Annotated in this window: 411 protein-coding genes, 11 tRNA genes, 3 rRNA genes, 9 pseudogenes, 2 riboswitches and 1 other annotated feature (2 of these 437 only partly in view); of the genes and pseudogenes, 77 read left to right on the top strand and 357 right to left on the bottom strand. The window is 46.0% G+C overall.

Annotated elements, in window-relative coordinates; genetic code table 11:
* From ACQ4MX_RS24040 to ACQ4MX_RS24020, 5 genes and pseudogenes are all read right to left on the bottom strand, one after another.
* A protein-coding gene (locus ACQ4MX_RS24040; RefSeq protein ID WP_431087725.1) for an ATP-binding protein crosses the window boundary here: on the bottom strand, nucleotides 1-431 show its 5' portion. The gene continues 22 nt to the left of window position 1, outside the view; 431 of the gene's 453 nt are visible here — the first part of the coding sequence; its start codon is at nucleotides 429-431; the stop codon falls past the left edge of the window.
* Between the two features lie 3 nt (nucleotides 432-434).
* Nucleotides 435-603: pseudogene (locus ACQ4MX_RS24035) on the bottom strand (tRNA(His) guanylyltransferase Thg1 family protein); the annotation flags it as partial.
* Nucleotides 604-637: 34 nt separating this feature from the next.
* Nucleotides 638-745 (bottom strand): hypothetical protein, encoded by a 108-nt coding sequence (locus ACQ4MX_RS24030; protein ID WP_431091402.1) that lies wholly within the window; start codon nucleotides 743-745, stop codon nucleotides 638-640.
* A 155-nt stretch (nucleotides 746-900) separates the two neighbouring features.
* A complete protein-coding gene (locus ACQ4MX_RS24025) occupies nucleotides 901-1,014 on the bottom strand; it encodes a putative holin-like toxin (RefSeq protein ID WP_337916212.1) in 114 nt (37 codons plus the stop codon).
* An 84-nt stretch (nucleotides 1,015-1,098) separates the two neighbouring features.
* Nucleotides 1,099-1,749: a hypothetical protein gene (locus ACQ4MX_RS24020; protein ID WP_431087724.1), complete on the bottom strand. Its 651-nt coding sequence runs from the start codon at nucleotides 1,747-1,749 to the stop codon at nucleotides 1,099-1,101.
* Between the two features lie 170 nt (nucleotides 1,750-1,919).
* Here ACQ4MX_RS24020 and ACQ4MX_RS24015 point away from each other — a divergent pair, with 170 nt between their 5' ends.
* Nucleotides 1,920-2,135 (top strand): helix-turn-helix domain-containing protein, encoded by a 216-nt coding sequence (locus tag ACQ4MX_RS24015; protein WP_025685628.1) that lies wholly within the window; start codon nucleotides 1,920-1,922, stop codon nucleotides 2,133-2,135.
* Nucleotides 2,136-2,576: 441 nt separating this feature from the next.
* Here ACQ4MX_RS24015 and ACQ4MX_RS24010 read toward each other — a convergent pair whose 3' ends face one another.
* The gene (locus tag ACQ4MX_RS24010; RefSeq protein WP_431087723.1) at nucleotides 2,577-3,257 is read right to left on the bottom strand and encodes a hypothetical protein; all 681 of its coding nucleotides are present in this window, start codon (nucleotides 3,255-3,257) and stop codon (nucleotides 2,577-2,579) included.
* Nucleotides 3,258-3,416: 159 nt separating this feature from the next.
* Between ACQ4MX_RS24010 and ACQ4MX_RS24005 the strand changes: the two genes are divergently transcribed.
* The gene (locus ACQ4MX_RS24005; protein ID WP_431087722.1) at nucleotides 3,417-3,845 is read left to right on the top strand and encodes a DUF4395 domain-containing protein; all 429 of its coding nucleotides are present in this window, start codon (nucleotides 3,417-3,419) and stop codon (nucleotides 3,843-3,845) included.
* Nucleotides 3,846-3,862: 17 nt separating this feature from the next.
* On the opposite strand, the gene ACQ4MX_RS24000 is transcribed toward ACQ4MX_RS24005, so the two are convergent.
* Nucleotides 3,863-4,210 carry a DUF2294 domain-containing protein gene (locus ACQ4MX_RS24000; RefSeq protein WP_431087721.1) on the bottom strand — a complete coding sequence of 116 codons (348 nt, stop codon included), beginning with the start codon at nucleotides 4,208-4,210 and terminating at the stop codon, nucleotides 3,863-3,865.
* Between the two features lie 119 nt (nucleotides 4,211-4,329).
* Entirely contained in the window at nucleotides 4,330-4,758 is a 429-nt protein-coding gene (locus ACQ4MX_RS23995) for a MarR family winged helix-turn-helix transcriptional regulator (protein ID WP_431087720.1), read from the bottom strand.
* Between the two features lie 157 nt (nucleotides 4,759-4,915).
* Between ACQ4MX_RS23995 and ACQ4MX_RS23990 the strand changes: the two genes are divergently transcribed.
* Nucleotides 4,916-6,226 (top strand): amidohydrolase family protein, encoded by a 1,311-nt coding sequence (locus ACQ4MX_RS23990; protein ID WP_431087719.1) that lies wholly within the window; start codon nucleotides 4,916-4,918, stop codon nucleotides 6,224-6,226.
* A gap of 207 nt (nucleotides 6,227-6,433) precedes the next feature.
* Here ACQ4MX_RS23990 and ACQ4MX_RS23985 read toward each other — a convergent pair whose 3' ends face one another.
* The 8 genes from ACQ4MX_RS23985 to moaA (ACQ4MX_RS23950) all read right to left on the bottom strand — a co-directional run bounded on the left by ACQ4MX_RS23985 (nucleotide 6,434) and on the right by moaA (ACQ4MX_RS23950) (nucleotide 13,989).
* Entirely contained in the window at nucleotides 6,434-7,969 is a 1,536-nt protein-coding gene (locus ACQ4MX_RS23985; RefSeq protein WP_431087718.1) for a right-handed parallel beta-helix repeat-containing protein, read from the bottom strand.
* Nucleotides 7,970-8,192: 223 nt separating this feature from the next.
* Entirely contained in the window at nucleotides 8,193-8,858 is a 666-nt protein-coding gene (gene modB, locus ACQ4MX_RS23980) for a molybdate ABC transporter permease subunit (RefSeq protein ID WP_431087717.1), read from the bottom strand.
* A 27-nt stretch (nucleotides 8,859-8,885) separates the two neighbouring features.
* A complete protein-coding gene (modA, locus tag ACQ4MX_RS23975) occupies nucleotides 8,886-9,707 on the bottom strand; it encodes a molybdate ABC transporter substrate-binding protein (protein WP_431087715.1) in 822 nt (273 codons plus the stop codon).
* Between the two features lie 103 nt (nucleotides 9,708-9,810).
* Nucleotides 9,811-10,890 (bottom strand): thiazole biosynthesis adenylyltransferase ThiF, encoded by a 1,080-nt coding sequence (locus ACQ4MX_RS23970; protein ID WP_431087714.1) that lies wholly within the window; start codon nucleotides 10,888-10,890, stop codon nucleotides 9,811-9,813.
* A 63-nt stretch (nucleotides 10,891-10,953) separates the two neighbouring features.
* A complete protein-coding gene (locus tag ACQ4MX_RS23965; protein WP_431087713.1) occupies nucleotides 10,954-11,685 on the bottom strand; it encodes a molybdenum cofactor biosynthesis protein MoaE in 732 nt (243 codons plus the stop codon).
* Between the two features lie 55 nt (nucleotides 11,686-11,740).
* Complete coding sequence (locus ACQ4MX_RS23960) at nucleotides 11,741-11,989, bottom strand: MoaD/ThiS family protein (protein ID WP_134913372.1); 249 nt, start codon at nucleotides 11,987-11,989, stop codon at nucleotides 11,741-11,743.
* Between the two features lie 133 nt (nucleotides 11,990-12,122).
* Complete coding sequence (gene fdhD / locus ACQ4MX_RS23955; RefSeq protein WP_431087712.1) at nucleotides 12,123-12,935, bottom strand: formate dehydrogenase accessory sulfurtransferase FdhD; 813 nt, start codon at nucleotides 12,933-12,935, stop codon at nucleotides 12,123-12,125.
* Between the two features lie 40 nt (nucleotides 12,936-12,975).
* Nucleotides 12,976-13,989, bottom strand: coding sequence for a GTP 3',8-cyclase MoaA (moaA, locus tag ACQ4MX_RS23950; protein WP_431087711.1), 1,014 nt, complete (start codon nucleotides 13,987-13,989; stop codon nucleotides 12,976-12,978).
* 641 nt (nucleotides 13,990-14,630) lie between these two features.
* Between moaA (ACQ4MX_RS23950) and fdhF the strand changes: the two genes are divergently transcribed.
* Both fdhF and ACQ4MX_RS23940 read left to right on the top strand, forming a co-directional pair.
* Nucleotides 14,631-17,573 (top strand): formate dehydrogenase subunit alpha, encoded by a 2,943-nt coding sequence (fdhF, locus tag ACQ4MX_RS23945; RefSeq protein ID WP_431087710.1) that lies wholly within the window; start codon nucleotides 14,631-14,633, stop codon nucleotides 17,571-17,573.
* Between the two features lie 13 nt (nucleotides 17,574-17,586).
* Complete coding sequence (locus tag ACQ4MX_RS23940) at nucleotides 17,587-18,069, top strand: DUF1641 domain-containing protein (RefSeq protein ID WP_431087709.1); 483 nt, start codon at nucleotides 17,587-17,589, stop codon at nucleotides 18,067-18,069.
* 264 nt (nucleotides 18,070-18,333) lie between these two features.
* Here ACQ4MX_RS23940 and ACQ4MX_RS23935 read toward each other — a convergent pair whose 3' ends face one another.
* From ACQ4MX_RS23935 to ACQ4MX_RS23880, 12 genes are all read right to left on the bottom strand, one after another.
* On the bottom strand, nucleotides 18,334-18,792 hold the full coding sequence (locus ACQ4MX_RS23935; RefSeq protein ID WP_431087708.1) for a hypothetical protein: 459 nt from the start codon (nucleotides 18,790-18,792) through the stop codon (nucleotides 18,334-18,336).
* A gap of 333 nt (nucleotides 18,793-19,125) precedes the next feature.
* Nucleotides 19,126-19,479: a hypothetical protein gene (locus tag ACQ4MX_RS23930; protein ID WP_431087707.1), complete on the bottom strand. Its 354-nt coding sequence runs from the start codon at nucleotides 19,477-19,479 to the stop codon at nucleotides 19,126-19,128.
* Nucleotides 19,480-19,633: 154 nt separating this feature from the next.
* Nucleotides 19,634-20,635, bottom strand: coding sequence for a 2-keto-3-deoxygluconate transporter (gene kdgT, locus ACQ4MX_RS23925; RefSeq protein WP_431087706.1), 1,002 nt, complete (start codon nucleotides 20,633-20,635; stop codon nucleotides 19,634-19,636).
* A 48-nt stretch (nucleotides 20,636-20,683) separates the two neighbouring features.
* Nucleotides 20,684-21,691 (bottom strand): tripartite tricarboxylate transporter substrate binding protein, encoded by a 1,008-nt coding sequence (locus tag ACQ4MX_RS23920; protein ID WP_431087704.1) that lies wholly within the window; start codon nucleotides 21,689-21,691, stop codon nucleotides 20,684-20,686.
* Nucleotides 21,692-21,821: 130 nt separating this feature from the next.
* Nucleotides 21,822-24,278 (bottom strand): AraC family transcriptional regulator, encoded by a 2,457-nt coding sequence (locus ACQ4MX_RS23915; RefSeq protein WP_431091401.1) that lies wholly within the window; start codon nucleotides 24,276-24,278, stop codon nucleotides 21,822-21,824.
* 232 nt (nucleotides 24,279-24,510) lie between these two features.
* Nucleotides 24,511-26,175, bottom strand: coding sequence for a methyl-accepting chemotaxis protein (locus tag ACQ4MX_RS23910; RefSeq protein WP_431087703.1), 1,665 nt, complete (start codon nucleotides 26,173-26,175; stop codon nucleotides 24,511-24,513).
* 28 nt (nucleotides 26,176-26,203) lie between these two features.
* On the bottom strand, nucleotides 26,204-27,208 hold the full coding sequence (locus tag ACQ4MX_RS23905; protein WP_149093885.1) for a BMP family lipoprotein: 1,005 nt from the start codon (nucleotides 27,206-27,208) through the stop codon (nucleotides 26,204-26,206).
* A 131-nt stretch (nucleotides 27,209-27,339) separates the two neighbouring features.
* Nucleotides 27,340-27,930, bottom strand: a complete 591-nt coding sequence (locus ACQ4MX_RS23900) for a restriction endonuclease (RefSeq protein WP_431087701.1) — start codon at nucleotides 27,928-27,930, stop codon at nucleotides 27,340-27,342.
* 165 nt (nucleotides 27,931-28,095) lie between these two features.
* Nucleotides 28,096-29,505, bottom strand: coding sequence for an aspartate ammonia-lyase (aspA, locus tag ACQ4MX_RS23895; protein WP_025685648.1), 1,410 nt, complete (start codon nucleotides 29,503-29,505; stop codon nucleotides 28,096-28,098).
* A gap of 199 nt (nucleotides 29,506-29,704) precedes the next feature.
* Entirely contained in the window at nucleotides 29,705-30,235 is a 531-nt protein-coding gene (locus tag ACQ4MX_RS23890) for a GNAT family N-acetyltransferase (protein ID WP_431087700.1), read from the bottom strand.
* 114 nt (nucleotides 30,236-30,349) lie between these two features.
* Complete coding sequence (locus tag ACQ4MX_RS23885) at nucleotides 30,350-30,751, bottom strand: VOC family protein (RefSeq protein ID WP_431087698.1); 402 nt, start codon at nucleotides 30,749-30,751, stop codon at nucleotides 30,350-30,352.
* Between the two features lie 111 nt (nucleotides 30,752-30,862).
* A complete protein-coding gene (locus tag ACQ4MX_RS23880; protein WP_431091400.1) occupies nucleotides 30,863-34,231 on the bottom strand; it encodes an S-layer homology domain-containing protein in 3,369 nt (1,122 codons plus the stop codon).
* A gap of 185 nt (nucleotides 34,232-34,416) precedes the next feature.
* On the opposite strand from ACQ4MX_RS23880, the gene ACQ4MX_RS23875 reads away from it, so the two are divergent.
* Nucleotides 34,417-35,580 carry an aminotransferase A gene (locus tag ACQ4MX_RS23875; RefSeq protein WP_431087697.1) on the top strand — a complete coding sequence of 388 codons (1,164 nt, stop codon included), beginning with the start codon at nucleotides 34,417-34,419 and terminating at the stop codon, nucleotides 35,578-35,580.
* 465 nt (nucleotides 35,581-36,045) lie between these two features.
* Here ACQ4MX_RS23875 and ACQ4MX_RS23870 read toward each other — a convergent pair whose 3' ends face one another.
* The 7 genes from ACQ4MX_RS23870 to ACQ4MX_RS23840 all read right to left on the bottom strand — a co-directional run bounded on the left by ACQ4MX_RS23870 (nucleotide 36,046) and on the right by ACQ4MX_RS23840 (nucleotide 43,073).
* Entirely contained in the window at nucleotides 36,046-37,119 is a 1,074-nt protein-coding gene (locus ACQ4MX_RS23870) for an ABC transporter substrate-binding protein (RefSeq protein ID WP_431087696.1), read from the bottom strand.
* On the bottom strand, nucleotides 37,116-37,937 hold the full coding sequence (locus tag ACQ4MX_RS23865; RefSeq protein ID WP_431087695.1) for an ABC transporter permease: 822 nt from the start codon (nucleotides 37,935-37,937) through the stop codon (nucleotides 37,116-37,118). Before ACQ4MX_RS23865 ends, ACQ4MX_RS23870 begins: the two co-directional genes overlap by 4 nt.
* Nucleotides 37,927-38,739, bottom strand: coding sequence for an ABC transporter permease (locus tag ACQ4MX_RS23860; protein ID WP_431087693.1), 813 nt, complete (start codon nucleotides 38,737-38,739; stop codon nucleotides 37,927-37,929). Before ACQ4MX_RS23860 ends, ACQ4MX_RS23865 begins: the two co-directional genes overlap by 11 nt.
* Entirely contained in the window at nucleotides 38,729-39,838 is a 1,110-nt protein-coding gene (locus tag ACQ4MX_RS23855) for an ABC transporter ATP-binding protein (protein ID WP_431087692.1), read from the bottom strand. The genes ACQ4MX_RS23860 and ACQ4MX_RS23855 overlap by 11 nt, the downstream gene beginning before the upstream one ends.
* Nucleotides 39,839-39,894: 56 nt before the next feature.
* Nucleotides 39,895-41,049 (bottom strand): N-acetyldiaminopimelate deacetylase, encoded by a 1,155-nt coding sequence (locus tag ACQ4MX_RS23850; RefSeq protein ID WP_431087691.1) that lies wholly within the window; start codon nucleotides 41,047-41,049, stop codon nucleotides 39,895-39,897.
* A 187-nt stretch (nucleotides 41,050-41,236) separates the two neighbouring features.
* Nucleotides 41,237-41,950, bottom strand: a complete 714-nt coding sequence (gene dapD / locus ACQ4MX_RS23845; RefSeq protein WP_014282615.1) for a 2,3,4,5-tetrahydropyridine-2,6-dicarboxylate N-acetyltransferase — start codon at nucleotides 41,948-41,950, stop codon at nucleotides 41,237-41,239.
* 217 nt (nucleotides 41,951-42,167) lie between these two features.
* Nucleotides 42,168-43,073 (bottom strand): hypothetical protein, encoded by a 906-nt coding sequence (locus ACQ4MX_RS23840; protein WP_431087689.1) that lies wholly within the window; start codon nucleotides 43,071-43,073, stop codon nucleotides 42,168-42,170.
* Nucleotides 43,074-43,308: 235 nt separating this feature from the next.
* Between ACQ4MX_RS23840 and ACQ4MX_RS23835 the strand changes: the two genes are divergently transcribed.
* The 3 genes from ACQ4MX_RS23835 to ACQ4MX_RS23825 all read left to right on the top strand — a co-directional run bounded on the left by ACQ4MX_RS23835 (nucleotide 43,309) and on the right by ACQ4MX_RS23825 (nucleotide 45,629).
* Nucleotides 43,309-44,253: a DMT family transporter gene (locus ACQ4MX_RS23835; protein ID WP_431087688.1), complete on the top strand. Its 945-nt coding sequence runs from the start codon at nucleotides 43,309-43,311 to the stop codon at nucleotides 44,251-44,253.
* A 75-nt stretch (nucleotides 44,254-44,328) separates the two neighbouring features.
* The gene (locus ACQ4MX_RS23830) at nucleotides 44,329-45,177 is read left to right on the top strand and encodes a sulfurtransferase (protein ID WP_431087687.1); all 849 of its coding nucleotides are present in this window, start codon (nucleotides 44,329-44,331) and stop codon (nucleotides 45,175-45,177) included.
* Nucleotides 45,178-45,431: 254 nt separating this feature from the next.
* Nucleotides 45,432-45,629 (top strand): hypothetical protein, encoded by a 198-nt coding sequence (locus tag ACQ4MX_RS23825; protein WP_431087686.1) that lies wholly within the window; start codon nucleotides 45,432-45,434, stop codon nucleotides 45,627-45,629.
* A gap of 7 nt (nucleotides 45,630-45,636) precedes the next feature.
* Here ACQ4MX_RS23825 and ACQ4MX_RS23820 read toward each other — a convergent pair whose 3' ends face one another.
* The 6 genes and pseudogenes from ACQ4MX_RS23820 to ACQ4MX_RS23795 form a co-directional block, all read right to left on the bottom strand.
* Nucleotides 45,637-46,014, bottom strand: a complete 378-nt coding sequence (locus ACQ4MX_RS23820) for a DUF6547 family protein (RefSeq protein WP_431091399.1) — start codon at nucleotides 46,012-46,014, stop codon at nucleotides 45,637-45,639.
* Nucleotides 45,986-46,180, bottom strand: a pseudogene (locus ACQ4MX_RS23815) (GNAT family N-acetyltransferase); the annotation flags it as partial. The pseudogene ACQ4MX_RS23815 and the gene ACQ4MX_RS23820, both read right to left, overlap by 29 nt.
* A 268-nt stretch (nucleotides 46,181-46,448) precedes the next feature.
* Nucleotides 46,449-47,555 (bottom strand): DUF3626 domain-containing protein, encoded by a 1,107-nt coding sequence (locus ACQ4MX_RS23810; RefSeq protein ID WP_431087684.1) that lies wholly within the window; start codon nucleotides 47,553-47,555, stop codon nucleotides 46,449-46,451.
* Nucleotides 47,556-47,803: 248 nt separating this feature from the next.
* Nucleotides 47,804-48,217 carry a GNAT family N-acetyltransferase gene (locus ACQ4MX_RS23805; RefSeq protein WP_431087682.1) on the bottom strand — a complete coding sequence of 138 codons (414 nt, stop codon included), beginning with the start codon at nucleotides 48,215-48,217 and terminating at the stop codon, nucleotides 47,804-47,806.
* Between the two features lie 201 nt (nucleotides 48,218-48,418).
* A complete protein-coding gene (locus ACQ4MX_RS23800) occupies nucleotides 48,419-48,868 on the bottom strand; it encodes a GNAT family N-acetyltransferase (RefSeq protein ID WP_014282621.1) in 450 nt (149 codons plus the stop codon).
* 180 nt (nucleotides 48,869-49,048) lie between these two features.
* Nucleotides 49,049-49,618: a TetR/AcrR family transcriptional regulator gene (locus ACQ4MX_RS23795; RefSeq protein ID WP_431087681.1), complete on the bottom strand. Its 570-nt coding sequence runs from the start codon at nucleotides 49,616-49,618 to the stop codon at nucleotides 49,049-49,051.
* Between the two features lie 241 nt (nucleotides 49,619-49,859).
* Here ACQ4MX_RS23795 and ACQ4MX_RS23790 point away from each other — a divergent pair, with 241 nt between their 5' ends.
* Nucleotides 49,860-50,609, top strand: coding sequence for an SDR family oxidoreductase (locus tag ACQ4MX_RS23790; protein ID WP_431087680.1), 750 nt, complete (start codon nucleotides 49,860-49,862; stop codon nucleotides 50,607-50,609).
* A gap of 364 nt (nucleotides 50,610-50,973) precedes the next feature.
* On the opposite strand, the gene ACQ4MX_RS23785 is transcribed toward ACQ4MX_RS23790, so the two are convergent.
* The 14 genes from ACQ4MX_RS23785 to ACQ4MX_RS23720 form a co-directional block, all read right to left on the bottom strand.
* Nucleotides 50,974-51,369, bottom strand: coding sequence for a hypothetical protein (locus ACQ4MX_RS23785; RefSeq protein WP_431087679.1), 396 nt, complete (start codon nucleotides 51,367-51,369; stop codon nucleotides 50,974-50,976).
* Nucleotides 51,370-51,564: 195 nt separating this feature from the next.
* On the bottom strand, nucleotides 51,565-52,251 hold the full coding sequence (locus ACQ4MX_RS23780; protein ID WP_431087678.1) for a hypothetical protein: 687 nt from the start codon (nucleotides 52,249-52,251) through the stop codon (nucleotides 51,565-51,567).
* Between the two features lie 187 nt (nucleotides 52,252-52,438).
* On the bottom strand, nucleotides 52,439-52,813 hold the full coding sequence (locus ACQ4MX_RS23775; RefSeq protein WP_431087677.1) for a retropepsin-like aspartic protease: 375 nt from the start codon (nucleotides 52,811-52,813) through the stop codon (nucleotides 52,439-52,441).
* Nucleotides 52,814-53,056, bottom strand: a complete 243-nt coding sequence (locus ACQ4MX_RS23770) for a hypothetical protein (protein WP_014282628.1) — start codon at nucleotides 53,054-53,056, stop codon at nucleotides 52,814-52,816. It abuts the gene before it with no gap.
* Nucleotides 53,057-53,322: 266 nt separating this feature from the next.
* Nucleotides 53,323-54,108 (bottom strand): phosphotransferase, encoded by a 786-nt coding sequence (locus tag ACQ4MX_RS23765; protein ID WP_014282629.1) that lies wholly within the window; start codon nucleotides 54,106-54,108, stop codon nucleotides 53,323-53,325.
* A gap of 271 nt (nucleotides 54,109-54,379) precedes the next feature.
* Nucleotides 54,380-54,976, bottom strand: coding sequence for a hypothetical protein (locus ACQ4MX_RS23760; RefSeq protein WP_431087675.1), 597 nt, complete (start codon nucleotides 54,974-54,976; stop codon nucleotides 54,380-54,382).
* A gap of 743 nt (nucleotides 54,977-55,719) precedes the next feature.
* Nucleotides 55,720-56,292, bottom strand: a complete 573-nt coding sequence (locus ACQ4MX_RS23755) for a hypothetical protein (protein ID WP_179033034.1) — start codon at nucleotides 56,290-56,292, stop codon at nucleotides 55,720-55,722.
* Between the two features lie 174 nt (nucleotides 56,293-56,466).
* Nucleotides 56,467-57,045: a hypothetical protein gene (locus tag ACQ4MX_RS23750; RefSeq protein ID WP_431087674.1), complete on the bottom strand. Its 579-nt coding sequence runs from the start codon at nucleotides 57,043-57,045 to the stop codon at nucleotides 56,467-56,469.
* Between the two features lie 173 nt (nucleotides 57,046-57,218).
* A complete protein-coding gene (locus ACQ4MX_RS23745; RefSeq protein ID WP_431087673.1) occupies nucleotides 57,219-58,016 on the bottom strand; it encodes a hypothetical protein in 798 nt (265 codons plus the stop codon).
* Nucleotides 58,017-58,238: 222 nt separating this feature from the next.
* Nucleotides 58,239-59,042 (bottom strand): hypothetical protein, encoded by an 804-nt coding sequence (locus ACQ4MX_RS23740; RefSeq protein ID WP_431087671.1) that lies wholly within the window; start codon nucleotides 59,040-59,042, stop codon nucleotides 58,239-58,241.
* Between the two features lie 177 nt (nucleotides 59,043-59,219).
* Nucleotides 59,220-59,975 (bottom strand): hypothetical protein, encoded by a 756-nt coding sequence (locus ACQ4MX_RS23735; RefSeq protein ID WP_431087670.1) that lies wholly within the window; start codon nucleotides 59,973-59,975, stop codon nucleotides 59,220-59,222.
* 229 nt (nucleotides 59,976-60,204) lie between these two features.
* A complete protein-coding gene (locus ACQ4MX_RS23730; protein ID WP_222822104.1) occupies nucleotides 60,205-60,576 on the bottom strand; it encodes a hypothetical protein in 372 nt (123 codons plus the stop codon).
* Nucleotides 60,577-60,728: 152 nt separating this feature from the next.
* The gene (locus ACQ4MX_RS23725) at nucleotides 60,729-61,043 is read right to left on the bottom strand and encodes a hypothetical protein (protein ID WP_145329953.1); all 315 of its coding nucleotides are present in this window, start codon (nucleotides 61,041-61,043) and stop codon (nucleotides 60,729-60,731) included.
* A gap of 158 nt (nucleotides 61,044-61,201) precedes the next feature.
* Complete coding sequence (locus ACQ4MX_RS23720) at nucleotides 61,202-61,366, bottom strand: HNH endonuclease (RefSeq protein ID WP_431091398.1); 165 nt, start codon at nucleotides 61,364-61,366, stop codon at nucleotides 61,202-61,204.
* 131 nt (nucleotides 61,367-61,497) lie between these two features.
* On the opposite strand from ACQ4MX_RS23720, the gene ACQ4MX_RS23715 reads away from it, so the two are divergent.
* Nucleotides 61,498-62,615, top strand: a protein-coding gene (locus tag ACQ4MX_RS23715; protein WP_431087668.1) for an IS3 family transposase whose coding sequence is annotated in 2 segments (ribosomal slippage) — nucleotides 61,498-61,744 and nucleotides 61,744-62,615 — 1,119 coding nt in all. Because the reading frame shifts where the segments join, the coding sequence is not laid out codon by codon here.
* 1 nt (nucleotide 62,616) lies between these two features.
* Here the strand turns inward: ACQ4MX_RS23715 and ACQ4MX_RS23710 are convergent.
* The 10 genes from ACQ4MX_RS23710 to ACQ4MX_RS23665 form a co-directional block, all read right to left on the bottom strand.
* Nucleotides 62,617-62,868, bottom strand: coding sequence for a hypothetical protein (locus ACQ4MX_RS23710; RefSeq protein ID WP_431087667.1), 252 nt, complete (start codon nucleotides 62,866-62,868; stop codon nucleotides 62,617-62,619).
* A gap of 137 nt (nucleotides 62,869-63,005) precedes the next feature.
* On the bottom strand, nucleotides 63,006-63,659 hold the full coding sequence (locus ACQ4MX_RS23705; RefSeq protein ID WP_431087665.1) for a hypothetical protein: 654 nt from the start codon (nucleotides 63,657-63,659) through the stop codon (nucleotides 63,006-63,008).
* 653 nt (nucleotides 63,660-64,312) lie between these two features.
* Entirely contained in the window at nucleotides 64,313-64,825 is a 513-nt protein-coding gene (locus ACQ4MX_RS23700; RefSeq protein ID WP_013372327.1) for a hypothetical protein, read from the bottom strand.
* 142 nt (nucleotides 64,826-64,967) lie between these two features.
* Entirely contained in the window at nucleotides 64,968-65,579 is a 612-nt protein-coding gene (locus tag ACQ4MX_RS23695) for a hypothetical protein (protein WP_431087664.1), read from the bottom strand.
* Between the two features lie 277 nt (nucleotides 65,580-65,856).
* Nucleotides 65,857-66,480, bottom strand: a complete 624-nt coding sequence (locus ACQ4MX_RS23690; RefSeq protein ID WP_431087663.1) for a hypothetical protein — start codon at nucleotides 66,478-66,480, stop codon at nucleotides 65,857-65,859.
* A gap of 203 nt (nucleotides 66,481-66,683) precedes the next feature.
* Nucleotides 66,684-66,887, bottom strand: coding sequence for a helix-turn-helix domain-containing protein (locus ACQ4MX_RS23685; RefSeq protein WP_354453954.1), 204 nt, complete (start codon nucleotides 66,885-66,887; stop codon nucleotides 66,684-66,686).
* Nucleotides 66,888-67,484: 597 nt separating this feature from the next.
* On the bottom strand, nucleotides 67,485-68,624 hold the full coding sequence (gene xerA / locus ACQ4MX_RS23680) for a site-specific tyrosine recombinase/integron integrase (protein ID WP_431087662.1): 1,140 nt from the start codon (nucleotides 68,622-68,624) through the stop codon (nucleotides 67,485-67,487).
* Between the two features lie 276 nt (nucleotides 68,625-68,900).
* Nucleotides 68,901-69,284, bottom strand: a complete 384-nt coding sequence (locus ACQ4MX_RS23675) for an immunity 22 family protein (protein WP_431087661.1) — start codon at nucleotides 69,282-69,284, stop codon at nucleotides 68,901-68,903.
* Between the two features lie 156 nt (nucleotides 69,285-69,440).
* Nucleotides 69,441-71,504, bottom strand: coding sequence for a methyl-accepting chemotaxis protein (locus ACQ4MX_RS23670; protein ID WP_431087659.1), 2,064 nt, complete (start codon nucleotides 71,502-71,504; stop codon nucleotides 69,441-69,443).
* A 381-nt stretch (nucleotides 71,505-71,885) separates the two neighbouring features.
* On the bottom strand, nucleotides 71,886-72,881 hold the full coding sequence (locus tag ACQ4MX_RS23665) for an ABC transporter substrate-binding protein (RefSeq protein WP_431087658.1): 996 nt from the start codon (nucleotides 72,879-72,881) through the stop codon (nucleotides 71,886-71,888).
* A 142-nt stretch (nucleotides 72,882-73,023) separates the two neighbouring features.
* Between ACQ4MX_RS23665 and ACQ4MX_RS23660 the strand changes: the two are divergent.
* Nucleotides 73,024-73,236 (top strand): annotated as a pseudogene (locus ACQ4MX_RS23660) (MFS transporter); the annotation flags it as partial.
* 82 nt (nucleotides 73,237-73,318) lie between these two features.
* Complete coding sequence (locus ACQ4MX_RS23655) at nucleotides 73,319-73,621, top strand: hypothetical protein (RefSeq protein ID WP_431087657.1); 303 nt, start codon at nucleotides 73,319-73,321, stop codon at nucleotides 73,619-73,621.
* 190 nt (nucleotides 73,622-73,811) lie between these two features.
* On the opposite strand, the gene ACQ4MX_RS23650 is transcribed toward ACQ4MX_RS23655, so the two are convergent.
* Nucleotides 73,812-74,351: a CueP family metal-binding protein gene (locus tag ACQ4MX_RS23650; RefSeq protein WP_431087656.1), complete on the bottom strand. Its 540-nt coding sequence runs from the start codon at nucleotides 74,349-74,351 to the stop codon at nucleotides 73,812-73,814.
* A gap of 179 nt (nucleotides 74,352-74,530) precedes the next feature.
* The gene (locus ACQ4MX_RS23645) at nucleotides 74,531-75,478 is read right to left on the bottom strand and encodes an ADP-ribosylglycohydrolase family protein (protein WP_431087655.1); all 948 of its coding nucleotides are present in this window, start codon (nucleotides 75,476-75,478) and stop codon (nucleotides 74,531-74,533) included.
* A 704-nt stretch (nucleotides 75,479-76,182) separates the two neighbouring features.
* On the opposite strand from ACQ4MX_RS23645, the gene ACQ4MX_RS23640 reads away from it, so the two are divergent.
* Nucleotides 76,183-76,752, top strand: coding sequence for a DUF1697 domain-containing protein (locus ACQ4MX_RS23640; RefSeq protein WP_431087654.1), 570 nt, complete (start codon nucleotides 76,183-76,185; stop codon nucleotides 76,750-76,752).
* A 199-nt stretch (nucleotides 76,753-76,951) separates the two neighbouring features.
* Here the strand turns inward: ACQ4MX_RS23640 and ACQ4MX_RS23635 are convergent, their stop codons facing one another.
* Nucleotides 76,952-78,697: a methyl-accepting chemotaxis protein gene (locus ACQ4MX_RS23635; RefSeq protein WP_431087653.1), complete on the bottom strand. Its 1,746-nt coding sequence runs from the start codon at nucleotides 78,695-78,697 to the stop codon at nucleotides 76,952-76,954.
* Nucleotides 78,698-79,017: 320 nt separating this feature from the next.
* Nucleotides 79,018-81,411, bottom strand: coding sequence for a polyprenyl synthetase family protein (locus ACQ4MX_RS23630; protein WP_431087652.1), 2,394 nt, complete (start codon nucleotides 81,409-81,411; stop codon nucleotides 79,018-79,020).
* A gap of 199 nt (nucleotides 81,412-81,610) precedes the next feature.
* On the opposite strand from ACQ4MX_RS23630, the gene ACQ4MX_RS23625 reads away from it, so the two are divergent.
* Complete coding sequence (locus ACQ4MX_RS23625) at nucleotides 81,611-83,488, top strand: helix-turn-helix domain-containing protein (RefSeq protein ID WP_431087650.1); 1,878 nt, start codon at nucleotides 81,611-81,613, stop codon at nucleotides 83,486-83,488.
* 311 nt (nucleotides 83,489-83,799) lie between these two features.
* Entirely contained in the window at nucleotides 83,800-84,225 is a 426-nt protein-coding gene (locus ACQ4MX_RS23620; RefSeq protein ID WP_431087649.1) for a MarR family winged helix-turn-helix transcriptional regulator, read from the top strand.
* 51 nt (nucleotides 84,226-84,276) lie between these two features.
* Here ACQ4MX_RS23620 and ACQ4MX_RS23615 read toward each other — a convergent pair whose 3' ends face one another.
* Both ACQ4MX_RS23615 and ACQ4MX_RS23610 read right to left on the bottom strand, forming a co-directional pair.
* Nucleotides 84,277-84,906: an FMN-dependent NADH-azoreductase gene (locus tag ACQ4MX_RS23615; protein WP_431087648.1), complete on the bottom strand. Its 630-nt coding sequence runs from the start codon at nucleotides 84,904-84,906 to the stop codon at nucleotides 84,277-84,279.
* Between the two features lie 67 nt (nucleotides 84,907-84,973).
* On the bottom strand, nucleotides 84,974-85,144 hold the full coding sequence (locus ACQ4MX_RS23610; RefSeq protein WP_431087647.1) for a hypothetical protein: 171 nt from the start codon (nucleotides 85,142-85,144) through the stop codon (nucleotides 84,974-84,976).
* Between the two features lie 377 nt (nucleotides 85,145-85,521).
* Between ACQ4MX_RS23610 and ACQ4MX_RS23605 the strand changes: the two genes are divergently transcribed.
* Nucleotides 85,522-86,097 carry a YdeI/OmpD-associated family protein gene (locus tag ACQ4MX_RS23605; protein WP_431087646.1) on the top strand — a complete coding sequence of 192 codons (576 nt, stop codon included), beginning with the start codon at nucleotides 85,522-85,524 and terminating at the stop codon, nucleotides 86,095-86,097.
* 30 nt (nucleotides 86,098-86,127) lie between these two features.
* Here the strand turns inward: ACQ4MX_RS23605 and ACQ4MX_RS23600 are convergent.
* From ACQ4MX_RS23600 to ACQ4MX_RS23480, 25 genes and pseudogenes are all read right to left on the bottom strand, one after another.
* A pseudogene (locus ACQ4MX_RS23600) lies at nucleotides 86,128-86,387 on the bottom strand (IS5/IS1182 family transposase); the annotation flags it as partial.
* A 71-nt stretch (nucleotides 86,388-86,458) separates the two neighbouring features.
* Nucleotides 86,459-87,466, bottom strand: coding sequence for a phosphotransferase (locus ACQ4MX_RS23595; protein ID WP_431087644.1), 1,008 nt, complete (start codon nucleotides 87,464-87,466; stop codon nucleotides 86,459-86,461).
* A 106-nt stretch (nucleotides 87,467-87,572) separates the two neighbouring features.
* The gene (locus ACQ4MX_RS23590) at nucleotides 87,573-87,815 is read right to left on the bottom strand and encodes a hypothetical protein (protein ID WP_431087643.1); all 243 of its coding nucleotides are present in this window, start codon (nucleotides 87,813-87,815) and stop codon (nucleotides 87,573-87,575) included.
* 700 nt (nucleotides 87,816-88,515) lie between these two features.
* Complete coding sequence (locus ACQ4MX_RS23585; RefSeq protein WP_431087642.1) at nucleotides 88,516-89,796, bottom strand: MFS transporter; 1,281 nt, start codon at nucleotides 89,794-89,796, stop codon at nucleotides 88,516-88,518.
* 17 nt (nucleotides 89,797-89,813) lie between these two features.
* Nucleotides 89,814-90,362 (bottom strand): CPBP family intramembrane glutamic endopeptidase, encoded by a 549-nt coding sequence (locus ACQ4MX_RS23580; RefSeq protein WP_431087640.1) that lies wholly within the window; start codon nucleotides 90,360-90,362, stop codon nucleotides 89,814-89,816.
* A 339-nt stretch (nucleotides 90,363-90,701) separates the two neighbouring features.
* Nucleotides 90,702-90,956, bottom strand: a complete 255-nt coding sequence (locus tag ACQ4MX_RS23575; RefSeq protein ID WP_014282674.1) for a PqqD family protein — start codon at nucleotides 90,954-90,956, stop codon at nucleotides 90,702-90,704.
* A complete protein-coding gene (locus ACQ4MX_RS23570; protein ID WP_431087638.1) occupies nucleotides 90,953-91,798 on the bottom strand; it encodes a hypothetical protein in 846 nt (281 codons plus the stop codon). The genes ACQ4MX_RS23575 and ACQ4MX_RS23570 overlap by 4 nt, the downstream gene beginning before the upstream one ends.
* Nucleotides 91,799-92,101: 303 nt before the next feature.
* A complete protein-coding gene (locus ACQ4MX_RS23565) occupies nucleotides 92,102-92,677 on the bottom strand; it encodes a histidine phosphatase family protein (protein WP_014282676.1) in 576 nt (191 codons plus the stop codon).
* Between the two features lie 45 nt (nucleotides 92,678-92,722).
* Nucleotides 92,723-93,427: a class I SAM-dependent methyltransferase gene (locus ACQ4MX_RS23560; protein WP_431087637.1), complete on the bottom strand. Its 705-nt coding sequence runs from the start codon at nucleotides 93,425-93,427 to the stop codon at nucleotides 92,723-92,725.
* A gap of 353 nt (nucleotides 93,428-93,780) precedes the next feature.
* Complete coding sequence (locus tag ACQ4MX_RS23555; protein WP_431087635.1) at nucleotides 93,781-95,187, bottom strand: pyridoxal phosphate-dependent decarboxylase family protein; 1,407 nt, start codon at nucleotides 95,185-95,187, stop codon at nucleotides 93,781-93,783.
* Between the two features lie 17 nt (nucleotides 95,188-95,204).
* A complete protein-coding gene (locus ACQ4MX_RS23550; protein WP_431087633.1) occupies nucleotides 95,205-96,260 on the bottom strand; it encodes a pyruvate kinase in 1,056 nt (351 codons plus the stop codon).
* 204 nt (nucleotides 96,261-96,464) lie between these two features.
* Entirely contained in the window at nucleotides 96,465-97,142 is a 678-nt protein-coding gene (locus ACQ4MX_RS23545; protein WP_431087631.1) for a hypothetical protein, read from the bottom strand.
* Between the two features lie 24 nt (nucleotides 97,143-97,166).
* Entirely contained in the window at nucleotides 97,167-97,883 is a 717-nt protein-coding gene (locus tag ACQ4MX_RS23540; RefSeq protein ID WP_431087630.1) for a CYTH domain-containing protein, read from the bottom strand.
* Nucleotides 97,884-98,367: 484 nt separating this feature from the next.
* On the bottom strand, nucleotides 98,368-98,694 hold the full coding sequence (locus ACQ4MX_RS23535; protein WP_431091397.1) for a transposase: 327 nt from the start codon (nucleotides 98,692-98,694) through the stop codon (nucleotides 98,368-98,370).
* Nucleotides 98,695-99,440: 746 nt separating this feature from the next.
* Nucleotides 99,441-99,689 (bottom strand): hypothetical protein, encoded by a 249-nt coding sequence (locus ACQ4MX_RS23530; protein ID WP_431087629.1) that lies wholly within the window; start codon nucleotides 99,687-99,689, stop codon nucleotides 99,441-99,443.
* Nucleotides 99,686-100,684: an AraC family transcriptional regulator gene (locus tag ACQ4MX_RS23525; RefSeq protein ID WP_431087628.1), complete on the bottom strand. Its 999-nt coding sequence runs from the start codon at nucleotides 100,682-100,684 to the stop codon at nucleotides 99,686-99,688. The genes ACQ4MX_RS23530 and ACQ4MX_RS23525 overlap by 4 nt, the downstream gene beginning before the upstream one ends.
* Nucleotides 100,685-100,770: 86 nt before the next feature.
* A complete protein-coding gene (locus ACQ4MX_RS23520; protein ID WP_431087626.1) occupies nucleotides 100,771-101,967 on the bottom strand; it encodes an MFS transporter in 1,197 nt (398 codons plus the stop codon).
* Between the two features lie 28 nt (nucleotides 101,968-101,995).
* Complete coding sequence (locus tag ACQ4MX_RS23515) at nucleotides 101,996-104,773, bottom strand: family 78 glycoside hydrolase catalytic domain (RefSeq protein WP_431087625.1); 2,778 nt, start codon at nucleotides 104,771-104,773, stop codon at nucleotides 101,996-101,998.
* Between the two features lie 258 nt (nucleotides 104,774-105,031).
* Nucleotides 105,032-106,033 carry an ABC transporter ATP-binding protein gene (locus ACQ4MX_RS23510; protein WP_431087624.1) on the bottom strand — a complete coding sequence of 334 codons (1,002 nt, stop codon included), beginning with the start codon at nucleotides 106,031-106,033 and terminating at the stop codon, nucleotides 105,032-105,034.
* Entirely contained in the window at nucleotides 106,017-107,006 is a 990-nt protein-coding gene (locus ACQ4MX_RS23505; protein WP_431087622.1) for an ABC transporter ATP-binding protein, read from the bottom strand. The genes ACQ4MX_RS23510 and ACQ4MX_RS23505 overlap by 17 nt, the downstream gene beginning before the upstream one ends.
* Before the next feature lie 59 nt (nucleotides 107,007-107,065).
* The gene (locus ACQ4MX_RS23500) at nucleotides 107,066-108,001 is read right to left on the bottom strand and encodes a DUF1177 domain-containing protein (protein WP_431087621.1); all 936 of its coding nucleotides are present in this window, start codon (nucleotides 107,999-108,001) and stop codon (nucleotides 107,066-107,068) included.
* A 14-nt stretch (nucleotides 108,002-108,015) separates the two neighbouring features.
* Nucleotides 108,016-109,287 carry a M20 family metallopeptidase gene (locus ACQ4MX_RS23495; RefSeq protein WP_431087620.1) on the bottom strand — a complete coding sequence of 424 codons (1,272 nt, stop codon included), beginning with the start codon at nucleotides 109,285-109,287 and terminating at the stop codon, nucleotides 108,016-108,018.
* A 105-nt stretch (nucleotides 109,288-109,392) separates the two neighbouring features.
* Nucleotides 109,393-110,985 carry an ABC transporter substrate-binding protein gene (locus ACQ4MX_RS23490; RefSeq protein ID WP_431087618.1) on the bottom strand — a complete coding sequence of 531 codons (1,593 nt, stop codon included), beginning with the start codon at nucleotides 110,983-110,985 and terminating at the stop codon, nucleotides 109,393-109,395.
* 33 nt (nucleotides 110,986-111,018) lie between these two features.
* Nucleotides 111,019-111,927 (bottom strand): ABC transporter permease, encoded by a 909-nt coding sequence (locus tag ACQ4MX_RS23485; protein WP_431087617.1) that lies wholly within the window; start codon nucleotides 111,925-111,927, stop codon nucleotides 111,019-111,021.
* A 35-nt stretch (nucleotides 111,928-111,962) separates the two neighbouring features.
* Nucleotides 111,963-112,973 (bottom strand): ABC transporter permease, encoded by a 1,011-nt coding sequence (locus tag ACQ4MX_RS23480; RefSeq protein WP_431087616.1) that lies wholly within the window; start codon nucleotides 112,971-112,973, stop codon nucleotides 111,963-111,965.
* Between the two features lie 987 nt (nucleotides 112,974-113,960).
* Here ACQ4MX_RS23480 and ACQ4MX_RS23475 point away from each other — a divergent pair.
* Entirely contained in the window at nucleotides 113,961-114,458 is a 498-nt protein-coding gene (locus tag ACQ4MX_RS23475; protein WP_431087615.1) for a nuclear transport factor 2 family protein, read from the top strand.
* A gap of 83 nt (nucleotides 114,459-114,541) precedes the next feature.
* Here ACQ4MX_RS23475 and ACQ4MX_RS23470 read toward each other — a convergent pair whose 3' ends face one another.
* The 23 genes from ACQ4MX_RS23470 to ACQ4MX_RS23360 form a co-directional block, all read right to left on the bottom strand.
* Complete coding sequence (locus tag ACQ4MX_RS23470; protein WP_431087613.1) at nucleotides 114,542-115,378, bottom strand: methyl-accepting chemotaxis protein; 837 nt, start codon at nucleotides 115,376-115,378, stop codon at nucleotides 114,542-114,544.
* Nucleotides 115,379-115,655: 277 nt separating this feature from the next.
* Nucleotides 115,656-117,113, bottom strand: coding sequence for a glycoside hydrolase family 1 protein (locus ACQ4MX_RS23465; RefSeq protein ID WP_431087612.1), 1,458 nt, complete (start codon nucleotides 117,111-117,113; stop codon nucleotides 115,656-115,658).
* A gap of 115 nt (nucleotides 117,114-117,228) precedes the next feature.
* Nucleotides 117,229-119,142, bottom strand: a complete 1,914-nt coding sequence (locus ACQ4MX_RS23460; protein ID WP_431087610.1) for a beta-glucoside-specific PTS transporter subunit IIABC — start codon at nucleotides 119,140-119,142, stop codon at nucleotides 117,229-117,231.
* Nucleotides 119,143-119,345: 203 nt separating this feature from the next.
* Nucleotides 119,346-120,179 (bottom strand): BglG family transcription antiterminator LicT, encoded by an 834-nt coding sequence (gene licT, locus ACQ4MX_RS23455; protein ID WP_431087609.1) that lies wholly within the window; start codon nucleotides 120,177-120,179, stop codon nucleotides 119,346-119,348.
* A gap of 588 nt (nucleotides 120,180-120,767) precedes the next feature.
* Nucleotides 120,768-121,784 carry a GTP 3',8-cyclase MoaA gene (gene moaA, locus ACQ4MX_RS23450; RefSeq protein WP_431087608.1) on the bottom strand — a complete coding sequence of 339 codons (1,017 nt, stop codon included), beginning with the start codon at nucleotides 121,782-121,784 and terminating at the stop codon, nucleotides 120,768-120,770.
* 37 nt (nucleotides 121,785-121,821) lie between these two features.
* The gene (locus ACQ4MX_RS23445) at nucleotides 121,822-122,055 is read right to left on the bottom strand and encodes a MoaD/ThiS family protein (protein WP_283652727.1); all 234 of its coding nucleotides are present in this window, start codon (nucleotides 122,053-122,055) and stop codon (nucleotides 121,822-121,824) included.
* Nucleotides 122,048-122,491 carry a molybdenum cofactor biosynthesis protein MoaE gene (locus tag ACQ4MX_RS23440; RefSeq protein ID WP_149093834.1) on the bottom strand — a complete coding sequence of 148 codons (444 nt, stop codon included), beginning with the start codon at nucleotides 122,489-122,491 and terminating at the stop codon, nucleotides 122,048-122,050. Before ACQ4MX_RS23440 ends, ACQ4MX_RS23445 begins: the two co-directional genes overlap by 8 nt.
* A gap of 85 nt (nucleotides 122,492-122,576) precedes the next feature.
* Complete coding sequence (locus ACQ4MX_RS23435) at nucleotides 122,577-123,596, bottom strand: ThiF family adenylyltransferase (RefSeq protein ID WP_431087606.1); 1,020 nt, start codon at nucleotides 123,594-123,596, stop codon at nucleotides 122,577-122,579.
* Nucleotides 123,589-124,743 carry a nitrate/nitrite transporter gene (locus ACQ4MX_RS23430; RefSeq protein ID WP_431087605.1) on the bottom strand — a complete coding sequence of 385 codons (1,155 nt, stop codon included), beginning with the start codon at nucleotides 124,741-124,743 and terminating at the stop codon, nucleotides 123,589-123,591. Before ACQ4MX_RS23430 ends, ACQ4MX_RS23435 begins: the two co-directional genes overlap by 8 nt.
* A 166-nt stretch (nucleotides 124,744-124,909) precedes the next feature.
* A complete protein-coding gene (locus tag ACQ4MX_RS23425) occupies nucleotides 124,910-125,440 on the bottom strand; it encodes a hemerythrin domain-containing protein (RefSeq protein WP_431087604.1) in 531 nt (176 codons plus the stop codon).
* A 22-nt stretch (nucleotides 125,441-125,462) separates the two neighbouring features.
* Nucleotides 125,463-126,110, bottom strand: coding sequence for a response regulator transcription factor (locus ACQ4MX_RS23420; RefSeq protein ID WP_023989699.1), 648 nt, complete (start codon nucleotides 126,108-126,110; stop codon nucleotides 125,463-125,465).
* A 7-nt stretch (nucleotides 126,111-126,117) separates the two neighbouring features.
* Nucleotides 126,118-127,182, bottom strand: a complete 1,065-nt coding sequence (locus tag ACQ4MX_RS23415; protein ID WP_431087602.1) for an ATP-binding protein — start codon at nucleotides 127,180-127,182, stop codon at nucleotides 126,118-126,120.
* Between the two features lies 1 nt (nucleotide 127,183).
* Nucleotides 127,184-127,636, bottom strand: a complete 453-nt coding sequence (locus ACQ4MX_RS23410; RefSeq protein ID WP_431087601.1) for a GAF domain-containing protein — start codon at nucleotides 127,634-127,636, stop codon at nucleotides 127,184-127,186.
* A gap of 45 nt (nucleotides 127,637-127,681) precedes the next feature.
* On the bottom strand, nucleotides 127,682-128,365 hold the full coding sequence (gene narI / locus ACQ4MX_RS23405; protein ID WP_082067264.1) for a respiratory nitrate reductase subunit gamma: 684 nt from the start codon (nucleotides 128,363-128,365) through the stop codon (nucleotides 127,682-127,684).
* Complete coding sequence (gene narJ / locus ACQ4MX_RS23400; RefSeq protein ID WP_431091396.1) at nucleotides 128,365-128,931, bottom strand: nitrate reductase molybdenum cofactor assembly chaperone; 567 nt, start codon at nucleotides 128,929-128,931, stop codon at nucleotides 128,365-128,367. Before narJ ends, narI begins: the two co-directional genes overlap by 1 nt.
* A complete protein-coding gene (gene narH, locus ACQ4MX_RS23395; protein ID WP_028542275.1) occupies nucleotides 128,924-130,501 on the bottom strand; it encodes a nitrate reductase subunit beta in 1,578 nt (525 codons plus the stop codon). The genes narJ and narH overlap by 8 nt, the downstream gene beginning before the upstream one ends.
* Entirely contained in the window at nucleotides 130,491-134,165 is a 3,675-nt protein-coding gene (locus tag ACQ4MX_RS23390; RefSeq protein WP_431087599.1) for a nitrate reductase subunit alpha, read from the bottom strand. Before ACQ4MX_RS23390 ends, narH begins: the two co-directional genes overlap by 11 nt.
* Nucleotides 134,166-134,363: 198 nt before the next feature.
* Nucleotides 134,364-135,041, bottom strand: coding sequence for a molybdate ABC transporter permease subunit (gene modB, locus ACQ4MX_RS23385; protein WP_039274406.1), 678 nt, complete (start codon nucleotides 135,039-135,041; stop codon nucleotides 134,364-134,366).
* Complete coding sequence (gene modA / locus ACQ4MX_RS23380) at nucleotides 135,038-135,892, bottom strand: molybdate ABC transporter substrate-binding protein (RefSeq protein ID WP_431087598.1); 855 nt, start codon at nucleotides 135,890-135,892, stop codon at nucleotides 135,038-135,040. The genes modB (ACQ4MX_RS23385) and modA (ACQ4MX_RS23380) overlap by 4 nt, the downstream gene beginning before the upstream one ends.
* 46 nt (nucleotides 135,893-135,938) lie before the next feature.
* Nucleotides 135,939-136,646: an iron-sulfur cluster repair di-iron protein gene (ric, locus tag ACQ4MX_RS23375; RefSeq protein WP_431087597.1), complete on the bottom strand. Its 708-nt coding sequence runs from the start codon at nucleotides 136,644-136,646 to the stop codon at nucleotides 135,939-135,941.
* A 109-nt stretch (nucleotides 136,647-136,755) separates the two neighbouring features.
* On the bottom strand, nucleotides 136,756-138,177 hold the full coding sequence (gene hemG, locus ACQ4MX_RS23370) for a protoporphyrinogen oxidase (RefSeq protein WP_431091395.1): 1,422 nt from the start codon (nucleotides 138,175-138,177) through the stop codon (nucleotides 136,756-136,758).
* Complete coding sequence (locus tag ACQ4MX_RS23365) at nucleotides 138,161-139,276, bottom strand: TIGR04053 family radical SAM/SPASM domain-containing protein (protein WP_431087596.1); 1,116 nt, start codon at nucleotides 139,274-139,276, stop codon at nucleotides 138,161-138,163. Before ACQ4MX_RS23365 ends, hemG begins: the two co-directional genes overlap by 17 nt.
* Nucleotides 139,277-139,290: 14 nt before the next feature.
* Nucleotides 139,291-140,079 (bottom strand): YwiC-like family protein, encoded by a 789-nt coding sequence (locus tag ACQ4MX_RS23360; RefSeq protein WP_431087595.1) that lies wholly within the window; start codon nucleotides 140,077-140,079, stop codon nucleotides 139,291-139,293.
* A gap of 169 nt (nucleotides 140,080-140,248) precedes the next feature.
* Here ACQ4MX_RS23360 and ACQ4MX_RS23355 point away from each other — a divergent pair, with 169 nt between their 5' ends.
* Nucleotides 140,249-140,671, top strand: coding sequence for a hemerythrin domain-containing protein (locus ACQ4MX_RS23355; RefSeq protein WP_025682831.1), 423 nt, complete (start codon nucleotides 140,249-140,251; stop codon nucleotides 140,669-140,671).
* Nucleotides 140,672-140,699: 28 nt separating this feature from the next.
* On the opposite strand, the gene ACQ4MX_RS23350 is transcribed toward ACQ4MX_RS23355, so the two are convergent.
* Both ACQ4MX_RS23350 and ACQ4MX_RS23345 read right to left on the bottom strand, forming a co-directional pair.
* The gene (locus ACQ4MX_RS23350) at nucleotides 140,700-141,497 is read right to left on the bottom strand and encodes a hypothetical protein (RefSeq protein ID WP_431087594.1); all 798 of its coding nucleotides are present in this window, start codon (nucleotides 141,495-141,497) and stop codon (nucleotides 140,700-140,702) included.
* Between the two features lie 450 nt (nucleotides 141,498-141,947).
* Nucleotides 141,948-142,418 carry a cell division protein ZipA C-terminal FtsZ-binding domain-containing protein gene (locus ACQ4MX_RS23345; RefSeq protein WP_431087593.1) on the bottom strand — a complete coding sequence of 157 codons (471 nt, stop codon included), beginning with the start codon at nucleotides 142,416-142,418 and terminating at the stop codon, nucleotides 141,948-141,950.
* A gap of 108 nt (nucleotides 142,419-142,526) precedes the next feature.
* Between ACQ4MX_RS23345 and ACQ4MX_RS23340 the strand changes: the two genes are divergently transcribed.
* Nucleotides 142,527-143,273, top strand: a complete 747-nt coding sequence (locus ACQ4MX_RS23340) for a hypothetical protein (protein ID WP_431091394.1) — start codon at nucleotides 142,527-142,529, stop codon at nucleotides 143,271-143,273.
* Nucleotides 143,274-143,670: 397 nt separating this feature from the next.
* Here ACQ4MX_RS23340 and ACQ4MX_RS23335 read toward each other — a convergent pair whose 3' ends face one another.
* The 7 genes from ACQ4MX_RS23335 to ACQ4MX_RS23305 form a co-directional block, all read right to left on the bottom strand.
* Complete coding sequence (locus tag ACQ4MX_RS23335; protein ID WP_431087592.1) at nucleotides 143,671-144,381, bottom strand: 5'-methylthioadenosine/adenosylhomocysteine nucleosidase; 711 nt, start codon at nucleotides 144,379-144,381, stop codon at nucleotides 143,671-143,673.
* Nucleotides 144,382-144,423: 42 nt separating this feature from the next.
* Nucleotides 144,424-145,599 carry an aminotransferase class I/II-fold pyridoxal phosphate-dependent enzyme gene (locus tag ACQ4MX_RS23330; protein ID WP_431087591.1) on the bottom strand — a complete coding sequence of 392 codons (1,176 nt, stop codon included), beginning with the start codon at nucleotides 145,597-145,599 and terminating at the stop codon, nucleotides 144,424-144,426.
* Between the two features lie 70 nt (nucleotides 145,600-145,669).
* Entirely contained in the window at nucleotides 145,670-146,509 is an 840-nt protein-coding gene (locus ACQ4MX_RS23325; RefSeq protein ID WP_431087590.1) for a MetQ/NlpA family ABC transporter substrate-binding protein, read from the bottom strand.
* 218 nt (nucleotides 146,510-146,727) lie between these two features.
* Entirely contained in the window at nucleotides 146,728-148,833 is a 2,106-nt protein-coding gene (locus ACQ4MX_RS23320) for a stalk domain-containing protein (protein WP_431087589.1), read from the bottom strand.
* Between the two features lie 96 nt (nucleotides 148,834-148,929).
* Complete coding sequence (locus tag ACQ4MX_RS23315; protein ID WP_431087588.1) at nucleotides 148,930-149,448, bottom strand: methylated-DNA--[protein]-cysteine S-methyltransferase; 519 nt, start codon at nucleotides 149,446-149,448, stop codon at nucleotides 148,930-148,932.
* Between the two features lie 45 nt (nucleotides 149,449-149,493).
* Nucleotides 149,494-150,051 carry a bifunctional transcriptional activator/DNA repair enzyme AdaA gene (locus ACQ4MX_RS23310; protein WP_431087587.1) on the bottom strand — a complete coding sequence of 186 codons (558 nt, stop codon included), beginning with the start codon at nucleotides 150,049-150,051 and terminating at the stop codon, nucleotides 149,494-149,496.
* Between the two features lie 38 nt (nucleotides 150,052-150,089).
* Nucleotides 150,090-150,857 (bottom strand): isocitrate lyase/PEP mutase family protein, encoded by a 768-nt coding sequence (locus ACQ4MX_RS23305; protein ID WP_431087585.1) that lies wholly within the window; start codon nucleotides 150,855-150,857, stop codon nucleotides 150,090-150,092.
* 829 nt (nucleotides 150,858-151,686) lie between these two features.
* On the opposite strand from ACQ4MX_RS23305, the gene ACQ4MX_RS23300 reads away from it, so the two are divergent.
* The gene (locus tag ACQ4MX_RS23300; protein ID WP_431087584.1) at nucleotides 151,687-152,718 is read left to right on the top strand and encodes a chitosanase; all 1,032 of its coding nucleotides are present in this window, start codon (nucleotides 151,687-151,689) and stop codon (nucleotides 152,716-152,718) included.
* 395 nt (nucleotides 152,719-153,113) lie between these two features.
* Here ACQ4MX_RS23300 and ACQ4MX_RS23295 read toward each other — a convergent pair whose 3' ends face one another.
* On the bottom strand, nucleotides 153,114-153,485 hold the full coding sequence (locus ACQ4MX_RS23295) for a hypothetical protein (RefSeq protein WP_431087583.1): 372 nt from the start codon (nucleotides 153,483-153,485) through the stop codon (nucleotides 153,114-153,116).
* A gap of 182 nt (nucleotides 153,486-153,667) precedes the next feature.
* Here ACQ4MX_RS23295 and ACQ4MX_RS23290 point away from each other — a divergent pair, with 182 nt between their 5' ends.
* Together ACQ4MX_RS23290 and ACQ4MX_RS23285 are read left to right on the top strand one after the other, a co-directional pair.
* Nucleotides 153,668-153,847: a hypothetical protein gene (locus ACQ4MX_RS23290; RefSeq protein WP_014282729.1), complete on the top strand. Its 180-nt coding sequence runs from the start codon at nucleotides 153,668-153,670 to the stop codon at nucleotides 153,845-153,847.
* Between the two features lie 175 nt (nucleotides 153,848-154,022).
* Complete coding sequence (locus ACQ4MX_RS23285; RefSeq protein ID WP_431091393.1) at nucleotides 154,023-154,223, top strand: epoxide hydrolase N-terminal domain-containing protein; 201 nt, start codon at nucleotides 154,023-154,025, stop codon at nucleotides 154,221-154,223.
* A 105-nt stretch (nucleotides 154,224-154,328) separates the two neighbouring features.
* Here the strand turns inward: ACQ4MX_RS23285 and ACQ4MX_RS23280 are convergent, their stop codons facing one another.
* Nucleotides 154,329-154,709 carry a hypothetical protein gene (locus ACQ4MX_RS23280; protein ID WP_431087582.1) on the bottom strand — a complete coding sequence of 127 codons (381 nt, stop codon included), beginning with the start codon at nucleotides 154,707-154,709 and terminating at the stop codon, nucleotides 154,329-154,331.
* Nucleotides 154,710-154,807: 98 nt separating this feature from the next.
* Between ACQ4MX_RS23280 and ACQ4MX_RS23275 the strand changes: the two genes are divergently transcribed.
* Nucleotides 154,808-155,263, top strand: a complete 456-nt coding sequence (locus tag ACQ4MX_RS23275) for a hypothetical protein (RefSeq protein WP_431087581.1) — start codon at nucleotides 154,808-154,810, stop codon at nucleotides 155,261-155,263.
* Entirely contained in the window at nucleotides 155,238-155,540 is a 303-nt protein-coding gene (locus tag ACQ4MX_RS23270; RefSeq protein ID WP_431087579.1) for a GNAT family N-acetyltransferase, read from the top strand. The genes ACQ4MX_RS23275 and ACQ4MX_RS23270 overlap by 26 nt, the downstream gene beginning before the upstream one ends.
* Nucleotides 155,541-155,769: 229 nt before the next feature.
* Here the strand turns inward: ACQ4MX_RS23270 and ACQ4MX_RS23265 are convergent, their stop codons facing one another.
* The 4 genes from ACQ4MX_RS23265 to ACQ4MX_RS23250 all read right to left on the bottom strand — a co-directional run bounded on the left by ACQ4MX_RS23265 (nucleotide 155,770) and on the right by ACQ4MX_RS23250 (nucleotide 158,567).
* Nucleotides 155,770-156,942 (bottom strand): MFS transporter, encoded by a 1,173-nt coding sequence (locus ACQ4MX_RS23265; protein ID WP_431087578.1) that lies wholly within the window; start codon nucleotides 156,940-156,942, stop codon nucleotides 155,770-155,772.
* Between the two features lie 68 nt (nucleotides 156,943-157,010).
* Nucleotides 157,011-157,289 (bottom strand): ArsR/SmtB family transcription factor, encoded by a 279-nt coding sequence (locus ACQ4MX_RS23260; RefSeq protein ID WP_431087577.1) that lies wholly within the window; start codon nucleotides 157,287-157,289, stop codon nucleotides 157,011-157,013.
* A 222-nt stretch (nucleotides 157,290-157,511) separates the two neighbouring features.
* Nucleotides 157,512-158,249, bottom strand: a complete 738-nt coding sequence (locus ACQ4MX_RS23255) for an SDR family oxidoreductase (RefSeq protein ID WP_431087576.1) — start codon at nucleotides 158,247-158,249, stop codon at nucleotides 157,512-157,514.
* Nucleotides 158,250-158,288: 39 nt separating this feature from the next.
* On the bottom strand, nucleotides 158,289-158,567 hold the full coding sequence (locus tag ACQ4MX_RS23250; RefSeq protein ID WP_013311369.1) for an Atu4866 domain-containing protein: 279 nt from the start codon (nucleotides 158,565-158,567) through the stop codon (nucleotides 158,289-158,291).
* Between the two features lie 199 nt (nucleotides 158,568-158,766).
* On the opposite strand from ACQ4MX_RS23250, the gene ACQ4MX_RS23245 reads away from it, so the two are divergent.
* Nucleotides 158,767-159,696 carry an AraC family transcriptional regulator N-terminal domain-containing protein gene (locus ACQ4MX_RS23245; protein WP_431091392.1) on the top strand — a complete coding sequence of 310 codons (930 nt, stop codon included), beginning with the start codon at nucleotides 158,767-158,769 and terminating at the stop codon, nucleotides 159,694-159,696.
* 160 nt (nucleotides 159,697-159,856) lie between these two features.
* Here the strand turns inward: ACQ4MX_RS23245 and ACQ4MX_RS23240 are convergent, their stop codons facing one another.
* A complete protein-coding gene (locus ACQ4MX_RS23240; RefSeq protein WP_431087575.1) occupies nucleotides 159,857-160,507 on the bottom strand; it encodes a hypothetical protein in 651 nt (216 codons plus the stop codon).
* A gap of 122 nt (nucleotides 160,508-160,629) precedes the next feature.
* Nucleotides 160,630-161,667: a LacI family DNA-binding transcriptional regulator gene (locus ACQ4MX_RS23235; protein ID WP_431087573.1), complete on the bottom strand. Its 1,038-nt coding sequence runs from the start codon at nucleotides 161,665-161,667 to the stop codon at nucleotides 160,630-160,632.
* 340 nt (nucleotides 161,668-162,007) lie between these two features.
* Between ACQ4MX_RS23235 and ACQ4MX_RS23230 the strand changes: the two genes are divergently transcribed.
* Nucleotides 162,008-163,060 carry a 2,3-butanediol dehydrogenase gene (locus tag ACQ4MX_RS23230; protein WP_431087571.1) on the top strand — a complete coding sequence of 351 codons (1,053 nt, stop codon included), beginning with the start codon at nucleotides 162,008-162,010 and terminating at the stop codon, nucleotides 163,058-163,060.
* A gap of 119 nt (nucleotides 163,061-163,179) precedes the next feature.
* On the opposite strand, the gene ACQ4MX_RS23225 is transcribed toward ACQ4MX_RS23230, so the two are convergent.
* On the bottom strand, nucleotides 163,180-165,177 hold the full coding sequence (locus tag ACQ4MX_RS23225) for an ABC transporter substrate-binding protein (RefSeq protein WP_431087569.1): 1,998 nt from the start codon (nucleotides 165,175-165,177) through the stop codon (nucleotides 163,180-163,182).
* 181 nt (nucleotides 165,178-165,358) lie between these two features.
* Between ACQ4MX_RS23225 and ACQ4MX_RS23220 the strand changes: the two genes are divergently transcribed.
* The 3 genes from ACQ4MX_RS23220 to ACQ4MX_RS23210 all read left to right on the top strand — a co-directional run bounded on the left by ACQ4MX_RS23220 (nucleotide 165,359) and on the right by ACQ4MX_RS23210 (nucleotide 169,414).
* On the top strand, nucleotides 165,359-166,624 hold the full coding sequence (locus ACQ4MX_RS23220) for a VWA domain-containing protein (RefSeq protein ID WP_431087567.1): 1,266 nt from the start codon (nucleotides 165,359-165,361) through the stop codon (nucleotides 166,622-166,624).
* 296 nt (nucleotides 166,625-166,920) lie between these two features.
* Entirely contained in the window at nucleotides 166,921-168,264 is a 1,344-nt protein-coding gene (locus tag ACQ4MX_RS23215) for an amino acid permease (RefSeq protein WP_192513284.1), read from the top strand.
* Between the two features lie 7 nt (nucleotides 168,265-168,271).
* Nucleotides 168,272-169,414: a VanZ family protein gene (locus ACQ4MX_RS23210; protein WP_431087565.1), complete on the top strand. Its 1,143-nt coding sequence runs from the start codon at nucleotides 168,272-168,274 to the stop codon at nucleotides 169,412-169,414.
* A 164-nt stretch (nucleotides 169,415-169,578) separates the two neighbouring features.
* Here the strand turns inward: ACQ4MX_RS23210 and ACQ4MX_RS23205 are convergent, their stop codons facing one another.
* From ACQ4MX_RS23205 to gdhA, 5 genes are all read right to left on the bottom strand, one after another.
* Nucleotides 169,579-170,232, bottom strand: a complete 654-nt coding sequence (locus ACQ4MX_RS23205; protein WP_014282742.1) for a nitroreductase family protein — start codon at nucleotides 170,230-170,232, stop codon at nucleotides 169,579-169,581.
* 401 nt (nucleotides 170,233-170,633) lie between these two features.
* A complete protein-coding gene (locus ACQ4MX_RS23200; RefSeq protein ID WP_431087564.1) occupies nucleotides 170,634-171,830 on the bottom strand; it encodes an IS110 family transposase in 1,197 nt (398 codons plus the stop codon).
* A 247-nt stretch (nucleotides 171,831-172,077) separates the two neighbouring features.
* On the bottom strand, nucleotides 172,078-172,260 hold the full coding sequence (gene dmpI / locus ACQ4MX_RS23195; protein WP_354454040.1) for a 4-oxalocrotonate tautomerase DmpI: 183 nt from the start codon (nucleotides 172,258-172,260) through the stop codon (nucleotides 172,078-172,080).
* Between the two features lie 44 nt (nucleotides 172,261-172,304).
* Nucleotides 172,305-172,697: a MarR family winged helix-turn-helix transcriptional regulator gene (locus ACQ4MX_RS23190; protein ID WP_431091391.1), complete on the bottom strand. Its 393-nt coding sequence runs from the start codon at nucleotides 172,695-172,697 to the stop codon at nucleotides 172,305-172,307.
* A 341-nt stretch (nucleotides 172,698-173,038) separates the two neighbouring features.
* Nucleotides 173,039-174,415, bottom strand: a complete 1,377-nt coding sequence (gdhA, locus tag ACQ4MX_RS23185) for an NADP-specific glutamate dehydrogenase (RefSeq protein WP_431087563.1) — start codon at nucleotides 174,413-174,415, stop codon at nucleotides 173,039-173,041.
* A gap of 338 nt (nucleotides 174,416-174,753) precedes the next feature.
* Here gdhA and ACQ4MX_RS23180 point away from each other — a divergent pair, with 338 nt between their 5' ends.
* Nucleotides 174,754-175,935, top strand: a complete 1,182-nt coding sequence (locus ACQ4MX_RS23180; protein WP_431087562.1) for an MFS transporter — start codon at nucleotides 174,754-174,756, stop codon at nucleotides 175,933-175,935.
* Between the two features lie 158 nt (nucleotides 175,936-176,093).
* On the opposite strand, the gene thrC is transcribed toward ACQ4MX_RS23180, so the two are convergent.
* From thrC to ACQ4MX_RS23155, 5 genes are all read right to left on the bottom strand, one after another.
* A complete protein-coding gene (thrC, locus tag ACQ4MX_RS23175) occupies nucleotides 176,094-177,485 on the bottom strand; it encodes a threonine synthase (RefSeq protein ID WP_431087560.1) in 1,392 nt (463 codons plus the stop codon).
* A gap of 216 nt (nucleotides 177,486-177,701) precedes the next feature.
* A complete protein-coding gene (locus tag ACQ4MX_RS23170) occupies nucleotides 177,702-179,045 on the bottom strand; it encodes a TldD/PmbA family protein (protein ID WP_431087558.1) in 1,344 nt (447 codons plus the stop codon).
* A gap of 3 nt (nucleotides 179,046-179,048) precedes the next feature.
* Nucleotides 179,049-180,443 (bottom strand): TldD/PmbA family protein, encoded by a 1,395-nt coding sequence (locus ACQ4MX_RS23165; RefSeq protein ID WP_431087557.1) that lies wholly within the window; start codon nucleotides 180,441-180,443, stop codon nucleotides 179,049-179,051.
* Nucleotides 180,444-180,865: 422 nt separating this feature from the next.
* The gene (locus ACQ4MX_RS23160) at nucleotides 180,866-180,991 is read right to left on the bottom strand and encodes a hypothetical protein (RefSeq protein ID WP_422759363.1); all 126 of its coding nucleotides are present in this window, start codon (nucleotides 180,989-180,991) and stop codon (nucleotides 180,866-180,868) included.
* A gap of 458 nt (nucleotides 180,992-181,449) precedes the next feature.
* Nucleotides 181,450-182,424, bottom strand: a complete 975-nt coding sequence (locus tag ACQ4MX_RS23155) for a hypothetical protein (protein ID WP_431087556.1) — start codon at nucleotides 182,422-182,424, stop codon at nucleotides 181,450-181,452.
* Between the two features lie 764 nt (nucleotides 182,425-183,188).
* Here ACQ4MX_RS23155 and ACQ4MX_RS23150 point away from each other — a divergent pair.
* From ACQ4MX_RS23150 to ACQ4MX_RS23140, 3 genes are all read left to right on the top strand, one after another.
* Nucleotides 183,189-186,275 (top strand): contractile injection system protein, VgrG/Pvc8 family, encoded by a 3,087-nt coding sequence (locus ACQ4MX_RS23150; RefSeq protein WP_431087555.1) that lies wholly within the window; start codon nucleotides 183,189-183,191, stop codon nucleotides 186,273-186,275.
* Nucleotides 186,276-186,292: 17 nt separating this feature from the next.
* The gene (locus tag ACQ4MX_RS23145) at nucleotides 186,293-186,832 is read left to right on the top strand and encodes a DUF2247 family protein (protein ID WP_431087553.1); all 540 of its coding nucleotides are present in this window, start codon (nucleotides 186,293-186,295) and stop codon (nucleotides 186,830-186,832) included.
* 1,192 nt (nucleotides 186,833-188,024) lie between these two features.
* Nucleotides 188,025-188,384, top strand: a complete 360-nt coding sequence (locus ACQ4MX_RS23140; RefSeq protein ID WP_431087552.1) for a putative zinc-binding protein — start codon at nucleotides 188,025-188,027, stop codon at nucleotides 188,382-188,384.
* 223 nt (nucleotides 188,385-188,607) lie between these two features.
* Here ACQ4MX_RS23140 and ACQ4MX_RS23135 read toward each other — a convergent pair whose 3' ends face one another.
* The 3 genes from ACQ4MX_RS23135 to ACQ4MX_RS23125 form a co-directional block, all read right to left on the bottom strand.
* Nucleotides 188,608-189,132, bottom strand: coding sequence for a VOC family protein (locus ACQ4MX_RS23135; RefSeq protein ID WP_431087551.1), 525 nt, complete (start codon nucleotides 189,130-189,132; stop codon nucleotides 188,608-188,610).
* A gap of 51 nt (nucleotides 189,133-189,183) precedes the next feature.
* A complete protein-coding gene (locus ACQ4MX_RS23130) occupies nucleotides 189,184-189,810 on the bottom strand; it encodes a type 1 glutamine amidotransferase family protein (RefSeq protein ID WP_431087549.1) in 627 nt (208 codons plus the stop codon).
* Nucleotides 189,811-189,919: 109 nt separating this feature from the next.
* Nucleotides 189,920-190,882, bottom strand: a complete 963-nt coding sequence (locus ACQ4MX_RS23125) for a helix-turn-helix transcriptional regulator (protein WP_431087547.1) — start codon at nucleotides 190,880-190,882, stop codon at nucleotides 189,920-189,922.
* A 279-nt stretch (nucleotides 190,883-191,161) separates the two neighbouring features.
* Between ACQ4MX_RS23125 and ACQ4MX_RS23120 the strand changes: the two genes are divergently transcribed.
* The 8 genes from ACQ4MX_RS23120 (at nucleotide 191,162) to ACQ4MX_RS23085 (ending at nucleotide 199,696) form a co-directional block, all read left to right on the top strand.
* Nucleotides 191,162-192,661, top strand: coding sequence for a hypothetical protein (locus ACQ4MX_RS23120; protein WP_431087546.1), 1,500 nt, complete (start codon nucleotides 191,162-191,164; stop codon nucleotides 192,659-192,661).
* Between the two features lie 14 nt (nucleotides 192,662-192,675).
* Nucleotides 192,676-193,779, top strand: a complete 1,104-nt coding sequence (locus ACQ4MX_RS23115) for a pentapeptide repeat-containing protein (protein ID WP_431087545.1) — start codon at nucleotides 192,676-192,678, stop codon at nucleotides 193,777-193,779.
* A 12-nt stretch (nucleotides 193,780-193,791) separates the two neighbouring features.
* A complete protein-coding gene (locus tag ACQ4MX_RS23110) occupies nucleotides 193,792-194,304 on the top strand; it encodes an imm11 family protein (RefSeq protein ID WP_431087544.1) in 513 nt (170 codons plus the stop codon).
* Between the two features lie 12 nt (nucleotides 194,305-194,316).
* Nucleotides 194,317-194,946: a hypothetical protein gene (locus ACQ4MX_RS23105; RefSeq protein ID WP_431087542.1), complete on the top strand. Its 630-nt coding sequence runs from the start codon at nucleotides 194,317-194,319 to the stop codon at nucleotides 194,944-194,946.
* 31 nt (nucleotides 194,947-194,977) lie between these two features.
* Nucleotides 194,978-195,433: a DUF4280 domain-containing protein gene (locus tag ACQ4MX_RS23100; RefSeq protein WP_431087541.1), complete on the top strand. Its 456-nt coding sequence runs from the start codon at nucleotides 194,978-194,980 to the stop codon at nucleotides 195,431-195,433.
* Nucleotides 195,434-195,458: 25 nt separating this feature from the next.
* Nucleotides 195,459-198,386 carry a contractile injection system protein, VgrG/Pvc8 family gene (locus tag ACQ4MX_RS23095; RefSeq protein ID WP_431087540.1) on the top strand — a complete coding sequence of 976 codons (2,928 nt, stop codon included), beginning with the start codon at nucleotides 195,459-195,461 and terminating at the stop codon, nucleotides 198,384-198,386.
* 7 nt (nucleotides 198,387-198,393) lie between these two features.
* Complete coding sequence (locus ACQ4MX_RS23090) at nucleotides 198,394-198,861, top strand: hypothetical protein (protein ID WP_023989779.1); 468 nt, start codon at nucleotides 198,394-198,396, stop codon at nucleotides 198,859-198,861.
* Between the two features lie 577 nt (nucleotides 198,862-199,438).
* Nucleotides 199,439-199,696, top strand: a complete 258-nt coding sequence (locus tag ACQ4MX_RS23085) for a helix-turn-helix domain-containing protein (RefSeq protein WP_043867758.1) — start codon at nucleotides 199,439-199,441, stop codon at nucleotides 199,694-199,696.
* Between the two features lie 162 nt (nucleotides 199,697-199,858).
* Here the strand turns inward: ACQ4MX_RS23085 and ACQ4MX_RS23080 are convergent, their stop codons facing one another.
* The 6 genes from ACQ4MX_RS23080 to ACQ4MX_RS23055 form a co-directional block, all read right to left on the bottom strand.
* The gene (locus ACQ4MX_RS23080) at nucleotides 199,859-200,740 is read right to left on the bottom strand and encodes a carbohydrate ABC transporter permease (RefSeq protein ID WP_431087538.1); all 882 of its coding nucleotides are present in this window, start codon (nucleotides 200,738-200,740) and stop codon (nucleotides 199,859-199,861) included.
* A gap of 56 nt (nucleotides 200,741-200,796) precedes the next feature.
* Nucleotides 200,797-201,678 (bottom strand): carbohydrate ABC transporter permease, encoded by an 882-nt coding sequence (locus ACQ4MX_RS23075; RefSeq protein WP_431087537.1) that lies wholly within the window; start codon nucleotides 201,676-201,678, stop codon nucleotides 200,797-200,799.
* A 26-nt stretch (nucleotides 201,679-201,704) separates the two neighbouring features.
* A complete protein-coding gene (locus tag ACQ4MX_RS23070) occupies nucleotides 201,705-203,048 on the bottom strand; it encodes an extracellular solute-binding protein (RefSeq protein WP_431087535.1) in 1,344 nt (447 codons plus the stop codon).
* A gap of 136 nt (nucleotides 203,049-203,184) precedes the next feature.
* The gene (locus tag ACQ4MX_RS23065; protein ID WP_431087534.1) at nucleotides 203,185-203,985 is read right to left on the bottom strand and encodes a response regulator transcription factor; all 801 of its coding nucleotides are present in this window, start codon (nucleotides 203,983-203,985) and stop codon (nucleotides 203,185-203,187) included.
* A gap of 2 nt (nucleotides 203,986-203,987) precedes the next feature.
* A complete protein-coding gene (locus ACQ4MX_RS23060) occupies nucleotides 203,988-205,748 on the bottom strand; it encodes a cache domain-containing sensor histidine kinase (RefSeq protein ID WP_431087532.1) in 1,761 nt (586 codons plus the stop codon).
* A 423-nt stretch (nucleotides 205,749-206,171) separates the two neighbouring features.
* On the bottom strand, nucleotides 206,172-206,423 hold the full coding sequence (locus ACQ4MX_RS23055; RefSeq protein WP_431087531.1) for a hypothetical protein: 252 nt from the start codon (nucleotides 206,421-206,423) through the stop codon (nucleotides 206,172-206,174).
* Between the two features lie 69 nt (nucleotides 206,424-206,492).
* On the opposite strand from ACQ4MX_RS23055, the gene ACQ4MX_RS23050 reads away from it, so the two are divergent.
* Nucleotides 206,493-207,215: a helix-turn-helix domain-containing protein gene (locus tag ACQ4MX_RS23050; RefSeq protein WP_431087529.1), complete on the top strand. Its 723-nt coding sequence runs from the start codon at nucleotides 206,493-206,495 to the stop codon at nucleotides 207,213-207,215.
* A gap of 179 nt (nucleotides 207,216-207,394) precedes the next feature.
* On the opposite strand, the gene ACQ4MX_RS23045 is transcribed toward ACQ4MX_RS23050, so the two are convergent.
* Entirely contained in the window at nucleotides 207,395-207,844 is a 450-nt protein-coding gene (locus ACQ4MX_RS23045; protein ID WP_431087528.1) for a VOC family protein, read from the bottom strand.
* Between the two features lie 121 nt (nucleotides 207,845-207,965).
* On the opposite strand from ACQ4MX_RS23045, the gene ACQ4MX_RS23040 reads away from it, so the two are divergent.
* Nucleotides 207,966-208,904 carry a helix-turn-helix transcriptional regulator gene (locus ACQ4MX_RS23040; RefSeq protein ID WP_431087526.1) on the top strand — a complete coding sequence of 313 codons (939 nt, stop codon included), beginning with the start codon at nucleotides 207,966-207,968 and terminating at the stop codon, nucleotides 208,902-208,904.
* Between the two features lie 239 nt (nucleotides 208,905-209,143).
* Here ACQ4MX_RS23040 and ACQ4MX_RS23035 read toward each other — a convergent pair whose 3' ends face one another.
* From ACQ4MX_RS23035 to ACQ4MX_RS23020, 4 genes are all read right to left on the bottom strand, one after another.
* Entirely contained in the window at nucleotides 209,144-209,224 is an 81-nt protein-coding gene (locus tag ACQ4MX_RS23035; RefSeq protein WP_431091390.1) for a hypothetical protein, read from the bottom strand.
* A 14-nt stretch (nucleotides 209,225-209,238) separates the two neighbouring features.
* Nucleotides 209,239-209,580, bottom strand: a complete 342-nt coding sequence (locus ACQ4MX_RS23030; RefSeq protein WP_431087525.1) for a cupin domain-containing protein — start codon at nucleotides 209,578-209,580, stop codon at nucleotides 209,239-209,241.
* A 75-nt stretch (nucleotides 209,581-209,655) separates the two neighbouring features.
* Complete coding sequence (locus tag ACQ4MX_RS23025; RefSeq protein ID WP_044648863.1) at nucleotides 209,656-210,906, bottom strand: PTS ascorbate transporter subunit IIC; 1,251 nt, start codon at nucleotides 210,904-210,906, stop codon at nucleotides 209,656-209,658.
* A gap of 321 nt (nucleotides 210,907-211,227) precedes the next feature.
* Nucleotides 211,228-212,250: a substrate-binding domain-containing protein gene (locus ACQ4MX_RS23020; RefSeq protein WP_431087524.1), complete on the bottom strand. Its 1,023-nt coding sequence runs from the start codon at nucleotides 212,248-212,250 to the stop codon at nucleotides 211,228-211,230.
* A gap of 219 nt (nucleotides 212,251-212,469) precedes the next feature.
* Between ACQ4MX_RS23020 and ACQ4MX_RS23015 the strand changes: the two genes are divergently transcribed.
* On the top strand, nucleotides 212,470-213,663 hold the full coding sequence (locus ACQ4MX_RS23015; RefSeq protein WP_431087522.1) for a glycoside hydrolase family 5 protein: 1,194 nt from the start codon (nucleotides 212,470-212,472) through the stop codon (nucleotides 213,661-213,663).
* A gap of 700 nt (nucleotides 213,664-214,363) precedes the next feature.
* Here the strand turns inward: ACQ4MX_RS23015 and ACQ4MX_RS23010 are convergent.
* The 10 genes from ACQ4MX_RS23010 to ACQ4MX_RS22965 all read right to left on the bottom strand — a co-directional run bounded on the left by ACQ4MX_RS23010 (nucleotide 214,364) and on the right by ACQ4MX_RS22965 (nucleotide 225,952).
* Nucleotides 214,364-215,386, bottom strand: coding sequence for an ROK family protein (locus ACQ4MX_RS23010; protein ID WP_431087520.1), 1,023 nt, complete (start codon nucleotides 215,384-215,386; stop codon nucleotides 214,364-214,366).
* On the bottom strand, nucleotides 215,368-217,299 hold the full coding sequence (locus tag ACQ4MX_RS23005; RefSeq protein WP_431087519.1) for an alginate lyase family protein: 1,932 nt from the start codon (nucleotides 217,297-217,299) through the stop codon (nucleotides 215,368-215,370). The genes ACQ4MX_RS23010 and ACQ4MX_RS23005 overlap by 19 nt, the downstream gene beginning before the upstream one ends.
* The gene (locus ACQ4MX_RS23000; RefSeq protein WP_044648869.1) at nucleotides 217,296-217,631 is read right to left on the bottom strand and encodes a cupin domain-containing protein; all 336 of its coding nucleotides are present in this window, start codon (nucleotides 217,629-217,631) and stop codon (nucleotides 217,296-217,298) included. The genes ACQ4MX_RS23005 and ACQ4MX_RS23000 overlap by 4 nt, the downstream gene beginning before the upstream one ends.
* 71 nt (nucleotides 217,632-217,702) lie before the next feature.
* On the bottom strand, nucleotides 217,703-219,094 hold the full coding sequence (locus tag ACQ4MX_RS22995; protein WP_431087517.1) for an ABC transporter substrate-binding protein: 1,392 nt from the start codon (nucleotides 219,092-219,094) through the stop codon (nucleotides 217,703-217,705).
* A gap of 135 nt (nucleotides 219,095-219,229) precedes the next feature.
* Entirely contained in the window at nucleotides 219,230-220,837 is a 1,608-nt protein-coding gene (locus ACQ4MX_RS22990; RefSeq protein ID WP_431087516.1) for a helix-turn-helix domain-containing protein, read from the bottom strand.
* 9 nt (nucleotides 220,838-220,846) lie between these two features.
* A complete protein-coding gene (locus ACQ4MX_RS22985) occupies nucleotides 220,847-222,601 on the bottom strand; it encodes a histidine kinase (protein WP_431087514.1) in 1,755 nt (584 codons plus the stop codon).
* Nucleotides 222,602-222,649: 48 nt separating this feature from the next.
* Complete coding sequence (locus ACQ4MX_RS22980; protein WP_014282793.1) at nucleotides 222,650-223,519, bottom strand: carbohydrate ABC transporter permease; 870 nt, start codon at nucleotides 223,517-223,519, stop codon at nucleotides 222,650-222,652.
* A gap of 22 nt (nucleotides 223,520-223,541) precedes the next feature.
* On the bottom strand, nucleotides 223,542-224,432 hold the full coding sequence (locus tag ACQ4MX_RS22975) for a carbohydrate ABC transporter permease (protein WP_014282794.1): 891 nt from the start codon (nucleotides 224,430-224,432) through the stop codon (nucleotides 223,542-223,544).
* Between the two features lie 279 nt (nucleotides 224,433-224,711).
* Nucleotides 224,712-225,293, bottom strand: coding sequence for an NAD(P)H-dependent oxidoreductase (locus ACQ4MX_RS22970; protein WP_431087513.1), 582 nt, complete (start codon nucleotides 225,291-225,293; stop codon nucleotides 224,712-224,714).
* 74 nt (nucleotides 225,294-225,367) lie between these two features.
* The gene (locus ACQ4MX_RS22965; RefSeq protein WP_431091389.1) at nucleotides 225,368-225,952 is read right to left on the bottom strand and encodes a TetR/AcrR family transcriptional regulator; all 585 of its coding nucleotides are present in this window, start codon (nucleotides 225,950-225,952) and stop codon (nucleotides 225,368-225,370) included.
* A gap of 217 nt (nucleotides 225,953-226,169) precedes the next feature.
* Between ACQ4MX_RS22965 and ACQ4MX_RS22960 the strand changes: the two are divergent.
* Nucleotides 226,170-226,735 (top strand): annotated as a pseudogene (locus ACQ4MX_RS22960) (hypothetical protein).
* Nucleotides 226,736-226,763: 28 nt separating this feature from the next.
* Here ACQ4MX_RS22960 and ACQ4MX_RS22955 read toward each other — a convergent pair.
* On the bottom strand, nucleotides 226,764-227,369 hold the full coding sequence (locus ACQ4MX_RS22955) for a DUF4183 domain-containing protein (protein WP_431087511.1): 606 nt from the start codon (nucleotides 227,367-227,369) through the stop codon (nucleotides 226,764-226,766).
* 469 nt (nucleotides 227,370-227,838) lie between these two features.
* Here ACQ4MX_RS22955 and ACQ4MX_RS22950 point away from each other — a divergent pair, with 469 nt between their 5' ends.
* A complete protein-coding gene (locus ACQ4MX_RS22950; protein WP_431087510.1) occupies nucleotides 227,839-228,252 on the top strand; it encodes a DUF4183 domain-containing protein in 414 nt (137 codons plus the stop codon).
* A 157-nt stretch (nucleotides 228,253-228,409) separates the two neighbouring features.
* On the opposite strand, the gene ACQ4MX_RS22945 is transcribed toward ACQ4MX_RS22950, so the two are convergent.
* Nucleotides 228,410-229,147: a cyclase family protein gene (locus tag ACQ4MX_RS22945; RefSeq protein ID WP_431087508.1), complete on the bottom strand. Its 738-nt coding sequence runs from the start codon at nucleotides 229,145-229,147 to the stop codon at nucleotides 228,410-228,412.
* Nucleotides 229,148-229,347: 200 nt separating this feature from the next.
* Entirely contained in the window at nucleotides 229,348-230,133 is a 786-nt protein-coding gene (locus ACQ4MX_RS22940; protein WP_431087507.1) for a GH12 family glycosyl hydrolase domain-containing protein, read from the bottom strand.
* A gap of 488 nt (nucleotides 230,134-230,621) precedes the next feature.
* Between ACQ4MX_RS22940 and ACQ4MX_RS22935 the strand changes: the two genes are divergently transcribed.
* Complete coding sequence (locus ACQ4MX_RS22935) at nucleotides 230,622-231,905, top strand: pectate lyase family protein (protein WP_431087505.1); 1,284 nt, start codon at nucleotides 230,622-230,624, stop codon at nucleotides 231,903-231,905.
* Nucleotides 231,906-232,033: 128 nt separating this feature from the next.
* Here the strand turns inward: ACQ4MX_RS22935 and ACQ4MX_RS22930 are convergent, their stop codons facing one another.
* From ACQ4MX_RS22930 to ACQ4MX_RS22910, 5 genes are all read right to left on the bottom strand, one after another.
* Entirely contained in the window at nucleotides 232,034-233,110 is a 1,077-nt protein-coding gene (locus ACQ4MX_RS22930; RefSeq protein WP_431087504.1) for an ABC transporter ATP-binding protein, read from the bottom strand.
* Nucleotides 233,111-233,325: 215 nt separating this feature from the next.
* A complete protein-coding gene (locus ACQ4MX_RS22925) occupies nucleotides 233,326-234,705 on the bottom strand; it encodes a sensor histidine kinase (protein WP_431087502.1) in 1,380 nt (459 codons plus the stop codon).
* A gap of 2 nt (nucleotides 234,706-234,707) precedes the next feature.
* Nucleotides 234,708-235,421, bottom strand: a complete 714-nt coding sequence (locus ACQ4MX_RS22920) for a response regulator transcription factor (protein ID WP_025683506.1) — start codon at nucleotides 235,419-235,421, stop codon at nucleotides 234,708-234,710.
* Between the two features lie 169 nt (nucleotides 235,422-235,590).
* Nucleotides 235,591-236,094 (bottom strand): hypothetical protein, encoded by a 504-nt coding sequence (locus tag ACQ4MX_RS22915; protein ID WP_431087501.1) that lies wholly within the window; start codon nucleotides 236,092-236,094, stop codon nucleotides 235,591-235,593.
* Between the two features lie 156 nt (nucleotides 236,095-236,250).
* Entirely contained in the window at nucleotides 236,251-241,959 is a 5,709-nt protein-coding gene (locus ACQ4MX_RS22910) for a WIAG-tail domain (protein WP_431087499.1), read from the bottom strand.
* 189 nt (nucleotides 241,960-242,148) lie between these two features.
* Here ACQ4MX_RS22910 and fabV point away from each other — a divergent pair, with 189 nt between their 5' ends.
* Both fabV and ACQ4MX_RS22900 read left to right on the top strand, forming a co-directional pair.
* Nucleotides 242,149-243,336 (top strand): enoyl-ACP reductase FabV, encoded by a 1,188-nt coding sequence (gene fabV / locus ACQ4MX_RS22905; RefSeq protein ID WP_431087497.1) that lies wholly within the window; start codon nucleotides 242,149-242,151, stop codon nucleotides 243,334-243,336.
* Between the two features lie 294 nt (nucleotides 243,337-243,630).
* A complete protein-coding gene (locus ACQ4MX_RS22900) occupies nucleotides 243,631-243,783 on the top strand; it encodes a DUF1540 domain-containing protein (protein ID WP_134913222.1) in 153 nt (50 codons plus the stop codon).
* 187 nt (nucleotides 243,784-243,970) lie between these two features.
* Here ACQ4MX_RS22900 and ACQ4MX_RS22895 read toward each other — a convergent pair whose 3' ends face one another.
* The 3 genes from ACQ4MX_RS22895 to ACQ4MX_RS22885 all read right to left on the bottom strand — a co-directional run bounded on the left by ACQ4MX_RS22895 (nucleotide 243,971) and on the right by ACQ4MX_RS22885 (nucleotide 246,339).
* Nucleotides 243,971-245,578, bottom strand: coding sequence for a sigma-70 family RNA polymerase sigma factor (locus ACQ4MX_RS22895; RefSeq protein ID WP_431087495.1), 1,608 nt, complete (start codon nucleotides 245,576-245,578; stop codon nucleotides 243,971-243,973).
* A gap of 96 nt (nucleotides 245,579-245,674) precedes the next feature.
* Nucleotides 245,675-245,878 (bottom strand): hypothetical protein, encoded by a 204-nt coding sequence (locus tag ACQ4MX_RS22890; RefSeq protein WP_431087494.1) that lies wholly within the window; start codon nucleotides 245,876-245,878, stop codon nucleotides 245,675-245,677.
* A 92-nt stretch (nucleotides 245,879-245,970) separates the two neighbouring features.
* Nucleotides 245,971-246,339: a DUF4190 domain-containing protein gene (locus ACQ4MX_RS22885; RefSeq protein ID WP_283652885.1), complete on the bottom strand. Its 369-nt coding sequence runs from the start codon at nucleotides 246,337-246,339 to the stop codon at nucleotides 245,971-245,973.
* 576 nt (nucleotides 246,340-246,915) lie between these two features.
* Between ACQ4MX_RS22885 and ACQ4MX_RS22880 the strand changes: the two genes are divergently transcribed.
* The gene (locus ACQ4MX_RS22880; RefSeq protein WP_431087492.1) at nucleotides 246,916-247,503 is read left to right on the top strand and encodes a hypothetical protein; all 588 of its coding nucleotides are present in this window, start codon (nucleotides 246,916-246,918) and stop codon (nucleotides 247,501-247,503) included.
* Between the two features lie 17 nt (nucleotides 247,504-247,520).
* Here the strand turns inward: ACQ4MX_RS22880 and ACQ4MX_RS22875 are convergent, their stop codons facing one another.
* From ACQ4MX_RS22875 to ACQ4MX_RS22855, 5 genes are all read right to left on the bottom strand, one after another.
* Nucleotides 247,521-247,871 (bottom strand): hypothetical protein, encoded by a 351-nt coding sequence (locus ACQ4MX_RS22875; RefSeq protein ID WP_431087490.1) that lies wholly within the window; start codon nucleotides 247,869-247,871, stop codon nucleotides 247,521-247,523.
* Nucleotides 247,872-248,050: 179 nt separating this feature from the next.
* Nucleotides 248,051-253,555, bottom strand: coding sequence for a S8 family serine peptidase (locus ACQ4MX_RS22870; protein WP_431087489.1), 5,505 nt, complete (start codon nucleotides 253,553-253,555; stop codon nucleotides 248,051-248,053).
* 630 nt (nucleotides 253,556-254,185) lie between these two features.
* Nucleotides 254,186-255,796 carry a S8 family serine peptidase gene (locus ACQ4MX_RS22865; RefSeq protein WP_431087487.1) on the bottom strand — a complete coding sequence of 537 codons (1,611 nt, stop codon included), beginning with the start codon at nucleotides 255,794-255,796 and terminating at the stop codon, nucleotides 254,186-254,188.
* A gap of 598 nt (nucleotides 255,797-256,394) precedes the next feature.
* A complete protein-coding gene (locus ACQ4MX_RS22860; protein WP_431087485.1) occupies nucleotides 256,395-258,179 on the bottom strand; it encodes a SulP family inorganic anion transporter in 1,785 nt (594 codons plus the stop codon).
* Nucleotides 258,180-258,209: 30 nt separating this feature from the next.
* The gene (locus ACQ4MX_RS22855) at nucleotides 258,210-258,539 is read right to left on the bottom strand and encodes an ArsR/SmtB family transcription factor (protein WP_014282840.1); all 330 of its coding nucleotides are present in this window, start codon (nucleotides 258,537-258,539) and stop codon (nucleotides 258,210-258,212) included.
* A gap of 575 nt (nucleotides 258,540-259,114) precedes the next feature.
* Between ACQ4MX_RS22855 and ACQ4MX_RS22850 the strand changes: the two genes are divergently transcribed.
* Nucleotides 259,115-260,572 carry an RtcB family protein gene (locus ACQ4MX_RS22850; RefSeq protein ID WP_431087483.1) on the top strand — a complete coding sequence of 486 codons (1,458 nt, stop codon included), beginning with the start codon at nucleotides 259,115-259,117 and terminating at the stop codon, nucleotides 260,570-260,572.
* Between the two features lies 1 nt (nucleotide 260,573).
* Entirely contained in the window at nucleotides 260,574-261,854 is a 1,281-nt protein-coding gene (locus ACQ4MX_RS22845; protein ID WP_431087481.1) for an AAA family ATPase, read from the top strand.
* Between the two features lie 75 nt (nucleotides 261,855-261,929).
* Here the strand turns inward: ACQ4MX_RS22845 and ACQ4MX_RS22840 are convergent, their stop codons facing one another.
* The 3 genes from ACQ4MX_RS22840 to ACQ4MX_RS22830 all read right to left on the bottom strand — a co-directional run bounded on the left by ACQ4MX_RS22840 (nucleotide 261,930) and on the right by ACQ4MX_RS22830 (nucleotide 264,291).
* Nucleotides 261,930-262,682 carry an amino acid ABC transporter ATP-binding protein gene (locus ACQ4MX_RS22840; protein ID WP_431087480.1) on the bottom strand — a complete coding sequence of 251 codons (753 nt, stop codon included), beginning with the start codon at nucleotides 262,680-262,682 and terminating at the stop codon, nucleotides 261,930-261,932.
* 14 nt (nucleotides 262,683-262,696) lie between these two features.
* Complete coding sequence (locus ACQ4MX_RS22835) at nucleotides 262,697-263,365, bottom strand: amino acid ABC transporter permease (protein ID WP_134913211.1); 669 nt, start codon at nucleotides 263,363-263,365, stop codon at nucleotides 262,697-262,699.
* Nucleotides 263,366-263,439: 74 nt separating this feature from the next.
* Nucleotides 263,440-264,291: an amino acid ABC transporter substrate-binding protein gene (locus tag ACQ4MX_RS22830; RefSeq protein WP_431087478.1), complete on the bottom strand. Its 852-nt coding sequence runs from the start codon at nucleotides 264,289-264,291 to the stop codon at nucleotides 263,440-263,442.
* A gap of 297 nt (nucleotides 264,292-264,588) precedes the next feature.
* On the opposite strand from ACQ4MX_RS22830, the gene ACQ4MX_RS22825 reads away from it, so the two are divergent.
* Complete coding sequence (locus ACQ4MX_RS22825) at nucleotides 264,589-265,890, top strand: MFS transporter (protein ID WP_431087477.1); 1,302 nt, start codon at nucleotides 264,589-264,591, stop codon at nucleotides 265,888-265,890.
* Nucleotides 265,891-265,996: 106 nt separating this feature from the next.
* Here ACQ4MX_RS22825 and ACQ4MX_RS22820 read toward each other — a convergent pair whose 3' ends face one another.
* On the bottom strand, nucleotides 265,997-266,254 hold the full coding sequence (locus ACQ4MX_RS22820; RefSeq protein WP_354455524.1) for a GlsB/YeaQ/YmgE family stress response membrane protein: 258 nt from the start codon (nucleotides 266,252-266,254) through the stop codon (nucleotides 265,997-265,999).
* 298 nt (nucleotides 266,255-266,552) lie between these two features.
* Here ACQ4MX_RS22820 and ACQ4MX_RS22815 point away from each other — a divergent pair.
* Together ACQ4MX_RS22815 and ACQ4MX_RS22810 are read left to right on the top strand one after the other, a co-directional pair.
* A pseudogene (locus ACQ4MX_RS22815) lies at nucleotides 266,553-266,815 on the top strand (YkgJ family cysteine cluster protein).
* Between the two features lie 38 nt (nucleotides 266,816-266,853).
* Entirely contained in the window at nucleotides 266,854-267,804 is a 951-nt protein-coding gene (locus ACQ4MX_RS22810) for an acetylxylan esterase (RefSeq protein WP_431087474.1), read from the top strand.
* Between the two features lie 138 nt (nucleotides 267,805-267,942).
* Here the strand turns inward: ACQ4MX_RS22810 and ACQ4MX_RS22805 are convergent, their stop codons facing one another.
* Nucleotides 267,943-268,266, bottom strand: coding sequence for a DUF3817 domain-containing protein (locus ACQ4MX_RS22805; RefSeq protein WP_134913206.1), 324 nt, complete (start codon nucleotides 268,264-268,266; stop codon nucleotides 267,943-267,945).
* Between the two features lie 172 nt (nucleotides 268,267-268,438).
* Here ACQ4MX_RS22805 and ACQ4MX_RS22800 point away from each other — a divergent pair, with 172 nt between their 5' ends.
* Entirely contained in the window at nucleotides 268,439-269,443 is a 1,005-nt protein-coding gene (locus tag ACQ4MX_RS22800) for an LLM class flavin-dependent oxidoreductase (RefSeq protein ID WP_431087472.1), read from the top strand.
* Between the two features lie 321 nt (nucleotides 269,444-269,764).
* Here ACQ4MX_RS22800 and ACQ4MX_RS22795 read toward each other — a convergent pair whose 3' ends face one another.
* The 10 genes and pseudogenes from ACQ4MX_RS22795 to ACQ4MX_RS22750 all read right to left on the bottom strand — a co-directional run bounded on the left by ACQ4MX_RS22795 (nucleotide 269,765) and on the right by ACQ4MX_RS22750 (nucleotide 276,404).
* On the bottom strand, nucleotides 269,765-271,378 hold the full coding sequence (locus tag ACQ4MX_RS22795) for a cellulase family glycosylhydrolase (protein ID WP_431087471.1): 1,614 nt from the start codon (nucleotides 271,376-271,378) through the stop codon (nucleotides 269,765-269,767).
* A complete protein-coding gene (locus tag ACQ4MX_RS22790; protein WP_200893453.1) occupies nucleotides 271,284-271,481 on the bottom strand; it encodes a hypothetical protein in 198 nt (65 codons plus the stop codon). Before ACQ4MX_RS22790 ends, ACQ4MX_RS22795 begins: the two co-directional genes overlap by 95 nt.
* Nucleotides 271,482-271,813: 332 nt before the next feature.
* Nucleotides 271,814-272,065: a hypothetical protein gene (locus ACQ4MX_RS22785; protein ID WP_134913203.1), complete on the bottom strand. Its 252-nt coding sequence runs from the start codon at nucleotides 272,063-272,065 to the stop codon at nucleotides 271,814-271,816.
* Between the two features lie 189 nt (nucleotides 272,066-272,254).
* Nucleotides 272,255-272,625, bottom strand: a pseudogene (locus tag ACQ4MX_RS22780) (ATP-dependent Clp protease proteolytic subunit).
* Nucleotides 272,626-272,645: 20 nt separating this feature from the next.
* A complete protein-coding gene (locus tag ACQ4MX_RS22775; protein ID WP_431087469.1) occupies nucleotides 272,646-273,419 on the bottom strand; it encodes an RNA polymerase sigma factor in 774 nt (257 codons plus the stop codon).
* 305 nt (nucleotides 273,420-273,724) lie between these two features.
* On the bottom strand, nucleotides 273,725-273,973 hold the full coding sequence (locus ACQ4MX_RS22770; protein ID WP_431087468.1) for a hypothetical protein: 249 nt from the start codon (nucleotides 273,971-273,973) through the stop codon (nucleotides 273,725-273,727).
* A 77-nt stretch (nucleotides 273,974-274,050) separates the two neighbouring features.
* Nucleotides 274,051-274,509, bottom strand: coding sequence for an SMI1/KNR4 family protein (locus tag ACQ4MX_RS22765; protein WP_431087467.1), 459 nt, complete (start codon nucleotides 274,507-274,509; stop codon nucleotides 274,051-274,053).
* Between the two features lie 140 nt (nucleotides 274,510-274,649).
* On the bottom strand, nucleotides 274,650-275,105 hold the full coding sequence (locus ACQ4MX_RS22760) for an SUKH-3 domain-containing protein (protein ID WP_431087465.1): 456 nt from the start codon (nucleotides 275,103-275,105) through the stop codon (nucleotides 274,650-274,652).
* 582 nt (nucleotides 275,106-275,687) lie between these two features.
* Nucleotides 275,688-275,828 (bottom strand): hypothetical protein, encoded by a 141-nt coding sequence (locus tag ACQ4MX_RS22755; RefSeq protein WP_431087464.1) that lies wholly within the window; start codon nucleotides 275,826-275,828, stop codon nucleotides 275,688-275,690.
* 333 nt (nucleotides 275,829-276,161) lie between these two features.
* Nucleotides 276,162-276,404, bottom strand: coding sequence for a nucleic acid/nucleotide deaminase domain-containing protein (locus ACQ4MX_RS22750; RefSeq protein WP_431091388.1), 243 nt, complete (start codon nucleotides 276,402-276,404; stop codon nucleotides 276,162-276,164).
* 71 nt (nucleotides 276,405-276,475) lie between these two features.
* Here ACQ4MX_RS22750 and ACQ4MX_RS22745 point away from each other — a divergent pair, with 71 nt between their 5' ends.
* Together ACQ4MX_RS22745 and ACQ4MX_RS22740 are read left to right on the top strand one after the other, a co-directional pair.
* Nucleotides 276,476-277,084, top strand: a complete 609-nt coding sequence (locus tag ACQ4MX_RS22745; protein WP_431087463.1) for a helix-turn-helix domain-containing protein — start codon at nucleotides 276,476-276,478, stop codon at nucleotides 277,082-277,084.
* Between the two features lie 38 nt (nucleotides 277,085-277,122).
* Nucleotides 277,123-277,725: pseudogene (locus ACQ4MX_RS22740) on the top strand (ISL3 family transposase); the annotation flags it as partial.
* Nucleotides 277,726-277,835: 110 nt separating this feature from the next.
* Here the strand turns inward: ACQ4MX_RS22740 and ACQ4MX_RS22735 are convergent.
* From ACQ4MX_RS22735 to ACQ4MX_RS22625, 23 genes are all read right to left on the bottom strand, one after another.
* Complete coding sequence (locus ACQ4MX_RS22735; RefSeq protein WP_431087462.1) at nucleotides 277,836-278,222, bottom strand: hypothetical protein; 387 nt, start codon at nucleotides 278,220-278,222, stop codon at nucleotides 277,836-277,838.
* Nucleotides 278,223-278,819: 597 nt separating this feature from the next.
* Nucleotides 278,820-279,308, bottom strand: coding sequence for a hypothetical protein (locus tag ACQ4MX_RS22730; protein WP_431087461.1), 489 nt, complete (start codon nucleotides 279,306-279,308; stop codon nucleotides 278,820-278,822).
* Nucleotides 279,305-279,973 carry an AHH domain-containing protein gene (locus ACQ4MX_RS22725; protein WP_431091387.1) on the bottom strand — a complete coding sequence of 223 codons (669 nt, stop codon included), beginning with the start codon at nucleotides 279,971-279,973 and terminating at the stop codon, nucleotides 279,305-279,307. Before ACQ4MX_RS22725 ends, ACQ4MX_RS22730 begins: the two co-directional genes overlap by 4 nt.
* Nucleotides 279,974-280,359: 386 nt before the next feature.
* The gene (locus tag ACQ4MX_RS22720) at nucleotides 280,360-280,806 is read right to left on the bottom strand and encodes an SUKH-3 domain-containing protein (protein ID WP_431087460.1); all 447 of its coding nucleotides are present in this window, start codon (nucleotides 280,804-280,806) and stop codon (nucleotides 280,360-280,362) included.
* 27 nt (nucleotides 280,807-280,833) lie between these two features.
* Complete coding sequence (locus ACQ4MX_RS22715) at nucleotides 280,834-283,623, bottom strand: hypothetical protein (protein WP_431087458.1); 2,790 nt, start codon at nucleotides 283,621-283,623, stop codon at nucleotides 280,834-280,836.
* Between the two features lie 21 nt (nucleotides 283,624-283,644).
* Nucleotides 283,645-284,037: a DUF4280 domain-containing protein gene (locus tag ACQ4MX_RS22710; RefSeq protein WP_431087456.1), complete on the bottom strand. Its 393-nt coding sequence runs from the start codon at nucleotides 284,035-284,037 to the stop codon at nucleotides 283,645-283,647.
* A gap of 15 nt (nucleotides 284,038-284,052) precedes the next feature.
* Nucleotides 284,053-284,577, bottom strand: a complete 525-nt coding sequence (locus ACQ4MX_RS22705; protein WP_431087454.1) for a hypothetical protein — start codon at nucleotides 284,575-284,577, stop codon at nucleotides 284,053-284,055.
* Nucleotides 284,559-285,206: a hypothetical protein gene (locus tag ACQ4MX_RS22700; protein WP_431087453.1), complete on the bottom strand. Its 648-nt coding sequence runs from the start codon at nucleotides 285,204-285,206 to the stop codon at nucleotides 284,559-284,561. Before ACQ4MX_RS22700 ends, ACQ4MX_RS22705 begins: the two co-directional genes overlap by 19 nt.
* Nucleotides 285,203-286,615, bottom strand: coding sequence for a phage tail protein (locus ACQ4MX_RS22695; RefSeq protein ID WP_431087451.1), 1,413 nt, complete (start codon nucleotides 286,613-286,615; stop codon nucleotides 285,203-285,205). The genes ACQ4MX_RS22700 and ACQ4MX_RS22695 overlap by 4 nt, the downstream gene beginning before the upstream one ends.
* Nucleotides 286,612-287,211, bottom strand: coding sequence for a hypothetical protein (locus ACQ4MX_RS22690; RefSeq protein ID WP_431087449.1), 600 nt, complete (start codon nucleotides 287,209-287,211; stop codon nucleotides 286,612-286,614). Before ACQ4MX_RS22690 ends, ACQ4MX_RS22695 begins: the two co-directional genes overlap by 4 nt.
* A 24-nt stretch (nucleotides 287,212-287,235) precedes the next feature.
* Nucleotides 287,236-288,012: a DNA and RNA helicase gene (locus ACQ4MX_RS22685; protein WP_431087448.1), complete on the bottom strand. Its 777-nt coding sequence runs from the start codon at nucleotides 288,010-288,012 to the stop codon at nucleotides 287,236-287,238.
* A gap of 13 nt (nucleotides 288,013-288,025) precedes the next feature.
* Entirely contained in the window at nucleotides 288,026-288,181 is a 156-nt protein-coding gene (locus ACQ4MX_RS22680; protein WP_431087446.1) for a hypothetical protein, read from the bottom strand.
* A gap of 27 nt (nucleotides 288,182-288,208) precedes the next feature.
* Nucleotides 288,209-288,721, bottom strand: a complete 513-nt coding sequence (locus tag ACQ4MX_RS22675; RefSeq protein WP_431087444.1) for an RDD family protein — start codon at nucleotides 288,719-288,721, stop codon at nucleotides 288,209-288,211.
* Between the two features lie 104 nt (nucleotides 288,722-288,825).
* Nucleotides 288,826-291,477 carry a molecular chaperone gene (locus ACQ4MX_RS22670; protein WP_431087443.1) on the bottom strand — a complete coding sequence of 884 codons (2,652 nt, stop codon included), beginning with the start codon at nucleotides 291,475-291,477 and terminating at the stop codon, nucleotides 288,826-288,828.
* A 31-nt stretch (nucleotides 291,478-291,508) separates the two neighbouring features.
* Nucleotides 291,509-292,198 carry an iron-dependent peroxidase gene (locus ACQ4MX_RS22665; protein WP_431087441.1) on the bottom strand — a complete coding sequence of 230 codons (690 nt, stop codon included), beginning with the start codon at nucleotides 292,196-292,198 and terminating at the stop codon, nucleotides 291,509-291,511.
* A complete protein-coding gene (locus ACQ4MX_RS22660) occupies nucleotides 292,195-293,514 on the bottom strand; it encodes a normocyte-binding protein (RefSeq protein WP_431087440.1) in 1,320 nt (439 codons plus the stop codon). The genes ACQ4MX_RS22665 and ACQ4MX_RS22660 overlap by 4 nt, the downstream gene beginning before the upstream one ends.
* A gap of 47 nt (nucleotides 293,515-293,561) precedes the next feature.
* Nucleotides 293,562-295,454 (bottom strand): serine/threonine protein phosphatase, encoded by a 1,893-nt coding sequence (locus ACQ4MX_RS22655; RefSeq protein ID WP_431087439.1) that lies wholly within the window; start codon nucleotides 295,452-295,454, stop codon nucleotides 293,562-293,564.
* Between the two features lie 22 nt (nucleotides 295,455-295,476).
* Entirely contained in the window at nucleotides 295,477-296,307 is an 831-nt protein-coding gene (locus ACQ4MX_RS22650) for a PP2C family protein-serine/threonine phosphatase (protein WP_431087437.1), read from the bottom strand.
* A 33-nt stretch (nucleotides 296,308-296,340) separates the two neighbouring features.
* Complete coding sequence (locus ACQ4MX_RS22645) at nucleotides 296,341-296,868, bottom strand: FHA domain-containing protein (RefSeq protein WP_044647232.1); 528 nt, start codon at nucleotides 296,866-296,868, stop codon at nucleotides 296,341-296,343.
* 39 nt (nucleotides 296,869-296,907) lie between these two features.
* Entirely contained in the window at nucleotides 296,908-297,456 is a 549-nt protein-coding gene (locus tag ACQ4MX_RS22640) for an FHA domain-containing protein (protein ID WP_044647231.1), read from the bottom strand.
* Between the two features lie 32 nt (nucleotides 297,457-297,488).
* Entirely contained in the window at nucleotides 297,489-297,938 is a 450-nt protein-coding gene (locus tag ACQ4MX_RS22635) for a DnaJ domain-containing protein (protein WP_431087435.1), read from the bottom strand.
* A 130-nt stretch (nucleotides 297,939-298,068) separates the two neighbouring features.
* Nucleotides 298,069-298,494: a hypothetical protein gene (locus ACQ4MX_RS22630; RefSeq protein ID WP_013311475.1), complete on the bottom strand. Its 426-nt coding sequence runs from the start codon at nucleotides 298,492-298,494 to the stop codon at nucleotides 298,069-298,071.
* 119 nt (nucleotides 298,495-298,613) lie between these two features.
* Nucleotides 298,614-300,782, bottom strand: coding sequence for a transcriptional regulator (locus tag ACQ4MX_RS22625; protein ID WP_149093953.1), 2,169 nt, complete (start codon nucleotides 300,780-300,782; stop codon nucleotides 298,614-298,616).
* Between the two features lie 631 nt (nucleotides 300,783-301,413).
* Here ACQ4MX_RS22625 and ACQ4MX_RS22620 point away from each other — a divergent pair.
* The gene (locus tag ACQ4MX_RS22620) at nucleotides 301,414-303,504 is read left to right on the top strand and encodes a VWA domain-containing protein (protein ID WP_431087433.1); all 2,091 of its coding nucleotides are present in this window, start codon (nucleotides 301,414-301,416) and stop codon (nucleotides 303,502-303,504) included.
* A 41-nt stretch (nucleotides 303,505-303,545) separates the two neighbouring features.
* On the opposite strand, the gene ACQ4MX_RS22615 is transcribed toward ACQ4MX_RS22620, so the two are convergent.
* From ACQ4MX_RS22615 to gcvH, 16 genes are all read right to left on the bottom strand, one after another.
* Entirely contained in the window at nucleotides 303,546-304,457 is a 912-nt protein-coding gene (locus tag ACQ4MX_RS22615; protein WP_431087431.1) for a serine/threonine protein kinase, read from the bottom strand.
* 178 nt (nucleotides 304,458-304,635) lie between these two features.
* Nucleotides 304,636-305,883: an L-lactate MFS transporter gene (locus tag ACQ4MX_RS22610; RefSeq protein ID WP_431087429.1), complete on the bottom strand. Its 1,248-nt coding sequence runs from the start codon at nucleotides 305,881-305,883 to the stop codon at nucleotides 304,636-304,638.
* Nucleotides 305,884-306,073: 190 nt separating this feature from the next.
* On the bottom strand, nucleotides 306,074-306,838 hold the full coding sequence (locus ACQ4MX_RS22605; protein ID WP_431087428.1) for a LytR/AlgR family response regulator transcription factor: 765 nt from the start codon (nucleotides 306,836-306,838) through the stop codon (nucleotides 306,074-306,076).
* Nucleotides 306,835-308,496 (bottom strand): LytS/YhcK type 5TM receptor domain-containing protein, encoded by a 1,662-nt coding sequence (locus ACQ4MX_RS22600; RefSeq protein ID WP_431087427.1) that lies wholly within the window; start codon nucleotides 308,494-308,496, stop codon nucleotides 306,835-306,837. The genes ACQ4MX_RS22605 and ACQ4MX_RS22600 overlap by 4 nt, the downstream gene beginning before the upstream one ends.
* A gap of 51 nt (nucleotides 308,497-308,547) precedes the next feature.
* The gene (locus ACQ4MX_RS22595; protein WP_431087426.1) at nucleotides 308,548-309,534 is read right to left on the bottom strand and encodes a S66 family peptidase; all 987 of its coding nucleotides are present in this window, start codon (nucleotides 309,532-309,534) and stop codon (nucleotides 308,548-308,550) included.
* 307 nt (nucleotides 309,535-309,841) lie between these two features.
* The gene (locus ACQ4MX_RS22590; RefSeq protein WP_431087425.1) at nucleotides 309,842-310,075 is read right to left on the bottom strand and encodes a hypothetical protein; all 234 of its coding nucleotides are present in this window, start codon (nucleotides 310,073-310,075) and stop codon (nucleotides 309,842-309,844) included.
* A gap of 234 nt (nucleotides 310,076-310,309) precedes the next feature.
* The gene (locus tag ACQ4MX_RS22585; protein ID WP_431087424.1) at nucleotides 310,310-310,951 is read right to left on the bottom strand and encodes a 50S ribosomal protein L25; all 642 of its coding nucleotides are present in this window, start codon (nucleotides 310,949-310,951) and stop codon (nucleotides 310,310-310,312) included.
* 232 nt (nucleotides 310,952-311,183) lie between these two features.
* Complete coding sequence (pulA, locus tag ACQ4MX_RS22580; protein ID WP_431087423.1) at nucleotides 311,184-313,685, bottom strand: type I pullulanase; 2,502 nt, start codon at nucleotides 313,683-313,685, stop codon at nucleotides 311,184-311,186.
* A 292-nt stretch (nucleotides 313,686-313,977) separates the two neighbouring features.
* On the bottom strand, nucleotides 313,978-315,633 hold the full coding sequence (locus ACQ4MX_RS22575) for an amino acid ABC transporter ATP-binding/permease protein (RefSeq protein ID WP_431087422.1): 1,656 nt from the start codon (nucleotides 315,631-315,633) through the stop codon (nucleotides 313,978-313,980).
* The gene (locus tag ACQ4MX_RS22570) at nucleotides 315,626-317,284 is read right to left on the bottom strand and encodes an ABC transporter ATP-binding protein/permease (protein WP_431087421.1); all 1,659 of its coding nucleotides are present in this window, start codon (nucleotides 317,282-317,284) and stop codon (nucleotides 315,626-315,628) included. Before ACQ4MX_RS22570 ends, ACQ4MX_RS22575 begins: the two co-directional genes overlap by 8 nt.
* Nucleotides 317,197-317,775, bottom strand: a complete 579-nt coding sequence (locus tag ACQ4MX_RS22565; RefSeq protein ID WP_431087419.1) for a YbaN family protein — start codon at nucleotides 317,773-317,775, stop codon at nucleotides 317,197-317,199. Before ACQ4MX_RS22565 ends, ACQ4MX_RS22570 begins: the two co-directional genes overlap by 88 nt.
* Before the next feature lie 211 nt (nucleotides 317,776-317,986).
* Entirely contained in the window at nucleotides 317,987-319,132 is a 1,146-nt protein-coding gene (locus tag ACQ4MX_RS22560) for a mannitol-1-phosphate 5-dehydrogenase (RefSeq protein ID WP_431087417.1), read from the bottom strand.
* Complete coding sequence (locus tag ACQ4MX_RS22555) at nucleotides 319,129-319,563, bottom strand: PTS sugar transporter subunit IIA (protein WP_431087415.1); 435 nt, start codon at nucleotides 319,561-319,563, stop codon at nucleotides 319,129-319,131. The genes ACQ4MX_RS22560 and ACQ4MX_RS22555 overlap by 4 nt, the downstream gene beginning before the upstream one ends.
* Nucleotides 319,560-321,638 (bottom strand): BglG family transcription antiterminator, encoded by a 2,079-nt coding sequence (locus tag ACQ4MX_RS22550; RefSeq protein WP_431087414.1) that lies wholly within the window; start codon nucleotides 321,636-321,638, stop codon nucleotides 319,560-319,562. The genes ACQ4MX_RS22555 and ACQ4MX_RS22550 overlap by 4 nt, the downstream gene beginning before the upstream one ends.
* A gap of 80 nt (nucleotides 321,639-321,718) precedes the next feature.
* Complete coding sequence (locus tag ACQ4MX_RS22545; RefSeq protein WP_431087412.1) at nucleotides 321,719-323,197, bottom strand: PTS mannitol transporter subunit IICB; 1,479 nt, start codon at nucleotides 323,195-323,197, stop codon at nucleotides 321,719-321,721.
* A gap of 393 nt (nucleotides 323,198-323,590) precedes the next feature.
* Nucleotides 323,591-323,986, bottom strand: a complete 396-nt coding sequence (gene gcvH, locus ACQ4MX_RS22540) for a glycine cleavage system protein GcvH (protein WP_192512013.1) — start codon at nucleotides 323,984-323,986, stop codon at nucleotides 323,591-323,593.
* Nucleotides 323,987-324,286: 300 nt separating this feature from the next.
* A riboswitch (glycine riboswitch) is annotated at nucleotides 324,287-324,478 on the top strand.
* Nucleotides 324,479-324,575: riboswitch (glycine riboswitch) on the top strand.
* Between the two features lie 80 nt (nucleotides 324,576-324,655).
* On the opposite strand from gcvH, the gene gcvT reads away from it, so the two are divergent.
* The 3 genes from gcvT to gcvPB all read left to right on the top strand — a co-directional run bounded on the left by gcvT (nucleotide 324,656) and on the right by gcvPB (nucleotide 328,765).
* Nucleotides 324,656-325,756 (top strand): glycine cleavage system aminomethyltransferase GcvT, encoded by a 1,101-nt coding sequence (gcvT, locus tag ACQ4MX_RS22535; RefSeq protein WP_431087410.1) that lies wholly within the window; start codon nucleotides 324,656-324,658, stop codon nucleotides 325,754-325,756.
* Nucleotides 325,757-325,886: 130 nt separating this feature from the next.
* On the top strand, nucleotides 325,887-327,242 hold the full coding sequence (gene gcvPA / locus ACQ4MX_RS22530) for an aminomethyl-transferring glycine dehydrogenase subunit GcvPA (RefSeq protein WP_431087409.1): 1,356 nt from the start codon (nucleotides 325,887-325,889) through the stop codon (nucleotides 327,240-327,242).
* On the top strand, nucleotides 327,239-328,765 hold the full coding sequence (gene gcvPB / locus ACQ4MX_RS22525) for an aminomethyl-transferring glycine dehydrogenase subunit GcvPB (RefSeq protein WP_431087408.1): 1,527 nt from the start codon (nucleotides 327,239-327,241) through the stop codon (nucleotides 328,763-328,765). The genes gcvPA and gcvPB overlap by 4 nt, the downstream gene beginning before the upstream one ends.
* A gap of 119 nt (nucleotides 328,766-328,884) precedes the next feature.
* Here gcvPB and ptsP read toward each other — a convergent pair whose 3' ends face one another.
* The 10 genes from ptsP to ACQ4MX_RS22475 form a co-directional block, all read right to left on the bottom strand.
* A complete protein-coding gene (ptsP, locus tag ACQ4MX_RS22520) occupies nucleotides 328,885-330,597 on the bottom strand; it encodes a phosphoenolpyruvate--protein phosphotransferase (protein WP_431087406.1) in 1,713 nt (570 codons plus the stop codon).
* A complete protein-coding gene (locus ACQ4MX_RS22515) occupies nucleotides 330,590-330,865 on the bottom strand; it encodes an HPr family phosphocarrier protein (protein WP_014282905.1) in 276 nt (91 codons plus the stop codon). Before ACQ4MX_RS22515 ends, ptsP begins: the two co-directional genes overlap by 8 nt.
* A 120-nt stretch (nucleotides 330,866-330,985) precedes the next feature.
* A complete protein-coding gene (ptsG, locus tag ACQ4MX_RS22510) occupies nucleotides 330,986-333,031 on the bottom strand; it encodes a glucose-specific PTS transporter subunit IIBC (RefSeq protein WP_192512010.1) in 2,046 nt (681 codons plus the stop codon).
* 256 nt (nucleotides 333,032-333,287) lie between these two features.
* Nucleotides 333,288-334,145, bottom strand: coding sequence for a glucose PTS transporter transcription antiterminator GlcT (gene glcT, locus ACQ4MX_RS22505; RefSeq protein WP_431087405.1), 858 nt, complete (start codon nucleotides 334,143-334,145; stop codon nucleotides 333,288-333,290).
* 193 nt (nucleotides 334,146-334,338) lie between these two features.
* A complete protein-coding gene (locus ACQ4MX_RS22500; RefSeq protein ID WP_149093950.1) occupies nucleotides 334,339-335,874 on the bottom strand; it encodes a flotillin family protein in 1,536 nt (511 codons plus the stop codon).
* A gap of 48 nt (nucleotides 335,875-335,922) precedes the next feature.
* The gene (locus ACQ4MX_RS22495; RefSeq protein ID WP_431087403.1) at nucleotides 335,923-336,438 is read right to left on the bottom strand and encodes an NfeD family protein; all 516 of its coding nucleotides are present in this window, start codon (nucleotides 336,436-336,438) and stop codon (nucleotides 335,923-335,925) included.
* A 174-nt stretch (nucleotides 336,439-336,612) separates the two neighbouring features.
* Entirely contained in the window at nucleotides 336,613-337,776 is a 1,164-nt protein-coding gene (locus tag ACQ4MX_RS22490; RefSeq protein WP_431087402.1) for an iron-containing alcohol dehydrogenase, read from the bottom strand.
* A gap of 188 nt (nucleotides 337,777-337,964) precedes the next feature.
* The gene (locus ACQ4MX_RS22485) at nucleotides 337,965-339,608 is read right to left on the bottom strand and encodes a UDP-glucose--hexose-1-phosphate uridylyltransferase (RefSeq protein ID WP_431087400.1); all 1,644 of its coding nucleotides are present in this window, start codon (nucleotides 339,606-339,608) and stop codon (nucleotides 337,965-337,967) included.
* A gap of 18 nt (nucleotides 339,609-339,626) precedes the next feature.
* Nucleotides 339,627-340,616 carry a UDP-glucose 4-epimerase GalE gene (gene galE / locus ACQ4MX_RS22480; RefSeq protein ID WP_431087399.1) on the bottom strand — a complete coding sequence of 330 codons (990 nt, stop codon included), beginning with the start codon at nucleotides 340,614-340,616 and terminating at the stop codon, nucleotides 339,627-339,629.
* Nucleotide 340,617: 1 nt separating this feature from the next.
* On the bottom strand, nucleotides 340,618-341,796 hold the full coding sequence (locus tag ACQ4MX_RS22475) for a galactokinase (RefSeq protein WP_134913181.1): 1,179 nt from the start codon (nucleotides 341,794-341,796) through the stop codon (nucleotides 340,618-340,620).
* A 218-nt stretch (nucleotides 341,797-342,014) separates the two neighbouring features.
* Here ACQ4MX_RS22475 and ACQ4MX_RS22470 point away from each other — a divergent pair, with 218 nt between their 5' ends.
* Nucleotides 342,015-342,881 (top strand): helix-turn-helix domain-containing protein, encoded by an 867-nt coding sequence (locus ACQ4MX_RS22470; protein ID WP_431087398.1) that lies wholly within the window; start codon nucleotides 342,015-342,017, stop codon nucleotides 342,879-342,881.
* 197 nt (nucleotides 342,882-343,078) lie between these two features.
* Here ACQ4MX_RS22470 and mgrA read toward each other — a convergent pair whose 3' ends face one another.
* The 4 genes from mgrA to ACQ4MX_RS22450 form a co-directional block, all read right to left on the bottom strand.
* Nucleotides 343,079-344,098: an L-glyceraldehyde 3-phosphate reductase gene (mgrA, locus tag ACQ4MX_RS22465; protein WP_431087397.1), complete on the bottom strand. Its 1,020-nt coding sequence runs from the start codon at nucleotides 344,096-344,098 to the stop codon at nucleotides 343,079-343,081.
* A gap of 83 nt (nucleotides 344,099-344,181) precedes the next feature.
* Nucleotides 344,182-344,925, bottom strand: coding sequence for an NAD-dependent protein deacylase (locus ACQ4MX_RS22460; RefSeq protein WP_431087396.1), 744 nt, complete (start codon nucleotides 344,923-344,925; stop codon nucleotides 344,182-344,184).
* The gene (locus ACQ4MX_RS22455) at nucleotides 344,913-345,692 is read right to left on the bottom strand and encodes an HAD family hydrolase (protein ID WP_431087395.1); all 780 of its coding nucleotides are present in this window, start codon (nucleotides 345,690-345,692) and stop codon (nucleotides 344,913-344,915) included. The genes ACQ4MX_RS22460 and ACQ4MX_RS22455 overlap by 13 nt, the downstream gene beginning before the upstream one ends.
* 16 nt (nucleotides 345,693-345,708) lie before the next feature.
* The gene (locus ACQ4MX_RS22450) at nucleotides 345,709-346,515 is read right to left on the bottom strand and encodes an alpha/beta fold hydrolase (protein ID WP_431087394.1); all 807 of its coding nucleotides are present in this window, start codon (nucleotides 346,513-346,515) and stop codon (nucleotides 345,709-345,711) included.
* 316 nt (nucleotides 346,516-346,831) lie between these two features.
* Between ACQ4MX_RS22450 and ACQ4MX_RS22445 the strand changes: the two genes are divergently transcribed.
* The 3 genes from ACQ4MX_RS22445 to ilvD all read left to right on the top strand — a co-directional run bounded on the left by ACQ4MX_RS22445 (nucleotide 346,832) and on the right by ilvD (nucleotide 350,215).
* A complete protein-coding gene (locus tag ACQ4MX_RS22445) occupies nucleotides 346,832-347,866 on the top strand; it encodes an acyltransferase family protein (protein WP_431087393.1) in 1,035 nt (344 codons plus the stop codon).
* A gap of 175 nt (nucleotides 347,867-348,041) precedes the next feature.
* Complete coding sequence (locus tag ACQ4MX_RS22440; protein WP_014282920.1) at nucleotides 348,042-348,290, top strand: KGG domain-containing protein; 249 nt, start codon at nucleotides 348,042-348,044, stop codon at nucleotides 348,288-348,290.
* A gap of 236 nt (nucleotides 348,291-348,526) precedes the next feature.
* The gene (ilvD, locus tag ACQ4MX_RS22435; protein ID WP_044648168.1) at nucleotides 348,527-350,215 is read left to right on the top strand and encodes a dihydroxy-acid dehydratase; all 1,689 of its coding nucleotides are present in this window, start codon (nucleotides 348,527-348,529) and stop codon (nucleotides 350,213-350,215) included.
* A gap of 88 nt (nucleotides 350,216-350,303) precedes the next feature.
* Here ilvD and ACQ4MX_RS22430 read toward each other — a convergent pair whose 3' ends face one another.
* The gene (locus ACQ4MX_RS22430; RefSeq protein ID WP_431087391.1) at nucleotides 350,304-351,752 is read right to left on the bottom strand and encodes a polysaccharide deacetylase family protein; all 1,449 of its coding nucleotides are present in this window, start codon (nucleotides 351,750-351,752) and stop codon (nucleotides 350,304-350,306) included.
* A gap of 269 nt (nucleotides 351,753-352,021) precedes the next feature.
* Between ACQ4MX_RS22430 and ACQ4MX_RS22425 the strand changes: the two genes are divergently transcribed.
* Nucleotides 352,022-353,176: an AI-2E family transporter gene (locus tag ACQ4MX_RS22425; RefSeq protein ID WP_431087390.1), complete on the top strand. Its 1,155-nt coding sequence runs from the start codon at nucleotides 352,022-352,024 to the stop codon at nucleotides 353,174-353,176.
* On the opposite strand, the gene ACQ4MX_RS22420 is transcribed toward ACQ4MX_RS22425, so the two are convergent.
* From ACQ4MX_RS22420 to ACQ4MX_RS22365, 12 genes are all read right to left on the bottom strand, one after another.
* On the bottom strand, nucleotides 353,131-354,939 hold the full coding sequence (locus ACQ4MX_RS22420) for a peptidoglycan D,D-transpeptidase FtsI family protein (protein WP_431087388.1): 1,809 nt from the start codon (nucleotides 354,937-354,939) through the stop codon (nucleotides 353,131-353,133). The two genes, ACQ4MX_RS22425 and ACQ4MX_RS22420, sit on opposite strands and share 46 nt — an antisense overlap.
* 146 nt (nucleotides 354,940-355,085) lie before the next feature.
* On the bottom strand, nucleotides 355,086-355,187 hold the full coding sequence (locus ACQ4MX_RS22415; protein WP_082067271.1) for a sporulation protein YjcZ: 102 nt from the start codon (nucleotides 355,185-355,187) through the stop codon (nucleotides 355,086-355,088).
* A gap of 371 nt (nucleotides 355,188-355,558) precedes the next feature.
* Entirely contained in the window at nucleotides 355,559-357,808 is a 2,250-nt protein-coding gene (locus tag ACQ4MX_RS22410) for a methyl-accepting chemotaxis protein (protein ID WP_431087386.1), read from the bottom strand.
* Nucleotides 357,809-358,031: 223 nt separating this feature from the next.
* Nucleotides 358,032-359,363, bottom strand: a complete 1,332-nt coding sequence (locus tag ACQ4MX_RS22405) for a peptidase U32 family protein (protein WP_431087385.1) — start codon at nucleotides 359,361-359,363, stop codon at nucleotides 358,032-358,034.
* 32 nt (nucleotides 359,364-359,395) lie between these two features.
* The gene (locus ACQ4MX_RS22400; protein ID WP_431087384.1) at nucleotides 359,396-360,325 is read right to left on the bottom strand and encodes a peptidase U32 family protein; all 930 of its coding nucleotides are present in this window, start codon (nucleotides 360,323-360,325) and stop codon (nucleotides 359,396-359,398) included.
* 11 nt (nucleotides 360,326-360,336) lie between these two features.
* Nucleotides 360,337-361,365 (bottom strand): endolytic transglycosylase MltG, encoded by a 1,029-nt coding sequence (mltG, locus tag ACQ4MX_RS22395; RefSeq protein WP_431091386.1) that lies wholly within the window; start codon nucleotides 361,363-361,365, stop codon nucleotides 360,337-360,339.
* Between the two features lie 95 nt (nucleotides 361,366-361,460).
* Entirely contained in the window at nucleotides 361,461-361,766 is a 306-nt protein-coding gene (locus ACQ4MX_RS22390) for a DUF1292 domain-containing protein (RefSeq protein ID WP_014282931.1), read from the bottom strand.
* On the bottom strand, nucleotides 361,763-362,065 hold the full coding sequence (locus ACQ4MX_RS22385; RefSeq protein ID WP_013311523.1) for a DUF1292 domain-containing protein: 303 nt from the start codon (nucleotides 362,063-362,065) through the stop codon (nucleotides 361,763-361,765). Before ACQ4MX_RS22385 ends, ACQ4MX_RS22390 begins: the two co-directional genes overlap by 4 nt.
* A gap of 13 nt (nucleotides 362,066-362,078) precedes the next feature.
* Nucleotides 362,079-362,495, bottom strand: coding sequence for a Holliday junction resolvase RuvX (gene ruvX / locus ACQ4MX_RS22380; protein WP_014282932.1), 417 nt, complete (start codon nucleotides 362,493-362,495; stop codon nucleotides 362,079-362,081).
* A gap of 9 nt (nucleotides 362,496-362,504) precedes the next feature.
* A complete protein-coding gene (locus ACQ4MX_RS22375) occupies nucleotides 362,505-362,765 on the bottom strand; it encodes an IreB family regulatory phosphoprotein (RefSeq protein WP_007431624.1) in 261 nt (86 codons plus the stop codon).
* Nucleotides 362,766-362,901: 136 nt separating this feature from the next.
* Nucleotides 362,902-365,535, bottom strand: coding sequence for an alanine--tRNA ligase (gene alaS / locus ACQ4MX_RS22370; RefSeq protein ID WP_431087382.1), 2,634 nt, complete (start codon nucleotides 365,533-365,535; stop codon nucleotides 362,902-362,904).
* A 340-nt stretch (nucleotides 365,536-365,875) separates the two neighbouring features.
* Complete coding sequence (locus ACQ4MX_RS22365; RefSeq protein ID WP_431087381.1) at nucleotides 365,876-366,943, bottom strand: AI-2E family transporter; 1,068 nt, start codon at nucleotides 366,941-366,943, stop codon at nucleotides 365,876-365,878.
* Between the two features lie 209 nt (nucleotides 366,944-367,152).
* Between ACQ4MX_RS22365 and ACQ4MX_RS22360 the strand changes: the two genes are divergently transcribed.
* Nucleotides 367,153-369,126, top strand: a complete 1,974-nt coding sequence (locus tag ACQ4MX_RS22360; RefSeq protein ID WP_431087379.1) for a methyl-accepting chemotaxis protein — start codon at nucleotides 367,153-367,155, stop codon at nucleotides 369,124-369,126.
* Nucleotides 369,127-369,339: 213 nt separating this feature from the next.
* Here ACQ4MX_RS22360 and ACQ4MX_RS22355 read toward each other — a convergent pair whose 3' ends face one another.
* From ACQ4MX_RS22355 to cymR, 4 genes are all read right to left on the bottom strand, one after another.
* Nucleotides 369,340-369,552, bottom strand: coding sequence for a hypothetical protein (locus tag ACQ4MX_RS22355; RefSeq protein WP_013311529.1), 213 nt, complete (start codon nucleotides 369,550-369,552; stop codon nucleotides 369,340-369,342).
* Between the two features lie 10 nt (nucleotides 369,553-369,562).
* A complete protein-coding gene (locus tag ACQ4MX_RS22350) occupies nucleotides 369,563-370,084 on the bottom strand; it encodes a PRC-barrel domain-containing protein (RefSeq protein ID WP_430037507.1) in 522 nt (173 codons plus the stop codon).
* A gap of 132 nt (nucleotides 370,085-370,216) precedes the next feature.
* Nucleotides 370,217-371,368 carry a cysteine desulfurase family protein gene (locus tag ACQ4MX_RS22345; RefSeq protein ID WP_431087377.1) on the bottom strand — a complete coding sequence of 384 codons (1,152 nt, stop codon included), beginning with the start codon at nucleotides 371,366-371,368 and terminating at the stop codon, nucleotides 370,217-370,219.
* 11 nt (nucleotides 371,369-371,379) lie between these two features.
* Nucleotides 371,380-371,799, bottom strand: a complete 420-nt coding sequence (gene cymR, locus ACQ4MX_RS22340) for a cysteine metabolism transcriptional regulator CymR (protein ID WP_014282941.1) — start codon at nucleotides 371,797-371,799, stop codon at nucleotides 371,380-371,382.
* 304 nt (nucleotides 371,800-372,103) lie between these two features.
* Between cymR and mnmA the strand changes: the two genes are divergently transcribed.
* The gene (mnmA, locus tag ACQ4MX_RS22335; RefSeq protein WP_431087376.1) at nucleotides 372,104-373,225 is read left to right on the top strand and encodes a tRNA 2-thiouridine(34) synthase MnmA; all 1,122 of its coding nucleotides are present in this window, start codon (nucleotides 372,104-372,106) and stop codon (nucleotides 373,223-373,225) included.
* A 345-nt stretch (nucleotides 373,226-373,570) separates the two neighbouring features.
* Here mnmA and ACQ4MX_RS22330 read toward each other — a convergent pair whose 3' ends face one another.
* Both ACQ4MX_RS22330 and ACQ4MX_RS22325 read right to left on the bottom strand, forming a co-directional pair.
* Complete coding sequence (locus tag ACQ4MX_RS22330) at nucleotides 373,571-373,765, bottom strand: hypothetical protein (protein WP_431087375.1); 195 nt, start codon at nucleotides 373,763-373,765, stop codon at nucleotides 373,571-373,573.
* Between the two features lie 87 nt (nucleotides 373,766-373,852).
* Nucleotides 373,853-374,089 (bottom strand): annotated as a pseudogene (locus tag ACQ4MX_RS22325) (hypothetical protein); the annotation flags it as partial.
* Nucleotides 374,090-374,366: 277 nt separating this feature from the next.
* Here ACQ4MX_RS22325 and ACQ4MX_RS22320 point away from each other — a divergent pair.
* Nucleotides 374,367-374,501 carry a hypothetical protein gene (locus tag ACQ4MX_RS22320; RefSeq protein WP_431087374.1) on the top strand — a complete coding sequence of 45 codons (135 nt, stop codon included), beginning with the start codon at nucleotides 374,367-374,369 and terminating at the stop codon, nucleotides 374,499-374,501.
* Here the strand turns inward: ACQ4MX_RS22320 and ACQ4MX_RS22315 are convergent.
* Together ACQ4MX_RS22315 and ACQ4MX_RS22310 are read right to left on the bottom strand one after the other, a co-directional pair.
* Nucleotides 374,485-375,903 (bottom strand): helix-turn-helix domain-containing protein, encoded by a 1,419-nt coding sequence (locus ACQ4MX_RS22315; protein ID WP_431087373.1) that lies wholly within the window; start codon nucleotides 375,901-375,903, stop codon nucleotides 374,485-374,487. The genes ACQ4MX_RS22320 and ACQ4MX_RS22315 overlap by 17 nt on opposite strands.
* A 309-nt stretch (nucleotides 375,904-376,212) precedes the next feature.
* Nucleotides 376,213-376,449: a hypothetical protein gene (locus ACQ4MX_RS22310; RefSeq protein ID WP_431087372.1), complete on the bottom strand. Its 237-nt coding sequence runs from the start codon at nucleotides 376,447-376,449 to the stop codon at nucleotides 376,213-376,215.
* Between the two features lie 152 nt (nucleotides 376,450-376,601).
* Here ACQ4MX_RS22310 and ACQ4MX_RS22305 point away from each other — a divergent pair, with 152 nt between their 5' ends.
* Complete coding sequence (locus tag ACQ4MX_RS22305) at nucleotides 376,602-377,048, top strand: hypothetical protein (RefSeq protein WP_431087371.1); 447 nt, start codon at nucleotides 376,602-376,604, stop codon at nucleotides 377,046-377,048.
* Nucleotides 377,049-377,099: 51 nt separating this feature from the next.
* Here ACQ4MX_RS22305 and ACQ4MX_RS22300 read toward each other — a convergent pair whose 3' ends face one another.
* Together ACQ4MX_RS22300 and ACQ4MX_RS22295 are read right to left on the bottom strand one after the other, a co-directional pair.
* The gene (locus ACQ4MX_RS22300; RefSeq protein ID WP_431087370.1) at nucleotides 377,100-377,720 is read right to left on the bottom strand and encodes a hypothetical protein; all 621 of its coding nucleotides are present in this window, start codon (nucleotides 377,718-377,720) and stop codon (nucleotides 377,100-377,102) included.
* A gap of 36 nt (nucleotides 377,721-377,756) precedes the next feature.
* A complete protein-coding gene (locus ACQ4MX_RS22295) occupies nucleotides 377,757-378,335 on the bottom strand; it encodes a hypothetical protein (RefSeq protein ID WP_223264366.1) in 579 nt (192 codons plus the stop codon).
* Between the two features lie 817 nt (nucleotides 378,336-379,152).
* On the opposite strand from ACQ4MX_RS22295, the gene ACQ4MX_RS22290 reads away from it, so the two are divergent.
* Together ACQ4MX_RS22290 and ACQ4MX_RS22285 are read left to right on the top strand one after the other, a co-directional pair.
* Nucleotides 379,153-379,305, top strand: a complete 153-nt coding sequence (locus tag ACQ4MX_RS22290; protein ID WP_431087369.1) for a hypothetical protein — start codon at nucleotides 379,153-379,155, stop codon at nucleotides 379,303-379,305.
* 323 nt (nucleotides 379,306-379,628) lie between these two features.
* Nucleotides 379,629-380,459 carry a PPK2 family polyphosphate kinase gene (locus ACQ4MX_RS22285; RefSeq protein WP_431087367.1) on the top strand — a complete coding sequence of 277 codons (831 nt, stop codon included), beginning with the start codon at nucleotides 379,629-379,631 and terminating at the stop codon, nucleotides 380,457-380,459.
* 116 nt (nucleotides 380,460-380,575) lie between these two features.
* On the opposite strand, the gene crcB (ACQ4MX_RS22280) is transcribed toward ACQ4MX_RS22285, so the two are convergent.
* The 24 genes from crcB (ACQ4MX_RS22280) to ACQ4MX_RS22165 form a co-directional block, all read right to left on the bottom strand.
* Nucleotides 380,576-380,932: a fluoride efflux transporter CrcB gene (gene crcB, locus ACQ4MX_RS22280; RefSeq protein WP_431087365.1), complete on the bottom strand. Its 357-nt coding sequence runs from the start codon at nucleotides 380,930-380,932 to the stop codon at nucleotides 380,576-380,578.
* The gene (gene crcB, locus ACQ4MX_RS22275) at nucleotides 380,929-381,330 is read right to left on the bottom strand and encodes a fluoride efflux transporter CrcB (RefSeq protein ID WP_431087363.1); all 402 of its coding nucleotides are present in this window, start codon (nucleotides 381,328-381,330) and stop codon (nucleotides 380,929-380,931) included. Before crcB (ACQ4MX_RS22275) ends, crcB (ACQ4MX_RS22280) begins: the two co-directional genes overlap by 4 nt.
* Nucleotides 381,331-381,431: 101 nt before the next feature.
* Complete coding sequence (locus tag ACQ4MX_RS22270; protein ID WP_431087361.1) at nucleotides 381,432-382,742, bottom strand: replication-associated recombination protein A; 1,311 nt, start codon at nucleotides 382,740-382,742, stop codon at nucleotides 381,432-381,434.
* A gap of 319 nt (nucleotides 382,743-383,061) precedes the next feature.
* Nucleotides 383,062-385,203 (bottom strand): HelD family protein, encoded by a 2,142-nt coding sequence (locus ACQ4MX_RS22265; RefSeq protein ID WP_431087359.1) that lies wholly within the window; start codon nucleotides 385,201-385,203, stop codon nucleotides 383,062-383,064.
* A 289-nt stretch (nucleotides 385,204-385,492) separates the two neighbouring features.
* A complete protein-coding gene (citG, locus tag ACQ4MX_RS22260; protein WP_431087358.1) occupies nucleotides 385,493-386,413 on the bottom strand; it encodes a triphosphoribosyl-dephospho-CoA synthase CitG in 921 nt (306 codons plus the stop codon).
* 53 nt (nucleotides 386,414-386,466) lie between these two features.
* Complete coding sequence (gene citX / locus ACQ4MX_RS22255) at nucleotides 386,467-387,003, bottom strand: citrate lyase holo-[acyl-carrier protein] synthase (RefSeq protein ID WP_431087356.1); 537 nt, start codon at nucleotides 387,001-387,003, stop codon at nucleotides 386,467-386,469.
* Nucleotide 387,004: 1 nt separating this feature from the next.
* The gene (citC, locus tag ACQ4MX_RS22250) at nucleotides 387,005-388,048 is read right to left on the bottom strand and encodes a [citrate (pro-3S)-lyase] ligase (RefSeq protein ID WP_431087354.1); all 1,044 of its coding nucleotides are present in this window, start codon (nucleotides 388,046-388,048) and stop codon (nucleotides 387,005-387,007) included.
* Nucleotides 388,049-388,164: 116 nt separating this feature from the next.
* Entirely contained in the window at nucleotides 388,165-389,337 is a 1,173-nt protein-coding gene (locus ACQ4MX_RS22245; protein WP_431091385.1) for an NAD(P)-dependent malic enzyme, read from the bottom strand.
* Nucleotides 389,338-389,391: 54 nt separating this feature from the next.
* The gene (gene citF, locus ACQ4MX_RS22240; RefSeq protein ID WP_431087352.1) at nucleotides 389,392-390,951 is read right to left on the bottom strand and encodes a citrate lyase subunit alpha; all 1,560 of its coding nucleotides are present in this window, start codon (nucleotides 390,949-390,951) and stop codon (nucleotides 389,392-389,394) included.
* Between the two features lie 10 nt (nucleotides 390,952-390,961).
* Nucleotides 390,962-391,843 carry a citrate (pro-3S)-lyase subunit beta gene (gene citE, locus ACQ4MX_RS22235; RefSeq protein WP_431087350.1) on the bottom strand — a complete coding sequence of 294 codons (882 nt, stop codon included), beginning with the start codon at nucleotides 391,841-391,843 and terminating at the stop codon, nucleotides 390,962-390,964.
* Nucleotides 391,844-392,137 carry a citrate lyase acyl carrier protein gene (gene citD, locus ACQ4MX_RS22230; RefSeq protein WP_431087349.1) on the bottom strand — a complete coding sequence of 98 codons (294 nt, stop codon included), beginning with the start codon at nucleotides 392,135-392,137 and terminating at the stop codon, nucleotides 391,844-391,846.
* 45 nt (nucleotides 392,138-392,182) lie between these two features.
* Nucleotides 392,183-394,426, bottom strand: a complete 2,244-nt coding sequence (locus ACQ4MX_RS22225) for an ATP-binding protein (RefSeq protein WP_431087347.1) — start codon at nucleotides 394,424-394,426, stop codon at nucleotides 392,183-392,185.
* Between the two features lie 188 nt (nucleotides 394,427-394,614).
* Nucleotides 394,615-395,964 (bottom strand): 2-hydroxycarboxylate transporter family protein, encoded by a 1,350-nt coding sequence (locus tag ACQ4MX_RS22220; protein WP_431087345.1) that lies wholly within the window; start codon nucleotides 395,962-395,964, stop codon nucleotides 394,615-394,617.
* 658 nt (nucleotides 395,965-396,622) lie between these two features.
* Nucleotides 396,623-397,303, bottom strand: a complete 681-nt coding sequence (locus ACQ4MX_RS22215) for a response regulator transcription factor (RefSeq protein WP_431087343.1) — start codon at nucleotides 397,301-397,303, stop codon at nucleotides 396,623-396,625.
* 566 nt (nucleotides 397,304-397,869) lie between these two features.
* The gene (locus ACQ4MX_RS22210; RefSeq protein ID WP_431087341.1) at nucleotides 397,870-399,687 is read right to left on the bottom strand and encodes an ABC transporter ATP-binding protein; all 1,818 of its coding nucleotides are present in this window, start codon (nucleotides 399,685-399,687) and stop codon (nucleotides 397,870-397,872) included.
* A 97-nt stretch (nucleotides 399,688-399,784) separates the two neighbouring features.
* Complete coding sequence (locus ACQ4MX_RS22205) at nucleotides 399,785-401,083, bottom strand: NCS2 family permease (protein WP_431087339.1); 1,299 nt, start codon at nucleotides 401,081-401,083, stop codon at nucleotides 399,785-399,787.
* Between the two features lie 73 nt (nucleotides 401,084-401,156).
* On the bottom strand, nucleotides 401,157-401,906 hold the full coding sequence (locus ACQ4MX_RS22200) for a tRNA threonylcarbamoyladenosine dehydratase (RefSeq protein ID WP_134913068.1): 750 nt from the start codon (nucleotides 401,904-401,906) through the stop codon (nucleotides 401,157-401,159).
* A gap of 155 nt (nucleotides 401,907-402,061) precedes the next feature.
* A complete protein-coding gene (gene aspS, locus ACQ4MX_RS22195) occupies nucleotides 402,062-403,840 on the bottom strand; it encodes an aspartate--tRNA ligase (protein WP_431087337.1) in 1,779 nt (592 codons plus the stop codon).
* A gap of 153 nt (nucleotides 403,841-403,993) precedes the next feature.
* Nucleotides 403,994-405,238 carry a histidine--tRNA ligase gene (hisS, locus tag ACQ4MX_RS22190; RefSeq protein ID WP_134913066.1) on the bottom strand — a complete coding sequence of 415 codons (1,245 nt, stop codon included), beginning with the start codon at nucleotides 405,236-405,238 and terminating at the stop codon, nucleotides 403,994-403,996.
* Between the two features lie 690 nt (nucleotides 405,239-405,928).
* Nucleotides 405,929-406,402, bottom strand: coding sequence for a hypothetical protein (locus ACQ4MX_RS22185; protein WP_431087335.1), 474 nt, complete (start codon nucleotides 406,400-406,402; stop codon nucleotides 405,929-405,931).
* Between the two features lie 62 nt (nucleotides 406,403-406,464).
* Nucleotides 406,465-406,971 (bottom strand): type 1 glutamine amidotransferase domain-containing protein, encoded by a 507-nt coding sequence (locus tag ACQ4MX_RS22180; RefSeq protein WP_431087333.1) that lies wholly within the window; start codon nucleotides 406,969-406,971, stop codon nucleotides 406,465-406,467.
* Nucleotides 406,972-407,131: 160 nt separating this feature from the next.
* Nucleotides 407,132-407,356: a hypothetical protein gene (locus ACQ4MX_RS22175; protein ID WP_431087331.1), complete on the bottom strand. Its 225-nt coding sequence runs from the start codon at nucleotides 407,354-407,356 to the stop codon at nucleotides 407,132-407,134.
* A gap of 41 nt (nucleotides 407,357-407,397) precedes the next feature.
* Complete coding sequence (gene dtd / locus ACQ4MX_RS22170) at nucleotides 407,398-407,844, bottom strand: D-aminoacyl-tRNA deacylase (protein WP_013372633.1); 447 nt, start codon at nucleotides 407,842-407,844, stop codon at nucleotides 407,398-407,400.
* Nucleotides 407,845-407,982: 138 nt separating this feature from the next.
* Entirely contained in the window at nucleotides 407,983-410,160 is a 2,178-nt protein-coding gene (locus tag ACQ4MX_RS22165) for a RelA/SpoT family protein (RefSeq protein ID WP_431087328.1), read from the bottom strand.
* 269 nt (nucleotides 410,161-410,429) lie between these two features.
* On the opposite strand from ACQ4MX_RS22165, the gene uraA reads away from it, so the two are divergent.
* A complete protein-coding gene (gene uraA, locus ACQ4MX_RS22160; RefSeq protein WP_431087326.1) occupies nucleotides 410,430-411,740 on the top strand; it encodes a uracil permease in 1,311 nt (436 codons plus the stop codon).
* Nucleotides 411,741-411,879: 139 nt separating this feature from the next.
* Here uraA and ACQ4MX_RS22155 read toward each other — a convergent pair whose 3' ends face one another.
* From ACQ4MX_RS22155 to ACQ4MX_RS22125, 7 genes are all read right to left on the bottom strand, one after another.
* Nucleotides 411,880-413,937: a methyl-accepting chemotaxis protein gene (locus tag ACQ4MX_RS22155; RefSeq protein ID WP_431087325.1), complete on the bottom strand. Its 2,058-nt coding sequence runs from the start codon at nucleotides 413,935-413,937 to the stop codon at nucleotides 411,880-411,882.
* A gap of 217 nt (nucleotides 413,938-414,154) precedes the next feature.
* The gene (locus ACQ4MX_RS22150) at nucleotides 414,155-414,667 is read right to left on the bottom strand and encodes an adenine phosphoribosyltransferase (protein ID WP_137064042.1); all 513 of its coding nucleotides are present in this window, start codon (nucleotides 414,665-414,667) and stop codon (nucleotides 414,155-414,157) included.
* A 70-nt stretch (nucleotides 414,668-414,737) separates the two neighbouring features.
* Entirely contained in the window at nucleotides 414,738-417,134 is a 2,397-nt protein-coding gene (gene recJ / locus ACQ4MX_RS22145; RefSeq protein WP_431087322.1) for a single-stranded-DNA-specific exonuclease RecJ, read from the bottom strand.
* A 34-nt stretch (nucleotides 417,135-417,168) separates the two neighbouring features.
* Nucleotides 417,169-418,125 carry a cation diffusion facilitator family transporter gene (locus ACQ4MX_RS22140; RefSeq protein ID WP_431087320.1) on the bottom strand — a complete coding sequence of 319 codons (957 nt, stop codon included), beginning with the start codon at nucleotides 418,123-418,125 and terminating at the stop codon, nucleotides 417,169-417,171.
* Nucleotides 418,126-418,258: 133 nt separating this feature from the next.
* Entirely contained in the window at nucleotides 418,259-419,176 is a 918-nt protein-coding gene (gene secF / locus ACQ4MX_RS22135; RefSeq protein ID WP_431087318.1) for a protein translocase subunit SecF, read from the bottom strand.
* Complete coding sequence (secD, locus tag ACQ4MX_RS22130; RefSeq protein ID WP_431087316.1) at nucleotides 419,166-420,422, bottom strand: protein translocase subunit SecD; 1,257 nt, start codon at nucleotides 420,420-420,422, stop codon at nucleotides 419,166-419,168. Before secD ends, secF begins: the two co-directional genes overlap by 11 nt.
* A 90-nt stretch (nucleotides 420,423-420,512) precedes the next feature.
* Entirely contained in the window at nucleotides 420,513-420,770 is a 258-nt protein-coding gene (locus tag ACQ4MX_RS22125) for a post-transcriptional regulator (RefSeq protein ID WP_013311570.1), read from the bottom strand.
* Between the two features lie 307 nt (nucleotides 420,771-421,077).
* Here ACQ4MX_RS22125 and spoVB point away from each other — a divergent pair, with 307 nt between their 5' ends.
* Nucleotides 421,078-422,652 (top strand): stage V sporulation protein B, encoded by a 1,575-nt coding sequence (spoVB, locus tag ACQ4MX_RS22120; protein WP_431087315.1) that lies wholly within the window; start codon nucleotides 421,078-421,080, stop codon nucleotides 422,650-422,652.
* 5 nt (nucleotides 422,653-422,657) lie between these two features.
* On the opposite strand, the gene ACQ4MX_RS22115 is transcribed toward spoVB, so the two are convergent.
* A complete protein-coding gene (locus ACQ4MX_RS22115) occupies nucleotides 422,658-423,437 on the bottom strand; it encodes a YetF domain-containing protein (RefSeq protein WP_431091384.1) in 780 nt (259 codons plus the stop codon).
* A gap of 205 nt (nucleotides 423,438-423,642) precedes the next feature.
* Here ACQ4MX_RS22115 and ACQ4MX_RS22110 point away from each other — a divergent pair, with 205 nt between their 5' ends.
* Nucleotides 423,643-424,032: a TIGR04086 family membrane protein gene (locus tag ACQ4MX_RS22110; protein WP_014282978.1), complete on the top strand. Its 390-nt coding sequence runs from the start codon at nucleotides 423,643-423,645 to the stop codon at nucleotides 424,030-424,032.
* Nucleotides 424,033-424,113: 81 nt separating this feature from the next.
* Here ACQ4MX_RS22110 and yajC read toward each other — a convergent pair whose 3' ends face one another.
* The 47 genes from yajC to ACQ4MX_RS21875 all read right to left on the bottom strand — a co-directional run.
* Nucleotides 424,114-424,449: a preprotein translocase subunit YajC gene (gene yajC / locus ACQ4MX_RS22105; protein ID WP_431087314.1), complete on the bottom strand. Its 336-nt coding sequence runs from the start codon at nucleotides 424,447-424,449 to the stop codon at nucleotides 424,114-424,116.
* Nucleotides 424,450-424,484: 35 nt separating this feature from the next.
* Complete coding sequence (gene tgt, locus ACQ4MX_RS22100) at nucleotides 424,485-425,624, bottom strand: tRNA guanosine(34) transglycosylase Tgt (RefSeq protein WP_149093679.1); 1,140 nt, start codon at nucleotides 425,622-425,624, stop codon at nucleotides 424,485-424,487.
* Between the two features lie 20 nt (nucleotides 425,625-425,644).
* Nucleotides 425,645-426,673, bottom strand: coding sequence for a tRNA preQ1(34) S-adenosylmethionine ribosyltransferase-isomerase QueA (gene queA / locus ACQ4MX_RS22095; protein ID WP_431087313.1), 1,029 nt, complete (start codon nucleotides 426,671-426,673; stop codon nucleotides 425,645-425,647).
* Between the two features lie 6 nt (nucleotides 426,674-426,679).
* Nucleotides 426,680-428,773, bottom strand: a complete 2,094-nt coding sequence (locus tag ACQ4MX_RS22090; RefSeq protein ID WP_431087312.1) for a SpoIID/LytB domain-containing protein — start codon at nucleotides 428,771-428,773, stop codon at nucleotides 426,680-426,682.
* Between the two features lie 266 nt (nucleotides 428,774-429,039).
* Nucleotides 429,040-430,047 carry a Holliday junction branch migration DNA helicase RuvB gene (ruvB, locus tag ACQ4MX_RS22085; protein WP_025681892.1) on the bottom strand — a complete coding sequence of 336 codons (1,008 nt, stop codon included), beginning with the start codon at nucleotides 430,045-430,047 and terminating at the stop codon, nucleotides 429,040-429,042.
* 51 nt (nucleotides 430,048-430,098) lie between these two features.
* Nucleotides 430,099-430,713 (bottom strand): Holliday junction branch migration protein RuvA, encoded by a 615-nt coding sequence (ruvA, locus tag ACQ4MX_RS22080; protein ID WP_431087311.1) that lies wholly within the window; start codon nucleotides 430,711-430,713, stop codon nucleotides 430,099-430,101.
* Nucleotides 430,710-431,213 carry a crossover junction endodeoxyribonuclease RuvC gene (gene ruvC / locus ACQ4MX_RS22075; RefSeq protein ID WP_014282985.1) on the bottom strand — a complete coding sequence of 168 codons (504 nt, stop codon included), beginning with the start codon at nucleotides 431,211-431,213 and terminating at the stop codon, nucleotides 430,710-430,712. The genes ruvA and ruvC overlap by 4 nt, the downstream gene beginning before the upstream one ends.
* Nucleotides 431,214-431,448: 235 nt before the next feature.
* Nucleotides 431,449-432,153, bottom strand: a complete 705-nt coding sequence (locus ACQ4MX_RS22070) for a BofC C-terminal domain-containing protein (RefSeq protein WP_431087309.1) — start codon at nucleotides 432,151-432,153, stop codon at nucleotides 431,449-431,451.
* 118 nt (nucleotides 432,154-432,271) lie between these two features.
* Nucleotides 432,272-432,345, bottom strand: a tRNA-Pro gene (locus ACQ4MX_RS22065).
* Between the two features lie 7 nt (nucleotides 432,346-432,352).
* Nucleotides 432,353-432,432 (bottom strand) — tRNA-Leu (locus ACQ4MX_RS22060).
* 13 nt (nucleotides 432,433-432,445) lie between these two features.
* Nucleotides 432,446-432,522: transfer RNA gene (locus ACQ4MX_RS22055), tRNA-Arg, on the bottom strand.
* 5 nt (nucleotides 432,523-432,527) lie between these two features.
* Nucleotides 432,528-432,602 (bottom strand) — tRNA-Gly (locus tag ACQ4MX_RS22050).
* A gap of 35 nt (nucleotides 432,603-432,637) precedes the next feature.
* Nucleotides 432,638-432,713, bottom strand: a tRNA-Lys gene (locus ACQ4MX_RS22045).
* A gap of 28 nt (nucleotides 432,714-432,741) precedes the next feature.
* Nucleotides 432,742-432,818 (bottom strand) — tRNA-Asp (locus ACQ4MX_RS22040).
* A gap of 28 nt (nucleotides 432,819-432,846) precedes the next feature.
* Nucleotides 432,847-432,923: transfer RNA gene (locus ACQ4MX_RS22035), tRNA-Met, on the bottom strand.
* A 32-nt stretch (nucleotides 432,924-432,955) separates the two neighbouring features.
* Nucleotides 432,956-433,031: transfer RNA gene (locus ACQ4MX_RS22030), tRNA-Val, on the bottom strand.
* A gap of 6 nt (nucleotides 433,032-433,037) precedes the next feature.
* A tRNA-Glu gene (locus tag ACQ4MX_RS22025) sits at nucleotides 433,038-433,109 on the bottom strand.
* A gap of 17 nt (nucleotides 433,110-433,126) precedes the next feature.
* Nucleotides 433,127-433,218 (bottom strand) — tRNA-Ser (locus tag ACQ4MX_RS22020).
* A 3-nt stretch (nucleotides 433,219-433,221) separates the two neighbouring features.
* Nucleotides 433,222-433,297, bottom strand: a tRNA-Asn gene (locus ACQ4MX_RS22015).
* 19 nt (nucleotides 433,298-433,316) lie between these two features.
* A 5S ribosomal RNA gene (rrf, locus tag ACQ4MX_RS22010) occupies nucleotides 433,317-433,433 on the bottom strand.
* 133 nt (nucleotides 433,434-433,566) lie between these two features.
* A 23S ribosomal RNA gene (locus ACQ4MX_RS22005) occupies nucleotides 433,567-436,493 on the bottom strand.
* A 342-nt stretch (nucleotides 436,494-436,835) separates the two neighbouring features.
* A 16S ribosomal RNA gene (locus tag ACQ4MX_RS22000) occupies nucleotides 436,836-438,393 on the bottom strand.
* The 16S, 23S and 5S rRNA genes sit together here with 11 tRNA genes alongside, the layout of an rRNA operon.
* Nucleotides 438,394-438,950: 557 nt before the next feature.
* Nucleotides 438,951-440,558, bottom strand: a complete 1,608-nt coding sequence (locus ACQ4MX_RS21995) for a LysM peptidoglycan-binding domain-containing protein (protein ID WP_431087308.1) — start codon at nucleotides 440,556-440,558, stop codon at nucleotides 438,951-438,953.
* A 161-nt stretch (nucleotides 440,559-440,719) separates the two neighbouring features.
* Nucleotides 440,720-441,604: a branched-chain-amino-acid transaminase gene (ilvE, locus tag ACQ4MX_RS21990; protein WP_431087307.1), complete on the bottom strand. Its 885-nt coding sequence runs from the start codon at nucleotides 441,602-441,604 to the stop codon at nucleotides 440,720-440,722.
* An 18-nt stretch (nucleotides 441,605-441,622) separates the two neighbouring features.
* Nucleotides 441,623-442,522, bottom strand: coding sequence for a prephenate dehydratase (gene pheA, locus ACQ4MX_RS21985; RefSeq protein ID WP_431087305.1), 900 nt, complete (start codon nucleotides 442,520-442,522; stop codon nucleotides 441,623-441,625).
* Entirely contained in the window at nucleotides 442,519-443,487 is a 969-nt protein-coding gene (gene thrB, locus ACQ4MX_RS21980) for a homoserine kinase (RefSeq protein ID WP_431087304.1), read from the bottom strand. The genes pheA and thrB overlap by 4 nt, the downstream gene beginning before the upstream one ends.
* Before the next feature lie 27 nt (nucleotides 443,488-443,514).
* Nucleotides 443,515-444,801, bottom strand: coding sequence for a homoserine dehydrogenase (locus ACQ4MX_RS21975; protein ID WP_431087303.1), 1,287 nt, complete (start codon nucleotides 444,799-444,801; stop codon nucleotides 443,515-443,517).
* A 43-nt stretch (nucleotides 444,802-444,844) separates the two neighbouring features.
* Nucleotides 444,845-445,282 (bottom strand): ACT domain-containing protein, encoded by a 438-nt coding sequence (locus tag ACQ4MX_RS21970; RefSeq protein WP_007431685.1) that lies wholly within the window; start codon nucleotides 445,280-445,282, stop codon nucleotides 444,845-444,847.
* Nucleotides 445,283-445,440: 158 nt separating this feature from the next.
* Nucleotides 445,441-446,751, bottom strand: coding sequence for a GTPase ObgE (gene obgE / locus ACQ4MX_RS21965; RefSeq protein ID WP_431087302.1), 1,311 nt, complete (start codon nucleotides 446,749-446,751; stop codon nucleotides 445,441-445,443).
* Between the two features lie 13 nt (nucleotides 446,752-446,764).
* Entirely contained in the window at nucleotides 446,765-447,502 is a 738-nt protein-coding gene (locus ACQ4MX_RS21960; RefSeq protein WP_431087301.1) for a Spo0B domain-containing protein, read from the bottom strand.
* A gap of 148 nt (nucleotides 447,503-447,650) precedes the next feature.
* Nucleotides 447,651-447,968, bottom strand: coding sequence for a 50S ribosomal protein L27 (rpmA, locus tag ACQ4MX_RS21955; RefSeq protein ID WP_014277581.1), 318 nt, complete (start codon nucleotides 447,966-447,968; stop codon nucleotides 447,651-447,653).
* 5 nt (nucleotides 447,969-447,973) lie between these two features.
* Nucleotides 447,974-448,312: a ribosomal-processing cysteine protease Prp gene (locus ACQ4MX_RS21950; protein ID WP_431087300.1), complete on the bottom strand. Its 339-nt coding sequence runs from the start codon at nucleotides 448,310-448,312 to the stop codon at nucleotides 447,974-447,976.
* A 13-nt stretch (nucleotides 448,313-448,325) separates the two neighbouring features.
* Complete coding sequence (gene rplU / locus ACQ4MX_RS21945; protein ID WP_014277583.1) at nucleotides 448,326-448,637, bottom strand: 50S ribosomal protein L21; 312 nt, start codon at nucleotides 448,635-448,637, stop codon at nucleotides 448,326-448,328.
* 13 nt (nucleotides 448,638-448,650) lie between these two features.
* Nucleotides 448,651-448,738, bottom strand: a sequence feature (ribosomal protein L21 leader region).
* Nucleotides 448,739-448,834: 96 nt separating this feature from the next.
* Nucleotides 448,835-450,019 (bottom strand): Rne/Rng family ribonuclease, encoded by a 1,185-nt coding sequence (locus ACQ4MX_RS21940; RefSeq protein ID WP_431087298.1) that lies wholly within the window; start codon nucleotides 450,017-450,019, stop codon nucleotides 448,835-448,837.
* Nucleotides 450,020-450,079: 60 nt separating this feature from the next.
* The gene (locus ACQ4MX_RS21935; RefSeq protein WP_431087297.1) at nucleotides 450,080-450,958 is read right to left on the bottom strand and encodes a M50 family metallopeptidase; all 879 of its coding nucleotides are present in this window, start codon (nucleotides 450,956-450,958) and stop codon (nucleotides 450,080-450,082) included.
* Nucleotides 450,951-451,796, bottom strand: a complete 846-nt coding sequence (locus tag ACQ4MX_RS21930) for a M23 family metallopeptidase (RefSeq protein ID WP_044645673.1) — start codon at nucleotides 451,794-451,796, stop codon at nucleotides 450,951-450,953. The genes ACQ4MX_RS21935 and ACQ4MX_RS21930 overlap by 8 nt, the downstream gene beginning before the upstream one ends.
* A 513-nt stretch (nucleotides 451,797-452,309) precedes the next feature.
* Nucleotides 452,310-453,107, bottom strand: coding sequence for a septum site-determining protein MinD (gene minD, locus ACQ4MX_RS21925; protein WP_013311596.1), 798 nt, complete (start codon nucleotides 453,105-453,107; stop codon nucleotides 452,310-452,312).
* 3 nt (nucleotides 453,108-453,110) lie between these two features.
* On the bottom strand, nucleotides 453,111-453,773 hold the full coding sequence (gene minC, locus ACQ4MX_RS21920; protein WP_134913039.1) for a septum site-determining protein MinC: 663 nt from the start codon (nucleotides 453,771-453,773) through the stop codon (nucleotides 453,111-453,113).
* A gap of 82 nt (nucleotides 453,774-453,855) precedes the next feature.
* Entirely contained in the window at nucleotides 453,856-454,386 is a 531-nt protein-coding gene (gene mreD, locus ACQ4MX_RS21915) for a rod shape-determining protein MreD (protein WP_431087296.1), read from the bottom strand.
* Entirely contained in the window at nucleotides 454,386-455,213 is an 828-nt protein-coding gene (gene mreC, locus ACQ4MX_RS21910; protein ID WP_431091383.1) for a rod shape-determining protein MreC, read from the bottom strand. Before mreC ends, mreD begins: the two co-directional genes overlap by 1 nt.
* A gap of 49 nt (nucleotides 455,214-455,262) precedes the next feature.
* On the bottom strand, nucleotides 455,263-456,297 hold the full coding sequence (locus tag ACQ4MX_RS21905; RefSeq protein WP_044645671.1) for a rod shape-determining protein: 1,035 nt from the start codon (nucleotides 456,295-456,297) through the stop codon (nucleotides 455,263-455,265).
* Between the two features lie 106 nt (nucleotides 456,298-456,403).
* Entirely contained in the window at nucleotides 456,404-457,096 is a 693-nt protein-coding gene (gene radC, locus ACQ4MX_RS21900; protein ID WP_149094815.1) for a RadC family protein, read from the bottom strand.
* A 13-nt stretch (nucleotides 457,097-457,109) separates the two neighbouring features.
* Nucleotides 457,110-457,718 carry a Maf family protein gene (locus tag ACQ4MX_RS21895; protein WP_149094814.1) on the bottom strand — a complete coding sequence of 203 codons (609 nt, stop codon included), beginning with the start codon at nucleotides 457,716-457,718 and terminating at the stop codon, nucleotides 457,110-457,112.
* 22 nt (nucleotides 457,719-457,740) lie between these two features.
* Nucleotides 457,741-457,983 carry a DUF4321 domain-containing protein gene (locus tag ACQ4MX_RS21890; RefSeq protein ID WP_044645689.1) on the bottom strand — a complete coding sequence of 81 codons (243 nt, stop codon included), beginning with the start codon at nucleotides 457,981-457,983 and terminating at the stop codon, nucleotides 457,741-457,743.
* Between the two features lie 121 nt (nucleotides 457,984-458,104).
* Nucleotides 458,105-459,373 carry an SPOR domain-containing protein gene (locus tag ACQ4MX_RS21885; protein WP_431087295.1) on the bottom strand — a complete coding sequence of 423 codons (1,269 nt, stop codon included), beginning with the start codon at nucleotides 459,371-459,373 and terminating at the stop codon, nucleotides 458,105-458,107.
* 167 nt (nucleotides 459,374-459,540) lie between these two features.
* Nucleotides 459,541-460,920, bottom strand: coding sequence for a UDP-N-acetylmuramate--L-alanine ligase (gene murC, locus ACQ4MX_RS21880; protein WP_431091382.1), 1,380 nt, complete (start codon nucleotides 460,918-460,920; stop codon nucleotides 459,541-459,543).
* A gap of 6 nt (nucleotides 460,921-460,926) precedes the next feature.
* Nucleotides 460,927-461,373: the end of a bifunctional folylpolyglutamate synthase/dihydrofolate synthase gene (locus ACQ4MX_RS21875; protein ID WP_431087293.1), read on the bottom strand. The gene runs 930 nt beyond the window's last position; 447 of the gene's 1,377 nt are visible here — the last part of the coding sequence; the start codon falls outside the window, past its right edge — the gene reads right to left on this strand; it ends in the stop codon at nucleotides 460,927-460,929.

Raw genomic sequence — 461,373 nt, 5'->3', positions numbered from 1 at the left:
AGCTTTTCAACCCGAAACGTTCCTTCACAGGATGTAACGCTGTACAGCTCATCAAAACCTTCTTCGTAGCTCGGTACTTCAAGCTTACTCATTACGCTTTTAATACCGATCTCAGGAATATGCTCTTTACCTGTCCGTTCCTCATTACGCTTAATAGATTTTGCAAAATCAGGTTCAAAATAGTAGCCTATAATTTTAAATCCCTTATTTTTTGAAACAGCTATATATTTTTTCCGTTCCTCGGCCGTCGGATTCGTATTGTCCACAACAAAGCGCTGCATCGTTTCGATGGAGGCTTGAAGATAAATATTTTCCCTGTTCCGTGTTTTAAGCATGTCTAAATTTATTCTCATATGTGTTTTAAAGAAATACTCTTTATAAAATGTCGATTTTCCAGAAGCCTGAATTCCTATAAAAATGACACATTCCAACTCTCACACATCCTTGTCCAAGTAGACGTATTGGTTGATGTAGTTTGTTTCTGATTGCCCCACCTTTGCGTTACTGTTGCTTGGTAATACATACCCCGCGCTTTTGCCAAATCGGAAGATCGTTCCAGTTTACCCCTTCTTCCACAAACAGCTTATCTTTCAGTTGTTTTCCAAAAACCATGCTGTACTTTGCCAGGCTTGATATCCTAGCGTTCGATACGTAACTCATTGCGCTTCTCGCCTTCTAAATGTGCGCAACACGCAGCATCATGGAAGCTTCCATTCCATTTCTCAGCCGCACCGCCATCTGCAATACACCAAGGACAAATGGCTTCATAGGACTGTGAGCCACATCCATTTTTGTTGAATATCCATCTTATATATATATGTCCTCCTCTATGATGTATGGTCTATATCCATTTTATTGAATTGTAACAAACGGGTTTGAAATTCGCTATAAGTGGGCCGTCTACTTTCTGTTGTGTTGGTTCAATGCGATTACGATGGTGACAATTAATCCGATCAACGCAACCAGCAGCGTACCCAACATCATCATTAATGTCAAAGCATCTTTAACCTCCACAGCCCTCACATCCTTTACAGGAGACTAGCCAACTGCCCACCCAAGCCATTTTGTCGTCAGTGTAGCATCTATACCTATGGATTGTTATGTACGGGCATACATTTCCTCTTCTACTCTTTCAATCGCTTGAATCAGCGTCATAAAAGGATCATCCTGCTTATACTGCATGGCCTGTTCGCCTGTACCGCCAGCATCACACCATTCCCAGTACATATGCACATCTACGGATTCCAGAAAATATACAGATAAGGCTTCGACCGGATTCATAGCATACATCGCCATAAAGGTTTCATCTGGGAGTTGCTCATAACGCAGGTATTCGTCTTTCATTAGATAGAGCAGATGCTGGATTGCCTGATCATTCACATTAAAAATACGACGGATGAACGCATTGCGTCTTTCAACTGTATTCAGTATGATTTGCATAGCATGACGAATCTGCACAGCTTCGGGACTGATTTTGAGCAGGTGAATTAAATCATTAGTGGTTAAATTGGGGTTCCAAGGAGCTGGCTCAATAATCCGTGTCCATGCATCGTTATACCCGCTTTCAAAAACCTCAATCGCGTCCGAAACATCGACACCGATGGTTTGCCATTTTCGTTGAAGTGCATCTACAATATGATAATAGTGTAGTTCTGCCGCTCCTTGCTCTCCCTTTTCCTGCTCCCACACCTGATTCATGCGTACAATGTCCTTGATCGCTTGCACATTCGCTTTCAGTTTTTCAGTCATAGGTATCATCCTCCATTGAAATTCTGGTAAAATAGCAATAGCAAAGCTAAGGGTATGTTCGTTGCATCCCTTTGGGTTGTAGTATGCCAGCCTCAAATATGCCCTTAAGGTCATAAAATAAATATAACCCTATGGTCATATTTTGTCAACGATATATGGAGGAAATCCAAATGTTAAAAATCAGAATCAAGCTAAAGGAAATTCTCAAAGAAAAAGGTATCACTCAAAAACAATTAGAAGAACTATCCGGTGTTTCACAAGCAAGGATATCCAAACTAAGTAGTGATGACCGACAAGAAGTGAACTTGCTTATGCTTGAAAAGATCGCCCATGCTCTGGAGATCAAGGACATTTCCGTGTTAATGCAGTTTGAAGAAACAGAATAGCGTGATTTGTGTATGTTAGCGTGGGAATACATTAAAGGGGTCTGTGTTAAAACGGGCTTCTTTTTTGGTGTTCAGCTTTTTAGGGCGGTAGTCCGAACAGTTCCACATCTATAAAAATGTTAGTTCATCATGAGTTTATCAACATTTTATAACCAACATAAAAAAGGCTTGCCAAGTTCTAAGGCAAACCTTTTTTATATTTCAAAGAAAAATGAGGAACGTCATAGCTGTGCTACATGTGTGGTATGAGAAATACGTGCTGTCGCTCCTACATAAGGAGCAACAGCACGCGTTACAAAGCCTTATCCAGCAAGGCTTTGTAAACGCTTTTTCGCGAATGTCTTTTCAACTCACCAATAATGTTAGAAATCACACCCCAAAATCGCTTTATCCCTTGTCTGGCGCGAGGTGCGAATGTTCCGGGTCCCTTGCCTTGTTCTGTTATAAATTCTTTTTCAATTCCTGATCCTTTTGCTGCTCACTCAAATGCTGTAGATCCTTGCTGTCATACACTAGACTCAGGGCGGGTTCGAAATTATCACCATGTAAATCAAGCAAAATTTCTGTGTCTTCTGTCTCCCATACTGCCTGATAATGCAATTCGCCTGTCGCTACAGCCATTCCCCATTGGCTTGGTGTATCTTTGTATAACTCTCCCTTCCAAAGGGTATCATCACTGCTAGGTTTGCCGTATTTCTCCGTTAGGCTCTTTTTTAAGTCATTATAATTCTCAATATACTCATTTTTATTGGTATGTTTTTCGGTCACTACATAAGCTGCACGAACCAATTGATCATCCACAAATAAGTACATGAGTCCGCTTTCCAGTCCCAATATCTTGGAATAATAGCCAACTGACTCATGATCTTCTTCCTCAACCTTCATATCTTCAGATGCCTTTACTTGTTCTTTACTCATTCCCCAGCCTACGTTGCGAAATGAAATTTTACCTTGATATCCCTTATTTTCAGTCGCTATCGTCTCATGCACAGATGAACTGGCAGAGCCTCCTGATGTATTTGAACTTGTAGCACTCTCTGTACTCGTGGTATCGCTCTTGGAAGTAGTACACCCCGATAGAACGACCCCTGCCACGCATAAACATAAAAATATCTTTTTCATAAACTGACCCCTTTACCGAATATATACCAAAACTCTACCATGACTTTGGTAATGGGTCTATAGTTATAATCATTCAAACCATTTTTCAGCTATCTATTCCCCAACCATTACGTTATAATAATCTCAATTATTTTATCCGATGTGAAAAGGATGATATATATGAGTCAAGCTCCAGCCTCGATTCCCCGTCCGTTGGTCAGGGCTAATCAATGGGTGATTGTGCTGTCTGTGGTCTTTACCTGGATTACAGGGGCGTATGGGGTGTTAGCTATTCCACTTGTTGCGGGGTTGCTCGGTGTGCTTTTCAACTTCAATCCGGTGATGCGGGTAGCCAAGCTGTTTTTAAAGAAAAGCCCTTCCTCATATGTGCAGGAGGACCGCGGACAGCAAAGATTTAATCAGCTCCTTGCCGTCTTTTTTCTGCTGGTGGCTCTGGCAGGATTTACGTTCCAATGGAGTATTGTCGCTTATGTGTTCTCGGCGATGGTGCTGGTGGCGGCATTGGTGGCTATTCTGGGCTTTTGTGTCGGATGCTTTATTCTCTACCAATGGTCCCAATATCAATATCGGAGAAGAAATCACGTATAGATTGTCTCCCCTTCATCCTATTTTGCAACAATCGTATCCTCAAATACAAAAACAGAGATGGCTATATCTTCCTCCACCTTAATATCCGAAAAGAGGTGCAGCAGTCGGGACTCCATGTAATCCTCCAGTTCTTTGTTGAACTGTACGGGATAGATTTTTTGAACCATTTTGGTTCGGGCTGCATGCACCATCTCTTTCCCGGCAACCTCTTGTGCCAGAAACTTTTCGGATGGGGTTAAATTTCCATACAGCATCGTGATGGCCATATTATCTACAAAGGTTGTATGTATGCGTTCCGGGCCTTTTCCAAATAGCTCTTTACGTACTTTTCGAATAATTTCGTTAAAACCCGTTTCCCTTCTCATATCGCACCGCTCTCCTAAAATCTACTAAAATCCCTATTACTATTTCCATCATAACCGATTCCTATCATATAAAACAGAGACTAGCGAAAGTGATTTTTGGAACATGATTTTATCTGCAATTATAAGCGTTCATTAATTTTGATTAACATTCCCTCTAAAATTTGCTTCTCCTCTTCGGTCAGGGCTTGAACAATTTCGTCCTCCACCTTTTGGAAAGAGTCACTAAAAGCTTCAATCAATTCAATGGCTTTTGGTAAAACATAAATATTTTTTTGCCGTTCATTATTGGCCGGGATTTTGCGCTCAATGAATCCTTTTTGCTCAAGACCTTGAAGTATGCTGGTAATGCTGGCTCCGCGCAGATGAAACCGATCGGCAAGATCCTTCTGAATTAAATCATTTTCTTGATTCTCGTAGATATAGCTAATCATTTTTCCTTGTTGAGCATTTAATCCCAACTCTTTTATGCTCTCGTCCGCTCTTTTCTTTAACTTAAGACCGATAATCTGAAACAAATCCAGATAAACCGTATCCTTTTGGGTTTTCATAATCGTACCTCCTCAAATTATTAGAAGTCTAATTGTCAGTAAATAAACTATATAAATCTCTAAACTGTTTGTCAAATAAAAATTTAGTTTGTTGACAGTCATAAAACTAACAGTTAGAATTCTAAGTGTTTCAAATTGAACACTAAGGAGGAACGACATGAAGAATGTAACTCAAAGCTCTACGTTAGAAAAAGTTACAGCGATTACGAATGTACGTATTTTCGATGGAGAAAAAGTTATTGAGCCCAGAAATGTTATCATCCATGGGGAAACCATTATTTCGGTAGGCGGAGACCTTCCGACGCATGCAACGATCATCGATGGGGAAAATGCGACATTATTGCCCGGCCTGATTGATGCGCATGTCCACACTTCAATCGGTGGGTTACGAGATGCTTTAAAATTCGGCGTTACGACAGAGCTCGAAATGAACGGCGATTTTACGGAAAGAGGACGCGAAATTCAGTTAAAAAATGCGAATGACGTCGCTGAAGTCCGTTCTGCTGGCACAGCGATCACCGCTCCGGGTGGTCATCCAGATGAATTATTTCCGCATGGGGATGAAATACCTGAGTTCGTATTAAAGGAATTGGAGAAGTTATCGGAGGAAGACCGGAAAGCTATGCTTGCCGCTTACGATCACGATCACGAAAAAGTGCCCCAAGTGACGACTGTGGAAGAAGCGATCAAACATGTGCATACCCAAGTGGAGAATGGTGCCGACTATATTAAGATCATGATTGAAGAAGGGACGGTCATGGGTGCCCCTGGACTGCCTGTTTTAAGCGACGAGATTCTAAAAGCAGCCGTGGCAGAAGCCCATAAGTTCGATAAAATCGTCATAGCCCACGTCTTGACGGCTCATTCTTCGCAAACCGCCATCGATATTGGGGTCGACGGATTGGGACACTTGTTTATGGACAGACCCGAATTCACATCCGAGTTGGTAAAATCCATAGCAGATTCAGGCGCGTTTGTTACACCGTGCTTGGTATTGAACTCATCCATTCTTGGGAATTCGGCATCAGAATTGGCGAATGATCCGCGTGTTTATTCGAAATTAAGTCCGGAATGGATTGATATTTTGAACTCTAGCTTCAATACTTTCCCACAAGGCAATATGGAGAATAGCTTTAAAAATGTGATGGATCTTCACCGTGCCGGTGTGGATATTCTGGTCGGGACGGATGTCGCTCCCGTTCCTGTTCCGAATCTTGGCGGCCTTGCTCATGGAGCCAGCGTCCATCATGAAATGCAGTTGCTGGTTAAGGCAGGGTTCACTCCGACAGAAGCGCTTCAGTCGGCTACCGCAAAACCGGCCCGTTGCTTTGGACTTAACGATCGCGGCCGTATTACCGAAGGTGCGCTCGCTGACCTTATACTAGTAAACGGTGATCCGACAACCAACATCTCGGATACCTTGTCGATCAAATCCGTGTGGTTCAAAGGTGTGCAACAACTATGTTAATCAGAGTCGATATCCCCGTACAATGTCGTCAGAGCGATTGCATACATTATTAACGAACCAAACGATGTCAGTGTAATCGAAATAATTATCCGGCCGCCCTCACAAATCATATAAAAATCCGGTATTTTTTGATTCTGTGCAAGGAACATTGTAAAAAGTGCGCACCGCATAGTTTCGGTACGCACTGTTTTTCATTGAATATAAGGCTTACTCGTAGGCACCGATGTTCACAGCGTCTCCCTTTACTCTGGGCTTCCCGTCAATATCCAGCGTTCCAATGATGGCACGATCCGTGTTCCCGGCATCGATCGCCAGTGACGAAGACTGCAAATGGAAGTCGCCGTTCGCGGCATTCACGAATTTAGGATCGACAAACAGAGAATGCGTATCATTGCCGGTCCCCGATTTGTACGCGGAGAATCCTGTATACTCTTTATTTTTCCAGATCCAGTTGGCTTCCGAGCTGCCGCTCGGAGCAAAATATAAATTATAATCTACAACATTGCCGGAATTTTTGGTGTATCCATTGGAGATCAGCACATCCGTGGAGCTGGCCACGAAAATATTGTTTTTGATGACGTTGTTTCGCGTATCGTACTGAACCAAAAGCTGGCCGCTTCCGTCGTCAAACGTATCGTTCTTGTATAGCGTATTGTTCACGATCTTGCAGTTTACCGTTGAGCCGCGCTCCTCATTGTAACCGCCCATGGCAATGCCAGTCAGCCGGTTGTTATATATCACGTTGCTGCGGACCGTAATATTGCTGGTGGCTTTGCCGGCATGCTCGGAAGCAATTTCGACGCCGATGTCGTTGTTGTAGCTGTAGTTCTGCTCGATAATGCTGTCCTTGCCTCCATCCACATAAATGCCGCCGGCCGAGTTGTCATCGCTCTTGTAAGATGGGTTATTTTGAACAGAATTATTGTACACCCGGTTGCCCTTCACCAGCCCGTTTCGCGCCTGATCGTAAGCAGTATTCGGCGCAGTTCCCTCAAAACCGATCAGATCAATCCCGATGTTGTCATTATCGTGAATGAGGTTGTCGGTCACCGCAAAGCCGTCCACGTTGCCGTTTAAAACGAGCGATTCGCTGGAGCCCAGCACGAGATTGTACAGCTCATTGCCGCTGATCGTAAGGTCGTGAATCGAAGCCGGAGCTTTCGTACCGTAAACAGCGATACCGTGAGCGTCCCGGCCCAGTCGATCTTTGCCGGTCGGAGTGACCGTGTTTTTGATGTCATGGATTTTGTTGTTGGACAGATTAATGAAGCCGCCCGAACCGTGGACATAAATACCTACAGGCACCGCATTCTTGGAAGCAGTGGTAAAATTACGGATTTCAAACCCCTGAACGGTAACGTGATTAACATCGGCCAGTTCGATCAGCCCTTCGTTCCCGCTGACCAAAAGTCCGGTGCCGTCAATGGTGACGGTCTCCGTCCCATAGTTGGTGAACACAATGGGACCCTGCGAAGCGGAGCCAGAGCGGGTGATCTTCAGTTTCTGCTTGTACACACCGCCCCGGACGTAAACCGTGCTGCCCGCAGGAGCCACGTCGGCCGCGTGCTGCAGCGTCTTCCACGGCGCGTCGCTCGTTCCGGCGTTGGAGTCGCTGCCGCTCGTGGCCACATAATATTCTGTACCGGCCGCGGAGGCGGAGGGGGGCTGCACATTTCCGGCCATTAGACCAAGCCCCAAAACCATGGCTAAACCCACCAGAAAAATTTTCCCTAATTTCTTCATGGTCCTCCATCCCCCTTTTCTTGTTTTTTTGTGAATTATACCACAAATTCACTAAATCTGTTACGCTTGCAAACGGAGTACAGCCTTGACCGTCCGCGAGCCTCCAGGGCCTCTAATGCCAAGAGTTGGAGAGTGAATGAAGAAGTGTGAGAGTTTTTTCTCATAACAAATAAAACACAGCCTACCCTATCGGCAGACTGCGCATGTTTTTACTCCAAGCGGACTAATCCTTTACCAGTCGATTTGAAAGCATCAACATGATAAAAGAGAATAAAATGATGACCGCTACCCAGCTCCAAGAGAGTGTCATATTTCCGACCTCGGATGCGGTGTAAATCGCCGTAGGCAGGGTTTGAGTCTGTTCAGGAATATTACCTGCAAGCATCAGCGTAGCGCCAAATTCCCCTAACCCTCGTGCAAATCCGAGAATGTATCCTGAAATGAGAGGTCGGTAGGCAAGGGGCATCGTAATGTGGCGAAACACTTGCCATTCGTTGGCACCTTGCGCACGTGCAGCCTGCTCTACCTCAGGGTCTACAGCTTCAAAGCCTGCTTTAATCGTGCGGTAAGCCAGTGGAAAAGCAACAACTACAGCCGCCACCACTGCGGCTCCCCACGTAAATACAATCGTCTGCTGGAACAGGCTTTCGAAGGCAGTGCCAATCCAGCTTTTCCTTCCCAGCAAGATGAGCAAAATAAAGCCGACAACAGTGGGAGGCAATACGAGCGGAAGAAGTAGGACGGTCTCGATCACGCTGGTTCCCCTCCCCGGCGCGCAGTTCGCCATCATCCGCGCTACCACAGTAGCTAATAAAAAGACGATGATGCTGGCGACGACAGCGACTTTAACAGATACGATAACCGGAGGAAGAAAAGCTGACCAATCCAACGGGACCCCCTCCTTTATCTGTGAATTCTATTTTCCCGTCATTTCTGTAGGGGCTGAAAATCCATCTTTACTGAACACACTCATAGCTTCATCTGTCCGCAGAAAATCAAGAAACTCGCCTGCTTCCTGGCTATGTTTGGTTGCTTTTACAATGCCTTCAGGATACAGGATGGGTGCATGCAATTCCTCGGGCACTTCCAGTGCTATGACCGTTTTATCGGATGATTTGGCATCCGTCAGATAGACGAGCCCTGCATCGGCGTTGCCTGTTTCAACATAATTCAATACCTGTCTTACGTCCTTGGCGAATACCATCTTAGGTTCCAGCTTGTCCCATAGTCCAGCCTTCGTTAGCGATTCTTTGGAATACTGTCCGGCGGGAACGGTAGTAGGCTCCCCAACAGCCACTTTCAGGAAAGAAGGACCCATCAGATCATTGAGCATAATGCTTTTGTTATCTGTGCTTTTCGCCTTATCTTGCGGAACAACCACAACCAGTTTATTTTGAAGCAGTACGTTATCCTTTTCCACCAATGAAGCATCGGTTAATGCCTTCATTTGCTTCAAGCCTGCCGAAATAAATACGTCAGCGGGTGCGCCTTGCTCAATTTGTTTTTGTAATGTACCAGATGAAGCGTAGTTAAAGGTAAGTTTGATATCAGGGTGCTGTTTCTCATACTGGCCCTTGAGCGTATTCAGACTATCTTGAAGACTCGCAGCGGCTGATACGACTAGTTCTGTCTTGGGTGCGGACTGTGCCGACTGTACAGCAGCCGGAGACGAGCACCCAGCCAGAACCCATGCCAACAATCCAACGAACGTGAATATGTACCCAAATTTCTTTTTCATCTTGTTCTTCCCCTATCCTATAAATTCCAAAATGAGATGACGAAAATGTGATAGCGAAAATAAGGAAACATTGTACATCTCATAACAGGTCGAATCTATTGGGTCAACCCAAATATTTGTGAACAATCGATCTCGCCTCGGCGATGTCCTTCGTGCCATGAATTAAGACGCGTCCATCCTGAAAAAGAACGATTCGATGCGCTCCGATAACGACGGATACCAGGTATGGATTATGCTCCACCTTGCCCCCCTGACGGGATAACAAACGTGCCGCTTCATTCAGATCACGTACAGCACCCGGGGCCGGGCGGATTTGAACCGTATCTCGTCCGCACAAGACAGCCGTTTTAGCCTGATGCTCCGATTGTAAAAAAGGATACACTGGGTGCTCACCACACGTTGGGCAATCGGCTTTCTTCATGGCGCTGATTTGGATTGCCTGATGCTGATTGTTCCACAGATCGAAAGAAATCAGCTTATTTTGCAAAGCCGAATCGTCCCCAGTGAGCAGCTTCAATGCCTCGGCGCTTTGATAAGCGGCCACCATTTGTACAGCCGGGCTAATCACACCGACCGTATCACAGGTCGCACCGCCAAGCGGTACGGTTCCGAGCAGGCAATGCAGGCACGGTGTCTGCCCCGGCACGATGGTAAAGGTTGTCCCGTAGCTACCTACACACGCTCCGTAAATCCAGGGAATTCGGTGCTTGGCCGCGTAATCGTTAATGAGCAGACGTGTATCGAAGTTATCGGTGGCATCTATGATGAGGTCTACCCCTGCCGCGATATCATCGATTTCTTCCAGTGAGACGTCCCGGACTAGCGCACGAATGTCCACGTCCGAATTGATTTGCTGCAATCGCTTCTGCGCGGCCACTGCCTTGGGGATCTGATCACGGGCATCCGCTTCGTCATAGAGCTGTTGGCGTTGCAAATTACTCCAATCTACATAATCACGGTCTACCAACGTCAGCCGTCCGATGCCCGCTCGCACCAGCATGTCAGCATTGGCAGTACCCAGTGCGCCGGCCCCCACCATCATCACGTGCTTACTACGGATATTTTGCTGGCCTGTCGGTCCAATTTTCGAGAATAATTCCTGTCTAGAATAACGGGCATGAGACGCATGCGCATGTGCTTGTGCAGCAACTTCTATTTTCTGGATTTTGTCCATTTCTGACATCGTTGATTTACGCCTCCATACTTATCCATTGATAGCTACAAGTTGATCAGACAAGCTAAAAGCTCAGATGTCCTCGCCCTTATTCGAAAGCTTTGAGGTATTTTGAGGATTCCAGCCACCCAGCTGATGCCCCTTCCATTCTGAGCCGTCCTCCCACACTTCCTTTTTCCAAATCGGTACGATTTGCTTTAACCGTTCAATGGCATGGCGGCTGGCTTCGTAGCAAGTATCGCGGTGTGCAGCAGAGACAGCAATCACCACACTCGTCTCTCCAATTCTTACCGTGCCAAGCCGATGTGTAATCGCAGTACGTGTAGAAGGCCAGCGCTCTGCAATTTCGTCACCAATCTGCTTCATCGTGTTCATGGCCATCGGGACATACGCCTCATATTCAAGTAGCACCGTTCGCTGACCTTGCGTAAATTCCCGAGTCGTACCATTAAAGGTCAGCGAGGCGCCATGAGAAGGGTCGAGCACCTTTGAGGTTACTTCATCGGCATCAATCGGGTCGTACGTAATGGAAAATAAACCACATTTTGAAACGACCGTCTCCATCCCGGGTGCTGACTGATGAAGAGCAATTGCATCTGATGGAAGCACAAGTTCATCTGGAGAAGCCAGCTTTTTATGATGGGTAAAAAAAGAACCTGGCAGTTGTGAAGTCACTTCCGAGTACAGCTCATTCAGCCTTTTTCGAATGTCTGCAATGGTCACCGCTTCCTGTGAAAGTTCTACCGTGATCACATCACCGAGTTGCTCGGCCATACCTGCGAATAGTTGAATACGGTACTGCATATGATCTGCCCCCTTGCACCTATTCTATCGAATTCATCTATCCTATTAATAGAATTTACCCTCCTGAAACCGGAGGAATAATCGCAATCTCATCATGTATACTCACGAGGTCCTCAGGAGCGGCGTAGGCTTGATTTCTGGCAACAAAAGAACCCTGCAACTGAGCTGCTGATTCAGGGAAACACTCGGATAGCATGTCTTTTAATGCGGCAACGGTCATCGTTTCTTGCACAGTAGGCACCGTAATTATAGGCCCTCCCATCTGTTCCGCAAGTCCGGCAAATACTTGAATATGATAGTTCATTTAACATGCCCTCCTTTTCAGTACAGTGACTGTCCACCACATATGTACCAAGAAAAACCAACATGAACTAATACCCCGAAAGGTTTTATTCCATGCTGGTTAACTATGACGGTGTACATTGAAGATTTTTATATTATATTTTAGATTCAACCAGTTCATCAATCCGTTCGGTATGCGTATATACATTCAGAGAACGACTGCGTATAAAGCCGACGGTCGTAATTCCCAGATCCTCAGCCAACTCAAGTGCAAGCTCTGTGGGAGCTGACTTGGACAAAACAACTTCACAGCCAATCTTCGCAACCTTCAACAAAATTTCAGACGAAATGCGTCCGCTGAATACTATGATTTTGTCTTGTAATACAATATCATGTTTTAGGCAATGCCCATAGATTTTATCCAGCGCATTGTGTCGGCCGATATCTATTCTGGACAGGATCATCCCGTCTTTGTCGCACAGCGCTGCATTATGAACACCACCGGTCTCCTGAAACGTAAGTGCCGAGTTTTGCATTAAATTCATCAAGCGGAAGCAATCGTCAAAAGACAGCGTAACATGGGTGTCATTCATTCTTTTTGCCACTTTCGCATCATTCATAAAATAAAAGCCCTGTCTACTTTTTCCGCAACAGGAGGTAATGTACCGTTTGGAATGGAAGTTTTGATAAAATTCATTCATTCGACGGGTTTTAATATGAACAAAGCCTTCTTTTTCCTGAACCCAAATATCTTCGATATCATCGTACCGTTGAATGACGCCTTCAGAGGCCAAAAAACCTACTGCCATATCCTCCACATACTCCGGTGTACAAACCATGGTAGCAAATTCCTGCTGATTGATTTTGATGGTCACCGGATGCTCCGTCACCACAGTGTCTTCAAAACGCTTGATCTGACCGTCACGATAACGTAGAATCTCACGTTTTACCTCAGCTGGCTTTTCCATGTGCTCCACTCCCTTGTTTCTGACAGGCTGGCTCTTCGGCTCACCCGCCGATGTGTGACATTTCAATTTTAGACGTTGCTTGCTGTGTATGATTCAGCCGTTCCTCTGAATAGCGGTCGGTACGTTCACTCCAAACACGCTCAATGTAAGCTCTAATCTCGTCATCGGACTGTTCGGAACGCAGCATCGCGCGAAGCTTGTACCCTTGAGAGGCAAACAGGCACGTGTACAAGGAGCCTTCAGCAGAAATTCTCGCGCGTGTACATGTGGAGCAAAAGGCGTCCGTAACAGACGAAATAATGCCGATTTCCCCGTCCCTGTCCTGATACCTGTAGCGTGTCGCCACCTCACCTTTGTACTGGGGTGGGACAGGCTCTAACGGCATATGCTCGTGAATGGCTTCGATGATCTGCTGCTTGGAAACGACCTGATCCAATTTCCAGCCATTGGTGTTGCCTACATCCATAAACTCAACAAAACGTAAAATATGCTTTTTCTTTTGGAAATAGTCGGCCACGGGAACAATATCCTGATCGTTAAAGCCCTTTTGCACGACCATATTTATTTTCACCTGCATCCCTGCTTGAGCCGCAGCCTCAATACCATCCAGCACCGCCTTTACGCTGCTTCTCCCCCCGTTCATTTGGCGGAACCGATCATCATCGAGCGAATCCAGACTAACCGTCACTCTCTTCAGTCCCGCCTCTCGCAGTGCTGCAGCATATTTAGGCAAAAATACGCCGTTTGTCGTCATTGCAATATCTTCAACCCCATCGAGTTGTGTTAACGAATGAATAAGCAAGGATAAATTTTTCCTCAGCAACGGCTCACCACCAGTAATACGCAGCTTCGTAACGCCCAGCGAGACAAAAATACGGGAAAGGCGCGTAATTTCCTCAAAGGTCAATATTTTTTCTTTTGGCAAAAACGGATAGTCATGGCCAAATATTTCTTCCGGCATACAATATCGGCACCGAAAATTACATCGGTCTATGACGGATATTCTTAAGTCCCGTAACGGACGATTCCATTGATCGTCGCTCCGGTTCGCCATCCTGTTCACCTCAATCCGTCTTCATTAATAAAACTCTTTACACTCTAAATTGGAACGACATTTCCATTCATTTTATATTGAACCAAAAAACCGGCATCACAACAACTTCTTCGCTTATGAATATCGAAGAATCTGCTAAATGCCGGTTAATTTATCTACATCAGGATTTTACGAATCCCACATCATGTGATATAGAAAAATCAAACTAACAAGCGCTGCGACAAATAAAATATACGCGATTCCCACGTACACTCCATTTACGATTGCTCTGAAATAGATCACATTCCTATTGTTAGCAATCCTGGAACGTTTGTCAATGATTTTTCGTTTTCTCAAACGATAATCATTATCAATTAAAAAAATTAATAATGTACCGTTGAACTATCTTAAATTTTACGTTATAGTTACACGAGATGACATGCAGAAAATGACATATCTAAGTTATTCAGAAGTTATTGATATACAAACGGTGCGTACTGTTTGTTATTAATACATATTCAAATGGCGGATTGGCCTCCAGGACCTAGAGCTTGGTCACTACTCCACCATAAACACAAGTGCTGGAACACGAGCACTTGTGTTTATGGTGGAGTTTTTTTATTCCTAATTTTTAAATTTAAAATCTGAAAGGAGCCTGAACCGTGACTGATAGTACGATCAAAATTACATTAAACGGACAGGAACTGAAAACGAAGAACAGCGCAACGATTCTTGAAGTAATTAACGAAAACAACATCGCCCATCCCCAACTATGTTACGTTCCCGAAGTTGATCCGATCCGCACCTGTGACACCTGTATCGTCGAAGTAGATGGAAAGCTGGTGCGTTCCTGCTCGACACATGCTGCGGATGGCATGAATATTCATTTACACTCGGACCGCGCGAAAGCAGCTCAAACAGAGGCCATGGACCGACTACTGGAAAATCATCTCCTCTACTGCACGGTGTGCGATAACAACAACGGTAATTGTAAATTGCATAATACAGCAGAGCTTATGGAAATTGAACATCAAAAATACCCGTATCGACCGAAAGTCGACCCAACGGAAGTAGATATGTCCCATCCTTTTTACCGCTATGACCCCAATCAATGTATTGCATGCGGTCAATGCGTAGAAGTATGCCAAAACCTACAGGTCAATGAAACACTGTCTCTTGACTGGGAAGCTGAACGCCCTCGCGTCAAATGGGATGACGGAGTCGCAATTAACGATTCCTCCTGCGTCAGCTGCGGTCAGTGTGTAACCGTCTGCCCATGCAATGCCTTGATGGAGAAATCCATGCTGGGAGAAGCAGGCTTCATGAGTGGCATGGATAAAGACTTATTAAATCCGATGGTGGATTTGATCAAGGAAGTGGAGCCAGGCTATAGCGGGATATTTGCCATTTCCGAGGCGGAAGCAGCGATGCGTGAAACCCGTACGAAAAAAACGAAAACCGTCTGCACATTCTGCGGCGTAGGCTGCAGCTTTGAGGTATGGACCAAAGGCCGCAAAATTTTAAAGGTACAGCCTACCTCGGAGGGGGCTGTCAACGGCATCTCGACGTGTGTTAAAGGGAAATTCGGCTGGGATTTTGTGAACAGTGATCAGCGTTTGACTACCCCCTTAATTCGTCAAGGCGACGAATTTGTGGAAGCGACCTGGGAAGAAGCACTGAGTCTGATGGCCAGCAAAATGGGTGCTATTAAAGAAACGTATGGCGGTAAAGCGCTCGGCTTTATTTCCTCGTCCAAATTTACAAATGAAGAAAACTATTTGATGCAGAAGTTGGCTCGTCAGGTCTTCCAAACGAATAACGTCGATAATTGCTCACGGTATTGCCAATCTCCTGCGTCATGGGGGCTGCAATACACGGGAGGCATCGGTGGGGACAGCGGTACGATTAAAGACATTGCCAAAGCAGGTCTGGTCATGCTGGTCGGCTGTGCGCCGGGAGAAGGACATCCGGTGCTGGCTACCCGTATTAAACGTGCGCATAAGCTGCACGGTCAAAAGTTGATCTCGGTCGACCTGCGCAAGCATGAAATGGCAGAACGCGCAGATCTGTTCATTCGTCCGAAGCAAGGTACTGATTATGTATGGTTATCCGCTGTAGCCAAATACATCATTGAGCAAAACTGGCATGACGCAAAATTCATTGAAGAACATGTAAACTTCTATCCTGAATATTTGAAATTGCTGGAGCGTTTCACCCTGGAATTTGCCGAACAGGAAACGGGTATTTCCAAAGAGACACTGATTCAGGTAGCGACTATGATTCACGAAGCCGACGGCACTGCCATTTGCTGGGGCATGGGTGTGACGCAAAACATCGCAGGCTCTTACACTTCGATTGCGATTGCCAACCTGCTACTGGTGACTGGAAACTTTATGCGTCCGGGTGCAGGCGCATATCCGCTTCGCGGACATAACAATGTTCAGGGTGCTGCCGATATGGGCACGATGCCAGATATTCTCCCGGGCTATCAGCCTGTCACCAACGATGACATTCGTGCCAAGTTCGAAGCGGCCTACGGGGTACACATTCCAGGCCAACGCGGACTGGACAATATCCAAATGCTGGAGGCCATTGAAACTGGTGAGCTAAAAGCGATGTATATCGCCGGAGAAGAAATGGCGTGGGTGGATGCGGACTCCAACCATACACAGGAAATGCTGGCGAATTTGGATTTTCTCGTCGTTCAGGATGTATTCCTGAGCAAAACAGCAGAATTCGCGGATGTCATTTTGCCAGCCGTACCTTCGCTTGAAAAAGACGGAACCTTTACGAACACCGAACGTCGTGTGCAGCGTTTATATGAGGCGCTCAAACCTGCAGGAGACAGCAAACCGGATTGGTGGATTTTCAGCCAATTTGCCAAGCACATGGGATTTGATTGGGATTACAGCCATCCAAGTGAAATTTTTGAGGAAATGGCGTCACTCACTCCATTTTTCTCCCAATGTAATTATGATGTATTGGAAGGCTGGAACAGCTTTCACTGGGGATCGCCGGATGGCAGCAACACACCACTTCTACACACCAACGGCTTTAACTTCCCGGACAAAAAGGCACGTCTCGGTCTTTTCGAATATGTACCGCCTAAACAATACCCGGCTGAGTTCGATCTGACCTTAAACAACGGCCGACTGCTCGAACAATTCCATGAAGGAAATCTGACGACCAAATCACCGGGCATCCAGCTCAAGCTTCCAAGTGTATTTGTGGAAGTATCGCCTGAATTGGCCAAGGAACGCGGAGTCATGGACGGCTCGCTGGTTCGTCTGGAATCGCCATATGGTGCCGTGAAGCTGCGTGTTCTCGTCACCGACCGGATGCATGGAACCGATGTCTACGTACCTATGCACTCCAGCAGCCATGACAGCGCCGTGAACCTGTTAACTGGCGGAGCATTCGATGTAATCACCAACACACCAGCTTATAAGCAAAACAAGGTGCGGATGCACATTTTGGAGGTAGACGGTCAAAATCCGCTGCCACGTATCAACCCGCGCTATAAACAGCGTCATCCGCAAAATGGGGTTGAAGTGGAGCGGAAATGGAATCGTCCCGGTTACGTCGATCTGGTGGATCAAAAATAAGGAGGTCGGACTCATGGCTAAGCCTATTTCAATCGTACGAAAGCGTGTGTTGACTGAAGAAGAACGACAAAAACAATCGCTGGATCAGCTTACTGCTGATCTGGCGGACAACGGGGCGGCATTGCAGAAGACGCTCGAAATTGTACGTGAGCTGCACGATAGCGGCCTTCTCGAAGCAGCTCAGTCTATGCTGAAAGCCAAAGAAAGCATCGCCAAAATCGCTGTAGGACAAGCGACGCGCAAGCCTGTGACAAACATCATCAACAATCTGATGGGGGCAGCCGGCATGCTATCCGAGGTCGATCCTGAGCTGATAAAAAAACTGGTAGGCAGCGTTACTACGGGCCTGAACGAAGCCGAAGAGCATTTAAAACAGAACAAAAAGACTCGCCTGCGCGATCTCATGAAGGCCATGAATGATCCGGATGTAAACCGGGCGATGGGTTTTGGCATTCATTTTCTCAAAGGGCTGGGGAAAGGCTTGTCCGATAAGTAGCTGAATATAGCGTGGATATGGACATCGAGCTACAGGAGTATATTCGACGCTATCAGCAGGAGGACGATCAGGAATGCCTTCAGTTATTGCTGGAGCATTGCTGGCCTTATGTGGAGACTTTGATCGGGGAGCTTACCACAACAACGGAAATGAATGAGGATATCGTCAGGGTGCTTTGGCAAAAAGGAAAGAGGCGCTTCCCGTTTAGAGCTGGCCCCACTACAAACGGGAGTCAGCTCTTTTCTTGTTCCCTTGATACATCCCCTACAACCGAACCTCCCTGCTCTCCGTCAAAAATTGCAACAGCCAAATACTATAGTTGATAAAAACCAGCGTAAAACTAATGACCGAAAACAGCGGAATTGTATGTACAATGGTAGCATAAACGATCCAAATCAACAGGATTATCAGCAGACAGATACGGAGGATTGCGTTGTTGCTTGATTCCTTGCGGAACAGCAACCTCTTCATATCCATAGTATGGTCGTTACGATGAAGTAGATGGACAAAGATCAGAATATGCAGAATCAGGTGAACAGCAAAAGCAATGAAGGCAAAAACGATACCTGTGGCAAATAGAGCAAAGCCATTTTTCAAATCAGAAGATTCATGTTCAAGCTCCGGCAACTGCCACATCCAGTACAATATGAACCCGTGACAGGAAGCTAGAGCAATGAGAATTGAAAATATATATAAAAATACTTTACTGACGGCAGTCTCCAAGTTTAATTCCTCCGTACGGATAAGTATGGCTCTCTTAACTCTCACTTATATTCTCTGAGTAGTATAGCGAATTATTCTTATAGATCCAAATTTTAATAGAGTAAAACAGATCATAAAGCAAGGATTAAAGGAAAGGTTACCCTGAGAAGGATACACGGGATAAGGCTCAAAAACGTTCTATTTTCTGTTGTGGTATTCATTATTTTATTTGGGGCTGGATGGGTCTGGTTTATAAAAAATCACACCGAGGCGGCAGTAAAAGGCTATCCGGGAGTATACCGAACAGCCTTTTTCAGCTACAACATGTATAGGTTCACATTACTACTCTACTTTTTATTTTTTCTCCACCTGCAATAGCGTCACTGTTTTGAGAGAAACAGCATCTTTGATTTGCTCCTCTGCGATGACGTTAAGCTTGAGTAAACTGGTAATCTTCGAAGTATCCGGTTTGGAAAACAAGCGCCATAGCTGTGGATCAGGCAGTGAATCGTACAGCTTGGTATGATCGTATTCCTTGCGGTGCTGCTGCACAACTTTGACCCGGTAGCTGCCAATTTCCCAATCTGCCACTCCCTGCTGCGCACAATGAGCTGTAATGTCATTACGCAAATCAGTCAGTTCACCCTCGATTTCTTTTTGCTTCTGCTTTAACTGATAGTAACGACGCACCTTGTTTTCCAATTCCATCACGCTCCTCTGCTTACATATGTATGTTTGCGGAAGCGTTTTAGGACAAGTTTGTGGTGTGAGTATATGAGTTTGTATCTGCAAAAGCATTTCCCGGGTAATGGAGAGACTCAGAAAATGATCTGGACTAATCTGATCCGGGATCACCCGAACTTTATTTAGGCACATTCGCGCCAGGATTCACAGGCCCCGCCCCTTTGGATTCTCCTTTGCGTTTAACATAATTGGACCAGTAAGCCGTCAAAATGGGCACCAATATAGAGGTAACGATGACCGAAGCGGCTACTAACGCAGTTGCTGATTGCGCTACGGGCAGGAACTCTGGCTTTATATTCGCAACAATGACCGGATTAGCAACCGCCGCACCTGCCGTACTGGAGGCTGCAAGTCCTGCTGTACCGTTGCCACCACCGATATATTTGTCCGCCAAGATCAGCGGAATGCCTGTAATAATAATGACGCCGATGCCCAATATAATACCAAGCAAGCCGGTTTGAACAATCACACTCAAATCGATGGAACAGCCCAGTGCAAAACCGAAAAACGGAATAAGCGCATGCGTGGCGTTACCAAAATATTTACGAAAATCATGATCCAGATTTCCTAGTATGAACCCGACCAGAAATGGCAATACCGCCCCCACAAAAGCCTGCGGCTCAAAAACAGCCAGTCCGGTACTGCCCAAAATGAGCATGGTCATTAACGGGCCAGATTCCAAGGACATCAGCACGAATGCCCCTGCCTCTTCCCTAGAACCGTATTGCTGCATAATGGAGGCGTATAGCCCACCGTTCGTCATATCCATGGAGGAAATTAGCGCCAATACTGAAAGGCCAGCAAACAGCCCGCTTTCCACACCGCCGACAGGCAGTAATTTAGATGCTATAATAGCCACTACCCAAGCAACCGCGATTTTAGTTAATACGAGCGTACCTGATTTACGCAATACCGTACCCGTAGCTCGTATATCAATGGAAGCGCCCATACAAAAAAACCACACCGCCAAAATAGGCACTGTCCCCGTCATTAGACCCTTCGTAAACGATCCAAAGTAGTCTCCAGCCCACGGAATAAACGTATGAAATAACGCCCCAATAAACAGCGGCACCAACATAATGCCGCCCGGAATTTTATCAATGCTTTGCTTGATTTTCATAACTTCATTCAACCCTTTCGTTTTTGCCAGTGCAAAAACAAGGCCGTGTTACTTGCGGCTCAAGCCTAATTCGGGAATCAACCTTGCGAAAGTTTCATGGCTCTCCTTCAACTGCCGTGCGAATGCTTCTGCATCCTTAACACGTAGCCCCAATCCATGCTTACGCATTTCTTCCCTGAATTCCTCATCTTTCGTCCCCTTGATCAGTGCGTCCGCCAGGGTTTGAGCAATCTCATCCGGCGTATCCCTGGGCACAGCCAGCCCTCTCCAAGTCCCGATAAAATGTACACGCAGCCCAGTAGCCTGCTGTAACGTCGGCACATTTGGAAACGCTTCCGAAACGGTGTCTGCCTGTATCGCCAGTATGCGCAGCTTCCCTTGATCCACATCCTTTTTCACTTCCGCAGGACTGACCGGCACAGCATCCACGAAGCCGCTCATCAACGCTGAAACGGCTGGCCCTGCTCCCTCATAAGGGATATGGGTAAAGCGGACTCCGCTTTTTTGCTCCAGCATCGCAGCGGCAAGGTGCCAGATACTCCCCGTGCCTGCATTGCCCATTTTCAGCTTGCCGGGATGAGCATGAGCGTCCTCCAAAAATGCTTCGGCCGTCGTCCATGGCGCATCCGCTCTAACCGTGATGGCAGAAGGGTCCATATTGGTTTGGACCAGCGGTTTAAAGCGCTCATAGGTAAGGGGCAGCAGTCCCAGATGTGGCAGTGTGGTCAGCTCAGCAACCAGATACGTTACAGTGTAACCGTCCGCCTGCGCCTCAGCCCCTTCCATCAGCCCGACCGAACCGCCTCCACCCGTCCGGTTAACGACGATGATCGGCTGACCGAGATGCTTTTCGGCTGCTTTCGCCAATGCTCTTGCCGTGATATCCGTACCGCCGCCCGCCGCATAAGGAACGACGAGCGTGATGGGCTTCACAGGAAATGCACCACTGTGGTCACGCAAAGCGTGTTGATCCACATATTCACTGATACTCAAGGCAGAAAGAAAAGCCACTCCCGCCGCAACCAGCACATATTTTTGCCATGACTTGTTCTTCATTACGCTTCCTCTTTTCCAAAAAATGAACTGGGCCAGTCACGCACCCGTTTTCACCCCCAGACGTTTTCGGTCATGATATTTGCGTTTACATGAAGTCAATGTACCGCAACGCGGGGGCTACAGCTATCGCTTAATCTTCGAATTTATCTTCCAAATCCCCAAAATACCGACCTTTTGGCGGATCTGCATATCTATTGGAACATTTGCTGATTTCCCGAAATTTCCCGGGGGTCACCTGTTTATGCTTCCGGAATACACGGATAAAGCTGTTCTCATTCCGGTAACCGACCTGATCAGCAATCTCTGCAATTTTCAGATGTGTTTCGCACAGTAATGCACACGCTTTTTTCACTCGCAAACCAGTCAAGTAATCGTATACGGTGCTGCCTGTCTCTTCCTTGAACATACTGCTCACCGATGACACGCTCATATGGACCTGATCTGCAATTTCCTGAAGCCCAATATTTAAATGCAAATGATGCTCCATGTAATCGATCATCTCCTGTACACGTACAAACTCCTTGGACTGTCTGTGTCCAGAGAGTTTTTCGCCGATATCAGCTACAATCGAATACATTTGCTTCTCGATATCTGCAAGATCAAGCGTCTGAATCTGATTCCAGTGGTAATCAACAAGCTTGTCCGGCGGCGTCACACCATGAGTCATGCACCATTTCAGCAGCTCCTCCATCAGTTCATGAACAGACAGATACACCTGCACCGGGGAGGTCCTGTGAAGACGAAGTTCTTCTCCCCATTGGCTGATCAGCTCGATACTTTTCCCGGCTTCCTGTGACTCCACGGCACGAATGATTTCCCCATTCCGGTTTTCCACTGCTGATGAAACATGAGCATGCTCTTCTGGCCTAAAATACTCTGTAACATCCATGTCCATCCCCATGCTGTCCGTGCTCATATGCGAACATCCATATCCCTCATACAAACGCAAACCAAGGGCTTCTTTCCCCTTTACAAATGACTGACGTAACTCATGGATATCGGAGAATGCAGGACCCATTCCTATGGAAATAGTCAGGGGAAGGTGCTCATCCACAACCTGAATCAGCCTGTCTGCGCTTTTGCGGAGCAGAATGCTGTCTTTGACATCGGCATCGGTATCAGCCCCAGTACCAGTTATAGCTTCATCTTCGCTCTCACTTAACTGTAGTAGTACAACGAACCCGCTTTCCTCATCTGGCGCGCTTACCGCCTTCCAGTGAGGTTCAAGCCATTCCAGCAAAATATTATTCAGCGCATATTTGAGCAGCATTTTATCCTCCTCTGGAAAGCTTGCTGCCCAAATAGAATACCGATCGATTGACACGATCATCACAGCCAAAGAGCTGCCGTCCCAATCGGAAAAATACTGTTCCCATTTCATACGCATTTCCTGTATGCCCATTCTACGCTGGATGACATCTTCCATGTATTTGGAACGCAACTCCGGTAGACTTCGCTCCACCACCAGTGATTTGCGATGGAACTCTCCAACCAGCTTGCCAATTACCGGCTCCAGATCATACAATCCACCTTGGCGCGTTCCTTTGTAGCCTGAATTTAACAGGCTATTAATTCTTTTCATAGGGCGAAACGCCGCATAATTGTAATAGTAAACCGCTGAGCAACCCGCCAGTATGGAAATAAAGGCCAACCACAACATCATGTTGCGCGCCAGCTTGACATGCTTCAGCAGCTTATCCATAGGAACAAGCGATACCAGACGCCAGCCCGTCACATCTGAAAAGGTCTGGTTCGCCATGTACTCCATCCCCCCCACCTCTACATAAGCATAGGGGCTCACATCCAGCTCTTTTAAAACCTTGTCCATTTCGTATAGGGGTACAGACGATTTTAACTTGGGATAGATCAACTCACCCTCCAGATCGTACACATATTGCGAGTTGGATAAATGAATATACAGCTTGGAGAAAAAGCGATCATAATCCAGATTGATCAGCACCGCGCCGATGACCTGCCCATCCTTTACCACGGGTCTTGCCAGCGAAAGGAGTTCTACCGTTCCATTTTCATGATTCGTGCCGTACCATCTTCGCTTAATCAGTAATGGCTTCTTTTGAATGTCCCGAATCCAGGGAACCCAAGTCGTATCCGGCGCTTGGTCCCAATCGGGTACATAGCCGTATTCGCTGGATACGAGAGCATGCTTTTCCAAAGAAATAACTTCAGCCGAATGAATCTCTTCATGCGAAGAAAGGGCTTTCAAGTATTTTTGTAGCCGTTTGATGACGGGAACGTTGTTTGACAGTGATTTCCCATCTGTTTGTAAACGTGCAAATGCCTCAACATCCGGGGAATAGGCTGCATCCAGCGCCTTATTATCGGACTCCCGAAATGCTCTGTTGGTCACATCAAGATTAATTTGCAGCAGCTCTATGTTCGGTGTGTTCAATTCGGTATCCAAACCCTTGCGATATCCCGAATACGATAGCAAGCCGATCACACTAATAATGAGTGATACACTTAGAGTGAGTAGCAGAATGAGCCTTGTCTGTTTATTTTTCAAAATCAATCGAAGCTTTAATCTCAGCATTCCCGTAAATTCATCCTTCCGGACTTCGTTTTCCAGCATCCCTTGCCAACAACGTACAGGCTAACATATACTCCCTAAATCTATTTGACACAGGATGGGGAATTCCCTGCCTATTAACTCTACGAAGAGCAATAAAAGGTGGCTATTATTGTCAATCATTAGACACTTTCAATAAAAAAGAAGAAGCCTCCCTTCATGGGTAAGACTTCTTCTATGGGTTTATCCTGTATCTATCATATAGCCAAAAAATATGTTGAATTCGTGTTGCTTAGCCCGTTTTTTCCACCTGAAAACGATCCAGCTCCTGTTGCATCTCCTCACGAATCTGACGAAGCTCTTTCACCTTCTCAGCCGATTCCTCAAAGGAACGCTTCTGCTCCACGGTAGAGGCGGTAATTTCTTCGCTGCCTGCGGCGGATTGCTGGGTAATCGCGCTGATGTTCTCAATGGCTTGCTGTACCTGTACGCTCAGTTCCCGAGATACATTCATGTCCGTCGACAGCTTGCTGACTTGGCTGGCAATTTGCTGTACTTTACCGCTTATCTCAGTGAACGATTCCCCGGTGGACGACGTTGCCTTCTCCTGCTCACGGAATAGCTCCTGACTTTGCGCCACAGAGGTCTTCACCTTGTTCATAGCCTGCGTAATGCCCTCGACTGCGGTATAAATTTGCTTCACAGCCGACTCCGACTGATTTGCCAGCTTTTTCACTTCGTTGGCTACGACTGCAAAACCTTTTCCAGCCTCACCCGCACGCGCAGCCTCAATTGAAGCATTCAAGGACAGCAGCGACGTCTGGCTGGCAATCTCGGATACATAACCGGTCATCGTCGTAATCTCGGCTGCATTGGCCTCCAGTTCCTTGACTGTCTGCTCCACCTCGGACATCGCTGAACGATTTTCCGCTACAATGCGTAGCTGATCGCTCATCACACGTGTACCTTGCTCAATGACACGCAATGCGTCTTCGCTATATGTAGAGGACTGCTTGGTCTCCAACAAATTCGCTTCAAACTTCTGCTGCATCTCATCCACAACGCCAACGGTGGTCGACAGATCCTCGGCAATTTTTTGACTACCAATCGCCAGTTCCTCTGTTGAGGTGCTAACTTGCGTCACGATTTCCTTCATGGTCTCATTATGCTGGTCAATATCCCGAGCCATCAGATCAACACGATTTCCCGACTGGTCAATAGAGAGCACAATGTTACGCAAGTTCCCGATCATGAACCGGAACGATTCGTTGAGCTCGTCTAGCTCATCACGTCCCTTCGTTTGCGCGAGCTGCACCGTCAAATTCCCATCGGCAATTTGCTTCGCGGCATCCGTCAACTTGCGAGTTCTGAGGGCAAGCTGCCTGGATGTATATGTATTATATAGCCCGACCGCCACCAGCAGCAGAACAGCTCCTGCCAAGGCCAATTGCCAAGTAAAACGAATACTCTTGGTCAATTCCTCTGTATATTCGTCATAACGCGCTTTTGTTAGAATATCCAGCATGAACACATCGTTCTGGATCCCCTGTACACGCATCGCATTACGTTTGGATTCAGGGCTGCTTCCGGTGCTCATCGCTTTATCCGTCGCAGCCTTCAATTCGCTGAATTTCGTTTCAACGGTATTCAGACGCTTTTGCTGCGCTTCGGTCTGCATCATGCCTTGCGCAAGCAAAGCAATCGTTTTTTCCGCCTGACCCAGTTGATTTTGCACATCCGTTTTGTTGCTCTCTGTCATAGAAGAAGAGTAGTTTTGCAGCGCCTGTCCTGACTGAATCAAATAAGCATTGAGTTGCTGTACATTCAGCATGGCTGGAACGAGACTACTGCTTTGCGAGTTGATACGGATCAATTCAAAAATAATATAGGCCACCAAAGCCAGGCATGCGATCAGGGAAACCATCGCGTTAAGCACCAGTTTACCTTGCAGTTTCATCAGGAATCATCCTCCGTTTTACGAAAATTTATTGGGTGGGCACAGTAAGACTGCCGGACTTGACCTGTTCCTTCAAGTCATCCAGCAGCTTTTGCTGCTCCGGGTTCAATGTCAAAATACGAATAGGCGCCAAACCTATGCCTTCTTCCGTAAGACCGAACACCATATTCTGGTCCGTAAATTTTCTTTGATGATCTGCAAAGCTTTTGACTGCCGTGTAAATGGCGACATCCACATTTTTAATCATGGAGGTCACTACTGCTTTTTCCGCAATGAAGAACTGGTCGCTGTCGACCCCGATTGCGAACTTTTGCTGCTTTTGCGCCTCCTGTAGCGCACCCACACCTGTAAGACCTGCCGCCGCATAAATCACATCAACTCGATCCTGATCTATCATGTCGCGCGCTATCTCCGAGCCCAGCTCCGCCTTGCCGAAATCTCCCGCATACGTAGCGGTAACCTTGGCATCAGGCTTAACGGAGCGAACCCCTGCCCGATATCCAACCTCAAACTTTTTCAACAGCGGAGACTCCACTCCCCCGATAAAACCCACCTGATCGGTTCGGCTCGCCATTCCTGCAACGACCCCTGCCAAAAAGCTGCCCTCTTCTTCTTTAAAAGTAATGGAAGCCACATTAGGTAAATCCGATTTTTCATCCACAATTACAAATTTGCGATCCGGATATTTTTTCGCAACGGTTTCCAGACTTTCTTTCACCATGTACCCCAATCCGATAATCAAATCGGATTTTTCTTGAACAAGCTGTTCAAAAGCAGCATCATATGTCTTGGTCTTGGAAATTTCCCGATATTCAAAAACGATTTTCCCCTCGTCCCGTGCCTTGACCAAACCCCGAAAAGCCGCGTCGCTATAAGACTGATCACCCAGACCAATATCTGACAGTACAATTCCTACCTTAATCGGTTGCTCCTTGGTTTGTGCTGCTGGCTGTCCACATGCACCCAGCAGTAATGCAAAAATAGTGACAATGGGAACCCACCTCAATGTTAATAACTGAACTCGTTTCTTCATGACATATCACCTCAGCATAATTTGCAAATCCCCAACATCTTTATATCGGTTATAAAGGCATTTTTTTTCATAAGGTTTTCTGTAAATTCATTGTAATGGGAGAAGTATACTGAGGTGATATTTCCCATTTATCATTTGCTCTTGCTCCATTTCGAGGCCATCACATCGGTTTTACTTTCTATGAGATCCATGACCTCCTCACGATGTTTAGCCTTGAACAGATCAATCATGTCCACCAGATCGCCGCGATCCAATAGCTTAACTCCGTTAACAGCAGCAAGTGTTTTACAGGATTCCGTGTAGCGTCCGGAAGTGATAACGACAGACTTGTCTGCCGCATAATAACGCATGGAGGTGTAAATTTCCTGCACCGCGCCCAAGCCGACCGGATTTTGTACTGCATAACGCTTGGCCTGAATCACGACTCTGACACCTTCACGGTCTGTAAAAACCAGATCCGCTCCAAAATCCCGGCTACTGGTCGTTTTGTAGATGTCCTTATAGCCGAGCGCAGATAACAACCGTTGCAGATACAGCTCAAATTCTGAGCCATCCTCCATCCTGTCTATATCCTGAATTCCGATTTTTCGCGGGTCCAGATCACGTAATATCCGATTTCTGCGCCGACGTACCAGTCCTCTGATGATGAGTATGAGTAACAGTAGGAGTACAATGAATCCTATTCCTAATTCCTTATATGCCGATAATTGCTCCAGCAGCATTCCTCTTCCCCTTTTCTACAATAGGCGTGCAGCGGTGTATTCCTTTTCAAGACATTCCACTTTATCACGCGCTGACACTCGTGTTACACAAGGACAGCCCCGCCAGATTCGACGGGGCTGTCTTCATTTTGCCTCAAAGCTGTCTACATTCTAAACTCCGCAATATTATTCCCGATTCAGCAGGGACTCTCCGGCAATACCCGGCTGAGTCATTTGATACGGGTCCAAAATAATGTCCAGCTCTTCCTCAGTCAGTACATTATACAACAGACACAACTCGCGTACCGATTTGCCAGTTGTAATCGCCTCACGGGCGATGCGTGATACGACCTCATATCCAAGGTGGGGATTGAGCGCGGTAATAATGCCTACGCTGTTTTCGACATATTCACGACACCGCTCCACGTTCGCTTCAATTCCGTCCACGCAATGAATGCGGAAGACATGAAAGCCCTGCTTCATAATTTCCAGCGATTGCAGCAGGTTGTAGACAAGCACAGGCTCCATCACATTCAACTCTAGCTGACCAGACTCGGAAGCGAGACAGATCGTATGATCATTCCCAATGACCTGAAAAGCAATCTGGTTGATGACCTCACACATTACCGGATTTACCTTACCCGGCATAATAGATGAACCCGGCTGGCGGGCGGGCAGACTCAGCTCTCCGAGACCAGCACGCGGCCCTGAGGCCATCAGGCGTATGTCATTCGCCACCTTGGACATATTCATCATGCAAATTTTTAACGCGGCAGACACTTCCGTATAAGCATCCGTGTTTTGAGTGGCATCGACAAGATTTTCGTCAGCCTCTACAGGGAAACCACTTACTTCCGCCAGCACCTCCGCGACACGCTGAATATAACGGCGATCTGCGTTCAAGCCGGTGCCTACCGCAGTTGCGCCCATATTGACCGTCAGCAAATGCAGCTTCGTGGCACGGACACGTCCGATATCACGGCCCAGCACACGTGCATAAGCCTGAAACTCCTGTCCTAGCCGGATCGGTACTGCATCCTGCAAGTGAGTTCGGCCCATTTTAATCACACTGTCAAACTCTTTCGCCTTACGGGAAAACGCCTCCTGAAGCTCACTCATGGTGACCAACAGCTTGTCAATCATACTTAGAACAGCCAGATGGACAGCCGTTGGAAAAGCGTCGTTTGTCGATTGCGCCATGTTGACATGGTTGTTAGGACTAATCTCCTGATAATCTCCACGCTGCTTGCCGATCAGCTCCAACGCCCGGTTCGCAATCACTTCGTTTGTATTCATATTAATGGACGTGCCTGCGCCGCCCTGAATCGGATCGACGATGAAATGGTCGTGCAACTGTCCTTGAATCACCTCGTCAGCTGCTTGAATAATGGCCTCCGCCTTGGGACGATGCAAGCGGGTCAGCTCCATGTTTACCGTTGCTGCTGCCTTTTTGACGATCGCCATGGCTTTAATCAGCTCAGGATGCAGCCGTTGGCCGGTAATTGGAAAATTCTCTTTTGCCCTCAGTGTTTGTACACCGTAATAGGCGTCTGACGGCACTTCCTTGGTACCTAGAAAATCATGCTCCAGCCTCATATTCTTCGATTCCTCCGCTGTATATACTACGATCTTCAATCCGGACCAGCCGAATTGGCATAAAGAGACCCTTTAGACGGTCTCCATTTCATTATACGTTCCCATTCCCTTGCTTTTCCAGCCGAAAAGCGGAAAAAGCATATGAAATCGTATAACAAGCTATTATTACCTGTATATAACACAGTTATTCGCCAAATACTCAGCAACGGCTCAGGTACGGATTTAGTGGTTTGTAATAAAATCGGGTAGCGTGCAGGTGACCGTCAGCCGATTGGGCATATCCTGGAATCTCGCCTGCTTCCACAAAACCGATAGATTCATATAGCTTATTGGAAGGATCGCCTACCCGTGTATCCAGCACCAGCAGCGTTCTGCCCTGACGCAGCGCCTCCTCTTCCGCAGCCTGCATCAGTTGACGCGCAATCCCAAACCTACGCCCGGACGGATCCACCATAAGCTTCGCAATTTCCGCACGGTGAGTTGCGTTGGCCTTTGTAGCCAAATGGAGCTGCACAGTCCCAACAGGCACGCCGTCCTTCTCCGCAATCCACAGGACTACACCATCCTGAAGGACGCTATTCCAATAAGCTGCCGCTTCCTGATAAGCTAATGGCGGTAAAAATCCTATGGAGGCGCCGTCCGCCACTACGTCGATCAACAGCCGGGTCAGTGTATCTGTCAGTGCATCGTTCAGAGCTTGAACGGGATAGACTATAATTTCATTAGACATTGCGATCCCTCCCGGTGATTGTTGATAACAATAATAAAGAAAGTAAACCATCCTTTAAGGATCGCTTACTTTCCATAGCGTTACTTTAGTTTCTATACAATGCTTTATATTTCCTTACTGCTCTGCCATATAAAAGAACTCCCACAGATGCCCATCTATATCCTGAAAGCTCCATCCGTACATAAAGCCGTGATCCTGAGGTTCGTTCGAAGGCTTTCCGCCGGCTTCCAGAGCCTTGTGGACAATTTCGTCCACCTTTTCTCGACTCTCCACCGATAAGGCAACAATCGCTTCTGTTGTTTTCGTTGCATCCGAAATTTCTTTTGTAGTGAATGCTTTAAAACGCTCTTCAACCAGCAACATAACAAATATTTGCTCACTGACAATCATACAGGTTGCATGCTCATCGGTGAACTGCGCGTTAAATTCAAATCCGATTGCTGCGAAAAAATCAATGGACTGTTGCAGATTTTTTACTGGTAAATTCACAAAAATTTGTTTGGCTGTTACTGTCATGACGTTTCACCTCTTCATCAGTTATAAAATCAAATTTTTATGTTGCTTCTCCAACAAAAGATAACTTAACTACCGCAGAAAGTCAATCAATCTGACATTTCAATCATTATACTACTGTTCCCAATTCAACTTATCCAGAGTTCGAGATAATACAGCCGCTGCTTCTGCCCTCGTCACCGATGTAGTTGGAGCAAAACGGCCTTTCCCGTCTCCCTTCATAATGCCCACGCTGGACAGTGTATTGACAGCCGGAGCTGCCCATGTAGAAATGGCTTGTGCATCTGATAATGACGCTGAGACACTTCCTGCCGCTGTATCTTCCGCAGTCCCGGCGAAGCGCAGGACTCGCTCTACAATCACAGCCAGCTCCTCCCTCGATACCGGAGCATCAGGTCTGAAGCTGCCGTCTGCATAGCCATTGATCAGTCCAGCAGCGGCTGCGGTACGCACCGAATCCGCATACCACAATTCCGGCTGCACATCGTCAAAGCCCTTCACCGTGCGATCTGAATGCTCCAGTCCAAGCGTACGAACCAGCAGCATAGCCAGCTCCGAGCGTTGTACCTGACCATTCGGCTCAAAGCGTACGTTCGATAAACCCATCTCACCAGTCTCATTCGCGGTGGACGCTGACTGATTTGCCCCTGCCACAATCAGACGCGTAGCCAAGCGTGTAATGTCCTGCTCCGCCCAATGACCGGAAATATCGCTGAACGATCTGCTTACATTAGTTTCCCCGCCATCCAGCACAACATAGGTTCCACCCGAACGTCCATACACAGTCAGTTCCTCACCAGAAACGGTAAACGGAACCGGATGATAGGACAACTGTCCGGCTTGGTTGATGGATACCTTCACTACAGCAAGTTGACCCATATCTACCGTTGCGGGAACACGTAGAAGATAACGTTCATACCCTTTATCGGAATTACCGCTACCTGCCAACGACTGCTTGCGTCCATTTTCGCTTCGTAACTCCGCCACAACATCAACAGCTCGCACCAGCTTGCGCCCTGCTGGAATATCTGTGCGTTTAGCCAATCCTTCGTTCGGCGTAACCGTAAAGCTCAAGGAAATCTGTTTTACAGGCACCTGCCAGGTGTCAGCCAGCTTTTGAACAGACAAACGACCTGTTGCTACTTCATAGCCTCCCTGTGGCGTTTCTACTCGCAGGGTGTGAATACGGTCATTCAAGACGGCACCCAAAGCATCTTCATTTAGATTCACTTCAAATAGCTTAACATCCGCTTGCTCCCCTGCACGGACTACGAGCGTACCGTTCGCCCCGTTCCGAATCGCATTTTGTATGTCAGCGGCTGGTACCTGTGCGACTGCTCTTTTCAGTCCGTTTTGCTCTGTTACTATGGACTTGGCTTGCACCACATTAACGTCTGACGAACCGTTACCATTCTGCCCACTATTCGCAGTCTCACCCTGTCCGTTATTCGTCGTTCCACTCGCGTTACCGCTACTATTGTTCCCGATGTTGTTGCTGACATTGCTCTCCTGCTGATCATCGTCATCATCTTTATTCCGACCACTCTCGTCATCTGTTGGCGGTTCCCCTATTTGGCGTGGCAAGCCAATTTGAGCAACCAATGGATCATGATCACTTACCCGCCCGTCCGCCGCGCTAAAATCCGCATTGATATGAACAATATCCAGCACGGATGATTCACTTATGGACGGACTGACCAGCAAATGATCCAGTGTTTGCGAATTCCCCTCATAAATATACGAATATCGTTCCTTCTCATCCAGCTTATCTACCAGATTCGTCAATTCCTGTCCCCGGACCAAAGCGAGCGTTTCGGAAAATTGAAAATCATTTAAATCTCCCAATACGACGATATTCGCCTGATGATTTTGAGCCAGCACCGACTTCACAAAACCATTCACAATCGTTGCGATCTTCGCCCTTTGTATTTCGCTGCTTCGTACGGGTGGCTGAATCCCTCCGAATGGTGCCTGATCGCCCCCTTTGGAATTAAAATGGTTCGCGATCACAGTCACCTGCTGACCGTCAAACTCAAATTCAGCGGCCAACGGCTTGCGTGAGTATTCAAATGCCGCATTCAGCGGATCAATACGACCGGGATTGAGAGAAAGCCCCTGCTCTCCATAGGTCACCGATGTAACCGAATCTCCCTTCGACTTATCCGTCAGCGTGACACGTTGCGGATTGTAGAGAAATCCGACCCGAATATTGCCGCCGGGAGCGCCGCCATCCTTATTATTTTCAGGTGCTATATCTGTAAAAGCATACTCCGGCCCTCCATAAGCACGAATCGCCTCAATCAGCACCCGAAAGCTTTCCGAAGCATCTGTGGTGCCGTCATCCTTCTCGCCGTTATTGTCCTGAACCTCCAACAGCCCTACGATATCCGGGTGGTTCAAATTCACGGCGATGGCCTGTCCGAGCTGATCAATCCGTTTTCCGTCACCAGGATCGAAATTTTCCACGTTAAAGGAAGCGACCGTCAGCTTATGATCATCCTGCACCAGACGTGTGTTGGCTGGCTGGAGAGCCCCTGACACAATATCCGGCAGACGCTCAGGCAACAGCTTGAAATTACTAAAGCTGTAGCTCACAATTCCCGTGATGGGACCCGCAAAACGATCTCCTGTTTTCAACGGAACCGCGGGCTTGGCGTCGATCAAAATCCGCTGCGGATTCAGACTTGCTTCAGTCAGCATCAATCCCCCTGCTTCAGTCAATACCTCGCCTGTGTCCGTCCCGTTATCAATCCTGACCGGAATTTCATAACCATAAGGACCGATTACACGCGCACCTCTCAACTCAACACGCATGGCCTCCAGACTTTCAAAATAGTCCAAACCATCCTCCTGCGGATCGAACACCGTCATTCCGTCATTATCCACAACAGATGTCGGCATCACACGCCCCTCTTTTCCAAGCAAAATCGGAGACGGCAGTGGACGGTCCTTGGCGATCACCGAAACCGAAGAAGCTACAATTTCCGTGGTCGTCAGGTCTACCGGCTTGCTGGCGTAGGTTCTTTCTGTATATTCCTTCACAGAGCCGCTTACCCATACCTCATCCCCAACCTGCACACCGCTGCTAGGCTTGTACACTAAAATGGCCTCGGATGTTTTTTCATCCTGATCCACCTTATCGTCCGCCTCCTGGATAAAGAAGCTGCTTCCCTTCACCATCGTCACAATTCCTTCGACATCCGTTACCTTTTGCCCCTCATAAGGTGAACGATGAGCTGCTCCCTGTATATCATGGATACGGAGCTTACCCGGCACATAGACATCTGCATATACACTTGCCCCCACAGTCGTGGGTGATGATTGCACCTCCGTATCTACTAAAGATGCAGGTTCTGCTGAAGCTTTTCCACCAGACAGTAGCCCCGGATCTCCCCCCGACAGCACAAGTACCACACTGAGCCATGCGATCCCAAATCTTTTTAATTTCTTGAGTAACGTTACTGCTATGTATTCTTGTTTCATCAAAAGACGCGCTCCTCCCAATTTCAGATATGATCACGCTTACAATATATATTCCATGTTTAAACATAGCATAAAATAGTCAAACCAGTACCTGAATTATGTAAAATGAATGCTTCCCGCCGTAGCATAATCAGATCAAATTATTGTAAACTTGTTCTAATACAGAAAAAGGTGGCACACACGCTATGGAGCACTTGCTTAACGATCAGGTTAAAAACATTCAAATCAGCGGCATTCGCAAGATTGCCAATAAAGTTGCCGCATTGCCCGGAACCCTATCCTTAACGATTGGACAGCCGGATTTCCCTACCCCTCCGCATATTATGGAAGCCGCCCACCAGGCGATTAACGAAGGACGCACCTCCTATACGCCAAATCCGGGACTACCCGAACTGCGGGAAGCGGCAGCAGCGTTTGTATCCCATAAATACGGACTGAATTACCGTGGACAGGATGAGGTTATCGTAACAAATGGAGCCAGCGAAGCGCTGGATATTGCCCTGCGTACCATTTTGTCACCCGGTGATGAGGTGATTTTGCCTGTGCCCATCTACCCCGGATACGAGCCATTGATCCGCTTGTCAGGTGGCGTGCCAGTGCTGGCTGACACCCGTAACAGCGGCTTTAAGCTGACCGCTGAGGTGCTGAAGCCGTATTTGACTGAACGGACGAAAGCCGTCATCCTCGGATATCCTTCAAACCCAACCGGACGAGTGATGAGCCGCGAAGAGCTGGAAGCCGTCGCAGATTTGTTGAGAGACCGTGATCTGTTTATCATTTCAGATGAGATATACAGCGAACTGATTTACGATGCGTCACACGTGTCTATTGCTGCCCTTCCAGGCATGCGGGAACGCACCATCGTCATCAACGGCCTATCCAAATCGCACTCCATGACGGGCTGGCGGATTGGTTTTACGCTTGCACCCGCTGCAATTACACAGCATATGGTCAAGGTTCATCAGTACAATGTGACCTGTGCCAGCTCGATCAGCCAATATGCTGCACTGGAAGCCTTGACCGTCGGTGTCGACGATGCACTTCCGATGCGCGAGGAATACCGCAAGCGCCGTGACTATGTACATGGAAGGCTAACCGACATGGGCATTCCACTTGAAAAGCCCGAGGGAGCCTTTTATCTATTCCCTTCCATCGCCCATTTTGGCTTAAGCTCGATGGATTTCACCCTGAAACTACTGGAAGAGCATGGAGTAGCTGTCGTGCCGGGAGATGCCTTTTCCTCCTATGGCGAAGGGTACATTCGGTTGTCCTATGCTTATGGACAGGATGTGCTGGAACAGGGATTGGATAAAATAGAGATGTTTGTTAAAGGAATTGTGGGGAGTTAAGGTGGGAGGAAGCGCTTCGCGGTCCATTTGATCTTCCGATCGCTGTTGCAGGGGGATTCTTCAGATTCAAATGGCCCGCTTCGCTTACTGCCCGCCTTAAAGTCCCCTCAAATCTCTAACATGTGTGTGGAGTAAGGGGAAAAGAAGTACAATACTCACCGCTTTGCGTGGTGAGTATACATAAACAGGGCCTTGAATCACCTGTACGGGTGATTCAAGGCCCTGTTCGTTCTCCGACTACTCCCCCACCATCGGCGTGGGGATTCACTCGTGCTAGCTTTAAGCACGGCGCAGCGGAGGGGGCGGAATGGTGCTGGACAAGCATAAGCGGTCGCCTTTAAATTCCGATTTTCACCTTTAGACTTCAAATCAAAAAATCGGAATTTAACAGCGATGGGAAGCACCATCCGCCCCCGCAGCGGCCTCTAAAGCTCAAGCCTGAATCCACGCGCCCCCACCACTCTCTTATTTTAAATGCATTTTGAATTGCAGGAACAATTCATTGTAATGAGCCAGCATACGCTTGCCGAGGTTGTTGTAGACCTCCAGCTTATCTGTAATCTCAGATGGAGGATAGAAGCGCTCGTCACCGGATATATCCTCGGGCAACAGCTTCTTTCCATCCTCGTTAGGTGTGGAATAGCCTACAAATTCGGCATTTTGGGCGGCTACATCGGGCTGCATCATAAAATTGATGAACTTATGGGCCGCGTCCACATGGGTAGCCGTTTTCGGGATAACCATGTTATCAAACCACAGGTTGGAGCCTTCATCCGGCACGATGTAATCCAGCTTGTCGTTCTCATCCATGATTTCGGACGCATCACCGGACCATACAACACCAGCAGCAGCTTCCTCGTTTGCCAGCAGCATTTTAATCTCGTCACCGACAACGGCCTTGACATTGGGCGCTAATTTCTCTAGCTTCGCTAAAGCTTGCTGCAAATGCGCCTCATTCGTGTCGTTCAAGGAATAGTGAAGGCTGTTCAGTGACATACCCACGACTTCCCTCGCACCATCGACCAGCAGGAGGTTGTTACGCAGCTTTGGATTCCACAGACCATCCCAGCTATGAAAATCAATGCCCTTCGTTAGCTCCGGGTTGAACACAATCCCAACCGTACCCCAAAAATACGGCACAGAGTATTGGTTTTTCGGGTCAAACGAAAGGTTCAGAAAATGAGCATCCACATGCTTCAAATTCGACAGCTTGCTGTGATCCAGCGGGAGCAACAGGTGCTCCTGCTTCATTTTAGCCAGAGCATACTCCGAAGGAACCGCTACATCAAACGATGTTCCTCCCTGCTCAATTTTCGTCAGCATCGCCTCATTGGAGTCAAACGTCTGATAAATGACCGTAATCCCCGTCTCCTTCTGGAACCTTTCCAGCAGATCAGGGTCGATATAGTCTCCCCAGTTGTAGACCGTCAGCGTATTGCCACCGGAATAGCCTTGACTGGAATTGAGCCATGCCGCCACCCCCATCAAACCGAACGAGATGATAAAAATCGACAGAAACACGCGCACAAGCGACTTCATCTAGGTACCCCCATTTCCGCCGCAGGCTCCTTTTTCCCATTCCGGTTGGCCTTGCGCATAATAAAGTAGTAACCCACCACCAATAGCACGGTAAACAGGAAAATGAGCGTGGACAGCGCATTAATGGACAGGGAAACCCCTTGGCGGGCACGCGAGTAAATTTCCACCGATAAGGTCGAATAGCCGCTGCCTGTCACAAAAAAGGTCACCGCAAAATCGTCCAGCGAGTACGTTAACGCCATAAAGAAGCCCGCGTAAATCCCCGGCTTGATAAAAGGTAAAATGACCTTGGTCAGCACATCCATCCGGCTGGCACCCAAATCCCGGGCCGCATCCACCAGAGATGGACTCATTTCCTGAAGTCGCGGCAAAATCATAATGACCGCAATCGGCACACTAAATGCAACATGGGACAGCAACACCGAGTAAAAACCCAGCTTGATCCCGACCATCGTGAACAAAATGAGGAAGGATGCGCCAATAATGACATCCGGGTTCACGATCAACACATTGTTGAGCGACAAGAGTGTATTTCTGACCCGACGGTTCTGCATCTGGTGAATAGCCAACGCTCCCATGATGCCAATAATCGTGGCCAGCGCAGACGATAGCAATGCAATGACCAAGGTATTTATGACAATGATGATCAAGCGAGTGTCAGCAAACACCTCTTTGTAGTATTGGAGCGTAAACCCTTCAAATTCGTGCATCGTCCCGCCACTATTGAACGAATAATACATCAAGTACAAAATAGGTGCATACAACACAAGAAAGACAAGCACCAAATAAATATTCCCGAATCGGTTTTTATTTGCCATGCCGCACCCTCCGTTTCGTACCCGAGGTAATCAGCATAATGATTGCCATCGCCAAAATCAGGAACACCGCAACCGTAGAGCCCATACCCCAATCCTGTGTGACCAGAAAATGCTGCTCAATCGCCGTTCCCAGTGTAATAACACGGTTGCCCGCAATCAGACGGGTAATCATAAATAGCGACAGCGCCGGGATGAATACCGCCATACACCCGGATCGCACACCAGATAGCGTTAATGGGAAAATAACCCGGCGAAACGCCGTCCACTTGGAAGCGCCCAGATCACGCGCGGCGTCCAGCAGTGAAGGGTTCAACCCTTCCAGCGCGTTGTAGATGGGCAAGATCATAAACGGGACAAAAATATAAACCGATACAAACACAAAGCTGGAGCTGGTAAACAATAATTGCTGACCACCCAATCCAACCAAGCCCAACACAGCATTCACCGGACCATAAGTACCAAAAATCCCGATAAAAGCATATGTTTTAAGCAGTAAGTTAATCCACGTCGGCAAAATAATGAGCAACAGCCACAGTTGTTTATGCTTGGTTCGGGTCAGCAAATACGCCGCCGGATAAGCCACTAACAGCGAACATACTGTAATCAACAGCGCATACCAAAACGAGCTAAGCGTCATGCTCAAATAGACAGGTGTCAGAAATTGTGCATAGTTGCTGAACGTGAAATGACCGTCTACATCAAATAGCGAATAGTAAAACACAAGCACGACCGGGGCCGCCACGAACAGCACAATCCATAAATAGTAAGGCAGCAGATACGCTGCTCTCGTATTACCGGACATGCTGCTCCACCTCTTCATAGGCCTCCAGACGCCGATCAAATTCTTCCTCTGTTTCCCCGAACCGCATCACATGGATCGCTTCCGGGTCAAAATGTAAGCCGATTTCACTGCCTAGCTCCGCCTTTTTGGTAGAATGCACCAGCCACTCCTGACCGGAATCGTCATAGCAGCTAATTTCGTAGTGAACACCGCGGAACAGTTGGGTATCGACCTTCACACGCAGCTTACCTTCAGTAACACTGGTAATCTCCAAATCCTCTGGTCGAATTACAATTTCAATCGGTTCGTTCGGACGCAATCCTCCATCGACACATTCAAACTGTCGACCGTTAAACTCCACCTGATAATCCGCGATCATTCGTCCTGGCACAATGTTGGATTCCCCGATAAAATCAGCAACAAACCGATTGATCGGTTCATCATAAATATCATTCGGCGTACCGCTCTGCTCGATCTTTCCTTTATTCATAACAAAAATTTCGTCCGACATCGCCAGCGCTTCCTCTTGATCATGCGTAACGAAAATAAAGGTGATCCCAAGACGCTGCTGCATTTCACGCAAAATGTACTGCATTTCTGTCCGCAGCTTTAAATCCAGTGCAGACAGCGGCTCATCCAGCAGCAGAACATCCGGCTCATTAACGATGGCCCGTGCAATGGCGACACGCTGGCGTTGCCCTCCGGACATCTCAGAAATTTCCCGTTCGTCGTAGCCCTCCAGATTGACAAAGGACAATGCCTGTGCAACCTTCTCCTGAATGGCCTTTTTGTTCATCTTTTTGATTCTCAGACCGAAAGCCACATTTTCAAACACATTCAGATGTGGAAATAAGGCATAGTCCTGAAAAACCGTATTGACCTGCCGTTCGTTGGCTGGAACACGATTAATCAGCTTGTCATTCAAATAAATCGAGCCTTCCGTCGGCTCTGCAAAACCCGCAATCATACGCAAAATTGTCGTTTTACCGCAGCCGGAGGGCCCCAGCAGCGTATAGAATTTGCCACGCTCAATCTCAAAGCTGACATCAGCCAGCACCGGTGGATCGTTGTCATATTGCTTGGTCACCCGTTCGAATCGGATGATGGTTTGCTCTCCCATAACACCCTCCCTCAACATTCGACTTCATTCCATTTCATTCACTACATTAAACATATTTATTCAGAGCCTATCATTGAACCTTGAGATTTCCATGTAAAATAGTCTGTCAGCACACGAATCGCCACCCCAATGGCTTCCTCCGCAGGCTCCAGCTTGGCATGGTGCAGACCATAAGGCGTATCAACGCCAAGCCAGAACATTAGCCCCGGAATCCGCTCCAGAAAATATCCGAAGTCCTCTCCAGTCATCGCTTCCGCACATTCAATGAGCTGTACATCCTGCCGTTCACGGACCCAGTTCATAAATTCCTCTGTCACCTTGGCTTCATTGAACACTTGCAAATAATTTGAGCCATAATGAATTTCTGCATGGCATTCAAACCCAGCTTCAACACCGCGCACCAGCGCTTCAATCCGTGATTTAACCAGTGTCATCGTATCGGCAGATAACGTGCGAATGGTGCCCTCCAAACGGGCTGTTTCAGCAATAATGTTCTGCTTCGTACCGCCGCTGACCTTGCCAATCGTAATGACCGCTGAATCCAGCGGGTTCACATTACGCGCTACAACCGTTTGCAATTGTCCAACCAACTGACAGGCCGCCACCACCATATCATTAGCTTTGTGCGGATATGCCGCATGTCCGCCTGTACCCTTTAGATCAATAAACAGCTCTGATGTATTGGCAAACAAAATGCCGGGGCGAGTTGCAATCGTACCCACCGGATACTCCGGTGCAACATGCAGTGCCACAATTTCATCTGGCATCCAGTCTGCCAGCTCGCTGCTGTCCCGCATCGGCAACGCTCCGCCCGGTCCTTCCTCGGCGGGTTGAAATATCACAACCAGATCGTCCTTGATCGGGTGGTTTGCAAAGTGAGAAACAATCCCCAATCCAATCGTCATATGTAAATCATGACCGCAAGCATGCATGTAGCCGGGATGGGTCGAACGGAAATCATAGCCCGTCTCTTCCACAATTGGCAAACCATCCATATCGCAGCGATATCCATATCGACGTGCAGGAGCCGTTCCATGAATCAACACCAGTACGCCAGTACGCCATGTACGTATGTCCAGATGCTCCTGGGGGAGCGTTGCCAAATAATTCAGCAGATATTGCTGTGTTTTAAATTCCTCAAAACCTGGCTCGGGAATTTGATGCAAATCCCTTCGTATTTGAACAAAAGAAAGATAATCGACCGTGCTCATTCCGCTGATCCGCCTCCTTTTCCTAACTTATCAGGTTTATCAGACAAAAGAACAAAAGGACAAAAGCCCGGCGCAGCCGCCGAGCCTTGTCCGTTGTGCTTCGTCCCTAAATTGTGCTGTCAATGTATCATGCCACTGACAAGGAATCGTTCACCTTTTGCGCATTTAAAAACTCTTCTTTTCAATCTTACAGAACGCGCAGGTCTTTCAAGATTTCAGTTTTCGATTTGGTCTTATCGTCGACCTGTTTGATCACGCGTGCAGGTGTACCAGCAACTACGGAGTATTCAGGTACATCTTCGGTTACGACAGCTCCGGCTGCAACGACTGCACCTTTACCGATTCGCACGCCTTCCAATACGACCGCGTTCGCACCGATCAATACATCGTCTTCTACGATAACTGGCTGTGCAGATGGAGGCTCAATAACACCCGCAAGGACCACGCCTGCACCGATGTGGCACATGTTACCTACTTTAACGCGACCGCCCAGTACAGCATTCATATCAATCATCGTGCCTTCACCAATCGTAACGCCGATGTTAATCACTGCGCCCATCATAATGACTGCGTTGTTACCGATGCCAACCATATCACGAATATATGCGCCTGGCTCAATACGAGCATTGATACCCTTCAGGTCGAGCATAGGAACAGCAGAGTTGCGGCGGTCATTTTCCACCACATAGTCTTCTTCTTTAGCGTTTGCGCTATCCAGTACAGGCTTGATGTCGGCCCAATCGCCAAATACAACACCACTGTCTCCAGAAATAAAAGCTTGGACATTCTCGCCAAATGATGCGGAAGCCAAAGCTCCTTTTACATATACTTTAACAGGCGTCTTTTTCTTGCTGTTTTTAATCACGTTGATGACTTCTTGTGTATTCATTTCGATAGACATAGTAAATCTAACAACTCCTTCATCGCTTCATACGACTTCGCAAGCCGGAATGATCTTATTCTCTCATCCTTTATAGCACAAAAGTGCAGGTCTCGCAATTACAGATTAGATATCCATGCCACTGAAACGTCACCATCAGAAGGTGGGAATCAGCAGCATAGATGCCATGAATATAAACCAATTTGCCTATAGAGAGCGTAATCTTCGTTGTGAAAAGTTACTTGTTCGCTTGTAGGCTCTCCAGCGATGTATAAATGAAGGATTCGAATCCTTCAGCGGGTTCACCTTGTGGAATGTTCACTTTCACGATGAAACCGCCTGTTTTATTTTCTACAACAATATATTGTTGTGTGATCTTCGAACCGCTCGCTTGCAAGAACAGACGGCTGCTAGTAAGCGCTTGAGGTACGGCTGCTTTGTCCAACTTTTGCACCTTGCCGATGGAAGCCAGATCCTTCTCGCCTTCTTTTTGAAGCTCATCCAGATTAAAATCGGAAGGCAGCTTCGTAATTTCAGCGTAATAGTTATCATCTACAGCCAAGGCTACGCGGTTTTGATCAGGAAACAGGGACATGGGGTCAAACACATACAGTGAATATCCCTCTCCTTTTGCCAATGTAGCTGTTTGCTTTTCCTTTTTCCCTTCAAGGCTAAGCTCAAAAGCTTGAGTTTTCGAGCGTTCACCGCCTACTGCTTTACCGGAGCTACCGTTTTGCGTGCTGTCTGTTGCAGTTACTGTTTTTTCAATTTTCGTCAAAATCAGTTGCTTGGCAACCGCGTCGCCTTCCACTGCTTTTTCGTTGTATTCGAATGCGACCGAATCGCCTTCCTCAAGTCCGGCTACCACCGTGTCCAGTCCGTCACCCAGTTGGAAAGACTGGGCTTCACCATTGGTTTCAATTTCAACAGTGTGCGGGTCAGCGGCTCCGTTGTATACACCTGTTCCTTTTTTAACCTCAGGCTCGGCGATTGGCTCCGGTTTAACTTGTGGCTGTTGCGTCTGCGGTTGGTCTGCCCCTTGAGGTGCGGTATTATTAGTTTGCGGTTTTGTTCCACAGGCTGACAGAGCCAGCACTGCCACTACAGTTAACAGTATGATTGAAAATGTGTTGCGTTTTTTCATGAAATCCACCTCCACTATGATAGACGAGTTTGTGCGGCAAAAGTTCTACGCAGCTCCATACTTAAAATCCTTCTTCCTGCTCCCGCTTTTTTATATTCTCGGGATTTAGCAAAATCATAATTCCACGCGGATGTCAGGTACGGTATAATGAGCTGTGTTAAACCTAATTTTCGAGATACCGATGGAAGGAATCATACACGTATTATTCTTCCTCCGTACTGGATGGAGCTGCCACATGAATCAAGCACACAAACCGTCATTTTCCTTTGAATTACTGTACATTGTAGGTATTATCGCTATTTCGTTCTCCTCGATCTTCGTAAGATGGTCTGAAGCCGAGGTGTCCGTCATCGCTATGTACCGTTTGTACCTGACCAATCTTGTCATGCTGCCTCTGGTCTGGAAATACCGTACCGAGCTATTCAGCCTGACCCGCAAGCAATGGATGCTGATCCTCTGGTCCGGTATTGCACTAGGGCTGCATTTCTTGCTCTGGATGGGCTCGCTGCGACTGACTACTGTTGCAAGCTCTACCGTTATTATGACATTGGAGCCGATCCTTGTCATGCTCGGTTCTTTTTTGTTTTTCCGTACAGGCACAAACCGCGCTATGCTCATCGGAATGGGCCTGGCCTTTGTTGGCTCACTGGCGATCGGAGCCGGGGATTTTCACGCCTCGGGACAAGCCTTGCTTGGAGATGCCTTATCTTTTCTGGGCATGGTGGCTGTCTCTATCCATATGCTGATGGGCAAGCATCTGCGCGAGCATTTGAGCGCGTTTGTCTATAACTTTTGGGTATTCGCCATCGCAGCCACATCGCTTGCGCTGTATAATGTGGTCAATGCCATTCCTTTTACGGGATACGCTCCACGGGAATGGGGACTGTTCCTACTGCTTGCGATTGTGCCTACGCTGTTCGGACATTACCTGTTTAACTGGCTGCTCAAATACATTAACGCCACCGCGGTGTCGATGGCGGTACTCGGTGAGCCCGTTATTTCTTCCCTGCTGGCCTGGGTGCTGCTCGGGGAAAGGCTTTCTGCCTTACAATTTGGTGCAGGCTTTTTCATCCTGTTCGGGGTATGGATTTTTATTCGATACGGAACCGACTTTAAAAAGCAAGTCGTCCACCAAAGTGAATTACCCGACACTAAGCACCCCCTGAAGGCCAGCTCTTAACTTATTTACCCCATTTTCATAAACCATACTCAATGGATTAAATTCACTGCTAAAAAAAGGAAGGCGGAATCCTCTATGAAATCCATCGTATCCAAACGCTGGCTGCTGGCACGATTGTATGAGCCGGACATGATCATTGCCGACTGCCGTTCCCTGCTCGGACAAGCCGGGGCTGGACGGACTCAATTTAATGAAGACCATATACCAGGGGCGGTTCACTTCGATTTGGAAGAAGACCTTACCGCTCCTCTTGGTGAGCATGGGGGTCGCCATCCATTACCTGATGTGGATACACTTGCCGCACGTCTGAGTCGTGCCGGAATCAATGCTGCTTCGCGTGTCGTCGCTTATGATGACCAAGGCGGTATGATGGCTTCCCGCTTCTGGTGGCTCCTGCGCTATCTCGGGCATGAGCAGGTATATGTGCTGGAAGAAGGCTACAGCGCTTGGAAGGAAGCGAAGTTCCCCGTTACGGCAGACCAGCCGATTCGCATTCCAAGTACGTTCACGCCGAATGTACAGCCGCAAATGCTCACAAGTATGCAAGAGGTGCAACGTGTATCCAAAGATACGCTTTCCGTCGGCTCTTATACATTGATTGATTCGCGAGAACGTCCTCGCTACCTCGGACTGGAAGAACCCATAGATCAGGCAGCGGGCCATATCCCAGGTGCGGTGAATTACTTTTGGAAAGAGGTATTGGACGAAAAGGGTAGCTTTAAAAATGCGGAACAGTTGCAAGAGCACTTTGCCGACCTTGACCGGAATGCAGAAATTATTGTTTATTGCGGTTCTGGCGTATCCGCCTGTCCCAATGTACTGGCCCTGAATGAAGCTGGATTTAGTAAGGTGTGTTTATATCCGGGAAGCTGGAGCGACTGGATCAGCTATGAGGACAATCCGGTAGCGACCGGGGAGGAATAAAAAAGTTTTCAACGGATATACAGATTCTAAAGACAAATAAACTGTCCTAAGCGATTAGCTTACGGCAGTGTATTTGCTCTGTTCAAAAGTCAACTTGAGCTGAGTGAGGCAACTTTCTGCAGAACTCCAAGCTGACTTTTTTCTACGTTCTGACAATTGGTCCATGGGCGTCATCACTGTATAATATCCAGCAAGAGTCTTCAAAACCGCTACAGGAGGTCACCTGTTACGCGATTCTGGAAGCCGTGTGTGGCGTGCAGATATATACTTTGCCGCCCAACATTTCTCTTAGCAACAGGGACTTCAATGAAAATGGCAATTGGTCTGCTGACCGACTTAAGGCTGCGCCTCCGGTCGCGATGCGGTTAGTCGGTGCGGATGTGTCTGCTGATTCAACTTCCCTGCCGATCACTCCTCGTGAACCGAGTAGCCGCAAGGCTCCGATGCGTTAATATGCTGTTATACAAAGCTTAACTTCTTCGAATCAGGCCATGGATCTCCCTTTCTTCTACAAACCCAGTCAAAATACATTTCTGTATCGAATAGTTCTTTAGTTATTTCAACATCATTTTTTATTATTTTCATTCCGTTCATATTCATTTCTTCTGAAAAGTAAACTAAGACATCATGTATTCCACTATCTCTAGATTGTTGAACGATTTCGGCAAGTATATGTTTTTGATCTAAAGTTAAGGTGTTAATAAATCTATTGAATTTCTGATTTTCTTCTGTCTTTGGCCAACCTGAAGCTAATACCCAATCAGATAAGACAGTAGGTCTTATTTCTACTAATCCATCAACAAGATCTTTATAATTTTGTAAGTTTTCCTTTTCTATTAAATCTACTCATTACAATTGTGCTGTATAGTCTACCATCAGCAAGCAACTTATCATGTTTTAATACTCCTTCAATTTCAAATCCTTGCTTTTTATATAGTTCTATTGCCTTCTCATTTGTCTCTAACACGTTCAATACCATTTTTTGTATACCAATCGAATCAGCCTATGTTATAGACTATGTTATAGACTCTCTTAATAGATTCTTTCCAATATCCTTTTATATAGATTTACAGCAATTTCATATAACGTTCGTTGAATTCACGAGGTGACCCGTCCTTAAAAAGCAAGCTCCTATCTTAGGCCGGGTCGTGTGTTATCTGAGCTACTTGATTATACATCTGACGACCAAGGGGGCGGAATCCACGCAGCCTGAAGTCTTTGTTATCAAAATTCAATGCCTTCACTGAGTCAACCACTGTATCTGGTTAAAATCAGTTGCTCCGATCATCAAACGATTTACCATATCGAACGAGTACATGCCACATGTATTTTAATTCCTGAAGCACTTCTTCATAGTTCCCCCGCTCAGACCAAAGATCAGGATTGCGTTTCAAATCGTTGACAGCATTCCCGATCACACTTGCGTCGATGTTACCATTCCTTGCAATTCGCTCGGCTAATGAGGCCATGGTTGGACCCCTAAAATCAGATGGCACTTCCTCTGAACGCATTGTAAACCCCATATGCCAAAATAGTTTAATGGAATATTGGATGCTGATTTGCTCTAAGTAATTCCCTATATCTGTTCCTTTGAACGATGGATCAGCAACTAAAATTTCCACATCATCTTCAAGAAATATATCTCCATGAACTTGAGTTTCGATAAAATGGTTAAGATTCCGATGTGGGGGCAGTTTTGACGGATCCTTTAACGGACGTTCCAGATTATACAATAGCTGCTTTATCAATTTTCTAGTTGTAAGATCTTTTTCTCCAATAGCATAATCCCGAAAGAAAGCATCCGTAAAAAGCGCAGATAAAATATCGTCTAATTCCTCATATGTACCCTTTTCCTTCGGATTATCTTGAGAGCCACCGTAAGTGAATGTACAGCGGCGTGAAGCATTCGGTTTTAAAAGAAAATAACAAGATCCGAATCGTGGAGACGGCCCATCCGGATGCAACAACAAATCAAGAGCCCCGTACTTTGGCCGTTCGCAGTTGGTTACACCCTCCAACTGATAAGCTCCGCCAAATAGTTTTTTCTCCCAAAGATCCCGTGCACCACCTAGGTAAGCCGATACGCTACCATTGGATATGAGAGTCTCGAACTGACTTTTATAGATCCCTTGCTCAAATAATGATTGAGCCACACTTTTCATATCTACAACCGGACGATCAGGATGAAAATGCAATGCCACCCTTGCATAGGATCTAAGCTTATGAACTGCTTCTTCAAAGGTATTCCAAGGAATATTTGATAACTGAAAAATTTCTTTGAGTGATGCTTGAGCTCCTTTTTTTTGGGATCTTGCGCAATTATTTATGTATTCAATTGCTGCATTTTGAGATCTTGTAAATTGTCTGTTGTTCGACACAAGAAACACCAACCTTTTCTAAAATTGAGATCCCAATCTACTCTATCATAGTATTGTTTTAATATAGTTTTTGAATAGACTTTGAATTGCATTGATTTCCGATAACGCTTCTGTATTCATGAACCCCGAAGGGGTTGTCTGCTGAAATTCTTCTTCGAAATCCTTCCCGCAGACCAAAGGCTCCGTTAAGAGCCGCAGCTTGAATATTATGTTATCAGATGTCCGTGCCTTCCTTGATTTACTCAACGTTAATTTTTGTTCAACTCCTTTGTCAGTATTATTTCCAGAGGTTCGTTCTCAAGCATTAAACATCCAGCATCTCTATATCCAAGCTTCCTATAAAAATGTTGAGCTCCTTCATTTGACTGTGTTGAGGTCATGACCATTTCAAATCCTTTTTGTTTCATCAATTCTTCCCAATAGTGGACAACTTTTTTACCAATACCTGTTCCCCTATACTCCTCATCTATCCATATCATATTCATAAATGGTGTGTTGTCCCAAAAAAATCCGTATCTCATCCAACCTATTTCTTGATTGGATTCTCTGATTATTAGAACTTCATTTTCTTTTATTTTTGGTCTTATCAGTGTCTTATGTATGTGCCTGTCTCTTAACGAGATATACTCATAATCTGATTCAATTGCAAAATCAATCTTCACTGTAAATCCTCCCTTTCACTCTTTTCATTGAATATCTTCTTGGTAACACTTAGCACTGGTGTCTCATAACGTTTGTACATTCACGAATCCTTATCGACTTAAGGCCGTCAGGCTGGGCGCCATGCGCTTAGTTGGTGCAGCTGCTTGAATATTATGTTATACGATAATTGTGCCATCTCTGATTAAGCTACAACAACAAGTTTATAAAGTCTTTTTAAAAATGTATAAGTCACCTTCTTCTCTAACCTTAGTAAACCCACACTTTGAATAGAAGTGATGATTCTTGACACTCCAGCTAGGAGTATCCAGCCACCATTCAGTGCTGTCTGGAAATTTACCTTCAATTTTCTCCATCACCTTCGTTCCGAATCCTTGATTTTTAAGATTGGGATCAATAAAGATTCTTCCTAGATTATGCACTTGATTACATTCTACAAATATCATAGCTCCCCCGATTATTTCTCCATTAAAGAGAACCTTGAAATATTCGCAATTTTGCATCATCTCTTCTTGCCAACTTATGGAGTCATATCCTATTGGCCCAACGGTTTCATTATTATTAAAATGCTTTGACTCATCCTCAAAACTGGCCTTTTGTATTTCAGCAAGTTTTTGTGCATCATTTTTTCTAGCTTTTTCTAATGTCAGCACCAAACATACCTCCATTGTCTTTTTATATTTTCCTTGCACAGGTTTCGTCTAACCTTCTTGTATTCATGAACCCAAAGGGGTCGTCTGCTGAAATTCCTCTTCAGAAATCCAACTCGAGACCTAGGCTCCATTGGAGACGCTGCTTGGTGCCAGCCTCAAAAAAGCCTCTAAATTAGAGACTCAAATGGACGATGTTCGTTCGTGTCCCTCGACACCACGGTTCAGCAAATTCCAAAATTGTTCAACCATGACCGATGCCGGGTATGGAATCGAACGGGTAATCCACCATTCCAATACCCCCACTGCCGCTGAAATTAAAAATTGCACCGTAATGTCCCTGTTCATTTCCTGATCGAGGTTGATCGAATCTAGATGCTCGCACAGACTTTGCCGGAACATTGTCTCTATTTGGTTTCGAAAAACCGTACTTCCCTTGTTCGTCAGCATTATAGAGTAGAATGAAGCATGCTGCTCCAAATATTCAAACGTGCGCAGTAGTGCGGTTTTGGAAGGGAGATGAAAGAAGTTATCTTCAGACATACAATTGCGTAGTAACTCGTTAATTTGAGCTTCCATGCATTGATCGCGCAGATCGTACTTGTCAGCGAAATGCAAATAAACCGTTCCGCGATTGACATTCGCTTCCTCCGCAATTTGATTGATCGCAATTCTCTCGAATTCCTTTTCTGACATCAGCCTCATAAAAGCATCAATAATGGCTTGCCTCGATTTTTGAATACGCCTGTCCATATCCTTCTCCCCCTTTATACCATCCGAAAAAATGAACACTTCGAAGCCCTCTGTTGAAAAATCAACAACCAAGCTTGTTTTAGCCATTGAACCCCATGTATCGCTCTGATACATTTACTTTATAAAATTTATGTTGACGATTCAACATATGTTCAATTTTAGAGGAGCTGTAATCATGAAAGCTATTGTTTTACAATCTTTGGAATGATTTAAATCACATTGAATTAGGAGGGTTTAAAAATTGAAACTTACAGGAAACACGATTTTTATTACAGGCGGCGGTTCGGGAATTGGACGTGCGTTAGCAGAAGCTCTCCACAATCTTGGAAACAAAGTTATTATCTCCGGTCGACGTAAAGAGCGTCTGGAGGAGACGATCAAAGCGAATCCCGGCATGTCCGCAGTGGAATTGAATGTACAAGACCCTGCCAGCATAGAGGCGGCCGCCAAGCAGTTAATCAAAGAATACCCGGATTTTAATGTCTTGATTAACAACGCCGGCATCATACAGTCCGATGACACGGCGGGCGTGGTCGATGAGGATGTTTTGATTTCGACTGTCACTACAAACTTGCTAGGTCCCATTCGGTTGACTTCTGCATTTATCGAGCATTTGAAGTCCAAAGAAGAAGCGGTTGTCATCAACACGACTTCAATACTTGGATTTGTACCATTAGCGACAACTGCTGTATACTCCGCGACGAAAGCAGCGCTTCATACCTATACGCTGTCCCAAAGGTACATGCTTAAAGACACATCGGTAAAAGTAATAGAAATTGTGCCCCCATGGGTTCAAAGCAACAACGATGAACCGCGTGCGATGCCACTTGCTTCATTCATTGATGCAACAGTAAAGTTACTTGGCACGGATACAGACGAAGTTCTGGTGGAAGAAGCGAAAATGTTTCGAAATAACCCTGGCCCGAACGAAGGTGTTTTTGTGACTCAGCTTAACGATACGATGAATTCTAAACCTCCAAAGATTCATTGATCCATCTGTAATTTAATTTTCAAAAATTTAGGCGAACATGAAGTAGACACTCAGCTCCGTCTACTTCATGCTCATTTTATTGTAACTTACTCGTGGAATAAGAAAAAGCTCCAAGCGGTCACGCCAATGTTTGTCCCTTAAATAATTCCGTTGATTTCACATAACGTTTCCGCATTCACGATGTTCAAGCTGCTTAAGGCACGTAGTGCCGGATGGCTCTGCCACTTAGCCGGGAATATGTCCGGTGAATTCGCTCCTCCCAATGCCTCTTTTGGACCAAGGATCGGGCTTGTTCCGGCCCCCTGCGTTGAATGCGATGTTAGATGATGTCACTCATTTCTTAAAGTTGCATTCAAAGTATTTATTATTCTTGTTTCCATTTATGTGTTTCGAGTAGTTTTCCAGTTTCATAATAATAATTTATTACTTCAAGCATGGGAATTAATTCTATACAAATGTTATCGCAATAATTGCCTAATTGACCACCAGCAACCAGAAGAATCTCACTGTTTCCCTGTTTATCGTTCATAAGAGTATATATTTTACCATCAATTGTAATAGTCACTATGAAATATTCCGGTCCGCCTCCAACTAATGCTGAATCTGAATCTGTATCTGATACCTCAAAAAAAACTAATGTAAATTTATCTCCATCGAGTTTTCTTAAAAAACTTAAAGTGTCTGCCCATGTAGGATTCACAACTATTTCTTCATTGAATGTGGTCCCATTCCATTCATCAATACTAATAGATTTTATCATTTTTTCTTTTCATCCTTTTTAGACGGTTTTATTTATTTGGGTGCTTTCATCTAACGGTTCTGTATTCACGACCCCAGCGAATGCTGGGGTGTCCTGCAGCTATCTCCTTTTCCGAAATCCTTCTGCCGGGCCGAGGGCGTATGCCCGATGCGTGATACTATGTTATCAGATGGACTATGACAATTTTGAGGATATTTACAAAATTTCTTCTCCCTTTAATATTTCATTTGAGAACTGGTCCACAGCCAACCACGTTGAAACATCCTCTTCGATATTCTTATTCCAAGCAATTAAAAAATGTACTTGGCATATCTCATTAGAATCAATTAGTGTCATAGGAATTTTAATGCCTTTATCAGAATTTAAGATAAAACCGTACTTTTCAAAGTCAGAGTTCAAACATAGCGATTTAGGAATCATATCTCCTTGATTTCTTCTTGCCATTAACATATCCCCGTCTTGTGTTCCCAAGTGTAAACGGTATACCTGATTCTCGTATTCGACAGCTTCAAGATCTTCCCCAGTATTAGATCCATAATCTGTCCAACTGTAACCCTCTTTCCAAGAAGCAGAAAAGCTGCACGTACTTATCTGAGTGTTCGTATAAGGCTTTATTCTAAATACTGCTCCCCAACACTCTTCTACTGTCAGATGTAAAGCGAGATTGAGCTTGGGTCTACAGACAACTAGCTCACAATCAAATGAATCATAATAATATTTATATAATGACCCACCATTTTTGAGTTTATAACTTTGTTCTGGATGATAGAAGTTATCAGAGACTGTGAGTGAAAATTCAATTATTCCAAGAGGAGTATGTATTTGTGGCTGTAAGAGATTGTTTTCTTTAATTAAGACTTGTTCTCCATGAAATAGCTTCATTATTTCCCTCCTCATAGTCTTTCTGATAACGTTTCTGTATTCACGAACCCCGAAGGGGTTGTCTGCTGAAATGCCTCTCCGAAATCCATCTCGCAGACCCAGACTCCGTCAGGAGACGATGCTTGAATATGATGTTAAGTGAAGTTCTATCCTTCCCTGAAACACCCACTAAAAACTGCCAGCTTCATTAACGTAGGAGTTCAGAGTGCTCTAGATCAACATTGAATTTGCCCTTTATTAATATATCTAACCCTAATAATCCGTTAATATTATGAAATCTAAATGAAGTAAAGTCTATTGGGGTATCCCTTAAGATATATTCTCCTACCTGTATCCCTTCTATCGTTTTGGTAAACGCGTGTTCTTTACCTCCGATTCCATAACTTGTTATAATATCATCTTCTAAGCCAACTCGAATTCCAATATCATCTACTTCGTCTTGTGTAATCAACGTATGACTTGCTCCTGTATCAATAACTACATTATTTATTACTTTCTTCTGCCCATTATAATGAATCGTTATTTCAGTAAATAACAATCCATCTCTATATTCAATTTTCATTTATAGATATCTCCTTAAGCCAACATTCTTCCGAACTTTCACAATAACCCGATCCTTAGAAGTATGATAAATCAAGGTCTTATCTTTGCTATTCAATAATTCTTTTGTTGCTTCTTCATCACTCACGGGGCCAATTACAGCAACATCATCTATGAATTCTTGATTATCTTTCTCTTCAGAATGAAGAATTTCGAACTTCACAAATTGATTCGGAAAGATTTGTTGTACTTCTTGCCACTTCACGTTAATCCCTCCAAACGTTTTTGGTTGTATTATATCATTTATTTAGTCTAATAGCTTTCACGTTTCAGTGTTCGCGAATCCGAGAGGCTTAAAGAAGCGTAGCGACTGGGTGGCTCCGCCACTTAGCCTTGCAGGGTTGTCTGCTTAAGTTCTCTTCTTCGAAAACCATCTGGCAGACCAAGGGACGTGAGTACCTCAGCGTGAAAACGTTGTTATCTGAGGAATTGGCACCACTTCTTCGAATAGAGACAGGACGTCGACTCATACTATTTCTTTAATCTTATTTGTAATTTATCTTTAATCTCTTGCCTATATTCGCCTTGCATTTCATCAATTCGTGCTGCTAAAGTTGGGATCATCCATCGCTCAAGAAATCCGTCATTCATATCAGTGAGCTTAATATACTCGGTTAAATATTCCTTATTAAATAACTCTCGAAATTCTCTATTCATCAACCAACTTGGAACATTAGGCGGCAGCGAACGTGATTGAATCATCATTGAAGTTCTAGTAACATCTGCTTCTTGGTTACCTACTAATAGATTCAACCAATCAATAATTATTGGACCATTGGGTGAAATAATAATGTTATCTGGATGAAAATCATAATGACATATCGTATTTCCATCAGGTAATGAATTCAACATATCTATAATAATTTGCTTCTCATGATTTGATATCTCTTGTGAATTATTAATTTTATTAGTTATTTCCGGCTTAAGATTTGGAAAAATCTTATTCTCAACATTATGAATCTCATACTGAAGATTTGCCATCAGATTAGCATTATAAGATATGCTCCGTTCCGTTGGTTCGATATACCACAACATCGTGGGGCCATCTATTCTCTCATAAACGATACCTATCTTGCCTTCATATTCTACTAGTCCAGAATAATTAGGCGATCTCAACTTTAAGTTATTTATTATTTCTGCATTTTTCGCTTCATTAATCGCAGAACTTTGATCATAAAATATCTTTATTACTTCAGTCTTTCCCCATCGATAAACTCTTGCAGTGTTACCAATACCAAGTAATTCGCCGATTTTCATGGTTTTTTCCTCTCTTCGAGCAACAGGACGTTGCGCTTGGACTACTCATACATGTGTTTGGGGACAATCTTTCAGATAACGTTCTTGTATCTACGAACCCGAGAGGCTTAAGGGAGCAACGCGACTGGGTCCAACGGACTTAGCCACGCAGGATTGTTCACTGATTCAGCTTCTTCGCGTACAACTTCTGATGAACCAAGTGCAAAGCCCGCAGCGTAGATACAATATTAACTGGAGTTCCCGTCTTCTTCGAAATACTCCCGTAACTTTCTTATTTCATAATCCATTGTTTCATCCGATCTCTCATAGCGCCAGCAATCTCTTTGTCTCTCTTGTTAATCCATTTATATAATGGGCCCTCAATAAATCCCTGTATTTCTTTTCGTGTTTTATCTAGACTGTCTATTAGTTCTTTATATGAATATTGTATAGGGAAATAAACATTACTATCGAGTGTTTCTTGATCATCTGGCCAAACATATGCTTGATCACCGATATATGTAATACCTGGGGTAGGATCATGTCCCATCCATGGGCTTTGTTTATTTGAAATAGAATAAATAACATTAGAAAAATCCTCTAACCCACAGCAACAACTTGGTAATATATATTTACTCTCGTCTTCAAAGAAAGCGATACCTCCTGAAATAGCGACTTCTTCTTGCTGCAGTAATTCATTGAAAGACAAACAAAATGATTGTTCTATATTGATATGATTGTAACCAAATAGAAGAATCAAAAATAATTCAACATCTTGCTCACTTGATTGAGGAGAAAGGGAGATAATTTCTTCTCGAGTAACTTCGTTGGTAATCCATTCAGGCTTATCATAATATGGTTCAATTATTACTGGTCTAGTGTAAGGCACTGTTGATTCCCCTTACTTTTATTTATCTTGCAGTAATTTCAATTAACGTTTCTGTATTTACGACGTCCCACCCACTTAAGCGACCAACGGGAGTGGCCGCGATGCGGTTAGTCAGTGCGGATGTGGCCGCCTGATACTACTTCCCTGCCATTCCCCTTCGGGCGGAACAAGGAGCCGCAAGGCTTCGAATCGTGGATATAATGTTATAGGAAGTAGAAGCCATCATTGAATTACTCTCATGATTTTAAAACCGGTTTGTTAACCGAAATGTTTTACCTAATACGTCTTCAGTAGGGTGGCTACCTGAAGAGGAAGATTACAATAATCCTAATATTTATATTCGCTTAGCCGTTTATACACAAGATTTAGAAGTATTTAAGTCTGATTTTTTTGATTCAAAAACAAGTGAACAGATTACTGAAACTGAGATGAAGAAAATTAAAAAGAAATTCAATAGATAAACGATCCGTTTCCAGATTTTCTTTTGAATTGTATTTTTGAATCGGATCTTTGCTTCTATTTCCTATAACGTTCTTGTATTCATGATGCCCTACCACCTTAAGTCCCGAAGGACGGCCGCGATGCGGTAAGGTGTGCGGGTGTGCCCGGCTGATTAATCTTCACTGCTGCTGAAATGCCCCTCCGAATTCACCTCTAACTTCTGCCGGACCAAGGGCCGAATGGCCCGAAGCGTGAATATGCTGTTATGCGTAGTTATTACTTTCCTGACAAACTTACAATGTTTATTTAATTTCCTTTAATGCCTCTACCACTCTAAAAACATTATTTATATACTCCTTTGTAATATAGACACTTGGGTTAAGGCGTGGTGCATGAACTGCCTCGTTTCTTAATTGTCTTAACTGGTCAATAATTTCTAATAACTCTTTTGATACGACATTCTTTTTCATCAGCTGTTTAATTATCATTAGTGGTGTTCTATTTATTGAATCGTCAAAATAGCTCTTAGACAGTCTGTTTAATTCTTCTTCAACCAGTAGCCATGATTCAATTATTGCCGCTCTTGGAGAATTAATATTAATTTCATTTAGGTGTTTGTATTTCTCTTCATATTCTGAGGGTACTTCATTAATAGGTTTCTTACTTTCTGGATTTGGAAGTTGAGCTTTCTCAATTTTGTTGTCAATTTCCTCAATCTTTCTCTCAAAAATTAATTCAAAATCTTTATATCTTAGGTTTTTTAGCCCTGGTAAAAGTTCAACGAGTTGTTTTCTAAGAAAAAAGATCAGTAGAACAACAGAAAGTGGCCAAGCCATTGAATCTATTATCTTTGAAAAGAATGTTAACCAATCCATGAGATTCTCCCCCATTATATTAATTGCAATAATTACGCATAACGTTCTCGTATTTACGACGCCTGGCGAATGCTAGGTGTGTCCGGCTACTTCTGCTTCCCTCGAAATACCTCTGCCGGACCAAGGGCGTATGCCCGATGCGTGAATATTATGTTATGTGATGTACATTTGTACTCAAAGATATTTATCAATATCATTAATAAAAAGTTTTAGGATATCCCCTTTGTTGTACTTCTTAATTTTATGACCAGTGTCCTTTCTAATTGCAATTAGTAGTTCCTCCATCTGGAACATTGTTTTAGCTGTATCTACGTTTTCTTCCTTTATAAACATACTTCTATATTTAGACCACTGATCTATGACATCATCTGAACCCCAAACAAGCAACTTTTGAGTAAATCCACTCATGAACTTTATCGTTTCTTGTTCTGTCATAGGATGTCCCTCAATTTTTTCATTCATCAAGAGTTTAAATAAAAACTCTACAAACTCTTCGTACATAGGAATCTTTTTATTTCTATGCTCCAATTCAATAGTCCTTTTCTTCTCATAGTATTTTGCAATAACTATTGATAGAACTGAAACAATTATTGTGGCAGATGCCGCTATTAGAGGTGCAGCAACCTCTTTCGGAACAGCACTAAATATTGAAATGAACCACTTAATTACAAGCCAAGCTAAACAGACCAGAATCAATAAGATGATTAATGCTGGTATCATTTGCTTTTTATTTTTACTTGAATTACTAACCATATACTTAATTTCACCTCAGCTTAAAAAATATATTTCACATAACGTTTCTGTATTCATGAACCCCGTCAGGGGTTGTCTGCTGAAATGCCTCTCCGAAATCCATCTTGCAGACCAAGACTCCGAAGGAGCCTCAGTTTGAATATTATGTTATGAGAAGGTCGTTATTTTTAAATTTATGTGATACTTCTGTCAACCATCTTTGTTAGCTTTGCAAACATAAAATATACCAATCCTACTGTATAGATTACAGTTAAATAAGGAGAAAAAGCTGATATTCCGACTAATAGAATCATCGCTACTACACTAATCCAGTTTACTACAGAATTTTTAAATCTTTTTTCGATCCAAAGATCCACTAAAATATTTAAATAAAGGAAATAAAAACTTACTGCACAACAGATTGAAATTAACCACACTTTAGAACGCACTGTAATCTGAGAGTCGCCCAGGGCAAAAACTAACATTACTGACACCAAAAGTATCAGTAATGTCATAACAGTTACTATTATAGGGATTCCAAAGTGTTTCAGTATGTTCAAATAATAAATTATCAATTCTTTTTTCTGAATATCTATTCTCTTATTCTGTTCATAGTTAAGTTCATCCACTTCCTTATTTAATTCCATTAAAAAAACCTCTAAATCCTCTTCTTTTAAGTCTGTCATATATTTTGCTGCTTTTTTATACAGTTCTCTTGAAAAATATGCATACGATAAGCTGATTTTTTCTAAAACGGTATTTTGGAGGTCTTCATTTGCTCTATTTTTCAAATATTTCTTTATACTATACTCTATTTCACCGTATGCCTTGAGAATTTGGTCAATTCTGGTGACCCCAAAGTCCATATCTCTTATATATCTAGTTCTCACTTCTTTAAATATCCAAAAACCAACAAAAGCAATGATGATAGCTAAAACAGTAGTGCTCCCTGATGCCAATAACTCAATTAAGTCTTTAATGTCCTTGTACATTATTTCAACCCTTTTATTCAATTAATAAAGAATTCAGACTTTCTCATAACGTTCCTATATTCACGACGTCCCAGCGCCTTAAGGTTCCGAAGGAACCGGCTGCCGCTTGCGGTAGTTAGGCGGTGGGATGTGTCTGCCTGATTTACTCCCCCGAAATGCCTCTGGCAGACCAAGGGCCGGGCTCGTCCCGGCCCGCAGCGTTGAATGCGATGTTAGGCGAGGTTATTCTTCTTCCTTGATAAACTCACGCATCCATTTCTTTTCTTCATCACTTTGTTCAAACTTATATTCATAATCAGAGATTTTAGTCCAATAAATATGATCATCAAAATAATCATAAAAAGTAACTTCGCTCGTCACAAATAAACACCATATGCAAACCTTGATCATATTCAAGTTAATTTTAAGTGGTTGTGTGATTTCTGTATGTTTTGTAATTCCATGAAGATCAGAATGCAGTGAACTAATATGTACAAAATGATTACTTAATACACCCTGCAAATACCCCAAATTAGGTATTAATTGCTTACCATATTTAATAGTCTTGTTCACATCAAGTTTATCATCTAAATAAACCTGATGAGCATCTGATTCCATTAGAAAATAAGCAATCGTACTTATAGTTTCAATTACAGATCGAAGCAGCATACATGGTTGTAATGTGTACCCAGTTCGTAGCAATTCAACAGATGCTTGAATTGTACTAGAAGCGTTCATTAATAATTTACTACATGTTACTTTCATTTCGTCTTCTTTTTGATTCGCCCTAAAGAAACCATTACTAATTAAATAGGTTGCTTTACTAAATAATTCTCCCATTTGAGACAATTCATCATTGCATAATTTGTCGAAGGATTTTCCTATTCTGTAAGAATCTCTTTGAATTCTCTTTTGTAACATATCATTTGAATACACACGAATTTGATTGTTTGCATTGTCAATAACAGCTCCTAAGAAATTACCTTCATGAATTCGTCCTTCTAAAAATTTCGTATCTTTAACCTTCTTTTTCTTTTTTCTTTTCATAGATTTTCTCCTTAAGAATAATTTCGCTTAACGTTCCTGTATTCACGACACTTGGCGAATGCCAAGTGTGTCCGGCTCTTGCCGGACCAAGGACGTATGTCCGCAGCGTGAATATTATGTTAAGTGATGTTGATCATTTTTTGAGTCATTGAATCTTTTTATTAATAATGAGATTTATTAAAATGCCGATAATACTTGCGAAACAATAATTTTTTTAGTTTCTGAATCCAAATTTAATATCTTTCCATTAAGCCACTTATCAGACTCTAATTTCTCGTTGTGATACCGGCTGCCCTCCCAGTTCTTTTTGGTGTGCAAACTATTAAACTCAACAGCAAAGAACCCTTCCCCTGGTTCATTTAAAATTAACTCATCATAGAACCAACCAGAAATCTCTATCGAATTTAAATCCTTATAGTCTAGTTCAAAGTTAAATCCATAGTGAGTTTCATATCCTTCTTCGTCAAATAAGTCATAGGCATTTGAAGATTTAAGCACTTGTACAAGTGGATCAGTAGATTTTAAGAAGTACCATACTATATCAACAAATTCCTTACATCTTTCTTTTTCGGGTGGCTCTGCATCATTATGCTCAATGTCATTTCGAATAGTAAGTAAGCTTTTCATCAAATATGGTCTTACTAATCCAAAATCTTCGAGAATCTCTAAGTATCCTTTGTTTCTCCATGAAGGATGAATACTTCTAAGATTATAAGAACGTTCTATCAACTGTAGTCTATGATTTAGTGCTCTTTTTAAATTAGCAATTCCATCTCCTAATTCAAATTCTGTTGTTGCGTTATCTACTAAAGCTCTTGAGTATTCCCACATTTCATAAGGTCGTTCCCATTTATCATCTGGTAAAATAGTAGCCCATTGTGAATAATAGTCCCAATCAAAAATTGTTTTCGAAAGATATATAATGTTTTCCATCAGATGCTCCTCTACTCAATACAATAATGTCTTCTTTATTAAGCTATAGATCTCTCAGCTTATATCTTCCTGCCAATTTCACTTAACGTTCCTGTATTCATGAACCCCAAAGGGGTTGTCTGCTGAAATCCCTCTCCGAAATCCTTCTTGCAGACCTAGGCTCCATCAGGAGCCGCAGCTTGAATATTATGTTATGTGTAGTTATCACTCCATTGATTGACATTTTAGTTTACGCCTTCCAACCCATCTCTTTATACAATCTTCTAATCTGTTTTATAAAACTATCATCTTCTCTTCCCTTATTTATAATCTCTTCATCAGTGGTTACAGCCCATCTAAAAATTTGTTCAATACTCCCGTAGCTACGTTTAAATCCTTTGGCCAACTTCAGTATGTTTTCTTTGGTTGGTGCAAATGATAATACTACTCTTAACTCTTCATCTGTCCAAGGTTTCCCCTTATTTTCTGTACTATACGCTTGTTTTTTCTCATATTCAAAAATCAATAATTTCGTTTTGTGGATTACTTGGTCTGTTGTTAGTTCTTCAATTCCTTCATTAAGTAATTCAATTAATCTATCTTTATATTCTTTCTTTTTCATAGATTTCCCCTCCATGATCTTTTCAATAATTACACATAACGTTCCTGTATTCACGACCCCAGCGAATGCTGGGGTGTCCGGCGAATGCCGGACCGAGGGCGTATGCCCGATGCGTGGATATAATGTTAGATGATGTTGCTGACTTCTTCGAATCACTCTGGATATTTCATTGAGGCTTCTATCAATTCATCTTCCTCATCGAAAACTCTTAACACTCTGTCAATATCACTAACTTCGTAGCTTCTAACTACAATAAGCTGTTGCATATGAAGACCTGGTGGATCTATGTTTGGCCTAGACAAGTTATTTAGCAATCGTTCTGGTGTATATAAAATGCTCCATCTTTTGGAACCATCCGTGAAATGCATCGTGATTTCTATCCAATTCCATTCTTCTGGATTATCAGTTTCAACCTCATCATCGAAATGCCATCTTAATAGCCTTGGTCTTAAATTCAGTTCTTTCACAATGTTTTTACCTCTCTTTGTAACCTAGTAATTTCAGCTAACGTTGTTATATTCACGAACCCCGGCAGGGGTTGTCTGCTGAAATTCCTCTTCGAAATCCATCTGGCAGACCAAGGCTTCGTTAGGAGCCGCAGCTTGGATATTATGTTAGCTGAAGTTCAACTCTTCCTGAGTAGCTCTCGTAATTCATTGACTTTCATCCAAGGTCTTCTTCTGTGAAGAATTTTATGACAATTCGAACATATAAGTTTTAAATCAGAAAATCTGGTACCTTTAATTTGATCTCCATAATATGAAAGAGGTACATCGTGATGACATTCTATATAGCCCTTTCCAATCTCGCCATAACACTTATAGAAGTCAAATCCGCATACTGGATTGGCTACACTAAGTTGGACAATAAAAATGAGGGCTTGTAGAATAAACCTATCATCCTAAGGAGCGGATCTCTACAATGCCGAAACAACGACGTACGTTTACAGCAGATTTCAAGAAGCAAATGGTGCAATTATACGAGAATGGGAAGCCCAGAGCAGATTTGGTGGAGGAATATGGCCTCACCGCATCGGCTCTAGATCGCTGGATTAAACAAGCTCAGACAACGGGCTCCTTCAAGGAGAAGGACAACCGTTCACCCGAAGAAAACGAACTTCTCGCATTACGCAAAGAAAATGAGCGCCTTAAAATGGAGGTCGACATTTTAAAGCAAGCCGCGCTGATCATGGGACGAAAGTAGCTATCATCCAGAATAATCGGGATAAATACTCGGTATCAGCAATGTGTGACGTCCTGCAACTCGCAAGAAGCACGTTCTATCACGAAGCCAGGGAACAGACAAACGACAATGATCTAGTGGAAGCCGTTGTGGATATTTTCCACAAGAATCGAAGAGCCTATGGCACTCGAAAACTCAAAGTCAAACTTCTAGAACGCGGCATGGTTGTTTCCAGACGTAGAATCGGTCGAATCATGCAAGAACAAGGACTGGTTTCCACGTACACCGTGGCGCAATATAAGCCCCATAAAACGGCATGTAATGAAGCCGTTACGGCAAATGTTCTGGATCGTGAGTTCGTCCAGGAGGAAGCCAAACGCTTCGTCGTCAGCGATCTGACTTATGTGAAGGTCCAGAACCGATGGCATTACATTTGTGTGCTGGTCGATTTGTTCAATCGAGAGATCATTGGCCATAGTGCAGGTCCAAACAAGGATGCTTCTCTGATTTCCCGCGCTTTTGCAACGGTACAAGGTGATTTACGTCAAATTCAGTGGTTTCATACCGACCGTGGCAGTGAGTTTAAAAATCAAAAGATGGATGAGCTTTTGAAGACGTTTGATATTGGCCGTTCACTCAGCATGAAAGGCTGTCCATATGACAACGCCGTCGCCGAAGCCACCTATAAAATCATGAAAACAGAGTTCATTCATCAGATGAACTTCCAGAGCCTTCGTCATTTGGAACTGGAATTATACGATTACGTCAACTGGTTTAACAAACATCGAATTCATGGAACTTTAGGCTATATGACGCCTATTCAGTATCGTCATGCAGCCCTTAAAAAAGTTGTTTGATTTACTGTTGACAATCCAGATCATATCTTAGAAAGTTACATAACTTCATGTATACACCATTAGGATTTCTAAACTTTTGAGTATCAACTTTTTGTATATTGGCCGAAAGTACATTTAATTGTTCACTTAGTTTTATCACTTCAGGATGATTTTTATTTATTGCACTAGGTTTATATTTGAAATAGAGATTCAAAGCTAAAATTAACTCGTCCTTAGTCCAAGCAGGATTTCTCTTCTTTACTCCATCTTCCATGATGTTCACCTTCAATACTTTTTTTGAATTTCAGCTAACGTTTCTGTATTCACGACCCAGCGTAGGCTGGGTGGCCGGCGAATGCCGGACCCAGGGCGTATGCTCGCAGCGTGAATATTATGTTATATGAAGTCCGTTTAGTTGTTTAGTTTACCCAACAATGCTTTTACACTTGAAGTGTTATTTTCTTTGTCTTTTGTTGTCCATGCCACAGTCATATTAAATTTCTTGAGCAGTTGAATTAACTCGGCTATATCTTCAACAGCTCCATCAGTATAAACATATAATTTTCTTAAAGTTTTATCTTGAGGCTTTTTGTTTTCAGGAAGTTTCACTTCGTGCTTTAACACTGTTTTATCAGCTTCATCTACTACTTTTAACTCGCTTATTATGCTTCTATTTTTTCTTAATTCAGTAATTTTGTTGTCACGATTTATGCTTTGAGGAATGCTACTATTAAGCTGTTCAAGAAAGTTCTTAAAATCAAAAGAACCTGAACTTGAATTTAGCTGTAATTCCTTTATCAGAACTTCTTTCAATTCATCTTTTATATATACTTCAAACTGACCTTTACTATGGTTACCATATACCTTTACAGGCTTTATAAGGTTGGTGTTTCTCAGATATATAAATAATTTGTCTTTTGAATCTTTGTCTTCATCTGATAAAAACATCATAAATAAGAATCTTCCTTTTCCAACTTGGGTTTCAAAGATTAATGTTTTATCATCCGATGCGATAGCCTCTGCATAAATGTTATTCAATTTATTAAAATTAAATTGTGTTGTCATTTCTGTTCCTCTCATTTTTTAGGATTTCATATAACGTTCCCGTATTCACGACGCCTGGCGAATGCCAGGTGTGTCCGGCTGCCTCTTCTTCCCTGAAATCCCCCTGCCGGACCGAGGGCGTATGCCCGATGCGTGAATATTATGTTATATGCTGCCTGTATCTTTCCAGATTCTCTTAATCTTATTCGATCTTTTCCTTCCTTAATTTTATGCTTTCTCTCTGTCTTTTCACAACCTCTTTTTTAGCACTTCTCTATGTTTTCCTATCTTTTGTTCTTTTTTTAAAATCTCTTTTCTATCCTTACTTCTTCTCCATTTGCCTTGCCCGAAGTGTCTTCGTGCTTCCTGTTTCCTAGATCGAATCTTGGGCTTGTTGATCCTCTGGTTTTAACCTTTCTTCTCTCCTATTTCTTAAATGTCTTTTTCCCTTTGCCTTAAACAAAAAGCACCGAAATGGCACCCGGCGCTTACACATTTATTCTTCCTCTATGTTTTCCCTGCCTTTCAGGTTGCATATAACGTTCTTGTATTCAGGACGCTCGGCGAATGCCGAGTGTGTCCAGTTGCTTCTACTTCCCCGAAATTCCCCTGCTGGACCGAGGGCATATGCCCGATGCGTGAATATTATGTTATACGACGGTGAATTGAAACTACTATCTATAAAGATCTTTATACATTTCTAAGTTTTGAATCTCTTGCTCATATCTCTTATAAAGCTGATTTTCTTCATAGTCATTGAGATAACCTAGCATCTCATTCAAACTTTCTATTCTTATCATAACCGACATATCTGCCAGGGCATTTGAGTTTATTATTGTTCTACGGTACTTCTCTAATTCAAGAAATCTTTCAATTAATTCTTTGAACCCGCTTAGCGAATGTTCCTTAAAATCAAATTCTCTATTAAAGTCAATATTTTGAAGTTCATTTTTATAATCATTAATACCTTTTTGACGTATTAATCTTGATGAATCCGCAGCGCGTTGCTGTGGACCAAATCGAAACTGATTTCTCCACTGGATTATGGTATTTTTAGGTACATTAAGTATGCTACTGATTTCAGCTGGGATAAGATCTTTCTCAACACAATACTCATACATTATTTCTTTTAACTCTTTCCCCAGTTCCTTCTCCACTTGTAATTTATAATCATTGTTTGTCATCATATGAAACACTCCTCAAGAGTTATTCTACTCACTGTCATATAACGTTCTTGTATTCACGACCCAGCGCATGCTGGGTGTCCGGCGAATGCCGGACCCAGGACGAATGTCCGCAGCTTGAATATATTGTTAGGCGAAGTAATCATTATATATATTGCTTTAGTTGTTCACTTCTCATCTTTATTATTCTAACAATATGATTTAGAAATTTTATATAATCCTCTTTGCTAAATTTAAGATAATCCCCAATTTCAAATTTGCTAAATTCACCGCTCAAGACATCATCTAAAAAAAAGTTCTTATCACTTAGAAAGTCATTATAAAAATAACTAGCGTGCTCTTTTATTTCTTTTTTATTAAAATAGATATCTGGAATATCATAACATTGACTCATTCCTCTGTGACTATTTCCTCCAGGCCATATTGGTATGATATTACCTAAATCAGAATATACATCTATGAACTTTAGTAATTCTGGAAGTTTATTCAATTTATCGAACTCATGGTAGTTTTCTTTAATATATTTATGGCTATATGCGATCTGTCGATTATTTGCATATTTTTTAGGTTTAATTTGTTTTCCGCAGCATACAAATTCGTCTTTATAAAAAATATTGAGTCCTATCACATATACTCCTTGAAAAGAATACAATACATCAGTATAAGTCCAATTTAGATTGTTCGTTATCTTAGAATGATCCTTTTCTAATGTGAATTTTGTATTAATAACTTTTCCTATAACTGATTCAACATTCATTAAGTGCACTCCTTATAAATCCACTTTCTCTTTATATTTCATCTTTTAATGTCAATCGGTAATATCTATTTGATTCTTTCGCCTAACGTTCTTGTATCTACGAATCCTCACCACCTTAAAGGAGCGTTAGCGACTGGCCGCGGCGCGGCTAGGTGGTGCAGGTTGTCTGCTTGATTCGCTTCTTCGAAGATCCTCGGGCAGACCAAGGAGCGTCCGCGACGCAGCGTTAGATACTGTGTTAGGTGTGTATGACTCTTCGTAGAACTACTGTCACCTTCTATTCTTCATTAATTCTATCCGCTCGTATCCAACTCATCTCTTGAATGTTTAATAATTCTTTAAATCCTTCTACTAATTGATGCTTAGATTCCAGTTGTGTATAGTAATTATTATTCAAAATATTGTCTAATTGTTTTATTCGTTCATTATCTAGTTCAAAAAGTCTAAATGTTTCTAGATTGCAATTTGTAAACTGTTTTACAATCTTCTCATTGTATTCATTAGATCTTTGAACTTCTTCAATTAATTCATTTCTGATTTTCTCCCCTCTAGGATCGATATATAAAAATTCAACGTGATCTTCTTCTGGATATCTTTCTTCTGCAAGTTTCATAATCATAGTATCTACTAACTCATATGATATATGAAGACTTGCTATCTCTTGTGAATTGTAAACTACACGATATCCCCAACAATGATCTTCAAAATTATAAAAATATAAAACTGGGATTTTTTCCGAAATTTGAAATAGACTTACCGGAATTTCTTCACTTACTCCTGTATCTTTGGTTATGAAAACAAACCATTTGTCATTTAAATCCTTCATGTACATAGGGTCATAATCAAGAATTGCTTCTTTATATTTCAATAGGGATAAGCTTCCTGAAGTAAATTCACTCATTGTTTTGGCTCCTTTTTGTTTTTTTTAGTCATATTTCACCTAACGTTCCTGTATTCATGAACCCCGAAGGGGTTGTCTGCTGAAATGCTTCCCTGAAATCCTTCTCGCAGACCAAGGCTCCAATGGAGCCGCTGCTTGAATATTATGTTATACGATGGAATCACTTCTTCGGTTAACCAACATTCATTCTTGATTCTAATCTGTCATTGTTTTGCTATATGTTCCAATAAATCTCCTGGCTGACAACCTAAAGCCGCACATAATTTATCAATCACTTCTAATGACACATATTCGTTTGTATTGAGTTTCGCCATTGTAGCAGACGAGATACCTGTCATTTTCAATAAATCCTGCTTCTTAATCTCCCTGTCGATCAATAATTTTTGAAAAGGTTTATAACTAATCATCTGATATTCCTTTCACACATCAAGTGAATTTTTCTTTAATTATATGAAAGTATATTTTCTTTATCAAAAACATCTTCAACATGTATTGACTTAATTATTCGATATGTTAAAATTATATTTAATAAGTTGAACTTTTATTCATAAAATCAAATACATTGGATGGTGTTCAAAATGCATAATTCTTTAGAAGTCTTACTTGATTCACTGATTCATACTCGAATTGAATCTTTATATGGCGAGCTTATCAAAAACAACTCCAGCTACAACCAGTTCTCATCCGAACGGAATCTCTACTTCAAGCAGTTACATGAAGGAGTACCGGAGAATATACAGAAGACCCTATTCCTTTACGATGATGCTGAGCTTTCTGTTCAAGCTATTCTAGAACGTGAAATTTATTTGCAAGGTTTTAAGGACACTCTTCACCTGCATAACGAATTACATATATCTTTAGATTGAGAGCCTTCTGGCTCTTTTTCATTTTGATTCTATTGTATAACGTCTTATTTACGAACTTCCGAAAGAATGCTCTCTTCGTCATATTCACGAACTTCGTGAATCCTGCACTTTTCTCCTTATTCCCGCACTTTCTGCGTTTCAATCCTCCAGTCCGCCCATCCGATCCAACGGACTTTGAATCCGCCCAATGTCCCGCCTGCTCACATGTGTATACCGCTCCGTCGTTCGCACACTCTGGTGCCCTAGCAGTTCCTGAATATAGCGAAGATCGATCCCATTCTCCAGCAAGTGGGTCGCAAAAGAATACCTTAGCGAATGGATACTCACCTGTTTGCGAATGCCCGCTTCAGCCAGCGCTTTTTCAAACACTTTCTGCGCTGAACGTTCCGTCAGGTGGCGGCCTTCCCTCTGCCCTGGAAACAGCCAGTCTTCCGGCTGCTCCGCCCCTATGTACTGCTCGACCACCGCAAAAGCCGCTTCGGAGAGCAGCGTTTGCCGGTCCTTCCTGCCTTTTCCCTGACGGACTTTCAGCACTTTCCGTTCCCAGTCGCAGTCTTCGGGACGCAACCTCACCACTTCGCTTACCCGCAGCCCGGATGTATACGTCAGGTACAGAATAGCCCGATGCTTCGGATTTTTCACTGCTTTCAACAGACGCATGACCTCATTCAGGGACAGCACATCCGGCAGTTTACTCTCCTTTTTCGGACGAACATAGGCGGCAGATTTTGGCTGCTTTAGCACATGACGAAAGTAAAATTTCAGCGCGCTGATCGCTTGGTTAACATAAGCGTGCGAAAGGCCTTTTTTGAGCAGCGCCAGCGCATATTTTTGCACCGCCGCATCATTTATACTTGCTTCGGCCCCTTGCAAATCGGCGAAAAAGCGTTCCGTTTGCGATATGTAAGCTTTAATCGTCTTGCTGCTGTAACCCCTTGCCACCAATGCATCGCGCAATTCTTTCCGTTGATCCGGATTCCATTCACCTCGTTCCGAAGAAGAGAGAACCACATTGGCCTGCGCGCCCCGCTGATCCAGCCATTCCCAGATATACGGCAGCTCTTTATTCAAGTGCTCGTCGCACTCGAACTCGCAGCTCCGATACGCTTCCAACAGGCTTTCTACAGCCGCGATACTGTACGGAATCGTCCAGATTTTTTCGTCCGGAACCCATTTCCTGCCCGGTATGGACCGAATTCCTTCTCGCTCCTCGACTCCGTATCGCTCCAACTGTACGCCGATCATTTTTTCATCCCGATAAAGTAGGTTAATCTTCATCTCGTTTGCCTCCTTAGTATATCAGCCGTTCAAAAAATTGGAAATCTAATTTTGTACAAAGAAAGGGACTTAAGATGGATATTCATCTTAAGTCCCTGATTCTTTCAGAGTAAATTATTGATCCATTAAGTCCAATTTACATTATCATAAAATGTCTTACCTTTACTTGCCCAGTTCCTCCGTCACATCATCCCATAGCACTGCCGTCACCTTCTCCAACAGATACTCCAGCTTCAGGTTCAGTAGCTATTCGTTCTACTCCCCACTTAAGCCTGATTATTTGTTAATACAATAAGGATATACGGCTAAAAAGCACATTTTGTCGCCGTTTTTTTCAGGCAAACCGCTTGTATTACAATCATATATAAAGAACAACGAATTATATTTACCATCTATTTTACTCAAGTCATGTAATAGTGGAGATAAAAAAGAATCAACATAGGAAACATCTTTTATGTCATCATCTGCTCCATCCATCAGAAAGACTCCTTCAGCAAAATCTTCGTCAAAATCATCTATTTCATGGTCATTTAAAAAACCGCTAAAAACATCCTTATTCTCATCTTCCGGATATTTGATCTCAACATATTCAAATAACTCATCATCAGAGGCAAAGTGACCATACCAGACCGATACCACATTTTTTTCAAAGCAATTCATATCTTCACCCCGCTAATATTTCAGTTTATGCGTTTAGTCTATCTGTATCCCACACCATCTACCATGCCCTCTACCCCACAACAGCTGTTGAAGCTAAAAAGCCCGCGCTGTTCGCGGGCTTTGCTGCATACTTAGCCAAAATCATTCCTAAGCTAGTTACTCAACCTTAAACTGACTTAATTCGTCTTGAAGCTTATTGGACAATTGATTCAATTGTTTGGATAGTTCAGCAACCTGTTCGAAGCTATCCAATTGTTCCTGCGTGCTGGCGCTAACCTCTTCGGTTGAAGCGGAATTCTCCTCCGTGGTGGAAGAGATGATCTCCAGGGCCTGCAAAATCTCATCTTTGTGCTTGTGGACTTTGGAGGTGTTATTGCTGATCTGGAACATTCGCAATTTCAAATCTTCCAAATCTTTGTTAATACTAAAAAATACTTGCTTGGTGTTCTCCACCGATCTGGCATTTTCTTCTGCAATTTTCAGGCTGTGAACTGTATGCTCAACCGAAACACTGGTTTTTTCTTCAATCACACGTACCTTCTTGTAGATTTCCTGTGTCGCCAGCGCAGTCTGCTCAGCCAGCTTGCGAACCTCCCCGGCAACAACGGCAAACCCTTTGCCCTGTTCTCCTGCACGTGCAGCTTCAATGGAAGCATTGAGCGCCAGAAGGTTGGTCTGCGTTGCAATTTGATTGACCGTGTCCACGAAGCTCGAAATCTCATGACGGCTTAGATCAATCTCCTGAATAATAGAAGACATCGCTTGTGTGGAATTGTGGTTCTCTTCCGCCCATTTGGATAACTGATCAACTACAGCCAGCCCCTGTCCGCTTTGCTCAGCAGAGATTTGCACCATCGTTTCTATGGCTTTAGCATCATTGGCAATTTCGTCAATTTGCCCGGATAATGCCCCGGTTTTTTGTAAAATGTTCTCCGTTTCGATGGACTGGTAGTTCGTCGCATTGGCAATTTCATTGATTGCTGTCGCAGTATCGTTCATCGTTATTGCGGTTTTGGAAGAAATGGATTGCAGATCGTCAGAAGACCGATTCAAGACTTGAGCTGAGCTGCCCACCATTTGGAGCATGCCTTGAATTTTTTGAACCATATGGTAAACTCCATGAGAAATTTGCCCGATTTCGTTGTTGGAATGCGTATCAAACTGAACGGTCAAATCTCCATTTTCAATCAGCTTGATTTTGGCGAGCAACTTCGGTATCGATCTCAACAGATAACGGAGCGTTATATAACAAATCACAACCAGTAGGATTGTGGCAGCAGCAAAACCGCCAATGGTAAGCCAGGTAAAGGCTTTTAATTCTGCGAGCGCCTCTTGTTGAGAAATGGTTAAGCCTACGGACCACCCGGTATCTTTACTGGTTGCATACCCGATATAGCGAGGTTCTCCATTATCATTAATCAGCTGTACTCCGGACTCACCGGCAATCATTTTCTTTCCAATCTCCCCAAGATCACCTGTGCTTTCGTTAATCTTTTCTTTCAACACTTTAGTCTGATCGGGGTGATACAAAATATCACCTGTTTTGGATGCAAGAATCGAATAACCTGTGCTTCCGAGCGAATAGCTTTGCATAAGGGCAGGAATATCTTTGAAGGCAATATCAGCTGCAGCAAATCCAATTAGTTTGTTACTGTTATCTTTGATCGGATAGAAAATACCCATGAGCACACTACCCGTAGCGACGTCAATATAGGGATCCGAGTAGTATAAACCGTTTGCTTCAACAGCTGGTTTGAAGAACGGGCGTTTTTGGATATCGTAATCCGGTTTGGAAGCAGCACCATCATTCTGAAGAAAGAAGCCTTTGCCAGATATTCCTGCAATCCAGGCGTCGGCAAAAGATGGCTCTGCCTTTACAATGGCTGCCAGAGTCGCTTCTGTTTCTGCAGCATATGGAGAAGTTTTCACCATTTCTGACGATTGGGTTGTTTCTATGTATTGCTGAAAAAGGTTGTTCGTTGACATTTGTTTGACAAGCGATCCCTTTTCCTTAAACAACGCATCGAATTGACTGACAATGGCCTGCGTCTTGGTCTGGAGCATGGCCTCTTGCTGCTTGATAAGTATGCTTTGCGTGCTTGCAAACATGAACGTCCCCAAGGTTGCAAAGACAACAACGATAATGACTAACAGCACCAAGGCCAATGTATTCGCGATGCTGGATGATCTGTATACGCGCTTTTTCATATTTTGTGACATGCTGCCATCTCCCCAAGGAATATTGAGCAAAAAGCTCTTAGATAATATGTCGGAAGTATGCGGCTATTTTAATAGGCTTTTAGTATATACAAATTAAGGTATTGCACGGGACCTGGGTGCCCATAAATATACAGAAGATGCAGCGGATGTCCCCAGGCTCATTCCGGTCGACGAGTAACTTGATTAGCTATGAGGAGAACCCTGTAGCTGCGGGGAAGGATAAACTGGAGAATGAACAAAATGGGGAACCAACGAATAGAGATACAACGAGATAGCAGCCATTTATAAGCCTATAAAAAAAGCACGATGAGAGCGGTCAGACCGCCCCATTCATGCTTGCCATGCGCCAGTTATATACCGGACAGAATACTCAGTCCCTGCTCATTTCGTAATCGCCGCAACAGCGTTGTCGACCAACGCTTTTGACGAGACAGGACCGCCAAACGTCCATGTCTTGCTGTCCAATGCATAGGTACGTTTTTCTTTGACAAAATTCAGGCCGTTCCAGACCGAATTACTTTTCAGCGCTGCACCGAAAACATCATCGTCCGGCTGCACAATATAGAGGAAGTTGCTGTCCTGAACGGCAGACAACGCTTCAATGCCTACCGTTGAAAAACCATACGGTTCAAGCTTGGCCGGTTTCCAATCGTTAACCAGCCCGATCTTCGCCAGTGTGCCTACGACGACCGAGTTATCCGCGAACATGCGCAGGCTGGCCGCATTTTGATAAGTGAACGCCTGTGTCAGAATATAATGGAAGTCCGCTTTACCCGCGGTGGCGAGCTTTTCTTTGGCCTGTGCATAATGCTGATCTAGTTCCTTCAGCACCTGCTTCGCTTTGTCTTCTTTTCCAAGAGCGACCGCGATGTTGTTGAAAATCTCTACCATTTTGTCATAATCGTAGCCTTTACCGCTATTCAGACTATATTCGACTGTCGGTGCAATGGCTTTCAGTTGATCATAGATAGCTGCATTTCCATCAACATTGGAAATAATCAGATCCGGCTTCAATGCAGCAATCGCCTCCAGATTGGGCTCGTCGCGCGTTCCAACATCGGTCACGCTGCTGTCCAAAGCCGCCTCCGAAGATACATACTGCTTGTATCCGGCATTATCCGCATTACCAATCGGCTGAACGCCCAGCGCAACCATATCCTCCGTAAATGTCCATTCCAGCACGACAACACGCTTGGCCGGGCTGTCAAGTGTGATCTCGCCACGATGATGCTTTACCTTCACAGGACCAGCCGCTTCGGATGGTGTGCTGTCCGGAGTTGCCTTCTGGCTTTCCGATGTATTGCTTGCAGCTCCGCAACCTGCCAGAACAAGCGCAAAAATCAGCAACAATAAAACCCCGCTCAAACCTTTTTTCATAGAACATATTCTCCTCATGTATGTACATTTTAAGATAATGATAATCATTATCATTTTTGGATTATGACGGAGAAATGTAATTTTGTCAATGATAAAAGGCAGTACAGAACGCTCAACGGGAACGCAGACATAGCACAGTAGCATCTGTTTTTCTTTTTTGGGAGTTTGCCTGATGCAAGGCATGGTCATTCCTATTTTGCCAGATTATTTAAGACAGTTTCATGCTGCCGGCACGGCTACTGGATACCTGGTTGCTGCTTTTGGTACAGCTCAGTTCTTGTTTTCACTGATTGGCGGACGTTGGTCTGACCAATATGGACGTAAGAAAATGATTTTAATCGGCCTGGCTCTCACTCAGCAGCAGAGTTACCTTTTATAAATATTTTAAAAGTCTGGACGAACTGGTTTTTGAAGTAGCTATGAACATACTCACAAATATGACCGAGTTTATGAAGGCGGGCAATGAAGACAATATAAGCGGGAAAGAAGGTCTGCGAAGCTTGCTGTACAGCTGGATTGATTTTGCCAAAGAACATGGGAAGGAACTACGATTTATCATGTTTTTTGATCTTTACTACAAGCATAAATGTCAAAAAGAAGAGTTAGCAGCCCGCTTTGAGCGTTTTATCAAAGAGGATTTTCATAATCACTTTTTAGAAGAGATGATTGATAAAGGGATACAAGACGGTTCTTTGAAGCCTGATCATATGATTCTGGATTCAATGTCTAACCCATCTTAAAAACGAGTCGTTCCAAGAACTTAATTCTTGGTCGACTCGTTTATTTTTTTCACACCTGTTCGTACGCTTGCACTTCCAGCTATGCTGTAGATTTGGAACAAGCCGAGGCATACGTTCTTCATAACGCTAAGATACTCAGGAGTTCCAAAAACTCTGAATCCAGTGGAATAATGGATTTAGATTCACTGCGTTAACCCAATTGCATGGTGGTCATACAAGTATCGTCGTTTTCAAACGTAGTGATTTTGGATTTTGCAGTTTTCCCTTCATGCTCCACAGTAACACTATAGGTTTTGTCACGCGGCAGCCATAGATCAATAAATCCATTCGGCTGGGATTTTATTAAAGCTTTATTCATGACTGAATTTCCATCAGAATCATGAATCGTTACACTGAACTCTTCATCCTTCATTTCGCCTTGACAGCCGGTCAGGCTATGGGTTGCACAAGGGTGGGTCTGTTCCAAATATGGCGCTATCGAAACAAAAAACTCATTATCAGGCAGATCGTAGGTCTTGGTTGTGGTGCCATCCTCCGATACGCTCAACTGACTGGAAGTGATGGAAGTGGACTGAGCCGTGGCCTTTTTTGTACTGAAATCTTGTACCAATTGCTTGATATTTGACGCTCCCTGGTTGTCGGCTTCTTCTCGCTGGGCATTTCCTGCAATCAGGTATGCCCCTATGGCAACCGCAACCACCCCCGTAGCTATCAAGGGTATTTTTTTCATCTTGAGTTCATCTCCTTGTCCCTTTTTTTACTATTATAAAGGAGTGCACTTCATAATGGGCTGGATGAACTCTTTATGTCACCATATGCTCACATTCATCTCTCGTACAGGTCAAAAATGGAGCAAATAGGTGGTGTTCTCTCCCAAATCGATGATGCCCAGCGGCCATTTCTACTTAGTTATTGGAGATCTACATTTAGGTTCTTTTCGCCCTTCTTCCATAAAGCCTCAGTAAGTTCATCAATCGTTTCCTTCATTGACAGCTTCTCACGCCAATGGACTGGAATTCCACTTTGCCCGTAATAAGCCCCGGCAATCTGTCCGTACACCGCTCCCGTTGTATCGGCATCATCCCCAAGGTTTACTGCCAGCAGTGCCCCATTTTCAAAGGAAGTTGAATGATGAAATGCCCACAATGCAGCCTCAAGGGAACGAATGACATAACCGGTTCCCTGGATTTCGGGCGGCTCTTTATGGCGGTAAGATCCCTGAATGATTCCTTCAATTGCTACCGAATAAGCTGGCTTGTCCCGCCGCCACTTTCGGCACACGTCGGCCGATAACATTGCTTCTTTGTCTTCCCCGCGCAGAGCTGCTATAAGAATTGAAGCAAGCACAGCGCAGGCCTCAACACTTTCCACTGCTCCATGAGTGGTGCGTGAACTCATCTCGGCATACATCAGCGCCTCTTCCGGACGGTGCGCATAGGCCATAGCAACAGGTGCAAGCCTCATAATGGAGCCGTTTCCTGCGCTCATGGGGTCAACAGATCCGCTGTACGGATCTCCAGTGGCTTCGAACCGATGCAGCGCCCCTCTCGTCGCACCGCCAATATCAAAGCACGTTCCTGTGCTACTCATATATCCCACATAGTACCAATTGGTGTATCGCCGCATTTGGTCTGCCGGATCAAATTCATCTTTTCGCACCAGACTCTCGGCCAAACAGAGCGCCATGGATGTATCGTCCGTCCATTGTCCCGGCTTCAGTCCGAATACACCGCCGCCCACGATATCCGTTACAGGTTCAAATGTACCTGGACTGCTGAATTCCAACGTGGTTCCCAAAGCATCACCCGCAGCCAGCCCAACCAGACATCCAAAAAAACGATCCTTAATAAGTGCCATTCTGGCTCTACCCTCTTTACAATTGTGATAACTAACGTATTACGATTGATACTCATTCACACAGTCGAGAAGGATCTGAAAAATCTTATTTTTATCAGAACTATAGGTCTTCATAAATACCTTTGCATCTACGAAAGGCTTATTGAAAATCATATACATCGTTAGATGCTTCGGCGTACTTCGTTTAGAATGACGTCCATTTTGGCAAATGATAATCCATCAAATAAATTATGCCAGCGCACCAGTGAAATATCCTCTTTCTCGTTAATATTCATGGTTAATATTCTTAGATTTTGCTCTTTGATCAGGGTAGGAATAAAATATCTCTTCATGATTTAATTCAGAAATGAGTTTGTTGAATAAGCTCTTAGTTTATAGTCGTATATTTTAGAAAATGACATTTTTCCTCCTTGCATAGGTAAGTCTTTTTCCTAAAGTTAGCATGTTGCCATCCCTTCATTATATAATCTATCCATTACAGCCTATATTGTAAAATTAATCTGGCTGGATTCACAAGGCGGCATAATGAATTAATGGTACTGCTCAAATATAGAAACACATACGAAACCAAAAATGAATTTATCAAGCTCAAGCACGTAGAGCCGTTGTTGCATCATTTGCTGGGCGAAAATCAAACCACGTATTTATTTGAATACCTATCCTGTGTTAATAAAATCCTTTTGTACAAGAGAGGTGGGTCTTATATGATCTATGTCGCATTGCTGCGGGGCATTAATGTGGGTGGCAACAACAAGATTAATATGAAAAAGCTCAAGGAAACGTTTGAGAAGGCAGGCATGAGCCATGTGACGACTTACATCAACTCCGGAAACATCATTTTTTCCAGTGAAGTTCAATCCAACGAGGAGCTATCACTCCAACTGGAGCAGGCGATTCTGGAGGATTTTAGCTTACCTATCCGGGTCATTGTCCGTAATATGGCCGAAATCCAAACTATTATGGAGGTATTGCCGGAGGAATGGTCTAATGATACACAGATGAAAAGTGATGTATTGTTTCTCTGGGATGAAATTAACGATATTTCCGTTCTGGACAAGCTTCCTCTGAAGGCTGGAATAGGCAACGTAATGTATACGTCCGGGGCCATTCTGTTTTCTGTCAGCAGAGAACATGTCACAAAAAGTGGGATGACGAAACTGGCCGGAACCAACCTGTATCAGCATATGACGGTGCGGAATGTGAACACGACCCGGCAGATTTATAAGCTAATGCAAACCGCTGAACAGGAAGAGTTACGTGCATTAGACTCCTGATTGGAAGTCTCCTTCCTAAGCATTTTGTTTTCGTTTAGTAGACAAATCCAAAAGCAACCGTAGAGAATAAAATCAAAAAGGGAGCCTTCTTGCGGCTCCCCAAGTGCATTTCTTGGATGTATTGTTCCCTCTAGATTCTGGCTATCGAGCTGATGAAGTCAACCCTTCATATAGAATACCACTCACCAGACTAGCTTCATCAAATTGTAAAACCATCGACCAGTTCATTTAATCTGGTAGCGCTTTCCTTCACCTGATCAGACTGTTGCGCCACTTCAAGAGACTTTTCCGTCGATGAAACCATGTTCTCAGCAATGTGCTGGGTAGATACGGCGGACTGTTCGCTGGCTGTTGCAATCTCGCGGATAGCTCTCACCATGGTTTGGATCGTTGCATTCACCTGCTTGGAGGTGGCGTTCAAATCATTAACTGTATTCGTATGCTCAACTACATCGTTGTAATATTGCTCTGCCGTATCCTCAAGCAGCTGATAATCCTTGCCCACCTTGGCATGCAGGAAATCCAGTAATTCCCCGGCATTGGTCGTCAGATTGGCTACAGATTGCACAACCTCTTGAGTAACACTCTGAATTTGGTCTACCGCTTGCTTGGACCCATCTGCCAACTTGCGAATTTCGTTAGCCACAACCGCAAACCCCCGACCTGACTCACCGGCACGAGCCGCTTCAATAGATGCATTTAGAGCCAGTAAATTGGTTTGCGCCGTAATTTCCAGAATGGACTGGGAGAGTATACGAATTTGGTCTACCGCCTTGGCTTGTTCCAGCGCTTCCGTCATCTTTTCACTGGTCTTCCGGTAAATCTCTTTGGACGCTTTATTAGACTCACTAGCTTGATGCTTCAACGCTTCGGCTTTTAGGCTTGTATCATAGGCAGACTGCGCTTTTTCTTGAGTTTTGAGCGAAATGTACTCTGCCGCCCGCTGCATTTCATCCGCAGAATGATTCATGTTTTCTGTATATGCCGAAGTCTCCTCCATTGCTGCTGACAGCTGTTCGACCGTAGCCGATACATCTCTAATCCGCTCATTGAGATCTGTCATATTATGATTCGTCTGATCACTTAGCTGATTTATTTGGTGGGATTCATTGATAACTCCCGTAATAACCATTGAGGTTGAATCTGTCATTTGTTGAATGGCACGTGCAATGACAGCGATTTCATTATTACCCTTGAGCAGGGTCGGATCAAGGGCTGCCGTTAAATTGCCTTGGGTAATCTCTTCACAGTATTTCGTAATGGTGCTCATCCGGGAACGGATATTCCGAATGGCCGAAAAGGAGATCATACCAAGAACAGCCATCACCAGGGCCAGAATCACGATCAAAACAATCGTGCGCATGTTAATCTCATTTTGTGTATTCTGATATAAGTTGGCTGATTGTTCATTATTGTAATCAGAAATACTAGTCAGTATCTTAACAATTGCCGTACTGGATGTATTAATCCGGCCTCTCTCTTCCTTGTCATACGTTCCAGTATTTTTTTTGACTGCCATGATCTGCTCAATATTCTGATAATATGTGTCTATGCTGCCTCTTAGTTCCTCGTACAATTTCTGTTCCTTCGGGTCCAGATTCTTTTGCGAGAATTTACTTAACCCTGATGTAACGCTGTCTTTTCCCTTCTGTACCTGCTTATATTGTTTATCTGTGTACTCCTCATTATCGAGTACTTTGGTGTAGTTGGCCCGCATGTTATAAAAATCACTTTTCACTTCCAGAATATTCGTTTGGTGCTGAAAGCGATCCATATACAAAATACCTTGGCCCTCTTTAGCTTGATACATGCCGAGAACCCCTACCAACGATACAACGAGCAACCCCACCAAGCTGATCATGATCATGGAGACCATCGTTGTCGTGACCTTTAAATCTCTAAATCCTTTTACTTTTTTAGTGCTGTCTGATAGTTTTGTTCTCATCAAAACTCCTCCAGTCGTCTATGTATAATAGATCACGTTGCTCCCATGGATACTATCCCCCAAACCATAAGAATTAAGAGATTACACCGTGATGATATATATATCGGTAGAAAGTGCTTGATTTTTATAAGAGAAATAACAGTACTGCTAAAATAAAGAATATTCATTCAAGTTATGCCCAACTCACAAGCTCCCCAGTTTCATGAGTGGACGCCCATTGCATATCAAGTTTTAATGGATATGATGAAGAGTTGAACCGCTGCTTTACCCTAAGGCAAAATACCCCATCGCTTCTATTAAGCAATGGGATGCAGACCTTTTTAACGGTCCCGGTTAACCATATAATTCATTAAATGCTTCAGAAAAGCGATGTTGCGAGGTACCTCTTTCAAAGCTTCCATAGCAAGACAGTAGTGTTCCCACATCTCTTTACTGGCACCTTCCTGACCCAGGATGGATACGAAATTCGAATGGTTGTTCTCAGAATCCTGGCCAACAGGTTTTCCGAGTAAGAGCAGATCTCCTTCCACATCAAGCAAATCATCTTTAATCTGAAAAGCAATCCCCGCATGATAGGCAAATTTCTTCAAAGCAGTAATTTCTGACTCCTTGACCTGTGCGAGCATGGCAGGCATCACCAGACAAGCCTCAAATGCCACTCCGGTTTTGTAAAAGCACACCATATTTAACTGCTCCAGTGTCAATTCCTTTCCTTTGGAATCCAGATCCATCGCCTGTCCCATACACATATCTTCTGCCTTTTGGGCCGAGTATTGTATCAAAGCAAGTACAGTCTCAGCATTAAACTGATCAAGTGACGATTGTTCCCCAATCGCCTTCTGAATCAGATACAATCCGGTTAATTCCGCGGTAGCGCTATTATGCACCTGATGTAAGGTCTGACGCCCTCTGCGGGTAGATGCATTATCCTGAGAAGGCAGATCATCGAAGATCAAGGATGCGGTATGCATATACTCTAATGATCTCAAAAGAGGCACGATTGCCGATGCGTTCAGTCCATATTCGTTCACGCCCATCACCCAAGTCAATATAGGCCGTATCCGCTTCCCATCCCCTTCGAGACTGTAATTTGCTGCATCAATAAGCTGCTCTTTCATCGCTGGAATCCCATGAGGTTTGGTAATTTTCAATTGGTTGTTAATCTGATGGCGAACCGTTGTGATCGTATTAAAAAAATCTTCCTTTTCTTTCGAATCGTTTTTCAGATGGGTAATCATCTGGTCCCGAAGCAGTTTATCAAAGAAATCTACATCATCCGCTTGTCGCACCATCTGCTGTATGAGACGATTGAATTCCGGATTTCCGGATGCAAAGATCTCCATCATTTCATTATACATTTCAGTACCTACACGCTCTTTATAACGTTTGAGTCCATTCATTGCACGATCCAGTATCACCTCACAGGCCATGGCATCGGAATCATACACGTTATGGATCAAATAGGAAATGACCACCCAGTATAACTCAAAGGGGTTGATTAGATCCGAACGCTGTTCATGGTATTTTAAATAGTAGGTATAGGGCGTTACCGCACCGTCTCTCATATCGTCAACCATATCCGCAAAATCATCAGCTAACTGGTTATAGATACCATAAAAGAATGTTCGTTGCTCAAAGCCCTCATCCTCAGGAGCACCAATCACGGAACGGACAATCAATCGGGAAGAAGCAGATTTTAAAATGACAGGTATATAAAGCTCTTCATTGGTGTAATTAGCATGCGTTAGGTCCTTGACGCGGTCGATATCCTGAGAATGGAAAAAAACATAGGACTGCTCGAAAAATGTTTGCTGTGTGTCTGACCGCTGATGTTTCTTAATATACTCAAAAGCATCCGAGAGCTCCGAATGTATGTATTGAATTAACTTCATATTATTTCCGGTCCAATCGCCCAACTCAGGCACAGATCCAGTGAGAAGCGCGGAACGTATCATGCGGGAGTATTGTTCTTTCTCTTGAACGGTCAAAACCTGGGAATCGAGAAGATCGTCAATGAAAGGATAGGTTAGACCATAGGAATAACCAAGCCTAATGGCTTCATCCAGTCTGCGAGCACGTTCCGCAGGTGATACTTTATCGTCCATTTCTTCTATCACATGCAGAATAACCCCGATTATGATCTTAATCAGTTTGCGCTGGGCTTGCGCTGCATCCATTTCCTTTGGAATATGGGAGGATACGGACCTAAGTTTATTGATTACCCAGATCGTGGCGGTTTCTATGCCTTCCTTCTGGGCCCACCGATACACCCCAGCCAAATTCATAAATTCGGGCTGGTCTCCCTCGTTTGCACTGGTGGATTGAATCAAGTGTTTTTTTATGTCAGTAATGACACGCTTAATCCGGGTCTGTGTATCAGGAGAATTAAGAGCTTTGCCTAAATCCCTCATATAAATATAGGAGACGCTTCGATCCAGATAATCATCCAATTTTCCTGTATAATTCAGCCATTGAATGTATTTATGATAATCCCGAGTATCAGGCTTTTTATTTGCCCGCGAAAAGAAGGATAGCCATGAAGCATGATGAATATGATTCCTTTTCCACATTTGGATATCCTCTGTCAAGGCAGTCACATAAGTCTTGTCTACGACCTGTGCATAAAGTGATGCAAAATACTGAACCGCCTTCTGCTCAGCCAGCTGATACCCTGTATTGGCATGATTTATAAATTTCTCATTCATACGATGCATTACCTCAACTTCTATTTTTGTTAAACATGGTTGTATTTCTTCCCTGACGGGAACGGATTCGGATCATGTTTTTATCTTTATACGGGAAAGAATCTGTGAGGTTACGAAATTATCATGCTGCTTATTAAAATGTAGTATAATCAATTGTTAATAGTCTGCTGCTATGCAGGTTTAACCTATATTATTTCGAGGTGTTTTTATGGAGTGGCTGGAAACAATCAGATTATGGACCCAGATGCCAGTTAAGGTGCTGGACATTCGTCATTTTACGATGAAGTCTGGAGAGAGACTGAGTTCCTATTCCCTACCTTCAAGCGGATTTCTATTCGCCAACCAAGGAGAAGCCAGATTGATGCTTGATGGAATTGAAACCTCATCAGCCAAGTTTCAGGTTCTCCACGGCGGAAAAGGAGCAAATCTGAATATCTGGTGCTTAAACCAGCCGTTTGAATACTACCTCATTTTATACAAACCCGTTCAAGAGCAAGCGGGTCAAAGCCCATTCGAACGAGAAGATCGGATGGCTCTATTTAGACAAAACTATGCGTTTCAGGCCCTCTATCCGCTCCCCCTGATATCGCTTGTCGAACAGATGAATCAGCAGTGGTCTAATAGAAATGAACTGGACAAACTGCAAGTGAATGGATTGTTCTATCAATTCGTGCATGAACACTTTCGTCAACTACAGATGAAGGAAACCAAAATATCCGAGCCGGATCTGGCTACACAAATAGCCCAATATATTCAAAAGCATTTTCAAAAACCAATCGCTATGGAGAAGATGGCTAAACAATTTCATTACAGTACCCACTACCTCGTAAAGGTGTTTAAGCGCAAATATGGATGCAGCCCTATCGAGTATGTCGTTCAAACCCGCATCAACAGGGCCAAATCCTTGTTAGCTGAAACAGATGCTTCCATTCGGGAAGTTGCCGAAAACGTTGGTTATACCAATTTTTATTATTTTAGTAGACTTTTCAAAAAGCAAACCGGCGAAACCCCAACACAATTTAAAATGCATAGCCTTGTTATAAAAAGTTCAACGAATACAAATTTTACACTCAAATCATTCATTGCTCCCGGATCAGGACAACGTTATATTGGTAACAATGATAATCATTATCAACATGACGCTTGGAGAGTGGACGATATGAATGTTAGTTTTAAGCCTGCTTTTGCTGTTACCCTTTTGTTCAGCTTAACATTGCTGCTGGCAGCTTGCAGTGGCACGAGTGACGTTGCGAAGCCAATTGAAACAAGATCGTATACCGATGTACTTGGTCGGAAAATGGAAATTCCTGTGCAACCCAAAAGGGCTGTTGTTATTACATACGGTGGTTATTTGCTTCCATTAGGTTTAAAACCGATAGGTGTCAATCAGGAGATCCTCGACCTTTATCCTGACAAGATGGCTGATGTCGCTAGCATAGGCAAAGGAACAGGTAATGTCGAGGCCATTTCCGCATTGGAGCCGGATTTGATTATACTGTCCGATTTTCACGACAAAGCAACCTTTGAGCAGTACCAAAAAATTGCCCCAACTATTGCAGTAGCATGGGGTGGTGATCCAGACGTGGTGAATACACTACGGACGTTTGGCGACATTATGAACCGGAAAACAGAAGCAGAATCCTGGATTGCTAAGTTCGAGAAAAAATTGCAGGGCATTCGGGAACAAACTCACATCCCCATTAAAGCAGATACTACCGCAATCTCTTTCATTATTTACAAGGGAGAGGTACTGCTTGGAGGTGAGGGCGGTACCCTCGGAAAATTGATCTACCAAGATTTCGGTTTCCAAATGCCTGAGCAATTCAAACCCTATGCCGATGGCGGAACTGCTCTTTCCATGGAAGCTCTGGTCCATCGTCCGGCTGACTATTTCTTTACTCAAATGACCGATCAAGAGTTGAAGCAAACCATGCAGCTATTCAGCGAGCCTGTGTACCAAATAATTCCCGCTGTGAAAAATAAGCACATTATTAATGTTTCCCGTGATAAATGGAACAATGGCCCCTACTTGGTAGATGAGGCAGTCGATTCGTTGATTGAACAAATATCTCAAATTCAGCCATAGGGACATACGGCACACTTCATTAATATATTTAGGGAGTAAGCTGGATAACTCGGAAACTGCCCGGAAAGGTTAAAAGATTAAAAATAGCGAGAAGTCCAATACAATGGGCAACTCGCTATTTGCTATGCATAAGAAATCTTCCTGCTCCATGCAACATTGATCTGTAAGAGCTAAATAGCAGAGCGTAAAAGGCCCGCATCAAACGCGGGTCTTTTATGTTGGGGCTATGATGATATACAGTATGGTTGACGCTTCTCGCTATAAGATATAATTTAGAATAAGAAATACTTTTAAAGAGAGGGAGAGTGACAATGCGTCATTTAGAGGATTCACTTGGGTTTCTGATTTTTCGTACAAACTTGGAACTAAAAAGTGCATTTATAAAGAAAATGAAGAAGTTTGATCTAACACCTGATCACTGGATTATTTTAAATTGCTTGTATGAAAAAGACGGGATTAATCAGACGGAATTGGCCGAAAAAACGTATAAAGACCGGGCCTCGTTGACAAGGATTCTTGATCGGATGATTAAAAAAGGTTGGATTTTTCGGAAAAGTGATCCTGAAGACGGTCGATCTTTACTGGTCTATATAACCGATCAGGGCAGGAATATTAAAACGAAGGCAGAGCCTTATGATGTGGAGAATATCCAGGAGGTCACTTCGCATATGACAGAAGAGGAAATTTATTTACTCAAGAAATTAATACGGAAGCTTGCTGATAAAGAGAATTTTTAACAGGGAATAGAGTTGGATACTGGGAGCAGAAACCCAACCCTATTTTAAATCTTATGCCAACTTAAAGCTTTCTGCCATGTCTAAAGCTTTTTCTTTGGCACTGGCTAAAATTTGTTCACTCTGATCCGGATTCTCATCAATCCCCTCCACAAAAATAGTAGGAAGCATCTCCACACCCATAAAATTCATGACTCCACGCACATAGGGGTCAGAATAGGCTCCCCCTGTTGAATATTTCCCTCCACATCCGTGAATGTGAATACCGAGTTTATTCTCCAACAAACCAACCGCGCCGTGAGGCGTGTAGCGGAAGGTTTTGCCCGCCCAGCAAACTGCATCGAAATAGGCTTTCAGTACAGGTGGAAAACCCAGATTCCAAAGGGGAGAGACAATGATATATTTATCAGCGTTCATAAACTGCTGGGTAAACTGATCAAATACTTTAATTTTACTCTTTTCATTCTCTGTCAAATCATCGAAGGTCATCGTACGAAGCTTCGTTTTGGCATTTAGCACATCCATATCCACAAAGGGGACTTCCATATTAAATAAATCCATTTCTATAACTTCGTCAGAAGGATTCAGTTCCATGACACGTTCTAAAAAGATTCTTGCAATCTGCGTGCTCCGGGAAAGCTCATCCTGAACGGGGGTACTTTTGATGAATAAGATTTTAGCCATTGTTATCACTCCTGCATTTTATTTGTCTAGTCAAATATATATCATTAGATATCTACTATAGAAATCCTTACTGCTTCTGCTTCTTTTTTTGAAAAAAGAAGTACATGAGCAGCCCCATAAAACCACCCATAAAGCCGCTAATAATGCCCGTGATCGTATGATTTAATGCATTTCCTAAAACTGTAGAAGGTACTGGAACTATAAAATAATTGATGATAAAGCTCATCACTGCCCCCATAATACACCCTGCTATACCTTACTTAACAGCATCTCTCATGGATGCCTCCCTCCTTATCATTTGATCAGTCAAATAATATACCAAATTTAATTTTATTTCAGTGATCAATGTCTCGAAAATCAATCCCCGTGAGGACATCATACTAAAGCCCATTTCAGCCCCCAATAGGCCAATTGGAATCCTAATTAGAGATACCGGTGTATCCAGTTCAATTTGGGATAGGAAAGTGGCAGCTCCGCACTTCAAAAATGCGTCCAAACCCACAACTTGATTGAGAGCGTCAAGGAGGAACTGTCCTGCAGCTCAGATGAAGCCTCCTTCGTATCCAGAAGATAAAAGCCGAACTGCAAAATGAAAAGAGCCAGAGAGAACGGTTAATGGACTGTGTTCTGGAAGCGAATGCACAGCGCTTGTTGGAACAGGCCTCCCGGGTCAATGACATCGCTGTTATCAAACAGACTTTTGAAGCTATCTCTCAGAACAGCTTGTTCCCGCTGTGGATCATGCATTTGCGGAGATCCTCTACGAATTACGAATGGAAATTAAACCCATCCAGGAGACTGTCAGCTGACCGAAGATTTGCAGTGGGGCGTTCCTTGTTACATGATGCCCATGGCATTCTAATCAAACAAACGGAGAATGTACAGGCAGGGCGCCAGATTCGGTTCACCAATGTTCAAGAAATAGTTGCCATGGAAACCATCTTGAAAGTCTATAATTATGAAGCCATTGAAGTTGAAAAAGCCGGTTTGGAAGTGAATTTTAAAAAGAATACAGAATTCATAACTCCTGAAGAACTTCAAAATAAATTCGATGAAACCCCTGCCTTGAAAACTGCTTTTGAAGCATTGACGCCTGGACGGCAAAGAGCATACATTCTTTATTTTTCTGAACCCAAACAATCCAAAACTCGAGAGTCAAGGGTGGTCAGCCAAGACTTGTTTCTGGGCTAAATCCATCTATTTTAGCATCTCGTAGCCGATCACCGCGTCATGACGCTGTCCAGCCGTCAGTTGGAAGCGCAAAGGATTGCCAAGGGCATCGACAACCGCATGAATATTGGTCGTTAATCCACCTCTAGATCGTCCAATAGCTTGCTTGAAGGTCCACCTGTTGCGCCGGCTCCATCCTGATGGTCTCGGACAATTGTGGCATCGATCATGACACTTTCAAAATCAGGTTCAATCGAGACATGCTCTAATATCTCCTCCCAAATGCCAGCGATTTTCCAACGTTGTAACCGCGTAATGAAAGCATGGTTCCGGGTAATCTTTAAGATATTTCAGGTGCCTCCTCCTCATCTTGTAATAAAGTTCATTCATACGCCGTTCCTGCAAGGATCAACTCCTCCTGTATCCAGCTACTTCGGGTAGACAGTTGCAGCAAGTCGGCAGCGATCTGCTTGACCTGCTCTTGTAAAACATGTGGCTGGTCAGTTCCTTCCAGAAAGCGACTCAAAAAATGAAGAAATACATCTACCTTCCTAAGCAGCATCAATACAGGCACCGCATCAATCTCGGCATGGGACAGATGAACTTGGCGGCAGAAGCCCTGGCAAAAATACCGGACTGCTTGCATCTCCTCCGGTTGTCCCAAAAATCCCGATAATATGACCGCTGGTTCCATGACCCGAACGTCTAACGTACAAAATTCAAAATCAAGCAGTGCAGTCACTTGGCTATGATCTATATCCTTTACTAACAAATTGGAAGCGTTCAAATCACCATGTACAAGCTGATGCGGCAACTCTTCCAATGCATGAAGCGAATCTGTAATCTCTTCATATACTTTTCCTATCATTCGCAGCTCGTCATGCAAAGCTTTTAGGGGCTCAGGCGGATTTAGATAAACCTCTTGAATTATTTCCTGGTTACACAATGGGTAGGATTGCTGCAAGGCGTAATAAGGTCGGTAGACTGGAGCCATATCAAGACTGAATGTCGCAAGCACAGCAGATAATTCACCCGTGACCTCGCCAAAAGAATAGGCAAAGCTTGATTCCTGCTCCAGTGGTGATTTGCCTTCTATGTAATCGAACAGACAGACGTATTTGCCACTTTCCTTCTCGAGCTGAGCGAGTGTCTCTCCCGCTACTGTTGGAATTGGCATCGGTACCCTGAATGATAGAGAATGCTTACTCAGTGCCTGCAAAACTGCATGCTCAAATTCAATTTTGTCCCTATCCCTGTGTGTATCGTAGACGCGCAGCACCCCGCTTCGCATACCACCCTTAACAAAATACGTCGTATTATTCCAACCCCCGGTTCGTTTCTGCAACGTTCCGTTCCACTCCGGCCAGTGCCGTCTTAGTATCGCTTCCAAAGATGTATCCTCCCTTTTGCCGGAGATAAAGTACGCCTATTCATTCTCCTTACTGTCACTTGCATGTCCTCGCTACATAATCTAGATATTGCGAACGCGTAAGGCCTCAGGTTTGGCGGTTAAAATCATCATACGAGATATCTTCCGGGAATCCGAACTCGGTCGACGCTTTTTTACGTGCCTCGTGATATAACGGATGATCCAGCGTTTTGGACCATTGTCGATCTTCCGGAGAACCAAAGCAATCGTTAGTGACACTGGAATAAGCACCATCATTTAAAAATTCCCTGGCAGATCTGAAGGTAATCTCCCTCTCCGGCTTTAAAGCGGTACCGGTCCCCCAGCTCAAACGATAAGTCCTTCCCTTCTTAGCTATCATTTCATTAGCCTTGTGCTTATGAATTTGCAGATATTATAACATATAGACGCCCAATTAAAATTGGACGTCAATTTATACCCTTCATTTCCTCAACTGCTCGTTTCGGATATTTTGTGGGGTAGTGCCATAAGTCATTTTAAATTTTTTAATGTAATTAAAATGATTAGATAATTGCTGCAGGCTTAAATGCTGATAACGAGGTCTTAGACGAGGCTAAAGTTAAACTGTCAGAAGTTGATAAAGCGGAGAGGAAGCACCGATATGAAGAGGACTATTTTACACCTGTTCGGCCAGAAAACTGATTAATTTTTCCAACTCCAATGACTACCCAATTAGATAAACTGTAAAGCAAACTTACTAAGTAATCAATCTTACTGAAGTGTATGAAAGATATAACGTCTCAGAGGAAGAAAATTAATATCGAAGGACAAGCAGCTACAGCTTGTCTTTTTTTGTTGGGATGGTGATAGTCGTAGATTGCCAAGGAGAAGAAGTAGCGGGCTTCTATGGAGTGAGTCGACCACCATCTGCGCTATAAATGTAACCCCCCAATAGAGGGGGATTCCTTGAAATTAGTTTACAGATAATTGTTGACCGACCTATGCCATACGCAAGGCTAGTTGTACCTATTCAACTACTAGTGCCAGCAGAAGTTTATTTATTAAGTCACTTAAGTCTCTGCAGACACCGCCTTATCCATGCCCTGTACAGCAGGGGAAGATTGTTTCAGGGCAAGTACATGAATGTAAAGAAAAACACTTATCACACCCAACAGGAACATTTCCAGCCCGATAATCCAGGACGGAACAAATGCACCGAACGTAACGGATAACGAACCGATCATCATGGCTCCCCGCGTTGTCAATGAATTGATCGCCATATAGGAACCCCGTTTATCAGACGGCATAATATCCGCCAACAATGCTTGTTTTCGTGGAATATAGATTACTTCGCCAATAGATAAAATCAGCATGACAGCGAAGAGGAACCAGGGACTTTTGCCGATTACAATTAATGCATATCCGGCGGCATACAGCAAAATTCCCACCGTTACCGCTTTCGTATCTTTCGTCTTCTTAAAAAGCTTGGCAATCAATGTGCCGAATAAAATAACAGACAGTGTATTAATTATGCTTAAAATACCAAACAAGTTATATCCGTTGATTTTCAATGAGTAGCCAGCTACAGAGAATAACGTTTGATGCCCAATGACTTGAACAAGCCGAATGGGCGTATAATTATTGGATTGCAGTTCAATGGACAGATCCAGCAATGAGGCAAGCAGAAAAAATATAAATACCTTATTGGTTAAGACAACACGGTAATTTGCTGCTGTACTCCGCCAAAAACTTTTTTTTTGAATTTGCGGATCGATTACGGACAGGCTTTCCGAAATGAATAATGCGACAATCAGGAGCGAACAGAAGGAAATGAACGCCAGTGCAATAAACAGTTCCATCCGGAATTGTTCGAATAAGAAGCCGCCTAGTAGGATTCCTATTAGCAGAGACACGTTCCAAAGCCAATAATCAAGTCCGTAAATATACTTCCGCTCTTCGCTACTGCTGGAATCTATAATCAAAGCTGACCCCGCAGGATTCGAAAGTCCTGCACAGATACTGCTTACCAACATACCGATGCATACAAGCAAAGTAGAATAAAAAAACTCGATGCTCCCCACAACCATTGCAATGATGGATGCCAACCGGACATACTCACTGTATACCAATACCTTTTTTCTTCCATACAAGTCCGACATGTATCCGCCATAAAACCCTGCTAGAAAGGAAAGGAAAACATTGGCAGCCAGCAAAATACCCGCCCATTTGACGCCGAATTCCATAGAAAAATATATCCCCATAAAGGGGAAGATGGAGTTGGTAACCAACTGCGTTAAAAAGCGTTCAACCAATCTTAATTTAACATTGGGATGCAATCGCAGAAATTTCATATTTGCCCCTTTCAAAATCATCCCTTATGATTCTCCTGCATCTGAAGCTTTCTCGGCATGGAAAAGTTCCAGAATGTCGTAAGCATGCTCGGGAAATTATACAGAAAATGTCCTATGACTGCAGGCAGGACGGATTGGCTTATAACAATGGAATAGGACCAGGCTAGCCCCAACATAAACAAGGTGATATAGGATTTCCAAGAAAACTCTTCACGCGTATCCTTTTGCATATAGTGCGAAAAAGAGAACATTGCGGAAGTGAGAACAAATGCGCCGACGATTCCCCAATCTTTCAGCAACCCCACCAGGAACAAGCGGTAAAACCATTCCTCGCATACCGCACTTCCAATTAACGACAGCTCCAATATTACAAAGGTACGAAATGAAATGGCCTGCATAAAGCAATAAATATCTTTATTCAACAAAGCCTTATATTCTGGCCATTGCCATAACAATGCCAACAGAGCCGCGCCAACGGCCACTGCAAACGCAATCCCCCATCCGCCGCCCGTAGCATTATTTAGCGGACGGCTTCCCATAAGCAATGGCGGAATGAGATAGGGCAAGAAAAAGAGAAGACTTCTTATCATATCCGCACAGTAAAAATGCCGGACTTTTCTTCTGATCAACTGCGTGGAATAAAACACGGTCAAAAATATCAAAACTGCAGATACGAGACTGTTTATCACGATAAGGACCTCGGCTTATATCAATCTGGGAAAAGGATGCCTTTTAATCGGGTAAGGATTTATAGCATAAGTAAACTACAGAGCTTTATTATACTTTTTGGCTTGCTTTTGGAGCCGCAACTTTTTGAATTTTAGGCTTTTTGTACATATTGTCACCTCCATTCCGTTCGGCATCCTTTTCCCGGATTGAACAATCATGTGAAAACTGGCATATTCCTATACCACCTCGATAAAATCCACATCCTTTAGCTCTTGAATAAATTCATTTACATCCCCGAGAACTGTTTCTTTATCCGCTTTATACTCTTCGGCTATGGCTGTGGCAACCTCATCAACCGTACGTTCTCCATCCAACAGACTCCAAATCTTATATGCTACTTCATCCAACAAATAAACATCATTATTTTTCACCGCATAGGTCTTGTCATTCAGTATTCGGGTTTGAATAAAAACATTGCGAGCGTATTTCATTTTTTCTCCAGCTCCTTTATGGTTTCATGAATGAGATGTTGGGTTCTGTCATTCAATGTCTGACAATACCGCAAGCATCTCCGGATTGAATCCCGAACGGTATTGTCATCGAAGGCTTCGCTTTGATAAATCAGATAATTATTCAGCAAATCGAAATCGCCTGTCCGGTCGGCATATCGTTTCAATTTACGGAACAACCACTTGAGCCGTGGATTTGATTCCCCATTAACAGCCAAGAAAGCAGTCATGCTGGCGTCCAACAGGTGTCTGGTTCGGAAAAACGCGGTCCCGTAGTCCCCGGATTGATAGGCCCCCTGGATATCTTCAACGATGTTGGTGTAATTGGTGGACTCGGACAATGCGATATACAGATCGAGGGATCGAAAAGGCAGCATTGGAAGACGTTCTCCCATTTCTTGCGGACAAGTCAGAAATGTCGCGTATTTCAACCGGTGCAGCAAATCAAGTTCATCAGCATTGAAGGAAATGGGGTATTCTTCCGAACGGACCTCGAAATTTTCAAGTTTGGCAAGGAGACTGTCAAAAAACTCATTTGTCAAATATGTAAAATCAAATCGGACGTCATCATGAACAAAATTATGGACAATGAATTGGTTTACCGACAAGACAATCGGGTCAAGCCCTTCGGTTTGTGAAAGCAAGCTATCAATTTCAGGCATTGTATCCGTGATAACAAAGACGTCTATGTCGGAAGAGGCGTTTCCAAACCCTTCGAAAACAGACCCCGCTAAATAAACCAGTGTCCGGCTGTCAATCCAAGGAAGTTGATCCATCACATAAGTATATTTTGAAGTTGGGTCATCAACTTGCGTTAGCTTCATCGATCTCACACCCTTTCTATGCGTTGATATATACATACTGTATAATAATGTAAAATATTTTTTATGATTTTATATCGGAAGAGAACACATGTTAGAATAATAATGGAAAGAACAAGGGGGATAAAACCCGTCTTGAACTGTCCAAGGAGGAACGGATTCAGATGGTTTCCAAATTATTAAACTGCTCGGAGGCAACCTTGCTTCGCGAATCACTGGATGAATTGCTGCGCAAGTATGAAAAATAGCAACTTCCCGCGAGTCAGGCCGTCCCTTTCCAGCAGTTGAACGATTAGGGGCGGTTCATTACCGGATGTTCCACAATCTCTCAACCTTCACTAGCTCTTCACCGTTGAACTCCATTTTGTATACATCCGGTTTGGAGGTTTGCATTAAAAAATGGTAATCATATTGGCGGTCAAAATACCCCATCATTAATGTCATGACAGCTCCATGGGTTCCAATTGCTATTTTCCGTCCCCGGAAGGCCGTTAATAATTCTTTCAAAACCGCTACCGCACGGCTCTGGCAACCGTTATTCGATTCCGCTCCCACCAAAGCAAAATCGGGATCAGAAAACGACTTCTCCAACAATGGGAATAAATCCTCATCAGGCATCCGGTGGTCATCTGTGGAAAAAATCCTTTCTTTCAGATTTTCAAATAAAATGATTTCTTTCCCTGAACGCCGGGCCAACTCCTGAATGGTCAGGATTGCCCTCTGATACGGACTGGAAACGAAAACCTCGATTCCCTCCCCATTCAATAATTCTGTTGTTCGATTGGCATCCGACATTCCTTTATCAGTTAACCCTCTTGTTCTTTCATTTCCTGCCGTCTTCGGCGAATCGCCATGCCTCACCATGTAGATGAACGTTTTCATAATATCCTCCATAAAGATCCGATGAATGGCTAATTATCTGGCCACTTATTTATTATTTTTCCTGAATATCCCTACCCACCATGCTCTTTTTCCATTCTCTTCTCCCGCATAGTTCTTCATTACTTCATAGAGATCTACTTTATGAAAATCACTAGTGATACTATTAATTTCCTTTTCAGTATAATGATGGTATGTCATTCCGTATTCATGCTCTTCATAGGATATGAACGTCAAACCATGATCATCAAGAAGTTTATACTTGGACGGCATATCGCGTGCTGTGGACCTGATCTTAAAGATCAAGTACCCGTCTTTGCTCAATACCCTCGATATTTCTTTAAATACGTTCACGGCGGAATTCCAATTGTTAAATTGAAGACTGTATAATGCAAGAACACAATCGAATTGCGAATCTTCAAAAGGAAGATGATAAAAATCACTTTCTATGAATTTGATGCTCACTCCGACTTGTTTAGCCCTCGATTCTCCTATTAGCAATGCTTCCTTCGAAATATCAATCCCCGTACACTTATGGGAGCGTGCAAGTTCCAACAGGTTCGTGCCATGACCGCAGCCTAATTCAAGTATATTGCTGTTAGGACGCAGTAATTTGCTGTTCTTTTCAACAATCTCTGATGCCTTTCCATTGATATCCGGCACTGACCGAACGGCGGTTCTCGTAAGAGCCTGACCTTTATAAAGCTTGTTCCATATCTCTTGATTTACAGCTGCGAATTCTTTACTGCTCACAGGCCATCACCCTTTCATACATTTGTATTGTCTATAAAAGTCCTGTATTCTTTGCCAAAAAGAAAGAATTCACAGATTCACTGTCTTTAAATTCTGTTACGTTTTCATCAGTTTGCTACTTGGCACAGACCGACCCAGATAGTGTAAATAGGCATATTGATTCAAATGTAAAACAAACGACAGTTGTTCCCGCAATGCATCAAGATCCTTTGTATTGAGTCTGCTGTTCAGCAACAAAGAAACTCACTGAAAAAAAGAGGCCGTCTCCCTGTAGACTAATCTGCACCTTAGGTAGCATCTTCATATTATGCCAGTCGGTTCGCTCCACTTCATACTCGCTTTGCGAACGAAACTCACATAATGACAGGTGTAGCCAACCTTCTGCATGCCACAAAAATATTTACACAATCGTCAATATCTTTTTGGGTTGTTTGCCACGAACATATGCTTATCCGGATGGCCGGCTCATTCTGCCACAATGCGCCACTGCACCAACATTTTCTGCTTGCTTGTATATTTTTCAGCGTTGCCGAGGTTATTTCGGAGTTCTCGCATTTTACTACAATTTGATTAAACACTACGTTGTTTCCCACATAAAAACCTTGTTCGGTAAGCTTTTCAGCAAAGTACTCAGCATTATCGCAAAGATCGTCGACAAGTTTTTCAATACCAACTTTCCCTAAATATTTTATGACAGCCCATAACTCTACACTTCTTGCCCGTTTGGACAGTTCAGGAACATACAGCATGCCGTCACGATGGTCGCTATATTGAAGGTAGGACCCAGATGCCTGCATGGCGCTTACCAGCGAATCCCTGTCTTTGCATAGAACGACACCGCAATCAAAGGGTGCGTTTAAAGTTTTGTGTGCATCAACAGACCAAGAATCCGCTTTTTCAAGGCCTTTTGTCAAATATTTTCTTTTGCTGGATACAGCTGCCCAAAGCCCGAAAGCGCCGTCCACATGTACCCAGGCACTTGCCTGATTTGCCAGCGTACAAATTTCCTCTATCGAATCAAATGCACCTCCGGTAACATTTCCAGCTTGAGCTATAACCAAGGTTTTGCTGTCAAGTGGAGGTAATTTACCAATGATCATGCGTCCCTGGTCATCAGTAGGCACCACTTCAACCATGTCTCTGCCAATTCCTAACATAGACAAGGCTTTCCATACAGAAGAATGGGCATCCTCACCTACAACTACCCTGATTTTAGGCGCACCAAAAAGTCCCTTTGAGTGGACATCATATCCTTGGTTGAAAAGCAATTTATTTCTTGCTGCGGTAACTGCACAAATTGTAGCCACCGAAGAACCACTGACAAAACCGGCAGCAGTGCCTTTTTGTAACCCAAAAAGGTCAACAAGCCACTTCTCGCATACTTCCTCCAGTTTTGATGCAATCGGTGACATGATATATAATCCGCTGTTCTGATCCCATATATCGGTAAGCCACTTCGTGGCCAATGCCACCGGAATTACCCCCCCGTTAACAAATCCAAAATATTTAGCACCGCTTTTGGCGACAGTTGCCTTTGACCCGTACTTGTGCAGCATAAAAAGTATTTCAGAAGGAGAAGAGGACTCTTCAGGGATTTTCTCCTCAAACTTAAGCAGATTCTCCAAAGCTTCACAAGACGGCGAAACATCCATATACGGCAAATTTTCGATATAATCATATGCATAGGTTTTAGCCTGTTCCATCAGTTCTTTTGTTTTCAGTTGTTCCATCATCTCATTTTGCAAGTTTATGTGACCCATAGCATGTTCCCCTCATATTATATTTGCGCAGCTGTGTCCCGTATTAATTTCACTGCAGCTTCAACATTTTCACCGATAAAAATCTCGGCATTTAAGATTATTGCATCAGGTCGGCAAGAAATAATGTTGTATAAATCTATCATTTCTGCCGGAGTAGGAATGGGTTGCCTACGTAATGATGTCAATATGCCCGTTGCAATATAGAGCTTTTTGCTTCTTCGCTTGGCTGTTTTAGATATTTCGGATTGATACTCGTATAATCTGCAAATTTCGGAATTCAACAGTAAGTCTCCCCTGCCCAACATTAGGTTGGAAGAGCTTGCAATTTCATCGGCATTTTTAATGGAATCTGCAGTTTCAATCTTACTGATGATTTCAATGTCCTTGTCCAATATCCCGTTTCTGCATGTTAACAAATCGCTTAAATCAGTCACAAAAGAAAAAGCAACGGATGAGGGCTTTACCCGGTTAACCAAATCAATGTACTGCTGCCCGTTTAATTCCTTAGCAACATAGTTATAAGACAGGGATTTTTTAGTGTACATTTTTATTGTGTTGGATACTTTTGCAATAACACAATCCTGCTCATCATCTACTTCTAGAACAGATAAAACACAATCGCCGTCACTGTAAATAAGTTTTTGCCCCGTAGAAACTGACCTGCATATATTTTCGTTATCCACAAATATAACCTTAGTATTAAAATCTCTGAATTTGTTTTTCTCCCCGGTTATGGTGACTGTTTCTCCGGATTCGAAGTCATAAGTAAAGTGGTTATCTACAAATGAAATTCTTGTCTTTCTTCCCGGAAAGGGGAGATCAAGCATAATCTTGCAATGTTGCATGCTCTTATTTTGGGTCAAGTTTCGAATGATCTTTTCAAAATACTCCAGTTCTTCTTCCGAACTGCATTTCGCCAAGTTAAACCTGAAGCTTCGAATACCATACTTCAACGAATAAGTGACTTTTTCGTTCACCGCTTCTTCATTAAACGGTATTCCAATAGTTGCAATAATTTCAGTACATACCAATGCCGATCCCTCTTCCCCGTTAAAGAAAGGTATTATTATCAAATAGAGATCCTTTAATGCCTTCTATATCGTAATTGCTACCTCGATGATCTTACTTGCCATTTTGTAACAGTTCAGATCCAGGTAGCCGTTATTGCTGCAAAAAGAATCATTTGGGCTATCCAAGTTTCTATGCAAAATATATTTATACTCAAATCCCATCAAATACATCCAGCAAATTTTTATAGATCCATACAGCTAATTATTCTATACCAAATAACAGACAGACATTTTTGTGTAGAGATCAAGTAAAAACTGTTTCAACTTAGAAACATCGGAAAAAGTAAATTGGTTTTGGGCTCCGATGATTTCTTTTCCAATTATCCACTTGCTATTTTCATAATCGATCATATCCAATTCTCTCTTCATAAAGTAATCTGTGAAGAAATTGATATGGTCAAGTTCGAATTTCTTACTCTCAACTTCAATATACTTCATCCGTTTTTTCACTTCGCAATTCGAATCCAAAAACTGAACATCATGCCCGTTGACCTTATATTTTACGTTTTTGTATTTGATGGTCATTCTATTGAGTTCCTTGTAATAGAATGCCAATACTTTATTTTTGAATATGCTTAAGTCCAATTCATCAATAAGAGCCCAGATGGTTTTACTCTCCTGATAGGTCTGTAAGATGTCATTTGTAGATGTCAACCTATCTTTGGTGGCTATGCTGTAGTATAAATTGCCGTGGTTAACTTTAAATGTGATTTTCTTCTTATCATGCTTAAGATCTTCAAACAACATTTGAATGCAATCGTTATATCTGAAAATAGTCAACCGATTATCTTCAATCTGCTTATACAAACCCTCAAGTAATTGTTGTGTATTCAAACTGAAATCGGACGTAATATAAGTTACTTCAGTTTCCATATTGTTCTTCATGATACTCCCCCTGAACAATGCTTTTTAGAGATTCATGCATTTTTCTTTCTTGCTTTTACTGCTTAAGGAGTGACCGAGGCTCTCCACAAACTTGCCGATTTCATCAAACTCGTTGAAGATATAGGGTGAAGCAAACACATCACTCTGTTGGAACGACTCCAACTCAAATTCATAAAAAGATTTATTATTTATTTTGTCAGTCGATTGATCAAAGAAAGCGACACCTAAAAATTCATTTTCACCGAGTACATTTATCCGGGGGAATCTTAAAATAAACCCAGTCCTGAACGAACTGACGATTGATATATTCTTAAGCTCCGATAAATTTGTTACACCTAAAAATTTCTTGGCAATTCTATGAATATCGCAATCAACATCGAACGTACTCATATTTTTAGGCAGTTTACCGTCAACTTTGCAGGAGTACTCGTATCTGCTCCACGTTCTATTCGTTATGGTCTGCGGAAGCTTGAGATTTATTGAAATCTGCGGTCTGTACCTCACTCTGTACGTTATTCCGGCTTTCGAAAGATCTAAATCCTGTGTGTCATAATAAAAATCATACATATGTGCGTTTCTATACGGAACAACAACGTAACTTTCCTTAAGATAGTCATAAATGGGTTTAAACATTTTTTTTTCGGATATTTCAAACTTGAGTTCATTTTCAATGATCAGTTTCTCCCTGATTGAATACCCAATTTTCTTCATTTTTTCCTTCGTCTCTTCAAGTGTAGTCATCCCTTATCTTCCTCCTTTTTCTATTTATATAATTTCGTCACAACATTATTTAACATTTAATATAAAAAAAACAATTTTAATTTTTTTATAGAAAAAAATAATAATTTTTACATGGTTAATTTTACAGCGCATTTCCTCTTTTCACAACTTCTAAAATTGTCGATTAAAGACTATTTATGTCGTAAAATGTAAAATATAGTGAAAATTTTGTGTCTTTCCTTCCCGGATATCGACAAAATAACTTTAAATTTTTTTTATTAATTTATTAAATTATCTTTGTAATTTTAACTAGTCATAACTACCGACATAGCCGGTGGCTTCTATTAGCACTGCACTATAAGGACACGTTACTGGCAAACGCCTTAATGCGCACTGAAACTGTGTTGCCACAGGTTGCCGCTTTCAGGGGCAACTTTATCTGTCCTTTTTCATCAACTTACCTGTAAACGGATCAATCAACTCTTTCATCGTTATCTGTTTGCAATTATTCCCTTCCATTAATTTGTCTCGGATATACTCCTCGAGAACCTTCTTCTCCTATGGTATTCACGTAATGCCTTCTACACCAAAATTGGCATTTCCAAACGCTCTCTTCATCGAAATCAAGGGGAATTTGCTGGATAACCCCATCCCAAATCCCTGCTTCCTGCCAGCGCCAAAAGCGAGTGTATACCGATTTCCAATTGGGGAGGTGTCTTGTTAGATCCCGCCATGAAGCGCCCGAACGAGCCACCCAAAGCATCGCATTGAGCATGTGCCGATTGTCCACGGCGGAGCGTCCTCCTAGTGGTTTTCGTTCAGATCGAAACAGATCTTGAATCTGCCGTTATTGCTCATCTTGGATAGGCACTGCTTTTCTTACGCTTCTGTATCCTGTTAGGAACGAAGTTAATTGTATTTTTTCACTATATCTCGTTTTAGGTTTATCACAGAAAAATTTTCATGCGTCATTCTCCTCGCTTTCCGACGAGGTAAAGAAGCTTCTAATCTCTCAAGCTCAGAAAGAAGATTCCTTAATTTTCTTATTTACGTATTCATTATGTACCTTTTCTTGCTGATCATTCGTATTATAAAATCACTTCAATTTATTTTATTATCATGACTATTTTGATCAGTTTATTTCTGCTAAATAAATCTATTTTTCAATTCCGACTGCAATCGACGAAAAATTCCATATTCCTTTTCTTTGACTCAGCAAATTAAGTCTCAAACATTCCAAAACTATGATATTGATACGAATAGCTTGCATATTTTTATTACATTCCGAACATAAAGACTAACCCCTACCTAAGCTATTCAATAGCTTTCGTCTTGATATCATTTTTTCTTCTCATGATCTTGTTTGACCATATCTTGTTGTCTTTTGCCCGTTTCTTTTTTTCAACAAATCTCTTTCTCCCAAAGATTACGTTTACATCCAGCAAACCAAAGGGATAATGCAGTTGGATAAACATCTCGCTACATTCAGAGTTCTTGATGTTCGTCTGTGAGCTGTACATTTCCGATTCGGCACAAGAATAGAAACAAAGACACCAGCAAAGTTTGGTCAAGACCCATTTAGTGGACAAATCGTACATACCCGTCTGTGAACAGATCCATTTCCACACGAAAGATGTCTCCTGGCACGGTTTTATACCGCTTATTCTTCATATGCTTCAGCCGTTCCAGCTTCTGACCATAATCCTCGGGAACGAGAGACGGGTATTGTTGGAGCCACGCAATAATCTCTTCTTTATCTGTAAATGCTGGTATCCCGTACATCATATAATGGTCATAGCGTTTACATGCTCCTTTGATATCCTTCATTTCCTCAACTGCTTGTTTCGGATATTTTGCGGGGTAGCACCATAAGCCATTTTAAATTTTTTATAGAAAAAACTCATGCTGTTATATCCAACCTGCTTAAATATCATTTCGAACGGCAGGTTGGTATTCACAACCAGAGAATAAGCTGCATTGAGTTTAATGTTGGCAATAAGCTGAGTATAAGTAAGACCAGTTACTTTTTTTAACTTATTACTTAAATACGTACTATTGTAACTGAAATGATTAGATAATTGCTGCAAGCTTAAATGCTGATAATGCTCTTCCATGTAATTCAGAATAGATGTAATATTATTTTCCTGCTGGTTTAAGTGAATATTATGCTCGCTTTCCAATACACGAACCAATTCTCCAAAAACAATCTGCAAATAAGCCTTGACCAATTCCATCGAATCCTCTTGACTGGAAAAATATTCGATTAAGATTCTGCGCAATATATATTGAAGGTTTTCATTATGTTGCGACTCAAAAATAATAAAGTGATTATGGTGCTGATGCTGGAGGACAGAGTTGGCGAGAAATTCACCAATCAGACTTTTTTTCTTAGATAACCGTTGTAAGAACAGGGAAGAAATCGTTTCTCTTTGCAGCAGGATATTAATAAGGATATCGTCTTCTCCCAAAGGAGCGATGCTGTGGGGCACATCCTTATCCAGGACACACACTTGGCCTTCACAAAGCTGAATTTCTTTGCCTGCTATGATTTGATTGCACTTACCTGAATAAACATAGTTTAATTCAATAAATTCATGCATGTGCTCCAGCATCGGAGCAAATCTATTGTGCTTGCTAATATAAATATCATGTTCTCCAAAGAAAAACAAAGCGGGCATACGATACATGTTCAGATTAATATCATAGTATCGTTCGTCCTCCGATTCTTCGGAAAGATCATTAATAACCTCGTTGTTTTGTTGTTGTAAAAGTTCAATTTCCGTTTTAATTCTCAGCAACTGGTCCAACTCATGAAGGTTCATAAATACTGGCTCCTCCTTCATTATATGATGGAAAAACGGGCGGCTCTCCGCCCGTTGAACAAACTACCTATACCTGATGCCTCCCATTAACTGTGAACTGCCGCCTGAGCCTTACTGCCCTTTCCTCTAATAGCGATTCCCAGACAGATGAGTGCAGCAATTGTAAACACAATCGCAGAAACGAGGAAGGAAAATGAGGCGGTTTCATTTCCAAACAACATGCCAACTAACTTGATAACATAAGGCGAAGCAAACGCTCCCAAATTGGACCCTACCATCGCAATTGAAATAGATATCGTCTCACTGCCTTTAGGTACGATTTTAGTTAGTATGGTAAAAATATAAGGAATAAACAGCGCAAAGCTAAAGCCAATGATAAGCATGGCAACGGTAACCATGGTAACATTCTGAGCAAACCACAGCATTACAAAACCTGTAGCTGTTAATAGACTGGAGATAAAGGGAGCATAATTTCTAAACCATTTATATATTTTACCAAACAAGAAGCCTGCAATCATAGTTGCCAAGGAGAACAGCGTTAACGCGGTTCCTAAAAAACCAGGATTAGGCATATTCTTTTCAGCAATCATAATACCTGTTTTGGTATACACAATCATGATAAAGGTCATAAACAGGAAAAGTGCAGCTCCTAATCCAAGTACAGGTATGGATACTCCGCCGCTCTTGTGGCCCGTTCCTGTTGAATGCTCCACTGTAGGCTCCACACGCTCTGGTTCGGGAATGATAAAGAAGAATAACAGCGCAACAGGAATAGTGATCGCATAGCATAAAAAGGCAAACTGCCAGTCGATTAAGGCAAGCTGTCCTGCCACAAAAGTAGCTAGGCTGCTTCCTAGCCCTTGAACGGCACTTTGAAAGCCTACTAATTGGGCACGTTCGTCCCCTTCAAAAAAATCACTAATTAAGCTGACGGCCAGCGAATTGAACATCCCGAGACCTGCACCTAATACCAGACGCAACGCGAGAATCCATGTAATGTTCGTAGTAAACATAGGAAGGATTCCGCCGATGACCACGAGCAAAAGTCCTAGCATGACTGTATTTTTTTTGCCCAATCGGGAAGAGATCGGACCACTCAACAGCACAAACAGCATCATCGTGAAGGAGGGAATAGTAACTACGCTTTCAATCAAGGAACTAGAAACCCCTGATAATTGGTTCAGCATCATCGGTATGATAGCCGAAATGGCACTCGCTGATGTCAGGACTAACGAAATGGACAGCAACGCCGTTTTAAACAAACCTTTGTTTTTTATATTCATCAAGTTACTCACCTCTAGTCTATGTTATTTAGCCTCTGGTTGCATGTGCAGGAACTTGGGTAGTCTGGCAGTATCTGTACTGGAAGACGTACTGCCCTGAACCGACCGTAAACGTAATTTCATGATCTTCGCTCCTTTGGAAAGTCTCCTGTTCACCTGCAATCCCCATTCTCCCAGCCAGCTCCTGTGGTATATAAACAGGCGGATTCTCAATCGACGGATATTGCGTTGCAATGGTCTGCTGTAATGCATCCGGCTCCATAACTCCCGGGATTGTAATCTCAGCCGTCGTATTATGCGGAACGCGAACCGTCATCTGCATTTCTTCATTCACGATTTCCCAATGGACTTCCAGTGCGCCATATGGCGTTTCCAGTTTCCCGTGGGCCGAAGTAAGATTAGCAGGTGGTTTAGGAGCTAACCGTGATTTTTTATAACCCGCTTCAAGCACATCGATTCCGGCAATATTTTGGTACATAAAGTCTCCGACTGAACCGTATGAATAGTGATTGAACGAGTTCATATCCGTACTCCAGAACGAGCCGTCCACTTTGATGCTGTCCCAATGCTCCCACATGGTCGTTGCCCCACGTTCAACCTGATACAGCCATGAAGGATAATCATTTTGAAATAAAATCTTATAAGCTACATCCGTATAGCCATTGTCGGACAAAACCAGGCATAGATAAGGTGTACCCACAAAGCCAGTATCCAGATGCATATCATTTTTTTCTATGAGCCGTACGAGCTCCTGAATCACTTGCCTTTTAAACTTTTCAGGCACCAATCCGAAGTGCAAAGCCACAACCTGCGCAGTCTGGGTATTGGAGGTCAATTGGCCGGCGTCATCGAAGTAGCGTTTTGCAAAAGCGGCTTTAATCCCCTCATGTAAGCTTCTATATGTGTTGTAATCGGTATAACGATTAAGCAGTTTGGCCGTCTGCGCCAAAATATGAGTCGAATACGCAAAGTAAGCAGTTGCCACCAGCGTTCCGTCGGTCGCCCCAAAATAACTTCCTTCCTCGCTGTCCAGCGCCAGCCAATCTCCAAGCTGCAAGCCGGTATCCCAAAGATATTCTTCGTTCCCCTGGGCGCGGATGTAATCCACCCATGCTTTCATACTGTCATACTGCTGAGCTAAAATTTGCTTATCCCCATAGCATTGATACATGGTCCATGGACATATAACCGCCGCGTCTCCCCATGCTGCCGTCGTTTTGTCCATATTGTCGGCAAAGGTTCCTTTGAGGACATCCGGCACGACAAAAGGCACTGCCCCATTTTCCAACTGGTTGTAAGCCAGATCCTTCAGCCACTTTCGGAAGAAAGAAGCTGCATTCATATTGAAGCTGGCCGTTCTGGCAAAAATCTGTGCATCACCGGTCCAGCCTAATCGCTCATCACGCTGCGGGCAATCGGTCGGCACATCCAGGAAGTTACCCTTTTGCCCCCACACAATATTGTGCTGGAGTTGATTGAGCTTCGGATCGGATGTCTCAAATAAGCCAACAGTCTCCATATCCGAATGCAGAACAACGCCCGTAAAGTCTTCAATTGTAGCGCTATCCGGAAAACCCTCAAGCTTCACATATTGAAAGCCTTGAAAAGTGAAATGTGGCCGAAATGTCTCTATCCCCTTCCCGCTGCAAATGTACGTAATCTGCTGTGCTGCATCACGAATGTTATCTCTGTAAAAGTTCCCTTGCTGATCCAGCACTTCACCATGAACCAGCTTCAAAACCGTGCCTTCGGGCGCTTCAACTTTAAATTCCAGCCAGCCTACCATATTTTGACCCAAGTTAAGCACCTGCTCACCTTTGGGGGTTCGAATGAGTTCAACAGGCTTCAACCGGTTCATCACACGGACAGGCTCATTCTCCTGAGCAACCAGATGACTCAACGGGAACGGGACGACCTTCATCATTTTCCGCTCGGTTAAAGAGCTATGTTCGGCTGCCCGCAGCTCAAGTCTGGCATCATAGATTTCACCGTTATAAATATCCGACATTAAAATGGCACAGTTCGTTTCCTCCCAGGAAGAATCAGAGCAAATGAGTTCAGAACGGCCATCTGCATAACTAATCTTCATTTGAAGTAGCAATGCATTCATGTCCCCGTAGGTGTCCTTGCGCTTCTGCCAGCCCAGATAACCGCTATACCAGCCTTCTCCGACCGTTGCTGTGATTTGGTTATTTTGTTCTTGAATGGCAGAAGTCACGTCATACGCTTGCACCTGGACACGATCGTTATAATCCGTCCATCCCGGGGTAAAGTAAGCATCGCCCACTCTTTGTCCATTTAACTCCAGTTCATACAGACCCAGGCTTGTAGCATAAATGACTGCTTTTTTTACTTTTCCCTCAACTGAAAAACACTTGGAAGTGGCGAAAGGAGCGCGTGTCTGAAACTCTTCATTTATGTTCCGCTCCTTCACCGTGATCCATTGTGCTTTCCAGTCCTGCTCATGGAGCAACCCCATCTCCCAAAAGCCGGACTCACTCCATTTCGATTCTTCTGCTTCTGTGTCACCCGCTCCTTGAGCCCACACTTTTACCCGATAATAATATCTTTGTCCTGATTCCAGTGGAGGGCCTTCATATGGAAACAGAATGGATTGATCCGAATAGGCAAAATGATTCCAGATCAGCGATTCAAAAGTGGGATTAACGGATACTTGCAATTGGAACCGTTTTTGTGAAACATACATTTTGTCAGATTCAATCTGCCAACTAAGTCGCGGCTTTTTACAACTAAGTCCAATCGGATTATTTAAATGCTCGCATCTAAGCGCTTTCACTTTTAGCATTCTTATGTCCTCCCTGAGTTCTTCTTTTGTATTTCTATACTTAAATTAAAACGCTTCCATCGATTATGCGTCAATGTTGTATCCATGCATGTTATATGCTTGATTTACAGGTGTTGAAATATATCAAATCTTAAAATGGGTCTATTAGAAAAATATGTACGTTTGCAGAGCAGCACTCCTTAAAAAAGCCTGAATCCGTTTGGGGCGGATTCAGGCTTTATTTTTACTATAAAGTATATTTATTCTTTTTCAGCTAGCTTATGCCTGTTCGGCTATCGCTTGTTCCGGTGCAGAAGTCGGGTACAAGTGGCAAGCCACCTGCCGACCCAGTGCCGCCTCGGCAAAGAGGGGCTGCACTTTGCTGCAAATGTCCATCGCTGCCGGACAACGGTTGTGAAACGCGCAGCCGCTTGGCGGATTTTCCGGGCTCGGCACATCGCCTTTGAGCACGATCCGGTCCCGTTCCGCTTCTGGATCGGCTACAGGTACCGCAGACATCAACGCTTTTGTATACGGATGCAGCGGCTCCTTGAACATTTCTTGGGTGGGTGCGAGCTCCACCAGCTTGCCCAGATACATGACACCAACACGGTCGCTAATAAATTTCACGACCGACAGGTCATGGGAAATGAACATATACGTCAGGTCGTATTGTTTTTGCAAGTCCTTCATCAGGTTAAGCACCTGCGCCTGAATGGACACATCGAGCGCAGAAACCGGCTCATCACAAACGATAAATTTGGGATGAAGCGCCAGTGCTCTTGCAATCCCGATCCGCTGGCGTTGACCCCCTGAAAACTCGTGCGGGTAACGATTGGCGTGATAAGGGGACAATCCAACCACTTCGAGCAGGTTTTCCACACGATCTTTGAGCTGTGTTTTGCTCAACTTTTCATGAGTGATGAGCGGTTCTTCCAGCACCTGCTGCACCGTCCATCTTGGATCGAGTGAAGCAAACGGGTCCTGAAACACCATTTGCATATCCGTTCTGAATTTGCGCAGCTGCTCGGTATTCAGCTTCCGTATATCCGTACCGTTAAATAGAATTTCTCCATCCGTCGGCTCGATCAGTCTGAGGATTGCCCGACCTGTTGTAGATTTGCCACAGCCGGATTCCCCCACAATGGCGAGAGTTTCGCCCTGCTGTACCGACAGCGTTATACCATCCACCGCTTTGACTGCTCCCACTTGTTTGGAAAAAAGTCCTTTTTTGATCGGATAGTGTTTTTTCAGATTACGTAATTCAAGCAGTGTGCTCATGATATCCCTCCTGCTGTAGCAAGCAACGGCATTTGTGCCCGGGTTCCACTTCCACAAGCTCCGGGGCCTCTGCAAGGCAAATTTCTTTGGCAAACTGACAGCGTGGTGCAAAACGGCAGCCTTTTGGCATATCGAGCGGGTTGGGAACCTGACCCGGAATGGAAGCCAGACGCTCCTGATCACTATTCAATTGCGGCAATGAGGCTAACAGACTTTGTGTATATGGATGCCTGGGTTCTTTAAAAAGCGTTTTGACATCCGTTTCTTCCACCACCTGCCCAGCGTACATAATAACCACCCGATCACACATTTCAGCTACAACGCCAAGGTCATGGGTAATCATCAGAATGGAGGTTCCTTCGGACTTTTGCAGGTCACGCATCAAATCAAGGATTTGCGCCTGAATGGTCACGTCGAGTGCCGTGGTCGGCTCATCCGCAATCAGCAACTTCGGATTGCAGACCATTGCCATTGCAATCATAACCCGCTGCCGCATCCCCCCTGAGAGCTCATGCGGATAAGAAACGGCTACTTTCTCTGGGCGTGGAATACCAACTTTCATCAGCATTTCCACGGCCATGGCCTTGGCTTTATGTTTACTTACACCGTGATGGTATCTGGCAGATTCGGCAATTTGTTTACCGATTTTGAACACGGGATTGAGCGAAGTCATAGGCTCCTGGAAAATCATAGCCATCTCATTACCTCGAATTGAACGCATTTTCCGCTCTGAGTAATCCAGTATGTTTTCGCCGTTAAACCGCACTTCACCAGCAGCTACTTTCCCAAGCCCTTTGGGGAGAAGCTGCATAATGGAAAGGGAAGTGATGCTTTTGCCACACCCGGATTCCCCAACAATCCCGAGTGTTTCCCCTTTGCCAACCGACAGATCGACGCCGTCCACTGCCCGGATGGTACCCGCCGCAGTCTTGAACTCTGTGCGGAGATTGGTTACTTCAAGCAATTGTGCCATGTCCTCTTCCCCCTCCTTGTCCATCATGAATCTTCACGTTTTTATCTAAAAGGACGAGCCTATTCAGACTTGCCCATCGTTTGCAGATGCTTCATGTCTCCGTACAGCTTGGTGATATGTTGAAATTCTTTTTCCGAATGAAAAGAGCATTGGCCGCGTCCATAGGCCTTGGCTGTTTCCACAGCCACTTTAGCAGCCAGCGAAATATCGCCTTCGTGGCTTGCACCCGTTGCACTGCCTGGTACGGGGGCGGCTGCGGTAATCGCTACACCCACAACCGGGGCCGAGGTTGCCACCGCTGGCTGTAAAATGCTGTTGATATGATACAGATCATTGCCGTAAGGTGTAATATCCTGCGTGGTCACAGCAAAAGTAACACACGGTTCGCCGGTTACGGTCTGCACAATATCCACAAGGTCTTCACTGATCCGCAACACGTAGCCCTCACGTACGGTAGGGGAAATAGCAATCCCTTTATGATTGATGACACGATTCCCTTTTGTAGTATCAATCGACAGAATAGCTTCCATCTCGGGAGTCACTTCATACTGGTTCATGGTCAAAATATCTACTGGCGAATCCATAAATGGAACCGGATCATGCGGCTGGGTAGGTGCATCCGGGCAAATGTGTGTACAGATAATCACGTCGCCGTCCAGCACATCACCTTTGGACTGCATAGACAAAAGCTTGGCTGCTGCTGAAATCGCTGCTGCCGCGCCATCACCATCAGATACAAATCCGATCATTTCCGGACGTGCTCCAAGTCCGCCAAGACGACCAATCACACCCAGGGTCGGGCAATCGCCACCGCGAATACGACCGTTTTTTCCGGCAATAACAACTTTGATAAAATCCGTAGAGCCTTTCTGACCCTCAACGGTTGTGACGCTGATGTCCGCTTGACCCAGTTGTTCCAAATAAGCTTTTACTTCCGCCCCGCTAGCGGACGGGCTGTCTAAAAGATCATATACCTCGTAAACTTGTTTCATCATACGTCTAGCTCCCCTTAAGCTTCTGTTTTTGTTGTGTCCAGATATTTAAGCGCCGTCAAGGCGTATACTTTCGCGGATTGAAGGATCTGCCATACTGGAGCTCTTTCGTTGAAGTTGTGGATGGTTCCCAGGTCGGCAGGTCCATATTGCAATACCGGAATATTATATTTGCGGAATGCACGTGCATCACTGGTTGCCCACTGCAACACGCCATAGGCTTCTTTACCGCTAACCTCAGCGATGGAATCCACAAGATCATGCACAATCGGTTCGGTTGGTGGGGTCCAGTTGGCATTACCGAAAAACCCGAACTGCTTGGGTTCAACGTGAATGTCTACACTAGCAAGTAATTCTTTCGCTCTAGCCAGTACATCCCGATGGTCTACACCAAAAGGAACACGAGAATCCACTTGTACCGTACAACGGTCAGCAACCACATTGACTTTGGTGCCTCCCTGGATCGTACCGATGTTCACTGTTACATGGTCAAAGGCTTGTCCATAAGCCGGGTTTTCCCGTTCGCTTACATAACGCTTGGATATTTCAATGATCTCTTTGACTTCTTCCGGAATGTCCGGTTTGATGTCCCACAGTTGTTGCAGGGCTTCAATCCCTCTGGCCGCTTTCAAAATAGCACTTTCACCTGCGATCGGTTGCAGACTGCCATGACCCGGCGTACCTTCAACGGTAAACTCAAACCAGCAGCTTCCCTTTTGACCGATTGTCGGGTTTTGCGGGCCTGAAGGCTCTGCGATCACAGCAGCCGTTCCTTCAATCAGCTTTCTTTCCAGCACCCAAGGTACTCCGAGATGGCCCCCGGTTTCTTCGTCTGGAACAACCAGCAGTGACAATGCACCTTCCAGCGGTACACCGAGTTTGGATAACAGCGCCATTGTAAATATTAATCCACCCAAGCCCGCCTTCATGTCCGAAGCGCCGCGACCCAGCAAATATCCGTCACGGATTTCGCCACAAAACGGATCAAAATCCCAGCGGGTACGATCCCCGGCTGGAACAACATCCGTATGTCCGCAGAAGATCAGTTTTTTCCCATCTGCCGATTCAGTTCCATAGTCGGAAATGAGATTCCACATGTTAGGCCCGGATTCATGCACGGTCGTTTCAATTCCCGCCTCTTTAAGGTAGTCGATAATGAACTGACTGATTTCACGAGAATCACCCGGAGGGTTTTCGGAAGGGAACTGAATTAACCGCGAACAAAGCTCCAGTAATTCGTCCTGTCGTTTATCAATTTCATCGAGGACTAACGTTTTCCAATCTGTCATATAAATTCAGCTCCTTAACATTTTTCGTTGATTCCACTCATATCAGGTGTAAAATGACAGCCTTCGGCTGTAAAACACCGAAGGCGTCAAGGTAAGTTTCAACACTTATTCTTTATTCAATGAATAGAAGCGGATCACTTCATCTGGGTAGTAAACGTATCCAGTGACGTCTTTGCCCATGCCAACAACCCGGTTATATTCATACAGGTATGCCCAAGGAGAATCTTGATTGATAAGTTCTTGTGCTTTGCCATACAGTTCTTTTCGTTTATTTCCATCCTGCTCTTTGCCTGCTTGCTCCCACAGCTTATCCACTTCCGGATTGGCGTAATGCATATAGTTCGAGGAACCGCCGCTGTACATCAGGAATCCAAGATGGTAACCCGGGTCATTGACGAAGGAAGTCCATTTGGAAATGTAGGCTGTCAGATTGCCTTCACGCTGTTGTTCAAGGAACTGTGCACGGGCAACGTTGATAACGTTCATTTTTACGCCAATTTTGGCAAGCTCAGCCTGAATCAATACAGCGTCATCCGCCCAATCCTGGAAGCCCGAGCCCAGGGTCAGGTCAAAGCTAAACCCATTAGGATAACCCGCTTCTGTAAGGAGTTGTTTCGCTTTAGTCAGGTCGTGCTTATAGCTGTAACCTGCATCACTATAGCCAGGTGTATTACTTGCCACAGAACTCTTCATTTGTTTGGCTTGACCGTACATTACGTCATCGATCAATTGCTCGTAAGGTACAGCATAAGAGATCGCTTGACGTACTTTTGGATCATTAAAAGGTTTGACTTTATTGTTCATGGCAAAATACAAAATCCGGTTACTTGCGTTGGATTGAACCTTAAGATCGGTGTTGCTTTCCAGCTTCGAGACGTCTTTTGCAGGAATTTCAATCGCCATGTCGACGTCGCCTTTATCCAGCAGCAATACACGGTTAGAAGCTTCTTTGGTAAACTTCATCGTAACTTTGCTTAATTTTGGTGCACCTTGCCAGTAGCTCGCATTGGCATTGAAGACAGCTTCTGATGCAGGGTCCCATTTTTCAAGTGTGAACGGCCCGGAACCTGCCGCATGTGTTTTCAGATAATCACCATCACCATTTTCTTTGACAACCTTGTCATCCACGATGGAGAAGTTGTACAAAGACAGGATTTGCAGGAACATATGGTTGGGTTGGGACAATGTAATGACAACCGTATGCTCATCCGGGGCTGTAGCCGTTTTGATGGAGCTCATGCCGTAAAGGAAGCTGCCGGAATCGGAATTTTTAAGCCGCTCCAGGGAATACAGCACAGAATTGGCTGTTAGCGGGTTGCCGCTTTGGAATTTAACATCATTACGCAGATGGAGCGTGTAGATCAGGTTATCAGCTGATACATCCCATTTTTCAGCCAGCATCGGTTTAATCGCTTCTGTATCTGCAACCTCACCATTATCTGTAGATTTCTTGCCGTAGGTCACAAGCTGATCATAGAGCGCAAGCACAAGCGTATCGGATGTAAGGTCACTTGCTTCAGCAGGGTCCATCGTTGACCCTCCCTCTGAGTAAGCAAGCGTAATCGCCTTTGATGGGGATGAGGCTTCTGTGCCTTTCTCTCCGGATGAAGCGGACGGGCTATTGGCATTGCTTGCGCAGCCTGCCGTCCAAAGCAGCGTAGACAAGACGATAATTACCGAAAGACTTTTTTTCAACATGCTTACGTTCTCCCCTTTGATGATCTATTTGTTTTATTTGCTGGAACGCAGTCTGGGATCAAGAACATCCCGCAAACCGTCTCCCAGCAAGTTGAAGCCCAAAATAGCTGTTGCAATGCCCAGGCCCGGGAAGGTTACAATCCACCACTCACCGGAAATGATATACGCTCGCCCTTCTGAAATCATCGCGCCCCACTCGGCAATCGGGGGTTTGACGCCAAGACCGAGGAAGCTGAGACTGGCTGATGTCAGGATGGCAAAGCCCATCCCCAGCGTTGCATTCACTAGCAGTGGAGCAAGTGCATTGGGTAGAATGTGGCGAAACAAGATGGTTCGGTTGGTTACACCAATGGCCCGGCTGGCCTCAACAAACTCTTTTTCCCGCAGAGAAATGGTTTGTCCGTGAATCAGTCTGGCGAATTCAGGAATACCTACAATGCCCACGGCAATTAGTGCACTCATCAGCCCTGGCCCCATTGCTGCGGCAATCGCCATAGCGAGTACCAGTGATGGAAAAGCAAGCAGGATATCCATACAGCGCATAATAATGCTGCCCATTCGACCGCCGTAGAAGCCAGCGATGGCTCCAAGGGGTACGCCGATGATGAATGAGATCGCCACGGCGATCATCCCTGTCCATATGCTGATTCTCGCTCCGTAAATAACACGGCTAAGAATGTCACGCCCGTAATTATCGGTCCCAAACCAATGCTCTGCACTTGGCGGTAACAGCTTGTTAGCCGGGTCGGTTACGTAAGGATCATGTGGCACGATCCAAGATGAAAGAATGGCAACGAGCGTCCAACCCACAATAAAGATGAATCCGATTAAAGCGAGTTTGTTGCCAAACAACAATCGCCAAAAGGTCTTTCTTTTCGGTATAGCGGCTGCGTTTGGCTGAGGTACAGCCGCTTTTGCCACCAAATCACTTGCAATGCTCATCCGAGTACCTCCCCCTACTTTTGTGCTTCGTGTCATTATTCGTACCGGATACGCGGATCAATCAATCCGTAGATCAAGTCAACGCCGAGGTTGATGAAGCTGTAAATTAGCGCACTCACTAAGGTAAAAGCTTGAATGGGTGCGTAATCAGCGGCCAAAATGGAATCCGTCACATAACTGCCGACTCCCGGCCAGGTAAAGATGGTTTCCGTAATAACCGCCCCGCCAATCAGATAGCCGACCTGTAAGCCGAGTACAGTAAGTGTGGGAATAAAGGCGTTAATCAGTGCGTGCTTGTAAATGACAACGCCCTCACGCAGACCCTTTGCTCTTGCTGTCCTGACAAAATCCTGACCAATGACCTCCAGCATGCTGGAGCGCATCATCCGCGCCACAATCGCCATGGTGCCTGTGCTTAGGCATAGAGCAGGCAGAACTAAATGGGATAGACTGCTTTTTAAAGCTACAAAATCACCTGTCATCAGACTATCCATTACATAAAGTCCCGTAATGTGTGTTGGCGGATTGATGTCACCGCCGATTCGACCCATTGGTGCAGGAGCAATCCCCCATTTGGCGTAGAAAATATAAATGAACAACAGTCCGATCCAGAAGATGGGCATACACGCCCCAATCAGGGAAAACACACGTGAAATGTGGTCAACAATCGACTCTTTGCGAGTGGCCGCCAGAATGCCGATCGGGATCGCAACCAGAATCGCAATAATCAAGCTTGCCAGTGCAAGCTCAATGGTGGCCGGAAAGCGGGTAGCAAAATCACTCGTCACCGATTGCCCGGTGTGGTAAGCCTGACCCAAATCACCCTGGAACAACCCGCCTATATAATGAAAGAATTGAATGTACTTCGGTTGATCCAGTCCCATGCTGCTGCGAATATTTTCAATCGTCTCAGGTGTAGCCTGTTCCCCCGCAAGCATCACGGCAGGGTCACCCGGAAGCACTCTCGAAATAATGAATGTAATGACGACAATGCCAAGCAGTGCCGGAATCATCTGTATTAATCTGCGTAGTGTGTAAACGGCCACAGCCTGCCCCCCTTTGTTCTTATTCCCTTGTTTTCTTTTTTGTCATCTTTTTTATCATCACTTGTTATTTTGATTAATTGTACTAAGGAGGCGCGATCCTCGCCACGTCCTGAGTGACTAAAAAAATAGGCGAATTTTGTCGTCAACGCACTAAAATAACTTTACATGTTATATAAATGTTCGTTTTTAGTGGAAGTAATATAAAAAACTAACATTATTATGATGCAGCAACACCGCGTTACCATGTCAATTTATTACGACACAGAAAAAAATCCTTCATCCAACAGGACAAAGGATCTTTGGGGGGGAAGCAAGTCTTCACTTACCTCCTCGCTTGAATATAGGATATACTTTCGTACCGCTGGGTTATCAGGATGCGTACGAACCGGATATGGAGGAAATGATCTTTATCTATGCGGATGACATTGACTTGCTGTTGCCTGCCCGCTGTAACGGTAAACCATTGTCGGAATCTCTCTTTTTTTAGCCATCTCTTCAACTTCCTTCTGATTTTCTTGAACTTTCTTAAAGCTATTAAAATAGATAGCCAGACTATACAGTTTATGAATTAGCAAATTAAGAACTTCCAACTATTCTTCACTTCAAGCGATAAACGAAACAGGCTTCCCGCTCGTTTGCTTACGGGAAGCCTAATTCATTAATCACACGATCTGTTTATTTATCCACCTTCTGAGCCACAGGCTCTTGATCACCTTTACCTCTTCTTATCCCCAATACAACGACAGCCATTATAGCTACCAGCACCGCTATAAGAGCAAAGGGAGTATAGACCCGGTTGAAGAGGGTTAATCCGAGCTGGCTTTTGCTTTACACTCCTATCAATCTGTCAAACTTTTTTACACTCCCACGAATCAGTCTATTATTATTCAAGTAACAATGCTTTATACTGGTTATGTGAATAGCGGGCAAGATAAATTAGTAGATTTTGCTGGAACAACTCGATATCTTTTCATGAAGGAGAGCACCATGATGAATCCAAAAAAAATTAAAAATGTAACTGTCAATGCGTCATTCAACAGCGAGAATGAAGTTGCTAAAAAGAATATGGATGTAATTATAGACTTTTTTTCTCTATACCTAGGGGACACAGACAAATTTTATTCTCTGTGGGTTGAAGATAATCCGATTGTAATTACCCCATTTACAACTGATGATGTGGCGGTTTTGCACGATGCTGTTCAAGAAGGATGGGAAGCTGTAAAAGGTTTCTTTAATCCCATTTTCAATGATATGAAGGGGACTTTCGAATGGACCATTGACGAGTTCATGGTAGGTGAAAACCCTGACACGATTGTTACGAAAACACGCAGCCATATTGATATCACAGCCAATGGAGCATGGGGAGAAAACAAAAAAATAAAATACAACGGAATATATGTTCAGATCTTTAAATTTGAAAATAATAAAATAAAGTCCTTCGAAGAATACTATGATACTGCGCTGCTAAATAAACAATACTCATAAAAAAGACACTATTAGCACAGATAATAACTCTAAACTTGTAATCAAGTTTAGAGTTATTATTCATTTGCCCTGGTTCGATTTATTTATTCTGCTTCGGCATCATCAGTCATTTTTTCCACTAAACTCCGCAAGCCGTGGTTGGTGGTATTTAGTTGATCAATCACATTCATAAATTCCGTTACAAGTTTGGCTTGCTCTTGCGAGGAAACCGCAATCTGCGTGATCTCCTGCTCCATATTATAAACCGATTGTCTGACGGCTTGCAGGGACTGTTCAATCCGTCCGGTTGCTTCTTTTGTACCCGTGGACATCTTGCGAATTTCTGTAGCTACGACTCCAAAACCCGCTCCAGCTTCACCCACCCGGGCAGCTTCAATTGCTGCATTTAAGCCAAGCAAGTTGGTCTGCTCTGAAATTTCCTTAATGTAGCTGGCCACCTCCGTAACGTTACCGGAGTCTTCAACTGCCTGTTTGGTATTGCCTAAAATTTCTTCGGCTGTCGCACTAAGTTCCTCCGAATGGGCCGCCACATGCTGAATCCCTTCAACTAGCTTGCTTGTAACCTCCTCAGCTTGAGTCATCAACTTCTTCAATCGATCTTGATTATCCATACTATAAGTAATACACATTACAGCCGCAATCTCATTCTGTTCATTCTTAATAGGATGAAAGTATGAATCAGCAGCGATTCCAAAAACTTCAGCAGCATAACGCTCTCTGGTCTTTTCACCGCCTACTAGCATTTTGAAGTCTCTGTGTACATCAGGAAGAGGATCGCCTGCTTTGAAGTCATACACTAAGCTTTTACCCGACTGAAAGAACAGAAATTTTTCCCTGTCCATTACGGAAATTGAAACATCTTGTCGTGTAGCTTCTTTGATAAATGGCATGGCGGTCAAAACAGCTTCTACTTGATTCATAATATGTATCCACTTCCTTATATTTTGATATAAGTCCTATCCTCTATTTCGACATTTTCATCCCATGTGTTTAGCGAATTTAAAAATACTATGGATGATGTTGAGTCCCTACCTATAAACATTCTCCGTAGTTTCCTGAAGGGAATCCATTTTTACGGTCGGGATACATATCCATTTAAGGTATTGCTTTCGTTTCATAATGTAAATTCAAGCAGCGCGTACCGATTAAAATTGGCACGCGCTGATGGTATGACTTTTATGAAACAGGCACTAAGATTTAATCCAACTGCTCTCCATTGGTTTCGATCACATTCTTATACCAATAAAAGCTCTTCTTTCTGGATCTGGCAAGTGTCCCTTTGCCTTCATTATCCTTATCGACGTATATAAACCCATAACGCTTTTTCATTTCACCGGTTCCCGCACTTACCAGATCAATACACCCCCAAGGCGTATACCCTATTAAGTCTACTCCATCAGCAATCGCTTCTTTCATTTGCTCAATGTGTTGCTTTAGATAATCAATTCGATAATCATCGTGAATGGAGCCGTCTTCTTCCACTGTATCTACGGCGCCAAGGCCATTTTCAACAACCATTAACGGGATTTCATATCGGTTATAAATGTTATTGAGGGACCATCTCAATCCCTGTGGATCGATCTGCCAATCCCAGGCACTTGCTTTCAAATGAGGATTCTTTAAGCCCATAGATAAATTTCCTCCCACCTTCTCCTGGTTGGGATCGGCACTGACACAAGTAGAGGAATAATAGCTGAAGGTATAGAAATCTACGCAGCCTTCTTTTAAGATGTCCTCATCGTCTTCTTGCATTTCGATCTGAATGTTATGATCTCTAAAATAGCGTTTGGCGAATCCCGGATAAGCTCCTCTTACTTGAACATCTGAGCATAGGAAATTACTTAAGTTATCCTTTTGTTGAGCTAGCAGAATATCATCAGGATGGCATGTAAGTGGGTAGGAACACATATAAGCGATCATACAACCGATTTTAAAGTCCTTGTTGATTTCATGACCCAGCTTTACAGCCTTTGCACTGGCAATAAATTGATGATGCAACGCTTGATACAGACTCTGCTCATCCTTCACTGTAGCATGGGCAAGCTCTCCATTCCCCTCCGGCATCATAGCTCCAGCCATGAATGCTCCAAAGGACAAGGTTAAAATATTGATTTCATTAAAGGTTAACCAGTATTTCACGACATCTTTGTATCTGTTAAAAAGCACTTCACAATATCTCACATAAAAATCTACCACTCTGCGGTCAGACCAGCCATTATATTTTTGAGTTAGATTAAACGGCGCTTCGTAATGTGAGATCGTAACCAAAGGCTCGATATTATACTTTTTCAATTCTGCAAATACACGATCATAGAACTGTAAGCCTTGCTCATTTGGCTCTGCATCATCTCCGTTAGGAAATATTCTTGACCAGGCAATGGACATTCTAAAGACCTTGAAACCCATTTCTGCAAATAATCGGATATCCTCTTTATAGTGATGGAAGAAATCAACAGCCTCGTGACTTGGATAGTTCATTCCTGCTTCCAATACAGGTGTAATTCTTCGGGAAGTCGTATGTGTCCCAGCTGTAATTACATCGGCGGTGCTCAATCCCTTACCGTCTTCGTTATATCCACCTTCAAATTGGTTAGCAGCCGTAGCCCCTCCCCATAAAAATCCTTGCGGAAACTCCAAATTAGTTGTGTTTTTCATTGTTTAATTCCTCCTCAACATTTTATCTGCTTAGGCTCCCTCCAATGGCTTCGTACAAAAACCGCGTCGGAAGCCTAAGCTCATTATCAGAATGCCAATTTCCCATTTATCGGAATTAGACGACAACCGTCAATAAATCCTCTTGATACTCAATCGACTTCTTCTCTGTTTCAATTACATCCAGGTAATTCGCAGTATTGGCAACGATTACAGGTGTGGTCAGAACATAGCCAGCCTCTTTGATCGCTTCCATATCAAACTCCATGAGCAGCTGACCTTTTTTAACAGCATCCCCCTGTTTTACTTTAGGATAAAAATGTTTGCCTTTTAATTTGACCGTATCTTTACCTACATGGATAAGGACTTCAACACCGTGATCACTGGTAATTCCGATCGCATGACCTGACGAAAATAATGATGTTAATACGCCGTCTACAGGTGAAACGACCTTGCCTTCGGAAGGCTCAATGGCAATCCCTTTACCCAGAGCACCTGTCGAAAAGGCTTCGTCTGTTACTTCAGATAAAGGCTTCACTTCGCCTTTTAATGGACTCATCACAGTCTCTTGTTTGACTAAAATTTCTCCTTTAGCTCCTCCTGTTGTGCTGTCTTCCTTATTCGCTTCTTTCACTTCATCATCTTTAAATCCGCTAAAGAACATAAGCAAGAATCCTAATACAAAGCTTACCAAGATTCCAATAATAGCTCCATAAAATCCGCTGTCCATACCTGCCGGACTGATATAGCTCGGGATGGCGAAAATACCCAGTCCACCAATGATATAACCTTTAGTGCCCATCATTCCTATAATACCGCCACCTACTGCAGCCGCTATACAACTTAAAATAAATGGCTTCTTACGTGGCAATGTAATCCCGTAAATCGCTGGTTCTGTAACACCAAAAATCCCGGAGATGACAGCTGGAATGGAAAGTGATCTCAGTTTTGCATTTTTGGTTTTAAATAAAATCGCAAGTACGACACCCGTCTGAGCAAAGGAAGCTCCCAGCGTAGCCGCAAGAATCGGATCGAATTTAAGCACTGCCAAGTTGTTCATAGCGATAGGAACAAGTCCCCAGTGTAATCCAAAGATAACAAACACTTGCCAGAAAGCACCCATGATTATGCCTTCAATAATCGGACTCAAGTTATACACAAAGAGGGTTGCTGCGCCAAGCAGTTGACCTGCCCATGTCGAGAGAGGTCCAATCACAATCAATGCTAAGGGTACAATAACTAACAAGGTGAAAAACGGAACCAAAAATGTTCTCACGACGCTAGGGATTACCTTCTTAAAGAAGTTTTCTATTTTTGAGCCTACATAGGTGGATATGATAATCGGAAGAACGGTTGACGCATAGCTCATCAGAATGACCGGAATACCCAAGAAGGTGATATATACCGGTGACTCAAATATAGTACCGCTAAATAGAGTGTACAGTGGTTTGCCCGAGGCTGTTATCGTGCTAAATGTTGGGTACACAAGCGATGCACCTATAGCCATACCTATAAAAATGTTGGCATTGAACTTTTTAGCTGACGTATACCCCAGGAAAATAGGAAAGAAGTAAAACAAACAATCACCTAAAGCATTGAGAATTTGATAGGTACCCGATGTAGTGGTCAGCCAGCCCAAAGCTACAAATAAGGCAGTGAAGCCCTTAATCATACCTGTGGCACTCAGGACACCGAGTGTTGGTGTAAATACACCTGAAATAGTATCAATGAATCTATTAAACAAACTCACTTTTTCATCTGATGCTTCTTCTGAAGACGCTTCCTGGAAACCGCCTACAGCAGTAACTTCAGCGTAAACCTCCGGTACATGGTTACCTATAACAACCTGGTATTGTCCACCACTTTTTACTACTGTAACAACACCATCCATGTTTTTCAAAACCTCTGTATTGGCCTTGCTTTCATCTTTTAGTTTGAAACGCAAACGTGTTACACAATGAGTTAGACTATTCACATTTTCTTTGCCGCCGACATTTTTGATAATGTCTTTTGCTAATGTCTCATACTTCATTGTAACTTCCCCTTTATTTGTATTTGGCATTTTGCATCCATCTCGAGAGCGTTTCAGCAATATTATAGACTGCCTATATATTGTGCCTTCGAGGGAATTGAACTATTCAAAATAATGGTATTTATAAAAAAGGCGAAACCAAATAGATCAAATTCGATCTAGGTTGGTTTCGCCTGCTTTACCAGTAACAATCCAAGAATTATTTAATTTTGCCTTTGGGTCAAACGCTGAATATGAATCGTTATATACAGCTTTTCCTCATCTGACAATAACGTGTTCAAGTATTTTTCGATCTTCAGCATACAGCCGTAAGCCTTTTTATACTTGGCTTTCACTTGCCTCCACAAAAAATCGTCTTCCAGTTCTGTTTTTTCTTTTTTATTTAATCGCTGAAAGAAGAATCTTAAATGTGTAATAAATCGCTCATAACTGATTGAGTGTTCATCTATGGTGTTATTATAAGAGTATTTAATAATATTTAAGATATCCTGTATTTTTTGAGTTTGCTGAGCAACATCGGCTACCTTATTGTAGGAGCTGTTTACTTGAGCATTTATTAAATGAAGGGCTATATTACCTGCTTCATCTTCTGACAAGCGTTTGCCTGTTTCGTCTTCAATGAACTCCAGTGCTTTTAATCCAACCCCAAATTCTTTGGGATAAAATTTTTTAATCTCCCAAATTAATGGATTTGTATTTTTAAACCCTTCATCAAACATTTTAAATGCATTGTTCATGTGATCCGTAAGTGAAACATATATATAATCGCTCAATTGTGCTTCTAATATGCTTTTTCCATATTCAATGATGTCATAGCATAACGAAACATATTCTGATGGAACATCCTCTAACAATAACTTGAATTTTTCTGAAGCATCTTTATGTTTAAGCACAAAGACCTTTTCAATTAGATGCTCTTCTACTTGTTCGCCCGCACTCTTTTTGAATGCAATACCACGACCCATAACAACAAATTCATCTCTTTTTTGATCTTTGGCTATTATGGCGTTGTTATTAAATATCTTCGTTATGATCATCTAACTGCCCCCCTTATCCCATCAAATTTAAAAAAGGATTTAGATGCTGGGCGAAATTTCAGATAGGTCACAAGACGGTAATAGCCGATCAAACCTTCGTCGTAAATCAAATTCAAATGTATTGATTTACAATTTCGTGTTATGAAAACGCATTCATATTAAGAGACAAAAGCCTTACGTTTTCCCTGAATGATCTTGAGTGCTCTCAAACCGATCTGATATTCCGTTTTGCAAATGGATATAGTCGGTTAACCACGTCCTATGACATCATTTTTCGGATGTCGATTCGTTGGTTGACGTCATCATCTTTGTTGTTCAGCACTTGTAAGGCTTTATATCACTCACCTTTCTGTGTTATGGCTGGGCCAGATATTCATATCGTGCAGGATATCACAAATCTTGTATTTCTAAAAGAAAAGGCAAAACCCAACACATGGAAATATTAATTCCATGCCTCGGGTTTTGCCTTTTCAGTAACAATCCCAACATCATAATAACATCGAATTTAAGTTTTGCCAACAAAAATGTTTGCGCTTTCTTTTTTAGGACGATCACATCAAATACAGCACACTTTCATGGTATAAAATGTCAGCCGCCAATGTAGGACATGCTAATCTTTTTTTTGTTGTTGGCTGTCTGCTCCGTACGTTCATCGGAATACCGGTCTGTGCGTTGCTCCCATACTGAAGTAATTACATCGAGTAATTCCTGGTCATTCGCTCCATTACGAAGCATCTGACGTAGATCGAATCCGCCTGAAGCAAACAAACATGTATAAAACTTGCCATCGCACGATAAGCGGGCACGTGTGCAAGACGAACAAAACGATTCAGAAACCGAAGTAATAAAACCAATCTGTGCGTCGCTGTCTTTATAACGGTAACGCTTTGCCACTTCTCCAAAGTAATCCCGATCCACCGGCTCCAGCTCGTACGCATTCTTAAGTCGTTCAACGATTTCTTTTTTGGTCAGTACCTTTTTGAAGCTCCATCCGTTGTCATTACCTACATCCATAAACTCGATAAAGCGAAGGGTTATCCCCTGCTCCTTAAAATAAGCGGCCATCGGCAAAATCTCCGAGTCATTAACGCCTTTTTGAACTACCATATTGACCTTGATTTCAAAGCCGATTTCTCTTGCATATTCGATCTGCTTCAAAATAACATCAGGCTTAATCCCCCGCCCATTCAATCGCCCAAATAGCTCGGGGTCCAGAGCGTCCAGACTGACATTAAGCCGTCGTAGCCCCGCGTCATAGAGGGGCTTAGCCTGCTGTCCTAGCAGTACACCGTTGGTGGTCAAGCCGACATCTTCCACTCCGTCAATGGACAGGATTTGGGAGACCAGGTCAGGTAGATTCCTGCGCATTAATGGTTCGCCGCCCGTGAGTCGGATCTTTTTTACACCCAGGGATACAAAGAGCTTCGTCAGCCGGTGAATCTCTTCAAACGACAGACATTCATTTTGGGGAAGAAAGGCGTAATCGTCACCGAAAATTTCTTTGGGCATGCAATAGGAACAGCGAAAATTGCAGCGGTCCGTAACCGATATACGCAGGTCACGAATTGGCCGCTGCAACTTGTCTTTCAGTGGATGAAAATTCATACGCCCCCTCCTTTCTAGTTGTTTAGCATCGTTATCATTAGCCGCCGCTGACTGGGGGAATGAAGGCTGCAATGTCTCCATCCTGTAATACATCCGTAGACAACGCATACTCCTCGTTTATCGCAATTCGCACAGACTTGATCGGCATATCTGGATATTGATCTGTTATCCAATTGGATAAATCGCCTACCGTTTGGCCCGCCAAATCTGCCAATTCTTCTGTTTTCCCCGTCACCTCACGGAGTCCCGCAAAGTAGTACAGCTTAATCATGACTGATCTCCCCCGGCTTTTTCTTTTGATCTCCGACCCACTGCGTTCCATCTTCCCAAATCTCTCGTTTCCAAATAGGAACTATTTCTTTGATTCGTTCGATCGCGTATTCATTCGCCTCATAGGCATCCGAACGGTGAGGTGAAGAAACGGCAATGACAACGGCGATATCACCGATTTGAAGCTCGCCAATGCGGTGCGCGATTGCCACTCGTGTCCCTTCCCATTTCTGTTCGATTTCGCGACCAATCTCTGTGAGTTTTTTTTGGGCCATAGGGACATAGGCCTCATAAGCAAGGTATAAGGTCCGTACGCCTTGAGTCCATTCTCGTACGTGCCCTGTAAAAACAGTCACCGCTCCTGCTTCCGGCCTTAGGACATAATCCGCATAAGCCTGCGGGATAATGGGCTCCGTCACGATTTCAAATACACTCATCTTATCCACCTTCCAGCCACCGGACAAGCCACTCTCCGGTGACAGACTCTTATAAATATTTCTGCTTTTTGTATCTACATCTCATTTAACCGAACAGCTGATGATATAGTTTTTGACCGTTGGCAACACTTCGTACACCGTGTATGAGAAGTCTTCCGTTTTTGAATAAAATCATTCGATGCTTAAAAGCATAAAATTCAACGAAATAAGGAGTTCTTTTTACGCTATCTGCTATAAGCCTGCCCATTTTCTCTGCATCATCGAGCGTGATCGGACGATGGGGGTCTGGAAGAACCTGTACCACATCCCGTCCGCACAGAGCCGCATACGCCGAGCGACGTGATGCCGTCAGTGCAGGAAACGTAGGATATTCTCCACAGGTTGGACAATCTTGGTTACGGATGCGGGAAATCCCTATGTCCATCTGCGTGTTTTCCCACAGATCAAATAGATGAACCTTGCGGCGCATCTTATCATGTCTGCCGCTCAGCCACTTCATGGCTTCTGCACATTGGAGGGCGGCTGTCACCTGGACTGCAGGCGAGATGATTCCAGCCGTATCGCAGGTCTGATTGATCGCAGGCAGCGATGGCAGAAGGCAGCGTAAACAAGCTGACTCGCCCGGCACAAATGGAAAAACAACGCCTGTGCTTCCAACACAGGCTCCATAAATCCATGGAATTCCTGTCTTCAGTGCAGCATCGTTGATAAGTAGACGAGTTTCGAAATTGTCCGTAGCATCCATCAGCAATATACTTTTGCTGGCAAGTTCTTGAACAAGCTCGGCATCCAAATTATCGAGATATGTGTACAACCGCACGTCTTCTCGTATGGCTTTCAGCCTTTTTTCGGCTGCCATGACCTTAGGCTGCATTTCCGCGGCGTCCTGCTCCGTAAACAGCTGCTGACGTTGCAGATTCGACATCTCTACATAATCCCTGTCGACAAGATGAAGCTCCCCAACGCCCGCTCTTACCAGTGTTTCGGCAATGGCGGAACCCAGTGCCCCGCAACCAATAATGGTGACGACAGCAGCGGATAGATTACGCTGCCCTTCGCCACCAATAGGTCTAAATAAGATTTGTCTGGAATAACGCTCATTCATTAGATTGTGTCCCTTGATAATACAGCCATATGACGAGGATCAGGCTAGCCAGCGCCACTTGGGAGAGTAGCATGAATCCAATGGAATAATGGCCAGTAGCGGCATGAATCGTCGACAACAAGATCGGAGGGAAAAAGCCACCGAGACCGCCCATCATGGATACAATTCCGTTAACTATACCTGCTTGTTTATTAAAATAAAATGGAACTAGCTTGAAAATGACGCCGTTCCCCACTCCAGCACATACAGCGATCGCCAAGCAGCCTACTGCATAAAGGGTGATCCCTGGTGAAAAAGCCAAAAGAATCGCAGCGACCGTATAAACAGAGAACGTGCCTACCAGCAGGAACAGAGGCTGAAACCGATCCGCCAGCCAGCCACCGATGGGGCGGAAGAAAGTGGCAATCGCAATGAAGCCTGCTGTACGCATCCCTGCATCCACTTTGGTCAGCTCAAAATTTGATACCAGGAAATTCGGTAAGTACACCGTAAACGCTACAAATGAGCCAAATGTAATAAAATAAAAGAGCGAGAAAAACCAAAGCTTCTCATTTTTGTAAACTCCTTTAATCTGTTCCATAATGGGCGTCTTTACTTTAGCTTCATGACGGTCCCCTAAGAAGAAATTCAAAACGATAAAAACAAGCAGCAGAATGAGATACAGCTTCACTGTAGGGGCCCAGCCAATTTGGGTAGCCACAATAGGGGCTGAGAAGGTAGTGACGGCTGTTCCCAAATTTCCTATGCCATACATTCCATTTACAAACCCATGCTTTTCCTTTGGATAATACTTCGGTAGCGAAGTCACACCAACCGAGAACACAGCTCCTCCAATCCCAAGGAACAAGCCACCGATAATTAAATCCATCATCGTAGAAGCTTCACTGATATAGTAGACGGGAAACAAAAGCAAAATAAAGCTAATGAGAAAAACGATTCTTGCTCCGAAGATGTTGGCATAATAGCCAAGCGGAATGCGCAGAATTGATCCAAGCACGACCGGAATGGCCGTGACCATGGCCAATTTTCCGGGTGGAATAGCAATATCCTCCGTAATGAACGGCATAAGCGAAGAAATGATAACCCATACCATGAATCCAAGAATCAAGTTCAATGTTTGTAACGGCAACTGCATTTTTCTAATCATTTAACTCACCTTTTCAACGTTTTTTCTGTCGAATTATTGTTTTGAATTTTCTGTCCCCATTGTAGCCGCTAGCCGATCTGTTCGAATATAGGGGACTCCCCTTTACCTTGCAGGGGACTCCCTGAAAATATAAAAAGCCGCTTCTATATGAAGCGACTTGGTCAATTCAAGAGATAAGTGTATTTAATTTGTCACATAACTTGGTCAGATCATTCCGATTGATCTGTTGCTCTGCCATAGGAAAAAGTACGGTTTCTTCTTTTATAAAATGTACAGTCAGGACTTCGAAGGCCTCTCCCGCGTTCTTGGTCGCCTCCTGAATCTCATCAAGCGTGAGCAAACTCAGATCGCCCTCCGTTTGATAAAGAAAATGATCGATATAGCCTTCTATTTCACGGTGCTCCTCCTGTATACCGACGAGCGGTCCCTGTTCAAAACCAATGTAGGTTCCTAGCAGAGAAAAGAAGTGTTCTTCTTCCTTTTCGGTATGTTTCTTGAGGGATACCCTAAAATCGATAATCTGCATTCTCAGTTTTTCCAGTTGCTTGCGGCCTTCTTCCAACTCTAGTACTCTGTGCTGCTCAAACCACAATACAATGACATGCCATTCATCCATCAGATATGTTAGATATCGATGCTCATTTTCAAGAATACGCATGGCAGGTTTGGAAAAGCGCAATTTCTCATTTTCCAGCACGCGGATTTCCTCCATTCATCGGCTAAAAATCCAGCATTTTTTTCTTTAATGCATATTGGACCAGTTCAGGCCGGCTTCTTAAATTCAATTTTTCCATGATTTTCGCTTTGTTCGCTTCCACCGTCTTGACAGAGATGAACAGCTTTTCCGCAACTTCCTTGTTACCGTAACCTTTTGCGACCAGAGGCAGAATCTCCAGTTCCCGCTTGGACAGGATCTCATACGGATCTTCTGATTGTGACGTCGTATCTTTTTTGATGAACTCACGAACGAGAGAGGTGGCCATTTTAGGATGGATATAAGTCCCACCCCCATGAATGGTTCGTATAGCAAGCAATAGCTCCTCATCTGGAGCATTTTTCAAAACGTATCCTGAAGCACCATTCTTTAAAATATGAAAAAGATATTCTTCATCGTCATGCATGGTCAGAATCAGAATTTTAGTATCAGGATGGTCCTCTTTAATCTTGCCTGTGGCGATCAATCCACTTTCGCCTGGGGGCATGCTGAGGTCCATGATTAGAATATCCGGACGATATTTAGCTACCATCGTATACGCTTCAATGCCATCCGCAGCCGTTCCGACAACCTCCATATCCGATTGGAAGTTCAAAATCATGGAAAATCCGCTGCGTACAATAGCATGGTCATCCGCTAACACAATTTTGATCAAGTCTCTATTCCTCCTCTTGGCCAATCGGAATTTGTAAAAAGACTTTGGTTCCCTGACCAACATTTGAAAGGACGCCAAAACTTCCGCCTACCAGCTCTGCTCGCTCCTGCATACCATATAAACCTAGTCCCGTTCCAATAGGCTTGCTCCCCTTTTCAAAGCCAATTCCATCGTCCTCTACAGTCAAACGAAGCGTATGATCGTGCTCAGTCAAAGAAACTTTAACCATGTCTACCTGGGCATACTTCAAGGCATTGAGAACAGCCTCTTGGCAGACACGATAAATGACCGTTTCCTTTTCACTTCCATATCGCTTTTGGGGAAGATCCGACACAAATTCAACGACAAGACCAAAGCTTTGTTCAACCCTCTTAAAGTGAGAACGAAATGCCGCTTCAAGCCCAAAATCATCAAGTGTGGCGGGGCGTAGTTCTACAGACAGGTTGCGGATATCATCCAGCAATCGCGTCATGGATGCTTCGGTCTGCTTCATGTTTTTGATGAGCTGCTCATCATTCGTCATGTATTTTAACACCCGTAGTTCAACAACCGCGCTCATCAATTCCTGGGCGACGCTGTCGTGCAGTTCCCTGGAAAGCCGTTTACGCTCATTTTCCTGCGCTTCAATGACATGCTTCATCATTTTGTTTTGATACAATTTTTCCTGCGTCTGAAATTGCGGAGTCAAGTCTCTCAACATCAACACCCGTGTTCCATGTTCAGAATCAATTGTGTGAAAAGAAGCGGCATAGGGAACCATTCCGTTGCTCTTCGTTTCCAGATACACCTGAAAAGAAGCGAAGTCCTTGGATTCTGGCATATTGAAATAACAGTCAAGGCAGGTACGGGGCTCCGTTTCGCTTGTATAGCCCCTACATGTTCCACATAAAGCTCTTTCCTTCCCTTCATAGAGTTGAATGAGGACGTCATCGCCCACAATCTCCTCAGCTGCCGGGTTCATGGCTAGGGTATTCCCTTGCCTATCAAAAAAGAAAATAGCTTCCGTACTGTTCTCAAACAACTTCACCATCAGCGCACTCAAAGAGCCAGTCCCTACAGACAATGTCAATTCACATCACTTCCTTCCCGTTCAACTCTCCAATTCCCCTATGCGCCAAGTCTTCCAAATCACGCATCATGGCTTCGGTCATCAGCTGTTCTTCCCGAAATCCACCAAGCAGTACGCCCGCGACGCGAGCATCATTCCATAGGGGAACAGCCCCGAGACTCTTGAGCCTCTCGGATTGAACGATCGGATAGTTAAACAGGTTGTCTGCCCCCACATATTGATAAACAGATGGAATGAAAACGGATTTCCCGGTTTTAAACACGATTCCTGCTATGCCCTTACCGGATTGCAGCACAATCCGCTTAAAGCGATCATTTAAATTACCGGCTGCATTTTTCCATTTAATTACGTATTGATATTCGGCCGGTTCAACCAGAGCAAGCGCCATGAAATCATAACCGAAATGTTCGCGTATTCGCTCAAGCTCCCTTTGATAATCCATCCTATTATTCATCGCTCTCTCCTAATAGAATTAGGAAAGAAGGCAGAGCCCGCTTTCCTAATTCGATTTATGTCTTCTGTAAAGGATATAACTTCTGCGCACATAATTCAACGGAACACTCCACACATGTACAAGCCGGGTAAACGGCCAGAATGCAAAAATCGCAAAGCCCATAAGTATATGAAGCCTGAAAGACATCGGTACATCTCTCATCAGTGTCGGGTCAACACGGAATATGAATAAACCGCGGAACCAGATCGAGATCGTCTCCCGATAATCGAATTCCGGCTGTACCGCATTCGTCACGAGAGTCGCGAACATCCCCATGCATACAATGGCCAAAAGCAATACGTTTACAATCAAATCAGACGCTGTACTTAAACGGCGTACACTGCGTATTGTAAAACGACGAGAGGTAAGAATCAACATACCGAGGAACGTCATAGCTCCAAATATTCCACCAACATAAACTGCTCCAATATGATACAGATGATCGTTTACACCCAGTGCATGCATCCAGGTTTTTGGTATGCCCAGACCGGATACATGACCCATAATAACCGGGATAATACCCAGGTGGAATAAGAGACTTCCGATCATCAATTGTTTTTTTTCAATAAACTCACTTGATTTCGCTGTCCAATTGAACTGGTCGTTTCTGTAGCGGAAAATATGTCCTACAATAAAGACGACCACGCACATATAAGGGAAAATGACCCATAAAAACTGCTCTAGCATCATCATTGCGCGGCTGCCTCCTGTTCTACGCAAGCTTTAAGCGTTTCGCGCAGTCCCTTCACCAGATGAGAATACGGGCTTTCCATTTTTTCCAGTGCTTTAAGCAAATGATATGTGCCGTCTTCCAGGATCGCGATTGGCATACGGAAGTTTTCTGTCGTCTTCGGATCTTGCGCCCATTCGGCGGCATACAGAAATTCACACATGAGCGGAAGGTAATCTGGCAGCTCTCCATCTGGCATTTCAAGACCGTACATCTCATATAGCACCTTTAACTTGACCAACATTTGTCCCCGTTCTTTTGCATCTTCGAATTTAAAGTAAGTCATATATAGTGCACAATTTTTTTGAAAATCAAAGGTTTCTGTATACATTTCCTGAATCTCTTCCATACTGAACCCTTGCATAAGGGACCAGTATGTGTTCGCATACGTATATGCCGGATGGTTCGGATCAAACGATGCTTCCAGAAAAGCCGGATGAAAATCCAGCTTTTCTGGGTACATGAGTTGCTGGGCGAAAAACCCGAATGATGGCTTGCATTCATACAGCTTCGCTACATTAATCACGCCAAATACCCCCGTAGAAGTTTTCTTCATACATTTCTTTTCCAGTTTTCAAAGGCTCTTCCATGCCCATTGAACTTGCCATACTACAGCCGTCACATCCAGAGCCTGAACCCATGTTTCCCATGGTATCGCCGTAACCCGCAGATCCTTGAGCACGGTATGGATTCGAATATCCTTCTTTATGCGATGTCGGAATGACGAAACGATCCTCATACTTGGCAATCGCCAGAAGTCGATACATCTGCTCGGTCTGCCGCGGTGTCATGCCGATGCGCTCAAGACGGCTTTCATCGAAAGATTGTCCTGTGGACTGGGCACGCATATAGGAGCGCATCATAGCCATTCGCTGCAAGGATTCCTTCACGGTTTGCGTGTCACCCGCCGTCAGCATATTGGCAAGGTACTGAATGGGGGTACGCATCTCTTCGATAGCCGGAAAGATCATATCGGGATTCTCAATCGAGTCTTTCCCTTCAAAGTAATTCATGATCGGACTAAGTGGTGGCACATACCACACCATAGGTAATGTGCGATATTCCGGATGAAGCGGGAATGCCAGCTTGTGCTCAATGGCAAGCTTGTAGACCGGCGAGTTCTGCGCTGCTTCAATCCAGTCCTCCGAGATACCGTCTTTTCTCGCTTGAGCAATCACTGCCGGATCACTTGGATCCATGAACAGGTCGCACTGCGCTTTGTAAAGTTCTTTCTCATCCTGCGTAGAAGCAGCCTCAAGCACCCGATCCGCGTCATACAGCATAACGCCGAGGTAGCGAATTCGTCCTGTACATGTCTCGGAGCAGACTGTCGGCAGGCCAGCTTCCACACGTGGGAAACAGAAGGTGCATTTTTCCGCTTTGTTCGTCTGCCAGTTAAAGTACACTTTTTTGTATGGACAGCCCGTCATGCAATACCGCCATCCGCGGCAGGCTTCCTGATCCACGAGCACGATTCCGTCCTCGTCTCGTTTGTACATGGCGCCCGAAGGACATGACGCGACACAGCTTGGATTTAGGCAATGTTCGCAAAGCCGTGGGAGATAAACCATGAAAGACTTCTCAAAGTTAAATTTAATCTCTTCTTCGATTTTCTGAATATTTGGATCAAGCGGACCGGTTACATGCGCACCCGCCAGGTCATCTTCCCAGTTTGGACCCCACTCCAAATCCATTTTTTCACCTGTTACCGCAGAATGTGCGCGTGCCACAGGTGAATGCTTTTGCTCGCCGGCGTTGGTCAGTTGCTCGTAATTATAAGTCCAAGGCTCATAATAATCTTTCATTTCCGGCATGTCAGGATTGTAAAAAATCTTACCCAGTGCTATCTTGGACAGCTTATTGCCTGACTTCAGTTCCAGTTTCCCTTTGCGGAGCTGCCAGCCACCTTTATAAAGTTCCTGGTCTTCCCACCGCTTCGGATAACCAATACCGGGTTTGGTTTCCACATTGTTAAACCACATATATTCCGCACCTTTGCGGTTCGTCCAGGTTGTTTTACATGTCACGCTGCACGTATGGCAGCCAATACATTTATCCAGGTTCATGACCATGGCAATTTGAGCTTTAATCTTCAAGCCAGTTAACCTCCTTCATTTTACGTACCGCAACGTACACATCACGTTGATTGCCGATTGGACCATAATAGTTGAATCCATAACTAAGCTGAGCATATCCACCGACCATCTGGGTTGGTTTTAAATGAATTCTTGTCGGAGCGTTATGACTACCACCGCGTGTATCCGTGATTTCGGAGCCTGGCACTTGAATGTGCTTATCCTGAGCATGGTACATGAACATCGTTCCTCTTGGCATCCGGTGGCTGACAACGGTCCGGGCGGTTACGACGCCGTTACGGTTGTATACCTCTACCCAGTCATTGTCGGCAAGATCGTGTGCCTCTGCGTCTTCGTTGTTGATCCACACCGTAGGACCTCCGCGAAACAGTGTAAGCATGTGCTGGTTATCCTGGTAGGTGGAGTGAATATTCCATTTACCGTGTGGTGTCAGATAACGAAGCACAAGTGAATCTTGCCCGCCTTTTATTTCCCGGTCGCGAGGGCCGAACACCATTGGCGGCAGCGTCGGTTTGTAGATCGGCAATGATTCCCCAAATTGTTGGAAAATCTCATGATCAATATAGAAATGCTGTCTTCCTGTCAAAGTACGAAACGGAACGAGACGTTCAATATTCGTTGTAAATGGTGAATAGCGGCGTCCCTTCTTGTTCGATCCAGTGAATACCGGTGTCGGTATAACTTCACGCGGCTGTGCCGTGATACTTTGGAAAGTGATTCTTTCCGCTGCCCGATCGGCCGAGATATCTTTGAGTTCCACACCGTGAAGCTCTTCTGCCCGCTCATAAGCCTTTTGCGACACCCGTCCATTGGTCGCGGATGAAAGGTGAAGAATTGCATTGGCCACTTGGCGAGCTGTCTGAATTTTCGGTAGCCCGTCTTTAATGGACTCATCATAATAAACTCCGTTCAATTTTTTCATTTCCTCATATTCGTCCGCTACGGAGAAGCTGACGCCATGTGCTCCTGCTTTGCCGGTAATCAAATTCGGACCGAGTGAGATGAATTTATCATGAATTTTTGTATAATCGCGTTCAATAATACTGAAATTCGGCATTGTTTTACCCGGAATTGCTTCAATCTCGCCCTTCGTCCAATCCTTTACAAGACCCATCGACTGTGAAATCTCGCCTATACTGTCGTGTAAGAGCGGTGCGGTCACAAGGTCTTTATATATTCCTGGTAGGTACTCTTTTGCCATATCCGAAAAGACCTCAGAAAGCTGGCGGTAAATATCCCAGTCCGCGCGGGATTCCCACAGTGGATTAACGGCCGGATTAAACGGATGCACGAAAGGATGCATGTCTGTTGACGATAAGTCTGTTTTTTCGTACCAAGTTGCAGCCGGAAGCACGATGTCCGCATACAATGGGGTCGTTGTCATCCGAAAATCAAGTGCAACCATCAGATCAAGCTTTCCTTCTACATCTTCTCTCCAAACGATTTCCTCAGGCTTCTGTTCTTCATTCGGCCGAGCAAGCAGGGCATCGGATGCTCCGAGTAAATGTTTCATGAAATACTCTTGTCCCTTAGCCGAACTGGAAATCAGATTTGACCGCCAAACAAAGAGTGAACGCGGGAAGTTTTCGGCTGCCCCAGGATCTTCTACAGCAAAGCGTGTCTTACGTGATTTAATCTCTTCTACAGAATGATTAATGATGTCCTCGTTGGACTTCTTGCCTAATTGTGCCGCCTCTTCAGCGAACAGCAGGCTGTTTTTATTAAACTGTGGATAAGAAGGCAGCCACCCCAGGCGCGCTGCGAGCACGTTGTAGTCTGCTGGATGTGTGTAACTAACATCCCCGCCAATCGGTGACTTCAAGCTGTCTGTTCCACTTTCTTCATAACGCCACTGCTCCGTTGCAAAGTAGAAAAATGATGTCGCATTTTGCTGCCGAGCCGCCCCTTGCCAGTCTTTGGCAAAGGCAATCGTTGACCAGCCTTCGATTGGGCGGAGCTTTTCTTGACCCACATAATGCGCCCAGCCTCCACCGTTTACACCTTGGGAAGCAGTCAACACGACCAGATTCAAGATGGATCGATAGATCGTGTCACTATTGAACCAGTGATTGATACCCGCACCCATAATAATCATGGAGCGCCCTTTAGTATCGATAGCATTTTGAGCAAATTCCCGAGCAATCTGTACCACAACTGACGCCTTCACACCTGTGATCTTCTCCTGCCAGGCAGGGGTATAATGTGAAGCTTCGTCGTAATAATTTTTGGCATTATGAGGGCTGTCATTGCGTGCGACACCGTACTGGCTCATCATCAAATCGTACACGGTTGCTACGTAACGTTCCGAGCCATCTGCCAAGCGTACTTTTTTGGCTGGAATTGCACGTTTGAACGTTCCATTACCGGCGTTATCAAAGTAAGGGAATACGACTTCTTCCCATTTCTCGCCATGCCCTTCCACAGTGAGCGCAGGCTCAACCTTTGTTCCGTCTTCCCGTTCCAGAATCAGGTTCCATTTCTTATCCTGCTCCCAGCGCTGTCCCATCGTACCGTTCGGAACCAGCATTTCCCCCGCCGCTTCGTCATATATGACCGGCTTCCAGTCCGAATGCGGCGATACATCCCCAAGGTCACTCGCCCGTAGAAAACGTCCGCCTTTCCAGGCTCCTTCGTGTGGATCAAGCAGAATCATAAACGGCATATCCGTATATTGTTTGGCATAGTTAATGAACATCGGTTCTTGGCGCTCTTTGTAGAACTCATCCAAAATAACATGCGTCATAGCCTGGGCTACGGCAGCATCTGTACCCGGATGTGGTGCAAGCCAGTTGTCAGCGAACTTCACATTCTCCGCCAAGTCGGGAGCCACTGATACGACTTTTGTTCCCTTATATCGTACTTCCGTCATAAAATGAGCGTCTGGCGTCCGGGTAAGCGGTACGTTCGATCCCCACATGATTAGATAACCCGCATTGTACCAATCAGAAGATTCCGGTACATCCGTCTGCTCACCCCAAATTTGAGGAGATGAAGGCGGAAGGTCGGCATACCAGTCATAAAAACTCAACATCTGTCCACCGAGAAGCGAAATGAACCGGGCTCCTGAAGCGTAGCTTATCATTGACATCGCCGGGATTGGCGTAAAGCCCGCGATGCGGTCGGGACCATACTTACGAATGGTATAGATGAGCTGCGCCGAGATCAGACGCAGGACATCGTCCCAAGCGACACGGACATGACCGCCTTTTCCGCGAGCTGATTTGTAGAGCTTGGCTTTCTCAGGGTCTTCTACGATGCTTGCCCATGCGTCTACTGGATTCGTATGCTCCTTAATGGCGGCTAACCAAAGCCGCAATAACTTACCGCGCATATAGGGGTATTTCACGCGTAATGGACTGTATTCATACCAGGAAAATGTAGCGCCACGCGGGCATCCACGCGGCTCAAATTCTGGCATATCTACACCGCAGGAAGGATAATCGATCTGTTGATTTTCCCAGGTAATGATGCCGTTTTTCACAAAAACCTTCCAACTACAGGAACCGGTGCAGTTCACTCCGTGAGTCGTCCGAACCACTTTGTCGTGAGACCAACGCTGACGATACACGTTTTCCCATTCTCTATTTTTTTCCTCAAGGATTGACCAATTTCCCGAATAGCTTTCGATCGGTTTAAAAAAGTTGAGGTTGTATTTTTTTTTCATCGATGACCAACACTCCTTTTTAGAAAGAATCATCCCAACGCAAGTTCTATGGAAAGGTTCATTCGCTTACTTTCATTATGTAATTCATTCATCTCTGTTCCCATTAGGGAATGTCCTATAGCGCTACAGGAAATCCCTCGTTCTATGAAAAGATACAAAAAAACCTCCCTCTGCTAAAGGGAAGCTTATATGAAGTGTTTAATTGTTCTTTTGGCCCGTTAACAGGAGCATGATAAAAGAAATGAGTATGATAGAGCATGTCCAGGCCCAGGCCATAGGAAGATGACCAGCATCCACCGCAATATAAATGGCCGTCGGAATCGTTTGTGTTTTACCCGGAATATTTCCGGCAATCATCAGCGTAGCACCAAATTCGCCCAGACCGCGGGCAAAACCGAGTATAAAGGCAGCTTTAAAAGAAGGGAAAATTAAAGGGAAGGTGATATATCGAAAAACCTGCCATTCACTTGCACCCATCGAACGTCCCGCGTTTTCCAAGTCCTGGTCAACAGAAGACAATCCCATTCTCAGCGTCCGATAGACAAGAGGAAAAGCCACTACCACCGCTGCTATAACCCCTGCCCACCACGAGAATATAATAGGTTCTCCAAACCATTGCTCTACAAAACGTCCGAACCCGCTTTTTCGTCCAAGTAATATTAGCAGTAAAAAACCAACAACCGTCGGTGGGAGTACCAAGGGCAGCATAAGCACGGTTTCAACAACCGTTTTCCCTTTAAATAATCCTAACCGCGACATTGACCATGCCACAAGCAAGCCTAATATGATTACCAGAACGCTGGATAACAGTGCAACTTGCAACGATAATCGGATAGGAGGCCAATATTCATTCCAATCTATATCTTGCATGCTCACTTCGGTATGGTAAATCCATACTTAGCCATAATATTCAGAGATTCTTGCGATTGTAAGTATGCATAAAAGTCTTCGCTTTCTTGAATGTGCTTTGAAGCTTTGACAATCCCGATTGGATACTCAACAGGTGAATAGGTTTTGGGATCCACCTCAAAGGCGATTTTTGCCTTTTGTGAAGTCAATGCATCTGTTTTATATACAAATCCGACATCAGCATTCCCAGTTTCCACATATTGCAGCACTTGTCTAACGTCTTTTGCTTGAACCAGCTTGCTCTGTAACGTGTCCCAAAGCTTCGCTTTCGTCAGCGCTTCCTGTGCGTAGTTGCCCGCAGGAACACTTTCAGGAATTCCGATCGCAACTTTCTTCACTTCTTTTTTTGTTAAATCGGTTACACTCGCGATGTTCATCGTCCCGTCTGCAGGGATGACCACGACCAATTCGTTCGTCAGCCACGTTTTTTGTTTTTTCGTATCTATTAACTGCTGATCAACAAGGGACTTCATGTTTTTGGTCGAAGCGGACAGAAACAAATCCGACGGCGCTCCTTGCTCAATTTGTTTTTCCAGCGCACCAGAGCCGCCGAAGTTAAAATTCAATTTGATGCCTGTATGAGTTGATTCGTATGAATGCTGAATTTCTTTGAGCGCATCCGTTAGACTGGCTGCTGCTGATATAGTAAGCTCAACAGTTTCGGCCTTCTTCGAAGAGTCCTGATTGGAGGCCACATTGTTCTGGGCCGGGCTACTATTATTTGAAGCTGTTTGTTGCCCCGCGGCGCACCCTGAAAGTAATAACACCATGGAAAAAGCAAAAAAGAGAATATAGCTATGTTTAATAATTTTTTTCATTTTATCTGGCTCCTTACGTGAAGCCTATCATGAACGACAGGTTTCATTATGAATTAAGTTGTGCCTGTCTCGTACGTTCGATCAGTGTACAATTTTCAAGCAGAATATGATTAAAAATATCTGCCTCCAGGTCTTCTAACCGCTTCAATACGAGTCGGTGCGTACCACAAGCTTCCTGCATCGGCTCAAAGCCGTTTGTGATCAAGCGCATTTCCTTCAGGAATTCCACTACCGTTTGATGCTCGTCTTGCAACTTGGATAAAGTTGGATTCAACGCATCTGCTCGTTCTACTGTTGATTCCTGTAAAAATGCTTCAATCATCGGAAACACAAGGTCCTCTTCATTTTGAATATGTTCCGATAATTCCTGTTTAAGCAAGGTAAACAGTTCATTAACTCGCTTGAGATGCGGATAACGTTCGCCGTGAACCCGCGTCAGTTTGGTTACATACGGCGTTAACGCCGATAGTTCCTCCCGAAGCTTCGTATGATACTCACTTTGAATATAGGCGATTAGTTCTTTTGGTTCGAGTGAAGGAGGTTGCATTTGCTTATGCTGTGCCTGCTTTTCTTCCACTTCATGTATCTGCGTCAGCAGTTCACCAGCGTGAAGGCCTCGATCGGCTGCTGCTTCACGGAGTGATATTTTCCCTCCACAGCAGAAATCAATCCTCAGTTTGCGGAACAGATCTCCCGTTTTGGGTACTGCTTTCACAATGTCCGCTACCCATGTTTCTTCTGTTAACTGGCTCATCTTCCATTCCTCCAATTTACTTCGATTTTATACTTAACTTTCATTCTACGTCTCTCTTAAAGCTGAACCAATCAGGGGGTTCCCTCTTTCACTCGTGGAAAGAGCCTGATTATACAAAATCAGAAAGCAACTGTTCAGCCGCTTCTTTCCCTTGAGCGATGCAATCTGGAATTCCAACGCCCCCATAGCCGGCACCACATAGAAAAACACCCGGTAAATCCTGTGCGAAGTCCTGCCTTATCTTCGCCATGTGCTCTTTGTGTCCAATCGGATATTGCGGCATTGATCGATCACACCTACTGACTTCGGCGAATTCTGGTTCCGCTTCCAGGCCCATTAAATCTTTCAAATCTTTACGCGCGGCATCCACAAGTTGATCGTCTGTCATCTGAATCCACTCCTGTGCACCTGCATGTCCGATGTAGGTCCGTAAAAGCGTATATCCTTCAGGAGCGGTATGGCTCCACTTCGTCGAAGACCAAGTACATGCCGTAATCTTTTTGCCTTCTTTGCGGGGGACTAAAAATCCCGTTCCCTCAAAATTAAGATTAAGATCTGTGTTTTTATAAGCAAGAGCAATATTGGCTACGGAAACATAGTGAATCTTGTGTAACCAGCTAGCGCTTGCAACGCCGGAGAATAATGTAGCCGCTTCAAAAGCTGGAACAGCGCAGATCACCGCATCCGCATCTATTTTTTGTCCATGTTCTAAAATGACCTGATAACCGCTTTCTTTTCTTACTTCAACTACACCTTGCCCCATAACAAAACGTACGGTATCCAGCCTTTCCTTTAGCCGCTCCACGATCGTAGATAATCCTAGCCGATAAGAAAGAAACATACTTTTCTTAGCGATATCCGGCAGTTTGTCTTGTACTGCTGGCTTTCTTCCCGCCCCTTTAGACATACCCTTAATCAGACTTCCATGTTTTTGTTCCATGAGTTTAAATTGAGGGAAGGTTGACATGAGGCTTAGGGAATGTGTATCCCCAGCGTAAATTCCAGACAGCAGAGGTTCAGTAATCTGATCCAGAACTTCTTTGCCAAGACGCCGTTTGATAAAATCACCTAGAGATTCGTCCGCATCACCTTTCTTTGCCGGAATGATTAAATCCAGGGCTGCCCGTGCTTTTCCCAGCGGAGAAATAAGTCCTGTCCGAATGAAGGGAGTGAGCTTTGTTGGAATGCCCAGAATGAAGCCCATCGGCATCGTATGAAGTTTGCCCTTATGCAAAATGCTAGCAGATTTGGCTTTCGGGTTTGTCGATACCAGCTCTGCTTCCAGCCCCAACTCCATAGTCAGATCCAATATTGCCGTCTTTCTGGCCAAGAAAGCATCTGGTCCTTTTTCGATCATAAAATCGTTTTGGCGAACGGTTTGCAGCTTTCCTCCCAGACGTTCACTTTTCTCCACCAGTGTAATTTCCACTTCAAGCTGCCTATCCTCAGCCAGCTTTTTCACATAAAAGGCAGCACTTAAACCGCTTATTCCTCCACCGAGAACAACGACTTTTTTAGAACTTTTTTTCATGAAAACACTTTTCCTCTCCAACCCCGGGTATATAAGCGCAATAAGGGTCACTCTCCAAATAGTCTCCTGTTATTGCAAAAGCCCTTGCTCTAGAGCCCCCACAGACGGCCTTGAATTCACAGGCTCCACATTTACCTTTAAGTAGGGACTTATCTCTAAGATTCATCATGATCGGAGAGTTGCGATAAATATCTGCCAGGCTATCCTTTCGTACATTCCCGCACATAAGAGGCAGGAAACCGCTCGGGTATACTTCGCCGATATGACTAATAAAAACAAATCCATCTCCGTCATTTACGCCTTTAGGAGCACGTCCTAAAACATCTGCCCTCTTTTGTCCGTCCGCTACACTGCTCTCACCTGCTCTGTGCTTTTGCTGCAGTACAACCCTCCGGTAGTGAGGAGCTTCTGTAGCCTTCACACCGTACGGCATCTGTTGCTGTATTTGATACAACCATTTCATTACGGCTTCATGCTCATCAGGAGTAATCATATCTTTCTCCATGCCACGTCCAGTTGGAACAAGGAAAAATAAACTCCATAACACGGCCTGCATTTCCTTTACTCTTTCTGCAATTTGCTCCAGATCATGAAGATTGTACCGGGACACCGTAGTGTTCACTTGAATAGGGATATTCAGTTCCTTTAAATATCCAATTCCTCGCATGGTCGTATCGTAAGAACCCGCTGTACCCCGAAAATGATCGTGAATTTCGGCACATGAACCGTCCAGACTAAATGCCCACCGCGATAATCCAACTTGCTTTGCTTTTTCTACCGCTGTTCGTGTCACTTTAGGGGTGGCACTGGGGGTCATTGAAACCGACAGTTTTTTCTCTTCAATTGCATATTGAGCCAGTTCAAACAGATCAGGACGCATTAAAGGATCTCCGCCTGTGAATACAAGCAACGGATGATTCATTTCAGCGATTTGATCTATCAGTTTCTTCCCCTCTTCTAATGTCAGCTGGCGAGGATCAGGCTTGTACTGAGCTTCCGCTCTACAGTGAAGGCACTTTAAAGCACAAGCTCGTGTAACCTCCCAGATGACTATAAACGGGTCTGTATGATAATCACGCGGCGTTTTCAAAGATATCATTGATGTCTCTCCTTTTAGAAGTATAAAAACAACACAAAAACATAGAGCATCATTGAAAATCCAATTTCCGCCATGCCAACTTGTTTTGCCTTTAATCCGAGTTTAGGAAGCCATATGGCTCGTATCAAAAAAATTAAAAAAGGAACAAACAGAAATAACTTTAACCAAGTAGCAAACAACAAAATCACCAAATGATAGATGACGGAAGCAAAATGGTAACGTATATTTTTTCTTTCACGAATGATCGTTTTGACATACAAAGCAGTTCCGATAAAGTAAAGCACCAAAAGCAAGAATAGCTCTGTTGCTACTTTCCAATCCTCTCCTCCCCCCATATAAATAACGGGGTATATAAAAGAACAAAAGAGTAGAATTGCAACAATGTCATTGAGTAAAGCACGTTCATTTTTCGTTTTTGCAAAATAAATATTAGCCATAAAAAAGAGCAATAGAAGAACTCCATACCAGATCAAGGCAGGCTCAAACCATATCAGTGAAATTAACAAAGGAATTAATATCACTCCGTATACAACGGCGGGTTTGCGGTATCTTTCACTGCTGCCTGTTTTGATCCATTGGAGGACAGGAAAACTGAATAAGTAGATAAAAAACCAGCACACAAATAGGGGTATATGAATGAGTTCCCCTCGAGAAGCAGCTAAACCGAATAAAAATGGAAGAATGAGCATGGCCCAGGCTCCATGTTGATTGGGTATGTATCTGCTTATCCCCTTCAAATCCTTGATCCTTTTTTCACAATCTTTATTATGTCTGTTATTTCGGTTAATCGATTCATCATCCATTCCCCCAAGATTGAGTTTTATCTTCTAACTTCATTCTAAGTATTATATGAAATTGAACCAATTAGGGAGTTCCCTTTTCCTTAGGTGGGAAAATCCTAACCGGAAAAATAACGCTATTTTCTTATGCTATACTGTACTACAAAAGGGAACAAAGAAAGGATGAACTGTTATGGGAGGACCTTCTTTACGTCAACTGCATGCTCATCATGCCATTCATCAAGGCGGGCTATCTGGCGCTCTAGATAAGACGAGAGAAGTAGAGGAATTACTCGAAGCAAAAGAATTCAAGGTGGCGCGCCAGGCTGCCGACCACCTGATCGAATATTGGGAAACCCGCATTCTCAGCCATGCTGATGCAGAAGAGGAAGGATTCTATCAGGAAATGGTCGAGAAAAAACCGGAACTGCAGGAGGCTGTCGTCAAACTTACACGGGATCATGATCTGCTCCGAATCATTGTAAAAGAGCTCAAAGCCGGGATCCGTGAAGAAGGGCTTACGCCTGAAGTTCTTCAGCAGTTCCACGCGCTTCTGGTTGTCAATGCCATTCATAGTCGGGAAGAAGAACGTTTGTTGTTTGAGGAACCGTCATGATCAAGATGTGACAAACGATTCACTCCCTCTATAAAAACACACCAAAGAAATAGTCCAACGCCTCTTGTGAGTATCCGTCATCTCCTTGCCAAGCTGCTACGGAATAAAAATCATGATTGCCGTTCTGTCGTTTACGGGGCGTGTCCTGTGGGACCAGCAGTCCGGCATATCCCCACACCTCCATGACTACATCACGCTCGTTTTTGCTGGATGGAAACACATCCCTCCAGCGCTTTTCCAATTGACGTGCACTGCTTTGAGCATCACAGTTCTGAACAGCTTCGAGCATGTTATGGAGTATAGCTAGATCCTCATCGGAAACCTGAACATCCTCTTCTTGACTGAACAATTCAAGGTCCATCCAGCAATACAGAAGGTGGTTCAGACGAATACCGCCCCATTTGATTCGTTCAAAATTCAGTACATTCAAATCTTCATTGACGTATTCCTTATCGGACATCATTTTATTAAAATTACAATCCCCACAGCTACTGTAATTGGGCAGGACGACAGGACGCTCACCATAGGTGTGAAAAGGAAGCCCTTCCGTTAATGTCCAGCTCGATAAGGCGCTTCGTAAATGAGCCTTTTTCGTGGAAAGACTGTGCAAAAATGCTGCTGCCACTCGTTCTTTTGTAGCCTTTTGCTGGTGCAGCTCATGTAACCTGTTTATAATCTCGTTATGTGTAATGGTGATCGGATCGAACATCAAGCCCTTACTTTTGGCATATTCAAAATCCTCACCCGAAAAAGATCCCCGCTCCTGCTTCCAGCCGCTGGAGGACCAGAATGTGTTCATCAGTATTTTCTTTGCCTTTTTATCCACAACACATCTCCCTTACTCATCCAACATCCCAACACCAAGCGCAGGGCTGTAGTTCATTTTATGTAAGATCGCTCAGACCAATTATCCCACGAAGTTGGAAATTCATCGCCCTGGAGCGAAATCTCCACGACAATTAGGCTTGTATCCTTAAAGCATACCGTCACGAAAAAATGCCGATGCAGCAAAGGAACCTGATCAAAGTGATACCAGATATAGTCATTACTCAGCTCCCTCACCGAATGAAAATTGCACTGCATAATGGAGCCATAACATGACCCTGGGCATCGATCGGTTGTTCCTCGTCCGGCAAAGCTGCTGTAACTTTACCAATCCAGCTTCTATTCAATGGAATCGGACAGTCTGCGTCCACCTGTATGAAAAAATAGTAGCATTACGTTGCAAAATCGTTCTTAGCTTTTCGCTAGAGCCGTTCGACATGTAATCTCTCCTTTATAAAAGAAATGCCACAACTTCCTCACCCGGTGTAAAGCCAAACTGGCTTAATCTATCTTCCAATTCTTGAATCTGCTGGAGATAATGCTCCGGCACAGAAGGCAGATCATTTTCATTCACTAACGTTCCTCCAAGTCTGGTACGTGCATATTCAGCACTTTTCCACATCGCCTCAAAAACAGTTTGCGGCTGCACAGTTCGTACCACATCCATACTGAAAATCAAATCTACAAACCGATCCTCCGCGAGTGTATCCAGCCAGAAAAATCCGGGTTCCGTTCCGGTATGCACATGCAAAATCTCTTCATCCGACATCGTAAACCCACTGAATTCAACGTCAATCAGCCAGTACGTATGTGAATCAGGCTCCACTTTATGGATACCGTTTATAGTTTGGACAGGCTCCTGTTCTAAGTCCAATGCAAGAATGCTCGACACATCCTCACTCCCATGTTCAGGTAAGTTCATGTATGCTCCTCCTCATTACCTGTTATTCTCTTTGTGATTTCCTATAATTCTCAATATATATTAAACTATATTTCATCAAGTACAAAATTCGAGAGGGGAGAAATCATGATGCAAAAATTTTCGCAAAAAGGTGTGGCCCTGTCCCTGCCTGTCATGATATCCGTATCGCTGATAGCTGGAGCGCTGTTTGCCAGTGTGCCTGCGGCGAGCGCGTCTGCTATTAAGGAAACGGTGCAACTATCCGGGCAGACTACTTACTACGGAGAGCTTGAGAACGGTCAGCCGAACGGACGCGGTACGATCAAATGGAGTGAAAACAAGCAGTATTCAGGCGATTTTGTGAATGGTAAGCGTTCCGGTACTGGAAAGTATATCAATCAGTACACCGATGCAGACGGACAAATCCATAAGGTCGTATACAACGGTACATGGAGCAATGACAATATGAGCGGCAAGGGTACACAGACTGAAAAAGTAACTCAAATGGACGGAACGATACGTTCGAATGAGATCCAGGTAGGTGCCTTTCAGAAAAATGGATTACAAAATGGCTACAAAGTAATCCACGCTGTCGCTGATCCAGATTACAGCTTCACTTACAAAAATGGCAATGAAGTGCTAAACATCCTGCACAGTAATCAGAATTTATTCCAAAGGTGGCAAAATGGAGAGCTTTTTTCTGTAAGCTATCAAAATGGCTCCATCCAAAAGGAATACTCCATGTTCCCCGAAGATACAGCCGCCAAAGAACGTCAAAGACAAGCAGCTATCAAATATCTTAAAGGAATTACCGCCAAGATCACACCTCACTTGCAGCAGTTCGAAAAGCTGTCCAAGCAGGTTCCTCTAAAATAAAAACTGAAGCGGCGCACATTATACATGGGTTCTAATTCTAATCAAGAGAGCCACTCCGTCAGATGGAAAGCTCCATTTTGAAAAGAGTGGCTCTTTTACGTCCCTATTCCTACCTTTCTCTCTTATTGTTCCTCATGAACTCGTACAAACGACTTATAAATATATGTAATCATTTTAATCACCCGAGGTAGAAATCATGGCTAAAATTATGGTTCCTCCCGAGAAACTGGAGGCGGTTTCCAGGCAGTTCGCCCAGGCTTGCGAGTTGGGTGTACAAATTTGCGGACAACTGTCACAGCAGATATAGCCATTAACGGTCTTTCGAAAAGCATGACAAACAAAATACGTTGACCATACACGATGGGAACGAGCGAAAAAAAAAGCGCTCCTGAATATACTATAGCTTGGCTCTATCGTATGCAGCTACAAGAGCTACAACCACGGCTGCCGAGTTGGTCGCAGCCAAGTCAAGATTGGAGTCAAAAGTACCCGCTGCTTCTGCGCCGGCAAGATCAGACAGAGAACGAACGGCCAGAAAAGGGACACCAAACTGATACGCTGTCTGGACGACCGCGGTCCCTTCCATATCCGTCACCTTGGCTTCAGGAAACTGGCTGCGAATAAAATGGACCCGCTCCGCTTGATAGATAAAGGAGTCTGCTGTCGTAATCAACCCGGTAACGATCTGCCCCTCAATCTTGGTCGCTGCCAGCGTTTTTGTCGCAAAATCAAGCAGCGCTGGCTCGACCGGATAACTTGCCGGCATCTGCGGCACCTGCCCGTAGGTGTAGCCGAACGCGGTTCCATCCACATCACTGTAAGTCAGCTCGGTCGCCACTACGACATCGCCAATACGGAGCGCTGGATCAAGCCCGCCAGCAGACCCGGTATTAATGACAAGCTCCGGGTTAAAACGCTCAATCAGCAGCGCCGTAGTCAAGGCTGCGTTCGCTTTACCAATTCCCGATTGCAGCAGAACAACTTCCTTCCCCTGAAGATGGCCTGTATAAAAAATCCCGTTCGCAATTTGGGTTATGCTTATCCCTTCGATCTGCGCTTTCAAACTAGCTATTTCTTCTTCCATGGCTCCGATAATGGCTATACTCAAAGTTCGTTTCTCGCTCCCTCCATGAATTCCCTGCATTTTAGTTTATTTTTTAAAAATGCCCGTTGCGGCGATTCTCTGCACCGCCTCCAGTAGCCGTTCTTCACTGTTCACCAGACTCACCCGTACATAGGAAGCTCCGGCACGACCAAAACCTTCGCCTGGAGCCACTGCAACTTGGGCCTCGTCTAATAAAAAGTCCGCAAAAGAAGCGGAGGTATAGCCCTCAGGCACCTTGAACCAGGCGAAAAAAGTTCCTTTGGGTGCGGCTACATCCCAGCCAATACCACGCAACGCCGCAATGAGAACATCGCGTCGCCGCTCATATAATGCCGCCAGCTCCCGCACCGGCTCCTGCGAACCCAGTAATGCCACAGCACCCGCATCCTGCACCGCTCCAAAAACAGTGCTATAAGCATGTGTATGATAATGCTTGAGCGCACCGATAACAGACGCGTTTCCAACAGCAAAGCCGAAGCGCCAGCCAGCCATGTTGTACGTTTTGGAAGCCGTATACGTCTCGACACCATATTCCTTGCCGCCGGGGATTTGCAATAGACTGAGCGGCTTATGCCCCCCAAACCCAAGGGCACTGTAAGCAAAATCATTCATAACCGGAAAACGGTACCGAGCAGCATAATCCAGCGTCTTCACCAGAAAATCTGCAGTAGCTACTGCTCCAGTCGGATTGTTCGGATAATTAATCATGAGCAATTTGACCTGCTCTGAAATTTCTTCCGGCACCGTTGTATAATCAGGCAAAAATCCATCCTTTTCATGGAGCGGAATCGTATGGATATGGGCTCTTGCCAGCGCAGCAGCGGAAACATATTGTGGGTACGCCGGGTTGGTGGTCAGCAACCAGTCACCGGGATTTAGCAATGCCTGCGGAATCCCCATTACGCCTATGGCGGAGCCGTTGAATACGGCAACCTCCCGATCGGGATCAAGCTCCACCTGATACTCCCGTTTATAGAACGCGGCGACTGCCTCCAGTGTGCTTTTTTTTCCGTGAAAAGGCGGGTAGCCCTGATTTATCGGCTGATCAACTGCTTCCTTCAAAGCGCTGATGATATGCGCCGGTGTCGGCTGATCCGGGTTGCCGGCTGCCAAATTGATTACATCTATTCCTTTGCTTTTGTACAGGTTCACTTTGTCGTCAATGACGCTAAAATAGTTGTCAGGCAGAGCCTTAACGAGATCAGAGGATGAAAAAATCACGTTCATTGCCACCTTTTATCCATAAGATACAGGCTGACAGTGTCAGCCCGCAGAAGACAGTAACCCCATATTATTTAAAATAGCTTGGCAGCTTATAGCCTTCATAAACCGGATTCGATTTGATGTACTTTTGGAATTCATCCGAATGATACCCCTCAATGATGTCTTTGACGAATGGCTTGTCCTTGTTCTTGCTATCCACAGCCACCACGTTCGTGAATGGGTCTGTCATATTTTCAAGCTGTAATGCCGAGGTCAGCTTCATTCCATTCGAAACGGCAAAGTTCCCCTGAATAGCAGCAAAATCAACATCCTCCAGTGCGCGGGGTCCCTGTGCCGGGTCAGTAGCCACAAATTGCAAATGATGCGGATTAGAAGTGATGTCGTTCACCGATGTTTGCAGTGGATCAATATTATCCTTTAACGTAATCCAGCCCACTTCTTTTAAAATATTCAGCGCACGCAGCATATTGACTGGCTCGTTCGGCAGGTTGATTTGAGCACCGTCGCTGACTTCGTCAAGGCTGGTATGCTTGCTGGAGTACAATCCCATCGGTGGAGTCGGAACCTGCACAGCTCCAACCAGATCAATATTCTCCCGCTTATTCATAGAAGCCAGATAGAGTGAATGCTGAAACACATTAGCATCAATATCGCCATTAGCCACAGCTTCATTAGGCTGAACGCCGTCTGTAAATTCTTTATATGTAATCTTATAGCCCTTCTTCTCCAAATATGGAGCCACTCCATTCTTGAACTGATCACTGTATGGACCCGGATTAAAACTGATGTGCAGTGTCTTCTTTTCTTCACTCGCACCATTTCCCAACGTATTCTTACTGCCACAGCCAGAGATAAACAGTGCGACTGCTCCCACCAACAGTATAAATGGAACCCATTTTTTCTTCATTTCAATTTCTCCCCCTGAAATCATCTGTTTTTTGTTGAGCTAGAATGTTGCAGCCCAATCAAATTCCGAGTAATCTTATGCGTTTATAAATATTACAATGATATTTTGATAACTGTCAACAATATTTGATAACACATCTTCTCCATAATAAAAAAAACCGCTTTTCGCAGCATGAAAAAAGACGCTCCCATTTCGGAAGCGCCTTTCAACTGTACTATTTACTTCGCTAAATTCAGCTTAGCATCCTTAATATCATACAAGGTTCCTTTGTTGCTATCTACGAGCTTTTTCATTTGTTTATTAGCTAGTCCGCTTGCAGGAACTATCGCATTAAAAATAACGCCATTTTTCTGTAATTGCTCGTTTATTTCGTCCACTGAAAAACGGGCTTTACCCAGCGCTGTATTTTTATCGTGAACGGGTGCATCTGTAATGAATATGATGGTTTTGGAATTAGAGCTTTTAGAAAATTTACTTGTAGCCAGCTGGATGGCCTCCAGCCCGGATTCTTTCAGATCCCCGCCAGCAGAAGGACGTAACGTATTCAAATTTCCTTTTAACTTGCTCTTATCCGCAGTAAAATCAAAATACTCCAAATCTTTATCTGCTGTTAAATTAATGTCCCGAAATGCAACAACGGCAAATTGGGAGCCCGATGGAACCAAATCAACAAAGCCTTTAACCTTCTGTCTTACATAATCCAGCGTTCCGGTCATACTACTCGTAACATCAATAACGAATACGATATCAGAAGATTTGGTAATGGTACTGGATATATTGTTCAGTATGGCAGGCTTCGATTGTGGCTCAGTGTTGTCCTCGTCTTCATCCATTAATTGTTCACTTTCATTTGTTGTTAAAACCTGTTGCGGGGCAAGAAAGATCACAACACTCTGAGCGGCAATATTCCACTTTACCTTGGCTCCCAGGGCCTCACTTACAAAGCGAATAGGAACCATCACTTTGCCGTTAATTAATCTCGGTGCCGCATTGAGACGCACTAACTTACCATTGATATAGGCATCTCTGGAGCCTACGGTTAACTTGATCGTTGTATTCCCTTTGGTCGCGGTAACGGTCTTCGTAGCACCATCCCATTTCACCTTCGCTCCAAGCCCCTCAAAAACAGCACGAAACGGCACCAGCATACTTCCGCTAATCGAAGTTGCAGGTTGTTCATATTGTTGCAGCTTCCCATCAATAAACACCAAAACCTGAGCTTTGTTATTATTTACGGGAATAAACTGGGGGACAGACGCTGCCGAATTTCCCGACTGATCCATCATTTTAATATAAAAGTAGTACCCGCCCGTAGACAAGTTCAGATTGCTCAAAGGGTAGCTAAACGTTGTTTCCGGATCGAACTGAATGCGTTTAAGCAATTGTTCTTCCGAATTTTTCACCATAACGTAGGAAGTGTACGTGGGCTGAATATTTTTCATCTTCAAACGAACTGTAAACGAAGTACCCGATGAATTGATCGTAAACGTACCCGGAAAGCTTTCTCCAGAAGGTATAGACAAAGGAATCTCGGGTGATTCATCTACAGCTTGATCTTCTTTAGACTCGATAACGGGCTGCATTACTTGAGGTTCATCAACAGATGGAGTGGCCACTAGTTCACTGATCGTTGGAGCCATTTTGGATTCCGCTTCAAGCTGAATGATTCTTGGATCACGGAAAAATGATATTATTGAGAATTTATCGGAGGGCTCTGTGTCGATGGTGTCCAATTTATTGTAGTAAAATTCAATTTTCGCCCCAAAAGGAGGTGCTGGTGCTTTATTTTCAATCGTTAGTGTTTTGTTCACGTAATCAACTGTGAAATCAGAAGGAGAAAAGTGCGTATTGTCAATAATTAAATGGGTCTTGGTGCCCTCTTTAATCACGTTGCGGGTCTTTATTTTGAAAGTACGACTCAGACCGTCTCCATTAGGAAGAGCTACACCCCACATTTTTCCGGCAGACCATTCCATGTCTGGTTCAATCGGAAACTCAATATAATTCTTTGATCCTGGATAAGGTGCTGCGTGAGTATCCGAAATTGTTATCGTAGAATTAGCATAATCAACCGAAAAATCTCCGGGGAAAATTTCAGTAAGATTGCTGTACAAACGAATTGGAGTACCTTGCTTAATACTATAGTCCATATTAAATTTAAACTCTTTGTTGATCCCGTTACCATCATCAAGTATAAGTATAAGCTTGTTTCCATCTCTTAGTACCATAGAATTGTCTGCATGTGCTCTTTCTGTTCCTACAGCAAACAAACCCATGAGTACCGTTGAAAACATAAATAAAAATATAGTCCTTCTGAACTTCATCCTTATTTCCCCTTTTTGAATCTTTCTTTTTGGTAAATCATAGCATAGGGTTAGATGAAGTTCATTCCATCTGATGGCAATTATGGATATTGTGTCTTACTTTTTTCCAAGCTGTTGTTCCATATTCATATTTAGCTCCTTGAATTGATTCTCATGCCGGAGTAGCCATTCCTTTCTCCATAAGCCCCCCGCATAACCCGTTAATTTCTGGTTGGAACCAATAATTCGGTGGCATGGAATCACGATACTCAGCTTGTTTTTCCCATTGGCGCTGCCTACAGCTCTAATGGCTTTTTCATTTCCAATCGAAAAGGCAATGTCTTTATAGGCCGCTGTTTCACCGTAGCCTACTTTCACCAAAGCATCCCATACATTTTTCTGAAAATCTGTGCCCTCAAAAACATAAGGAAACGTAAACTCATAGCGCGTACCTTTAAAATACTCGTCAAGCTGACTAGCGCACGCCTCTAAAACGGGGTGTGAAGTCTCGTCCAGCGTCGTAGTAGTTGATGTATCTCGATCAGAGAACATGATAGAATGGACGGCCTCATCTGTGCCCCATATTTCTATCTCTCCAATCGGGGATGCATAATTCAATAAATATAGCCTGCTCATAAAAGGATAACAACCTCCTGTGTCTATTAGATCTACAGCATCTATTCACTTATTCAGCTTCCTGTATTCACTAGGGGAACACTGTTTCAGACAGCGAAATACCTTATAGAAATTCGAAGGGCTTTGAAAACCCGTCTCATAGCAAATCTCAAGATTGGTACGCTCCGTACTTTTAAGCAGATAAGCTGCTTTATCCACTCTTATTTTTTCCAGATAGGTACGCGGGGTTTCTGAGGTTTCCTGTTTAAAGATTCGGTCCAGATAAAAGGGACTTACTCCAGCATAATCCGCAATATCCTGCAGTACCAGTCGTTCCTTATAGTGATTGACCAGGAAGGTAACCACAGTCTGGACAAGCCTGATATACGGTGAATGATCAATATGAGGTTGACATCTTTTACAGGCACGAAACCCCGCCTTTTCCACAGTGTCGATGTCATCATAAAACTCAACATTTACTTTTTTCGGCTTTTTGGATCGACAGGAAGGTCGGCAGTATATTCGGGTTGTTTTCACCGCGGTAAAAAACAACCCGTCATATTTACGATCACACGCCATAATTTTCTCCCACATTTCTTCAAAAGAAAGATTGATTTCAGCCATGATCGAATATCCTGTCCTTTCCTTTCTAAAGTGCATCATCACCCATATAAATGCGAAGTATCTTGTAGCTCTATTAACTGCTCGGCGTTCTTTTGCAAAGCAACCATGATATGATCCGAAAATGCATTGCCAAAGCTAAACCGTTTCACTCCCAATTGCTGAAGCTTACTGACATTCGTCAGACCCGGCAAGGATAAAATATTAAGCGGAGCATGTACCTGATGTACCACTTCCCTGATCTCATCGTCAACCTTCAAACCCGGAACAAAAATTCCGCTCGCTCCACTCTCCACATACGCTTTTGCTCGTTCGATCGTTTCGGAAAGCGGAACATCCTTTTGTAAATATGTATCCGTTCTCGCATTTATAAAAAAATCGTTAAATCCATGGGCATCCAGTGCTGCTCTTATTTTGGACAGAAGGTTACTATGCAGAACCACTTCTCGAAGTCCCTGTTGCTGTTTTAACGAATCCTCAATATTAATCCCTGCGACTCCCACATCTGCTGTCCTTAAAACATGCTCGACAATCGTTGCTGTGTCCTCCCCATACCCTGCCTCAATATCTGCCGACACCGGAATCTGGACATGATCTGCAATCGTCTGAATAATCCTTATATGCTGGTCAAAATCAATAAGCTCCCCGTCGGACAATCCAAGCGTATTCGCAATCCCCCAGCTCGTCGTTCCAATCGCCTGAAAGTCTGCCTTCTCCAAAGCCACGGCAGATAACAAGTCCCACGCATTCCCCAAAAACAAAAGTTCCTCTGATGTATGAAGTGCCTTAAATTGCTGTATTTTGTTCATAAATATAGCCTCCTGATAAGTGATGTATCTCATTTTATCAAGAGGCTGTCTTTGTTTCGTCCTCATTCTTGCCCTTATGGTCTGTGGGAATCTATTTACTTTTAAAATGCTTATTCAAAAAGTCGATCATAACCTGTGTGACCTCGGTCTGAAGCCAGTAGTCGCCTCCATGAGCTGCACCTTTCACCACGTATCGTATGGAAATCTCAATCACAAGGTGTAACCAAGCAAAAGACCAGTGTTATTCTGGATTTTATTGAAAAAGGTCAAAATGGTCATCTAATCATTCCCGTTGGGACAAAGAACTCTCGCGTCAAATTCCAAGCTTTCAATGAAGTCAGTCGGCGTGTATTGGTTGAAGTCGAGCGGGGCGGTAAAAGCGTTCTTTCCGTTTTTTATGCATTCTACGAATCTAACTTTAAATTGGAAAAAACGGACCAAATAGGTCCATTTATCCAGTTATAAATCACAAAATTTGAAATAAAATGGTTATTTAAGCTCTGTTCAATCATATGCTTCTTACGTATACTCTTGCTAAATCAATTCGAGTTAGAAGCAAAGCTACGCTAAGGGGTTAAAGGCGTATTTGCTGCTGACACAGAATCATTTTTTCTATAAGCAACATTTCTTTTAGCCTAAAAGTATAAGCGCTTAAACGATGTGCTCATGAAAGGAGGAATATTATCGCGTAAATACATCCTATTTACCCCATATTTTATTTATATGGAAAGTTACATGCTTATGTTATTGGTAAATACGTACAATTTTCATAATAGGAATAATCCGTAAATGATTATTTCATAATTACATTATTATTAGGAGAAGTTATATGTATAAAATAAGTAATAAACTCGTTTCCAATAAAACAAAGTTCTTTATGATCTTGCTAAGCTTTACTGTAATTTCTTCATTCTCTAGCTTGTCCGGCCCTTCACCTGCCAAGGCTTTTGCTGAAGAGAATGGAACTCCGGTACAGAAAACGATCGATTTAAATGAGAGCTTCGACAACTCAAATGAAGCTAGTATAGAGCCATTATCCCTTACCAGCGAAGAAGCTACTAGCCAAGCAGCGGTTGCAGCTATTGATCATGATGCTAATTTCTCACCTTCAACACTTCAGTTTCTGAAGGATAATACAGGACTCGACGGTGAGCAATGGGATAATATTATGAAGTTAGTGAACAAACCAGAGCAAGATTCTTTGAAATGGACTGAATTCTATGGCTATGCTGAAGATATCGGCGATAATCGCGGATACACCATTGGTATCTTTGGAGCAACAACAGGCGGTTCAAATGATACGGGACCTGATGGTCCGGCCTTATTCAAAGCTTTTGATGCTGCTAGTGGAGCTAGTAACCCTTCCATTGCAGGTGGATTAACACGTGCTGGTCTAAAGGGGAAAATGAGTGGTTCGATTCTAAAGCTCAGCGATAGCGATAGTGTAATCAAGAAGAAGATCAACGCTCTCCAAAACAATGAAGCTTGGAGAGAAGCCATGTGGCGTACGTTCTATGACACCTATATCGAATATAGTGTACAGCAAGCACAGAAACGCGGATTTAATTCTGCTCTGACGATTGGATCATTTGTCGACACAGCACTCAATCAAGGCGCTACTGGTGATTCAGGTAGTCTTGAAGGAATCCTCTCACGTTCAGGCAGTAGTACGAATGAGAAGACGTTCATGACTAGCTTCTATGCTAAGCGTACATTGGTTGTCGATACCAACGATTATAACCAACCTCCCAATGGTAAGAATCGTGTGAAACAATGGAGTTCTCTCTTAGCTTCTGGCGAAACAGATCTTAAAAACGCAGATTCAGCCGTGATCAAAGCAACTAATTGGGAAATGAAGTAAATAACAATATACTTAATAAGGAGGGCATATCGTATGCCCTCCTTTATCTATTTCCATGAAAATTTAGTTGGTGATGACTGCTGTCTTCGATCGATGCATCTTCAAAATAACGTGACTTGGAGAACCGACACAAAATACTCCAGCTTTGAAAGACTCATAGGTTCCTCCTGCACAAGTCAAAAAAATAATCCATGATTTGAAATTTGTGATTCGCAATTACAGCCGCCCCCGATCTGCTATTATCAAAACCACTCCCCCCATTCTCTCGTACAGTTTCTCTCATCATTCGAGTATGTAAGTCGCGTGTACAAATAGAAAAACTGCCCCGGAAGCCCGAAACTTGCAAGCTCCTGAAACAGTCTTGTAAAATGTTCATTAAGTCGAAAAGGAGGTCGCTAGATCAAATGATAGCCGGATGGAAGTTTCCCGGTACTGCGGATATTACGGATTTGCTGCAACGTTAGACGTTGATTGGTAGAAATAATAGATTCTACATCATTCCCACGTATCAGATCATTCAAGTCGGCGATGCGACGATTGCCTCTATAGACACGAAAATCCCCTCTAAAACGCGTGCCTGTAAAAAGTACAAGGGTAGCATCGCTGCTGGTAGAAAAGAATCGCAGGCTCTCTATGCCATCGAGAATGGTATCCTTATCACGAATACCTAAATTTCCCGTATATACTCTGCTCGCCCCCCGAAAATTTTCTTCACTAAAGACGGTAAGGCGCGGATACGTTTGAGATACAAATGCTTTGCTGATCATGTTGTAAACCCTCCTTTCTACTCCAGCTTATGTTCACTGGAAGTTGGTTTGGGCGGGGAATTACCATTTCACAAAATCGTTCTATGATTTCATAAACAAGGAATAGACTTGAAAAAGGAACGTATGTTCTATATAATCTAGCTTAGCACATTGTATAATCCTGAACTAACGGAGATGCGGACATGGACAATAAATTTATTGAGGAACTGCGCGAGATTAGCAGAAATGACAAGCGCAGATCCGAATTTCTCATCAAGGGTATGAAGGAAACACTTCAGGAAAGAAAAGAAAAAAACTTTATCGAAAGATGGATTTGGCGTCAAAAAAACAAGAAGCGTATAGCGCGGAAGTTTAAATCCTGATAGATTCAACAGACATTCTCTCTAACTGTTAGTAGCCTGCACCATGTTTAGTAACACACATAAGTACATAGAGAGGCAACCAATAACAGCACCTGAGGAGGATCAGAATGGACCTTCAACCCTTCACTTTAAATATTGAAAGTCAGGATATTCAGGATTTGAAAGAAAGGCTGACATAGTTGGAATGGACATCCACTTCATACATGAACGGGGGAGCGGATCAAATCCATTGCCCCTGCTCATTCCACACGGCTGGCGCAGCACCTTCTACAAAATACTTGACCTGATTCCATATCTTACGCATCCTGAAAAAATCGGGGATGATCCTGAAGATTCCTTCGATGTGATTATCTCTTCAATCCCCGTAGCTGGCTAACCAGGCTCTGCGCTTCATTCATATAGAACAACCCGACGCGATTGTCGGGTTGTGCCATCTTTTATACGTTCTATATCTACTCTTGCCTTTCACTCACACAGTTCTTTATACTTCGGGTCTTAACCATTGTGCTTCATAACCCATATCGATCATTGTTGATAATGCATCTTCAATCTCCCATGTTTCTTTTCCTGTCCATCCGCTTTCTAAGCCATGCAGTATCCATGCTCGAACATTTTTCGGATGATTAAGATTATAAATTTCCGAGACCCCACTCCTATGGTTGTACAGTTCGACGCCTGTAGCTAATGGACTACCTCCAATGGGATCATTCCATGTCAAGAAGGTAACCAGGAGGGGGGCAATCTTTTTCCCTTCCCAAAAAACTTTTAATACATTAATGCTTCGACCATTCACAAAATGATCATTCAGTAAGTATTCATAAGTTTGCCCTTCGACCACAATCTTCCTTATCTTTTTCTTCATTCATTTCTCCTTGTAAAATCCTGCGTTAATCCCATTATTGTCATATCTATATTTCAGAGGTACAACTATATCATAACTGATTTTTAGGGGGCAAAGGAATGATTGTACAGCTAGTCCCAAACGACCATGTATTAGAGCAAAATATATTCTTAGCTGACGAAGTTCGCAATTTGATCCATCGTATTTGTGAGTCAAAAGGATCAATATGCCTCAAAACGTCCGATGGAAATATGATCTTCGCTCAATCACAAGGACATAGGGCGTGGCTATGGATATCACAACAAATAACCGACATTCAGAAATCGGCCTATATTCAGGAACTCTTACTTTATTTAAAAGGGGCTACTATATCAGGTGTATGCGGCGATTCTGAAACGGTTAAGAGCTTTGCAAATGCTTATGCCAAACATCATGCTTCTCAAGTACATATACACATGGTCATGGAGTCTTATTTCTGTCCCAAGTCTAACAAACCCTCAGATGTTGAGGGAATCATACGGCATGCCATTCGAGAGGACGTACAGTTAGTTGCAGGAGGTCATCAAAGCAGGTGATTTATATCTTTGGATTGTAAAAAATACTCCAGTGTCCATGGCAAATATTGCTCACCGTTCTCCGAGACATGCTCAGATTAATGCTGTTTATACCCCAACTAATTATCGAAAGAAAGGTTTTGCCAGCGCAATTGTGGCTAATCTATGTTCCATCTTGGAGAGTGAGCATTTAGTACCTATACTGTATGCAGATTTAAAAAATCCTACATCCAATCAAGTTTATAAAAATATCGGATTTATTGAGGGTGGTACAATTACCGACATTCAATTTGAGTAATAGTCCGACTATATAAGCCTAACTTGAAAAATTCACATCAAAACGGAGTAGGTGGAATGGTGCTGTACAAGCGAAGCGGTGGCGATGGGAAGCACCATCCGACTGCGCCGTGGCACCATAGTAACTTTCCAGTTCGGCTTATATAGAGGAGATATTGCTGCTAAATTTAAAGAGGGGCTCTAAACCATCTCCATGGCCGGGACCCCTCTTTTCTACTTACCTATATACCTTATTCCGTAACACTCACTTGCGTTTGAACTGAGGATCTCCGTGAAAGTAAATACGTAGCCACAATGGCGATAGCGACCCCCGCTGCTCCAAACCAGGTGATGGAAGCCAGCGAAACCTGACCTACAACCACGCCACCAATTCCGGCTCCGGCTGCCATTGCAAGCTGCATCGTTGACTGATTAAGACTCAGCATCACGCCAGAAGACTCTGGTACGAGAGTGACCAGATTATATTGTTGAGTCGGCCCCGATGTCCAGGCTGCGAACGACCAAAGGATCAATAAAGCGAATACTGCGATCAGGGAGTGGGCTGCAAAGGGAAGTAAGAGCAACGAAATCATATGCAGCACCATGCCTCCGAATAACGTAAAGGGAATGCCCTTTCTATCTGCACTGTATCCACCGATTTTCGACCCGATCAGACTGGCAATCCCGAAGGCGAGTAATACGATGCTCAGCATATCCTCTCCTACACCTGATACATCCAGCAAGTATGGTGAGATATAGGTATATGCAAGTGAATAACCTCCAAGCCAAAAGAAGGTAATGCCTAATCCCAAAGCGACTTCGGGCTTTTTTAGAAGAGCAAACTGTTGCAGTAAGGGGACAGGTTTATCTCCTTTTATACGGGGAATCGTCATAGCAATAACAATCAGGGCGATAATCCCTGCCAAAGCGATGCCGAGAAATACGGTTTTCCATCCATATGCGGTAGATATCATTCTGCCAAGCGGAATACCAATAATTAGCGAGGCTGTAAAACCCATGGTGACCGTAGCAATGGAGCTGGCCTGCTTGCCGGCTGGAGCAATTTTCGCTGCAATACTTAGTGCCGTCACCACGACCATCCCCGCCCCGAGTGCCATGAGAATACGTGCGGCAATAAACATGCCAAAACCCGGCAGAACAAAGGAGAGCAGATTGGCAACTGCGAACAATCCGAGGGAATACAGGAGCAGTTTACGTCTGTCCATTTTAGCGGTGACTGCCATCAGAATCGGCGTGCCAATCGCGTAGGCAAGGGAGAAAACAGTAATTAACTGACCTGCGGCGGCCACTGTAATTCCCATCGTAGTTGCAATTTGATCCAGAATTCCCGAGATAATATATTCAGATGTTCCTACCAAAAAACTGATAATTGCCAAAATGTATACTTTCCACGTGCTCTGCATTTTATATAACGCCTCTTTTCTATTATATTTTTATATTTTTACAAATATCGAAATTAGGAATAAAAAAATTATGTCATCAGGTATGGGGCATATTTCTTCGCTACTTCAACATCCAGGCTGTAATAAATAAAGGTGCCCTCTTTACGGAACGTTAGCAGCCCGGATTCTGCCATTTGCTTCAGGTGGTGCGATAGCGTTGAAATAGCAACACTGTTTAGCTTCTCACCCAGAACAGAGCAGCATTGGTCACTTTCCTCTTTCAGCAAAAATGCTATTTTGAGACGAGTCGGTTCTCCAAGCGCTTTATATATTTTTACAGCTTGTTGCATTTCCGTTGTATCTTTCACCCAGTTCGACTTCCTTCTGTTCCAGTCTTAATTTCGATGTTTGTCGAAATAAAGTTAACACAAACATTTGTAAAAGTAAACCCGCTTATTATAAAGTCACAGCCTTTTTTACACTCTGTGGTGTGAATGATGGTCCTTCTCATCCTATAAATACCCCCCATCCATAAAGGATGGAGGGAAAAATGATCTGAGTAGAAAGGGGGAATCATGGATGCCATGGCGTTAATTCGGGCTTGCCGTGGGTCTGACAATAATTTCATTAACATCTACATCCGCTGGCTGCTCCATGGCATACAGAATGGAACGGGCAATGGCATCAGGCGAAATCGAAATACGACGGTACTCTTTCATTCCTTGCCGGGTCTCTTCATCTGAAATACTGTCAGCAAGCTCGGATTCGGTTACTCCCGGCGATACCAGCGTCACACGAATATCTCCCCCCACCTCCAAACGCAATCCTTCAGAGATCGCCCGAACCGCATACTTCGTTGCGCAATACACCGCTGCAGTTGGGGTTACACTATACGCGCCAATAGAGGCGATATTGATAAACTGACCAAATCCTTGCTTTTTCATAATCGGAAGCCCTGCCGCAATCCCATGCAGAACGCCCCGTATATTTACATCAATCATGCGATCCCATTCCTCTACCTTCAGGGCTTCTAATTTTGAAAGAGGCATCACTCCCGCATTGTTCAAAATTACATCCACACGCCCAAATGTTTTTTCCGCGTACTTAATGAACGCTTCCATCTGGTCCCTCTTAGTCACATCCAGTTGCTGATAATCAGCCGATCCACCTTTAGAACGAATCTCGGATGTCAGAGCCTCCAGTCGCTCTGTGCGTCTGGCCCCTAATATTACATAAGCCCCATGGTGAGCAAGTAAACGGGCAGTAGCTTCACCGATTCCACTGCTTGCCCCCGTAATAGCTACGACTTTCCCTTTAATATCCAACATTCTTATTCCTCCTCTAGTTAAAAATATCACTGAAACAGATTACTTTTTTACTTCCCTGTAAAAAACCATCCCTGCATGATACAAAACACCATTTTTGAATACACCATCTGCCGTAAATCCGGTGTCGTCCACATATTCGATATAGTCATCTTCTAAGATATAGCTGCCTGTATAGGCACTTTGTCTCTGACCCCGTGCTTCATCATAACGGCCATTAGGCAAGAGTTCGTGACGGATATTTCCGTCTTCAGTTACCCACATCCCTATATAGGGATGCTGCGAAGCGTGTACACTTTTTTCCGCTTTGTTACTCTCCATGACTCCCACTCCTTTGCACTTCTATTTTTTTCTCAATTGCTCATTAGGTGTTGTATCTGCATCTTATTATGAGAGGAATGTCCATCAGCCCGGTAGAAGAATCAGAGCAAATTATTGCCTAATCCTCCAAAGCCCCTTAATATGTAATAAACTACTGAAAATTAAAACGGGCTACGTTGCAAAGAAGGGATGTGTCATGATGGGGGCAACCAAAATAGAAAGTTCTACCATGGAAAAACAAGCCGAGTTGGCAAGGCTTATAGAACGATTTTCAAATCAGGACGGAGTTCTCACTACAGCCATACCTTCGCTTCATTTCGTCCGAAGTTCAAATACAACCGTTCCGATACATCAAGTCCATGAACCTGCTTTATGTATTGTGGCACAAGGCAGAAAAGTCGTGATGCTCGCAGAGGAAAGTTACCATTACGGCACATTCGACTACCTTGTAGTGTCGGTGGATTTGCCGATATCCGGGCAGGTCATCCAAGCGTCAGCAGAAGCTCCTTATTTGTGCCTCCGGCTCAATTTTGATCCGCATCAGGTTTTGGACCTGATCAAGGAATCTGCTTTTCCCACAAGCCCAATGCCTGATTCCAGACGAGGCTTGTATGTAAGCCAAACTAACTCACTACTGCTGGATGCCGTGGTAAGGCTAGTGCATCTTTTGGAAAACCCGCAGGATGTTCCGGTGCTGGCTCCATTAGTCATTCGTGAGATACTGTATAGGATTTTACAGGGTAATCAGGGGGAATCCTTAAAACAACTGGTCATGACCGGCTGCCATTCCAACCGAATCGCAGAAGTCATAAAGCGGATTAAGCAGGATTATGATAAGCCGTTGCGTATTGAGGAATTGTCCAAACTAGCGAATATGAGTCCTTCGTCACTACATCGTCATTTTAAAGAGGTTACGGCTATGAGCCCAATGCAATATCAAAAACAATTACGTCTACAAGAGTCCCGCCGCCTGTTGTTATCCGAATCAGCGGATGCGGCAGATGTCGGTTTTCAGGTAGGTTACGAGAGTCCCTCACAATTCAGCCGCGAATACGCCCGCTTGTTCGGCCTGCCTCCAATTAGTGATATCAAACGCTTGCGCTCGGATCAGGATCACCCGACCATTTAACCCGTTGTTAGATGAACATCTGAAACCACTGGTTCTACTAACGCTTATCCCGATCATACATGGCAGAATGTAAAAAAACAGTACAAAACAGCCGCTCCTCCGGTAGAGACGCGGCTGTTCAATATATTCCTCTATGCATGTGGTCATCACTATTTGAGCATCAATACGGATTATCCAGCTTGACGAACAAGGCTCGAATGACATCCTTCTCTGCCGTAGTAAGCTTTTGCCCTGCCTGCCATTGTTGAATCTCTTTCTTGACTTCCTTTGGTTCTCTATAGCTGAGAGCATACCCGATGCTTCCTATACCTTGTGTGCGGTTGGTTTTGTCCATATTTGCCAATGCTCGAGTCATCGCAGTTCTGTCTCTTGTAAACAAATCTCCCATAAGACCAGCATAGCTTTCGCTTAAAGCTCCATCCAATCCTTCAGAAGCTCGGATCACATTTGGAAAACTTTCCGATGGAATAAAAGCGCGCTGCCTATACAGATATTCGATGATTTCCAGGCTTAGATGTTCATTGATTTCGTTCATCTTTCCCCATTGGATTCCTGCTAAATGGTCCGTCATGTGACGTACTTTTGCTTCATCACTGAGGGATGAATCCTTATAAAAGGAAAGCACCAGCTCCTCTTTACTTTGCTGGGTATGCTGCGTATTGGCTGCAGTTTGCTTGGACTCCCCATTGTTTACCCCGGACGGCGCCGCAGTTTCAGCATCCTGTCCCACTGGATGGGGAGTGCACCCTATGATTACAGCCAGCAATAGTGCAATACAAGCTACAGAAACGAACACGCTACCTTTTGACATGAATACACTCTCCTGTCCGAACAAACAATGGTAGTTACGATTGCCCAAAACCCATTCATATCCTACTACGCCAGCGGCCGTTCATCCATCATTATAACGATAGGAAGTTTCCAGCTAGACTACTACTCGTCACGTCCAACCGTAGGCTTGCGAATCACAGACACGCTCGATTCCCTGACGATTAAGCGAGGCTCGAATTGCACTCGCTCGTAATCGCCCGGTGTCTGATCCTGAATCCGCTTGAGCAGCAGCTCCGCAGCCAATCGTGCCACCTCTTCTCCCATAATGGAAACAGAGCTGATCTGCGGCGTTGTTACCGTAGCCCATAAATTGTTATCAATGCCGACCACCGCTACCTCTTCCGGCACTTTTACACCCAAATCCTTAAATCGATTCACGATTCCTATCGCTACCATATCGTTAACCGCATAAATGGCATCCGGCATGTGTTTCAAGCTATAAAAATAATCGGCTGCACGCAATCCCGTCTCAAAGGAGAAATCATCGCCAAAATAAACAAGAGAAATATCCACATGCGGGAGAAATTGCTCATAGGCGAAGTATCTTTCCTCGATTTTGTCCTTCGCAGCGCCTGCATAAGCAATTCTCGTTCGACCGATTTTAAGCAAATGCTCCATCACAAGCCGTCCCTCTTGTCGGGCCAGACTGACAATATCGGCTTTGACGTCTTCGCCCAGCTTTTTGCCGTAGTTAATGATGGACACCGGAACGCTGGCTTTATTGATCAGATCCACCAGCATTTTGGGATACGCCAGTGGCATAATAATAAGTCCGTCCACATGCAGCTTCTTGACCTCCCGCACCGTTTCAAGCTCCATTCTGGCATTTCCGGCGGTATTAATTTGCACGACCCGGTAACCATGCTGCTTGGCAGCTTGCTCCACGGACCAAGCGATCTCAGGGATAATCGCGTTACGGATATCCGGCACGGCCAACGCAATTTGGTGTGTTTGGCGAACCTTCAGGCTCTGAGCCGAGGTATTGGGCGTAAAACCCATTTCTTCAATCACTTGCAAAATCAATGCCTTCGTTCTCGGGCTGATGCCCTCACTATCGTTAATAGCTCTGGAGACAGTCGCAATACCAACCCCTGCTCGCTTGGCTACATCCTCTATGGTTACTTTTTTTTGATCTGGCACACCCAAAATCCTTTCACGGTCGGAATCGTTTTCTGATTTTCAACAATAAAATCTCTGTATTGATATTATACCATAGAATGAGTATTTAAAAATTGAAGTAGTTTCTTCATTATCGCTGCTTCGTTTAAAAAATTCACAAAATCTCTTTAGTCAAAGCGATAGCCCAAATATAGCGCTGTAGTAACAAGTGATTATATTCACACAAAAATCAAGTGCTTTTTGTATGGATTTGGTTTGACAATGTGTAAAAATTGTGACATATTATTTTTCGGAAACGTTTCCTAATTCATTTGCTTTTATAACAATACATGATCACATATTCGTCAAGGAGATGACAAACATGCAAGCATTGAGATGGCATGGAGTAAAAGACTTACGATTGGAAAACATCGAGCAGCCCGCCGCTCTGGCAGGAAAAGTAAAAATCAAAGTAGAATGGTGTGGCATTTGCGGAAGTGATCTTCACGAATATGTAGCAGGACCAATCTTTATTCCCCAAGATGCACAGCATCCATTGACTGGTGAAAAGGCTCCTGTCGTCATGGGACATGAATTCTCTGGACAAGTGGTCGAAATCGGCGAAGGTGTAACCAAGATTCAGGTTGGCGACCGTGTGGTCGTAGAACCGATTTTTGCATGTGGAGAATGTGATGCATGTAAACAAGGCAGCTATAATCTTTGCGATAAAATGGGCTTCCTCGGTCTGGCAGGCGGCGGTGGTGGATTTTCCGAATATGTCACAGCAGACGAGCATATGGTTCACAAAATTCCCGAAAGCGTGTCTTTCGAGCAAGGCGCTTTGGTAGAACCTTCAGCCGTTGCCCTGTATGCTGTTCGCCAAAGCCAACTAAAAGTCGGCGACAAAGCTGTAGTATTCGGCGCTGGTCCTATCGGATTGCTGGTTATTGAAGCGTTGAAAGCTTCGGGCGCATCTGAAATTTATGCAGTAGAGCTTTCTGAAGAGCGTAAAGCTAAAGCTGAAGAGCTGGGTGCTATTGTGCTTGATCCTAAGACTTATGATGTGGTGGAAGAACTGCACAAACGGACCAACGGCGGCGTAGATGTAGCCTATGAAGTCACTGGAGTACCTCCTGTACTGACTCAAGCGATCGAGTCCACCAAAATCAGCGGACAAATTATGATCGTCAGCATTTTCGAAAAAGAAGCTCCAATCAAGCCTAACAATATCGTTATGAAAGAGCGTAATATGACCGGCATTATCGGTTACCGTGATGTGTTCCCGGCTGTAATCAGCCTGATGGAAAAAGGGTATTTCCCTGCTGACAAGCTCGTTACCAAACGTATTAAGCTCGATGAAGTGATTGAACACGGTTTTGAAGCTCTGCTGAAAGAGAAAAATCAGGTTAAAATCCTCGTATCTCCGCAATCTTAATCTAAAAAGCAAACTCAGATGTCTGCCCTATGCAGGCATCTTTTCATAAAAAAGCGCTCCTCCATCACTGCGGCATAAAGCCGTAACGACGGGTGAGCGCTTTTGAATTACAATCTCAATTATGGAGTTACACTTTTCAGAACATCATCAATCATTTGGCCGTTTGCAATCGTACCTGTATAAAGCCAACTGGAATCTTTACCAAAATCATATATATGGCCTTCTTTAACCGCTGGAATTCCTCCCCATACAGGATCTTTGATGATCTCATCCTTGCTTACGCCTTTGCTGTTCACGATAAAGATATAATCCGCATCCAGCTCGGCCAGCTTCTCAAGGGATAAATTACTCCAGTTCGCCTTAGCCGTTTTGGAAATCTCCTGTACGACTTGTGGAATCTTGAATCCCAAATCCTTATACAATACATCACCGCTGGATAGATTCTGGTTTACGACATACACATTTTTATCCGTTACCCACAATGCCGCCGCAGTTTGTTGTCCTACCGTCTGACTCAGCTTGGCTTTAGCCTCTGCTGCTTTTTTGTCGTAGTTGCTCAATGCCTGCTTCGCTTCATTGCTCTTATTCAGCACCTCACCCACGGTCAGCAGCTCTTGACGCCAATCATTGTTCATATTACTGCCTACCACGTAAGTTGGAGCAATTTTAGAGTATTGATTATATTTGTCGCCTTCCACCATGCTCGCACTGTCCATAATGATTAAATCAGGCTTGAAGTTCAGAACCGCCTCGAACGGAAGATCTGAAGCAATGGCAGGAACATCCTTCAATTCTTTTTGCAGGTAAGCTTGAACTGAATTTTTACCTACCGACCATTGGGCTACCGGTTTAACACCCAATGCCACCAGATGATCCTCCAGATAAGAAGCGAGCACACGCTGAGGCTGAGCCGGAACCTTCACCTCATGCCCAAGTGCATCCTTCAGCACCCTTTCCTGTGATGTTGGTTCCGTTGATGTATTGTTGTTCCCTTGCGAAGCACCATCGGTTGCCGTAGGACTGGATGAGCCTGAGCACGCGCTCAGCAGCAAGGTAAAACTAAGCAATAAAATAAATGCCATGGAATGCTTTGCATTTCTATTCATTTGTAAAATCCCTTCATCATGGTTTTGATAATGATTATTATCCTCAATAACAGTATGCAGGGCGCCACTTATTGAATCAATGGAACATTCGGACATGCTTAATGGATTATCCAGACTCGTATCTCTCACAAAAGCAGATGAATATAGGCTGTCCCGGTAATGAACCGGGGATACACCCGTATATTTTTTGAATGCCCGGCTAAAGAAATAGACATCCGGGTACCCCACACTGGCAGCGATATCCTGTAGAGTGGCATCCGTCTTCCGCAAAAGCTCCTTCGCCTTGTCCATTCGCAGTTGAATCAGGTACATAATCGGGCTACAATTCGTTTGTTTTTTAAATAACCGGGTCAAATGTCTCGGACTGCATTCCAATAATCCGGCCAAACGTTCCAGCGTTATGGACTCCGCGTAATGATCCTGCATAAATCGAATCGCCTGTGTCACCATATCCCGGGAAGGCATTCGAACCTTCTGCTCCTGCAATTGCCGCATACATTCATACGCAAAATCATAGAACCTGCCCTGAGCCTGCACCTTGGACAACGTATCCTTATCATGCCATGCCTGCTCCAGTAGTTGCAGCTTTTGATACAGCATAACCGGATAGGGTGGCACAAAGCCATGAGCTACAGGAGGAAGGCTATACACCGTATGTCCCGATAGAGAAGCCACTTTATATAGTACAATAACATATTCGATTCCTCGTTCCGAGGGAGTCATATTCAGTTCCAGGCCTTTGCTGCCATGCAGCACGTACCATGAATGTCTTGTATCATCCTGATCATCCGCAGGCAAGCGTACACTTCCCTGTAATACAAACACAAAAGCCTGCGTCGGAAGACGATACGGTTGAAGCCACTCTTCCGGCTCCAGCCGAATATGTCGGACATCCATAACACGGATCGACGAATGGAGCCATGCGGAAAGCAGCTTGTTCAGCTCATCAGCCTCATGCTTCTTGCCCGTCCCGGTTTGGGAACCTGTCCGCTTTTTCCGTTCCTGCTTCACTTGTCAAAGCCTCCGCTTCATAAATACCATCTTATTTTTCCAAACCAACCCCATTATATATCATCTTCTACGGTGTCTACCATGAGACAAATATTCCTGCTCGAAACAAGGCGAATAAACCATTTTCATGGTACAATTTGTATAAATTTAAGATTTTAAAATACATAGGAGGTTTGACAGCATGAGCGGTTCCAACATTGTATTGAGTACAGGAGCTAATGCACCTTTCGGTAAGGAGGATACAGTGCGGGTCACCATTACATGGAAGCATGCACCTGCCGAACTGGATGTTAGCTGTTTTATGGTAGGAGCAGACGGAAAGGTTTCCTCTGATGACTATTTCATTTTTTACAATCAACCCGCTGACCCGCACGGACATGTACGGTTACAGCGTCCGAATGACAAAACGACCGAATTTACTATAGCGCTTAAAGAACTGGAACGAACTGGAGTGGAAAAATGTGTGTTTGCTGCCACCCTGGACGGTCCAGGTACTTTTGCCAATGTGGTAGGCTGCTCCCTTACTGCTCAAGGCACGCAATCACATATCACGTACAGTATCAGCGAGGCTACCAGTGAGACATCACTTGTGCTGGCAGAGGTGTATCGTCATACGTCCGGCTTCAAGCTTCGCGCAGTTGGGCGTGGCTTCAACGGAGGCCTGAAACCGCTTGCCGAGGCTCATGGTGTCACCGTGGAGGAAACGGAATCCCCAGCAGCACCGTCAGCTGCTAAAGCCGACGTGAGGGAGCCTCTCCCCGTGAATGGAAGAATTAATCTGCACAAGCAGAATGTACAATTTTCACTGAAAAAGAAACAAATAGACCGTGAAAAAGCACGAGTAGCGGTTGTATTCGACGCTTCTATTTCTATGTTCAAATTGTACACGGGTGGGACTGTGCAAAAAGCCTGCGAACGTGTGTTGGCTGTAGCCGCCTGTATGGATGACGATGGTGAAATGGATGTATGGTTTTTTGCGGACAAAGCCAAACGTGCTCCAAGCGTCACAGAGAGGAATTTCGAGAATTACATTCATAGGAATTATGCTGAGCCTAGTGAAGATAGTGAGCTGGGGTGGGGCAATAACGAGCCAGAAGTCATGAAGGATATCATACTTAAATACACAAAAGAAGATCCCAACGACATGATCCCGACCTACATTATCTTTTTTAGTGATGGAGGTATTTATGAACAAAAAAAAATAGAACAGCTGCTGATTAAAAGCTCAAGCACTCCGATTTTCTGGCAATTTGTAGGTCTTGGTAAAGCCGATTACGGAATTCTTCGAAAGTTGGATAAGATGCGCGGCCGCGTAGTAGATAATGCAGATTTCTTTGCCTTGGATGACTTCGACTCGGTGACGGACAGCGAATTATACGACCGTCTACTGAACGAGTTCCCTGGATGGCTTAAAAAAGTACGAGCTAAGAAAATACTGCGGAGCTAGTTCCTCGCTGCAATGCGAAACTTAAATATCCTCCAAGCAGAGCAATAAAAGGCACAATGACCGCAGATAGAGCAATCGTCAGCGCCATCATTCTGCCTCTAAACCGCTCTTCTACACATTTCTCTTCAGGTATTCCCCTTCATTTAAGTCATAGTAGAATTATATATGGTTAACTCCTTGCCAAATCCTATTTCTTTCATTTCCTAATTGGATATTTTCATGTAGTATAAACCTAATTGAGGCAACCCTGTTTGGGCTATGCTGAAGCTATAGACTTTATGAAGGAGGATTTCGGATTGAAATCAAATGAAGCCACTTTGCACAAAAAGCTGCTCCCTAGGCATATTACCTTTATGGCTATGGGTGGAGTCATCGGGACCGGTATTTTTAAAGGAAGTACCGAAACGATCAGCCTGGCGGGGCCTGGGGTCATTCTATCCTATGTCTTCGCGGGGCTTCTGCTCCTGGTCGTCATGGGCGCGATTGCCGAGATGGCTACCGTCTACCCCAACATGAATATGAAGGATTTTATTCGCAAAGCTTTTGGAGAACGGCTTTCCTTCATCATCGGCTGGTTGTATTGCTTCATGTGGCTGGCCGTCTGTATCATTGAAGTAATCGCAGCGGGAAGCTTCCTGCAATACTGGTTGCCAGACGTTCCCTTATGGGTACTCAGTTTAGCGAGTGCAGCCTTTATTATTGTGGTTAACATGCTGAGTGTCGGCGGTTTCGGGGAACTGGAATTTTGGCTTGCGGGTATTAAAATTGCCATGATCATCATCTTTATTGCATTGGGTGGGTGTATCCTGTTCGGCATTATCCCAACTGAAACTCCGCCTTATCTGAGCAATTACGTACAGAATGGCGGATTTCTCCCCAATGGCTGGCTGGCTATTTTCTCGGCGCTGCTGGTGGTTACCTTTTCCTACGGAGGCTCTGAGTTGATCGGTCTGACGTTAACAGAAACAGAAAATCCGGAAAAGGTACTTCCGAAGGTGGTTAAAAGCTTTATTTTTCGCGTCGTATTGTTCTATACGCTGCCGATTCTTATCATTTGCGGCTTGATTCCCTGGAATCAGCTGGATGCGAATACCAGCCCGTTCGTACAGGTGCTGTCTTCGGCAGGACTCCAAGGCTCGGCCCATGTCATGAACTTTATCTTGATTACTGCCGTACTGTCTGCCGCCAATTCGGGGATTTACGGGGCTACACGTATGCTGCATTCGCTGGCAGTCAATGGGGAAGGTCCTAAATCACTTGCCCGGGTATCCTCGAATGGGGTTCCGGTGAATAGTCTCAAATGGTGCGCCGTGATCCTGATTGTCGGTTCGATGGTCGCATATATCGCTCAGGACGGACTGTTCCGTATTCTGATGGCCGTACCGGGCTTTGTCGTTTTGCTCGTCTGGAGCTGTATTTGCCTGTCCCAGTTGAAGCTGCGCAAATCTTACCCGGTGGAACCAAGCTTCAAAATATGGGGATTTCCTTATATCACAGCGATAACCGTCGGATGCCTGTGGGTGATTGCGTTCCTGTTCTTACTTGATCCGCAAAATCGGATCAGTATCAGCGTATGTGTGGCGTTCATGGCGTTCCTGATCATCTGGTCTTTGGTGAAGTTCCGGGGAAAGCAGGCGTAAGCAGCTCATGATTCAATCGTATCTGTTTCCTGTTTCTTACGCCTTTCTCGCCTTTCCTTTTGCCGCGTTGCTGTTTACGCTGCCTTTTCTAATCGTACAGTATCGCAGACATGGTTATATCCATAAAACGAGGGCATTGCTGCTTTACCTGTTGCTTTTATACTTGATGAATGCTTTCTTTTTGGTCATTTTGCCGCTTCCGGCATCGCGTCATAATACGGCGTTAACCGGAGGCGCATTGCAGTTAATGCCCTTACAGTTTATTCACGACATTATAAGGGAGACTTCTATCTCCCCCTCCCACCCCTCCAGCTATCTGCATTTGCTGAAGGAACGCGCTTTTCTCCAGGTCGTTTTTAACGTTCTGATGACCGTGCCTTTCGGTATGTTTTTACGTTATTATTTTCGTGCGCGGTGGGGATGGTGTCTAATCCTGTCCTTTGGCCTTTCTCTCTTCTTTGAGGTGACGCAGCTAACAGGACTGTACGGATTTTTTGACCATGCGTATCGTGTGTTCGATGTGGACGATCTGATGGCGAATACATTAGGCGGCATGCTGGGCTTTCTTTTGGGCGAGTGGTTTTCGCGTTTCCTCCCGCGTCTGGAGCATCTGGACAAGCATTTGGACATCACAACCAAGCGGGTGTCCTACACCAGACGGGGTATAGCCTTTTTCGTGGATTGCATCATCTGGACAGGTCTGCTCGGTGTTATGGAATATCTCCATGTGCCGGCTGCCTTCTGGGTATCCAGTGGAGTATACTTCATGCTAATTCCTTACCTGACGAATGGGCGCACTCCCGGAAAATGGCTGGTGCGTATACATCTTGCGGGGACAGGAAATCGTATTTCCCTGTGGGAGCTCATGAAGCGCTACAGCCTCTTGTACTGGTTGTATTTCGGGATGAATTACGTGCTGGGTGGACCCGTGCTTTGGCCTCAAGTCCCTCCATGGGCGAGCGTTCTGATCAGCCTGATACTGTTGGTCATTAACGGGTGGTTCTTTTTTCATCTGGTTATACGCCTGTTCAGAAAGGGGCCGTTATTTTATGAGGAGCTTAGCCATACTACCCACCGAATTACATGGCCCAAGCGACTTCGCACCCCTCAGTCTGACACCACTGACCCTACTGATGTGTCGGAAGGTTAATACAAGAACTCAATGATCATAGGGCCACAATAAGTATGAAGCATAATGATCTGTGTTTAAAATAAATTTATTGCACCCAAGCGGTACAAAAACAGGCGAAGCAAAGGATTGTTCCTTTGTCCGCCTGTTTTTTTATATCCTATACAGATATCCATTCGTTTCTATTATTTCCACTGTGCGATTTGGTCAATCGGCAGACGAGTGGATGGATGGCCTTCATTGGTTCCTTTACCCATGGAAATGAGCATGACAGGTACATAACGATCTTTTTCAAGACCAAAGGCTTCAGCGATTCTGCTCTTGTCATAACCACCGATTGGGTTGGTGTCATAGCCGTGAGCGCGTGCTACCAGCATCAACTGCATGGATACCAGACCACCGTCGATCAGAACGGTTTCTTTGTTCACGACTGGATCAAGCGCTGCGAAATGGGCTGCCACTTTCTCCTGCTGCATTTCTTTAATATCTTTTGGCATATAGCCCAATTCTACAGCTTCTCCGAAAATTTGATCGAAATTATCAAAGTTGTTCAAATCTCCGAACACGGCAATAACTGCCGAAGATGTCTCGACTTGACGTTGATTAAAGCTGGCGAGCGGTGCCAAGGTTGCTTTACCTTCCGGGCTGTCAATCACAAGAAAACGCCAAGGTTGCAGGTTAATGGACGATGGAGCGCGTGTCGCTTCAGTCAGAATCTCTGTCATTTCTTCGCGGCTAATTTTCACGGACGGATCGTATACTTTTACAGAACGGCGGCCCAGTGCAATTTCTTTAAAATCATTGGTTTTAACAATATTGGATGTGTTCGTATTACTCATTCAAATCTCTCCCACTATAAATTAATATTTTCTCATGTTTTCTCACTCGTTCTTCGGTTTTCAGCCATTGACATATCGAGCACTGGAGAAGTCATGTAAGGATGTCATTATTTTCTGGAAGAGCCGGTGGCAGGAATAGAGGTTGGGACATTTTTCCCAATCTATGGATCGACTTCTATGATCGAACCTGGGATATCCACTCCTGATTCTTGACGGCTTACCCTCCCATATCACGCGGGGTCTTTGCCCTTACATTCCTTCGTTCAGCCTCTCAAGAGGTGGACGCCGTTTCTTGCTCCTTTACAGGGTCGTGCCCTTATGGAAATGATTCCTGCGGCTGCTCCGTGCTTCCTTTGTCTCTGCTTATTCCCGTCCGATGAGAAACATGAATCCGGTTTTTCTTAAGCTGTCTTCTGTAACTGGGCCTCACGTACTGGCCCTAAAACGTCGTTTGCATCGTACCGAATTTGCTTGGTGCCGAGCATGTGAAGAACGCGAATCAGTTCCCCGCACAACGCTACAATCGATTGCTTTTTCTTCAGTGGATTCTGACTTCGTTTGGTAAAGTATTGGTGCAGTGCTTTAAACTCCGCATTCTTCGCCACCATGGGCATCACGGCCCGAAACAGTAGCGCTCTTAGCCTTGCGCGTCCTCGTTTGGTATACTGGATTTTCCTTTTTTCTTCCCTGAGCTGTTCTCTTTGAGATTCAGTCCGGCCAGCCGTATAATCTGCTGTCCATGCTCGTAACCCCTTAAATCCCACTTCCGCCAGGAACCCCGCCAAGGTGACCACAGCCACGCCTGGCACGGTGAGCATCTCTTTCGTTCCTGGGATTTGAGAGAGTAGACGTTCCACCTCGGCTAGAATCTCTTCGAGCTGTCTGGCGAACATGTCGTACTGTTCCAGAAGTGTTTTAATCTCTATTTTTGCTGCTGGAAGTCCTTCGGTCAGACCGATGGAACTTCTCACCGTTTCTACCAGTTGCCGGGTTCGTTTCGTCCCTACGGCTCGCTTCACGTCTTTCTTCCAGCGCTGGACGATGGCTTCTGCACCTAATTCTACGATCTCACCTGGCGTTGGAAACTCCTGCAAGGTAATGCGCGAAGCTTTCCCTTTCCAGTCTTTAAATACCTGCGTGTACTCTGGAAAAAAGCGATCCTGCCAGTTCTGTACCCGTCTTTGCACCTGCCCGAGGTTCACCATGATTTTCTCCCGAAGATTCATGAGAATCCGAAGATCCGCGTAAATACTTGCTGGAAGCTTGGGTTCGCTGTACTTTCCGTTTCGAACCAAATCGGCGATGACTTTGGCGTCCTTATAATCGTTCTTGGTTGGCGAATTGTCTTCCAGTTCTTTGCTTTTGTGCACATGATGCGGATTCACGATAACCAGCGGGATGCCTTGCTTCTTTAAATACTCAGCCAGCGTAAACCAGTAGTGTCCGGTGGACTCGATGCCGAAGAGGACATCACTCTTGGCATGCTCCCGCCCTAGCTCCTTCATCCACTGAACCAGTTGCTCCAGTCCGGCACGAGTATTGGAGAACACGCAATCCTTTCCGAGTTCTATCCCTCGAAAGTCGATAGCTCGGGCCACATGGGTTTCTTTAGCAATGTCTGCGCCTACACAAGGGTCTTGTCGGAAATTCGCAGTATCCGTTGATTCTGTTTCTTCGATTGTTTATACTTCATAGTGAGCGTCCTCCTTTTAATTCGGGCATGAATGTGACTCCATTCGAGACCCAGCATACAGGAGGCGCTTTTTTTGTTCAAACCTCAAATTAATTCATTACAGAAATGGCTCCTTACCTTAAAAATGAATGAACCCACTTCATCTTCTGACATTAGCGATCAGATAATAATTTTCCTCCGAAACCAATGTTTTCTCTTTCGCTTTCCTTAATCAAAACAATAAAAGCCGACTCGGGTACATTCATTATGGTTGAAGCTGATGTGGTAAGTTCAGTGACCAACGATCTTTTTTGTTCTTTATTTAATTTGCCTGCTTCAATAGTAATTACTGGCATGTAAATTCCTCCTTATTTCCCCTAGGGGTGTAATATAATTGGGGTCAGTCCATATCGGACATATGACCATTCATAACTTGCAGCATATCGGCTAGCTGGTGCCGCTGGGCCTCGTCGAAACTTTGGAGCAACCGGGTCACAAACTGTGAGCGTTCCTGTTTAAAAGTAACAATACGTTCACGCCCATAATCGGTCAGGCTAACCAGCGTAACTCTGTTGTCCTCCGGCTTGGTGCGTCGTATGACCATCGCTGTCGCTTCAAGCTGCTTCAGATGGCGGGTTACGGCTGCACCGTCGATGCCAACCTCTTTTTGCAGTAAGGTTTGGCTAATTTCCTCCACCTGATACAACTTGCACAACAGCTGTAATCTGGATGCACTGATTCCTGCACAACGCTCAAACTTGGAGCTAATCTGCTTGTTCAACAGTAACAGCATATCAAAAATATAGTCAGCCTCGGGTGAAGTCTGGGTGATCGTAATCTCTCCTCCCTTAAGCATGTCACTGGGCTTGACGATCCAACCTTTGATCCATCAATTATTGATCTATCAAGTAATATACATCCTCTTTGAATATAAATCAAGCCCCTGTGAAAAATAAAGTGACTCTTATCAAATAAAAGCTGAGCACGCCCGCAAGGGGCACTCAGCTTCTTCTTGTATAACTTACTTATGTGATAACTCCCACACTACACTCATACGATAGCAGATCAGGATAGCCATACAGACAGCGCTATTCAGCTTCTCTTGCTCTCTCCATCCGTAGTTGTAATATCCCGTTAAATGATGCCGTGAGACAGCATAGCGTCTGCCACACGAACAAATCCGGCGATGTTCGCCCCTACAACCAGATTCCCAGGCACGCCGTATTCCTCAGCCGCCTTCACGCTATTCGCATAGATGTTCTTCATAATGTCATGCAGCTTGGCATCCACTTCCTCAAAGGTCCATGACAGGCGCATGCTGTTCTGTGACATTTCGAGCGCGGAAACCGCAACCCCGCCTGCATTTGCCGCTTTGGCTGGCCCAAACAGCACCCCATTGCCCAAAAATACTTCAATCGCCTGTAGCGTGGATGGCATATTCGCACCTTCACCCACTGCTTTTACGCCATTGCTTACCAGCAATTGTGCTGCATGCTCGTCAATTTCGTTCTGTGTGGCACATGGCAACGCGATATCGCATGGAATCGACCAGATACCGGAGCAGCCCTCCGTATATATTGCGCCCGGACGCTCTTTGGTATACTCGCTAATGCGCAGACGATTCACTTCTTTAAGCTGCTTCACCAGATTCAGATCAATGCCGTCCGGATCATAGATGTAGCCATTCGAGTCACTACAGGCAACGACGGTAGCGCCGAGCTGCTGTGCTTTTTCAATCGCATAAATGGATACGTTACCCGAACCCGACACGACAACGCGTTTCCCCTCAAAGGACGAGCCTTGAGCGTACAGCATTTCATTTACAAAATACACGCAACCGTATCCAGTCGCTTCTGTACGAGTGAGACTACCTCCGTAATGAATCCCTTTACCGGTGAGGACACCGCCTTCATGTCCCCCGCGAATCCGTTTGTACTGCCCGAACATGTAACCGATCTCACGCCCGCCTACACCAATATCTCCTGCCGGAACGTCAGTATCCGGGCCAATATATTTATACAGCTCGGTCATGAAGCTTTGTGTAAAGCGCATAACTTCGTTATCAGATTTCCCTTTGGGATCAAAATCGGAGCCGCCTTTGCCGCCGCCAATCGGAAGACCTGTGAGGGCGTTTTTGAAAATTTGCTCAAAACCCAAAAATTTGACGATTCCCAGATACACAGACGGATGAAAACGGATTCCGCCTTTATAAGGACCGATGGCACTATTAAATTGCACCCGGAAGCCACGATTGACCTGTACGTTCCCTGCGTCGTCTACCCAAGGCACACGGAAGGTAATGACCCGTTCCGGCTCCACAAGCCGTTCCAAAAGCCCCTGCTGCATATACTTGGGATGCTTAGCCAGTACCGGAACCAGCGAATCCAATATTTCCTTGACGGCTTGATGAAATTCATTCTCATGAGGATTGCGAGCGATAACCTTCTCAAAAACGGACTGCACATATTCGGCTGCTGCTTGTTGACTCTGCTCTGAGCGGATAATGGTCACTTTTCTAAAACACTCCTTTTATATTTGGTTCCTCTATTGAGAGAACGGAACAGATTCATTCCGTGTTCTGGAGAGTGTGATTTTATGTATTCATAAAATTTAGTTAACTATACATGATTTTTTATAAAAATACATCAAATTTGCTCATAAAAAAATTTTGGCCCCTTCATTAAATATCTCTATGAATCTATCATACCTTGTCATATTATTAAACCAAAATCCCTTGATTTACAGGCTTTTTTCACGATAAATAAGAGTATGTATACCTTACCCTACATGGTACAATAATGTGAACAAAATGAAATTATATCTCAAATCAGAGCGAGGTCACACCGTTTATGAATTCTTCCGTCCCTTTACGGACATACAATTTTTTATATTTTGCCCTGCTAGCGATTTTTGTACCCTTCCTCCCCGTTTATCTGAACGAGCAAGGATTAAACCCTGCCCAAATCGGGATGATCACGGGCACCGGCGGCTTTATCACCATCATCGCCCAGCCGCTATGGGGCATGGTCAGTGACCGAACCAGAACGATTCGCAAAGTATTACTTCTGTTGATGATATGTGCGGGAATCTCCGGTTATTTCCTGTATGCCTCAACCAGCTTTGCACTGTTGATCGGCCTAGCTATGCTGGTGTATTTCTTCCTGATGCCCATAGATCCTCTCACCGAAAGCCTGAACTTTCGGGTAGCCGAATCGGTTGGAATCAGCTATGGCTCCATCCGAACCTACGGGGCATTGGGGTATGCCGTCATGTCGCTGGTGGCAGGCTACATTATGTCAACCTTCGGCGCTCACAGCCTGGCCTATTTGTTTGCCGGTATTGCAGCGATTAGCTTTGTCATTAGCCTTGCCATGCCGGATGCTCCTGTAACAGGCAAGCCCGTGACGCTTCACAGCCTCAAAACCTTTCTAAGTAACAAGGAAACTCTCCTGTTCCTTCTGCTCGTATTTGTCTGTTCCGTTCCGGCCCGGATGAATGACACGTTTCTTGGTGTCTATATCCGTGAGCTGGGAGGCAATTCCGAACTGGTCGGGCTGGCCTTTTTCATTGCAGCAGCCAGTGAAATCGTGGTATTCGCTCTTAGCTTCTGGTGGTTGCGTGCAGGGAAAGAGCTTGCTATTATCTCTATTTCTGCCGCCTTTTATTTTATTCGCTTCTTCGCTTCAGCCTGGATCAGCGATCCGCAGTTACTCGCCTATTTGCAGGTGCTTCAACTGCTGACCTTCCCGATATTTTACTCAGCGGCTATCCAATACTTGTACCGGATCGTGCCGGAGGAATGGCGTGCGACCGGACAAACCGTGCTGGCTTTGCTATTTTTCGGCGTTTCGGGTATTGTGGCCTCTTATGCAGGCGGCGCGGTGTACGAAACCTTCGGCGGGCAAGTGCTGTATCTGTCCATAGCTATCATGTCCTTTATTGGGATGGTGTTCGGCCTGATTTTAATGAGAATTTATGGACGACGGCATGGGTCAGATACATCAAATGGATACCATCATTCCGCTTCATAGCATGAAGCTGAAACATTGCTTTATGTGTGAAAACGACTCCTAGGTAGCTGATTCACGAGTATAACAAGTATGGAAAGTGCAAAAAGAGGCTGCGCACAGGGCATAGCCTCTTTTTTACATCCTATGAGGGTATAACTCGTCGTAATCGGGATGATCCTCTACACATAAAAGGCTTCAAGCAGACGCACAATTTCGGCCTCGTCATGCTCTACCACTTGCTGGTGCTGTGATTTGGAAAACAACTGCTCGATCTGCGCCGGGAACTCCTGCTTAATGTCCACCAGACGGATCGCTTCGTCGAATTTGGCCGGATGCGCCGTTGCAAAGGTCACACATACTTCGTCCGCGCCATTATACGCCTCATACGCGGCAATACCGCAAGCCGTATGCGGGTCCAGTAAATAATCGTATTCGGCCTTGTATTTTTTGATCAGCTCCAGACACTGCTCATTCGAAGCGCCGAGCGCTTCAAAATCCTGCTGTACCCGTTTCAAATCCTCTGCACTGATCACAATCCGTCCCTCGGTTTTGAGGTTATTCATGTATTCAGATACCTTGGCTGCATCTTCTCCAAGGAAGTAATACAGGTATCTTTCGAAATTGCTCGCCACCTGAATGTCCATGGAAGGACTATACGTGCTTTTGAAGCCGCCTGGTTTGTATTCGCCTGTCTTCACGAAGCGCTCCAAAATATTATTTTCATTCGTCGCAATGATCAGCTTATGGATCGGCAAGCCCATTTTCTTCGCAAGAAAGCCGGAAAAAATATTGCCGAAGTTACCAGATGGCACACTGATATTGATTTTTTTCGTACCCGCTGACTCCTGCGCCCGGAAATAAGCATAGAAGTAATATACGGTTTGCGCCAAAATGCGCACAAAGTTAATCGAGTTAATCGCGCGCAGATGATGTTTTCCTTTGAAATCCAGATCGGCAAACAGGTCCTTAATGACTTTTTGACAATCGTCAAAGTTCCCTTTTACGGACAGATTCAGTACATTTTCATCGTCAACGGTCGTCATTTGCAGCTCTTGTACCTTGCTTACTTTTTGATGCGGATGCAAAATACAGATTTTAATGCCTTCCTTGCCACGCACGCCCTGAATCGCTGCCGCCCCGGTATCGCCCGAGGTTGCACCCAAAATGTGAATGATCTCATTCTGTTTCTTGGACACGTAGGAATAAAATTCACCCATAAATTGCAGTGCCACATCCTTGAACGCGAACGTAGGTCCGTGGAACAGCTCCAAAATATATAGAGAATCGTTGATCTTCTTCACTGGCGTGACTTCGGGATGACGGAAGCTCGCATAACTGCGCTCCACCAACTGCTCCAAATCTTCACGAGGAATCTCATCATTGATATACAGCGCAAAAACTTCCAGCAGCAGCTCTCTGTAGCTCAATGTTGCCCATTGCTCCAAAGTAGCTGCCGACACGGTCGGAATCTGCTCCGGTACCATCAGACCTCCATCGTCAGCTAACCCCATGAGCACGGTATCAATAAATCCCTTGGCTTCTACTCGACCTCTAGTGCTTATATATCTCATATACATCCCCCAATAAAAATTCAATTCGAACCTTTTTTCGAATATATTATTGTCTATAATACCCTGTCGCGGTGCTGTAACCAAGCCTTTTTTTCATATTTTAAAGACTTTCTCCTACTTTACCATACCCCGCTGTATCAAGCATCTGTAATCCACAGGCAATCCGAACGCCAAAAACAAGCCAAAGGTCTGGAAAGATGGAGAAGGCTCTCGTCGTTATGACCCTGAAATGGAGAGTGAAGCCAGCCTGAGAGAGGGTGAAGTGCAGCTCCCTGTAAAATGCAAATCATTGCCAACCTCGTCGATCTGCTGCAACACGTCAAAGAAGTTACCCGATACGGTAATTTGATTGACAGCTCTGACCACTTGCCCCTGCTCAATCCAGTATCCCAGACAAGCCAGCGAAAAATTACCGGATGCCGTATTCGTACCCGCATGCAGTCCTTGCAGCTCTACGATCATCAGCCCGCGATCCGTCTTGCGAATCATGTCCTCCAACGTAGAGGTGCCTGGTTCCAAATACAGATTATGATAAGAGACGCCGATTTTACCGTTGTAGCCGCCTTTAGAAGCATTGGAGGTACTTTGTACTCCGGCTTTGCGGGCCGTCTTGCGGTTATGGAAGTACGTGAGTAATTCCCCGTCCTTGATAATCTCGTTGCGACGTGTAGCACTACCTTCAGCATCGAATGTGCTGCCTGCCGGAACATTTTCCATCAGCGGATCATCCACCAGCGTGAGCTTGGTGTTTGCCACCTTTTCCCCTAATTTCCCTGCTAGACGTGAGAAGCCTTTATCCACTGACTCCGCTGAAAATACCGATGTATACGCAGCCAGCAATTGCGCTGCTGCATCATGACGGAAAATGACCGGATAATTATCGGATTGAATCGTGTGCGCACCCAGCTTGGAAACAGCCTCTTTTACGGCTTTATGCGCCACATCTGCAATATTGATTTCTTCCACACTCCGCAGGGAATAATCATGCCAGCCCCCGGTAACCGTCTCGTCATTTTCTTTGGCAATAACGTAGACATAAGCGGTCGCCAGACTTTTACGACGATGGCAGTGCAGCCCCTTCGTGTTGACAATCAGGACTTCATTTTCACGAATGCTGACCGAGCAATGCCGAGCCATCACAATCCGTGGATCTGCGGCAAGCGCTGTGCGCTCCATTTCTAGCGCCGCTTCGATCAGAATCTCAGGAGCCGTGTCAGCCAACGCTAAGGCATAGGCAGGCTGCTCAGGGTAGCTCTCAGAGCCTGCGAACAGCTCATCCTGTTCCTCGCTCTCTAATATGTCCGCATTGCTACGTGCCTCTTCCAATAAAAAGTCGATCACGTCCGGTTCCAGCTTCTCCGTAGAGGCATAGCCCATTTTCCCGTTAATGAAACCCCGGAAGGAAAGCCCACCGTTTTCAACGATGGTATATTGGTCAATTTCTCCCTTCAGTACCTTCACTGAGGTAGAACGTCCATTTACATAGTAGATTTCCATATCCGCGTAGCCGATTTCCCGGCCTTTTGTGAACAACGCTTCCTGAAATTGCTGAATATTCATCGCCTATTCCCCCTTCCGTCCGCCGACGGTCATTTCGGACACTCGTATCGTCGGCTGTCCGCAGTTGACCGGAAGACTTCCGCTGACCGAACCGCACATCCCCTGACCATGATCCAGATTGTTGCCGACCATATCAATATTTTGCAGGGTTTCAATCCCTTTGCCGATTAGCGTTGCGCCTTTGACCGTCTCGGCAATTTTGCCGTTGCGAATCATGTATGCCTCTTCAACCGCAAAATTAAACTCGCTCGTCGAGGTATTCACCGAACCGCCACCCAGCGATTTGGCATAGATCCCGTACTCCGTATTCGCAATGATTTCTTCACGGGTCGAATCCCCGTTCGCAATAAACGTATTATTCATACGGGACGCAGGCGCAAATTTATAGGACTGTCTTCGTCCTGACCCTGTCGCAGGTACACCCATCTGGCGCGAGCCCATGCGGTCGATCAGATATCCTTTTAAAATGCCGTTCTCAATCAGTACGTTGCGCTGTGTTGGCGCCCCTTCATCATCGATATTGAGCGAGCCCCACGCGTTCTGAATCGTTCCATCATCTATAGCCGTGACAAGCGGTGAAGCCACCTGCTGCCCGATCTTATTGGCAAACACGGAGGTTCCATGGGCCACCGCTGTAGATTCCAACCCGTGTCCACATGCTTCGTGAAAAAGGACGCCGCCGAAGCCGTTCTCAATTACGACAGGCAGTCTACCACTAGGCGCATATCCCGCTGTTACCATTGTGGTCGCAATACGAGCTGCGTGTCTTGCATTTTCTTCGATATCCAGATTCTCCAGGAATTCAGTCCCTGCATAAGCTCCCGGCCCGCGAAAACCGGATTGTCTATGCTCCCCATCGGTCGCAATCGCGCTTATTCTCATACGTGTATATGTGCGGGTATCCTCCACCAGTAGACCTTTGCTATTGGCGATCAGCACGTTCTGGATCGAGTTGCTAATTCCAACAGAGGTTTGCGTGATGGAAGGATCGTATTGGCTTGCCGCCTCATGCGCCCGTCTCATCATGTCGATCTTAGCGCGTTTCTGTGAACCGTCAGGAATGATCGCAATCGGATGTTGGTTAGGGATCGCATGGGGATGGAGGGTAATGGTGTGTGTACCTGGCGCTCCACCTCCGCGAATGGCCTTGGCAGCCGATTTGGCCAGTCGAATCAGGCTCTGTTCGCTCATATCACTGGTGTAGGCATACACCGAGAAATGCTCCTTCATGATCCGAATGCCAATCCCAAAATCCCGGCCTGACAGCGCCGTATCCACGACTCCCCCAGTCATGCCCAGTTGTCCATTGGTACGGTCCTCGACGAACACCTCTGCAAAATCTCCGCCCGTCTCCAGCGCGGCTTGCAGCATATCCTGAATCTGTGTTGGATGTATCATCACGTTCCTCCTCATTTTTGCCATGTTTCATATTGTACGTTTATTCGTTCAAGATAATATGCGGGTTCATAATTATTTCCCATAACTTTACTATACATGATGTTGGGAGTGGGTGTAACTATCTGGGTGGCTGTTTGGAGGGTGAGGTGAGATTTTAGTCGTGAGGATAGGGCTGTAAAATGAGAAAACCCGAGTAGACCGTGAAGGGTCATGTCGGGTTTGGGTTTTTAAAGAGGTTGTACGTGCAACTAAGGACGCTACGTGGACGGATCATTCTTCCGATCGCTGTTGCCCCCAGATTTTTTTGATTATATTTAACGGTAAAAATCTGGTGACAGTTTTTACTACGAAGCTAGCTTTCCTACGAAAAGCTTTCAGCCCGAACGCTTCACTTCTTCAGAACGATTCCGTCCCCTCCGCTGCTATGCTTGGGTTTGCTTCATTTTGTTTGCCAAAATACTTTTTTTCAAACGAACTTTAAACAGTTCTCTTCGTAAATCCAGTTCCATGATATGAAGATGGTCGGCCGCTTCTTTAACGGTTTCCATGTGCAGTTACTTGCTTTCTGCGAAATAATAGCTAACGCATCAAAAATAAGCTTTGTGCATGTTTTAAGTCTCTCTATGTGTTCATCTTCTTGCTGTACCAAGCTCTCGTATTGCTCAGTCGTATTTTCAGATGAGTTTGTATGTTCGACGCCTTTTAGTATTTTGGGATATGTATCCAAGTTATCATCTCCTTTTTATTTAAAGTGTAGCAAAGGATGATGTCGGATGTGGTACGTGAATACGTAGCAATGAGAGAATAAGTAGGGAGCGCTACAATTCAGTATAGTAAATAAAATACGACTATTATCTAAAGGCAAAAACCAATCTTTACCAAAAACTATTAGATAGCCAAGTATCACTTATATTACTACCACGCACTTAGCATGTGTTGAGTTTGCAATTATAGTGTCATCTTAAGTTAATAGCCCCTTTATAGAAGAAACACATGATAAAAAGTATTATTCTGCTAAGTCCTGTTTTTTTAGTTCAAAACAATTAGTAAATAAACTTAATAATTTATCAGAACTCTTTAATGGAATCTTATCAGCGTTCTCTTTAACCAAATATATATTGGCAATTTCAATACTAACGTCAATACATGATTCTGCTATAGCTTTAATTGGAACACATAAAGAAAGGAATAAATCCAGAAACGCTAGTAATTCTCTCTGTCCCCAATCAGTATCAATATTATACCTCTGTGTTGTTGTAATTCCATGTACTAACTTATTCCTCATATTAAGAAATAAATCTAGTGCCATTTTTACCTCAGTCTCAATATCAAAAGCCTCTTGCATTGCGGAGAATAATCCTCCTAATGTTTTCTTATCCCACCCTTTGAAAAAATCATTAAATGTTTCGTACTTTTTCTGTTGCTTTTCTGATATAGCAAAAACAAACGATTTTGAAAATAGAAATTCAATTTCATGGCATTGCGTCAAAGCCAACCCAATAGCAGTATAAAGCTGTTCAGCAATATTGATCTTGGGCTCGTTGTCGTAATTGTCATACTGTGGAAGTCGCTCATTCCTTTCAACAAGAGCCCTTGCACCAATGCAATAGGTGTACCATTCGCCAGTAGCTTTTCTCGCATAAACAACGTCCCGCAAAAGTTTTTGCTCTTCATCATCTACAATTCGGAACTGTACTCCCAAATCTTCTAGCAACCATTCTTCAGCATACCAAGGCCATTGATGTAAGTCAGGTCTATTAGCTTGCTGAGGTGCATGTGTTTTTGACCACTCCCTAAATTTCTTATCCGCTTTCTCTTCCAAAATATCAGGTATATCCATTACACGGACAGCTCTAACATCAGAAATATCAAATCCGTTCAGATTTACTTCGACAGATTTTGCACTACGGCTATTTTTAGCGACAACAAAACAATCCTCGTAACCATCCGATTCAACCCAATACAATTTCCATTTTGCCATATTAACCCCCCTCTTTATTATTATTCCTTATACGAATGTTATTGAATAGGGTAGAAGTATTACGAGAAGCTGATACAGCTTACTTATATAGAATACCAAACATAAAAAACGTCCAAGTAGTCAACTTGGACATTTCCAAAATAATCATATAGTTAAGCGAACCTGCCACGCCTCATTTTCTAACAATTAATATTTTCGCCTCTACATGTGTTGAAATATTAAAAGTAATATTTTTTATTTTATTATATTTTTTACCTATTCTATTAAAAGCCCCTTCTCCTAGCAACAACCTTAGTTTCAGAAAAAAACTTTCTCCCCCTTAATTCTATCGATCTCATGAGCTACATTTGAACTATATTGATTTCTATGTACCACCAACTTGATTAAAACGGCATCATGAACTGACCTTTTCAGAAATTCATAGTTGTAAGTAGACTCCTTCCACACCTCCCCTTCCAAAAATAAACATTGTAATTACCGCTTCCAATGGGTCATTCTGTAAACTAACCTCTCTTTCAACCGATATATACATATGCTGGACTGTTATTTAAATATCTCCTCTTGCCCTTTTGTACCTTGAATGAATACTTACTTGGGACACCTGTATCGGATTAAGATTATTTTTTACCAAACAAACTCAGTGATACATATCGGTCTTAACCCAAAGTTGCACCCATCCGTGTCTTCTATAGTCAGACCCGAATAAAAATGATGTGCTTTACTTGGAAATACCCATCGCATCTAGAAAGGAGACATGAACTCACTTGAGCCTACTGACAGCAGGGATTGGCTATGAAAGCCTACGCTTTTATGGTCCCTTTCAGCCACATCATATCGAACAACTTCAAATAACACGTACCATTAACGATCATGCCTATTTACATATCAGTGGGTTGCTCTCCGAAAAACAAGGAGCGGCCTGTATTGGACAGGATATGGAGCAAGAGCCAATTGTGATTCGTCAGTTGGATGAACAGGGACAATCGCTGAGAAGGCTGTTCCATGGGATTGTTACGCGTATGTCCGTACACTGTGTGCGAGGCGTTTATACGTTTGAACTGGAAGCTGCTTCCCATTCGTACCAGATGGATATCAAGGTGAAAAGACGCTCCTATCAGGATATTCATCGTACTTATGATGATCTGGTCACTACGATGGTTCGAAAATATCAATACGGAGATGCCATTGATACCGTAAGCAACTATGCCAAGCTGGAGACATTTGTTTTACAATATGATGAGACCGATTGGGCTTTTTTAAAGCGTCTTGCTTCCCGTTTTGGCTCCGTACTCGTGCCAGAGGTAACCGCAGCCTCGCCCAAGGTTTTCTTCGGGATGCCAGAAGGCAAGCAGCACAAAGTGGAACGAGATGTATTTTACAGGGTACGAAAAACGTTTCATGAGCTGGATGCGGAAAAGCCGGGAGAACAACGTGCTGGCTCTTATGTCACCTATATGATTGAAAGTTTGCAATATTATGCGCTGGGCGACCTCATCACGTTACCCATCGGACAAGGCAAAGAACTGGTCGTCACTAGGGCAGTGACACAGTTAGAGGATGGCTTACTGCGTACCCGTTATGATCTCCAAGCGGAACAGAATATTCGCTATGCCCGGTATGAAAACGATCAGACCACCGGGATTTCGCTGACAGGAACAGTGCTCAAGGTACAGCAGGATTTCGTACAGCTTCAACTAGAGATTGATCCGAAGCAAGATCCTGCCAAAGTCTGCTGGTTTCCCGTAGCGACTCGATATGTTGCAGAAGAACACAGTGGCTGGTACGATATGCCTGAGATCGGGGAACAGGTGGAGTTGTATCTGCCTACACACCGTGAACAGGATGCCTATGTAACGGATTCACTACGACAACAACGCCACGCGAATGGACAGCCGAATGTGAAGGTATGGCAACATGTGCAAGGTAGCGGCGTAGAAATGTCTGAACAAGAACTGACCCTGTCCACCTCAGATGGATTTTCCATTACACTAAATGAAGATGGTGGCATTACCGTTAACAGTCCGGGGAATGTACAGATTCAGGGTGGTCATGTGAAGCTCGATGCAGGTGAGGAACTATCACTCGAAGCTGGTACGGCGCTATACTTAAAAGGTGGAGCCAGCAGCATGGTGCTTGATGGCGAAACAGATATTAAAGCTCCGATGATTGATCAGGAAGGTACGGTGAAAGCTCCTGTTTTCGTAGCTGACCTCCCTCCTGTGCCTGAGCCACCATTGATGAACATAAAAGCTTATGAAGCAGCCCAATCAGTAGCCAAGGATTCATCTAGCAGCCAAGCCTCTACACCTAAAGCAAAAGTTACGACTCCAGCAGCGCTTCAACAGGCCAATGCTTTGATGGGGACGATATCTAAGCTATTAGGTTCCATTCCAGCAGTCGGGAACGTAGCCAATGTGATGTTGAATACGGTTGGTGGACCAGCAGGTAAAGTGGCAGCAATAGTGTTACAAGCAACTGGAGCCATCCCTATTCGTAGTAAAGGAACGCCTACGATTGGAGGCAGTAACAAGGGAAACGGAGTTCATCCGTTGAAATACTTGGCTGGTTTAGCCCTTGAGGGACTGATTAGTCAATACGAGCATGAGCAAGCAAGACAAGCCTACTATAGCAAGTGGATTCTGGGGAAAGTGTATACAAGTGCGCGTCATTTGGCTGATTCCGGTGGCCCATTGGAGCTGGTTCAAAACCTACTGAAAGAATCAAATGCCATGGTTCATGCGTATCAGCAGGTTCCTAAAAGTGTTCGAGAAAAAATGTTCAGGGATTATGAGGAAAAACAACGCATTCAGGCAGAACAAACAAAGAAACATGATAATTCAAAACTTGCGTTATGGAGAGAAAGAAAAACTAGTGAATATACTTCATATTGGAATCAAACTGATTATTTTACAGCCAATTGGTGGCAGGATGAAGGTAAGCTGAAACAAGCTGAACAAGCACTGCGCACTGAAATTACAATGCGGCGCAAACTATCATTGTATGATATTAAAGATCCCAATAAAATGGCTGCCATCCAGCGAATCGTCAACACAAAGCGAACGCACGTATGGGATGAAGGAACTCTCAATGCCATAGAAAATGGATTAGTAGCTATGGGGGTAGACTCAACAAATGCTATTGAGTTGGACAAAGAGAAAATGGATGCACTCATTGCTCGATACAATCAGGGATTCATCGGACAAAAATCTGGAGATTACATGGAGAGGACAGGACTAAGCGATTTAGTCGAAGACACGACTTATGGAGTTGTAGGAGCTCGTATTGGTATGGGGACTGCGGGAAGGTCTCCTGCTAGGACTAGCCAACCACCTATTGTAGAGAATCCGCCTGTAAAACCCAACCCAAAAGGTGGTCCAGGTGTAAATAGGCCGATTGATGAGTTTAATGATTCGCCGATTTATAATGGAGCAAATTCAAGCAGACCTAAGGAAACATCTAAACCAACGAATCCGAGTAAACCTCCTGAAGGGACGGGTAAAGATATATCCCATCCAGTACTTGATAATGCACGTTCTGGCAGTGGTTTAAAGAAACAGGATGGTCAGCATGGGTTTAATGATATAATTGACAATTACACTCCATATGCTAAGGAATTTGAATTCGTTAGTGGTGACGGAGTGAAAAGGAAATTATATCAAATCAAAGGTGGTATGAAGTACTACGATTATAAAGACGTATATAACAAAGACCTACGAATCAATGAAAGAATAACAACTGTTAAAGACCAAAATGGAATATTCGAGTGGATTGTCGATCCAACAAAGGGAGTAACGCACAGAAGATTTATTCCTAACGGCCAAATAACAGGACTTCCAAATCAAAGACCCTAAGATTAAAGGTGATAATAATGAGTTTTTCTACAGATATTTTCAAGAAAAGTAAAATAAATTACAATTGGACAACACTTTATGTGGGATTAAAACTTGGCTTAGTTAGTAACAGTGACATAACTAAGTATGCAATTGAGTTTTTAACGAGTCATCCAGATTCAAACAATCAAAACATTATTCAGCTTGCTTGGGGAGAATATGATATTGATTATGAAGAATTACTGATGAGCATATTAAAAGAGTCAATTGTCAATGACTTATCTCCAGATTCAAATGTTTGGCAAGTTGAAAAAAGAAAATGGAGATTGGGTATCCTGAGTTATTTAAAGACTACTTATCAAGATGATTATGAGGAAATGTTAAACAAGATTGCTGAAGTGTATGCTGATATGGATTATCCAGAGGACATGGAGGACTTCATTAATTATCTAACTCCTAAAGATGGGTACAATCCATTGTTATACTCACATGAAGAGAACGTAGCTAGATTAGTCAACTTATTTAATTCCTTCCTAGACAAAGAGAAACAAAACTTAGGAAATGAAATTACCTTTTAGAAAGGTTGCTGCCTGATTAGCGAATGTTAGTTAAGGCTTTTTCCTTGGTGGAGCTAGCCTGTGCCGAATGAATCACTTCATCTCATGATTACTGAGATTACCTTTGTTCTCTCTATAGGAAATTTTCACGAATTAAGATGTACGCACATCAACGCTTGAATTTTATGTGTGTATTTGGCTACATGAAGAATCAGGGGAGTAAGAACCTGTGACTATAAAAGCAGCTGATAGTATTAATGACTTTTTTGAAATGTTAGTTAAAAAAAGTGATTATTGGTTGGTATATAAGCTTTACAAATTACTACGTATACGCGCCTCTATGATTAATCGACTTTCAAAAGCTCGTTCCAACTCGAAATATGAGCAGGAGTGAGCTTTTGGCATTTCAAATCAGCAGTCAGGTAACCATTTATGCCCAATTCCACAGACAAAAAACAATGACTTGCCATCCCTCCCATCAGAGTTACCATACACACACTTAAACAACGGGAGGGAAAGGTGCTATGTCAGATTGACCAGATTGTTTCAGGAAGCATTGCGCCAGCGAACAACAGAATTCATGTTCATCAAAAGATGAGCATCTATTTACCAAAATGAATCAATTCAAAATCAACCAAAACGAGGATATTCAGCAACTTCTATCCGAATGGGAAGAAGCGTAGGATATATCTAAGTCAGGATAAACAATCCATCTATATGGAAGTAGTAAAAGCCGGGATTCGATTGATTCTTCACGTATGCACTCTACAAATATTCTCCAGCCTATTGATCACATTGTCCTAAGATTTTTTAGGTTTACATTTTAAAAGCAGATCGTACAATGCAACAAGCTAGACACAAAACAACTTAACAAGCACTAGATTTATTAATTTCTTACGGTAAAGTTTTGGAGAAATTAGAAAGTTCGACTAAACAGACAATTAAAGAAATTTTAATCGTGATTAAGGATGACGATCCAGATTTATATTAGATAAGGCTAATTCTCTATTAGAAAAATTAAGTTAAAAAGAGGAATCTGGCTGATTTGATACACATAGTTAGCCCTATAATAGATTTTGAAAAAATGTGTCGTGACCATTATCACGGTCTAACCTGTAAATTTAAGTTAAACTACAAACAATTTTAATTTGTTTCATCTAAAATCAAGGATACCGTGATGGATCACAAAGAAAAAACAGGGAAGTGTACAAAGATGAAAAGAACTGATTTACCTCTTGTCTATTCATGTTCTGGATGTTCCTCCGCAGCACAAACCGCTAACATGATCGCTATAAAAATGGATCGAGAAAAAGTCGCTGAAATGTCCTGCATCGCTGGTGTTGGTGGTGATGTCAAGCCACTTGTCAGAACGGCAAAATCGGGACGAGATATCATTGCAATTGATGGCTGTCCCTTGTCCTGTTGCAAGAGTTGCTTAGCAAGGCATGAAGTTCAACCCAAACACCATTTTCTGCTGTCTGACTTTGACGTACCCAAGATAATAGGAGAAGATCCTAACCCCAATCATTATAGGAATGCTTACACACAAATCTTAGAACAAATTGGACAATAATTCTTAATCAAAATGAAGGTGTGTATCCAAAGATGGATCTCCTTTATTTTAGGTGTTGGGATAGTATACAGTAAAAGTATAGCTGGCTCTTATTATGTAACAATATCGTAAATTAGTTTTTACTGGTGGCTCCTAACACATCTTTAAGGGCCACCAGAATTTCTATTACATCATTTCAGCAGGTAGTCACCTTTAACGCATTCTACCAAAAAAGTGATTGCATTTATTCTCCACTAAAGCTTTTAGCCCATTCAGCAACCCTCCGACTACTTTCTTCTTCTGACAAATCCTCGATCCTAGTCATGATAGACCATCTTACTCCACAAGGATCTAATATACTTCCGAATCGATCACCTGAAACAAAGTTTGCAACTGGTTCCCTTACTTTCGCTCCTCTTGCTACCGCATTTTCAAATACCTGATCAACATTCATTACGTAAATTCCTAAAGAATAACACGCATTGTCTTCATCTGGCGGCAAGACCAATTTATATGTTGGATTCGCTGCTCCCAGCTGCAAAAAACCATTTCCAAAATCTAATTCAGCATGAACAATTATTTTATTGCCATTCTCATCAGGATATTCAGTAATATCCTTAACCCTTGCATTGAAAACACTTTTATAGAACTCTATTGCTTCTGAAGGATTCTTCACTGTAATAAAAGGGGTAATAGATGTAAAGCCGTTGGGCATTCCACTCTCTGTATATTCACCTGACACTCCCATATATTCTCTGCTTTCAGTCATTTTAACTCCTCCTTTAAATGATCGTAACGGTTCAATTTTATGCTTATACCTTCATTGGATTGAGTTCATCAACTCATAGAAATATTTGGGTTTATGAGTCTTATTTAGACTATACCAGGCTTCTAATGTTTTAGAAGAAAACACACCCAGAGCTTTCAAAACGTGTACGGAAAATTCCAACGGAGCTGTTCCAGATGCAGTGATCAGTTTTCCATCCGTTACAACAGACTCCATTTTGTAATACTTTTCGCCCGTGTATGTGGGACAGGTCATTTTAAGGTATTCCAGATCATTGCTTGTATGCCAACGTGAATTCAGCAATCCTGTCTGGGCGAGTCCCATGGTAGCACCACAAATCGCTGCAACCCATATACCTTCCTCTAAACACCTCTCAACAATTTTTAAAATGGGTTGGTGAATGGTTTCTGCCCATGTATCTCCACCAGGTAAAATCAATATATCTGTGCTCTCAATGCTGCACTCATCCAGTTTGATGTCAGGCAGGATTGTCAATCCGCCCATTGTAGTTACAGGAGTCTTTTCCATTCCCACGGTAACTATTTTGGATGGGACCAGCCCCTTTTTATAATATCTCCCCGAGTTCAGTTCGGCAGTTAAGTAACCTATCTCCCAGTCTGCCATGGTGTTAAACACATAAAGATATACCGTACTATTCATTTACAAGTTCTCCTTATTTTATAATTTATCAAGTGATACCAACTCTCGGTAATCCATGATTATCCTCATTATAAAAAAGCTTCACTGACATCTGCTGTCAGTGAAGTTTTTAACGTTGATAATATTCCATTAACTCCGACGCAACAGCAACAAGCTTTTTCTTCAAACTCTGTGGTTCGATGACTTGAATGGATTTCCCGTAGGGTAGGAGTAAATAAGGGACATATGTATGAAGTGATTTTTCCTCAAGCAAAAAGATTGCTTGATTTGAGGTCCGCTCTTTCAGATGATGCCCCAAAAACCAATGCAGACATAAGTCATCCAATGCCTCTGACCTGCCTTCTATAATTAAAGAAATTAAACCGTCCTTGCCCACTAAACCAGGTAACAGATTTTGCATAAAAAATTCACGAGCCGAAAAAGCCTCAGGACGCTTAAATATGATTGGAGTACGCTTGATTTGTAAAATCCGATCTGCCCGAAAGCTACGGATCTCATTCCTTAGGTGACAAAATGCAACAGTATACCATTTATTGTTCCAGTAAACCATTCCATAGGGGTCTATCACCCTATTCTTGGGTTGTTCTTCATGGCTTGTGCGATAATCCATTTCTACAGAGAATTCGTTGGATACAGCCTGCTCCAATTCTGCCAATATCGGCTGAAGAGAAGGGTCTCCCATGCGATTTATCACTTCAAATCCGGATAAATGACGGCTAAGTATACTTTCCTGCTCCTGATTCGAATACATTTTCAATTTTGATGTCGCATTGCCTAATGCCTCACTCAAAGGGTATCCAGCTTCTTTTGCAAAAACAGCAGCATGAAGGAGTGCCTTTTTTTCCTCAATATCAAATAGTAAGGGCGCTCTAATAAAATTATTCAGCAAGCTATACCCGCCATTATGACCCGTGTCGGATATTATAGGCACTCCACTGGCACATAGTGCATCAATATACCGATAAACTGTCCTTATATTTATTTCTAACTTTTCGGATATTTGTTTTGCAGTTATTTTTACACCCGAATTCAGCATCCATAGAATGGCCAGCATATTATCGTTTTTTGGCATAACATGAACCCTCATCTCTCATTAAACCTCAATATTTTATAAATATCTTTTTGTACTCTTCTTACCACCTATTATATGCTTTTCTCTGCTCAAAACTCCCCTCCCATATCTCCTACTTCCAATAATACACATAGTAAATACCACAACGAATGGGGCATTCTGTAAACTAACTCTCTCTTTTAACCGATAAATACATATGCTGGATTTATCAATAACCACATTACTAGCTGGGAATCTCATAATAACATTTACCAAAAACAACTATAGAAGGAGACATCTATGGAAAATATCGTGACTTACGGTCATATCGAAATCATGCCTTATGAATTCGTCCGCCTTCATGAACTTAAAATCTTAAAAACAGTCAATGACCATGCCCGAATGATCTGTACAGGCATTATCTCGGAGAAAAAGCGAGAGCTGTATGTACGTGCTTCAGATGAAGAAACTCAGGTCAAAGCTTTTGTCACAGACAAAAATGGAAATCGACAACCCTTGTTTCGAGGCATTGCCTTGGATGTGGAGGAAAAAGTCGTTCACGGGGTTCATTACCTAACCGTCGAAGCCATATCTCATACCTACGAGTTAGATATTAAGCGGCATCAACGCTCTTTCCAGAACCCCAAGCTCACCTATACGGGTCTGATCCAAAGTATTGTGTCGGACTACTCCAAAGCCGAAGCCATGGATGTGGTGTCCCATAAGAAGCCTATCGGCACCTTTATCATGCAATATGATGAAACCGACTGGCAATTTCTAAAACGAATGGCGTCGCACTTCTATTCTCCGCTTATTCCTGCGGTTGGCTATGGAGTGCCGAAGTTTTATTTTGGCCTGCCCATGGGACTCAGCAAAGGAGAAATACAATCTACCAATTATAAAGTAACCAAACGAGTAGCTGACTTCCAAACTGCCTCGGAGAACCATATCCCTGGCGTGCGTGATGCTGATTTTATCCAGTATGAAGTCGAAACGGAAAAGTTGCTAGAGCCTGGCTATGAAGTAACCTTTAAAGGCCACCTTTTGCTGGTCGCTGAGGTGCTAACAGAGATGAAAGACGGGGTGCTGACCCATACTGCCAAGCTGTCGCCACGAAGCGGCTTACGTCCTATTAAAGACTACAATCGCTCCATTATCGGTGCTTCCATTCATGGCAAGGTACTGAGCGTTCGTCGGGACAAAGTACGCGCCCAGCTCGATATGGACGATCAGCAAGACCCGAATACCGATTACTGGTTTCCCTACTCCACCATTTATGCATCTGCGGATAACACAGGCTGGTATTGTATGCCTGAGGATGGAGACAGCATCCGTATCTATTTTCCAAGCTATAAGGAAGAAGAAGGGTACGCGATCAGCTCAGTTAAAAGAGAACCGCAGCCTTCCGCCGGAAAATCTTCTGCCGCTTCTGGACATGCGACTGCTTCTACTTCGTCTGCCGGAGCAAAGTCTTCCTCTCTATCAGCAGCAGCTCCTGCGCCAGATCGAATGGCTGACCCTGCTATTAAGACGTTACGGACGAAATATGGCAAAGAAATCATGCTCGCCCCGGATCAAATCGTCATCTCCGGCAACGGCATGTCCATTGTCATTAACGATAAAACGGGCATTGATATTGTAAGCGGAAAAAATGTGAGTATTAGCGCGACCTCCGATATCGTTATGAGTTCCAGCAACATCCAGCTTTCCGCCGGAAAAATCGAGCTATCTGGTAAAGGCAATACCATTACGCTGGATGATAAAACGACCTTCTCCGGTACAGAAATCAAGATGAACTAACGGGAGGTTAGTAGATGGATAAACATGCAGCGTTACACCATTTTAAGGAACATCATTTTACACCCTTACTGGAATTACAGCTAGACACGCTGGAGAACAAGTTCCAACGTTGTCAGGATCAGCTCATTTCAGACTTCAACAATTCGTTCAGGGATTTATGTATACACATTCTGGGCATGCAGCAACAAGGTCAAAAAGAACCCATTGGATATATCCACTACTCGTTCTTGCGCACTCAGATGCTGGAGCAATCCTACCTATATATGATCGAGGCTTATTCAGCAGAATGGTACGAAGATGATTCCGATTGCAAGTTAACCTATGACGCTTCATGGGCCTATGCACCGATGAGTGCCATGTTGGAAACCTTGGAGCAGGAACGAAAAATATATATGGGGATGATCACCTCAGCGGATGTGGAACGACTGATGCTGGAATCCGCTCCTTTTTTCCACCAGTTTGTGAGCTCCCTCCTACGCTTAGGGATGGCAGAAGTGGTTCAAATGCCTGAGTATCTCGCCATTCATAAAGCTAATCGTTTAGCTATCCGAACGGGCGAGTACAAGGATATCAGCGAGAATCTATATGTCGAAGATCAGGAAGCACTTCTTGCAGATCATGTGAGAGAGCAATTGATGCATTCCAATGAGGAAGAACCCTATGTTTACGAAAACCTAAAGCGACTCTCGCTTCCCCACCTTCACCTGATGCAAAAGGATCTGCGCTATAACGATTTTAGCCACAGTGACTTACGGGAAAGCCAGTTTCACACCTGCATATTGATCGGAAGCATGTGGCAGCGAGCGAATCTGGCAGGAGGCAGCTTTCAGGGATGCTTACTGACCGACACGGATTTTAGATATAGCGACTTGAGAGGTGCTAACTTTAGCAGTGCCAGTGGACAGCCGTATCGGGAAAATGGAGTTCGGGTGCCAGGGCTATGTGGACTTCGTTTTGAACACGCCAACCTGGATGGGGCTGATTTTACAGATGTACATTCGTTTGAACATGCATATTTTGAAGGGGCATCAATGCAAGGAACCCTTGTCCCGCGAAAGTACCAACAGCATTGGAAACTGAACGAAGCACAGCATCAATCCATTGTGTGGACGGAATAAGGAGGAATGTGTATGCGCCATTATTATGTGCTGGTCGATGATCATCGTATATCCCGAAACATTGAACCGATGAATTTAGACCTTTTTAAAACGCCATTTGTTGGCATGCCTCCGGCTCAGGTTTTAGATGTTCATGCGACAGAAGATGCCGAGTACACGGACTGGCTACCGTTTTCAACCTCACAACCGCTATTTTCCGATCCTATGAAACGGATTCTAGAATTATACAATACACAAGCCCGTTTTAAGCAGATGTATATTGTGAACCGAGAACCTAGCCGTCAGGAGCTATATTGGATTACATCTGTTCCCTCTGTGGATGGCATTTCAGAACAAACTGAATTTTATCCGCACGACCAAACCCTGAAACGCCTTGTGCTGGATAGCCATAAGGTGAATGGACACCATTTTTTCCGACTGTCCAACGTGAGGGAACCTTATTTCATCGTTAGCTTGGAGGCTGCTGAAAGCTTGCTGCGGCGGAATTTGAGTGGTTTTCGGCTACAAAAGCTAGAACTTGTATAAGGAGGTTCAACCTTGACGGAGCATTGGGATGAATTTTTTTTAAAACTGCATCATCAACAAACATTAAAAGAGCAATTAAGTACAGCAGAGAACGATGAAAGCTGGATGATGATATCTATTGAAGAAGCGATGGAGGGAATTTCAAAAGGCTTGCTAATTCTACCGAATGAACAGGAGATCCAGTTTCAGATCCTTCCTGTCTTTGAAAATCAACTCACCATTTCCCTACCTGACTCTCTTATTCCAGAAGTTCGGGCTGGACAGACGGTAGATCCGTCGAAAAGCTTCGTTGTTCAGGACAAGCTGGGCGGAATCCTGTTCGGTCTGCACCAAAGTGGGCAAGAACTGGACCCTGAGCAAGTGGAAGTCTATCAAAAACAGATGATTGAGCAAACGAGTCGCGCACAACCAAGTATGAAACTCGTGGATGAAAAGGCTCTTTCTATTCAAGATACCATCATTGGCTGTTATGAAGCTATTTTTCTAGTTTCCCCCTCTCCCTATTATCAGATTGTCTTTGTGCGTTCCTGGCGTGGCAAGGCTGTGATCGGGAGTTGCCAATTTAAGCTGGAGGATGCTCCCCTATGGGTCCCGTTAACTTATGCCATGTTACACACCGCAACATGGTCGGAGCTTTCTTAAATGTTTACCTTTTATCCAAGGAGGTGCTTATATGTTTTTACCTATACTTATTAAAGCTTTGGCCCAAGGTGCACTCAGCGGAGAACATTCCTATGTGGTGAGAGGAGCCAAGCTACAGTGCAGTCAAGGTACAGACCCCGGTGTGCTCAATATGATGTACAGCCACGGTGTCTTCATTAAGAAAAAGCCCGTTCTGAACGTGGACGATGCCATTTGTGGAGCCAATATTAGCAAAATCAATGCTTTTGGTCTGTGTAAATTGAAGCAGGGTCTTCCCTGTGAACCGGAGATTGCGTTTGGGTCCAAGTGGACTGGTGGGAAAGAAGACGTATTGGTTGAGGGGGCACCCGCCCTACTCAACAATTCGACCTTAATGTGTAGCTGTCAAGGTGTACAAGAGGCGATATCCTCCTTTTTTGGTGCAGACAGCACAGGATCTGGTGGTGGAGGTATCATCTCCATTACAGATGACGGACAAGATGGCTGATTTTATCAAGCAAGGAGAGTAAGGGATGAACATCGTAGCGAAAGACCGCTTTACCTATCAGCACTTACATGTCACTTGGCCCTATGGCAAGCTACGACTTCATAACGTCCATATGAGTCACGAGCTGGGAGAACATGCTAGACTGGTGATCACGGGTAGTCTAGAAGCCGATCAAGCAGACACAATCATTACCAAAGCGAGCAGCGACGACGAAGTTGAGCTATGGTATTCCGATGCCAAAGACCAGAAACATCCCTTATTTATGGGGCAACTGTACGGTGTAGATGTGGAGCACAGACATCAGGGGATCATGGTAACTCTCAACGTCATTTCTCATAGTTTTAAACTAGATACGCAGCTCAAAAATCGTTCCTTTCAACATATCAATCAAAAGTATGTGGATATTGTAGATGCGGTACTAGCCGATTATAAAGGCTCAGACAAGATCGATGAAGCTTTTGAGAAAAAAGCAACAGGTCAATTCATCATGCAGTATCAGGAGACGGATTGGACCTTTTTAAAACGGTTAGCTTCGCATGTAGGTGCCCTTCTCGTTCCTAATATCGTTTCCCATCATGCGCAAATTTGGATTGGTGTTCCACAGGGCAGGCAGCATATTCAATTGAAAGAGGTTCCTTTTGCATTGCAGCGCAAGATTGCTCCCTTTTTGGATCAAGAGGCGAACGGCTGGAAATCTGCCAGTATCGGGGATTATACACGGTATACCTTTGAATGGGATCAAATGCTGCAACTGGGAGATGAAGTCGAGCGCAATCACGAAACCTATGTCATCACTAAACGTGAAGGCCAGTTGATTCGTGGCTTGATGACCTGGTCGTATGAATGCGCGTTGTCGCAGGGCTTAAAGGTGCCTAAAATATACAATCGAACCATCATCGGTGCATCCATTGAAGGAAAAATACTGGAGGTCAGCCGGAATCAGGTTCGATTACATTTGGATATGGATAATCAGCAAAATCCCAAGGATGCTCAGTGGTTCCCCTACTCTGCCGAGGGCAATCAGGTGTGGTATCTCATGCCGGAAAAAGGGGCGCAGGTGAAGCTGTATTTTCCAAGTGCAGACGAAGATGATGCGATGGTCATACAATCGGTACGGACGAAACCATCTACTGTTGCCGTCCCTTCATCTCACGCAGCCCAAGGTGCTGTGGTCGAATCACCAGCAGAACGTCACCAGCGTAAAACAGCCGATCCCGGGGTCAAATCCTTTGCGAATCCACAGGGAAAAGAAATATCGTTGGGCAATTCCGAACTGTCGATGAGTGCGCAGGAAGGATCGCTGTACATCTCCATGAATACCCATCACGGTGTCAGCCTGAACAGCACCCAACGTATACAAATTCAAGCCACAGGCAGTCTTAGTCTTTCTGCAGGGAGCATCCTGCTGCAAGGAACCAACGGCTTACACTTGAATACAACAACCGATACACTGGATTTGGAGCAGGAAGTTAACAGCGTAAGTTCAGAAATCCAACTTAAAGCTTCCCTCCATCAATACTACCCAGAACCGATTTTGTCTGATTTTGAGAAGCAAGTCGCTGAAAAGGGAATTCAAAGCGTGATGGGAGCACGCGTCAAGGAGAATGTAGGCTCCACGCTCAAGGGAGAATGGGATGCGGGTATAGAGTTTTTAAGCGGGGTATGGAACTCCGCTGTCGATATCGTGGATATGGGAGTCATGGTGGCTACTCCTTTCGTCATGCCCGGTAACGTCACCGGGAAAGGTTTCCTCGATCGTAATGAAACCCTTGAAGGTATCGAATATGGTATAAAAAAAGGCTTTGAAAAAGGGTCCCGGTATGTTGAAATCATTAAGGACTCGTCCGGCGTAAAACAAGGGTTTATGAACGTTGGAAATGAAGCTAAACAAGATGCTACCTTTGTATGGGATAGTGTCACAGAACCTTTTGCAAAAAAAATGAACAATTTCATCCCTAATCCGCTAACCGATACCAAACAGGAAAGCTACGATGCAGGATATGACAGTATCAAGGCTGTGGAACGCGGCGCAGACATTATTGGGTTTGTCAAAGGCGCCGCAGCATTAGCTAAAAAGATGGGAAAGCTGGGTAAAGAAGAAGCATCTTTATCTAAGGGACTCAAAGATGTTGAAGAAAAGAACGGTGGAAAAGGTGGAACGCCGGGATTATTCGGGGATACAGCGAAAGCCGACTCTGCTCTAGCGAAGGCCGGAGATGGAAAATTCAAAACGAACGCCATCCGTTTTCCAACCAATTTTGAATCCTTGGGGAATTACTTGCAAAGTGTAGCCCGAAAGATGAACATCCGTATAACTAAAAGGTTACCCATTTTCGAAACTGCTGGAGGTCATTATCGGTTTCATGATCCTGGTCCTGACGTCCGACATTCTAAAGGTTCCGGTGCAAAGATTTCGCCTGAGAGACAAAAACAGATTGATGCGTTAGAATCAGGAGAGTATACAGGTAAGAGCACTAAGGGGACGGGAGAAGTTCCAAAGTTTAAACTTACCGAACCTTCTTTACCAAAGGGTGGCAAACCTAAAGGGAATTATGGAGAAGGAGATTCCCATGGAATAAAGAAGCAAAATGAAACAGCCGATGTATTGGCTGATAACGGCTATGACATTGAGATGTTAGATGAAATTGATGGTGGAAATGGTCATGGCATTGCAGAAGGGTCTAATCCAGATTTTCTAATCGAAGGAAATGTATTTGATTGTTATGCACCAAAACCAGATGGAAAGATACAAAGTATAATTAAAGAAATAGCAGGAAAGACGAAGAAACAGTCTGGAAGAATTGTCTTGAACATAGACAACTTTCCAAATGAAAAAGTTACCGAAATTATCGAAACAATTTTAAGAAAAGCAAATCCGAATGGAGATCTAAAAAGACTAGAAGAATTAATTCTAGTGAAGGATGGAAAGATTACAAGAGTGTTTGGAGGTTAAAAGTGAGATGGACTGTACGTTATTCTTAGTCTCAAATTTAGATAAAGAAACACTTAAAAGCATAATTTATGAAATAGTATGCGATACAGTTGAAGATAAAGTAACTAACTACGAAGATTTTTCTCGTCTTAGCTGTAAATACTTCACACTTGATATTGAAACAGAAGATATTATTAGTATTGATTTTTTAAGAGAAGAATATGGGATGAAAATTAATGCAGAAATTGGGATTCAATTATTCGGGAAATTATTCGAGGAAGGATTAGAAGTGTTATTTAAAATTTTCGGTAATATTTTAATGGTTTTTAATCCTGACATGGTGTTTGTGGAAAATGGTACAGATCAAATATTCAGAAAAGAAAATGCTACTGTAATCATAAATACAAAGCTAGATCAATACCAGAAAAAGTATCTATCAAACAAGATAATTACTTCACTGCGATACCCATATATTTTCGAACAGTTATCAAACTGAAAGCAGGCTATAGAATGCTTGTTGGATATGAATCCACTCGAATCATGAACATTTTAAAGGTGGTGGGACTACCAAATGACGAATGAATCCATCATTCAACCAATAACACATATAAGCCATGTAATACCCGTATAAAGATTCCTCCATTTCGGTTGTACGCACATCAAATGCTTTAATTTTATAACCTGAATAACGCTATTCCGTTACATCTAACAGGTTAATTATGGCCAGATACCACCATAATTGACCTGTTTTTGTTATCTTCGTTTTTTTCTTGCGTTTTTTCAAATTTACTCGCAACTGTAGAATACGCCGCCCCGGTAGGGAGGATAAAATAGCAATAAATCGCATCTTTTAGGATAGGCACCGCCACTATTAGAGTAGGGGCGGCAAAAACGAAAGATTTTTCATACGTCCGCAACTTAACGGAACATTTCAGCGATTCTTACAGCGAAGAAAGAACTCTGCTGACGAGCAGTTGACATAGAGCAGGTAAGGATACGTTCTAGGCTCGCCTTCCTGACTTCATAGCCGCCGTGCGGCGGTGTAATCAAAAACGCATAAGGCAGGGATTGAAATGACAACAAGAGCGAGTGATTTCGTTTTGATTCAAAACCGCCAAGTCGCTAACGAGTACATGGACAAGGTAAGTCAAGATAGCGAGTTCACGTCACTTCATAAGGGATTTACCAAAGTGCCGCTTAAAATCCATCGTTGTTATGGCTTGAGCCAGTATGAGAAGCTGATACTGGTCGACCTTATCGCTTATATGAGCGACAAGGCTCAGTGTTACCCCACCTATGAGATGATTGCTCGAAATGTCGGGAGTAGTTAAAAAAAGCTTAAATCTATGTTTTTTCCACTTTCATTTATGTATTCCCCATCAACTCAAACTAAACTCACACAAAAATGCCCCCCCTAGCATTCACCGGATAAACCAAGAGGTTTGATCCAATGTCTACACTAGGGGGTGCTCTTCTAATCAGGCGAATTTTCTTTACCCCTTAACCGACCCGGCTGCGATCCCTTCCACAATCCGGTCACTCATGATGAGGAACACCAGCAAAATGGGCAAAATGCTGATCATCAACGTAGCTCCGATAGCTCCCCAGTCGGTCGTATATTGTCCGATAAAGTTCTGAACGCCTACGGTCAGTGTTTTGTTTTCGTCCGAGCTGATGAACGTATTGACGAAAATAAACTCATTCCAGTTATAGATCATGTTAATAATAGATGTCGTTGCCATGACGGGGGTTGTCATGGGCAGCACGATTCGGAAGAACATCCGGTTGACGAAGCAGCCATCCATAACGGCCGCTTCTTCCACTTCACGGGGTAAGGCGTAATAGAAGCCCAACAAGATCATCATCGTTGTGGGCAGATTAAAAGCGACATACGACAGGATGATGGAGAGTGAAGTGTCTGTTAAATGCAGTTTGAGAAACATACTGAACAACGGAATCAAGGTGGAATGGACTGGAATCATCAGTCCGACCATAAAGAGCCCGAGGACCAGCTGGCTTCCTTTCCACCGCATACGCGTAATGGCAAACGTTACAAAGCTGGCTAGCAGCACCGTCAGCGCCACGGATATGACCGTAATCCACACACTATTGAAAAAATACCGCCCGATATTGCCGCTGGTCCACACATTCATATAGTTCTCCCAATGCGGTTGGGACGGGAGTGCAAACGGCGGAAGGTTAAACACTTCCTGATTATTTTTAAGCGAGAACAGCATCAGCCACACCAGTGGTAAAAGCTGCGTCACGGCCAAAATGATTAAAATGATATACAAAGCGGCATAACCGACCCGAGTTAACATTTTGCCGCGGGTAGCGACTCCAAGCGGATAGTTGGCGGCTGCCTGGGTTTTCATATCCGTTCCTCCCTCTTCCTGTCCTTTGTTACCCATGATCTATTTGCATGACTGTATTATGAATACTGGATGGTGTCACTCGAAGCCGTAACCTTGCGGATCAGCCACGTAGCGACCAGACAGATGAGCAGCAGGGCAAAGGCTGTAGCACTGCCATATCCGAAATCAAAGCTGCGGAACGCCTGGTGGTACATGTATGAAGCCATCACTTCACTGGCTCCGTTCGGCCCACCGTCCGTCATGACGTAGATCAGGTCAAAATATTTGAGCGAGCCGACAATAGACAATATGATCGTCACGTTAATCACCTCGCGCAGCAGAGGCAATTTGATACGAGTCGCAATCTGCCAGGCACTGGCTCCGTCGATTCGGGCAGCCTCCATCAGCGTTTCGGGAATGTTTTTTAGTCCAGCATAATAGATCAGGATATAAAAGCCTGCATATTGCCAAATAATCGGGATGAACAAGGCAAACAGCACCAGAGAAGGATTAGCTAACCATTCAGGCGGGTTGTGAACTCCGACCGACGTCAGTAAGGAATTGAGCACTCCGTTTGTTGGATGATATATTTTGAGCCACAGCTGTGCGATCGCTACAGAAGACAGCAGCATGGGAATCAGATAAATTTTCCGCAGCAGATTCGCTCCCTTGATTTTCCCTGACAAAATCATCGCAATGACCAGATAACCGATCAGACTGATGCCTGAAAACAAGGCCAACAAAAGCGAATGCCAAGCACTTTGCCAGAACGCTTTGTCTGTGAACAAATGTTGATAATTGTCCAGCCCCACAAAAGTCATAGGGCCGATTCCATTCCACTGATTCAGGCCGTAATAGCCGGTCAGTACTATGGGCACATATATCACGGCGAATAACAGCAGCAGAGAAGGCAATACATATAGAGCAATGACAAGCTTATTGGACATGACCTTTTCCACGGTCGGACCTCCTTAGGTGGTCAATTTCAATTTCCTTTCTCGATGGCAGCCTTATGCTGGTCGGCAAATTGTTGCGGTGTCACTGCTTTACCAAACAACGCCTGAATCATATTCAAATGTACCTGTGCTGCATTCGGCTTCATCTGTACATCGGCGAACAATGTAATGCTGCTGGCTTGATTCAGTCCGTTCAGCAAATCGACATACAGCTTGGGCAAATTTTCTTTGGAGGTGTCCACTTTCGTCGCCGGAATAACGCCTGCCTGTGTGACCGATTGCTCTCCCCATTTGACTACGAAGTATTCAACGAACGCTTTGGCCTCTTCTTTCACCTTGGAATTTTCCGAAACGAACAAGCCTACTCCCGGACCTCCTACCCAACTGTTCTCGTTGCCCTTGCCGCCTGCAACCATCGGGAATTTAAAGAAGCCAATTTGATCTTTAAATGCTTGCGGGATTGCGGGATTGGTCGTAAAATTCGGCAATTCCCAAGTAGCCATCAAATACATAGCTGCCTTGTCGTTCATAAATTCGGATTTTCCCTCATCATTGGACAAGCCGTTAAATCCCTTGTTAAAGGCATTCATATCCACAAGCGTCTGTACTTCGGAGGCCGCCTGAATTAAACCAGGGTCATCGAACGATCCTGAACCATCAATCGCTTTTTTCAGCGTTTCGTTACCTGCTATTCGGTCCGCCAGATACATGTACCAGAGCGAGCCGGTCCAGCGGTCTTTATTGCCCAGTGCAATCGGCGCAACTCCATGATCCGTAAGTGTTTTCACAACCTGCTTAAACTCGTCAAATGTCGCAGGTACCTTCAAGTTGTATTTTTGGAATATGGCTTTGTTATAATAAATAGGTGTAATGTTCAATTCAATCGGAAGCGCATACGTTTTGCCATTCAGCGCATAGGCTTCGGTCGTTCCCGGTACGAATTTGTCCTTTAGCTTGGAACCATTCAACAGGTCATCCATCGGCGTAAATAATCCACCTTTAACGTAAGGCTCCATAAAGCCCGCTGCCCAGGTGATACCGATATCCGGCAATTCATTGGAAGCTGACAGCACTTTGAGTTTGTTTTTATATTGTTCATTTTCCAGCACTTCCTGCTGAATGACGACATTCGGATGATCCTTTTGGTATTGATCTATAATCTGAGTCACAAGCTTGCTCTGCTGTGCCGAGCTTCCCTCTGGCCACAGGTGCATCATTTTGAGTGTAACCTTTCCCCCTTCTCCACTGGAACCGCCTTGACCATCCTTGCCAACACCGCAACCGGATAGCATCAGCATGAATGACAGCAGCAGGGTCAACCCAGCAAACCATTTTTGATGTGAGTGCTTACGCAAACCATACTTGTTGGACATCGTTAGACCTCCGTTATTATAATTATATTTTTTGTAACCGTTATCATTTGTAAGTTTAGCACTCCATTCCTGCTTCCAACAGGGTACGCTCATTGGATATAATTCCACTTTTATTGGGTTTGATCTGCCTATACTGTCAGTCGATATTCTCCGGCCCTGTACGCATCTGCTGCCTGTAGCGGCTGGGACTTATCCCCTCAGTCGCTTTGAATACTTTAATAAAATATTTATCTGTTCGGTAGCCTGATCGCTCGCCGATTTGGGCAATCGTCAACTGGGTATGCAGCAGCAGCTCCTTGGCCCGTTGGATCCGCAGGCGATGCAGATATTCGCTGAAGGACAAACCACTTTGCTCCTTGAACAAAACACTAAAATAGCTCGCATTCAGGTGTGAATGCGCGGCAGTCTGCGCCATCGTAATGGATTCGTGAAGATGCTCCGCCATATAGGTGAAGGCATATCGTACCGGATCACTAAGAGTAGCCGCCTGGAGATCAAGCTCTAGCAGAACAGGGTCAGCCAGCTTGTCCAGCTTCTCGTACCGCTGCCGCTCCTCTTCCAGCCGAAGCGCTTCATTAACCGCATTCAGCAGCTCCTGCTTATCAATCGGTTTGAGCAAATAATTGACGGCTCCCAGACGAAGAGCCTGCTGGACATAATCAAACTCCGCATAACCCGAGATGACAATGATCGCTGGTCGTCGTGAATCCCGTTCCAGAGCGCGGATTAAATCCAGACCACTGAATTCCGGCAACCGGACATCCGTAATCAACAGATGAACCGTCTCCGCTCGCAGTATATTTAATGCTTCCAAACCATTACCGAATGTCACAATCCGGTATTTCCCGGCGGCCCATTGCTCCAGTGTCTGGTGTATCCCCTGACGTGTTCGCTGTTCGTCGTCTACAATGACAATGGTTTTGGATGAAACACTCATTCCTACCGCCCTCCATATTCATCAGGAATTTCAAAAGCGACCACAGTTCCTTCCTGCTCAGCACTATGTATCAGCACACCGTCCGTTGGATAAGATGCGCTGTCATAATAGAGAGCAAGCCTGCGCTGCACATTAACTAGTCCCATACCGGTTCCCTTGCTCTGGCAGGCCGATCCCCCCATCAACGCTGTACGCACAGCTGCAAGCTCCTCCAGTGTCATTCCAGGTCCGTTATCTATGACCGTGATCTTGGTCCAACCCGATCTGGTCGAAGGAGTGACACTGATTTCAACGCGGCCGTTGCCGATGCGATTTTCGACACCATGCAAAATGGCATTCTCTAGAATAGGCTGGATCAGCAGTTTAGGAAGCGGAATTTGGGCTGCCTCCGAAGGCATATGAATTTGCCAGCTCAGACGTTCACCCAGACGCATCTCCATCAGTTCCAGATAACGACGGATTTGCGCCATTTCTTCCCCAAGTATCACCCAAGAGTCATGGTGAGCCGGTTCGATAACATAACGAAACAGCCGTGACATGGACACCATCAGCCCGGCAAGCTCCTCTTCTCCCTTCTCCTGTAGCGACCAGTTGAAAGCATCCAGCGTATTAAAAAGAAAATGCGGATTGATCTGCGCCTGCAGAGCTTTAAGTTCGGTCTGGCTTTGTAAAACCTCCTTCTCGCAAATAACACGGATCAATTCATTGATATCGACAATCATCGTGTTGTACTCTGCGTTCAATTCTCGCAGCTCGACTGCTGCTGCCGGTTCTGGATTCAGGGCCAATGCCCCTTCCCGTGAACGACGCATCGCCTGAATCAAGTGACCTATCGGTCTTGTAATCAACGTAGACAACATAAAGGACATGAACAGGAATAGCACGGCACCAAGAGACGCGGAAATTATAAGTGTAGTCCGTAAAACCGTAATTCCGTCTGTGACGACGCTAACCGGAATCAGGATCAGCAGCGACCAGCCCGTCCGCTCCGACTGCTTAACCGCCTTTACATATTCCCGCTCTCCAATATGAACAGTTTGTGTCTTGCTGTGCAGTACACCTGACAAATCCGTCTGGTTCAAAGGTTCACCCGACAGCAGTTGGCCCTGACGATCTACAAGCAACATGGTTTCATCCGCTTCTTCATTGACCGCCGACGCATCATTCAGCCTGAAATAACTTCGCTCCATGCGGGTAATCAGATATCCTCCGCGTGAAAACCAGCGATCCACCAGGCTCACCTGCCGAATCACCAGCAGCGACCGGGGGTCCTCGGGATCAATGCCGATCCAGACTAATCTTCCTTTCATCTGATTCGCTTCCCGGATGTCCGCCTGTCCGATACGGTCCTCCAGACTGCCCTCCCTAATCGGAAACAACATCTTCCCTTCGGCGGTATACAGCTCCAGCGAGCCGACACTCGGCATATATGCCTGATAGCTATGCATCACTTGCAGTAGTGATTGACGCTGTTCGAAATTCACCTTGCCCCCGTTGCGCTCCTTCAGCAAAATATGCTGAACAGACGGGTGATTCGCGACCTGCTCCGTCAAGCTGTCCATCTGGCCGATTAATGCATCCAGCCTACCGCTTGCTTGTACCGCAGTTTGACCAATATGTCGCTCGGCACTGTCTTTTAACAAGTGAGACACATTGAGATAAATGAACGCCCCCGCCACACTCATCATAATGAGCATTACCAGTATAAATCCGATAAAAATCTGATTACGTAATGTGTTTAATGGTTGGAACCTTGAACGCATATGCCTTCTCCCCCTGGACCATCGCAACAAAAAATGGTGATGATAACGCTTTCCTTTTTCCTATTCTATCGCATCGTTCGTCTTTGTTGGCGTATTTTCAGCAGAGATTAATCAAAATGGACAGGAATGATATGAAATAGGAAGGTCGTAGGATAATCGAAAAAATGAGGGTACTCTCTGGATAGATTACGTTCGATAATACACGCCATAACAATAAGCTTCTTTCAAAGCAGCTAAACTAAGGTACCGTCCAGCCTCCAAAGTTTGTATATTTAATCTGTATCCTACTGGAGCACAGCCAAAATGCGGTCGCACAACTCCATCGTCTTTACATTTCCCCGTTCACTAGAATAAGGCGTCCGTCCTTCTTGGCAGCAGTTCATAAAATGAGCGATTTCACCAACAAAACCGCGCAAGTACAAATCACAGTATCCGCCCGACATCGCCGAGGCAGACGGCGTCAGAACTGTATCGTTTTCCGCAAGTGATTTCCAAGGGAGCCCTGTGTGACTCTCCGACTTGTAAACGATCAGTTGTGTTCACTTCATCCGCGTTCGCAAAACCGGTGACCTGGGCGACTTCTCTGAACAAATAACGTACCAGATCGACCATATGAACCGCCGCCAGCTTCATGAAGCCGACCATCAGTACGACGCCCGTCGCTTGTGCAATCACGACAACTCCATCACAGTCTTCCTGCTCCAGCATAGTCTTGTTGGATTACATGAAGGAGCGTGAGAATTTATGAAGGAAAAATTAGCAAGAAACATAAGCATATACCGCAAAGAGAGAGGACTTACACAAGAAGAGCTTGCACAAATACTAGGGCTTTCTTTTCAAGCAGTATCCAAGTGGGAAAATGCTCAGACAATGCCTGATATATCGTTACTACCTCAGCTATCAAGAACCTTAGAAGTTAACATTGACAAACTCCTTGGGTATATCTCGCAGGACAGACCGATTAGTATTTATGAGAAAGAATATCAAACACAAGAATATTACTGGGGTACTGAACCCAATAAAGTATGTTATCAGGTTTTACAATTTATGCCGCCTACTAAACATTTAAAATTGTTGGATATTGGCTGTGGCGAGGGAAAAGATGCAGTGTTTTTTGCAAGAAATGGATATGATGTCACAGCATTTGACGTTTCGGACGCAGGCATTGAGAAAACCAAAAGACTGGAGCCTGACTTTCGTAAAGAAATATTTGATAATTATAAGCAGTCTACAAACCAAAATGGTTTACATGTTTTTAATGTGTTTGTAAATAAGCCGTTTATTGCACCACCTCCCGAAAAAGAACCCAACGCGTTTAAGTGGTACTCTGGTGAGTTGCTTGCACACTATCACGACTGGTTTATTAAAGACAATTCAGAAGTTGTTTTCGACTGCAATTCTTCAGGTATTCCTCACAAACATGCAATGACAAAAGTTATTGCACAAAAGGTAATCTCGTCAGGCTAAACATGCTACTATTTTAAGCACAAAAAGAGGGGCTCGCTGCCCCTCTTTACTATTTCCGCCAATACATTATACTTCCGCACTAAAAAATAAAACAGTAGTAATTCTACGATAGTATATCTCAGTAATATAAAAATTTCAGAATACAGATTGCATTATGAAACATGGAACATGCTAATTTTTTATTGTAATCTATCATCAAACATTAATTGTATTTGAATACCGAATGGGTCTTCTATAATACCGTATGCTTTGCTAAACACATTATTAGATAAAGGAACAATGATTTTCACTCGATCATCTGTAATTAAGCTATTATAAAAATGTTCAATTTCTTCTAATTCAGCACTTTGAATACATAATGAAGTGTTATTACCAACTGTATATTCTTCACTCATATTCATTGTATCTTCTGCTACCATTACTTTTGTTCTTCCGATTAATAAGACAGAGTGAGAAATATAATTCTTATTTTCATCAGTAAGCTGTATTGAGCTGTCACGTTTTGCTATGTCTTGATAGGTAACAAGTAACAATTCCTTTGCGCTAAAATGGTTTTTGTAAAAATTTATAGCTTCTTTTGCCTTTCCGTTCATTGATAAGAAAATAGCTATTTCTAGTGTTGTACCCATGGTATCAATCTCCTTTTATATCATGATTTTAGGCAAATATCTTATACATTTGATATATTACCTTGAACTCATTATCATATATAAAGGTATCAAAACATGACACCTTTATAAGGAGATTTATATGAACAAATCAGAAAGATTAAATGACATGATCAGATACTTAAACAGTCGAGAGTTCTTTAATTTAAATGACCTAATGGATAAATACAATATTTCAAAAAGTACAGCTCTACGTGATATTAGTTCATTAGAACAATTAGGTATGCCTATTTTTTCGGAACATGGCAGACATGGACGATATGGTATCTTAAAAAATAGATTGTTATCCCCTATTATTTTTACTATGGATGAAGTATATGCTCTGTACTTTGCCATGTTGACGTTAGAATCTTATCAATCAACACCATTTCATTTAAGTGTTAATAAACTAAATGAAAAGTTTGAACACTGTCTTTCTAAAATACAGATTAAGCAGATTCACAAAATGAAAAAAGTTCTACAATTTGAAATATATCAGCACAATAATGTTAGTCGTTTTTTAGATAAAATTCTAAAAGGCATTCTTAATGAGAGTAACTGTAAGCTTCAGTATTTAAAAAATAACCAGAAAAAAAGTTACCATGTTCAATTTTTCAAAATTTCCGCTAAGTTTGGTCAATGGTATGCTACTGGAATAGAGTTAAATACGAATAAATATAGAGTTTTCAGATGTGATCGAATAACCTTTATAGAAGAAGAGGAGAACAATTCTCGCTTTTCTATAGATGAACTCCTTAGTCGTTCATTAGAAATGTATCAATCTGAGAAGAGCATTGACTTTGAAGTAGAGATTTTAGAACAAGCAAAGGATATTTTTTATAAAGAACATTATCCCTCTATGAAAATAGAAAATGGTCATAAAACAGTCATTAAGGGATTCTATAATCTAGGAGAAGAGGAGTTTATAGCTAATTATTTTATGAAATATGGTAATTGTGTTATATCAGTGAAGCCTGAAACATTAAAACAAATTATTCAAGATAGAATAGAGAATCTCTTAAATCACTATCAAAAATTATAAATCAGCATGCGATCCGATCGCTTTCTTTTGTTTGCGAACCATACAAAACTGGAGACACGAAATTATAAACTACCATCGATGCCGATGGACAAAATAGCTACATAGTTCTTCGGCATCACTTGCTTTTTTTCTCCTGTTTTTTCTCTATATTCATTCGTTTCCCTATTGCGATCCAGCTATCCTTAATCCGATTCCTCGTTGCGCTGTCAATAAAATGGACACACTGAAACGAGAAATCCTTAGGCTGCATTTGCATACTGGTTCGGGGATACATAACCTAAAGAAGAATGGATTCGGACACCGTTGTAAAAGCAGGTAATGTACGTAAGGGAATTTACAGGAAATCTGCACGTGCTGGTGTAAATGCATCTAGCAGAATACCGCCGTCCTCCAGTGGGATACAGCCATGAAGAGTATCGGATGGAAAATGGATGCTGTCTCCCTCATTGACGGTCTGGACTTCCTTTGTTTCGCCATTATCGATCATGAACTTAAAACTTCCCTTTATTACATAAGTGACTTGTTCATGGACATGCTTATGCAACAGGATCTCTCCTGTTTGGGCTTTAGCAAACATCACTTTGACATACATAAGTTGGTCGCTGTGGGCCAGCACTTTCCGAGCGGTATTACTGTCAACGATATCAATTTGAATATCTTGGTCGTTAAAAAACATGGATAATTCCTCCTCATTTAGAACACAAATTTTTGAGATGAGTTATTTTAAAAAAACTTCATAAATCGATTTAGTTTAAAACCAGCGGAAAATAAGCCACAGAACTCCGGAAAGGGTAGTAAAGTCGGGATCGGCGAACGTTACCCCTTCGGCACCCAAAAAAGAAAAGAGCGGCAAGGTGAGGGCCGGCAGCAGACAGAGCAAGAATCCATTAAGACAACTGGAAATGACAGCCCCCCTGAAACCACCGCTGGAATTGCCAAATATCGCGGCTGCACCACCAGCGAGGAAGCAGGCCATGATCCCCGGCACAATGACAGGCAATCCGACAAGCGGGAAAAGAAAGACGCAGGCAACGCCTGTGAAGAAGCTGACCAAGAAGCCTACCAACGCGGAATTGGGTGATTTGTCGAACAGTACCAGAACATCCACACCAGGGATTGCTCCAGGTGCGAACACTTGGGAGAACCCTTTGAAAGCGGGTACAATTTCAGTCGTGAACAGCTTAACACCTGCTTTTGCGATATACAGGCCGGCAGCAAAAATAGCTGACTGTTCGAGGATGAAGACGATGTATTCTTTGCCATCAGATAATTTGCTGACATAATCAGAACCAGCAACCAGTCCGGATACCAGTAAAAGCACAAGCATCGTCAAGGTCGTTGCAACATTGGGGTCGCGCAAAAAACTGATGCGGTCATTAATTTTTACATTTTCGGTGTCATTTTCACGGTTGCCAAAAACTTTTCCTAAATAGGTGCCGAGAATGTAAGAGGTCATGGAAGCATGAGCAATCGTATATTCATCAGATTTGATAATGTTTTTGCTGGCATTCCGGAGCAGGTAAGGGAACACTGCCATATAGCTCCCGATTACCAAAGAACCGACGATGATCGTAGTCAGCGAACTGAGACCAAGACCTTTCATAACGGCTGTAGCGGCAAAGCTCATGAACAGAATCAAGTGAAGAGACAAATAAATATACTTGAACTTGGTCAGGCGTGCAAGCACGATGTTAAGGATCATGGAAAAGAGCAGAATGAGCGCAGCATCCGCCCCGATCTGATCAATGGTCAGTGCCATGATGGCTTCATTGCTTGGTACGACACCTTTAAGTTTGAACGCATAAGAAAAAATTTGGCTGAAGTTGGTGAGAACGCCTCCTAAAATGCCGCCGCCGACCTTGATCATGGTGAAGCCCATAAAAGAAAGGGTAGTTCCCGTAATGATCTCGGATACTTTCTTCCTCTGGAATATAAGGCCGAGTAATGTCACAATCGCGATAATGATGGATGGCTCCCTGATAATACTCATAAACATTTCCATAGTGATCTCCGACTTTCTTTTATTATTTTTCACTCTTACTAAATCGATTTAGTAATACTTGAAAAAAATTCCCCTTCCGGGAATGTAAAAAGAAGCAGAATTATTTTTGTGAATTAGATCACAAGTGAATCCATAAATTATTCGTTTAAGATTCATTCCTCCCCCTCTTTTAAATCGCTATAACCACTAAAATTAGGAACATACAGAAATGAAAGGGTATTCATGACTCGAATCATAGGATTATTATAGCTCTTTATTTTCTTTTTACAATAGAATTCATAAAAACGTTTCCAAAAAGATAAAAAGACTTATTCAAATTATTCAGTTCAATTTTTGGACAGATTCTCTGTGGTTAATGGCCGGATTCAATCGGATGATTTCTGACATCTCCTCATGATCCTGCTCATTTTGATCAATTTTCTCCAGCAGCAGCCTCGCACTTCTTTTCCCCATTTCAAAGCTCGGCTGGGAAACGGTAGTGATCGGCGGATTATAAAAAGACGCAAAGGATACATCATCTATGCCAATCAAGGAAAAGTCATTAGGTATGGTCAGATGGTTATTTTTTGCATAAATCAGCACCTGCTCCAAAATCATGTCATTAGTAGCAATAATTGCAGTGGGCGGATTCTTCATGTGGAATAGTTGTCCAATAAGATTAGGCATTTCATCCAACCTGCCGCTTTTGATATAGTTTTCATTCACTGGTATGTCATGTTTGCCCAACGTATTTCGGAAACCTGACAGCCGCTCACTTCGTGTGGTGATCGCTTTTTTGCCTAAAGGGAACGTGATAATGCCAATGTTTTTATGACCATGCTCAATGAGTTCTTCAACCGCAAGCTCGCTGGCTTTTTCATTATTCAACAGCACCGTGTCTACGCTGATTTCATCGATTTTTCGGTCCACAAACACGAAAGGATAGCCATTCTTGACAAGGGAAACATATAATTTCTTGTTCTCTTCCGTCGGGAAAATGATAAGTCCATCCACTTGCCGAGCAATCATCGACTGGACATACTTTTTCTCTTTGAGCGAATCATCATCGGTATTGCAGACAATGACCTGGACATTTTCCAGTTGGCATTCATCTTCAATTGCACGCACGACTTCTGTTGTAAATCTCGATAAAATGGTTGAAGAAATAACCCCCACAATGAAGGTCTTCTTCTGCTTGAGACTACGTGCCACCTCATTGGGAATATAACTGAGATCCTCAATCGCTTGCTCGATCTTCTTCTTGGTGTTTTCACTCATATAGTTGTATCTTTTATGCAGAAACTGCGAAACTGTGCTCTTCGACACCCCTGCACGTTCTGCAACTTCTTTCATCGTTGTTACCATGGTTAACCCCCTCTCTTTTTCTGCGTGTCAGGCGTGTTCATTTTCAAATATATATTCTACAACCTGTATGTAAAGTGTATTTCACTTTATTATATACCTTCTTGTACAGAAATCTTAGAAATATACGAATTTTATGAACTTGTTTGATGGAAGATTTGAACATAAAATAAAATTGTAATCGGTTACAAATATATTCAAATAAAGGAGGAAGCAAAAAACATGAAGAAAAAAGGGTTGAAAAAAACATTTTTCGTCATTGCCTCCCTCGTAATGGGCTTCACACTGTATGGCTATACTCCCGCTTCGGCAGATGCAGCCAGTGTGAAAGGATATTATCACACCCAAGGAAACAAGATTGTAGACGAATCCGGGAAAGAGGCGGCATTTAACGGCCTGAATTGGTTCGGTCTGGAAACCCCTAATTACACCTTGCATGGACTGTGGAGCCGTTCAATGGACGACATGCTGGACCAGGTGAAGAAAGAAGGCTACAATCTGATCCGTCTGCCTTACAGTAATCAGTTGTTCGATTCCAGTTCCCGTCCAGACAGTATTGATTATCACAAAAACCCTGATCTGGTCGGATTAACTCCGATTCAAATCATGGACAAGCTGATCGAAAAAGCTGGACAACGCGGTATTCAGATTATCCTTGACCGTCACCGTCCAGGCTCAGGTGGACAATCCGAGCTGTGGTACACGTCCCAGTACCCTGAGACTCGTTGGATTAGTGACTGGAAAATGTTAGCTGAACGTTATAAAAACAACCCTACCGTCATTGGCGCGGATTTGCACAACGAGCCACACGGTCAGGCAAGCTGGGGTACAGGCAATGTCTCCACAGACTGGCGTCTGGCGGCACAACGTGCAGGGAATGCCATTCTGTCCGTGAACCCGAATTGGCTGATTCTCGTAGAAGGTGTAGACCACAATGTACAAGGCAACAATAGCCAATACTGGTGGGGCGGCAACCTGACAGGTGTAGCCAACTATCCTGTCGTTCTGGACGTACCAAACCGTGTCGTATATTCTCCACATGATTACGGTCCTGGTGTATCTTCGCAGCCATGGTTCAACGACCCGGCCTTCCCGTCCAACCTGCCAGCGATCTGGGATCAAACCTGGGGCTACATCAGCAAGCAAAACATAGCTCCGGTGCTGGTCGGTGAATTCGGCGGTCGTAATGTTGATTTGTCTACTACTGAGGGCAAATGGCAAAATGCACTCGTAGACTATATTCGTGCCAACAACCTGTACTTTACGTACTGGTCCCTGAATCCGAATAGCGGCGACACAGGCGGTCTGCTGCTGGATGATTGGGTTACCTGGAATCGTCCGAAGCAGGATATGCTGAGCCGGATTATGAAGCCTGTCATCTTCGCAGCAGAGCAAGCGAAAACAACCGCCGAATAAGCCTGTCGTCCATGCTTCGCAGGTGAATGATAGCAGCCAACCTTTCAAAAGCTTATTCCAACTTAAACATGAGTGGGAATAAGCTTTTTTTGCATGTTCAAAACTATTGGATATTAAGCTTCTTACCAGTAAGAAAAGATATATTATTTAGCTTCTTCGCTACAGTGGATGCCTAATGTCATTAACGTATGCAATTGATCTAGCGGATAGTTATAGGTTTTACTAGAGTCATTTTGGAACGTCATAGTCGCTTTATTCCCTTGTATCGCAAATGAAAGAACTTCTGCAGTACGATCCCTATCTTTTAATATCAGTAAAAACTTCTGTTCATCCATTATGTTTCGATCCCTCTATATCTTCGATTAGTATGCTTTTATGTAAAATCATGGTGTTATAGGTATACCTCTCTTCTTCATTTCGACATTTTCCTGTATCATCCTTTTTTTGAAGTATTATTTTGGTCGCAATCAACTTTTCCATACTTCTTTCACAAATTAGAGTAGATTCACTACGTCACAATGAGATTGACCTTGGTAATGAGGGAGACAAGCTGATTTGACTATCCCTATTACGATCTCAGGAATAATGAAGCTTCCCATCCCAATCGTTCGTGCAACAAAAAACCGTTCCCCGGTTGATGATCAGAGCGTGCAATCCTGCACACTTACCATTAAACTGGAGACGGTTATTTGTCGGTACTCTACAGCCGCCCACTGCCCCGGAGCGCTCTCCTGATAGCCTCGACCGCTCCGATCGCGCCCGCTTCGTTGCCGAGTGCCGCCTTGCGGATGTCCACAGCAACAGGACTTAATGCGGAGACACGTTCGGCCAATTCGCCAGCATATTCCACATTTTTCTCCACGACGCCGCCACCCAGCACAACAAGCTGTGGATTAAGCGTGATGGTCAAGTTGGCGATGGCAATGGCCATCAGATGATAAGCCCGGTCCAACACGCGGGCCGCGAGCTGACTGCCTTCTGCAGCCGCCGCGAAGACATGCTTGGCCGTGACCGGACCGCCAGCCGCCTGCAGCGAGAGCACCAGGCACAGCGCACCGTCTTCCGTACAACGCGCCGCCTGTAACGCGATGCCAGTACCGGAAGCTTGATTCTCCAACGCCCCGAACCTCTCCAAGACACCGCTCTTCCCTGTGGACAACGTCTCCCGATCCATTTCGATCACGAAGTACCCGATCTCCCCAGCGGAGAAGGTCCCCCCCTTATACAGCTGCCCGTTCAGGTACAACGCACCGCCGATGCCAGTGCCGACCGTAATCATTATAAAATGTTCACAGCCAGCCGCTGCACCCTTGCACTGCTCCCCAAGCGCCGCCATGTTCACATCATTGTCCAGCACCACGATTCCTTCATAGTGGTGCGCAATCCACGGGCGAATATCCTCTGCCGGCCAGTCCAATGCTGGTGCGCTGGATAGAATGCCTGTCTGCTCGTTCATCACTCCCGGCAAGCCGATACCCACTCCAGCCAGTTTGGAAAGTTTGGTTCCATGAGCTTGGCAAAATTGCCCCAGCTCGGCAAACAGCCATTCCATAAAGCTTTTCGGGTCCCTGCTCAGCTGCGTATCTAACTTGCGTTTGCCGCGAATGCTCCCGTCCACCCCAGCGAGGCAAAACAAGGTCTTGGTGCCGCCGACATCAATTCCTGCGATCCAGGCGGTGGATGCGCCCAGTTCAACATCGGAAGTCATCCATGATCCCTCCATTCCAGCGTGGTGCCATCAATTACGATGGTTCCGATGGCGGTACCATACACATAGGACACCTCGACCCGCTGACGCGCAGGATCGATCTCCCACGCGGTCAGGCGGAGCGGCTCGCCGTTATCGGCCGAATCCTCCGGCAGACATACTGTAAGAACGCCAGCTTTTCCTGAAAAAGCGGCTTGTCCCTGTAACACAGGCGTCTCCGCTTTGGAGCCGTATATTTTCGATACCCAGCCCTGCTGTTCGCTGACCGTGAAGCGCCCTTCCGTCAACCCGGCCGTTGTCCACTGTATAGCAAGCTTGACAGAAGAACCCGGATAAACCAAGGAAGCGGAAGCGCCCAGACTACCCGTCTCTCCCGCCAACAGCTCTACTACAGCTTCCGGGTGCAGATGAAACCGTTGCTCCATCTCGTGCTCCGCTTCGGCTTCCAGCCAATCGACTAACAGCATAATTGGAACCTCCGAACCAAGCAGCACCCACCTGCGATGTGTTACAGGATCGGACAAGCGAGTATAGCCGTCATGGGAAGCATCAATGAAGTGATAACGGCTGTTGCTCTCCCAGCGGTATGTCTTCGCTTCGGCCGCAGGCGTGCCCCATTGTTGCGTGGATACATACGGCGTCTGGTCCTCGCCATCCACCGTGATCGTATTATGCGCCCGCGTGCTTTTGAAATAATGGCGCCATTCCCCTTCTTCGTAGGTGTACCGTCCGGTATCTGTGAAAAAAAGCTGCTGCTTCCACATCCATTCCAGATTCAGCGCATCGGCATGACCGTGCGCCCCGCCCATAGCGGCGGCGTCAAAAAACAAATACTGCTGCTCATCCCGCATCACATAGTACCCGGTCTGTGGAAATGCCCGGCTCTCCGTTGAAGGCTTGTAAGCAGCCTGAAGCTGCATACAACGTCCATATTTCTCCGCTCCCAGCAGCCAGAGGCTTTCCGAGCTATCCGCCCCTCGGCAGATCAGTTCGTCATCTTCCAGAATCGCGCCCAACAGCGTCAACCGCTGCCGCCCGTCGCCAACCCAGTCGGAGTCGCCGACTCCTGTAGATTGGTGGTCTGGCCGGATAAGCACCTCCGTGAATGCCGCCATTTTGCGAAGTTGCTCGCCGAACCACTCCGAGAAGGGACAACCGGACAGCCTGCCCAGTAAATAGGGGGTGCCGAACATCTCGATGCTGGCATTGTGATAGTGGGTCGTAAGCTCAATCTGCACCCCTTCGGGGCCAACCTGATGCAGCAGGCAAAGCTCCAGCCGCTCGGACGCCAACTGCCGCCAATACGGCGCGCGTGGATGCCAATGATAAAACGTAGCGATCATGAACAGGCCTTGCATATGCATAATGGCATGATTAATTTCGGTACTGCCCAGATACCGAGTGAGGAACTCGGCATGTTCTTCCAGCCCCTGTAAAAATTCGGCGTGAAACGGTTCGGTCAGCAGTGGGCTGTCCTCCATATATTTGTAAGCAGAGATCCAGGACTGCACGCGCAATCCGGTTTCCAGCAACCGCCAAGGGCCAAGCTTCTGGAAGAACACGGCTTCTTCATAGGACGGAACGGCAGGAACCGGGTTCTGCTTCCGCCAACCGCGATAATGGTTGATAAACGCGGAGACATACTGCGGATTGCCATTCATCAGGTATGCTTTGCCCAGATCCGGCATATGCCAATGCCGATTGATTCCCCAGGTGAACTCCGGGTCCTTGGAGGGATTATGCAGCCAATCCACCGGATCGCCTAGTGGAATCCAGCGGCTCAAGTCATGGGTGTAAGGCACGATAAATTCATTGACCACAGCATGATCGGCAATGGCGATTGACGCTTCGGCTTCGCCGGGAAAATGGCGGGCGTAATACTCCGCAGTCCTGCGCAATTCGAGCTTCGGCAGGTAATAGTCGTTCATTGCTGATCCTCAAGAAAATCTTCGCGAAAGGGATTGAACACATCCAGAATGACGGAGTCTTCCAGCGCCTTCACGCCATGCAGAACGTTATAACCCGCGTAGAAGCTATCTCCCGCCTTGAGAATGCGCGTCTCGTCGCCGACTCGGACCTCGAAGCTTCCTTTTACAATATAGCTGACCTGCTCATGCTTATCGTGGGAATGGACTTCTCCCACTCCGCCCTTGCGAAAGGTGACCTCCACCATCATCAGCGTTCCACCCATACCGAGAATTTTGCGGGAGCTGCTTCCGTCAATGACATGCGTTTTTGCTTCCCCATTTTCAATAATCATGCTTTCCTACCCCTTTCAGATAAAATAAGCGGCCGAACCGCTTGGGGAATCGGCCGCGGGACAGCCACAGGTTATTCTTCTGTGGACAATTTGCCCTGTAGCTTGGCGGCGTCAAAATTGGGATCAGCTACAATATTGGTAGTACCAGCTGCTCTTAATTTTTCAAGAGATGTGTTATATCTAGTATTTAAATCCTTGATTATGGCGTCCACATCACCGCCGGTGAATACAAATACGTTAAAAGCTTCTGCCCATTTCATGCCTTCCAAAGAGCTTTCCGTAATTATACTTGGATTAGCTGGATAAATGGCGTCAACCTGTTTTGGCAGGAATCCTTCAATGCCCGGAATACTCGGCTTCTTGCCTGAGCTCAACACGGCTGGGATTAAGGAGATTCCGTAGCCCTTTTCATAGTATTCGCTTTGCAATTCCTTGCTGTACACGTACTCCATAAACTTCCAGGCCGCTTCCTTGTGGGCGGAATCGGCGCTGATACCAATGTAGGAACCGCCGATAATTTGTGATGCGCCTTTAATGGTTCCGTCAATAGACGGCACGGGAACCGCTCCCCAGTTTTCGGTGGTCGGGAACTGGTCCTTGTACACTCCGGGTTCAGCCGAGTGGTTAATGTACATCCCGATTTTACCTTGGGCAAATTGCGCGCGCAGCGGATCGATATCCAGATTCTCCACTCCCGGTAGCATACTGCCGTCTTCTTTCATTTGCCGTAGCGCCAAAGCGATATCCTTGTACATGCCAAAATCAAACTGGCCTGTTTTGTAATTGTAACCGTCGATGCCTGTATTGTTGCTGACGCCTGCAATCGTATTCGCCGCCCGCCAGAAGCCGTTTCCGCTCTTGAACGGGCTGGCAAAACCGTAAATTCCTTCGCTTTTGCCGACCTCTGTAATCTTTTTGGCCGCAACCACCATGTCGGCAAGCGTTGTGGGAGGAGTCGCGATGCCGGCTTTCTTAAAGATATCTTTATTATAAATCAGTCTCCAGATTTGCCCTGTGTTGGGCAAGGTAAATATCTTGCCGTCGATGGTATTCTTATTCTCGATCAGACTGTCTTTGAAGGTCGCCTTCATCTCGTCGCTCATATAGGAGTTGATTGGGGCCAAATAGCCTTTCTTATAATAGGTCTGGAAATCGTTGATTTGCAGTACATCCGGAGCCTGCTTGCTGGCAAACGAAATGTCCACCGCCTGCGGATAATTGTCGCCCATTACGTTCATTTCCACTTCAATATTATCTCGGTTCGTCTGGTTAAACTTGTCAACCTTTGCTTTCATGAAATCGGCATCATGGCGGTCGGGTGTCCAGTAAATGACTTTGGTTTTCTCTCCCGTAGTTCCTTTGGAATCGGCCGGAGCGTCATTATTGCCGCTGTCCGATGAACAGCCGCCCAGGCTCAAGGCCAGGACTGCGCTCAGTGTTAGGATAATCCACTTCTTAACCATCGTTATGCCCCCTTTTGTTTTTCCAGACAACCTCTGCGGTTACCCGTTAACGTAATCATAGTGGTTACGTTTTCCCGGGAGTGAGGGACATTTTAACTTTGTATGGGGGAAAAAATGATTGTCCCGGGTTCCTGTTCATTTCAAATACATCTGCCTGAAACTGGTGGGCGTCATGCCACAATACTTTTTAAACAGACCGCTGAAATACGGACGGTCCTCATATCCGAGCATCTGTGAAATTTCCTGAACCTGTACTCCTGCAATTAGCAGTTCCTTCGCTCTTTCCATTCTCATCTTGGTAATATATTGAATCAGGGTCATGCCTGTCTCCTTCTTGAAGGCGTTTGCAAAATAACTTGGGCTTAAATGAACCGCCCGAGCGCAATTGTGAAGCGTTAGATTCTCCTGGAGATGCAGACGAATGTATTCCCTGGCCCGGTGAATCGCTTGTGTAACATCCCTGAGCCGCTTCTTCTCTACAAATTCACAGCCCATGCTGCTGAAATGATTGATGTAGCTCTTCCAGCCGCCGAAGGTCAACGAACGGTTCTCTTCCAGCGCCATTAAGTCTGCCTCCAACTGAATGCGTTCTTCCTCGGTGATCTCATCACAAAACGCCCGGTACATGGCGAAAGCGAGCCCTGACAATAAGCGAATCATAGCCAGTGGCTCCGGGAATTTGTGGGACAATGTCCATTGATGAAAAATGTCGTCAATCATCAGGTGGCAGCTCGTTTTGTTACCGCATCTCAACGCATACAGCAATTCCTTTTCCTTCTCCACAGGGTAGTCTGGAGCTGCAAAATCCTCCTGAGCAAGTTCCGTATACCGGAACACGCAATTGCCCTCGCTGTAAAAACGATAAGCCAGCGCTTTGGCGGCATGCACAAACGCTGTATGGATTTCTCTCGGTCCCCGGGCCATCGTGCCCAGGCCAATCGAAACGGTTTTTTTGCTGAATTTCTCCACATTCTCCCTGCAAAGTTCCAGCAACACTGAAGTCTCCATCCCATCTGGCGGATTAAAGATGGCTGCTAGCCGCTGCTTGCTCTCATGCAGCACAACACCCCGGGTATGCAAATTCAGCGTCTCGTCCAGAATATTTTTGATCGCAAAGGGAATGATTTCGCTGTCGTCAAGATGCAGGGTGTAGCCGTATTCGGTATAGCAGTCCATTTCGATGGCCATGACCATTAGTTTATCGGCTTCCAGATCAATATGGAGATCGCTCCAACGGCTATCGCTTAGGCGGACACCTGTTTCCTGGCGAAGCAGACGGGTCAAATAATCCTGGCGGAGCTGCAAATGGCTGGCGTCCATTTTTTGCTCCAACTGCTTAAGCTGCTCCGACTTGGCTCGTTCGGACTCGATTACCTTTTTCACTTTCAGCACTGCTTCCAGAATTTCCGGCGGAGTGAACGGTTTTAGCAAATAATCGGAAGCGCCAAGCTTAATCGCTTCCTGCGCATAGCTGAAATCGGAATAACCGCTAATAAAAATAAATTTGGTGCGTAAACATTGACCAGAAGCGCGCCTCATCAGCTCCAGACCGTTGAGCTTCGGCATCCGGATATCACTGATGACGATATCTGGATCTTTCTCCAGCAGAAGAGTCCAACCATGCTCACCATCGCCTGCAGTGCCTACGACCTCAATATTGTGATCCGGCCATGGAATGGTCGCGGATATCCCTTTTACAACGGCTTGAATATCATCCATAACGCACATCTTCAAGTGATCCATTGTGACCTCCTACATAAACGGGATTGTGATGGTAACGGTCGTCTCGATGTCTGGAATACTCCTGAACGTAATGGAAGCCGACTCCCCATAATGCAGACTGAGCCTGCTCCGGAGATTGGACAGCGCATAACCCTTGCGGTCCGCATCATGCTCGTACACAGCCTTTTCCATCTGCTCAGCATCCATTCCGCAGCCGTTGTCGGTCACTTGTAACAGCAGGAACTCGCCTTGGCGGTATACTTTGATGAAGATGCTGCCAAGCACGGCCTTATCTCGAAACCCATGCAGAATGGAGTTCTCCACCAGCGGCTGAAGTAGTATTTTCAACATTGGAATGGAAAGATATGATAGATTTTCAACATGGATCGAATACGTAAATAGGTCCTCATAGCATTTTTGCTGCAATTGCAAATATTGCTCGACATGCTTAATTTCCTGTTTCAAGGTAGTGATATCGTTCCCGTTGTTCAGTCCTAGCCGGAACAATAGCGACAAGGAGACAATCATCTCACTAACATCTTTTTTCTCGCCGCTTTCGCTTTTCCAAAAAATAGTATTCAACGTGTTATACAAAAAATGAGGGTCCACCTGCGCCTGAAGCGCCTTGACCTCGGATTTGCGCTTGTCCTGCTCCGAAGTCCGCACCTCCTGAATCAGCAACTGAATCTGATCCAGCATCCGGTTAAATGTATGGCCAACACTGCTCACCTCATCCTCATACCTGCTGTTGAACCGCACATCCAGATCATTGTATTCCACCTTAGCCATCAGGCTCTGTAGTTTATGAAGCGGTTTCAATAAAGCGGAGGCCAGCAGGTTGGACAAGATAAGCGCGAGCACAATGCAGAACAGCATAATCCAAATGATCAGCCAGCGGATCTTCTTCAGCGGATACAGCAGGTCGGCCTTGGACTGGATGCTGACCATCACCCAATCCTCATTCATAGAAAGTGTGTTGTAATTGACCAGCAATTCCTCTCCCTGGGCATTCGTATAATTGAAATCACCTTCTCCTCCCCTGCTGAAATGGTCGATAAACTCCCGTCCTGTATTAAAATCATACTGCCGGTCTTCGGGCTGGATCACCATCGTTCCATCCTTTTGTAGCAAAAAAAGCTGAACCTGATTATTCATCAGATCCTGCTCCAGAATGGCCCGCATAGCTTGCTCTCTCATATTCACAACCATATATACATTCGGAATATAATGATTGTCCAGCACCGTCGGCTTTAGCAGCAACGACAGCACGTTGCCTTTCCACTGAAACAGCTCGTTGCGATGGGTCCCGATCCACAGGGTATTCCAGCCTATCTGCTTCGTATAGGTTCCATATTCTTCCGAAAAGCGCTTTGTCCGGTCGGGGAAATCTTTGGTGGAGAAAAAATCGCCGATTGGCGTGTTCAGATAAGCTGTATCAATCAGCGGCTCCACCAGCTTCAACTGAGCAAACGAAGTTTGCAGCAGGGACAGATTCTGATAATAGTCGACGGCGTTATTGTTGCGCACATCCTTCATCACCTGGTTGAACGTTTCATTCAGCATAAAGGAATAAGACGAAACTACAATATGCCTGAGATGTTCATCCATCACCTGCACTGATTTTTTTAAAATCCCCTGCTTAAGCTGCAAGGCATTGCGCTCGATGCTGCGAGCGGCAAAGAGATAGGAGCAGATCCCCGTCACGCTGATGCACAATATGGCCAGGAAAATAAATAGCAGTTGAATTCTCTTTTTCAGAGAAAGCTTGTAGAAACTGAGTCTCATTGGCCACCACTCCTTGAAGCCCATTGTAACAACAGAATCAAAGTTACTCTACCCCTTGACAGCGCCAAGCGTAACTTGCATAAACGATTTATTGGCGAACACATAGACTACCAGAAGCGGCAGAATGGACAGGCAGGCGCCAGCCATCATCAATTGAATCTCGGCGGCGGCTCCGATGCCGTACCGCAGGTTGGCCAACCCTACTGGCAGCGTCTGCAACTCTGGATTGCTCATCGTGAAAACAAGCGGCAAAATATACTCATTCCATGAGCCCTGGAATGCTGAGAGCCCGGCAACGGCAAGCGCCGGTCGCAATAACGGGAGCACAATCCGCCAGTACACCGAATAAAAGTTGCAGCCGTCAATCATCGCTGCCTCATCTAGATCCTTGGGAATGCTTCTGAAAAATCCGATCAGCATAAAATAACAGGTGGCATGTGCGCTGACCAGTATAATGATGATCCCCCACAGCGTTTTGTTCAGACCGAGCATGACCATCAAGTCAAATTGCGGACGCAGCACCACGGCCCCGATCGAGATAAACAAGGTGGATGCCATGAGCAGAGAGTACGCCTTTTTGCCGAAAAAATGTACCCGGTTCACTGCATAGGCGGACATGGACGCGACCAGCAGGGTGCCGATCGTCGTGGCCACGCTTACAAAAATGCTGTTCAGGGTAAAGCGGGAGAAATTGGCGTTCTTCCAAGCCTGGACATAGTTGGAAAAGTGCCAGCTTTGGGGCCAGATGGTTGCACTGCTTGTCAGCTCCTGATTCGTCTTGAACGAGCCGAGTACCACGATGACAATCGGGAATATCGCTAGAATGGCCGCCGTGAGCAGGAACACCCAGAGGACCGTCTTGCCGGTCCAGCGAGCCAGCTTTGGGGATAAGGTATGGTAGGTATTAGTAGGATTCATTCTGTTCTCCTCCTGCCTGCTTCTAGTAAACATCATTCAGCTTCTTGGAAATACGGAAGTAGATGAACGTAACTCCCCCTACAATCAACGCTGTAGTGAAGCCGACGGCACTGCCGTAACCCAATTGCTGGAGTGACTGGCTTTCAGCCGACACCGGGAACAGCAGCTTGAACAGATACAGATACATCACCTCTGTTTTTCCGTAAGGCCCACCTTCGGTCAGCACCATGATGCTCTCATAGCCCTTGAGGGAAATAGTAATGGCCAGCATGATGATCATCTGCATTACAGGCCCCAGCATCGGAATGGTCACATACTTAAGCTTCTGGAACTCATTGGCGCCGTCAAGCGAAGCCGCTTCATAAAGATCGTTGGGAATGCCTTGAAGACCAGCGAGGAACAGCAGCATGTAGTTGCCCACAGCGCCCCAGATGGCGATGATAATGGTGGTCAGCATGGCATGATCAGCACCAAGCCAGTTAATCGGGGCAGAGACAAGATGATACTTGAGCAGCAGTTGGTTCAAAATTCCGTTATAGGAGTTGAAGATAATAAAAAAGACGATCGCCATAACTGAGGCGCTGAAAATCGTGGGCAAATAATAAATCGCCCGCAGCAAGGAACGTCCCTTTAACTTGCGATTCAAAATAATAGCCAAAATCAAGGATAACGGAACGGTTACGAGCAACTTGCCTAGAGCATAAATCCCGGTATTTCCCACAGAGGACCAGAATTGATGGTCGCGCAGAACTCGCCCAAAATTATCGAGGCCAATAAAAACAGGCGTCCCGAAGCCCTGATAATCATAGAACATATAGCGAAGCGCCCAAAGCAGAGGATAAATGCCAAACACAAGGGTCAGAAACAAACTCGGGAATACAAACACATAGGCGTGTACTTTTTTCAGTTTCATAAAATGCCCCCCTAGAATCTTTAATCTGATTATAGAGGGAACGAAAAACAGGACGGGATAGGGAAATCAACTTTTCAAAGGGGAGAATGTTACTTTAGCCGGATCATCTCCCAGATACAGCCCTGTCGGACGTGCCAAAAACAGCCCCTCTTTTACTTCAAAGAGAGGCTGTTAGGCTGACCCTATTCTATGAACCAATCTACTCCAATGCAGCTCTCAGCTTTTGATGATCCTGCCCCCACTGGTGCATTAAATCCAGCAATGGAATCAGACTTTCACCTAGCTCATGCTTCGCCCCAGCTGCTCGACCTTACTCAGCCAACCTTTGCGCTGCTGATCCGATAATTTATTCATGAGATCAATTGTAGTAGAACGCACCGGTTTGACACCACATAGATGTAGCGTGGAATCCTTCATCATCCGATGCCCAGGCTGTCCCTGGAAAAATCGGTAGTACCAGCCCGGTCCGTCCATCGTAGTAATGAGGCGGGCCGTTCTGCCTTTTAGGAGCTTGTCGGGCATGGGTTTTCCTTTTTGATACTTGAACGCAAACCCTGGCATAATGGTACGGTCAATGAATCCTTTCATTAATGCAGGCAAGCTCCCCCACCAGATCGGAAAAACGAAAACCAGATGCTCTGCCCACTTAATGGATTCCTGAGCTTTGATTAAATCCGGTTCCAGCGGCAATTTATTGCGATATCCACCTAATAGATTAGGATTAAAGTCCAACGCGGACAACTGCAATAAACGCACCTCAGCCCCCGCAGCCTTCGCTCCTTTTACATAGGATTGAGCCAGCGCTTCTCCATAACTGCCAACGACCGGATTTCCCTGAATAACCAATATCTTTTTAGACATTCGAGCCACTTCCTACCCTCATATTTTATTTTTAGTTAGAAAACACTAACTTTATATTTAAAAAGAAAAGGTCACTACTGACCTTGACTTAATAAAGCGGTTAAACGTTCCTTGACCTCCGTTGCAAACGGAATAAGCTGCTGGGGCAATTCACCCTCCAGACTGGACACGGACAAGCGTGTAATAGCTCCAATAATGAGCACACCGGATAGCTGGGCATCCTGCTTGGGCAGTTCTCCGTGCCGAATCCCCTGCTCAATAAATTCGACTAACGCCTCTAGCGGCTCCCGGACATTCGAGCTTTGGCTTGCCTCCACATATAGCTCATGATGCTGTGATAACAGAAGCAGACCATACTGATCTTCATCGTGCATCACAAGCACCTCGTCCACCAATTGATGAAAACGGCTAATGAAGCTCCCGCTCTGCTTGCGATAGAAGTCAATCAACGTAGTGTAGCTGTTGCAATACTGCCCGAATACTTCCAAGGCCATCGCATCTTTACTCTTAAAATGCTTATAAATCGCGGCATCCGTCACACCGGCAGCCTCCCCGATTTCTTTGACAGAAATGCCGTCGATGCCTTTGGTCGCAAATAAGCGCATAGCTGCTTGCATAATATCCTTCTTCTTGCTATCTACATGTGTTTTCTTGTTCATAAGCATATAGTAAGTGATAACTAACTAAATTGCAAATAATATTTATGCAGCTCTTCCTGTCTCCACATCACAACCTTAAAATTCATTGTTAATATAAAAAAATAACATTATTTTATAAGTTAAAATGGTTAAAACATTAAATTTTATGTGTATCATCTCATTTTATTAATTTAAAATTGATATGTAACCAAATAAAAAACGGATTATGATGTCACCCATGGGTACAGTTTCAGCCAAAGAAGATGGAAAAGCAACCGATTGGCATACGCTACATTACGGCGCTCGGGCGCTTGGACAGGTGGGACTGGTCATGCTTGAGGTACATGCGGTTACCCCGCAGGGGAAAGATTCGGGTAGCCTCGGCTTATGGAGCGACGAGCACATTACCTCGCTGCAAAAAGTCGTACAAGCCATCCATGATCAAGGCTCCAAAGCTGGCCTCCAGCTCTGGCACGTCGGGCGCAAAGGCTCATTGCCTCAGGAAACAGCTGTAATTTGATCGATGTCAGCACCTGCGGTGTATTGCCGGACGTGCCGAGCGTGTATCCGGGCTATCAAGTGCCGTACTCGGAGGCCATTCGTCAGGCTGCTGATATTCCGACTGCTGCCGTAGGACTGATCACTCACGGGATTCAGGCAGAGGAAATTTTGCGTAACGGTCGGGCTGATCTGGTGGCGGTAGGACGGGAACTACTGCGTAATCCATTCTGGCCCAGACAGGCAGCCGAACAACTCGGTGTCCGCATGGAAGGTCCTAAGCCATATAACCAGTTCTGGTTTTGAATAACTGTACATCGTATAGCGTGCTGTATTACGCACTGTATCGCGCCCTGAATTGAACGATTTCCACAATGATAGGTGTACCGGAGTAAATCGTTTCTCCTTCGTCGAGATGAATCGTCACCGAAGAAGGCGTCAGGCTATACAGAGTGCTTTCTTGTATCATCCCGTTAATATACAAATTGGCATAGCTGTTACTTCCGACATTAAATAGCGGAGAAGCCTCTTGGGCTCCATCAACAGAGAATTGATCCACCCTGATCGTGACCGAAGATTGAATATCATCGGGGGCAAAATAAAAATACCGTTCAGCGGTAGGAACAATTTCAATATCTGCAATGTCGAATGCCGGGCCGGAAGGACCTGTTACACCCTGCGCTCCCGTTGAGCCGGATATTCCCTGTGTTCCTGTCGGGCCCTGTATGCCCGTTGCACCTGTCCCTCCTGATATCCCTGCACCTACCGGGCCCGGAGTTCCAGGTGCTCCCGCTGCTCCGGGTACACCCTGCGCTCCTGCCAAACCCGGAATGCCTTGTGCACCTGTCAGTCCTGGTGGACCTTGCACACCCGGCGAGCCGGTTACGCCTTGCCCTCCTGCCGGGCCGGACTTACCCTGCTGCCCTACCGAACCCGGCATACCTTGCTTTCCCGTCAGGTTCAATCTTCTGCGCCGTTTGGCAGGAACGCTACTATGCTGCCGATGTATAGTCAGCTTCGGATGTTTTTTGAAATGTAACCTCGTCTTTCTTCGGCGTCTGAATTTAAAACTTGCTGTACATTTTTTACGTCTGATGAATCTGTAAAGTACGGTTCGCTTTCCATGCCTTCTTCGTGATGAAGCGCGTTTGCCCATACCAGCCGTTTACACCTCCTTTTCTCATCTCTATGATATTGTATGCACATTACCCTGTGGGGTTTTGGGCATTTGCAATAGTCCGTTATTAGTGAACCGCTTCCATCTAAATTTGCAGTATAATGAGGCTTCCTTCATCCACCCTAATTGTTAACATAAAGGTTAATATGCCGTTTCCGAATCTGGATCACACTCATTTATTGATTATGAGCCATTGCATGGTTCAAACCATCCAAGAAAGGAGATGAGCCCCATGCCAATTATAAAACCTGTGTATACAGCAGTAGCTACTGCCCCCGTAGCCTCTGGCGGTGCCATAACTACGACCATTACCCCAGCCGTGACTCGTTTTTTTGCAACGATTACAGCCGGGATGATCGGAGCTACAACAACAACCGTTCCTGCTGCAAGCTTTGTAGATGACGCTGATGCTCCAGTAGTTGCTTTGCCAACATTAACAGCTACGGATTCTTCTAATTATTATATTAACGGAGTTATTCAGCAGAGCTCCTTATTCACCCTAAGCACAGCAAGTCTGGTCATTAACTCCGTAGATATTACACCAGGTGTCCCAGTTGTCATAGAAATATCAGATTTTAGTGGCACTGCCTCCACCATTACAACTCAGCCTACCATCTCTGCTCCTACCGTCACTATTATCACTTAAGCTATTCCACTATTTAGATTCAAGCTGGACTGAGCAATCAAGCATACTGTTCACTACCCCGAATAAACCATAAAAGACCGGTTCAGATATATCTGAACCGGTCTTTTATGCTCAAGATGATTGCATAATCGTATTCAAACAACCCGGTATCAAATGATTAAGGCAAAATAGCAAAAGAACGCACCGGAAATCCGGGGGAATCCTGAATGCTCGGTACGATATTATAAATGACAGCACTCGTCGGTGGCAGTTTGTCTAAATTCGTCAGCACCTCAACCTGATAACGATCCTGTTCCAATATGTAATATTCCCCTACCAGCTTGCCTGCTTTGCGATAAGCCACGGAGGAATCGGTATCCAGCGTTTCATGTCCGATGGCAGCCACATTCCGTTCTTCCACCAAAAAACGCAGCGCCTCCAGCGACCAGCCCGGGCAGTGTGCGTCTCCGGCTGCATCCTTGTTCGAAAAAGCTTCCGAATCAGGCCAACGCTTGCTCCAATCACTGCGAAAGGCTACAAAAGCTTGATCGACAATTCGTCCATGCTCCTTCTCAAATTCTACAATATCCGCAACTGTAAGCTCATAGTCGGGATTGGCTGCAACAGCGGCCGAACGATCGATAACAACCAGTGGCAGAACCAGTTCCTTCAAGGAAAGCTCATGTAAATAACGTTTGCCCTTCACAAAATGAACTGGCGCGTCAATATGAGTGCCATACTGACCCGGAAAACAGTATTGCTTCACAAAAAAACCATCGTCATGAGTAAACAGCGTGTCAACCTGAACATTATCGAATACCGGAAAATGAGGAATTTCAGGATAAAAGGCGTGGGACAAATCCACCCACTCTTTTTGCTTCAATAACTTCAAGATATCTGCTAAGTGCTCTGCCATGCTGCCCATTCCTCCTCAGCTATATTACAAGAATTGTACCCATTGTTTTCTGAAAAGTACAGATGTCTCTGATAGGATCATACTCGTCTGTCCCCATATCTCGACGTGCAAAAAAGCCCCTCTCCATCAACAGCAAAAGGCTCATCATACCAGATGTCTTTTTTTGCTTGCCTGCTTGAGAGGGGCTGTAATTTTGATATTTATTGTACGTTAACATTCCATTTGTTGATATTGATAGAGCCGCTACCGCCGAAAATTTCAGTACCGAATTCCACGCTGCTGACGAATTTCGCGTTACTCATCCATTTTTTCGTATAGATCATATAGTCGGTAAAATTTTTGATATTGAACGACGCGCTATTCGTATTGGACTTTCTCACAAAGGAAAACACGTTCCAGCCCTTACCACTGCCTGCATCAATCCAGCCTTTGTACACATCCCAGTTGCTTCCCGCAAGGGAGACGGTTTCCACATAAGTTCCAGCCGGACCGGCATTCGTATTATTCAGCCAAATCATCAATTCATCGGTCGGAGTTGAGTCCCAGCTCGCTTTGTCCGTTTCGTGGAACCACACATCATAAGCAGCGTTGTAGGTCCCGTTAGCCTTAATGGAATAGTTCACACTGGTGTTCATGTTTTTATTATCCCACAGACGTACGGGTAACCCGCTACCTGGTGTATAATCCGCTGTCCAATGCCATCCACTGACGACGGAAGGATAACCTTTGACGGATGAGGTATTACTCGGCCAATTCCAGCTCCAGCCCAAATTGCTGTCACTGTTATGGAAAATGCTTTGTGTCCAGCCTTGAACCTGTCCTTGCCCCCACACATTATTAATTACATAGTACTTGTTATTGGCAAAATGAATTTTGTCCGATGGGGTGGATGAGGAAGCTGCCGAGGCGGTCATAGCAGGCACGAGCAACAGGACTGCCAACGCAGCCAGCCAAAATCTGCGATAAAATGAGCGGTTTCTTAACATTTGATATTCCTTCTCTTGGATTGAAATCGTTAACATTCTCAACTAATCCATACTCACCTCCATTTGTTTAGTTTAAGACCTATTGCTAGTGTTGTGGTAATCATATGAAATTTGTAATCTTTACCAATCTGGATTATAGCATGAAGTTTGTTGGCTTCCCAGTATTTTTCCACGGAAAGCGAGGATTCCGAATACGGAAAATAATGATTTTTCGAGTAAAAAATACAAAAACAATTCCATATATTCATATATACAATTCCCATTTCATGTGATTGTTAACGTTTTCATTAGTATAACTTCGCTATGAATGGAAAAAAGTAGGGGGGCATTGTGTTATGTAAAATTTTCGACAAATATTTTAGTATGTAACTTTTATTATATTAACAAATACTGGAACACGAAGTATGATAGAAAAGTAGAAACCATAGGAGCACCCGGGACTCCCTTCGTTCGTCTACTCCACTAACCCCATATACGGAGGTAACTTTATGAAAAAGAGATTTTCACTCGGCATTGCAGCAGCTCTGCTGTTCACTACCCTTGCTCCTGTTGGCACTCCCGCTCATGCGGCAGGCGATATTGGTAAGGAGGTGCTCGGCAGCAAGAACGGATGGGCAGCCTTTTCTACAGGCACGACAGGCGGATCTGCAGCCACAGCTTCCAATATTTTCACTGTAACAAATCGCAAACAACTTGTGGATGCCTTAGGTAAAAGCAGTAATACAACTCCTAAAATCATTTATATCAAAGGTACGATCAATGCCAATGTCGATGACAATAACAAGTCGTTAGGATTAAACGATTACAAGGACCCTAAATATGATTTTGACGCATACCTCAAAGCATATGATCCATCTAATTGGGGTAAAAAGCTTCCGTCTGGCACATTGGAAAAGGCACGTGAGGCCTCACAAAAAAATCAGGCCAGTCGTGTCGTCATTGATATTCCGTCCAATACAACGATTGTTGGTCTGGGTAGCGATGCCGTCATTAACGGCGCAAACTTCCAACTGAAAAAAGGGACAGACAACGTCATTATCCGTAATATTGAATTCCAGGATGCCTACGATTATTTCCCTCAGTGGGACCCAACTGACGGTAGTACAGGCAACTGGAATTCGGAATATGACACCATTACAATTAATGGCGCCACACATGTATGGGTAGACCACAATACCTTCAATGATGGGTCTCACCCCGATAGCGGAAACGGCACCTTTTACGGTCAAGAATATCAGCATCATGATGGACTTCTCGATGTGATTAACCAAGGTGATCTGGTTACTGCTTCTTACAATCACTTTTACGATCATGATAAAACGTCGATTATTGGCAACAGCGACAGCAAAACAGCAGATGAAGGGGCTTTACGTGTGACCCTGCATCACAATTATTATGAAAACACAGTACAACGCACACCACGCGTGCGGTATGGACAAGTACATCTGTACAACAATTACTATACAGGTGATGTAAAACGCTCCGAATATCCTTCGCTGTATATATGGGGCGCAGGTAAATCCTCCAAAATCTTCGCCGAAAACAATGTCATCGACGTTGCAGGTTTGTCCGCAGCTAAAATCGTAACTGTTTTTGGAGGCACCGCCCTGTCCGACACAGGCACTCTCCTGAATGGACAAGCCGTAAATGCAGGATCCAGCGCGGGTCTTAGCTCTTCTGTAGGCTGGAAACCATCGCTGAACGATAAGATTTCTCCATCCGCCAGCGTGAAGGCAGAAGTCACTTCCCAAGCCGGTTCTGGCAAGCTGTAAAAAACTGCCCCGCTAACACAAACAACCACAGGCTTTCACAACCTGCGGTTTCACACCAAAAAGGCTGTTCCCACCGTAGATTCTTCCACGGAGAGAACAGCCCTTCTTCATTTTCTAATCATTTTATATCACACATTAACCGCGCCGTATTGTTCCACCAGAACCGGCTTTTCAAATGCATTATCCAGCTTGCGAATCTTGGCCTTTACCGCTGCCGGTGGCTCAACCGCAGGTGCATCCGGATGCAGCAGCCATGATTTCACAAAGTGCGTGTCGGATAATTGAAAGAGCGGAGGCTCTTTTTCAAAATCGATCTTCATCGCATAAGCACTGCGGGCTGCAAAAGCATCCCCTACAGGCGGATGAAGCAAATCAGGAGGTGTACCCGGAATAGCCGCCAGCTTCTGGCCGTGGCTGTCCAAACTTGGCATAGAAGCGAGAAGCCCCCATGTATATGGATGTTTCGGGTTATAGAAAATCTCGTTAACCGTACCTGTTTCCACAATTTGTCCGGCATACATAACCGCAACCCGATCTGCCATCTTCGCTACTACACCGAGGTCATGGGTAATAAAGATGATGGACGTATCAATTTTCTTCTGAAGATCCTTCATCAGCTCCAAAATTTGAGCTTGAATCGTTACGTCCAGCGCAGTTGTCGGCTCATCGGCAATCAGGAGCTTCGGATTGGCAGCCAGCGCCATCGCGATAACGACACGTTGACGCATACCGCCACTGAACTCATGCGGATATTGGTTAAAACGCTGCTCAGGATGCGGAATACCTACCAGATTAAGCAGCTCAATACCACGTTTGTAAGCAGCATCTTTGGAAATTTTTTCATGCTTGAAAAGCACTTCCGTGATCTGCTTGCCGACTTTCATCGTCGGGTTAAGCGAGGTCATCGGGTCCTGAGAAATCAGGCCGATTTCCTTACCACGAATTTTCTGCATCTGCTTTTCCGTTTTATGAATCAGCTCTTGTCCGTCAAACATAATTTGACCCTTCTGATAAATACCGGGAGGGGTCGGAATCAGCTTCATCACAGCCTGTGAGGTTACACTTTTGCCTGAGCCGGATTCACCCACGATCGCCAGCGTCTCTCCTTTATTGACATGAAAGTTTACGCCACGAATGGCCTGCACTAGTCCCTGGCGGGTCTTGAAAGATATCGTTAAGTCCTTCACTTCCAAAAGGCGGTTCATCTCATCACTCTTTCATTTATTATTAACCACTATTATTGACCACTATCTAAAAAAACGACGTTCAAGAGTCAAGGTATATACGATTAATTTTACTCAGTTTAGTACCCGCCAGTCAAGCTATATCTGCAATAATACCTAAAACCTATCATATCGTGTTACATTCACGGGATGTTTATCCAGAAAAACGATCATTTTTAACCATTTCTTGCACTCATTTATAACATGCGTTGAATATAGCTGAACCTCGCTCCACCCAAGGGTGAACGCGTGCAGATCAGTTCCCCGTTCAGCCGGGAGGCAATTTGACGGCAAATAGCCAATCCTAGACCTGTGACGCCGTTCGAGCCGGTATAGAATCGTCCAAATACCTCTGCCGCCTCTTCTTCAGTCAATCCTTCTCCGTCGTCATCCACATGGATTACCCATACGACCTCCGGGGTCGTTCCCGCCTCCAAATGGATAACAACCTCGGTAGAGGTATGTCGAACCGCATTTTGCAACAAATTCAGCATCATGCGGAATAACTGTTCAGCCGGAACAGCCACATGCAGTCCCTCGCCTTCCACTCGAAGCGAGACAGAACGTTCAGCAGCCACTGGCATCAGCAAATGAATGGCGTCCTCTGCCATGCTTTTCAGATCAATGAGCGAGACAGGCCATTCTTCATCCAGCGCCTCCAGCCTCGATAGCTGAAGCAGCTTTTCCACCATGTCAATCAACCGCTGTGACTGTACTTTAATGATACTCAACCCTTCGTCCTGGGAGACCACCTGATCCTGAATGGCGTATACGTAGCCCTGAATGGACATTAACGGTGTCTTTAGCTCGTGAGATACATTTTGCAAAAATTCAATTTGACCGTGGTGATGCTGCTGGATACGGGTGGACATCGAATGAAAAGTACCGATCAGCTCGCCAATCTCACTTTTATCCGCTTGTGGAAAATCACTATCCTGTGGTTGATTCGGCTCGTAGTTGCCTACGGCCTCCTTCAGACGTTTGAGTGGGCGCACCAAGCGTGAAACGACCATCAGTCCAATGACGAGAATGACGAGAAAGCTCGCCACAATAGATAGCAGCGTGGTTCTCATTAACGGCACATATAGCGCTCTTAAAGAAGATAACGGAGAATATACAAATATGCGAAAAGGCTGCCCGGGCAGTTCTTCATTTGTAAACAGTATCTTTTTACCTTGGAGCACGGCCACCCCTTCGTGTGTAGAGGCCAGATCGCGAGAAGACGGATGAACCGATGCAAAAAATCCCTGCCGGATCAACAGTAATTGTTCTATCTTCTTGCCCTCCATTCCGGAGACGCTGGAATCGACGATGCGGTTATCCGTGCTTAAAATAAAGTAATCGGCAGACAAAAGCACACCTTTGATGACATAGTTAAACTCAGCGCTGTCCAGTCGGTCAAAGCCCCCGTCGCTCATAATATGGACCGCTTTACGTGCTTGATCATGAAGCTTGGATTTGGCCTGATTGACGAGAATGTCGTCGATGAGCCTGATGAACAGGAACAGCGTTATACAGACGGTAATGAGCATCGCGAGGGACAGGGACAGCAATATTTTAGCTCTCATCGTACGCATGGCTACAGCTCCTGTACCGTTGCTTTATACCCGAATCCCCATACAGTGTTAATGACAAGCGTGGAGTGATATTCCGCCAGTTTTTTGCGAATACGTTTGACCAGATCATCTACAACTCTTACATCACCGATAAAATCATAGCTCCACACCTGCTGAATCAGATGCTCTCTGCCAAAAGGTCTTTCCAGATGATTTGAAAGAAACAGCAGCAGATCAAATTCACGTGAGGTCAGATTCACCTCTTGACCGTCCACCGTAACCTTACGGAATTCAGCGAAAATACACAGATTGCCCGCACGACATACATCCCCGTCTGTCTCTACCGCCTCCTTATCGTCCGGTGCAGAGGTTCCGGCCTTGGTCAGCCGCAGCATCGCTTTGACTCTGCCAACCAGCTCCCGAGGATTGAACGGTTTGGTTAAAAAATCGCTGCATCCCAGCTCCAGCCCGTGAATACGGTCACTTTCTTCCCCGCGAGCGGAGATCATAATGATCGGCATTTCCGTAAATTCGCGCAGCTGAGTCAGCAGGGAAAGCCCGTCAACTCCGGGCATCATGATATCGAGAACAAGGCAATCCGGACGGTCGGAACGGATATGCTCTACCAGTGTTTTTCCACTGGAAAAGGAAGTCACCTCGTAGGATTCCTTTTTTAAATATTCAGATATTAATTGCAAAATGAACACGTCGTCATCTACTACTACTATTTTCGTCATGGCCTTAACCCCTTGCCGTTGTTCTGGATGATTTCATCCTCTCTATAAGCTTAACAGAAGCCTAGCAAAATAGACAAAAGACGGGTATACCGTTCCCGGTCCCGTCTTTTCTTATCATGAATCGCTGCTGTATATGCCAGGCGAGCTGGAAGCGAACTGCGCTCCAACCTTATTTCTTGGTTGTTACTGTTTTAGCTGCTGCTTTTGGAGCTGTTTTTACCACTGTTTTTGCATGAGTCACTTTTTTAACAGGAGCTTTAGGAGCCACTTTTTTAGCTACAACATGGTGTGCACGAGTTTTGTGAGCTGTTGCTTTTGTTTTTACGGCATGATGTTTTTTCACATGATGTTTAACGGTACGGTGCTTCGCTTTTACTGCTTTTGCTTTGTGGGCTACTTTTTTAGCAACCGCTTTTTTGACTGGAGCTTTTTTCGCTTTTGTTGTTGATTTATGAGCTGTTGCAGCTTTTTTAACGGGTGCTTTCACCACTGGTGTTTTTGTCGCAGGTGCTTTTACTGCAGGTGCTTTAGTAGCCGGGGTTGTAACCGCCGGAGCTTTCGTTGCTGGTGCAGTTGTGGCTGGAGTTGCTGTAGCGGCGAATGCGCTGCTTGCTCCTCCCAATACGCTTACTACGGTCAATACGGCTGCTGCATTTTTAGTCCATTTTTTCATGATTGTATCACCTCTCCTTTAAAGTATCTTTAGCTTATCAGGAGAATTCGGGATAATTGTGGAACAGATGTGTGAAAAGTATATGAAAAAGCGTGCAGCCCCGTATTCAGAAAGTACGTGAGTCTGCACGCTATGAGTTTTACCCAATTATATTCACTAACCGATGGCAATCCAGGAAACAATACCGTAGTTATGCGCGGTTTCATTCCACTTGGTTACTACGATTACTGCCCCATCCGGTGTTTGCGATTTCAGTGTCGCATGAAAGAGAGGATGGTTCGTCATCGCTACCAGCGTATAGTCCGGGTTCATAAAAGGCTCTGCGAATATAATGGTCACTTCCGTCTCTCCTTCGCTACCCTTCAAAAGAAACGGCGCTCTGCCGAACTGCTGCAATGCGGACTGATTGGCACAGGTACGAACCGGGGTGATGCTCAAATGCTCCGGCTTCACTGCGTTCAGCTCCAGCTCACGTGAGCCTACGGAGCCTTCCGCCAGATGATGCCCTTCGATGCTTCGCTCTGCCAAGTGATGGCTTTGTATTGCAGCGGCTTGTAAATGCTCTGGTCCCACGGCTTCGGGGCTCAGTACCTCACTGTCGACAGCCTGAACTTGCAGATGACGGCGGGATACACTCTCCGCCTGAAGTCTGTCACCACTGACGCCTTCCTCCGGCAAAAGTCCCGACAGATGAATATCTGTAGACAACTGAGCCATCGTCACCACGCCCGGCTTCAGGTGATGCGTGTCAATCACTTCCGCTCCGATGTGACGGCCTTCAACCGCCTCTTCAGCCACATGCCGGGACTGTACGGCTCCATCCGCGAGCTTGCCGGACGTAACCGCTTCTTCCTGCAATGCATCTTCCGACACCACCTGCCAGCCTATATGCTGCTGCTGGATGGCACCTGCTTGCAGATGCTCCGACTGGACGGAATCCAGCGCGATATGCCTTGATTGCACCGCACCTTCTGCCAGCGCCGCTTCCTGTACCGACCCATCGGCCAGATGTAGGGGGTGTACCGCTTGTTCCGTCAGATGTACGGAGCTTACGCTGGCTTCTGCCAGGTTCGAAGCACGCACCGCCCGAAGCGCAAGCTTCTCAGCGTTCACGCTCCCCGCCTGAAGCGCGTGAACCGATACACTACCCGGCGCAATATGTCTGGTCATCACCGCTGAAGCCTGCAAATGGGCAGAGGTGACGGCTTCCGGGGCTAAATGGCTCGATTGGATGGACTCTTCTGCCAAATGATTGGCTTGCACCGCTTCGTCCGTAATATGCCACGGCTGTACCGAGAGGGCGGACAGCTTGGCGGCCGTCACGCTCTCATCCGCCAGTTTATCGGACGTAACCGACTCATCCTGTAAGGCATGGGTTGATATCGCCTGTGATGCGATATGCACGCCCTGAATCGTTTCAATTTGCAAATGGTGCGGCTGGATGGACTCCGGTGCGATATGCACGGACTTCACAGCTCCCTCTGCCAGCGCTCTATCCTGTACCGCCCCGGCTGCCAGATGCTGGGGGTGTACGGCTTGCGCAGACAGATGCAGAGGACCGACGCTGCCTTCCGCGAGGTTCATTCCTTGCACCGAGTGTGCTGCCAGCTTTTCCGAGGTGATGCTTTCCGCTTGAAGCGCACGACTAGATACGCTATCCGGGGCCAGATGGCTCGTAAGCACCGCTGAAGCCTGCAAATGGGCAGAGGTAACGGCTTCCGGGGCCAGATGACTCGACTGGATGGACTCTTCTGCCAAATGATTTCCTTGCACAGCTTCGTCCGTAATGTGCCACGGCTGTACCGAGAGGGCGGACAGCTTGGCGGCCGTCACGCTCTCATCCGCCAGTTTATCGGACGTAACCGACTCATCCTGTAAGGCATGGGTTGATATCGCCTGCGATGCGATATGCACGCCCTGAATGGTTTCAATTTGCAGATGGTGCGGCTGGATGGACTCCGGTGCGATGTGCACGGACTTCACTGCCCCCTCTGCCAGCGCTCTGTCCTGTACCGCTCCGGCTGCCAGATGCCGGGTGTGTACCGCCTGTGCAGACAGATGTGAAGGACCGACGCTGCCTTCCGCGAGATTCATTCCTTGCACCGAGCGTGCTGCCAGCTTTTCCGAGGTGATGCTTTCCGCTTGAAGCGCACGACCGGACACACTATCCGGGGCCAGATGGCTCGTAAGCACCGCTGAAGCCTGCAAATGGGCAGAGGTGACGGCTTCCGGGGCCAAATGACTCGACTGGATGGACTCTTCTGCCAAATGATTGGCTTGCACCGCTTCGTCCGTAATATGCCACGACTGTACCGATTGGGCGGACAGCTTGGCGGCCGTCACGCTCTCATCCGCCAGTTTGTCGGACGTAACCGACTCATCCTGCAAGGCATCGGTCGATATCGCCTGCGATGCGATATGCACGCCCTGAATGGTTTCAATTTGCAGATGGTGCGGCTGGATGGACTCCGGTGCGATGTGCACGGACTTCACTGCCCCCTCTGCCAGCGCTCTGTCCTGTACCGCTCCGGCTGCCAGATGCCGGGTGTGTACCGCCTGTGCAGACAGATGTGAAGGACCGACGCTGCCTTCTGCGAGATTCATTCCTTGCACCGAGCGTGCTGCCAGCTTTTCCGAGGTGATGCTTTCCGCTTGAAGCGCATGACTGGATACACTATCCGGGGCCAGATGGCTCGTGAGCACCGCCGAAGCCTGCAAATGGGCAGAGGTGATGGCTTCCGGGGCCAAATGTCCAGACTGGATAGCCTCTTCTGCCAGATGGTTTCCTTGTACAGCTTCGTCCGTAATATGCCACGGCTGTACCGATTGGGCGGACAGCTTGGCGGCCGTCACGCTCTCATCCGCCAGTTTGTCGGACGTAACCGACTCATCCTGCAAGGCATCGGTCGATATCGCCTGTGATGCGATATGCACGCCCTGAATGGTTTCAATTTGCAAATGGTGCGGCTGGATGGACTCCGGTGCGATGTGCACGGACTTCACTGCCCCTTCTGCCAGCGCTCTGTCCTGTACCGCTCCGGCTGCCAGATGCCGGGTGTGTACTGCCTGCGCAGACAGATGCGGAGGACCGACGCTACCTTCCGCGAGGTTCATTCCTTGTACCGAGCGCGCCGCCAGCTTTTCCGAGGTAATGCTTTCCGCTTGAAGCGCACGACCAGACACACTATCCGGGGCCAAATGTCTCGTGAGCACCGAGGAAGCCTGGAGATGCACCGAGGTGACCGCTCCGGCAGCCAGATGTGCCGAATCCACAGCCGCCACAGCCAAATGGTTGCTTTGTACAGCTTCGTCCGTAATATGACCGGACTGCACCGCATGGGCAGACAGCTTGGTAGAAGTTACGCTTCCCTCTGACAGTTTGGCAGAGGTGACCGCTTCATCCTGTAAGGCCGGGGTAGCCACAGCCTGCAATGCAAGGTGCTCTCCTTGAATGACTCCGTTTTGCAAGTGCTCCGATTGGATAGATTCGGGCGCAAGATGTGTAGACTTTACAGCGTTCTGGCCCAGCGCAGTTTCCTGTACCGATCCAGCTGCCAAATGCCGGGTGTGTACCGCTTGCGCAGCCAAATGTGCAGGGCCGACACTGCTTTCCGCCAGGTTGGGCGCTTGCACGGCCCGAGCCGCCAACTTCTCCGAGGTGACGCTTTCCGCCTGAAGTACATGACCGGATACGCTATCCGGGGCCAGATGCTTGGTCAGGACCGATGCAGATTGCAAATGGTTGGAGGTGACGGATTCAGGAGCGAGATGATTCGCTTCCACCGCTTCAACAGCCAGATGATTGCTCTGTACTGCTTTATCTGTAATGTGCCATGGCTGCACGGAGCGTGCGGACAGCTTGGAGGAAGTTACGCTTCCCTCTGCCAATTTAGGCGCTGTAATTGCCAAATCGTTAATTTTATCCGTAGCCACACTCTCCGGCGACAGTTTCAGCGAAGTGACGGCATGATCCTGCAAATGATGGGAGTATACCGCTCCACTCGCCAGATGCCCTGTTTGAACTGCGCCTTCACCCAATATGTCTGCGGTAACAGACTGCCCTTGCAAGGCCGAGGTTCCTACGCTGCCGTTCCCGATATGTTCGCTCAGCACAGAGCTGGAGGCCAAATGTGCCGAGCTGACGGATTGAGACTGCAATGCCTTTCCACCCACACTGTTATCCGCCAGATGGTTTTCGCGAATAGCCCTGGGTGCAATGTGTACCTCTGCAATTTCTTGAGGCGCAATTTTATTTCCAGTTACCGCTCCTGCGGCAATTTTGGTTTCCGTAACCGCTTCGTCAGCGATTTTGTCAGACTTAATAGCGTTCGAAGCAATGTGATTTTCCTTGACAGCCTGATTCGCCACATGGTGATCCAGAACTGCGCCCTTCCCTAATTTCTCGCTCGTCACAGCCCCGGATTGCAAATGCCGCTCCGTAACCGCATCCGATGCAATATGATCCTTCCGAATGACTTCGGACTGGAGATGTAAGGAAGAGACCGCCTCTGGGGAAATCTGAGGGCTTTGTATGGCTGCTGTAGCAATATGTCTGGTAAGTACCGCCTCATCGGCAATTTTGTGTGGTAAAATACTCTGATCCGATATTTTGGATGAAGTGACGGATTGATCGACAATTTGCAACGAGCCTACAGACTGATCCGCCAGTTTATTGGACTGAATGCTCCGATCCGCCAGATGGCGGGCTGTCACTTGGCCTGTTCCAAGCTGCTCTTCCCCGATAGAGCCAGGACTCAGATGCTTTCTTTCAATCGCTCCGGCCTGAATATGCGCACTGGTGACCGCCTCATGCTCCAGATGACGCCCGCTGACAACACCTTCCTCCAATTGTTCCTTGCCCACAATTCCGTTGGATAGCTGCTTGCGGTTAATCGAACCAGGGGCCAGATGCCGGGAATTAACGGCATGCTCGGTCAGGTGTGCGCTCTCAATGCTGCCAGCCTGTATTTTAGAACCATCCACAGCCCCATCCCGCAGTTTAGAAGTGGTGACAGACTGGTCTCCAAGCTTGGAGCTGTCGACGGCCTCATTAGCCAAATTGTTAGATTGAATCGTACCGCTGCGAATTTTATCGGAGGTGACCGCCTGATCTTGAAGCATGTCTGGAGATACAATCCATTGCTTGAAGTGACGGCTCTCAATGGAGCCATTCGCAATATGATCGCCGCTGATAATCTTATCAGCCAGCTTTTCTGGAGTGATGCTGCCATCACGAAGTTTTTCACCACCAATGGAACGATCCTGCAATTTGCTGCCTGCCACCGATGCGTCCGACAGATGCTCCACCGTAATGGAATTCGGGGCAATCTTGGAAGAAGTCACTGCACCGTCGGCTATTTTAATCGTATGAACGGCATAATCTGCCAGGTATTCCGTTTGGATGCTCTCTGGCTTCAGCTTACTGGAATCTATGGAGCCGGGAGCAATCTTCTCCCCAGTTACAGCCAGATCGCTCAAATCGTCTGTATAAATGAAAGCATTATTTACATGCGGCGCTTTTTTATTATTCAAAATTTCCTCGACGTCAATCGGATCAGGCAGTGGCTCAGGCTCTTTTGGTTCCTCCATCAAAACCTCAGGCTCTTCTTCAACCTCATCTTCAACCTCATCTTCAACCTCAGTCCCGTACTCGATATGGACTTCAGGCTCGACAACTGTCTGTAGCTCCGGCTCCTCTGCTATTGGGGGAGGCGGAGAAGCAACTTGATGAAGTCTTGCTTCTGTCTCCCTCTCCGCAGGCTGTGGCTTCAAGCGCTGTATCATACTTAATTCATTCATATCCGGGTCAATTACACGATAGAGCGGCTTTTTGTTTCTGGTGGTTTTTCGGCTCTTGTTCTTCAAGCAGCTCTCTCCCTTCTCATATTTATCGTTACAGCATCATATGCAGGCCCTTAGGCACTTGCCACCCTGCTAAGCGATACACTTTTTAGTGAAAGAATACTCACCTGAAATCCACGTTTGAAAAAATATAGTTAAAAGTTAAAATAGTAAGGGTGAAGATCGCTAGAAGAAGAGAGGAATTACAATAACATGATTATCAAACCAAGAACACGCGGCTTTATATGCACCACTGCTCATCCGGTGGGCTGTGCCCAACATGTTCAGAAGCAAATTGACTATGTGCAGGCCCGTCCTGCTATCCAGGGACCTCGTAATGTGCTTGTGATCGGAGCATCTGCCGGATATGGCTTGGCTTCCCGCATCACTGCTGCATTCGGAGCGCGGGCCAATACGGTCGGCGTATATCGTCCTAGTAACGCTACGGCCACACGGACAGCATCGGCAGGCTGGTACAATTCTGCTGCATTTGAAAAAGCTGCTCAGGAAGCAGGGCTCCGATCCTTTAGCGTGACAGGTGATGCCTTCTCGGATGAAATCAAAGCTAAAACGGTGGAGGTCATTCGCGAAGAACTGGGACAAGTCGATCTGGTGGTTTACAGTGTCGCTTCCGGTCGTCGCACGAATCCCCACACAGGTGAAACGTTTAATTCCGTGCTTAAACCCATCGGCAAACCCTACACCAACAAGACCGTCAACTTCCACACTGGCGAAGTGAGCAGTGTTACACTGGAACCGGCGACAGAAGAAGAAGTGCAGAGAACTGTAGAGGTTATGGGCGGCGAGGACTGGCAATTGTGGATCGATGCATTGCGTGAGGGCGGTGTGTTGGCTGATTCCGCGACTACCTTCTCCTTCTCGTATATCGGTTCAGACATTACCCAAGCCGTCTATAGAGAAGGCACGATCGGAAGTGCAAAGGATCATCTGGAAGCGACAGCACGTGAGCTGAACGATCAGTTAAAAGCCACAGGCGGACGCGCCTTCGTCGCAGTTACCAAAGGACTGGTTACCCAATCCAGCTCTGCCATCCCTGTCGTACCTCTGTATATTTCCGCTTTGTATAAAGTGATGAAGGAAAAAGGGCTACATGAAGGCTGCGTGGAGCAGAACTACCGACTGTTTGCCGAGCGTCTGTATGCTCCGGAAACTCCAGTAGATGAAGAAGGACGTATTCGCATTGATGATTGGGAACTGCGTGAAGACGTACAGGCAGAGGTTGCAAAAATATGGGACGAGCTGACGACAGACAATATCTACGAGCTGTCCGATCTTGAAGGATATCGCCGCGAATTTTTCCAGCTATTCGGCTTTGAATTCGATGACGTGGATTATGAAGCTGACATCGACCCGATCGTCAGCATTCCCTCCGTTCGCTAATTATTGTAGTACCCTTATATAGGAAGGGAAACACAAAAAAGCTGTTCTCCGGCAGAGAGACATTCGGCTCTACAGGGAGGACAGCTTTTGTTTTAATAAAGTAGGAGATACATGTCCGCTTCGCATAGCAAACAAAGGCAGACATTGCAATTCAAGGATTCCTTTGATATTGTACAGGTAGGCATAGCAAAATCCCTCTTTTCGACAAGAGGGTAAACACAGTTAGACAAGTCCTACCTTGCCTGACAGTTTCTTTTGCTCAGCCTATTACATCCATCAAAGGAGATGAACAACATGGCTAAAGACGTTTTGTGTGAAGTAAACTCGTGTACTTACTGGGCTCAAGACAATAAATGCAGCGCAAGCTCCATTTATATCGTAAGCAACAGTCCGGCGCACACTCACAAATCAGAAGAAACCGACTGCAAAACCTTTGAAGCCAAGTAAATCTTTGATTTCAAGACAAACCATAGCTTTATAATGAAGGAGCCCGTGCCTGGGTTCCTTCTTTCTTATGATATTCTAACAAGAATGATAATTATTATCAAGTCTTTTTCGGCTTAAGTTATAGAAAAGCGTTATCCGCTTCTATACAATCACTTCTCTGCTCAACGTTTTGGTTGCTAAGCTCCATTCATGGATTAGCCTCCAGAGGAATGGTCATTTCCAAGTCCTTATAATACGTTTTCATCCCCCCCTCCTGACCCTCTACAATAGGCCGATCCTTCTTTTGTAAAGTATACGTATACGACTTGATGATAATAAAGGGTGATGTGGATACGACAGGATCGTATAGGAGCTCCTCATTCAGGTATTCGCTCTTTATTCCGCGCCAACCGTTCAGATTCCTGAATCGGAAATCAAGACCACTCAGAAACTGGTCCAGAAAAGAAGTTTGATTGAGGTTTAACGTGTGACCCCGTTGGTCCACAATATCATAGTACATTCTGCTTGGGCTAAAATCACCTGACTTCTCCGGTGTGCTTGTCACTTTGCCCTTACTGTCTATAATTAAGCGGGTTGTCAGGGGGGTCAACTCGATCTGCTTCACCGTGTAGCTGAACGATCCGCTCCGTTGTGTTTTTTCAGGCTTCAATAAAATTTTATGTTTGAATACATTTTGCACCGGTACCTGAAATACAAATGGGGCCCGAATACCACTAACATTAAGTTTCACCGTAATATTAAATTCGTCTGGAAGCTGTTTCTCTGCCAAACCCCGGCTGATTTCATAAACAACCATATTATCGGTGAACTCCTTTTCGCCATTTGCAACCGTAAATGTCCCCCGGAGCTGCTTACCTTGACCCACTTTCCCTTGGTCAACTCCTCCATAACGGGGAAGGACAAGTAGTTGCTCACCCTTAATCTCTTCGCCCTGAATAATGACGTCAGGTGTCGACAAATACCCCTTTTCAGGTTTCTTCAATACTGTCTCTTTCCAGGCCTTATTCTCTGATGTATCGAATAGCACCGCTTCCTTAGGCGGGCCGATAGGAGCTATCATTTCTATTTTCTCTATACCTGTGCGCTCAATCATCAACACCAAACGAAGTCCGTCAAACATTACCTCTTTGATGTGCAACGTCACCCCATCTTGGGTTTCGCTCAGAGGTAGCGTTGTCGTTAACCCTGATTTACCAGCAGTCCGCAGTCCGTTGTCATAGGTATATTGGAATACGCTGCCAATCAACGGGATGTTTTTTAACGTTTCGGCCATAGCCGGAGACACAAAGCGGCTTCCCAAGGTTGCAGGCTTACAATCCATAATTTGTCCGATCTCCTCAAAGCTGTACTGCTCAACAGCTTTCAACAGCACAAGATTTCTTTCTTCCGAATTTAAATTCATCAAAAGTTCTTCCACTTCGCGTTCATCGCCGGATGGATGGTAATCATTGAAATGCTGCTGTTGCTCCTTTTGGATCGATATCATTTGCCGCCAGTGGCTTTTCTTTCTAATTTGATCCAGGCAATGGTAGTACGCCACTTTATAAAACCAAGCGGAAAATGAAACCTGCTGGTGATATTTCCCCATCGCCTGATATACCTTGATAAAAATGTCCTGTACCGCATCCTCCGCTTCCTCGCGATTTTTCAGAATGTAATAGCAGTACCTATATATCTGTTTTTCAAAAGTATGAATGATAGTGGCATAAGCCTGTTGATCGCCAGATTTGACGCGTTCCACGACGGATTCTATATTCTTTATATGTTGGTCGGCCCCGGGGCTAAACCATTCCATAGGATCACCTCCTTATGTGTCCGTCATCATCCTGTATAACGAATGTCATGTTGCTGTTTGTGACATCCACGTATAAAAAAAACAAAAAAAATGACGCTAACGGCAAAAAAAAGAAGCGTCGCTCTGAACGATTCGCTTCTTGTGCTTGACTCTTTGTAATTGTTCCTGCTTGGTTGGCTTCATTCGCACATGCTGCGATATCTCGCCATAATGACCATTGGTTTTGCGGCTCTGTGCAGAGCAGTAGTTTCCAGCGTGCTTCGCCTTGCTTAGCGCTTTTTGTGTTTGAGTACGTGCCATATGACTTTCACTCTCCTTGATTGGACTCCATTCATCATAGCATCTGGAATCCCCATCGTGAAGGGTACAAGTGTATGAGCTCACTGATTTCATTAAATGTCGGAAAACGGATTGTCGCCACTTGAGGCTGCTAAAACAAAAACAACGACTATGAAAATGATGATCAATGCATAGATCAGTGTTCCGATAATGCTGCATACCAATCCGGCAATAGCCATACCCCTGCCTTGTTCGCCATGACGGTTAATTTCCTTCAGGGAAAGACTGGACAAAATGATACCGATGATGCCGATAATGAACCCCAGATAGGGAATGACGACAGCTAGAATACCGAGCACCATCGAAGCAACAGCTTTACTGTTTGTAGGCGGAAGCTGTGGGGGCGGATTAAATGGGGCGTTATAACCATTCGTCTCCTGAAAAGGATCGGACGATTGGGGGTCTTTGTATAAATTACTCATTTGTCTGATTCAACTCCAATATGTAAAATAACAATATATACGTTCTAGAGTACCACAATCTTACAAATCAGGACAGTACTTATTTCAAAAAATGATGGTCATCTTTTAAAGCCATATGCAATTCTGATTAAAGTTCACAATACATTTTACCGCAATACGTCTGTACTTAATTGTCGAGATCATTGGCCTTTATATAAAATGTAGTCAAGAAGCTCATAATAAAAAAGAGCAAGGATGCGCTAACATCCTCACTCTTTGGCAGCAGCCGCTTTGAAGAGCGGTCGGCAGTAGGTTCAATCGGGGAAATAGATCGTTTACCTTTCGACGGGGCGATCTATTTCTTTTTGTTTTGGTTCAATGCAATAACAAGCGTGACGATTAACAAGCCAAGCGGGGGCGATGGGAGCACCATCCGTCTGCGGAGTGGCACGATAGGTAACTTTTAACTTTAGTTTGTATTATAGAGACTCACCACACGTACATAAGCACTTTTCGAGGTGATCGGGCATATAGTATTTTACCTATTACTTGATAAAATGCGCTCCATGAGAGCATCCTGCCAAGGAGGTCGGAGCTATGGTATATCGTGCAACATCCCGCAGAAGGTGTTCGCCTCACAAACGCTTAAATGCTGACATGCTCAGGAAAATATCCGCCGCCATGCTGCCATTTTACAAGGCCATTGCCACCCATCGTTCTTTCGCCGTCCAATGGTCACGTGCTGTAGTGCATGGCAATTTGGATCGGATGAAGGCCCTCCTCTGCTCGGTAGCGCCATTTGCTGCCAAGCAAGGACTGGGCACGAACGGCATCGGCTATTTTATCTCCTTTTTGGCCCATCCACCAATGCTGTATTATACGAACGGAACGACGATTCCACCCGGTACAGTGCAGTTTACATTTGAGCCGAGGGTTCACCGCGCCATCGCCAAAGCCGTTTTTCCGCTGTATCTCGAATTGGCACGCAATCGGTGCTTTGCCTCTGCTTTAGCCAAAGCAATCAACCGGAAAGATCAACGTGCGGTTACTCTGATGATTCGCAGCTTGATTCCATCCTCTGCACTGAAATCCGTACAAATCGAGGATCATGGCTTTGCGTTGCTTTTTAAGTATCCTTACAGTAAATATCCATACCGAAATCTGCTCATTCGGGAGTTTTCTTAAAAAGGTCGCTACAGTCGTTACAGACGTTTTTGCTTAAGTAGATCGATCAGCTCTTTACCCAATTGTATAGCCATGTCCGTCAACATTCGGATTTCGTCCTTCGTTACATGGTCCATATGCGCCCCGCAGCAAATTGCAAAGTTACCCGCAAACTCTTTTCGCAAACGAACGGCAATTTCTTCGGTAATATAAAATTCCTTGTGGGCTTGCAATTGAACGGTTCGAATTGGCTCCAGTCTGGCGCCTGCTGTAATCGTTCCCAGATGGGGCTGATCGCCGCCGGAAATAAGTACGACTATGTCCTCTCCCATAAAATAGGCATCCAGCACAAGGCGGATACGCCCGCTTTCTTTTTCCAAATGAATCATATGATTCTCTCCTGTCTAAAAAATAGTATTGTGAATAGATTCACTTTATATGTTTCTATTCATTCTATCGCTTCCAGACCTGTTCCACAATTCAAAAAGACCCACAGCAGACCTCCGTAAACGGTGGCTTGCTGTGGGTCTTCTGTTGTTATTTTAAAAGAAACATTCCATGCACCTGATTAACGGATCGTGATGGTATGCGCAGCTTTACCGCTTGCGCCATTATTATCCGTCACCGTTAATTCCACGGTATACGTTCCGGCTGTGGTAAATTTATGCTTAACCTTGGAGCCTGACGCTTTATCGCCATCGCCAAAGTTCCAGCTATAGCTGACGATTTCACCGTCTACATCACGTGAGGCTTTTCCGTTAAACTGAACGTTCTTGTTCTTCTTGGCTGAATCATTCGCCTGAATGATCGCAACTGGTTTCTCGTTAGAGGTCGGTGGATTCGGATCAGGGTCCTGTCCTCCACCCTTCGTTACATACAATCTTCCGGGTGCTTCCGTCTCCACTTCATTTCCTGCTGCATCCCTTACCCGGATCACGATGACTCCGCCTTCCAGGCTCAGAGAAGAGGAAGTGAAGTAAGTTCCTTCATAATGACCTGACGAAGTTTCGTTTAACGGAATTTCGTTTCGGGCCAAGGTGGTCAGATTGAAAGGCAATTCCACACGGAAGGATGCCTCCAATTCGGACGCACTGTTGAAGGATACCTGCACCGGTTGCCCTGGAGTGATACGCACATCCTCAGCAGGACTGATATTTTCCAGCTTCGGCAGAGCTGTATCGACATACACTGAACGGGTAACCGTAGTTACGTTCTCGGCAAGATCCTTGGCCGTTACCGTAATTTGATTTTCCCCTTCATTGATAAGCAGACGCTTGTTAAAGCTGCCGTCACTTCCAAATTCGGCTGGTTCACCGTTAATCGTCAAGTCGGCGAGGAACTCGTCGTACACCGTACCGGTTACACTGACGACACCCGCATTTGTACGGGCTCCTTCATCTGGCGAAGTCAAGATCAGACCCGGTTTAGTCTGGTCAAGTATGACGACCACAGGTTCGGAACGATCTGTTACTTTGCCGTATACCGCTGCCTGAACACTCAGTGGATTGGCACCCGGCTGAAGATCGACCGCCAGACTGAACTGGCGCTCCTTCACCTTGGTTGTGCCAGCCAGTTCATTACCGTTAAAGAGCTGGATGTCCGCCCCATCTGCCGGGGAAGTACCTGTAACTGTGATTGTCTCTTCCTTCGTATACGTTGCCTTGGTCGGTGTTGTAATCGTTGGCGCATTAACCGGATATCTGACGATCGCCCGGATCATGTAATTGCCCTCATCCTCCGGTGATTGGCTCCATGCGCCGCTTACACCTTGCCAGCTACGAAGCGCATTGGGTCCACTCTCGTCTGTAGCAAGACCCGGAGCTTGCGTGCCTGCGCTTGGCTGCGTATAGACGATATAGAAGTCGCCTTGAACCGTTACGGGTTCAGGAAATTGTACGGTCGTCCACTGTGTTTCATCCCGAACGGCTGTGCCGTCAAATGGACCAGCCAGCAGACGTCCCGGTGCGCCTGCCGCACCAGAGGCATCATAGACGGAGTATTTGAACGCCGTTCCTCCCGGATTCGGGAAGGCTGAATTCCAGAACAGAAGCGACGCTCCTGTCACTTGAGCCACCTCTGATTCAGGTGTCATTCTGACTGCCCAGGAGTTGCCTGCCGCGTTAAAGGCTCTGGCATTTTCTCCGGTACCGTCATCGTAAGCGATGCCCCCCTGGAAGCCGATAAATGGCTTCAATGTGACATTCGCTTCCACACTGCCGTTCGGAGGTGCTGTGACCGTGATACTGTCGCTGTAATAGTTTTCTGCTGCAATGGATAATGTATAGGTCCCTTCCAGCACATCCAGTGTAAATTCTCCAGCCTCATTGGTTTCTACCGGAGCAATGCGTGCATCCTCCAGCACAAGCACTTTCGCTTTTCGGATCGGTTCACCGGATTGCTTATCGGTAATGACTCCGTGAATCGTACCATGAGGTACAGCTTGGAGACTAAAGTTCGCTCTCACCACTTTATTATTTTCAATGGTGACCTGTTTCGTTTGTGGTACATACCCGTAGGCTTCAGCCTTCAGCGTATAATCACCAGCTACGTGAATGAAGCTGTATTTACCCGTAGTCGGGTCTGTTTTCACCGAACGTCCGGTTTCCAGTACGGTAACTGTGGCGCTGGCAGGAAGACTTTCGAGACCGACACGTCCACTGTCCACCGTTGTTTCCTTCGGCTTCACTTTTTCCTGGAATTCACTCTTTTCGGTGCTTGTAATTTTGTACAGCGGGAATTGTTCTTCTGCTTTTTCCAGTTTGATATTCGACTCAGGTACTACATCCTTGGTCACTGTCGAAGCTGGAATGCCCAGCACACGGAAATCGTCAATGTACCAACCGTTTTTGTTCACACTGTTATCCGATTTCAAGCGGAAGCGAATTTGAATCTCATTGCCGGTATAGCTATCCAGGTTGTAGTAAACTGGAGTCCATTTTTTCCCATTTGTGTTATGAGAGAATTTGCCCAGCTCGGTCCAGGTGTCGCCATTATTTTTGGACACTTCCACATAACCGAAGTCATAGCCGGACTCAATTTCAAACCAGTGGTTGAAGGTAAGTGTTGCGTTCCGCACACCATTCAAATTAATTTTTGGAGAAACCAGCGAAAAGTCAGCTCCGCTCTCATAGTTACTATCGAGATCGGTTGCCCATACGTTTGGTCTGGATACTGCACTTTCTGGTCCCACTTCTTTGGGGATGCCACGTTCCCATTCATCCTTGGTACCAGAATGAGTCCAGCCGTTATCCGAGTTGCCGTCAAATGAATCGCTATACAGCGTATCCGGCACGTCTACTCTCAGAGAAGCCTCATTCGACTTGATTCCTTCATTGCCACTATAATCCTCAGCCGCCACTGCATAATGATAGGTCGCTCCACCGACCGTGATGGTATCTGTGAATGTCAGTGCTGAGGTTGTACCCAACGAAGTGTAATTTTTGCCCGATTGGGTGGAGCGATACACTTTGTACTGCTTCACGTCTTCATCGGATGAAGCATTCCAGGCCAGTGTGACGTTGCCCACAGTATCTGCTTCAGCAGTCAAATTGCTCGGCGCGGCAGGTGCAACGGTATCCGGCTCCTGAATCGACAGATCGTCGATATACCAGCCATCTTTTACAACCGTATTATCACTTGTAAAGTTGAACAGAAGGTATACCTTCTGACCTGCAAATGCTCGCAGATCGAGATATTGTGTTTTCCAGCCGTTGCTGGTGCCTGTAAATGATAATACCTGCTCAAATGCATTCTGACTATTTTGGGTTGCCACATACACTTTGCCGAAATCAGAATTGTTTTCAAGATCGTACCAATGCTTGAAGCTAACCAGTGCCCCTTTCGGGCTTTCGGTCAGATCAATTGGAGGAGCCATAAAATAACTGTTGGAATTGGTCTGGTATTGGCCTTCGAGATTGGTCGCGAGGACCTTTGTACCCGAATGTGCGCTTTTAGGGCCGCTTGTCGGAGTTCCCCATTTCCAAACACTGCCCTGTCCACCGATATTAATACCGGCAATGTCTTTTTCAAAGTCTTGTGTGTAGCCAGGTTTGACGCCTTTGGAGACATTAACCTTGTACACTTCGGTTTCAAAACCGTTATTACCGTAATCATTTACACGAATATAGTATTCCAGACCGGCGCTATCCACCAAGAAAGTCGGGATGGACGCTTGATATGTACCATCTTTGCTGTCGCCGGAGGTCCGTTCCAACGGAATATATACATAGTTTGACGTACCCGCTGTTCTGGCAAATGCCTCAACCGCTGTCACGCCGACATTATCCGTTACATGAGCAGTCAGAGGTATATCAATGCCCTCGAATGCCGCAGCAGACGGTGTATGCTCCAGAACAGGCGCTTCCAGATCATCTCCACCTGTTACAACTTTACCGGATACGGAGCCCAAGCCCTGGACGACAGAGCCGACTGCATCCAATGCATTAATGACACCATGTCCGTAGCCATTGTTCGGAGAGGTCGGATATGTGCTATCCGTGCGTGGTGTAGCTGTATTTTCCAGAATTTCTTCCAGTTGATCCACGGTAAGCGAATGATTCGCTTGCAGCAACAGAGCCGCAAGTCCCGCTACATGAGGGCCCGCCATGGAAGTTCCGTTATATCCGCCTTTATAAGCACCGCCAGCAACGGATGATCGAATATTTACACCCGGTGCAGAAACTTCGGGCTTCACTTCGCCATAAGGCGACGGTCCCAGCAGTGAGAAGCTGGCCAGTTTGTCATTAAGATCAGTTGCTCCAGTGGCAAAGGATTCCGGATAGTTAGCTGGATTCGCTACCGATCCAGGACCGCCCGGATTGGAAAGGGAAGTATTACCTGCGGAGAATTCAGGGAATATCTGTGCATCCCGCCATGCTTGAACCACAGGTCGGAACCATTCATCGAGGCCGGGTCCGCCGCCCCACGAATTGTTCACCACGTCCGGTGCAAGCTCGGGATGAAGATTGCCTTGGGCATCTCTTGGCGCAAGCAGCCATTGGCCGCCGTCGAGTATAATTGCATCCGTCGTTTCCGGATTAAAAATCCGAACCGCAATCCACTTCGCGCCAGGCGCAACGCCGACCCGGTTCGTTCCATTTTCCTCGGAACCGACCATCGTTCCCATCGTATGCGTACCGTGGGAATCCGCTTCCTGATCGACCGGCAACGTCGCATGACTATGCGGATCGTACCAGCTCAGCTCGGGATTCACGACATTGCCTGCCGCGTCCAGACCGCGCCATTTGCGATGCAGGGCCGGATGAGTATAGTCTACGCCTGTATCGAGATTGGCCACGACGATTCCGGTTCCGTCGATTCCTTGTTCCCATACTTGGGGTGCATTAATATGTGATATATTCCATTCCACGGTAGATGGGTCTACAGCGTTCTTACCTGCATTGCCTGGCTTCGCCGATGTTTTACTATCGTCCTTTTCCAGCCCTACCGCTTTCTCTGCCGTTGCAGATTTTGCCGTGTCTGCTGTCGCTGTTTCAGCAGTTTTGGCGGCTGTTCCCTCTGCCTGCTTGTCAACTGTCACCTTTTGCAGATAACGTGTTTCGTTCGGCAAAATTTTGTCTACCTCTGGCAGCTGCGAAATATGGTCCAGCACCTCCTTGGTGCTTGTGACCGCCAGGGCATTGACAATAAAGTAGCTTTTATATTCCTTCACTCCGCCGCTCTCTGATTGTTTATCCAAATAATTTTCAAGCCCGTATTGGGTTCTTGAAGCGGTTTCACGCAGAGAGCTGATCACATTGCTGCGGACAGCCATTTTGGCGGCAGAGGGTGTTATTTTCTCAAGCGAGGCCTTTTGGAGAGCATTTTTGGAAACCTTGTTCGTGTCTACCTGTTCTTTTAATTTGACCAGATAGGTTACATAGTTGTTCTCCTCAAACTGTTTGGTCAGTTTAGGGGATACCTTCGCGGTCGTTACCTTGTGCGCAGCTGATTTCAACTCCAGCTTGGAGCCATCCGGGGTGTTATTCGCCAAAGCGGGTTGAACAAAAGAAAAGGCCATAAGCAAAGATAGTCCGATAGATAGTGGTTTCTTAAATCGTTTAGGTTTAATCAATTACTTCTCCACTCCTTTTACTAGGTTTAATATTTCTGGTATAACCTGTACGAGAGTAAGACCTCATGCCTTCTTGCCTTCACATTAAATCTACGGGCTGCACAACATGATATGGTTGGCAACCACCTCCTTCATAGAATATAGAGGTCAGCATTTTGCATCATTCGATCCCCAACGCTCGAAAGTACAATTTGAAATCGCTCTTGGGATTGTTGCAAAATGCTCAGGTATAAAACGATTTGAATTTTCTTAGGTGAGTTTATTACATAGGTGAGTTTGCGAATCCAAAAATAGAAAGCGATGAAATTCAGCAGATACCAAGGAGAACAAGCAGGAGAATGTCGAAGAGAGAACACGCTGTAACACGACATGTTATATCGTTACATTTTATATTAAAAATTGATATAAAAACATATATTATGGATAGTATAAAGTTATCAAAACAGATATACAAGTGATTTTTTTTGCAATTTCCTTGAAATTTATAATTTTTGTATTTTCTATGTACGAAAACCCCTTTATAGCGGCTGCGTAAATGTTGCATTACACGGTTAGCAGGTGTATGCAAATCTCTGGACGAGCCGCTTCAAGGGATTTCCCGAAGTCTTTCTAAAACACGATCAGACCATTCTAGTTAAGTACCGAATTGACCGCAGCCAACGCGTCGATCAGGCCATATCCATAGCCGTTATTCGGTGAAGTTTTATATTGGCTGTCTGTCAGCGGCGTCGCTGTTTTCGAAATAACATCCTCCAGTTGATCCACTGTCAAGGATGGCTTGGCCTGGAGCAGCAATGCCGCTAATCCGGCCGTATGCGGGCCTGCCATGGATGTACCGTTCCAGCCACCCTCATAAACTCCGCCAGGAACAGAGGAACGGATGTTTACGCCAGGGGCCGATATTTCAGGCTTCACTTCGCCATATGGAGAAGGACCGCGCAACGAGAAGCTGGCCAGCTTGTTGTTGACATCAGTCGCTCCTGTGGCATAGGCTTCCGGCAGGTTCGCCGGATTCGCTACCGATCCAGGACCGCCCGGATTTGATAGTGTCGTGTTGCCTGCGGAGAACTCAGGGAAAATCTGAGCCGCTCTCCACGCCTTGGTGACTGGACGATACCATTCATCCAGACCAGGTCCGCCACCCCAAGAGTTATTCACCACATCCGGCGCAAGCTCAGGATGCTTCTTGCCATTTTTGTCTACTGGAGCCAGCAACCATTGGCCTCCGTCCAGCAGGATGGAGTCTGTCGTTGACGGGTTGAATACCCGTACGGCAATCCATTTGGCACCGGGAGCAACCCCGATTTCATTCGTACCGTTACTGTCCGAGCCAACACTCGTCCCCATCGTATGTGTACCATGTCCATTTGAATCTGTTGGCAGTGATGCTCCGTTAACCGCATCATACCAGCTCAGCTCTGGATTCACGACTTGACCGGAAGCATTCAAGCCGCGCCATTTTCTTTTCAGCGCCGGGTGAGTGTACTCTACGCCTGTATCGAGATTGGCAACGACAACCCCTTTGCCGTCAATGCCTTTGGCCCAAACCTGTGGTGCTTTAATTTTGGAAATATTCCATTCGGCTCGGCTCGGCGTTACAGCATCCTTATATACGGATTCCTCCACGGATTTTTGTGCATTCTCTTCCGTTACAGCCGTGTCTACAGCAGCTTGTTCGGCTGTCGCTTCCTCGACTGCTGGCTGGGCATCCTTATCTATTTCAACCTTTTGCAGCTCGCGCGTTTCATCCGGTAAAATTTTGTCTACCTCAGGAAGTGTGGCGAGATTGTCCAGTACCTCCTTGGTACTCGTTACCGCAAGTGCGTTCACAATAAAGTAGCTCTTGTACTTTTTGACGCCTCCGTTATTGACTTCCTTCTTTAAGTATTCTTCCACAGGCTGTTGAGATTTTTCAGCAGTATCAATGAGAGAGTTCACAACCGTTGTACGTACAGAAAGCTTAGCGGCAGCCGGAGAAATCTGGTCTGCGGAAGCCTTTTGGAAAGCATGCTTGGCAACCGACTCTGTATCTACCTGATCTTTTAATTTAACCAGATAGGTGACGTACTCGCTGTCACTGAATTGCTGGTTCAGCTTGGCTGAAACCTTTGCGGAAATGGTGGAAGCTCCTGCCGCGGTGGTTGTGCTCGCATCTCCGTACACCGGAGAAATCAGAGAAAAAGCAAGAATAGCAGTAAAACTAGCCGATAGCGTCTTTTTGATATTTTCCGACTTAATCAATACTTTCCATCTCCCTTTACTTGGTTTTGTGGTTCTCAAGAACAACCTGCCGACAGCCGCGTGAAAAGCTCACAAAATAGCCTTTGGCCCTCACCTCCTTCAAAAATATAGATTCTAGCATGGAATCCATAGGTCATGATTCTGTGGTGAACAACCAAGAGGGCAGGACCGAGAGAAACAGTACACTGTTGGGACAAAGGCATCGCTGGCACTTGTACAGCACCAATCTACCTACTATGTCCGTCCCCATGTAAATTTTCAAAATTCAGCTTATATCGCTTTGGAAAAAGTAAGAGAAAAACGTGAAGAAAAAAGTAGGGTAGGAAGCCAGAAGTTATCGAGGAGTTTAATATCTGTGCATTAAAAGCCAAATTAAAACAAAAGAATGATACATATGGTATCTTTTGAATCTAGTATAATGTCATAAAAACAGATATACAAGCATTTTTTTGAATTTTTTCCCTTTTTCTTAGAAAAACAAAAAATCTCTTCCGTTTTTACGAGCAGGTGCTAATCTTGAGGGCGCACTGCTAATCGTAAAAATAAAAGAGATTTTTCAGCATTCGTTCTGCACTCCAATAGAAGAGTTCAGAGAGGGCTATCTGCCGCTGTTTACAGGTATGGGAACCGGAACAGCTCCATCCGAAATGGATGGTTTTGATAGTGCTTTCGATCTGCCGCATAGAGCAGCACATTCCCGAAAAGCCATTTGGCTGCACCCACGACATGTATCCCGATCCACCAGTGTTATGGCTGCCGTGAGGGCTTCTCCAGTATGCTCGAAAAAATGATCATGTCCGATCATGTCGTAGCATCCGGTTTTGTGAAGTAATGCCAGAGGCTGCGGCTGAAGGCCGGAAACAAGCACCGTTCCACCGGATTTCCGATATTTCTGAATCAATGTGGTAAAGTTAGATTCTCCTGTCATATCCATAAAGGGAACCTTACCCATACGTAGCAGCAAAATCCCTTGCTGGCGGTTAGCCTGACCTCCCATCCCCGAATTTTCCAATGCCGAAGCGGCACCAAAAAATAGAGGGCCTTCCACACTATAAATCGCCACCTGTGGGCAATCATGCTGCTCTGTAACCATATGCGCGCCGACTTTTTCATGCTTGACAGAAGGATCGGGTAACACCTTATCCACTGAAAGTGTACTGCTCATACGCTTGACGAACATCACGACCGCCAGAATCAGACCTACTTCAACAGCCGTGGTCAGCGTCGTAAATACCGTCAGCAAAAAGGTGACAACCAGTACGATAGAGTCGGCTGTACGTGTCTTGAGGATGTGTGCAAAATGTTTACGCTCGCTCATATTCCAGGCGACCACCATCAACACCGGAGCCATACTCGCCAGCGGAATATTGGATGCATACGGGGCAAAAACCACCAGAATAAGCAGTACAACCAAGCCGTGTACAATACCCGACATGGGAGACACGGCACCACTGCGGATATTTGTGGCTGTGCGCGCAATCGCCCCCGTCGCAGGAATGCCGCCAAATAGCGGTGAGAGCAAGTTGGCAATACCCTGTCCAACCAGCTCACGATTGCTGTTATGCCGGGCTCCCGTCATGCCGTCCGCAACCACCGCCGAAAGCAGTGATTCGATAGCGCCCAGCATTGCGATAACAAGTGCGGGCGGCAGCAGCTTCACAATTAGGTCCCAGGTCACGCCTGGAACATGCAGCTCAGGCAGAGATGCCGGAATTGCGCCGTATGCGGAGCCGATCGTTGCCACCTGACCTGGAAAAAGCCAGACTGCCACCAGCGTGGATAAGAGCAGGCCCACGAGTGAACCGGGTACCTTGGGCCATTTTTTAGGCACCAGAATGAGGGCGGCAAGACAGATAGACGCCGTCAGAATACTGTACACATTCAGTGAAGGCAGGCGATGGATCAGCTCTGCCATAGAGGGCAGAAACGTTTCATGCCGCTCTACTCCGCGCAAGCCGAGAAAGTTAGCAATCTGACCGCTGAAAATCGTCACGGCAATGCCCGCCGTAAATCCAATCGTTACTGGCTTGGGGATGAACTTAATTAACGCGCCTAGCCTCAGCACGCCCATTAAGATGAGTATAATCCCCGCCATAAAACCGGCTATAAGCAAATTCTCATAACCGTACTGCATGACAATAGCCAGCAAAATCGGGATAAAAGCGCCCGTAGGTCCGCCAATCTGAAATTTGGACCCTCCTAACAGTGAAACCAAAACTCCTGCCACAATGGTCGTATACAGCCCGTATTCCGGCTTTACTCCTGATGCAATGGCAAACGCCATACCGAGCGGAATGGCCACAATTGCCACGATACTTCCGGATATCAGGTCCTTTCGCAAAGCTCCTGCATTATATCCCTCAAACCTTCCCATCCACTTCATCCTCTGTAACCCTTCTTTTCTGTAGTAGCATTACTTCTCGTTCCGTATACCCTCCAGCAACGAGATCGCTTCGACCAGATGATTGTCAAAAATTTGCCGCGCCACCGCAAGCAGTTCCGTCAAGAGCGGGTCCCGCAACGAGTAAACGACCGTCGTGCCTTCCTTGATGCTGCTCACCAAATTTTTGGCTCGCAACACGGCCAATTGCTGCGATACAGCAGAGCCTTCGGAGCCGAGCGCAGTCTGTAGCTCATTTACGTTCCGCTCCCCTTCACTCAACACCTCCAGAATGCGGATGCGCAGAGGGTGAGCCAATGCTTTGAAAAAGTCGGCCTTAAACTTCTGGAGATCTCCTTCCATGCTTGCTCCGTCCCCCTCACAAAAATTGTCCTGTAAACCATCAACAATCTCTGAATATTTGAATATTTAGACAGTAACAGATTTGGGCCATTGGAACTATGATATAGCTCACACTTCACTATGATTAAAGTCACATCTTTCCATACTTCCTCTTTATGGGGTTGACAGCTTCCACAGGTTTCCATTAACATTGCAATTAACTTTAAGAAAAGGGGGCCAACAGACATGACTGAGCTTTACATGATGGTGACAGACAGGCAGCATGACAAAACCACATATTTGAATTCTCGTCTCATCGGCCCCGTTCGGGCGACATGATGGGTGACATCGCGCTGTCTGACGGCGTGATTAACCAGGCTTAATTGTATCTAAATGCTATTGGAAGAACAGGTTATTTTACGTATTAATGATGTATAGATCATGACGTGTAATGACACTTTCGGTGCAGGAAGCCGTAGACGACAAGTCTGCGGCTTTTTTTTATTTTCTTTTTTAAAGCTTAATTTGTATGTAATTTTAGATTTCAGGATTTTACAAAATCCTCATTTACATGAAGAAGGGAACTATCCAACCATATGAATATACAGCACACAACAGACTCGTTCTTAGAAAAGGGACCTTACAGCCATCTTATGAAGCTTCCGGCTGGCGATTTGACCGTATATGCTTCTCAGCAGCTTTTCTCCTCGCTGGATTACAAGGTGTTCGAGATGGCTAATAACAATTTACAAATTCCCGGTATCCGCTATATGGGCTATACTCCGGATGTGCATGTAGGCGTCGGAACCTGCATCGGCACGACAGCGGTATGGGGAATGGAGGACGGCTATGTATCTCCCTCCATCGTTGGCAGCGATATCGGCTGCGGCATGCGCGTACACCTGACAAATTTGCACAAGGATGCCTTGAAGGAAACCAAGCTGCGCCGCAAGCTGGTCAAGACCATTGATAAATATTTGCCGATGGAAGCCCACCAGCGCGGACATTATTCAGATATCCGGCTGGAGCATATTGTACGTAAGGGTCTGCATGGATTACCTAATAAATATATTCCGGACAGCTACACGCCTAAAAAATCAACCTCACTCACCCATGTAGAACACAGTAAGTTCTCATTTGATGAGGAGGTACTCAATCTTGTCGAAGATCGCACGTGGCACCGGGCTCACCGACAGCTCGGCACGCTGGGTGGAGGCAATCATTTCGTTGAAATTCAGGCGATTGAAATTGCGGAGCACAACCGTGAAATCGCCGAAGCCTGGGGGATGTTCGACGGTCAGGTTGCCGTTATGGTCCACTCCGGATCACGTGCCTGGGGTGGAGCCGTCAGCCAAACCAGCTCGTCTGCCATTGCCAAAGCAATGGGTCGCCTTGGGCTTGGAACTTCTGATCCAAGGTTGGTATTTGCCCCCCTGGAGCATCCCGAAGCTGCACATTACATCAATATGATGTACTCGGCGCTGAACTATGCGGTAGTGAACCGACATTTGATCGCTTTTTCCGTGCGTGAAGCCTTCCGTGATGTCTTTGGTACAAAGTGCGAGTTGCGCACCTTGTACGATCTGATGCACAATTATGGTTGGGAGGAATCCCACCCGGATCACGGTAACGTGTTTGTGCATCGTAAAGGGGCTACCCGCGCCCTTCCAGCCGGACATCCCGACAATCCAAAACCTTACCGGGAAACAGGACATCCGGCCTTGATTCCCGGCTCTATGGGGACGTCCTCCTATATTATGGTCGGTCTGCCGGGCGGGCAGGGTAACTTCCACTCCATTTGCCATGGAGCGGGCCGTATCCGTTCACGCTCTGCGACCAAACGGCTCGTCAGTGTGGACGATTTTGCCGGAGCACTTGGTGTAGGGACAGACGACGAGATTGTGGTCAATCAGTCATCGCTGGAAAGCATTCTCGACGAATCTCCCCAAGCCTACAAAAATGTAGATGATATTATTGAAAGTGTCACCGGGGCAGGACTCGCAGCCGTTGTAGCCAAATGTAAGCCGCTGGCCGCCCTGAAAGGAGCCAAATAATTTGAGTATAGATACACCGGCTATTTATAAATTTGATGAACGTACGGATGGGCGTATTACTGGCTATGCCGCTTATGCCCGTCTGATCGACGGCATCAGTGAAGCCCTATATAACCGCTATGGCGTAAAATATGAGCTGTATGCCAGCGACGATCCCAATATTGAGTATTGGGACTTGCTGGAGGAGGACATTCGTTCAGGCAGCCTGGATCTGGAGCATGTGGCACGGGTCTTTGATCGCCTGGAGGAACGCACCATCCAATATGACGATGAAGGGCCGACTCCAGAGTACGGCGTGCACCTGTCGATGCGTAATAATGTATTCGCCTATCCCAAGTGGGGCATCGCGCTGGCGCGGGTTCCCTTTTTCCGTGAAAATGGCGTATATAATGAAGATTACGTATTTGCGACAGGCGATCAGGAACTGCAAGGCTTCCTCGCGGGGGTACGCGGACGTGAACGCAAGCAGAACATGAAGCGGGTCACCGTCTTTACGGACACAAGCCGCGGATTATCCCGGCAGGCGGAGCCGATTACCCGTGCCATTACGCGGGATGACGTTATTTTGAAAGCGGAAATCAAGCGGGATATTTTCCGTTCACTCGATCAGTTTTTTGAAGCAGATCGTACCTTCTATCAGACTTATAATATTCCTTACAAACGCGGTATTCTGCTGTACGGTCATCCGGGCAACGGGAAAACGACGCTTGTTAAATCTATTGCGAGCAGCGTACCGGGTCCGGCCGCCTACTGGCAAATTACGGAGTATACAACCAGTGAATCGGTCAAAGAGGTGTTCGAGGCGGCTACCCGCCTGGCTCCGATGGTACTGGTCATTGAAGATATTGATTCCATGCCGCAGGAGGTTCGTTCCTTTTTCCTGAATACGCTTGATGGTGCTACTTCCAAGGAGGGCATCTTCCTGATCGGAACGACCAATTATCCTGAAAAAATTGACCCGGGTCTGATGAACCGGGCAGGTCGTTTCGATCGCGCCTATGAAATCAGTTTGCCTGACGAAGCGCTACGATTAGCGTATCTCAAGCTGCGCAACTTCCTTGTTTTTGCAGGAGAGACAGGTACACAGAAGGCGGCAGCGATGACTGACGGCTTCTCCCTGGCCCAGCTCGGAGAGCTGTATGTCAGCACTGCACTGGAATGGCATGAGAGTGGAAAAACAGATATTGAGCTGATTATTAAAGGTATGAGAGGCGAGCTTGATAAGAGCCGTAAGCAGGACTGGTTAAAAAATGTGGCCGAAGGACGCGTTGGATTCTTCTAAATCATCATAAAAAGGAAGAACCTCTGATGCCCATAATGGCGCATTTAGAGGTTCTTCTTTTTTCCAGCTTCGTTTTTATTCCGCTTCCCCACTCAATCGATTTAAAAACTGAATAGCTCGTGGACTGGTCGGGCGTTCAAGCACCGCATGAGGTGAACCCTGCTCCACGATCACACCCTGATCCATCAAAATCACATGGTCTGCGACCTCGGCGGCAAACTTCATTTCATGGGTGACAATGACCATGGTCATGCCTTCGGCAGCCAGTTGCTTCATGACCTTGAGCACCTCGCCTACCAGCTCGGGATCAAGCGCGGAGGTCGGCTCGTCGAACAATAGCACCTCAGGCTCGACCGCCATTGCCCGGGCAATACCGACGCGTTGCTGCTGTCCGCCCGACAACTGATGGGGATAGGATTCCGCTTTGTCCGCCAGTCCCACCTTTTTAAGCAACTCCAGTGCGCGTTTGCGTGCCTCGTCCTTGTTTTTCTTTTGAACGGTGACTTGGCCCTCCATTACGTTTTGAACTGCTGTCATATGCGGGAACAGGTTGTAGGATTGAAACACCATACCCGTCCGCTTGCGCAGCGCCAAGATGCTTTCCTGCCGCAGCTTCGTTCCTTTGGCAAAATTCAGTGCAATATCCCCCACCTGAATTTCGCCCTGATCAGGAACCTCCAGCAAATTCAGACAGCGCAAAAGCGTTGTTTTACCGGAACCGGACGGGCCGATGATCACCAGCACCTTCCCTTTGTCCAACGTCACATTAACACCCTTCAGCACTTCCAGCGAGCCGAACGATTTGTGTATATTCCGAATTTGGATCACTGGTACAATCTCCTTTATCTGACGGAAAAACGGCTCAACCGCTTCTCCAGGTAATTTTGCAGCACGGTCAATACGGTGCTAAACAGCAGATAAATAACCCCCGCCTCGGTATACACCAATAACGGTTCATACGTGGTGGCTACAATCTGGTTAGCTGTTCTGAACATTTCCACATAGGTGATGGTCGCAGCCAGCGAAGTATCCTTCACCAAACTGATGAAAGAATTCGCTAACGGCGGTACGGACACACGGGCTGCTTGCGGAAGCACGATACGTCGCAGCACTTGCCAGCGCGTCATCCCCAAAGAGTAGCCAGCCTCCCATTGACCTTCCTGAATGGATATGATAGCCGCACGCATAATTTCGGAGCCATAAGCCCCCACGCTGAGCGTAAAGCCGATCACTGAAGCAATGAAAGGGTCCAGCGTAATGCCAACCGAAGGCAAGCCGTAGAAAATAATATACAATTGCACCAGCAACGGTGTTCCCCGAATCACCCACACATAGAAGCCGGAAATCAGCTTGAGTATTCTCCATTTGGACAATCGAGCCAACGCCGTAACCAGCGCCAGTATCAAGCCCAGAGCAAAAGAGATGAGTGTGAGCGGAATCGTGAAAGAAACCCCTGCTTTCAGCAGAGGCAGTAATGAATCGATAATAATTTGTATCTGGCGATCATCCATTGTGCAGACATCCTTTAAAAAGATAAGTTTACGAAAACCCGGTTCGAGTTGGCGAGACTCCGGTTATTCGTGTGTTATTTGGATACGTCGGCTCCAAAATATTTCTCGGAAATTTTCAGGTACGTACCGTCAGCCTTCATGTCAGCCAGCGCTTTGTTGACTTCCTTGATCAAGTCTTCGCTACCTTTATTAAAAACAGCCGCGCTGTGTGAAGCATCTAGAGATTCATCTACCTTTTTGATGGGAGCGTCAGGCTTTTGCTTTTTCAAATCAAGATAGGACAAACCATCATTGACGGTCGCATCCACTCGTTTGGATGTAAGGAGATCAATCGCCTGATTGAATCCATCCGTTGCCACAATTTCCGCGCCATTGCTCTTCGCAATTTGAGTCAGGTTGCTGGTCAGGGATTGCCCGGCCTTTTTACCTTTCAGATCAGCAAACTTTTTGATGTCATTATTATCTTCGCTCACGATCAGCACTGCCTTGGAGACAATGTACGGATCGGAGAAATCGTATTTTTGCTTGCGTTCATCTGTAATGGACACTTCATTGAACACCGTGTCAAACCGTTTGGAGTTCAATCCCGCGAATATACCATCCCATTGCGTCTCGATAAACTCCGGCTGTACGCCCAGACGCTTACTTACTTCAGTTGCAATATCGACGTCGAAGCCTGTCAGCTTACCAGCAGCATCATGGTAGGTAAATGGAGCATAGGTACCTTCCGTACCGATTCGCAGCTTACCGCTCGCTTTTACAGATTCCAAAGTAGCTGTGGCGGTTGTATCTGCTTTTCCATTATTAGACCCGGCATCCCCGGTAGAAGCATTATTTGAATTAGCACCTTTGTCGTTGTTGCCGCAGGCCGAAACCAGCAAAGCCATTACGATCAGTACGACTGGTAAAAATCTAAATTTTTTCATGTTAACCACACTCTTTTCCTTTTTCTTGATAACCCAGCACGTAGCTGGCTCATTGAATAGTACATCATTCATTTTTACACGTCAATGCTTTTATCCAATAATCCCTATGCAAAAGGTGAGCTATAGCATTTCTGGGCTCAAAGTTATCCTAGGTTGACTCATTCATAGACAGACTATTCATTGTATCTATCCTCACAGTAACTTTTTTCTGTACCTTTATGTCAGAGGTCTCGTATAATAGATTTCTATATGAAGATTAGTAATATTTACCTCGTCTTCGAATGAAAGGAAGGCATTATGGAAACCCAAAATTCAACCCTATCCTCTGCTTCACCCGAAGGAAGACGTTCAGCTTGGGCCACCTTCACTTCGCCTTTAAGGCAATCCAAAGCGTTCACTCTACTGTGGCTTGGACATTGGATCGCTATGCTGGGAACCTCGGTCACCACCGTCATTTTGCCACTGGTTATCTATTCCCTGACCGGCTCGACTACAATCATGGGGCTGGCGATGACTGTCTATATGCTGCCTAACGTGCTTATCCTGCCCTTTGCCGGGATGATCGTGGATCGGATCGACCGAATCCGTCTGCTTCTGTTCACGAACATTGCTCGCTTCGTACTCATGTTCGCTGCGGCGGTGCTGATGTTTACCGACGGTATGAAACTGCCGTATCTGTTCGTTGGCCTTGCCTTATACGGATTGATGGACGGGATCTTTAATCCGGCTTATTCTGCCTTGCGCGCACAGGTGTTTACGCCGGATATTCGCAATGCGGCTAACGCGCTCAGTCAGATTAGTATTCAAGCCGTCCGTCTGCTCGGCCCTCCACTGGGCGGCTTCATTGTATCCTTTACTTCAGCAGGAGTCGGCTTTGGGCTGGATTCTATCGCCTATCTGATATCTTTTGCCTGCTTCTGGATGCTGAGCAGTCATTTGGCCTCGCTCATCGGTAAACGGCAGGCAAATGCAGAACAGCAAGATCAGGAAGGACAGCATTTTCTCAAAGATTTTATTGCGGGCTTTACGATTCTTAAAAGTCATCCGTGGCTGTGGATTACGATTCTGGCTTTTTCCTTCATTAATATTTGTTACTCCGGTATTATTGCGGTACTCATTCCGTGGCTGTTCAAGGTTCATCATAGCTACAGTTCAGTCGTGTATGGCGTTGCGATGGCAAGTAGCGGCGTTGGAGCTATGCTGGGTGCCTTTGTATACGGGTCGCGCAAGCACTGGAAGCATCGCGGCCTGCTCGCTTACCTCGGGGCTTTTGTCAGCGGGCTTGCTTTATTATTGTTGTCTGTAGTCACCTGGATGCCGGGACTGATTATGAGCATGATGCTTGAAGGGTTCGGCATTATGATATTTGCTATCATTTGGGAAACAAGCCTTCAGGAAATGGTGCCCGCTGAATCCTTTGGCCGTGTAGCCAGTCTGGATCTGATGTTTTCTTTTGCCCTGCTGCCTGTAGGCTATCTGGCTGTGGGTGCGATGGCGGACAAGCTTGGCGGCATTTTCACTATCGGTCTGTTTTCAACCGTTGGCATGTGTATCGTGTTGGGCGTTTTATGTGTGCCTCATATCAGGCGGTTTCAATAAAAAAAGCTGCTCCTGCAGGTTCATTTGCGAACCTTGCGAGAAGCAGCTTCTTTTCATTTTGTAGCCTTATTCCCTATAAGGGCTAGTGGAATCGATCTTTTATGCGTTAGCCTCTGCTCCGTCCAACGGAACGGAAGATCAAGCTTACGATAACAACCAGCACAATCGCACCAATTAATGCAGGTACAATGTAGAACGATCCGATTTCAGGACCCCAGTTCCCCAGAATCAAGCTTCCCAACCATCCACCGATAAAACCAGCGATGATGTTACCAATCACGCCACCCGGAACATCACGACCTGCGATAATTCCTGCCAACCAACCAATAATACCTCCAACAATCAATGCCCATAACCAACTCATTTTACTTCACCTCGTTTAAGTTTTTTATCGTTGTGTTCTATTATTAACCACTCGAACTCCTTTTGAACACACCGAGCATAAATGGTTAATATTACCTAATGAACAGAACAATGACTTAGGAGCTTGATACCATCCTACGTGCCTACCTCCCTATTTATAACCCTTGTGTGCAAAGTGTGTATAAAATACAGTTATCCTTGTGTTCCTGCTTTTTTTGTGCCATTCTCACATTATGGCTTCATTGAAGTCGCTTCATGCATACATTTCAAAAATAACAGATGTTAAGGAGTGACCCCAACTGGAGTGTCGTGTCGGATGTGCCGCGTGCTGTATTGCTATTACGATTTCATCCCCTATTCCCGACATGCCCGATGGAAAACCGGCTGGTGTCCCTTGCCCTCAGCTCACTACGGATTACCGCTGCCGATGTTTGGCAAACCTGAGCGTCCAGCAGTATGCAGTGGATTTCATGCTGATGAAAATACGTGCGGAAGCACAAACGAAGAAGCATTTGAGCGGCTAAGAGTGCTGGAAGAGTCTACTTTACCGGGGAAAGCTTGAGTAGATACTCGTTCTATATGAAGGAGGATTTTTTTACTATGAATATCATTGACAAAAGAATTGCCGAATTGAAGCAGTATCAGCCGGATCTTACCGCCCCTAAGGATATCAAGCTGTTCTGGGACAAAACACTGGAAGATGTACAGGCTAAGCCCGTGCGCGCGTTCAAAACACCAGTGGAAACGCCGTATCCTCATATTCATGCCTCACGGGTTACCTTTGAAGGTGTGGATGATACGCCGCTGCATGCATGGTATATACGTCCCCAATTTGCCGGAAATCAAAAGCTGCCGTGTATTGTCCTTTTCCATGGCTACACAGGGGGCAAGGGCTATCCTGAGGATTACTCGTCCTGGCTGATGCTTGGCTTTGCTGTATTTGCCGTAGATGTACGTGGTCAGGGTGGTGAAACAGGAGACCGTTTGGACGATCCTCATGGTACGGTTAAAGGCTGGGTAACAAAAGGGATTTTGGATAAAGATACTTGCTACTACAAAACGATAACGACGGATGCCCTCAGAGCGGTGGATTGGGTGGCGGAGCAGCCGGATGTGGATGCGAGCAAAATTGCAATCTCTGGGGCCAGCCAGGGTGGCGGGCTTGCACTAATGGTGGGTGCTCTCAGTGATAAAGCTGCTGTTACGGTAGCTGACATTCCCAATATGTGCCATATGGATTTTGGTATGATGAATTCTACCAGTTCGCTGACGGAAGCTGCCGAATTCGCAAACCGATTCCCGGAGCATTTGGAGCAGGTACTACATACATTAAGTTATTTTGACGTCATGAATCTTGCTCATCGCATTCGTATTCCAGTGATGGTATCAGTCGGACTTAAGGATACTGTTTGCATGCCAGAGACGATTTTTGCTGCTTATAATCGCATTGAATCACCTAAAACGATTGAAGTTTATCCATTTACGGGACATTGGGTGGAAGGCTTTCAAAGACGTAAAACTGCTGAATTTTTAATGAACGCATTCAATTAAATTAGCTTCCGGTGCACAAAAAAAGAACACCACGCGTCAAACTGCGCAATGCTCTCTTCTCTACTGCACCAGGGCTAGTCCCGCTTGTGGGGTTTAAGGAGCAAATCCTCGAAATCACACTCGACCTATACTAAAATATTACGATGCGGCTCGCTGTTCTGCTGCCGAATCCCCTGTCCATTTTCTCACCCACACCCAATCCATAATGATCAGGCCAAAAGGAATGAAGGATGCAAATATAATGAATAAAGGCCGCCGGAGGGACCAATTCAGCGCTGTTTTACCATAGATCAAAGCGACAAGGAGCAGCAGAAAGCTGATCCGGTATATGTTACCGATCACCATGACCGTCTGGGTCATGCCCGCAGCTTGCAGCGGCTGATGGGTGAATAATATCGCCAAATACGCTATACCTTGAATCCAGAGCATGAGCCGGACACGCCCCAAAGGTGTTCTTAACACACGTTCGTTCCCCTTTCCAAAAGCAAGGATGTTCTCTCATCCTACACTTCCTTCATTATAACGAAAAGATTCCTAAACTCCAACCGATTCAACTTTAACACCAAACCATCCAATTTCAAGTTTTGACCAAATGAGTTGTGTCTGATACAGTTGTGTAAGAGGTGATTGCAAAATGCTTAAACTGGGTATACTGGACCAGTCTCATATTCCTGAAGGCGGTACTGCTCAGGATGCCTTATCCCATACAACTGCGTTAGCGCGTGAAGCCGACAAGCTGGGGTATAGCCGTTATTGGGTGTCTGAGCATCATGCTTCCAAAATGCTTGCACACTCCAGCCCTGAAGTGCTGATCGCACATTTGGCTGCGAATACAACACGTATTCGCGTCGGCTCAGGCGGCATTATGCTGCCCCACTACAGCGCATATAAAGTCGCTGAGAATTTCCGGCTGCTGGAGGCGCTTCATCCAGGTCGAATTGATCTGGGTCTGGGACGTGCTCCCGGCGGTTTGCCGCTGGCTACACGTGCCTTGCAGGAAGGTAAGTACCAATCCGTCGAGCAATATCCACAACAGATTCTCGATTTAATTGATTATTTCCATGATTCTGTGCCTGCCGACCATCGGTTTGCCGGGCTTCATGCGGCACCGACGATTTCGACTATTCCTGAGCTGTGGCTGCTCGGTTCCAGTGGAGAAAGCGCAAGATTAGCCGCGATGATGGGTGCATCCTATGCTTTTGCCCAATTTTTCGGCACACCGGGTGGGGTGGAAGCTACCGCACGTTACCACGATCAGTACCAGCCTTCCATTCTTGGGGATAAACCCCGCTCCATGGCGGCAGTTACTGTATCATGCGCTGAAACTACAGAAGAAGCCGAACAGTTGGCTTCCAGCGCCAGCTTGTTTTTCCTGTTGCTCATGCAAGGCAAAGAAATGACTTCACTGCCATCGGTGAAAACAGCGCTATCCTATCCGTACACGGAGTTTGATCGTGAACAACTGCGTCAGTCCGCATCATGGCGCGTTGTCGGTACACCCGATCAGTGTAAGGAGCAATTGCTACGCTTGGCTGAACAGTATCGTACCGATGAGCTGCTGGTTGTTTCCTCCATTCATGACTTTGATAAGCGTGTTCAGTCCTATCGTCTGCTTGCCAAAGCTTTTGATTTGGCTTAAACATGGCTCAACCTGGAGCTGCTAAGCTTTGGGAACACAAAACCCCCGCATGCCTGTAATGGCAAAAAGCGGGGGTTCTTTGTTGAGGAACGGTCCATTAGGACCAAACCCTCTGTGCTATGGAAGTAGTTCAAGCACCACGAAAGTCGAATACCATATGGTACTTTAGTAGTATATATACCGGAACTAAAGGGCCGCATGTGCCCTCCTAAAGTTCCAGCACCCATATACCAAAGGCTCATATTATATACTCCAAATTTCGAAAAGTCCGGACCCAAAAGTCCTATGTTATTTACTCATTCCGGGTATAATCACTCTTTCTTAAGGCTCTATACCCCATACCAGCTTGCCCTGTTGATAAACGGTTGCACGATCCCAGTTTGCGAAGGCCGTTTGATTAGCACCATATGAATAATCGTTGGTTTCATCAAAATTGCTCCAGTTCGCAGCATGGATACGGGGTTGAATTTCTCCGCTTTCCCCGCCGGGCTGAATAGTACCTGCTCCATCATGAAATGAAATTTCCACATATTTATCAGCCTTGGCCTTCGGCTCTGGCAATGTTACAAAAGTCGCTTTTACCTTTTCATTTCCAACCTTGGCCCAGTCTACAAAAAATTGCTGACCCTGTTTGCTTTCATCTGTGTAATAGTAGCGAATTTTCAAATCACTCAGCTTGACAGCTGTTTTCCCTGTGTTTTTGATATTAAATTCAGGACGGATTGCGTTATCCTTGGTATTCGTGTCTCCGGTGCGATATTGAAGCACAACCCCTTGATCGTCTCCGCCTGGTGTGCTTCCTCCGTTGCCGTTATCGCCGCCGTTGTCTCCACCACCGTTATCCCCACCATTGTTTCCATCTTCGCCACTGTCACCACCGCTGTTGCCGCCTCCAGTATTGTTGTTGGAGCCTTCCAGAATGGCTTGTTTTACGAATTTACCAGAAGCCGACAATTGTGAATCAGGCCATCCTCCTTTACGGTTAGCGCCAAGTAAAAGCGCAGCAGAGGTTTCATTTTTATCAGCCAACGACCAGTTTGCCCAACTGATTCCACGACTAGCCAGGAAATCTGTCCATACCTTAGACTCATTCAGGAACGGCCCCCCGTTACCCGAAGCATCACTGGTTCCCCATTCCGTAGCAAATATACCCACGCCCTTGTTCAGCGCGTAATCGACGCGATCCCGCAGGTATTGTCCGTGCGTACCCGCATAGAAATGCACGGTGTACAGCGTATTTTTGTCTGGAAGTGGGTTATCTGCTGCATCGTGTACATCCTGGCTCCACATGCCTGTACCCGCAATAATAATATTGTCCGGGTCTTTGGCCCGAATGACCTGAGATACCTCCAACGCATAAGGACGGATTTGGTTGTTCCAGTTCACGTTTCCGTTCGGTTCGTTGGCAAGCTCGTAGATCACGTTTGGTAAATTCCCGTACTGAGTTGAAAATTCATTAAAGAAAGCCTTGGCTTGATTTTTATGAATGTTCGGATCACCATCCGAGAGAATATGCCAGTCGATAATGACGTACAGACCCAGTTTCTGTGCTGCTTCAATGGCTTCCTTCACTTTATTTTTTAATGAAGGATTGGCAATATAACCGTCTTCCTCCGTGTATAGCGCAACCCGGAACACGGAAATGCCCCAGTCGTCCCGCAGCCATTTCATCGAGTCCTCATTCACCAGATCCCCAAACCATTGGACACCATGAGAGCTGATCCCTTTGAGCTGCACAGGCTTCCCGGTTTTATCCACCAGCTTACCATTCTTCACTGAAAGTTGTCCGTAACGCTCCACAGGAGTTGTCCCGGCAGCCTCTGCGGTCTGCTCATTCCAGTTAAATCCGTTCGTTAACGTCAACAGTAATACCGCCGTTAACATCACCGCTACTCTTTTTGCGATCCTTGGCAGGACCCATTGCCCATTCATCATTTACACATTCCTTCCTTTTAATAAAGTGGATAAGCTTATCAGTACGTTGTTCTCCGCCTTTTTGCTCCCCTCCTTTATACAGCAAGAGGATCAGGTCCAACATTAGGTGTCACTTACCTGTATATGGATGTTACTACTATTATAGTTAGTTCCATGTTATATTTCGACTTTATGGTAGAAAATGAACAGGAAGTCACGGTTTCGGGATGTTTGCCATTACGTTTGCTATTGCGGAGAGCAGGAGGGACAAAAGACTCATCTGCGGACTGCAAAATTTGACGAATTTTAGCGAATATATAGAGGATTTATAATGTTCCATCATGCTAAAAAAAGACTGCTTCCCGACGCCCTTCGGCCCGGTATAGCAGTCTTATACATGATCATGTATGTGAATCGTATCGTGTTAAAAAATCGTATTAACGTATGATCTGCCTATTACCCCTGAGCGGTTGCCTGAGGTTCTTTGGTCGTCTGATCTTCCTTCGTATCGCCGCCATCCGTCACTTGACCCGTCAGTATAGTCTCAGATGAGTTGCCCATTACCTTGTCGATCAGTTGCAGCCAAGGCTCTTCACTTCCTCCACAGCTCTCAATATCACCGAGCAGGGAATCCAGCGTGGTTCCTTCTTCTGGCAAATCAATAACTAAACTGTCTTCGTCTACCTGGATAGTGCAGCAGGTTTTCATTGTAAATCCCTCGCTTAATTCTTATTTAAGCATGCATACGCAGGCTCAGATGGGATGAATTCCCATGGATTCCGGGATAAGCCCTTTGAATCCGTTTGAAATTATAAACCTATTACTCATCAATTGCAATGAACAAACCTTGAATTTTTTCAGAATTAGCGAGGAATTACATAAAATTTTCAATAAAAGCTAGATGCGAGTAACGATTTGATCCACCAAGCCATATGCTACCGCTTCCTCAGCCGTAAGGAAGTGATCTCTGTCAGTATCTTTTTCCTCACGCTCCAGCGGTTGCCCAGTATGATCTGCCAAAATACGGTTCAACTGTTTCCGGCTCTTGATCAGACGCGCGGCGTAAATCAGCACATCCGAAGCTTGGCCCTTGGCTCTGCCCAGCGGCTGGTGAATCATAATTTCACTGTTGGGCAGCGCCATCCGCTTGCCCTTTGTACCTCCGGTTAGCAAAATCGTACCAAATCTTCCTTTAATATCCGCGAATAAATATCATAGCTTCGCTCTCCGCGGCTCGTTTGCTCAATTACATAAGGAATGGTACTCATTTTCCAAAAATCCCCTCTTGTTAAGCGGCCATCCTAGCCTGCATACCATGGAAAGGATTAGAGTTCATTTGAGCGCCGGAAGAATAAAAGCTCTGATACAGCACTGATCCGGCAACTGCTATTGGCTCAGCCATATCGTTCAAGCCAAGCGTAATCCAGCGTTGTGCGTCTCCTGCACGAAAGGCCGCCAAATAAGCTTTAAGCCATTCCCGCTCCTCTTCATGCTCAGGTAGGGTTACAGACTCCAGCCCATTTCCCTCTTTGTGCTTCTGGGCAAGCAAAACGCGGGCCCGGCTTAAGGCCGCTTTTACTGCGCCCTCCGTCGTATCCAGCATCTCTGCCGTTTCCGACGCCGTATATCCCCATACATCCCGCAGCACCAAGATGGTCCGCTGCCATGGTGATACATGTGTCATTAAATATCGAAGCGCCAGTTCCAAATCTGGTGTGTAATTTTCTTCATAACAAGGTGAAGGCTCATCATACTTTAGGATAAAGTCTCTTTCACCAGACGCAGGCAGGCGCTTTTGAGCATTTTTCCTGCGAATATCATCAATCCATCGATTACGTGCGGAACGGATTAAATAAGCCTCGCCATTTTCCAGTTCATGCAGTTTTTTCTCAGATTGCAGCACATGCAGGAAAGTCGCCTGCACCAAATCCTCGGCATCCCATATCGAGCCTGTCAACGAAAGACAGTAGCGGTACAACGCAGGAAGTACTTTTTGGAATAGTTCATTCCCCTTAGTGTGGGAAGATTCATTTTTCTTCCGTTCGGATATCACAAAGGCCATATTTTGGCCCCCCTTTGCTCAGTCCATTTGAGTTTGAGTGTTTCATTGAGATAGATGAAATTGTATATCAAAAGGATACGGTCGTTTAATGGTTTTATTGTAGTAAATTAAACAAAAAACAGCCGATTCACGGGGCCTAGTTCGTTGATACGGCAACTCCATTTACTAATAACTCCCTCCAACACATGTACCTCTGTCAAAATAAATGTCGATTTTTCGCAAATAAAGGAAGTTTAAATTCATCAAACGAGTGCCTATAGTCTCAGTGACTTTATTCCTACTTTTGGACATATGTAAATTTTTATTTAAAAGAATATGATGTATTTAGTATTTCTCAAAGCTCTTAACTGCTCTTCTAAATCATAAAGAGCTTTGATTATATTTTCTATCATGGTAAATTGCCGGACCTTGGGTATGACAAAATACAATTTTGACGGCTCTGAGACAGTATATTCGCTGACGACTATCGCAGTAAACGACTGGTCATTCGCTTTATAAACAAGCAAAGGTATTCCCAGCTTGGCTTCTGAATAACCTTTTTTTAAACTAACCATACGAAAACAGCCCCTAAAGCGGTTTTCGGACGTTAGAGTATCCTACTTCCACATTGGGGGCTTGTTGAATTTTGAGGCTAAACAGGTTTGAATAAAGAATTTACAAACTCTTTAAAACTTGGAGATATTAATCTAATGAATTCTTGCTTTAACTCGTTGTCCTCTTCAAAATAGTCCATATCACAGAAATAAACTTTTCCTTGGTCCTTCCCATCGATAGAAAGGCATATAAGGCTATCTGCAGGGTCTATTCCAATAGGAATGAAGTTAGGAGGCACTATGTTACTAAGATTATATTTTTTATAGAAATTTTCTAAATTATTCTCTGTTTCTTTACTCAAGGGCAGAAATAACATAATCGACGATGCTATTGTCTTATCCTTTGTTTCAAATCTTCTCCGAACAGTTTTTCCTCCGTTATGGTATAGTAAAAAATTCTTGTAATCATCTGGTAAGATAAGGTTGTACGTTTCTTCGAAAGCATTTAACTCTTGATTAATAATTGGTTTAAATGAAGTTTCAAATTCTATATTCACAAAACTCCCCCCCCTATTCTATAGAATACAATTTATCAAATAATAGGGAGCTTTTTTATTATAGCAACAGTTAAAACATAGTAGGTTTCAAGTGACTAGTAAGTAGAGCACTTCTTATTACAATCTTACATATCCTTAGATTATTCAATTTCTTCTCTTTGTAAAACTAAACAAAGAGTGTCTAATGCTTCACAAATGTACTCACCAAACTTCACCAAGTAATATCCTATCTCTCCAAAAATTTTCCCGGATTCAGACATAAACATCATCATATTATCATCTCTCGATTGAACAATAGCAATTAATGATTCATTTACTCGCATTTCTATTTCCTCGAAATCTTCTTTTTCATAATAATCGCCATAAGCTTCCTCTGGAATTATATGAAATGAGTCTTTATCTCCATTAGGTCGATTAAAGCTATACTTTATCCCTCCAAATTCACTTATTACATCAGCTACATACGGAAATAGTCGATAACCTTTCGATTGCAAAAAATCTGATGTTCCCGTTATATCGGACTTTCTTCCAGGATGCCATCCTGATTCAGTTAAAATTCGCACAGTTTCTTTAGATAATTTATCCAATAATTCCACTAGCCTTATATCTATTGTAAATCGTTAATAAAATCTAAAAAAGTCTGCTGACAGGTAGCACAAGGAGCTTTGTATTTTCCTTGTCCGGTAATAGTGCGATTAATATATTTTTAATTTTCGCCCCATAATGTAGTAATTAATTTATTGTTTGTATTTCCTCACAATTTTCTACATGCCAATCTTCAAAACTCTCTTTATGTTCAAATTTATTTAAAGGGCAGGTGGATAGCTTTTAACATATGACCTTTTCACTCTCCAAATTAGAACGGATAATTTCTCCTATTCTGTTTTGGGCATGTCAAAAAGCTCATTCCTACTTAAAATCCAAGTTGGAATAAGCCTTTGAAAGTTTATCAAGTGTTTATCAAGTGTTTGTTAAATTTTTAAATGTTTAGTTTGTTAGTTGTATTGTACGATCCTGCTATCAGAATGTAAATCTGGTCTACATTTTTGTATGGGTTATCGATTGAGTAGATGACTTACTCGATACTGGATAGGAGACTTATTGGACAACCGCAACTCTACTTTCTGGATGGTTATTTACGTTGTTTGTGATATAGTGGTTGCTCCATTCGTCCGGTTTCATAATCCAGTTTCATAGTCTTCTACCAAATGTGACCAATATCCTTCAGCATCTTTCATTGCTTCGGGATCAATTTGTTCATACACCTTGCGTAGTTCACTCGCATAATTATATGAAGTATATTCACCTTGTCGTTTCATTCTCATTGACACTTCCTGCCTAATTAAATGAAACAAAAAAAATGTTTTCAGGTTTTTATTAAGCATATAAATTTGGGGGTTATGAAAGGAAGAGCTAGTGAAAAGCTCATCACTACCTTCTTTTACGTACAGTCCATACCCGTAAGATGCGTAATGACCGATTTCGATAAATTACACACCTTTAATTAACATTTTTTTTAAAAATTATCCTTTTCATAGAATACAAGATCATCAAATTCTTCTGGCACTCCAATACCAACCATAAAGTCAGCATTATCATGACTTATCCCCATACTTAATAATTCATTGAAATCATAATCTCGTAATTCAGAGTCATAATATTCGCGATCTCTCGAATATCAAAATCCATGCTCTCACTCCTCTATCTCTTGAAGCCTTGTTCCTATACTCAACACTATAGGTTACTTCACTATCAGGAAGTTCATTGGCAAGTAGCTCTTTACATTCATGACCACCAAGATTACAGGGTTCTCTTTCTGTATAAACTCGATGAACTATATACGTCTGCCCGTTTTTTTCCGCAGCACTTTTTTCTGCTTCTTCGCTAAAGTGAATGTTAGAGTGTCTGTTTAATAGAGAAAGTGTCCATACTGTCTAGTAATAATAGGAAGAGGACGGGATGGAACATGTGGACCCCATTAAGCAAAAAGGATAATCTAATGAATGATGTGTTCAAGTTCATGTTAGACCTTGAAGAACCCTGGAAATTAGCTGATATTGAGTATGACCCGCAAGAAGAAGCTTGGCACTTATTTATTGATTTTGAACGAGGGGCCCTGTTTGCCTGTCCGCATTGTGGAGCACCTTGCAAGGCCTACGATGCAGAGAAAAAACAGTGGCGCCATCTCGATATTTGGAAATGGAAAACCTATTTACATGCCCGGGTTCCCCGAACAGACTGCAAACAATGTAATAAAATCACGTTGATTCCCGTGAAGTGGTCCCGGCCGTTGTCGCATTTCACCTTGGATTTTGAGGCCTGGGCCATGCGTTTAATGGCTGAAATGCCCGTCAACGCAGCAGCGCGTGAATTACGAGAGCATGACACACGCATGTGGCGAATTTTTCATCACTACGTCAATCGAGCCATGACCGAACTGGACGTCAGCTTAGTTCGGCGGATCGCCATCGACGAAACGTCCTCGCGTCGGGGTCACCGCTACATTACCTTGTTTGTGGATGTGGACACCAAAACGGTACTTTTTGCAACCGAAGGAAAAGGCAAAGTACCTTAGCGCGTTTCAACCAGTATTTACTACAAAAAGGGGTAGAATCAGCACAAATACAGGAAATCTGCTGCGATATGTCTCCCGCCTTTATTCGAGGTATTGAAGAGCAGTTCCCCACAGCCGAAATTACCTTTGATAAGTTCCACCTCATGAAGATGGTGAATGAAGCCGTGGATGAGGTGCGTAAAGCCGAGCAGAAAGAAGAATCTGGGCTCAAGCGAACCAAATATCTATGGTTAAAGAACAAAACGAACTTGAAGGCAGAGCAGCGAGATACCTTGGAAAGCCTGAAGGACAAAAACCTAAAAACAGTCAGAGCCTACCGCTTAAAATTAGCCATGCAGGAACTATGGACCACCCCCCACGTCTTTACTGACGTCTATTTACGGGAGTGGTTAGGCTGGGCTAGGCGCTCACAGTTGGGAGCGATGATGGATCTGGCGAAGACCGTGAAACAACATGAAGAAGGCATTCTGCGTTGGTTTCACAGCCGGATGACCAATGGTCTGCTTGAAGGCATAAATCGATTAGTGCAAGCAGCCAAACGAAAAGCACGTGGGTACAGAAACGTCCATAATCTAATAGCTATGGTCTACATGACCGCGAATAAATATCGGCTTCCAGCACTTGCAGCACACAGGCCCTAAACCCATCTTTACCCCGTTCCCTTTATACCATTTCTTTAAGAATCTACTGAAACAAGCTTGACTATGAACCTATTTCTATACGGCCTTACCCATCCAATAGAGCGAAGAGCCTAAATTTCTTTGCTCTTAACGTCAGTAGCAGCGGTAATAACATGAGGTTGATAAGGTTCATTTGTTACTGGATCAATATACTTCCCAGAATCTAATTCTTTCAGTTCCTTATTCAATTTTTCTCTTGCAATTTGTCCACTGTTGATAATTTCTACTGCACCAGGCTTGAAAACCACCTGTTTGCCATATTTGGTGCTAATGCTTTTGACCGCAGGATCGCTTCTTTTCACAGGATCAGAGGAAGCAAGATCGACAGAACTGGCGGCAAAAGCATGCTGCTCCCGTTCATCTGGAAAATACAGACGAATTTGATCTCCTGCTTCCGGCGTGACATACCAGCCGCTGCCATCGGGAGAAGAATAAACCGTAGAATAGGGAAACCACATAGCCCCGGATGCAGTCGAGCCTTGATCAATTCCAACTTGATTTTCACTTTTTCTTTGGAAATATCAATTACCTTGCCAAACAGAGAAGCACCTGACAGATCATATGCAAACGTAGTAGGACATTTCATCCCCTCTGAATCCCGCAGTACATAACGGCTTACGATCACGTTCCCATCAACGACGGTATCTGCTTAATGCGCGGTGAAATCCGGATAATCCGTTTTTTCCATAAACAACACCTTCAACACTTTCAGCCGCCCGTTGGCTATATGCGGCACTTCCTGCTTAAGCAGGTACAGTCTTGCCCTTATTCTTCACGATTCCTCTGCCTACAGTCAGCGTGTGATCGCATCTTTGCCTATACTCTATTAAGCCTCATGCTTTGCTGTATTTGAGCAACTATCTCACTCCTTTCTCTGCTGGGTAATTTATTGTCTCTTTGTCTTCTTTCCCTTCGTTTTTCTGCACTCAAAAAAGGCTTGCTCCTACTCATATTTCGAGTGGAATAAGCCTCCAGTTCATCTATGATTTTTTCAAATTTATCAAATCATTATAGTCTACCTTTTTAGCAGGTGTCGCACTCCATATTACAATCCATCAAGCAAAGTAAGCAATAAGTCTTCCTTCGTCTGGGTAATCACCATCCCACCCACACGGAAAACCACCAGCCTTATAGATTCTAAAAACTTGTTCATAAAAATTTTCAACCTCACCGTTTATTGCTCGATTTATTGCACAGTTTCTCAAGTCCACTGCAACACTTTCAAAAAAATCGCTATAAGAGTCCGTTATTTGACTTCTAAGTCCATCAGCTATTAATCCAGTTAATTCATCCAAACCATTAGGTTTTTGGGAAGAATCTAATTTATACAACTTTCCCTTAACTTTTCCCATTTCAAGTTGTCTTATATCAGACCAAGTATATTCATCTTCACCAAAAACTTCAGTAATGGCTAGCCTTTTCGCCTCTTCATATTGATTAATTGTAACGATATTTTGAGGTCTCTCTGTTTTTAGAAAATCCACCATAGAATTGGAGAATTGAACAACTTCTTCAACTAAATTGCTGTATATTCCGTACTTCATAACTTATCAAACCACCTTTCCCACAAATCTATTGTTGCGCCCCCGCCTCTGTCCCAAACAGGCTTAATTTTATCTTTGTTTTTAGCTCTGTCAAGTAAATAATCATCCATACCTTTGGATTTTATTTTTCTCAATTCTTTTTGTAGATAATCATCTGTCATATATAGTGGTAGCCCTTTTTCTTGAAGCTTCCTCAACTTTTGTTGTAAATCAAAAACTTGCTTTTCAATAGCGGCTATATCTTGGTTTATATTTATTTTATTAAGTTTACTCTCTACAAAATCGCTATAAACTGAATGATAGCCTTGATGCCTCGAGGTTGAACTTGTATATTTATCTGGAATGCGAAGGAAAAAACCATTGGAGGCATGGTCCATATCCATCCCTATTTTTTCAATAACAGGATGTTCGTTAAACTCTGCCGGAATAACATGCTGTGCTTGATAAGGAGTACGCTTTGTCGACCTGCGTACCCCCATTTCTTCAAACATATTCTTACCTAACTTCGTGGAACTTCCCCCCGTTACCTTACCAGGAGTTCCCGGAATCAATCTCTTAGATTCACCCGTCCCCTCAACCTTTTTCGCTGCTCCCTCTTCCATTTCCTTCATGACCTTGTTGTAATTCTTCTGCACATCTGTCTGTGGAAGGGTTCCTCTATCCATCTTATTCACGTGCGGAACTGGCGCTCCGTTGGCTGTGGTCAACTTCCCGGGGTTGAGACCGTCTGGCATCTGACTTAGTTACTCAAATTTCTGACCAAGTTTACTATCAGCCTAATCCTGTTATATATTGTTGCAGTTTTATTTAATAAACTGCAACAAAGCGAACATAACAAAAAACAGGCCAATCATGGTTGTATCTGACCATATGACCTGTCCAACGTAACGCTATTGGGTTAAATAGGGTACGCTTTTTTCAGCTTTTCTGTGCGTACATCTCAATTCGTGATTAATTGGGTTATGTTGTAAACATAAGGTTAAGTGGTTCATTGAGCACCGGATAACCTTTTCTCGTGTTGCCAAAGTCTTTCATAGATGACTGATCTTTATTATTCTATTTCTTCCGGTTTCCTAAATAAACAAAGAGTGTCTAGCGCCTCCAAAATGTTATCTCCGAACTTAAATAATGAATACCCGTTTTTTCCAAAGACCTTCCCTGATTTCGAGATAAACATTATTAAATTCCCACGGTATGCCTCTCCAACTACAACAAGTGGCTCTTTAACTCGCGCCTCAAATTCCTCAAAGTCTTCTTTTTCATAGTAATCCCCAACAGCTTCTTCAGGGCTAAAATGAAAGGTTTCCAAACTTCCATCCGGATGCTTAAATTTATATTCAACTTCACCAAATAGACTTAATGCTTCAATAACTGGATTAAATACTTGATACCCCATTGCCTCTAAAAATTTTACTGTCTCGGTTAAATCAACCTTATTATTTGGATTCCATCCTGCTTGTAGCAGTATTTCTCTCGTTTCATCTGATAAGTTCCGCATAAGCAGCCTCCTATTTATTCAAAAATACTATTCATGAAAATCATTAATGAAATCGAAAAATGTCTTCTGACAGTTTCTACATGGCGGTTTGTATTTCCCTTTACCGTTAACAGTACTTATTAGTATATCTTCTATTTTTGAACCTGACCATAAAAGCTGATTGACTGCCTGAATTTCAGCACAATTTTCAACATGCCATAGTTCGAAACTTTCATCGTCTTTGTACGGATTATTGGGGGCGTTTTTGGCTTTCTTCCTTGTATCTTGTGCTATCTTAGCTAAGTCAGGATGCAGTTCCGTTACACTTGGATTGAATTGTCCTTCCCTAGCTCCATTATAGCCAAATGTTATTTTAGTTTTTTTACCACCTACCGTCGTTATGTCTACTGCGGCACTTATTACGTCCGGTTTATATTTTCCGCCACCAAATCCATTTTCATCAAAAGGTTTTTTTATTCCACCGTCCTTAAGGAACTGAACATGCTTGTCTAACTGCTCTCTAGCAAAATCTTTAGAATCCTCAAGTAGCTTTTGTCTGCTAGCATCACCCGTCCCCTCAACCTTTTTCGCCGCGCTCTCTTCCATTTCCTTCATGACCTTGTTGTAATTCTTCTGCACATCTGTCTGTGGAAGCGGTCCGCTATCCATCTTATTAACGTGCGGAACCGCTGGAACTGGCGCTCCGTTGGCTGTTGCCAACTTCCCGGGGGCGAAGCCGTCTGCCATTTTACTCAGTTGCTCATTGAACTTCTGGCCCAGTTTACTGCCGGCCTGCTCCAGCTTGGTTACAGCTTTGCCAAAGCCTGCCCCGACTGCATCTACACCTTTGCTAATCCATTGCGGTGTAACTTTGCTGCCTACTTTTTCAGCGAATCCGCCAATGGCCTTGCCTACTTTGGAATCCAGTACGCCCACGGTGACAAAACCCAGTCCTGCGTCTTTTGCTACTGAGCCCCAGTTGATCTTTTCACCACTCAGCACCTGACTCGCTAGATTTTCCGCGGCATTTGTGACACCGCCGATCGCTGCTTTCCTCAGCAATGTTCCCCCTACACCGAGAGGGCCAAAGATCGCTCCAGATACTGCCCCGATCCCCGCTTCCTTCAAGCCGGTCAGGGCATAGTCACTAAAGTCGCTCACTTCCCCTCGGGCGATATCTGATGCGGCCAAACTCGCTACACCCAAACCACCCGCCAGCAGCGCTCCTCCAGCTACCGCCGCAATGACTACTGTACCTGCTCCAAGCGTTGCTACCGTAATGGCTGCCACCACGGCTACGGCTGCCACGACTGCCAAGCCTCCCAAAATATTCATCCCCAGCTTGCCCCAGTTAAACGGCTCAGGAGGTGGCGGCGGTGGAGGTGGCTCCCCTTCCTTCGGTTCATCATCAAACGGCGGGTATGCAGTTCGGTCGCTTCCGTCCGCCCAGACGTTTCCCCCCAGCACATGGTATTCGTTTTCTACCGAAAGCCCCGTGCTTCCTCCCGTCTGGTACGCCATAACCTGGCTCGTCCCGTCAATAATAATTTGCTTCGGCGTATTCAGAATGATTTCCTGCTCTGCTTCCAACGTCAGCTTCTTCGGACTTGTAATTTCAATCCCCGTAACGTCGTCCAGACTCATCTGCAATGTCCCACCCGGATCACCCATGATGTGGATGCGACCTGGGGCCATTTTCAGCTCACTTCCGTGCTCTGTACCAAAATATCGATCATTCGGATCACTCGTTTTCGCACATCCATCTCCGTTCGTACGAACTGCACCCAAAATCATCGCTCTGGAGCCGGATGCATCCGGAAAATACAGGCTTGCATGTGTACCCACCTTCGGCATGCTGTACATCGCACTTCCCGTTGGGGGAGCAAACGGGTACCAATGCGGCTCAGATACCCCGTCATCCTTATCAATCGCCAGCCGCAGCTTCACTTCCTCCCCCCGTACCGCGAGGACCTCTCCTTCCAGAGAAATTCCGATCGTTTTGGAATTGGGAATGAAATCACTGCGAATGCCCTCCGCGCGGGCCAACACATAACTGAATAGCAAATGCCCCTTTTCCATGCGGCTTCGCAATTCAGTTACAATCATCGTTTTCTGGCGAAATTGCACCTCGTATCCGAGAGCATACCGTTCTCCGCTTTCGATCTCGTATTTGAAAAAATCGGTGTCATGTAGCCCGGCTGACGTTCCGCCTGCTTGTTGATAGCCCTTTAAATCTTTGCTTGCCGTATAAGGCGTATTCTCCCGAATCGTCCGCTGGATACCTGCGGGCATGCCGAAATACAGCTTCGGCGCTGCGGACTCCCATATGTCGCTTACCACCACTGTATGTAAACGACTCGCCATCCGTTTCATAAGCTCCCAGTCGGTTTCATCATATTGTAAAATGGCTTCGCCCACCGACTGCTCCCCGGTTTGATACAGCACATCACTTCGTGCATAGCCTTGAGCAAGCTTATTCACTAACTGCTTGTATGTTTGTTTTTCCTCAGGAAAAGACCGCTTTCTTTTGACAATATCCAGCTCAAATGAGCCACTGATTCCCTCCAGTGTAAGTGTATATACTCCATTATGGTTCTCAACCTCCACCGTATGGACGACACCCTTAAACAAGCTGATTTTCTCTTGTTCTTTTTGAGCATACACATGTAGCTGATCCTCTGAGGTCGCATCCAGCGCAGCCGTGGCATGACTCGACTCCTTACAAATGCCTGTGAGTGTAATACGCCCATGCTCACCCGGCTTCCACTCGATCTGAACATCCTTTAAGACCTGAATGGGGTAGGGGGAATCTATTCGAATCTGATCATATCCTATCATGTTTTCAAACCTCCCTTCCAGCTACTCCTTCTGCTGGCCATTCGTATGAAATTCGATAAATCCATGATATAAACAAGTCTGGAATGAAGAAGTCGTCAAGGCTGGCTGGCCTTCCACCTTCGTATGCTCTTTTGTGTTTTTCCACTTGTCCGTCAGCATCGGCATGCATGGCTTTCCAGAAATCGTAGAGCCATCTTCAGCGATCAGATAAACGGTTTCGGCACTCGGCTGTTCCGGACTATTACAAATTCCAAAATGAGGGACATTTTCAGGAGAATAATCTCCTTCATTCATCATCGGTTTACCATTAACATAAGAGCCGTGGCTGTTCGGCAAATTGATCTTTCGAGGATGGCTCCCGCAAGTGCAACGCATACAGGCTCCCCGTACGACATAAAACTCATCGTCTGGCATGTTCTCTCAACCTCCCTATTTCGCCCGGACCTGTTCCAAAGTGGTCCCGGTATAATCACGCCGCAATATACTTTCCGCCACGTCCAAGCGGACGATGATCATCGGGATGGCGCTCTCCTGAATTCTAAATATCTTGTGGCCCCGAATAGCGTCTGCCTGTAATACCAGCTTTTTAAGCACACTTTGATCCAAATTCCATTCGCTTTCCGGATGTACGGCTACAAGCCGCTCCACAAAAGGAATATAGTAATTCTTCTGTATCTTCTGTTCGATCTGAGTAAGTATCGTTAATTTCATAGGCAGCTCCGGCACATAGGTCTGGATAAGACTTTTTAAAGCATTTGATATGAGAGGAATAGGGCCTTCCAAATAATCAATAAAAATACTTTCTGCATCTGCCCTCACGTTGAACATCAATGGTTTGACAATATCCTCCGGCTGCAAATTATACAGCTTCCACGGATCAATCTTTTCAAACACCTTTTTCAGCATAGGAACGTTGGTATACCGCACATCCTGCTTTAAGAGGAAATAATCCATGAGGATTCCCCCTCTCGCTCCCCGACTTCCCCTATACGCGTAAAACGGCACAATATCTCGCTATCATCTCGATACTCTCCGGCAAACACCGTGCATGTATCAGCTTTCGGCATCCTTTCCAGTGAAGGGGAAGCAACGAAGGCGGGCATCTGACTTTTCAGAAACTCAACAGTGAGCAGGTGGTATTTAACCGCTTCAATTTGTTGAATCTGCTCAATATCCATCGTCGTAATCTTACGGGCATAGTCGGATTTAAGCTTTTCCAGCTTAGCCATGCGATTGAACAGAGGCTCGAAAACAAAGTCTGCCGACCACTCCACCGCGCATTCAGCCTCATCCAGAAACCAATCCTCATCATAGGCATCTATACGATAAACAGCTCTATTTTCCATCACACGGCTTCTGAGCAAGGAGATATAAATATATCGAATGTCTCCCTTAAGACCTTGCTCGTGCTGGACCGTAGCGAGCTGGCATAGCGACTCTAAAGCCGTTATAAGTTCTTCCTCAATGGCTTGCTGCCGTGTCAGAAAGTTGTTTTCAATGAGCGCCAGATCATGCAGCCATTCCGTAAATACATGTTTTTCCAATAAGTCCTGTAATGCCGCATCCCGGTCCATAAGCTTCATTCAATGTTCACCTTACCCCCGGTTAATCTCACATCGTCCATGATGTCGAGCTTGGCTCCGGATTGAATAAAACTCACGCCTTCTTTCCCCTCCATAATAATTTTGGCGCCCCCTGTAATTTGGATATCCTCCTGAGCAGACAGGGTTATTTTTTTGTTGCTGTTAATTTCAATACCGCCTTCATCTGTGAGGCGCATCAGCATTTGTCCACTGTTGATAATTTCTACTGCACCAGGCTTGAAAACCACCTGTTTGCCATATTTGGTGCTAATGCTTTTGACCGCAGGATCGCTTCTTTTCACAGGATCAGAGGAAGCAAGATCGACAGAACTGGCGGCAAAAGCATGCTGCTCCCGTTCATCTGGAAAATGCAGACGAATTTGATCTCCTGCTTCCGGCATGACATACCAGCCGCTGCCATCGGGAGAAGAATAAACCGTAGAATAGGGAAACCACATAGCCCCGGATGCAGTCGAGCCTTGATCAATTTCCAACTTGATTTTCACTTTTTCTTTGGAAATATCAATTACCTTGCCAAACAGAGAAGCACCTGACAGATCATAGGCGTAGTGAGTTGGGCATTTTAACCCATGTGCATCTCGTAAAATGTAACGATTCACGATCAGATTTCCTTCGGTGGTCGTTTCCGCCTTGGCTATGTAAAGAGTTCTTTTATGAAAAATGACGGAACTACCGAGTTCTAGTACTTTGTTGCTGGCAACCTCATAGCTCAAGCTGTTGGACTCGTCAAATTCCGGCAGTCCGTTGCGGGACATGAGCTTGTGCTCCTTCAAGTCTTTTTTAATGGAATAGTTAGGTTCGTTCAGCGGTTGAGGGGCACTGGAATGGGGGACACCAATCACGTATTTCAGTCCTTGTTGCATCGTAATTGGAATTAAAGCAGCATGCAGTCGAGAAGCAATTCTTTTGACAAAGGCCCAGTCCGTTTCATTGTATTGCACCAATAATTCACCGATAGCTGTGCCATGAGAAGCCTCATCAACCACTTCTGCATCTGAATACGAACCTGTAATATGCGAAAATAAGCTGTTATAAGACTCCCCTGTTTTTTGGAAGGAACGGCGTTTGGGGCGAATATCCATCAATAAGGTTTCACTGCTGGCTTCAATGGTAAGCTCGCGTACTCCGTTTACGGCTTTTACAGCAATTTTCGTGACGATTCCCTGAAAGAGACGGATTTGCTTCCCTTCACTTTTTAAAAACACTTCGATGTGCTCATCTTCATCCGCTTTTTCCACGTATTGATCCAGCTTGTCCTCCGAAACAATTCCGCGAATGCTGAAGCTCACATGCTCGTTTAACTGTTTAATGAGATGAACACTTAATACACGTTGAAACTGATAAGGGGCAATCTGGACATCAGCCGTGGTATAAATCGGGTTACTCATTCATATCCCTCCTTTTCCGCCTCGTCAACCGTTTGAATGGTATGGATCATTTGCAGGGCGATATTCCGCCATTCGGCATACTGCTTATATGGACAGCAAAATGTTCCCATGACCGTCTTTCCTTCCAGCTCAAAGTAGAACATATTGTGGTAAATGGGCTGATCCAGCGCCGGGCTTTTAAAGTCAAAATAGCCGATCTGCTTGCCATGGATCTCTTCTACTTTTTCTTCATAAAATACATGCGCAGGATTCATGTTTTTCATCATTGCCTTCATGCCAGAGGTGAGTTGTTCCACCCATTCATCTTGTAGTGCCTGATCCACCCGATTCAGGGTAACATCCACACTGCCCAATTCATTCGTCAAAATGATTTCTGGACGCTGCTCATGAGGATACTTCATCTTTTGCAAATGCTTGGGCATAGGGGTAAAAGCAGAGGGGACATGTATTTTCAACCGATCCTTAAAGAAAAATCGTTCTTCAAACACATAGGATTGACCGTCAATGATTACGGGACCTGCCAAAATATTTTTAGGCATCTTCAGCTTCTCCATCTCATGGAGCCGATCCAAAATCTTTTCATCCTCATATTTCATGGTTTTTCCTCCTTCGCATACAGACTAATCCACAATCATCCGTCCGGCTCCGCCGCCTTGCCAACGACCTGCTGTGCGTTTCCCCCGTCCGGCACCTTCCAAAATAAGAACTAACTGTCTGTGCAGTTGCATCTGGGAATAGTCCCTGTATTCCGCACCATTTCGGTTTGCAATGTAATGCTGGATAGATTCTCTGTCCACGGCTTCCAGGTTCAGACACATGAGCGCAAACATACAATCCATCGGATCGATTGTGCCGCTTTTAAGCAGCTCAGATGCGAAGTATCGCATCGTTTCCGGGCGCAATGTACTCTGTTTCAAACCCGCAAAGGGAGCATGGATATCACTCCATGTATTGAATTCAGTAGCCATGTCGGCAAAATCCTGATAATCCGAGCGAAGCACGGCTCCATCTTTGAGCTTAAATCTGCCCAGCTCCAGCTCATCCAATCCGATCTCGGCCTCATCCTTCAGTACAATATCTGCATGATGAGCGATGAAATCCGGGCGATCTGTTTGTTCCAAAAAAAGCAGCTTCAACACCGACAGCCGACCTGTGGCTGTATACGGAACCTCTTGCTCTTGCTCCAGCAGGTACAGCCTGCCCTTGTGCTTTACGATACCTCTACTTATAGTTAGCGTATGCTCTCCGACAGTCACGTTCATTCCTGTAATAATGCCATCCGAATAATCCTGATACCGGATATCCAGAAAACTGCGGGGGTAATCTCGCAAATTTTCCAGCATCTCGGTTTTAAGAATACGGCCTTTTTCAAACTTCGGCACGATATGGGTTAACATGGTTCCCCTCCTTTCACAATTCTTCTTTATTCAGGGGAACAGACAGCCGATTCACACCGGGTGCAGGAGGCGGAACAGTAACTCCATCATCAGTGGGCTGAGCTTTACTTCCTCCGAGTAATCCAGTAAGCAGGCGAAAATTCTTTTCTAAAAATCTGCGTATATCCATCGTGCTCCCCCTGATTAAAATCTACCTTTACATCCCGGCTCCCCGCTCGGCCTGCTCACGCAGGATATGATTCAGCTCACGTTTGTCCACGACGTAGGTACGAGCGATCAGATCGTGAAGGGCTTGTTTTCTAGCTGTAAAGGCTGTCATGATAAAGCCGATGCACAGAATGATAGCGGATATAAACTTACTCCAATGGCGGGCACTGGCACGTCCAAAGCTGAGCTTCTGGTTAAACTCATCTACCACGACGATCCCGAGAGCCAGCTTGCCCACCGAGGCTTTGCATTTGGAAGATTCCATAATCGCGTGATACAGCCACATCGCACCCCAATTAAGCAAAGTCTGTCCAACCATCTTCATTGTAAAAATGGGGGGCGATCCGTCTGTGAGTAAAGAGGTTTCTGCCGAAGAAGACCCCCAGTCCCCAATAGCTTGAATCACAAACCAGATCAGACCCAGAATCATAAACACGAACCACATCAACAGATTGTCAATAATACTTGCCAAAACCCGTTTCCAAAAACCTGCGTATAACATACTACATCCTCCATATATTGTATTTTCATTCCACGGTGTCTCCTGGTATTTCGCACTTCATAGTGTCTTCGTATCGCGCTGTGTGCTGTCTCTGTTGGCCTGTCCTACTTCGTACCGTCAAAGAAATCCAGCTCGGAGAGATCGTTTTCGAAAGCAAAAAATCGTTTGGGTCCCAGATGCAGCAATTCATCCCGGCGGGTAATCGGCACCACATAAAAGCCCCAACGGCTGTCGCCTGCAAAAACGAAATATTTCGTCTCGCCGTTGCGAATAGAGTCGGTATCATCCTGCGGAATATCCCGGCCGTAAAGCACGGCGATTTCCTCATACGGCATCGGCTCGAAAGCTTCTGGCCGACTGCGGTATACATGGCGCTGACGCAGCTTGCCGCCGTTCGCCGTCAGGAAAAATTCCACCTCGGCCGCATGGGATGGCCTGGAAATAGAGCCGCGTACCCGGTTGCTCTCCAAGCTCGCAATCAGTTCCTTCTCGCGCCCCGTATGCGTCCATGCGCTGACGGTGTACGGAATGGCCGGAATATGATTGGTAATGACAGGCTCAATCGTGCCCATTTTTTTGGCGTTCAGATAACGGATAGCGCCGCGCAGACAGGCCATTTTCAGCTCAGGCACCCGGCTCAGGTCCTCCGCCTTCTGACGGAACTCAATGCTGCGCCCCGGCACAAATTCCTTGAGCGCCTCGCGAAATACGTCAATTCGGCAGGACTGCCCGGTCAGCTTGATAATCGAATAATCCTGCAAGCGCCCCTCCTGATAAAAATCATCCAGAAACTTGCGTACAATATTATAGATATCCCCCTTGAGAAGCTGCTGTATTTCACGGATATTGAACACCACATCAGGCAAACCGTATTCATCACGAAAACGTCCATTTTCGATAACTGAAACCAGCCAACGATCCATCACCGCAATGTTTAGGTCACTTTCGGCTGAAAATACCTGCTCCGATTCGAAGCGGCTGCGCAGGATACCTGTGCGTAAGAAAAATTCCTTTTTCATATTTTCCGCCGCGCTCCACAATAGATGAAAATTGCTCAGCACCCGCTGATATTCATCTCGTGTGGCATGCTCATACCGTTTGAACGCCGTAGGCAAGATGGCCTCTGCCTCTCGATAACGTTCCTCCAGTCCCGCATACACAGCATCTACGCCAAATTCATCCACATGGCGGTACAAATCCCCTGAAGGAATGCCAATCAAGGCATCAATATCGGTGTCAGGCAATCGCGTTTCCGCTGCATAATAGCCTGCAAACACAATTTTCATGAACTGCATAATCCGATAGGTCAGATTGTTTCCGCCAAAATTGGTATCCCCATTTTCATATGTGGTGTGAATATCAAGCTTATAGGCAATGCGTCCATCCTCAATGCGGAATCGGCAGGATGATAAATCCGTTGTACCTCCACCGCAATCAATGACAAGGGCCTGATATTCCTCTCCGTCCGCAAACGTCCCTCGTTCCATCTGGTCTGCCAGCGTGTTGTACAGCACAGCCAGCCCTTCATCCAGCGCGTCCTCTGCTTCAATCCGGTAATCCGGCAAAATATCGCTAAACATCTCGATAAACTGCGGCTGTAGCTTGACGGGTGCCGAAAAATGCAGGTTACGAAACCGGCACTTGAATTGCTGTTCAGCTGTCGCAATCACATAGCGGATAAAAGCCGCTAAAATTTCGCTGCGGGAAGCGGTCGCCGTATTCCCCTCGGAATCCATTAATTCCTCGGTTCGCTTATAGTCATTGACCCAGCGCTTGATGCCCCGCAGTACCGTCGCCCGGCTGCCCGCTACATCCGTTCCACGCAGTGCTTCCTCTCCGAATACGTATACGATATGCTCCGGGTTAGAGCAGTCCGCGACACGAATGGCGGTCGGCAACACTTCGATCCAATCCCCCTCTGCTCCCTCCGGGCCGGGGAAGGACACATAGTTGATCGCGTTTAGCCGTACCGTGCTACTCATGCCCGCATCCGGGGCAGTAACATAGGAACTATCCAGATATGCGCCTGCCGTGGTGTTCGAGGTGCCAAAATCAACCGCCAATACTGCATCTGTCGTTTCAGTACCGCGAATGATCAGCTCTGCCACCGGAATACGTTGGCCTTGAAGCTTCAATGGCAGCATCGGCTTATCTCCATAGTAGAGGTTATAAAAATATTCCGATTCCTGTCTTCGCAAAAACAGCAGACTGTAATTATGGTTGGCCGTCTCCCGCAGTTCAGCGTCGAGATGGCGGGAAAGGTAATATACGCCTGTCCGTCCCTCGTCCTTTACCAAATTCAAAACACCGCATAGTTCGCCTACCGCATTCACTAGAAGCACATTAGACGCGTTCAGCCAGGGCAGGTCGGATTCAATCCGATAATTGTCCATACGACCTGTCCGCACACCCTGATACAGCGTGATTTTGGCGGGAACCCGGATACCGCCGCTCTCCTGCCGACGGTCATTCCAATTTCGCCGCAATGCCGATTCGATGCGCTCGAAGCCGCCGGGGTTGGGCCGGGTAATGAGCAGATGCTCCTCTGCACTCCGAAACCGCAGAATCACGCGGATCAGTTCCTCACGTGCCAGACGATTAGCAAAGCCTTCGACCAGCCGCTCCTTATCACATATTCCGCGTAGCTGAAAGGTCGTCATTTGCTCTAGCTCCGCCCGCGTGTATTTCGCCGTGAAGCGAATGCCTTTTCGATCGGTGAGCGGGTCAAGCAGCCTGTATGTATAGGGTCCGTTCATCGTTCACATGTCCTTTCTCTGCCATTTGGCCTTAATAGAGGGCAATAGCGTCTATTTTCATCGTCGGGTCTGCCTCCAAAATACCGAAATGACGTGTCCAATACAGCTCAATCGTAAAACGCGCCGGAAGAAACAGGTCCAGAATTAAATCTGCTTTGATCCGTGATAACTGCGTTTCCTCCTGACCAATATAGATGAGCAATTCGTCCTTTTCCTCACAATTGGTATAAATGATCGAACGGTGAAATACGCGGCGCATCGTTTCTTTTAGCAGATGTACAGCTTCCCCCGTCTCATACAGCCGCAGCAATCCTTCGGCAATCGCATCCTGCTCCTCACGGTTTAACTGTGCAAAGCTTTCGCTCACCTTCGGGCCAAAAATGCCGTTCCCGATGTCACGCTGAACAAACCGGATATGGTACTCCCGCCGATTCATGCCCTGATACAAATCAGTTTCTGCCAGAAAATGTATCATAATATCGAATAGCGATTCTCTCAGCTCCAGGTACTCTTCAGCATCCGGCGGAAACAGGTCCCGAAAAATAGAATAAAAGCGGTAGTATGGATTGATTTCCACCACCTGCTCCAGTTCGGATGTATTCAGCTCGGTGAAACTCAGCTCCATATACGGGGAATAGCTGACAGCGGGTACAAACCGGAAGCTGTTAACATCTAACTCCTGTTCCTTTGCGCGCATAAGCAAATCCCAGACGTAATTCACAGCCATTCTCCTTCACACTTGTACTCCGGGAAATACATTTGCACTTCCGACACCAGAAAGCTCACCAAGTCGGATAAGATGTAGGCAGGAAATGTTGACGAAGCTTCCGCAGAACCGTGTCTGAACCCCAATCGCATGATCTGCTTGCCTTCCTCCGTCCGCACGTTGTCACTGACAAACGGATTTAACGGATACGTCTGGGATTTGGATAAAAGCTTGCTCACATCATTTCTGCCTGTGCCTCCCCAAATGTCCACACGCTCCAATTCCAATCCCTGTGCAGCTTCAAAAGAATGTACAATGCGCGTAATCTCAGCTTTGGCTCGAACGATCACAGCCTGTTTGCCTGCATAGCGGCCCAAAAAGCTGTCCTGCCGCCGATTCGACAACACCGGATAGGTTTGACGACTAAGTCGCGTCAGGACGGGCTTCGTAACCTTTAACACATTCCATTCACCGGACTTATCACGAGGCGTGACAATCGTCAGTTCCTCTTCCGTGCGCTTGATATACCGGATATCGCCTTCCACTCCGTCAATCAGGTAGCCGTGCTCAGGTCCTGTTTTACGTAAAGGAAGCACATGCTCATAGTTCACATGATCTATAGCCGGTATTGGGAAACCACTGTTTTTCAGAGACAGTCGTTCAATGTTCCAAAGTGGAAAAACATCCACCTTCTTAAAACCATCGAATTCCTCCAATGAGATCGTAATTTCGTGAATTTCCTCATCAGCGTCAGGCTCGCCTTCTCCTCCAACCAGTACACAATCGACAAATTTATAAGCATACGGATGATTAATGGTCTTCCACGGCATGCCATTTTGCATGAACATAAGATATAGCTTCTCAATCTCCAAAATATAAGAACGGTTGTGCTCCAGACGAAAACGAATCGAATAGCTTCCCGTTTCCGTTACCAACGTTCCCCCGAAAACCCGTTTGCTGCGTACAAGGGCGGTGATCTGCTCGGTCTCCATCTCCAGAAAAAGAGTAAATAGCGGCAACGCTCCGCCTTCCCGAACGACCTCTGCCACGCGGCTGATATCCATCACCTTGTCCTTGGTATCTGACGGCAACACCGGATATAAAAATTCATGAATCGGATCATAGTCCTCACGTGATGTCAATGACACGTACACGTCAAACTTCTCTTCCGTATTCTCAATTTCCTCAAATACCCGCCGTTCCAGCTGGCGGGTCATTTCTTCCTGATATTCGACGAGGTTCATAAACACCCCCGCCATCATATTTTTCAGCAAACGTCTCTGCTCCAGATCGTCCATCTTGCTCAAACGGTCCTGCACCAGCTCTTTCACGACGTCTCACTCCTTCCCGGCTCCAGCATTCATTGAACATGAAAACCTTAACTTCCGTTTGCAGCCGCCTGATTCTGACTGCCTGAATCAGACGCACCCGCTTCTTTGGAAGCGGAATCAGCAGTTCCTTGCTCCTTGCTGGCGGGTGCCTTCGTCGAAGAGGCATTCCCATCACTCGTACTGCCGCTCTTGGCAGTTGAAGAAGCTTCCTTCTTCGCGGCTGCTGTATCCGCTGATTTCATTGTTGCAGCATTACCCGTAGCTGCCGCAGCCTTGGTTTGCGATGCTGTAGCAGGGGGCACAGCAGTAGCAGCTTCGTCCGCTTCGTCCCCGGTGCCTGTATCGTTCAGCGCTCCGTCAGATAGTCCCGCTCCAGCAGCAAGCTGACCATTTTTCTGCTGCTCTGCGCTCTGTTTCTCCTCTGCCTTTGCAATACTCCGCTCCAGTGCCAGTACGCTTTCAAGCTTACCGATTTCCTGATAAATCTCCTGTGCCCCGCTATAAGCGTCAATGGCTCCTTCATAATCGAGATCCTTCATCAGCCGATCCCCTCTGGCCTGTAGCTTGCCAGCCTGAATTTCCTTGAGCTGCTGCTGGATGGCCGTCATTTTATCATTGGTCTCGGTAATCTTCTTCTCCAGCTCTTTTTGCGCAGATGTATAGCCGGATTCCATCGCAGCTTTATTCGCCTTCGTATACAGCTTGAGCGCACTCGTGTAATCGCCGCCCTGAAATTTCAGATCCCCATCCTTCATCCAGCTCGCCGTTTCGGCATAGCTGTCCAGCTGGTCGATTTTTTTCTCAATATCCTTCACATTAAACGGCGGGTACAGACCGGCACTTTTCCGCGCTTTATCGTAGCTGGCTTCGGCTTTGGTAAAGTCTGCTTTTTCCACATATCCATCCCCGTCAACCATGAGTTGAGATAATTTCTGCTCTGCCATATACAGTCGTTTGTGAATCTTATCATTAATTTTAACTGCCGCGTTTTTCGCTTCACTGTAGGACTTGAGCGCCTTCGCATAATCTCCTGCCCTGGCATAATCATCCGCGGCCTGAGCCGATTCGACCATCGTTTCCAGCGCAGCGGCCTTGTTCGCAGCCATACGAGCCAGGGTAATCCACGCTCCCCCGCCTACGATCACAAAGGCAAGCAACGCTATCAAAATCCGTTTAATCAGCTTGCGACGGTTTTTAGGCTTTTCCTGAAAAATTTTGTTCACATAGATGGCGGCAGTCGTATAATTGTTCACCGTCCGGCGCTGCTTGCTCAGCAGAACCTCTTCCAGCGTATCCGTCAGCATGACCGGGTCCTTTGCTTCCTCCAGCGCACCCAGCATTTCCGCCAGTTCAACATCTTCCCACATCCCGGATGTGGCGAGCAGCATTACATCTCCATCTGCGAGCTGCGTCTTTTTGGCAACATGGGCATGAACTCCATTCGGATTTCCCAGATATTCCAGCAAATTGCCCCGTTCCTCATGCGTGCTGGTCGCTTCGTCGGGAATACGTCCGTCATCCGCCAATGACTGAGCCAGGCTATGATCCTTACTGCGAAAATTAAGCCGTCCATTGCGAAAATGATACAGCCGCACATTACCGCACGAAACGTATACCATTTTGTTGTAGTTGGTCACCACCATCAGCAGACTGGCCTTGAGCCGCACACGGCGGCTTTCAAATTGCAGCCATTCCTGCGCTTCACGCAGGTCTCTCATCAGGCGACGCTTGGACATGGAAGGCTTCTCCATGAAGTTTTCCAGCACCGTTTTGACAACCATTTCTGCGCTGCGCAGCTCTTGATCTGAATCCAGACCGTCTGCGAGGACATAACAGGCCATGTCGTCCGTCTCCATGAATGCAAAATAGTCCCGGTTGTCTATGTAAGAGCCCGCTTCCGACACAAAGGCGGTACTAAAATCGCTGTTGTCCTTGCGCATCGCTACCCCCGTCTTTCTTGTTTCATCCTATCGCCAACATAACCACTGTCGCGTTATCCTGACTTTTAAAACCTTTATCATTAATCGTATCGATCATCGCTTCCGCCATTTCCTGCGGTGTTCCACCCTTGCGCATGATCTCTTCCAGCTCAATCTCCGTCAGTGCCTCCTGAATTCCATCGCTGCACAACAGAACATGATCGCCTGCGTACAGGCGAATCGGCGCAGCACCAAGCTCCATGCTCTCAAAGCCCTCATAGCCCAAATAATTGACCAATTGATTGCGAACCGGACTCGTTTTGGCCTCTTCCGAGGTCATTTGCCCAGCTAGCACCCGTTCCTCCAGCAAGGTTTCCGCCGTATGCTTGGAATTGACGCTCTGAAAATGACCGTTACGGTAAATCGTAATCAGGCTATCTCCTACCGCTCCGTAATACAACTGATAGCCGCAAATGATAACCGCCGCCAGCGTCGTTCCTCCACCCTGCCCATTCAAATTTTGCAAAATACCGCGATTGCTCTGAGTTGCCGCTTCTGCAAAATATCCGTTCAGGTTCGACGCATCCTCCAGCTTGGCGAACGCCTTCGTAAAGGTCGTCACCGCCAATGTACTGGACATGCGTCCATTAGCCAGCCCGCTGATGCCGTCTGCGACAACCGCCAGCGTACCGACAGGTGTTGTCATACTTGCAAAATAGTCGTCCTGCTCGCTTCGGCTCCCGATCGTTTGACCATTTCCGATCTCAATTCCACTTACGGTACGGCTGCCGGGACTTCGCGTCAGCCGCATGCGGATCATGAGAAGAACAGCGAATAGCACCGCAGCTCCGCATACAACAAAATAAGGCTGCATTTCGTTACCTCCCTGCACCATGCCACTTCCGTCCTAGTTTTCGTTATCCCACTCAAAATGGGCGCCGCACAGCGGGATAAAGATAAATTTGCTGTGTCCCAGTTGAATCACGTCATAAGCAGCCAGCTCTGCTGGTGAATATACTGCCTCGTTATTGTGATACGCCAAGCCTGACGAATCCCCCGGCAGCAAGTAGAAATTACGCTTCTTCGGATCATACACAATGACCGCATGATTTCTGCGGGAAATCGTGTTATCACCAATAATACGGACATGCATTTCCTCGGCGCGTCCAATAAAGTTTTTCTCAGCCATAATGCGGTAGTCCTGACCCACCTGCGCACCTTCGATGCATACCAGCCATCCGGTTACCGGGTGAATCCCCGTGGTTTCGCCCAAATACGGCATCGTTCTGTCATCGTCTCCCGCACCGTTAGTTTTTGCCGTTGGTTCAACACTTTTGGGTGCGGCTACATTTACCACCGTATTACAATAAGGACACGTATTTCCGTGCTTTCGTGTACTGAACATGTGTCCGTTCGGGCATCTTGTCAAACTCATAATCGGTTCCTTCCCCCATTGTCATGATTGTCTTTTCAGCTATTTCACGAGCAGTCTCGTATTGGCGATATATAATAAATCACCTGTGTAAATCCGGTATGGCTCACCGCTTTCCAGCTTCTTGGTTACACTTTCATTTGCAGGTCGCAGCCCGGTACCGTTACCGGAATCCACATCCTCCACAAACCAGTCGCTGTTCACCCGGTTGAGCACCGCATGCTCCACGCTTACAAGAGATGCATAATCTGTGCCTGCCAAATCAATATCCGCCTCGGAGCGACCCGTTGTTTTGCCGATCAGGAGCGAAGTTTCGCCTTCGATATACCATTCTTTAATGGACTCACCCTCTTCATCCATCAGTATCAGCTTGGCAATCCGATTGCGCTGTGTCTTTGGCTTCACCACACGTTCAACTGACACCAGATTACGCAATATGTATACAAGCACGCCGATTCCGATACCTATCACGACCACGGTTTTCAAACCGCTATAGCCTGTACGACTAAACATATAAAAGGCGATCGCCAGCATCAGCCCGAACATGGCAACATCTATGATGAAAACCCATCTGTTCTGCGCCGTTTTCACTGCTTGCTTCCCCCGTTTCTATCCTGAAATCATCACTTTTTACGAATACCGAAAAACTGATTAAACATCGCCGAGGTATCCGTCGGATCACCGGATTTTTTCGTTTTTTTCCCCGGTGAGCCTTCCTTCGTTTTCGGATGAAAACCGAAAAATTGCTCAAAATCAGTTCCTATATCAGCCGGATTAAACCCTTTGGCTGCCGTGCGCGCACCGCTGGAAGACGCTGACCCTCTTCCTCTCTCTTGCTGCGGTCCGCCAGTTCCCTCTGCTTTTCGGATGAGCTCGGCATCGTATGCCTGCCGCAATGCTTCGTCACGCAAGGTATTGTAAGCCTCGTGAATCAGCTTGAACTTGCGCGTTGCCTCCTCGCTTCCCTGGTTGGTATCCGGATGATACTTTTTGGCCAGTTTGCGGTAAGCCTGCTTAATCTCTGTCTCCGAAGCATCCCGGCTGACACCGAGCAGCTCATAATAGTTGGTCATTGTGTGATGTTCCCCTCTCCGAAAAAAACAAATATTAAGAGACCCGGGGGCCTCTTAATATTGATCCACCCTACGCTTGCACGTGGAGTGAGTGTGTGTTCAAGCTGCGCTTAACGTCAGGACGTCAAACTTAAACCGGATATCCGCCGTCGATGGTAGCCAGCTCGGTTTTGTCTTTCTTTTGTTTGATGTAGAGTGTAAATGCACCTACACCTTCTGTGTCACCGAAATGCTCGTTGTAATCTACAACGAATGCGTTCGGGAAGTGGATTTTACGCACAACTTGGTCAGCTGCGATAACTTCCAGTGTTACTTTACGGTAGCTGTCTGCTTTTTCAGCAGGAACCAGGGACCACAAAGCCAGTTTCAGCGTGTCATCCGCGCTGTCGCCGTCTACGGCTGTGATAATTTTACCGCTGATGCGCAGCGTGGAGCCTACGTCAGTGGAACGTGCATTGGAGTCGTCCGGTGTATCGGTGTCATAAATAACCGTTTGGATATTATCCAAGCCCAGCTCGATTGTTTCTTGTCCTTCAACTTTCAATCTGAATCCCATGTGTGTTGCCTCCTTGAAATTAGGTAATATGATGGCGGGAGAAGCAGGGCTTCTCCGCAATTTATGTATAAAGGCGGTTCTGGATAGAAACGCCTCTAACATCTTTCGTAGCGCTCGGATCATGATTTGACCGAGCTGGTTCCTTTAGTAATCATGACTTCCAGGTTCTTCACATTGCCGTTGAAGACCAGATCGATATGGCACATATTGCTTTTCTCATCAATAATAAAGCTCATATCGTCTCCGTCCTGAATGATCGAGTTCACAGATCCTCTGCTGCCCAGCCACTTACTCTTTTGGCTGCTCGGATTGTTACTGAAGAAGCGGACGATATTTTCGTGCTTGAAGTCTCCTGTCTGGTAGCGCAAAATACGTTCAATGTACGTGCTGACCAGCGTCTTGTAGATGGAGTCAAAGCCGTCCTCGGACATCGCCATGCTTCTCGCCTTGTAGACGGTAATCCGGCGGATATCCTTATCCTGAATCTGAGCATTCTCGGACGAGAATACAAAGCCGAAGTTTTTACGGTTGATGGCATCCTTGATCGTGTTGGTGAACCCGGTGATTTCCTTGGCCATCGTCGTCACCGTGCGCAGACTGTTGTCTCCCGCTTCAATGTCAAAGCGTACGCCAGGGAAGTTTTTGTTGACCGTTTTGAACGTCTCACGCAGGTATTCAGGACACTGATAAGAAGCGACCAAACCAGCGGCAACGTAGGCTGCACCCACATAAACGCCTTCGATCCACAGTTTGAGAATATCCTCTTTCTCCTTGGAGAGCTGCACACCGCTTTCGGTCTGTAGCATTTTGCTGTCGATAATGACACCCGATTTGTCCTTCGGAATAATCGTGAAGTTCGGTACGCAAGGAATCGCAAATTCGCTGTATTCTCTGCGAACGAGACTGGCGCATTTGTCGACATATTTGTCGATACCTGCTGTCGCCATACTGTTGAAAGTCGTTTCTTCACCGGATTCAAAATTAAAGAACATTTGAATTTTGTAATCCTTCACAACTTGCAGCAGCATCGAGAGCGATTCCATAGAATTTCCGCCCTGCTTAACGACCTTCTCGTTGCCCTTAAAGCGTTCACGTGAAACCTTCACCTTACCGGCTGCTTCCAGCTCGACAGATGGAACGATACCGAACCAGATCGTGTCGCTAAATTCATTTTTGGCATTCACGGTGTTCAGGTATGTTTCCAGACGCGGGATATTGCTGCTTTTCACCAGCATGTCCAGCTTGTTATTGGCCACCAGCATGGTCGGCAGCATACCCTTGCTCTTCGTTGCATATTGATCGAAGAACATTTTGACACCGAGGATTTTTTCCACAAGCGGCTTAACCGCCTTTACGAAATCATCCTTGGCATTTTTATAAAACTCCAGATACGTGTTGTAGTTCTGAACTTCAACTGCTGTATCAACCTTGGTCTGAACAGCCGGCAGCGGCACAAATGTGCGAACCACCAAATCCTTCACATAGTCGGAAGGCGTATCGGTAATCGAGTTGTAATCTTCCTCGAACACCTGTGACAAATCGCCCGTGCTGTTCTCGTCCAGCAGCATCAGCTCGGTGCTGTCACTCTTCGGTGCTTCAATAATTTTCAGCTCGCCGCTTTCCCCAATAGAAAGCATACCCACCTGGATCAGCTCACCGGAGTTTTCCTCCTGGGCACCACCGAGCAAAAGGCGGGTTTTGATATCCTCAATCGCCAATGGCAGCATCGCCATAACGTTGTTATAGTTCTGGCTTGCTTCCTCGAACATGCCATTCAGCTTGTCGCCCATGTCGAGTTTCTTCGGATCGCCATCATCCAGCTTGTCATATTCACCATACATATAGTGAATTTCTTTGCGGACTTGGCGAATATCGTCCATAACCTTTTTCGGAGAAATCATATCCAGCAGATTTTCAAACTTGAAATCCACGTTTGTGATTCCTTGGCTGCGCTTGGTATCGATGAGCGTAAACAACATTTTCAGAAAATCATTACTTTGGTTCACACGAATTTCAGAAATGCTGTCCTCATCAATCCCTTCCGGCTTTTTGAGGGTATAGACCACTTTTTGATTAGCCGCGTTAAAAAACGAATACACAGTCGGCGAAAATTTATCCAAAAATTCGTCGAAGCTGCGCACCAGAAGGTGCTGGTTAATTTCCTTGATTTTCTCATCACTCAAGCTGTCAATGCCCTTCACATCACCTACAATTGTGATCAGGTCCAGCTTTTCCGGGTTGATTTCTTCAAAAAGCATTGTCCGGTTTGTTTGATAAATGATTTCCATCGCTGTCGGCAAACGAATTAAAGTATGGATATACATCGAAAGCCCCATACACGGACACGGGATGTCCAATTTAGAGCAATCGGGTTTCCACGCTTAGTTCTTTTGCCTCCTCCCCCCTACATAACATTCAAATTGGCCAAAGGATTCGGCTCATACTGCTATACGCAGTACAGGCATGTAACCTCGAAAATCAGTCCGAAGCGTTCGTTTAACTTTTAATGGCAAAATTAACAAACGGAGATATATCGTTCAGGTAACAAGGAAAATTTCGATTCTGTTATTCCGTGATCCTACTGTTATCCCATTTTTTGCCGTTGATACGAGAGCTATCATACAAAGTACCCGTTAGTTTTGTCAATTTCTGTAGCCCCAGATTGAAACAGGGCAATTCGACTCATTTTATGCGTAAATACGTAATTTTCATGATATGTTAGACCTGTTTATTCAGGGAATTATTCACAAATGGAACTCAATTGCCGATAGAAATCCATTGGATATTTCTGTTAAGCGTAAAAGTATCAAATTCATGGCTAATGTGAGGGTTAACAGTCTGTTTTGATCCTTTATCCCTTATATACCAAGGATTAGGAGAGTGGGCGCGCCCGCATTGGCCTCGTCGATGGAGGGGCTTATGTTCAGAATGAGGAAATTGGGAATCATTGCTTTTATGACTTTTGTACTATTTTTTCAAATTGGCTCAAACGGGGTCATTTGGACTGTAAATCAGGCCAATGCCGCATCTTTGGGAACTGTTCCGGTCGAAGGTTATGATGCCGTTTTTGTATTGGATACCAGCTATTCCATGAGGGATACCGATCCCGAGGGCATTGCGGCCGAAGTTATCAATATGTTTATGGATTTGAGTGATGCAGACCGTACACGCGTCGGATTCGTCGCTTACAACCATCATGTAGTCGCCTCGAAGTCGCTGACTTCTATTGCGGTAGCAGCGCAAAAATCACAAATTCAGCAGGAAATCAGAACGCTGAACCGTTCCGGTTATACAGATTTGGGACTTGGATTGCGTAAAGGCTCGGAACTGCTTGCCGCAGGGACTTCCAAAGGACGTCAGCCTTTTATGATCCTGTTATCCGATGGAGAGACTGATTTTGGAGCCTCTTCCGGTTCCCGATCCAAAGGGGACTCAAGTAATGACGTGTCCTCCGTCATTAAGTCTGCACAGACCAAAGGATACCCTGTGTATACCATTGGACTGAATCATGACGGCACGGTGAACCGTCAGGAACTGGAGCGAATCGCTTCGCAAACGGGGGGAGCTTCTTTTATAACGAGCAGCGCCGAGGATCTGCCGGAAATTTTGAACCGTATTTTCGCCAGCCAAATTCGTTCCAAGCTCGTTCCAATCGCGGCGATTACGACCACTGGCGAAATGCAGGAATTAACGGTGGATATACCAGACTCTAGTATGGAAGAAGCCAATCTGGTACTTTTGTCGGAGCATCCTCTTCAGGAAACACAGCTCTATTCCAATTCAGAAAATGTCCGCAGGTACAAATCGAGCCGATATGCAATTTTAAAAATTGAGCATCCACAGGCAGGCAAAGTAAAGCTGAAACTGAGAGGCATACGCGGAGATTTGGTCAAAATCAATTTGCTTGGCAGCTATCGACTGGAAGCCGAAGCCTCCATGACAGGAAATAAGGAAATACAAACCAATGGAAACAAACCCGTGCAGCTGCCTAAAGGGCAAGCCATACCGTTCAAAGCTCAGTTGTTGCTGCCGGATGGTCAAAGGCTTACAGACGAAGCCGTTTATAAATCGCTTCAAGCCAATATCATGGTTACACCCGTAAAGGGCGGTACAAGCAAAAAGGTACCTATGACCTACAAGTCGGGATTTTTCCAGGCCGAATACGCGTTCCCACTAACGGCGGATTATACTTGGCAGCTGTCTTTGGACAGCCCGCAATGGTATCGTAAGGGAGCGGTCCATACCGTCCATGCAGTGAATGCTGCACCCCAGGCTTTAAAGGACCTGACGATTCGTCTGGTGAAGGAAGACGGGGATGCCCGCCGGAATTTAAGCGAATTTTTTGCTGATCCGAATCATGACAAGCTCACCTATAAGCTGGACTCAGGAGCCTCCGGGGATGCGGCTAATGCTGAGATTAACGGCACAGATCTGCTGTTATCCGGGCTTCACACGGGCGACTCTGAGCTGAAAATTACCGCTACCGATTCGGAGGGAGCATCCAGCAGCGCTACGCTGACCGTTTCCGTACAGTCCCGGTATACAGCCATCAAATGGACGGTAGCGGTCAGCGTCGTAGTGGCGGCGCTTCTGTACTGGTTCTTGCGGCCAAAACCGCAGTTTGCAGGAAGAATCGAAGGATATTTCCTCGCGACAGCAAGTGGACAGGAAATTCCGGTAAAATCCTGGCCGCTCACCTCCTTTCCGGGCAGGAAGGTCAGCTTGCAGGAGTTGTTCCGTACGCTTGACGTTCACGAACCTCTGCCAGAAGCGGAGCGGATCATCTTTTCCGCGGGTAAAAAAGGGACCCTTGTAGTCAAACATGATACACGCTGCGCCTTGCAGCACGGGAAAGTCAGAATTGCCCGCAATAAAAAGGCCGTGCTGGAGTACAGCGACAAGCTCTACATTACGTTCGAGGACGGTGTAACTGAAATCGAGCTGCGGTACAAGGCGATCAAGCCCAATACCTCCGTGTACACGGATCATATTCAAGCTCCGACAGGATAACGTCCGTCGGAAACAAAAAAGGGAAGTGCCGTCTCTTACGATTAACGAACCGTAAGAGTTGGGCGCTTCCCTTTTTTTATCCAATATTCCGCACGCAGTGCGGCTTTAAACCATCTGAGCGAGCGGCAACGCTTGTTCGCCTGTACCTCCAGACCACGCCGAATCACATACGGCAGTAGAGAAAGACCTGCATTTTCGATCTGAATCCGGTCGGCCTGATCTGCAAACAATCTGCCCGGCACATCCGGTGGAGGTGATCCTTTTCGGCAATAATACAGCGTGGCCGCCAGACTGTAGATATCTGACACGGGTCCTTGCTGCGAGCGGTTAGAGTAGAACTCCAGCGGAGAGTAGCCCGCCGTGGTGAAAATCGGATGCTCTTTGCCTTCAAAATGCACAGCCGATCCGAAATCAAGCAGCTTGATGTTGCCATTCTCCCCGATCATAATGTTGCCCGGCTTAATATCCCGATGAATAATGCCTTTATCATGAATATATTCCATGGCATCAATTAAAGGCAGCAGCGCATGGTACAAAAAAGCAGGATCGGATGTTGAAGCATCCTCTTCCTTCATCACCCTGTCCAGCGTCTTGCCGGCACAATATTCCATAACTAGATATGCGGTTCCATTTTCTTCAAAGTGATCTATATAACCGACAATACCCGGATGGCTTAATTCCTTGAGCATTTGCCCTTCACGCAAAAAATAATGCATAAACTCCACGTATTTGAATTGCATAGATGCGCTGCAGGTCACCGTTTTTCGATCCGATCCCCGCAAAGCGAGCGCATTCGGAAAAAACTCCTTAACAATGACCTTTTCTCGATTATCCAACAGCCTTGCCGTATACACGATGGCCAGCTCACTGCGGGACAAGGCGCTTCGAATTTGATATGTATTTCGCAGCTTCGTATTGCGGGCAAGCAGATTCCCGCTTGTATCCACGATCATGACTCGTCCTCCTGTCAGGTTCTTAGCTTATGTCTTTTGTATATATCGGCTTATTACATATCTTTTTATTATACCGTAAAATCGAATAATGGAAAAACAAATAACCTGCCATAATCTCCCTCAGAGAAATGATGACAGGTCTTTTGGCATTCATCTGGTACTTTGTTCTCAATCCCTTTTAACCCAGTTTCGTTTCAGGCTTCATGCTGCGCATGCTGTTGGTATTTTTCTTTCGTTGGCTGCGCAGATTGCCTTGATCCGGGGTACGGATGGTAAGTGCAATCAGGAACGATACGACACACAGCACAGCAATCGTGGTAAAGGTCGGGATGAATCCGCCTAGCAAGGCTGCGATAAAGGAACCAGCCAGCGCACCGAGGCCAAAGCCCTGATACACGATACCGTAGTTTTTGCTTTGATTTTTCAGGCCGAAGAAATCAGCTACGATGGCAGGAAAGACTGTAATGTTACCGCCGAAGCAGAATGCAATCCCTGCTACACAGGTAAAGAACAAACCGTAATTTAACGGCACCAGACTCAGCACTGTAACTGCGACCGCTGTTGTTAGCAGCGCACCTGCTACTACTTTCAGACGACCGACTTTATCCGACAGCGCACCTAATATGATTCGACCCGCCGTGTTGAAAATAGCGACCATAGCAACCGCATTGGCGGCTGTAGCTACATCCAGCCCCGCCATCCGTACGCCGATATCCTTTACAACTCCAATCAGATACAAGCCACTCATACAAGCCGTAAAGAACATGACGAATAACAGATAAGCCTGCTTGGTGCGCAGCATTTCTTTTACAGTGTAATCACGCTGCACAACTCCATTTTGTACCGAAGGCTTGTTCACGACTGCTGCTTCCCGTACCAGGAAGGAACCGCCCACAATCATGATCAGCACGATCATTCCCCAATACAGAAACGCCTGCGATACGCCAACGGACTGAATTAACGAACCATTGATATACTTAAATATAAGACTGCCTGTTCCGTATGCCCCAACCGAGATACCGGAAATGAGTCCCTTTCTCTCGGGGAACCATTTGATCAGATTCGACAGTGATGTAATATAAGCCGTACCATCCGCAAATCCTACAACAATACCCGCCAAAATGTACAACAGGGACAGGGAAGTTACCTGTGAGCTGAGCATAAGTCCTGCGCCCAACACAACGCCCGCGCACAAAATCAGACGACGTAATCCCCATTTATCCTGTAGCTTACCTGCGAACAATGTAGCAAACGCCAGCGCAAAGCTGGTAATCGAAAATGTAATGGCAACCGAGCTGAGATTCCAGCCAAAGTGGTCCACCAGCGGTTGATTGAATAAACTCCATGTGTAAATCGTTCCTAAACCCATTTGAACAATAATCGTTCCAAGCACGACCAGCCAACGGTTTCCGCTGTTTGTTTTCATATAAATCTCCTCTTTTCATTCCGGCTCTATAGCTTCAATTCGTTATCATGATGACCGGGAATCCAGTACGCTTTGCGCCCCGGGAGAAGCAAGTCTGTAAGGATTCTCTCTACATGGATCATTATAACGCTGCATGTCAGCCAGAAATCGTTTGAGGAATGAAATGCACCTATAGCGGAATGAAATGCCTTTATAGTCGCATAATTTGCCGAAATTCCTTGGCCTTGCTGCGGCTTACCGGAATCTCCGCGTCCAGACCGCGCAAGCGCAGGAGGTACGTATGATTGAACCAAGGTACAATTTCACGGATCTGCGACAGATTAACCGTGTAGGATCGGTGACAGCGGAAAAAGTCCTGCTGCGGCAGTCGGGCATGAAATTCCGAAATGCTCATCGGCATCGTGTATTCCTCATGTCTTGTAAAGACAAGGGTAACCTTTTCCTGTGCGCACGCATAATAAATATCGTTGGCATCCGTTACAATGATTTTGTCGTTTTTCAGCAGATTGATACGGCCCGGGGCGCTAACGATGCTGGTTTCAGCAGGTCGGGGCTGCGCAGGTTGGGCAATCTCCTGTACCTGAACGTTCCGCTGCTCGTAAGCATTTTCCAGCTTGCGCAGCATGGCGGCGATCCGCTTTTCATCATACGGCTTGAGGATGTAATCAAATGCCTCCAGTTCGAAAGCCTGCGCGGCATGCTCTTTATAGGCGGTCGTAAAAATAATATAAGGCTTTTTGGCAAATTTGCTAATGTTCTGCGCCAGCAGCATCCCGTCCAGAGAAGGAATGTTAATATCGAGAAAAATAGCGTCCGTCTCATGGTCCTGCAAAAAACGGAACACGTCCAGCCCGTCCTCAAAGCTGTCCGTCACTTCAATATGGCTGTGGGTCTGAATAAGATACTCCAGCTCTTCACGCGCCGGAATTTCATCTTCTACAATGATGGCCTTCATGACTGCTCCTTTGGTATGTCAAAATAAACTTCGGTGCCTTGCTCATGCTTGAGAATAATAACCCCTTCTCCATACATGAGCTTGAGTCGTCTATGCACATTATACAAGCCAATTTGTTTGGCTGGAACCCGATCATGATACAGGTTATCCACGACATCATCCCGTATGCCTACTCCTGTATCTGCCACAGAAATCCGCACCTTTTCTCCCCGATCCTTTACGGAAATGGTCACTGTACCCGGTCCCTTTTTCTTGAGAATTCCATGATTAATCGCATTCTCAACCAGCGGCTGAATGATAAGGCTTGGAATGCGCACGGACACCTCGTCCATCACATACACCACCTGAAGCCGGTTGCCGAAGCGGGCTTTTTCAATTTCCACGTAATCAGACACCTGCTGAAGCTCCTTATGAATTTCGATCAAATCATCATTCAGCTCCAAATTATAACGCAGATATCCCGACAAATTAATGATCAGCTCTCGTGCCTTATCCGGCTTGGTGCGCGTCGTAGAGGCAATGGCGTTCAGCGCGTTGAACAGAAAATGCGGATTGATTTTAGTCTGGAGCGCCTTCAACTCGGCTTTATTCGCCGCTTCCTTAATTTGCTCCACACGCGATACTTCCATTAATGTGGAAATAATTTGGGACAAGCCAATCGCCATTGTTTGCAACGGATACGTGATTTTATAAGCTTTGCGGTAGTAAATTTTCAGGGTTCCGGTCACCTCTCCCCGTTCCTCCAGCGGGATAATGAGCAGAGACTGGATTTGAGGTGTTTTATCGTCGGCAATATGGTTGCGAATGGTGATTTTACCGCTGCGTATTGTCGATTTGGTCACATCACTGATGATCTCGTCGCCGATATGATAACGTTCCTCGCCAAAACCAACGTAGGCCAAGACATCTCTGGTATCCGTAATCGCCACCGCATCGGCCTTGATATCCTCCTTAATGATCGAGCAAATCGTATGCAGCGATTCGGCATTAATGGAGCGGAAATAAGGCAGCGTCTTGTTCGCAATATCTAGTGCCAGCTTGGCCTGTCTGGCCGCGATATTTTCCTTTTCCCCCTCGACACTCTGAATCAGCAGAACGATCAGACCGACACTGACTTGCCCGATAATCATCGGCAGACCGATCTTTGAAACGATGTCCAAACCAAGCTCATACGGTTGTGCCATCACCAGAATGAGCAGCATCGTCAATGTTTCGCAGATCATTCCGGCGGCAATACCGACCAGCCACCTCTTGGAGCGGTCGACCCGGCGCCCGATATATCCCGATACCACACCTGCCAGAATACTCGTAATCAGACACGGAATCGAGGTCACTCCCCCGATATCAATCAGATAACGGTGAATACCCGATACAATACCCGTAATAATCCCGACCCACGGTCCAAATAAGATGCCACCCGCCATAATCGCAATAATCCGGACATTGACGAGCGATCCTTCCACTTCGATCCCGGTATACGTGCCAAACAGCGCAAACATGCAAAAAATCATCGTTAATAGCGTCAGCTCTGCCGGGGAATGACTGTTCTTTTGCAAGGTCTCCTTAAACCGGGGAATACGGGTAATAAAAAATAGACAAATCAGCAACAACGCTGCGCGTTCAAATAGCTGCATCAGCATTTCCAAAAAGCCGTTCACATGCGTTCCTCCCAAATATAAACCCATTCATCAAGCCTTGTACCACTCTCACTATTCACATATTTCAAGATCAATCATGTCATTCCGGGCACGGATACTCGCCTTCCCGCCAATCGGATATGTAAATTGCGGTGTGGTATGTCCGAAATCGGCATCTGCAATCACCGGAATAGAGGCCAGTTCCTTTTTCGAGCTAATGATTTGCCGCAGCAACTTTTCCGTCATATGAGATGCCTGCTGAAAACGTCCGATGATGATTCCTCTCACCTGATCGAATCCCGGCTGGTGCAGCAATGATTGCAAATCTCGATCAAACGTAGCAGGAGAGCTTTCATAATCATCCTCAACCAATAGAATCGTTCCTTCCAGACTCGGCATATACGGGGTTCCCTGCAACAAATTCAGGGTACACAGGTTTCCACCCACAATCGTACCGTATGCCTCTCCTTCGTGAATCGCATAAGGCCCGACATTGCGGTGAAAGATTCGTTGATCCTGATCCAAATACCATGTATCATCACTCCACTCTGGCGAAGACTGGATTTGAATACTGCCCTCTTCCAACATCATCCTTTGAAAATACGCTGTCGTATATTCATTCCCTTGCTGCATGCCAAATGTCAAAAAATGAGGCCCTGCATACGTGATAAGTCCCGTTTTCGCATATATGGCATGACTTAAAGCTGTAATATCCGAATAACCACATAACCGTTTAGGATGAGCGCCAATCAATTCATAGTCAAGGTGGGCAAGGAGCTGATTAGCATTATACCCTCCAATGGCAGTCAAAATGCCCTTCACCTTCGGATCGGCAAAAGCTTCGTGCAAATCTGCTACTCTGGACTCTATTGAAGAAGATGTAAAATCATCGCTTTCCAGCACATGTTGCGAAAAGCTCACCGCAAACCCGAGTTGCTCCAGCTTTTGCTGGGCAATTAGACGATTTTTCTCAGAAACGATAGACAAACTTCTGGACGGCGAAAGAATGCGTATCTCGTCTCCAGCCTTTAGTTTGGGCGCTTGCTTTCCTATGATCATGGTCATTCCCCCTATATACGAAGCATTTAAACTGTCACAAATTATACCATCAACTTCCATCTATATAAACTGAGCTTAAAAGTTACCTATTGCGCCACTGCGCAGTCGGATAGTGCTTCCCATCGCCACCGCTTCGCTTGTACAGCACCATTCCGCCTACTCCGTTTTCCATGTACCTTTTTTAGTTCAGCCTATGTAATTATAGCTTTTAGAAATACACTCTCAACTCTACATCAGCAAAAAAACGGGGATTACCGTCTGATAGCGATATTCCTCGGCTCATTAGCCCGATGATGAAGCTATCTGATTACTGGCTTTTGCTGGTTTCGATATGGTTACTGTCCTCATTCTTTTCTTGTACCAGCTCTTTCAATTGGATAATCAGCGTCTCCAGCTCACCGAAGCCAGCCACCATGTTGGAGGTTATATTTCGTTGCTCCTCCACACCAGCAAAAATCTGTTCCGACGCCGCACTGGCTGTTCGGTTACACTTTAAAACGCTCGGTAAAGCTACAAAAATATTACACGGATTTAAGGTCATAGCCACCGGAAAGTATCGGTAAGACGGATACAACCAAAATAAAGAGCAAATCAATATGGTGGTTTCCAATCACCTTTAATTACCAAGTCACAAAATGACATCATCACTAGATGGATGTAATCGCATATTATTTAAACGCAAAAAATCGCCCCCTGATCAGGGAGCGATTTTACATTTATCTTTGAATAGCCGTCTTCGGCAGGAAGACACTTATCTATCCGATGACCTACAGCATCAGGATTCCTTGTTTTCGGAAGCCTGTTCTGTACCTTCTGTTGCAGCTGCATCGCCTGCTACAGCAGCATTTTCCACCTCAACCGCACGCGGAACGATAATGGAAGCAAGCAACTCTTCCTCAGGAACGTGCAACGTTACTCCTTTAGGGAGTTTCAGATCGCTTGCGCTCAGCTTGTCGCCGACATCCAGTGCGGATACATCCACCTCAATGGTAGATGGCAGGTCATCAGGAAGACCCTCGACTTCGACTTCGGTTTCCTGAATTTGCAGAATACCGCCCGTTTTTGTACCTACAGGTGTACCCTGATAATCAATAGAAACACGCACGCGAAGCGGCTTGTTTTTGGAAATTTTCAAAAAATCGGCATGCAACCACTGGTTGTCACGCTGCTGATAATCCTTAATGATGACCGGAATGGTTTCTCCACCCTCTACAGTGAGGTTGAACACCTCCGAACGTCCGGTTCTGGCTACTTTATTAAATTCTTTGGCATCGACATGTACAGGGGTTCCTTCAAGCTCAGAGCCGTAAACCACAGCTGGAATCCGTCCTTTTAACCTCAATCCACGAAGTGCCGAACCCTTCTTCTCTGTTCTCGGCTGGGCGGTCAGTTGAATACTTCCTCCATTAGAACTCATGATATACAACCTCCTTCAGGTTACCTTACAAATGATTATTCCTCAAGAATCTTGCCTGTTCACCAGTCGCACTACAAGGTATAAGCCAGCAAGCTGGCAAAATCAAACAAGTCCATAATTCTATATTACCCCTTTTTTCTGAAAATGACACACGTTTGCATAAAAAAATAGCATCTCTCGAAATAATCGAAAAATGCTATTCAATGTACGAAAGACAACCAACCCTATAAAGCTATCCTGCCCGGTTGTCGTTGACCAGTAGCAAATATTCTTCTCTGCCACTGTGAATCAATACCTGCATCACAGATCGGTTCAGGTCTACATCAATATACCGATCGGCCTCAATATCCTTGGCATCCCACTGATTGAGGCGGACGATGTAGCCGATACGCCGCACATGAGGAGCCACTTGAATACGCGCTACTGCGCGACCGTCATCCAATTCACTCAATTCTACATGTCCGTCCCGGCATCCGGTGCCCCATACCCACACATTCCAACCGGAATATTGTCGATCCGCACGCTCGTAAATCAACTCAATGGTGCGATACAACGCCGCTTCTTCGTAGTGACCTGCGATCTCTAGGTCTGTTCCCTCATCCGAACCTTCCAATCCGTTCTCCGCCAGCTCGTTAGTCTGATCCAGTCCGGCCAAAAAGGATGACTGAGCGGGTTCCTCCTGATCATACAGTACCATCATCGACCAGCGCGAAACGGTCACACGATGGCCTGCTACTTCATACCGTATCTCATTTCCAGCCCCGTGAGCATCCACAACGACATGCCAGCGATCCGATTCCGCAGGCAGCAGTATCGTCTGCTCCGTATCCGAGCCGTTATAAATCACCACAATCTGATTCCAGGCATCGCCGTTAGCATGGTGCCTCAATGTAAAAGCTACCACATGCCCGCTGCTGTGCAGCACTTCCATATGCTGCTCCACCAGCTCCCGATGATCCATCCGGAATGCCGGATGACTGCGCCGTAAAGCGATTAGTCCCTGATAGTAATCAAATACGGGACGAAATCTCGCCTTGTTCTCCCAGCGAATAGCATTCACCACATCCACACTACGGTAGCTATTATGGTCTCCATATTTGGAGCGCAACAGTTCATCACCTGCATGGATAAAGGGAATGCCCTGGGAGGTCAGCACCATGCCGTTTGCCAGCAAGGATTTGCGTACGGTTTCATTCTCCAGCAAGTCATGCTCATTCACTTCCCGGTACGGGTCTGCTTCCGCCACGGCTTGTTCGGCCGCTCTCCCATCCTGCGGCTGACCCTGCTCCCATTGAGGAAAACCGCAGTGTTCCCGCAAATGCCGCACCGTCAAAATTTTATCCCACAGATTGAGATTATCGTGAGCCGTGACATAATTGACCGTTTCCGAAGGTTGGGCTGTAAAATCATGAATAGCTCCAAAAACACCTTTAAGCACCAGTTCCTCCTGATCCCATGCCCCCGTGGCAAAGCCACTTGCGGTACCATCACTGTCACCCTTAATAGCAGAACGATAGTTGTCATTGAAGACGGCAAAGCCTTTGTCCCGTTGTGTTCCTTTTAACGTCAGCAGAGGCTGCGGGGATTCTCCCCCCGTCCAAGGCTCTCCATAGATAAGCAGATCGGGACGAACCTCAGAGCGAAGCTCCTGTGTAAGCTGCTCCATAGTCGGCGTATCAATCAGTCCCATCAGATCAAAACGGAAGCCGTCTATATGATATTCTTCTGCCCAATAGCGCAGTGAATCCTTGATATACTTGCGAACCATGGGGCGTTCGCTTGCCACCTCATTACCCACACCCGAGCCGTTGGAAAGCTGCCCATGCTCATCCGTACGGTAATAGTAACCCGGTACAACAGGGTCGAACGGCCCTTTTTCCACCGAGAAAGTATGGTTGTACACGACGTCCATAATGACACCGATGCCAGCAGTATGCAGGGATTGCACCAGCAGCTTCAACTCCCGTATACGTGCCTCCGGGTCAGCCGGATTGGAAGAATAAGATCCCTCCGGCACATTATAGTGCTGCGGATCATAGCCCCAGTTATATTCTGTGCCCTGTTCCGCAAAATCATTTACCGTATGGAAATCAGCTACTGGAAGCAGATGGACATGAGTAATGCCCAGCTCCAGCAAATGATCCAGTCCGATGCTGTTGCCCACCGAATCTTTTAGTCCCGTATACGTAAAGGCTGCAAACCGTCCTTGTGCGGCAGATAAGCCTTTTTCTCCAGTATTAAAATGTGTATCCATTGAAAAATCACGCACATGAAGCTCATATATAATGGCATCCGTAGCCCGAACAAGTGTGGGGCCGGCATCCTCTTTCCATCCGTCCGGATGGGTTTGAGCCAAATCAACGATTGCCGTACGCTGTCCATTGGCTGATACCGCTGTCGCATAAGGGTCGGCTGCATAATGAAGTGTGCGGTCTGCCCCTTCCAGCCTGTACATGTAATAATACTTGTTCCAGTCGCCTTCCAGCTCTACGGACCATACACCATGCTCATCACGGCTCATCGGAAATTCCCGGCCACCGCTATGGTCCTGAACGTTACCTTCCTGGTCGTACAATCCAGCGTTGTCATACAGCGCTACATGGATCTGCTTCGCAGTCGGTGCCCATACTTTAAACATGCTGCCCGCAGGCGTATAAGTAAGACCCAAATCATGGCCTTCATATGTGGGATATGTTGTGTGCTCAAGCTCCTTGAGTTGATTGAAATCAGACATTCCTGTTCACCACCCATTTCTGTACATCGGCTTTCAGCCTCTGTTCATCCATCATTTATGATGTTTACGACTTGTCAATATACCTCGGATTTTGCAAAAATCCTTACCTACTAGGCTATCAAAATAAGACAAGCTTGAAAAGTCGGATGATTTCAAATACGGATGCTGCTTTTATTTCACACGCACACTCCATTTTATGACAAAACTATGAATAGGCTACAACAGCAGCCCTCCAAGCACCATAAATAATTCCCTTTATCCCTTCACGTTCATGTAAAAAAATATCAAAAAGTCAAGACAGCCTTCGGTTATCCATCTGAAACATATCGTCCGCAATTCGCATGGTGGAGCTTCGGTGGGAAACAAGGACAATCGTTTTATCCTGTTGCTGTTCCTTTAACGATTTTAAGATGATCGCTTCATTCAGGCTGTCCAAATTGCTGGTAGGCTCATCGAGCAGCAGGAGCGGAGCATCATGAACAAAGGCTCTGGCCAGCCCCAGCCGCTGACGTTCACCACCGGACAGCCTGTCCCCCAATTCTCCAACACGGCTGTCATATCCTTGAGGCAAGGTCATAATAAAATCATGCACTGACGCCCTGCGGGCTGCTTCCACAACCTGCTTATGCGTAGCATCAGGTTTTCCAATTTTAATATTGGCCGCAATCGTATCATCAAACAGGAACGTATCCTGATCCACATAGCTTTGCAGACCTCTCAAATGCTTCGTTCCGATTTCCTTCAAATCATGTCCAGACATCAAAATCCCGCCCTGCTGCGGGTCCCTGAATCGCATCAGCAACTTGAGCAAAGTGGACTTGCCGGAGCCGCTTTTCCCCTGAATACCTGTAATCCGCTTGTGCGGGATGGTAAAACTTACATTATCCAGCACCGTCTGATCCTCATACGCAAAAGTTATCTTGTCCACCTGCGCCCCGGTAAAGGCAACGCTCATTCCCCCGAAATTTTCCTCGACCTCCGGGGTTTCCTCCAGCAGACTCAGCACTCGTTCCCCGCTCGCCAGCGTTTGAAGCAGATTGTTGGATAAATTGCTAAGCGCAACTACTGGGCCAAACGAGCTAAACAAGGCAATGACGGAAACAAGCATCCCTGTAAAGCTGACCTGCAACTTGGACATACCATACAATCCAGCCAGCAGCATCAGAAATGAAAATCCCACGACCGCCGCATCCGTTATCGCTCTTGTGATACCTTCATGATGCTTCAAGCTCTTCTGCTTGGCATCCAATTGATCCGTACGACGGTTAATTTCCGTCAGTCGTTGTTCCCCATGTCCGTATTGCACGATTTCTTTCATGCCACGCAGGCTGTCCAGAAAATAACTGCTCAGCTTACCGAAGCTGCTCCGGTATTCCATACCCTGCCGTCTGCCCAAACGTGACGTTAACAAGGGAATGAGCAGGCCGACTGTTATGTAAGCAAGCGCAGCGAGCCAGCCTAATAGAGGCTCATAAGAACCGATAAAGAATACCATTAGCAGTGAAGTGATGATGCCGATCATAACAGGCGCTATCGTGTGTGCATAAAACACTTCCAGCAGCTCAATATCACTCGTAATCAGCGAGATCAGATTTCCTTTGTCCTTGCCTTCGAGCTTGGCTGGCGCCAGTCTGCGCAGGGCTTGAAGCACCTTGTCACGCAGCACAGCCAGCAGTTTGAAGGCGAGGTAATGACCACTCATTTGCTCGCCATAACGGAACACCCCACGCAGTACAGCACAAATCACGATGGCTGTGAGCAGAAACGTCATGCTGTAGCCTGTCGTGATGCCCGTTGCTGTAAGCAGGGCAAGGGCCCCATAGACAATAATGCCAATAGCACAAGCAAATCCAAGCACTCCTGTAACAATCGTTATGAGTAGCACTGGTAAAAGAGGCCCGGCCAGTACCAGCAATTGGGCCATGATCCGTAATCCGTGTCTACGCATATACAGCACCCCCTTTTACAAACTGCTCTACCCGGTGCTGACTGAGATACATCTCCGCATAATGTCCCTGCTGGCTCAACAGCTCATGATGCGTACCAGATTCTGCCACCAAGCCGTTTTGCAGCACATAAATACGGTCGGATTGGACAACATTTTCCAATCTATGCGAGATGAGAATAATGGTTTTTCTGCCTGCCAACGCATGTATAACCTCCATAATACCTTCCTCGCTCTCACTGTCTATGTTAGAGGTAGCCTCATCAAAAATGTACACGCTACTATCATGCAGCAGCGCTCTTGCCAGCGCTAGCCGTTGGCGCTGTCCCCCTGACAGGTTCGCTCCCTGCTCCTCCAGTTCTACTTCCAGTCCTCCCTGCGAGAGAACAAAGTCGTACAGCTTTACCTGCCGCAAGGCTTCCAGCATTTGTTCCTCATCCGCGTGCTCATTGCCCATTTTCAAATTAGCTTCGACCGTGCCCTTGAAAATATAGCTGTTGAAGCCGATCCAGGTCATGTGACGCATACGACTTTCTTCTGAAATAGCTGCAAGTTCGGTTCCTCCAACGGTCAAGCTTCCCCGATAACCTTCGTGATGTCCGACGATTAATCCGGCTACCGTGCTTTTACCAGAGCCTGATTCTCCGATAATTGAAACGAAGCTGCCCTGAGGAATATCCATAGATATATTTCGTAGGGTGTCCCTCTCGTCGTAGGCAAAGTTCACCTGATCCAGTCGAATATCGGTAGTCTCAATGCTTTTTTTTCCTTGTACTAGCTCCTCTGTACTCAGAATTTGAAATATTTTGTCACTCGCTGCCATCCCATTCATAGCGATATGAAAGTAAGAGCCCAGCAGGCGCAGCGGAATGAAGAACTCAGCCGACAGCAGCACAATGATCAGTGCTCCCGCCAAGCCAATATGACCAGCGGAATATTCGCTCACTGCGACCAGAACGCCCGCAGCGGCACCGCCAAATGCGATAAGGTCCATGACTGCCACCGAGTTTAACTGCATAGTCAGTACTTTCATTGTCATTTTGCGAAAATCCTCGGCCGCCGTGTTCATTTCCTGATGTTTCTCCTGATCTGTCCCATATATTTTAAGCGTGGTCAGGCCCTGTACATTTTCCAAAAAGCTGTGACCCAGATTGACATAGCTGCCCCAATATTTTCGAAATAGCTTTTTAGCCATCCTCATAATGACTATAATCGACACCGGAATCAACGGGACGCAGATCAACAGAATAATGGCAGCCTTGAAGCTGACAAAAGATAAGGTGATGAACAACGTTACGGGTGCAAGCAGACTGTAAAATAATTGGGGCATGTATCTGCCAAAATAGGTCTCAAGCTGCTCCACTCCTTCTACAGCAACCTGAATAACCCCCGACGTGGAGGTATGATCCGTATACGCCGGCCCCAGCTTCAGCAGCTTGCCGTAAATTTGCGAGCGCAGCGTTTTTTTGGCATTCACGGAGGCCCGATAGGACAGCATACTGGCTGCATAATTGCACAAGCATCGGACTGCAATCGCAGCAATGACAATGTTCGTCACAGATAGAATCAGCTTACGGGTAACTTGTCCCATGCCTGTTGCAAAACAAAGGACATGGACAAAACAGCGGCTATACTGCCCAAAAGACCGATCCACTGCACAAGCACACCCAGAACGATATATTTTCGGGAATGCTCCACCAGACCAAGCAGACGGCTGTCGACCATTTTAGACCTTTTCTTCGTGGTATCAGCAGATAGAATTGGGGATGGAGTTTCTGCTGTAGTGCCTCTCACCGTTCCGATTCGGAATATAAAGTAATAATATTTGAAGAGGATGACCAATACGATGACCGCTTTGGCCCACACTTGGGGAGATAAAACAAAGCCAGTAATGAGCATCGCTGACGCCAATCCCAGTGCCGTGATTTTAGTGGAGAGCTTCAGCGATCTTGTTTGGACAAAGCTTTCCAGATGCTTTTCGTACAAAGAGGTGTTCGAAAACCATTGGTGAATCCGTTCAGACCCCCGCATAAAGAAAAAGGCTGCCAGCAGCAGAAAAGGCGTAGTCGGCAGCAACGGTACTACCACGCCAATCACTCCAAGCGCCAAAAATAGAAACCCTAAGGTAACATAGATCGGTTTCACTGTAATCCTCCCTAAATAGATATGATGATGACTCCATTTTGTAGATAATGATAATCATTATCAATATAACCAATTTAGACAGGTTGTTATGTGATGTAAATCACGCATATAAAAATCCTCTTGAAGCACATCCCTACAGAACACGTTAATGTGGATGTGGATGTTTGTCTTCAAGAGGATTATCGAAAATAACGCGCGTTATTTCGTTGTTTTATGAACTTATAATATCATATTGCTCCATTACCTGCCGGTGTAGCGGGTGATCTGCCGGTATGGATGTATAGCGTGTCAGCGCCACACCCAGTCCTTCGCTACGGATCACCTGCTGGAGCTCGACTGCCTCGGGGTCCTCCGCAATATCAAATTTACAGGCAGCAGCCATTCCTAACGCCAGATGATCCGTCGGGATGCCATACTCCTCCGCTTGCAGTGCCGGACGTACAAGACGGTCATTGGGAGACAGTTTCCGTAACGGCGAACGTCCGACCCGACTGACCTCGTCTGTCAGATTAGGGTTGCGGAAGCGATCCAAAATTTTGGAAATGTACTTCTTATGCTCCCCCTGGTCCAAACCGAAGCGTTTTACAAGCACCGCCCCTGTTTCCTCCAGTGCCCCTTGTATCGAATCCACCACCTTGTTATCCTTCATGGCTTCCTGAATGGTAGCATAACCCGCGTTATAACCAAGATAGGCCGCCACACAATGCCCCGTATTCACCGTGAACAGCTTGCGTTCAATATAAGGCTCCAGATCCTGCACGTATAGGATACCTTCAATCTCTTCATGGTCAGGGGCCATTTGCGAACGATCCACCACCCACTCGTAAAAGGGCTCTACCTGCACATGCAAAGGGTCCTCATGATGCTGGATCGGCACAATCCGGTCTACAGCAGCATTTGGAAAATACACTGAAGCCTCTGCCTTGGCACGAGTCGTCTCATCCAGTAGCGCAAAAACATGCTCTTTCAGTTGGGCGCTGCCTCCGATTGCATTTTCGCAGGCGATCACATGTAGCGGCGCTGCGCCGCGCTCTACCCGCCTCTTAATCCCCTCGGCAATGCCTGCCGCGATATGCTTGAGGATGCTGACACCCACCGCAGTCGTTACCAGATCAGCGTGGTCTACCGCGTCTGCTACAGCCGCTGCATCTTTGCCATCAATCGCGGTTACATTCGTGACCATCTCCGTATCCTTGGTAGCATTCGCCAGCTCTACAGTGTATTGCTTGCGGCGGCGTAACTCGGATACAAGGGTGTCGTTAACATCCGAAAAGACAACCTCATAGCCTGCACGCGACAGAATCAATCCGATAAAGCCGCGACCGATATTTCCTGCTCCAAAGTGGACGGCTCTCATAGTTCCATCTCGCTTTCAAACAGATCCATAATTTCCTGAGGGGTCACCGCGTTGCGAAGTTTCTCCATATTTTCTTCCTCCGCACACACCACAGCGATACTCGTCAAAATCTCCATATGATCGCCGCCTTGTGCTGCGATGCCGATCACCATGTATGCTTTTTCTTCCCCAAAATCTACACCTTGCGGGAACTGAATGATCGAGATGCCAGTCGATTGAATGAACGTCTTGGATTCCTTCGTCCCGTGTGGAATAGCCAGCCCGTTCCCGATATAGGTAGACACGATCTCCTCGCGTTCCAGCATCTTGTCAATGTACTCACTTGTAATATGTCCGGCATCCAGCAGGATTTGTCCGGCCATGCGAATCGCCTCGTATTTGTCTTTGGCGGTTGCGTTCATTTTTACTTTATCTATCGTCATAATGCTCACGGTAGGTTCCTCCCTGTCCCTAATTTACTGTGAAAAAATTCAGCCAGTTCACTTGATATATAATTGACAATATGCTCACGGCTGCCGTGTTCCAGGAGCGTAACCATGTCTTCCTGCAACAGTAATGCACTAATCTCGCTCAATACCTCCAAGCTTTCTCTCGGCAGCTCGCGAGGTCCCAGCATAAGCAGCACGCAATCTACCTGTTCGCCTGCATCCCCCAGCAGTGGCTCTGCCAGCTTATACAAGGTAAGCGAAGGCTGGCGGATATAGCGGCTACGCGTATGGACTAAAGCAATGGAGGTATCAGGGATAACCTGACTCCCCTGGCGCTCTCTTTCCATGAGCTGTGCAGCAATGGCAGTAGGCTCTGTGACGTTCCCCCGCCCCGCCTCCAGCATGCAGATAGCCTGTACGGTAGCCTGCATATCCATCCCCTGATTTTCCAGCGGATACACTTGAAATTGCTGTACAATGTGTACAATTTCCTCGAGACTTTTCCGCAGCCCGGTGAGCCACTCCATGCCCTGACCGGGCTGAACGGCCTGTTCCTGCTGCTGATTATGGGGATGCTTGAGTGTAATATGCTGGATAAAATGACGCAGGCGGTCACTCTCCTCCTGCGTCAGCAACGGGCTGATCTTGAGGTAACGATCCGGTTCAAGCGGTAGCTCCACCGTCGAAATGATCAGATCATAATCCTCTTTCGGAATCCGCGCCGCCTCGTACCATGAGGCCCTATCCACGATTTTGATCTGTGGCAGCTCCTTGGCGAGCCTTGTAGCAAGCAGCCTGGATGATCCAATGCCGCTCGTGCAGACGACGATGGCCCGCACCTCCCGCCGCAATTGCCGTAGCCGCTCCAGCGAAGCGCCGAAATGCATGACGAGAAATCCGATCTCTTCATCCGGCACTTCCATTTCTGTCATGTCCGCCGCAGCCTTCTTCACCGAGTCGAACAAGCTGCCGTAATCCTTGCGGATTTGCTGAAGCAGGGGATTACGGATGGATCTGCCTTCCTTCAGACGTTTGAGTACCGGAGCCATATGTGCAATCAGTCCTTCACGCAGAACCCGATCCTCTGCCAATGGCGTGCCTGTCTCTTCCTCCACGCGACGAATCAACTCATGAACCGACTCCAACAGTACGAGATCATCCAACGGCAGTAGCCGGGTAGAATGATTCTCGGCATCACGAAACAGCATTCTGAAATAAGATCGTTCCGGCTCCGGAAATTCAATATCCAGCGCCTCTGACAACTCTGTGCATATGCGTTCCACCATAGCTGTACGCAGCACGACATTCTCATCCGAATCCGTTTTCGAATATGAGAGACGATGATCCACAACGTATCCGAGTCGCAAACGTGCCAACGAAACGCAAATTTGAATCAGCAGCTCCATATATTTGCTTTCCACCATGCTTTCCAGCCATTTCTCATGGGGCTGCCAGAGGGCATTTTCCACGGTCAGCAGGTTCTCTCTGCCAATCATCTCCAGTAGCTTATCGGCGACACGCGTCAAGGGGCGGGGTTCTTCCCGGCCGGAAAACAGATCCGATTCGTCCAAATTTTCGAGAGCCAGCTCGGAAATCGCCCGTCTTTTGTCTGTCTCCCTGCCTGTAATCTCGACGCCGTACCCGCGTCTGCGCACAAGCACGAGTCCCCGTTCCCCGATCCAGTCTTGCAATTCGTCCAGATCATGACTGACAGTAGTTACCGTGACCTTCAAACCAGAAGCCAGCGCCAGCAGCTTGATCGGCTCCTGTGTATCCAGCAGCATACAGAGAACTACGATCTTTCTTTCCTCAGCCGAATATTCGTCCGACTTCGTATGCATCAATTGCTCCCGCAGACATACAAGCTGATCTGAGTCGGCATCCACATAGATTCCAATCCCTGATTTTTTCTCCAGCTTTACCTCATGAGCCGCTAACCAATGCTCGACTGCACTGAGTTCCCGGTGAACCGTCCTTGTGCTGACATTGATCTTCTCGGCAATTTCCCCGGCAGTTACCTCTTTGGACTGCTCCAGAAGATATTCCACGATGTCACGTTGTCGTTTCGTAATATTCATAAGCGCATACCGTTCCTTCCCAAGCTCATCCCCTCCGCAGAATACCTACTGCACACAGGCGGCCTGACTACTACGGTGGATTAAGAATCGGATTTCAGACGTTCCACCAGCGCTTCGTATTCAGGGCTCTTCAGGAAATTGTCAATGGAAATGTGCTCGGCATTCGGAGCTACCGTTTTAGCCCGGTCTGTCAACGTTTTTTGCGTAATGACAATATCTGCATCCTGCGGAATCTCACTGATTGCCGTGTTCGTTACCGTAACGTCCACACCCGCCTGCTTCATTTTTTTGCGTAAAATCGAGGCGCCCATAGCGCTTGAGCCCATACCTGCATCACAGGAAAAGACGATCTTGTTCACATCTGATTTATCCTTGACCGTTTGAACTTCGGCAATCTCCGCAGCACGATCAGCTTCGCGGTTATCTTCCGTTACAGTAGCGTTTTCGCTTGCACCCTTGCTTTGAGTTTTCATATCCTTCATGCGGGATGCCGCTTCCTCTAGATCCTCTTCTTTTTGCTTACCTGTCTTGAGTAACACAGCAGCAACAGCAAACGATACGACCGCAGCAGCGATCACACCGCTCAGCATTGGCAAATATCCACCTTTTGGCGTCATCAGGAAATAAGCAATGATACTACCCGGTGAAGGAGCTGCAACCAGTCCGGCACCTGTCAGCATGAAACAGAACGTTCCCACTACGCCCCCAGCTATAGCAGCAAGAATCAGAATCGGCTTCATCAAAATATAAGGGAAATAAATTTCATGAATCCCGCCGAAAAAGTGAATGATGACCGCACCGGGAGCCGACGACTTCGCAGAACCTTTACCAAACAGGCAGTAGGCCAGCAAAATACCGAGCCCCGGTCCAGGGTTGGATTCCAGCATGAACAAAACGGATTTGCCTGTTCTTGAAGCTTCCTCCAGCGCAATCGGACTCAATACTCCGTGGTTCAGCGCGTTGTTTAAAAACAATACTTTTCCGGGCTCAATAATGAGGTTGACGAGCGGCAAAAGCCCTGCGTTCACGAGGAACTGTACCCCTGCTGACAACACTTGACTGATGATTTGTACTACCGGGCCGATTGCCACATGGGCAAGCAACGCTAAAATCGCCCCGATAATCCCTGCCGAGAAGTTATTGACCAGCATTTCAAAGCCTGATTTAACTTTGCCGTCAATCGCTTTGTCGAATTTCTTCAATATCCATGCAGCCAGCGGACCAGCTATCATCGCGCCGAGAAACATCGGAATGTCCGCCCCGACAATGACACCCATCGTCATAATGGCCCCGATCACACCTCCGCGCTGTCCGTGAATCATTGTGCCACCTGTATAACCGATTAGCAGCGGCAGCAAATAATTTTTCATCGGATCAACCAGTTGTGCAAACCCCTCATTTGGGAACCATCCGGTCGGAATAAAAAGTGCCGTGATCAATCCCCATGCGATAAAGGCCCCCATATTGGGCATAACCATACCACTGAGAAAACGGCCAAAACGCTGTACGGCAACGCGCGCTCCTCCGTTTGAACTGGACTTTGTGTCCACTGTGCTCATATTCATATCCTCCTTATAGGTAAAAAGCATCACTACCTTTTCTTAAAATTCATACTAAATGACAACGCTATCTTCTTCAACGAAATGAAAACGTACTTTCGTCATGAACGTTGATGACAACATTTAAATTTAAGATAAACAGGCGCGAAATCATTCTGCATAATTCCTCTTAATATGGCCTGTAACACGAGTATTTAGTCGAAAAACCATCCTGTCATCGGTACAATTTATGTATGAGGTCTATCCTCTAAACAAGAGAAAAACACGTAATTACGCTTGCAAAAAAAGACAGCAAAAATAGCCGCTATGCCAATTCATCGCGACTATTTTTATACAAAATCGAGCGGACAAACGCCGCCCTTATTCAATTATCCAATCTACATTGCCCCATTATTACTCATTGGCAGTCAACTGCTCGTACTGATCCGCAGACAGCAGCTTGCTTAATGCCCCCTCCAGATCTTCCCCAATCTTCACTTCGATCATCCAGCCTTTTTCGTAAGGAGATTCGTTGACCAGCTCAGGCGTACCTTCCAGCGCTTCATTCACCTTCAACACCGTTCCCGTTACTGGAGCGAACAGGTCGGATACTGTCTTTACCGATTCAATAGTACCAATCTCCGCCCCCTGCTCAATCGTTGCTCCCTCCCCAGGCAGCTCCACAAAAACGATATCGCCCAGTTGATGCTGTGCAAAGTCCGTAATACCGATTCGTACCGTTCCATCCTCTGTGCGCTGAACCCATTCATGTTCTTCCGTGTACCACAATTGCTGCTTCACTTCACTCATCCTGCTCCGCCTCGCTTTCATATGGATTACATCGTTTTGCCTACCCGTCTATGACAGGTTAAGATTATGACAACTAGAACTATCATGTCAATAATACTAACAAAAATATTTCACATTACTCCATATATCTTTCTAACTAAAAATACGACAGATTATAACAAACGCTTACATATCCTTATTTATGAATAAAATGTTTTTAATAATGTTTTTCATGACATTTTTGTTGACATTTCGAATAAATTTGCGTATTAATGGGTTATAACAAGTGCTTTTGGAAACACCTAATAATTGTAAACGCGGATGAACGTGGAGGGAGAGACTGTCAACACTCGCATCACTGTTGCCACCTGTAAAACAAGGCAGCAAGCGAGTCGGATCAAGCTGTAACCAACCGGCAGGGCCGGATGACGTATAGCTGATCCAGAGGCAGCGCCGAAGGAGTAAACCTGCACCGCAGGTGAATCTCTCAGGCAAAAGGACCTCTGCCGGACGCATCTCTGGAGAGCATTCGCCATACAGGCGGATCACCCAAGGGGAAACCCGGTACACACCGGGGTAACTCTCAGGTATCAAGGACAGAGCTGAAAAAAAGTGTGTGGACTGCCGTCCATACGTTTTTTTCGGCCTGTCTTTTTTGTTTAGCCGATCATACCGGATAGGAGTGGAAAAATGACTAACTTGCGAAAAACGCCGCTGCATTCATCCTACAGCACGCTGTCGGGGGTTCGTTGCATTGATTTTGGCGGCTGGGAGCTGCCTGTACAGTTCAGTGGCATTCAAAAGGAACATGAGGCCGTCCGGCAACATGCAGGATTATTCGATGTATCGCATATGGGTGAATTCTTGGTCGAGGGCCAGGAAGCCGAAACATTTCTGCAACAGGTGACGACGAACGATGTCAGCCAATTGGAGCCGGGCCAGGCCCAATATTCGCTCCTGTGTTACCCGGATGGAGGTGTAGTAGACGACCTCCTTGTCTACTATAAAGGGCCGGAGCGTTACATGCTCGTTGTGAATGCCTCCAACATCGATAAGGATTGGGATTGGCTGCTTCGCCATGCGCCTGCATCCGTTCATCTGGAAAACGTATCAGATGCGGTGGCACTGCTGGCGTTGCAAGGGCCTGAAGCTGCACGTATTGCCGCCGCCGTGACAGACACGGACATTACAAAGCTGGCCTCCTTCCGATTCAGCGAGGATGTGCAATTGTTCGGAGCAAAAGCGCTCGTCTCCCGCACCGGATACACAGGGGAAGACGGCTTTGAATTTTATGTGCCTGCTGCGAATGCACCGGCAGTGTGGGACGGATTGCTTCGCATCGGTGAGCCGTATGGTCTGGTTCCCGCCGGACTTGGAGCCCGGGATACACTGCGTTTCGAGGCGCGGCTGCCGCTGTACGGACAGGAGCTGTCCGCCACGATTTCACCGCTGGAAGCTGGTTTAGGCTTCTTCGTCAAGCTGAATAAGGGAGATTTTATCGGCAAAGCAGCTCTGCAACGCCAGAAAGAACAAGGTATTCCGCGCAAGCTGATCGGGCTGGAAATGCTTGACCGTGGCATACCGCGTGCCCATTACCCCGTGTTCGCGGAAGGGCAGCAAATTGGCGAGGTCACAACTGGAACCCAGTCGCCCACCTTAAAACGTAATCTGGGTTTGGCTCTGGTGGACAGTCGTTTTAGTTCCCTATCCACGCCGCTGGAGGTCGAGATTCGTGGCAAGCGCCTGCGCGCCGAGGTGGTAGCCTCACCCTTTTATAAACGTCCACGCTGATTTAAACGCTCGTCTTACTATAACTATCGTGATCCGTTACTAACCGCTGCCCAGTTGGCACTCGTTTATTAATCATTTGTTAATCGTTTTACGTTTTTACGATCTTGTTGGTTGAAAGGAGCCAGACCCAATGAAACAGCATCGTTATCTTCCCATGACCGAGCAAGATCAAGCTGAAATGCTGCGCGTGGTCGGCGCATCGTCCATCGACGATTTATTCAGCGATATTCCTGAGGCGATCCGGTATAAGGGGGAGCTGCCCCTGTCTTCTCGGTTAGACGAAAGAGCCTTAACCCGCCACTTATCAGGACTGGCCGGGCAAAATGCCAATACAGACACGCACGCCAGCTTTCTCGGCGCAGGGATTTACGATCATCATATTCCGTCCGTCATCCAGCATATCACTTCACGCTCGGAATTTTATACAGCCTACACTCCTTATCAGCCGGAGGTAAGCCAGGGCGAGTTGCAAGCCATCTTCGAATTTCAATCGTATATATGCGAATTAACAGGCATGGCTGTAGCCAATGCCAGCATGTATGATGGAGCGACTGCGCTGGCAGAAGCAGGCTCATTGGCTGCCGCTGCCACCCGCCGCAAGCAGCTTATCGTATCGCGGACCGTCCATCCGGAGGCACGTCAGGTATTGGCAGCCTATGCGCGCGGGCTGGATTTGGATATCGTGGAGATCGACTGTGCAGATGGTGTAACTGACGTGAAGGCATTAATGGCGGCCATATCGGAGCAGACGGCGGCAGTTTTGGTCCAAAGCCCTAATTTTTTCGGGGCCGTGGAAAATCTGAAGCCGATGGCTGACCTGATCCATGCCCACAAGGGTCTTATGGTTGTCAGCGCCAATCCGCTGGCGCTGGGCTTGCTGGAAGCACCTGGTAAGCAGGGCGCGGATATTGTCGTAGGAGACGCGCAGCCGCTCGGCATCTCCTCCTCCCTCGGTGGCCCAACCTGTGGTTACTTTGCCGTTTCTCAGGCGCATATGCGCCGTATCCCCGGACGTATAGTGGGCCAGACCACAGATCGCAACGGTAAACGCGGCTTCGTGCTAACCTTACAGGCACGGGAGCAGCATATCCGCCGGGAAAAGGCCACCTCTAACATATGCTCCAATCAGGCGTTGCTCGCCTTATCTGCCTCTGTGTATTTGTCCGTCATGGGTAGACAGGGCATCGCGGAAGTAGCCGAGCTAAACTTGCACAAAAGCCGTTACGCATTGGAGCAACTACTCGGCTTGAAGGGCGTGACAGCCTCCTTTACTGCACCCACCTTTAACGAGTTTGCCCTGCGGTTACCTGAAGGTACCAATATGAATAAACTGCAAGCTGGATTGCTTGCTGCCGGATTTATCGGCGGCTACGATTTAGGGCGGGATTATGAGGAATATGCAGGTCACATGCTGATTGCCGTGACAGAGCAACGAACAAAGGAAGAGATCGATCAATTCGTACACATCTTGGGGGGATTGCTATGACACACACCACCGGACAAGATCAGGGTATACCGAATCCAGAAGTCGAACCCAGTCGAACTCAGATGAAAGAGCATGATCAGGCGCTCATTTTTGAATTGAGCAGATCAGGCCGTATCGCCTATTCCCTGCCCGAATGCGATGTTCCCCGCCGTCCGGTGGCAGAGCTTTTGCCGGATTATGCGCAGCGTAGCGAGCCTGCGGCATTGCCCGAGGTATACGAAGTAGACGTAATTCGACATTATACCGCACTGTCACGGCGCAATTTTGGCGTGGACAACGGATTTTATCCGCTCGGCTCCTGTACGATGAAATACAACCCCAAGGTAAACGAGGATGTCGCCCGTTATGCAGGCTTCGCCAAAATCCATCCGTACCAGCCAGAGGACAGCATCCAGGGAGCCATGGCACTGCTCCATACGCTTCAAAGCGATTTGGCCGCGTTAACCGGCATGGATGCCGTCACCCTTCAGCCCGCCGCGGGCGCCCATGGCGAATGGACCGGGCTGATGATGATCCGCTCCTACCACGAAGCGCGTGGTGAGCGGCGTACCAAAGTGCTCGTGCCGGATTCCTCGCACGGAACGAACCCCGCCAGCGCCGCTGTGGCAGGCTTCGAAACGATCACCCTTCCCTCCACACCGCAGGGGCTGGTGGATCTGGACGCACTGCGTCAAGCCGTAGGCAACGACACCGCTGCGCTTATGCTGACCAACCCGAACACGCTCGGGCTGTTCGAGAAGCAAATCGCTGACATTGCCGCGATTGTGCATGAAGCAGGTGGCCTGCTCTACTATGACGGCGCGAACTCCAACGCCATTATGGGGATCACCCGCCCCGGGGATATGGGCTTTGACGTAGTGCATCTCAATTTGCACAAAACGATGAGTACCCCACATGGCGGAGGCGGCCCCGGCGCGGGACCTGTAGGGGTAAAGCAACGGCTCATTCCGTATTTGCCCAAGCCGCTTGTCGTGCGTGATCCCAAGGGCACGTACCACTGGGATCGAGAGCAGGGAGATTCCATCGGACGGGTCAAAGCCTTTTACGGCAACTTCGGCATTCTCGTCCGTGCCTATGCCTATATCCGCAGCTACGGCCCTGACGGCTTGAAGAGAGTATCCGAATGTGCCGTACTTAATGCCAATTATATGATGCACCGATTGGCTCCGTATTTTGACATCCCTTATCCGGGGTATTGTAAGCACGAATTCGTGATGTCCGGGCGCGGCTTGAAGAAATTCGGAGTGCGTACGCTTGATGTTGCCAAACGATTGCTCGATTTCGGCTACCACCCGCCTACGATTTATTTCCCGCTGAATGTAGAGGAATGTATCATGATCGAGCCGACAGAAACGGAAAGCAAGGAGACGCTTGATGCCTTCATCGACACCATGATTCAAATTTCGCGGGAAGCGGAGGAAACGCCTGAATTGGTGCTAAATGCTCCATATACCACTCCGGTCACGCGACTGGACGAAGCAACCGCAGCTCGCAAGCCGATATTGAATTGCTCATGCAGCTAAAAGCAAACTCCAACTCTGGGCATACAAAAAAGCCGGTATCTGTTAGATACCGGCCGCTGTATGTAGACAGCAATTTTTGTTGGAAAAAGATATAACCTTTGAAAATGTAATATTCTTTCTTAGCCTTCAATGCTTTGAACCAATTCAACAACCTGCTCGGCTGTTTGCATGTCCAAAGCTTTTGCAGCCAGTTTCTCCATGTCCGCGCGGGACAATTTCGAAATTTGACTGCGTGCTGGCAGAATGGAAGTAGCGCTCATGCTGAACTCATCGAGTCCCAGACCCAGCAGCAATGGAATTGCTGTTGTATCCCCTGCCATTTCGCCGCACATACCTGCCCAACGTCCTTCACGGTGAGCGGCATCAATAACCATTTTCACCAGACGCAGAATGGATGGGTTATATGGTTGATACAGGTAAGAAACCCGCTCGTTCATACGATCCGCTGCCATTGTGTACTGAATCAGATCGTTCGTACCGATACTGAAGAAATCAACTTCTTTTGCGAATTGGTCAGCCAATACCGCTGTAGAAGGAATTTCTACCATGATGCCCAACTGAATTTCTTCAGATACGGCTACACCCTCGGCTACCAACTTTTCCTTTTCCTCCAGCAGCACAGCTTTGGATTCACGGAATTCGTTCAGTGTAGCAATCATTGGGAACATGATCCGCAGGTTACCGTGTACACTTGCCCGCAGCAAAGCACGCAATTGAGTACGGAAAATATCCTGACGATCCAGACACAGACGAATAGCACGGAATCCGAGGAATGGATTCATTTCCTTCGGCAGATCCAGATAAGGAAGCTCTTTGTCGCCACCGATGTCCAACGTGCGGACTACAACCGGTTTGCCTTCCATTCTTTCCAGAACGGTTTTATATGCTGTGTACTGTACTTCTTCGGATGGAAGCTTATCGCGTCCCATATACAAGAATTCAGTACGATACAGGCCAACGCCTTCGCCACCGTTATCCAGAACGCCGGCTACATCGTTAGGCGTACCGATATTGGCTGCCAGTTCGACATGCACACCATCGACGGAAACTGTAGCTTCGCCGCGCAGCTTGCGCCACTCTTCGCGTTGCTTGTCGTATGCCACCTGTTTAGCTTGGTATTCCGCAACGATCTCTTCGGAAGGGTTCACAAATACGTGACCATCCAGACCATCGACGATAATCAAATCGCCGCTTTTAGCTTGGGACAATATATTTTTCGTTCCTACAACCGCAGGAATTTCAAGTGAACGAGCCATAATAGCCGAGTGCGAAGTACGCCCGCCGATGTTGGTTGCAAAACCTTTAACAAATTCGCGATTCAGCTGAGCTGTGTCGGAAGGTGTCAAATCTTCTGCAAGTACAATCGTTTCTTCGGCAATTTCTGCAGGACTGACAAAATGAACACCAAGCAGGTGATTCAGGATCCGCTTGGTTACATCACGCATGTCCGATGCGCGTTCTTGCAAATAAGCACTTTTCATGTTTTCGAACATGGAAATAAACTGTGTAGCTACTTCGTTCAGAGCATAGTCAGCATTAAGCTGCTCGTCTCTGATCTTAGCTTTAACCGGATCGATCAGTTCAGGATCATTCAGGATCAACAGGTGAGAAGCAAAAATCTCTGCTTTTTTCTCGCCCAGTTCCTGTAAAGTTTTCTCCTTAATCGCTTCCAATTCGGTTTGAGATTTTACTAAAGCCGCATCCAATCTTGCAATTTCAGCTTCAGCATCACCAACCGCGCGTCTCTCTACAGCGTAATTCGGATGCTCCAAGATAAACGCCCGGGCAATAGCGATGCCTGCCGAAGCGGCAATCCCGGAAATTTTAAGCATGAATTTCGCCCAGCCCTTCGTTAACGATTACATTTTCAAGAGCTTTCAGAGCGTCAGCAGCTTCAGCGCCTTCACAGATGATGTTGATGGTATCGCCTTGTTCCAGACCGAGAGACAATACACCCAGAATGGATTTCAAAGTTACTTTTTTACCGTTAGCTTCGGCAAAAGATTCAGCACCGCTGAATTTATTAGCTGTATTTACCAGCGCAGTTGCAGGACGTGCATGGATACCGTCTTCATCAGTAATTCTAAAAGTTGTTTGCATAATTGTTCCTCCCACTTTCCTATGGATAATATTTGTTTACACGCAGTATACGTGTAGTGAAACCGGGTCGATAATCAGGCGACCTAAGCCGCCTGATTACTAATCCGAAACACATAGAATTTATTTTATCGTAATTATACCATCTTCGCCAGCCTTCAATACTCCAGTTTTGTTTAAAGTTACCGAAGAACCTTCTGGAAGGTTGGTAAAAATGACTGGTGAGATGATGGATTTTGCGTTTGCCTTCACGTATTCCAGGTCTACTTTCATAATCGGTTGACCGGCTGACACAAGATCGCCTTCGTTCACCAAAACGTCAAATCCTTGGCCTTTAAGCTTTACTGTGTTCACCCCGATATGAACAAGCACTTCCTTACCGCCGTCAGATTGGATACCAATGGCATGCTTGCTTGGGAATACATTGAATACTTTACCATACACAGGTGACACAATCGTTCCATCATTTGGCACGACAGCAAAGCCGTCTCCTGTCATACGTTCTGCAAATACCGGATCAGGAACAGTCGAAATATCAACCAATTCTCCGTTAACAGGCATCACTATATCTTCAACGATGATGGTCTGTTTTTCTTCACCAGCTTCCTTCTCTTCTTGCGGAGCAGGTTGAGACGAAGCCGGAGCAGGTGTGCGTCCCGCCATAATATCAGCCATTTGCGTTTTAATCGTGTCGGAACGTGTACCGAAAATGGCTTGTACGTTGTTGCCGACTTCGAGTACACCCGCTGCGCCAAGCTGTTTGAGACGAGCCTTGTCAACGTTGGACTTCTCGTTAACTTCAATACGAAGACGTGTGATACAAGCATCCAAATGCTTGATATTGGACGCCCCGCCGAAAGCTGCCAAAATATTGCCTGGAAGCTCGTCTGTGGTACCGACTGCGGCTCCTTCAACATTTTCTGTAGCTTCCTCACGCCCTGGTGTTTTCAGGTTAAACTTCCGTATGATGAATCGGAATCCGAAGTAGTAAATAACCGCCAAAATCAGACCGACGATGATGACGTACCACCAAGACGTACGATTCGGAATAATCCCGAAAATCAGGAAGTCGATAAATCCACCAGAGAAGGTCATACCGATTTTAACATTCAAAATTTGCATGGTCATAAACGACAGCCCTGCAAACACAGCATGCACCGCGAACAGCAATGGAGCTACGAACAGGAAGGAAAATTCCAGTGGCTCCGTAATCCCTGTCAAGAACGAGGTCAAAGCTGCTGAACCCATAATACCTGCTACATATTTTTTGTGTTCCGGTCTTGCTTCATGATACATTGCAAGCGCTGCGGCTGGCAAACCGAACATCATGAACGGGAATTTACCCACTTGGAACGTACTTGCTGTCAATGTAACTCCATCACGAAGCTGGTTAAAGAAGATTTGCTGGTCACCATGAATCGTTTGACCTGCCTTGTTCACGTACTCGCCGAACTCAAACCAGAACGGTGAATACCAAATGTGATGCAATCCGAAAGGAATAAGTGAGCGTTCAATGACCCCAAAAATGAAAGCGGCCAGTGTCGGGTTGGAATCAACCATGAAGTGAGACACGACGTTCAGTCCAGATTGTACGGGAGGCCATACAATGACCAGCAATAGTCCAATCAACAACGAAGATACTGCTGTTGCAATCGGAACGAAGCGCTTACCTGCGAAAAAGCCCAGATACGAAGGAAGCTCAATTTTGAAAAAGCGATTGTACATGGCCGCGGCCAGTATACCGATGATAATCCCGCCGAACACCCCGGTTTGCAGCGTTGGAATCCCCAGCACGTTCGCATAGCCCGGTATTTTTTGAGCGATCAGACCCGGTGTAACACCCACAGCTGTACCCAATGTAATGTTCATGACGAGGTAACCGATGATCGCAGCCAAACCTGCTACACCTTCACCGCCTGCCAGACCGACGGCTACGCCGACTGCAAACAACAGTGCCAGATTATCAAAAACAATTTGTCCGGCATTCATCATGATCGTCGCTACCGATTGAACCCAGCCCGCATTTAATGCCGGAATGTACTGGAGAAAATCGGGATTGACCAACATGTTGCCGATTCCCAATAAAAGTCCCGCTGCCGGCAAAATGGCTACAGGAAGCATTAAAGCTTTGCCGACACGCTGTAAAACACCGAAAAGCTTTTTAAACATACCTTCCACTTCCTTCTCTGAAAATTAGAATACAGAGGCAAAACAACAAAAAAGGCATGAGCCGATTTAAGTATGTTTGAACACAACCTTGGGATATAGCTTACCCCGGTAGGCTGTAAACAATCATAACTTAAAACAACTCATGCCTGATCGAATCAGTAACACGTTAGATATTCAATTGTTGTCTTGCTCATTACGAAATTTATTATAGCATTCTGCCAAAAGTGAGGCAATACTTTTTTCGATTCTAGCTGTTCTAACGTTGATCTCCCTGCTCTTTGCGTTGGGACAACCGCTGTAAATGCATCGTCAAATAGCTAACCTCAGCCGGATATACGGGTTTGCGAAGCCTTTTCTCCATAATCTTCGTGAGCTTCCAGGCTAACATATACATTTCCGGATACTCTTCATTCAAAAGCTTGTCCAATCGGTAAATCTCCTGCACAATCTCTCCTCGGCGTACACGTTCAATCGCAAACCTCAGATGAGTCAGCAGACGTGAGTAATCCAGGGATTGGAGAGGAATGCGATAATCCAGCGTAGTCTCTACTACCTGTACCATATCAGCAATCAATCGAGAATCCTTCCTGACCTCGGAAATATGCTGGTTCGTCATGGCACTGTAAATATGCAAAGCTACGAATCCGATTTCATCTTCTCCCAGATCCACACCCATCTTTTCCTTGATCAAAGAGACTGCCTGTTCAGCCATCTTGTATTCCTGAGGGTAAATTTCTCTCGTTTCATACAAAAACGGATTATGGATCGTAATGCCCTGTTTCTGACGATTAATGGAAAAGGCGATGTGATCGGTTAAAGCAATCAATATGTGCTCATTCAGAGGCTTCTTCGCTTGAAGCTGAACATGGTGAAGCACCTCACCAATGACCTCAATGAGCTTTTCATCCAGCTCGGGAAGCAATCGCTTGTATTGCTCCTGCTCCTCATGGCTTTTTAATATAAATAATTTTTCAACTGAATCCAACGGTATAAGATCGCCGTTTTTGCGATTGAAACCGATTCCTTTTCCAATCACAACAACCTCATCATGCTCGGGATGCATCCCGATAATCACATTGTTATTCAGCGCTTTCGCCACTTGTAGGCTGCTCACATCCGCACCTCTTTTTATCTGAACCTTGATCCTAAGAATTAGAGCATGAAGCTCAGAGGAATCCACGTTAAAGTACCAAATATTCCGCTAAAGGTCAATAAAAAGAAAACGCTTTTCATCACAATAACCGGGAAAAGCTGTGATGAAAAGCGTACTTTCTGTTAAGGGGTATCTGCTCCTGTAAGCCCTGCGGCTATTCTTTATCCCGCGGCGCAACCTCAACCGGGGCATGAATGTGCAGCTTATCCGTTTCACCGGAGGACGATACGGAATGAAGGCCCTTTTTCCCCGTGGTCAGCCCCTTAATTAACTGCTCTACATCAATACCGGACACACTCTTGAGCATCTCTGGAGCCGTAGCCATTAGCTCTGTGACATAATTGCTGACACGCGCTGCTCCTTCTCCCTTGCCTGTATCCACAACCGTTAATTTATCAATGGACGCAATTGGCTCAGCAATCCGGCCGGCCAGTTCAGGCAGCATTTTCACGATAATATCGAGTACGGCTGCCTCACCAAACTTCTGGAACGCCTCCGCCAGCTTTTCCTTGGCCTCGGCTTCCGCCAGACCACGTAAACGGATGACGTCAGCATCCGCCGTACCTTTGGCGCGTTCCGCATCCGCTTCCGCTTGCCCATTCAGTCGTTTTTGTTCAGCAGACGCTTTAGCCTGTGTCTCAATCGAGTATTGCAGCGATTCCGCCTCACGCATTTTACGTGATTTATCCGCCTCCGCGGCTTGCTCTACCGCATACCGATCCGCTTCCGCCTTCTTCTTCACTTCCGCATCATATTGCTTTTCACGTACCTGAATTTCCTTGGTTTGAAGATCAATTTCGCGCTCCTTGCGCACCAGCTCGACCTTCATCTGCTCCTCGACGGCAGTCTGCTTGGCACGGGCCTCCTGAATGTGATAAGCCTGATCGGCTTCCGCCTTGGCTGTATCCTGCTCCTTTTTAAACGAAGCCACTTTCAGTTCCTTCTCCTTGGCTGCCTCGGCAATGTTTGTATCACGTAACAGTTCAGCCTTCTGCCCTTCCTGTTCGGCACGCGCCTTTTGTATCCGGGCATCCCGTACCGCCTCGGCTTCGGCAATTTCTGCGTCCCGTTTCACAGCGGCAATTCTCGGCTTACCAAGCGCATCCAGATATCCGTGCTTATCACGCACATCTTTAATCGTGAACGAGACAATTTGCAGACCCATCTTTTTCAGATCGCGAGCAGCCACGCCCTGTACTTCCTGCGCAAACCGATCTCGATTACGATATACTTCCTCCACTGTCATCGAGCCGAGGATCGCACGCAAATGGCCCTCCAGCACTTCCTGAGCTTCTCCCCTGAGGGCCTCCAGCGGCTTCCCGATGAACTGCTCCGCTGCTGTTGCTATATCCTCAATGGAGCTGCCGACCTTGATGATCGCCACACCGTCCGCAATCACAGGAACTCCTTGCTCCGTATACACTTCCGGTGTTGTTACATCCAGTTTGTGGGACAATAAAGAAATAAATTCGGACTGCTGAAAAATAGGCCATATAAAGGCGCCCCCGCCGCGCACAATTTTGATTTTACGACCGGAATCATCCTCGGAAATATTTTTATTTCCCAAAAATGAACCTGTAACGATCATTCCTTCATCCGGTCCTACCGTTTTGTAACGGGCCCAAAAAGCAATCCCTAATATGACAATAACGATGACGACAATCCCCGGGACCAACACAATATCCTGCAAACTTGACACTCCCGTTCACGCTCCCTTCAAGTTAAGCGAATGCGCCGTCTATGTGTCCAGATACGCTACGCGGACGACACCCTCTGCGACCTCAACCACGACGATACGGGTTCCCGCAGCTAGCGGTTTGTGATCAAAGCTCGATGCTGTATGTATGGTGTTGCCTGCACCCAAGCGGATCATAACCTCCCCGTAACCAACCTCAGGTACCGGAACGGTGACCTCACCGATCCTTCCGGTCAGCTCACGCATCGAGAAGCCGCTGGACACCTCCGAGTTCGCCATGGGCTTGATAAACGCAAAAAACACAAGCACTCCGATCACAAATGCAATCGCAAAGGCAAACACAATGACCCAGCCCATGCTCAGCCCGGTATATTTCGTCAGCAACACACCAGCCCCGCCAAAAGCGGTCATCGCTCCAAGTAAAACGACGGGTCTGAACCAATCGAGGCCCGGCAGCTCCAATCCATCCAGCCAGCCACCAAGTACATCCCCGATCAATACACTGACCACAGTAAAGATAGCGCCCCCTGCCAATAACCACCAAAATATGGTTTCCATGCGGCTCCTCCTTCCATGTACCTTTTCAGTCTGGTTTCCAGCCTATAACTATGTTTACGTATTCAACCTTAAAAAGTTTCAAAATTTTCCTCTTAAATTCCAAATCAAACCCAAAAAAGCACGTCCATACGTCTAATGACGTACAAACGCGCTTACAATTATCTAAAAACTGAATTACAGGGATGCTTTGTAAATTTCCACTACATCTTCGCGATTCAGCTTGTTAAAGCCACCAAAAGAACCGAATTTCACAGCTTTATCAGCCATAACGTCGATTTTGGAATCATCAATATCGTAATCAGCCAGACGGCTTGGCGCACCAATCGAGTTCCAGAAATCACGCAACGCCTGAATACCTTCCAGTGCTACTTCTTCGTCACTCTTGCCTTCCGGGTTCACATGGAACACATTCACAGCCAGTTGCTTGAAGCGTTCAGGCTTCACATGCAGATTGTGCTTCATCCAGTTCGGGAACAAAATCGCCAGTCCTCCGCCATGTGGAATATCATAAACAGCAGACACTGCATGCTCGATATTATGAGTTGCCCAGTCACCTGTCAGCCCCATGTTCAGGAAGCCGTTCAGCGCCATCGTACCACAGTACATCATCGTTTCACGCAGCTCGTAGTTTTCCAGATCGTTGACCAGGCCCGGAGCCGCATCAATAACTGTGCGCAAAATCGTTTCACACCAGCCAAGCTGAACCGGAGTGTTAGATTCCAAATGGAAGTAATGCTCCAGCGTATGTGACATCATATCCACGATTCCGTACACCGTTTGATTTTGTGGCAGAGAATACGTGTTCACCGGATCAAGAATGGAAAACGCAGGGAACGCAAATACGCTGCCCCAGCCCAGTTTTTCCTGTGTTTCTTCGTTCGTAATGACAGAACCTGCGTTCATTTCGGAACCGGTAGCTGCCATCGTCAGAACTGTACCTAAAGGCAATGCTGCCTGCGGAGCCGCTTTACGCTCTGCAAAATCCCACATGTCGCCATCATATTTCGCCCCGACAGCAATCGCTTTGGAGCAATCCAGCACACTACCGCCGCCAACAGCCAGTACGAGGTCGATTTGATGTGTTTTACACAATTCCACGCCTTTATGTACTGTAGACAAGCGAGGATTTGGTTCTACACCAGCCAGTTCCGTTACCTCTGCGCCAATCTCTTTAAGCAGACTTATTACATTATCATACAAGCCGCTGCGCTTAATGCTGCCGCCGCCATATACAAGCAGTACACGTTTACCGTATTTAGGAACTTCACGCTTGAGAGTCTCTAATTGCCCTTTACCGAAGATCAATTGAGTAGGATTATAAAATTCGAATGCTTTCATCGCAAACGTTCGCCTCCAATATTTTTCAAAGTTTAATGTTAAGAAACTACTCTATTATAACCTTCTCAGTTACAGTAAACAAATTTGCTTCTTTTTCAGAAAAAAAAACCATGTTCCTTAAGGAGCATGGTTCCATGTCATATCTTGGGAGGGTTCTCGCACAGTATTATGCGCTACCTGCATTTATTTTATTCCCCTGTAGTATAACCCAGTTGCTGTATAAATCGTCCAAACGCTTGCTGACCTTCCGAATTGCGCTTGTACACCCCTGCATGCTCCAATATTTCACTGAATTTCAGTCCGACCTCATTTTGTACGGTACGAACAGCCGTCTCCTTGTCAGGCAGGCGACCGAATCGGGTTTCTAACTGGTAAATCCAGTCCGCATGCTTGAATAGCGGATGCCCTTCCTGCTGCATAGCTATAGCCAGCTCGTCGTTACCGCATAAAATATCTGCAATACCATCCAGTTCATCCTTAAGCCGCCCCGGCAAAATCGCAAGTCCCATAACCTCGATCAGACCGATATTTTCCTTCTTGATATGATGCATCTCGCGATGAGGATGAAATATACCTTCCGGGTACTCATCACTCGTCCGGTTGTTGCGCAGCACCAGATCCATCTGGTACTTTCCTTCCGCATCCCGGCGTACAATCGGTGTCACCGTATTATGCGGCACCGCTTCTCCGTCTTGCTCCGTATGAGAGAGGACATCCACTGCGGGATCGCTGTATGCCTTCCAGGCTTCAAAAGCGGCATTTCCCGCCTCCAGCAACGCTTCGACATCCGTTGAAGTAAAGCGGATCACTGACATCGGCCAGTTCACAATACCTGCTGTGACTTGCGGGAAGGCTTCATTGCGGTACACAACGTCCACACCCGATTTTTCAATCGGGAACGTATGACGTCCACCTTGAAAGTGATCGTGAGTCAGAATAGATCCTCCGACAATCGGCAGATCGGCATTGGAACCGATAAAATAGTGCGGGAACGCTTTCGTAAATGCCAGCAACCGCCGCAGCGTATCCTTTGTAAGCTTCATCGGCACATGATCATGATGGAACACAATACAATGCTCGTTGTAGTACACATAGGGCGAATATTGGAAGAACCACGGTTCCCCATTCAATTCCAACGGAATGATGCGCAGGTTTTGGCGGGACGGATGATTCACCCTTCCGGCATACCCAACGTTTTCACGGCATAATTGACATTTAGGATAGACAGGCGGCGGAAGAAGCTTCGCCATTGCGATTTCCTTCGGACTTTTCTCCGGCTTGGACAGATTAATCGTGATTTCCATATCCCCGTACGGTGTCTGCTGGTTCCAGTACACATTGCTGGCAACGCGGTCCATTCGGATGTAATTCGAGTCGATAGACAATTGATAAAAAGCATCTGTCGCTGCCTCTATGCCTCGTTCGGCCTCCGTTTGGCGAAAATCACGGATGACTTCAGACGGTCTTGCCATCAGCAGACCCATGATTTTGGAATCCAGCAAATCACGGTACGTATCTGTGTTTTCCGATATAAGTCCAATCGCATACCCATAATCAATCAATACATTAAGCACTGGCTGGAGAACTTCGGGGGCTGTGATGCCCCCTGCCTCCCCGCCAGAATAAGGCTCCGAAAACCCGAACTGCTCCAGCAGCAGATTACGGCTGTAATCTGTATCTTGCAGACCAATCAATCCCCTGTTTTGTGCGAATGCAACCAGTTGCTCAATCGCATACAGAGCGGCTTGCTGTATAGTTTCATCGATGTCATGGGCCGCATGCCGGGAATGTTCCCGGCCTTGACCTCTATCTGCGGATTGACTCTCGCTCATTATGTCATCGTCTCCCGTCTATTCGTCGCCGTAGCCCTGAGGGTGCGACTGATGCCAGCCCCATGCTCCGCTCATAATGTCCTCCAGTTGGGTACGCGCCGGACTCCAGCCCAGCACCGAACGTGCCTTGTCAGAAGAGGCAACCAATACTGCCGGATCACCTGCGCGACGTGGCTCTGTAACGACCGGAATGTCGAGCCCAGTGACCTTGCGTGCCGTCTCGATAACTTCCTTCACCGAGAAGCCCTGTCCGTTACCCAGATTAAACACGTTGCTGTCATGGCCTTCGCGCAAATAATTCACCGCACGCACATGGGCATCTGCCAGATCGCTCACATGAATGTAATCCCGGATGCACGTTCCGTCAGGTGTAGCATAGTCCTCACCAAACACCGCGATGTGCGGGCGCTGTTTCAGTGCTGTCTGAAGTACCAGCGGAATCAGATGACTTTCCGGACGATGATCCTCACCGATTTTGCCGCTCTCATGCGCACCAGCCGCATTAAAGTACCGCAAGGACACATATTTGATGCCCAATACTTTATCAAACCACGACATCATGCGCTCCATCATCAGCTTCGTTTCACCATATACATTCGTTGGCTCTGTACGGTCTCCCTCTTCAATCGGCACCTTTTCCGGTTCGCCGTAGGTAGCCGCAGTGGAGGAAAATACGATCCTGTGCACACCAGCATCTTTCATGGCCTCCAGCAAGCTCAACGCGCCGAATACGTTGTTGTCATAATATTTACCCGGATTTTGCATACTTTCCCCAACCAGCGAGTTGGCTGCAAAATGGATAACCGCGTCGATACTATTTTCGGAAAACAGTCTGGACAGCAATTCTTTATCTCTCAGATCACCTTCATACAGCTTTCCTCCGAGCAGTGCTGCCTTGTGCCCGGTCTGCAAATTGTCCAGCACCACAACTTCTTCTCCCCGATCCAACAGTTCTGCTACGGTATGTGAACCGATATATCCGGCTCCGCCTGTTACTAAAATGGCCATGTTATTCGTCCTCCTTCTGTTCTTTAACTCCGTCTCCCGCCTTACATACATAAAAGCTGGCTTCCAGCCCTGTCCGGGTCTGATAAGCTTCGCCGACTTCCTTCACAAACCGTTCCACATCGTCCTCATGAACCAGTGAAACCGTACAGCCCCCAAATCCGGCTCCCGTCATACGCGAGCCCAGCGTGCCGGGAATACGTCTTGCTTCTTCCACCATTACATCCAGCTCCGTACAGCTGACCTCATACAGATCGCGTAGCGAATCATGTGAAGCGTTCATCAACTGTCCAAAGGCTGCAAGATCATTCGCCGCAAGGGCATCGACGGAAGCCAGCACACGAGCGTTTTCCTCCACCACATGCTGTGCCCGGCGGCGTACTGTTTCATCCGCAATATAATGCTGGAGCTTACCGAAGCGGGCTTCATCCAGCTGAGCGAGATATTCCAGCGACGGCTCCTGCTGTTGCAATATCGACAACGCCTCGGCGCATTGGCTGCGACGCTCATTATAGGCTGAATCCACCAGCCCGCGGCGCTTATTCGTGTTGCCGATGACCAGCTTATAAACTCCTGTGCGGAAAGGCACCTTGCGATACTCCAGCGTATCGCACATCAGCAGAATGGCATGGTCAGCCGCACCGTTCGCTACAGCGAACTGATCCATAATACCGCAATTGACACCCACGTAATTGTTTTCTGCCCGCTGGGACAACAGCGCAATTTCAACCGTGTCTGTTGCCTGCTTTTCGGCAGTGAGCAGCGCGTAGCCTGTTACGACCTCAATGGAAGCAGATGATGACAATCCGGCACCATTCGGTATTTCTCCATGATAGAGCAGGTCGTATCCGCTAGACGGATAAACTTCCTTTTTAGCCAGCTCCACCATCACACCCACTGGATAGTCCACCCATTCGTCCGTTTTGTTGTTACCTATTTCTCCACGCGGTATGGACACTTCATATGACAGGTTTGTTGAAGCAAAATGAATCTCATCATCATTTCGTGCACGAAGAATCAGCGTTGTACCGAATTCCAGTGCAGCCGGGAGTACATAACCACCGTTGTAGTCGATATGCTCCCCAATCAAATTGACACGCCCGGGAGCATGAAATATCCGCAGCTCATGGCTGCTTTCACCATATTTGTCGATAAAACGTTTCTTTATTTCAGTAGTGTTCATATCCGCATCCACCTCATCACCGTTAGTAAAGGCCCCCTGACTTCCCTGTAACAAACTTAATCAGGTTGACACTTCTTATGATTTCAGTATAAATGAAAGCGTTAAATAATGTAATGCATCCATGTGTTAAAGCTATGGATAAATGTGACTTGGATATGTACAATGTAAGTATACCGCATCTATTAAACCATTCACAAATCTAGGAAGGATGACCCTATTTGCAAACGCATTCATATAGTTATGCTGTGGCCTCCAATCCGGTCTTTTATGAAAATAGCCCACTGCACGTGCTTTTTGCCGGGGAGAGCCAAACCAAATCCGGTCATGCTGTTGGGCCGAAGCTCTATGATTACTATCTACTCCATTTCGTGGAATCGGGAAAAGGGATCTTCCGAACAGAGCAGCACGCATATCAGCTTGAAAAAAACGATTTTTTCCTGATCCATCCCGGTCAGCTTGTAAGCTACACCTCCGATGAAGAGGAACCGTGGCGGTATCGCTGGTCTGCATTTACGGGACAGCATACCGAACAGATGGTGCAGGAAGCAGGGCTACACGTGCATCAGCCTGTCTTCCACGCTTCCAGTGAGAGCCTGATCCCCGGCTATTTGGAGCAGATGCAGTTAGCCTTTTACAGCCGAAAATTCAGCTCACATCTTGCAGCCCTTGGCTATCTGTATCTGATCATGGGGGAAGCCGGTAATCATTTAAGCAACTGGTCTGACCCGACCGGGGCGGATTCGCAAATTCGGCGGACGGTCAAGCAGATGGTCCAATATATGTCCACTCAATATGCACATCCCGTTTCTATCGAACAAATGTCCGAAGGACTTGGTTATAACCGTGCGTATTTGTCACGCATATTCAAGAAGGAAACAGGCGTCTCCCCTGTTACCTATCTGCTCAAGCTGCGAATTGACAAGTCTCGCCAACTGCTGCGCGAGCGTCCCGAGCTTTCGGTGGAGCAGGTGGCCGCTTCGGTGGGATTGACCGACGCTTTGTATTTCTCACGTCAATTCAAGCGCTTCTGCGGTCAGTCGCCAACTCAGTATCGAAGCAAGGTTCAGCAATATCCGCAACCTTAGCAGGCTTTAATCGTTCATTTATTATGCCTGCTCCGTTCGGGGATTGATCCTCCGTTGCAGCATAAGCAACGACCAATCCGTATGGTTCGGAACATGGCAAACAGCCCGCATCCTTCAAAGATGCGGGCTGTTGCGTGTATTTCGGATATGAGAACATGCACGTGTTATACCGATGATGATGGAATATTTTGGGGCCTTTAGGCTGTGCCGCCGTCCTGTCCGTTCCCAGCATTCAGAATCGAATCAATCCGATCCAGTTCTTCCTGTGAAAAGTCCAGATTGGACAAGGCAGCAACGTTTTCTTCAATTTGACTCACACGGCTTGCCCCAATCAGAGCAGAGGTTAAGCGACCGCCGCGCAGAGACCAGGCAAGTGAAAATTGGGCCAAGCTTTGTCCGCGTGCAGCCGCCATCTGATTCAAGGCGCGCACCTTACGGAGCGTTTCTGGCGTCACATGGTTCTCATTTAAGAAAACAGACGTACTCGCCGCCCGAGAATCCTCGGGAATTCCGTTCAAATATTTATTGGTCAGCAATCCCTGAGCCAGTGGGCAAAAGGCAATACTGCCGATCCCATTTTCGTCCAGTACATCCTGCAATCCGTTTTCAATCCAACGGTCGAGCAGAGAATATTTTGGCTGATGAATCAGCATCGGTGTTCCCAGCTCCTTCAAAATACGAGCGGCTTCTGCCGTTTGCTCCGCGCTATAATTAGACACGCCCACATACAACGCTTTGCCGGAACGTACGATATGATCCAGAGCCTGCATTGTTTCCTCCAGCGGCGTATCAGGATCAAAACGGTGGGAGTAGAATATGTCGACATAATCCAGCCCCAACCGCTTCAAGCTCTGATCCAGACTGGATATCAGATACTTGCGTGAACCCCAATCACCATAAGGTCCTGGCCACATATAGTAGCCCGCCTTGGTTGAAATGACCATCTCATCCCGGTACGGCTTCAAATCACTAGCCAACACTTGTCCGAAAAATTCCTCTGCTGAACCCGCCGGAGGACCATAGTTATTAGCCAGATCAAAATGCGTAATCCCCAGATCAAAGGAGCGGGTAACCATGTTACGGCCGTTCTCCGCATTGTTAATCCCACCAAAATTGTGCCACAAGCCCAGTGAAATGGCAGGAAGCTTAAGGCCCGATCTCCCTGTGCGGTTATATTTCATACTTTCATAACGATCATCGCCAGCCAAATAAACCATGCTATCCCAGCCTCTCTCGAAACATTGTTATGTCCATTCAACAACATCATAGCGCTTTTATCCGTCCGTTGACAAGAAAACGATTACAAACCTAATTGATTGCCGAGTTCTGCCATAACCTTGGCGATGGGATCGGTCATCAGGAGATCCGCCTTGTGATCATACGAGGTAGGGTCTGTATTAAGCAGCACGGTATGTTTACCGTGAAAATAAGTAATTAAACCCGCCGCAGGATGTACCGTCAGCGAGGTTCCGCCGATGAATAGCAGATCGGCCTGCGAAATGGCTTGAATGGACCGGACAAGCGTATCTTGATCCAGCTCTTCCTCGTATAAAACGACATCCGGTTTGATAATTCCCCCGTCTACCGGACATTTGGGCACTACCTCGGAGCTGTCCATCATTTCGTTCAAACTGTAAAAGCGCCCGCATTCCATACAATGATTGCGGTGCACCGAGCCGTGAAGTTCCAGCACATTCATACTGCCTGCGGCCTGATGCAAGCCGTCAATGTTTTGCGTCACAACTGCTTTGAGGCGGCCTTGCTGTTCCAGTGACGCAAGGAAACGATGGCAGCCGTTCGGCTCTGCATCCGGATGCAGCATTTTGCTACGGTAGAAGCCGAAGAACACTTCAGGATGCTTCACAAAAAAGGAACGGCTAAGCATAACCTCTGGGGGATAAGGCAATTTTTCCTCACTCTGATACAGACCAGCCGCCGAACGAAAATCCGGGATACCGCTCTCCGTCGACGTACCCGCCCCGCCGAAAAAAACAATGTTTTGTGATTGCTGTATCCAATCAGCCAACGTTTTTATTTTGTCCATGTTTCACGCACCTCCAGCTCTTCATATCCGCGGACGATGATGTCCGCATCCAGCAAATGACCGGAACGTTCCGGCTCTGGCGCAAATCCGATGGCCCGCCGCACCCCGGCACGCTTGCCCATCTGCATATCCCCGTTGCTGTCTCCGATGACAACTACATCCGCTGGTGACAGTCCCAGCAAGGAGCAAGCTTTTTCAGCCATTTCCGGGTCCGGCTTACCGTATGTAACCCTGTCGTGTCCGATGACCTCGTCAAAATAAGACGTCAGCCCCATCCACTCCAGGTGCTCCTGCGCAGCCTCTGTACTGTCAGAGGTCACGACCGCCAGCTTCAATCCGGCACGGCGGCTTTGCTCCAGTAGCGTCCGTAAGCCCGGAAACACCTTCGCTGCCCGATGTCGCCGCACATCAGCCATCGCCGTTTTGTTAAAATCCCGAACCAGCCTCACTGCTTCATTCCATGGTACACCGGCAGTATAAAGCTGCCAAGCCAGTACGCCCGTACTTTCATCCACTGTCCCCATCGCCAGCGGGCCGGAAGGATCATAGCCGATCACGCGCCCCTCAGGGTCGTGGATCGTACCCAGAATGCTGCCTTTTTCCACCGTAAAATTTGTACCTGCCACGGCAAGATGCTGTTCCAGCATATCTAGTATAGAACGGGCCCAGGGACCCCACAACTGAATAAAATCCAGCAGTGTGCCATCCTTGTCCAATAAAATGCCACGGCATGGAAACCGCTGTCCCTGAACGACTAACTCAGACATGCAGCCCGCCTCCTCATTACTGGTTTTTTGGAGCTGAATCTACACTCACTTTCATCCAGTCCTGCAAAGCTGAAACCGTCTGATTCCATTGCTCGGCTGGGCTAATTTTCGCTGGGTTATCCCCCTTTTGGGCTCCGTAGCTGCCGAATTGGGCATGATTGCCGCCCTCAACTGTAAAATACAACGTATTGGCTGGTAGATAAGCTCTTCCACTCTGAACACTATCCATTTTAATAATTCCATCATCACTTCCAAGCAGGGAAATGACCGGCAGATTTTTATCCTTCAAATTACCCTTATTGTCTGGGTAGGAAGCAAGGAAATATACGCCCTTGACCTGATCGGGATGTGCAGCCGCATAGCGGGCAGCTATAACACCACCTAACGAATGGCCTCCAATCACAAAAGTTTCTTTCGGATATGCCTTCAGTACCTCACCTGCCAAATCCGGGGAAATCAATGCAAGATTCAGCGGCATTTTTGCAATGATCACATGATGACCCTTTTGCGCCAGACGATGGGCCAAAGGAGCGTAACTTTCAGGCTTCACCAACGCACCTGGGTACAAAATAACTCCGATACCATTTCTTTTTGCAGGCTCAAAACCAATCCAATGCTCCTGTTCGTTCACCTTCACAGCATCGGCTACTTCTGCTAATGCGGCAGTGGCCGTGTTGTCAGGCTGATAGGGCGTAAATACCTTCCATGCTCCCCAGCCTGCGATAAGCACAATGACAATCAGGATACCCAAAAGAATTTTCCATATTTTCCGGGGACCGCGTGTCCCATATGAGCTGTATGATCTTCTCGTTCTTCTTCTCATTTTAAATGTTCCTTTCGTATTTCGTACCTCATGATTCATGACTTGTGTATGAAATTTTTTTGCTGCGCAAATCAGCTTATCTATAGCCTTGTTAGGGTACCATCGTTGCGCACACAGGGTCAAATAAGAAGACATTTCCAGACATTAGCCCGGTCTTTTCCCCCTGTTCATGCTTCCGCCACATAATAAGGACATGATAGCGCTTACCATTGTGAATAAAATCACAATGGTAAGGCTCAGAGTATCGTACCTTGTTCCTTGTAAGGATTATTTTATACAGAGTTTACTCGGCTGAGTGCCGTTCGGAGGGAATTACATGACGACAAGCCATGACATACAAGGAGAAAGCTTCTTTCTCAATTTGCGCTTTATGCTGATCATATGCGTATTTGCAGGCAATGCTCTGGAGCCATTGGTCGGCTCGCTTCACATCGCCCAACAATGGTTTAGCTGGATATTCATGTTTCATATGCCGTTGTTCGTGCTCGTTACAGGGTACTTTGCCAAAACATCGTTAGCTGGGCACGCAGGCCGGAAAGTCTTGCTTCAGATCGGTATGCAATATCTTATTTTCCAAACCCTCTATTCGATATTGGATGCTGCGCTCTTCCATGTCCCTCATATTCATCATTCTTTTTTCGCACCTTATTTGCTGCTTTGGTTCCTTGCCAGTCATATTTGCTGGAGACTGCTGATGCTTGTTTTTCAGGGAATGCCGCCTGTTGTCCAAATAGGTATCTCCGTGCTGCTGGGTATCCTTGTCGGGTATCTACCAGTGGATGGCATCTGGCTCAGCATAAGCAGAACCTTTGTTTATTTGCCCTTTTTCGTAGCAGGGTATCATCTGCATTATGCCGATGTTCGCCGCTTCTTCACGACTCCAGTTCGTGTGATCGCAGGCGTTGTATCCCTTCTGCTTATGGTACTGGCGGGAACGTCGTACTACGGCATTCCGGCAGGCTGGCTGTATGGCAGCATGACTTATGGTGAGCTGGGTCATACCGAATGGTATGCGGGGATTTACCGCATTGGCATTTACGGAGTGCAATTCATAGCGGCTATCGCGTTTCTGAGCTTTGTTCCAGCCGTCACTGGACGTATAACTGAAATGGGGCGGCGGACATTATACGTCTTTTTACTTCATGGTCTGATTGTCCGCACCACTGTTGCCAAGGGAATTTACGATTATATAGACACTCCGGTAGAAGTGATGCTGATTGTAGCGTGTGCTGCGGGTCTGTGCTGTCTGCTGACTCTGCCTTGGGTGCGGAATGCAACACATCCTTTAATCGAGCCACGGGTCGACTGGATGCTTAAACCGTCTCCTTACCTTTTTAAACGATCCGCATAATTTTTTATGTCCATTCTGATTCAAGTATCTGCACGCGACAATCCGCTATCAGAAGAAAAATCAGGCGGACCCTGACCCTCTTTACTTAGCAAAGGGCCTGTTTCATCAAGGCGTGATGTGGTAAGTAATGGATGCGCGCAACAAAAAACAACTTTTCATAAAGGAGTGATTTGTCATGGCACGTAATCAGGATCAGGGTAAAATGAGTCGCGAAGAGGCAGGTCGTATGGGGGGAGAAGCTACATCCAAGAAGCACAATAAGGAATTTTATCAGGAGATTGGTAAAAAAGGCGGGCAAGCTACCGCTAACTCCCATGATAAAGAATTTTATCAGGAAATTGGTAAACGCGGTGGCGATGCTACGGCTGAGTCCCATGACAAAGATTTTTACAGGGACATTGGACGCAAAGGCGGTAGAAATTAATGTGCAGTACCACATAAAACACCCTTCATCACTATAAAAGCAAGCTCAAGCCCATCCCGCTTTATTGCGGAGTGGGCTTTTTCATATTTGGCCGACATCACAAAAATCCAATCGATTACTTTCTATATATGTAGAAATATGAGCACATGTATGATAGACTCTTTAGAAAACATCTGCGCTATTTCGGCGTTTTCGAACGCCATACCATTTTTGAACTTTGGGGGGAAACCAGCATCATGACAGCTAAGACGAAAATGCGTTCCGATATGATTAAAAAAGGCTTTGACCGCGCTCCTCACCGCAGCTTGCTGCGCGCAGCGGGCGTTAAAGAAGAAGATTTTGACAAACCATTTATCGCGGTATGTAACTCGTATATCGACATCGTACCGGGCCACGTCCATTTGCAGGAATTCGGCAAAATTGTCAAGCAAGCCATTCGTGAGGCAGGCGGAGTACCTTTCGAGTTTAACACCATTGGTGTAGATGACGGTATTGCCATGGGACACATTGGTATGCGTTATTCTCTGCCGAGCCGCGAAATTATTGCCGACTCCCTGGAAACTGTTGTCTCCGCTCACTGGTTTGACGGCATGGTCTGCATTCCAAACTGTGATAAAATCACACCCGGCATGATGATGGGCGCATTGCGCGTGAACATCCCGACTATTTTCGTCAGCGGCGGCCCCATGAAAGCTGGTAAAGACAAAAATGGACGCTCGATCTCCCTGACCTCCGTCTTCGAAGGTGTAGGCGCATATCAGGCTGGTAAAATCGACGATCAAAGCCTGCTGGAATTAGAACAATACGGCTGTCCAACTTGCGGCTCTTGCTCAGGTATGTTCACAGCGAACTCCATGAACTGTCTCGCAGAAGCAATGGGTCTGGCTATGCCTGGTAACGGCACCATTCTCGCAGTAGCGGAAGAACGTAAAGAATTCGTTAAACAATCTGCACGTCAATTGATGGAATTGATCAAGTTGGACCTGAAACCACGTGATATCGTGACTAAAGAAGCTATTGATAACGCATTTGCGCTGGATATGGCAATGGGTGGTTCCACCAATACGGTATTGCACACATTGGCACTGGCTCATGAAGCTGAAGTAGACTACCCTATCGAACGGATTAATGAAGTGGCGAACCGCGTACCTCATTTGTCCAAATTGGCACCTGCTTCCGACTATCATATCGAGGATGTTCATAATGCAGGCGGCGTCAGCGCAGTGCTGAATGAACTGTTGAAGAAGCCGGGCGCGCTGCATGGTGATTGTATTACTGTAACCGGAAAAACAATCCGTGAAAACGTAGAGGGTCAGGAAATCCTGGATACCAATGTTATCCACAAGCTGGACAACCCTTATTCCGAACGCGGCGGTTTGGCAGTATTGTTTGGTAACCTGGCACCGCAAGGCTCCATCATTAAAGTCGGTGCAGTTGATCCGTCTGTTGGTGGTTATCACAAAGGCCCTGCCATCTGCTTTGATTCACAGGAAGATGCGCTGGCTGGCATCGCAAACGGTAAAATCGCAGAAGGCCATGTTGTTGTTATCCGTTATGAAGGTCCTAAAGGTGGACCCGGTATGCCTGAAATGCTCGCTCCAACTTCACAAATCGTTGGTATGGGACTTGGTGCCAAGGTCGGCCTGATTACAGACGGACGCTTCTCAGGCGCATCTCGTGGTATCTCCATCGGTCACATTTCCCCCGAAGCAGCAGAAGGCGGCCCTATTGCTTTTGTTGAGGACGGCGATATTATTGAGCTGGATCTGAACAATCGTACGATTGAACTGCAAATTAGTGACGAAGAATTTGAACGTCGTCGCGCAAATTGGAAAGGCTTCGAGCCGAAAGTTAAAACAGGTTACCTGGCACGTTACTCCAAGCTGGTGACCAATGCAAGCAACGGCGGTATTATGAAAATCTAATCTTTATCATGATATGTTTTAAAACGAATAAACAAAAGCCTCCCGAACACCCTGATCACAGGGATTGGGAGGCTTTTTAGCATTAATTTCAACTACTTGATCTTGTATCCGCTGCTTGTGAGGCTCTGACTGTTTCCTGAATAGCGTTAGTATCCTGGGTCACTCCGCTGTGGAGAACAGGAGCAGCGTCCCGTGAGTCGGTTGTGCTGTGGCCTTGACCCGTATGGTATGAATTTCCTGTCCAAAAACGGTCAAATAGAGTATCAATCGGCATCACAATCATCTTTGGCACCATTACGTCCCTTTTTTCATGCAACTGCTCTGGGCCGGAAGGATGGATAACACTAAATAACAGCTTTAAATATATGGTTGACACTACCCTGAACAGTCCCTTGGGAAGATCTCGTATCTGAAAACCCAGTTTCTCTGGGCCCCGGTTAATCATACTCACTGCATAAACGGCCTTAATACCGTTCATTTTGGGGTCATCTGCAATCCGGTAGGCTAGATCAGGAAGCTGTCGTTTCACAATCCGAATCAGTTGAATAGCCAAATGTACCATAGACTTGGCGGTTGTGCCTAATTGAAACAGCATTTTATTATCAAAATGCAGCTCGACGATGGCGTCCCCTTTTTCCAGCCACCTGCCGTTCTCCATGTTCACATTTGGCCCATGATAGATACTCCGACGGTAGTAAAAGATCGTGTCCTCCTTACGCACCGGACGTAGACGGAACAGAATGTGAAATATCCGCTCATACAGCAACCATCCGAATACTAACGTTCTTTTAAACCAACTCGTATTGGATCTTTCGGTAGTAGCAGGTCTGCTGGCGGACTCACGACAAAATAAGGTATCGACACGTACGCTGCGCAGCTTCCGTTCTTGGGCAACCACCAACAGCTTCTCCAGCGCAATCAGCATGTTTTGCGGAGCGCCTGCGTCTGCCCCCAGTGTTGTACCGCAGTCATGGAGCAGCATCACCTCGCCACCTCTCAGCTTTTTGAGCATCCGCTCAGCCAACTGTTTTGCTCCGATGCTTGCCTTCCAATCCCCAAACATGGAGGACCATAATACGATTCGGCGACCATTCGAGTTGGAAATATCAAAGAAATTCACAATTCCCCATGGTGGGCGGTAAAAGGTCGTTCCTTCCCCGGTTACCCGGCGAATAACAGCCTCTGTCCGGGCAATCTGTCTTCTGACCGTGACGGGCCGCATAAGCCAATTCGATTTGTGCACATAATTATGAATACCGATCAAGTGACCTTCGTCATGCATGCGTTTCAAAAGCTCCGGGTGTTTTTCCGCATGTATGCCTACGACAAAAAAAGTAGCCTTGGCATCAAAACGCTTCAGCAAATCAAGCAACTGCGGCGTATACACTGGATCAGGACCATCATCGAAGGTGAGCGCATACTCTTGCTTACTTTTGCCCCGCTGAAACACCCGGAATCCAAACATTCGACTGACCAGCGCCGGAATAAAAGCATAAAAAGTTGAAATGTAAAACATCCATAACAGCAAAGTCTGCACGTTTTATCCCCACTTTTCTATTTCTGGACTACCAAGCAGGCTTCTGAGGAAAACTCACTTACTTATATGTTATCACAAAGTCGTAAGCGTGCCGAGATTTTGCTGCATTCTTTCTTGAGCATAACAATCAACTACGGGTCTAACCCCATGCTGCTCAAGGCGGTTATACTGCTGAACTGGATTCTCTACTTTGAGTACCTATACAAGCAGCATAGAGATCCAATTTAGTGTACAATAGGTAAAAATCTTAAAGGAGTCGTTGTATACATATGCTACCATTGTACAAAAAATATTGGCGGACCGTTTTTGATATCGGCCTGATTGTATTAACCGTGTATTTAATTATGTTCGTCTCCAGTAAGCTGTATCAGCTCGCGGCTCCTGTGTTCCTGTCGTTCGTTGTGTTTTGGTGCATTGAACCTGTGGCCCGTTATTTCAACCGCAAAGGTATGAAGAAGCCCTTCGCTTCCGCGCTCTCCGTTTTGCTGTTTGTCATCCTTTTACTCGCTATTTTTTTTGGACTGGGTCTGATTCTCGTTACGCAATTTACGAAAGTGGCGCAAAATCTCCCACAGTATACCCAAATTATCCAAACGGAATTCACGCGGTATCTTCATCTTTCCCAAGATAAAATTGCCGCTTTACCGCCGGGGATTACCGAACGTGTTAACGATTATTTTGAAACTGCGACCGCTATTGCCACCAAATGGGCACAGCTGGGGCTATCCTTTTTCATACAGTTTCTCAGCTCCTTCACTGTCTTTATGGGCAACTTTGCAGTTGCCATTATTTTAGCTTTCTTTTTAAGTATGGAGATCAATCTCTGGAAGGGCATTGCTCGCAGTAAAACACCCAAGACGCTTAAAACCGCTTATCTTTTTCTGAAAAATCATGTACTCAAAGCGATTTCAGCCTTTCTGAAGGCACAAGCCATGCTGGTGGGAATTACCTTTATTCTCGTATTTATAGGTTTACTCATTTTGCAGGTGGATAATGCCCTGTCGTTGGCTCTTGTGGCGGCTTTGTTCGATATTTTGCCACTGCTGGGTGTACCTGTTATTTTTATTCCGTGGGCAGTCTATTTGTTCATCACGGGCAACACCGGCCTGGCTGTAGGGCTGCTCATTGTCATGGCTGTTACGGTAATCGTCCGCCAGCTCGCAGAGCCTAAAATCACCGGTAATTCCATCGGCATTTCATCCGCTTATCTGATGCTTTCCTTTGCCATCATCTCGTTGTCGATCTTCGGATTGGCCGGGTTGATCCTGTCTCCAATCCTGATCATTTTACTGAAGGAATTATGGCAGCAAGGCTATTTGCAGCAATGGATTCGATTTCCGACAGAGGAATTCGAGGAGCCTCCCTTTATCGTCAAAATTCAGGAGGAGGATCGTGTAGCTCCTCGTGGAACCGAGGAAAATTGAGCTAACAGGTTCATCACTTGACCGAACAGTGCTGTTGCCTGATTTGCAGAATGCTGTGGCGCATTTTGTACCAAGACGGCAACGGCATAACGAGGGTGCTCCACCGGGCCATACCCGATAAACCATTGGTGATTCACGGGTTGACCATCCTTTAGAGCCTGGGCTGTGCCCGATTTTCCAGCCAGATGCCACGACTTGCCACGCAAGGATGCACCTGTTCCGTGGGCTACGACCTTCTCCATCGCTTCGCGAAGCGTACGAGCTGTGGAAGCGTGAATCGGATGGCTTCCTTCGGGTGATGGAGAAGCGTGAGCTGGCAGATCCAGCAACGTACCTCCGTCTGCGTAGCCGACGTGCTTCACCAGCCGTGGAGCATGCACCTGACCATCATGCAGCAATGTCACGACGAGATTGGCGACTTGGAGGGGCGTGACCAGCACGTCTCGCTGGCCTATAGCTGTCTGGACACGTACACCCGGATCAGTCGCATTTGTAAGGGAGCCGAATACGGCTCCCTTTTCTTCGTGATCCAACGGACTGAACTGCGACATGCCTGCAAGATTCCGCTCTTGCCAGCCGACGGTCCGGTTCAATCCGAGCGCAGAGGCTGTGGCCTGAATTTGGGCAGGGCTAAGCCGTTCACCCAGATGAGCGAACACGATATTACAGGATACGGCGAGCCCTTCCTCCAGGTTCAGAGCGCCGTGTCCTTCTTTTTTCCAGCATGCCAAACCATACTTCCCATAGGTCCCGTGACAATGGAATTGCTCCTTCGGTTGGACTACCCCCGATTCAAGCGCAGCCGCCGCCGTAACAAGCTTGAAAATGGAGCCGGGCGTCACCGCCTTGAGGGCGCGATTAGACCAGCCTGTAGTCTGCTGGGGATCGACGCGACCAGGGTTATAAAAGGGACGAGACACCATCGCCAGCACATCGGCGTTCCCCGCATCCAGCACAACCACCGCCCCTTCTGCCAGATGATTGGTTTCCGTCAGCTTTTCAAGTTGCTGCTGTAATGGAAGATCAATTGTCGTCTGGACCTGTAGAGGATAGTGATCATTGGATGGCGCACTGACCCGTAACGGCACATGAGTCAGCGGACGGCGCTGCGCATCCACAAACCGGGAAACAAACGTTTCACCGACACCGCTCAGCAGCGGCTCCAGCGTTCTTTCCAGCCCAGCTGCCCCGATTGGCAATTGCCCCGGTCGATCTGGTCGTTCGTACAGAAATCCAAGCCACTGCTTGCCATTGGGTACATTGTTATAGCGTGTCGAATACGGTACAAGCTCTACCAGAGAAGGTGCGAGGCTAAGCAGTTGGTCCGCTTCATCAGGCTTGATATGCAGGGGTTCTCCACGCCCATCTCGCCATAACAACGGGGATTGCAGCCCCTTCCATCGAGCCAGCAGCTCCTTCTTATTTGTCCGCAGCAGCTTGGCAAGCTGTTCTCCCTGCAGGGCTGCTTTACCATCTACATCAGGAAAAAGCACAGGTGTCCATGCCACGCTCCCAGTTAACGGGCGTCCGTACCGATCCGTAAATTGCCCCCGCCCCGAGTCGATTGCAATTCCCTCCTGTCGCTGTCGTACAGACATTTCCTTGAGCGAATGCCCTCCGTAAGCGGACATGTGGATACCTGCCGTCCCCTGTATCCAGGCCAGCCGTAATAGCAAAAGGAGTAGCAATGCCGTAATGCTCAATGCCGTATATGCAATTCGACGTTTTCGAATGAACCTGCTGCCACGCCTCGGCACACGCATCCTTCTTTCATCTTTTTTCCAGTAGTATGTCCTGTAATTGTTTTTTCCACTCTGTATGGCATGTCGTTTTGTTGAAAAGCAAAACCACCCAGCTTGGGAAGCCGAGTGGTTAGTTATTAAACATTGCCTTCACGATTATTTACGAACTAAATCCAAATTGCTTTAGTGATGATAACCAACAGAATAAAGAGTACCAAAATTGCACCAGTAGAAGTCCAACCGCCGTAACCACCTTCAAATCCACCCATGGCTCGATCCCTCCTTTGATGTGTAGTACACTTCAGCATATGTAGGAGATTACTCGAGGGCAGGGCATTCAGACAAACAAATAAGGCTCTACCAGTACAACGCAGTAGAGCCCACAATGTTATAAGAGAAATGTTTTCAAGATGATCACTAACAAAATAAACAGTGTCAGAATAGCAGCTATTGATGTCCACACTCCTCCGAAGCCTCTTTCCATTTCCCCCACAAGAACGCCTCCTTTGTTTTAACGTACTGTATAGGCTATGCAAGAGGTCTTGGCTAAGGAAAGGGCTTCTGGGTAAACAATAAATTCATATAACAAGATAATCCTGTAAACGAGAGCAAGCTCCTACAATTTATGAAGACCCATGCTTTACACGGTAAACCGCGAAAGCTGCTCCTTCAAATTCGTCGATACTCCTTCCAGCTTATCAGACAATCCTACCAGCTGATTCCCGATATTTGCCTGCTCGATGCTGAGAGAAGCGACTTCCTGCGAAGTGGCGGAGGATTGTTCCGCTACCGCGCTCACACTGGTCATCGCCTCCGACAAGATCGCCTGCGATTCACTCAGCTCCTGAATGGATGAGGTAACCGTACCCAATCGAAGCGCAAATTCTCCCATTTGCTGCTGTACCGATTGGAAAATGTCCGTCGTCTCCTGTACCGCTCCCATCTGCTGTCGGAACAGTGGGTACACCTCCGATAACGCCTGAACCGTCTCATTCATCTCACCGACGATGTTATTAATAATTCCCGTCGCCGTGCGAATGGCTTGACGTGATTGTTCAGCCAGCTGCCGAACCTCATTGGCCACCACCATAAATCCACGCCCTGCCGTTCCAGCCCTTGCCGCTTCAATCGTAGCATTCAACGATAAAATATTTGTTTGCTTCGCAATATCTTGTAACACGTCCAGCACCTTGAAGACATCGGAAGTCGTCTCCTTCAACTTGTCTACTTTGCTCACAAGCGCATGCGTCGTTTCTTCGGTGACCTGGGTCTTACTCAGGAGGTGTTTCAGTTGAACCGTTCCTTGTTCACTGGATTGCTCGACCTCGTGTGCAACCTTGCTCATTTCATGGTTGGAAGCTATAACCGTATCCATTTGCTGTGATATGTTTCCTGTCAGTCCGCTGCCACGTTCAGCCTCTGTCGCCAAACTGGCAGATCCGTGAGCAATCTCCTCAGTAGCCGCTGCAATTTCCTTAGCTGAGATGGCTGTTTTCTTCGAGGCATTACTGAGTTCCGTCGCTGTATCCAGCACTTCTTGAGCTGAAACATTCGTCTGATCTACCAGCAAAGTAATCTGCTCCATCATCGTATCAAAGCTTACAGACAACTGCCCGATTTCATCCTGCGCGTTGTAGTTGGTACGAACTTGCAGATTGCCTTTGGCTCCTTCCAGCATCAGATCCTTTAAATGCGTTAAAGGGAGAGCCACAAGGCGCACTATCCACAAACCGATGAACAACGCGATCAGTGCCGCCACCGCAGCAAAAATCCAGGTCGCCGTTAAAATCCCTTCGGCATCTTTAACCAGCACAGATACAGGTACGACACCCAGGAGAATCCATTTGGAGGTGCCCAGTGTATTATGCACGGCCAGCACATTTTGCACTTTCCCATCTGCGGACTGCTCCAAAATTTGATTTCCTTCAACACCCTGGAGCTGTGAAACGTAATCCAACTTTTGTTTCCCTCCTGCCAGAGCATCAATGTTGGAGCCTATAAAAATGCCATCCTGTGTAATAAGGCTAATCATACTGCCCGCGCCCAAATCAATACTCTTCAACTGATCATCCACGGCACTGGACTTCAAATCCATGACCAAGACGTAAGTCCCGCCCAAGCCCGACATGCTGTTCATGGAACGAGCCAGACGAAACGTCTTGCTGCCATTTTCATTTTCCTGTGTAGGCAACCAGACGATCCCTTTATTTTTTAAAATACCCTTGAACCATGCTTCCTGCCGCACATCTTTTTGTGTTCCTGTGCCCATAGCAGCCAGATTTGTTTGTTCTGGATACAGATAAAGCGAATCAATTTCCTTGTTTGTAAATGCAATATTCGTTAACTTCTTGTTTACTTCACCCATAGCGACAAATGAATCAAACGAATTTTTCTCCTGCTTTGCCGCCTTTTGTAGCTGATCACTTAATTCAGTATCAAAAAACACCTGCGTCGAGGTATCTTGAAAGCGCTCCAAAATGATATCCAACTTCTCTGCCGTTTGTTGAACCGTTTGCTGGTATGCGGTAGCCGCATTTTGTTCAATTGTGTTTTTAGCTTTAAAATATGAAATCATTCCCAGACTGATCACAAACAACATAATCGCTGTAAAAAAGATCAAAAACAGCTTCATACCTACCGAACGAACCGGATTATAGTTTTTGACCAAATGCATAAAATCCTTACTGTACTTTTCCGGCTTGAGTAAGCGCTTTAAATTGTATGCGCCTACACGAGTAGCCTTAGCCAACCAGGGAACAACCTTCGAAGACGTCTCCGCTGCTCTGTCTCCTTTAGCCGTTGTCGCCTTGCTGCCCTTAATACCTTTAATGATAGTCGTTTTTTTTGCTTGCTTCTTCGTTGTATTCCCCTCTTTTTTCAAAAAACCCATCTCTCTCACCTACCACCCTATAATTAGTTTCCTGATCCACGTATCCGTTATGTATCTATTATCTATATCATATCTATCGGAACTATTCGACAAGGAATGTAGCTTTCCTTTCAACTCCCACTAAATTTTATGAAACTTTTTTCCTAGAAAAGTATTCAAAAAAAAGCCCCTCCAACCGATAGGAGAGGCTTTTGAATCTTTTTATCCAAGACTTAAGACTTAATTACTTCTTTTTACGCATCATGTCAAAATAAGATACAGGCTGATCTACCTTCATTTTGATCCGTTGAAGCGGGTGGCGGGCAGCATCCAGTTCGTTACCTTCTTCATCCCAGATCGTTCTGACCGTTTGTTTAAAAAACGTACCGTTCGGACCAAAAAATTCAATTTCATGTCCCGGTTTAAAATGGTTACGCTGTTGAATGGTAGCTATACCACTCTCAGCATCGTAGTCCATAACCAGTCCGGCAAAATCATAAGGCGCAGCCTTTTCTTCCGGTTCATAAATATGATCCTCATGATCCGGTGTATCGTAGAAAAAGCCGGTATTCAGCGGACGATTGGCCGCCTTGTTAATTTCATCAATCCATTCCGGCTTGAGCACATAATTTTCAGGATCAGCCATATAGGAGTCAATCGCTTGACGATAGACATTTACAACCGTAGCCACATAGTGAATGGACTTCATACGCCCCTCTACTTTGAAGCTATCCACACCGACGTCAATCAGATCAGGGACATTTTCAATCATGCAAAGATCCTTAGAGCCCATGGAAAAAGCATTATCATTTTCCTCAAACAGTGGAAGCTGATTAACGCCAAGCTGGAATTGCTTCAGCACATTACTATCCTGCGCCTCTTCTTCAGATATCCACACCTCGTCTTGACGGGCATCCTCAAACAGGTCGTACTTCCAGCGGCAGGACTGACAGCAGCCCCCACGATTGGAATCCCGGTCCGTAAAGTGATTGGACAGCACGCAACGACCGGAAAATGAAGAGCACATCGCACCATGGACAAAGGCTTCGATTTCGATGTCCACATGCTTTTTAATTTCTTCAATTTCCTCCAGGCTGGTCTCACGGCCCAGTACCACACGCGGCAGTCCTTCATTCTTCCAGAACTTTACCGCCTGCCAGTTCAGCGTCGATTGCTGAGTGCTCAAATGCACTTCCAGCTCCGGCACTGTACGCAATGCCACAGATACAATCGCAGGATCAGCGACGATGACAGCATGAATACCCGCCTTGTGCAAATTACGCAGGTATTCTTCAATCCCCGCAATATCCTCATTGTGCGCATAGATGTTGGTAGCAACAATAACTTTGGCACCATATTTTTTCGCGAACTCTACGCCTTCCCGCATTTCCTCAAAGCTGAAATTATCGGCATTGGAGCGCAGACCGTATTTTTGTCCACCAATGTACACGGCATCCGCGCCATAGTGAATAGCGAACTTCAGCTTTTCCAGATTTCCGGCAGGAGCCAGCAGCTCCGGCTTATCCAGACGATTCCGCTTGCCCATATACTTTCTCGTTTTGGTCATCGTTCCCATGACGTTCCCCCCTCTGTGTACTCATTTTCAAATTAATAAACCTGTTCTTTATAGAAAAATCCGAAGGACAGTTCCCGTTCAGGATCTTGAAGACGGCGAACCTCATCCAGCCAGCTTTCATCATAAGCATAAGCGTCCGGATCGGCTGTAAAAGTATCCATCGCCTTGCGATAAGCACGAACAACTGCCGCGTTATAAGCCGTAGGCTTCAACAAGCCCTCGATCTTAAAGCTATGCACGCCTGCCTCCATCAAAATATGCAGGTCCTCCATAATACAAAAATCGTCCGAGCTCATAATATGCGTTCCGTTGATATCCTCATAAATCGGAAACTTCTCTTCCTGCCGTTCTGCTTCGATCAAAAATAAGCCACGCTCTCTGCCCAGATCACCTTCCACCGGACGTCCCTGATGCAGCATATAGCTTTGTACAAGCTTGCGCTTGGAATGATAAATATTGGTCATGCCATGTACCTGAACCTGTGCCTCCATGTTCAGCTTGGGCACCATTTCCGTAATTTCGTCCATACTGAGCTCACGAGCCAGAATGACACGCGAAGCCCCCTTCTCTCCCCAATAGTTGGCGGTTGCGAAGTTGGTGGAAATCATTTCACCGTTCCAGAACAGCTTCAGATGGGGCGCATATTCCTTCACCGCCATTAATACGGCCGGATCATTAAACTCAATGGCATCTACGCCGCATTCAGCAAGCGTCTGCACATATTCGGGAAGGAACGGCAACAGCTCGTTCGTCATCAAATTGGTCATGGATACATACACCTGGGCCGCATGCTTCCGAGCTTCTTCTACAACCTCACGGATTTGATCCGGTGTAAAATTTCCCGGTAACCGCATTCCGAAACGGTCATCTCCAATAAGTAATGCGCTCGCTCCAGCCTCCAGCATTTGACGGGCATCCTCCGGAGAGCTGGCAGTTACCAATAGTTCGGGTTTGTAAGCCATAGGCTCACCTCCTAATTTGTCTTACGGTTGCTCACCTGAATATTATGCAAATGTTCTTTATATGTCTTGGCAAACAAATGTCCGTGCGTTCCATCTTTTTTGGTCACATAAAATAAATAATCCGTAGCGTTCGGCTGTAAAGCCGCTACCACTGATTTCAGACTGGGGCTTGCAATCGGCCCCGGTGGAAGCCCCTGATGCAAATACGTATTATATGGGCTTTCTACAGCCAGATCCTTGTAATAAAGCCGTTCCTTTTGCTTGTCCAGCATATATTGAACGGTAGCGTCAATTTCCAGCTTCTTCTCCTGCTTGAGCCGGTTATAAATAACGCCAGCCACGACAGGCCGTTCATTATCCACAACGACCTCGCGCTCCACCAGAGAAGCAACGGTCAGCAGTTGATGCAGCGTTTCCCCCCGCTGTTTCAGCTTGGCGTCCAAATCGGGAACGGTCTCCAGACGTTTTTGCGTCTGTTCCAGCATCGCCTGTATAATATCTTTGGTCGTACTGCCCTTTTTCAGCTCATAGGTTTCCGGGAAAAGATAGCCTTCTAGCGCATAGCGAAGCCCCGCCTGCTTTGGAATGTCCCGCACCAGCGCGACGTCAAAAGCGGACGGATCGTTGGCCAGCTGCAAAAATTGCTTCTGGTCCGCCAGTCCTTCCTTTTGCAGCTTATCAGCCATCTGTCTGATCGTAAATCCTTCCGGTATCGTAAAACGGATCATTTCCTGTTTCACAACGTCCCCTGCCGATAGCTTGGCAATCAACTGATCAAAGGTAGCACCGGGCTGTGCCTCATATTTTCCGGCCTGAAACGCACTGCCTTGCTGTTTGAATTTAAGATAGGCCTTAAATACGAGCGCATTACGTATGAGTCCCTTTTGCTCCAGCGTATCTGCTATAGCGGATGTACCCATTCCCTTCACTACTGTAAATGCAACCGGCTGCGTCTTCGTCTGGACAGGCTGCATGGCATTCCAAATATAGAGAGTTGCTCCGCCTGCTATGATCACAAACAATAGAAGCAACGTAACCAACGTCGTCCTTCGCTTCAATTCCACCCAACTCCTTCACAGCCAAAAAGGGCGGACTGGTCCGCCCTTTCAGGTTTGATCTCCTCGTTATCCAGACCTTACAGCTCTTCCGGCAGTGTGCATTCATCATACAGCTCGGAAATATCTTCCCACTCATCGTCATCCTCAATCGTGGTGATGGAAATATCGCCTTCCGGGGATGGGCTCACATGGTACAGCTCATGCTCGCCTTCAGCAGCTCCGGGTTTGCGCAATACGGCGTACCGTTGCTCTCCTACCTTGAACTCTGCTTCCAGTTCCATGCGTACTGCACGGCCCTGTTCATCCTGTAGCTCTACATCGCCGCCGAACGCTTCCTTCAAATCAGAGGTCCAGCTCAAGTCTTCACGTGAATAGTTCGTCATTTCCCGTCTTCCTCTTCCTCTTCTTCCACAAATGTATTAAAGGTCTCTTCAACGATTTCCCATTCGGCATCGTCTTGGATCACAAACAATTTAATATCATCGCCTTCTTCCTCGTAACGGAAGGCGTACACATCGGACTCGTCGGCTTCAGGGTCCACTGGCGCAACCATCATGTACTTCGCTTCGGAACCGTCTACCTCAAACTTCATAATGACCTCGAACTCTTCCTCGTTGCCCTCGTCATCGGCAATGTAAATAATTTCCGGCTCTTCTTCCATACCCACTTGATTTTCAGCCATTACGAAATCCCCCTCACCTTGTACTGTGTGCGTCCAAATAGTTTTGCAAGATCAGGCTTGCGGCCAGTTTGTCTACCACCTGCTTGCGTTTTTTTCGGCTGACGTCGGCCTCCAGGAGCGTGCGCTCTGCCGAACGCGTCGTCAGCCGTTCATCCCAAAGGTGAACGGGTAAACCCAGTAACTCCTTGAGTCGGTTCGCAAACTCAATGCAAATCTCACCGCGTGGACCCACGGTGCCGTTCATGTTTTTCGGCAAGCCTACTACAACCTCGCCAACCTCATTGTCACGGACCAGATTTGCAATTTTACCGAACTCACTGTCGTCACCACGTCGTTCTATGACTTCCAATCCTTGGGCGGTCCAGCCGAAGGCATCACTTACGGCGACCCCAATTCGGCGGTCCCCGTAATCCAATCCCATTACTTTCATGCCTGTCTCCTAACGGTGCTTGGCCAGATAGAAACGAACCAGCTCTTCAATCAATTCATCACGTTCTTTTTTTCGTACCAGGCTTCTGGCATTATTATGCCGTGGCACATAAGCCGGATCACCTGACAACAAGTACCCGACAATCTGATTGATCGGATTGTATTCTTTTTCCACCAAAGCATCATATACGGTCAACAAAATCTCCTGAGCAGAAGCTTCCTTCTCATCCGCCTTGACATTAAATTTGACCGTTTTGTCCATGGAATCCACTGTTGACACCTCGCTTCCACAAAACATGTGTACATGTTTATGCCAGCTTATTCTTATACATCATACCATAAGCAGAGCCATTCAAGGAAATGTCTAAGTTCGGTTTTTTCCAAAATTCCGCAAAAATTATCGAACTTTATCCTTGAGTAGCCGCCACTACCAATTCACGGGCGCGCACGAGCGCTTCGTCCAGCTTGCTGGCATCCTTGCCTCCGGCTTGCGCCATATCCGGACGGCCGCCGCCGCCGCCGCCGCATACTGCAGCAATTTCCTTCACAAGCTTGCCTGCATGAAGCCCGGCCTTGGTGTGCTCTGCCGGTACAGCTACGACAAAATTAACTTTGTCGTCCATCGCAGCCCCAAGTACCAGCACAGCAGCTGGAAGCTTGCCTTTTAGCTCATCGGCAATCGCACGCAGCGCATCCATACTGGAAGCCTGTACACGTGCAGCCAACAGTTGTACTCCGCCAGCTTGCACGACCTGATCGGTCAACTGGCCCGCTTCAATAACACTCAGCTTGCTTTGCAGCGATTCATTTTCACGACTGAGGTCCTTAATTTGCTGTTGCAAGGATTCAATGCGTTTTGGCACCTCGGACAGCTTGGATTTCACCAGACCTGCCGATACTTTTAACAGTTCCAACTGGCCTTCTATATATTCAAAGCCAAAGCGGCCGGTCACCGCTTCAATACGGCGAACACCCGATCCGATGCCGCTCTCGCTGACAAGCTTGAACAATCCGATTTGTGAGGTATTGCTCACATGACAGCCGCCGCACAGCTCAATGCTGTAATCGCCTACCTTGACAACACGTACGATATCGCCATATTTTTCACCGAACAGCGCCATCGCCCCAAGAGCCTTGGCTTCATCAATCGGTTTCAGTTCAATATTTACATCCAGCTGGCTCCAAATGGCGCGATTTACACGCAGCTCAATATCCGCCAGTTCTTCCGGCGTAATGCTTCCAAAATGGGAGAAGTCAAAACGTAGACGCCCAGGCTCCACCAGTGAACCTGCCTGATTGACATGGTCACCCAGTACTTCCTTAAGTGCTTTGTGAAGCAAATGCGTAGCCGTGTGATTTTTTTCGATTTCACCGCGAGATACTTGGTCCACTTCCGCTTTCAACGTATCGCCAATATTAAGTTCACCGGCTTCCACGACGACCTGATGTACATGCTGGCCTTGCGGTGCCTTGAACAGCCCTTCGACCTTCGCCGTTACCGTACCCCCGCGCAGCAAGCCATGGTCACTGACCTGTCCTCCGCTTTCAGCATAAAAGGGAGTCACGTCCAGCACAACCTGACAAGTCTGTCCTTCACTAACACTATCCACCAGCACATCTTCATATACAATAGCCACAATTTTAGACTCGGTTATGAGGTCATTATATCCAACAAAGTCGCTTTTAACCGCCAGGTCAGACAAGGCTCCACCCTGAATCTTCATGCTGGCATTGTCCTGATGAGCGTCACGCGCACGTTGCCGTTGCTCCTGCATCGCTTCATCAAAGCCTTCACGGTCTACTTTTAAGCCTTGCTCGTCCGCATAATCCTCGGTGAGATCGAATGGGAAACCATACGTATCATACAGTTTAAAAGCGTCCGCTCCACTGATGACATCACGACCTTCCGCTTTTGCCTGAGCACTGATATCAGCCAAAATAGCTAATCCGTCCGTTAGCGTTTCGTGGAAGCGTTCCTCTTCTGTTTTGATCACCTTGATGATGAAATCACGCTTGTCCACCACCTCAGGGTAGTACACGCCCATGACATCTCCCACCGTTTCCACAAGTTCAAACATAAATGGACGGTTCATACCCAGCATTTTTCCGTAACGTACAGCACGGCGCAGCAAACGACGGATAACATAACCACGGCCTTCGTTGGAAGGCAGCACACCGTCACCAATCGCAAAAGCTACGGTACGAACATGGTCGGCAATCACTTTGAGAGCCACATCGCTGTCCACATTTTCGTTATATTTGACTCCTGCCATAGCGGCTGTTTTCTGAATAATAGGTTGGAAAATATCCGTATCGAAGTTGGAATCCACATTTTGCAAAATGGATGCAAAACGCTCCAATCCGGCGCCTGTATCAATATTTTTGTTCGGAAGCGGCGTGTAGCTGCCATCCTTGTTATGGTTGAATTGTGAAAATACGAGGTTCCATACTTCCAGATAACGCTCGTTTTCCCCGCCCGGATACATTTCAGGGTCCGTCATGTCGCTGCCGTAAGCTTCGCCGCGATCATAAAAAATTTCCGTACAAGGTCCACAAGGGCCTTCGCCGATATCCCAGAAGTTATCTTCCAGTTTGATAATACGTTCAGCAGGCAGCCCTACCTTTTCGTTCCACAGCTTGTACGCCTCTTCATCCTCAGGATACACGGTTACAGCCAGACGCTCCGGGTCAAAGCCGATCCACTTTGGACCCGTCAGAAACTCCCATGCCCATGTAATGGCTTCTTCCTTAAAATAGTCACCAATGGAAAAGTTACCGAGCATTTCGAAAAAGGTGTGATGGCGGCGCGTTTTACCGACATTCTCAATGTCGTTCGTGCGAATACATTTTTGCGAATTGGCGATACGCGGATTTTCAGGCTTCACACGTCCGTCAAAATAAGGCTTAAGCGGTGCCATCCCCGCATTAATCCACAGCAGGGAAGGATCCTTATGTGGAACAAGCGGTGCGCTTGGTTCAATCACATGTCCCTTGCTTTCAAAAAACTCCAGCCATTTGGAGCGGATTTCACTAGCTTTCATATAAGTAGCCTCCTAATATAGTGTCACTTGTACTTGGCACAGGCCATAAAAACAGAAAAACGCCCCTGAACGGATCAGGGACGATTGTATCGCGGTACCACCCTGGTTATCGTCGTCCCCTCTGTACGAAATGCTACATGCGCAAGCTGCGCACCCAACATCTGATTAACGGACGAGCGATCGCCTTGTTTTCACTGGTAACGGGAGCATCCCGGCGGGTTCAGCCCGCACTCCGAAATGAGCTTTCCCTACTGGATAAACACATTTAAACATACTCAATTCAGTATATCCGTGTCATTTAGCCGTGTCAACGCGATTTCAGACGGGGATATGGACGAAATCAGATCGTTTTGCGCTTCACGTAATAAGCAAAAAAATGCTGGAGCGCCACCTTCAAGACCGCCATCACCGGAACCGCCAAAATCAACCCGGTTATTCCCGCTATTTCCCCGCCCACCAGCAGTGCGAAAATGATGGCAATCGGATGCAAATGCAAGGTTCGTCCAACCACCTGGGGAGAAATGACGTTACTTTCCAGCACTTGAATACAGGTGTTGACGACTACGACCAGCAGCACCATTTTAAAAGAAACCGTAGAAGCCATAACGACCGCCGGAGCAGCCCCCAAAAACGGGCCTAAATACGGCACGATATTGAACACAGCCACCACTCCTGCCAGCAGCAGCGCATAAGGCATGCCAATCAGCATATATCCGATATAGGCCATCACCCCGATAATGACACACACCAGCAGTTGTCCACGCACATAGTTACCGAGCGCCTGATCAATTTCCTTGAGCACCGTTACAATGGCCTTGCGGCGCGATCGCGGGAGATAAGACACAATGGCCCGTTCAAACACATCGAAATCCTTTAAAATATAAAAAATGAGAAACGGCACAATGAACACATTGAACAACATATTGATCATCCCGCCGATGTTGTCCATAAAAGCGGCAATGCCTGTAGCCATCCGGTTTTCGAGTTGAAAAAACCACTGATTCATACCTGAGCGTACCCCTTGGGGTAAAATACTCCCGTCCATATTCGTCATTAATCCCTGTGCATGTATGGTCAGCTCAGGCAGATGCTCATTCAGTTCATCCAGTTGATCAATAAACATCGGAATCAGGTGCATCAGAATAACGACGAGGCTGCCCAAAAATACGGCATAAATGAGCAGGACGGCTACACTTCGAGGTACCTTGCGTCCGCCCAGCATATTGACCACAGGATTAAGCACATAGGAAATAATCATCGCCACCGCAAATGGCGCAATAATTGTTTTTAGAAAATCATACAGATGCAAAAACAAAGGCCGCAGCAGCCAGATAAAATATAGAATGACAAGTCCCAGCAGCGTCCATATTCCGTATCGGAACAGCCTGCTTTTCGTTAATTGCTCCATACCGTGCCCCCTTACCGGACTAGCCTCTATTCAGTATATGCCTGTACCTTTACTTTAATCCTTCCCATAACTGTGGAGGCGCCTTAAATAATGATTATGAAGAAAGAATGAAAACAATTGAAAATGATTAACAAAGTCATTCTATCTGACGATATAAGTACAAAGAACTATTTGAGCTTTCACATTTCTGAATCATCGGGGGTCGTTACATGAACTTAAAAATGAAGCTTATTCTCCTTTTCACCTGTATTGTTATCGTTGCAGCTGGACCTTTGTCCGTCATTAGCATGACAAGCATTAAAAATCAGGCCAACCGTGACATACAAGAGCTTATGAACAGTAAAGCCACCGAAACCGTCAATCAGCTCGACGGATGGACAAGCGGCAATGCCAAAATTATCGAGACATTAGCTGCAGGTCTGGAATCCGGCAATATTCCACCAGATGCCAAAATAGCTTCTCTAAAGGCGGCCTTTCAAAACTATAAGGATCAAAGTATCGCTAACATTTATGCAGGATTTGAGGATGGAACCTACTGGGATGGCTCCGGCTGGTCTGATGCGGGCTACGATCCTCGCACACGTCCGTGGTACAAGGATGCCAAAACCAAGGGGGAATTGTATTATTCCTCACCGTACATTGATGCAGGAAGCCAGGACTTCACCATTTCCATTGCAAAGCCTCTCAAGGACTCCAATGGCTCTATCACTGGGGTGATCAGTGAAGATATTATGTTAAACGACATGACAAAAATCATTAAAAACATAAACCTGAACGGATTAGGCTACGCATTTCTGATTGACCAGAATGGAGTCGTGGTCGCGCATCCGGACAGCAAGCTGGCTGGTAAAAATCTCAAGGATACGCCCGAGTTGGGTTCATCAACGGCCACTCTGCTCAGTGCCCCTTCGGGAAAAGCCGACTATAGCTACAATGGCAGTGATCGCCAGCTTTATTTTAAGAAAATGCCCAGCACAGGCTGGATCGTAGGTTTGTCTATTTCAAAAGATATTGCTTTTCAGGAGTACTACTCCACTCGTAACCAACTGTTGATTACTGTAGCTATTATTTTCGTTGTTGCCATGCTTTTGGCGGTCTGGGCGGCGAATAGCTTTATCAAGCCGATTCGGAGGCTTCAAGCGAACGTCAAGCGGATTGCTGAAGGGGATATGACAGCACGTGTGGATATTAAGGGCAAAGATGAAATTGCCAGCTTGGGTACGGATTTTAATATCATGTCGGATAATCTTTCTCACTTACTGCGCAAAGTGGCAGATACGGCTGGCGAGGTCAGCTCAGCTTCTCATGACATGCACCAGCACGCCAAGGATACCGGGACCATCGCATCACAAATCTCCAGTGCCGTTCAGGAGCTTGCCCAAGGAGCAAGTGATCAGGCCGAGGCTGTATATTCCGGCTCTGAAAAGCTATCGCATATGACGGGCTCCATCGACCAAATCGGCCAAAGTGTCAAGCGAACCCAAACCGCCGTGCTGGAAACAGACTCTGCCGTGCTGGCTGGGTACGAAACAGCGGAGCGTCAAGCGAAGCTTGCTGCCGAGTCCAGACAAACAACAACCGCTGTAGGTGAAGCTGTAGACTCGCTCACGTTGAAAACACAGGATATTGAACGGCTGGCCGGGGCCATTCATGATATCGCAGCCCAAACCAATCTGCTGGCGCTAAATGCTTCCATTGAAGCAGCCCGTGCCGGGGAACACGGACGCGGCTTTGCCGTCGTTGCCGGGGAAGTACGCAAGCTGGCTGAACAAGCAGGAAGCTCCAGTGACAGCATTATGCACAAGCTAGAGGAAATCAAGGTTGCGGGACTGCGGAGCGCAGAGGAAATGAAGAAGGCTCTCGCTGTAACAGTAGAACAGGAGCATGCGGCTACCGCTACGAGACAGGCGTTCGAGTCCATACGGGGAGCTTCTCAGCACATGCTTACCCAGATTGAGGACGTATCCGCTGCGGCTGACCATCTCCGTACAAACGCCGGACATATTTCCGATGTCATTTCCAGCGTGGTCGCCGTTTCTGAGCAAAGCGCAGCTTCCACCGAGGAAGTGGCTTCCTCCGTGCAGGAGCAAGGGCATTCCATGAACAATATTGCCCAGCTTTCCGCCAAGCTTGACTCGCATGCAGACCTGCTGCTGGAAGAGGTTAAACGCTTTAAGCTGTAAAACACTTCTGCCCAAAAAACAGATAAACAGCATGCTATACATCCAGACAGGGATCTACATGAAAAAGAGGGTGACTCCCAGGCTACTACAGCCATCGGGAGTCACCCTCTTCGTTATTCATCAAGCATGGTCCAATCTGTGATCCGTTCATCTGCCGAACGGTAAGTCACACCTCATATAGATGGACAGCCTGTCCCCGCTTCAGGTTTAAATTTAGGAAGAAGCATGGATCTGCGGCAGGTCCTGTTGTGCCATTTCATCTCCAAAGAACAGGTCGTCCAGCGAACTGAGCGTGCCGTCCTCTTCCACTTGGTAGACGGACATTTTTTCACCATTCACCTGAAGTTCGATGAAGCATCCCCAACAATAAAATTGATGGGAGCCGATTTTGCCGATATCTTTGGAATTACAATTCGGACATCTCAATAAACTCACCCTATCCATTAACAGAATATATGGCTTTTTCCAAACGCTGCTCGCTTAACGGGGGCACCATAACGGCATTTTCCCCGATGGACATTTCTTCGGTGCAGGGCAGCCATTTCCGCCCTTCAATAATATCCGATACAAAACCATCGCTGATTTCCAAGCCTATTATGTTATTGCCCATTCCCTGGTCAAAATAAACATCCGAAATGTGTCCGAGCATAAGTCCTTCCTCTGTAAGCACGGATAAATCCTTCAATTTACCGGGTCCAAGCAAATACGTATGTTGTATATCATTGGCCTCCGTTTTACGGACAGCTTGTTGATTGCGAATCATAATCGCATCTTCGCCATAAGCAACGATGTCATCCCAAGCCACCATTTTCACTTGAGATGAAAAAAGGCCTTTGCCCTCCAACTCGATCCCTGTAATTTTCCAATCAGCCGTCACCATAAAATCGTGTATTTTACCAATCTGCTTCCCGTCCTCTACATCGAAAACGGCAAGTCCGATCATATCCTGAAGCTTCATAATAGGGTACCTCCTCATTCTGCAATCCGAACGGAGGTGCGGTCCTTTCCTTCATGCGTGTCAGACCTTGGTTCCGTTCATGCCATGAAATGGAAAACCGCCCTCCCTTCTTATTAAAGTGCGGAGAAATCCCTAGTACCTAGTACGTAGCCGCTTCCATATGGTTTCAATTTTCTTGGCCGTGTATTCCATTTCCTCCATAGTATTACCCAAACCGAAGCTAAAGCGAATCGCTGAATTCAAAACATCTTCAGGAAGATCCATCGCCTGCAACACATGCGACAGTTCCAAGGACCCGGATGTACAAGCTGAACCGCTGGCTGCTGCAATTCCTTCCATATCCAGATTCATCAGCATGGTCTCCGTACCGATAGCCGGGAAGCTAAGATTTAGTACATTCGGTAAAAAATGCTCAGGGTCACCGTTGATTACAAAAGCGTCTCGGCCCAAAGTGTCTTCCAGTGCTTTGAGTAGCGTTTGGCGAAGATTCATATCGAGCGTCCAACGTTCCTCTATAGAGGTGTTGGCAAGAGAAGCTGCTTTGGCCAAGCCTGCAATCCCGGCAACGTTTTCCGTACCAGCACGACGTTTCTTCTCCTGAAGTCCCCCGTGCATCAAAGGCTGAATACGTGTACCCTGACGGATATACAAAGCTCCAACGCCTTGCGGGCCGTTGAGCTTATGACCGGATACGCTAAGCAAATCAACCGGAAGGCTCTGGCAATCTATCTGTATATGTCCGTAAGCTTGAACCGCATCCACGTGAAATACAATGCCATGTTCTCCGGCAATCTGCCCCACCTCATGGATCGGTTGAATTACGCCTACCTCATTGTTGGCATACATCATGCTGATCAAAAAAGTATTCGGCCGAATCGCAGCCTCTATATCCGCTGGATTGACGCGCCCAAAGCTATTGACTGACACATAGGTCACTTCGTAACCCGCTTTTTCGAGTTCAGCGCAAGCATGAAGCACCGCATGATGCTCAATGGCCGTCGTAATGATATGGCCGGAAGTACGGCCATCTGCCGTAGCCGTCCCGAACAGGGCCAGATTATCGCTTTCTGTCCCTCCGCTTGTAAATATGATTTCTTCGGGCTTGCAGCCCAAAGAGGCCGCAACGGCATCCCGCGCAGCGCTGACGGTGCGCTTGGCATCCCGACCAAAGGCATGAACGCTTGAAGCGTTACCGAATTGGCCGGTCATGATGTCCATCATAGTCTGCGCAACCTCAGGGTGCATAGGAGTCGATGCGGCATGATCCAGATAAATTCTGTTCATGTCGATTCACCTCAAATGTAAAACATGTAGTTATCCAATTCATCATGTTCCTGGTATGTGATCAAGTCCTTGAGTGTAGTGGAATCCAGTACTTCTGCAATACTGTCACGAATCCGTAGCCATAGCTGACGCTTCGCCGGATCATCCTCTTCAGTGAAATCTACTGGAGAAATCGGACCCTCCAATACACGAATAATGTCTCCTGCCGTTACCCCTGCCGGTTCACCCGCCAGAATATAACCGCCGTAAGCACCACGGATACTTTTTACCAAACCTGCATTGCGCAAAGGCGCAATAAGCTGCTCCAGATAATGCTCGGAGAGCTGATTTTTCTCGGCAATACTTTTCAATGACGTCGGACCTTCGCCAAACCTGGCTGCAAGTTCCATCATAATCGTCAGGCCGTAGCGGCCTTTTGTTGATATTTTCAATTGTGCCACCTCACTTATAGTAACAATTCCGTTAAACACGCGGAATAACTGGTGTTATAAACCTCTCTATTCCGATCTTAACCCTCAGCTTATGTTAACATATTAGGGCAGGTAAAGGGAAATATTACGGTAACAATCTTAAAAAAAGTTGTTTTCAGGCGATTTGGAACGGCTTTGGCCCATTTTATGGAGCTTTCTCCCATCGTTCTCCGTGTCGTTGGATCGTCCAGCCATCGTAACTTGTTATCGTTTATGTTACAATAGGAGGGTTCTACAACAATATTGAAAGAATTGGGTGATGACCATGGCTAAAGCCAATCATGAAACCCGTGTCGTCGTCGGTATGTCCGGGGGCGTCGACTCATCCGTTACCGCGCTGCTGCTGAAGGAGCAGGGCTATGACGTAATCGGCATCTTCATGAAAAACTGGGATGACACGGATGAATTCGGCCGTTGTACGGCTGAGGAGGATGCGGAGGATGTACGCCGTGTCTGCGAGCAGATCGACATTCCTTACTATACCGTCAATTTTGAAAAAGAATACTTCGATAAAGTATTCTCGTATTTTCTTGATGAATATAAGGCTGGACGTACTCCAAACCCGGATGTCATGTGCAACCGCGAAATTAAATTCGGGGAATTTCTCAATAAAGCGCTGGATTTGGGCGCGGATTATGTTGCTACAGGACATTACGCCCGGGTTGTGAAGAAAGACGGGCGTTTTACCTTGCTTCGCGGTGTGGACAGCAACAAGGATCAGACCTATTTCCTGAATGCATTGAGCCAAAAGCAATTGTCTCGGGCGATGTTCCCCATTGGTCATTTGCCGAAACCGGAAGTCCGCAAAATTGCGGAAGCCGCAGGATTGTATACGGCCAAGAAGAAGGACAGCACTGGCGTATGCTTCATCGGCGAGCGTAATTTCAAGGAGTTTTTGAGCGGGTATCTGCCTGCTAAAGGCGGAGACATGGTGGATATCGCTACAGGTGAAGTCAAAGGACGCCATGATGGTCTGATGTACTATACACTCGGCCAACGGCAAGGCTTGGGTATTGGCGGCTCCGGTTCAGGCGAACCGTGGTTCGTAGCTGACAAGGATCTGGAGCGGAACATTTTGTATGTGGTACAAGGCGACCGTCACCACAGCTTGTATTCCACCAGTCTAATTGCAACCGACGTGAACTGGATTGAAGGCGCGGATACGCGTCCGTCCGGCGAATTCCGTTGCACAGCCAAGTTCCGTTATCGCCAGCCTGATCAACAAGTGACTTTACAATGGCTTGAGGACGGAACCGTACACGTCGCATTCGACGTACATCAAAAAGCCATTACCCCTGGACAAGCCGTCGTATTTTACGATGGTGAGCGGTGTCTGGGCGGCGGAACCATTGACAAGGTTGAAAAGCTCCAGCCTGAAACGGTTTAAATGAATATACGTTTGACGTGGCATAAATGCTTAAATAAAGGGCGTCTCTCCTAATTATGGAGGGACGCCTTTTTTATGAAAAGATGCTCTTTTCTCCATTTGAGTATATGATGTAGACAAGATATCAATAAGCTTCTCATCTAGTCTCATTAAACCTCAAAAAACCTTATTGTATCAATGCTTTTCGCTCACTACTTTTCATCTAGTCATATCGAATCACCATTAGCTGAAGGGTATCCATAATAAGGTGTATGCAAATTACATCCCCCTTTATTCAGATAGGCTAACTATGCAAAAAAGCTCGCACCTTTTTATTGTTAAGGGGCAAGCTGAAATTGTACTTTTTCAAATCACTATGTTATCCCACAATTCTAAAATAGTCTTGTCGGCAATCTTCCCATTAGCAAACAACTCTCTTGCTGATTCAAACGACTGCGAAAAACGGTCTCTTTCACGAGTAAGAAAGTACTCTTCTTCATTCTGGCTAATCCAATAGCTATCGTTTTTATAGTAGAACTGAAACTCTTCCCCCCATTTCAAAACGTTCCACCAATTCATTGTATTCCAAAACAATCCCTCCTACTTCTTGTTAACTCTTTTAAATGTCCCTTCTTCTTTCCATTCAAAAACATTTTCAAAAATTTTATGTAGCCAGCCTTCATCGCTGGATGCCGTTTTAATAGGTGCGCCATTTCCCGGCACATCCAGTACGACTTTTTCCCCATCCACCTGTGTGAAGTTTTTTGAGATAAAAATGAGTTCCTGTGCTACTGTCGATAATCGTTCAAGCGTCACACTCATGGATTGTTGTGATCTTTGGAAGTCTTGAAAGAATCGTTGACAAATGAACTGATATAAACAGATTTACTATGTCAAAAGTAGTGTGTATCGCTGTTAGATGATGCCTAAGTTAGGATATAGCAGTCGTCGCTTTCAAATCTTGTTCTTCAAGCATATTCTGTAATTCAGGTATTAATATTTAACTTTTGGGCAATGTCAGTTTGAGTCTTTACCAAACCAAAATTATTTGGGGTTACCTTTTCATTTGTATATTGATTACTCATATATAAAAAATGCACCCCAAAATTTCATTGGCTGAACCTGTTGGTTCTCTCCAACAACCCATTTTAGGAGTGCATTTTTGAACGAACTCTTAATTCAATTTGTTACACGTTTAAAATCCACCAATCTGTACAAGGGTCTGAATACCTTGATCATGATTGTGCGTCTGAGCGGGTACGGCTACAAAAAACAAAAAGCTACTCGCAACGATTAGCAGTACCATTTTTTTTAACATTACTTAACCACACCTTTTCAATAAGATTAAAAAACCCTGCTTTAGTTTCAGGAACCGCATAATCCTGAAAATGTAAAAATAAGCCCATACAATTTATAAAATATGTCTCGTTATTTAGTATATTCGCTTTTACCATTGCATTCATCAAATATTTAAAACCATCATTGTACACACCTCGATGTAAATAGTAATGAGCCATTTCGTAACCAAACCATGCAAAATAGTCCGGTATCACTTGTTGGGTATATATATCTGTAGAAGCTGGGAGATGAGAAAAAGAATTAATGTCTGTTTCAAAACGTAAAAGGACATCATCCACATCTATTCCATATCGGTTAGCTGCTATCATAACGTTCAACAGCTTTGAGAGCTTCTCATTATTGTTGGCGATTGATGTCACTAATATATATTTAACGTACTCTGGAAACACACTCGTATCTCCAGACAGGAGCTTATTTACATACGTATTACCTTCTGCCCAATCTTTGAATAAGTTTACCCAGTGTTTTGTATCCTCGTCAGTCTCTTTGACCCAATCCAAGTCTGCGTAGGCGTATGTATATTGTAGAGCTTGCTGATAATCGCCTTGGGCTTCACAAACACTGGCACACAATAAGTCAGCATAAGCAATATATCCAAATAACGGTCCCCTGGTTCCCTTTTCATGCTCCCTGTTCTTTCGATTCTTTTGCTGATGCTTCATTGAATATTGGACTTCCGCTTTTCCTCTCATTTTCCTTGCCATTTCGTCAACCTTGTCCCATTTACGCAAGGACCTGTACACGTTTGCCAAATCCTTTAATGCATCAAGCTGGTCTATTTCATTCAGGCGCTCTACAAAAGCTTCAAATATCGCAGATCCCCTGAGGTTTCGGCTTTGATCGTCTCCAATCTGAATCGTGAATATACGATATTGACAGACTGCCAATCTTTCGGAATGCTGGTACTTTTCCGCTTCTGCAATCCCCTCATAGAGTAACAACGCAGCAGCATGCCGACCCTGTGCAAATAGTGCTTCTGCAATGTCAAATAGTTTGAGCGAATAGAGTAGATTGTCCATGATGGCTCCCATCACTCGACGGATCGCATCCAGCTTGTTCAACTCCGCACTGCGATACAAAAATGGCTCGATTCGTCTCATATTCGGGGGGATGTCGATGATGTAGTTTTCTACAAATAAGTCGTAAAAGTAGCCTTCTGGTAAACCCATGGCCTCAGTAATTAGGTCAAGCTGGTTAACAGACATAGACTTATTTCCTGTCACAATACCACTTACTATCCCCCTATTAATGCCTGAAAGATTCCCGAATTGTGCTATGCTCAAACCCTCTTGTTTTAGGTATCTGTCTAATTCTGCCCGTATCGTAGGTGTGATTTCCATGGATAAACCACCCTTTCAGCGTGAACTCGTCATATGATTCCACTTTAATTAACATGTGGTTAATAAACTAGAAGATGAAGATTTGGTATCTTTATTGATTGTACCGTATTTTGGAATAAAATCATATACCTTTCAGTTATTTACTTTAGATACCTTTTCGGATTGTTTACAAAGATTTCTGGATTAAGAGTACCCACATTTTGCTAATGTATCGTTTATGGTGGAAAATCAGAGGACAGCTCAACAACTTTCCTTCAATCTGCGTATTGTATCGAATCAAAAAACAACCTGAGTATGGGAGTGGAAGTGCTATTCTTCCATTGCCTCCACAGCCTTGATTACTCCAGATTTCCATTTGTCATACACCCTAACAAAATCAGGCGTGATTTCCTGCTTAGGACGACCAAATTTCACCCCTGCTTTGGCTACCTCTATTCCTTCACTTTGTCGTTGTTTATTTTTCAACCTTTCCTGTGCAGCTACATAAGCAAGCATACTTAGGAATTGATCCTCAAGAAGCTTTCCTAAATCACCCTCACGAATCATTAACCGCATTGCCTGATAGCGAGGTCGGTCAAAATTCTTCCCACACTATTATCTATTTTTATACATTAAAACAAAATTATTCTACAAACTGAAACATTTCACCAATTCGGATCGTCTATAGAGTAAAATTCAGAAAGGGGATTTGTTCTATTATGCGGAAGAATGGAATATTGTTTTTGATTATCGTGTTGTTGTTAATAACAGCTTGTAGCTCTAACGCTGAAAAAATAGTTATTTCTCAAAGCGGGAAGGGGCAGGAGAAAATAATAGTCTACAAACTACAGAAGGACGCAACACTGCAACAACAAACAAAAAAAGATGTAATTGCTACATTTAATGATACTTCGGACACTATGATATTTATCAATGCAATTAAGGAATCAGAAAAGATATCAGGTACAGTTAATACGGATTCTCCAAATTACGAAGTTACATTCCAAAAAGATGGAACAAAAGATTCCTATTATTTATGGATTAACAATAACGATCCAACCAGCAATGCTATGTATGTGAATAAGGACGATACTCATACTGCGTACAAGATATCAGTCAACTCCACAAATTCGATAAATAAATTACTTGAGAGAATTAAAGATTAGCTAAAAAGGTCTGTTCTTTTGTTTAAATAAAGAACAGACCTTTTTTTGATTTTATTTCAAATCATATTTTTCCAATACTGATTTTCGGAATTTTTCTTTTGAATCTTGTTTTTCCCCTGAAATACTAGGGGATTGAGAAGAAGGTTCAATAGCAAACTTTCCGAGATCCATATTGATTACGCTATACTGTCCTTGTGTATTTTTCTTGAGAAAAATAATATTTTTTTCATTTTGCTTCAATTCAGTATAATCCTCATAAGCTATTTTTTTCTTGCCCCCAGCATCTTTAATATAAGAAATCGGTTCGACTATAGACAAAGGTTCTTCTGCGTTCAGTGCTACACCTTCGGGTGACTTAATTACCTTGTCAATTTTTACATTAGTAAGTGTGTAAAAGTCTTGTATAGTGCCATCATCAAAGCTCGTAACGATATGTTGACGATCATCAAAACCCTGTAAAGGAGTCCCTATCACAATAAGTTCTGCATTGGAGTCCAACTCGTCTGCCGTTCCGTATTCAATATAAGAAGCTTCTAACGAGATTTTTGGAGTATTTAATTCTGAAAATTTTGGAGAAGCATTCGTGGATGTAAAAAAAAGACTCCCTGAAGCAATCAGTCCCCCTACCGCTAATACAGAAATACCCAACTTTATTTTTTTATTAAAAGTCATAATAGTGCCCCTTCCCTAAATTAGTTATTACGCTAACTAGTTTCCCCACTTGGCAATTAAGGATTGCTTGTCATATGCTTGAACACCGATAGACTGAATACCTTGTTTCATAACAGAGCTACTAGAAGTTGATGGATGCGCTTGAGATAACGTATGGCCAATCTCATGGGTTGCGTTGGAGGTTTTTTGTGCGGAATTCATACCGTAAGCCTCCATCTGATTATGATAAATTGCCACAGTAGCAAATGCCCATCTATCGCTTACACCTGCTACACCACCAGATGTGTTATAAGGAGTCGTTACTCCCAATAAACCAGAAGTAGCTGTAGAACCAACATAATATTTGTCTGGAGTCCCACTCGTCGATGTAGTTTTACCGATGTTTACTGATCCAGACGCAGCGCTCCAATCAGAACGTGCGGTATCATAGGCACTGGTATAGCCATTCGTAGAAACAGAGGAATCATAATATGCATTAAAATTGGCTGAGCTTCTCCCTCCGGTAAAGCTAGTTGCAAAAGAAGTGGAACTAATAGAAATCACGGCAATAGATAATATTCCGACCATGGAAAAAAGTTTTTTCTTGGAAGCTAATAGTCTTTTCAAAGTTAGCACCCCTTTTAGGAAATTTGGAAATCTTATTATCATTCCTGACGCAACAGAAAACCACTAAATCATTGGCAGCACTTGCTACACTACTAAGTCCAAACGCATCACCAGTTTTAAAGACACTACAACTAGAGTCATTGAGATTTTATTTTGTTTTCAACTCAATCCTCCCTTTTATTTGGACATTTTCACTATTAATATACAGTTTACCTTTACAACAATCTACCATTTAAACAAAATATTTCATAATTCGACATCAATTTGATTCTTTATTCCTACTTGAAATGTAAGTTTATAGCTCTGCTTCAGGCTCAATATACGCTTTTTGAAGCTTAAGGCTTCATAAAAATTTCAGGTTTAGATCACTTACTTCTAATTAATGATATGGAGAAGAGTTACTCCAGTCTACCTATCTCAGCAAGAGTAAGTCCTTACCATGTCAAATCGTTATCTCCGTCAATTACTGAGTTTTGATTATCGTGAAATGCGACATTTGAAATGTCAATGAGTCTAATTTAGATGGAACGATTTATTACTTCTGATTTCCCGTTTTGGGATATCCAAGTGTATTCAACTTGAGCACACCTAATCAGTAAATCCAACTCCTTATTCTTACGGCGCAGCTTTGCATAGCCAGATTTGTCTACCATTAAAATTTCAATGTCAGATAATCATCTCACCAAGTGACACGCTAAAGTTGGACGTTGTGTCCAACAGTTTAACGTAGTGTTAAACTCTGCAATATCAAGGGTTATAACAAGTTGTTAAAAGCCTACAACCGATTTCTTATGTATCAATCTCTGTAGATCAAGCTTTCTTCATCTTGACTAGACTCACTGCCAAATCTTATCGGTCTGGTATTGCCACACATATTTTACCTTTTCTAAAAGACAAAACACTTGGCGAATTGACCTCTACAGACATAAAAGAAGTAATAAATCGTGTAAAAAAAGTAAAGAATGGAAAGCCCGGATAAGAAGTTAGATAAACCTAAAGTTGTAAAAAGATGTGGACAATGATTTAGTCTGTTGCACAAATATTGGAAAACAAGTTTTCCCAAACACAATTACAAGGCTGATGAAAAGAAAGATAGAATAATTTACTGAGTAAAAAAGAAGTATCTGATCCACTAGAAATTGAAGAAAAATTCTGTGACCAAAAGCGTGACCAGAAAGCCGAAAAGGTAGCCGTTTAGACTAAGAAAAAACACTGATACATAAGGAAATTTTGATAACACCCCCATTTGGGTATATGATGTAGACAAGATATCATACTTCAATTGAAAAGGAGCGTGCCTCTATGTCTGATTCATTAGGAATGCTGACGCCGGGTAAGAAAGTTTCTTTGAAAGAGTGGGACCCCAAGGATACGAAGGATATCAAAAATAAAGAAGAAATTCAGCAGGAAACAGATCAATTGAAGGAACGTTTCGCGGAATTACAAAGCAAATTATTTACGGAAAAGAAGCAGGCGGTTTTGTTTGTATTTCAGGGTATGGATTGCAGCGGAAAAGATGGCGTCATCAAGCAGGTATTTTCCAACCTCAATCCGGCGGGGGTGACTGTCCACAGTTTTAAATCACCTACAGCCGAAGAATTAAGTCACGACTTCCTGTGGCGTGCCCACAGTGTAACTCCGGGGCGGGGATATATCGCGGCGTTCAACCGTTCTTATTATGAGGATGTACTGATTACACGTGTTCACGGTCAGATATCCGACAAGCAGGCCAAACGAAATATTAAACATATCAAACATTTTGAACAACTGCTGCTGGATAGCGGTGTAAAGGTCGTCAAAATCTTTTTACATATTTCAAAACAATTCCAGTTGGAGAAGCTAATCGACCGGATTGAAAAGCCACATAAAAACTGGAAACTTGATCCAAGTGATTTGCAGGAACGTAAATTTTGGAAGCAATATACTCAATACTATGAGGACGTGCTGGAGCTAAGCGCAACCAAGCAGGCTCCGTGGTATGTCGTTCCTTCAGATAACCGTTGGTACAGGGATTATACCGTGCTGCGCATTGCCGTCCAAACGCTGGAGGAAATGAAGCTGTCCGATCCTGAACCAAGACCGGAACTGGAATCCCTTTTGCCTGAGCTGTATAAAGAACGGGATAAAAAATAGCTTCGCAGGCGCAAGTACTCTATCATGTGTTCGTTAACATACCAAATAAAAAAAGCTTTCAAAGCCTTACTCATGGCTGAAAATTCCAGAGTAGGGATTTGGAGGCTTTTTTTGCGTCAACTAACCCCATACCCAACAGACGCAGCTACAACCCCTACCACCACCGAAGAAAGCACATACACAGCCGTACGCCGATATTCTCTACGCTCCATCAGTTGGAGAGATTCATACCCGAATGTTGAAAAGGTGGTATAGCCGCCACAAAAACCTGTTCCCAGCAGCATCCAGAGTACAGGAGACAGATTGTGCTGCGTAAATTCGCCGTACAGCCAGCCGAGCAGCAATGAGCCGCTGATGTTAATGATCCATGTTCCCCAAGGAAATGCGGTGCCAAACCTTTTTCCAGCCCACATGCCAAGCCCGTATCTCGCCAATGTACCGACCATTCCACCTGCCGCCGCCCACCAGATCATAAGCTTCCCTCCTTGGGGGCAGCTTGTGTCATTTTCGTGCCCAGACGAATACCTGTCCATGTCAAAAACAGACCTCCACATACACTGAGCAACAGATACAACACAGCCGTAAGCGCACGATCATGAACCGTCAGACGCACGGCATCCACTGCAAAGGTGGAAAAGGTTGTAAAGCCTCCTGTAAAGCCTGTTCCGATGGCAAGTCGCCAGCGAGGCTTGATCCGCCACGACCGCAAAGTTACCGTAAAGAACCAGCCGAGAAACAGACAGCCGATCCAATTAATTAACAGCACGCCAAGTGGAAAATCGGCCCCTGCCGCAGGCAGCAATGTTTGTACACCGTAACGGGCAGAGGTTCCGAGCGCTCCTCCTGCCCCGACGAATAGCACGTCTTTCATCTTTATGTCCCCTTTTTCACTCTTGCAGTATTCATGGTGTAACCATAACAGCGGCTGAACCTGATCTTACACACTACGTATATCCGTCTGCGACATATATTTTACGACTGTGAATCCCGCCACTGCTGGTTTTGTCTGATTTTCGACTCATTCCCCTGCTCTGTAGCCTGGTAAAAGGTCCGGTCTGCTATCGAATCAGGCAAATATTGCTGTTTCACATAATGGTTCGGATAATTGTGCGGATATTGATAGCCGACATGCCCCAGCTTCTCCGAGCCTTTGTAATGTGCATCTCGCAAATGCAGCGGCACCTCAGCAGATTTGATGTCGTCCATAGCCGACATTGCCCGTGAAATCGCCGTATATACAGCATTCGATTTCGGACTCTCCACGGCGAACAAAATAGCCTGCGCGATGTTCAGCTTGGCCTCCGGCCAGCCGTTATTGCGATATGCTTCAAGCGCACTCACTGCCTGCACCATCGCCTGCGGATTTGCCAGGCCAATATCCTCGCTGCTCGCCGCGATGAGGCGGCGGAGGAAGGTCATCGGGTCCATGCCTAGCTTCTCTACGGCGTAGAGAAACCAGAACAGAGCTGCGTCGCTGGAGCCGCGAATGCTTTTGTGAAAGGCGGACAACACGTCATACTGTGTGGACTCGTCTGCCTTGACAATCGGGCGGCGAATGGATTCCTCCGCGACTTCCAGCGTCACGTGAATCGTGCCGTCTGCCAGCGGAGGCGTTGTGAGCGCCGCCAGGTCCAGCGCGTTCAAGGCACGACGGATATCGCCGTTCGCCATGGACGCGATGTGATCCAGCGCAGCTTCGTCCACCTGAAGCTGCATATAGCCGAGCCCCTTGTCCGCATCGCCCAAGGCGCGGCGCATGGCTGCCAGCGAATGCTCCTGCGTCAGCGATTCGAGCTGAAACAATGTAGAACGGCTCAGCAAGGCACCGTTTACATAGTGAAAAGGGTTTTCGGTGGTGGCGCCGATAAACACGATCGTACCCTTTTCCACCGCAGGCAGCAATGCATCCTGACGCGAGCTGTTGAAACGATGTACCTCATCGAGAAACAGGATCGTTTTTTTGCCATACATAGATTTATTCGTTTGTGCGCGGTCAATGACTTCCCTTACGTCCTTCACTGACGCTTCCACTGCATTCAGGCGAACAAATTCGCCTTGCGTGTGTTGTGAAATAATATGCGCCAGCGTCGTCTTACCACATCCCGGCGGCCCGTACAGGAGGATGGAAGAAACCTGGTCTGCCTCTATAGCTCTTCGCAGCAGTTTGCCCGGACCGACCACATGCTCCTGTCCAATATATTCATCCAGCGAAGTCGGACGCAGCCGGTCAGCAAGCAACCGATTGCTTGGCGTCGACTCTTGGGAATATGAAAATAAGTCCATTTCATTCACTTCCTTATGGTGATATGAGGGAACACTCTACCCCTGCGGCTTCATTTGAATTGCGTTCACCCATGCAGTTGAAAACCCTGAAAATTCAAGCGATCTATCATCCTAAAAACGGTATGAACCGCCTTTTATTCTACCATACCCACAGACAAGTTGCAGATAGCACGGTCACGGCATGGCTATATATATACATACCTGCAACCTGGCAAGCAAAAGAAAGAACAGCCGAACGAAAGATAAATTTCGCGGCTGTTCTTATTACTGATATGACATATGACTCCCATGATGTTCACCATTATGGGAGCTTAAGCAGTCACTTCGCCTGCTCCTGTACATAACTCGGAAGCGCACCCTCATGTAACAGCCACAGCTCATGCAGCGCACGGGTACAGCCCACATACAGGAGCTTGGCATCCCATGCCAGCTCTCCATAATGTTCTCGGTCGGCATCCGCCACAATGACTGCGTCGAACTCCAGCCCTTTGGACAGGTACACAGGCAGAACGGACAAGCCGCCTTCGTATTGCTTTTTACCGCCGTCAATCAGATTCACATTTAACCCTGCATTCGTAAAAGCCTCATACAGCTCCACAGCTTCCTTCAAGGTACGCGTCAGCACAGATACAGTGCGATATTCCTTGGAAGAAAGCTCTTGCAGAGCGGTCAGCAAACTCTGTTCACGCCCCGATGTACCATATGGCAGGGTACGCACCGGATCGCCGCTACGGAATACCGGAACTGCCGTAATGCCGCCGCGAACCCCCTGCTCCAAAATCGTATTTGCAAATTCTATAATTTCCAGCGTTGATCTGTAGCTTCGGGTAAGTGCAAAATATCCCGTATGTTCCGGCGCAAAAAGAGAACTCATTTCCTCCCACGCATGTACGCCACGGTATTCGTGAATACCCTGCGACAGATCACCCAATATCGTGAAGGAATGCCCTTTAACGAACAAATCCAGCAATGCGATATGAAAAGGTGAAAAATCCTGCGCTTCATCAATGACCACATGGTCAAAACGTTGAGACGATTCTACCTCATGAATCAGTACATGAAGATATACCAACGCAGTAAGATCCTCTTCGCAGATAACCTGTTTACGCAGATCCGACTGTGTGGTCTTAAAAATAGCAGCAGGCAAAAAAGCCTTCAGCTCCGCAGCCGTGTCTGCGGGTAATCCTTTTGCTGCCTGAAAAAGCTGCTTGTAAAGCGTCAGTGCGTCGTATTGGGGCCACTTTTTAGCATATGCCTTTTCCCGGGGCCCCGCTTTTTTCTTGCGTTCCTTGAGTGCGGCCGCCGAGGGGGACTTTTTCAGCTCCATTTCAATCCAGCGATGGACTCTTGCAAGCACGCGTTCTTTTCGCTTCGCAAGCGGATAGGGCTTGTATTCCTCATTGAACCAGTTCAAAATCTCGGCTCGCGGGAGCACCACCCCATCCCATGGTGAAAAATCTCCCTCCGGGACCGAGACAGGCTCCAGCCGTTCCACAAAAGCTTGAAGCAGCTTCATGAAGCGAATCGAACCTTTGAATCGTCCTGGCGCCTCATCCATAGATTCCGTTCTGAGGCTACCGCTCTCAAACCAATAAGCTAACGTTTCAGCAGGATCAGCTATAGGTAAATCCAGACCCAACAGGTTAAGTGCCCAGTCCGCAAATGTACTTTGCTGAATATTTCCGACCCCCAGCTCTGGAAGTACATCTGAAATATAATCGAGAAACATATGGTTCGGTGCAAAAATAACCATCTTGTCCGCCGATACTTGCTCCTTGTATTGATACAGCAAAAATGCGAGACGATGCAGTGCTACCGTCGTCTTGCCACTACCCGCTACCCCCTGAATGACGAGGGCTGTATTTTTAGCTGCGCGGATGATTTGATCCTGCTCCGCCTGAATCGTAGATACAATATCCCGCAATCGGTTATCCTTGTTCTCTCCCAGACGATAGACGAGAAATTCATCGGAAACCGCAGGCTCGTCGCTTTCACGGTTGTACGTATCGGCTACCCGTTCCAGTATTCTTTTACGAATGACAACGTTGCGCTTTAAATACACCAAGCCCTCAATCGTTCCCTCAGGAGCTTCGTAGGACGCGGTTTCTTCACCGCCTGTAAAAGAATAAAACAAGCTGGCAATCGGCGCGCGCCAATCAATCACAAGCGGATACACAGACGCTTCCTCGCGCTCCACTCCGATTTTGCCGATGTAGAGCGGCTTACGCTGTCCACTGCCACGTTCGTCAAAATCCATGCGTCCAAAATAAGGCTCCTGCGCACTTTTTGCCAAAGCCTGGCGTTTTTCCTCCCGCCCGGATTCCAGCACCTGCTCCGTAAAATCATGCCCCGTGTACACCGGCGTATTGCGAAGCCGTTCCAATCTGCGATCAATTTCCTCCATAGCAAGCGACAGCCTGTGCTGTTCTTCTTGATAGGCACTTTGAAACCCGCTCTCCATTTCAGTTACCTCCTAAGAATATCAAGTCTCGATTTCTGCATCCCATTCACTTGCTCCGACACAAAAAAAGGAAAGTAAGCGTAACACATTTAACCACAAAAATCCAATCTTATTTTCTTAATACGCCTTTTTTCATATATGAAAGACCTCTTATTAAACACGTAAATCAACACAGCTTCATTCACAATTATTTCTTTTCATAAAAAAATCCCCCTTACAGCAGTAGGTTTTACGAATGAACCTGTCTGTTGTAAAGGGAACATATCACTTTGTGGACAGCCCTTCTTCATTAAAATGGGTCGGCTATGAACCGCATTGCCGTTATATTGGCAGGTGGCGCTAGACATAAATATTCCAACATGATTGTGACTGCCAGTAAATCAGCGGAGCCACCAGGACTAACATTTTTTTGCACAAAATCATCGTTCATTTGATGAATCATGGCGAGACCTCTCTCTGACAAGATACCGCCCGCCTCTAGCACCTGCTTGGCATATTGCTGGACATAGGTTAGCATCTCCCTATCGTGTCTACCAACGACATTCGTATCTTCGTTGACAACCATCAGTTGTAACAAGGTTTGAACACAGATATCATTCACATGGTATCGTTGCGATGACTTCAACTCACGATAGACGGGCAGAGCATATTCTCGTACGGTAGGAAAGCCTGCTTCCACCTCGCCACGTATGCCCGTCATGCCCCATTCTTTATACAACCGTTCGCCGACCGTTAAGCCTGTTGATTTTTTCAGGGATGCAAGCTCACTCGCACATAAACCTTTGGTCATCTGAGCAATGGTCTCACAAATGACTTGTTCATCCAGCCTGCTAGTAGCTGCTCGTGTCGTACAACAATACGCGGCGACGGCACAAATAATTCCTAGCGAAAAAATAAGACCTTTATGTGTGTTCACCCCGCCTGTTGCGGCAAACATAGCCTGTTCGGCTTCCTGTCCTAAGGAACGCAGATTCGCAAATAGTATACGAAGATCCTCCCCATGAAAGGAACCTCCCGCCTTTGTACATCTTTCAAAATAGCCGGAAAGTGCGACCGCACTAGACATAAACGTAAAGAAGTCCATATCCTTGTGAGCACCATGATTAAACCGATCTACCAGTCCCGGCTTTGGGCTGGCGGAGACCTCTGTTAGCAGTGCAAGGACAGCTTGTTGACCAATGCTTTCACATAATAAGCTTGTTGCAATCATACATACCAACAACCTTCTTCCCTGGATTTTTTAATGATGATGAACGATCATGCTCATTTGACTACTTGATGCTTTCGCGTATAACTGTCCACCAGTGCTTTGATAGCTTCCAGCAATTCGGGAAGTGCATGTGCTCTACTCCGTCCGCATATATGCGCAGCCTGCTCGCACATGAGACATTTTCGCATGCCCAAGCCAAGTTCAGTTCTGGAGATTGCCCTTCCATTGGGGCCAATCACATCCAGATCCAGTAATCTTCCTAGTGGATGCCCATCTTCAATCGCAATGACCAACTTTTTCAATATTCGCGCATCTGCCTGAACGGCAACATATGCTTCTGGGCCTGTTAGCAGATCATACGCTTCACTGTGCAGCGGTGTCATTGGGTTCACCGCCAGCTGACTCAGCAAGATACGATAACCTTCTTGAAAAACGTATTTACTTGTTGGAGAGGACTTCTGTGGTCCTGGGATATTGATCGTCATGCTGATCAGAGCTACCGCGTACCTGCTGATCAGTTGTCTTTGTCTATCTGCCCGGTTTTCGCGTGCCTGTAGCATTTCTTCAAGGGTAACCTCATACGAATACATGTTATGACATCTCCTTGATACGCCTGATGATTTCTCCAGCTTCCACTGACAATAAAAACTGATAGGTCGTGTCCGGTACAAGCTGCTTCACTTTATCCATTTGACCCAGACGGATATATTTGCGGACCGCAGAGGCGCTGATTGCGTCTCCTTCCCATAGTAGTCGCGGTATTTCCTCTACTTCGATTCCAACGGAAGGCAGTATTCTTTTCATGATCGTGTTGTACCTGCGAGTCAAGACACAGCTTGGCTCCTGACCAATATACCGTTTTTTAATATTTAGCAACGGAGCTATATACTGGCTAAATATTTTTAAATCCAGTGATATATGCGTACTTGCTGCCTCTTCATCATTTTTGAGGAAGTAAGAAGGAAACGTTGCGTTGGAGATGATATAGTCTTTGCCTTTGTGCAAGACCACATTGGCCAAATGTCTCACTCCTTCTTCCACTAGTCTGTATCTGACATCTGCTGGAAAAATGGATCGGTCCTCCCAAACTACAAAAAGATGCACCTTTTCCCAAGCCGCCGCTGCATGCTCGATTAAGTGCAGATGTCCAAGTGTGAATGGATTACAGTTCATGACAATCGCAGCCGAAAGCACGGGATCGCCCGTTTCCTGCAAAAGCTCTTGCTGATACTGTCGGACACCATCCCATCGGTTTTCCAACAAGACAGCCTTGGAGGATTCCTCCACGATTGGATAAAAGCCGAGATCCTTGAAAATTTGTTTATTTACTGGTTTTGTATAAATAAACAGGTGAGCCCTTCCCCGCCTGTATTCTTCATTTACTAAATGGCTAACGATTTGTGCCGATAGCCCCTGGTCTTTATAAGCTTCATCCACAGCAATGCACTTCAGTACACTGCCTGAAAAGGAACCCGTAGCGGCAATGTCGCTGCCATCTACAATTTCCATCGTATATTCAATTTGATGGTCTATTCTAAGACCTTGGCGCTTGAGGAAATCGCGAAGCTTTCTTTGAGCGTCTTCAGAGGTTGGATTTAAAATCTCTTCACGCAAATGTTCCATCCACATAGCCATAATGATCACCGTTTTTCTGCATGGAAGTCAGAATAAGTAGAATGACGCATCCCACACTCTGCAAGCGAAAGGATAGGATGCGCATCCTGTTTATTTGTTCTGAAAAGACAATGTCTTTATTTTCTTACAACACCGCTTTGTTCTGCGACGATTTTTACTGCTTTACTAACTGCTGCACTTACTCTTTTGTCAATCGCATCTGGAACGATATAGGCATCATCAAGCTCCTCGTCTGTTACCAGATCTGAGATGCTTCTGGCTGCCGCTAATTTCATTTCCATCGTGATGTCCGTGGCTTTGGCATCAAACGCGCCTCTGAAAATACCGGGGAATGCCAGCAGGTTATTGATTTGGTTGTGAAAATCCGATCTGCCGGTCGCAACAATTCTTGCTCCGCCTTTGTGTGCTTCCTCCGGCAAAATTTCTGGAATTGGATTGGCAAGGGCAAAAATGATGCTTCCATTGCTCATGGTTTGCACCATTTCTTTTGTCATCACATCTGCAACCGATAAGCCGATAAAGATGTCCTTGCCTTTGATGACTTCTGCAAGGCTGCCTGTTTCTTTATCACGATTCGTCAGCTTGGCGATTTGCTGCTGAGGTTCATTGAGAGAGGTGTCGCCTTCGACCAAGGCACCATTAATATCGCAGAGAACCATACGCTTCGCTCCTGCAGCAAGCAATAGCTTGGCGGTGGCAATACCCGAAGCTCCTGCTCCATTGATGAGGATGCGCACATCCTCCATTTTTTTGCCCACAAGTTTCAAGGCATTACATAACCCTGCAAGCACAGCAACTGCCGTTCCATGCTGATCATCATGATAAACTGGAATGTTCAGTTTTTCTTTTAATTTGTCTTCAATATAGAAGCATTCTGGCGCCTTGATGTCTTCAAGATGAATGCCTCCAAAACCTGGGGCGATCACTTCAACCGTGCGCACAAACTCGTCTGGATCCGTGCTGTCGATACAGATAGGGTACGCATTCACCCCACCAAATTCTTTGAGCAACAAAGCCTTGCCCTCAATGACAGGCAGCCCTGCCTCAGGGCCAATATCCCCCAGACCCAGCACGGCTGTCCCATTCGTTAGAATCGCCACGGTGCTCCCTTTAATCGTGTATTCATAGGCTTTGCTCTTATCTTTGGCGATTTCCTTGCATGGCTCGGCAACGCCAGGTGTATAAGCTATCGCTAAATCCTCTTTACTTACGACCGGTACTGTCCCTACAATCTCCAGCTTGCCGTTTCTTATGCGGTGTGCCTGTAAAGCGGCTTCTTTTATACTCATAAGTTTGTTTGTACTGAGCAACTGCTCAATACTTCCTCCTCTTGGTTTATAATTTTAGCGTCCTTGTTTCACTTGACGAATGACATCAATTACGGAACCATCACGATATTTGATAACACCCACAATTTTATCTTCCCATTGAATCGGCTCTGGTTTGCCGACAATCCGCGTAGCCTTCTCTTGCAACTCTTCGATTGTGAAGACAGGGAGCTTGGCGGCCTTGAAGCTAGCCAGGAGATCTTGGCGGAGAGGGTTCACAGCGATGCCCTGATCGGTAACCAGTACGTCAACCGTATGACCTGGTGTGATAATGGTATTTACACGATCAAGAATGGCAGGCATTCTTCCGCGAATCAGCGGAGCGACGATGATGGATACTGCAGCGCCTGCGGCAGTGTCGCAGTGTCCGCCGGAAGCTCCACGGATGACCCCATCAGACCCGGTAATTACGTTCACATTAAAATTCAGATCAATCTCCAGCGCACTCAGCACAACAACATCCAGTTGGTGAGCAGCGCAGCCTATATTTTCAGGGCTTGCGTAATATTCCGCACAAATTTGTTGATGGAATTTGTTCTTTCTCAGCGATTCTACGGCGCGCAGGTCGAAGCTCTGCACGTCCAATAGCTTTTCAATCAATCCTTCTTCATGCAGGTCAACGATTTGTTGGGTAATACCACCCAGCGCAAAGCTTGCTTTGATATTGGCGGCAAGCATTTTTTTCCGCAGAAATCTGGTAGTTGCAAGCGCAGCACCCCCGGAGCCGGTTTGCAATGAGAATCCATCCACGAAATATCCGGATGCTTCAATCACATCTGCCGCGTTTTTGGCAATTAACAGCTCCTTCGGATTATTCGTGTAACGGGTAGCCCCTGAGACAATCCCCTTCTGATCACCGATGCGATCCACGACGACCACATAATCCACCTTGGTTTCAGGAATGGCAAATGGAGTGTTCGGATAGGAGACCAAATGGTCAGTGATCATCACAACATTGCGCGCATACTGTGCATCTACCATGGCATAACCAAGGGAGCCGCATGCCGATGGAGCTTCGTTTACGCTGGAAGTTCCGTTTGCATTACCATATGCATCGCAAGAAGGAGCGCCCAAAAAGGCTACGTCAATCAGGCATTCCCCTGATGCAATCGCTCTTGTGCGACCGCCGTGAGAGTTAATCGTCACCGGAATATCGAACCATCCGTAGGAATATGCCTGAGCCAGCTCGCCTCTAAGGCCACTGGTCTCGATTCTGCGGATGACACCGTTTCGCACATGCTCTACCAACGGAGCATGAATATCCGTCAAGGAGCTGGCTGCCAGGACAAGATCACGAATACCCATTTTGGAGATTTTATCCATAACCATATTCAAGGTAAGGTCCCCGTTGCGGAAATGGTGGTGGAACGAGATCGTCATCCCATTACGCAAGCCTGTAGCTTCAATGGCTTTCTCCATCGAATCCATGATTTTGTTTTTGGCAGGATTTTGCTGGCGGTCTTTTAACCGCTCTGTATTTTTAAATTGCCCGTAAGTCGATTTGCGATCAAAGGGAGTTATCGCATCAAGTCCCTCAATAGCTAAAGGAATTTCTCTCCCAGCACCGTTTAGCATAACATTCACCTTACTCTACGTTTATTTTTGCCGCTTCCGCCAGGTCAAGTACTCTACGCGCACGTTCTACAATCGGACGGTCAATCATTTTACCGTCGAGACTGATCACACCTGAGCCTTTTGCCTCCGCTTCGAGACTGGCCTCAATGATCCGCTTTGATTTTTTGATGTCTGCTTCTGTTGGCGTATAGATGCGGTTTACAATCTCGATCTGACGCGGGTTAATAATGGATTTGCCATCAAAGCCTAGCTGTTTGATCAGCTTCACCTCGTTGGCAAAGCCTTCCTCATTATTTATATCCGAGTAGACTGTGTCGACAGCAGCAATGCCAGCAGCTCTGGCCGCAAATAGTATAAGGCTTCGTGCTGTCAATAGCTCAATGCCTTCTGGCGAGCGCGTTGTCTTCAGGTCTGTGACAAAATCCTCCGCCCCGATAGCGATGCCGATAAGCCGCTTGCTGGCAATCGCAATTTGCGCCGCATTCAATGCACCCTTGCCACTCTCAACCGCTGCAAAAAGCTTGATTGTCCCATGCTCCATGCCGATCTTTTGTTCAATTTCGGTAATCAATTCATCCGCCTCAATCACGTCATCAGCGGTCTCCGTTTTCGGCAATCGAATGGCAGTTGGCTTTGCTCGTACAATCGCTTCAAAATCGTCTCTGCCATACGGCGTATGGAGTGGGTTTACCCTGACCAGCACCTCGATGCCCCCAAAATCAAAAGTTTTCAAAGCCTGGTAAACCAGCAAACGTGCCGCATCTTTTTCGTATAGGGAAACGGAATCCTCAAGGTCGATCATAATCGAATCTGCCCCATAGATATGGGCGTCCCGGATCATCCCCGGGTTATTCCCTGGAACATACAACATGGTCCTTCTCAGTTTCTGCATCTATTCCGCCTCCCATGGTCGGCAGTCTCCCTCGACCACTCTGCTTACGGCTGTCATTACTCTAGCCTTAATGGTGCAATCCAGTGCGCCTTTATCATTCGCGCGGACATATGCATGTTCAATGCCCATTCCTTGTAATGTTTCGAGAATCACTTTGCGAATCTGGTTCCCGAACTGGTTCTCTACGGTACTTTTCAACTCGATTTCAATACCTTTCGTCCCGTTCGGCTCGATGGAAATCGTAATATCGCTTGATTCCAGTGTACCGGCCATGCCTACTTGCTGAATAATCAATGTCTACACCTCTTTTGCCAATTGGATGGTAGATACTCTCCATCTTCAGGATTGCAGAACCTTATAAATCATTTGTGCCATATCTGAACCTGCTACAGGCTTACACATGTATTCATCAATGATCAATCTCTCCTTGTATGCCACCACGTGATCCTCGACATAACCGGTAATCAGGATGATTTTCATACTTGGGTTGATTACCTTGATACGTTCAGCCAATTCCGTACCCGTCAGATAAGGCATTGCCTGATCCGTAATGACCAGATCGTAATGGTTTGGAGACTTTTCAAACCGCTGCAATGCTTCCACACTGTCTGATTCTGTCTCAACGTGGAAACCATACGATTCCAGTCCTCTTCTCATCGCTTTCAATACGCGCTGTTTATCATCGACCAAAAGAATGCGCTTTTGTTCAGTAAACACAGGGTTTATATTTATCTCTGTCTCTTTTGCTACAAACTCCGTTTTCGGTAGATACACCGTAAACGTACTACCCCTGCCCAACTCCGAATCCACGGTAATAAATCCTTGATGTTTTTCGAGAATGCTTTGGACGATATACAATCCAAGCCCCGTACCCTCTCCTGCCGGTTTGGTTGTGAAAAAAGGATCAAAGATTTTCTGCAAGGTGTCGTCACTCATCCCTCTCCCCGTATCCGAGACAGATAAAGTAACATAATCGCTGACTTCCAAGACGTTCTCGCGGATTTTTTTTACCTCTTGCAAGGGAATGGTATCCAATATGATTTTTAGTTCACCACCGGTTGTTTTCATTGCTTGATAGGCATTGTTGCACAGGTTCATAATGACCTGATGAATCTGTACTTTATTTGCAAAAATAACGGCTGAATCTACCCGTTTTTTGAACACAGCATTCACTTTGGGCGAGAGGAAGGATTTTATGAGTCCCAGTGCCTCTTCGACCTGTTCTTCAACCTTGACCGGAGCGTTTTTCTTGACCTTTCCACTCTCCAGCCGGCTCAATAGCAGGATTTCCTCGATTATCAATCTTGCTTTCTCGGAAGCATCATAAATCTCACTGACGTAATCATAAATTTCTTCAGCAGGTTCTATCCTGCTAAGCATGATTTCTGCATAGCCTTTGATGGGAGTTAGCAAATTATTGAAATCGTGAGCAATTTCCCCTGATATCGTGCCGATCAACTGTAGCTTCTGCGAGTGCTGCAATTGTAGATCCTTTTTTCTCAACAGCTCGTTTTTGTTATTCAGTTCCCGCAAATACCTCGTCTCGTATTCCAGAGCCTCTTTATTTTTCTTCGTCCTCATGATGATATAAACGGCACAAGCCAACGTCAGGACAATCATTGAAAAAATTTCAATGGTTTTAATTCGATTTTGTTCAATCGGTTCTCTCACATCATCGTAGTTCATGGCGGCGGCAACCACCCAAAACGAGTCACCGAGATGAACACGGGAAAATGCCTCGATCTTTTTCGTCTTGGTATAGAATTCGTCACCCCACCAGTACGATTGGTAGAAAGCTGAGCCTTGTTCCTGGGTAAGCTGCATTTTGAACAGTTTCTCCAGATCACGGTAATCAAGCCCCGGGTATTTAGCCTTCATCGCTGATAGCGATAACCCGATATTTTCTTCGCTCGGGTGCATGAGATAGTAGCCTTGCTGATCCTTGACATGGATATAACCTTTGGTCCCCACGCGAATCGGCTTCAACAGCTTCTCATACACAGCGTTTAGCTTTACCACACTGATGAGCGCACCTTGAAATTTCCCATCGAGATAAACAGGCTGAAACAGATGCACAATATAATGGCCTTGCTTCTCCAGCTTGGCACCTGCGATGAACGGTTTTTTTTCTTGCAGCACCCTTTGTATATCATCCTTGATTAATTCATAGGCTTTCATCGCATCCGTACGGTTGCGCTTGGGAAAAGTGTGTACCACTCTCCCCTCTAGGTTCACCTGGCTAATCCGATAGATGCTATCTTTTTTGGCGGCATAATAAGCAGATAGGTTTTCGTCAATCACAGCTTCATTATTATTTGCTATGGCGAGCGACATCTGCCGGTTGCCCGTCAATATTTGCAGCGTGTGCATTTGTTCGTCGAAAAAGGATTCAATAGACGTGCTGTTTAACTTGGCAATCGTTAGCAATTGCTGCTGCTGCTGTTCAATCACGGTACGTTCTCCGTCCATATATGAACCGTATGCCATCCACAGTAGAACTAGAAAAGAAATCGGAAGCGCTAGCATCGTGATGAATGAAAAATGGTTTCGATAGTAAAACAGTATCTCTCGTTGAAATCTCATCCTGTTTTACCATCTCCATCGAGCTAGTAGCCCATCAGTTCCTAGCCCTAGTGCTAGGGCTAGTTCGCTTCCGATTATACAGTTATTCACGTTCGTCTACTAAATGGTGTCTCAAGACATCTTCATTGTAACGACAAGATCTTAAAGTATCCTGTCAAATTATTAATTTTTTTTAAGATTTCACTATCTTAGTGTGTAAGGTATCGCAGCAGGAAAATAGCAAGTGTTACCGTTGCTGCACCACCGAGACGCGTGGATACCTGGGCAAATGGCATGAGTGCCATTCTATCGGCTGCAGAAAGAATCGCAACATCCCCTGTTCCACCTTGGCTGCATCGAGTAGAAGTAATAATCGCAGCTTCAACCGGATACATTTTCATCCATTTACCAGCAAAATATCCACTCGCAACCACGGTTAATACAGTTACAAAAATGGTGATGAAATAAGCAGGGCTGATTACAGAAATCAGTGCCTCCCATGGTGTTTTAGCAACACCAACCGCAAGCAGGAGCGGGTACGTTACAGCGATAACAAAGAAACGTTGCATCTGTTGCGCTCCGTCTTCAAGGAATTTTGGCAACCAACCAAAATATTTTGCCAGGAATGCCGCAAAGAGCATGACGATCGGACCAGGCAGACCAACAAACTCAGCGGCTAAGGTACCTACCATGAAGAATCCGATAGCTAAAATGGCTCCGGCAGCCATTTGATAAAGATCAAGCGGTTTTTTGTTTTTATCCTCTGCAAGTCCCAAAACATCGCTATCCCCTGTTTTGAGTAGCGTGCCGTTACCGGTAAGTTCTGGTTTTCTATCCCCCAGTTTTTTCAACAATCCGGACAAGATAATAGCACACAAGCTACCCAACATGACCGCAGGAATAACCATGGCAAATTGTTCACCTTGGGTCGAGCCTAAAATTTGGGCGTAGCCAATAGAGAGTGGAATCGCACCTTCACCAACGCCTCCCGCCATGATAGGAACAAGGATATAAAACAAGGTATCATACGCAGGGATTCCCAAAGCCACACCTGTAAGCAAACCGACGCCTGTTCCGAGAATAGATCCGATCGTCAAAGGAACAGCCAATCTAACAACCGCTTTTATCATGAGTTCCCGGTTCATACCAAGGATGCTACCAGCGATAACAATTGCGATGTACACATACAGGAAATTGGTATTATCCATAAAGACAGTAACGGAATCAATTGCTGACTGCGGGAGAAGATGAGCATACACCATGTAAGAAGGAACAAACGTTGCCATAATTGCAGCGCCGCCGATATCCTTCAGAATAGGGATGCGCTTTCCAATCTCCGCCAGAATAAAACCATACAATACCATGACAGATACAGCCCCAGGCATATCACTACCGAGCTTTCCGGAGTTCATCAGCATGTAGACAACAGCCATAAACGGGATGTAAAGGCCTACAGGAATGACCCCTCCAATCTTGTAATTCAACACCTTTTTCCATTTGGACTCTGTTCGTGGCTGTAGCTTAAGCTCTGCGGCTTCTTGTAGATTATTAGTGACCACTTGATCGCCTCCTAGATGATCAATCTGCGTTTTATCCTCGAATCAATCGCTAGCCCAGGTGTTCACAAGACTTTGTAGTAAAACGTTTTCACTCATTGGATGATTCGAGATAACTAAATTGTAAAAAGCAAATCTTAAAGTATTCTGAGTAATCCTTAAATGTTTTTAAGAACCACGTGACAAAAATATGTCAGCGTTTTCAAGAAAAAAATACGGTTGACTCATTTACTAACACAGCTTGTTCAGCATTTTGCATAATTCGCTTCCGGCTAAAGAATCTCGACGGGCACGACAAACTCACCGCAGCGGAGAATATGTTCATTCCCACTGCGGTGTCCCGTGGTTCGTCGGTACATCGTCCTGGTTTGACTAAAAAACGTTCTGGTCATTATTGGTGCGAGGGATTTTGTGTCCGGTTTTAAGTTTGCAGTCTAGACGACGGGCTTGGCAATATCTTTGAGATAGAAGTATGTTTGAGGCGGAGTCGCTACAATTTTATTAGAGGCATTGTGATGCCGCCCTCCAAAGTTATGTATTCCCTTTTATTACTAAATTAAGGATGGCTAGAGAAATAATCAGCCGTAGAAAAAAAGCCCCCCGGGTCCATCGGCGTGCTTTCAAGAGAACATATACGATTGGATAGAAGTATAAAGTTAATCTATCTTTCAACGGAAAAACGATACCCGATTCCCCAGACAGTTTTGATATATTTCGGATTAGTGGGATTTTCCTCAATTTTGGTCCGCAGGTGTCTGATATAGACCATAATCGTATTATTATCGACAACCGTATCTTTCCAGATGTTTTGATATAGCTGTTCTTTCGAGAAGACCTGATTGGGGTGCTCCATAAAAAATTTCATGAGTTGTAATTCTTTTGATGACAACGCGATTTCCTGATTATTTTTTTGAAACGTATAGGTATGATGATTGAATAGAAATGGTCCCAACACAATGTGTAAGGCTTGTTGTTTTGATTCCTGAAGCTGGCGATATCTTTTAATCTGGTTCTTTACCTGAGCACAAAGCACAAGAGGACTAAATGGCTTGGTAATATAGGCATCTGCCCCAAGTCCAAGTCCAATGATCTGATCTGTGTCTTCTTTTTTCCCGCTCAGAAAAATGATTGGCGTATGGATGCCCATATTACGCGTTTGGCCAAGTACATCATAGCCATCAATATTTTCCATCATAATGTCCAGGAGGACGAGATCGAATGGCTCCTCGCTAATCATCCGCATGGCTTCCATGCCGTTTTCAGCCTGAAGCACAACCATTCCATCGCCTTCAAGAACCGTTTTAATCAATTTTCTGACAGCGTTTTCATCATCAACAACCAATACTCTCGGTTTGCTCATTCTTGACCCCATTCCTTTCTAAAAGTCCTCTTACGAAAACCCTTTTAAGAATACAAAAAAACAAAACGCGCCCTATGGGTCGAAACACTTATGGTACTTCAAGTATAGCCATTGTGAGCAGACTCGATCAAGACACGTACCTTGGCTACAGTTGCTAAATGAATTGATTTTATTCTCGCTTCTCGATATCCACTTTTAGTCTAGCATCCTTTTAGCCAACTCTATATGTTGTATGTCATACAGCTTCAAAAACTCCCTGATTCCTTGTTGAATATCTTTATAAAACCTTTTTGTCAAGATTTTGGAAAAACCAATTCCGCCCCACTTGCTGCTGTAAGTGAACATGTCCCCTCATGATTCAGTGAAATTGACCTTCCCTGCCCTTCCATAAAAGTATGAACCTTTGCGGCATCAGCGAAGCGGGTGATTTGAATCCGAAGAAGCGGAGCGTTCGCCTTTGCCTCTGAATTCCCCCCCTGTTCTCATTACTATCAGAGGAATTCAGAGGCAACAGCGATCGGAGGATCAAATCACACGCGAAGCGGCCTTTAATGCTCCATACTTCTCTCCCCCATCTCCACAAACTGCTTTTGAGCCAGCTCTCGGTACACCTCATGGGATTCAATCAGCTCCGTGTGGGTTCCTGCACCGGTTACCTTCCCCTTGTCCAACACAATAATTTGATCGGAATGAACCACAGTAGACAAACGGTGAGCGATAACAATCGTCGTACGACCTTCCATCAAATTCGCCAGCGCTTTTTGCACCTCATGCTCGGATGAACTGTCCAGACTGGATGTAGCCTCGTCCAGCATAAGAATATCCGGACTACGTAGAAGCGCACGAGCAATGGCAATCCGTTGACGTTGCCCGCCGGAGAGCTTCATTCCCCGCTCACCCACTTCAGTCTCATAGCCTTGCGGTAAATCCATAATAAACGCATCCGCGTACGCCATCGTGGCTGCCTGTCTCACTTCCTCCAGATCAGCTTCCCGTCCCAAGCCATACGTGATATTATCTCTGACCGTTCCGGTCATCATCGAGCTTTCCTGCGACACATAGCCAATTTTGGAGCGCCAGGAGGATAGTGTATACAACGATATCGGTTCATCTCCATAACGAATCTCTCCCGTATCCGGTACATAAAAACGTTCCAGCAACGAAAACAGCGTGGACTTGCCGCTTCCGCTCGGTCCAACAAATGCAGTTGTCCGGTTTGCCGGAATGACCAAACTGGCATGATGAAGAACCTCTTCACCTTCAGTATAGGAAAAGGCAACATCACGCAGCACGATATCCCTGCTTTCTTTTGTTGCTTCCTGCTTCAATTCCAGCGGCTCCTCTTCATGATCCAAAATCGTCTGAATTCGTTCCGTGGCACCCACCACCTTTTGCAGACGTGAATATAAGGTCGTGAACTGGGCCATCGGTGTAATCACCTGAAACAGCAGCAAAATAAAAGCTACCAGATCCCCCGCGGTCAGTACACCCGATGCGACGCGAACACCACCTACACCCAAAATAATGACCAGCACTGCGGTCAGCAGGAAGGTAGAAATGGGACCTACCAACGCCAAAATACGAGATTCCTGCAAGCCAAAACGGAACATCCGGTAAATCCGATCCTCTCCGGCCTGTGCTTCCCTGCTTTCCGTCCCGTACGCCTTTACCAGCCTGATCTCTCCGATAACCTGACTCAGTACCGAAGTCAGATCAGCCATCTCATCCTGCTGCTTTTTGGATATACGGTACATTTTCCTGCCCACGGGAAATAAAATCAGCGCAGTTAATGGAACGATAGCCATAATAATGAGTGTCATGACCCAATCCAGATAAAAAAGCAAGGCAATACCGCCAATAATGGCAATTACGTTAGAAATCAGATTCACAAGATACTCCGTAATCAGGTTCATAATCAGACTTGTATCATTGGTGACACGACTCATCGTATCCCCGGAACGATTCCGGTCAAAATACGGAATGGGAAGAGACAAAATTTTATGCCATAAGCGTTTGCGCAAATTAGCCACAATTTTGTGTCCGGCATAGTTCAGCATATAAATGGAAACCGCTGAAGCCACAGCCTGGAGCACGAAGGCCCCAAGCAAGCCAAGAATGACCATTCGGTTCAATGAAGAAAAGGTCAAACCGTCGATCAGTCCCTTGGTCATCAGCGGTACAATTAAACCGGAAATTGTCTGAATCAAGGTCAGAATCAGGGCGATAACGAGAATGGCCTTGGGAGGGTGTGCGCTTGCAATCAATTTGATAAACTTGCCCATACCAGCCCTATCGGGTTTTTTACCCGGCTTTTCCTTCATACTGTTCTGCTGTTCATCTTGCTGTAGATGATGTTCCTTTTCCATAAACCATTTACCTCGCTTCCTGTCTGACCATTCTTGTCCAAACAACAACACCCGCGCTGTGCGCGGGTATGAACAGTACAGCCTAAATTTGAGTTTACTACACCAGAGAATGAAGCACAAAGTTAGCCACAAACAATACGGAAATGATATACAATGCGACAGGCACTTCCTTGCCGCGCCCTGCTGCCAGTTTGGCTACGGGGTAAGCAATAAAGCCAAATGCCATTCCGTCTACAATGCTATACGTAAAGGGCATCATCACCATGACCAGAAATGCAGGAAACGCCTCGGTAAAATCACTAAAATCCATCTCACGGACATTTTGTACCATCAGACCGCCAATGATGATGAGCACGGGCGCAATGGCACTATCAGGAATGTAAGCAAGTAACGGAATAAAAAAGAAGGTTGCCCCGAATAAAATGGCAGTGACCAGCGGCGTCGCCCCTGAGCGACCTCCTGCTGCAATACCCGCCGTCGATTCCGCAGCCGCTACCGCCGGACTGCTCCCTAAAATACCGGCAAAAATATTGGTTACCGCTAACACTCGCAGGCTGTTCTTGAACGTATCCGGTCTTCCGATCATGTTGGTCTGCGCAGCAATCATCCCAATGTTTTCGAACAGAACAATGAGCAGCAGCAAAAAAACAGCGATCCAGAAGGCTATCGAAACGATACCTGAAAAGGATAACTCGCCAAACAATTGCCCATACTGCCGTACTGTTTCGGAGGTTCGCACTCCACTTGTCGGTTCTACAGCCCCCAGTACGTAGGCAAGTCCTGTTCCTGCCAAAATACTAATTAGCAGCCCTCCCTGAACGTTGCGCACAAATAACACAATAGCGAGCAGCAATGTTACGCAAGCCGTGATCACCTTCGGGTCATTAAAATGGCCGATCGCGACAAAAGTCGTTTGATGAGCAATTACAATGCCGCTTTTTTGCAATCCGATAAAGGTCAAAAACAAACCAATTCCTACCGTAATTCCGTGCTGTAAATTATGAGGAATCGCCTGGCTAATCAGCTTGTACAAGGACGTAAATGCAACAACGGCGAATATAATACCTGTAATGGTGACCACCATCAATGCTTCCTGCCAGCTCAGCTTCATAGAATGTACGAGCGTATAAGTGAAAAAAGCATTAATCCCCATCCCTGGTACAACAACCATTGGCGACTTTCCGCCAAAGGCCATAAGCAGGCAGCCGATAATCGACGTGAGCAGTGTACCCAGCATTGCCCCTTGTAATGGAATCCCGGCATCTGCCAAAATGGTCGCATTGACCATTACAATATATACAACGGAAAAATAGGAAATGGCACCAGCGGCCACTTCCTTTTTCCAATGATGCTCGGGTTTGAAACCGAGGCTTCTGGACCATAGTCCACCCTTCATACCAAAACCCTCCAGCAATTTGTTCGATCTGTTTGCAGCAAAGCTAGAAACGTACTACGTTTTATTTTCAGACTTACACTCCAGCCTTGTTTAACAAATCTTTGACAGCTACACTAACCATGATCAATCCTGCCACGGGGGGTACAAAAGCATTGCTCGCAGGCGGCTGCTTCGCCTTCCGGATCTCAGGTGCGTTCGCAGGTACGATTTTTTTCGTAATCTCTTCACGCGGCTTCATCGGTTCCTCATCGGAGTATACGACCTTGACACCTTTTGTAATGCCTTCCTTGCGCAGCTTGGTACGGATTACACGGGCAATCGGGTCCATTTTCGTTTGGGAGATATCCGCCACCTGAAAACGGCTTGGGTCCATTTTATTGGCAGCCCCCATACTGGAGATCATCGGAATCCCCCGTTTCAGACATTCCTTGATCAAATGAATTTTATAAATAATCGTATCCGAGGCATCCAGCACATAATCCAGATCGTACTTGAACAGCTCCTCATACGTTTCTTCCGTATAAAACATGTTCAGTGCAATCGCTTCACATTCAGGGTTAATCAGCTTCACACGCTCTACCATCAGATCGGCCTTTTTTTGACCTACCGTTGTCGTCAGCGCATGAATCTGGCGATTAATATTGGTAATATCTACGACGTCTTTATCAATCAAAATGATGCGTCCAACACCGGTCCGTGCCAGCGCTTCTACCGCAATGGAGCCGACACCGCCGATACCCAGCACGGCTACCGTGCTATTTTTCATAACCTCCAGACCCTCAGTCCCGATGGCCAGTTCTGTTCTTGAAAATTGATGCAGCATATGGTACATATCCTCCCTCACTGATTTAGACACTATGCTTGAACTTCATGCATACAAACCACGAACCCATTATCCATAAGAGGGTAACGGGTTCATGGCATTTTATAAACTATTCACAAGCCCATGTAGGGCAATTGTAAAAGCAAACGTTCGTCTTAAGCTTTAGGAGTAACTGGCTTCGGAGCAAGACGGATATGAAGCTGCTCCAATTGACCTTGATCCACTTCGGACGGTGCGTCCATCAGCAAATCTGTTGCATTGGCTGTTTTCGGGAATGCAATGGTTTCGCGCAGGTTTGTACGACCCGCAAGCAGCATCACAAGACGGTCAAAACCGAAGGCAATACCACCATGTGGAGGCGTACCATATTCGAACGCATCCAACAGATAGCCGAATTTTTCATTAGCTACTTCCGGCGACAGGCCAAGAGCATTGAACATTTTCTCCTGTACATCACGTTTGTAAATCCGCATCGAGCCACCGCCCACTTCATAGCCGTTCAGTACGATGTCATAGGCCTGAGCACGAACTTGACCTGGGTCTGTGTCCAAGACGGCAAGGTCTTCGTCCTTCGGACGAGTGAACGGATGGTGTTCCGCCACATAACGTTTTTGTTCTTCATCATAGCCAAGCAGCGGGAAGTCCACAACCCATGCAAATTTGTATACGTTGTCGTCGATCAGACCCAGTTGACGGCCAATTTTCAGACGAAGCGCACCCAACACATCAGCTACGACTTTTTTGTTATCCGCAGAGAAGAGCAACAAGTCGCCTTCTTCAGCTCCCGTACGCTCTCTCAGAGCCTCGATTTCTTCCGGTGTAAAGAATTTAACGATAGGCCCCTTGAATTCGCCTTCTTTCACTTGAATCCAAGCCAGACCTTTGGCACCGTAACGTGCAGCATAAGGACCCAGATCGTCAATATCTTTGCGGCTCCATGTGCCACATCCCTTAGCATTGAGGACCTTAACCTCGCCGCCTTTTTCAATTACAGAAGCAAATACCTTCACACCGCTACTTGCCACGATATCATTGACATGAATCAACTCAAGGCCAAAACGCAGATCCGGCTTGTCAGAGCCGTACTTGTCCATTGCATCGGCATGTGTAATCCGTTGGAACGGAGTTTCCAGTTCAACACCAACCGTCTCTCTGAACAGCTTCACCATCAGTTGCTCCATCATGGGCAGCAAGTCATCCTGCTGCATGAAGGAGGTCTCAATGTCGACCTGTGTAAATTCAGGCTGGCGGTCGGCACGCAGGTCTTCGTCGCGGAAGCAACGTGCAATTTGGTAGTAGCGTTCTACGCCACCCACCATCAGCAATTGCTTGTAAAGTTGTGGCGATTGCGGCAATGCAAAAAACTCACCCTCATGCACACGGCTTGGCACCAAATAGTCACGTGCACCCTCCGGCGAACTTTTCGTCAAAATTGGCGTTTCTACCTCGATGAAATCTTCACCGTCCAGGAAGTCACGGAATACTTTTGCTGCTTTGGAACGCAGTTTCAACGTCTGGTGCATTTCCGGACGACGCAGGTCCAGATAACGGTATTTCAAACGCAGCGACTCGTCCACTTCGACGCCATCCTCAATAAAGAACGGAGGTGTTTTGGCTGCATTCAATACTTCAATTTCCGTAATACGTACTTCAATTTCACCTGTAGGCAGGTTCGCGTTAATGGTTTCGGCATCACGCTTGACCACTGTACCCGTAACCTCGAGTACGTATTCACTACGAACACGGTCCGCAATTTGCAGCGCGTCACCGGAATATGCCGGGTTAAACACGATTTGTACAATCCCGCTGCGGTCACGCAGGTCGATAAAAAGTACGCCTCCCAGGTCACGACGGGTTTGTACCCAACCGTTCAATGTAACTGTTTCTCCGATATGCGCATGGGTTAATGCGCCGCATTGATGACTCCTTTTCATAATACACACTCCTGTTTATGTTTTAGTAGTTGATGCTATCTGACCAGCCGAGGGAAGTTCCACCCGACTGAATGTTACTCGGTTACTTCAATACATATTTGTTGTCTCTCATGCTTACTGCATCACAGATGATAATAAAAGATGGTCTGGGTTTTAACCCAGCTCTTCCACCAGTTGATCCAGCTTGACGGTACGCTGCTCGCCAGTTTCCATGTTTTTCAGTGCAATTTCACCTCGTACCAGCTCATCCTCGCCCAAAATCGCAGTATACCGTGCTTTAAAACGATCTGCTGATTTCATCTGTGCCTTCATTTTGCGACCCAGATAATCTCGCTCTGCGGAGAATCCGGCTTGACGCAGCTTGAACAGCTGTCTGGTCACTTCCGTTTCTGCCGCTTCACCCAATGCCACCATATATACATCCAGCGGCTTGGCTTCGTTCAATTCGATACCCTGATGCTCCAAGATTAGCTGAATCCGCTCCAGTCCGATACCGAAGCCAATACCCGGCTGATCCGGTCCGCCCAGATCGCCAACCAGTCCGTTATAGCGTCCGCCTCCACCGATGGTGTCAATGGCTCCAATCCCTTCAGCTTTGAATTCGAACGCGGTCAACGTATAATAATCCAGTCCCCGTACCAAGCGCGGGTTGACTGTATATTCCACACCCATAGCGTCCAAATTTTGCTTCACCTTCTCAAAGTGTGTGCGGGATTCCTCGTCCAAGCTATCCAAAATGGAAGGCGCACCGCCAAATTTGTCCTGGTCATCCTTGCTATCCAGCACTCGCAACGGATTACGCTCAATACGCGCTTGGCTCTCCTTGGTCAACGTATCCTTGATCGGCAACAGGAAGTCCACCAGATGCTGGCGGTAGGCTGCACGACTGGCTGCATTGCCGACTGAGTTAATTTCCACCTTTACCCCTTTCAGACCCAGCTCACGGCAGAACTGATACCCGAAAGCGATAACCTCTGCGTCCAGTGCAGGATCTACCGCACCAAAAGCCTCAATACCGAATTGGTGGAACTGGCGCTGACGTCCAGCCTGTGGACGCTCATAGCGGAACATTGGACCGATATAATACAGCTTCGTTACATCCGGCTCCCCGTATAGCTTGTTCTCCACATAGGAGCGAACCACGCCTGCTGTCCCTTCCGGACGTAAAGTCATACTGCGCTTCCCTTTGTCCTCAAAGGTGTACATTTCCTTTTCCACCACATCCGTCGTTTCACCCACACCTCGAACGAACAAATTCGTTTGCTCAAACATCGGTGTACGGATTTCACGATAATTAAAGCGGCGGCTAATCTCGCGGGCTTTTTCCTCGACAAATTGCCATTTTTCTACACTGCCCGGCAGCAAATCCTGTGTTCCCGTCGGTTTTTGAAAGGCCATTAACGTATCCCCCCGTCGTTGTATTTCTTATTGTGCGCTTTCTTCTTGCTCCACTTTTCAATATAAAACAAAAAATCCCTCGTCCTGTTAGCATTAACAGGGACGAGGGATTGTCGTTTACAAATCACCCGTGGTACCACCCACATTCCGGAGTTACCCAGACAACCAGCGTAAGAATCACTCATTGCCCGTCAGCATTACACTGACTCCGCTCATACGTATAACGCCCGTAACGCGCAGTACGGCTATTATGCAGGATTATCCACTGTCGGCACAGTTGCAATGTACTTCAGTAGGTATTCCTCAATTGTTCGCCGCCTGTTCTCGGGGAGGTCATTCGTCCGCTCATCAAGGGAATTTTTACAGCCTGGAAATTCCTCTCTGCGCTTGTGGGTTCGGAGTACTTGGTCCCGTCATCAAATCATTTTTCATTATTTTATGATTTTAATGAACCGCTTCGACAAAGTCAAGACATTCCCTTCACAATAAGACAAATAAGTCCCTATAAAAAGAAAATAACCTGCGGAAACGGTCCGCAGGTTCAAAAGATATATCAAAAGGGGGTCATGCCGTTATTATAAACAACGAATATTAAGGAATGATGTATCGAATATTACAATTGTATTACAGCCGTTCTATAACATCTGAATTCCTCAATTTATCGACAAACTTATGACGGTTTTTTCAGCTTTAATCCAATAATTGTGCTATATAACCGCGATTGGAACGAAGCTTATGAACGACCTCATCGTAGTCAGCATCGTTCACCTTCGCAGATAACACATACCGTAATTCATCCTGATCACCGTTAATGTAAACATCTGTCGCATGAAGTAGACCTGTGTCGTGATCCGTCGTCCCGCTCCGGTCTTCGTTCAAATCCCTGCGTGCAGGGCCACGGCCTGCCTCACCATTCTCCACCTCTGGAATAATGTTCTCACCATAAACGCCAGCGGCAGGTATTGCTGCACCTGCCGCCCCTGACATGCTCGCAGCACCAGTGTTGTTATAAGGAACCAGCGGGATCAACACTCGTGTGTCCCTGCCGAGTGCATCATCCAGCGCACCTACTTCCAAATGTTCCGTTCTATAGACTTGGAGCGACGCTCTGGCACCCTCAGCTTCATCCTCCGTGCGAAAATAAGCCTGAATCTGCTTTGCCATATCAAATCCTCCTCAAATGGGAATTGTACTGGCATACATTCACAGAAGCATTCACAGTGAAATTACAACACCTTCAAGAGCTCACGCACAAAAGCAGGCTCATCTTGAGGTGTACGAGACGTAATAAAGTTACCGTCCACAACCGCCTCGCGATCCTCAAAATGGGCACCCGCGTTAATCAAGTCATCTTTCAAAGGAGGATAAGCTGTAATCGTTCGTCCCTGTAACAAACCAGCGCTCGCCAAAATTTGCGGACCATGGCAGATCGCCCCAATCGTTTTCTTGGCCTCGTTAATTTCAGTCACGAATTTGAGAACATACGCATCCAGACGCAGATTTTCCGGGGATGATCCGCCGGGAATAACAACAGCATCATAGTCACTTGATGCCACATCCCCAATGGCCTTTTCAATGGTGTAGCTTGCTTTACCTTGCTTGCCGTTCACCTTTTCGCCTTGTTTCAGACCGATAATATCCGCCTCATGCCCGGCTTTCTTTAATTCATCGTAAGGCACTTGCATTTCGGAATCCTCAAATTGATCAGCCAACAAAAACGCAATTTTACTCATAATCGTTCAGATCTCCTTTCCGGTTATCCTCAAGATGAGTTGTAATTTAAGTTTGTGACAAATCTTCATTTGTCTACCACGCTTTGTTATTACCCGCTTGATCTGTTTTTATAACAATTCGAAGCAGTGAAAAAGAAAAAGGAGCCTCTCGGCTCCTTCCCTACCTGCGCGGCAAAGCACCACGCCCCGGCTTGTCTATAGCTACTGCGACATGCTGTAATAACGTGTCACTCCCACGAGTGAGGCTGGTTGCCTCCTGAATACTACCGGGAAAAAGAAGTGCAGCGGTTCGATAACCGTCCACTTTTGGGGTTTGACGCATGGCTTCGTCTCTCCTGTCACCCTTAAGGCTATCCGCCTGGCTAATCACCAGCCGGGATGACATTATCGTCCCCCTGAACGGTCATTTTATGCTACTCAGCTCTACTACGACCGTTCGCTATCCAGAATCAGCGTCACCGGACCCCAGTTGGTCAACGACACATCCATCATGGCCCCGAAAATTCCTGTCTCGACCTCCAAACCCTTCGCACGAAGCTGACTGTTGAAAAAATCGTACAGCTTCTCTGCTTCCTCAGGCTTGGCCGCACCCATGAAGTTGGGTCGTCTGCCCTTACGGCAGTCGCCATACAGCGTAAACTGAGAGACCGACAAAATAGCTCCGCCAACATCCAGCACACTGTCGTTCATTTTGCCTTCAGCATCCTCAAAAATACGTAATCCCGCTGTTTTGTCCGCTAAATAAACGGCATCGGCCGCCGTATCTCCCTGACCAATACCGACCAGCAGCATTAATCCGGTTCCGATCTTGCCGACCACCTTTTGATTAACCGTTACCTGAGCGTCTTTACAGCGTTGAATAATAATCTTCATCGCCTGTCCGCTGTCTCCTTTATCCTTGCCCTGTAAAAGCCACCTACAGGCTGCTCACGTCTCTTTTAGCGACATAACGGGTCTTTATACCCAAACTTCGTTACAAAGGCTGTAAACCTATCTTCACGTCCACAAGGGTTATTGCATAATCCGGTGAACGGTGTATACATCTTTCACCCGTTTGATCCGCTCTACAACAGAATGTAAATGATCCGTATTGCGAATGAGTATCGTAATGTGAATCATCGCCATTTTATTTTTGTCCGTACGGCCTGTAACGGCTGAGAAGCTGGTTTTATTTTCTGAAATAGCCTGTAGTACCTCGTTCAACAAGCCGTTACGATCATGACCCGTAATCTCAATATCGACGCTGTAATTCACTTCTGCGGCTTCTTCCCACTCAACCTCAATCACACGCGCCTGATCTTCGCCCGTACCCGAAGGGATGTTCGGACAGTCCGTGCGGTGAACAGATACGCCGCGTCCACGTGTTACATAACCGATGATGTCGTCTCCCGGCACGGGATTACAGCATCGTGCAAAACGTACGAGCAAATTGTCGACGCCTCTGACGCTGACACCATTGGTCGGTGTTTTTTTTCGTTCGCCCTGCGGTTTATATTCCTTGACCTCAGACGTCAACTCAATCAGTCGTGCCTCTTCTTGCTCCCGGCGCAGCTTTTCTGTTAGACGTGTGCAGACCTGCGCTGCTGTAATCCCACCAAAACCGATCGCAGATAACATATCCTCGATATCGTTAAAAGAAAACTTCTGCGCAACTTCCTGAAGCTTGTCGTCGCTCATCCACACCGAAGGCTCTATATCGCGTTTTCTCAGCTCGCGTTCCAGATTCTCACGGCCTTTTTCGACATTTTCCTCACGCTTTTCCTTCTTGAACCATTGCTTGATTTTACTGCGCGCGTGAGAGGACTGAGCAATTTTGAGCCAGTCCTGACTAGGTCCATAAGAATGCTTGGACGTCATAATTTCGACGATATCGCCGGTTTTAAGCCGATAGTCCAGTGGCACAATTCTTCCGTTGACCTTGGAGCCAATTGTGCGGTTCCCGACTTCAGTATGGATGCGGAAAGCAAAGTCCAGCGGAACCGATCCGGCTGGCAGCTCAATAACCTCACCTTTTGGCGTAAATACAAAAACAAGATCAGAAAAAAAGTCCATTTTGAGCGATTCCACAAATTCCGACGCGTCCTTCGCCTCATTTTGCAACTCCAGAATTTCGCGAAAAAAGGTGATTTTATCCTCAAAATTGGTGTTATTCGATCCGTTGCCTTCTTTGTACGCCCAGTGGGCCGCGATCCCGAATTCAGCAGTTCGATGCATATCGACCGTGCGAATCTGTACCTCGGTTGGTTCGCCGTTCGGACCGACTACTGTCGTATGAAGGGACTGATACATGTTGGCCTTAGGCATGGCGATGTAGTCTTTAAATCGCCCCGGCATCGGTTTCCACAATGTATGGATAATGCCTAGTGTGGCATAGCAGTCCTTAATGTTATCCACAATAATCCGAATCGCCAGCAAATCATATATTTCATTGAATTGCTTGTTCTTCGTGGTCATTTTTTTAAACACACTGTAAATATGCTTCGGACGCCCGGATAGATCAGCCTGAATGCCCATCTCTTCGAGCTTCTCAGCGATGCGTTCTATGACGTTATCAATAAACTGCTCCCGCTCTGCCCGCTTCTTGTGCATCAAATTGGCGATGCGATAGTATTGCTGGGGATTCAGATAGCGCAGAGCAATATCTTCCATTTCCCATTTAATTGCGGAAATACCTAGTCGATTTGCAATCGGACAGAAAATTTCCAGCGTTTCATAAGCAATCCGGCGCTGGCTTTCCTCGGACTGGTATTTCAAGGTACGCATGTTATGCAGACGATCCGCCAACTTGATGACAATGACACGAATGTCCTGTGCCATGGCGATAAACATTTTTCGATAATTTTCGTTCTGCTGTTCTTCCTTGGAACGGAACTGGATACGCTCCAGCTTCGTCAGACCATCGACAAGCATCGCACATGTATCGCCAAAATGCTCGCGAATCTGCGCCAAAGACACCGTCGTATCCTCCACAACGTCATGTAAAAGAGCGGCGATAATGGAGATGGTATCCATCTGCATATTAACGACGATATCAGCAACCGCAAGCGGATGCAGAATATAAGGTTCACCGGACTTGCGAGTCTGGCCTGAATGGGCCTGCTCGGCAAAATCATAGGCTTCCCTGATGCGGATAAGATCTGCTTCTCTGGTATAGGCCCCGGCCTTTTTAAGTAATTGCTCTATCCCCATTCTGCTCTATTCCGTGTCCTTTCTATGCAAAATGGAACCCGCCGATCAATGTCGCGCAAAGGTTCCCTTTTAAAAGTGATTTCCTATAATTATGACGGTTAGCACGTCACACGTCAACTGTTACAGGTTTGGCATTGTCGTGTCATTCCGACACACTCGGTTCAATGAAATCAGGATTATTGTTGAAATGAAACGAATTATATTGAAAAAAATACGAAAAGTAATTAATGTATATAAGAATAATTGAAAGAACTAAGGAGTGAACTGCGTTGCAACGCGAAATTCAAGTTAATGAAAAGCTTCCGGCAGGACCCGGGTTCCTGCTCAGCGTACAGCATTTGTTTGCCATGTTTGGCAGTACCGTGCTGGTACCGAATATCTTCGGTGTCGATCCCGGCATGATTTTGCTAATGAACGGAATTGGCACATTGCTGTACATCTGGATCTGCCGTGGCAAGATTCCTGCCTATCTCGGCTCCAGCTTCGCTTTTATCGCTCCAGTTAGTCTCGTGCTTAAAAATAACCCCGGTGGCAATGGTTATGCCATGGCCCTCGGCGCTTTCATTGTTACAGGTATTATTTTCTGCCTTGTTGCGCTGGTGATCAAATATGCCGGAACCCGGTGGCTGGACGTTGTATTCCCACCGGCTGTCATGGGCTCCATCGTAGCCCTGATTGGTCTGGAGCTGGTTCCGGTTGCAGCAGGCATGGCAGGCATTATCAATGCCGATCCCACCAAAGCCTGGACCCCGGATCCCAAAACCATTACCCTTTCCCTTGTTACACTAGGTGTCACTGTTCTGGGAGCCGTGCTGTTTCGCGGGTTTGCCAAAATCATTCATATTCTGATTGGTATCGTGGTGGGGTATGTGCTCGCTTACTTTATGGGCATGGTAAATACGCAAGCAATTGCGGACGCTCCTTTTTTCGGACACCCTGCAATTACTACTCCAGTATTTAACACCTCGGCTATGCTGACAATTCTTCCAGTCGCTCTGGTGGTTATCGTGGAGCATATCGGGCATTTGCTTGTGACCAGCAACATTGTCGGACGCGAGCTGTCCAAAGATCCCGGACTGCATCGTTCGCTGCTGGGTAACGGTATCTCTACTATCTTTTCCGGCTTTGTCGGCTCGACGCCCAATACAACCTATGGTGAAAATATCGGGGTCATGGCTTTAACGAAAGTGTACTCTGTATGGGTGATTGGCGGAGCGGCTGTCATTGCCATCCTGCTGTCCTTCTCAGGCACCTTCTCGGCGATTGTTTCCAATATCCCGGCTCCGGTCATGGGTGGAGTATCCTTGCTGCTGTTCGGTGTCATTGCGGCCTCCGGTCTGAGAATCTTTGTGGAGCAAAAAGTTGATTTCGCCAAGCCGACTAACATGCTGCTTGCTACGGTTGTACTTGTTGTTGGAATCAGCGGTGCTACACTCACTTGGGGCGCTGTTACCCTGAAAGGTATGGCACTGGCTACGATTATTGGCATTATCCTTAGCCTGTTCTTCAAGCTGATTGAAGTTCTTGGTTGGTCCAATGATAAAACTCAAGAACCCTTGACAGAAAAAACACCGGATTGATGCCTGTCTCACCATATTAAAAATCGCCGACTCCATGTGCTGAGAATGAACACAACCTGCCAAACGGCAAAACGTGTTGACCACAGCATATGGAGAGCGGCGATTTTTTTATCATACTGCCTGTTTTTTCAAAAAAATATCACACACGAAAACGGGATACCACCTGATTGAGCGTATCAGAAACGCCTGTAAGCGACTTGGCTGAGCTATCCAGACCTTCCAACGCTTTCAGTTGCCGTTCGGACCGTTCCGAGGCTTGCCCAGCACGTTCAGCAGAAGCTTTCGTAATATCGGCAAGGTAACTAATAGATGCTGCAACCTCCTCTGAGCCTGCTGACATTTGCTCCGAGGCCGATGAGACCTCCTGCACTTCAATCGCAACCTGCTGGATATCTTGATTCATTGCAGCAAAGCGCTGCTCAACCTCCTGCAAAATTGCCACTCCTTCATCCATCTCCAGAGTGCCCTGTTGCATTCCTTCCATTGCTGATTTCGTTTCTTCCTGCATGGACCGGATTCGGCTTGTAATTTGCTCCGCAGACTGGCTAACATTTACGGCAAGCTTGCCGATCTCTGAAGCCACAACGGCGAATCCACGTCCATGTTCACCCGCACGTGCTGCCTCAATAGAGGCATTCAGCGACAGTAGCTTGGTCTGCCCGCTAATTTCCTGAATGATCCCGATAATGCTGCCGATCTGGGCCGACCGTTCATTCAACGAACCTACTACCTTGCCTGCTTCATCCATAGATACCTTCGCTTTGTGCATTCCTCGGGTGACCTCGGTCAAACGTTCATTTCCTTGATGAGCCTTATGTTCAATGCCTGTGGTACCTTCAGATACCTGCTGTATGGATTCGGCAATACGTTGAACGCCAGCAGCCATTTCCTCCATCGCAGTCGCACTCTCTGCCGCAGCAGCCAATTGTAGTTCTGCGCCTTCTTTTACCTGAGCCAACTCGTCAGCATTGTGCTTCGCATCCTCAGCTGCGCCAGAAATATCCCGAGAAATAGTTGAGGATACCGTCGTAATCACGCCGGATTCTTCGCTCAAGCGACTTGCCATCTCCCTTGTAGCAGCAATCACCTGATTGATTCCCTCTGCCATTTGACCAAACTCATCCTTACGATTATGAGATACCTTAACTGTATAATCTCCAATGGCCATACGATTCGTCATCTGCATTATTTTTTTAATTTCTTTGACCATTCCCGAATTGCTAACCAGCAAAGCCCCCATAATCAATAGGATTCCGATAGTACTAACGATAAGGAGCAACTTAAGCATTTCGTTCGCAGGACGATTCAGCTCCGAATCCGGCAGCAGCACCCCAATTTTCCAACCGATTTGCGGTATTGTATCATACAATATCCGATAATCCTCATTCCCGATGGACGCGGACAACTGCCCGGAAGCACCATTTTGGATAGCTTCTGCCTCCTCCATACCCAACACTTTCGCCAGCGGTTCACCTGCTTTTATGGATTGGAGTCCCGATGACAGGATCGCTCCATTCTTGTCCATCAAAACCGCGCTTCCTTGGGCACCGAATTTCATCCGTTCGATATAGGCTTGAATACTCGCCATACTTAAGTCACCCGTAATGACACCCATCAGCTTACCTGTTCGGTCATAAAATGCTTTTCCGGCAGTAATCATATTTACTTTCATTTTGGAATCGTAAAAAGGCTCCGTAAAGTTTATATCTTTACCACGCTCAACAGCCCCTGTATACCACTGCTGTGTTAAATAGTCATATTGTGGATCATCATATTCAGTCGTTTGCTTCATCTGTTCGCCATCTCTATGCACATAATTGGATCGATATGTCGTATCTGGCTCATACGCATCCTTGGCGAAAAAGACACCCAGACCATATGTCATATCATTCAATGCCAGCTCTTGTTCATACAAATGTCCATAATCGTCGATCTTCATTCCTGTTCCCAGCTGCTCTGCACTCTTGGCCAGCACGGAGACAAGTAAAGCATGCCGATCCACATTGGCTGCGATATCGGTTTTAACTCCCGACAAAGATTGGGTAGCATTCTGGCTAATTTCCGAGTCCAGCTTTTGCTTGGCAAAAAAGTAAGACAATAAACTGATTAAAATCAAAGTCACAAGTACAAGAGGAACCAAGGCAGAGAATATTCGTGCCTGTAAGCTTTTAAATTGAAATGTACGCAATATGACCACCCCTACCCCTTTTTAACTGTTTATCGTCATTTTGTTCAATTTTTTTATAACGATTTTCGTAAATGAATGGAGGGTTTATGTAAATTACATTTCCAACCAAAAACACCTAAAAAAATAGCCCGATGGAGCAACTCTTTTAGAAAAGAGAGGTTCCATCGAGCTATTTTTGTTATTCATGCTCAAATATTTCCCGGGAAACCCCCAGGCTTTAGAGCGCTTAGTACGTAATCAGCGTAAATACATCAACGTCAGGCAATTTCGCCCGTCCATTCAGATCAGACAGCTCTATAAGAAAAGCAGTCCCTACCACATTTCCACCAAGCTGACGTACCAAATTCACTGATGTAGCGATGGTTCCGCCTGTAGCAAGCAGATCATCGGCAATCAAAACATTTTGTCCCGGCTCAATTGCATCCTTATGCATAGCTAGCATGTCCTTGCCGTATTCCAAACCATATGCTTCCTCGATAGTCTCACCAGGCAGCTTCCCACTTTTACGGATGGGAATAAAACCAACACCAAGCGCATAAGCCAGAGGCGCACCTACAACGAATCCACGTGCTTCGGGACCTGCAATCAGATCAATTTTCAAATCCGACACCAGTTCCTTCATATCATTGATTGCCTTGCGGTACAGTTCTCCGTTTTTCATCAGGGTCGTAATATCCTTAAAACTAATCCCTGGTTGTGGAAAATCGGGAATCACCCGAATATATTCTTTGTAGTCCAACTTAGTTCCTCCTACTGTAAACTTCTAATTTAGTATAGCCATCCTACATCCTCAGCCTTGAGGCTATGCCTCAAGATGCACCCTTCATAAGCGACATAATCCAGCTTGTCATCTGGGTTGTATCCGCATCCAGCAAATAACGCTCCATTTCAGCCATATCATGCAATTCCTGATACCGTGGAGAAGCCGTTAAATCCCGCTTGGGCGGATTGGACACAAAACAGAATCGCCCTTCTGTACGCGTTATAAACTCAAGCTCCTCGAAAATGTCCAGCACTTTAGATAGCATTCGTACTGAACAGGAGCATTGGCGGCTAAGGGCAGGCAGCATTGCTTTTTCGTCCACAGGCTGCGTCCCTACTCGGGAAAGCACAACGTAAATACGCTTGAAGAGCTCCCTGTCCGGGCTGACGAGCCGACCACCTCGCTCACTGACCGAATGAAGGAGAAACACATTCTCTACATCTTCAAAGGTAGACCACAATGCCTGCAACTGCTCCGGTGTATCCGGTGGCTCCAACACGAACAGTGACTTTACAGAGTGTTGCATATCCCTTCGGTCATCACCGGGAGTAACGCCGCCCTCCTTATCATATACCCATATGGATCCGGCGTTCACTGGACGAGACGGACGAAGCCTGGACGATGGATGCATCACAACCGCAACGTCATTTTTTCGTTCTTCTATACGAGGATGAAAGATCTTAAGACCCCGCTCCAGCTCGGCAAAAGGGTCTGATACTCCCCGATAATCAAAAATTTGCGGAGCCTGTACACGGATATCCTGCATCATCAGTTGAAGGGAGCGTTTGCCGTTCCATTCATTAACAGACAGTTCGCCCAGCAGATCCAGCTCGGATTGCTGCTGCAAAAAATCAGCCAAATCGCCACGCCGGAAGGCAATCGCATCCAGCGATAATCCGTTCTGCTCCAATAGCAACTTCACATGATTCTTCTCACGCCCCATTTTACGAGCCTCACGCAATTGAAGACCCTGTAACACGAAACGTGGAGAAGGGTTCCCCATACCAAAGGGTTGAAGTAACTCCAGTTCTTCAACCACCTGTACAGATACCTCGTCCAGACGACAAACCATATCTGCCTCGGCTACAGGAACGAGATTGTCTGGCGTCAGAATGGAAGCGGCATAGCGATTTAACCGCTCCTCAAACGATGCCAGATTGTCCCGAGACAGCGTCATCCCCGCAGCCGAAGGATGACCGCCAAAGTGCTCCATCAGGTCATGACTGTCTGTCAGAGCACTGTAAATATCCAGGGCCGGAATAGAACGGGCAGACCCTTTGCACATTCCTGTCTCTGCATCTATGCCCAGAATAATGGTTGGACGATAATAGCGATCCAGCAGCTTGGAGGCCACAATCCCCACGACACCCACGTTCCAGCCTTCACCAGCCAATACGATGACAGACGGCAGCGTACCCCCATTCAGCTTGGCTGCCAACTGCTGCTCGGCTTGCTCCACAATACGTTCAACTACTTGCTGACGCTCCCGATTGAGCAAATCCAGCGCATGCGCAAGCTGATCCGCTTCATCCTCCTGCTCTGTCGTCAAAAGGGAGACCGCCCGTCCTGCATGATCCAGGCGTCCGCTGGCATTGATCCGGGGAGCCAGAGCAAATGCGATGTTGACTGAAGTCACTGTAGACATATCCACGCCCGCTACACTGAGCAACGCCCGGATACCTGGAAACGCAGAGCTTCTCATAGACTGAATCCCTCTACGTACCATCGTCCGGTTCTCACCATGTAACGGCATCAGATCAGCTACCGTACCGATAGCAGCAATTTCAAACCATTCCTCAGGCACTTCACTCAGCAGCGCCTGTGCCAGCTTTAGTGCCACACCTACACCAGCAAGACCCTTGAATGGATACGGACAGCCAGGTAGCTTCGGATTGATCAGAGCATACGCTTCAGGAAGCACAGCAGGAGGCTCGTGATGGTCAGTTACAATAACATCTATGCCCAGGGTTGCCGCATAAGCTATTTGCTCTATTGCACTAATTCCCGTATCCACCGTAATAACCAGCGTAACCCCTTGCTGATTAGCCCAATCAAGGGCATGATTGTGCAGTCCATATCCCTCATTGGAGCGGTGTGGAATGTAAATATCATACGAAGATTTCAGGAAGCGCATAAGCTGAATCATCAATGACGTACTAGATACCCCGTCCGCATCATAATCACCATAAATTAATATGTGTTCGCCACGCTCCAGCGCCTGACGGATTCTCGGCACTGCCTCTTTCATGCCCAGGAGCAGAAAAGGGTCGTGTATGTCATCTGCACTTCCGTACAAAAAGCGGTTTGCTTCCCCGGCCGTAGTGACACCCCGATTCACTAAAAGCCGGGACAACAATGGTGAAATCCCCAGCTCTTCCGTCAACGGCTGAGCCGCCTCCAGGTTAACCTCCGGGGTCTTCCATCGGTACTGCGAATGAAGCAATCCTATTCACCTTTCTTTCATAGTCGTCCTGCCATTATTGCAGCAGGGACGACACATCATTATCCGGTAGTTCATGATTAGACTTGTAAGGATACCCGGCTTGATAAGAAACAAACTGCATCTGTACATGGGTCACCTGCGGAAACCGCGCCAGTAGTAGATTTTTTGCCCGATCAGCAATTTCCTGCGCTTCTTGCACCGTAATCCGGGGATTTACACTAATGGTTACATTCACAGTTATAAAATGACCTGCTTCCTGCGCATGCAGATGCTCAACTGTTACGATACCATGCACCCGCTGAATCGTCTCCATAAAGCGTTGTGAGTCTTCCTCACGCAGAGGTTGTTCAGGAGCCGGATAGGCAGTATTCAGTACCATCAGATATCCTTTACGCAACACCAGACAGGCTACCAGCAACGCAGCGGTCGGGTCAAGATATAATAATGCAGGCCACTCCATCGCTTCGCCTGTCATTGCCCCAATCATGCCGATCAAAGCAATCAACGACGCATAAAGCGAATACCGTTCATGATTAGCGTACAAATCTGCTTCAGCCTTATGGCCATGTTTAATGGAGTAGCGGTATTGAAACTGAAACAGCGACTCTCTCAGTACCAAAGCAGTGAAAGCGGTAATTAGTGCATACAGACCTGGAGCCTGCGGATCTGGACTGCTTAAAGAACGAACAGCCGATATGCCCAACTGAAGACCACTCATTAGCACCAATATAGCCAGTACCACCGATATGACAGTCCGGACTTTTTCACCGTTCCGCAACCGTGCCAGTATACCATGCTCTGCTGCACCTTTGGAGAACAAAAGCTCCTGCAAACGGGAAGCACTATCCGCAGCCGTGTGCAGCGCATCCCCCATCAACGCCTTGCTGTTTGCCGCATAACCGACGGTTCCCTTTAGAACAGCCAGTGCAAGATTACCTATAATCCCGCTCCACGCCGCAGTTTCCAATGATCGGCTGCGTTCGCTATTCACAACGTATCCCCCTCAATCCTGAACTGACAATTCCCCGGTAATGCTCCATTTCAAATTCTCCAAACCTTAGAAAACCGCGCCCATACAGACGCGGCTTTCTCTTTAATTCATACTGCTGATGTCAAGCGTAATTTTAAGACTTTGCAATCTTGGCCGCGCCGCCGCCAGCTGACGGAGACTTTTGTTTTCCTTTCAAGGCCACCCACAGCGGGCTGGCAATGAAAATAGAAGAATAAGCACCAAACAGCAAGCCGATAACCATCGCAAGCGAGAACATACGAATCGACTCGCCACCAAAAATGAACAAGCACAAGGAGGCAACAAACACAGTAAACACCGTTGCAAGTGAACGAGTCATCGTCTGTGCGATACTGTGATCAACCACCTGCTCCAAATCGTCCCTGGACTTCTTCTTCGCAAATCGTAAATTTTCCCGAATGCGGTCAAAAATAACGACGGTGTCATTGATGGAGAAGCCGACAATCGTCAGAATTGCTGTAATAAAGGTCAAATCCACCTCAAGTCGGAAGATCGAGAAAATACTGATAACGAGAAATGCATCATGCAACAGCGAAACAATGGCTGCGATGGCAAACCGCCATTCAAACCGGATCGAGATATAAGCAGCAATGGCTACACAGGCTAACAAAATCGCCCATATTGCATTTCGCTCCAGCTCTTGCGCCATTTCCGTATCTACCGTATTAACCTCAAAGGAAGCCTTCGGATCAAGCTCTTTATTGAAAGATGTTTTAAAATCATTCACTTGCTGATCCGTCAATACCTGCGAAAAGCGAATACCAAAGCGCTCTTTACCCGGCGTATAATCCACCTCTTTGCCGATACCCTTCTTGTCCAGCAAAGTTTGAATCTGTTCCTGTGTAACTGCTTTGGTCAAATTGACATCCACATTGGAACCGGAACGGAAATCAACACCGTAATTCAAACCGAAAATCGACAAGCTCAAAATACCAAGCAGCGTGATAATAATCGAGAACGTGTAAAACCACTTGCTCATCTTGATATATTTAAAGTCCCAATTAAAGCGCACTGATATCACTCTCCTTCACACCAAAATACTTGGGCTTCTTCACAGCATCCGCTTTAACCAGCAGATTGAGCAAGAAACGGGAGAAGAAGATATTCGTCAAAATACTGGTGACAATATCAACGATGAGCACCAGAGCGAAACCTCTAACCGAGCCTGTTCCCAGGCCGAACATAACAGCAGCCGCTATAATTGTCGTAATATTGGCATCCATTACGGTACGGAACGAGGCCTTACTACCTGCGATAACAGAAGAACGAATCGTTTTCCCTGTCTTGATTTCTTCTTTAATCCGCTCATACGTAATGATATTGGCATCGACTGCCATCCCGATCCCCAGCACGAACGCTGCGATACCCGGAAGCGTGAGTACAAACCCGCCTAAGTAGAAGATGGCAAGCACCAGCCAGGTATGAACGATGAGACAAAAGCTGGCAACCAGTCCCGGTACACGGAACATAAAAATCATAAATACCAGAATAATGATCGAACCGATCAAACCCGCATGGATCGTTTGATTGAGTGACAATTGACCCAGTGTAGCGCCTACACTCTGGGAATATTTTTCCGTCAGTTTGAGCGGAAGTGCCCCCAGGTTAATCGTATCGGCCAGCTTGTTCGCTTCATCACGAGTATAGCTACCTGTGATCGACGCACTGCCATCCGTCAGTTCTCCACGTACCGTAGGTGCAGAAAGTAATTCCTGATCCAGGAAAATAGCCAATTCTTTGTTCAGAAGTCGCTTTGTGATCTCTGCAAACTTGGCTTTGTCTTTCACTTTGATACTAATTTCAGGTTGATTTAGCTGGTCGAAGCCCACAACAGCTCCATTCTCCACAAAATCATTCCCGCGAAGCTCAACTTTGCTGTATTGTCCCGGCTTTTTGGCATCTGCCGCCGTTGCACTGCGGAACGTAAGTTCGGCAGGCTTTTTCAGCATGGAGCGAACTTCTGCTTCATTGGAGACACCCGCAAGCCGCACACGAATACGGTTACTACCCTCCGTTGTTACTTCCGGCTCAGTCGTACCGAGCGCATTAATCCGTCTCTCCAGACTTTGAGCTGTTTGTATGAGAGACTGTTTGGTTACACTCTGCCCGGCTTCCAAAGGCTGGGCTTCATATAAGATTTCAAAGCCTCCCTTTAAATCGAGGCCTAGTTTTAAACTGTTCAGCAGGCCCGGGCTTGTCCCGACCATAACACCAGTGGTTATGAGCACGACCACGATGAAACTTAGAATTCTCTTCATTCCGTCCCATGTTCCCCTTTCATTCTCAATATTCCTATTATAGCTACCCCTCAAAAAGCAGTCAATTTGAACGCAAAAAAAGACCCCCTTCTATTCGAAAGTGGAGCCCCGTAATGCGGACATTGTCAAATAGTTCATAAAGCTCGTCGCTTTAAGGGAAAGTATATCGTTAACGAGCTTGTGCAGCGGAGGAATACCCTCCTTTTCATATTTATGGCTGACGCAATTCCACACGTCCTTGCTTGTGACATGCTCATAGCCTACGAGAATCAACTCGTCCGCCTTGCTTTGACACAGCATCTCAATTGCGTCATCCCAATCCTGCTCATCCAGCTCTTCCATACCCACGATGGCCGTTCCTCCTCCCAGCGACTCCGGTTCCGCAGATCAGCAATTAGCGGGGTTATTGACTGCTTTATAGAACATTTCTGCCCTGATCCTGGAAAACCCTTCTTTTTCGTCGAAAATAGCCGTAAACCAACAATATATGCATTCATTTCGATCGTCAATAGCAGAATTCACCACTCCCCCTCTTGTTGTCCTGATCCATCTGCTTTCAGTCGGAAAAGCTTGTCATGAACATGGACAGGTCCGGCATATCTTTTACAGTAACACATAGACGCGGAATTCATTTTTGGGGAAGAGGGAGTTGCGATTGAAAAAGCAGACATTCATCCATGGAGCAATTATTTTATTAGCAGCTGGAATTATCAATCGGCTGCTGGGTTTTATTCCGCGAATCGCGCTCCCGCGTATTATCGGTCCCGAAGGAGTCGGCTTGTACCAACAGGGGTATCCCTTTTTTATCGTGCTGGTAACCCTTATTACCGGGGGCATACCGCTTGCCGTAGCCAAGCTAGTAGCCGAGTCTGAAACTGCGGGTCAACCCGAAATGTCACGGCGTATTTTGCACACCAGCCTGCGCTTCACTGTTACACTCAGCCTGCTTGCCATGGTGCTCTGTCTTCTCTTTGCGCCTTGGATTACAAGCCACCTGCTGACAGACAGCCGTGTATATTATACATTTGTCAGCATGAGTCCAATGATTGTTATTGTTGCTGTTTCCTCTGCCTACAGAGGCTATTTTCAGGGGAAACAAAATATGATTCCGTCCGCAAGCTCCTCCATTGCCGAGACTGTCATGCGCATTTTTTGCGTCATCTGGTTTGCTTACCTGCTCCTTCCGCATGGCGTGGCCTACGCTGCTGCAGGGGCGATGCTCGGTGCACTGGCGGGTGAACTCATCGGCATGATTGTGCTTCTATGGCAATACAAATGGAACCAGCGAAAAGATCATGTCCCCCTACAACCGGAGGTATCTTCACCTTCAGCAGCTCATTCCGAACAACCATCTGTGTTGTCACGACTTCTGTCTATATCGGTTCCCGTAACAGCCGGAAGACTTGTGGGGTCGTTGTCCTATTTGCTTGAATCCATTCTATGTGTGCGCAGCCTGGCCGTAGCAGGTATTGCCACCGGAGTGGCAACCGCCCAATACGGGGCCATGCAGGGTATGGTCATTCCAGTGTTATTACTACCCGGTGTTCTCACCAGTTCACTGGCTGTTTCCCTCGTCCCTTCCTTATCCGAAGCTGCTGCCAAGGGACAAATCACAGCGATTCATAAGCGATTGCATCAATCACTTCGGCTTGCTTTGGTTGCAGGAGCCCCGTTTGCTGTCATTATGTACGTATTGGCAGAGCCTCTGTGCCTGCTACTCTACAATAATGGCGACATTGCGGGCATGCTTAAGCTCATGGCTCCCTTTGCTCTTTTTATGTACATTCAGGCCCCGCTTCAGGCAGCACTTCAGGCTCTGGATCGTCCCGGAAGTGCCTTATTCAATACCTTTGTCGGAGCCGTTATCAAAATCGCGCTTATTGTCTGGCTAGCTTCCCAGCCTCAATACGGTATCTATGGAGCAGTCATTGCCATTTGTATCAACAGCGCCATAGTCACCCTTCTGCATGGCTTCAGTGTAAGCAGACTGCTTCGGTTTCGTGTGCGACTGCTTGATTTCTGGAAAACCGGTGTGGGCATGATCATCATGGCAGCTGCAGTCTTATATGCTTACAGACATCTAACGGTTTTCGATCAAATGTGGCTGCAATTTCTTTTTGCTGCAGGTTTGGGCATTATACTGTACCTTTTTCTGATGACTCTGACCAAAATGATAGACTGGGACAATCTTACCCGCATCCCTATTCTGAGAAGATGGTTTAAAGCTTAACAGTTTTAATCCGACGATTCACCGAAGGCTGGTGGCGTAATATATACATCGCCTTTATGGTTAACCGAGCACAAGAAAACATCCTTAAAATCTTTGTGCCCTTGAGCTTGGATCTGATTTTTAAGCCAAAAACGGTTCATATCCATACGCTCCAAATTTCGATCCAGCACCTTGCCATCCATAATCAGCGGAATAGGAAGACCCTCATATCTAAACTTCCCGCCGATTTTAGGCGAAGGATGGACTTTATTTTCCTGTTGATCGCTGTTTGCCAAATTCGTTTGGTCTACATTCGGTTTTTGCTTTTCAGATTCAGTATCTCCAACGTTATCATCTTTACGTATGACCGTGAGCTTACCTGTTGTTTCCAAAATAACATATTCTACATTGTCCAAGCCTTCGATATTTTGTTCCCGAAGTTGTAACAGCAGATCATCTAAATTGTAGCGTTGCTTCAGCATTTCTTCCCTGTTTATTTGTCCATTGGAGAATAATACACTGGGCTTACCATCGAACAGCAGCCGCAAGCGACGACTTTTAAGACTGAAATACGAAATGCCGATCTGCAAAATCAGCAGCACGCCCAAAGGAATCAATCCTTCATACAACGGACGTTTTATATCTTCCAAACTGAATACAGCGATTTCCGCAATCATAATGGATATCACGAGGTCAAAAACAGATAATTTTCCGATCTCCCGTTTACCCATTAAGCGCATAACCAGAAATACAATAAAGTACATGAGCAACGTTCGAAATATATGTGCAAAAATATCGTGACCCAACATGTCGCCTCCTCTCCTGTACTTGCGACAAGACATTCGCCGTTCATTGTACACGTATTCTGACCGTTCCTCATATCAACCATACAAAAAACAAAAGGTTAAATTATTGAAATAAAGACAAAGACTGCTTACGACTTGGTACTAAGCCGGGAGGCTTGGCCATAGAATGATAATAGTTCAAACCTTGGTACAGGAGGAATTATCAATGGAGCTCATTCGCCGCTGGTGTTCGTTTCGTCTGGCCCATCCCATTTTATCCGGCTTGTTTTATGCTTTTGCATGGATGCTGCTGGGCGCATTTATCCTTTCGCTACTCTTGTGGCTGACACAGATGCAGGAACAGGATTTATCGTTGTATACGTACATCGTTCATGCATTTGCCATGGTATCCGGCGGCTTCGTCGCCGGTAAAAGATCCACGAACAAAGGCTGGTATCAAGGCGGTATTACAGGCATCCTGTATGGGCTAATCGTGCTACTGGTCGGTTTTCTGGCGCTGGATGCAGGTATGAACGCCAAAGATCTTTTGCATCTGGGAATTGCCTTTATCATTGGAGCCGGGGGCGGGATGTTTGGGATTAACCTGAGCAGATAATCAAAATGTATGTGGCGAAACAACACAAAAAACCGAGCCCTTCTCAAAGGCTCGGTTTTTTGCATTGTTACTGCTAATATTCTATGACTTGGAAACAACTTCCTCGGAAGCTGTATCTTTTGCAATCGCATTGCTGATCGCGCTGCGATCAAAGGTCAGCTTCGTAACATCATTCACACGTAAAACGACCACATCGTCCGTAATCTCCACAATTGTACCATGAAGACCTCCGATCGTAATCACTTTATCACCTTTTTTCAAGGCTTGAAGCATCGTTGAACGCTGCTTCTGTTTTTTCTGATTCGGACGAATCAGCAAGAAATAGAAGATTACAAACATCAGCGCCAGTGGCCAGATCATTTGAAAAAGTCCTCCAGTTCCACCGGGTGCAGCAGCAGCTGTAGCAAAATGAAACATGTTAAATCCCCCTTTCGTATACTCTCCCCTAAAACTTAAAAGCCTTTATCATTATCATGAAGACCGTACTGCTCAAAAAATTCATCGCGGAAATCAAGCAGCCTGTCATCCATAATCGCTTGTCTGACATTACGCATCAATTGAATTAAGAAATGCAAATTATGATACGTTGTCAGTCGGAGCCCGAAGGTTTCATCCGCTTTAATCAAGTGTCGTAAGTAAGCACGTGAATAATTACGACAGGTATAGCAATCACAAGCCGGATCAAGCGGGCCAAAATCTCTTGCATATTTGGCGTTGCGAACGACAAGACGACCTTGGCTGGTCATCGTTGTCCCATTGCGAGCAATTCGTGTTGGAAGTACGCAATCAAACATATCCACACCACGGATAGCGCCTTCAATCAAGGCATCCGGAGAACCTACGCCCATCAAATAGCGTGGCTTGTTAGTGGGAAGCAGAGGAAGCGTATAATCCAGCACTTCATACATCAAATGCTTCGGTTCACCTACGCTCAGTCCACCAATAGCATACCCCGGGAAATCCATGGAAGTCAAATCCGCCGCGCTCTGCTTGCGCAGATCTTCATGCATCCCTCCCTGAACAATGGCAAACAACCCTTGATCATGAGGACGAGCATGCGCCTCCAGACAGCGCTCAGCCCAACGGCTGGTGCGTTCCAACGACTTTTTCACATACTCATATTCAGCCGGAAAAGGAGGACATTCATCAAAGGCCATCATGATATCCGAGCCGAGCGAGTTTTGAATTTCCATTGCCACTTCTGGCGAAAGAAACTTCTTATCTCCATTCAAATGAGAGCGAAAATGAACGCCCTCCTCCGTAATTTTACGCATTTCACTCAATGAAAACACTTGAAACCCGCCGCTGTCCGTTAGAATAGGACGATCCCAGTTCATAAACTTGTGCAGCCCACCCGCTTCACGAATAATATCGTGACCAGGACGAAGAAACAGATGGTACGTATTACTCAAAATAATTTGAGCATCCATTTCCTTTAGTTCCTCAGGACTCATCGTTTTAACTGTAGCTTGTGTCCCTACAGGCATAAAGGTTGGTGTTTCAATAACCCCGTGAGGAGTATGCACACGCCCGAGACGGGCTCCCGATTGCTTGCAGGTTTTAATATGTTCGTATCTTATTGCTGGTGCCATATTTTCTCTACCATCCTTAATTAATAAATGAACATTGCGTCCCCAAAGCTGAAAAACCGATATTCCTGGTCAATCGCCTCTTGGTAAGCATGCATAATATTCTCCCTGCCTGCCAGTGCACTGACCAGCATAACCAATGTGGATTTAGGCAAATGGAAATTTGTAATCATCGCATCCACTACACGGAATTCATAACCTGGATAAATAAAAATCTGCGTCCAGCCACTGCTGGCCTGTAATAATCCGTCACCGAATGTATTGCCCACCGTCTCCAGCGTCCGGCAACTGGTTGTCCCCACCGCCACGACTCTTCCGCCGCGCGCTTTGGTTTCATTCAGCACATCTGCCGTTTCCTGTGACAATGAGTAATATTCTTCATGCATCACATGCTCTTCAATCGTATCCACAGACATGGGTCTGAACGTTCCTAAACCGACGTGAAGGGTGACAAAAGCAATGGAAACACCCTTTTCTCTAATTTGATCTAGTAATTCCTCTGTAAAATGCAACCCTGCGGTTGGAGCTGCGGCGGAGCCTTCATGCCGGGCATAAACCGTCTGATAACGCTCACGGTCATCCAGTTGCTCCTTGATATACGGTGGAAGCGGCATTTGTCCAAGACGATCCAATATCTCCTGAAAAATACCTTCATATGAGAATGAGAGCACTCTTCCGCCCATATCTCCTTCTTCCTCAATGACCGCCTTCAGCTCATCACCAAAAACGATAACCGTGCCCTTTTTCAACTTCTTGCCGGGTTTTACCAATGCTTCCCATCGGTCACCCTCCAGTTGCTTGAGCAGTAACACCTCGGCCTTAGCTCCCGTGTCTTCCTTGATACCGAACAAGCGTGCAGGAATCACTCGCGTATCATTTAGCACCAGCGTATCGCCGGGTTGAAGATACTGCACAATATCTGAAAATGTATGATGACCCACTTCACCGCTATCCTTGCTCAGTGTTAGTAATCTGGAAGCACTTCGATCAAACAAAGGTGTCTGTGCAATTAATGTTTCAGGTAATTCAAAATCGTAGTCGTTTACGTTCATATATTGTCAGTCCTTAACTATATCCACGTTTTTGTAATAGTGTTGCAAAATTTTCTTGTAATCATACCCCTGATCAGCCAAACCGTTGGCTCCCCATTGTGACAATCCCAAACCGTGACCATTCCCTTTGCCTGTAAAAATAAAGCTCTGCGTTTTGTCGATGACGCGCGCATGACGATCTCCATTCATGACGATCACCCCGTTACCACTGGAAGTGCTGCTCCCTGATGCCGACAGGATTGTAGTTCCCTGTGCACCATTTACATGAGTAGTAGCCCCATCAGCGCCTAATACAGTATAACTGCCGGTACTCGCAATATCAAACAGCGTGCTCGGCAATCCGCCCATTGCTGAACGATACATATCGGGATATTTCACCTTTAAAGGCGACCCGTTCGCTTCAACCTCCAGCACTCGCCCGGACGGACCGCGTTTGGTGACATCGAGATGGTCAATAGAGGACGGTGCTGTGCCCGTTACTTTCCCTTGCAAGGATTTTACAAGCTGAGCGGCCGTAAAGGGCCCCCGTACCCATGCGTAGTCCCCGGATTGAGGTACCTTTTCCAATACAATCATCTCTTCACCGGGCTGTGCCTTGGCTACTGCTGCCACGGTTGATTGAATTTGAGGAATGGGACGCACATTGGTATTTTCAGCAGTCACTGTGACTTTGTCTAGCCCCGCTTCCGTGACTCCCTCCAGCTCCTTAACATTATCTTCTCGGATATAGCCTGTCTTTCCGCTGGAGAGAAGCACGTGATACCACTCCTGTGCTCCTTTTTGCGCCGAAATATCCCCTGAGCTATCTATACTGGCAAACGCTTCGCCGCCACTGTTCCACACCTCGGAAGCATCCGCTGTAACGCCGCCCGCATTGGACGAAAATACAGCTTCGACCACCTTGCCACCACTTTTAATCACTTCGCCAGCGGTTGCATCTACAGCCTCGCTAACATTCGCATGCTCTGAGCCTTTGCCGTTATAAGCCTGGCTTAACGTTCCATCCACCACGTTCCCGATCTGAAAACGATTGCCTTGGGCAAGCGCATAGCTGCGAGCCGCCACCGCTTGAGCCTTGAGCGCTTCAGCCGACCACGAGGAATAGACTTCAGCTCCTACCACGGAATACAAATACTGCTCCAACGGCACTTCGTTAACAAGTGTCAGTTGTCCTGACGTCATGCCAAGCTCCATGTCGCCACGATATGTACGCTGTGATCTCTCGACCACTTGAATTCCATCGCTGCCTCCGTTGACCATAACCTTGCTATTATCAGAACCACTCAGCACGTAATGAGTCATCACCTGAGAGCCTGTCGTTACTCCTGCTTCCTGCCTCACAATCAGTCCGGTTTGAGTAGCGTTGACTTTAGAGAGCATAAGTCGCGGTTGCTTGCTTTCCAGTTCTGTTTTTAAAGCGGACAACTTGCTGTCATTACTCTCTTCTCCGACCCACACAGCATATTGACCTCTCGATTGAATGACGGTAAAAGCATCAAAACCTGCGGCAGAAATCGTCGTTCGAACGAGATTAGCCTCTTGTTCGCTTCCGTAGTTTCCCGTAGACCAATGCTTGTTCCCCGTAACTTCGGCCTGTGCTCCGGTTGCAGTAGAAATACGCTGTACAGCAGCCTGCGCCGCCTGTTCACTCGCATATATTCCTGCATACACCTGATAGACAGAGCTACCGTTTTTCGAGCCAATAAAAACCATCGGTTTATCATTCGTCTTCTGCAATGCTTGAGCTGCTTTTATTGCAGCCGCTTCATTTCCTTCCAGTACCTTCACCCGATAGCTGTCTACACTAAAACGGGCCGTACTGTCTGGAAGTCCTGTCCAAGACTGAAAGCTACCCCCACTGTTTTGTCCAACACTCAGGCCCCCTGATGATTTCAAGGTTACAGCGGGTACAGTCGCTTTATATTTGCTGCCCAGATCCGCAAAGATCACTACACGAATATCCTCTTGGGCAGTAGCGGCGTGAACAGTCGGAGACCAAGGCAGGCAAACTACAGCTAATACTATAGCCGCTGTTGCCCGTTTGGCCCGACCCGCCCATGTGCCGAAAATTGTGCTTTGATTCAACGCTTTTTCACTCATTTCTAGCTCCCCCATTTCTGGCTGTCATAGCACGCATACTGCATGATTTGGCGGGAACTTGACTCACACCTGTCCCTTTTAATACATCGGCGAAATACGCCTAAACTTGAACCCGCTCAAATCTTAATTCACGCACTCTCTTTCTCCATACCATCCGTCCTGCAATGTCATATTTGTCAAAGCCGTGTAAACTAATCACAGCTACATTTTTCTCCGTAAGAGCCGCTACTGCCTATTCTCATGTGATAAAAATACACACTCCCTGCTCACCTTGAATCCGTTGGCATGGGAATTCCGAGGTGAGCATAAGCCGCTGGAGTGACCATCCGGCCCCGCGGCGTTCTTTGCAGAAGGCCGATTTGCAACAAATATGGCTCATACACGTCCTCGATCGTCTGACTTTCTTCACCAATGGTCGCTGCAATTGTATCCAATCCCACAGGCCCGCCACGAAATGAATGAATCATCGCCTTAAGCATTTTATGATCAATTTCATCCAGTCCGCGCGGATCAATTTGCAGTCTCTTCAACGCCTCTGCGGCCAGCTCCGAATGAATAATACCGTCTCCTGCAACTTGGGCAAAATCACGTACCCTTTTTAACAGCCGATTCGCAATCCGCGGTGTCCCCCGTGAACGCAATGCAATTTCCTCGGCCGCATCCCCGACAATCTCAATCTCCATAATATCTGCGTTCCTTGATACGATGTAGGCCAGCTCGTCTGTCGTATAGAACTCCAACCGACTAATGACACCAAATCGGTCACGCAACGGCGCAGAAAGCAGCCCAGCGCGCGTAGTAGCCCCGATAAGCGTAAAGGGCGGCAAATCCAGACGGACTGAACGCGCACTCGGGCCTTTACCAATCATAATGTCCAGCGCAAAATCCTCCATTGCCGGATACATGACTTCTTCCACCGTACGGTGCAGGCGATGTATCTCATCAATGAACAAAACATCGCCCTCTTGAAGATTAGTCAGCAACGCTGCTAAATCTCCGGGTCTTTCAATTGCTGGGCCTGAGGTCGTGCGTAAATTAACGCCCAGCTCGTTGGCGATAATATTGGCGAGCGTCGTTTTGCCCAATCCAGGCGGACCGTACAGCAGCACATGATCCAGCGCCTCTTTACGCATCTTGGCCGCTTCAATATATATTTTCAAATTTTCTTTCACCTGATTTTGCCCGATATATTCGTTCAGATAACGAGGGCGAAGGCTTAGCTCCGCCGTCTGGTCTTCCATCATCAAATTGGCGGAAATAATCCGGTCATCCATATTCCATCGCTCCTCCTTTTCACCAGACTTCTTTTAATGGACATCATCGTCCTATCCGGCAAACAACAGTTGCAAAGCCCTTTTCATCAAAATATCGGCAGATTCATCAGGTTTCACGTCTTTCTTCATTCTGCTCCATACCTTATCCAGCTCCGCATCTGTGTAGCCCAGCGCCTTAAGTGCTTCTCGTGCCTCGCTCCAATAGGAACCCTCGCCTTCCTCCACGACAGGCTCCGCAAACAATCCGGTCGCGATCCCGACTGAGCCGATGCCGTCCAGCTTGTCCTTCAAATCCAGAACCATGCGTTGCGCCGTCTTTTTACCGATACCCGGCAGCTTGGTGAGAAACGCGATGTTCTCTTGATAGATTGCCGTTACCACATGAGTGGGCGTACCGCCTCCCAAAATACCAAGCGCCACACGCGGCCCAATTCCGGATACATCAATCAGCTTACGGAACAACTGCTGTTCCTCACGAGTCGCAAACCCGAACAGTAAAGTAGCATCGTCCCTTACATGATGATGAATATAGATGACAATCGGCCCTTCTGTTTTAGCAAAGGCATACGGGTTCGGACAAAATACCCGGTACCCGACCCCTTGTACATCCAATACGACATATTCATTTTCCAAGTGAGCCACAGAACCACGCAAGAAATCTATCATTTTCGCAATACCTCATTTAATTTTGAATTTAGTCCATATGAATGCGCATGGCAAATAGCCACTGCCAAAGCATCCGCCACATCATCCGGTTTGGGCACGACTTGAAGTTTCAGAAACATTCTTACCATTTCCTGTACTTGCTTCTTCTCAGCCTTTCCATACCCTACAATGGCCTGCTTCACCTGCATAGGCGTATATTCCCCTATAGGCAGACCACGTTGCTTCGCAGCCAGTACCAGCACGCCGCGTGCCTGGCTTACAGACATCGCAGTAGTTACGTTACGATTAAAAAAAAGCTTCTCCAGCGCTACCGCATCAGGCTTATATTTATCAATCAATTGCAGCATGCCTTCATACACATGAAGCAATCGCTCTTCTTCCGGTGTATGGGCCTCCGTCTGGATACAGCCATATTGAACAGGAACCACCTTACTGCCGATCTTGTCCACAAATCCAAAGCCCACAATTGCAATACCCGGATCAATTCCTAGAAAACGCAAAAAAATCTCTCCCCTATCGCCAAAATACGGCGTTAACTAGCCATCAACGATTTAATATCAAAACCATAATCATTGCCAAATGCTAAACAAAGCGAACATATGTGTCGTTCATTTCATTATAACAAAACTTTGCATCTAATAGAGTAAAAAGTTTAATCCTAAGTTCAACACAAAAAAGAGACGTTATACGCCTCACCCCCCGGGCAAAGCCTACACGCCTCTTTCTTACATGTAATCAATATTGCTGCTTCAATACCCGCTGTGCTCGCTCCACTGCAAAATCACTAAAAGTAGAGATCACACTGTTGTATTCGTTCATATCCTGCACACGGATTCCCTGTTGGAGCTGCTCATACACTCCCTCAGGCAGAGCCGTCTCCATTGATCCCACATCCAGCTGAAAGAAAGTCCGAATTACTTTTTCTTTTTTAGGCGGCCCTTCAAACAAAGTAAGTTGTCCATCCATACTCATACCCATGTAGGCGTGCTGTTTGCATAACTCCGACAAATCCTCCACCTTACGCTCCAGCCACACCTCGCCTCTGGTATTTAACCGTCCCTTCCAATCGGGATGCTGCTTCAGCAAGCTCTCTAACTGCTGCGAACTTAACGTTCCCAAGGAAAGCGTCTCTGTGCCACACACATAGGTGGTTAACAAATGAGTCTTCCTACTGATGCCCGAAGCACGGATACTTTGCAATATCTGCACCTGCGAGGAATGCACTTCAGCCGGACTCGCGTGTGAAGGCTCCTCCGTATCAACGTCCGCCATAACGGTAGTAGCGAGAGGCTGTGACAGCATAGTTTGCATATGACGTGAAAACAGAATACCGAAACCTGCCAGCAAACAAGCCCATCCAAAAATAATACAGGCCCACACCGTTCTTCTCCACTGCTTCCAGCGTCGTTTAATTTGTTTTTTCCAGCTTAATCGCTTCACAGTAATCCCTTCCGTCCCACTTTTTGTGTTAGTGTGACCTGACGATTACTGATTTATACAAAAAAAGACAAAAAATATAACAAAAAAAGCCGCTTCTTCAAGCGACTTTCCTTTTGAATCGGGATGACACGATTTGAACATGCGACCCCCTGGTCCCAAACCAGGTGCTCTACCAAGCTGAGCTACATCCCGAAATACATGCCGGTGAGAGGACTCGAACCTCCACGGTTTCCCTCACGATTTTGAGTCGCGCGCGTCTGCCAATTCCGCCACACCGGCTTATGAAGTTAAATGGCGCGCCCTGAGAGATTCGAACTCCCGGCCTTTTGATTCGTAGTCAAACGCTCTATCCAGCTGAGCTAAGGGCGCAAATATGGAGCGGACGACGGGAATCGAACCCGCGACCCTCGCCTTGGCAAGGCGATGCTCTACCGCTGAGCCACGTCCGCAATACAATGATATCCATGACATATGAGTTCATGAGTGGTGAGCCATGAAGGACTCGAACCTTCGACACCCTGATTAAAAGTCAGGTGCTCTACCAACTGAGCTAATGGCTCCCAACAGGGTAGTATAACTTTGTAAAAATGGCGGAACTGACGGGATTCGAACCCGCGATCTCCTGCGTGACAGGCAGGCATGTTAGGCCTCTACACCACAGTTCCATAACAATGTTCCATTAAGAAAGTTAATTGGTTGCGGAGGCAGGATTTGAACCTGCGACCTTCGGGTTATGAGCCCGACGAGCTACCGAACTGCTCCACCCCGCGATAATATTAGGGAATACTATATAATAAATAAATGGTGGAGGCTGAGGGGCTCGAACCCCCGACCCTCTGCTTGTAAGGCAGATGCTCTCCCAGCTGAGCTAAGCCTCCATATTATGACCCGTAGGGGAATCGAACCCCTGTTACCTCCGTGAAAGGGAGGTGTCTTAACCGCTTGACCAACGGGCCACAGAATAAATAATATCTGGCGGAGAGAGAGGGATTCGAACCCTCGAGACGCTTTTGGCGCCTACACGATTTCCAATCGTGCTCCTTCGGCCAGCTCGGACACCTCTCCATATGGCTCCCCGAACAGGACTCGAACCTGTGACAACTCGATTAACAGTCGAGTGCTCTACCAACTGAGCTATCAGGGAATAGTAATCATAAAGATTTGCTTGGCGACGTCCTACTCTCCCAGGACCCTGCGGTCCAAGTACCATCGGCGCTGGAGGGCTTAACGGTCGTGTTCGGGATGGGTACGTGTGGAACCCCTCCGCTATCGCCACCAAACATGAATTTGTAAAACAAATTCTACCGTATGGGTATTCGGTTCATCACTAATCGTGTGAATGAATAACCATGCGCTTTTCTTCAAGGTGTTACACCCTGAAAACTGGATCCGAAACTCCATTGCATCTTATCTTAGGATAAGCCCTCGACCGATTAGTATTGGTCAGCTCCATGCATTACTGCACTTCCACCCCCAACCTATCTACCTCGTCGTCTTCAAGGGGTCTTACTAATTGGGAAATCTCATCTTGAGGGGGGCTTCACGCTTAGATGCTTTCAGCGCTTATCCCTTCCGTACATAGCTACCCAGCGGTGCTCCTGGCGGAACAACTGGTACACCAGCGGTACGTCCATCCCGGTCCTCTCGTACTAAGGACAGCTCCTCTCAAATTTCCTACGCCCACGACAGATAGGGACCGAACTGTCTCACGACGTTCTGAACCCAGCTCGCGTACCGCTTTAATGGGCGAACAGCCCAACCCTTGGGACCTACTTCAGCCCCAGGATGCGATGAGCCGACATCGAGGTGCCAAACCTCCCCGTCGATGTGGACTCTTGGGGGAGATAAGCCTGTTATCCCCAGGGTAGCTTTTATCCGTTGAGCGATGGCCCTTCCATGCGGTACCACCGGATCACTAAGCCCGACTTTCGTCCCTGCTCGACTTGTAGGTCTCGCAGTCAAGCTCCCTTCTGCCTTTGCACTCTTCGAATGATTTCCAACCATTCTGAGGGAACCTTGGGGCGCCTCCGTTACTCTTTAGGAGGCGACCGCCCCAGTCAAACTGCCCACCTGACACTGTCCTCGTACCGGATCACGGTACCAAGTTAGAACCTAGATACGATCAGGGTGGTATCCCAAGGATGCCTCCTCTCAAGCTGGCGCTCAAGTCTCTTAGGCTCCCACCTATCCTGTACAGATCGTACCCAAATTCAATATCAAGCTGCAGTAAAGCTCCATGGGGTCTTTCCGTCTTGTCGCGGGTAACCTGCATCTTCACAGGTATTAAAATTTCACCGGATCTCTCGTTGAGACAGCGCCCAAGTCGTTACGCCATTCGTGCGGGTCAGAATTTACCTGACAAGGAATTTCGCTACCTTAGGACCGTTATAGTTACGGCCGCCGTTTACTGGGGCTTCGGTTCATAGCTTCGCCCCGAAGGACTTACCACTCCCCTTAACCTTCCAGCACCGGGCAGGCGTCAGCCCGTATACTTCGCCTTGCGGCTTCGCACAGACCTGTGTTTTTGCTAAACAGTCGCTTGGGCCTTTTCACTGCGGCCCCCTCGGGCTATTCACCCTACCGAGGCACCCCTTCTCCCGAAGTTACGGGGTCATTTTGCCGAGTTCCTTAACGAGAGTTCTTCCGCGCGCCTTAGAATTCTCTTCTCGCCTACCTGTGTCGGTTTGCGGTACGGGCACCTTCTCCTGGCTAGAGGCTTTTCTTGGCAGTCTGAGATCATGACCTTCGCTACTGTAATTTTCGCTCCCCATCACAGCCCAGCCTTACGATGTGCGGATTTGCCTACACACCAGCCTCACTGCTTAGACGGACATCCATCAGTCCGCGTCACTACCCTACTGCGTCACCCCATTGCTCATAACGGATTACGGTGGTACAGGAATTTCGACCTGTTGTCCTTCGACTACGCCTATCGGCCTCGCCTTAGGTCCCGACTTACCCTGAGCGGACGAACCTTCCTCAGGAACCCTTAGGCTTTCGGCGGATCTGATTCTCACAGATCTTTTCGTTACTCATACCGGCATTCTCACTTGAATGCAGTCCAGCGCTCCTTACGGTACACCTTCAACCCACATTCAACGCTCCCCTACCCCTGATGCAAAGCATCAAGCCATAGCTTCGGTGGCGTGTTTAGCCCCGTTACATTTTCGGCGCAGAGTCACTCGACCAGTGAGCTATTACGCACTCTTTCAATGGTGGCTGCTTCTAAGCCAACATCCTGGTTGTCTGTGCAACTCCACATCCTTTCCCACTTAACACACACTTGGGGACCTTAGCTGATGGTCTGGGCTGTTTCCCTTTCGACAATGGATCTTAGCACTCACTGTCTGACTCCCGGAACTAAGTCTATGGCATTCGGAGTTTGACTGAGCTTGGTAACCCTTGCGGGCCCCGCACCCAATCAGTGCTCTACCTCCACGACTCTTATTCCGAGGCTAGCCCTAAAGCTATTTCGGGGAGAACCAGCTATCTCCGGGTTCGATTGGAATTTCTCCGCTACCCCCACCTCATCCCCGCATTTTTCAACATGCGTGGGTTCGGGCCTCCAGTGCGTGTTACCGCACCTTCACCCTGGACAGGGGTAGATCACCCGGTTTCGGGTCTACGTCCACGTACTAAGTCGCCCTATTCAGACTCGCTTTCGCTGCGGCTTCAGCTCTTCACCTTAACCTTGCACGGGAACGTAACTCGCCGGTTCATTCTACAAAAGGCACGCCATCACCCATCAATAGGGCTCTGACTTCTTGTAAGCACACGGTTTCAGGATCTATTTCACTCCCCTTCCGGGGTGCTTTTCACCTTTCCCTCACGGTACTGCTTCACTATCGGTCGCCAGGGAGTATTTAGCCTTGGCAGATGGTCCTGCCGGATTCATACGGGGTTTCACGTGCCCCGCACTACTCGGGATCCGTCTCGGAGGGAACAAGTTTTGAATTACAGGGCTTTTACCTTCTCTGGCGGGCCTTTCCAGACCTCTTCATCTAACCGGTTCCTTTGTAACTCCATGTGAGACGTCCCACAACCCCAAGGAGCAAGCTCCTTGGTTTGGGCTAATCCGCGTTCGCTCGCCGCTACTGACGGAATCACTATTGTTTTCTCTTCCTCAGGGTACTTAGATGTTTCAGTTCCCCTGGTATGCCTCTGTTCTGCCTATGTATTCAGCAGAAAGTGACTGTCGATGAAGACAGCCGGGTTTCCCCATTCGGACATCCCCGGATCAAAGCTTGCTTACAGCTCCCCGAGGCTTTATCGTTGTTCGCCACGTCCTTCGTCGGCTCCTGGCGCCTAGGCATCCTCCGTGTGCTCTTTGTAGCTTAACCTAGCATTTACAAAGTAAATGCGATTTGTTTTGGATTTCGGTTCATCACCGAAGTGTGAATGAAATTCAAGACAGCTACCTTTATTTCACTTGTTTACACAAGATCAGCGTAAAGGAATATTCTAAAACGCAATTTCGTTTCGGTATCCAGTTTTCAAGGTGCAATACTGTTTCAAAGAAACAGTAACCTGTGTGATTATCGATCAAACTCCGAAGAGTGGATGATCATCATGCAGTATATTGAGAGTTTGAGCTCTCAAAACTGAGCAACGAGTGAGTAATTTTTTTTGAAGCTTACGCTTCATATTTGAATGTTTCCGTTGCAGGAAACGATTCTCCATAGAAAGGAGGTGATCCAGCCGCACCTTCCGATACGGCTACCTTGTTACGACTTCACCCCAATCATCTACCCCACCTTCGGCGGCTGGCTCCCTTGCGGGTTACCCCACCGACTTCGGGTGTTGTAAACTCTCGTGGTGTGACGGGCGGTGTGTACAAGACCCGGGAACGTATTCACCGCGGCATGCTGATCCGCGATTACTAGCAATTCCGACTTCATGCAGGCGAGTTGCAGCCTGCAATCCGAACTGAGACCGGCTTTTCTAGGATTCGCTCCAGATCGCTCTTTCGCTTCCCGTTGTACCGGCCATTGTAGTACGTGTGTAGCCCAGGTCATAAGGGGCATGATGATTTGACGTCATCCCCACCTTCCTCCGGTTTGTCACCGGCAGTCTGCTTAGAGTGCCCAGCTCGACCTGCTGGCAACTAAGCATAAGGGTTGCGCTCGTTGCGGGACTTAACCCAACATCTCACGACACGAGCTGACGACAACCATGCACCACCTGTCTCCCCTGTCCCGAAGGAAAGATCTATCTCTAGACCGATCAGGGGGATGTCAAGACCTGGTAAGGTTCTTCGCGTTGCTTCGAATTAAACCACATACTCCACTGCTTGTGCGGGTCCCCGTCAATTCCTTTGAGTTTCAGTCTTGCGACCGTACTCCCCAGGCGGAATGCTTAATGTGTTAACTTCGGCACCAAGGGTATCGAAACCCCTAACACCTAGCATTCATCGTTTACGGCGTGGACTACCAGGGTATCTAATCCTGTTTGCTCCCCACGCTTTCGCGCCTCAGCGTCAGTTACAGCCCAGAGAGTCGCCTTCGCCACTGGTGTTCCTCCACATATCTACGCATTTCACCGCTACACGTGGAATTCCACTCTCCTCTTCTGCACTCAAGCTCCCCAGTTTCCAGTGCGACCCGAAGTTGAGCCTCGGGATTAAACACCAGACTTAAAGAGCCGCCTGCGCGCGCTTTACGCCCAATAATTCCGGACAACGCTTGCCCCCTACGTATTACCGCGGCTGCTGGCACGTAGTTAGCCGGGGCTTTCTTCTCAGGTACCGTCACTCTTGTAGCAGTTACTCTACAAGACGTTCTTCCCTGGCAACAGAGCTTTACGATCCGAAAACCTTCATCACTCACGCGGCGTTGCTCCGTCAGGCTTTCGCCCATTGCGGAAGATTCCCTACTGCTGCCTCCCGTAGGAGTCTGGGCCGTGTCTCAGTCCCAGTGTGGCCGATCACCCTCTCAGGTCGGCTACGCATCGTCGCCTTGGTAGGCCATTACCCCACCAACTAGCTAATGCGCCGCAGGCCCATCCATCAGTGACAGATTACTCCGTCTTTCCTCCCCTCCCCATGCAGGGAAAGGATGTATCCGGTATTAGCTACCGTTTCCGGTAGTTATCCCAGTCTGATAGGCAGGTTGCCTACGTGTTACTCACCCGTCCGCCGCTAGGTTGTTGTAGAAGCAAGCTTCTACAACAACCTCGCTCGACTTGCATGTATTAGGCACGCCGCCAGCGTTCGTCCTGAGCCAGGATCAAACTCTCCATTAAAGACCAACCGAAGTTGGTATATAGAAAGAGCGATATGCTCATTTTGAAACTGACGAGATAAAATATCTCTTTTACACTCCGATTTCATACAACCTTGCGGTATGCACCGAAATCTTCGTGGTTGATTTTGCGAACAAAATCATTTACTCACTCGTTGTTCAGTTTTCAAAGATCAAACCTACATGATGTCTTGCTTTTGCCTTACTTCGTTTCACCACCGCATCTCAGCGGCGACTTAAATAATATATCATGTTTTCTAAAGCTTTGCAACACTTTTTTTCAAGAGAATTTTTCAAACATTTTCATTCTGCTTTGTGTTGCTAACCATCTCAGAAAAGACAGCTATAAGAATATATCATATTATGCTTATACTTAGCAACACCTTTTTTAAATTGGTTTCCTGTACCCAAATTCGCTTGCTGCTAATCGAAAAAAAAGACCGTCATTCCGTTTCTGAGGAATAACAGTCTCTCTATTTTATCATTTCACTCTTTTAGGTTAATCATAGGCTGATTTCACCTTCATAAAGGTTATCTCTACTTTTAAATTCCCTTTTGTCAGTCCTTAATCCAGGGATTTCTGCGAGAGCGGGAACTGCTGGCCGAAGAATGGGAAGCTGCCGCTACCGTCTTGTGAGACTTTTGATTTTTAGCAGTACCATTTTTACCCGAAACCTTGACTTTGGATGTCTCTTCTTTGGCCGTACTGCCCGAGGTGTCTTTTCCCTTGCCTTTACGCACGTTGCTATCTTTATGCTTGGCAGAAGCAGAATTAGCTTCGTTTTGGGTTCCGATATTCAGACTTTTTCCATCTCCCTGCGTTCCCGAGAATGCTGGTACTGACTCCACATTCCCCTCCCGGCAGCCACAGTCAGGCAAAAACATATAAGGGGTGGTATATCCCTCTAAAGGATACACAGGTGCATCCTCATGGGCGAACGAATGATGCGGTAGATTCGCCGACTGTTGTCCTTGTAGCTGGCTATAGTCGGATATATACCCACCTGTAGGTAGACCGTGATGAGGTGGTCCCCATTCATGCCCCCACTGACTACCTTGGACTGCGCTCTCAGGATGCTGCGGGTAACCTTGATGGATAAATGGAGGATAGACAGGATAGGATGCATTCTCAGCCGCTTCATAGCTTGGATGATACCCCGGGGATGTGCAGTCCGGATAAACAGGATATGGTGTCGGTTGGACATTTATAGGCGCTGTTTGTACTGGTCCCCAACTCCATGGGTGTTCACAGTAATGCTGATATCCCTGGTTAGGGGCTACGGAAGAAGACCATTGCTCTACAAAGGAAGTATTTACTGGAGCATTCTCCCATGGCTGGGCAGCCTCGATGCCCGGGTACCATGAGTTTGGTCCCATACTTGTTGGTGAGTTGTAATCATGCGTCGGCTGTTGTACCGACCATTGGGAATTGGTCGCTGATTCCGTGTTCGTACAACCGCAAAATTTTTCAGCTACAGGCTTTAGCTCAACATTTGCAGGCAACTGGGGCTTGAGCTGAACCGGTTGGTAAGCTACAGGTTGAGGTGGAGCAGGATTCACAGGTGCCACAGGCATAGGTACCTCGGGTAGCTTTAATTCTGGAAGCTTGGGAGGATTCACGGTTTCATTAGGCTGCGTCCACTGCTCGTTAGGCTTAGGCACGTTTTCCATATTCGGCTGAGTTAGTTGCTCTTTTGGTTGGGTGAGTTCTTCTTTTGGCTGGGTGAGTTGTTGTTTGTTTGACGGCTCTGCTGGTGACTCAGGCTTTGGTTGCGTCATCTCTTGTTTGACTCCGGTATTTTTTTTGTCTGTAGCAGGACTGGATGATTCCCCTTTGTATTGAGGAATATTGACGGTTTCTCCGACCAGTAGAGCGTTCGGGTTTTTAAGTTGGGAATTGGCATCAATAATTAGCTTGAGCGGGACTCCCCATGCCTTGGACAACTTCCACAACGAATCACCCTGCTTGACTTTGTGCTGATAAACCGTTGATGGCTGTTCTTGCATCGCAACAGGGTCTGCCGGAATTTTGATTTTCTCGCCGATACTTAACTGATTCGGGTCAGCCAATTGGGGATTGGCCGCAATCACTTTTTCGAGTGACACATTATATTTCTGGGCAAGCAAGTACAGTGTGTCGCCTTTCTTGACGATGTGTATTTTCACAGGTCACAAACCTCCTAGACATTCGTTCGGGCAGGATAGGTAAACGCCCGGCTTCTGTTATTACATCCTATGCACTTCCCGGGCGAATGACCCCATACAAACAAAAAAATCCTCTCAACCGGATTCCCTTGCGGGCATCCAGTCAAAAGGATCCACTATTTTTAGTCCTGCCACACTTTATAACCGTCTTGATCCACGATCTTGCGGAACTCGGCCAATAGCTCCAAAGTCACCGGACCCGCAACGCCGGAACCAATCGTACGACCATCTACTTCATAAGCGGCAATAACTTCTGCTGCAGTTCCCGTAAAGAACACCTCATCAGCGACATACACATCATGCAGCGTAAAAGGCTGTTCCTTGAGCGCATAACCAAGCTCGGCGCACAAGTCGATAATAGCATTGCGCGTGATACCCTCAAGCGCTCCCAGATAGCAAGGCGGCGTATACAACACTCCGTTTTTGACGATAAAAATGTTGTCTGCGGAACCTTCCGTCACATAGCCTTGGGAATTTAGCATAATAGCCTCGCCCACACCAGCATAGTTAGACTGGATTTTCACCAGGATGTTGTTGAGGTAATTCAACGATTTGATTTTCGGATTCAAAGCATCTGGAATGTTGCGACGCTGAGAGACGGAAATCGTCTTAAGCCCGGTCAGATAAGCTTCCTCGGGGTAGATGGCGAGTTGCTCCACGATAATGATAATACTTGCTTTCGGACAGCGAAGAGGATCAAGCCCAAGATTTCCAGCACCACGCGATACAACCAGACGAATGTATCCATTACGCATCTCGTTAAGACGGATCGTTTCCGCCATCGCTTCCAGCATTTCACCAGGAGACAGCGGAATGTTTAACTGAATTGATTTTGCAGAATCGTACAGACGGTCCAAGTGCTCTTTGCATTTAAAAATATTACCATTGTAAATGCGAATGCCTTCAAATATCCCGTCCCCGTACAAAAACCCATGATCATATACCGAAACCTTTGCATTTTCCTTAGTTACATGCTGTCCATCTAGATAAATCCATTGCTCTGCCATTAAGAACTGCACCTCCGATTATTGTTCTTCTAAAATAGGTTCGATCGCTGCTTCAACATACTTGTAGCTTGGATAGGAACCAAGGATACGCACATGACATCCCAAAGCCTCAATCTCTGCAAACGCTGCGGGAAGCAGGACGGAATCCAGCGATTCCAAAATTTCAATGTAAAAATAGTAGTTCCCCAGTTGCTTTTTGGTCGGGCGCGATTCAATCCGTGACAGATTCAACCTGCGCCACGCAAATGCAGATAATACCTGATGCAACGCCCCTGGAAAATCCTGCGGTGGTGTCACCAAAATACTGGTCCGTTGACCTTCAGGTGCACGCGGGAGGCTGATAGGGTGATGGCCGATCAGGACAAAACGGGTAAAGTTATTATCGTGATCCGTCACCTTGCTGACCAAAATATCCAATCCGTGCTTGGAAGCCGCAAGCTTGGTTCCCAAAGCAGTCCAGCCTTTGCCCGGGTTATGTTTAACAATTTCGACGGCTTCCGCCGTACTTCCTGCACTCTCCAGCTCAGCCTGAGCAGCCGTAGTCTGTATGAACTCCTTACACTGGGGAAGCGCCACGGGATGAGACATAATTTTGACCACTTTGCTTAAATCCAGCTCGCCCCGGTCATTGGTAAATTCACTGCGATATCCAATGAGGTTTTGAATAGAAGGGTACACCCATTCCGCCTGCATCTGAATGTCCACCTCATGTACAAGCCAATCCATATGCAGACTTACAGAGCCATCAATTGTATTCTCAATCGGAATTACACTGTAGTCAGCCTTTCCCTTGTCCACAGCCTGAAATACATCTGCTATATACTTATAAAACAGCAATTCATAGGGCGTATCCCCTATCAAATAACGAATCGCTTCATGGGAAACGGTCCCCTCCGGAAGAAGTGCAATTCGTTTCATATCGTAATTTCCCCTTTAATCATGTCCATAAAAGGAATCTCTTTCTCATCAGTATATACTTTAACGCCTTCGCTCTCTGGGCGCAATTTTAAAATAGATGCAGTGATTCCTTCCTTGCTCATCGTTTCGGTTAAATACTGTTCCAGTACCGCTCTCCGGTTCTCCCGGCGATCCGCCAATGCCAACAATGTCGGTCCGGCTCCGCTAAGAGCCACCCCCAAAGCACCATAATGATGTGCATCCTGCAAAATCTCTGTCATACCCGGCACAAGAGCCGCCCGATAAGGCTGGTGAAGCCGATCCTGCATCGCCTCGGCGATCAAATCGGTTCGGCCTGATGCCAATGCCGCTACGAGCATCGAAGCATGGCTCACATTGTATACGGCATCTTTCAAGGATACATGCGCGGGTAGAACCTCTCTGGCCTTGGAGGTAGACAATTGGAAATCCGGAATAACTACCAGAACCTCCAGATTTGCATCCGGCTCAAGCCGTAAATGCTTGGCATGTTTGCCATCCCACATCGCTGTAATAATGCCGCCAAACAAGGAGGCTCCCACATTGTCAGGATGCTTTTCAATAGCACTTGCCATGTCAAACAACTTGGAGTCTGACAAAGGTGAGCCAATCAGCGTATTTGCAGCCACGAGCGCACCCACAATGGCTGAAGCACTACTACCTAAACCGCGGGTAAGTGGAATATCCGAATACATCGAAATATCCAACTCAGGAACTGATACCCCAGCCTCCCGAAAAACCATTTGTGCTACTTTATAAATCAGATTCGTTTTATCCTGGGAAATACCGTTCATTTCATCCCCGTATAAATGGAAAGCCGTCTGTCCGGCCTCTTTCAATTCAACCCATGCATACAAGGACAACGCCATGCCCAGTGTATCAAAACCGGGGCCTAAATTGGCGGTACTTGCAGGCACACGCACTCTTGCAGTTTTCAAAACGGTCATACAGACAATTCCCCCTGCTTTTTTGAACTATCCCTCTACCCGATACACACTCTTGATACGGCGAATGACATCCAGAGATTCAAAATGCTCCAGAACCTTTTTCATACTTGCCTTACTGGCCAAATGGGTTACGATAATAATTTCAGCATCTGGATTGACCTCATTTGGTTGCTGCACCACAGATGCCAGACTGACGTCGAATTCAGCAAATACCTGTGTGATCTGCGCCAATACTCCGGCCTTATCATCTACATGCAGAAGTACGAAGTTTTTGAAATACACGTCCTCGTCACTGCTGATTTTTTTAGGGTTATAAGGTACGATGGCCTTAAGCCCATTCACGCCGAGCTTGAGGTTCTTCACTACAGCCACCAGATCGGCCACAACCGATGTAGCTGTTGGCATTTCTCCTGCACCCGCACCGTAGAACATGGTTTCACCCACGGCTTCACCGTGTACATAAACTGCGTTGAATACCCCGTTCACCGAGGCCAAAGGATGCTGCTTCCGTACCATCGTCGGCTGAACATTGATCGTAAATTCATCACCCTGACGCTCCGCAATGCCAAGCAGCTTCATTTCATAGCCCAGTGTTTTGGCAAAAGTGATATCTTCACTGGATACCTTTGTAATACCAGTAACGCTTACGTCCTTAAGCTCTACATCCGAACGGAAGCCGAGCGTACCGAGGATAGCCATTTTACGGGCAGCATCCAGTCCCTCCACGTCTGAAGTCGGATCAGATTCCGCGTATCCAAGCTCCTGCGCTTCCTTGAGAACTTCCTCGTAAGAAGCCCCCTCCTGACTCATTTTGGTTAAAATGAAATTGGTTGTACCGTTCACAATCCCCATAATACGAGTAATGCGATCGGAGGAGAAGCCTTCAATCAGCGTACGAATAATCGGAATACCGCCCGCTACACTTGCTTCATAAAAAATATCACACTGCTTTTCCTGCGCCTTCGCCAGTACTTCAGAGCCGTGAAGAGCCATTAAGTCCTTGTTCGCTGTTACGATATGCTTGCCGCGCTCCAGCGCTTCCAGAATGTACTTCTTCGTCTGATCCACGCCACCCATGACTTCGATAATAACATCAATCTCTGGATCACGGATGACCTCCCACGGGTCCTCTGTAAGCTTGGCGGGATCGACTTCAATGGAACGATATTTCTCTATATTTTTAACAGCTATTTTTTCAATAATGATCGGCGAACCGACTTGTCTGCTCAAATCTTCCTGATTTCCTTCCACGATTCGAACGACTCCCGTTCCTACCGTTCCTAATCCTAACAATCCTACTTTGACCGGTTTCATCCATTCCCCTCCTGCTAACTTTATCTAATAAGCTTTATAGCTCTTAACCTTGCCCGATCAAGCGAACGCGCTTCACACCGGAGATGGTTTCCAGGCCCTCCAGCAGAACCCCGAGCTCTTCACTAAGTCTGGACATTTCTACCGAAATGACTACGTTAGCTCTGCCTTGCAGCGGAATGCTCTGCTGGATCGTTAGCACATTGCCTCCGTAATCTGCCACCCTGCCAAGTACTCTGGACAGCATGCCGGATTGATGCTCCAAATCAATAGAGATATTGACAATTCGCTCACGCTCCAGCTGGTTGACCAAATGAATGCCATCCTTATATTTATAAAAGGCGCTTCGACTTAGCCCGACTTGCTCCACGGCGTCATGCACGGTTTTAACATCTCCCGAAGCAAGCAGCAGCTTAACCTGGATCGTCTTAACGATAGCTTCAGGCAAAATATCTTCCCGTACCAAGTAATAGCGCTCTTTCACGAACGTCCTCTCCTCAAAGACTTATGTTTTTATATAGAGGACATTATATCGAAACTCCTGACAATCGGCAAGCTAACGGTACAAAAAAACGGCTACTGCCGTCTATAGAGTTTCCTATAGCGTAGTAACCGTCCATACTTCAGACAAGTATTTCATTTTTAGTAATAGCTGCTGCCTTCCACGAATTCAAACTCGAAATCGGCAATGCGTACAGGCGTTCCATCAACAGCACCACGCTTGCGCAGCTCAGCATCCACACCCATGTGGCGCAATGTTCTTGCTAACTTTAAAATCGCATCGTGCGAATTCAGCTGCATACGCTTCATCATGCGCTCGATTTTGACACTGTGCACCACGAATGTATCGTTTTCACGTACAATGGTGAAACCTTCATCCTCTGCCTTATCCAGCTTAAACACCTTACGTTCATTCACTTCCGCTACTTCCTCAACAACTGGCTCGTCCGGTATTTGATCCAACAGATCAGCAGCCCGATAGAGCAGTTCCTTTACGCCTTGGCGTGTCAACGAGGAAATGGGCATAATTTCGAGATCTGGACGAACAGAAGCGATTTGTTCCTTGAATTGAGCCAGATTTTCTTCCGATTCCGGCATATCCATTTTATTCGCCGCCACAATTTGTGGACGCTCGGCTAATGCCGCGTTATATTGCTTTAATTCGTCGTTAATTTTAGCCCAATCTTCAAACGGATCACGACCCTCAGAGCCCGCCATATCCACGACGTGGATAATGATACGTGTCCGTTCAATGTGCCGCAGGAATTCATGTCCCAGTCCTATGCCTTCATGAGCTCCTTCAATCAATCCAGGCAGATCGGCCACAACAAAGTTACGATGGTCGCCTACATCCACAACACCCAAATTAGGCGTAATCGTTGTAAAATGGTAGGCACCAATCTTCGGTTTTGCGGAAGATACTACCGACAGCAATGTGGACTTCCCTACGCTAGGAAAACCAACCAGGCCTACGTCAGCCATTACTTTAAGCTCAAGGGTAATATAACGTTCCTGTCCCTCTCCGCCGTTCTCAGCCAGCTCAGGCGCTGGATTGTTTGGTGTGGCAAAACGGATATTTCCGCGCCCCCCACGTCCGCCTTTGGCCACGATGACCTGCTGACCATGACGTGTCATATCTGCCACTACTTCACCCGTATCATCATCCATGATGACTGTACCCGGAGGTATGCGTACGATCATATGATCCGCATTGGCTCCATGCTGGCTTTTGTTGCGGCCTTTTTCTCCACGTTTAGCTTTAAAATGCCGCTGGTACCGAAAATCCATTAGGGTACGCAAGCCTTCATCGACTCGGAAGATCACGTCTCCACCGTTACCTCCGTCACCGCCACCAGGGCCGCCTTCAGGAACGTATTTCTCACGGCGAAACGCAATCAGCCCGTCTCCACCGTCGCCGCCCTTAACAAAAATCTTCGCTTTATCTACAAACATGGTTACACCTTCCTTATGTCTGACACTGCATCCGAATTTGAAGCATTTCTCCCGTAGGAAGCTTCTCTGTTCGAATGCGTTCACTTCCGTGTCCGGATCTGACCTGCTTTAACAAATTCAAATCAGCAGGTACGTCACTGCCTTCAAACCGGACGATAACATCATTCTCATCCATACCGAAATAAAGTGTTAATCTGCGCACTTCTCCCCAGGACGACCGGCCCCCGCCATATTGATACGCACGTACCGTTTCTATGACGGCCGAGGCAAGCGACTCGCCGTCTTCGGGAGACATGACAGCGTCCAACTTTAAGTGCTCCTCAACCTGAACCGACAACTGTAAATTTCCGGCGTTCACGCGAAAAGACTGCAAATAAAACACCAGCGAGGGAATACCCAGCTTGGATATTTTACTGTCCTCTGCTACACGCCCTTTTATTGTTTCCACATAAGCAGCCGATTTATCATGCTTATTCATACGAATATAGCCATAAAGCACCTGCAAGTCATTCATCCAGTCATGCCGGTGATGATTGAGAGCTGCGATAGCTGTACGCTCCAAAGAACGCAAAGCAGCTTTCCGCTCGGCTTCAACCTGTCTCTGTATATACCACATGCTAAAACAGGCGGCAATAACAGACCACACGGCTAATATGATAATCGTTAGTGCTGCAGGATAGAGCAGTGAAAAAACCAAAGGAATCAGAATGGAACCCAACGCCAGATGAGGCGCTCTTATCCGCTGGAACATAGCTTCTCTCCGTTCTGCGATAATTAAAATGGATTAATAAAGAACCTTAATCCAGTATAGCACAGACTGACTTTCCAGTTCATTACCATCATACAAAAAAAGCCTCCGACAAAATTGCCGGAGGCTTTTCAGCGTGTCTAAGCCGCTATTAAGCTTCTACAGTAGCTGCTACTGGAGCAACGTCGATCGGGTAGATGCTCACCTTTTTGCGATCACGGCCCCAACGTTCGAACTTCACAACGCCGTCCACTTTCGCGAACAGAGTGTCGTCCTTACCGATGCCCACGTTCGTGCCCGGGTGAATTTTCGTTCCGCGTTGACGAACCAGGATGCTACCGCCGGTAACTGCTTGACCGTCAGCACGTTTCACGCCAAGACGTTTCGATTGACTGTCACGTCCGTTTTTTGTGGAACCTACACCTTTTTTCGATGCGAATAATTGAAGATCCAATGTCAATTTCAACATGATGTCTACCTCCTTCTTTGTTTATTTTCTATTTGAATATACTTACCGTATGATTCAGCAATGCTTGTCAGCATAATTACCATGGATTCCAGCAACAGTTGTACCTGTGCGTTCGCCTCATGATGAATTTCAGGGGGAAGATACGCGCTCAAAAAGCCGTTTTCCATTTCCGATTCCATATCAACGTTTGTAAGAGTTCCAATCGAATTGACCGTGCCTACAGTTACTGCTGATACGCCAGCACATACGATATCCTCGCCAGATTTGGCGTAATTCGCATGACCTTTAATGGAAAATCCCTGTATGCTGCCATCCTCCAGTCGTGTAATACGCACGATAATCACTTATCGCACCCTCTTACGCTTGGATTTTTCCAATCGTCACTTTCGTGTACGGTTGACGATGACCTTGCTTCACATGGTAGTTCTTTTTAGGTTTGTATTTGTATACAATGACCTTTTGGCCTTGACCATGTTTCTCAACTGTAGCTGTTACAGTAGCTCCGGAAAGAAGCGGTGTACCTGTAGTCAAGCCATTGTCGCTAGATACTGCCAGAACACGGTTGAACGTTACAGTTTCACCATCGGTAGCTTCCAACTTCTCGATGAACAATACATCGCCCTCTTGAACTTTGTATTGCTTACCACCTGTTTCAATAATTGCGTACATTTGCTTGCACCTCCTTATGTCTCAGACTCGCCTAATCGCAGGTGACAACTTCCCTGAGGATGCTGTACTTCAGTACCTGATTGGAGCGGTTACAGCATGTGCAGCCAATCTTACGCATGACACATACTAAAAGATTGTAGCATAAGCTTCGTCCACATTCAACCTCTACTTTAAAATGATTTTGGAAACGCAGTGCCTTATAAAAACGTCTTTTCCTCGCGTACCTTTTTTCGAGTCATCTCCAGAAGTCCTAGCCGTGTCCAGCCAACGACATATGATTTGGTTCGGTCTTTTTTCAGCCTAGACTCCAGCACAGAGGACACTTCACGTCGGTTCTCCTCTTGTTCCATGTCAATAAAATCAATGATGATAATGCCCCCGATATCACGCACACGCACCAGTCGGGCAATCTCTTCAGCCGCTTCGACGTTAGTCCGAGTCACCGTCTCTTCCAGATTGCTGCCCCCCGTAAATTTCCCTGTGTTCACATCAATGACGGTTAGTGCCTCAGTATGGTCAATGACGATATATCCGCCGCCCTGGAGCCATACTTTTCGCGCAAAATCACGTTCCAGTTGCTCATGGATGCCATAGGCTTTAAATATGGTCTCTTCTGCACCACGAAATATGCTCACATGAGCTTTCTCCGGACTGATCTCACGCAGTAATATTTCCGCTTCCTTGGCCTGTTCCTCACTGTCAATAACCAGCTCATCCTGCTCCGGTGTAAACACATCCCGAATCAGACGCTGGACGATGCTCAAATCCCGGTGCAGCTCACATGGAGCCGAGTGTTCAGCAGCTTTACGCTGAATGACTTCCCATTGCTGACGCAACTGGTTCAGGTCATTTTCAATCGCTTCTCTGCTCATTTCCTCCGAAACTGTACGGATAATGACTCCTTCTTCACCTGTTCGAAGCTGCTCTCCCATCGCTTTCAGACGAGCCCGTTCTCCCTCACGCTCGATCTTTTTGGATACAGCCACATAATCGGCGCGAGGCATATATACGATCCATCGACCCGGAAGTGAAAAATGAGTGGTTACTCTGGCCCCTTTGCTACCCACGGCCTCTTTCAACACCTGCACTACAATTTCCTGCCCCACCTTCAACAGCTCGGAAATGGAGGGCTTTACCTTAGGTTGCTTGTCCAAATGGGCGTGAAGTACGTCATCCACATATAAAAAGGCATTCTTTCGCTGTCCAATGTCAACAAAGGCGGCTTGCATTCCCGGCAGTACATTGACGACTCTGGCTTTGAAAAAGGAACCAAGAATTCCCCGCTTTCGCGGCAATTCAGCTGCATATTCTACCAATCGTCCCTCTTCCAGCAGTGCCATTTGGGTCATCTGCTGCTGGCATTGTACAATCATTTGCTTCATGGTTTTTCAACCTCTCTGGATACAGCCTCTTTCCTCAACTCATAAAAAACTGCTACTTTTCTATTTAGGTTTGGATTTTCCGCCATCCGGCGGGCGCGCTGCAAAATAAGAGCGAATAAGGCGTTGCTCTGGCAATACCGCTACAATCCGTCCCTGCTCATTCATGACATAAACCATATGGTATCGGTCCCTTTTGAAAAGACGCAAAACAGGCTCCAAATGTTTCATAGGCAAGGATACAATTGGCAAGGCAATACTTCCCTTAGCTGCCTCCCGGTAAAAGAGCTCGTCCCTTCCCAGCAAAAAACGTATAAAACGATAAGGGATATTCCGATAATCCACAATATTAGAATAAAGCAAAAAAATCCCTACCGCCAGCAGATTTAAATGCATAGGTCCATTTTGCCTTAATAACGGCGAAATACCATAGATACAAAATAGCAGGCTGGTCACAATGCTGGCTCGAAAAGTCCAAACTAGAGTACGGTGATACGGGATGGATAAACTCATCAGCGCCTGCATTATTTTTCCGCCGTCCAGTGGTAAAATCGGGAGCAGATTGAACAGTGCAATGACGGCATTTCCCTGAATCATATAATTTATATATTCATGCTCCCCCCCGCTCACATTTCTAAGCAATAGAAGGATGACAATCATAATTCCGTTTTGCAGAGGGCCAGCTAACGCAATGACAATCTCCTTCCACGCGTTGAGCTTCCCCTGGTCGTCAATGACGGCCACCCCTCCAAAGGGTAGCATCTGTATGGTCAGTACTCGCGCGCCCAACAACGTGGCTGCTGTTGCGTGCCCCAGTTCATGAATGAACACCAGCGTAAACAAAGTCATGATCTCGATAAAATGTCCTGTCAACACAGAGGTTAGCATCACCAGTACGAACAGTGGATGCAGAGACAAAGTCACGCCCCGGACATTAATCAAGGGCTACCACTTCCGCCGGATCAATATACTGATCTCCTCTCTGCACCGCAAAAAACAGAGTCGCCGCCTCACTGCCACTATGGCCTGCTGGCAGCACACCGACCTCGTCCCCCTCCTGGACCCAATCATTCACCTTTAAGGTAGAGCGGAATAGACGTCCGTACGTTACCGTAATACCGCCAGTGTGACGAATCGTAATTGTAATTCCACTTTCCGGGTGATTAAATATGTCCAGCACACGTCCAGCATCTATACTTTTGACAGCGATTGCCCCATTACCAGCAGCATTTGGTGCAATTTCCACTCCTTTGAGACTTAGCGCAAATGGCTGTGTTATATTCCCTTGAATTGGCGGAGAGCCTTTGCGGACTGCGTTCACCTTGTGTGTTTCAGGTTCCTCTCCAAAGATCGGTAAAAAGGACGGGGCCCCATCAAAATAAGTTTCATACCATTGTCCGGCGGCTGCAAAATCCATATCCTTATTTAAGGCATCCGCGATAAACATTCTCAAATTGACGGCATAGGGAACATCCCAGCGAAATAATCCCCACACCAACCCAAATAGCATTGTAGCGAACACAGACCTGCGCCAAAAAGAAACCCAAAAAGACGGACGCCGGTTCTCCCCAAAAGATTGCTGCCAGCGTTGTCGTTCATTTTTCCATTCGGTTTCCGGGTCTCTGGGCCGGTTGGTACTGACTGCTGGCATCGGCTTCATTTCCTTGTTCCTGTACCTGTCCTGATTCATGCCTGAGGAATACTCTTCCGCTTTGTTTCTCGCGATCAGCTGCTGTATGCGTTCTTCTCTGCGCTGCTTGATTCCGGAGTTTTTATTCATCCTGTTCCAGCCCCCCAGCGAGGTATGTTTGGTACATCTTATGAGGACGGGCTTCAACTTATGTTGTCCGGTTCGGGATTACGTATCTGAAAATGAAAAAATCCGACGCAAGCGCACCGGATGGTCTGTATATATGGCGGTTATGTAGTGAGTCTGAAATTAAGATTCAGGATTTATAGAAGTTTAAAAAGGCAAGCCAAAAACACTTAAATAAGTTTATTACTTATTTAAGTGTTCGTAATTAAGATGAAAGGACTAAGAAGTTTTAAAAAAGCCTGCAATTCTTCGTACGTATCTTTCCTCTACATCCATTCTCTTACTTAAAAACAGTTTAGGAATTTTGCGCAGGCAGTAGCGAAGCGGGTGATTTGAATCTGAAGAAGTGAAGCGTTCGCCTTTGCCATGGGATTCTTACCACTAAATGTTTTACAAATAAAAGAATCCCGTGGCAACAGCGATCGTAAGATCAAATTACACGCGGAGCTGTCTCCCAGCCATAACTCACTGTTTTCTTCATCCACCCATACCAAAAAATTTCTTAAACCGTGTCATCACGCTTTTCTTTTGATCCAGTTGCATGAGTGGCACTGTATCACCCAGAATCCGTCTAGCAATGTTACGGTAGGCAATCGCTGCCTGTGAATCCGGATTCATGACGGTAGGCTCACCTGTATTGGCTGCCTTGATTACCATTTCATCGTCCGGCACAATCCCGATAAGGTCTATGCTAAGCACTTGTAAAATGCCGTCAATATCCAGCATATCCCCGGATTTGACCATGCTGTTGCGGATACGATTAACCACCAGTTTTGGTGAAATCACATGCGAGCTTTCCAGCAATCCGATAACCCGGTCAGCATCGCGCACAGCAGCATTTTCCGGTGTCGTTACGACAATCGCCTGATCCGCTCCAGCAATAGCATTTTTGAAGCCCTGCTCAATACCCGCAGGACAATCAATTAATATATATTCAAAATCCTTTTTAAGCTCCAAAATAATATCCTTAACCTGCTCCGGCGTTACGGCACTCTTGTCCTTGGTTTGAGCAGCAGGCAGCATATACAGCTCCTCAAAGCGCTTATCCTTGACCAAAGCCTGATTTAAACGGCAACGACCTTCCGCTACATCGACCAGATCATAGATAATCCGGTTTTCCAAACCCATAACAACATCCAGATTACGCAAGCCGATATCCGTATCCACTAAGCACACCTTTTTGCCGAGCAGTGCCAGCGCTGTTCCTATATTGGCTGACGTCGTCGTTTTGCCGACGCCGCCTTTTCCTGAAGTGACGACGATAGCCTCTCCCATGTGCTACACCCCTTTGAACACGTTAAAATCGCGGCCCAGACGCACAATATTACTCATTTTATCTATTTGCATGGCGCCGTCCTTGAGATACGCAAATTCCATTCCGGATTCACGCGTCTCCCATTCATCGGGCGGACGACTGATCATTTCGGAAATTCGCAGCTGTGTTGGTGCAAAATAGGAGGCCGCGATAATTGCCTCGCCATTTCCCTCCATCCCCGCATGCGCCATACCCCGCAGGGCACCGAGCACGTAGATATCACCAGTACACGTTATAATTCCACCGGGGTTCACATCTCCCAAAAAGAGTAAATTCCCGTTATGATGAAGCACCTGGCCTGAACGGATAATCCCTGTCACGGTGTGAATGGGAGCTTTTCCCTGCACCTCCGAAGGCAGTCCGGGCGATTCGACGGACCGTATGAGCAGATTCCCCTTCTGTCTCAAAATATCCAGAATACTTTCCTTTTGTTCCTCCGTCACTTCCCGGCTTCCCAGCTTAATATCCACATGAATAATCGGTCCGGTTAAAATATTTTGATGACTGTGCTCCAGCTTGAAACGCAGCTCGCCCAGCAAATCCTCAAACTCACATTGATCGTCCAGAAGGAATACCAGGCCGTCTTTGATGCCTTTAATCGTGACATGATTCGATTTCACCGCCATTAGCCTGTCCCTCCTATCTCAATCATTTCGTCCCCGGAACGTGAAATCCCTGCTAACCCGGACAAAATGTGTGTAAAAAGACCTAGACTTTCTCTTCCTTTTTCACACGAATACCCAAACGCTGCAATTGCTTGCGAACGGGGACGTAAATGATGAGGGCGAACAGAAAATGGATAAATAAATCAGGGATCATATATTGAGCCAACGCCCAGTCGAAAGTCTGATGGTTCAACTGGAACAGATGATCAATGGCAAAAAGCATCGAATCCAGCAGAAAACTGCCGATCAGCACAGCTCCCATCATAATAGGCATCGGCGCACGTCGAGCTGTAAATACCAGCCCCAGCAAATAAGCCGACAATCCCATTGCAAAAGAGTAAGGTCCGATAATAAACCCGTAATACACAACGTCATGAATAAGTCCAAAAACAATACCCAGTACCAATGCCGTATGGCGACTATAATACACGGATACAAACAAAATGACGACATACACGAGATTCGGAACCATTCTTGGATGCCAACTATCCGGAAGAAGCCACGGAAGAATCGTTCCCTCAGCTATAAACAGTACAAACAGCAGCAGTATTAAAACCTGACCGCGTATCTTCATTATTCCGGTACCTCAGGAGTGTAAAGAACGAGCAATTCTTTCCAATCCACGAAGCTGGCTGCGGGTTTGATAATCGCTGTACGTGTTTGTCCGAACTCGCCAACCTGGATTTTTTCTACCGTACCGATCAACAGATTTTTACGGAACTTCCCGCCTGCTCCAGACGTAATGATCTGATCACCTTTTGCGATTGGATCATTTTCCTCAATGCGAGTCATTTGAAATCTATTCGTAGCCGGATCATAGCTTTCAATCATACCGAACGAATTATTTTCCTTGCCCAGTGCTGTCGCTGCGATTGCATAAGAATTTGGATTTTTAGGGTCTAATGTAGTCAATAGCGTAACCGTAGAAGTGAAGTTCGCTGTGCGACTAATAACCCCCACAAACCCTTCAAGTGATCTGACTTCCTGACCAACCTTGGCCCCGTCCTTTTCACCAATATCAATAACAAGCGTTTTGGAATCATTACTGACGCTATTTACCTGTGCAATACGATAATCATATTGATTTTTGGACTTTTGCGTTTGGGTGAATTTCAGTTCTTGCTCAAGTCTGGCGTTTGTCTCTTTCAAGTTAGAAGTCTGAATCTGCTCGGCTGTTAACTGCGCTACGGCAATTTTCAACCGTTCATTTTCACTATAAATGCTCCGCACATTCCCGATATCTTCAAAGAAGCCCGCTATTGCTGAAGCGGGCCTGTAGAAGATACCTTGCACAAAGCCAATTGAATCTCTGGCGAACTTTTCCGGCCAGGTTAAGGAATTTCTCTGTCCAAGTGTGATCCCCATAAGGGCAATAAACAGAACAATTCCGATCAATAGAATAAATAGTCTTTTATTGCCGAACAGCTTAAACAGTTCCTACACCCCCGATTCAACGTCTGGAACGGACGGCAGAACTGCTGCGCGATTTGAACAAATGGATATTTTCCAGCGCTCTGCCTGTACCGATTGCCACGCAATCCAGAGGATTTTCCGCCACGATGACCGGCATACCGGTTTCAGCCGCCAACAACTTGTCCAAGTTGCGCAAAAGTGCTCCGCCACCAGTCAATACAATACCTCTGTCCATAATGTCTGCCGCCAGCTCGGGAGGACATTTTTCCAGTGTTACTTTGACTGCTTCCACAATTGCATTCACTGTATCGGACAATGCTTCACTGATTTCATCTGACGTAATCGTAATCGTCTTCGGCAAACCTGTTACCAGATCACGTCCACGAATTTCCGACGTCTCCACTTGTTCCAGCGGCATTGCGGACCCGACTTCCATTTTCAACTGTTCTGAAGTCCGCTCACCAATCATCAGATTATATTGACGCTTCACGTATTGGATGATGGACTCGTCCATTTCATCACCAGCCACACGCACGGAACGGCTCGTCACAATCCCGCCCAGGGAAATAACCGCTACCTCCGTTGTACCTCCGCCGATATCGACAACCATGCTGCCCGTTGGCTCCCATACGGGAAGATCAGCGCCGATTGCAGCCGCAAACGGCTCCTCAATCGTGTACGCTTCCCGCGCGCCCGCTTGCTTTGTTGCATCTTCAACAGCACGCTGCTCCACCGCAGTAATTCCTGAAGGCACACAAACCATCACGTTCGGATGACGTGGAAACAAAGAACGTTGAGCTTGCGCCTGACGGATAAAATATTTGATCATCGTTGCAGTCGTGTCAAAATCCGCAATAACGCCATCCTTCATCGGACGGATCGCACGGATATTTCCCGGTGTGCGACCGATCATTTTTTTTGCAGATTCACCAACAGCTTCAATGGTTTTTGTGTCTGTACGCAAAGCCACTACAGAAGGTTCACGAACCACAATCCCTTTTCCTCTTACGTATACCAGCGTGTTTGCCGTCCCCAAGTCAATTCCTAAATCTTTTGTAAAGCCACCCAGCATGATGTTAATCTCCTTTTCTCTTCCCTGAAATCTGTTATCCATGTATAAACGGTTTATTCAGGCCGGCCTAGCCGGTCGGATTTAAATGTTTGATTTAAATAGTATATTATATCAGACCTTGTTCCTTCAAACTTACGAAGGTTCCGTCCCCGATCACGATATGATCGAGCACGTCGATGCCCACGATGTTGCCCGCTTCCATCAGGCGACGGGTCAACTGGACATCCTCCGGGCTTGGCTTCGGATCACCGCTCGGATGGTTATGAGCGCAAATAATCGAAGCACTGCTGCATTTGATCGCTGCCCGAAATACTTCACGAGGATGTACGATGGCGGCATTCAGGCTGCCCATGGATAGCGTTTCCTGGGCAATGACATGATTTTTAGTATTCAGGAACAGGCATACAAAATGCTCCTTCTGCAAATAACGAAGCTGCTCAAACAGCAAATCTGCCACGTCTCGTGGGCAACTGATCACCGGGGTCTCCAAATGGCGTGACAATGCCAACCGTCGCCCCAGTTCGATACCCGCTTTGAGCTGTATCGCCTTGGCATTGCCAATGCCTTTAATCTGGGTCAATTCGGTCATACTCATATCCACCAGTTGGCGCAAGTTCCCCGCCTGCTGCAAAATACGCTGCGCTAAATGCACCGATGACTCATTTTGTGTTCCCGTACGCAGCAATATTGCCAGCAACTCCGCGTTGCTTAAAGCTTCCGCCCCATATGTCATCATGCGCTCTCTTGGTCGTTCTTCATGAGGGAGGTCGCGAAGCATCAGTGTTGGCGACTCTAACATATGTTTATCCCCTTTAAGGTTGCAACACACTCACTCCGAATTCGGACAACATGTCCGACAGCAGGGAAAGCGGCAATCCTACGACGTTAAAATAACAACCCTGAATAGATTCCACCAGCGTAGCACCCAAACCCTGAATGCCGTACGCTCCCGCTTTGTCAGACGGTTCGCCCGTATTCACATATGCCACAATTTGCTCATGGCTCAAGGGCTTCATCGTAACCTCCGTTTGGCGGTGTCTGACAAGCGTTTTGCCGGTTACGGTATGTATGCAGGCCACCCCGGTGAATACACGGTGGGTTCTTCCCTGCAATGCTGTCAGCATGCGAACCGCGTCCGCATGGTCGGCAGGCTTACCCAGTACCAAACCATCCAGCACGACTATGGTATCACTGCCAATTACCAATCCATCTTCTTCGGACTGGCTGACAATGTTCACGACCGCTTCGGCTTTGCGTACCGCAAGGGCCTCCACAATTTGCTGAGGCGTCCAGCTCTCAGGCGTGCTTTCATCCGCATGACTCGGCATCACGTCAAAGGGCAGTCTAAGAAATGAAAGCAATTCCTTCCTTCTCGGTGAAGTCGATGCCAGAATAATGCGGGGCGTAATTTTCCCGTCCATAAGGGAAGCTCCTTTTCATCAGTTAGAGCCTGCGGTACAGCCAGAACGCGGCGATGATGCCGATCAGACTAAGCAGGCTCAATTCAAAATTTATCGTTATGTTGTAGCTGATAATATCCAGATCCGCTCTCGGCGACCAGGATATCGTAGTGGGGTGGGTCAGAAAGGAAAGGAATTTGATCGATTGAAGAGCTTTGGCAATCCATGCACCCAAGAGCCAACCGAGCAACAAAAACAGTATAAGCATTCCTACATTTTTTTTCATCCTGATCTTCCCTCGCCATTTTTTGACACCTTCATTATTATACGGTGATTTCAACCGCAATACAAACAGAAATCCGGCATGGGGAACTATTTCCAGTTCCTTGCCGGAAAACATTGAGAACCTATTGTTTTATGAATTGTATAAATTCCTTCTCATGTAAAACATATTCCATCATCGAAGACTGAATTTCCCAAATGTGCTCCTTGGCTGTGTTCTTGTTATATTCTCCAAGTGCCGAGACTGCACTGTTCATCGCCTTTTCCAGCGTGGATACGGAAGCAGCCGCTTCCTTCGGCAGGCCGGAGGGAAGCGCAGCGATATTTTGCGTCCACTGCTGGTGCAGATCGTTCAGTTCCTTCATTTCGGCGGCATTCGCCTTACCTGATCCGCCTGCTTCAAGCAAGGATGAGGAAAGCCCGCTCAGCTTGCCGACCAATGTGCTGCTTAGCTGAAAAAAGGTAGTGAGCTTTTCGCCTTCGCCCCCATAAGCTGCTTTTTCGAATCCAGGTAGTTGGAGCTCACGGACATACAACTCGACTCCTTGTGTTTTCAGTTGATTGCTGAGCAACTTGGCCTGTTCCCTGTCCGGCGATATCCCTGCATAGACTCGGTTCTGATCCTCTGTGTCCCCACCAGCGGCAATGCCTGCCTTCAACAGCTCTTCCTTTGCTTGCAAAGCCCGTTCAGGGGTACTGAATACTCCGTATTGCAGCAGGTAATAGGTTTGGGAAGGGACCTGAGCCGATACAACTGTGACAGGAGCAGAAATCTCTTTTACAGATGGTGTATCTGTACTAACAGATTCTTTAAAGACCGGAATAGCCTCCTCTGTTGACGGAACTGATCCCGGGAAAGCTCCACCTCCGTTAAAAAGCAACAACATGATATATCCAAACATTCCTCCGGTCATCAACGCACTGGCTACTGAGCCAATCAGCTTCCATCTGGAGGGATGGGGCGGGCGCTTTCGGTACTCTTGACTGGAACGATGAGTTTCTTCTTCATCCTCTTTCGTACCATCTGGCAGAAAATCCGTATCTGACCAAGAAGCTGCTGACCGCCCAAACGGATCATCCCATCCTTCCTGCACGATGGGAGCGGGAGCAAAACGTCGCCTCGTGCCAGGTCTATTCACGCCCGGTGGCTCGTTAATTTCTGAAATTCGTTCAGTCTCGCTGTTTGCACCTATGCCGCTAATTCTTTCTGTTCTTTCATGCTGGTTAGCAGCTTGAGGCTGTTTCTCGCTTTCATACCGTTCCGCTTCTTTATTTGTTTCACGCTGCTGGCTAGTTATCGGCCCGGTTTTGTACGGAAGCACCTGTAGCCTTTCCTCTCGGCATGTCTCCGACGTCTGTTGATCGAACCGGAATGTCATCTTTGCCTTGTTCACGGATGCACTCCCTCCTTGTCCCATACTTCCTCATAGTCTGTTGTATGAGTCAGGAAGTGAAAATATGCCCCGGGCACTACAAAAAAGGGTATCCCGAGGACACGTTTCGTGTTCGGGATACCCTTGAATGGTTGTATTTCATAGGCATAACGCCTTATAGATACTTATTAGACTTGCCGTTCGCGCAGAAGGCGTGCCAGTGTGTCGCCCACTCTCCAGATATCTCCCGCGCCCATTGTCAGCACAAGATCACCCGGCTGAAGGCGATCCTTCAACTCGTCGATGACAGCTTCCTTGGTTGGCAGATAAATGGCATTCGCGTTGCTGTTCTGGACGATTAAATCCACGAGCTTGGAAGAATGCACACCTTCAATTTGTTTTTCTCCCGCCGGAGAATAAATGTCGGTAATAATGACTTCATTTGCCTCGCTGAAAGCACGACTAAACGCATCCAGCAGGAAAAAAGTACGGCTGTAGCGTTGCGGCTGGAACACGGCAATAATACGCTTTCCAGTCACTGTAGCTGCACTAATCGTAGCCTCAATCTCTGTTGGATGATGGGCATAATCATCAATAACAAGAATGTCATTGCTTTCGCCAAGCACCTGAAAACGACGCTTTGCTCCGTGAAACTCCACAATAGCCGCAGCAATTTGCTCAAATGGGATACCTGCCTCCAAGCAAGAAATCACACTAGCCATAGCGTTGTACAGATTATGTTTACCCGGTACAGACAATTCGATGGTTCCAAGCACCGTCCCTTTGCGGTTCATGGTAAAGCTTAATCGACGGTCACCCAACTGGATATCCGTTGCCGTATAATCTGCTTCATGCTCGACTCCATAGGTAATGACTCGAGTCTGAATCTGAGGCAGCATTTCCCGTACGTTCTGATCATCAGCACATACGATAGCCGCGCCATCCGGCCGGATTTGACTCAAGAACTGTACATAGGCACTTTTCAGACGATTAAAGTCGCCATCATAATTTTCCAAATGGTCGGCTTCAATGTTGGTCACGATACCTTGCCAAGGATGATATTGCAGAAAAGAGCCATCACTCTCATCTGCCTCGGCAACGACAAACTCGCTTTTGCCTGCTTTGGCATTCGTCCCCAAATTCGTGATTTCGCCGCCAATAATGTATGTTGGATCGACATTACATCTCTCCATGACCAGAGCGATCATCGAGGAGGTTGTCGTTTTCCCATGTGCTCCCGCAACAGCTACTCCCTTACGCTCGTTAAGCAACCTTGCGAGCATCTGGGAACGATGCAGGGTCGGAATATTCAATTCCTCTGCTGCCACCCGCTCCACATTGTCACGGGACAGTGCCGTCGAATAAACGACGATGTCCGCCCCTGTAACGTGCTCAGGCGTGTGCCCGAGGTATATTTTTGCGCCTTTCGCCGCCAGTTTTTCTGTCAGCTCCTGTGATGCCACATCTGAGCCTGTCACGGTATATCCCATCTCCAGCATGACCCGAGCAATCGCGCTCATCCCGTAACCGCCGATACCGATAAAATGAACATGTTCCGAAGTAATCAACAAATTTCACCAACCTTTTTCCGAATCGGTTTGATACATAAGGGTAGCCCGTACATCCGCAATGAGATACAGTGTTCCGGACACCACCCCCAGATCCTCCGCTTCCGTATGTGACTGAAGCAGGCGAAGAGCCTTTTTCCAGTCACCTTCTACAATAATTTTCAAATCCGTTTTGGCATGGGACGGCCGCAGCTTCTCCACGAGATGAGCCAGTTCAGCGGCATTCATTTTGCGGCGGAAATCGGGCTCGGTCAGGATAAGCGTATCCACTAGTGGCAGTATATGCTGCAAGTATGCTTCATGATGCTTGTTTGACAGCATACCCATCATTAAAACCATTTTTCGGTACGAATACAGTTGGGGAAGACTCTTTGCCAGCGTCTGCGCCCCTTCTGGATTATGAGCACCGTCAATAACAATTCGCGGCGAACTGCTGACCTGTTCTAGACGACC

The organism is Paenibacillus sp. 8b26, assembly GCF_050626875.1.
Classification (GTDB): domain Bacteria; phylum Bacillota; class Bacilli; order Paenibacillales; family Paenibacillaceae; genus Paenibacillus.
Note: the sequence above shows the minus strand (reverse complement) of the source record. Positions and strands in the feature narration are given on the sequence as shown.

Excerpts from the sequence above, each read along its gene's own strand:
- mreD (WP_431087296.1), bottom strand. The coding sequence starts at position 454,386 with ATGAAGATACGCGGTCAGGTTTTAATACTGCTGCTGTTTGTACTGTTT.
- ACQ4MX_RS22365 (WP_431087381.1), bottom strand. The coding sequence starts at position 366,943 with ATGGAGCAATTAACGAAAAGCAGGCTGTTCCGATACGGAATATGGACG.
- ACQ4MX_RS22770 (WP_431087468.1), bottom strand. The coding sequence starts at position 273,973 with ATGGTTAGTTTAAAAAAAGGTTATTCAGAAGCCAAGCTGGGAATACCT.
- ACQ4MX_RS22670 (WP_431087443.1), bottom strand. The coding sequence starts at position 291,477 with ATGAACGGACCCTATACATACAGGCTGCTTGACCCGCTCACCGATCGA.
- ACQ4MX_RS23090 (WP_023989779.1), top strand. The coding sequence starts at position 198,394 with ATGGACTGTACGTTATTCTTAGTCTCAAATTTAGATAAAGAAACACTT.
- ACQ4MX_RS23940 (WP_431087709.1), top strand. The coding sequence starts at position 17,587 with ATGGCTAAGCCTATTTCAATCGTACGAAAGCGTGTGTTGACTGAAGAA.
- ACQ4MX_RS23565 (WP_014282676.1), bottom strand. The coding sequence starts at position 92,677 with ATGAAAACGTTCATCTACATGGTGAGGCATGGCGATTCGCCGAAGACG.
- ACQ4MX_RS23320 (WP_431087589.1), bottom strand. The coding sequence starts at position 148,833 with ATGAAGTTCAGAAGGACTATATTTTTATTTATGTTTTCAACGGTACTC.
- ACQ4MX_RS22685 (WP_431087448.1), bottom strand. The coding sequence starts at position 288,012 with ATGTTAACCCATATCGTGCCGAAGTTTGAAAAAGGCCGTATTCTTAAA.
- ACQ4MX_RS23775 (WP_431087677.1), bottom strand. The coding sequence starts at position 52,813 with ATGAAAATTGAATATAGAGATGGATTGTTATTTACTGAAATAACGATT.
- ACQ4MX_RS23650 (WP_431087656.1), bottom strand. The coding sequence starts at position 74,351 with ATGAAAAAAATACCCTTGATAGCTACGGGGGTGGTTGCGGTTGCCATA.
- ACQ4MX_RS23795 (WP_431087681.1), bottom strand. The coding sequence starts at position 49,618 with ATGGACAGGCGTATTCAAAAATCGAGGCAAGCCATTATTGATGCTTTT.
- ACQ4MX_RS23995 (WP_431087720.1), bottom strand. The coding sequence starts at position 4,758 with ATGAAAACCCAAAAGGATACGGTTTATCTGGATTTGTTTCAGATTATC.
- ACQ4MX_RS23910 (WP_431087703.1), bottom strand. The coding sequence starts at position 26,175 with ATGAAACTGCAAGGTAAACTGGTGCTTAACGCGATGGTTTCCCTGATC.
- ACQ4MX_RS23520 (WP_431087626.1), bottom strand. The coding sequence starts at position 101,967 with ATGAATATAAAAAACAAAGGTTTGTTTAAAACGGCGTTGCTGTCCATT.
- ACQ4MX_RS23865 (WP_431087695.1), bottom strand. The coding sequence starts at position 37,937 with ATGGCAAATAAAAACCGATTCGGGAATATTTATTTGGTGCTTGTCTTT.
- galE (WP_431087399.1), bottom strand. The coding sequence starts at position 340,616 with ATGGCCATTTTAGTAACAGGCGGAGCCGGATATATCGGTTCACATACC.
- ACQ4MX_RS22970 (WP_431087513.1), bottom strand. The coding sequence starts at position 225,293 with ATGTCTAAAAAGATATTGGTTATTCAGGGAAATCCGGTCGTTGGCAGT.
- ACQ4MX_RS22475 (WP_134913181.1), bottom strand. The coding sequence starts at position 341,796 with ATGAACACTACTGAAATAAAGAAACGTTTTATCGACAAATATGGTGAA.
- ACQ4MX_RS22940 (WP_431087507.1), bottom strand. The coding sequence starts at position 230,133 with ATGTTAAGAAACCGCTCATTTTATCGCAGATTTTGGCTGGCTGCGTTG.
- ACQ4MX_RS23470 (WP_431087613.1), bottom strand. The coding sequence starts at position 115,378 with ATGAATCAAGTAGAAGCTGTTTTGACCGCCATGCCATTTATCAAAGAA.
- ACQ4MX_RS22405 (WP_431087385.1), bottom strand. The coding sequence starts at position 359,363 with ATGGGAACGATGACCAAAACGAGAAAGTATATGGGCAAGCGGAATCGT.
- ACQ4MX_RS22735 (WP_431087462.1), bottom strand. The coding sequence starts at position 278,222 with ATGTGGTTTCCCTATTCTACGGTTTATTCTTCTCCCGATGGCAGCGGC.
- ACQ4MX_RS22755 (WP_431087464.1), bottom strand. The coding sequence starts at position 275,828 with ATGAAACGACAAGGTGAATATACTTCATATAATTATGCGAGTGAACTA.
- ACQ4MX_RS22635 (WP_431087435.1), bottom strand. The coding sequence starts at position 297,938 with ATGACCAACTATTATGAGCTGCTCGGTGTCAGCCGGGATGCTTCGGAG.
- ACQ4MX_RS22610 (WP_431087429.1), bottom strand. The coding sequence starts at position 305,883 with ATGAAAACAAACAGCGGAAACCGTTGGCTGGTCGTGCTTGGAACGATT.
- ACQ4MX_RS22930 (WP_431087504.1), bottom strand. The coding sequence starts at position 233,110 with ATGAACCGCCTTTTGGAAGTGAAGGACTTAACGATATCTTTCAAGACC.
- mgrA (WP_431087397.1), bottom strand. The coding sequence starts at position 344,098 with ATGGTTTATTTGGCTGGCGATGATCGTTATGAAAGTATGAAATATAAC.
- ACQ4MX_RS23495 (WP_431087620.1), bottom strand. The coding sequence starts at position 109,287 with ATGACAGATTGGAAAACGTTAGTCCTCGATGAAATTGATAAACGACAG.
- ACQ4MX_RS23530 (WP_431087629.1), bottom strand. The coding sequence starts at position 99,689 with ATGAAGGATATCAAAGGAGCATGTAAACGCTATGACCATTATATGATG.
- ACQ4MX_RS24020 (WP_431087724.1), bottom strand. The coding sequence starts at position 1,749 with ATGACTGAAAAACTGAAAGCGAATGTGCAAGCGATCAAGGACATTGTA.
- ACQ4MX_RS23970 (WP_431087714.1), bottom strand. The coding sequence starts at position 10,890 with ATGTCAGAAATGGACAAAATCCAGAAAATAGAAGTTGCTGCACAAGCA.
- ACQ4MX_RS23170 (WP_431087558.1), bottom strand. The coding sequence starts at position 179,045 with ATGAATATTCAGCAATTTCAGGAAGCGTTGTTCACAAAAGGCCGGGAA.
- ACQ4MX_RS22825 (WP_431087477.1), top strand. The coding sequence starts at position 264,589 with ATGGAAACCCAAAATTCAACCCTATCCTCTGCTTCACCCGAAGGAAGA.
- ACQ4MX_RS23265 (WP_431087578.1), bottom strand. The coding sequence starts at position 156,942 with ATGCAGAGCACGTGGAAAGTATACATTTTGGCAATTATCAGTTTTTTG.
- gcvPB (WP_431087408.1), top strand. The coding sequence starts at position 327,239 with ATGACACACACCACCGGACAAGATCAGGGTATACCGAATCCAGAAGTC.
- ACQ4MX_RS23525 (WP_431087628.1), bottom strand. The coding sequence starts at position 100,684 with ATGAACCTTCATGAGTTGGACCAGTTGCTGAGAATTAAAACGGAAATT.
- ACQ4MX_RS23505 (WP_431087622.1), bottom strand. The coding sequence starts at position 107,006 with ATGGCACAATTGCTTGAAGTAACCAATCTCCGCACAGAGTTCAAGACT.
- ACQ4MX_RS23300 (WP_431087584.1), top strand. The coding sequence starts at position 151,687 with ATGTATAAAATAAGTAATAAACTCGTTTCCAATAAAACAAAGTTCTTT.
- thrB (WP_431087304.1), bottom strand. The coding sequence starts at position 443,487 with ATGACCGTTTTGAAAACTGCAAGAGTGCGTGTGCCTGCAAGTACCGCC.
- ACQ4MX_RS23325 (WP_431087590.1), bottom strand. The coding sequence starts at position 146,509 with ATGAAGAAAAAATGGGTTCCATTTATACTGTTGGTGGGAGCAGTCGCA.
- ACQ4MX_RS22185 (WP_431087335.1), bottom strand. The coding sequence starts at position 406,402 with ATGGCAAAGCAGATTCAGGCTTATTTTCGCACGGAGGATGAAGCTGAG.
- ACQ4MX_RS23750 (WP_431087674.1), bottom strand. The coding sequence starts at position 57,045 with ATGGTTAGTAATTCAAGTAAAAATAAAAAGCAAATGATACCAGCATTA.
- ACQ4MX_RS22460 (WP_431087396.1), bottom strand. The coding sequence starts at position 344,925 with ATGGACAAAATAAAAACGTTGGCTGATTGGATACAGCAATCACAAAAC.
- ACQ4MX_RS23705 (WP_431087665.1), bottom strand. The coding sequence starts at position 63,659 with ATGACAACACAATTTAATTTTAATAAATTGAATAACATTTATGCAGAG.
- ACQ4MX_RS22855 (WP_014282840.1), bottom strand. The coding sequence starts at position 258,539 with ATGGAAGGAGATCTCCAGAAGTTTAAGGCCGACTTTTTCAAAGCATTG.
- ACQ4MX_RS23490 (WP_431087618.1), bottom strand. The coding sequence starts at position 110,985 with ATGTTGAAAAAAAGTCTTTCGGTAATTATCGTCTTGTCTACGCTGCTT.
- ACQ4MX_RS23610 (WP_431087647.1), bottom strand. The coding sequence starts at position 85,144 with ATGGGGGCAGTGATGAGCTTTATCATCAATTATTTTATAGTTCCAGTA.
- ACQ4MX_RS21930 (WP_044645673.1), bottom strand. The coding sequence starts at position 451,796 with ATGAATAAAAACTCCGGAATCAAGCAGCGCAGAGAAGAACGCATACAG.
- ACQ4MX_RS23500 (WP_431087621.1), bottom strand. The coding sequence starts at position 108,001 with ATGATGAAACAAGTTTACGAGGTATATGATCTTTTAGACAGCCCGTCC.
- ACQ4MX_RS22515 (WP_014282905.1), bottom strand. The coding sequence starts at position 330,865 with ATGCAAACAACTTTTAGAATTACTGATGAAGACGGTATCCATGCACGT.
- fabV (WP_431087497.1), top strand. The coding sequence starts at position 242,149 with ATGATTATCAAACCAAGAACACGCGGCTTTATATGCACCACTGCTCAT.
- ACQ4MX_RS22720 (WP_431087460.1), bottom strand. The coding sequence starts at position 280,806 with ATGCGGAACTTATCAGATGAAACGAGAGAAATACTGCTACAAGCAGGA.
- ACQ4MX_RS23850 (WP_431087691.1), bottom strand. The coding sequence starts at position 41,049 with ATGAGCACGGTCGATTATCTTTCTTTTGTTCAAATACGAAGGGATTTG.
- ACQ4MX_RS23830 (WP_431087687.1), top strand. The coding sequence starts at position 44,329 with ATGAAATCCATCGTATCCAAACGCTGGCTGCTGGCACGATTGTATGAG.
- ACQ4MX_RS22210 (WP_431087341.1), bottom strand. The coding sequence starts at position 399,687 with ATGGAAAAGGAACATCATCTACAGCAAGATGAACAGCAGAACAGTATG.
- ACQ4MX_RS22655 (WP_431087439.1), bottom strand. The coding sequence starts at position 295,454 with ATGCGCAAGGACAACAGCGATTTTAGTACCGCCTTTGTGTCGGAAGCG.
- ACQ4MX_RS22880 (WP_431087492.1), top strand. The coding sequence starts at position 246,916 with ATGGTATATCGTGCAACATCCCGCAGAAGGTGTTCGCCTCACAAACGC.
- ACQ4MX_RS23280 (WP_431087582.1), bottom strand. The coding sequence starts at position 154,709 with ATGAAGAAAAAGATAAGGAAGATTGTGGTCGAAGGGCAAACTTATGAA.
- ACQ4MX_RS22980 (WP_014282793.1), bottom strand. The coding sequence starts at position 223,519 with ATGAATCCTACTAATACCTACCATACCTTATCCCCAAAGCTGGCTCGC.
- ACQ4MX_RS23855 (WP_431087692.1), bottom strand. The coding sequence starts at position 39,838 with ATGGGAGAGCAAACCATCATCCGATTCGAACGGGTGACCAAGCAATAT.
- ACQ4MX_RS23645 (WP_431087655.1), bottom strand. The coding sequence starts at position 75,478 with ATGGCACTTATTAAGGATCGTTTTTTTGGATGTCTGGTTGGGCTGGCT.
- aspS (WP_431087337.1), bottom strand. The coding sequence starts at position 403,840 with ATGAAAAGGAGTCATCAATGCGGCGCATTAACCCATGCGCATATCGGA.
- narI (WP_082067264.1), bottom strand. The coding sequence starts at position 128,365 with ATGATGCTAGAGCAGTTTTTATGGGTCATTTTCCCTTATATGTGCGTG.
- ACQ4MX_RS22820 (WP_354455524.1), bottom strand. The coding sequence starts at position 266,254 with ATGAGTTGGTTATGGGCATTGATTGTTGGAGGTATTATTGGTTGGTTG.
- ACQ4MX_RS22645 (WP_044647232.1), bottom strand. The coding sequence starts at position 296,868 with ATGAGTTTGACAAGATGCCCGAACGGACACATGTTCAGTACACGAAAG.
- ACQ4MX_RS23025 (WP_044648863.1), bottom strand. The coding sequence starts at position 210,906 with ATGGAAATGTTTATGAGTATTATCAGGGAGCCATCCATCATTATCGCG.
- ACQ4MX_RS23140 (WP_431087552.1), top strand. The coding sequence starts at position 188,025 with ATGAAAAGAACTGATTTACCTCTTGTCTATTCATGTTCTGGATGTTCC.
- ACQ4MX_RS23515 (WP_431087625.1), bottom strand. The coding sequence starts at position 104,773 with ATGCTAAAAGTGAAAGCGCTTAGATGCGAGCATTTAAATAATCCGATT.
- ACQ4MX_RS23675 (WP_431087661.1), bottom strand. The coding sequence starts at position 69,284 with ATGAATTGCTTTGAAAAAAATGTGGTATCGGTCTGGTATGGTCACTTT.
- ACQ4MX_RS23625 (WP_431087650.1), top strand. The coding sequence starts at position 81,611 with ATGGAGTGGCTGGAAACAATCAGATTATGGACCCAGATGCCAGTTAAG.
- citC (WP_431087354.1), bottom strand. The coding sequence starts at position 388,048 with ATGGCTATGTGGATGGAACATTTGCGTGAAGAGATTTTAAATCCAACC.
- ACQ4MX_RS23920 (WP_431087704.1), bottom strand. The coding sequence starts at position 21,691 with ATGAAGAACAAGTCATGGCAAAAATATGTGCTGGTTGCGGCGGGAGTG.
- ACQ4MX_RS23870 (WP_431087696.1), bottom strand. The coding sequence starts at position 37,119 with ATGAAGTCGCTTGTGCGCGTGTTTCTGTCGATTTTTATCATCTCGTTC.
- ACQ4MX_RS23745 (WP_431087673.1), bottom strand. The coding sequence starts at position 58,016 with ATGTACAAGGACATTAAAGACTTAATTGAGTTATTGGCATCAGGGAGC.
- ptsG (WP_192512010.1), bottom strand. The coding sequence starts at position 333,031 with ATGTTTAAAAAGCTTTTCGGTGTTTTACAGCGTGTCGGCAAAGCTTTA.
- ACQ4MX_RS23615 (WP_431087648.1), bottom strand. The coding sequence starts at position 84,906 with ATGGCTAAAATCTTATTCATCAAAAGTACCCCCGTTCAGGATGAGCTT.
- ACQ4MX_RS22675 (WP_431087444.1), bottom strand. The coding sequence starts at position 288,721 with ATGTTATACGCAGGTTTTTGGAAACGGGTTTTGGCAAGTATTATTGAC.
- ACQ4MX_RS23710 (WP_431087667.1), bottom strand. The coding sequence starts at position 62,868 with ATGGAAGATGGAGTAAAGAAGAGAAATCCTGCTTGGACTAAGGACGAG.
- ACQ4MX_RS23110 (WP_431087544.1), top strand. The coding sequence starts at position 193,792 with ATGCGCCATTATTATGTGCTGGTCGATGATCATCGTATATCCCGAAAC.
- ACQ4MX_RS22650 (WP_431087437.1), bottom strand. The coding sequence starts at position 296,307 with ATGCAGCCTTATTTTGTTGTATGCGGAGCTGCGGTGCTATTCGCTGTT.
- ACQ4MX_RS22630 (WP_013311475.1), bottom strand. The coding sequence starts at position 298,494 with ATGGGATTCAGATTGAAAGTTGAAGGACAAGAAACAATCGAGCTGGGC.
- ACQ4MX_RS22700 (WP_431087453.1), bottom strand. The coding sequence starts at position 285,206 with ATGAAGCTTATGGACCGGGATGCGGCATTACAGGACTTATTGGAAAAA.
- ACQ4MX_RS23700 (WP_013372327.1), bottom strand. The coding sequence starts at position 64,825 with ATGATGACAAACAATGATTATAAATTACAAGTGGAGAAGGAACTGGGG.
- ACQ4MX_RS22895 (WP_431087495.1), bottom strand. The coding sequence starts at position 245,578 with ATGGAATGGTTTAGCCCCGGGGCCGACCAACATATAAAGAATATAGAA.
- ACQ4MX_RS23290 (WP_014282729.1), top strand. The coding sequence starts at position 153,668 with ATGGACAATAAATTTATTGAGGAACTGCGCGAGATTAGCAGAAATGAC.
- ACQ4MX_RS22550 (WP_431087414.1), bottom strand. The coding sequence starts at position 321,638 with ATGAATATTACGAAACGACAACGTGACATCGTGGAATATCTTCTGGAG.
- ACQ4MX_RS23545 (WP_431087631.1), bottom strand. The coding sequence starts at position 97,142 with ATGAAGAACAATATGGAAACTGAAGTAACTTATATTACGTCCGATTTC.
- ACQ4MX_RS21905 (WP_044645671.1), bottom strand. The coding sequence starts at position 456,297 with ATGCTGGGTGGCTTTACAAAAGATTTAGGAATTGACTTGGGGACGGCA.
- ACQ4MX_RS23460 (WP_431087610.1), bottom strand. The coding sequence starts at position 119,142 with ATGAAGTATGAGACATTAGCAAAAGACATTATCAAAAATGTCGGCGGC.
- ACQ4MX_RS22615 (WP_431087431.1), bottom strand. The coding sequence starts at position 304,457 with ATGATCGTGGATACAAGCGGGAATCTGCTTGCCCGCAATACGAAGCTG.
- ACQ4MX_RS22440 (WP_014282920.1), top strand. The coding sequence starts at position 348,042 with ATGGCACGTAATCAGGATCAGGGTAAAATGAGTCGCGAAGAGGCAGGT.
- ACQ4MX_RS23965 (WP_431087713.1), bottom strand. The coding sequence starts at position 11,685 with ATGCAGTACCGTATTCAACTATTCGCAGGTATGGCCGAGCAACTCGGT.
- ACQ4MX_RS23985 (WP_431087718.1), bottom strand. The coding sequence starts at position 7,969 with ATGAAGAAATTAGGGAAAATTTTTCTGGTGGGTTTAGCCATGGTTTTG.
- ACQ4MX_RS23605 (WP_431087646.1), top strand. The coding sequence starts at position 85,522 with ATGGACTGTGTTCTGGAAGCGAATGCACAGCGCTTGTTGGAACAGGCC.
- ACQ4MX_RS22425 (WP_431087390.1), top strand. The coding sequence starts at position 352,022 with ATGCTACCATTGTACAAAAAATATTGGCGGACCGTTTTTGATATCGGC.
- ACQ4MX_RS23345 (WP_431087593.1), bottom strand. The coding sequence starts at position 142,418 with ATGAACTTACCTGAACATGGGAGTGAGGATGTGTCGAGCATTCTTGCA.
- ACQ4MX_RS23180 (WP_431087562.1), top strand. The coding sequence starts at position 174,754 with ATGAATTCTTCCGTCCCTTTACGGACATACAATTTTTTATATTTTGCC.
- ACQ4MX_RS23735 (WP_431087670.1), bottom strand. The coding sequence starts at position 59,975 with ATGGAAAACATTATATATCTTTCGAAAACAATTTTTGATTGGGACTAT.
- ACQ4MX_RS22545 (WP_431087412.1), bottom strand. The coding sequence starts at position 323,197 with ATGAGCACAGTGGACACAAAGTCCAGTTCAAACGGAGGAGCGCGCGTT.
- rplU (WP_014277583.1), bottom strand. The coding sequence starts at position 448,637 with ATGTACGCAATTATTGAAACAGGTGGTAAGCAATACAAAGTTCAAGAG.
- ACQ4MX_RS22985 (WP_431087514.1), bottom strand. The coding sequence starts at position 222,601 with ATGAGACTCAGTTTCTACAAGCTTTCTCTGAAAAAGAGAATTCAACTG.
- ACQ4MX_RS22950 (WP_431087510.1), top strand. The coding sequence starts at position 227,839 with ATGCCAATTATAAAACCTGTGTATACAGCAGTAGCTACTGCCCCCGTA.
- hemG (WP_431091395.1), bottom strand. The coding sequence starts at position 138,177 with ATGAAAAAAAGTTCTAAAAAAGTCGTTGTTCTCGGTGGAGGAATAAGC.
- moaA (WP_431087711.1), bottom strand. The coding sequence starts at position 13,989 with ATGGCGAACCGGAGCGACGATCAATGGAATCGTCCGTTACGGGACTTA.
- ACQ4MX_RS22415 (WP_082067271.1), bottom strand. The coding sequence starts at position 355,187 with ATGGGTGGATTTGAAGGTGGTTACGGCGGTTGGACTTCTACTGGTGCA.
- ACQ4MX_RS22450 (WP_431087394.1), bottom strand. The coding sequence starts at position 346,515 with ATGAGAAGAAGAACGAGAAGATCATACAGCTCATATGGGACACGCGGT.
- ACQ4MX_RS22315 (WP_431087373.1), bottom strand. The coding sequence starts at position 375,903 with ATGGAAATCACACCTACGATACGGGCAGAATTAGACAGATACCTAAAA.
- ACQ4MX_RS23640 (WP_431087654.1), top strand. The coding sequence starts at position 76,183 with ATGATCTATGTCGCATTGCTGCGGGGCATTAATGTGGGTGGCAACAAC.
- ACQ4MX_RS23755 (WP_179033034.1), bottom strand. The coding sequence starts at position 56,292 with ATGGATTGGTTAACATTCTTTTCAAAGATAATAGATTCAATGGCTTGG.
- alaS (WP_431087382.1), bottom strand. The coding sequence starts at position 365,535 with ATGAAAGCTAGTGAAATCCGCTCCAAATGGCTGGAGTTTTTTGAAAGC.
- ACQ4MX_RS22585 (WP_431087424.1), bottom strand. The coding sequence starts at position 310,951 with ATGAGTTCTAATGGAGGAAGTATTCAACTGACCGCCCAGCCGAGAACA.
- ilvE (WP_431087307.1), bottom strand. The coding sequence starts at position 441,604 with ATGGCAGAGCAATGGATTTATCTAGATGGACAGCATGTAACTAAGGAA.
- ACQ4MX_RS23085 (WP_043867758.1), top strand. The coding sequence starts at position 199,439 with ATGACAACAAGAGCGAGTGATTTCGTTTTGATTCAAAACCGCCAAGTC.
- ACQ4MX_RS22965 (WP_431091389.1), bottom strand. The coding sequence starts at position 225,952 with ATGAACAAGAAAACACATGTAGATAGCAAGAAGAAGGATATTATGCAA.
- ACQ4MX_RS23875 (WP_431087697.1), top strand. The coding sequence starts at position 34,417 with ATGGAGCACTTGCTTAACGATCAGGTTAAAAACATTCAAATCAGCGGC.
- citE (WP_431087350.1), bottom strand. The coding sequence starts at position 391,843 with ATGCAGAAACTGAGAAGGACCATGTTGTATGTTCCAGGGAATAACCCG.
- ACQ4MX_RS22345 (WP_431087377.1), bottom strand. The coding sequence starts at position 371,368 with ATGAACAGAATTTATCTGGATCATGCCGCATCGACTCCTATGCACCCT.
- ACQ4MX_RS22925 (WP_431087502.1), bottom strand. The coding sequence starts at position 234,705 with ATGCGTACGATGAGAGCTAAAATATTGCTGTCCCTGTCCCTCGCGATG.
- citX (WP_431087356.1), bottom strand. The coding sequence starts at position 387,003 with ATGTATTCGTATGAGGTTACCCTTGAAGAAATGCTACAGGCACGCGAA.
- ACQ4MX_RS23840 (WP_431087689.1), bottom strand. The coding sequence starts at position 43,073 with ATGAAAAAACGCAACACATTTTCAATCATACTGTTAACTGTAGTGGCA.
- ACQ4MX_RS23685 (WP_354453954.1), bottom strand. The coding sequence starts at position 66,887 with ATGATTAGTTATAAACCTTTTCAAAAATTATTGATCGACAGGGAGATT.
- ACQ4MX_RS22305 (WP_431087371.1), top strand. The coding sequence starts at position 376,602 with ATGCGGAAGAATGGAATATTGTTTTTGATTATCGTGTTGTTGTTAATA.
- ACQ4MX_RS23890 (WP_431087700.1), bottom strand. The coding sequence starts at position 30,235 with ATGTCTAATGAAATTATAGTCTATCCCGTTCAAGCTCTGAACGATGCA.
- ACQ4MX_RS23465 (WP_431087612.1), bottom strand. The coding sequence starts at position 117,113 with ATGAAAAACACAACTAATTTGGAGTTTCCGCAAGGATTTTTATGGGGA.
- ACQ4MX_RS23145 (WP_431087553.1), top strand. The coding sequence starts at position 186,293 with ATGAGTTTTTCTACAGATATTTTCAAGAAAAGTAAAATAAATTACAAT.
- ACQ4MX_RS23245 (WP_431091392.1), top strand. The coding sequence starts at position 158,767 with ATGGGGGCAACCAAAATAGAAAGTTCTACCATGGAAAAACAAGCCGAG.
- pheA (WP_431087305.1), bottom strand. The coding sequence starts at position 442,522 with ATGAAACGAATTGCACTTCTTCCGGAGGGGACCGTTTCCCATGAAGCG.
- secD (WP_431087316.1), bottom strand. The coding sequence starts at position 420,422 with ATGAAGAGAATTCTAAGTTTCATCGTGGTCGTGCTCATAACCACTGGT.
- ACQ4MX_RS22605 (WP_431087428.1), bottom strand. The coding sequence starts at position 306,838 with ATGAAGGCCATCATTGTAGAAGATGAAATTCCGGCGCGTGAAGAGCTG.
- ACQ4MX_RS22165 (WP_431087328.1), bottom strand. The coding sequence starts at position 410,160 with ATGGGGATAGAGCAATTACTTAAAAAGGCCGGGGCCTATACCAGAGAA.
- ACQ4MX_RS22710 (WP_431087456.1), bottom strand. The coding sequence starts at position 284,037 with ATGCCAGACGATGAGTTTTATGTCGTACGGGGAGCCTGTATGCGTTGC.
- ACQ4MX_RS23125 (WP_431087547.1), bottom strand. The coding sequence starts at position 190,882 with ATGCCAAAAAACGATAATATGCTGGCCATTCTATGGATGCTGAATTCG.
- ACQ4MX_RS23295 (WP_431087583.1), bottom strand. The coding sequence starts at position 153,485 with ATGATCAGCAAAGCATTTGTATCTCAAACGTATCCGCGCCTTACCGTC.
- licT (WP_431087609.1), bottom strand. The coding sequence starts at position 120,179 with ATGATCATAACGAAGATATTTAATAACAACGCCATAATAGCCAAAGAT.
- ACQ4MX_RS22180 (WP_431087333.1), bottom strand. The coding sequence starts at position 406,971 with ATGAGTAAAATTGCGTTTTTGTTGGCTGATCAATTTGAGGATTCCGAA.
- ACQ4MX_RS23030 (WP_431087525.1), bottom strand. The coding sequence starts at position 209,580 with ATGTTTTTTAACGACCAAGATATTCAAATTGATATCGTTGACAGTAAT.
- ACQ4MX_RS23475 (WP_431087615.1), top strand. The coding sequence starts at position 113,961 with ATGATGAATCCAAAAAAAATTAAAAATGTAACTGTCAATGCGTCATTC.
- ACQ4MX_RS23390 (WP_431087599.1), bottom strand. The coding sequence starts at position 134,165 with ATGAAAAAAAAATACAACCTCAACTTTTTTAAACCGATCGAAAGCTAT.
- ACQ4MX_RS22490 (WP_431087402.1), bottom strand. The coding sequence starts at position 337,776 with ATGAAAGCATTCGAATTTTATAATCCTACTCAATTGATCTTCGGTAAA.
- ACQ4MX_RS23730 (WP_222822104.1), bottom strand. The coding sequence starts at position 60,576 with ATGAAAAAGAAAGAATATAAAGATAGATTAATTGAATTACTTAATGAA.
- ACQ4MX_RS22850 (WP_431087483.1), top strand. The coding sequence starts at position 259,115 with ATGAATATACAGCACACAACAGACTCGTTCTTAGAAAAGGGACCTTAC.
- ACQ4MX_RS23000 (WP_044648869.1), bottom strand. The coding sequence starts at position 217,631 with ATGATTATTGAAAATGGGGAAGCAAAAACGCATGTCATTGACGGAAGC.
- ACQ4MX_RS23070 (WP_431087535.1), bottom strand. The coding sequence starts at position 203,048 with ATGTCCAACAAGTATGGTTTGCGTAAGCACTCACATCAAAAATGGTTT.
- ACQ4MX_RS23355 (WP_025682831.1), top strand. The coding sequence starts at position 140,249 with ATGGGAGGACCTTCTTTACGTCAACTGCATGCTCATCATGCCATTCAT.
- ACQ4MX_RS22625 (WP_149093953.1), bottom strand. The coding sequence starts at position 300,782 with ATGGAAATCATTTATCAAACAAACCGGACAATGCTTTTTGAAGAAATC.
- ACQ4MX_RS22595 (WP_431087426.1), bottom strand. The coding sequence starts at position 309,534 with ATGATCATAGGAAAGCAAGCGCCCAAACTAAAGGCTGGAGACGAGATA.
- fdhD (WP_431087712.1), bottom strand. The coding sequence starts at position 12,935 with ATGGAAAAGCCAGCTGAGGTAAAACGTGAGATTCTACGTTATCGTGAC.
- ACQ4MX_RS22575 (WP_431087422.1), bottom strand. The coding sequence starts at position 315,633 with ATGCGTAGACACGGATTACGGATCATGGCCCAATTGCTGGTACTGGCC.
- ACQ4MX_RS23040 (WP_431087526.1), top strand. The coding sequence starts at position 207,966 with ATGAACAAATCAGAAAGATTAAATGACATGATCAGATACTTAAACAGT.
- ACQ4MX_RS23080 (WP_431087538.1), bottom strand. The coding sequence starts at position 200,740 with ATGAAAACCCAGGCAGCCGCCAACTATCCGCTTGGAGTCGCTACCCGC.
- ACQ4MX_RS22390 (WP_014282931.1), bottom strand. The coding sequence starts at position 361,766 with ATGACGAACTATTCACGTGAAGACTTGAGCTGGACCTCTGATTTGAAG.
- ACQ4MX_RS22175 (WP_431087331.1), bottom strand. The coding sequence starts at position 407,356 with ATGTCATCCCGGCTGGTGATTAGCCAGGCGGATAGCCTTAAGGGTGAC.
- ACQ4MX_RS23900 (WP_431087701.1), bottom strand. The coding sequence starts at position 27,930 with ATGCTGCTGGAGCAATTATCGGCATATAAGGAATTAGGAATAGGATTC.
- ACQ4MX_RS23210 (WP_431087565.1), top strand. The coding sequence starts at position 168,272 with ATGATTCAATCGTATCTGTTTCCTGTTTCTTACGCCTTTCTCGCCTTT.
- radC (WP_149094815.1), bottom strand. The coding sequence starts at position 457,096 with ATGTTAGAGTCGCCAACACTGATGCTTCGCGACCTCCCTCATGAAGAA.
- ACQ4MX_RS22990 (WP_431087516.1), bottom strand. The coding sequence starts at position 220,837 with ATGGATCACTTGAAGATGTGCGTTATGGATGATATTCAAGCCGTTGTA.
- ACQ4MX_RS22205 (WP_431087339.1), bottom strand. The coding sequence starts at position 401,083 with ATGAAGGGTGGACTATGGTCCAGAAGCCTCGGTTTCAAACCCGAGCAT.
- ACQ4MX_RS23120 (WP_431087546.1), top strand. The coding sequence starts at position 191,162 with ATGGAAAATATCGTGACTTACGGTCATATCGAAATCATGCCTTATGAA.
- ptsP (WP_431087406.1), bottom strand. The coding sequence starts at position 330,597 with ATGCTTAAAATTTCCGGGATTGCCGCTTCGGCAGGCATCGCTATTGCC.
- ACQ4MX_RS22590 (WP_431087425.1), bottom strand. The coding sequence starts at position 310,075 with ATGACCTTAAATCCGTGTAATATTTTTGTAGCTTTACCGAGCGTTTTA.
- ACQ4MX_RS22785 (WP_134913203.1), bottom strand. The coding sequence starts at position 272,065 with ATGAAAACCTGCTGCACTATCCAGGTAGACGAAGACAGTTTAGTTATT.
- tgt (WP_149093679.1), bottom strand. The coding sequence starts at position 425,624 with ATGGCACCAGCAATAAGATACGAACATATTAAAACCTGCAAGCAATCG.
- ruvA (WP_431087311.1), bottom strand. The coding sequence starts at position 430,713 with ATGATAGATTTCTTGCGTGGTTCTGTGGCTCACTTGGAAAATGAATAT.
- ACQ4MX_RS23010 (WP_431087520.1), bottom strand. The coding sequence starts at position 215,386 with ATGGAGGGATCATGGATGACTTCCGATGTTGAACTGGGCGCATCCACC.
- ACQ4MX_RS21890 (WP_044645689.1), bottom strand. The coding sequence starts at position 457,983 with ATGAAAAAAAATGTAGGAATGCTTATACTGTTTTTGTTGCTCGGTTGG.
- obgE (WP_431087302.1), bottom strand. The coding sequence starts at position 446,751 with ATGTTTGTAGATAAAGCGAAGATTTTTGTTAAGGGCGGCGACGGTGGA.
- ACQ4MX_RS22935 (WP_431087505.1), top strand. The coding sequence starts at position 230,622 with ATGAAAAAGAGATTTTCACTCGGCATTGCAGCAGCTCTGCTGTTCACT.
- ACQ4MX_RS23135 (WP_431087551.1), bottom strand. The coding sequence starts at position 189,132 with ATGACTGAAAGCAGAGAATATATGGGAGTGTCAGGTGAATATACAGAG.
- aspA (WP_025685648.1), bottom strand. The coding sequence starts at position 29,505 with ATGAGGCTGGAGCATGATTTTCTAGGTACCAAGGAAGTGCCGTCAGAC.
- ACQ4MX_RS23430 (WP_431087605.1), bottom strand. The coding sequence starts at position 124,743 with ATGATTAGAAAAATGCAGTTGCCGTTACAAACATTGAACTTGATTCTT.
- ACQ4MX_RS22975 (WP_014282794.1), bottom strand. The coding sequence starts at position 224,432 with ATGAAACTGAAAAAAGTACACGCCTATGTGTTTGTATTCCCGAGTTTG.
- ACQ4MX_RS22360 (WP_431087379.1), top strand. The coding sequence starts at position 367,153 with ATGAACTTAAAAATGAAGCTTATTCTCCTTTTCACCTGTATTGTTATC.
- ACQ4MX_RS22225 (WP_431087347.1), bottom strand. The coding sequence starts at position 394,426 with ATGAGATTTCAACGAGAGATACTGTTTTACTATCGAAACCATTTTTCA.
- ACQ4MX_RS22715 (WP_431087458.1), bottom strand. The coding sequence starts at position 283,623 with ATGATAGGATATGATCAGATTCGAATAGATTCCCCCTACCCCATTCAG.
- ACQ4MX_RS22285 (WP_431087367.1), top strand. The coding sequence starts at position 379,629 with ATGTCTGATTCATTAGGAATGCTGACGCCGGGTAAGAAAGTTTCTTTG.
- ACQ4MX_RS23835 (WP_431087688.1), top strand. The coding sequence starts at position 43,309 with ATGAATCAAGCACACAAACCGTCATTTTCCTTTGAATTACTGTACATT.
- kdgT (WP_431087706.1), bottom strand. The coding sequence starts at position 20,635 with ATGAAAATCAAGCAAAGCATTGATAAAATTCCGGGCGGCATTATGTTG.
- xerA (WP_431087662.1), bottom strand. The coding sequence starts at position 68,624 with ATGAAGATTAACCTACTTTATCGGGATGAAAAAATGATCGGCGTACAG.
- ilvD (WP_044648168.1), top strand. The coding sequence starts at position 348,527 with ATGACAGCTAAGACGAAAATGCGTTCCGATATGATTAAAAAAGGCTTT.
- ACQ4MX_RS22745 (WP_431087463.1), top strand. The coding sequence starts at position 276,476 with ATGTGGACCCCATTAAGCAAAAAGGATAATCTAATGAATGATGTGTTC.
- ACQ4MX_RS23365 (WP_431087596.1), bottom strand. The coding sequence starts at position 139,276 with ATGATATCTTTGAAAACGCCGCGTGATTATCATACAGACCCGTTTATA.
- ACQ4MX_RS23485 (WP_431087617.1), bottom strand. The coding sequence starts at position 111,927 with ATGAGCATTGCAAGTGATTTGGTGGCAAAAGCGGCTGTACCTCAGCCA.
- ACQ4MX_RS22725 (WP_431091387.1), bottom strand. The coding sequence starts at position 279,973 with ATGGATAGAGGAACCCTTCCACAGACAGATGTGCAGAAGAATTACAAC.
- ACQ4MX_RS23665 (WP_431087658.1), bottom strand. The coding sequence starts at position 72,881 with ATGAAAAAAGGTTTGAGCGGGGTTTTATTGTTGCTGATTTTTGCGCTT.
- ACQ4MX_RS22690 (WP_431087449.1), bottom strand. The coding sequence starts at position 287,211 with ATGAAATATGAGGATGAAAAGATTTTGGATCGGCTCCATGAGATGGAG.
- ACQ4MX_RS23020 (WP_431087524.1), bottom strand. The coding sequence starts at position 212,250 with ATGGTAACAACGATGAAAGAAGTTGCAGAACGTGCAGGGGTGTCGAAG.
- ACQ4MX_RS22695 (WP_431087451.1), bottom strand. The coding sequence starts at position 286,615 with ATGAGTAACCCGATTTATACCACGGCTGATGTCCAGATTGCCCCTTAT.
- ACQ4MX_RS23620 (WP_431087649.1), top strand. The coding sequence starts at position 83,800 with ATGCGTCATTTAGAGGATTCACTTGGGTTTCTGATTTTTCGTACAAAC.
- ACQ4MX_RS24000 (WP_431087721.1), bottom strand. The coding sequence starts at position 4,210 with ATGAGAAGGGAAACGGGTTTTAACGAAATTATTCGAAAAGTACGTAAA.
- ACQ4MX_RS23765 (WP_014282629.1), bottom strand. The coding sequence starts at position 54,108 with ATGAAAATCGGCGAATTACTTGGTATTGGTAACACTGCAAGAGTTTAT.
- ACQ4MX_RS22485 (WP_431087400.1), bottom strand. The coding sequence starts at position 339,608 with ATGAGCGAGAGTCAATCCGCAGATAGAGGTCAAGGCCGGGAACATTCC.
- ACQ4MX_RS22385 (WP_013311523.1), bottom strand. The coding sequence starts at position 362,065 with ATGGCTGAAAATCAAGTGGGTATGGAAGAAGAGCCGGAAATTATTTAC.
- ACQ4MX_RS22920 (WP_025683506.1), bottom strand. The coding sequence starts at position 235,421 with ATGACGAAAATAGTAGTAGTAGATGACGACGTGTTCATTTTGCAATTA.
- ACQ4MX_RS23250 (WP_013311369.1), bottom strand. The coding sequence starts at position 158,567 with ATGGAGAGTAACAAAGCGGAAAAAAGTGTACACGCTTCGCAGCATCCC.
- ACQ4MX_RS23740 (WP_431087671.1), bottom strand. The coding sequence starts at position 59,042 with ATGAAAAGAAAAAAGAAAAAGAAGGTTAAAGATACGAAATTTTTAGAA.
- ACQ4MX_RS22300 (WP_431087370.1), bottom strand. The coding sequence starts at position 377,720 with ATGACTTTTAATAAAAAAATAAAGTTGGGTATTTCTGTATTAGCGGTA.
- ruvB (WP_025681892.1), bottom strand. The coding sequence starts at position 430,047 with ATGGATGACCGGATTATTTCCGCCAATTTGATGATGGAAGACCAGACG.
- ACQ4MX_RS22680 (WP_431087446.1), bottom strand. The coding sequence starts at position 288,181 with ATGGATATACGCAGATTTTTAGAAAAGAATTTTCGCCTGCTTACTGGA.
- ACQ4MX_RS23095 (WP_431087540.1), top strand. The coding sequence starts at position 195,459 with ATGAACATCGTAGCGAAAGACCGCTTTACCTATCAGCACTTACATGTC.
- ACQ4MX_RS23310 (WP_431087587.1), bottom strand. The coding sequence starts at position 150,051 with ATGGCTGAAATCAATCTTTCTTTTGAAGAAATGTGGGAGAAAATTATG.
- yajC (WP_431087314.1), bottom strand. The coding sequence starts at position 424,449 with ATGTTTCATTTTGCTACAGCTGCTGCTGCACCCGGTGGAACTGGAGGA.
- ACQ4MX_RS23240 (WP_431087575.1), bottom strand. The coding sequence starts at position 160,507 with ATGTCAAAAGGTAGCGTGTTCGTTTCTGTAGCTTGTATTGCACTATTG.
- pulA (WP_431087423.1), bottom strand. The coding sequence starts at position 313,685 with ATGTCTGATTTCAATCAACTCAAGGAGCTTGAGCACACAACATATCCC.
- ACQ4MX_RS22915 (WP_431087501.1), bottom strand. The coding sequence starts at position 236,094 with ATGAAAAAATGGACTAAAAATGCAGCAGCCGTATTGACCGTAGTAAGC.
- ACQ4MX_RS23860 (WP_431087693.1), bottom strand. The coding sequence starts at position 38,739 with ATGTCCGGTAATACGAGAGCAGCGTATCTGCTGCCTTACTATTTATGG.
- gcvH (WP_192512013.1), bottom strand. The coding sequence starts at position 323,986 with ATGAGTGAAGTGAAGCAGCAATTGTGGTACACGGAAGAACATGAATGG.
- ACQ4MX_RS24010 (WP_431087723.1), bottom strand. The coding sequence starts at position 3,257 with ATGAAAAAGATATTTTTATGTTTATGCGTGGCAGGGGTCGTTCTATCG.
- ACQ4MX_RS21960 (WP_431087301.1), bottom strand. The coding sequence starts at position 447,502 with ATGTTCCAGCGGATAAGAGCGCCTCATCTGGCGTTGGGTTCCATTCTG.
- ACQ4MX_RS23445 (WP_283652727.1), bottom strand. The coding sequence starts at position 122,055 with ATGATTAAGCTGTACTACTTTGCGGGACTCCGTGAGGTGACGGGGAAA.
- ACQ4MX_RS22885 (WP_283652885.1), bottom strand. The coding sequence starts at position 246,339 with ATGAGTAATTTATACAAAGACCCCCAATCGTCCGATCCTTTTCAGGAG.
- ACQ4MX_RS23585 (WP_431087642.1), bottom strand. The coding sequence starts at position 89,796 with ATGAAATTTCTGCGATTGCATCCCAATGTTAAATTAAGATTGGTTGAA.
- ACQ4MX_RS22875 (WP_431087490.1), bottom strand. The coding sequence starts at position 247,871 with ATGATTCATTTGGAAAAAGAAAGCGGGCGTATCCGCCTTGTGCTGGAT.
- ACQ4MX_RS23510 (WP_431087624.1), bottom strand. The coding sequence starts at position 106,033 with ATGAGCACACTGCTTGAATTACGTAATCTGAAAAAACACTATCCGATC.
- ACQ4MX_RS23540 (WP_431087630.1), bottom strand. The coding sequence starts at position 97,883 with ATGACTACACTTGAAGAGACGAAGGAAAAAATGAAGAAAATTGGGTAT.
- ACQ4MX_RS22200 (WP_134913068.1), bottom strand. The coding sequence starts at position 401,906 with ATGCTGCATCAATTTTCAAGAACAGAACTGGCCATCGGGACTGAGGGT.
- ACQ4MX_RS23255 (WP_431087576.1), bottom strand. The coding sequence starts at position 158,249 with ATGTTGGATATTAAAGGGAAAGTCGTAGCTATTACGGGGGCAAGCAGT.
- rpmA (WP_014277581.1), bottom strand. The coding sequence starts at position 447,968 with ATGTTGAAATTGACATTGGATCTTCAATTATTCGCATCGAAAAAAGGT.
- ACQ4MX_RS22945 (WP_431087508.1), bottom strand. The coding sequence starts at position 229,147 with ATGGCAGAGCACTTAGCAGATATCTTGAAGTTATTGAAGCAAAAAGAG.
- hisS (WP_134913066.1), bottom strand. The coding sequence starts at position 405,238 with ATGGCCTTTCAAAAACCGACGGGAACACAGGATTTGCTGCCGGGCAGT.
- ACQ4MX_RS23275 (WP_431087581.1), top strand. The coding sequence starts at position 154,808 with ATGATTGTACAGCTAGTCCCAAACGACCATGTATTAGAGCAAAATATA.
- ACQ4MX_RS22775 (WP_431087469.1), bottom strand. The coding sequence starts at position 273,419 with ATGGCCTTTGTGATATCCGAACGGAAGAAAAATGAATCTTCCCACACT.
- ACQ4MX_RS22090 (WP_431087312.1), bottom strand. The coding sequence starts at position 428,773 with ATGAGTGAAAAAGCGTTGAATCAAAGCACAATTTTCGGCACATGGGCG.
- ACQ4MX_RS23575 (WP_014282674.1), bottom strand. The coding sequence starts at position 90,956 with ATGAAATACGCTCGCAATGTTTTTATTCAAACCCGAATACTGAATGAC.
- ACQ4MX_RS22265 (WP_431087359.1), bottom strand. The coding sequence starts at position 385,203 with ATGGAGAGCGGGTTTCAAAGTGCCTATCAAGAAGAACAGCACAGGCTG.
- ACQ4MX_RS23655 (WP_431087657.1), top strand. The coding sequence starts at position 73,319 with ATGACCGAGTTTATGAAGGCGGGCAATGAAGACAATATAAGCGGGAAA.
- crcB (WP_431087363.1), bottom strand. The coding sequence starts at position 381,330 with ATGAAAGACGTGCTATTCGTCGGGGCAGGAGGAGCGCTCGGAACCTCT.
- ACQ4MX_RS21895 (WP_149094814.1), bottom strand. The coding sequence starts at position 457,718 with ATGGACGGGAAAATTACGCCCCGCATTATTCTGGCATCGACTTCACCG.
- ACQ4MX_RS23005 (WP_431087519.1), bottom strand. The coding sequence starts at position 217,299 with ATGAACGACTATTACCTGCCGAAGCTCGAATTGCGCAGGACTGCGGAG.
- ruvX (WP_014282932.1), bottom strand. The coding sequence starts at position 362,495 with ATGAAAGTAATGGGATTGGATTACGGGGACCGCCGAATTGGGGTCGCC.
- ACQ4MX_RS22410 (WP_431087386.1), bottom strand. The coding sequence starts at position 357,808 with ATGGGTTTTTTGAAAAAAGAGGGGAATACAACGAAGAAGCAAGCAAAA.
- ACQ4MX_RS22350 (WP_430037507.1), bottom strand. The coding sequence starts at position 370,084 with ATGAAGCTTCAGGATATGATCGGACTTGCCGTTTTCGATGTAGAGGAC.
- ACQ4MX_RS23050 (WP_431087529.1), top strand. The coding sequence starts at position 206,493 with ATGAAGGAAAAATTAGCAAGAAACATAAGCATATACCGCAAAGAGAGA.
- ACQ4MX_RS23130 (WP_431087549.1), bottom strand. The coding sequence starts at position 189,810 with ATGAATAGTACGGTATATCTTTATGTGTTTAACACCATGGCAGACTGG.
- ACQ4MX_RS22620 (WP_431087433.1), top strand. The coding sequence starts at position 301,414 with ATGTTCAGAATGAGGAAATTGGGAATCATTGCTTTTATGACTTTTGTA.
- gcvT (WP_431087410.1), top strand. The coding sequence starts at position 324,656 with ATGACTAACTTGCGAAAAACGCCGCTGCATTCATCCTACAGCACGCTG.
- ACQ4MX_RS23435 (WP_431087606.1), bottom strand. The coding sequence starts at position 123,596 with ATGAATGAGCGTTATTCCAGACAAATCTTATTTAGACCTATTGGTGGC.
- queA (WP_431087313.1), bottom strand. The coding sequence starts at position 426,673 with ATGAACGTAAACGACTACGATTTTGAATTACCTGAAACATTAATTGCA.
- ACQ4MX_RS23230 (WP_431087571.1), top strand. The coding sequence starts at position 162,008 with ATGCAAGCATTGAGATGGCATGGAGTAAAAGACTTACGATTGGAAAAC.
- ACQ4MX_RS23220 (WP_431087567.1), top strand. The coding sequence starts at position 165,359 with ATGAGCGGTTCCAACATTGTATTGAGTACAGGAGCTAATGCACCTTTC.
- ACQ4MX_RS23205 (WP_014282742.1), bottom strand. The coding sequence starts at position 170,232 with ATGAGTAATACGAACACATCCAATATTGTTAAAACCAATGATTTTAAA.
- ACQ4MX_RS23015 (WP_431087522.1), top strand. The coding sequence starts at position 212,470 with ATGAAGAAAAAAGGGTTGAAAAAAACATTTTTCGTCATTGCCTCCCTC.
- ACQ4MX_RS22810 (WP_431087474.1), top strand. The coding sequence starts at position 266,854 with ATGAATATCATTGACAAAAGAATTGCCGAATTGAAGCAGTATCAGCCG.
- gcvPA (WP_431087409.1), top strand. The coding sequence starts at position 325,887 with ATGAAACAGCATCGTTATCTTCCCATGACCGAGCAAGATCAAGCTGAA.
- ACQ4MX_RS22495 (WP_431087403.1), bottom strand. The coding sequence starts at position 336,438 with ATGGAAACCATATTTTGGTGGTTATTGGCAGGGGGCGCTATCTTTACT.
- ACQ4MX_RS22730 (WP_431087461.1), bottom strand. The coding sequence starts at position 279,308 with ATGAAGTACGGAATATACAGCAATTTAGTTGAAGAAGTTGTTCAATTC.
- ACQ4MX_RS23635 (WP_431087653.1), bottom strand. The coding sequence starts at position 78,697 with ATGAGAACAAAACTATCAGACAGCACTAAAAAAGTAAAAGGATTTAGA.
- ACQ4MX_RS23305 (WP_431087585.1), bottom strand. The coding sequence starts at position 150,857 with ATGAACAAAATACAGCAATTTAAGGCACTTCATACATCAGAGGAACTT.
- ACQ4MX_RS22400 (WP_431087384.1), bottom strand. The coding sequence starts at position 360,325 with ATGGCTTACAAACCCGAACTATTGGTAACTGCCAGCTCTCCGGAGGAT.
- thrC (WP_431087560.1), bottom strand. The coding sequence starts at position 177,485 with ATGAGATATATAAGCACTAGAGGTCGAGTAGAAGCCAAGGGATTTATT.
- ACQ4MX_RS23065 (WP_431087534.1), bottom strand. The coding sequence starts at position 203,985 with ATGAGTGTTTCATCCAAAACCATTGTCATTGTAGACGACGAACAGCGA.
- ACQ4MX_RS22835 (WP_134913211.1), bottom strand. The coding sequence starts at position 263,365 with ATGGATGATCGCCAGATACAAATTATTATCGATTCATTACTGCCTCTG.
- ACQ4MX_RS22270 (WP_431087361.1), bottom strand. The coding sequence starts at position 382,742 with ATGGACTTATTTTCATATTCCCAAGAGTCGACGCCAAGCAATCGGTTG.
- ACQ4MX_RS22900 (WP_134913222.1), top strand. The coding sequence starts at position 243,631 with ATGGCTAAAGACGTTTTGTGTGAAGTAAACTCGTGTACTTACTGGGCT.
- ACQ4MX_RS23930 (WP_431087707.1), bottom strand. The coding sequence starts at position 19,479 with ATGGAATTGGAAAACAAGGTGCGTCGTTACTATCAGTTAAAGCAGAAG.
- ACQ4MX_RS24005 (WP_431087722.1), top strand. The coding sequence starts at position 3,417 with ATGAGTCAAGCTCCAGCCTCGATTCCCCGTCCGTTGGTCAGGGCTAAT.
- ACQ4MX_RS23060 (WP_431087532.1), bottom strand. The coding sequence starts at position 205,748 with ATGCGTTCAAGGTTCCAACCATTAAACACATTACGTAATCAGATTTTT.
- ACQ4MX_RS22310 (WP_431087372.1), bottom strand. The coding sequence starts at position 376,449 with ATGATTCGTGAGGGTGATTTAGGAAAGCTTCTTGAGGATCAATTCCTA.
- ACQ4MX_RS23960 (WP_134913372.1), bottom strand. The coding sequence starts at position 11,989 with ATGAACTATCATATTCAAGTATTTGCCGGACTTGCGGAACAGATGGGA.
- crcB (WP_431087365.1), bottom strand. The coding sequence starts at position 380,932 with ATGATCTGGTGGGCGGCGGCAGGTGGAATGGTCGGTACATTGGCGAGA.
- ACQ4MX_RS23160 (WP_422759363.1), bottom strand. The coding sequence starts at position 180,991 with ATGGAAACCGTTAAAGAAGCGGCCGACCATCTTCATATCATGGAACTG.
- ACQ4MX_RS22245 (WP_431091385.1), bottom strand. The coding sequence starts at position 389,337 with ATGAGTATAAAAGAAGCCGCTTTACAGGCACACCGCATAAGAAACGGC.
- ACQ4MX_RS23315 (WP_431087588.1), bottom strand. The coding sequence starts at position 149,448 with ATGAGCAGGCTATATTTATTGAATTATGCATCCCCGATTGGAGAGATA.
- ACQ4MX_RS22455 (WP_431087395.1), bottom strand. The coding sequence starts at position 345,692 with ATGTCTGAGTTAGTCGTTCAGGGACAGCGGTTTCCATGCCGTGGCATT.
- ACQ4MX_RS23440 (WP_149093834.1), bottom strand. The coding sequence starts at position 122,491 with ATGAGTGTATTTGAAATCGTGACGGAGCCCATTATCCCGCAGGCTTAT.
- minD (WP_013311596.1), bottom strand. The coding sequence starts at position 453,107 with ATGGGAGAGGCTATCGTCGTCACTTCAGGAAAAGGCGGCGTCGGCAAA.
- ACQ4MX_RS23190 (WP_431091391.1), bottom strand. The coding sequence starts at position 172,697 with ATGCTGTTACTGTTGAACAAGCAGATTAGCTCCAAGTTTGAGCGTTGT.
- ACQ4MX_RS23340 (WP_431091394.1), top strand. The coding sequence starts at position 142,527 with ATGCAAAAATTTTCGCAAAAAGGTGTGGCCCTGTCCCTGCCTGTCATG.
- ACQ4MX_RS23785 (WP_431087679.1), bottom strand. The coding sequence starts at position 51,369 with ATGATAAAATCTATTAGTATTGATGAATGGAATGGGACCACATTCAAT.
- mnmA (WP_431087376.1), top strand. The coding sequence starts at position 372,104 with ATGGCTAAAGCCAATCATGAAACCCGTGTCGTCGTCGGTATGTCCGGG.
- ACQ4MX_RS23780 (WP_431087678.1), bottom strand. The coding sequence starts at position 52,251 with ATGAAGCTATTTCATGGAGAACAAGTCTTAATTAAAGAAAACAATCTC.
- ACQ4MX_RS23410 (WP_431087601.1), bottom strand. The coding sequence starts at position 127,636 with ATGAATAATAGGATGGATTATCAAAGGGAGCTTGAGCGAATACGCGAA.
- ACQ4MX_RS22860 (WP_431087485.1), bottom strand. The coding sequence starts at position 258,179 with ATGAAGTGGATGGGAAGGTTTGAGGGATATAATGCAGGAGCTTTGCGA.
- ACQ4MX_RS23905 (WP_149093885.1), bottom strand. The coding sequence starts at position 27,208 with ATGAAGAAACGAGTTCAGTTATTAACATTGAGGTGGGTTCCCATTGTC.
- ACQ4MX_RS23165 (WP_431087557.1), bottom strand. The coding sequence starts at position 180,443 with ATGATACATCCAACACAGATTCAGGATATGCTGCAAGCCGCGCTGGAG.
- ACQ4MX_RS23990 (WP_431087719.1), top strand. The coding sequence starts at position 4,916 with ATGAAGAATGTAACTCAAAGCTCTACGTTAGAAAAAGTTACAGCGATT.
- ACQ4MX_RS22995 (WP_431087517.1), bottom strand. The coding sequence starts at position 219,094 with ATGGTTAAGAAGTGGATTATCCTAACACTGAGCGCAGTCCTGGCCTTG.
- ACQ4MX_RS22705 (WP_431087454.1), bottom strand. The coding sequence starts at position 284,577 with ATGGATTATTTCCTCTTAAAGCAGGATGTGCGGTATACCAACGTTCCT.
- ACQ4MX_RS22800 (WP_431087472.1), top strand. The coding sequence starts at position 268,439 with ATGCTTAAACTGGGTATACTGGACCAGTCTCATATTCCTGAAGGCGGT.
- ACQ4MX_RS21975 (WP_431087303.1), bottom strand. The coding sequence starts at position 444,801 with ATGAAACCGGTCAAAGTAGGATTGTTAGGATTAGGAACGGTAGGAACG.
- ACQ4MX_RS23690 (WP_431087663.1), bottom strand. The coding sequence starts at position 66,480 with ATGAGTGAATTTACTTCAGGAAGCTTATCCCTATTGAAATATAAAGAA.
- modA (WP_431087598.1), bottom strand. The coding sequence starts at position 135,892 with ATGAAAAAAATTATTAAACATAGCTATATTCTCTTTTTTGCTTTTTCC.
- ACQ4MX_RS22890 (WP_431087494.1), bottom strand. The coding sequence starts at position 245,878 with ATGGCACGTACTCAAACACAAAAAGCGCTAAGCAAGGCGAAGCACGCT.
- ACQ4MX_RS23695 (WP_431087664.1), bottom strand. The coding sequence starts at position 65,579 with ATGAATGTTGAATCAGTTATAGGAAAAGTTATTAATACAAAATTCACA.
- ACQ4MX_RS23630 (WP_431087652.1), bottom strand. The coding sequence starts at position 81,411 with ATGCATCGTATGAATGAGAAATTTATAAATCATGCCAATACAGGGTAT.
- ACQ4MX_RS22110 (WP_014282978.1), top strand. The coding sequence starts at position 423,643 with ATGGAGCTCATTCGCCGCTGGTGTTCGTTTCGTCTGGCCCATCCCATT.
- ACQ4MX_RS23155 (WP_431087556.1), bottom strand. The coding sequence starts at position 182,424 with ATGGCAAAATGGAAATTGTATTGGGTTGAATCGGATGGTTACGAGGAT.
- ACQ4MX_RS22560 (WP_431087417.1), bottom strand. The coding sequence starts at position 319,132 with ATGAGAGCCGTCCACTTTGGAGCAGGAAATATCGGTCGCGGCTTTATC.
- dapD (WP_014282615.1), bottom strand. The coding sequence starts at position 41,950 with ATGTCTATCGAAATGAATACACAAGAAGTCATCAACGTGATTAAAAAC.
- ACQ4MX_RS23670 (WP_431087659.1), bottom strand. The coding sequence starts at position 71,504 with ATGTCACAAAATATGAAAAAGCGCGTATACAGATCATCCAGCATCGCG.
- modA (WP_431087715.1), bottom strand. The coding sequence starts at position 9,707 with ATGAAAAAGAAATTTGGGTACATATTCACGTTCGTTGGATTGTTGGCA.
- citF (WP_431087352.1), bottom strand. The coding sequence starts at position 390,951 with ATGCTAAACGGTGCTGGGAGAGAAATTCCTTTAGCTATTGAGGGACTT.
- citG (WP_431087358.1), bottom strand. The coding sequence starts at position 386,413 with ATGATTGCAACAAGCTTATTATGTGAAAGCATTGGTCAACAAGCTGTC.
- ACQ4MX_RS23045 (WP_431087528.1), bottom strand. The coding sequence starts at position 207,844 with ATGGGTACAACACTAGAAATAGCTATTTTCTTATCAATGAACGGAAAG.
- ACQ4MX_RS23880 (WP_431091400.1), bottom strand. The coding sequence starts at position 34,231 with ATGAAACAAGAATACATAGCAGTAACGTTACTCAAGAAATTAAAAAGA.
- ric (WP_431087597.1), bottom strand. The coding sequence starts at position 136,646 with ATGAGCCAGTTAACAGAAGAAACATGGGTAGCGGACATTGTGAAAGCA.
- ACQ4MX_RS23360 (WP_431087595.1), bottom strand. The coding sequence starts at position 140,079 with ATGGATGATGAATCGATTAACCGAAATAACAGACATAATAAAGATTGT.
- minC (WP_134913039.1), bottom strand. The coding sequence starts at position 453,773 with ATGGCGGTGAAATCGAATCATGTCACGATTAAAGGCATCAAAGACGGC.
- dmpI (WP_354454040.1), bottom strand. The coding sequence starts at position 172,260 with ATGCCAGTAATTACTATTGAAGCAGGCAAATTAAATAAAGAACAAAAA.
- ACQ4MX_RS22420 (WP_431087388.1), bottom strand. The coding sequence starts at position 354,939 with ATGCGTGTGCCGAGGCGTGGCAGCAGGTTCATTCGAAAACGTCGAATT.
- ACQ4MX_RS22830 (WP_431087478.1), bottom strand. The coding sequence starts at position 264,291 with ATGAAAAAATTTAGATTTTTACCAGTCGTACTGATCGTAATGGCTTTG.
- ACQ4MX_RS22955 (WP_431087511.1), bottom strand. The coding sequence starts at position 227,369 with ATGCCGGGTTCGGTAGGGCAGCAGGGTAAGTCCGGCCCGGCAGGAGGG.
- moaA (WP_431087608.1), bottom strand. The coding sequence starts at position 121,784 with ATGAATTTTCATCCACTGAAAGACAAGTTGCAGCGGCCAATTCGTGAC.
- ACQ4MX_RS22795 (WP_431087471.1), bottom strand. The coding sequence starts at position 271,378 with ATGATGAATGGGCAATGGGTCCTGCCAAGGATCGCAAAAAGAGTAGCG.
- ACQ4MX_RS24015 (WP_025685628.1), top strand. The coding sequence starts at position 1,920 with ATGTTAAAAATCAGAATCAAGCTAAAGGAAATTCTCAAAGAAAAAGGT.
- dtd (WP_013372633.1), bottom strand. The coding sequence starts at position 407,844 with ATGAAGATTATTATTCAACGCTGTAAAGACGCTCAGGTAACGGTTAAT.
- ACQ4MX_RS23115 (WP_431087545.1), top strand. The coding sequence starts at position 192,676 with ATGGATAAACATGCAGCGTTACACCATTTTAAGGAACATCATTTTACA.
- ACQ4MX_RS22445 (WP_431087393.1), top strand. The coding sequence starts at position 346,832 with ATGACGACAAGCCATGACATACAAGGAGAAAGCTTCTTTCTCAATTTG.
- ACQ4MX_RS23885 (WP_431087698.1), bottom strand. The coding sequence starts at position 30,751 with ATGACAGTAACAGCCAAACAAATTTTTGTGAATTTACCAGTAAAAAAT.
- ACQ4MX_RS23100 (WP_431087541.1), top strand. The coding sequence starts at position 194,978 with ATGTTTTTACCTATACTTATTAAAGCTTTGGCCCAAGGTGCACTCAGC.
- ACQ4MX_RS22790 (WP_200893453.1), bottom strand. The coding sequence starts at position 271,481 with ATGTTGGACCTGATCCTCTTGCTGTATAAAGGAGGGGAGCAAAAAGGC.
- ACQ4MX_RS21940 (WP_431087298.1), bottom strand. The coding sequence starts at position 450,019 with ATGAAGCAAATGATTGTACAATGCCAGCAGCAGATGACCCAAATGGCA.
- ACQ4MX_RS23570 (WP_431087638.1), bottom strand. The coding sequence starts at position 91,798 with ATGAAGCTAACGCAAGTTGATGACCCAACTTCAAAATATACTTATGTG.
- ACQ4MX_RS23555 (WP_431087635.1), bottom strand. The coding sequence starts at position 95,187 with ATGGGTCACATAAACTTGCAAAATGAGATGATGGAACAACTGAAAACA.